432 protein-coding genes, 3 tRNA genes, 1 other RNA gene, 3 pseudogenes and 2 riboswitches (1 of these 441 cut by a window edge) are annotated in these 450,265 nt (G+C 71.1%); of the genes and pseudogenes, 185 read left to right on the plus strand and 254 right to left on the minus strand.

Annotated features, from left to right (window positions below; all coding sequences use genetic code 11):
- The 5 genes from ACLJQE_RS00560 to ACLJQE_RS00580 form a co-directional block, all read right to left on the minus strand.
- Nucleotides 1-528, minus strand: partial view of an amidohydrolase family protein gene (locus tag ACLJQE_RS00560; RefSeq protein WP_410636931.1) — the 5' portion only. It extends 999 nt beyond the left edge of the window; 528 of the gene's 1,527 nt are visible here — the first part of the coding sequence; it begins with the start codon at nt 526-528; its stop codon lies off the left edge, out of view.
- Between the two features lie 229 nt (nt 529-757).
- Nucleotides 758-1,963 carry an ABC transporter permease gene (locus tag ACLJQE_RS00565; RefSeq protein WP_410636932.1) on the minus strand — a complete coding sequence of 402 codons (1,206 nt, stop codon included), beginning with the start codon at nt 1,961-1,963 and terminating at the stop codon, nt 758-760.
- The gene (locus ACLJQE_RS00570) at nt 1,960-2,646 is read right to left on the minus strand and encodes an ABC transporter ATP-binding protein (RefSeq protein ID WP_410636933.1); all 687 of its coding nucleotides are present in this window, start codon (nt 2,644-2,646) and stop codon (nt 1,960-1,962) included. Before ACLJQE_RS00570 ends, ACLJQE_RS00565 begins: the two co-directional genes overlap by 4 nt.
- Nucleotides 2,643-3,737, minus strand: a complete 1,095-nt coding sequence (locus tag ACLJQE_RS00575) for a peptidoglycan-binding protein (RefSeq protein WP_410636934.1) — start codon at nt 3,735-3,737, stop codon at nt 2,643-2,645. The genes ACLJQE_RS00570 and ACLJQE_RS00575 overlap by 4 nt, the downstream gene beginning before the upstream one ends.
- A gap of 11 nt (nt 3,738-3,748) precedes the next feature.
- A complete protein-coding gene (locus ACLJQE_RS00580; RefSeq protein WP_410636935.1) occupies nt 3,749-4,288 on the minus strand; it encodes a hypothetical protein in 540 nt (179 codons plus the stop codon).
- A 113-nt stretch (nt 4,289-4,401) separates the two neighbouring features.
- On the opposite strand from ACLJQE_RS00580, the gene ACLJQE_RS00585 reads away from it, so the two are divergent.
- From ACLJQE_RS00585 to sepH, 3 genes are all read left to right on the plus strand, one after another.
- Nucleotides 4,402-5,064: a response regulator transcription factor gene (locus ACLJQE_RS00585; protein ID WP_410636936.1), complete on the plus strand. Its 663-nt coding sequence runs from the start codon at nt 4,402-4,404 to the stop codon at nt 5,062-5,064.
- Nucleotides 5,061-6,209 carry a sensor histidine kinase gene (locus ACLJQE_RS00590; RefSeq protein WP_410636937.1) on the plus strand — a complete coding sequence of 383 codons (1,149 nt, stop codon included), beginning with the start codon at nt 5,061-5,063 and terminating at the stop codon, nt 6,207-6,209. Before ACLJQE_RS00585 ends, ACLJQE_RS00590 begins: the two co-directional genes overlap by 4 nt.
- Before the next feature lie 192 nt (nt 6,210-6,401).
- A complete protein-coding gene (gene sepH, locus ACLJQE_RS00595) occupies nt 6,402-7,247 on the plus strand; it encodes a septation protein SepH (protein ID WP_410636938.1) in 846 nt (281 codons plus the stop codon).
- A 27-nt stretch (nt 7,248-7,274) separates the two neighbouring features.
- Here the strand turns inward: sepH and ACLJQE_RS00600 are convergent, their stop codons facing one another.
- Nucleotides 7,275-7,886 carry a DUF2537 domain-containing protein gene (locus tag ACLJQE_RS00600; RefSeq protein WP_410636939.1) on the minus strand — a complete coding sequence of 204 codons (612 nt, stop codon included), beginning with the start codon at nt 7,884-7,886 and terminating at the stop codon, nt 7,275-7,277.
- A gap of 49 nt (nt 7,887-7,935) precedes the next feature.
- Nucleotides 7,936-8,742, minus strand: a complete 807-nt coding sequence (locus ACLJQE_RS00605; protein WP_410636940.1) for a TrmH family RNA methyltransferase — start codon at nt 8,740-8,742, stop codon at nt 7,936-7,938.
- A 210-nt stretch (nt 8,743-8,952) separates the two neighbouring features.
- Here ACLJQE_RS00605 and ACLJQE_RS00610 point away from each other — a divergent pair, with 210 nt between their 5' ends.
- From ACLJQE_RS00610 to ACLJQE_RS00630, 5 genes and pseudogenes are all read left to right on the plus strand, one after another.
- Complete coding sequence (locus tag ACLJQE_RS00610; RefSeq protein WP_410636941.1) at nt 8,953-10,452, plus strand: glutamate-cysteine ligase family protein; 1,500 nt, start codon at nt 8,953-8,955, stop codon at nt 10,450-10,452.
- A 50-nt stretch (nt 10,453-10,502) separates the two neighbouring features.
- The gene (locus ACLJQE_RS00615) at nt 10,503-11,099 is read left to right on the plus strand and encodes a TetR/AcrR family transcriptional regulator (RefSeq protein WP_410636942.1); all 597 of its coding nucleotides are present in this window, start codon (nt 10,503-10,505) and stop codon (nt 11,097-11,099) included.
- 73 nt (nt 11,100-11,172) lie between these two features.
- Nucleotides 11,173-11,832, plus strand: a complete 660-nt coding sequence (locus ACLJQE_RS00620; protein ID WP_410636943.1) for a heme oxygenase (biliverdin-producing) — start codon at nt 11,173-11,175, stop codon at nt 11,830-11,832.
- Between the two features lie 186 nt (nt 11,833-12,018).
- Nucleotides 12,019-12,642: a superoxide dismutase gene (locus tag ACLJQE_RS00625; RefSeq protein WP_410636944.1), complete on the plus strand. Its 624-nt coding sequence runs from the start codon at nt 12,019-12,021 to the stop codon at nt 12,640-12,642.
- A 105-nt stretch (nt 12,643-12,747) separates the two neighbouring features.
- Nucleotides 12,748-13,561: pseudogene (locus ACLJQE_RS00630) on the plus strand (arylamine N-acetyltransferase family protein).
- A gap of 253 nt (nt 13,562-13,814) precedes the next feature.
- Here the strand turns inward: ACLJQE_RS00630 and ACLJQE_RS00635 are convergent.
- Both ACLJQE_RS00635 and ACLJQE_RS00640 read right to left on the minus strand, forming a co-directional pair.
- Nucleotides 13,815-15,071: an MFS transporter gene (locus ACLJQE_RS00635; protein ID WP_410636945.1), complete on the minus strand. Its 1,257-nt coding sequence runs from the start codon at nt 15,069-15,071 to the stop codon at nt 13,815-13,817.
- A 113-nt stretch (nt 15,072-15,184) separates the two neighbouring features.
- A complete protein-coding gene (locus tag ACLJQE_RS00640; RefSeq protein WP_410636946.1) occupies nt 15,185-15,616 on the minus strand; it encodes a MarR family winged helix-turn-helix transcriptional regulator in 432 nt (143 codons plus the stop codon).
- Nucleotides 15,617-15,723: 107 nt separating this feature from the next.
- On the opposite strand from ACLJQE_RS00640, the gene ACLJQE_RS00645 reads away from it, so the two are divergent.
- Nucleotides 15,724-16,266, plus strand: coding sequence for a hypothetical protein (locus ACLJQE_RS00645; RefSeq protein ID WP_410636947.1), 543 nt, complete (start codon nt 15,724-15,726; stop codon nt 16,264-16,266).
- Here ACLJQE_RS00645 and ACLJQE_RS00650 read toward each other — a convergent pair whose 3' ends face one another.
- A complete protein-coding gene (locus tag ACLJQE_RS00650; RefSeq protein ID WP_410638266.1) occupies nt 16,267-17,736 on the minus strand; it encodes an NCS2 family permease in 1,470 nt (489 codons plus the stop codon).
- Nucleotides 17,737-17,818: 82 nt separating this feature from the next.
- Here ACLJQE_RS00650 and ACLJQE_RS00655 point away from each other — a divergent pair, with 82 nt between their 5' ends.
- On the plus strand, nt 17,819-18,046 hold the full coding sequence (locus tag ACLJQE_RS00655; RefSeq protein ID WP_410638268.1) for a DUF2530 domain-containing protein: 228 nt from the start codon (nt 17,819-17,821) through the stop codon (nt 18,044-18,046).
- Nucleotides 18,047-18,049: 3 nt separating this feature from the next.
- Here ACLJQE_RS00655 and ACLJQE_RS00660 read toward each other — a convergent pair whose 3' ends face one another.
- The gene (locus ACLJQE_RS00660) at nt 18,050-20,857 is read right to left on the minus strand and encodes a sacsin N-terminal ATP-binding-like domain-containing protein (protein ID WP_410636948.1); all 2,808 of its coding nucleotides are present in this window, start codon (nt 20,855-20,857) and stop codon (nt 18,050-18,052) included.
- Nucleotides 20,854-22,893 (minus strand): DUF3027 domain-containing protein, encoded by a 2,040-nt coding sequence (locus tag ACLJQE_RS00665; RefSeq protein ID WP_410636949.1) that lies wholly within the window; start codon nt 22,891-22,893, stop codon nt 20,854-20,856. The genes ACLJQE_RS00660 and ACLJQE_RS00665 overlap by 4 nt, the downstream gene beginning before the upstream one ends.
- A 51-nt stretch (nt 22,894-22,944) precedes the next feature.
- Between ACLJQE_RS00665 and ACLJQE_RS00670 the strand changes: the two genes are divergently transcribed.
- The 3 genes from ACLJQE_RS00670 to ACLJQE_RS00680 are packed head-to-tail and all read left to right on the plus strand — an operon-like array spanning nt 22,945 to nt 26,127.
- On the plus strand, nt 22,945-23,712 hold the full coding sequence (locus tag ACLJQE_RS00670; protein ID WP_410636950.1) for a glutaminyl-peptide cyclotransferase: 768 nt from the start codon (nt 22,945-22,947) through the stop codon (nt 23,710-23,712).
- Between the two features lie 50 nt (nt 23,713-23,762).
- Nucleotides 23,763-25,640, plus strand: coding sequence for an MFS transporter (locus tag ACLJQE_RS00675; protein WP_410636951.1), 1,878 nt, complete (start codon nt 23,763-23,765; stop codon nt 25,638-25,640).
- Nucleotides 25,641-25,650: 10 nt separating this feature from the next.
- Nucleotides 25,651-26,127: a DUF2771 family protein gene (locus tag ACLJQE_RS00680; RefSeq protein WP_410636952.1), complete on the plus strand. Its 477-nt coding sequence runs from the start codon at nt 25,651-25,653 to the stop codon at nt 26,125-26,127.
- On the opposite strand, the gene ACLJQE_RS00685 is transcribed toward ACLJQE_RS00680, so the two are convergent.
- Complete coding sequence (locus tag ACLJQE_RS00685) at nt 26,124-26,510, minus strand: cold-shock protein (protein ID WP_013230216.1); 387 nt, start codon at nt 26,508-26,510, stop codon at nt 26,124-26,126. The two genes, ACLJQE_RS00680 and ACLJQE_RS00685, sit on opposite strands and share 4 nt — an antisense overlap.
- A gap of 131 nt (nt 26,511-26,641) precedes the next feature.
- Between ACLJQE_RS00685 and ACLJQE_RS00690 the strand changes: the two genes are divergently transcribed.
- On the plus strand, nt 26,642-26,881 hold the full coding sequence (locus ACLJQE_RS00690) for a hypothetical protein (RefSeq protein ID WP_410636953.1): 240 nt from the start codon (nt 26,642-26,644) through the stop codon (nt 26,879-26,881).
- On the opposite strand, the gene ACLJQE_RS00695 is transcribed toward ACLJQE_RS00690, so the two are convergent.
- Entirely contained in the window at nt 26,878-27,504 is a 627-nt protein-coding gene (locus ACLJQE_RS00695) for an HAD family hydrolase (protein ID WP_410636954.1), read from the minus strand. The genes ACLJQE_RS00690 and ACLJQE_RS00695 overlap by 4 nt on opposite strands.
- Nucleotides 27,505-27,649: 145 nt before the next feature.
- Between ACLJQE_RS00695 and ACLJQE_RS00700 the strand changes: the two genes are divergently transcribed.
- A complete protein-coding gene (locus ACLJQE_RS00700) occupies nt 27,650-28,234 on the plus strand; it encodes a TetR/AcrR family transcriptional regulator (RefSeq protein WP_410636955.1) in 585 nt (194 codons plus the stop codon).
- A 21-nt stretch (nt 28,235-28,255) separates the two neighbouring features.
- The gene (locus ACLJQE_RS00705) at nt 28,256-29,224 is read left to right on the plus strand and encodes a R2-like ligand-binding oxidase (RefSeq protein ID WP_086844948.1); all 969 of its coding nucleotides are present in this window, start codon (nt 28,256-28,258) and stop codon (nt 29,222-29,224) included.
- 203 nt (nt 29,225-29,427) lie between these two features.
- Here the strand turns inward: ACLJQE_RS00705 and ACLJQE_RS00710 are convergent, their stop codons facing one another.
- The 4 genes from ACLJQE_RS00710 to ACLJQE_RS00725 all read right to left on the minus strand — a co-directional run bounded on the left by ACLJQE_RS00710 (nt 29,428) and on the right by ACLJQE_RS00725 (nt 34,910).
- Nucleotides 29,428-31,086: an AMP-binding protein gene (locus ACLJQE_RS00710; protein WP_410636956.1), complete on the minus strand. Its 1,659-nt coding sequence runs from the start codon at nt 31,084-31,086 to the stop codon at nt 29,428-29,430.
- A 67-nt stretch (nt 31,087-31,153) separates the two neighbouring features.
- Nucleotides 31,154-31,960: a hypothetical protein gene (locus ACLJQE_RS00715; RefSeq protein ID WP_410636957.1), complete on the minus strand. Its 807-nt coding sequence runs from the start codon at nt 31,958-31,960 to the stop codon at nt 31,154-31,156.
- Entirely contained in the window at nt 31,957-32,487 is a 531-nt protein-coding gene (locus tag ACLJQE_RS00720) for a SigE family RNA polymerase sigma factor (protein ID WP_410636958.1), read from the minus strand. Before ACLJQE_RS00720 ends, ACLJQE_RS00715 begins: the two co-directional genes overlap by 4 nt.
- Nucleotides 32,488-32,531: 44 nt before the next feature.
- Nucleotides 32,532-34,910 (minus strand): RICIN domain-containing protein, encoded by a 2,379-nt coding sequence (locus ACLJQE_RS00725; protein ID WP_410636959.1) that lies wholly within the window; start codon nt 34,908-34,910, stop codon nt 32,532-32,534.
- A 139-nt stretch (nt 34,911-35,049) separates the two neighbouring features.
- Between ACLJQE_RS00725 and ACLJQE_RS00730 the strand changes: the two genes are divergently transcribed.
- The 11 genes from ACLJQE_RS00730 (at nt 35,050) to ACLJQE_RS00780 (ending at nt 43,563) form a co-directional block, all read left to right on the plus strand.
- The gene (locus ACLJQE_RS00730; RefSeq protein ID WP_410636960.1) at nt 35,050-36,672 is read left to right on the plus strand and encodes an AAA family ATPase; all 1,623 of its coding nucleotides are present in this window, start codon (nt 35,050-35,052) and stop codon (nt 36,670-36,672) included.
- Entirely contained in the window at nt 36,669-36,878 is a 210-nt protein-coding gene (locus tag ACLJQE_RS00735) for a DUF2997 domain-containing protein (protein ID WP_410636961.1), read from the plus strand. The genes ACLJQE_RS00730 and ACLJQE_RS00735 overlap by 4 nt, the downstream gene beginning before the upstream one ends.
- Nucleotides 36,866-37,441 carry a 4Fe-4S single cluster domain-containing protein gene (locus ACLJQE_RS00740; protein ID WP_410636962.1) on the plus strand — a complete coding sequence of 192 codons (576 nt, stop codon included), beginning with the start codon at nt 36,866-36,868 and terminating at the stop codon, nt 37,439-37,441. The genes ACLJQE_RS00735 and ACLJQE_RS00740 overlap by 13 nt, the downstream gene beginning before the upstream one ends.
- Nucleotides 37,438-37,881: a hypothetical protein gene (locus ACLJQE_RS00745; RefSeq protein WP_410636963.1), complete on the plus strand. Its 444-nt coding sequence runs from the start codon at nt 37,438-37,440 to the stop codon at nt 37,879-37,881. Before ACLJQE_RS00740 ends, ACLJQE_RS00745 begins: the two co-directional genes overlap by 4 nt.
- Nucleotides 37,878-39,086 carry a helix-hairpin-helix domain-containing protein gene (locus ACLJQE_RS00750; RefSeq protein ID WP_410636964.1) on the plus strand — a complete coding sequence of 403 codons (1,209 nt, stop codon included), beginning with the start codon at nt 37,878-37,880 and terminating at the stop codon, nt 39,084-39,086. Before ACLJQE_RS00745 ends, ACLJQE_RS00750 begins: the two co-directional genes overlap by 4 nt.
- Nucleotides 39,087-39,108: 22 nt before the next feature.
- On the plus strand, nt 39,109-39,810 hold the full coding sequence (locus ACLJQE_RS00755; RefSeq protein WP_410636965.1) for an ESX secretion-associated protein EspG: 702 nt from the start codon (nt 39,109-39,111) through the stop codon (nt 39,808-39,810).
- A gap of 72 nt (nt 39,811-39,882) precedes the next feature.
- Nucleotides 39,883-40,380, plus strand: coding sequence for a hypothetical protein (locus tag ACLJQE_RS00760; RefSeq protein WP_410636966.1), 498 nt, complete (start codon nt 39,883-39,885; stop codon nt 40,378-40,380).
- Nucleotides 40,377-40,937 (plus strand): DUF3558 family protein, encoded by a 561-nt coding sequence (locus ACLJQE_RS00765; RefSeq protein ID WP_410636967.1) that lies wholly within the window; start codon nt 40,377-40,379, stop codon nt 40,935-40,937. The genes ACLJQE_RS00760 and ACLJQE_RS00765 overlap by 4 nt, the downstream gene beginning before the upstream one ends.
- A 14-nt stretch (nt 40,938-40,951) precedes the next feature.
- Nucleotides 40,952-42,376 (plus strand): hypothetical protein, encoded by a 1,425-nt coding sequence (locus tag ACLJQE_RS00770; protein WP_410636968.1) that lies wholly within the window; start codon nt 40,952-40,954, stop codon nt 42,374-42,376.
- 63 nt (nt 42,377-42,439) lie between these two features.
- Nucleotides 42,440-43,189 carry a PhzF family phenazine biosynthesis protein gene (locus tag ACLJQE_RS00775; RefSeq protein ID WP_410636969.1) on the plus strand — a complete coding sequence of 250 codons (750 nt, stop codon included), beginning with the start codon at nt 42,440-42,442 and terminating at the stop codon, nt 43,187-43,189.
- Nucleotides 43,189-43,563, plus strand: a complete 375-nt coding sequence (locus ACLJQE_RS00780) for a YccF domain-containing protein (protein ID WP_410636970.1) — start codon at nt 43,189-43,191, stop codon at nt 43,561-43,563. Before ACLJQE_RS00775 ends, ACLJQE_RS00780 begins: the two co-directional genes overlap by 1 nt.
- Here ACLJQE_RS00780 and ACLJQE_RS00785 read toward each other — a convergent pair.
- From ACLJQE_RS00785 to ACLJQE_RS00815, 7 genes are all read right to left on the minus strand, one after another.
- Nucleotides 43,560-44,360: a metallophosphoesterase family protein gene (locus ACLJQE_RS00785; RefSeq protein WP_410636971.1), complete on the minus strand. Its 801-nt coding sequence runs from the start codon at nt 44,358-44,360 to the stop codon at nt 43,560-43,562. The two genes, ACLJQE_RS00780 and ACLJQE_RS00785, sit on opposite strands and share 4 nt — an antisense overlap.
- A gap of 37 nt (nt 44,361-44,397) precedes the next feature.
- Nucleotides 44,398-45,192 carry an HAD-IIA family hydrolase gene (locus ACLJQE_RS00790; protein ID WP_410636972.1) on the minus strand — a complete coding sequence of 265 codons (795 nt, stop codon included), beginning with the start codon at nt 45,190-45,192 and terminating at the stop codon, nt 44,398-44,400.
- Nucleotides 45,193-45,253: 61 nt separating this feature from the next.
- Complete coding sequence (locus ACLJQE_RS00795; protein ID WP_410636973.1) at nt 45,254-46,321, minus strand: sulfate/molybdate ABC transporter ATP-binding protein; 1,068 nt, start codon at nt 46,319-46,321, stop codon at nt 45,254-45,256.
- Nucleotides 46,318-47,085 carry an ABC transporter permease gene (locus ACLJQE_RS00800; RefSeq protein WP_410638269.1) on the minus strand — a complete coding sequence of 256 codons (768 nt, stop codon included), beginning with the start codon at nt 47,083-47,085 and terminating at the stop codon, nt 46,318-46,320. The genes ACLJQE_RS00795 and ACLJQE_RS00800 overlap by 4 nt, the downstream gene beginning before the upstream one ends.
- A 58-nt stretch (nt 47,086-47,143) precedes the next feature.
- Nucleotides 47,144-47,950, minus strand: a complete 807-nt coding sequence (gene modA / locus ACLJQE_RS00805) for a molybdate ABC transporter substrate-binding protein (RefSeq protein ID WP_410636974.1) — start codon at nt 47,948-47,950, stop codon at nt 47,144-47,146.
- A 59-nt stretch (nt 47,951-48,009) separates the two neighbouring features.
- Nucleotides 48,010-48,414 carry a TOBE domain-containing protein gene (locus tag ACLJQE_RS00810; protein WP_410636975.1) on the minus strand — a complete coding sequence of 135 codons (405 nt, stop codon included), beginning with the start codon at nt 48,412-48,414 and terminating at the stop codon, nt 48,010-48,012.
- A 33-nt stretch (nt 48,415-48,447) separates the two neighbouring features.
- Nucleotides 48,448-48,927 carry a MarR family winged helix-turn-helix transcriptional regulator gene (locus ACLJQE_RS00815; RefSeq protein ID WP_410636976.1) on the minus strand — a complete coding sequence of 160 codons (480 nt, stop codon included), beginning with the start codon at nt 48,925-48,927 and terminating at the stop codon, nt 48,448-48,450.
- A gap of 137 nt (nt 48,928-49,064) precedes the next feature.
- Between ACLJQE_RS00815 and moaA the strand changes: the two genes are divergently transcribed.
- The 3 genes from moaA to ACLJQE_RS00830 all read left to right on the plus strand — a co-directional run bounded on the left by moaA (nt 49,065) and on the right by ACLJQE_RS00830 (nt 51,892).
- Complete coding sequence (gene moaA, locus ACLJQE_RS00820) at nt 49,065-50,072, plus strand: GTP 3',8-cyclase MoaA (RefSeq protein WP_410636977.1); 1,008 nt, start codon at nt 49,065-49,067, stop codon at nt 50,070-50,072.
- Nucleotides 50,073-50,082: 10 nt separating this feature from the next.
- Nucleotides 50,083-50,334 carry a MoaD/ThiS family protein gene (locus ACLJQE_RS00825; RefSeq protein ID WP_410636978.1) on the plus strand — a complete coding sequence of 84 codons (252 nt, stop codon included), beginning with the start codon at nt 50,083-50,085 and terminating at the stop codon, nt 50,332-50,334.
- Between the two features lie 913 nt (nt 50,335-51,247).
- Nucleotides 51,248-51,892 (plus strand): transglycosylase family protein, encoded by a 645-nt coding sequence (locus ACLJQE_RS00830; protein WP_410636979.1) that lies wholly within the window; start codon nt 51,248-51,250, stop codon nt 51,890-51,892.
- A 133-nt stretch (nt 51,893-52,025) separates the two neighbouring features.
- Here the strand turns inward: ACLJQE_RS00830 and ACLJQE_RS00835 are convergent, their stop codons facing one another.
- On the minus strand, nt 52,026-52,481 hold the full coding sequence (locus tag ACLJQE_RS00835) for a MarR family winged helix-turn-helix transcriptional regulator (RefSeq protein WP_410636980.1): 456 nt from the start codon (nt 52,479-52,481) through the stop codon (nt 52,026-52,028).
- Between the two features lie 53 nt (nt 52,482-52,534).
- On the opposite strand from ACLJQE_RS00835, the gene ACLJQE_RS00840 reads away from it, so the two are divergent.
- Nucleotides 52,535-52,984 carry a nitroreductase family deazaflavin-dependent oxidoreductase gene (locus tag ACLJQE_RS00840; RefSeq protein WP_410636981.1) on the plus strand — a complete coding sequence of 150 codons (450 nt, stop codon included), beginning with the start codon at nt 52,535-52,537 and terminating at the stop codon, nt 52,982-52,984.
- On the opposite strand, the gene ACLJQE_RS00845 is transcribed toward ACLJQE_RS00840, so the two are convergent.
- The 4 genes from ACLJQE_RS00845 to ACLJQE_RS00860 all read right to left on the minus strand — a co-directional run bounded on the left by ACLJQE_RS00845 (nt 52,971) and on the right by ACLJQE_RS00860 (nt 56,280).
- Nucleotides 52,971-53,888 carry a molybdenum cofactor biosynthesis protein MoaE gene (locus ACLJQE_RS00845; protein ID WP_410636982.1) on the minus strand — a complete coding sequence of 306 codons (918 nt, stop codon included), beginning with the start codon at nt 53,886-53,888 and terminating at the stop codon, nt 52,971-52,973. The genes ACLJQE_RS00840 and ACLJQE_RS00845 overlap by 14 nt on opposite strands.
- Complete coding sequence (gene moaC / locus ACLJQE_RS00850; RefSeq protein ID WP_360276558.1) at nt 53,885-54,355, minus strand: cyclic pyranopterin monophosphate synthase MoaC; 471 nt, start codon at nt 54,353-54,355, stop codon at nt 53,885-53,887. The genes ACLJQE_RS00845 and moaC overlap by 4 nt, the downstream gene beginning before the upstream one ends.
- Nucleotides 54,356-54,507: 152 nt before the next feature.
- Nucleotides 54,508-55,896, minus strand: coding sequence for an NAD-dependent malic enzyme (locus ACLJQE_RS00855; protein WP_410636983.1), 1,389 nt, complete (start codon nt 55,894-55,896; stop codon nt 54,508-54,510).
- A gap of 204 nt (nt 55,897-56,100) precedes the next feature.
- The gene (locus tag ACLJQE_RS00860; RefSeq protein ID WP_091318522.1) at nt 56,101-56,280 is read right to left on the minus strand and encodes a hypothetical protein; all 180 of its coding nucleotides are present in this window, start codon (nt 56,278-56,280) and stop codon (nt 56,101-56,103) included.
- A gap of 90 nt (nt 56,281-56,370) precedes the next feature.
- Between ACLJQE_RS00860 and ACLJQE_RS00865 the strand changes: the two genes are divergently transcribed.
- Nucleotides 56,371-58,608 (plus strand): helicase-associated domain-containing protein, encoded by a 2,238-nt coding sequence (locus tag ACLJQE_RS00865; protein WP_410636984.1) that lies wholly within the window; start codon nt 56,371-56,373, stop codon nt 58,606-58,608.
- A gap of 142 nt (nt 58,609-58,750) precedes the next feature.
- Here ACLJQE_RS00865 and ACLJQE_RS00870 read toward each other — a convergent pair whose 3' ends face one another.
- The 6 genes from ACLJQE_RS00870 to ACLJQE_RS00895 all read right to left on the minus strand — a co-directional run bounded on the left by ACLJQE_RS00870 (nt 58,751) and on the right by ACLJQE_RS00895 (nt 65,888).
- The gene (locus ACLJQE_RS00870) at nt 58,751-60,022 is read right to left on the minus strand and encodes a DUF742 domain-containing protein (RefSeq protein WP_410636985.1); all 1,272 of its coding nucleotides are present in this window, start codon (nt 60,020-60,022) and stop codon (nt 58,751-58,753) included.
- Between the two features lie 6 nt (nt 60,023-60,028).
- A complete protein-coding gene (locus ACLJQE_RS00875; protein ID WP_043776340.1) occupies nt 60,029-60,445 on the minus strand; it encodes a roadblock/LC7 domain-containing protein in 417 nt (138 codons plus the stop codon).
- 402 nt (nt 60,446-60,847) lie between these two features.
- Entirely contained in the window at nt 60,848-61,456 is a 609-nt protein-coding gene (locus tag ACLJQE_RS00880) for a GTP-binding protein (protein ID WP_285986767.1), read from the minus strand.
- Nucleotides 61,437-62,219, minus strand: coding sequence for a DUF742 domain-containing protein (locus tag ACLJQE_RS00885; protein WP_410636986.1), 783 nt, complete (start codon nt 62,217-62,219; stop codon nt 61,437-61,439). Before ACLJQE_RS00885 ends, ACLJQE_RS00880 begins: the two co-directional genes overlap by 20 nt.
- Before the next feature lie 25 nt (nt 62,220-62,244).
- Nucleotides 62,245-62,706, minus strand: coding sequence for a roadblock/LC7 domain-containing protein (locus ACLJQE_RS00890; protein WP_003085376.1), 462 nt, complete (start codon nt 62,704-62,706; stop codon nt 62,245-62,247).
- A gap of 20 nt (nt 62,707-62,726) precedes the next feature.
- On the minus strand, nt 62,727-65,888 hold the full coding sequence (locus tag ACLJQE_RS00895; RefSeq protein ID WP_410636987.1) for a nitrate- and nitrite sensing domain-containing protein: 3,162 nt from the start codon (nt 65,886-65,888) through the stop codon (nt 62,727-62,729).
- Nucleotides 65,889-66,610: 722 nt separating this feature from the next.
- On the opposite strand from ACLJQE_RS00895, the gene ACLJQE_RS00900 reads away from it, so the two are divergent.
- From ACLJQE_RS00900 to ACLJQE_RS00915, 4 genes are read left to right on the plus strand one after another with little or no spacing between them, the layout of a single operon-like run.
- Complete coding sequence (locus ACLJQE_RS00900) at nt 66,611-67,618, plus strand: ABC transporter substrate-binding protein (protein ID WP_410638270.1); 1,008 nt, start codon at nt 66,611-66,613, stop codon at nt 67,616-67,618.
- A gap of 1 nt (nt 67,619) precedes the next feature.
- Nucleotides 67,620-68,390, plus strand: coding sequence for an ABC transporter permease (locus tag ACLJQE_RS00905; RefSeq protein ID WP_410636988.1), 771 nt, complete (start codon nt 67,620-67,622; stop codon nt 68,388-68,390).
- A complete protein-coding gene (locus ACLJQE_RS00910; protein WP_410636989.1) occupies nt 68,387-69,220 on the plus strand; it encodes an ABC transporter permease in 834 nt (277 codons plus the stop codon). The genes ACLJQE_RS00905 and ACLJQE_RS00910 overlap by 4 nt, the downstream gene beginning before the upstream one ends.
- A 32-nt stretch (nt 69,221-69,252) precedes the next feature.
- On the plus strand, nt 69,253-70,104 hold the full coding sequence (locus tag ACLJQE_RS00915; protein ID WP_410638272.1) for an ABC transporter ATP-binding protein: 852 nt from the start codon (nt 69,253-69,255) through the stop codon (nt 70,102-70,104).
- Between the two features lie 45 nt (nt 70,105-70,149).
- On the opposite strand, the gene ACLJQE_RS00920 is transcribed toward ACLJQE_RS00915, so the two are convergent.
- From ACLJQE_RS00920 to ACLJQE_RS00960, 9 genes are all read right to left on the minus strand, one after another.
- Entirely contained in the window at nt 70,150-71,028 is an 879-nt protein-coding gene (locus tag ACLJQE_RS00920) for a bile acid:sodium symporter family protein (RefSeq protein WP_410636990.1), read from the minus strand.
- Nucleotides 71,029-71,148: 120 nt separating this feature from the next.
- Nucleotides 71,149-72,735 (minus strand): benzoylformate decarboxylase, encoded by a 1,587-nt coding sequence (gene mdlC / locus ACLJQE_RS00925; protein WP_410636991.1) that lies wholly within the window; start codon nt 72,733-72,735, stop codon nt 71,149-71,151.
- Nucleotides 72,736-72,744: 9 nt separating this feature from the next.
- A complete protein-coding gene (locus ACLJQE_RS00930; protein WP_410636992.1) occupies nt 72,745-72,903 on the minus strand; it encodes a DUF397 domain-containing protein in 159 nt (52 codons plus the stop codon).
- Nucleotides 72,903-73,754, minus strand: a complete 852-nt coding sequence (locus ACLJQE_RS00935; protein WP_410636993.1) for a helix-turn-helix domain-containing protein — start codon at nt 73,752-73,754, stop codon at nt 72,903-72,905. The genes ACLJQE_RS00930 and ACLJQE_RS00935 overlap by 1 nt, the downstream gene beginning before the upstream one ends.
- Before the next feature lie 80 nt (nt 73,755-73,834).
- Nucleotides 73,835-75,487: a protease pro-enzyme activation domain-containing protein gene (locus ACLJQE_RS00940; protein WP_410636994.1), complete on the minus strand. Its 1,653-nt coding sequence runs from the start codon at nt 75,485-75,487 to the stop codon at nt 73,835-73,837.
- Between the two features lie 166 nt (nt 75,488-75,653).
- Nucleotides 75,654-76,616 (minus strand): hypothetical protein, encoded by a 963-nt coding sequence (locus ACLJQE_RS00945; RefSeq protein ID WP_410636995.1) that lies wholly within the window; start codon nt 76,614-76,616, stop codon nt 75,654-75,656.
- Between the two features lie 44 nt (nt 76,617-76,660).
- On the minus strand, nt 76,661-76,873 hold the full coding sequence (locus tag ACLJQE_RS00950) for a hypothetical protein (protein WP_410636996.1): 213 nt from the start codon (nt 76,871-76,873) through the stop codon (nt 76,661-76,663).
- A 461-nt stretch (nt 76,874-77,334) separates the two neighbouring features.
- Complete coding sequence (locus ACLJQE_RS00955) at nt 77,335-78,012, minus strand: copper homeostasis protein CutC (RefSeq protein ID WP_410636997.1); 678 nt, start codon at nt 78,010-78,012, stop codon at nt 77,335-77,337.
- A 12-nt stretch (nt 78,013-78,024) separates the two neighbouring features.
- The gene (locus tag ACLJQE_RS00960; RefSeq protein ID WP_410636998.1) at nt 78,025-80,832 is read right to left on the minus strand and encodes a nitrate- and nitrite sensing domain-containing protein; all 2,808 of its coding nucleotides are present in this window, start codon (nt 80,830-80,832) and stop codon (nt 78,025-78,027) included.
- A gap of 187 nt (nt 80,833-81,019) precedes the next feature.
- On the opposite strand from ACLJQE_RS00960, the gene ACLJQE_RS00965 reads away from it, so the two are divergent.
- Both ACLJQE_RS00965 and ACLJQE_RS00970 read left to right on the plus strand, forming a co-directional pair.
- The gene (locus ACLJQE_RS00965) at nt 81,020-81,985 is read left to right on the plus strand and encodes an ABC transporter substrate-binding protein (RefSeq protein ID WP_410636999.1); all 966 of its coding nucleotides are present in this window, start codon (nt 81,020-81,022) and stop codon (nt 81,983-81,985) included.
- 58 nt (nt 81,986-82,043) lie between these two features.
- Nucleotides 82,044-83,429, plus strand: coding sequence for an FAD-dependent monooxygenase (locus ACLJQE_RS00970; protein WP_410637000.1), 1,386 nt, complete (start codon nt 82,044-82,046; stop codon nt 83,427-83,429).
- Here the strand turns inward: ACLJQE_RS00970 and ACLJQE_RS00975 are convergent.
- Nucleotides 83,426-84,043 (minus strand): hypothetical protein, encoded by a 618-nt coding sequence (locus ACLJQE_RS00975; RefSeq protein ID WP_410637001.1) that lies wholly within the window; start codon nt 84,041-84,043, stop codon nt 83,426-83,428. The genes ACLJQE_RS00970 and ACLJQE_RS00975 overlap by 4 nt on opposite strands.
- Nucleotides 84,044-84,132: 89 nt before the next feature.
- On the opposite strand from ACLJQE_RS00975, the gene ACLJQE_RS00980 reads away from it, so the two are divergent.
- The gene (locus ACLJQE_RS00980; RefSeq protein WP_410637002.1) at nt 84,133-85,779 is read left to right on the plus strand and encodes a DNA repair helicase XPB; all 1,647 of its coding nucleotides are present in this window, start codon (nt 84,133-84,135) and stop codon (nt 85,777-85,779) included.
- Nucleotides 85,780-85,801: 22 nt separating this feature from the next.
- Here ACLJQE_RS00980 and ACLJQE_RS00985 read toward each other — a convergent pair whose 3' ends face one another.
- Both ACLJQE_RS00985 and ACLJQE_RS00990 read right to left on the minus strand, forming a co-directional pair.
- Complete coding sequence (locus ACLJQE_RS00985; protein WP_410637003.1) at nt 85,802-86,446, minus strand: response regulator; 645 nt, start codon at nt 86,444-86,446, stop codon at nt 85,802-85,804.
- Nucleotides 86,437-87,552: a sensor histidine kinase gene (locus tag ACLJQE_RS00990; protein ID WP_410637004.1), complete on the minus strand. Its 1,116-nt coding sequence runs from the start codon at nt 87,550-87,552 to the stop codon at nt 86,437-86,439. The genes ACLJQE_RS00985 and ACLJQE_RS00990 overlap by 10 nt, the downstream gene beginning before the upstream one ends.
- Nucleotides 87,553-87,659: 107 nt before the next feature.
- Between ACLJQE_RS00990 and ACLJQE_RS00995 the strand changes: the two genes are divergently transcribed.
- The 3 genes from ACLJQE_RS00995 (at nt 87,660) to ACLJQE_RS01005 (ending at nt 90,568) form a co-directional block, all read left to right on the plus strand.
- A complete protein-coding gene (locus ACLJQE_RS00995; RefSeq protein ID WP_410637005.1) occupies nt 87,660-88,316 on the plus strand; it encodes a DedA family protein in 657 nt (218 codons plus the stop codon).
- A gap of 167 nt (nt 88,317-88,483) precedes the next feature.
- Nucleotides 88,484-89,245, plus strand: coding sequence for a DUF4253 domain-containing protein (locus tag ACLJQE_RS01000; protein ID WP_410637006.1), 762 nt, complete (start codon nt 88,484-88,486; stop codon nt 89,243-89,245).
- 477 nt (nt 89,246-89,722) lie between these two features.
- A complete protein-coding gene (locus ACLJQE_RS01005) occupies nt 89,723-90,568 on the plus strand; it encodes a DUF72 domain-containing protein (RefSeq protein ID WP_410637007.1) in 846 nt (281 codons plus the stop codon).
- 100 nt (nt 90,569-90,668) lie between these two features.
- On the opposite strand, the gene ACLJQE_RS01010 is transcribed toward ACLJQE_RS01005, so the two are convergent.
- Nucleotides 90,669-93,464, minus strand: coding sequence for an AfsR/SARP family transcriptional regulator (locus ACLJQE_RS01010; RefSeq protein ID WP_410637008.1), 2,796 nt, complete (start codon nt 93,462-93,464; stop codon nt 90,669-90,671).
- Between the two features lie 74 nt (nt 93,465-93,538).
- Between ACLJQE_RS01010 and ACLJQE_RS01015 the strand changes: the two genes are divergently transcribed.
- From ACLJQE_RS01015 to ACLJQE_RS01025, 3 genes are all read left to right on the plus strand, one after another.
- Complete coding sequence (locus ACLJQE_RS01015) at nt 93,539-94,468, plus strand: o-succinylbenzoate synthase (protein WP_410637009.1); 930 nt, start codon at nt 93,539-93,541, stop codon at nt 94,466-94,468.
- Nucleotides 94,469-94,545: 77 nt separating this feature from the next.
- Nucleotides 94,546-94,761 carry a PspC domain-containing protein gene (locus ACLJQE_RS01020; protein ID WP_410637010.1) on the plus strand — a complete coding sequence of 72 codons (216 nt, stop codon included), beginning with the start codon at nt 94,546-94,548 and terminating at the stop codon, nt 94,759-94,761.
- Nucleotides 94,762-94,933: 172 nt separating this feature from the next.
- Complete coding sequence (locus ACLJQE_RS01025) at nt 94,934-95,254, plus strand: hypothetical protein (RefSeq protein WP_410637011.1); 321 nt, start codon at nt 94,934-94,936, stop codon at nt 95,252-95,254.
- A 58-nt stretch (nt 95,255-95,312) separates the two neighbouring features.
- On the opposite strand, the gene groL is transcribed toward ACLJQE_RS01025, so the two are convergent.
- The 5 genes from groL to ACLJQE_RS01050 all read right to left on the minus strand — a co-directional run bounded on the left by groL (nt 95,313) and on the right by ACLJQE_RS01050 (nt 100,399).
- Complete coding sequence (groL, locus tag ACLJQE_RS01030; RefSeq protein ID WP_020641728.1) at nt 95,313-96,941, minus strand: chaperonin GroEL; 1,629 nt, start codon at nt 96,939-96,941, stop codon at nt 95,313-95,315.
- 254 nt (nt 96,942-97,195) lie between these two features.
- Nucleotides 97,196-98,671, minus strand: coding sequence for a serine/threonine-protein kinase (locus ACLJQE_RS01035; protein WP_410637012.1), 1,476 nt, complete (start codon nt 98,669-98,671; stop codon nt 97,196-97,198).
- Between the two features lie 108 nt (nt 98,672-98,779).
- Nucleotides 98,780-98,986, minus strand: coding sequence for a cold-shock protein (locus tag ACLJQE_RS01040; protein ID WP_003085446.1), 207 nt, complete (start codon nt 98,984-98,986; stop codon nt 98,780-98,782).
- Nucleotides 98,987-99,098: 112 nt separating this feature from the next.
- A complete protein-coding gene (locus ACLJQE_RS01045) occupies nt 99,099-99,722 on the minus strand; it encodes an AIM24 family protein (RefSeq protein ID WP_410637013.1) in 624 nt (207 codons plus the stop codon).
- The gene (locus ACLJQE_RS01050) at nt 99,722-100,399 is read right to left on the minus strand and encodes a TIGR00266 family protein (RefSeq protein ID WP_410637014.1); all 678 of its coding nucleotides are present in this window, start codon (nt 100,397-100,399) and stop codon (nt 99,722-99,724) included. Before ACLJQE_RS01050 ends, ACLJQE_RS01045 begins: the two co-directional genes overlap by 1 nt.
- Nucleotides 100,400-100,473: 74 nt before the next feature.
- On the opposite strand from ACLJQE_RS01050, the gene glp reads away from it, so the two are divergent.
- Nucleotides 100,474-101,667 (plus strand): gephyrin-like molybdotransferase Glp, encoded by a 1,194-nt coding sequence (glp, locus tag ACLJQE_RS01055; protein ID WP_410637015.1) that lies wholly within the window; start codon nt 100,474-100,476, stop codon nt 101,665-101,667.
- Here glp and ACLJQE_RS01060 read toward each other — a convergent pair.
- The gene (locus tag ACLJQE_RS01060) at nt 101,621-102,874 is read right to left on the minus strand and encodes an MFS transporter (protein ID WP_410637016.1); all 1,254 of its coding nucleotides are present in this window, start codon (nt 102,872-102,874) and stop codon (nt 101,621-101,623) included. The genes glp and ACLJQE_RS01060 overlap by 47 nt on opposite strands.
- A complete protein-coding gene (locus ACLJQE_RS01065; protein WP_410637017.1) occupies nt 102,871-103,431 on the minus strand; it encodes a helix-turn-helix domain-containing protein in 561 nt (186 codons plus the stop codon). Before ACLJQE_RS01065 ends, ACLJQE_RS01060 begins: the two co-directional genes overlap by 4 nt.
- Before the next feature lie 72 nt (nt 103,432-103,503).
- Here ACLJQE_RS01065 and ACLJQE_RS01070 point away from each other — a divergent pair, with 72 nt between their 5' ends.
- Nucleotides 103,504-103,788 (plus strand): GlsB/YeaQ/YmgE family stress response membrane protein, encoded by a 285-nt coding sequence (locus ACLJQE_RS01070; protein ID WP_410637018.1) that lies wholly within the window; start codon nt 103,504-103,506, stop codon nt 103,786-103,788.
- A gap of 40 nt (nt 103,789-103,828) precedes the next feature.
- Here ACLJQE_RS01070 and ACLJQE_RS01075 read toward each other — a convergent pair whose 3' ends face one another.
- Nucleotides 103,829-104,059, minus strand: coding sequence for a hypothetical protein (locus ACLJQE_RS01075; protein ID WP_410637019.1), 231 nt, complete (start codon nt 104,057-104,059; stop codon nt 103,829-103,831).
- 248 nt (nt 104,060-104,307) lie between these two features.
- Between ACLJQE_RS01075 and ACLJQE_RS01080 the strand changes: the two genes are divergently transcribed.
- The 3 genes from ACLJQE_RS01080 (at nt 104,308) to ACLJQE_RS01090 (ending at nt 108,607) form a co-directional block, all read left to right on the plus strand.
- Nucleotides 104,308-105,033: a phosphatidylserine decarboxylase gene (locus ACLJQE_RS01080; RefSeq protein WP_410637020.1), complete on the plus strand. Its 726-nt coding sequence runs from the start codon at nt 104,308-104,310 to the stop codon at nt 105,031-105,033.
- 3 nt (nt 105,034-105,036) lie between these two features.
- Nucleotides 105,037-105,993 carry a CDP-diacylglycerol--serine O-phosphatidyltransferase gene (gene pssA, locus ACLJQE_RS01085; protein ID WP_410637021.1) on the plus strand — a complete coding sequence of 319 codons (957 nt, stop codon included), beginning with the start codon at nt 105,037-105,039 and terminating at the stop codon, nt 105,991-105,993.
- A gap of 352 nt (nt 105,994-106,345) precedes the next feature.
- Nucleotides 106,346-108,607, plus strand: a complete 2,262-nt coding sequence (locus ACLJQE_RS01090; RefSeq protein WP_410637022.1) for an AAA family ATPase — start codon at nt 106,346-106,348, stop codon at nt 108,605-108,607.
- A gap of 43 nt (nt 108,608-108,650) precedes the next feature.
- Here ACLJQE_RS01090 and ACLJQE_RS01095 read toward each other — a convergent pair whose 3' ends face one another.
- Nucleotides 108,651-109,286, minus strand: coding sequence for a LytR C-terminal domain-containing protein (locus tag ACLJQE_RS01095; protein ID WP_410637023.1), 636 nt, complete (start codon nt 109,284-109,286; stop codon nt 108,651-108,653).
- Nucleotides 109,283-109,591 (minus strand): DUF3263 domain-containing protein, encoded by a 309-nt coding sequence (locus ACLJQE_RS01100; protein ID WP_003101701.1) that lies wholly within the window; start codon nt 109,589-109,591, stop codon nt 109,283-109,285. Before ACLJQE_RS01100 ends, ACLJQE_RS01095 begins: the two co-directional genes overlap by 4 nt.
- 155 nt (nt 109,592-109,746) lie before the next feature.
- On the opposite strand from ACLJQE_RS01100, the gene ACLJQE_RS01105 reads away from it, so the two are divergent.
- Nucleotides 109,747-110,325, plus strand: a complete 579-nt coding sequence (locus ACLJQE_RS01105) for a peptide deformylase (protein ID WP_410637024.1) — start codon at nt 109,747-109,749, stop codon at nt 110,323-110,325.
- Between the two features lie 106 nt (nt 110,326-110,431).
- Here ACLJQE_RS01105 and ACLJQE_RS01110 read toward each other — a convergent pair whose 3' ends face one another.
- Complete coding sequence (locus ACLJQE_RS01110) at nt 110,432-112,597, minus strand: glycoside hydrolase family 15 protein (RefSeq protein WP_410637025.1); 2,166 nt, start codon at nt 112,595-112,597, stop codon at nt 110,432-110,434.
- A 333-nt stretch (nt 112,598-112,930) separates the two neighbouring features.
- Nucleotides 112,931-113,052: riboswitch (TPP riboswitch) on the plus strand.
- Between ACLJQE_RS01110 and thiC the strand changes: the two genes are divergently transcribed.
- Together thiC and thiD (ACLJQE_RS01120) are read left to right on the plus strand one after the other, a co-directional pair.
- Nucleotides 113,046-114,683 carry a phosphomethylpyrimidine synthase ThiC gene (gene thiC, locus ACLJQE_RS01115; RefSeq protein ID WP_410637026.1) on the plus strand — a complete coding sequence of 546 codons (1,638 nt, stop codon included), beginning with the start codon at nt 113,046-113,048 and terminating at the stop codon, nt 114,681-114,683. Its footprint overlaps the riboswitch before it by 7 nt.
- Nucleotides 114,680-115,492, plus strand: coding sequence for a bifunctional hydroxymethylpyrimidine kinase/phosphomethylpyrimidine kinase (thiD, locus tag ACLJQE_RS01120; protein ID WP_410637027.1), 813 nt, complete (start codon nt 114,680-114,682; stop codon nt 115,490-115,492). The genes thiC and thiD (ACLJQE_RS01120) overlap by 4 nt, the downstream gene beginning before the upstream one ends.
- Here the strand turns inward: thiD (ACLJQE_RS01120) and ACLJQE_RS01125 are convergent.
- The gene (locus tag ACLJQE_RS01125; RefSeq protein ID WP_410637028.1) at nt 115,471-116,481 is read right to left on the minus strand and encodes a phosphatidylinositol-specific phospholipase C domain-containing protein; all 1,011 of its coding nucleotides are present in this window, start codon (nt 116,479-116,481) and stop codon (nt 115,471-115,473) included. The genes thiD (ACLJQE_RS01120) and ACLJQE_RS01125 overlap by 22 nt on opposite strands.
- A gap of 112 nt (nt 116,482-116,593) precedes the next feature.
- On the opposite strand from ACLJQE_RS01125, the gene thiD (ACLJQE_RS01130) reads away from it, so the two are divergent.
- Nucleotides 116,594-117,421: a bifunctional hydroxymethylpyrimidine kinase/phosphomethylpyrimidine kinase gene (gene thiD, locus ACLJQE_RS01130; protein WP_410637029.1), complete on the plus strand. Its 828-nt coding sequence runs from the start codon at nt 116,594-116,596 to the stop codon at nt 117,419-117,421.
- Between the two features lie 58 nt (nt 117,422-117,479).
- Nucleotides 117,480-118,283, plus strand: a complete 804-nt coding sequence (locus tag ACLJQE_RS01135; protein ID WP_410637030.1) for an ion transporter — start codon at nt 117,480-117,482, stop codon at nt 118,281-118,283.
- Here ACLJQE_RS01135 and ACLJQE_RS01140 read toward each other — a convergent pair.
- The 4 genes from ACLJQE_RS01140 to thiO all read right to left on the minus strand — a co-directional run bounded on the left by ACLJQE_RS01140 (nt 118,280) and on the right by thiO (nt 120,902).
- On the minus strand, nt 118,280-118,708 hold the full coding sequence (locus ACLJQE_RS01140; RefSeq protein ID WP_410637031.1) for a MarR family winged helix-turn-helix transcriptional regulator: 429 nt from the start codon (nt 118,706-118,708) through the stop codon (nt 118,280-118,282). The two genes, ACLJQE_RS01135 and ACLJQE_RS01140, sit on opposite strands and share 4 nt — an antisense overlap.
- Nucleotides 118,709-118,868: 160 nt before the next feature.
- Nucleotides 118,869-119,627 carry a thiazole synthase gene (locus tag ACLJQE_RS01145; protein WP_364002935.1) on the minus strand — a complete coding sequence of 253 codons (759 nt, stop codon included), beginning with the start codon at nt 119,625-119,627 and terminating at the stop codon, nt 118,869-118,871.
- A gap of 1 nt (nt 119,628) precedes the next feature.
- On the minus strand, nt 119,629-119,829 hold the full coding sequence (thiS, locus tag ACLJQE_RS01150) for a sulfur carrier protein ThiS (protein ID WP_410637032.1): 201 nt from the start codon (nt 119,827-119,829) through the stop codon (nt 119,629-119,631).
- Complete coding sequence (gene thiO, locus ACLJQE_RS01155; RefSeq protein ID WP_410637033.1) at nt 119,829-120,902, minus strand: glycine oxidase ThiO; 1,074 nt, start codon at nt 120,900-120,902, stop codon at nt 119,829-119,831. The genes thiS and thiO overlap by 1 nt, the downstream gene beginning before the upstream one ends.
- A riboswitch (TPP riboswitch) is annotated at nt 120,896-121,001 on the minus strand. Its footprint overlaps the gene before it by 7 nt.
- A 131-nt stretch (nt 121,002-121,132) precedes the next feature.
- On the opposite strand from thiO, the gene thiE reads away from it, so the two are divergent.
- Nucleotides 121,133-121,792, plus strand: a complete 660-nt coding sequence (thiE, locus tag ACLJQE_RS01160) for a thiamine phosphate synthase (protein WP_410637034.1) — start codon at nt 121,133-121,135, stop codon at nt 121,790-121,792.
- Between the two features lies 1 nt (nt 121,793).
- Here thiE and ACLJQE_RS01165 read toward each other — a convergent pair whose 3' ends face one another.
- Nucleotides 121,794-122,528 carry a hypothetical protein gene (locus ACLJQE_RS01165; protein ID WP_410637035.1) on the minus strand — a complete coding sequence of 245 codons (735 nt, stop codon included), beginning with the start codon at nt 122,526-122,528 and terminating at the stop codon, nt 121,794-121,796.
- Nucleotides 122,529-122,675: 147 nt separating this feature from the next.
- Between ACLJQE_RS01165 and ACLJQE_RS01170 the strand changes: the two genes are divergently transcribed.
- A complete protein-coding gene (locus ACLJQE_RS01170) occupies nt 122,676-123,623 on the plus strand; it encodes a threonine/serine dehydratase (protein ID WP_410637036.1) in 948 nt (315 codons plus the stop codon).
- Nucleotides 123,624-123,790: 167 nt separating this feature from the next.
- Here the strand turns inward: ACLJQE_RS01170 and ACLJQE_RS01175 are convergent, their stop codons facing one another.
- Both ACLJQE_RS01175 and ACLJQE_RS01180 read right to left on the minus strand, forming a co-directional pair.
- Nucleotides 123,791-125,311, minus strand: coding sequence for an MFS transporter (locus ACLJQE_RS01175; RefSeq protein WP_410637037.1), 1,521 nt, complete (start codon nt 125,309-125,311; stop codon nt 123,791-123,793).
- A gap of 61 nt (nt 125,312-125,372) precedes the next feature.
- Nucleotides 125,373-126,128, minus strand: a complete 756-nt coding sequence (locus tag ACLJQE_RS01180) for a GntR family transcriptional regulator (RefSeq protein ID WP_086846871.1) — start codon at nt 126,126-126,128, stop codon at nt 125,373-125,375.
- 148 nt (nt 126,129-126,276) lie between these two features.
- Between ACLJQE_RS01180 and ACLJQE_RS01185 the strand changes: the two genes are divergently transcribed.
- Nucleotides 126,277-127,323, plus strand: coding sequence for an SIS domain-containing protein (locus ACLJQE_RS01185; protein ID WP_410637038.1), 1,047 nt, complete (start codon nt 126,277-126,279; stop codon nt 127,321-127,323).
- Nucleotides 127,320-128,285, plus strand: a complete 966-nt coding sequence (locus ACLJQE_RS01190) for an N-acetylglucosamine kinase (RefSeq protein WP_410637039.1) — start codon at nt 127,320-127,322, stop codon at nt 128,283-128,285. Before ACLJQE_RS01185 ends, ACLJQE_RS01190 begins: the two co-directional genes overlap by 4 nt.
- Before the next feature lie 101 nt (nt 128,286-128,386).
- Here ACLJQE_RS01190 and ACLJQE_RS01195 read toward each other — a convergent pair whose 3' ends face one another.
- Nucleotides 128,387-129,046 carry a DUF3159 domain-containing protein gene (locus ACLJQE_RS01195; RefSeq protein WP_410637040.1) on the minus strand — a complete coding sequence of 220 codons (660 nt, stop codon included), beginning with the start codon at nt 129,044-129,046 and terminating at the stop codon, nt 128,387-128,389.
- 265 nt (nt 129,047-129,311) lie between these two features.
- Between ACLJQE_RS01195 and ACLJQE_RS01200 the strand changes: the two genes are divergently transcribed.
- The 6 genes from ACLJQE_RS01200 (at nt 129,312) to ACLJQE_RS01225 (ending at nt 134,132) form a co-directional block, all read left to right on the plus strand.
- A complete protein-coding gene (locus tag ACLJQE_RS01200) occupies nt 129,312-130,127 on the plus strand; it encodes an SGNH/GDSL hydrolase family protein (protein ID WP_410637041.1) in 816 nt (271 codons plus the stop codon).
- A 572-nt stretch (nt 130,128-130,699) separates the two neighbouring features.
- Complete coding sequence (locus ACLJQE_RS01205) at nt 130,700-131,422, plus strand: OmpA family protein (RefSeq protein WP_410637042.1); 723 nt, start codon at nt 130,700-130,702, stop codon at nt 131,420-131,422.
- Nucleotides 131,423-131,436: 14 nt separating this feature from the next.
- Nucleotides 131,437-131,835, plus strand: coding sequence for a hypothetical protein (locus tag ACLJQE_RS01210; protein ID WP_410637043.1), 399 nt, complete (start codon nt 131,437-131,439; stop codon nt 131,833-131,835).
- 57 nt (nt 131,836-131,892) lie between these two features.
- Nucleotides 131,893-132,369 carry a DUF6932 family protein gene (locus ACLJQE_RS01215; protein ID WP_410637044.1) on the plus strand — a complete coding sequence of 159 codons (477 nt, stop codon included), beginning with the start codon at nt 131,893-131,895 and terminating at the stop codon, nt 132,367-132,369.
- Complete coding sequence (locus ACLJQE_RS01220) at nt 132,366-133,247, plus strand: hypothetical protein (RefSeq protein WP_410637045.1); 882 nt, start codon at nt 132,366-132,368, stop codon at nt 133,245-133,247. The genes ACLJQE_RS01215 and ACLJQE_RS01220 overlap by 4 nt, the downstream gene beginning before the upstream one ends.
- 219 nt (nt 133,248-133,466) lie before the next feature.
- Nucleotides 133,467-134,132, plus strand: coding sequence for a DUF4190 domain-containing protein (locus tag ACLJQE_RS01225; RefSeq protein WP_410637046.1), 666 nt, complete (start codon nt 133,467-133,469; stop codon nt 134,130-134,132).
- Nucleotides 134,133-134,434: 302 nt separating this feature from the next.
- On the opposite strand, the gene ACLJQE_RS01230 is transcribed toward ACLJQE_RS01225, so the two are convergent.
- The 8 genes from ACLJQE_RS01230 to ACLJQE_RS01265 all read right to left on the minus strand — a co-directional run bounded on the left by ACLJQE_RS01230 (nt 134,435) and on the right by ACLJQE_RS01265 (nt 146,270).
- The gene (locus tag ACLJQE_RS01230; protein ID WP_410637047.1) at nt 134,435-137,242 is read right to left on the minus strand and encodes a BTAD domain-containing putative transcriptional regulator; all 2,808 of its coding nucleotides are present in this window, start codon (nt 137,240-137,242) and stop codon (nt 134,435-134,437) included.
- A gap of 462 nt (nt 137,243-137,704) precedes the next feature.
- Nucleotides 137,705-138,607 carry an ectoine hydroxylase gene (gene thpD, locus ACLJQE_RS01235; protein ID WP_410637048.1) on the minus strand — a complete coding sequence of 301 codons (903 nt, stop codon included), beginning with the start codon at nt 138,605-138,607 and terminating at the stop codon, nt 137,705-137,707.
- Nucleotides 138,608-138,638: 31 nt separating this feature from the next.
- The gene (locus ACLJQE_RS01240) at nt 138,639-139,031 is read right to left on the minus strand and encodes an ectoine synthase (RefSeq protein WP_003071625.1); all 393 of its coding nucleotides are present in this window, start codon (nt 139,029-139,031) and stop codon (nt 138,639-138,641) included.
- A gap of 11 nt (nt 139,032-139,042) precedes the next feature.
- Nucleotides 139,043-140,296: a diaminobutyrate--2-oxoglutarate transaminase gene (gene ectB / locus ACLJQE_RS01245; protein ID WP_410637049.1), complete on the minus strand. Its 1,254-nt coding sequence runs from the start codon at nt 140,294-140,296 to the stop codon at nt 139,043-139,045.
- A 13-nt stretch (nt 140,297-140,309) separates the two neighbouring features.
- The gene (gene ectA, locus ACLJQE_RS01250) at nt 140,310-140,864 is read right to left on the minus strand and encodes a diaminobutyrate acetyltransferase (protein ID WP_410638273.1); all 555 of its coding nucleotides are present in this window, start codon (nt 140,862-140,864) and stop codon (nt 140,310-140,312) included.
- A 179-nt stretch (nt 140,865-141,043) separates the two neighbouring features.
- Nucleotides 141,044-144,103, minus strand: a complete 3,060-nt coding sequence (locus ACLJQE_RS01255; RefSeq protein WP_410637050.1) for a patatin-like protein — start codon at nt 144,101-144,103, stop codon at nt 141,044-141,046.
- Nucleotides 144,104-144,231: 128 nt separating this feature from the next.
- Nucleotides 144,232-145,467, minus strand: a complete 1,236-nt coding sequence (locus ACLJQE_RS01260; protein ID WP_410637051.1) for a DUF445 domain-containing protein — start codon at nt 145,465-145,467, stop codon at nt 144,232-144,234.
- Nucleotides 145,468-145,472: 5 nt separating this feature from the next.
- Nucleotides 145,473-146,270 carry an Abi-alpha family protein gene (locus tag ACLJQE_RS01265; RefSeq protein ID WP_410637052.1) on the minus strand — a complete coding sequence of 266 codons (798 nt, stop codon included), beginning with the start codon at nt 146,268-146,270 and terminating at the stop codon, nt 145,473-145,475.
- 81 nt (nt 146,271-146,351) lie between these two features.
- Here ACLJQE_RS01265 and ACLJQE_RS01270 point away from each other — a divergent pair, with 81 nt between their 5' ends.
- The gene (locus tag ACLJQE_RS01270; protein ID WP_410637053.1) at nt 146,352-147,173 is read left to right on the plus strand and encodes a maleylpyruvate isomerase family mycothiol-dependent enzyme; all 822 of its coding nucleotides are present in this window, start codon (nt 146,352-146,354) and stop codon (nt 147,171-147,173) included.
- 98 nt (nt 147,174-147,271) lie between these two features.
- On the opposite strand, the gene ACLJQE_RS01275 is transcribed toward ACLJQE_RS01270, so the two are convergent.
- On the minus strand, nt 147,272-147,682 hold the full coding sequence (locus tag ACLJQE_RS01275) for a lipopolysaccharide assembly LapA domain-containing protein (protein ID WP_410637054.1): 411 nt from the start codon (nt 147,680-147,682) through the stop codon (nt 147,272-147,274).
- A gap of 46 nt (nt 147,683-147,728) precedes the next feature.
- Nucleotides 147,729-148,868, minus strand: coding sequence for a dipeptidase (locus ACLJQE_RS01280; RefSeq protein ID WP_410637055.1), 1,140 nt, complete (start codon nt 148,866-148,868; stop codon nt 147,729-147,731).
- Nucleotides 148,869-148,968: 100 nt separating this feature from the next.
- Between ACLJQE_RS01280 and ACLJQE_RS01285 the strand changes: the two genes are divergently transcribed.
- Together ACLJQE_RS01285 and ACLJQE_RS01290 are read left to right on the plus strand one after the other, a co-directional pair.
- Entirely contained in the window at nt 148,969-149,415 is a 447-nt protein-coding gene (locus ACLJQE_RS01285; protein ID WP_410637056.1) for a MarR family winged helix-turn-helix transcriptional regulator, read from the plus strand.
- Nucleotides 149,416-149,439: 24 nt separating this feature from the next.
- Nucleotides 149,440-149,601 carry a hypothetical protein gene (locus tag ACLJQE_RS01290; RefSeq protein WP_410637057.1) on the plus strand — a complete coding sequence of 54 codons (162 nt, stop codon included), beginning with the start codon at nt 149,440-149,442 and terminating at the stop codon, nt 149,599-149,601.
- Nucleotides 149,602-149,620: 19 nt separating this feature from the next.
- Here the strand turns inward: ACLJQE_RS01290 and ACLJQE_RS01295 are convergent, their stop codons facing one another.
- The 6 genes from ACLJQE_RS01295 to ACLJQE_RS01320 form a co-directional block, all read right to left on the minus strand.
- Entirely contained in the window at nt 149,621-151,165 is a 1,545-nt protein-coding gene (locus ACLJQE_RS01295; protein ID WP_410637058.1) for a benzoate-CoA ligase family protein, read from the minus strand.
- Between the two features lie 8 nt (nt 151,166-151,173).
- On the minus strand, nt 151,174-152,595 hold the full coding sequence (gene boxB / locus ACLJQE_RS01300) for a benzoyl-CoA 2,3-epoxidase subunit BoxB (RefSeq protein ID WP_410637059.1): 1,422 nt from the start codon (nt 152,593-152,595) through the stop codon (nt 151,174-151,176).
- A gap of 5 nt (nt 152,596-152,600) precedes the next feature.
- The gene (gene boxC / locus ACLJQE_RS01305; protein WP_410637060.1) at nt 152,601-154,220 is read right to left on the minus strand and encodes a 2,3-epoxybenzoyl-CoA dihydrolase; all 1,620 of its coding nucleotides are present in this window, start codon (nt 154,218-154,220) and stop codon (nt 152,601-152,603) included.
- 31 nt (nt 154,221-154,251) lie between these two features.
- Nucleotides 154,252-154,677, minus strand: a complete 426-nt coding sequence (locus tag ACLJQE_RS01310; RefSeq protein WP_410637061.1) for a hypothetical protein — start codon at nt 154,675-154,677, stop codon at nt 154,252-154,254.
- Between the two features lie 96 nt (nt 154,678-154,773).
- Entirely contained in the window at nt 154,774-155,676 is a 903-nt protein-coding gene (locus ACLJQE_RS01315) for a GNAT family N-acetyltransferase (RefSeq protein ID WP_410637062.1), read from the minus strand.
- Between the two features lie 152 nt (nt 155,677-155,828).
- Nucleotides 155,829-158,318: a glycoside hydrolase family 3 C-terminal domain-containing protein gene (locus ACLJQE_RS01320; protein WP_410637063.1), complete on the minus strand. Its 2,490-nt coding sequence runs from the start codon at nt 158,316-158,318 to the stop codon at nt 155,829-155,831.
- Nucleotides 158,319-158,413: 95 nt separating this feature from the next.
- Between ACLJQE_RS01320 and ACLJQE_RS01325 the strand changes: the two genes are divergently transcribed.
- Nucleotides 158,414-158,995, plus strand: a complete 582-nt coding sequence (locus ACLJQE_RS01325; RefSeq protein WP_410637064.1) for a TetR/AcrR family transcriptional regulator — start codon at nt 158,414-158,416, stop codon at nt 158,993-158,995.
- Between the two features lie 3 nt (nt 158,996-158,998).
- On the opposite strand, the gene ACLJQE_RS01330 is transcribed toward ACLJQE_RS01325, so the two are convergent.
- Nucleotides 158,999-159,340, minus strand: coding sequence for a TIGR03618 family F420-dependent PPOX class oxidoreductase (locus ACLJQE_RS01330; RefSeq protein WP_410637065.1), 342 nt, complete (start codon nt 159,338-159,340; stop codon nt 158,999-159,001).
- Here ACLJQE_RS01330 and ACLJQE_RS01335 point away from each other — a divergent pair.
- On the plus strand, nt 159,332-159,721 hold the full coding sequence (locus tag ACLJQE_RS01335; RefSeq protein WP_410637066.1) for a winged helix-turn-helix transcriptional regulator: 390 nt from the start codon (nt 159,332-159,334) through the stop codon (nt 159,719-159,721). The genes ACLJQE_RS01330 and ACLJQE_RS01335 overlap by 9 nt on opposite strands.
- A 6-nt stretch (nt 159,722-159,727) precedes the next feature.
- Here ACLJQE_RS01335 and ACLJQE_RS01340 read toward each other — a convergent pair whose 3' ends face one another.
- Entirely contained in the window at nt 159,728-160,174 is a 447-nt protein-coding gene (locus ACLJQE_RS01340; protein WP_410637067.1) for a MarR family winged helix-turn-helix transcriptional regulator, read from the minus strand.
- A gap of 49 nt (nt 160,175-160,223) precedes the next feature.
- Here ACLJQE_RS01340 and ACLJQE_RS01345 point away from each other — a divergent pair, with 49 nt between their 5' ends.
- Both ACLJQE_RS01345 and ACLJQE_RS01350 read left to right on the plus strand, forming a co-directional pair.
- Nucleotides 160,224-160,691: a DUF1579 family protein gene (locus tag ACLJQE_RS01345; protein WP_410637068.1), complete on the plus strand. Its 468-nt coding sequence runs from the start codon at nt 160,224-160,226 to the stop codon at nt 160,689-160,691.
- Between the two features lie 41 nt (nt 160,692-160,732).
- Nucleotides 160,733-162,646: an ABC transporter ATP-binding protein gene (locus ACLJQE_RS01350; protein WP_410637069.1), complete on the plus strand. Its 1,914-nt coding sequence runs from the start codon at nt 160,733-160,735 to the stop codon at nt 162,644-162,646.
- 387 nt (nt 162,647-163,033) lie between these two features.
- On the opposite strand, the gene ACLJQE_RS01355 is transcribed toward ACLJQE_RS01350, so the two are convergent.
- Complete coding sequence (locus ACLJQE_RS01355; protein WP_410637070.1) at nt 163,034-163,795, minus strand: 2-keto-4-pentenoate hydratase; 762 nt, start codon at nt 163,793-163,795, stop codon at nt 163,034-163,036.
- Nucleotides 163,792-164,598, minus strand: coding sequence for a 2-keto-4-pentenoate hydratase (locus ACLJQE_RS01360; RefSeq protein WP_410637071.1), 807 nt, complete (start codon nt 164,596-164,598; stop codon nt 163,792-163,794). The genes ACLJQE_RS01355 and ACLJQE_RS01360 overlap by 4 nt, the downstream gene beginning before the upstream one ends.
- A 139-nt stretch (nt 164,599-164,737) precedes the next feature.
- Here ACLJQE_RS01360 and ACLJQE_RS01365 point away from each other — a divergent pair, with 139 nt between their 5' ends.
- The 3 genes from ACLJQE_RS01365 to ACLJQE_RS01375 are packed head-to-tail and all read left to right on the plus strand — an operon-like array spanning nt 164,738 to nt 166,307.
- Nucleotides 164,738-165,241 carry a VOC family protein gene (locus ACLJQE_RS01365; protein ID WP_410637072.1) on the plus strand — a complete coding sequence of 168 codons (504 nt, stop codon included), beginning with the start codon at nt 164,738-164,740 and terminating at the stop codon, nt 165,239-165,241.
- A gap of 56 nt (nt 165,242-165,297) precedes the next feature.
- On the plus strand, nt 165,298-165,870 hold the full coding sequence (locus ACLJQE_RS01370; protein WP_410637073.1) for a hypothetical protein: 573 nt from the start codon (nt 165,298-165,300) through the stop codon (nt 165,868-165,870).
- Between the two features lie 35 nt (nt 165,871-165,905).
- The gene (locus ACLJQE_RS01375; protein WP_410637074.1) at nt 165,906-166,307 is read left to right on the plus strand and encodes a CoA-binding protein; all 402 of its coding nucleotides are present in this window, start codon (nt 165,906-165,908) and stop codon (nt 166,305-166,307) included.
- On the opposite strand, the gene ACLJQE_RS01380 is transcribed toward ACLJQE_RS01375, so the two are convergent.
- From ACLJQE_RS01380 to ACLJQE_RS01435, 12 genes are all read right to left on the minus strand, one after another.
- A complete protein-coding gene (locus ACLJQE_RS01380) occupies nt 166,304-166,831 on the minus strand; it encodes an NHL repeat-containing protein (protein ID WP_410637075.1) in 528 nt (175 codons plus the stop codon). The genes ACLJQE_RS01375 and ACLJQE_RS01380 overlap by 4 nt on opposite strands.
- Before the next feature lie 74 nt (nt 166,832-166,905).
- Nucleotides 166,906-167,466, minus strand: coding sequence for a GvpL/GvpF family gas vesicle protein (locus ACLJQE_RS01385; RefSeq protein WP_410637076.1), 561 nt, complete (start codon nt 167,464-167,466; stop codon nt 166,906-166,908).
- Nucleotides 167,463-167,780 (minus strand): gas vesicle protein GvpJ, encoded by a 318-nt coding sequence (gene gvpJ, locus ACLJQE_RS01390; RefSeq protein ID WP_410637077.1) that lies wholly within the window; start codon nt 167,778-167,780, stop codon nt 167,463-167,465. The genes ACLJQE_RS01385 and gvpJ (ACLJQE_RS01390) overlap by 4 nt, the downstream gene beginning before the upstream one ends.
- Nucleotides 167,777-168,010, minus strand: coding sequence for a gas vesicle protein K (locus tag ACLJQE_RS01395; protein WP_410637078.1), 234 nt, complete (start codon nt 168,008-168,010; stop codon nt 167,777-167,779). Before ACLJQE_RS01395 ends, gvpJ (ACLJQE_RS01390) begins: the two co-directional genes overlap by 4 nt.
- Nucleotides 168,007-168,231: a gas vesicle protein GvpJ gene (gvpJ, locus tag ACLJQE_RS01400; protein WP_410637079.1), complete on the minus strand. Its 225-nt coding sequence runs from the start codon at nt 168,229-168,231 to the stop codon at nt 168,007-168,009. Before gvpJ (ACLJQE_RS01400) ends, ACLJQE_RS01395 begins: the two co-directional genes overlap by 4 nt.
- Nucleotides 168,224-168,958, minus strand: a complete 735-nt coding sequence (locus tag ACLJQE_RS01405; RefSeq protein WP_410637080.1) for a GvpL/GvpF family gas vesicle protein — start codon at nt 168,956-168,958, stop codon at nt 168,224-168,226. The genes gvpJ (ACLJQE_RS01400) and ACLJQE_RS01405 overlap by 8 nt, the downstream gene beginning before the upstream one ends.
- Entirely contained in the window at nt 168,955-169,254 is a 300-nt protein-coding gene (locus ACLJQE_RS01410) for a gas vesicle protein (protein ID WP_410637081.1), read from the minus strand. Before ACLJQE_RS01410 ends, ACLJQE_RS01405 begins: the two co-directional genes overlap by 4 nt.
- Nucleotides 169,255-169,271: 17 nt before the next feature.
- A complete protein-coding gene (locus ACLJQE_RS01415; protein ID WP_410637082.1) occupies nt 169,272-169,601 on the minus strand; it encodes a gas vesicle protein in 330 nt (109 codons plus the stop codon).
- Nucleotides 169,602-169,785: 184 nt separating this feature from the next.
- The gene (locus ACLJQE_RS01420) at nt 169,786-170,466 is read right to left on the minus strand and encodes a response regulator transcription factor (protein ID WP_410637083.1); all 681 of its coding nucleotides are present in this window, start codon (nt 170,464-170,466) and stop codon (nt 169,786-169,788) included.
- Nucleotides 170,466-171,854 carry a sensor histidine kinase gene (locus ACLJQE_RS01425; RefSeq protein ID WP_410637084.1) on the minus strand — a complete coding sequence of 463 codons (1,389 nt, stop codon included), beginning with the start codon at nt 171,852-171,854 and terminating at the stop codon, nt 170,466-170,468. The genes ACLJQE_RS01420 and ACLJQE_RS01425 overlap by 1 nt, the downstream gene beginning before the upstream one ends.
- Before the next feature lie 166 nt (nt 171,855-172,020).
- On the minus strand, nt 172,021-172,737 hold the full coding sequence (locus ACLJQE_RS01430; RefSeq protein WP_410637085.1) for a type 1 glutamine amidotransferase: 717 nt from the start codon (nt 172,735-172,737) through the stop codon (nt 172,021-172,023).
- The gene (locus ACLJQE_RS01435) at nt 172,730-173,923 is read right to left on the minus strand and encodes a MurT ligase domain-containing protein (protein ID WP_410638274.1); all 1,194 of its coding nucleotides are present in this window, start codon (nt 173,921-173,923) and stop codon (nt 172,730-172,732) included. The genes ACLJQE_RS01430 and ACLJQE_RS01435 overlap by 8 nt, the downstream gene beginning before the upstream one ends.
- 590 nt (nt 173,924-174,513) lie before the next feature.
- Here ACLJQE_RS01435 and ACLJQE_RS01440 point away from each other — a divergent pair.
- Entirely contained in the window at nt 174,514-175,296 is a 783-nt protein-coding gene (locus ACLJQE_RS01440) for an IclR family transcriptional regulator (protein WP_410637086.1), read from the plus strand.
- Nucleotides 175,297-175,356: 60 nt separating this feature from the next.
- Nucleotides 175,357-175,908: an HD domain-containing protein gene (locus ACLJQE_RS01445; RefSeq protein ID WP_410637087.1), complete on the plus strand. Its 552-nt coding sequence runs from the start codon at nt 175,357-175,359 to the stop codon at nt 175,906-175,908.
- On the opposite strand, the gene ACLJQE_RS01450 is transcribed toward ACLJQE_RS01445, so the two are convergent.
- From ACLJQE_RS01450 to ACLJQE_RS01465, 4 genes are all read right to left on the minus strand, one after another.
- The gene (locus ACLJQE_RS01450) at nt 175,905-176,783 is read right to left on the minus strand and encodes an SDR family NAD(P)-dependent oxidoreductase (RefSeq protein ID WP_410637088.1); all 879 of its coding nucleotides are present in this window, start codon (nt 176,781-176,783) and stop codon (nt 175,905-175,907) included. The genes ACLJQE_RS01445 and ACLJQE_RS01450 overlap by 4 nt on opposite strands.
- Before the next feature lie 79 nt (nt 176,784-176,862).
- Nucleotides 176,863-178,125 (minus strand): RNA polymerase sigma factor, encoded by a 1,263-nt coding sequence (locus ACLJQE_RS01455; protein WP_410637089.1) that lies wholly within the window; start codon nt 178,123-178,125, stop codon nt 176,863-176,865.
- Nucleotides 178,126-178,164: 39 nt separating this feature from the next.
- Nucleotides 178,165-178,515 (minus strand): YciI family protein, encoded by a 351-nt coding sequence (locus tag ACLJQE_RS01460; RefSeq protein ID WP_410637090.1) that lies wholly within the window; start codon nt 178,513-178,515, stop codon nt 178,165-178,167.
- Complete coding sequence (locus ACLJQE_RS01465) at nt 178,515-178,940, minus strand: YciI family protein (RefSeq protein WP_410637091.1); 426 nt, start codon at nt 178,938-178,940, stop codon at nt 178,515-178,517. Before ACLJQE_RS01465 ends, ACLJQE_RS01460 begins: the two co-directional genes overlap by 1 nt.
- Nucleotides 178,941-179,087: 147 nt before the next feature.
- On the opposite strand from ACLJQE_RS01465, the gene ACLJQE_RS01470 reads away from it, so the two are divergent.
- Nucleotides 179,088-180,071, plus strand: a complete 984-nt coding sequence (locus ACLJQE_RS01470; RefSeq protein WP_410637092.1) for a small ribosomal subunit Rsm22 family protein — start codon at nt 179,088-179,090, stop codon at nt 180,069-180,071.
- A 22-nt stretch (nt 180,072-180,093) separates the two neighbouring features.
- On the opposite strand, the gene ACLJQE_RS01475 is transcribed toward ACLJQE_RS01470, so the two are convergent.
- Complete coding sequence (locus tag ACLJQE_RS01475; RefSeq protein WP_410637093.1) at nt 180,094-180,936, minus strand: maleylpyruvate isomerase N-terminal domain-containing protein; 843 nt, start codon at nt 180,934-180,936, stop codon at nt 180,094-180,096.
- 93 nt (nt 180,937-181,029) lie between these two features.
- Complete coding sequence (locus ACLJQE_RS01480; protein WP_410637094.1) at nt 181,030-181,866, minus strand: maleylpyruvate isomerase family mycothiol-dependent enzyme; 837 nt, start codon at nt 181,864-181,866, stop codon at nt 181,030-181,032.
- A 65-nt stretch (nt 181,867-181,931) separates the two neighbouring features.
- Between ACLJQE_RS01480 and ACLJQE_RS01485 the strand changes: the two genes are divergently transcribed.
- Nucleotides 181,932-183,263, plus strand: a complete 1,332-nt coding sequence (locus tag ACLJQE_RS01485; protein WP_410637095.1) for a sensor histidine kinase — start codon at nt 181,932-181,934, stop codon at nt 183,261-183,263.
- Nucleotides 183,264-183,319: 56 nt separating this feature from the next.
- Entirely contained in the window at nt 183,320-184,645 is a 1,326-nt protein-coding gene (locus ACLJQE_RS01490; RefSeq protein WP_410637096.1) for a DUF2079 domain-containing protein, read from the plus strand.
- Nucleotides 184,646-184,941: 296 nt separating this feature from the next.
- On the opposite strand, the gene ACLJQE_RS01495 is transcribed toward ACLJQE_RS01490, so the two are convergent.
- The 4 genes from ACLJQE_RS01495 to ACLJQE_RS01510 all read right to left on the minus strand — a co-directional run bounded on the left by ACLJQE_RS01495 (nt 184,942) and on the right by ACLJQE_RS01510 (nt 190,351).
- A complete protein-coding gene (locus ACLJQE_RS01495) occupies nt 184,942-187,488 on the minus strand; it encodes a CHAT domain-containing protein (RefSeq protein WP_410637097.1) in 2,547 nt (848 codons plus the stop codon).
- A 177-nt stretch (nt 187,489-187,665) separates the two neighbouring features.
- Nucleotides 187,666-188,151: a hypothetical protein gene (locus ACLJQE_RS01500; protein ID WP_410637098.1), complete on the minus strand. Its 486-nt coding sequence runs from the start codon at nt 188,149-188,151 to the stop codon at nt 187,666-187,668.
- Nucleotides 188,148-188,723: an RNA polymerase sigma factor gene (locus ACLJQE_RS01505; RefSeq protein ID WP_410637099.1), complete on the minus strand. Its 576-nt coding sequence runs from the start codon at nt 188,721-188,723 to the stop codon at nt 188,148-188,150. The genes ACLJQE_RS01500 and ACLJQE_RS01505 overlap by 4 nt, the downstream gene beginning before the upstream one ends.
- On the minus strand, nt 188,720-190,351 hold the full coding sequence (locus ACLJQE_RS01510) for a S8 family peptidase (protein WP_410637100.1): 1,632 nt from the start codon (nt 190,349-190,351) through the stop codon (nt 188,720-188,722). Before ACLJQE_RS01510 ends, ACLJQE_RS01505 begins: the two co-directional genes overlap by 4 nt.
- 199 nt (nt 190,352-190,550) lie before the next feature.
- On the opposite strand from ACLJQE_RS01510, the gene ACLJQE_RS01515 reads away from it, so the two are divergent.
- Nucleotides 190,551-193,649 (plus strand): SpvB/TcaC N-terminal domain-containing protein, encoded by a 3,099-nt coding sequence (locus tag ACLJQE_RS01515; RefSeq protein ID WP_410637101.1) that lies wholly within the window; start codon nt 190,551-190,553, stop codon nt 193,647-193,649.
- On the opposite strand, the gene sigJ is transcribed toward ACLJQE_RS01515, so the two are convergent.
- Both sigJ and ACLJQE_RS01525 read right to left on the minus strand, forming a co-directional pair.
- On the minus strand, nt 193,618-194,499 hold the full coding sequence (gene sigJ / locus ACLJQE_RS01520; protein WP_410637102.1) for an RNA polymerase sigma factor SigJ: 882 nt from the start codon (nt 194,497-194,499) through the stop codon (nt 193,618-193,620). The two genes, ACLJQE_RS01515 and sigJ, sit on opposite strands and share 32 nt — an antisense overlap.
- Before the next feature lie 209 nt (nt 194,500-194,708).
- Nucleotides 194,709-195,332 carry a hypothetical protein gene (locus tag ACLJQE_RS01525; protein ID WP_410637103.1) on the minus strand — a complete coding sequence of 208 codons (624 nt, stop codon included), beginning with the start codon at nt 195,330-195,332 and terminating at the stop codon, nt 194,709-194,711.
- A gap of 202 nt (nt 195,333-195,534) precedes the next feature.
- Between ACLJQE_RS01525 and ACLJQE_RS01530 the strand changes: the two genes are divergently transcribed.
- Entirely contained in the window at nt 195,535-197,856 is a 2,322-nt protein-coding gene (locus ACLJQE_RS01530; RefSeq protein WP_410637104.1) for a chitobiase/beta-hexosaminidase C-terminal domain-containing protein, read from the plus strand.
- A 113-nt stretch (nt 197,857-197,969) separates the two neighbouring features.
- Here the strand turns inward: ACLJQE_RS01530 and ACLJQE_RS01535 are convergent, their stop codons facing one another.
- On the minus strand, nt 197,970-198,962 hold the full coding sequence (locus ACLJQE_RS01535) for an erythromycin esterase family protein (protein ID WP_410637105.1): 993 nt from the start codon (nt 198,960-198,962) through the stop codon (nt 197,970-197,972).
- Nucleotides 198,963-198,991: 29 nt separating this feature from the next.
- On the opposite strand from ACLJQE_RS01535, the gene ACLJQE_RS01540 reads away from it, so the two are divergent.
- Nucleotides 198,992-199,681 (plus strand): TioE family transcriptional regulator, encoded by a 690-nt coding sequence (locus ACLJQE_RS01540; RefSeq protein WP_410637106.1) that lies wholly within the window; start codon nt 198,992-198,994, stop codon nt 199,679-199,681.
- Here the strand turns inward: ACLJQE_RS01540 and ACLJQE_RS01545 are convergent.
- A complete protein-coding gene (locus ACLJQE_RS01545; RefSeq protein ID WP_410637107.1) occupies nt 199,670-200,512 on the minus strand; it encodes an ion transporter in 843 nt (280 codons plus the stop codon). The two genes, ACLJQE_RS01540 and ACLJQE_RS01545, sit on opposite strands and share 12 nt — an antisense overlap.
- Nucleotides 200,513-200,670: 158 nt before the next feature.
- Nucleotides 200,671-201,657 (minus strand): hypothetical protein, encoded by a 987-nt coding sequence (locus ACLJQE_RS01550; protein ID WP_410637108.1) that lies wholly within the window; start codon nt 201,655-201,657, stop codon nt 200,671-200,673.
- A gap of 378 nt (nt 201,658-202,035) precedes the next feature.
- On the opposite strand from ACLJQE_RS01550, the gene ACLJQE_RS01555 reads away from it, so the two are divergent.
- Nucleotides 202,036-204,234: a helix-turn-helix domain-containing protein gene (locus ACLJQE_RS01555; protein WP_410637109.1), complete on the plus strand. Its 2,199-nt coding sequence runs from the start codon at nt 202,036-202,038 to the stop codon at nt 204,232-204,234.
- A 133-nt stretch (nt 204,235-204,367) separates the two neighbouring features.
- Nucleotides 204,368-204,526 carry a hypothetical protein gene (locus tag ACLJQE_RS01560; RefSeq protein ID WP_410637110.1) on the plus strand — a complete coding sequence of 53 codons (159 nt, stop codon included), beginning with the start codon at nt 204,368-204,370 and terminating at the stop codon, nt 204,524-204,526.
- A 48-nt stretch (nt 204,527-204,574) separates the two neighbouring features.
- Here the strand turns inward: ACLJQE_RS01560 and ACLJQE_RS01565 are convergent, their stop codons facing one another.
- Together ACLJQE_RS01565 and ACLJQE_RS01570 are read right to left on the minus strand one after the other, a co-directional pair.
- Complete coding sequence (locus ACLJQE_RS01565) at nt 204,575-205,441, minus strand: alpha/beta fold hydrolase (protein WP_410637111.1); 867 nt, start codon at nt 205,439-205,441, stop codon at nt 204,575-204,577.
- A gap of 203 nt (nt 205,442-205,644) precedes the next feature.
- A complete protein-coding gene (locus ACLJQE_RS01570; RefSeq protein WP_410637112.1) occupies nt 205,645-206,880 on the minus strand; it encodes a serine hydrolase domain-containing protein in 1,236 nt (411 codons plus the stop codon).
- A 101-nt stretch (nt 206,881-206,981) separates the two neighbouring features.
- Here ACLJQE_RS01570 and ACLJQE_RS01575 point away from each other — a divergent pair.
- From ACLJQE_RS01575 to infA, 4 genes and pseudogenes are all read left to right on the plus strand, one after another.
- Nucleotides 206,982-207,173, plus strand: a pseudogene (locus ACLJQE_RS01575) (LysR family transcriptional regulator); the annotation flags it as partial.
- Nucleotides 207,174-207,337: 164 nt separating this feature from the next.
- Nucleotides 207,338-207,889: pseudogene (locus ACLJQE_RS01580) on the plus strand (substrate-binding domain-containing protein); the annotation flags it as partial.
- Nucleotides 207,890-208,117: 228 nt separating this feature from the next.
- A complete protein-coding gene (locus ACLJQE_RS01585) occupies nt 208,118-208,729 on the plus strand; it encodes a hypothetical protein (protein WP_410637113.1) in 612 nt (203 codons plus the stop codon).
- 244 nt (nt 208,730-208,973) lie between these two features.
- Complete coding sequence (gene infA / locus ACLJQE_RS01590; RefSeq protein ID WP_410637114.1) at nt 208,974-209,198, plus strand: translation initiation factor IF-1; 225 nt, start codon at nt 208,974-208,976, stop codon at nt 209,196-209,198.
- 437 nt (nt 209,199-209,635) lie between these two features.
- On the opposite strand, the gene ACLJQE_RS01595 is transcribed toward infA, so the two are convergent.
- Together ACLJQE_RS01595 and ACLJQE_RS01600 are read right to left on the minus strand one after the other, a co-directional pair.
- A complete protein-coding gene (locus ACLJQE_RS01595) occupies nt 209,636-210,706 on the minus strand; it encodes a winged helix DNA-binding domain-containing protein (protein WP_410637115.1) in 1,071 nt (356 codons plus the stop codon).
- A complete protein-coding gene (locus tag ACLJQE_RS01600; RefSeq protein WP_410637116.1) occupies nt 210,703-211,689 on the minus strand; it encodes a zinc-binding dehydrogenase in 987 nt (328 codons plus the stop codon). Before ACLJQE_RS01600 ends, ACLJQE_RS01595 begins: the two co-directional genes overlap by 4 nt.
- Nucleotides 211,690-211,783: 94 nt before the next feature.
- Here ACLJQE_RS01600 and ACLJQE_RS01605 point away from each other — a divergent pair, with 94 nt between their 5' ends.
- Nucleotides 211,784-212,749: a helix-turn-helix transcriptional regulator gene (locus ACLJQE_RS01605; RefSeq protein ID WP_410637117.1), complete on the plus strand. Its 966-nt coding sequence runs from the start codon at nt 211,784-211,786 to the stop codon at nt 212,747-212,749.
- A 463-nt stretch (nt 212,750-213,212) separates the two neighbouring features.
- Here the strand turns inward: ACLJQE_RS01605 and ACLJQE_RS01610 are convergent.
- Nucleotides 213,213-213,285, minus strand: a tRNA-Thr gene (locus ACLJQE_RS01610).
- 179 nt (nt 213,286-213,464) lie between these two features.
- On the opposite strand from ACLJQE_RS01610, the gene ACLJQE_RS01615 reads away from it, so the two are divergent.
- From ACLJQE_RS01615 to ACLJQE_RS01640, 6 genes are all read left to right on the plus strand, one after another.
- Nucleotides 213,465-214,964 carry a threonine/serine exporter ThrE family protein gene (locus ACLJQE_RS01615; protein ID WP_410637118.1) on the plus strand — a complete coding sequence of 500 codons (1,500 nt, stop codon included), beginning with the start codon at nt 213,465-213,467 and terminating at the stop codon, nt 214,962-214,964.
- Between the two features lie 82 nt (nt 214,965-215,046).
- Nucleotides 215,047-216,489, plus strand: a complete 1,443-nt coding sequence (locus ACLJQE_RS01620) for a trehalose-6-phosphate synthase (RefSeq protein ID WP_410637119.1) — start codon at nt 215,047-215,049, stop codon at nt 216,487-216,489.
- A gap of 35 nt (nt 216,490-216,524) precedes the next feature.
- Entirely contained in the window at nt 216,525-219,059 is a 2,535-nt protein-coding gene (otsB, locus tag ACLJQE_RS01625; RefSeq protein ID WP_410637120.1) for a trehalose-phosphatase, read from the plus strand.
- A gap of 89 nt (nt 219,060-219,148) precedes the next feature.
- A complete protein-coding gene (locus ACLJQE_RS01630; protein ID WP_410637121.1) occupies nt 219,149-219,676 on the plus strand; it encodes a hypothetical protein in 528 nt (175 codons plus the stop codon).
- Between the two features lie 99 nt (nt 219,677-219,775).
- A complete protein-coding gene (locus ACLJQE_RS01635; protein WP_410637122.1) occupies nt 219,776-220,342 on the plus strand; it encodes an ArsR/SmtB family transcription factor in 567 nt (188 codons plus the stop codon).
- A 48-nt stretch (nt 220,343-220,390) separates the two neighbouring features.
- The gene (locus ACLJQE_RS01640; protein WP_410638275.1) at nt 220,391-221,665 is read left to right on the plus strand and encodes an alpha/beta hydrolase family protein; all 1,275 of its coding nucleotides are present in this window, start codon (nt 220,391-220,393) and stop codon (nt 221,663-221,665) included.
- Here ACLJQE_RS01640 and ACLJQE_RS01645 read toward each other — a convergent pair.
- A complete protein-coding gene (locus tag ACLJQE_RS01645; RefSeq protein ID WP_410637123.1) occupies nt 221,662-222,255 on the minus strand; it encodes a C39 family peptidase in 594 nt (197 codons plus the stop codon). The genes ACLJQE_RS01640 and ACLJQE_RS01645 overlap by 4 nt on opposite strands.
- Before the next feature lie 158 nt (nt 222,256-222,413).
- Between ACLJQE_RS01645 and ACLJQE_RS01650 the strand changes: the two genes are divergently transcribed.
- Together ACLJQE_RS01650 and ACLJQE_RS01655 are read left to right on the plus strand one after the other, a co-directional pair.
- Complete coding sequence (locus tag ACLJQE_RS01650) at nt 222,414-223,007, plus strand: RNA polymerase sigma factor (RefSeq protein ID WP_410637124.1); 594 nt, start codon at nt 222,414-222,416, stop codon at nt 223,005-223,007.
- Nucleotides 223,000-224,118 carry a hypothetical protein gene (locus ACLJQE_RS01655; protein WP_410637125.1) on the plus strand — a complete coding sequence of 373 codons (1,119 nt, stop codon included), beginning with the start codon at nt 223,000-223,002 and terminating at the stop codon, nt 224,116-224,118. Before ACLJQE_RS01650 ends, ACLJQE_RS01655 begins: the two co-directional genes overlap by 8 nt.
- Here the strand turns inward: ACLJQE_RS01655 and radA are convergent, their stop codons facing one another.
- Nucleotides 224,119-225,477 (minus strand): DNA repair protein RadA, encoded by a 1,359-nt coding sequence (radA, locus tag ACLJQE_RS01660; protein ID WP_410637126.1) that lies wholly within the window; start codon nt 225,475-225,477, stop codon nt 224,119-224,121.
- A 39-nt stretch (nt 225,478-225,516) separates the two neighbouring features.
- Nucleotides 225,517-226,212, minus strand: a complete 696-nt coding sequence (locus ACLJQE_RS01665) for a hypothetical protein (RefSeq protein WP_410637127.1) — start codon at nt 226,210-226,212, stop codon at nt 225,517-225,519.
- Nucleotides 226,213-226,498: 286 nt separating this feature from the next.
- Here ACLJQE_RS01665 and ACLJQE_RS01670 point away from each other — a divergent pair, with 286 nt between their 5' ends.
- The 9 genes from ACLJQE_RS01670 (at nt 226,499) to ACLJQE_RS01710 (ending at nt 233,681) form a co-directional block, all read left to right on the plus strand.
- Nucleotides 226,499-226,990 (plus strand): CarD family transcriptional regulator, encoded by a 492-nt coding sequence (locus ACLJQE_RS01670; RefSeq protein WP_004559016.1) that lies wholly within the window; start codon nt 226,499-226,501, stop codon nt 226,988-226,990.
- A 54-nt stretch (nt 226,991-227,044) separates the two neighbouring features.
- The gene (locus ACLJQE_RS01675) at nt 227,045-227,659 is read left to right on the plus strand and encodes a 2-C-methyl-D-erythritol 4-phosphate cytidylyltransferase (RefSeq protein WP_410637128.1); all 615 of its coding nucleotides are present in this window, start codon (nt 227,045-227,047) and stop codon (nt 227,657-227,659) included.
- On the plus strand, nt 227,656-228,123 hold the full coding sequence (gene ispF / locus ACLJQE_RS01680; RefSeq protein ID WP_410637129.1) for a 2-C-methyl-D-erythritol 2,4-cyclodiphosphate synthase: 468 nt from the start codon (nt 227,656-227,658) through the stop codon (nt 228,121-228,123). The genes ACLJQE_RS01675 and ispF overlap by 4 nt, the downstream gene beginning before the upstream one ends.
- Nucleotides 228,124-228,186: 63 nt before the next feature.
- On the plus strand, nt 228,187-228,582 hold the full coding sequence (locus ACLJQE_RS01685) for a PPOX class F420-dependent oxidoreductase (protein ID WP_410637130.1): 396 nt from the start codon (nt 228,187-228,189) through the stop codon (nt 228,580-228,582).
- A gap of 10 nt (nt 228,583-228,592) precedes the next feature.
- On the plus strand, nt 228,593-228,988 hold the full coding sequence (locus ACLJQE_RS01690) for a PPOX class F420-dependent oxidoreductase (protein ID WP_410637131.1): 396 nt from the start codon (nt 228,593-228,595) through the stop codon (nt 228,986-228,988).
- Between the two features lie 57 nt (nt 228,989-229,045).
- Nucleotides 229,046-229,732, plus strand: a complete 687-nt coding sequence (locus ACLJQE_RS01695; RefSeq protein WP_410637132.1) for an HAD family hydrolase — start codon at nt 229,046-229,048, stop codon at nt 229,730-229,732.
- Nucleotides 229,733-229,773: 41 nt separating this feature from the next.
- Nucleotides 229,774-231,162, plus strand: a complete 1,389-nt coding sequence (cysS, locus tag ACLJQE_RS01700) for a cysteine--tRNA ligase (RefSeq protein WP_410637133.1) — start codon at nt 229,774-229,776, stop codon at nt 231,160-231,162.
- 29 nt (nt 231,163-231,191) lie between these two features.
- A complete protein-coding gene (gene rlmB, locus ACLJQE_RS01705; protein WP_410637134.1) occupies nt 231,192-232,148 on the plus strand; it encodes a 23S rRNA (guanosine(2251)-2'-O)-methyltransferase RlmB in 957 nt (318 codons plus the stop codon).
- Nucleotides 232,149-232,247: 99 nt separating this feature from the next.
- On the plus strand, nt 232,248-233,681 hold the full coding sequence (locus tag ACLJQE_RS01710; protein WP_410637135.1) for an MBOAT family O-acyltransferase: 1,434 nt from the start codon (nt 232,248-232,250) through the stop codon (nt 233,679-233,681).
- A gap of 735 nt (nt 233,682-234,416) precedes the next feature.
- Here ACLJQE_RS01710 and ACLJQE_RS01715 read toward each other — a convergent pair.
- Nucleotides 234,417-236,348, minus strand: a complete 1,932-nt coding sequence (locus ACLJQE_RS01715) for an AIPR family protein (protein ID WP_410637136.1) — start codon at nt 236,346-236,348, stop codon at nt 234,417-234,419.
- 604 nt (nt 236,349-236,952) lie between these two features.
- Here ACLJQE_RS01715 and ACLJQE_RS01720 point away from each other — a divergent pair.
- The 6 genes from ACLJQE_RS01720 to ACLJQE_RS01745 all read left to right on the plus strand — a co-directional run bounded on the left by ACLJQE_RS01720 (nt 236,953) and on the right by ACLJQE_RS01745 (nt 241,197).
- Nucleotides 236,953-237,306: a hypothetical protein gene (locus tag ACLJQE_RS01720; RefSeq protein ID WP_410637137.1), complete on the plus strand. Its 354-nt coding sequence runs from the start codon at nt 236,953-236,955 to the stop codon at nt 237,304-237,306.
- Nucleotides 237,307-237,371: 65 nt separating this feature from the next.
- Nucleotides 237,372-237,977 (plus strand): histidine phosphatase family protein, encoded by a 606-nt coding sequence (locus ACLJQE_RS01725; RefSeq protein ID WP_410637138.1) that lies wholly within the window; start codon nt 237,372-237,374, stop codon nt 237,975-237,977.
- A 73-nt stretch (nt 237,978-238,050) separates the two neighbouring features.
- Nucleotides 238,051-238,632, plus strand: coding sequence for a transglutaminase-like domain-containing protein (locus ACLJQE_RS01730; RefSeq protein WP_410637139.1), 582 nt, complete (start codon nt 238,051-238,053; stop codon nt 238,630-238,632).
- A gap of 183 nt (nt 238,633-238,815) precedes the next feature.
- Entirely contained in the window at nt 238,816-239,829 is a 1,014-nt protein-coding gene (locus tag ACLJQE_RS01735; protein ID WP_410637140.1) for a hypothetical protein, read from the plus strand.
- 2 nt (nt 239,830-239,831) lie between these two features.
- Nucleotides 239,832-240,470 carry a hypothetical protein gene (locus tag ACLJQE_RS01740; RefSeq protein ID WP_410637141.1) on the plus strand — a complete coding sequence of 213 codons (639 nt, stop codon included), beginning with the start codon at nt 239,832-239,834 and terminating at the stop codon, nt 240,468-240,470.
- A gap of 73 nt (nt 240,471-240,543) precedes the next feature.
- A complete protein-coding gene (locus tag ACLJQE_RS01745) occupies nt 240,544-241,197 on the plus strand; it encodes an HD family phosphohydrolase (protein ID WP_410637142.1) in 654 nt (217 codons plus the stop codon).
- On the opposite strand, the gene ACLJQE_RS01750 is transcribed toward ACLJQE_RS01745, so the two are convergent.
- Both ACLJQE_RS01750 and ACLJQE_RS01755 read right to left on the minus strand, forming a co-directional pair.
- Nucleotides 241,194-241,844: a class II aldolase/adducin family protein gene (locus ACLJQE_RS01750; protein WP_410637143.1), complete on the minus strand. Its 651-nt coding sequence runs from the start codon at nt 241,842-241,844 to the stop codon at nt 241,194-241,196. The genes ACLJQE_RS01745 and ACLJQE_RS01750 overlap by 4 nt on opposite strands.
- 326 nt (nt 241,845-242,170) lie before the next feature.
- Nucleotides 242,171-243,115 carry a hypothetical protein gene (locus tag ACLJQE_RS01755; protein ID WP_410637144.1) on the minus strand — a complete coding sequence of 315 codons (945 nt, stop codon included), beginning with the start codon at nt 243,113-243,115 and terminating at the stop codon, nt 242,171-242,173.
- A gap of 115 nt (nt 243,116-243,230) precedes the next feature.
- Between ACLJQE_RS01755 and ACLJQE_RS01760 the strand changes: the two genes are divergently transcribed.
- From ACLJQE_RS01760 to ACLJQE_RS01770, 3 genes are read left to right on the plus strand one after another with little or no spacing between them, the layout of a single operon-like run.
- Nucleotides 243,231-244,457, plus strand: coding sequence for a DUF445 family protein (locus ACLJQE_RS01760; protein WP_410637145.1), 1,227 nt, complete (start codon nt 243,231-243,233; stop codon nt 244,455-244,457).
- A gap of 59 nt (nt 244,458-244,516) precedes the next feature.
- Nucleotides 244,517-245,692 (plus strand): DUF445 domain-containing protein, encoded by a 1,176-nt coding sequence (locus ACLJQE_RS01765; protein WP_410638277.1) that lies wholly within the window; start codon nt 244,517-244,519, stop codon nt 245,690-245,692.
- 41 nt (nt 245,693-245,733) lie between these two features.
- Nucleotides 245,734-246,942 (plus strand): DUF445 domain-containing protein, encoded by a 1,209-nt coding sequence (locus ACLJQE_RS01770; protein WP_410637146.1) that lies wholly within the window; start codon nt 245,734-245,736, stop codon nt 246,940-246,942.
- Between the two features lie 84 nt (nt 246,943-247,026).
- Here the strand turns inward: ACLJQE_RS01770 and ACLJQE_RS01775 are convergent, their stop codons facing one another.
- Genes ACLJQE_RS01775 through ACLJQE_RS01785 form a run of 3 tightly spaced genes read right to left on the minus strand, consistent with a single transcriptional unit; the run spans nt 247,027 to nt 249,692 of the window.
- The gene (locus ACLJQE_RS01775; RefSeq protein WP_410637147.1) at nt 247,027-247,908 is read right to left on the minus strand and encodes a metal ABC transporter permease; all 882 of its coding nucleotides are present in this window, start codon (nt 247,906-247,908) and stop codon (nt 247,027-247,029) included.
- Between the two features lie 3 nt (nt 247,909-247,911).
- Entirely contained in the window at nt 247,912-248,757 is an 846-nt protein-coding gene (locus ACLJQE_RS01780; RefSeq protein ID WP_410637148.1) for a metal ABC transporter ATP-binding protein, read from the minus strand.
- Nucleotides 248,758-248,759: 2 nt separating this feature from the next.
- Nucleotides 248,760-249,692 carry a metal ABC transporter solute-binding protein, Zn/Mn family gene (locus ACLJQE_RS01785; protein WP_410637149.1) on the minus strand — a complete coding sequence of 311 codons (933 nt, stop codon included), beginning with the start codon at nt 249,690-249,692 and terminating at the stop codon, nt 248,760-248,762.
- Nucleotides 249,693-249,880: 188 nt separating this feature from the next.
- On the opposite strand from ACLJQE_RS01785, the gene ACLJQE_RS01790 reads away from it, so the two are divergent.
- The 5 genes from ACLJQE_RS01790 (at nt 249,881) to ACLJQE_RS01810 (ending at nt 254,476) form a co-directional block, all read left to right on the plus strand.
- Nucleotides 249,881-250,981 (plus strand): LacI family DNA-binding transcriptional regulator, encoded by a 1,101-nt coding sequence (locus ACLJQE_RS01790; RefSeq protein ID WP_410637150.1) that lies wholly within the window; start codon nt 249,881-249,883, stop codon nt 250,979-250,981.
- 100 nt (nt 250,982-251,081) lie between these two features.
- Nucleotides 251,082-251,570 carry a beta-class carbonic anhydrase gene (locus tag ACLJQE_RS01795; protein WP_410637151.1) on the plus strand — a complete coding sequence of 163 codons (489 nt, stop codon included), beginning with the start codon at nt 251,082-251,084 and terminating at the stop codon, nt 251,568-251,570.
- A gap of 51 nt (nt 251,571-251,621) precedes the next feature.
- The gene (locus tag ACLJQE_RS01800; protein ID WP_410637152.1) at nt 251,622-252,572 is read left to right on the plus strand and encodes a glycosyltransferase; all 951 of its coding nucleotides are present in this window, start codon (nt 251,622-251,624) and stop codon (nt 252,570-252,572) included.
- A gap of 9 nt (nt 252,573-252,581) precedes the next feature.
- A complete protein-coding gene (locus tag ACLJQE_RS01805) occupies nt 252,582-253,457 on the plus strand; it encodes an A/G-specific adenine glycosylase (RefSeq protein ID WP_410637153.1) in 876 nt (291 codons plus the stop codon).
- Between the two features lie 62 nt (nt 253,458-253,519).
- Nucleotides 253,520-254,476, plus strand: a complete 957-nt coding sequence (locus ACLJQE_RS01810; protein ID WP_410637154.1) for an N-acetylmuramoyl-L-alanine amidase — start codon at nt 253,520-253,522, stop codon at nt 254,474-254,476.
- Nucleotides 254,477-254,605: 129 nt separating this feature from the next.
- Here the strand turns inward: ACLJQE_RS01810 and ACLJQE_RS01815 are convergent, their stop codons facing one another.
- The gene (locus tag ACLJQE_RS01815; RefSeq protein ID WP_410637155.1) at nt 254,606-255,352 is read right to left on the minus strand and encodes an alpha/beta fold hydrolase; all 747 of its coding nucleotides are present in this window, start codon (nt 255,350-255,352) and stop codon (nt 254,606-254,608) included.
- A gap of 74 nt (nt 255,353-255,426) precedes the next feature.
- Here ACLJQE_RS01815 and ACLJQE_RS01820 point away from each other — a divergent pair, with 74 nt between their 5' ends.
- Nucleotides 255,427-256,833: a M1 family metallopeptidase gene (locus ACLJQE_RS01820; protein ID WP_410637156.1), complete on the plus strand. Its 1,407-nt coding sequence runs from the start codon at nt 255,427-255,429 to the stop codon at nt 256,831-256,833.
- Here ACLJQE_RS01820 and ACLJQE_RS01825 read toward each other — a convergent pair.
- Nucleotides 256,819-258,207, minus strand: coding sequence for an AAA family ATPase (locus ACLJQE_RS01825; protein WP_410637157.1), 1,389 nt, complete (start codon nt 258,205-258,207; stop codon nt 256,819-256,821). The two genes, ACLJQE_RS01820 and ACLJQE_RS01825, sit on opposite strands and share 15 nt — an antisense overlap.
- A gap of 50 nt (nt 258,208-258,257) precedes the next feature.
- On the opposite strand from ACLJQE_RS01825, the gene ACLJQE_RS01830 reads away from it, so the two are divergent.
- The gene (locus ACLJQE_RS01830; RefSeq protein ID WP_410637158.1) at nt 258,258-258,569 is read left to right on the plus strand and encodes an antibiotic biosynthesis monooxygenase family protein; all 312 of its coding nucleotides are present in this window, start codon (nt 258,258-258,260) and stop codon (nt 258,567-258,569) included.
- Complete coding sequence (locus tag ACLJQE_RS01835; protein WP_410637159.1) at nt 258,562-259,368, plus strand: SIR2 family NAD-dependent protein deacylase; 807 nt, start codon at nt 258,562-258,564, stop codon at nt 259,366-259,368. Before ACLJQE_RS01830 ends, ACLJQE_RS01835 begins: the two co-directional genes overlap by 8 nt.
- Nucleotides 259,369-259,372: 4 nt before the next feature.
- On the opposite strand, the gene ACLJQE_RS01840 is transcribed toward ACLJQE_RS01835, so the two are convergent.
- Nucleotides 259,373-260,389: an endonuclease/exonuclease/phosphatase family protein gene (locus tag ACLJQE_RS01840; RefSeq protein WP_410637160.1), complete on the minus strand. Its 1,017-nt coding sequence runs from the start codon at nt 260,387-260,389 to the stop codon at nt 259,373-259,375.
- Nucleotides 260,390-260,495: 106 nt separating this feature from the next.
- Between ACLJQE_RS01840 and ACLJQE_RS01845 the strand changes: the two genes are divergently transcribed.
- A complete protein-coding gene (locus tag ACLJQE_RS01845) occupies nt 260,496-261,470 on the plus strand; it encodes an ATP-binding cassette domain-containing protein (RefSeq protein ID WP_410637161.1) in 975 nt (324 codons plus the stop codon).
- Nucleotides 261,467-262,273 carry an ABC transporter permease gene (locus ACLJQE_RS01850; RefSeq protein WP_410637162.1) on the plus strand — a complete coding sequence of 269 codons (807 nt, stop codon included), beginning with the start codon at nt 261,467-261,469 and terminating at the stop codon, nt 262,271-262,273. Before ACLJQE_RS01845 ends, ACLJQE_RS01850 begins: the two co-directional genes overlap by 4 nt.
- Nucleotides 262,274-262,356: 83 nt before the next feature.
- Here the strand turns inward: ACLJQE_RS01850 and ACLJQE_RS01855 are convergent, their stop codons facing one another.
- Nucleotides 262,357-265,515, minus strand: a complete 3,159-nt coding sequence (locus ACLJQE_RS01855) for a BTAD domain-containing putative transcriptional regulator (protein ID WP_410637163.1) — start codon at nt 265,513-265,515, stop codon at nt 262,357-262,359.
- Nucleotides 265,516-265,639: 124 nt separating this feature from the next.
- On the opposite strand from ACLJQE_RS01855, the gene pcp reads away from it, so the two are divergent.
- The gene (gene pcp / locus ACLJQE_RS01860; protein WP_410637164.1) at nt 265,640-266,281 is read left to right on the plus strand and encodes a pyroglutamyl-peptidase I; all 642 of its coding nucleotides are present in this window, start codon (nt 265,640-265,642) and stop codon (nt 266,279-266,281) included.
- Here the strand turns inward: pcp and ACLJQE_RS01865 are convergent.
- Entirely contained in the window at nt 266,278-266,940 is a 663-nt protein-coding gene (locus ACLJQE_RS01865) for a hypothetical protein (RefSeq protein WP_410637165.1), read from the minus strand. The genes pcp and ACLJQE_RS01865 overlap by 4 nt on opposite strands.
- A gap of 162 nt (nt 266,941-267,102) precedes the next feature.
- On the opposite strand from ACLJQE_RS01865, the gene ACLJQE_RS01870 reads away from it, so the two are divergent.
- The 3 genes from ACLJQE_RS01870 to ACLJQE_RS01880 are packed head-to-tail and all read left to right on the plus strand — an operon-like array spanning nt 267,103 to nt 269,024.
- Nucleotides 267,103-267,486: a hypothetical protein gene (locus tag ACLJQE_RS01870; RefSeq protein WP_410637166.1), complete on the plus strand. Its 384-nt coding sequence runs from the start codon at nt 267,103-267,105 to the stop codon at nt 267,484-267,486.
- A gap of 4 nt (nt 267,487-267,490) precedes the next feature.
- Nucleotides 267,491-268,549, plus strand: a complete 1,059-nt coding sequence (locus ACLJQE_RS01875) for a hypothetical protein (protein ID WP_410637167.1) — start codon at nt 267,491-267,493, stop codon at nt 268,547-268,549.
- On the plus strand, nt 268,542-269,024 hold the full coding sequence (locus tag ACLJQE_RS01880) for a YbaB/EbfC family nucleoid-associated protein (protein ID WP_410637168.1): 483 nt from the start codon (nt 268,542-268,544) through the stop codon (nt 269,022-269,024). The genes ACLJQE_RS01875 and ACLJQE_RS01880 overlap by 8 nt, the downstream gene beginning before the upstream one ends.
- Before the next feature lie 4 nt (nt 269,025-269,028).
- Here ACLJQE_RS01880 and ACLJQE_RS01885 read toward each other — a convergent pair whose 3' ends face one another.
- Both ACLJQE_RS01885 and ACLJQE_RS01890 read right to left on the minus strand, forming a co-directional pair.
- Complete coding sequence (locus tag ACLJQE_RS01885; protein ID WP_410637169.1) at nt 269,029-270,765, minus strand: Hsp70 family protein; 1,737 nt, start codon at nt 270,763-270,765, stop codon at nt 269,029-269,031.
- 240 nt (nt 270,766-271,005) lie between these two features.
- Nucleotides 271,006-273,564, minus strand: a complete 2,559-nt coding sequence (locus ACLJQE_RS01890; RefSeq protein WP_410637170.1) for an ATP-dependent Clp protease ATP-binding subunit — start codon at nt 273,562-273,564, stop codon at nt 271,006-271,008.
- Between the two features lie 373 nt (nt 273,565-273,937).
- On the opposite strand from ACLJQE_RS01890, the gene ACLJQE_RS01895 reads away from it, so the two are divergent.
- Entirely contained in the window at nt 273,938-274,762 is an 825-nt protein-coding gene (locus ACLJQE_RS01895; protein WP_410637171.1) for a (2Fe-2S)-binding protein, read from the plus strand.
- 295 nt (nt 274,763-275,057) lie between these two features.
- On the opposite strand, the gene ACLJQE_RS01900 is transcribed toward ACLJQE_RS01895, so the two are convergent.
- Nucleotides 275,058-275,639, minus strand: coding sequence for a TIGR03086 family metal-binding protein (locus ACLJQE_RS01900; RefSeq protein ID WP_410637172.1), 582 nt, complete (start codon nt 275,637-275,639; stop codon nt 275,058-275,060).
- Nucleotides 275,640-275,703: 64 nt separating this feature from the next.
- Here ACLJQE_RS01900 and ACLJQE_RS01905 point away from each other — a divergent pair, with 64 nt between their 5' ends.
- Entirely contained in the window at nt 275,704-276,534 is an 831-nt protein-coding gene (locus tag ACLJQE_RS01905) for a DUF6597 domain-containing transcriptional factor (protein WP_410637173.1), read from the plus strand.
- Between the two features lie 138 nt (nt 276,535-276,672).
- Here ACLJQE_RS01905 and ACLJQE_RS01910 read toward each other — a convergent pair whose 3' ends face one another.
- The 9 genes from ACLJQE_RS01910 to ACLJQE_RS01950 all read right to left on the minus strand — a co-directional run bounded on the left by ACLJQE_RS01910 (nt 276,673) and on the right by ACLJQE_RS01950 (nt 286,553).
- The gene (locus tag ACLJQE_RS01910; protein WP_020641935.1) at nt 276,673-277,023 is read right to left on the minus strand and encodes a histone-like nucleoid-structuring protein Lsr2; all 351 of its coding nucleotides are present in this window, start codon (nt 277,021-277,023) and stop codon (nt 276,673-276,675) included.
- Between the two features lie 145 nt (nt 277,024-277,168).
- Nucleotides 277,169-278,677 (minus strand): lysine--tRNA ligase, encoded by a 1,509-nt coding sequence (gene lysS, locus ACLJQE_RS01915; protein ID WP_410637174.1) that lies wholly within the window; start codon nt 278,675-278,677, stop codon nt 277,169-277,171.
- 258 nt (nt 278,678-278,935) lie between these two features.
- Nucleotides 278,936-279,712, minus strand: a complete 777-nt coding sequence (locus tag ACLJQE_RS01920) for a type III pantothenate kinase (RefSeq protein WP_410637175.1) — start codon at nt 279,710-279,712, stop codon at nt 278,936-278,938.
- Nucleotides 279,713-279,717: 5 nt separating this feature from the next.
- Nucleotides 279,718-280,215 carry an aspartate 1-decarboxylase gene (panD, locus tag ACLJQE_RS01925; protein WP_086853279.1) on the minus strand — a complete coding sequence of 166 codons (498 nt, stop codon included), beginning with the start codon at nt 280,213-280,215 and terminating at the stop codon, nt 279,718-279,720.
- A 9-nt stretch (nt 280,216-280,224) separates the two neighbouring features.
- Nucleotides 280,225-281,136 carry a pantoate--beta-alanine ligase gene (panC, locus tag ACLJQE_RS01930; RefSeq protein WP_410637176.1) on the minus strand — a complete coding sequence of 304 codons (912 nt, stop codon included), beginning with the start codon at nt 281,134-281,136 and terminating at the stop codon, nt 280,225-280,227.
- Nucleotides 281,133-282,095 (minus strand): Rossmann-like and DUF2520 domain-containing protein, encoded by a 963-nt coding sequence (locus tag ACLJQE_RS01935; RefSeq protein ID WP_410638278.1) that lies wholly within the window; start codon nt 282,093-282,095, stop codon nt 281,133-281,135. The genes panC and ACLJQE_RS01935 overlap by 4 nt, the downstream gene beginning before the upstream one ends.
- Before the next feature lie 89 nt (nt 282,096-282,184).
- The gene (locus ACLJQE_RS01940; RefSeq protein ID WP_410638279.1) at nt 282,185-283,288 is read right to left on the minus strand and encodes a PrsW family intramembrane metalloprotease; all 1,104 of its coding nucleotides are present in this window, start codon (nt 283,286-283,288) and stop codon (nt 282,185-282,187) included.
- A 289-nt stretch (nt 283,289-283,577) separates the two neighbouring features.
- Nucleotides 283,578-286,022 carry a DUF6779 domain-containing protein gene (locus tag ACLJQE_RS01945; RefSeq protein ID WP_410637177.1) on the minus strand — a complete coding sequence of 815 codons (2,445 nt, stop codon included), beginning with the start codon at nt 286,020-286,022 and terminating at the stop codon, nt 283,578-283,580.
- Nucleotides 286,023-286,091: 69 nt separating this feature from the next.
- Nucleotides 286,092-286,553, minus strand: coding sequence for a DUF3180 domain-containing protein (locus ACLJQE_RS01950; protein ID WP_410637178.1), 462 nt, complete (start codon nt 286,551-286,553; stop codon nt 286,092-286,094).
- Nucleotides 286,554-286,614: 61 nt separating this feature from the next.
- On the opposite strand from ACLJQE_RS01950, the gene ACLJQE_RS01955 reads away from it, so the two are divergent.
- Nucleotides 286,615-287,550: a MerR family transcriptional regulator gene (locus ACLJQE_RS01955; RefSeq protein WP_410638280.1), complete on the plus strand. Its 936-nt coding sequence runs from the start codon at nt 286,615-286,617 to the stop codon at nt 287,548-287,550.
- Nucleotides 287,551-287,627: 77 nt separating this feature from the next.
- Here the strand turns inward: ACLJQE_RS01955 and folK are convergent, their stop codons facing one another.
- The 13 genes from folK to dacB form a co-directional block, all read right to left on the minus strand.
- On the minus strand, nt 287,628-288,119 hold the full coding sequence (gene folK / locus ACLJQE_RS01960) for a 2-amino-4-hydroxy-6-hydroxymethyldihydropteridine diphosphokinase (RefSeq protein ID WP_410637179.1): 492 nt from the start codon (nt 288,117-288,119) through the stop codon (nt 287,628-287,630).
- Nucleotides 288,116-288,475, minus strand: coding sequence for a dihydroneopterin aldolase (gene folB / locus ACLJQE_RS01965; RefSeq protein WP_086846777.1), 360 nt, complete (start codon nt 288,473-288,475; stop codon nt 288,116-288,118). Before folB ends, folK begins: the two co-directional genes overlap by 4 nt.
- Nucleotides 288,468-289,265 carry a dihydropteroate synthase gene (folP, locus tag ACLJQE_RS01970; RefSeq protein ID WP_410638281.1) on the minus strand — a complete coding sequence of 266 codons (798 nt, stop codon included), beginning with the start codon at nt 289,263-289,265 and terminating at the stop codon, nt 288,468-288,470. The genes folB and folP overlap by 8 nt, the downstream gene beginning before the upstream one ends.
- 35 nt (nt 289,266-289,300) lie before the next feature.
- Nucleotides 289,301-289,906 carry a GTP cyclohydrolase I FolE gene (gene folE, locus ACLJQE_RS01975; RefSeq protein WP_410637180.1) on the minus strand — a complete coding sequence of 202 codons (606 nt, stop codon included), beginning with the start codon at nt 289,904-289,906 and terminating at the stop codon, nt 289,301-289,303.
- Nucleotides 289,884-292,286 (minus strand): ATP-dependent zinc metalloprotease FtsH, encoded by a 2,403-nt coding sequence (gene ftsH, locus ACLJQE_RS01980; RefSeq protein ID WP_410637181.1) that lies wholly within the window; start codon nt 292,284-292,286, stop codon nt 289,884-289,886. Before ftsH ends, folE begins: the two co-directional genes overlap by 23 nt.
- A 201-nt stretch (nt 292,287-292,487) precedes the next feature.
- Nucleotides 292,488-293,315: an ESX secretion-associated protein EspG gene (locus ACLJQE_RS01985; protein WP_410637182.1), complete on the minus strand. Its 828-nt coding sequence runs from the start codon at nt 293,313-293,315 to the stop codon at nt 292,488-292,490.
- 96 nt (nt 293,316-293,411) lie between these two features.
- Entirely contained in the window at nt 293,412-294,188 is a 777-nt protein-coding gene (locus tag ACLJQE_RS01990) for an ESX secretion-associated protein EspG (RefSeq protein WP_410637183.1), read from the minus strand.
- 61 nt (nt 294,189-294,249) lie between these two features.
- Entirely contained in the window at nt 294,250-295,635 is a 1,386-nt protein-coding gene (locus tag ACLJQE_RS01995) for a hypothetical protein (protein WP_410637184.1), read from the minus strand.
- A 23-nt stretch (nt 295,636-295,658) separates the two neighbouring features.
- Nucleotides 295,659-296,024, minus strand: a complete 366-nt coding sequence (locus ACLJQE_RS02000) for a hypothetical protein (RefSeq protein WP_410637185.1) — start codon at nt 296,022-296,024, stop codon at nt 295,659-295,661.
- A 186-nt stretch (nt 296,025-296,210) separates the two neighbouring features.
- On the minus strand, nt 296,211-296,762 hold the full coding sequence (hpt, locus tag ACLJQE_RS02005) for a hypoxanthine phosphoribosyltransferase (RefSeq protein WP_410637186.1): 552 nt from the start codon (nt 296,760-296,762) through the stop codon (nt 296,211-296,213).
- A gap of 3 nt (nt 296,763-296,765) precedes the next feature.
- Complete coding sequence (gene tilS / locus ACLJQE_RS02010; RefSeq protein WP_410637187.1) at nt 296,766-297,725, minus strand: tRNA lysidine(34) synthetase TilS; 960 nt, start codon at nt 297,723-297,725, stop codon at nt 296,766-296,768.
- Nucleotides 297,722-298,732 (minus strand): zinc-dependent metalloprotease, encoded by a 1,011-nt coding sequence (locus ACLJQE_RS02015; protein ID WP_410638282.1) that lies wholly within the window; start codon nt 298,730-298,732, stop codon nt 297,722-297,724. Before ACLJQE_RS02015 ends, tilS begins: the two co-directional genes overlap by 4 nt.
- Before the next feature lie 90 nt (nt 298,733-298,822).
- Nucleotides 298,823-301,240 carry a D-alanyl-D-alanine carboxypeptidase/D-alanyl-D-alanine-endopeptidase gene (dacB, locus tag ACLJQE_RS02020; RefSeq protein ID WP_410637188.1) on the minus strand — a complete coding sequence of 806 codons (2,418 nt, stop codon included), beginning with the start codon at nt 301,238-301,240 and terminating at the stop codon, nt 298,823-298,825.
- Between the two features lie 176 nt (nt 301,241-301,416).
- Between dacB and ACLJQE_RS02025 the strand changes: the two genes are divergently transcribed.
- Complete coding sequence (locus ACLJQE_RS02025; RefSeq protein ID WP_410637189.1) at nt 301,417-301,929, plus strand: inorganic diphosphatase; 513 nt, start codon at nt 301,417-301,419, stop codon at nt 301,927-301,929.
- 51 nt (nt 301,930-301,980) lie between these two features.
- Here the strand turns inward: ACLJQE_RS02025 and ACLJQE_RS02030 are convergent, their stop codons facing one another.
- From ACLJQE_RS02030 to ACLJQE_RS02055, 6 genes are all read right to left on the minus strand, one after another.
- The gene (locus ACLJQE_RS02030; protein WP_410637190.1) at nt 301,981-303,633 is read right to left on the minus strand and encodes an MDR family MFS transporter; all 1,653 of its coding nucleotides are present in this window, start codon (nt 303,631-303,633) and stop codon (nt 301,981-301,983) included.
- A 168-nt stretch (nt 303,634-303,801) separates the two neighbouring features.
- Nucleotides 303,802-305,070: a serine hydroxymethyltransferase gene (gene glyA, locus ACLJQE_RS02035; RefSeq protein WP_410637191.1), complete on the minus strand. Its 1,269-nt coding sequence runs from the start codon at nt 305,068-305,070 to the stop codon at nt 303,802-303,804.
- Between the two features lie 171 nt (nt 305,071-305,241).
- Nucleotides 305,242-305,664 carry a 50S ribosomal protein L11 gene (gene rplK / locus ACLJQE_RS02040; protein ID WP_410637192.1) on the minus strand — a complete coding sequence of 141 codons (423 nt, stop codon included), beginning with the start codon at nt 305,662-305,664 and terminating at the stop codon, nt 305,242-305,244.
- Nucleotides 305,665-305,697: 33 nt separating this feature from the next.
- A complete protein-coding gene (locus tag ACLJQE_RS02045) occupies nt 305,698-306,216 on the minus strand; it encodes a gamma carbonic anhydrase family protein (protein ID WP_410637193.1) in 519 nt (172 codons plus the stop codon).
- A gap of 87 nt (nt 306,217-306,303) precedes the next feature.
- Complete coding sequence (locus tag ACLJQE_RS02050) at nt 306,304-307,509, minus strand: M14 family metallopeptidase (protein WP_410638283.1); 1,206 nt, start codon at nt 307,507-307,509, stop codon at nt 306,304-306,306.
- Between the two features lie 106 nt (nt 307,510-307,615).
- Nucleotides 307,616-308,203, minus strand: a complete 588-nt coding sequence (locus ACLJQE_RS02055) for a TetR/AcrR family transcriptional regulator (protein ID WP_410637194.1) — start codon at nt 308,201-308,203, stop codon at nt 307,616-307,618.
- A gap of 124 nt (nt 308,204-308,327) precedes the next feature.
- Between ACLJQE_RS02055 and ACLJQE_RS02060 the strand changes: the two genes are divergently transcribed.
- Nucleotides 308,328-308,783 carry a GreA/GreB family elongation factor gene (locus ACLJQE_RS02060; RefSeq protein WP_410637195.1) on the plus strand — a complete coding sequence of 152 codons (456 nt, stop codon included), beginning with the start codon at nt 308,328-308,330 and terminating at the stop codon, nt 308,781-308,783.
- A gap of 80 nt (nt 308,784-308,863) precedes the next feature.
- On the opposite strand, the gene ACLJQE_RS02065 is transcribed toward ACLJQE_RS02060, so the two are convergent.
- Together ACLJQE_RS02065 and ACLJQE_RS02070 are read right to left on the minus strand one after the other, a co-directional pair.
- Complete coding sequence (locus ACLJQE_RS02065; RefSeq protein WP_410637196.1) at nt 308,864-310,129, minus strand: hypothetical protein; 1,266 nt, start codon at nt 310,127-310,129, stop codon at nt 308,864-308,866.
- Nucleotides 310,130-310,302: 173 nt separating this feature from the next.
- Nucleotides 310,303-310,376: transfer RNA gene (locus ACLJQE_RS02070), tRNA-Thr, on the minus strand.
- Between the two features lie 135 nt (nt 310,377-310,511).
- Here ACLJQE_RS02070 and ACLJQE_RS02075 point away from each other — a divergent pair.
- Entirely contained in the window at nt 310,512-312,179 is a 1,668-nt protein-coding gene (locus ACLJQE_RS02075) for a hypothetical protein (RefSeq protein ID WP_410637197.1), read from the plus strand.
- 53 nt (nt 312,180-312,232) lie between these two features.
- On the opposite strand, the gene ACLJQE_RS02080 is transcribed toward ACLJQE_RS02075, so the two are convergent.
- The 8 genes from ACLJQE_RS02080 to topA form a co-directional block, all read right to left on the minus strand.
- The gene (locus ACLJQE_RS02080) at nt 312,233-313,438 is read right to left on the minus strand and encodes a DNA polymerase III subunit delta' (RefSeq protein WP_410637198.1); all 1,206 of its coding nucleotides are present in this window, start codon (nt 313,436-313,438) and stop codon (nt 312,233-312,235) included.
- Complete coding sequence (locus ACLJQE_RS02085; protein ID WP_410637199.1) at nt 313,435-315,546, minus strand: bifunctional MFS transporter/dTMP kinase; 2,112 nt, start codon at nt 315,544-315,546, stop codon at nt 313,435-313,437. The genes ACLJQE_RS02080 and ACLJQE_RS02085 overlap by 4 nt, the downstream gene beginning before the upstream one ends.
- Before the next feature lie 148 nt (nt 315,547-315,694).
- Nucleotides 315,695-316,402, minus strand: a complete 708-nt coding sequence (locus ACLJQE_RS02090) for a hypothetical protein (RefSeq protein ID WP_410638285.1) — start codon at nt 316,400-316,402, stop codon at nt 315,695-315,697.
- Between the two features lie 753 nt (nt 316,403-317,155).
- Nucleotides 317,156-317,947, minus strand: coding sequence for a hypothetical protein (locus ACLJQE_RS02095; RefSeq protein WP_410637200.1), 792 nt, complete (start codon nt 317,945-317,947; stop codon nt 317,156-317,158).
- The gene (locus ACLJQE_RS02100; protein ID WP_410637201.1) at nt 317,940-318,128 is read right to left on the minus strand and encodes a hypothetical protein; all 189 of its coding nucleotides are present in this window, start codon (nt 318,126-318,128) and stop codon (nt 317,940-317,942) included. Before ACLJQE_RS02100 ends, ACLJQE_RS02095 begins: the two co-directional genes overlap by 8 nt.
- Nucleotides 318,121-318,915, minus strand: coding sequence for an ESX secretion-associated protein EspG (locus ACLJQE_RS02105; protein ID WP_410637202.1), 795 nt, complete (start codon nt 318,913-318,915; stop codon nt 318,121-318,123). The genes ACLJQE_RS02100 and ACLJQE_RS02105 overlap by 8 nt, the downstream gene beginning before the upstream one ends.
- An 86-nt stretch (nt 318,916-319,001) precedes the next feature.
- Entirely contained in the window at nt 319,002-319,610 is a 609-nt protein-coding gene (locus ACLJQE_RS02110) for a hypothetical protein (RefSeq protein ID WP_410637203.1), read from the minus strand.
- A 118-nt stretch (nt 319,611-319,728) separates the two neighbouring features.
- Complete coding sequence (topA, locus tag ACLJQE_RS02115) at nt 319,729-322,605, minus strand: type I DNA topoisomerase (RefSeq protein ID WP_410637204.1); 2,877 nt, start codon at nt 322,603-322,605, stop codon at nt 319,729-319,731.
- A 296-nt stretch (nt 322,606-322,901) separates the two neighbouring features.
- Here topA and ACLJQE_RS02120 point away from each other — a divergent pair, with 296 nt between their 5' ends.
- The gene (locus ACLJQE_RS02120) at nt 322,902-323,708 is read left to right on the plus strand and encodes a serine protease (protein WP_410637205.1); all 807 of its coding nucleotides are present in this window, start codon (nt 322,902-322,904) and stop codon (nt 323,706-323,708) included.
- 18 nt (nt 323,709-323,726) lie between these two features.
- Here ACLJQE_RS02120 and ACLJQE_RS02125 read toward each other — a convergent pair whose 3' ends face one another.
- The 3 genes from ACLJQE_RS02125 to ACLJQE_RS02135 all read right to left on the minus strand — a co-directional run bounded on the left by ACLJQE_RS02125 (nt 323,727) and on the right by ACLJQE_RS02135 (nt 327,434).
- On the minus strand, nt 323,727-324,377 hold the full coding sequence (locus ACLJQE_RS02125) for a hypothetical protein (RefSeq protein WP_410637206.1): 651 nt from the start codon (nt 324,375-324,377) through the stop codon (nt 323,727-323,729).
- Nucleotides 324,378-324,428: 51 nt separating this feature from the next.
- Nucleotides 324,429-325,019 (minus strand): hypothetical protein, encoded by a 591-nt coding sequence (locus ACLJQE_RS02130; RefSeq protein ID WP_410637207.1) that lies wholly within the window; start codon nt 325,017-325,019, stop codon nt 324,429-324,431.
- A gap of 150 nt (nt 325,020-325,169) precedes the next feature.
- The gene (locus ACLJQE_RS02135; protein WP_410637208.1) at nt 325,170-327,434 is read right to left on the minus strand and encodes a sodium-translocating pyrophosphatase; all 2,265 of its coding nucleotides are present in this window, start codon (nt 327,432-327,434) and stop codon (nt 325,170-325,172) included.
- Between the two features lie 349 nt (nt 327,435-327,783).
- On the opposite strand from ACLJQE_RS02135, the gene ACLJQE_RS02140 reads away from it, so the two are divergent.
- Complete coding sequence (locus ACLJQE_RS02140) at nt 327,784-330,231, plus strand: DEAD/DEAH box helicase (RefSeq protein WP_410638286.1); 2,448 nt, start codon at nt 327,784-327,786, stop codon at nt 330,229-330,231.
- Between the two features lie 93 nt (nt 330,232-330,324).
- Here ACLJQE_RS02140 and ACLJQE_RS02145 read toward each other — a convergent pair whose 3' ends face one another.
- From ACLJQE_RS02145 to ssd, 9 genes are all read right to left on the minus strand, one after another.
- A complete protein-coding gene (locus ACLJQE_RS02145; RefSeq protein WP_410637209.1) occupies nt 330,325-330,942 on the minus strand; it encodes a bifunctional DNA primase/polymerase in 618 nt (205 codons plus the stop codon).
- A gap of 366 nt (nt 330,943-331,308) precedes the next feature.
- Nucleotides 331,309-331,797, minus strand: a complete 489-nt coding sequence (locus ACLJQE_RS02150) for a hypothetical protein (protein ID WP_410637210.1) — start codon at nt 331,795-331,797, stop codon at nt 331,309-331,311.
- On the minus strand, nt 331,794-332,231 hold the full coding sequence (locus tag ACLJQE_RS02155; RefSeq protein ID WP_410637211.1) for an Rv3654c family TadE-like protein: 438 nt from the start codon (nt 332,229-332,231) through the stop codon (nt 331,794-331,796). The genes ACLJQE_RS02150 and ACLJQE_RS02155 overlap by 4 nt, the downstream gene beginning before the upstream one ends.
- 3 nt (nt 332,232-332,234) lie before the next feature.
- Nucleotides 332,235-332,576, minus strand: a complete 342-nt coding sequence (locus ACLJQE_RS02160) for a TadE family type IV pilus minor pilin (protein ID WP_410637212.1) — start codon at nt 332,574-332,576, stop codon at nt 332,235-332,237.
- Nucleotides 332,573-332,749: a DUF4244 domain-containing protein gene (locus ACLJQE_RS02165; protein WP_410637213.1), complete on the minus strand. Its 177-nt coding sequence runs from the start codon at nt 332,747-332,749 to the stop codon at nt 332,573-332,575. The genes ACLJQE_RS02160 and ACLJQE_RS02165 overlap by 4 nt, the downstream gene beginning before the upstream one ends.
- Before the next feature lie 28 nt (nt 332,750-332,777).
- On the minus strand, nt 332,778-333,494 hold the full coding sequence (locus ACLJQE_RS02170; RefSeq protein ID WP_410637214.1) for a type II secretion system F family protein: 717 nt from the start codon (nt 333,492-333,494) through the stop codon (nt 332,778-332,780).
- Nucleotides 333,491-334,249, minus strand: a complete 759-nt coding sequence (locus ACLJQE_RS02175) for a type II secretion system F family protein (RefSeq protein WP_410637215.1) — start codon at nt 334,247-334,249, stop codon at nt 333,491-333,493. The genes ACLJQE_RS02170 and ACLJQE_RS02175 overlap by 4 nt, the downstream gene beginning before the upstream one ends.
- Nucleotides 334,250-334,313: 64 nt before the next feature.
- A complete protein-coding gene (locus ACLJQE_RS02180; protein WP_410637216.1) occupies nt 334,314-335,465 on the minus strand; it encodes a TadA family conjugal transfer-associated ATPase in 1,152 nt (383 codons plus the stop codon).
- Nucleotides 335,466-336,104: 639 nt separating this feature from the next.
- Nucleotides 336,105-337,172 carry a septum site-determining protein Ssd gene (gene ssd, locus ACLJQE_RS02185; RefSeq protein ID WP_410637217.1) on the minus strand — a complete coding sequence of 356 codons (1,068 nt, stop codon included), beginning with the start codon at nt 337,170-337,172 and terminating at the stop codon, nt 336,105-336,107.
- 617 nt (nt 337,173-337,789) lie between these two features.
- Between ssd and ACLJQE_RS02190 the strand changes: the two genes are divergently transcribed.
- The 7 genes from ACLJQE_RS02190 to ACLJQE_RS02220 all read left to right on the plus strand — a co-directional run bounded on the left by ACLJQE_RS02190 (nt 337,790) and on the right by ACLJQE_RS02220 (nt 347,490).
- A complete protein-coding gene (locus ACLJQE_RS02190) occupies nt 337,790-338,620 on the plus strand; it encodes an HAD family hydrolase (protein ID WP_410637218.1) in 831 nt (276 codons plus the stop codon).
- A gap of 719 nt (nt 338,621-339,339) precedes the next feature.
- A complete protein-coding gene (locus ACLJQE_RS02195) occupies nt 339,340-341,079 on the plus strand; it encodes a glycoside hydrolase family 3 protein (RefSeq protein ID WP_410638287.1) in 1,740 nt (579 codons plus the stop codon).
- On the plus strand, nt 341,076-342,341 hold the full coding sequence (locus ACLJQE_RS02200) for an exo-beta-N-acetylmuramidase NamZ domain-containing protein (protein WP_410637219.1): 1,266 nt from the start codon (nt 341,076-341,078) through the stop codon (nt 342,339-342,341). The genes ACLJQE_RS02195 and ACLJQE_RS02200 overlap by 4 nt, the downstream gene beginning before the upstream one ends.
- Nucleotides 342,342-342,388: 47 nt before the next feature.
- Nucleotides 342,389-344,119, plus strand: a complete 1,731-nt coding sequence (locus ACLJQE_RS02205) for a serine hydrolase (protein WP_410638288.1) — start codon at nt 342,389-342,391, stop codon at nt 344,117-344,119.
- Between the two features lie 238 nt (nt 344,120-344,357).
- Entirely contained in the window at nt 344,358-345,332 is a 975-nt protein-coding gene (locus ACLJQE_RS02210; protein WP_410637220.1) for a MurR/RpiR family transcriptional regulator, read from the plus strand.
- A 23-nt stretch (nt 345,333-345,355) separates the two neighbouring features.
- Entirely contained in the window at nt 345,356-346,285 is a 930-nt protein-coding gene (locus tag ACLJQE_RS02215) for an N-acetylmuramic acid 6-phosphate etherase (RefSeq protein ID WP_410637221.1), read from the plus strand.
- 116 nt (nt 346,286-346,401) lie between these two features.
- Nucleotides 346,402-347,490 carry a HoxN/HupN/NixA family nickel/cobalt transporter gene (locus tag ACLJQE_RS02220; protein ID WP_410637222.1) on the plus strand — a complete coding sequence of 363 codons (1,089 nt, stop codon included), beginning with the start codon at nt 346,402-346,404 and terminating at the stop codon, nt 347,488-347,490.
- Nucleotides 347,491-347,605: 115 nt separating this feature from the next.
- Here the strand turns inward: ACLJQE_RS02220 and ACLJQE_RS02225 are convergent, their stop codons facing one another.
- The gene (locus ACLJQE_RS02225) at nt 347,606-348,328 is read right to left on the minus strand and encodes an oxidoreductase (RefSeq protein WP_410637223.1); all 723 of its coding nucleotides are present in this window, start codon (nt 348,326-348,328) and stop codon (nt 347,606-347,608) included.
- Nucleotides 348,325-348,822: a phosphoribosyltransferase gene (locus ACLJQE_RS02230; protein ID WP_410637224.1), complete on the minus strand. Its 498-nt coding sequence runs from the start codon at nt 348,820-348,822 to the stop codon at nt 348,325-348,327. Before ACLJQE_RS02230 ends, ACLJQE_RS02225 begins: the two co-directional genes overlap by 4 nt.
- Nucleotides 348,823-348,934: 112 nt before the next feature.
- On the opposite strand from ACLJQE_RS02230, the gene ACLJQE_RS02235 reads away from it, so the two are divergent.
- From ACLJQE_RS02235 to ACLJQE_RS02245, 3 genes are all read left to right on the plus strand, one after another.
- Entirely contained in the window at nt 348,935-349,537 is a 603-nt protein-coding gene (locus ACLJQE_RS02235; protein WP_410637225.1) for a GNAT family N-acetyltransferase, read from the plus strand.
- 100 nt (nt 349,538-349,637) lie between these two features.
- Nucleotides 349,638-351,620: an acetate--CoA ligase gene (gene acs, locus ACLJQE_RS02240; protein WP_410637226.1), complete on the plus strand. Its 1,983-nt coding sequence runs from the start codon at nt 349,638-349,640 to the stop codon at nt 351,618-351,620.
- Nucleotides 351,621-351,762: 142 nt separating this feature from the next.
- Nucleotides 351,763-352,248 (plus strand): DUF6319 family protein, encoded by a 486-nt coding sequence (locus ACLJQE_RS02245; RefSeq protein ID WP_410637227.1) that lies wholly within the window; start codon nt 351,763-351,765, stop codon nt 352,246-352,248.
- A 206-nt stretch (nt 352,249-352,454) separates the two neighbouring features.
- Here ACLJQE_RS02245 and ACLJQE_RS02250 read toward each other — a convergent pair whose 3' ends face one another.
- Nucleotides 352,455-352,796 (minus strand): cupin domain-containing protein, encoded by a 342-nt coding sequence (locus ACLJQE_RS02250; protein ID WP_410637228.1) that lies wholly within the window; start codon nt 352,794-352,796, stop codon nt 352,455-352,457.
- 85 nt (nt 352,797-352,881) lie between these two features.
- On the opposite strand from ACLJQE_RS02250, the gene ACLJQE_RS02255 reads away from it, so the two are divergent.
- Nucleotides 352,882-353,643 carry a VIT family protein gene (locus tag ACLJQE_RS02255; RefSeq protein ID WP_410637229.1) on the plus strand — a complete coding sequence of 254 codons (762 nt, stop codon included), beginning with the start codon at nt 352,882-352,884 and terminating at the stop codon, nt 353,641-353,643.
- On the opposite strand, the gene ACLJQE_RS02260 is transcribed toward ACLJQE_RS02255, so the two are convergent.
- Entirely contained in the window at nt 353,640-355,097 is a 1,458-nt protein-coding gene (locus ACLJQE_RS02260) for a peptide MFS transporter (protein ID WP_410637230.1), read from the minus strand. The genes ACLJQE_RS02255 and ACLJQE_RS02260 overlap by 4 nt on opposite strands.
- Nucleotides 355,098-355,288: 191 nt before the next feature.
- Between ACLJQE_RS02260 and nhaA the strand changes: the two genes are divergently transcribed.
- From nhaA to ACLJQE_RS02275, 3 genes are read left to right on the plus strand one after another with little or no spacing between them, the layout of a single operon-like run.
- Nucleotides 355,289-356,476 (plus strand): Na+/H+ antiporter NhaA, encoded by a 1,188-nt coding sequence (nhaA, locus tag ACLJQE_RS02265; protein WP_410637231.1) that lies wholly within the window; start codon nt 355,289-355,291, stop codon nt 356,474-356,476.
- Between the two features lie 42 nt (nt 356,477-356,518).
- Nucleotides 356,519-357,010 carry a phage holin family protein gene (locus tag ACLJQE_RS02270; RefSeq protein ID WP_410637232.1) on the plus strand — a complete coding sequence of 164 codons (492 nt, stop codon included), beginning with the start codon at nt 356,519-356,521 and terminating at the stop codon, nt 357,008-357,010.
- A 4-nt stretch (nt 357,011-357,014) separates the two neighbouring features.
- Nucleotides 357,015-357,941, plus strand: a complete 927-nt coding sequence (locus ACLJQE_RS02275; protein ID WP_410637233.1) for an alpha/beta fold hydrolase — start codon at nt 357,015-357,017, stop codon at nt 357,939-357,941.
- Here the strand turns inward: ACLJQE_RS02275 and ACLJQE_RS02280 are convergent.
- Nucleotides 357,928-359,016 (minus strand): FAD-dependent monooxygenase, encoded by a 1,089-nt coding sequence (locus ACLJQE_RS02280; protein ID WP_410637234.1) that lies wholly within the window; start codon nt 359,014-359,016, stop codon nt 357,928-357,930. The genes ACLJQE_RS02275 and ACLJQE_RS02280 overlap by 14 nt on opposite strands.
- Before the next feature lie 111 nt (nt 359,017-359,127).
- Here ACLJQE_RS02280 and ACLJQE_RS02285 point away from each other — a divergent pair, with 111 nt between their 5' ends.
- A complete protein-coding gene (locus tag ACLJQE_RS02285) occupies nt 359,128-360,009 on the plus strand; it encodes a GntR family transcriptional regulator (protein ID WP_410637235.1) in 882 nt (293 codons plus the stop codon).
- Here the strand turns inward: ACLJQE_RS02285 and ACLJQE_RS02290 are convergent.
- Genes ACLJQE_RS02290 through nth form a run of 4 tightly spaced genes read right to left on the minus strand, consistent with a single transcriptional unit; the run spans nt 360,006 to nt 363,166 of the window.
- Complete coding sequence (locus ACLJQE_RS02290; RefSeq protein WP_410637236.1) at nt 360,006-361,190, minus strand: MarP family serine protease; 1,185 nt, start codon at nt 361,188-361,190, stop codon at nt 360,006-360,008. The genes ACLJQE_RS02285 and ACLJQE_RS02290 overlap by 4 nt on opposite strands.
- A gap of 4 nt (nt 361,191-361,194) precedes the next feature.
- Complete coding sequence (locus ACLJQE_RS02295) at nt 361,195-361,890, minus strand: NUDIX hydrolase (RefSeq protein ID WP_410637237.1); 696 nt, start codon at nt 361,888-361,890, stop codon at nt 361,195-361,197.
- A complete protein-coding gene (locus ACLJQE_RS02300) occupies nt 361,887-362,486 on the minus strand; it encodes a TlpA family protein disulfide reductase (RefSeq protein ID WP_410637238.1) in 600 nt (199 codons plus the stop codon). The genes ACLJQE_RS02295 and ACLJQE_RS02300 overlap by 4 nt, the downstream gene beginning before the upstream one ends.
- On the minus strand, nt 362,483-363,166 hold the full coding sequence (gene nth / locus ACLJQE_RS02305) for an endonuclease III (RefSeq protein WP_410637239.1): 684 nt from the start codon (nt 363,164-363,166) through the stop codon (nt 362,483-362,485). Before nth ends, ACLJQE_RS02300 begins: the two co-directional genes overlap by 4 nt.
- 226 nt (nt 363,167-363,392) lie before the next feature.
- Between nth and ACLJQE_RS02310 the strand changes: the two genes are divergently transcribed.
- From ACLJQE_RS02310 to ACLJQE_RS02325, 4 genes are all read left to right on the plus strand, one after another.
- Complete coding sequence (locus tag ACLJQE_RS02310) at nt 363,393-363,644, plus strand: hypothetical protein (RefSeq protein WP_013230551.1); 252 nt, start codon at nt 363,393-363,395, stop codon at nt 363,642-363,644.
- Nucleotides 363,645-363,793: 149 nt separating this feature from the next.
- Nucleotides 363,794-364,468 (plus strand): Crp/Fnr family transcriptional regulator, encoded by a 675-nt coding sequence (locus ACLJQE_RS02315; protein WP_003081747.1) that lies wholly within the window; start codon nt 363,794-363,796, stop codon nt 364,466-364,468.
- 423 nt (nt 364,469-364,891) lie between these two features.
- Nucleotides 364,892-366,145: an MFS transporter gene (locus ACLJQE_RS02320; protein ID WP_410637240.1), complete on the plus strand. Its 1,254-nt coding sequence runs from the start codon at nt 364,892-364,894 to the stop codon at nt 366,143-366,145.
- Between the two features lie 40 nt (nt 366,146-366,185).
- Nucleotides 366,186-367,247, plus strand: coding sequence for a DNA polymerase III subunit beta (locus ACLJQE_RS02325; RefSeq protein WP_410637241.1), 1,062 nt, complete (start codon nt 366,186-366,188; stop codon nt 367,245-367,247).
- Nucleotides 367,248-367,285: 38 nt separating this feature from the next.
- On the opposite strand, the gene ACLJQE_RS02330 is transcribed toward ACLJQE_RS02325, so the two are convergent.
- The gene (locus tag ACLJQE_RS02330) at nt 367,286-368,251 is read right to left on the minus strand and encodes an Lrp/AsnC family transcriptional regulator (protein ID WP_410637242.1); all 966 of its coding nucleotides are present in this window, start codon (nt 368,249-368,251) and stop codon (nt 367,286-367,288) included.
- An 83-nt stretch (nt 368,252-368,334) separates the two neighbouring features.
- On the opposite strand from ACLJQE_RS02330, the gene ACLJQE_RS02335 reads away from it, so the two are divergent.
- The gene (locus tag ACLJQE_RS02335; protein ID WP_410637243.1) at nt 368,335-369,486 is read left to right on the plus strand and encodes a carboxylesterase family protein; all 1,152 of its coding nucleotides are present in this window, start codon (nt 368,335-368,337) and stop codon (nt 369,484-369,486) included.
- Here the strand turns inward: ACLJQE_RS02335 and ACLJQE_RS02340 are convergent.
- The 7 genes from ACLJQE_RS02340 to ACLJQE_RS02370 all read right to left on the minus strand — a co-directional run bounded on the left by ACLJQE_RS02340 (nt 369,464) and on the right by ACLJQE_RS02370 (nt 373,823).
- On the minus strand, nt 369,464-369,718 hold the full coding sequence (locus ACLJQE_RS02340) for a glutaredoxin domain-containing protein (RefSeq protein ID WP_410637244.1): 255 nt from the start codon (nt 369,716-369,718) through the stop codon (nt 369,464-369,466). The genes ACLJQE_RS02335 and ACLJQE_RS02340 overlap by 23 nt on opposite strands.
- Nucleotides 369,715-370,485, minus strand: a complete 771-nt coding sequence (locus ACLJQE_RS02345; RefSeq protein ID WP_410637245.1) for an MBL fold metallo-hydrolase — start codon at nt 370,483-370,485, stop codon at nt 369,715-369,717. The genes ACLJQE_RS02340 and ACLJQE_RS02345 overlap by 4 nt, the downstream gene beginning before the upstream one ends.
- Nucleotides 370,482-371,300 carry an NUDIX hydrolase gene (locus ACLJQE_RS02350; protein ID WP_410637246.1) on the minus strand — a complete coding sequence of 273 codons (819 nt, stop codon included), beginning with the start codon at nt 371,298-371,300 and terminating at the stop codon, nt 370,482-370,484. The genes ACLJQE_RS02345 and ACLJQE_RS02350 overlap by 4 nt, the downstream gene beginning before the upstream one ends.
- A gap of 107 nt (nt 371,301-371,407) precedes the next feature.
- Nucleotides 371,408-372,538 (minus strand): hypothetical protein, encoded by a 1,131-nt coding sequence (locus ACLJQE_RS02355; protein WP_410637247.1) that lies wholly within the window; start codon nt 372,536-372,538, stop codon nt 371,408-371,410.
- 36 nt (nt 372,539-372,574) lie between these two features.
- Nucleotides 372,575-373,201 carry a hypothetical protein gene (locus tag ACLJQE_RS02360; RefSeq protein WP_410637248.1) on the minus strand — a complete coding sequence of 209 codons (627 nt, stop codon included), beginning with the start codon at nt 373,199-373,201 and terminating at the stop codon, nt 372,575-372,577.
- Complete coding sequence (locus ACLJQE_RS02365) at nt 373,201-373,656, minus strand: RidA family protein (RefSeq protein WP_410637249.1); 456 nt, start codon at nt 373,654-373,656, stop codon at nt 373,201-373,203. Before ACLJQE_RS02365 ends, ACLJQE_RS02360 begins: the two co-directional genes overlap by 1 nt.
- A 5-nt stretch (nt 373,657-373,661) precedes the next feature.
- Nucleotides 373,662-373,823: a hypothetical protein gene (locus ACLJQE_RS02370; RefSeq protein ID WP_410637250.1), complete on the minus strand. Its 162-nt coding sequence runs from the start codon at nt 373,821-373,823 to the stop codon at nt 373,662-373,664.
- 207 nt (nt 373,824-374,030) lie between these two features.
- Between ACLJQE_RS02370 and ACLJQE_RS02375 the strand changes: the two genes are divergently transcribed.
- The 3 genes from ACLJQE_RS02375 to ACLJQE_RS02385 are packed head-to-tail and all read left to right on the plus strand — an operon-like array spanning nt 374,031 to nt 376,426.
- Complete coding sequence (locus tag ACLJQE_RS02375) at nt 374,031-374,279, plus strand: hypothetical protein (protein WP_410637251.1); 249 nt, start codon at nt 374,031-374,033, stop codon at nt 374,277-374,279.
- 21 nt (nt 374,280-374,300) lie between these two features.
- Nucleotides 374,301-375,308, plus strand: a complete 1,008-nt coding sequence (locus ACLJQE_RS02380) for an ArsA-related P-loop ATPase (RefSeq protein WP_410637252.1) — start codon at nt 374,301-374,303, stop codon at nt 375,306-375,308.
- Nucleotides 375,305-376,426 (plus strand): ArsA family ATPase, encoded by a 1,122-nt coding sequence (locus ACLJQE_RS02385; protein WP_410637253.1) that lies wholly within the window; start codon nt 375,305-375,307, stop codon nt 376,424-376,426. Before ACLJQE_RS02380 ends, ACLJQE_RS02385 begins: the two co-directional genes overlap by 4 nt.
- Before the next feature lie 84 nt (nt 376,427-376,510).
- Here ACLJQE_RS02385 and ACLJQE_RS02390 read toward each other — a convergent pair whose 3' ends face one another.
- Nucleotides 376,511-376,807, minus strand: coding sequence for a WhiB family transcriptional regulator (locus ACLJQE_RS02390; RefSeq protein WP_410637254.1), 297 nt, complete (start codon nt 376,805-376,807; stop codon nt 376,511-376,513).
- A 345-nt stretch (nt 376,808-377,152) separates the two neighbouring features.
- On the opposite strand from ACLJQE_RS02390, the gene ACLJQE_RS02395 reads away from it, so the two are divergent.
- Nucleotides 377,153-379,330 carry a transglycosylase domain-containing protein gene (locus tag ACLJQE_RS02395; protein WP_410637255.1) on the plus strand — a complete coding sequence of 726 codons (2,178 nt, stop codon included), beginning with the start codon at nt 377,153-377,155 and terminating at the stop codon, nt 379,328-379,330.
- Between the two features lie 77 nt (nt 379,331-379,407).
- On the opposite strand, the gene ACLJQE_RS02400 is transcribed toward ACLJQE_RS02395, so the two are convergent.
- Nucleotides 379,408-381,105, minus strand: coding sequence for a protein kinase domain-containing protein (locus tag ACLJQE_RS02400; protein WP_410637256.1), 1,698 nt, complete (start codon nt 381,103-381,105; stop codon nt 379,408-379,410).
- A 119-nt stretch (nt 381,106-381,224) separates the two neighbouring features.
- On the opposite strand from ACLJQE_RS02400, the gene ACLJQE_RS02405 reads away from it, so the two are divergent.
- Together ACLJQE_RS02405 and ACLJQE_RS02410 are read left to right on the plus strand one after the other, a co-directional pair.
- Complete coding sequence (locus ACLJQE_RS02405; RefSeq protein ID WP_410637257.1) at nt 381,225-382,205, plus strand: metallophosphoesterase; 981 nt, start codon at nt 381,225-381,227, stop codon at nt 382,203-382,205.
- A gap of 29 nt (nt 382,206-382,234) precedes the next feature.
- Nucleotides 382,235-382,308: transfer RNA gene (locus ACLJQE_RS02410), tRNA-Pro, on the plus strand.
- Between the two features lie 41 nt (nt 382,309-382,349).
- Here ACLJQE_RS02410 and ACLJQE_RS02415 read toward each other — a convergent pair.
- A complete protein-coding gene (locus tag ACLJQE_RS02415) occupies nt 382,350-383,123 on the minus strand; it encodes a methyltransferase domain-containing protein (protein ID WP_410637258.1) in 774 nt (257 codons plus the stop codon).
- A 39-nt stretch (nt 383,124-383,162) separates the two neighbouring features.
- Here ACLJQE_RS02415 and ACLJQE_RS02420 point away from each other — a divergent pair, with 39 nt between their 5' ends.
- A complete protein-coding gene (locus ACLJQE_RS02420; RefSeq protein WP_410637259.1) occupies nt 383,163-385,013 on the plus strand; it encodes a prolyl oligopeptidase family serine peptidase in 1,851 nt (616 codons plus the stop codon).
- 51 nt (nt 385,014-385,064) lie between these two features.
- On the opposite strand, the gene ACLJQE_RS02425 is transcribed toward ACLJQE_RS02420, so the two are convergent.
- From ACLJQE_RS02425 to ACLJQE_RS02450, 6 genes are all read right to left on the minus strand, one after another.
- The gene (locus ACLJQE_RS02425) at nt 385,065-385,250 is read right to left on the minus strand and encodes a tautomerase family protein (RefSeq protein ID WP_086859558.1); all 186 of its coding nucleotides are present in this window, start codon (nt 385,248-385,250) and stop codon (nt 385,065-385,067) included.
- Nucleotides 385,251-385,284: 34 nt separating this feature from the next.
- Nucleotides 385,285-385,911, minus strand: coding sequence for a TIGR03085 family metal-binding protein (locus ACLJQE_RS02430; RefSeq protein ID WP_410637260.1), 627 nt, complete (start codon nt 385,909-385,911; stop codon nt 385,285-385,287).
- Nucleotides 385,912-385,958: 47 nt separating this feature from the next.
- Nucleotides 385,959-387,395, minus strand: coding sequence for a glutamate decarboxylase (locus ACLJQE_RS02435; protein WP_410637261.1), 1,437 nt, complete (start codon nt 387,393-387,395; stop codon nt 385,959-385,961).
- A 73-nt stretch (nt 387,396-387,468) separates the two neighbouring features.
- Nucleotides 387,469-387,945, minus strand: coding sequence for a Dps family protein (locus tag ACLJQE_RS02440; protein ID WP_410637262.1), 477 nt, complete (start codon nt 387,943-387,945; stop codon nt 387,469-387,471).
- Nucleotides 387,946-387,991: 46 nt separating this feature from the next.
- Complete coding sequence (locus tag ACLJQE_RS02445) at nt 387,992-388,414, minus strand: organic hydroperoxide resistance protein (protein ID WP_410637263.1); 423 nt, start codon at nt 388,412-388,414, stop codon at nt 387,992-387,994.
- Between the two features lie 132 nt (nt 388,415-388,546).
- Nucleotides 388,547-389,119, minus strand: coding sequence for an NADPH-dependent FMN reductase (locus ACLJQE_RS02450; RefSeq protein ID WP_410637264.1), 573 nt, complete (start codon nt 389,117-389,119; stop codon nt 388,547-388,549).
- A 126-nt stretch (nt 389,120-389,245) separates the two neighbouring features.
- Between ACLJQE_RS02450 and ACLJQE_RS02455 the strand changes: the two genes are divergently transcribed.
- Complete coding sequence (locus ACLJQE_RS02455) at nt 389,246-390,298, plus strand: alpha/beta hydrolase (protein ID WP_410637265.1); 1,053 nt, start codon at nt 389,246-389,248, stop codon at nt 390,296-390,298.
- Nucleotides 390,299-390,380: 82 nt separating this feature from the next.
- Here ACLJQE_RS02455 and ACLJQE_RS02460 read toward each other — a convergent pair whose 3' ends face one another.
- The gene (locus tag ACLJQE_RS02460) at nt 390,381-390,911 is read right to left on the minus strand and encodes a hypothetical protein (RefSeq protein ID WP_410637266.1); all 531 of its coding nucleotides are present in this window, start codon (nt 390,909-390,911) and stop codon (nt 390,381-390,383) included.
- A gap of 418 nt (nt 390,912-391,329) precedes the next feature.
- A complete protein-coding gene (locus ACLJQE_RS02465) occupies nt 391,330-391,596 on the minus strand; it encodes a hypothetical protein (protein WP_410637267.1) in 267 nt (88 codons plus the stop codon).
- A 152-nt stretch (nt 391,597-391,748) separates the two neighbouring features.
- Between ACLJQE_RS02465 and ACLJQE_RS02470 the strand changes: the two genes are divergently transcribed.
- Nucleotides 391,749-392,903, plus strand: a complete 1,155-nt coding sequence (locus tag ACLJQE_RS02470; protein ID WP_410638289.1) for an MFS transporter — start codon at nt 391,749-391,751, stop codon at nt 392,901-392,903.
- A 148-nt stretch (nt 392,904-393,051) separates the two neighbouring features.
- Here ACLJQE_RS02470 and ACLJQE_RS02475 read toward each other — a convergent pair whose 3' ends face one another.
- The 4 genes from ACLJQE_RS02475 to ACLJQE_RS02490 all read right to left on the minus strand — a co-directional run bounded on the left by ACLJQE_RS02475 (nt 393,052) and on the right by ACLJQE_RS02490 (nt 397,049).
- Nucleotides 393,052-393,432, minus strand: coding sequence for a hypothetical protein (locus ACLJQE_RS02475; RefSeq protein WP_410637268.1), 381 nt, complete (start codon nt 393,430-393,432; stop codon nt 393,052-393,054).
- Between the two features lie 15 nt (nt 393,433-393,447).
- Nucleotides 393,448-394,638 carry an RtcB family protein gene (locus ACLJQE_RS02480; RefSeq protein WP_410637269.1) on the minus strand — a complete coding sequence of 397 codons (1,191 nt, stop codon included), beginning with the start codon at nt 394,636-394,638 and terminating at the stop codon, nt 393,448-393,450.
- A 105-nt stretch (nt 394,639-394,743) separates the two neighbouring features.
- Nucleotides 394,744-395,784: an aspartate-semialdehyde dehydrogenase gene (locus tag ACLJQE_RS02485; protein ID WP_410637270.1), complete on the minus strand. Its 1,041-nt coding sequence runs from the start codon at nt 395,782-395,784 to the stop codon at nt 394,744-394,746.
- Entirely contained in the window at nt 395,784-397,049 is a 1,266-nt protein-coding gene (locus ACLJQE_RS02490) for an aspartate kinase (RefSeq protein WP_325148312.1), read from the minus strand. The genes ACLJQE_RS02485 and ACLJQE_RS02490 overlap by 1 nt, the downstream gene beginning before the upstream one ends.
- A gap of 228 nt (nt 397,050-397,277) precedes the next feature.
- On the opposite strand from ACLJQE_RS02490, the gene ACLJQE_RS02495 reads away from it, so the two are divergent.
- Nucleotides 397,278-397,868: a nitroreductase family protein gene (locus ACLJQE_RS02495; RefSeq protein WP_410637271.1), complete on the plus strand. Its 591-nt coding sequence runs from the start codon at nt 397,278-397,280 to the stop codon at nt 397,866-397,868.
- Here the strand turns inward: ACLJQE_RS02495 and ACLJQE_RS02500 are convergent.
- A complete protein-coding gene (locus ACLJQE_RS02500) occupies nt 397,863-398,228 on the minus strand; it encodes a hypothetical protein (RefSeq protein ID WP_410637272.1) in 366 nt (121 codons plus the stop codon). The two genes, ACLJQE_RS02495 and ACLJQE_RS02500, sit on opposite strands and share 6 nt — an antisense overlap.
- A gap of 229 nt (nt 398,229-398,457) precedes the next feature.
- Between ACLJQE_RS02500 and leuA the strand changes: the two genes are divergently transcribed.
- Complete coding sequence (gene leuA / locus ACLJQE_RS02505) at nt 398,458-400,218, plus strand: 2-isopropylmalate synthase (RefSeq protein ID WP_410637273.1); 1,761 nt, start codon at nt 398,458-398,460, stop codon at nt 400,216-400,218.
- Nucleotides 400,215-401,192 (plus strand): helix-turn-helix transcriptional regulator, encoded by a 978-nt coding sequence (locus ACLJQE_RS02510; RefSeq protein WP_410637274.1) that lies wholly within the window; start codon nt 400,215-400,217, stop codon nt 401,190-401,192. The genes leuA and ACLJQE_RS02510 overlap by 4 nt, the downstream gene beginning before the upstream one ends.
- Here ACLJQE_RS02510 and ACLJQE_RS02515 read toward each other — a convergent pair.
- A complete protein-coding gene (locus tag ACLJQE_RS02515; RefSeq protein WP_410637275.1) occupies nt 401,183-402,085 on the minus strand; it encodes an SDR family oxidoreductase in 903 nt (300 codons plus the stop codon). The two genes, ACLJQE_RS02510 and ACLJQE_RS02515, sit on opposite strands and share 10 nt — an antisense overlap.
- Before the next feature lie 200 nt (nt 402,086-402,285).
- On the minus strand, nt 402,286-402,900 hold the full coding sequence (locus ACLJQE_RS02520) for a peroxiredoxin-like family protein (RefSeq protein ID WP_410637276.1): 615 nt from the start codon (nt 402,898-402,900) through the stop codon (nt 402,286-402,288).
- Between the two features lie 59 nt (nt 402,901-402,959).
- On the opposite strand from ACLJQE_RS02520, the gene ACLJQE_RS02525 reads away from it, so the two are divergent.
- Nucleotides 402,960-403,565 carry a TetR/AcrR family transcriptional regulator gene (locus ACLJQE_RS02525; RefSeq protein ID WP_410637277.1) on the plus strand — a complete coding sequence of 202 codons (606 nt, stop codon included), beginning with the start codon at nt 402,960-402,962 and terminating at the stop codon, nt 403,563-403,565.
- Here the strand turns inward: ACLJQE_RS02525 and ACLJQE_RS02530 are convergent.
- The gene (locus tag ACLJQE_RS02530) at nt 403,555-404,460 is read right to left on the minus strand and encodes a LysR family transcriptional regulator (RefSeq protein ID WP_410637278.1); all 906 of its coding nucleotides are present in this window, start codon (nt 404,458-404,460) and stop codon (nt 403,555-403,557) included. The two genes, ACLJQE_RS02525 and ACLJQE_RS02530, sit on opposite strands and share 11 nt — an antisense overlap.
- Nucleotides 404,461-404,546: 86 nt before the next feature.
- Between ACLJQE_RS02530 and ACLJQE_RS02535 the strand changes: the two genes are divergently transcribed.
- Nucleotides 404,547-405,443 carry an EamA family transporter gene (locus ACLJQE_RS02535; protein ID WP_410637279.1) on the plus strand — a complete coding sequence of 299 codons (897 nt, stop codon included), beginning with the start codon at nt 404,547-404,549 and terminating at the stop codon, nt 405,441-405,443.
- On the opposite strand, the gene ACLJQE_RS02540 is transcribed toward ACLJQE_RS02535, so the two are convergent.
- The gene (locus tag ACLJQE_RS02540) at nt 405,440-406,066 is read right to left on the minus strand and encodes a DedA family protein (protein WP_410637280.1); all 627 of its coding nucleotides are present in this window, start codon (nt 406,064-406,066) and stop codon (nt 405,440-405,442) included. The genes ACLJQE_RS02535 and ACLJQE_RS02540 overlap by 4 nt on opposite strands.
- Nucleotides 406,067-406,418: 352 nt before the next feature.
- On the minus strand, nt 406,419-406,850 hold the full coding sequence (locus ACLJQE_RS02545) for a YybH family protein (protein ID WP_410637281.1): 432 nt from the start codon (nt 406,848-406,850) through the stop codon (nt 406,419-406,421).
- 74 nt (nt 406,851-406,924) lie between these two features.
- On the opposite strand from ACLJQE_RS02545, the gene ACLJQE_RS02550 reads away from it, so the two are divergent.
- Both ACLJQE_RS02550 and ACLJQE_RS02555 read left to right on the plus strand, forming a co-directional pair.
- Entirely contained in the window at nt 406,925-407,275 is a 351-nt protein-coding gene (locus tag ACLJQE_RS02550) for a YciI family protein (RefSeq protein WP_410637282.1), read from the plus strand.
- The gene (locus tag ACLJQE_RS02555; RefSeq protein WP_410637283.1) at nt 407,272-408,474 is read left to right on the plus strand and encodes an RNA polymerase sigma factor; all 1,203 of its coding nucleotides are present in this window, start codon (nt 407,272-407,274) and stop codon (nt 408,472-408,474) included. Before ACLJQE_RS02550 ends, ACLJQE_RS02555 begins: the two co-directional genes overlap by 4 nt.
- A gap of 67 nt (nt 408,475-408,541) precedes the next feature.
- Here the strand turns inward: ACLJQE_RS02555 and ACLJQE_RS02560 are convergent, their stop codons facing one another.
- From ACLJQE_RS02560 to ACLJQE_RS02600, 9 genes are all read right to left on the minus strand, one after another.
- A complete protein-coding gene (locus ACLJQE_RS02560) occupies nt 408,542-409,654 on the minus strand; it encodes an ABC transporter ATP-binding protein (RefSeq protein ID WP_410637284.1) in 1,113 nt (370 codons plus the stop codon).
- Nucleotides 409,651-410,646 (minus strand): ABC transporter ATP-binding protein, encoded by a 996-nt coding sequence (locus ACLJQE_RS02565; protein ID WP_410637285.1) that lies wholly within the window; start codon nt 410,644-410,646, stop codon nt 409,651-409,653. The genes ACLJQE_RS02560 and ACLJQE_RS02565 overlap by 4 nt, the downstream gene beginning before the upstream one ends.
- 7 nt (nt 410,647-410,653) lie before the next feature.
- Nucleotides 410,654-411,583 carry an ABC transporter permease gene (locus tag ACLJQE_RS02570; RefSeq protein WP_410637286.1) on the minus strand — a complete coding sequence of 310 codons (930 nt, stop codon included), beginning with the start codon at nt 411,581-411,583 and terminating at the stop codon, nt 410,654-410,656.
- Complete coding sequence (locus tag ACLJQE_RS02575; RefSeq protein ID WP_410637287.1) at nt 411,580-412,581, minus strand: ABC transporter permease; 1,002 nt, start codon at nt 412,579-412,581, stop codon at nt 411,580-411,582. The genes ACLJQE_RS02570 and ACLJQE_RS02575 overlap by 4 nt, the downstream gene beginning before the upstream one ends.
- An 87-nt stretch (nt 412,582-412,668) precedes the next feature.
- Nucleotides 412,669-414,348 carry an ABC transporter substrate-binding protein gene (locus ACLJQE_RS02580; protein ID WP_410637288.1) on the minus strand — a complete coding sequence of 560 codons (1,680 nt, stop codon included), beginning with the start codon at nt 414,346-414,348 and terminating at the stop codon, nt 412,669-412,671.
- Between the two features lie 327 nt (nt 414,349-414,675).
- Complete coding sequence (locus ACLJQE_RS02585) at nt 414,676-415,179, minus strand: uridine kinase (RefSeq protein ID WP_410638291.1); 504 nt, start codon at nt 415,177-415,179, stop codon at nt 414,676-414,678.
- Between the two features lie 37 nt (nt 415,180-415,216).
- Entirely contained in the window at nt 415,217-415,651 is a 435-nt protein-coding gene (locus ACLJQE_RS02590) for a DUF2304 domain-containing protein (protein WP_086849741.1), read from the minus strand.
- A 13-nt stretch (nt 415,652-415,664) separates the two neighbouring features.
- A complete protein-coding gene (locus tag ACLJQE_RS02595; protein WP_396136891.1) occupies nt 415,665-416,366 on the minus strand; it encodes a glycosyltransferase family 2 protein in 702 nt (233 codons plus the stop codon).
- Nucleotides 416,367-416,428: 62 nt separating this feature from the next.
- Nucleotides 416,429-418,396 (minus strand): DUF6541 family protein, encoded by a 1,968-nt coding sequence (locus ACLJQE_RS02600; protein WP_410637289.1) that lies wholly within the window; start codon nt 418,394-418,396, stop codon nt 416,429-416,431.
- A gap of 167 nt (nt 418,397-418,563) precedes the next feature.
- Between ACLJQE_RS02600 and ACLJQE_RS02605 the strand changes: the two genes are divergently transcribed.
- Nucleotides 418,564-420,624, plus strand: a complete 2,061-nt coding sequence (locus ACLJQE_RS02605) for a DUF6541 family protein (RefSeq protein ID WP_410637290.1) — start codon at nt 418,564-418,566, stop codon at nt 420,622-420,624.
- A 56-nt stretch (nt 420,625-420,680) separates the two neighbouring features.
- On the opposite strand, the gene ACLJQE_RS02610 is transcribed toward ACLJQE_RS02605, so the two are convergent.
- Both ACLJQE_RS02610 and ACLJQE_RS02615 read right to left on the minus strand, forming a co-directional pair.
- Nucleotides 420,681-421,970 carry a lipopolysaccharide biosynthesis protein gene (locus ACLJQE_RS02610; protein WP_410637291.1) on the minus strand — a complete coding sequence of 430 codons (1,290 nt, stop codon included), beginning with the start codon at nt 421,968-421,970 and terminating at the stop codon, nt 420,681-420,683.
- On the minus strand, nt 421,967-422,986 hold the full coding sequence (locus tag ACLJQE_RS02615) for a glycosyltransferase family 2 protein (RefSeq protein WP_410637292.1): 1,020 nt from the start codon (nt 422,984-422,986) through the stop codon (nt 421,967-421,969). The genes ACLJQE_RS02610 and ACLJQE_RS02615 overlap by 4 nt, the downstream gene beginning before the upstream one ends.
- A gap of 84 nt (nt 422,987-423,070) precedes the next feature.
- Here ACLJQE_RS02615 and ACLJQE_RS02620 point away from each other — a divergent pair, with 84 nt between their 5' ends.
- Together ACLJQE_RS02620 and ACLJQE_RS02625 are read left to right on the plus strand one after the other, a co-directional pair.
- Entirely contained in the window at nt 423,071-424,168 is a 1,098-nt protein-coding gene (locus tag ACLJQE_RS02620; protein ID WP_410637293.1) for a UDP-N-acetylglucosamine 2-epimerase, read from the plus strand.
- Between the two features lie 57 nt (nt 424,169-424,225).
- A complete protein-coding gene (locus ACLJQE_RS02625; RefSeq protein WP_410637294.1) occupies nt 424,226-424,780 on the plus strand; it encodes a glucosaminidase domain-containing protein in 555 nt (184 codons plus the stop codon).
- Here ACLJQE_RS02625 and ACLJQE_RS02630 read toward each other — a convergent pair.
- The 3 genes from ACLJQE_RS02630 to ACLJQE_RS02640 form a co-directional block, all read right to left on the minus strand.
- Complete coding sequence (locus tag ACLJQE_RS02630; protein ID WP_410637295.1) at nt 424,737-426,059, minus strand: glycosyltransferase 87 family protein; 1,323 nt, start codon at nt 426,057-426,059, stop codon at nt 424,737-424,739. The genes ACLJQE_RS02625 and ACLJQE_RS02630 overlap by 44 nt on opposite strands.
- Before the next feature lie 84 nt (nt 426,060-426,143).
- Nucleotides 426,144-426,740 (minus strand): recombination mediator RecR, encoded by a 597-nt coding sequence (gene recR / locus ACLJQE_RS02635; RefSeq protein WP_410637296.1) that lies wholly within the window; start codon nt 426,738-426,740, stop codon nt 426,144-426,146.
- Nucleotides 426,741-426,745: 5 nt separating this feature from the next.
- Nucleotides 426,746-427,105, minus strand: coding sequence for a YbaB/EbfC family nucleoid-associated protein (locus ACLJQE_RS02640; protein ID WP_410637297.1), 360 nt, complete (start codon nt 427,103-427,105; stop codon nt 426,746-426,748).
- 78 nt (nt 427,106-427,183) lie between these two features.
- On the opposite strand from ACLJQE_RS02640, the gene ACLJQE_RS02645 reads away from it, so the two are divergent.
- On the plus strand, nt 427,184-428,032 hold the full coding sequence (locus ACLJQE_RS02645) for an N-acetylmuramoyl-L-alanine amidase (RefSeq protein ID WP_410637298.1): 849 nt from the start codon (nt 427,184-427,186) through the stop codon (nt 428,030-428,032).
- Nucleotides 428,033-428,245: 213 nt separating this feature from the next.
- Here the strand turns inward: ACLJQE_RS02645 and ACLJQE_RS02650 are convergent, their stop codons facing one another.
- Nucleotides 428,246-430,549, minus strand: coding sequence for a DNA polymerase III subunit gamma and tau (locus tag ACLJQE_RS02650; protein WP_410637299.1), 2,304 nt, complete (start codon nt 430,547-430,549; stop codon nt 428,246-428,248).
- 96 nt (nt 430,550-430,645) lie between these two features.
- On the opposite strand from ACLJQE_RS02650, the gene ACLJQE_RS02655 reads away from it, so the two are divergent.
- Nucleotides 430,646-431,470, plus strand: coding sequence for a spermidine synthase (locus ACLJQE_RS02655; RefSeq protein WP_410638293.1), 825 nt, complete (start codon nt 430,646-430,648; stop codon nt 431,468-431,470).
- Nucleotides 431,471-431,819: 349 nt separating this feature from the next.
- On the opposite strand, the gene ffs is transcribed toward ACLJQE_RS02655, so the two are convergent.
- From ffs to ACLJQE_RS02710, 11 genes are all read right to left on the minus strand, one after another.
- Nucleotides 431,820-431,916, minus strand: an RNA gene (gene ffs / locus ACLJQE_RS02660) — signal recognition particle sRNA small type.
- 19 nt (nt 431,917-431,935) lie between these two features.
- Nucleotides 431,936-432,535, minus strand: a complete 600-nt coding sequence (locus ACLJQE_RS02665) for a GTP-binding protein (RefSeq protein WP_410637300.1) — start codon at nt 432,533-432,535, stop codon at nt 431,936-431,938.
- Nucleotides 432,513-432,866: a DUF742 domain-containing protein gene (locus tag ACLJQE_RS02670; RefSeq protein ID WP_020642116.1), complete on the minus strand. Its 354-nt coding sequence runs from the start codon at nt 432,864-432,866 to the stop codon at nt 432,513-432,515. Before ACLJQE_RS02670 ends, ACLJQE_RS02665 begins: the two co-directional genes overlap by 23 nt.
- Nucleotides 432,867-432,880: 14 nt before the next feature.
- The gene (locus ACLJQE_RS02675; protein ID WP_410637301.1) at nt 432,881-433,315 is read right to left on the minus strand and encodes a roadblock/LC7 domain-containing protein; all 435 of its coding nucleotides are present in this window, start codon (nt 433,313-433,315) and stop codon (nt 432,881-432,883) included.
- A complete protein-coding gene (locus ACLJQE_RS02680) occupies nt 433,312-436,122 on the minus strand; it encodes a nitrate- and nitrite sensing domain-containing protein (protein WP_410637302.1) in 2,811 nt (936 codons plus the stop codon). Before ACLJQE_RS02680 ends, ACLJQE_RS02675 begins: the two co-directional genes overlap by 4 nt.
- Nucleotides 436,123-436,147: 25 nt before the next feature.
- The gene (locus ACLJQE_RS02685) at nt 436,148-436,936 is read right to left on the minus strand and encodes an ABC transporter ATP-binding protein (RefSeq protein ID WP_410637303.1); all 789 of its coding nucleotides are present in this window, start codon (nt 436,934-436,936) and stop codon (nt 436,148-436,150) included.
- Nucleotides 436,933-437,883: an ABC transporter permease gene (locus ACLJQE_RS02690; RefSeq protein ID WP_410637304.1), complete on the minus strand. Its 951-nt coding sequence runs from the start codon at nt 437,881-437,883 to the stop codon at nt 436,933-436,935. The genes ACLJQE_RS02685 and ACLJQE_RS02690 overlap by 4 nt, the downstream gene beginning before the upstream one ends.
- The gene (locus tag ACLJQE_RS02695; protein WP_410637305.1) at nt 437,880-438,899 is read right to left on the minus strand and encodes an ABC transporter substrate-binding protein; all 1,020 of its coding nucleotides are present in this window, start codon (nt 438,897-438,899) and stop codon (nt 437,880-437,882) included. The genes ACLJQE_RS02690 and ACLJQE_RS02695 overlap by 4 nt, the downstream gene beginning before the upstream one ends.
- Nucleotides 438,900-439,549: 650 nt before the next feature.
- The gene (locus ACLJQE_RS02700) at nt 439,550-441,433 is read right to left on the minus strand and encodes a glycosyltransferase family 39 protein (RefSeq protein ID WP_410637306.1); all 1,884 of its coding nucleotides are present in this window, start codon (nt 441,431-441,433) and stop codon (nt 439,550-439,552) included.
- A 171-nt stretch (nt 441,434-441,604) separates the two neighbouring features.
- Nucleotides 441,605-443,113 carry a sensor histidine kinase gene (locus tag ACLJQE_RS02705; protein WP_410637307.1) on the minus strand — a complete coding sequence of 503 codons (1,509 nt, stop codon included), beginning with the start codon at nt 443,111-443,113 and terminating at the stop codon, nt 441,605-441,607.
- A complete protein-coding gene (locus ACLJQE_RS02710) occupies nt 443,091-443,840 on the minus strand; it encodes a response regulator transcription factor (RefSeq protein WP_043776006.1) in 750 nt (249 codons plus the stop codon). The genes ACLJQE_RS02705 and ACLJQE_RS02710 overlap by 23 nt, the downstream gene beginning before the upstream one ends.
- Nucleotides 443,841-444,022: 182 nt before the next feature.
- On the opposite strand from ACLJQE_RS02710, the gene ACLJQE_RS02715 reads away from it, so the two are divergent.
- The 4 genes from ACLJQE_RS02715 (at nt 444,023) to ACLJQE_RS02730 (ending at nt 446,839) form a co-directional block, all read left to right on the plus strand.
- A complete protein-coding gene (locus tag ACLJQE_RS02715) occupies nt 444,023-444,622 on the plus strand; it encodes a hypothetical protein (RefSeq protein WP_410637308.1) in 600 nt (199 codons plus the stop codon).
- A gap of 193 nt (nt 444,623-444,815) precedes the next feature.
- Nucleotides 444,816-445,970 (plus strand): sensor histidine kinase, encoded by a 1,155-nt coding sequence (locus tag ACLJQE_RS02720; protein ID WP_410637309.1) that lies wholly within the window; start codon nt 444,816-444,818, stop codon nt 445,968-445,970.
- On the plus strand, nt 445,967-446,632 hold the full coding sequence (locus ACLJQE_RS02725; protein ID WP_410637310.1) for a response regulator: 666 nt from the start codon (nt 445,967-445,969) through the stop codon (nt 446,630-446,632). Before ACLJQE_RS02720 ends, ACLJQE_RS02725 begins: the two co-directional genes overlap by 4 nt.
- 9 nt (nt 446,633-446,641) lie before the next feature.
- Nucleotides 446,642-446,839: a hypothetical protein gene (locus tag ACLJQE_RS02730; protein WP_364562909.1), complete on the plus strand. Its 198-nt coding sequence runs from the start codon at nt 446,642-446,644 to the stop codon at nt 446,837-446,839.
- Here the strand turns inward: ACLJQE_RS02730 and ACLJQE_RS02735 are convergent.
- Nucleotides 446,829-447,275, minus strand: coding sequence for a nitroreductase family deazaflavin-dependent oxidoreductase (locus ACLJQE_RS02735; RefSeq protein ID WP_410637311.1), 447 nt, complete (start codon nt 447,273-447,275; stop codon nt 446,829-446,831). The two genes, ACLJQE_RS02730 and ACLJQE_RS02735, sit on opposite strands and share 11 nt — an antisense overlap.
- Before the next feature lie 125 nt (nt 447,276-447,400).
- On the opposite strand from ACLJQE_RS02735, the gene ACLJQE_RS02740 reads away from it, so the two are divergent.
- Both ACLJQE_RS02740 and ACLJQE_RS02745 read left to right on the plus strand, forming a co-directional pair.
- Nucleotides 447,401-448,069, plus strand: a complete 669-nt coding sequence (locus tag ACLJQE_RS02740; RefSeq protein ID WP_410637312.1) for a TetR/AcrR family transcriptional regulator — start codon at nt 447,401-447,403, stop codon at nt 448,067-448,069.
- A gap of 37 nt (nt 448,070-448,106) precedes the next feature.
- Nucleotides 448,107-449,627, plus strand: coding sequence for a 3-hydroxyacyl-CoA dehydrogenase (locus ACLJQE_RS02745; protein ID WP_410637313.1), 1,521 nt, complete (start codon nt 448,107-448,109; stop codon nt 449,625-449,627).
- Nucleotides 449,628-449,632: 5 nt separating this feature from the next.
- Here ACLJQE_RS02745 and ACLJQE_RS02750 read toward each other — a convergent pair whose 3' ends face one another.
- Nucleotides 449,633-450,175, minus strand: coding sequence for a L,D-transpeptidase (locus ACLJQE_RS02750; RefSeq protein ID WP_410637314.1), 543 nt, complete (start codon nt 450,173-450,175; stop codon nt 449,633-449,635).
- Nucleotides 450,176-450,265: the final 90 nt, after the last annotated feature.

Consider the following 450,265-nt stretch of genomic DNA (forward strand, 5'->3'; position numbering starts at 1 on the left):
GTTCGCGACCTTGGTGACCGGCGGCCCGAGCAGGGACACCGGGCCGTCGACGATCGAGCTCGCCAGCACCACCCGCGGGCCGAGCAGCTCGCCGCGGACGATCTTGTCGCGGGTGACGCGGTTTTCGTCGTAGCCCTGCATTTCGCGGATGCCGGTGACGCCGTTGGCCAGGAACAGCGGCGGCCAGATGTCTTCGTAGTCGATGCCGTGGGCGTGCATGTCCCACAGGCCGGGCACGAGGTAGCGGCCACGGCCGTCGACGACCCGGGCGCTCCCGCAGTGCGGCACCTCGGCGGCCGGCCCCACCCAGGCGATCCGGTCCCCGACGAGCACGACCGCGGAGTTCGGCCGGGCCGGGCCGTCGGTGCCGTCGACGACGGTCGCCCCGGTGACCACCACGACCTCGGTCCCGGCCGCGGCGGCCTCCTGCGCGAAGACCGCGGGAGCCACCCCGGCGGCGGCGAGCCCCGCGCCCGCCGTTGTCAGCCACCGCAGAAAATCACGCCGGTTAGCCTCGGCTCGCAGCACAGCCGCCCTCCCCTTCGATCACTCTCCCCTCCGGTCATCCAACACCGGGGCTGCGGCGGCGGGGAATCTTCCAACGTGCTGGATGCCGGGCGAGGAGTAACTCCCCACCCGGCATCCGTGCACCCACCCTCAAACGTCACTTTCCCCGTGAAAGTGTTCCGGACCGCTCACTCCGGTTCGGGGCACTTTCACGGGAAAGTGCCCTCGGGCGGGGGCCGGGTGGGGGGCGTCAGGCGAGGGCCTGGGTGGGGGCCAGCCGGGCTGCCCGGACCGCCGGGTACGCCCCCGCCACCGCGCCCACCAGGGCCGCGACCCCGACTCCGCCCGCCAGCGCGCCCACCGGCAGCACCGCGGGCCAGCCCTGGCTCAGCGCGTACCCCGCCGTCACGAGCACCCCGGTCAGCACCCCCGCCAGCCCGCCGAGCCCGGACAACAGCACCGACTCCGCCAGGAACTGCCCGCGGACCTGCCGCTTCGTCGCCCCCAGTGCCCGCCGCAGGCCGATCTCGCGCCGTCGCTCCAGCACCGAAATCACCATCGTGTTCGCCACGCCGACCCCGCCGACCAGCAACGCCACGCCGCCGAGCCCGAGGAACAACGCGCTGTACGTCGTGTCCGTCAGCTTCTGCGCCGCCAGCGCGTCCGACGGGCGCCGGACCTGGACCTCGTTCGGTGCCTGCGGGTTCAGCGTCGCCGCCAGCACCGCGCGCACACCGTCCACTTGGGACTCCTCCGCCCGGACGTAGACCGTGGACGGGTGGCCGTCGAAGCCGAGCAGCCGCTTCGCGACGTCCCAGCCGACCAGTGCCGAACGCTCGATCTCCGGCGCGAGCGGCATCGGCGCGAGGATGCCCACCACGGTGAACCACTGCGTCCCGATCAGCACCTGCGGCGGCCGGGCCGGGTCGAGGCGGTCGATGCCCAACCTGGCCGCGGCCTCGGAGCCGAGCACCGCCACCGGGTAGTTCTGGTTGCCCGCGGCGAGGAACGCCCCCACCCGCACCTTGCCGCCCAGCACGCCGAGCAGGTCCGGCCGCGCCGCGTACACGACCAGCCCGGACGTGTCGTCCGGGGCGATCTTGTCGCTGCGGCGGACACTCGCCGACGTCGTCCCGGTGCCGGCGGCCGCCTGCACCGGGCCGATCCGCCGGGCCATCGCGACCGCGTCGTCCGGCAGCGTCGCGTTGTCGCCGAAGAGCGTCTGGCCCGGCCCGGCGGTGAGCAGGTTGGGGCCGAGCGCGGCCAGCCGGTCGTGCAGGGCCTGCGCCCCGGACGCCGGGATCGCCAGCACCGCCACCATCGCGGCGACGCCGATCGCGATGCCCAGGGCGGAAAGCACCGCGCGCACCGGCCGCGTGCGCATGCCGTGGGCGCCGAGTGCGACGACGTCCGGCGGCTTGAGCCGGGCCGGCTCCGGCAGCTGCACCAAGGTCATCGCGCACCCACCAGGCCGGTGTCCAGCCGCAGCCGCCCGTCGAGCAGCTCGATCCGGCGGGGCATCCCCGCCGCGATCTCCCGGTCGTGGGTGATCACGACGATCGTGGTGCCTTCCGCGGACAGCTCGCCGAGCAGCGAAAGGACCGAAGCACCGGTGCCGGTGTCGAGGTTGCCGGTCGGCTCGTCGGCCAGCAGGATCGCCGGGTCGTTGACCACGGCCCTGGCGATGGCGACGCGCTGGCGTTCCCCACCCGAAAGCTCACCGGGCCGGTGCCACGCCCGGTGCCCGAGCTTGACGCGGTCGAGCGCCACCAGTGCCCGCGCGCGCCGCTGCCGCCGCGGCACCCCGGCGTAGAGCAGGCCGGTGCACACGTTGTCCACCGCACTCATCCCTTCGTCGAGGAAGAACTGCTGGAACACGAACCCGATCCAGCGGGAGCGCAGCGCCGAGACCTTGCGGTCGGGCAACGCGGCGACATCGTGGCCGCGCAGCTCCACCCGGCCCGACGACGGCCGGTCGAGCGTGCCCATCAGGTGCAGCAGGGTGGACTTGCCGGACCCGGACGGCCCGACGATCGCCACCATCTCGCCGTCTTCCAGCGAGAGCGAGACGCCGTCGAGCGCGGCGACCCCGCCGGGGTAGGTGCGCGTGACCTCGTGCACGCGCAGCACGGGCGTCACGACGTCGTCACCACCCGCATGCCCGCAGCCAGGCCGGTGCCGGAGACCTCTACCTTGCCGCCGCTGAACAGTCCTGTTCGGACAGCGAGCAGCCGTCGGCTGCCGTTCTCGTCCACCTCGACCGCGTACCCGCCTTCGGCGAGCGCGAGCAGCGCGCCGACGGGGACCGCGAGCACGCCCTGGTGGACGTCCTTGGTGAACCGGACGGTCGCCGGAGCCGAGTCGAGCGAGCCGGCGACGGACGGGTCGTCGAGCTGGACGGCCACGGTGATCTTCGGCTTGCCGTCGTCCTGGCCCGCCGCGTCCTTGCCCTCGACCGCGGTCCGCCCGACGTCGGTGATCGTGCCCGGCGTCGTCTTCCCGTTGATCGTCACGGACGCCTTCGCGCCCTGCTGGGCGAGACCCTGCTTGGCCGCGTCGAGCTTCACCTGCACCGACCGGACGGTGCCGGACGTCTTCAGCACCTCGCCCTGTGCGGGCGAGCCGGGCTTGGCCTGGACGGCCGAAACCCGCAGTTCGCCCGCCGCCAGCACGACGTCGCCCTGGCCGAACGCGCCGGTCTGCTCCAGGCCGAGGGACTTCTGCCACTTCTTCAGCGCGGCCGCCGTCGCCGAGGTGAACTTCTTGTCCGGCGTCCCGAACCCGCCGAAGCCGCACGCCTTGAGGTTTTCCTCCAGCTGCTTGACGTCGGCACCGTCGTCCACGCCCGCGGCGAGGTCGCGGTAGAACGGCAGGGTGCCGTAGAACAGCGGCACCGGCTTCGCGTCCACGCCGTACACCGCCTGGCAGCGGGTGAGGGTGGCGCCGGCGGCCGGCAGCGACGTGATCGTGCCGGGCTTGCGGCCCCCGACGACCGACTCGTCGCCGTAGCCGAGGGTGCCGTCGGCCTCCTCTTCTTCGCTGAGGTCGGTCTTCACCACCTCCGCCGTCTCGGCCGCGGGCGGTGCGGCCTCCTTGACGGGTGTCGCGCTCGACACCCGCGTCAGGATCACGACGGAGCCGGTGCCCAGCACCACGACGACGACCGCGGCCGCGATCAGCCAGCGGGCACGGCCGCGGCGGCGGGGCTTGAGGTGGGTCACGTCGTTCACGTCTTGAATAGTCACCGTGCCGCCTCGGAGTGGATGCTCATGCCGAGCCCGCACGCCTTCGCGGCCTCCTCGAACTTCTTCGGGTCGTCACCGGGGCCGCCGATCCGCATGCCGCCCTTGCCGGTCGGGTCCGGGTCCGGCATGTCGACGCCGTGCTCCCGCATGCACTTGGCGTTCTTGCGCATCTTGTCGAGCTCTTCGGCGCTCGGCTGCTTCATCTCGCCGCCGTTGGGCATCAGGTGCTTGCACGCGTTGTGCGCGGCGTCGACCTTCCCGCGGTCGGCACCCTCGCCCTGGATCGCGATCGACATTCCCTTGCCGTCGCCGGCGGGCTTCGGGTCGGGCATGTCGACGCCGTGCTCGCGCATGCACTTGGCGAAGTCGCGCATCTTGTCCTCGTCGCTCTTGCCGCTGTTGTCGGCCGCGGCGGGGCCGCCCGTCTTCGGCGGTGTCGAGATCGAGGCGACCTTCGATCCGTCGTCGGCCTTCGCGCCGCAGCCCCCGAGCAGCAGGGCCGTCCCGAGGGCCGCGACGGCAATCCGTATCCGCATGGCTCGAATTCCTTTCGTCCGGATGGGTACCAGGTCTACGGATCGGGGCATTCGGGCGCGCTAAGCGACGTCGCTTATGCGGTCCTTATGGCCGGCCTGCGCAGACTGGGCCGGTGCGAGTGCTCGTGGTGGAGGACGAACGGCTGCTGGCCGACTCGGTCGCGGAGGGGTTGCGGCGGTTTTCGATGGCCGTCGACGTCTGTTACGACGGCGAGCAGGCCATGGAACGCGTCGGCGTGCACGGCTACGACGTCGTGGTTCTCGACCGCGACCTGCCGAAGGTGCACGGCGACGACGTCTGCGCCGCGGTGGTCCGGGCCGGCGGCGAGGCGCGGGTGCTGATGCTGACCGCGGCCGCCGACGTCACCGACCGGGTGGCCGGCCTCGGCCTCGGCGCCGACGACTACCTGACCAAACCGTTCGCGTTCGCCGAGCTGGTCGCCCGGGTGCAGGCGCTGTCGCGGCGCGCGCGGCCGGCGTTGCCGCCGGTGCTGGAACGCGACGGCGTCGTGCTCGACCTGCCGCGGCACCAGGCCGCCCGCGACGGCCGGTTCCTGCTGCTCTCCCCGAAGGAGTTCGCCGTGCTCGAGGTGCTCATGCGGGCGGAGGGCGCGGTGGTCAGCGCCGAAGACCTGCTGGACAAGGCGTGGGACGAGCACGCGGACCCGTTCACCAACGCCGTGCGCGTCGCGGTGATGACGTTGCGCCGCAAGCTCGGCGACCCGCCGGTGATCGAGACCGTGCCCGGCGCCGGCTACCGGTTCGGCACGCGGTGAACGGCCTGTCCGTCCGGACGAAGCTCACCGCCTGGTACGGCGCGCTCTTCCTGGTCGCCGGGCTGGTCCTGGTCGTGCTCAACTACCTGCTGGTGCAGAGCACCCTGCCGGACCCGGCCCGGTTCGCCTCGACGGCGGTCGCCGGCGACGCCCTCTTCGGGACCGCGGAGCGGCTGGACACCCTTTCGCCCGCTCCGGCGGTGCGGCTGGTCAGCGGCTCGCTCGACGAGTACCGCTCCTCGACGCTGTCGACGCTGGTGGTCGGCTCGGCGATCGCGCTGGTGGCGACGGCGGCGCTGGCGGTGCTGTTCGGCTGGCTGATGGCGGGCCGCGCGCTGCGGCCGCTGCACGACATCACCTCGGCCGCGCGCCGGCTGGAGGTGGGCAAGCTCGACCGGCGGATCAACCTCGAAGGGCCGCCGGACGAGCTGAAGGAGCTGGCGGACACCTTCGACGGCATGCTCGACCGGCTCGCGGAGTCGTTCGACAGCCAGAAGCGGTTCGTCGCGAACGCCTCCCACGAGCTCCGGACCCCCTTGGCGGTGCAGCGGACGCTGATCGAAGTGGCGATGGCCGACCCCGAAGTCCCTGCGGAGCTGGCGAAGCTCGGCACGCACCTGCTCCACACCAACGAACGCAGCGAGCGGATGATCGAAGGGCTGCTGGTACTGGCCCGCAGTGACCGCGGGCTGCACGCCCGCACGCCGGTGCGGCTGGACGAGATCGCCGCGTCGGTCGTCCGGGCGACGTCCGCCCAAGCCGCTTCGGCCGGCGTGACGGTGGAGACCCGGCTCCGGCCGCGGACGGTGGCGGGCGACCCGGTGCTGCTCGAGCGGCTGGTGACGAACCTGGTGGTCAACGCGATCACGTACAACGCGTCCAGTGGCTGGGTGTACGTCGAGGTGCGCGGGGACCCGGCGCTGGAGGTCCGGAACTCGGGCCCGGTGGTACCACCCGAGGCGGTACCGACCCTGTTCGAGCCGTTCCGGCGGCTGGCCGGCGCGGAGCGGACCGGCGACCCGCGCAACGCGGGACTCGGCCTGTCGATCGTCCGCTCGGTGGCCCAGGCCCACGGCGGCCGCGCCGAAGCCCAGCCCGGCCGGCGAGGCGGTCTCACCGTGACGGTCCGGCTGCCCCGCTCTTGATCCACTCGATCGTGACTTTGCGTGTCCGGCGTGTCACCCCTTTGCCGCTGACCTGGGTAGGCGAGGATGCGGAGGACGCGAAGTGAACAGTGGGCAGTTCGGTGCAGACTCGGCGCGCCTCGCACGTCAAGCCGACGCGCCGTTCTAACGTGGGCACCCACAACGGTGAAGAAGATCGGGGAGGCGAGAACAATGCGGGCGCTGCGAGTGGTCGGACTGCACGAGGACGGGAAGTCCATCGTGCTCGAAGACCCGGCGAGCCGTACTCGTTTCCTGCTCCCGGCTGATGAGCGACTGCGCGCGGCGGCGCGGGGTGACATCACCCGCCTCGGCCAGATCGAAATCGAGTTGGAGAGCCAGATGCGGCCACGCGAGATCCAGCAGCGCATCCGGGCCGGCGAGTCCGTCGAGCAGGTCGCCGCGAGCGCCGGTGTCTCGGCGCAGCGCGTCGAGCGCTACGCCTACCCCGTGCTGCTCGAGCGGTCCCGGACCGCCGAGCTGGCGCAGAGCGCCCACCCGGTCCGCGAGGACGGCCCCGACGTGCAGACGCTCGGCGAAGTCGTCGCGTACAGCTTCGGTGTCCGCGGCCACGACTATTCGCAGGCCACCTGGGATTCCTGGAAGGGCGACGACGGCCGCTGGGTCGTCGTGCTCCGCTGGAAGGCCGGGCGGTCGGACAACCGCGCGCACTGGGCGTTCTCGCCGGGTGCGCACGGCGGCACGGTGACGGCCCTGGACGAGAACGCCGAAGTCCTCCTGGACCCGAACGCATACCGCGCACCGCGCACGGTCCGCGCCCTCGACCCGGCTCGCGAAGCGGAGTTCCAGCCGACGCTGGACTCGGTGGCACCGGAGCGCGCCGAGCTGCCGTCGGCCGAGCCGGACCCGGACGACGACACCCGCGAGATCCCCCGCGTCCCGGCGGACCCGGAGGAAGACACCGCGGTGCCGGAGCCACGGCCCAAGGCGAAGAAGAACCACCCGATCGTGCCGTCCTGGGAGGACGTGCTCCTCGGGGTCCGCTCCCAGCGCGGCTGAACCCCAGCGCCCCTACGCCGGGCTGCGCTAGAAGGCGATCACCAGCACGCCGATCCACGCGATCACGACACCGCCCGCCGCGCCGTAGGCGGCCCAGCGCAGGATCGGGGTGCGGCGGATCAGCCACAGCGACGGCGTGATCCCGGCCGTCACGATCACCGAGGCCACCAACGCGAGCCAGCCGCTGGTCTCGCGGGCCAGCGTCGATGCCAGCGCCAGCATGGCCACGATGACCACGGCCGCGATGAACGCCGAGACGGTCAGCCCGGTCAGCCACGGCGTCGGCTCCCCCGGTGGGCCGGGCGGGCCGAGCACCGCCCGGACGAACCGGTGGCCGGGTTCGGCGGACGGCGGGGGCGGCTCGACGACCGTGTCGTCGCCGGTCACCGGATCCACGAACCGCACGGTCGTGCCCATCACCGAGGCCAGCCGGCCGGCCAGCTGGCGGCCGCGCTGCGAGACCACCGCGCCCGCCTCCGCACCGGGATCGGCGGTGACCGCGGACGCCACGCGCGCCCACTCGTGCAAGGCCTGCGCGAGATCGGCACCGATCGCGAGCTTGTGCGGGTCCACCTCGCGCGCGTGCTCCCCGCCCGGGCCGGCCAGCACGGCGCGCTCGCCGCGGATCCGCAGCTCCATGGTGCCCCTTTCCGCCTCGGCGACCAAAACCCCTCGAAGACTGAAAACCTTAGCCGTCCCGGGCCAGTTCGTAGAAGGCAACGGCGGCGGCCGTGGCGATGTTCAGTGAATCGACTCCCGCCGTCATGGGTATCCGGACGGCATGATCAGCCGCCGCGAGCGCCGTCTCGGTCAGCCCGGGACCTTCGGCACCGAAGAGCAGCGCCACCCGCCCGGACGCGTGCTCCCGCAACGCGGGCAGCGGGATCGACCCCGGCCGCGGGGTGAGCGCCGCGATGGTGAACCCGCGCGCACGGAGGTCGTCGAGCCCGCCCGGCCAATCCGTCAGGTGCCCGAACGGCACACGCAGGACGTGGCCCATCGACACGCGAACGCTGCGCCGGTACAGCGGGTCGGAACAGCCGGGGCCGAGCAGCACTCCGCCGACGCCGAGCGCGGCCGCGTTGCGGAAGAGCGCACCGAGGTTTTCGTGGTCGCCAACGCCTTCCAGCACGGCGATCGGCCCGGTGCCGCCGACGACTTCGGAAACCGTCAGCGGCGACGGCCGGTCGGCGACGGCCAGCATCCCGCGGTTGAGGTGGAACCCGACGATGTCGGCCATGGTGTCCGCCGAGGTGACGTACTGCGGCACGTCGAGCCCCGCCAGGTCACCGGCCAGTTCCGCGAACCGCCGCTCCACGCCCAGCAGCGCCCGTACCGGGTAGCGGGACGCCAGCAGCCGGGACACCACGACGGTGCCTTCGGCGATGACGAGTCCCCGGCCGCCGGGCCGGTCGGGCCGGCGGTCCGCAGTGGAAAGGTCGCGAAAATCGTCGACGCGGGGGTCGCCGGAGTGGTCGATGTGGATCACGCCCATCCGCCCAGTCTGTCACCCGCTTGCCGGGCGGCTCACTGGTCCGAACGTCCACCGCGCGGTGGTACGAACGGGGCCATTTTGCTTTCGGTTGACGGCCCGTGACGGACAGCACCAGTTTGGCCGCTAGCCCGGGTGCATCGCCTGTGTAACGGTTGTCCGCCGGGGCCTGAAACACGTCCTAGTCCACGCCGACACGAAGCAGGGATGGTCATGGGGATGGACCTCGAGGCTCAGCCGTTCAACACGCTGGACCGAGGACGGTACCGCCGCAAGGTGCAGCGTTGCCTCGACACGCTGGCCCGCATGCTCACCGACGGCAGTTTTTCGTTCCCCCGCAAGAACATCGGCCTCGAAGTCGAACTGAACCTCGTCGACCGCGAGCTGCGCCCGTCGATGACGAACACCGCGGTGCTGGAGGCGCTCGACGACCCGTCGTTCACCACCGAGCTGGGCCAGCACAACATCGAACTGAACGTTCCGCCGCGGCCGCTGGCCGGCGATTCCGCTCTCCAGCTCGAAGACGACCTCCGCGCGTACCTCGACACCGCGGCGACGAAGGCTCGCGACACCGGCTCGTCGGTGGCGATGATCGGCATCCTGCCGACGTTGAAGCACGAGCACTTCGACCAGAAGTGGCTCACCAACAAGACCCGGTACTCCTCGCTGAACGACCAGATCTTCGCCGCGCGCGGCGAACGCACAGTGCTCGCCATGGAAGGCGCGCCGCTGCCGGGCCGGCCGCCCGAACGCCTGCGCAGCTACGCGGAGTCGATCCTGCCGGAGGCCGCGTGCACCAGCGTGCAGCTGCACCTGCAGGTCGCGCCCGAGGAGTTCGCCGCGCACTGGAACGCGGCACAGTGCCTGGCCGGGCTGCAGATCGCCCTCGCGTCGAATTCGCCGTTCCTGCTCGGCAAGGCGCTGTGGCACGAGACGCGGATCCCGCTGTTCCTCCAGGCGACCGACACCCGTCCGGAGGAGCTGAAGAACCAGGGCGTGCGGCCGCGCGTGTGGTTCGGCGAGCGCTGGATCACGTCGATCTTCGACCTGTTCGAGGAGAACGTCCGCTACTTCCCCGGCCTGCTCCCGGAAACCGACGCCGAAGACCCGATCGAGGCGCTCGACGCGGGCCAGGCGCCGAAGCTCACCGAGCTGCGCATGCACAACGGCACCATCTGGCGCTGGAACCGCCCGGTGTACGACGTCGTCGACGGCCTGCCGCACCTGCGCGTGGAGAACCGGGTGCTGCCTGCCGGGCCGACGGTGGTCGACACGGTGGCGAACGCGGCCTTCTTCTACGGCGCCCAGCGCGCGCTCGCCGACGCGGAACGCCCGGTGTGGAGCCAGATGTCGTTCCAGGCCGCCGAGGAAAACCTCTACGCGGGCGCGCGGCGGGGCTTCGACGGGCAGCTGTACTGGCCGGGCATCGGCTGGATCCCGCCGGACGAGCTGGCGCTGCGCGTGCTGCTGCCCCTCGCCCACGAGGGCCTGCGCCGCTCCGAGGTCTCCGACGAAGCCCGCGAGCGCTACCTCGGGATCATCGAACGCCGGTGCCTGGCGCGGCGGACCGGGGCGACCTGGCAGCGGGACTACGTCCTGCGGGCCCAGGAGCGCGGGCTCGACCGCGAGGCGGCACTGAGCCTGATGCTGGGCCGCTACCTGGAGCTGTCGGAAATGGGCGAACCAGTCCACACCTGGCCGGTGGCCGACTGACCGAAGCCGAGCTTTCACGTGAAAGTGCCCCTTCCCGCTAGCCTGGGTGGATGCCGAAGATTCTCGGTGAGTCGCTGGAGGCGCACCGGCGCGAGGTGCGGGCCCGGGTCTTCGACGTCCTGCGCGCGCAGCTCTACGAGCGCGGCTTCGACGCGATCACCCTGGCCGGCGTCGCGTCGGCGGCCGGGGTGGGCCGGACCGCGCTGTACAACCACTTCCCCGACAAGGAAAGCCTGCTGGTCGCCTTCGTCGAGGACGAAGCGGCCCAGTACGTCAAGCGGCTGACCGAGGCCGTCGAGGCGCAGGCCGATCCGGTCGACCAGCTGGCCACGTTCGTCCGGCTCCAGCTGCGCGTGCTGGCCGAGTACCACATGCCACCGGGCACGGCGCTCGCGTCGGCGCTGGCACCGGCGGCGTACCGGCGCATCAGCGCGCACGCCGACCCGATCACCGACCGCCTGCGCGCCATCCTCGCCGGCGGCGTCGACCTGGGCCGCTGGCCGGCCGAGGACCCGGACGTCCTGATCCCGATGATCACCGCGGCCCTGGGCAACCGGACGCTGGTCGACGGGCCGGCCGGACAGCTGGACGACGTCGTCGAGGCGGCGGTGCGGTTTGTCCTGCGTGCGGTCGGCGCGGCGGTTTAGGGTGGCCTAAGTCCGGTTCATGCCCTACGATCTTTCTGACATCGTGTCAGATCGATCGCCGGGAGGCCTGCCCATGTCGGTGACCACGGACGCCCGCCCGTTCTCGGCAACCCTGCGCGCCTCGACCCTCGAAGTCCACGACCGGGCGAACTACTCGACGTACATGCGTGCCCTGCTCGGCGGGGAGCTGAAGCAGGACGGCTACACCCAGCTGGCGATCCAGTACTACTTCGTCTACAGCGCGATCGAGGCGGCGAGCGACGCCATGGCCGGCGACCCGGTCGGCGGCGAGTTCGTCTTCGACGAGCTGCGGCGGCTCCCGCTCCTCGAGCGCGACCTCGCCCACCTGGTGGGTCCGGACTGGCGCGCGACGATTTCGCCGCTCGCCTCCACGGAGGCGTACGTCGCCCGGGTTCGCGAAGCGTCGACGTGGGCCGGCGGGTACGTCGCCCACCACTACACGCGCTACCTCGGCGACATCGCCGGTGGCCAGGTCATCCGGCGGACGCTCGAGAAGAACTACGACGTCGCCGAGGCCGGCGCGCTCTTCTACCACTTCGACGGCATCGGCAGCGCGCCCCGCTTCCGCGACCGGTACCGCGCGAAGCTGGACACCGCGCCCTGGGACGACACCGAGCGCGCCCGGGTGATCGACGAGACGCTGGTGGCGTTCGAGTGCAACGTCGCGGTGTTCGACGAGCTGGCGCTGCGCCTCGACGAGTTCCGCGCCTGAATGATCGATCTCACAGCCCGTTGACCTCCACTTAGGTTCAAGTTGCAGGCTCGGTTTCGAGTGGTGCGCCTCCGGGGTACGCCATTCACGAGCCGCCGTCCCACGTACCGCCCCCACTCGCCGCGAAGGGGCGTGTGCTACTAGGTTCGGTACCGGAAACTTGTGTCGAAGAAAGAAGGAGGGCCAATGGCCCGCTACGAGCTCCCCGATCTCGACTACGACTACAGCGCCCTCGCGCCGCACATCTCCGGCGAGATCAACGAGCTGCACCACAGCAAGCACCACGCGACCTACGTCAAGGGCGCGAACGACACCCTCGACAAGATCGCCGAAGCCCGTGACGCCGGCAACTTCGGTGACATCGTCGGCCTGCAGACCACGCTCGCCTTCCACCTGGCCGGGCACGCCAACCACGTCGTGTGGTGGAAGATCCTGTCGCCGGAGGGTGGCGACAAGCCGACCGGTGAGCTGGCCGCGGCGATCGACGAGGCGTTCGGCTCCTTCGACAAGTTCAAGGCGCAGTTCACCGCCGTCGCGACGACCATCCAGGGCAACGGCTGGGGCGCGCTGTCCTGGGACCCGATCGGCAAGACGCTGATCACCCAGCAGCTGCGCGACCACCACAACAACCTGGTGCTGCCGACCACGCCGATCCTCCTGGTCGACGTCTGGGAGCACGCGTTCTACCTCGACTACAAGAACGTCAAGCCGAAGTACGTCGAGGCCCTGTGGAACATCTTCAACTGGGCCGAGATCAGCAAGCGCTTCGACAACGCCGTCGCCGGCGGCAACGGCCTGCTGCTCAGCTGAGTTCTTCGCGTCGAACGGGGCTCTCCTTCCGGGAGGGCCCCGTTTTTCGTCGCCGGCTTGAACCGCCTTGACCTCGAGCACGGTCGAGGTGTTTCAGTGGACGGCATGGAGATCGACGCGTACCTGGACCGCCTCGGCGTCGCCCGCCCGGCGGCGCCCGACCTCGCGACGCTGCGCCACCTGCAGGAACGCCACCTGGCCGCGGTGCCGTTCGAGAACCCTGAGCAGCCACCTCGGGGAGCCGGTCGTCCTGGACGAGGACGCACTGTTCGGCAAGATCGTGCACCGCCGCCGAGGTGGGTTCTGCTACGAGCTGAACGGCCTGTTCGCGGCATTGCTGCGGGCGCTGGGCTACGACGCTTCCCTGCACGCGGCCCAGGTCTTCGGCCCCGACGGCACGCCCGGCCCGCCGCTGGACCACGCGGCGATCGTCGTGTCACTGGACTCGGCGGACTGGCTGGTGGACGTCGGTTTCGGCCGCTTCGCCCGGCACCCGCTGCTGCTGTCCGCAGTGGACGCCCAGCGCGACGCCGAGGGCGAGTTCCTGATCCTGGACGCCCCGCACGGCGACTTCGACGTCCTCCGCGACGGCGAACCGCAGTACCGCCTGGAGCGCCGCCCGCGCCCGCTGGCCGACTTCATCCCGATGGCGTGGTGGCAGACGACGTCCCCGGAGTCCCACTTCACCCGCTCGCTGACGTGCTCCCGCCCGACCTCGCAGGGCCGGGTGACCCTGTCCGGCGACAAGCTGATCGAGACGGTCGACGGCGTCCGCGACGAGGTCCACCTGCCCACCGAGGAGGCGATCCGCGCGGCATACCGCGTGTACTTCGGCATGACGTTGACCCGCCTGCCGGTACCACCGGGCGGGAGTCCCTTGACGCGCGGCGTGCCCCAGCCGGACACTGCGCTGAGCTGACACTGCGCTGACATGAACGAAGCCCCGGCCTGGGGTTTTCCCAGGGCCGGGGCTCCGTCCGTTCCCGAACTGACTGCCGCTCCCACCACGAAGCGGACATGCATGAGGTTAGCCTAACCTCATCTCCGCGGGCAAGAGCTGGACCACGGAGACTCGGATCTCACTCTTCCGGGTGACGCCGGGGCGCAGGCCGCCGGTTTTTGTCGGTGCCCGCCAATACGGTCGCGCTGTGATTACGAACCGATACTGCCGGTCAGGCCTTGGCCCGCTTCAGCACCCGCAGCCCCAGCCCTCGCTTCACCGGCCAGGAAACCCCGCCCCGCCGGATCAGCACCACCGCGCACACGACCGCGGCCACCGCCGACACCGCCCCACCGATGTAGAAGGGAGACCGCCCGCCGAACTCCTGAGCCATCCACCCCACCATCGGCCCGCCGATCGGGTTGCCGCCGATGAGCACCAGCACGTACAGCCCCATCACGCGTCCGCGCATCTCCGGGCTGACCGACGTCTGCACCAGCGCGTTCGCCGTGTTGAGGAACGTCATCGTGGCGAAGCCGAGCGGGATCAGGCCGAGGCCGAACGTCAGGTACGTCGGCATGAACGCCGTGATCACCTCGAACACGCCGAGGAAGAACGCCGACACCAGCATCAGCCGCACCCGCGGCCGGCCCTTCGTGCCGCGGCGGGCGGACATCACCGCGCCGGTGAAGGTGCCGACCGCCACCAGCGTCGAAAGGAGGCCGTAGCCGTCGGCCGCGGTGTGGAAGACGTTCGCCGCGACGATCGGCAGCGAGCTGAAGTACGTGATCCCGAACGTGCTGACGAACAGGACCAGCACCATCACCGTCATCAGGTCCGACCGGCGGCGGACGTACCGCAGGCCCTCGGCCAGCTGGCCCTTCTCGCGCGGCACCGCCGCGACGCGGAACAGCTTGTCCGGATTCATCAGGACCAGCCCGGTGATCACCGCGATCGTGCTGACCGCGTTCGCGATGAACAGCCAGCCGGTGCCGATCCAGGTGATCGCGAACCCGGCGATGGCCGGGCCGACGATCCGCGCCATGTTGAAGATCGACGAGTTGAGCGCGACGGCGTTGGCCACCTGGTCGCGGCCCACCATCTCGGCGACGAACGACTGCCGCGTCGGCACTTCCAGCGCCGCGGTCACGCCGAGCGTGAAGCACAGGACGTAGACGTGCCACAGCGCGGCGAATCCGCTCAGGTCGAGCACACCGAGGATCACGGCCTGCGAACACGCCGCGACCTGGATCCAGGTGAGCAGCCGCCGCTTGTCGACGCGGTCGGCGAGGACGCCGGCCCACAGCGAAAGGAACAGCGTCGGGGTGAACTGCAGCGCGACCGCGACACCGAGGGCGATCGGGTTGTTGCCGCTGAGGGTGAACACCAGCCAGTCCTGGGCGATGCGCTGCATCCAGGTGCCGATGTTCGAGATGACCTGGCCGGTGAAGAACAGCCGGTAGTTGCGGACCCGCAGCGAGGCGAACATGCTGCGGCGCGTGGACAGGGATGGCGGTGACGCGGACGGCGGTGAGGCCGTCTCCCGGGTAGCAGTGGTCTGGATCGAACGCTTGGTTTCGCTACCCGTGGCCGTCACCGTGGTTAGTTCCCCGCCATCCTGTCTATGATTTCGGCGGCTTTGGAGAGCACTTCACGCTCTTCGTCGCCGAGTTCCGCCAATTGCCGGTCCAGCCACGCCTCCCGCACGGAAATGGCCTTCCGCACGTAGGTCAGCCCGCTCTCCGACAGCTCGACGATGGCTTGCCTGCCATCGGTCGGGTGCGGGCGCCGCTCGACGAACCCCTGCTCCTCGAGCGCGGCGATCACCCTCGTCATCGAAGGTGGCTGGACGCCTTCCTTCGCGGCGAGCTGCCCCGGGGTCAGCGCACCGCACTTGTGCAAGGTGGACAGCGCGGCGACCTGCGTCAGCGTGAGGTCGTCCCCGACGCGCTGTGCCCGCAACCGACGGTTGAGCCGGACCACCGCGAGACGCAAACGGCTCGCCAACGAGCGTTCGTGCGTGTCGCCGGACATATAGTTAGCATACCTTACGAAACATCGGCCACACGGGTGATCTCCGTCAAACCGCAACCCGGAGCAGGCCCGCGCGTCCTCACCAGGAGCAGAACACGGGGAGCCGGATGAACAAGAAACTGGTGGGCTCGGCCGTGATCGGCGCGGCGGTTCTGGCGATCGTGGTGGCCCAGTTCACCGGCGGCGGTGACGAGACGCCGGCAGCCGCCCCACCGCCGACGACACCCAAGATCATCCAGGGCACGTTGGAGATCTACCAGCTCCCGGACGCGGCCGGCCCCGGCTCGGCGATCGAGATCCCGGTGCCGTCGTCCTGGGCCGTGAGCCGCGACAAGGAGCGCGCGAGCTACCGCCGGGGTGCGCTCCTGCTCGAGACCGATCGGGTGCCGATCACGCAGGAGGACGCCCTCGGCGGGCTCCGGGCGGTGGCCGGCGGGCAGGGCGGCACCGTGGCGGAGCACGCCCCGATCGCCGACCGGGACGCCGCGGAATGGGACTACACCTACGAGCGCGACGGCGTGGCGCGGCGGGTGACCGTGGTCGGCCTCGGCGCCGGCGACGCACTGGTGACGGTGCGATTCGAGGCCCCGGTCGCCGAATTCGAGCGCAACCGGGGCGTCCTCGACGAAGCCCTGAAGATCAGGGGCTGATCAGCGGAACGCCGCCTGGAGCGGGCCGACCGTGAAGTACGCCACGAAGGCCAGCGCGATCACCCACATCAGCGGGTGCACCTGGCGGGCCTTGCCGGTGGCCGCGCGGATGACGACGTAGCTGACGAAGCCGGCGCCGATGCCGTTCGCGATCGAGTAGGTGAACGGCATGACCACGATGGTCAGGAACGCCGGCAGCGCGATCGAGTAGTCGGTGAAGTCGATGTCGCGGACCTGCGACATGAGCATCGCGCCGACGACGACCAGCGCCGGGGCGGCCGCCTCGACCGGCACCACCTGGTACAGCGGGGTCAGGAACATGGCGGCGAGGAACAGCACGCCGGTGACGACGTTCGCCAGGCCCGTCCGCGCGCCTTCGGCGATGCCGGACGCCGACTCGACGAACACCGTGTTCGAGCTGGCCGAGCCGAAGCCGCCGGCCGCGCCCGCGAGCCCCTCGACGAACAGCGCCTTGCCGACGTTGGGCAGCTGGCCGTCCTTCGGGAGCAGGTCGGCCTCCTTGGCGAGGCCGGTCATGGTGCCCATCGCGTCGAAGAAGTCGGCCAGGACCAGCGTGAACACCAGCAGGCAGACGGTGATGATCGGCAGCCGCGTCCAGGCGCCGAACGAGACGTCGCCGACCAGCGAGAGGTTCGGCAGGCCGAGCACCTGGTCCGGCAACGCCGGGTAGCCGAGGTTCCAGCCCTTCGGGTTGGTGCCCTGCGACGGCCCGGCCTTGACGATCGCCTCGACGACGATGGCCAGCACCGTCGACGCCAGGACGCCGATGAGGATCGCGCCCTTGACCTTGCGCACGACCAGGATGCCGGTGATCAGGAGGCCGACGACGAACACCGCGGTCGGCCAGGAGGCGATCGAGCCGTTGATACCGAGTCCGACCGGGACGGTGGTGTTCGCGGCGTCCGGCAGCCGGCGCACGAACCCGGCGTCGACCAGGCCGATCAGGCAGATGAACACGCCGATGCCGACGGCGATCGCGGACTTCAGCGCGGCCGGCACGGCCCGGAACACCGCGGTGCGGAACCCGGTGAACACGAGCACCACGATGATCACACCCTCGATGACCACCAGGCCCATCGCCTCGGGCCAGGTCATCTGCGGGGCGATGGTGACCGCGACCAGGCTGTTGATGCCCAGGCCGGTGGCGATGGCGAACGGGTAGTTCGCGACCAGGCCCATGAGGATGGTCAGCACACCGGCGACGAGCGCGGTCACCGCGGCGACCTGCGGCACCGGGAGGATGCCGCCGAGGACGTCCTTGTGCGCGCCCGCGTCGTCGGCCGAGAAGCTGCCGATGATCAGCGGGTTCAGCACCACGATGTAGGCCATCGTGACGAAGGTGACCAGGCCGCCGCGCAGCTCGCGCGACACGGTCGACCCCCGCTCGCTGATCTTGAAGAACCGGTCCAGTGTGGACGTCCCGGTGCGGGTCGTCTCCTGCTCCGCCATTCGCCTGCCCATTCTGTCGCTGCTGCGGAGTACCCTGCACCTCGTGAGTGAACCGATCAATCCACCGGAGGTTACGGGCTCGTTGCGGCACACGCCGGAGCTGCCCAAGAAGCTCACCGACCTGACGCCGGTGGTGATCGTAGGCACCTCGATCTGGGCTGTCGCGCTGGTGGTGCTCTTCTTCACGACTTCGGGGCTGTGGGTGCAGACGGCACTGTCCGGTTTCGCGCTCGGCTTCGTCGGCTTGGCGATCATCGCCTGGCAGCGCGCCGCCGCCCGCCGCGGGTCGAAGTCGGCCCAGCGGCTCTAGCGCTCAGGCGAAGAGCGTCCGCGGCGAAGGGTCGTCGAGCAGCGCGGTGATCAGGTGCCGGTCGGGCCAGCGCCCGGCCGCCCAGGCGAACGCGCGCGCCAGGCCGTCCGAGGTGTCGGCCGCGTGCAGCCGGTCGTCGGACCACCACTGGACGTCGTGGTCGGCGCCTTGGATGTGCACGGTGAGCGGGTCGTGCACCAGGACGCCGCCCTCCGGGAGCCGGATGCCGAGCTGGTCCGCAACGAGCTTCAGCGCGGGGAGCTCGGCCCAGTGCGCGTACTCGCCTTCGCTGGTCACCTCGGCGGGCTCGCCGCTCGCGAGCGGCAGGTCGAGCAGGTCCGCGAGCCGTTCCGGGTCCTCGGGGGCAACCACGTACCGGCCGGGCTCGAGCGCGCCGGCGACCCACGGCACGTCCAGGACCAGCGCGTCGTCCACAACGGACCCGTCCGCGGCCCGGACGGCCCGCGGCACGCCGGGCTCTGCTCCGGACTCGACGACGGCGCCGTAGGCGCGGGTGGCCAGCCCGGGCGAGACCACCCGAGCCGGGTCGGCAAGCCGGTCGAGGAGGTCGCCTGCTTCGTCCACACTGGACAGCGTGAGGTCCGCGCGCACGCCGGCGATCTTGAGGAGGTCTTCGGTCAACCCGACGTCGGGGACCTCGTCGAAGAGCCCGGCGAGATCGGCGTCCGGCAGGCGCCACTCGTTCGGCGCGGCCCCTTCGAGCACGGCGTACTGCGCGATCCACCAGCCGGCGTGCCCGCGCGGCGTGCGCAGGGCGTGCCACGTCCCGGGTCGCGCGGCGAGCAGGCGCAGGGCGGCGGGCCACGCGTCGTCGGCGACGAGGTCGAGGTCCCGGATGGCGACGAGCGTCGAGGGCGGCTCGGGAAGCGAGTCCCACCAGGTCTCTTCGTCGGGCAGGTCGTGGTCGGGCTCGTGCGGTTCGTCGTCGACGACCACCGCGAAGGAGTCGAGCACGCCGGCGGCCTCGAGCGTGCTTTGTGGCCAGTCCTCGGCGAAATCTTCGTCGAGGACGTCCATCGCGCCGTCTTCCTCGAAGACCTCTTCGTCGAAGATGTCGAGCAGCGGCGACGCCGGGAGGACGAGTTCGTCGGCGCGGCGCCAGGTTTCGGTGCCGGGCAGGGCGAGCGCGCCGACCCAGCGGGGAGCGTCGTCCGCGCAGTCGGCGATCAGCCGCAGCACGGCGCCGGCGAGCGTCGTACCGTCCAATCCGGACCGGACGTCCTCGACACTGCGTTCGACGGCATCGCGGAGCTGGTCGGCGTTGAGCAACTCGCGGGCGTCGGCTTGCTTGGCGCCCAAGCGTTCCAGGAGCGGGTGCGACGCGGCGGGATGCACCAGCCGCAGTCCCGGGATGTCCACATCGGACAGAAGGTCGAGCAGTTCGGCCGAGCCTTCCACGAGCAGGCAGCCACGAGCACCCGGCAGGGTCCGGCCGTCCGAAAGCGGAACCGGAAGACCCTCCAGCCGTTCCCCGGCGAGCGCGTGCGACTCGACGGCGATCGCCAGAGCCGCGTAGACCTCTCGCCACCAGCCCGGATCGCGGGTGACGCCGGTAAGCGTTTCCAGCACCTCTTCGATGCCGATCACCTGCACCGCAACGGCTTTGAGTACCTGCGCGGGACCTTCGAGCAAGCCGGGGACGAGCTCGGCGAAGAGCGCGCACAAGCCGGGAACGTCGACGTCGAGCACCCGGGCTTGCCGTCCGGATACCTCGACACCATCCTCAGTGGACAGCCAAGTCTGTCCACTGAGGACTTCCAAGACCTCGTCGCGCAGTTTCGCGTCTACAGTGGACTTCGGGAATCCGGGCACCGGAACGAGCGCGAACCGGTGTTCGGGCGGCAGCAGCCGGACGAGTTCGACGTACTCTTTCGCGGCCGCCTCAAGCGCTTCCGCCAGCTCGGGCCCGGGCTGCGCGCGGCGTCGCGACGGTTCGACCGGAACGGCGGCGAGCAGCCGGGCGGGCAGCGACAGCCCGTCGTCGGTCGGGGTCGGGGCGTGCAGCACGTCCTCGCCGAGCGGCCGCGGCGCACCATCGGCGCCGACCGGGACGGCCCAGACGACGTCACCGCGGTGGGTCAGCCAGCGCGTTTCCCGTTCCGGGCCGCGGATGTCGACGACGTCACCGTCGGCCTCGCGTGTCCAAACGCGACCATCGACGTCGAATTCCCCCAGCCAGGGCAGGGCCAGCAGCAGATCGGCGACGTCCTGGGCGAGTTCGCCGAGGAGGGCACGCCCGTCGACGCCGTCGCGCAGCGGCAGCCGCACTTCGGTGTCGAAGCCGGGCGGCACGTCGGCGGGCACGGGCCAGGGAAGCCGCAGGACGGGAACGTCCCCGTCGGTCCCGGCGGCTTGCCGGGTGCGCTCGGCGGAGAAGGCGACCCCACCGGTGACGGAGACGACGCGAGGTTCGTCGGAGACGGTCCGCACGGCGGCGAACCCGACCCCGAAGCGCCCGACGGTGGCACCGGTCTTGCCGGAGGCGCGCAGCGAGGCGAGCGAGGCAACACCCCGGGCGTCGAGCGGCGCGCCGGTGTTGGCGAACCGGAGTTCGGAGTCCACAAGGGACACCCGAACCCGCCCGGGCTTTCCCCCGGCCATGGCGGCATCGGCGGCGTTCTGCGCGAGCTCGACGAAGAGCCGATCCCGGTAGGCGCCGACCCGGAGGTCCCGTTCGACGTTGGTGTCCTCGGTGAGCCGGGTGGGCGAGTCCCGCCAGGAGCGCAGGGTGGCCTCACGGAGCCGCGCGGTCCCGAAGGGATCCCCGGGCTCAGGGATGTCGTGGGTCACCGTTCGGGAGCGTCGTCGACCTGGGCTTGCGCTTCATCAGCGGCGGCTTCGGTCACGACATCGCCGGTGAGAGCGGCCCGCGGAACCTCACCCGCCTCCGACCCACCAGGATCCGGAGCGGCGACTGCATCGGCTTGGGCAGGCTCCGCATCCTGCGGCTCGACCTCAGCAACCCCGGTCACCTCGGCCTGGGCCGGCTCCGCCTCAGCAGGCTCCGGCACCACCGCGTCCTGCGGCTCGACCTCAGCAACCCCGGTCACCTCGGCGTGGGCCGGCTCCGCCTCGGCGGGCTCCGCATCCTGCGGCACGGTCTCAACAGCCTCGGTCACCTCAGCCTGAACCGGCTCGGCTTCCACGGGCTCCGCATCCTGCGGCACGGTCTCAGCAACCCCGGTCACCTCAGCCTGTGCCGACTCGGCTTCACCGGCCTCGGTCGCCTCGATCGGGGCCGGCTGCGCGGCTTCGGCCGGGGACGGTGCTTCGCCACCGGTCGGACGAGGCTCGGCGACAAGATCGGCCACCTCCGCCGGGACGGGATCCACTTCTGCCGCATCCGACTCCGCCGCGACCGGGATCCCGGCCGCCTCGGGTTCGGTCGTCGCTTCGCGGGGCTCGGGGGCCGGAAGCTCGGTTGCGTCGGTCACCTCGGCCTGCGTCGGCTCGGCTTCCGCGGGCTCCGGCACCTCGGACACCACCGGCTCGGCGATCTCGTCGGCAGCCTCCGGCGCTACGGGTTCCGCCTCCGCAGCGACCGACGCCTCGACTGGCTCGGCAACCCCGTCGGCCGCCGCCGCAATCGGCTCGGCCCCTTCCGGCGCTGCGACCGGCTCGACAACTTCACCGGTCGCCGCCGGCTCGGCTGCTCCACTGGCGAGCGCCTCAACCTGCTGACCAGCCGGCTCGGCCACTTCGGAGGTCGCCGGCTCAGGCGCCTCCACCACTTCACCCGGCTCAGCGACCTCATCAGCCGCCACCGAGGCTGCCGCCTCCGGCTCCACAGCGACCGGCTCGGCCGCCGGCGGAACCGAATCGGCCAGCTCCGAAGCCGCCGGCTCCGGCACCTCCGCGGCCACCGGCTCGGCCACCGCAGCAGCCGAATCAGCCGAATCAGCCACCGCCGAAATCTCCGCCAGCTCAGCAGCGGAATCAGCCGCCACTGCCGCCGCCGGGGCCTGCTCCGGCTCCACTGCTGCCTCCGGCTCCACCTCGGCCGGCGACACGTCCGACTCCGCCAGTCCCGTCTCCGGCTCGGCCGCCGCCGTCTCGACCACCCCTGACAGGGCCGGGGCGTAGTCCAGCAGGGAGTCGTCGTACACCAGCTCGGCCACCGGGACCGAGGATGTCACCTCTACCTCTACCTCCGAGTGCGCTCCGCACCCGTACTCCACGTCCACCACGTGGCCGTCCGCCGGGGCGATGTCGTTGCTGCAGACCCCGAACACTCCGCGCAGCGAGCCCGCCAACGGCACGAAGAACCCGCATGTCCCGCACACGTCCGGGGCACTGCGCGCCATGTCGGAGCGGGGGCCGAACTCGCCCGCGTGCCAGCGGGACGCCGCCTCCGTGCGGCCGAAACGGGACAGCACGTGGACCCGGCCCAGGCCGGCCTCGTGGGCCGCCTCCTCCACCGCCGGGTCGTCCGACTGCAGGTACGCCGGGACGAGGCGGGGGTCGTTCTCCGCCGTCGGGAAGATGTCGCCCACTCCGAGGTCGCCCGCGCGGACGCGGCGCTCCCAGGGCACCCAGGCCGGCGCCACCAGGGCCGACGGGCCCGGCACCAGCACGACCTCACTGATCGTCACCGGCTCGTCGTCGCCCGCCAGCGCGACCGTCACCGACCAGCGCCAGCCGCCGTAGCCCGGAACCTGGGCCTCGAACAGGTGACTCGCCGTGACCGCGTCCTCGCGGGTGACCCCCACGTGCCCGCCGAGCTGCTCCTCGGGTGCGTTCTCCAGCACCGCAGCTCGCGCGAACTCCACCGCGTCGGCGAGTTTGCGCTGCACGGAACCGTCGTCCAGGGTCAGCAGCAGAGTCATGCGGCCAATTGTGCCGCACGCACCCACGGCGCCCGTGCCAGGCTGTTCATCGTGCGCACGCCGATCATCACCTCGCTGCTGCTGGCCGCCACCCTCGGCGGCTGCGCCGGTGCCCCCGAGCAGGCACCGGGCCCGGAACGGCTCACCGTCCAAGTCGTCTCGACGCTGCCGCACGACCCCGCCGCCTTCACCGAAGGCCTCGAATTCGCCGGTGACACGCTGTACGAGAGCACCGGGCTCGCCGGGAAATCCACGCTCACCGCGGGCCCGGCGGGCGGCCCGCCCCGCACCACGGCCACGCTGCCGTCGCCGCTGTTCGGCGAGGGCGTCACCGTCCTCGGGCCGACGCTGTGGCAGCTCACCTGGCAGGACGGCTTCGCCATCGAACGCGACGCGACCACCCTCGCCGAGCTCCGGCGCGTCCCCTACCAGGGTGAAGGCTGGGGCCTGTGCCACCAGGCCGACGGCCGCCTGGTGATGAGCAACGGCTCCTCGCGGCTCACCTTCCGGGACCCGAAGACGTTCGCCGTCACCGGCGGCGTCGACGTCGGCCGCGACCAGCTCAACGAGCTCGAATGCGTCGGCGGCGACGTCTACGCAAACGTTTGGCACACCGACACCGTGCTGCGGATCGAAGCCGCCACCGGGCGCATCACCGGGACGATCGACGCAGGTCAGCTGCGTGCGAAGGTGAACGCGACCGGCGCCGAAGACGTGCTCAACGGGATCGCCGCCGTCCCGGGCACCGGCGATTTCCTCCTCACCGGGAAGCAGTGGGCGGCCACGTTCCGGGTGAGGTTCGTCCCGGCTCCGGCGTGAAAGCACGGATGAGCAGGCGGAACCGGCCCCCGGTAAGGCAGGATTGACACGTGGCACTCTTCGGCTCGCGCTCCGGCTCCGACGGCACCCGGTCGGGTCAGCCGCACGGCCGGAAGTCCAAACGGCGCTGGACGCCGGAACCGGGTGCCGCGCAGGCGAAGTCCTGGCGGGACGCCGCCGCGCCGCGCGCCGAGCACGGCAACCCGCCACCACCGACCCGCGTCCAGCGGCCCGTCCCGCCGCGCGCGGGGTTCCACGACGGCCGCGTGCCGAACGCCGGCGAGGCGCCCACCGCGGCCGCCCCGAACCACCGGCCGCCGCCCCCGCGCGGGGCCCGGCCGTACGACCCGCACCGCACCGAGCCGGTGCGCCGCGAGCCACCCCCCGGCGGCTTCTACCACGGCGAACGCCACCCCGGCAGCGGCGAGTACGAGCACTACGACACCGGCGGCTACGCGGGCGAACCGCGACCGCCGGAGCCGGCACCCCAGCCGCCGCGGGAAGAACCGCGGACGCCGGGCGGCACGCCGAAGCTGCCGAAGAAGATCACCGTCACGCGGGTGGCGGCGATGCGCAGCCGTCAGCTGACCGGCCAGGCCGTCGGCGCGTTCCAGCGCGCGACGAAGGCCGACGGCGCCGAAAAGTCCGGCCTCACCTCGCTGACCTACGCCGTGATGCTGAACTACGCCAGCGACGCGGCGATGGCGATCGCGCTGGCCAACACCCTCTTCTTCGCCGCGACCAGCGGCGAGAGCAAGGGCAAGGTGGCGCTCTACCTGCTCATCACGATCGCGCCGTTCGCGCTGGTCGCGCCGGTGATCGGGCCCGCGCTCGACAAGCTGCAGCGCGGCAGGCGGCTGGCGATGTGCGCGTCGTCGATCGGCCAGGGGCTGATGGCCGTGGTGATGGCGCTGCACTTCGACGACTGGCTGCTCTACCCGGCCGCGCTCGGGATGATGGTGCTGTCGAAGTCGTTCACCGTGCTCAAGGCCGCGGTGACCCCCCGGGTGCTGCCGTCGGAGATCACGCTTTCCAAGACCAACGCCCGGCTGACCACGTTCGGCCTGGTCGCCGCGGGTGTGTTCGGCGCGCTGGCCAGCGGCATCAACGCGATCTCCGGCTCGGCGGGCGCGCTGTGGTTCACCGCGCTGATCTGCGTGGCCGCCGCCGTGCAGTCGATGCGGATCCCGGCCTGGGTGGAGGCGACCGAGGGCGAGGTGCCGACTTCTCTTTCGGCTCATCCGAAAGAGAAGAAACGGCGTCAGCCGATGGGGCGCCACATCGTCGTCGCGCTGTGGGGCAACGGCTCGGTGCGCGTGCTCACCGGCTTCCTCATGATGTTCGCCGCGTTCGCGGTCAAGGCGCAGACCGAGGGCAGCGGGCAGACGCCGTTCATGCAGCTGCTGCTGCTCGGCGTGATCGGCGCCGCGGCGGGGGCCGGCGGTTTTCTCGGCAACGCGCTCGGCTCGCGCCTGCACTTCGGGAGTCCCGACCAGGTGATCGTCGGCTGCGTGGCTGGCTGCGTGCTGGCCGCGCTGGTCGCGACGGTCCTGCCCGGCCTGGCCACGGCCGCGATCGTCGGCCTGGTCGGCGCGACGGCCAGCGCGCTGGCCAAGATCAGCCTCGACGCCGTCATCCAGGAGGACCTGCCCGAGGAGTCGCGCGCTTCGGCGTTCGGCCGCTCGGAGACCGTGCTGCAGCTCGCCTGGTGCTCCGGCGGGGCGATCGGCCTGCTGCTGCCGCCGACGTACTGGATCGGCTTCCTGGTGGTCTCGATCCTGCTGGCGGTCGGCCTGACCCAGACGTACCTCGTGCGCCGCGGCGGCTCGCTCGTGCCGGGCCTCGGCGGCGACCGGCCGCTGCGCCCCGAGCCGACCGGCAGCTTCCCGGCCCAGGGCCTGGCCGGCGACCCGAGGGCCCGCCGGTAGGCTCCGCCGCATGCGACGTTCCCGGGTGGTGGCCCTGCTTGCGGCCGGTGGGTTCGCGGTGGCCGGCTGCTCGGCACCCGGCCCGGCCGAGGTCACCTTCTACGCCGACGGCCACACGATCAACACCACGCCCGTGCTCACGTGCGACTACGCGAAGAAGCTCGCAGAGCCGTGCAGCGTGAAGGGCTCGACCCAGACGCTGAAGGTCCGCCCGGGCAAGCCGGTGCAGATCTCCGTGCCCGGCGAGGTCGCCGACTCGCCGTGGCAGATCGTCTACGAGTACGTCACCCCGCAGGGCGAGTTCAAGCAGAGCGACCCGATCCCGTTCACATCGCTGGACCGCTACGCCTACACGGTCACGCCGCCGACGCCCGCCGACCGCATCTCGGCGGTGGACGTGCAGAAGTACACGGCCGTGCTCAACGCGGACACCGGCGAGTCGGGCCTGCTGCCCAGCGACGTGTGGGGTCTCCGGCTGGAGGCTTAGGGATCGATGTCCCGGGCGACCGCACGCATGATCTCGGCGATCTGCTTGGTGTGCTTGCGGTCCGGGTAGCGGTTGCGCCGCAGGTCCGGCTGCACCTTCAGCTCGAGCAGCTTGATCATGTCCTCGATCAGGCCGTGCAGCTCCTCGGCCGGGCGACGGCGCGCCTCGGCGACGGACGGCGGCGGGTCGAGCAGCCGGACGGAGAGCGCCTGCGGCCCACGGCGGCCGTCGGCGACGCCGAACTCGAGCCGCTGCCCAGCCTTCAGCCCCTCGACGCCCTGCGGCAGCGCGGCCTTGCGAATGTAGACGTCGGCGCCACCGTCCTGCGTGACGAAGCCGAACCCCTTCTCCGCGTCGTACCACTTGACCTTGCCGGTCGGCACTTCCCTCACCAGTCTTTCTGCTGTCCGCTCACGACGAACGCGCCCGGGGCGTACCCAGGGCGCGCTGGGTAAAGGGTATCCCGCCACAGGCCCTGGGGAGAAGTCGATACCGGCCGATACCCTCATACGTCATGAAGAGCACGACGAAGGAGGCCGGCGTGGCCGCTCCCGGCAAACCGTTCCTGATGCGCGTCGGCATCGGCTTGTTCGCCCTCGGCATGCTCGCCGTGCTGGCGGTGTTCATCATGTTCGCCGCCGGCCTGGAGAACCTGCCGATCTGGCTTTCGGTCGCCGCCGGTGTCATCACGCCGCTGGGCCTGCTGCTGGGCTTGATCGCGCTGGTACTGGAAGCGCGCGCCAAAAGCAACTAAGGCACCACGCTCCCCGCGAACGTCCGCTCGAACCACTCCGGGAACTCCGTCAGCGAGGCGAACACCACCTCCGCTCCTTCGCTCAGCAGGAGCGTGCGGTCGCACGGCCCGGTGGTGACGCCGACGGGGATCGCCCCGGCGGCGAGCGCACCCCGGATGTCGCCCGCGTGATCTCCGACATACACCCGCGCGTCGTGGGCCAGCAGCGCTTCGGCCTTCTGCGTCGACCACAGCTCGCCGATGACTTCGTCGACGTCGAGCCCGAGCGCATCCACGTGCAGCTGCGCGTTGGGCCCGTACTTCCCGGTGACGACCAGCGTGCGCCCGCCCGCGGCCCGCACCGCGCGAAGCGACTCCACCGCGCCCGGCAGCGCGACCGCGCTCGGCACGACCACCTCGGGGTACATCGCGCGGAACCGGTCGACGAGCCCGGGGATGCGCTCCTCAGGTGCCTCGAAGCCGCGCAGGATGTCGTCGAGCGGCGGCCCGAGGTTCGCCGCGAACGCGTCGCCGTCCAGCGGCAAGCCGGATTCGACGCCCAGCGCGTTCATCGCCGCGGCCATCCCCGGCCGGGCGTCGATCAAGGTCATGTCGAGGTCGAACCCCACGGTGATTCCATCCATGCCCCCACCACCACCCTCAACGGAGGCGCTTCGCGCCGCTGATTGATTCCGATCAATACCGTAGCCGCCACCACCGACAGTTTTACGTGCGAACAGATCGTGTACAGCGCCTTGACAGCAGAGCGATCTGTGTCAAGGTGAAAGTGTGACCAGCTTCACCGAGCGGACGAAGGCGTCCCTACGCGAAGCACTGCTCGACGCCGCCGCCGACCTGCTGCCGGACCGTGGGCACGCGGGCCTGCGGATGGCCGACGTCGCCGCGAAGGCCGGCGTGAGCAGGCAGACGGTCTACAACGAGTTCGGGAACAAGGCGGCGCTGACCCAGGCGGTGGCGCTGCGCACCGCGGCGGAGTTCCTCGACGGGATCCGGCAGCGGTTCGAAACGGCGGACGGGCTCCTGGCGGGCATCCACCACGCCGTCGTCTACACGATCGAGCACGCGCGGGAGAACCGCCTGGTCGCGGCGGCGCTCGGCACCGAAGCGGGCGAAGATCTGCTGCCGCTCCTCACGTCCAGGGGCGCGCCGATCCTCACCGCGGCCGCGGACCTCGCCGCCGAGCAGTACCGCGAGTTCGAACCCGGGCTCTCCGCCGAAGCCGCAGCCCTGCTCGCGGAGACCGCCGTGCGCCTTTCCCTGTCGCACCTGGTGCTCTCCACGCATTCGGCGACCGAAGCGGCCGACGCCGTCACCGCGGTACTGGCCCCCGCCATCCGTCAATTCGTCCACTGAATCCTCAATCGGAGTGAAACGATGACCGACACGCTCCCGGAACTCAGGACCGGCTTCTCCTCCCTGCGCAAGGGCGGGCTGAACTGGGATTCCTTCCCGCTGCGGCTGTTCGTCAAGGGCAACAAGAAGTTCTGGAACCCGGCGGACATCGACTTCAGCCGCGAACGCGAAGGCTGGGACACGCTCAACCCGGAACAGCAGCGGAGCACGACGTACCTCGTCGCGCAGTTCATCGCCGGCGAAGAAGCCGTCACCGAGGACATCCAGCCGTTCATGCGGGCGATGTCGGCGACCGGCCGGTTCGGCGACGAGATGTACCTGACGCAGTTCTGCTTCGAGGAAGCCAAGCACACGGAGGTGTTCCGGCGCTGGATGGACGCCGTCGGGCTGACCGGCGACCTCCACCCGTACGTCGCGGAGAACCCGCACTACCGCAAGCTGTTCTACGAGGAGCTGCCGCAGTCGCTGCGCGCGCTGGAGGACGATCCCAGCCCGCTCAACCAGATCCGCGCGAGCGTCACGTACAACCACGTCATCGAGGGCAGCCTCGCGCTGACGGGTTACTACTCGTGGCAGCTGATCTGCACCCAGCACGACATCCTGCCGGGCATGCAGGAACTGGTCCGCCGCATCGGCGACGACGAGCGCCGCCACATGGCGTGGGGCACGTTCACCTGCCGGCGCCACGTCGCCGCGGACGACTCCCTGTGGGACGCGGTGCAGCAGCGGATGGGCGAGCTGCTGCCGCACGCGCTCAACATGATCCAGTGGGTGCAGGACCAGTTCGAGGAACTGCCGTTCGACAACGACCCGCAGGAGATCGTCCAGTACGCGGCCGACCGGGCGCAGCGGAGGCTGGGCGCGATCGAGTCGGCACGCGGGATGCCGGTGGAGCAGATCGACGTCGACTACTCGCCGGAGCAGCTGGAGGAAACCTTCGGCGAAGAGGACGCGAAGGCGATCGCGGAGGCCGCCGCGGCGGTGGGCTGAGGCGCGTGCGGGGCACCCTCGTGAAGGTGCCCCGCATTCAGCCGCTCACCACTCCCAGCCGAAGATGATCATCAGTCGCCTCCCTTCGCAGGCGTGCCCCCCGCACGGGCGTTCAGCCGGTCACCACTCCCAAATGAAGATGATCATCAGTCGCCTCCCTTCGCGGAATCGCGAAGGATCAACGCCCGGCCGCCCCGATCGGTTTAGGCGTGTTTCGTGGCGGCCGCCTGCTCCAGGCCGAGCAGGCTGATCGACTGCGCACGCATCTCGACCTTGCGGACCTTGCCGGTCACCGTCATCGGGAACTCGTCGACGACGTGGACGTACCGCGGGATCTTGTAGTGGGCCAGCTTGCCGCTGCAGAACTCGCGGACCTCCTCCGCGGTCAACGGCGAAGCGCCCTCGCGCATCCGGACCCAGGCCATCAGCTCTTCGCCGTACTTCTCGTCCGGGACGCCGATCACCTGCGCGTCGAGGATGTCCGGGTGCGTGTACAGGAACTCCTCGATTTCGCGCGGGTACAGGTTCTCACCGCCGCGGATGACCATGTCCTTGATGCGGCCGGTGATGTTGACGTAGCCGTCGTCGTCCATCACCGCCAGGTCGCCGGTGTGCATCCAGCGGGCCGCGTCGATCGCCTCGGCCGTCTTGTCCGGCTGTTCCCAGTACCCGAGCATCACCGAATACCCGCGCGTGCACAGCTCCCCGGGCTCGCCGCGCGGGACGGTCAGGCCGGTTTCGGGGTCGACGACCTTGACCTCCAGGTGCGGCCCGACCCGTCCGACCGTCGACACGCGACGCTCGACGGAGTCGCCGGCACGGGTCTGCGTGGACACCGGGGACGTCTCGGTCATGCCGTAGCAGATGGACACCTCGGCCATCCCCATCCGGTCGATGACCTGCTTCATCACCTCCACCGGGCAGGGCGAGCCCGCCATGATCCCGGTGCGCAGCGACGACAGGTCGAACTCGCCGAAGCCCGGGTGGTTGAGCTCGGCGATGAACATCGTCGGCACGCCGTAGAGCGACGTGCACCGCTCGGCGGCGACCGCTTCGAGCGTCGCTCCCGGGTCGAACGCCGGCGCCGGGATCACCATGCAGGCGCCGTGGCTGGTGCACGCCAGGTTGCCCATCACCATGCCGAAGCAGTGGTAGAAGGGCACGGGAATGCACACCCTGTCCCGCTCGGTGTAGCCGCACAGCTCGCCGACGAAGTAGCCGTTGTTGAGGATGTTGTGGTGGGACAGCGTGGCGCCCTTGGGGAAGCCGGTGGTCCCGGACGTGTACTGGATGTTGATCGGGTCGTCGGCCGACAACCCGGCCTGCAGGTGCGCCAGCTGCGCCGGGTCACCACCGCGGCCCGCCTCCACCAGCGCCTGCCAGCCCTCGCCGCCCAGGATCACGACCTGCTCCAGCGCCGCGCACTTTTCGCGCACTTCGTCGGCCATCGCGGGGTAGTCGGACGTCTTGAACTTGTCCGAGGCGACCAGCAGCCGGATCCCGGCCTGGTTGAGGACGTACTCCAGCTCGTGCGCGCGGTAGGCCGGGTTGATGTTGACCAGGACGGCGCCGATCTTCGCCGTCGCGTACTGGAGGAACGTCCACTCCGCCCGGTTCGGCGACCAGATCCCGACCCGGTCGCCCTTGCCGATGCCCTGCGCGACCAGCCCCAGCGCCAGCGCGGTCACCTCGGCGGCCAGCTCCCGGTAGGTCCACCGCCGGCCGGCGGCCCGGTCCACCAGCGCGTCCCGGTCCCCGAACGCGGCCACCGTCCGGTCGAAGTTGCCGCCGATGGTGTCCCCGAGCAGCGGGACCTCCGAGGTCCCCGAGGCGTAGCTCGGCAGGACGGGCACGTCAGGCATGGTGACTCCTAGGACGTCTTCGTCGGACGCCCCGAGTCTAGGAAGTGAACCCGCTCGTGGCGACCGCTCATTTCCCCCGGGTGAAGCGGCCTTGGACCGCGTGCGTGCCGTCGCCGGACGTGGCTCGCACGTCGTAGCCGTCGGGATCGGCGTCGCGCGCGCCTGCGACGTGGTTGTACTGGACCGCGAAGACGGACTGGCTGGCCGGCACGGTTCTGCCCGGCTTGAGCTCCCAGCGGTAGACGACGGCGCCGTCGCGCTCCTGCACGGTGACGGTGAAGTCGTCGCCGGGCCCGGTCTGCCACTGGCCGGTGCTCTGCACCCCGCCGTTCTGCGCGATGCGCACCTCCACGGTGAGCGCGGTCAGCGGCTGGGCGATGTCGAGGGTGAGGGTGCTCTGCGCCCAGAAGACGGTGCTGTGCGGATCGACGGATCCCTGCGCCGACAACGGCCCGTCCGAGACGCGGTTACCGGCGGGTGCGGCCGGGTTCGCCCCGGTCGACGACGGCCGCGGCGTGGTCGTCCGCTCCGGATGCCCCGATGGCGGCGGTGGGGCCGCACCGCCGCTGGACGGCGAGGAGGGCGTGACGCTGGGCGTTGCACCCGGGGTCGGGACGGTGAGCGTGGTCGCGCCGTCCGGCCGGGCCGGCGCCACCGGGAGGACCCCGGCGACGGCGAGCCCGGCGACGGCCAGGATGCCGGCCGCGGCGGAGCCGGCGAGCACCACTTTGGGCCAGGACCGCGCGAACTTCGGTACCCGGTGGCGGGCCGGGGTGGCCGCCATCCCCCGGTGCACCCTGGCCAGCATCCGGTCGTGGTCGGGCTGGTGTGCTTCGGCGGCCTCGCGCAGCCGCCTGCCGATCTCGTCGTTCACCGGCTCCTCCTCTCCGCCGCCAGGTCCCCGGCCGCTCGCCCACCGAGCAGGCGTTCCAGCTCGGCCAGTCCCTTCGAGGTCTGGCTCTTCACCGCACCGACCGAGATGCCCAGCGCCCGGGCGGTGTCCTTTTCCGACAGGTCGAAGGCGTGCCTGAGGATGACGCAGGCCCGCTTCCCGAAGGGCAACCGGTCCAACGCCGCCCGCACGTCCACCACGGCGGCCACGTCGGGACTCCGTTCCGGCTGCGAACCCGGCGACCAGAACAGGGCGATCCGGCGGCGCTCGCGCGTCGCGCCGCGGACCCGTTCCCGCGCCAGGTTCGCGACCACCCCCCGGGCGTAGGCCAGGGGGTGGTCGGCCCCGCGCAGCCGGTCCCAGCGCTGCCACAGGGCGACCAGGGCGTCGGCGGCGAGGTCGTCGGCGGCATCCGGCTCGCCGGTCAGCAGGAACGAGAACCTGGCCAACCCGGCGTAGTGCCGTTCGAAGAACTCGTGGAACTCCGCCGACGTGTCATCGAGGAGCATGTGTCCCGTCTGCTCTCTTCCTACCCAGGTGCCTGTGCTCGTCCTCAGGAAAGCTCGCCGTACAGCACACCACGGGCCGCCCCGGAGCCCAGGTAGACCCGGCCGTAGACATCGGGGTCGCCGGTGATGACCCCGCCCCCGCCGTACTGGTGCTGGTCGTCGTTGATCCGCACCCAGGCGGTGCCGCCGTCGGTGGAGCGGAAGATCCCCGCGCCGCCGTTCACCGTGCCGCCGAGGTAAAGGGCCGGGTAACGGGCACCCGGAGCGGCCTTGCCGAAACCGACCGCGCCCGCCGACTGGACGCCGCCCAGCTTGCGGAAGCCCGCGCCGCCGTCGGTGGAGTGCCAGAGCCCGCCGCCGCCGGTGAGCCACAGGTCCCCGGCGGCGGCCGGAGCCGCGCTGAGCCGCTCGCCGGCCAGGCCCGTGGCCCGGGCGGTGAAGCTCCGGCCGCCGTCCGTGCTGGCGAACAAGGTGCCACCACCGAGCGCGTAGAAGGTGCCGGCCGCGACCCGGTCGGCCACCACGGCCGTGCCCTTGGGCAGACCGGCGGACGCCGTCCAGGTCGCGCCCCGGTCGGTGGAGACCGCGGGCACCTGCCCCGCCGCGGTCCACACCACGGTGGCGCCGTCGGCCGAGATCGCCACGGTGCCGCCGCCCGCGCCGCTCACCGGGGACCCGGCGAACGGCCGCCAGGTGACACCACCGTCCGCGGAGCAGGCACCCCGTGCCTGTTCGCTGTAGCCGACGCGGACGACGATGTTCGGCTTGGCCTGCGCGAAGTCGATGCCGGTGGTGTTGCTGAAGCGCGGTCCGGACGAGGCCGCGGCCGGCACCTCGTCGAGGTCGTCGTGACGGAACCCGCCGATGTCACCCAGTGCGCTGATCAGCTTGCCACCGGGCGGCGCGACCAGGCCGAGGACCGCGGTCTCCTCGAGCCCCTTGACGGGAACCGTCCAGTGCGTGGCGCCGCCACGGTCCGCTGCGGTCACGTCGTTGCTCGCCCACAGCCCCGATCCGGTGCCGTACAGGACGTGCCCCGAGTCGAACGGGTCGAGGGCCAGCGCGCCCATCCAGTGACCGATGCCGGTGCCGACGTACGGTGCGGCGGAGGCGTCACGGACGGAGGTGGCGCCGAGGGCCTTCCAGGTGGCACCGCCGTCGGTGGAGCGGTACAGCGAGGTGGACCGGTCGGCGGCACCCACGTAGATCGTCCTGCTGCCGGCCGGGCCGAACGTGACGAAGGAGAGCCCGACTCCGCTGCTCGCGCCGTCGGTCACCGGGAAACCCGGCACCTGGTTCCAGGTCGCGCCGTAGTCGGTGCTGCGCCACAGCCCGTTCTTGCGGGTGCCCAGGTACAGCGTCCGGTGGTCGGCAGGGTCGATCGCGAGCCGCTCGCCCATGGACCGGCCGTCCTCGTTGCCGCCCAGTTTGAACGGCAGGTCGGTGCGCTGGAACGTCCGGCCCTGGTCCGTGGAGCGCAGGATCGCGCCGTTGCCCGCCCAGTCGTTGGTGTAGGTGCCGGTCGCGAGGTACAGCCGGTTGGGGTCGACCGGGTCGGTCGCCACGCTTTCGATGCCGTACAGGTTCCAGTCCGCCGCCCAGTCCGTCAACGGGACCCATTGGCCGGCGCCACCGTCCCAGCGGTACGCGCCACCCACGTCGGTACGCGCGTACAGCAGGCCCTTGCGTCCGGGGTTGAAGACGAAGCCGGTGACGAAGCCACCGCCCGCGATCCGGACGTTCCGCCAGGCGTAACGGCCCGAACCGGCCGCCGTCGCGGGTGGTGGGGCGGATGCGCTCGAGGACGGCCCGGACGCGACGGGCCGCGTGGGCGCCGAGGGCTTGGCGGCGGTTTCCGTCTTCGCCAGCTTCCACTGCTGGTCGGTGCCGCCGCGGTCGGCGGACGGGACGATCGCGCCGTCGGTGCCGTTGTCGACGCCGAGGACCAGGCCGCTACCGCGCGAAACGATCTTCACCGCCCCGCTGCCGACGTCGGTGAGCTTCCACTGCTGGTCGGCGGCGCCGGTGTCCGACTGCTGTTCGACGTCGGCTTTCCGGACCCCCAGCACCTTCCCGCTGTTGTGGTTGACCAGCTGGTGGTAACCGCCGTCGACCGGCCGCACCTGCCACTGCTGGCTCGCGGCACCGGTGGCGCGCTTCTCCTCCTGGATCCGGACGCCGTCGGCGTGGTCCGCCCCGGCCACGTCCAGCGCGTTGCCGCTGCGCACGGACACGAGCTGGTAATAGGCGGCGGTGTCCACCGCCACTGCCTCCGAGCCGTCCCGCGAGAAGTACAGATAGGGACCGGCAAGCGCCGCTATCCCCGAGGCGACGGCGATCACCGTCCAGAGCCGGCGTCTCCGCGGCGCGGTGCCCTGGCCCCGGTGCATTCGCCGGCCACTGGCGGGCTCGGTCTTCCTCATCGCAGCTCCTTGACGTCTTCGGTTCTGCCCCCCAGTTGCCGCTGCTCCCGGAAAGGTTTCCGCCCGGCGGGAAATTCGTCGTCCCGTCGCCGTGACCGGCGCGCTGGTAAGGTCCGGGCGGACTTCGAGGGGGCGATCGATGGCCGGGTTTCGCGACGAGCTGACCCAGTTGCTGCAGGCGCGTTACCCGCTGCTGGTCGTCGAAACGCACGAAGAGCAGCGGGTGCTGCGGGAGATCCGCGCGGTCGCCGAGGACGGCACCCGGCTGCGCACGCCGCGGCGCGTCCACGTGTGGTCGTCCACCACCGGGCTGGCCCCGGCGGGCGGCCCACCGATCACCGAAACCCGTGCCGCGTCGGCCGCTTTGGAACGTGTCCACGGCTGGGGCGAGCCCGCCGTGTTCGTCTTCCTCGACCTGCACCCGTCCCTGGTTTCGGAGGGCGGGCACCGGCCCGATCCCGAGGTCGTCCGCCGGCTGCGTGAACTCGCCGCGGTGTTCAAGACCCGGCCGGTGCCGCTGAGCGTGATCCTCGTGTCGCCGTCGCTGCCCGTGCCACCGGAACTGGAGCACGACGCGACCGTCGTCGACTTCCCGCTGCCCGACCAGCGCCAGATCGGCGAGCTGCTGGACGGCATGGTCGCCGCGCACCGGCAGAACGTCCGGATCAGCATCGACCGCGACGACCGGGACGTGATCGTCGCCGCCGCGCGTGGACTGACGCTGCCGGAGGCGGAGAACGCGTTCGCCAGGGCGCTCGTCGAAGGCGGCGGGCTCGATCCGAGCGACCTCGAGCTGATCCTCGCCGAGAAGCGCCAGGCCGTGCGCCGGTCCGGGATGCTCGACATCGTGCCGGCGGAGACGGGCTTCGACGCCGTCGGCGGCCTCGACCGGCTGAAGCGGTGGCTGACCAAGCGCACCGGGACCTGGACGCCCGCCGCGGCGGCGTACAACCTCGCGGCGCCGAAGGGCCTGCTGCTCACCGGCGTCCCCGGCTGCGGCAAGAGCCTGTCCGCGGTGTGCGTCGCGAACATGTGGCGGCTGCCGCTGCTGCGGCTGGACCTCGGGCGCGTCTTCGCCGGGCTGGTGGGATCGAGCGAGAAGAACATCCGCACGGTCATCCGCACCGCGGAAGGCATCGCGCCGTGCGTGCTGTGGGTCGACGAGATCGAAAAGGGGCTCGCGGGCGCCGGCGGCGGGGGTGACGGCGGCACCGCGCGGCGCGTGTTCGGCACGTTCCTGTCCTGGATGCAGGAGAAGTCGGCGCCGGTGTTCGTGATGGCCACGGCGAACCAGGTCGGCTCGCTGCCGCCGGAGTTCCTGCGCAAGGGCCGGTTCGACGAGATCTTCTTCGTCGACCTGCCCTCGGCGCCCGAGCGCGCCACGATCTGGCGGATCCACCTCGGCAAGCGCGTCACCGATCCGTTCGTGGGCAGCGAACTGCGGCTGGACGACGCGCTGTTCGCCGAACTCGCCGGCATCAGCGCGGGTTACAGCGGCGCCGAGATCGAGCAGGCCGTGCTGTCCGGCCTGGTCGACGCGTTCGCCGAGAAGCGCCCGCTGCGCCGGGAGGACCTCGTGCGGGCGGTGCGGTCGACCGTGCCGCTGTCGGTCACCCAGGCCGACGAGATCCTGGCCATCCGGAACTGGGCGGAGACCCGCGCGGTCGCCGCCACGGACACCACCGGCGACGTCGAGGTTCCCGAGTTCGTCGCACCGCCGTCGCCGTCGCCGTCACCGAGTGGGAGGACGATCGACGTATGACGCACCGCGTGACCGTGACCATCGGCAAGGACGGCTCGATCAGCGCCGAGACGCACGGCGTGACCGGCTCGAAGTGCCTCGACTACATCCCGCTGCTGGAGGACCTGCTCGGCGCGGAGACCGTGACGTCGGAGTTCACCGAGGACTACCGGCGCACGTCCGTGGAAAACCCGGCTACGCAGCAGCAGTCGCAATGGAACTCCTGAACCTGCACCGGATCGTCGGCACCACCGCCGCCGAGGGTCCCGGAGTCCGGTGTGCCGTGTGGACGCAGGGGTGTTCGGTGCGCTGCCCGGGGTGCTTCAACCCGCAGACGTGGACGACCCGCGGCGGGTTTTCCCTGTCGTGGCAGGACTTGGTCACCCGGGTGCTGGCTGTCGAGGGCATCGAAGGCGTCACCCTGCTCGGCGGCGAGCCGTTCGACCAACCTTCGCCGCTGGGTGAGTTCGCCGCGGCGGTGCGCTCGGCGGGCCTCTCGGTGATGACCTTCACCGGGCACGTCTTGGAGGAGCTGCCGCCGTCGAAGCTCCTGGACTCGACGGATCTGCTGGTGGACGGGCCGTTCCTGGCCGACCGGCCGGAGCCGTCACGGCCGTGGGTCGGCTCGGCGAACCAGCGGTTCCACTTCCTGACCGACCGCTACGACGAGTCGATCTTCACCACCCCGAACCGCCTGGAACTGACGATCGCCCCCGGCGGCGCGATCGAGCTGAACGGGTTCGCCACCACCGAAGTACTCGAAGCGCTGCTCGAAGGGGATCGCCGATGAGTGTCACGCTCAAGCTGCGCAGTGAGGCACTGGCCCAGCTCGACGCCGCCACGATCGCCGCGCACACGCAGGCCCGGCCGGGAGTCGTCACCGTGCGGACCCGGATGCGCCACCGCGATCTGCTGGGCCGCGCGCTCATCGGGCTGCGGGCCCAGGTCACCGACGACGGCACGTCCGTCGTCGCCGCTTGGGAAGGGCGGCGGATCACGTTCGGCTACGGCCCCGAGGGCGTCCAGGTGGCGCACGTCGACGGGCCGGGCCTGGTGCCCGCGGAAGCTTCGCGGCTGGTGCTGTCGGTCGACGAGGCGTACGCGGCCGAAGTGCAGCGAGCGGTGCTCGCGCGGCTGAAGGACCGGGCGGCTCAGGCCGGTCTGCGCGTCGAGTCGGAGCGGGTCAACGCCGACCAGTCGATCAGCGTCACGCTGGCCGCCACGTCGTGACCGAGACCAGGGTCGGGCTGATCGAGTTCGGCAAGGCGATCCACGACTCGGTCACCGTTCCCGGCCTCGGGGAGCTGCCCGGCGGGCAGGTGAGCAGGGGGCGCGCGGTCCGCGGCGCCCGCGCGCGGCTGCTCCGGGGCGATCGCGTGCTGGCGGACAACCTGCGCCTGGGGATCGTGGTGCGGAAGAAGTTCTTCTCCAGCGAGGTCGAGCCGGTGACGGACGCCGGGTACCTGAAGGACGTGTTCGTCGCCGTCGGACGGCGCGACCTCGGCAACGGCGACGCGCTGGAGCTGTATACCGACGACGCCACCGGCCCGGACCTGAGCCGTCCGGAGGGTGCCGCATCGGTGGTGGCACCGGGTTTCGACCAGCTGACGGGCTTCCACGCACAGGTCCACGTCCGGGACGGCGTCCTGCGATCCGGAGCGCTGTGTTCCTTGGCGCGCGGCGGGCATCCACTCGGCGAGCCGATGCGGGTGCTCGGGTTGTTCGGGCCGGCCGGGCCGCTCGAGGACTTGCCGACGGGCCAGGCCGGGACGGTGTTGCTGGGCTTCCAGTGCGACGTGCCGCCGTTGCCCGGAGACACGCTGACGGCGTTCCCCACGGCGGATTTCGTGGAGCAGCGCGACGGGACGGCGGTGGTGCACGGCGTCACCGACCTCGGCAACGGCTCGGTGGTGGCGGCGGTCGAGGTGCCGAAGGGGCAGGGCGCGGCGTTCACGGTGGGGATGCGCACGCGGGTGCTGCGCCCGATCGGGACGACGTTCAACGAACGCAGCACGGTCATCGCGGCGGAGCTGCCGGTGCTTTCCCTGGCGCGGGACGGGATCGCGGTGCGTTCTTCGGCGGGATCGCGGGTGTTCACGGTCGGGCTGGAGACGCGGGATCTGCGGCAGAACGACATGATCGAGGCCTATGTCCCGGCTGTTTCGGCTGCTTTGGCGCCTCCGCCTGTTCCACCGGTGGCAATGGTGGATGTCAACGCGGCTTCGGCGGAGGCGCTGGCAACGCTGCCGGGCCTGTCGCCGTCCCGGGTGGCGACGACCCTGGAGCTGCGCCGTCAGCAGGGCGGCTTCCCGGACGTGGAGGCCTTCGGAGTGGCAATCGGCTTACAGCCACACGAAATCGTCCGGTTACGCGGACGGGCGACGGCCGGCTGGGTGGCATTGCCCGAGACGGGCGTGAGGCAGCTCGACATCTGAGCGGTTCCGCTACGCTCGGGACGTGCCGGAGGAATTCTCGCTGGGCTTCACGGAGGTCACCGCCGCAATCCGGCGCACGGGCCTCCCGGCGCACTGGCACCCGTTCGAGATCCGCAGCCCGGGCCACACGCTGGAGGAGCACAACCGCATCTTGTCGGCCGCCTGGGACTCGATGCGAGCGCGGGGGCTGGCGGGCCCGGAGAAGCTGGACATCGAGGTGGAGCAGACGCTCCGCGCGTGGACCCAGCCGGACGTGTTGATCATCGTCCGAGCGGCGGAAGTGGCGGATGGCCGCCAGGTGTTCTACCGAGCCACCATCGGCCACGGCCTCGGCGTGTTCTCGGAGCTGGCGGGCGAGGAGATCCTGTTCGCGCAGACCCGGCCGGACCGGCTGGTCGACCTGGTGGTCGGCATGCTGCCGACCTACCCGCCGGTGCCGCTGGCGGAGTTGACGTTCGTCTCCCCGGGCACCCGCGAGGACGCCGCCGCGGCCGCGGAGTTCTCGTCGTGGCCACTGCACCGCTACGGCACCGTCGAGCTGTCCGCTCGCCAGGGCCAGGGTGCACTTCACCCGATCGGCGCAGCCACGTTCATCGACAACGACGGCGGTCGGTTTTTGATGTTCACCGAGCCGCTTCCGGGCAACGAGACCCGCGTGCGATTCACCCCTTCGGATGGTTCTCACCTGCGGAGCTGGCTCCACGAGCGTGGCAGGAACCACTGACGCCCCCGGTTCGTCACTAGTACAGTGCGAAGGGACCACGCAGGGTGGTCCCGGGACGACGGGGAGGGCGTCATGGGCGGTTCACAGTTCGGCGCACCGGGATCGTTCACGCCACCCCCCGCGGCCGGCGACGCCGGGTCGAACTTCCTGTCGGGCCTGCTCGAAGGACCGGCGGACTCGGAAGCAGCACAGCGCGTAAGCGAGGGCGGCCACCACCTGAAGTCGCTCGCCGAGGGCGGTCAGTTCGCGGTGAACGAAGAGGGCTTCCAGGCGTACATGAAAGCCTGCGACTTCTTCCTCGACGGTTACAACCGGATGATCGCCGATGTTCGGGAGCTGGCAGCCCAGGCGAAGATGGGCGGCAGCGAATACGCCAAGGCCGTCGCCGCTTTCAATGTGAAAGTCGCCGACGGGGACGAGCAATCATTGATCCCCAATTTGATCCGGATGCGCGACGGGGTTCAGCAAGCGCGCGAAGCGATGGTGATCGCACGCAAGAACTACCGCGAAACAGAGGATGCCCACAGCATGGCTTTCAGCCAGTTCGACAAGGGACTGCAAGAGCAGTGACCGCCCGACGCGCCGCGGTCGTAACAGTCGCGCTGACATTGACCTTGACCGCCTGCACCAGTCAGGTCGGTGGCCAGGCAACCCCCAGTTCGCAGGCGCCCGGATCGACCGCTCCCAGCACGGATAGTGCGACCACCGACCCTGACAACCCGTTCTCGGGCGTCAGTTCTTGCTCGATCCTCAACCAAGCGCTCGCCGGTCAGGGCTATCCCAAGGCCGAGCCACTGGTCGCAAATCCGAAACAGGGTTGCCGAACCACCAAGCCGGCGTCGGGTAACACACCCGGCGTGGATGTAGGTCTCTCCTTGAACCCTGGACGAGGGTACAAGGAAAACGTCGGCAATCCCAGCCAGGCGAGTGAAGGAAACGTCAACGGGCGACCCGCGGTCATGGAACGTGAGCCGCTAAACGCAAAAGGGCAGTGCGATGTGTGGTTGGAAGTAAAACCCAACTCTCGTGCCTTTGTCCTGCTTGCCTCGGGCTCGGATACCGCGAGGGCCTGCCAGCTGGTTGAAGACGTAGCTGCGAAAGTCGAGCCACTACTGCCGAAGAACTGAGACGGAGTCCAGCCATGAGTCAGCCACACCGGGCGCAGCATCGCCAGTCCGAGGGTGACTACTACGCGGAAACCGCACAAAAGCTCCACGGCAACGCCGAAGGTCAGCAGCTCTCACAGAAAGCCGCGTCGAATTATTCGATCGCGCAGGGAAAGCTTCTGCAGGAGGGCCAGAGCCTGCGCGGCGACTCGCCGGCACCCGGCGAGAACTACGCGAGCAGCCCGCACGAAGTCCTGTACGACATGGTGCACAAAGACCTGGACATCGAGAGCATCAACAACCGGAGCCGCGTGGCGAATGTCTACGGCAACTGGCTGGCTGACGCCTCCAACCAGTTCCGTGACGCAGCGACGGCGGCCGGTGGCTCCTGGCAGGGCCCCGCGGCCGAGCAGGCGAACTCTTTCTTCCAGAGCACCGCCGGACACACCGAGCAAACCGGCAACGCCATGCAGCTGGTCTCCAACCACTACTCGCAGCAGTCGGCGGCGGCTCACTACGCCAAGACGAACATGCCCGAGCCCACCGGCTTCGACCAGCAAGCCGAGATGGACAAGGCTCGGCAGCAGTACGAATCCGGCAACCTCATCGGGATGAACACGACCATGGTCGGCATCCAGGCCAAGCAGCAGCAGGCTGATGCCGCTCATCAGCAGGCCGTTCAGGTTCTCCAAAACCTCGACTCCACCTACCACGAGACCGCCAGCACCCAGCCCACCTACACCCCGCCGCCGCAGCTTGGGCAGGGGGATTCCACCTCGGCCAGTGGTTTCCACGGCACCGGCAGCAGTGGCTTCAGCGGTACCCCCGCCATCGGCGGGCCCGGCGGCACCGGCGGCAGCCACGTACCCGGAGGACCCGGGGGACCTGGAGGACCGGGAGGACCCGGAGGCCCAGCACCGGGCCTCAACCCGCCCGGCACCACACCGCCCTCCTATGTTCCGCCCGGCACCAACAGCGGTACCGGCACCTTCAACTCCGGCTCCAACCTCCGCGCCACCCCCGCCGCCGGTGGCTTCGGCCGGATGACGCCCGATGGGCTTGCCGTGCCCGGGACCACCGCCGGCGGTACCTCCGGTGGTGGGGACACCACCCGGAACAAGGGCATCGGCTCCGGGCGGGCCGGGGCCGGGTTCGCCGGGGCGCGAGTTTCCGGGAGTGCAGGGAGCGCCGGGACCGCCGTCCCCAAGGAAAGTGAAGGCGGCAAGAGCGGCAGCAAAACCGGCGAACGGCTCGAACGCGGTGCCACCGCGGCCGCCGCGGCCAAGGGGAAGGCCGGTGCCCATGCCGCCGCCGGGCCCGTCGGGGCCGGCAAAAAGCAGGAAGACGACAAAGAGCACAAAAACAAGTACGCCGTCGACGAAGATGTCTTCGACCTCAAACCCGAACGGGGTCCGGACGGCGAAAAGATCGTGCGGCCGACCATCGGGGAGACTTCCTAGGGGACATCCCGGGAATCTCCCCGGTCCAAGATCGGCAACCGAAGTCCCGGCTACATTGGTGGCATGCGCTTCTTCATCGTCGACGCCTTCACCGATCGCGCCTTCGCCGGGAACTCCGCCGGGGTGGTCCTGCTGGACGAACCCGCCGACGCGACCTGGATGCAAGCCGTCGCCGCCGAGATGAAGCACGCCGAGACCGCCTTCGTCGTCACCGGCAGCGAAGGTCCGAAGCCGCTCCGGTGGTTCACCCCCGCCGTCGAGGTCGCGCTCTGCGGGCACGCCACCCTCGCCGTCACGCACGTTCTCGGCGGTGAACAGACCTACGTCACCAAAAGCGGTGAACTGCGGGCCAAAGCCGAAAACGGCTGGGTCGAGCTGGACTTCCCCTCCGATCCACCACACCCCACCGACGACGACCTGTCCGAAATCCTCCCCGGTGCCGACGTCGAATACACCGGCCGCGGCGTCGAGAACCTCTTCGCCGTCGTAAAAGACGCCGAGACCGTGCGCACCCTCGAACCGAACCTCGAGAAGCTCAAGCACACCTGGAACGGGCGGTTGCTGGTCACCGCACGCGACAACGACTACGTCAGCCGCTTCTTCGCCCCCGGCGTCGGTATCGACGAAGACCCCGTCACCGGCTCGGCGCACTGCATCCTGTCGCCCTACTGGTCCGAGCGGCTCGGCCGGAAAGAACTCACCGGCGAGCAGGCGTCGGCCCGCGGCGGCATCGTCCGGACCCGCCAGGACGGCGACCGCGTCCACCTCGCCGGCCAGGCCGTCACCGTCCTGAGCGGGGAGCTGCACGTCTGATGCGCACCCTGCTGAACATCATCTGGCTCGTCCTGTGCGGCTTCTGGATGGCCGTGGGGTACCTGATCGCCGGCGTGATCTGCTGCATCCTGATCGTCACCATCCCGTTCGGGCTGGCGTCGTTCCGGATCGCGCGCTACGCGTTCTGGCCGTTCGGCCGCACGATCGTCGACCGGCGGGACGCGGGCGCCGCGTCGCTCGTCGGGAACGTCGTCTGGTTCGTCTTCGCCGGTTGGTGGCTGGCGCTCGGGCACGTCTTCACCGGCATCGCGCTGTGCATCACGATCGTCGGCATCCCGCTCGGCATCGCGAACTTCAAGCTGATCCCGGTGTCACTCGTGCCGCTCGGCAAGGAGATCGTCGAGATCGCCTAGGACTCCGGTTCGTACGGCAGCTCGACCACCAGGCACGGCCCGCCGACGAACAGGCCGCCGTCGACGCCCAGCGCCTTGCCGCCCGCGTACAGGAACGGGCCCTCGATCTGCGTCGGGTGGATGCCCAGCTGGTCGGCGATGACGCTGTGGCCGTGCACGATCCGCGAGCCGCCGAGGGCGTCCATCAGCTTCTGGGCGTTTTCCTCGCCGTCCGGGCCGCGGAACGCATAGCGCGTCGTCATCCGGCGCCACACGTCCCACCACGCCTCGATGTCGCTGCCCTCGAGGATGTCGCGAGCCGCCTCGTTGATCTCGTCGACCGACGAGCCCCAGTCGAGGTACTCCAGCGTGTCGGAGTGCAGCAGCAGGTGGTCGGCGGCGACGGCGGCCAGCGGGCGCGCGCTCAGCCACTCGATGTGCTCCGGGGTCAGCCGGTCCTGGTCCGACAGCAGGCCGCCGTTGATCTCCCAGCTGCGGGCGAAGCTGCGCGGGCCGAAGTCGGACGGCACCGGCTCGTCGCCGAAGTGGTACATCCCCAGCGCGAGGATCTCGTGGTTGCCCAGCAGCGTCTGCACCTGGCCACCGGCCTCGGCCGCCTGCGCTTCGAGCCGCATGACCAGGTCGATCGCCCCGACGCCGTCCGGGCCGCGGTCGACGAAGTCGCCGAGGAACCACAGCTGGTCCTCGCCGCCTGCCCAGTTGTTCTCCTCGTCGACCAGGCTTTCGGATCTCAGCGCGTCGGCGAGTTCGTCACGGTGCCCGTGGACGTCGCCGACCACGTACGTCGACTTGCTCATCCGCTGACGATATGCCCTGCGGCCGCCCGGCCCGCGGTCAGCCTTCGCCGAACGGGTCCAGGGTTCGCCCGATCAGGTCGGCGATCGAGTCGAGCACCATCGTGGGCCGGTACGGATAGCGCTCGGCCGACTCCCGGGTGGAGATGCCGGTGAGCACCAGGATGGTCTGCAGCCCGGCCTCGATCCCCGAGTGCACGTCGGTGTCCATCCGGTCGCCGATCATCAGCGTCGACTCCGAGTGCGCGCCGAGCCGCCGCAGCGCCGAGCGCATCATCAGCGGGTTCGGCTTGCCGACGTAGTACGGCGAGCGCCCGGTGGCCTTCTCGATCAGCGCCGCAACGGACCCGGTGGCCGGCATCGAGCCCTCCAGGCTGGGACCGGTCGCGTCGGGGTTCGTCGCGATGAACTTCGCGCCGCCCTCGATCAGCCGGATCGCCCGCGTGATCGCGCTGAAGCTGTACGTGCGGGTCTCGCCCAGCACGACGTAGTCGGGGTCGCGTTCGGTCAGCACGTAGCCGACCTCGTGCAGCGCCGTCGTGAGACCCGCTTCGCCGATGACGTACGCCGAGCCGTTCGGCCGCTGCGACGAGAGGAACTTCGCGGTCGCCAGCGCCGAGGTCCAGATCGACTCCTCGGGGATGTCGAGCCCGGTGCGCTCCAGCCGCGCCCGCAGGTCCCGCGGGGTGTAGATCGAGTTGTTCGTCAGCACCAGGAAGCCGATGCCGTTCGCCTTCAGCTCGGCGAGGAATTCGTCGGCTCCCGGAACGAGGTGCTCCTCCTTCACCAGGACGCCGTCCATGTCGGAAAGGTACGTCCACCGGCGTTCGTTCATGGTCCGGAACCTATCACCAGCGACCCGGCCGAACCCGGGGACGAGTTCCCGCTCGCCGGGGTCAGGAGGCCGCGGCCGGGTGGATCGCCACGGTCGCGGCCTTCACCGACAGCGTCACCGCCGAACCGGGCTCCAGGGCGAGCTCGGCGACGGCGGCCGGGGTCAGGTCGGCGGTGAGGCCGTGGGCCCAGCCGCCGCCCTCGGCCCGGACCCGGATCACCGGCCCGTGCGGCTCCAGGGCGGCGACGACGGCGTCCGTCGTGTTGCGCGGGCTGCCGCGGTGCTCGCCGTCACGGGCGTAGACGGCGACGGCGTTGGGCGGGAACACCGCCACCGCGGGCTCCCCCGGGACCACGTCGGCCGCCGGAAGCCCGCTGACGACCTCGCCGGAGGCCGTCCGCAGCCCTTCGGCGGCCGCGGTGCCGGCGACGAGGTTGAGGCCGGCGATCCGCGCGGTGAACGCCGTCCGCGGCGCCGAAAGCACTTCACGGGTCGGGCCGCGTTCGACGATCCGGCCGTCGTTCATCACCGCGACGTGGTCGGCGAGCGCGAGCGCGTCCAGCGGGTCGTGCGTGACGAGCACGGTCGTCGGCCCGGTCTTGAGCACCCGCCGCAGCAGGCCGCGGATCGCCGGTGCGGCGTCGACGTCGAGGGCGGCGAACGGCTCGTCGAGCAGCAGGAGGTCCGGTTCGGCGGCCAGTGCCCTGGCGATCGCGACGCGCTGGGCCTGGCCACCGGACAGCTGCCCGGGCCGGCGGGCGGCCAGCGGAACGGCGTCCACTTCGGCCAGCCAGTAGAAGGCGCGCTCGCGGGCGGCGCGGCGGCCGGCACCGGTCGAGCGCGGCGAGAAGGCGACGTTGTCGGCCGCCGAAAGGTGCGGGAAGAGCAGCGCGTCCTGGGAGAGCAGCCCGATCCCGCGGTGGTGCGGCGGGACGCCGGCCAGCGCGCGGCCGGCCACCGTGATCTCCGCCGACGCCGGCGTGATCAGCCCGGCGAGGCAGCCCAGGACCGTCGACTTGCCCGAGCCGTTCGGGCCGAGCAGCGCCAGCACGTGCCCGGTGGGCACCTCGAGGTCGACGTCCAGCTCGAACGAGCCGCGCACGGCGGTGATCCGGGCGGCGAGGCTCACCGGAGGCCGCCTTCCCAGGAGCGCGGCCGCGCGACGGCGATCACGACGACGGCCACGACGATGAGCAGCAGCGCGAGCGCCACCGCGCTGTCGACGTCCACTTCCGCCTGCGTGTAGACCTCGAGCGGCAGCGTGCGGGTGACGTCTTCGAGGCTGCCCGCGAAGGTGATCGTGGCGCCGAACTCGCCGAGCGCGCGGGCGAAGCTGAGGACGACGCCGGAGCCGAGCGCGGGCAGCAGCAGCGGCAGCGTGACCCGGCGGAACACCGTCCACGGGCGGGCGCCGAGCGTCGCGGCGACCTGCTCGTAGCGGTCGCCGGAGCCGCGCAGCGCGCCTTCGAGGCTGACCACCAGGAACGGCATCGCGACGAACGTCTGCGCGATGACCACGGCGGCCGTGGTGAACGGCACGGACTCCCCGGTCAGCGCGGTGATCAGGGCGCCGAGGAAACCCTTGCGGCCCAGCAGGTAGAGCAGCGCGAGACCCCCGACGACCGGCGGCAGGACCAGGGGCAGCAGCACGATCGAGCGCAGCAGCCGGACGCCGGGGAACCGGGCCCTGGCGAGCACGACGGCCAGCGGCACGCCGAGCAGCACACAGGCCACTGTGGACAGCCCGGCGGTGACCAGCGACAACCGCAGCGCGTGCAGCGACGACGGCGAGACGACGAGCGACGGCAGCCGGGTCAGGTCCGTGCGGACCAGCAACCCGACGACCGGCAGCACCACGAGCGCCAGCGCGAGCGCGGCCGGCACCCCCAGCACCCACGGCACGCGCGAGTGGCCGGCCGGGTGCCGCCCCGGCCGGCCGCTCGCGGAACGCCTACTGCGCAGGACCGAACCCGGCCTTCGTCAGCTCGTTCCTGCCCTCGGCACCGAGGACGAACTCTTCGAACTGGCGCGCCAGTTCGGCCTGGCCGCCCTTGACCGCGGCGATCGGGTAGCTGTTGGCCGCCTGGGCCGCCTCGGGGAAGTCGATCTTGTCGACCTTGCCCGCGGCCGAGGTCGTGTCGGTGAGGTAGACCAGGCCCGCGTCTGCGTCACCGGAGACGACCTTGTTCAGCACCTGCTTGACGTCCTGCTCTTCGCTCTTCGGCCTGAGCGTGACGCCGGTGGCCGTCTCCACCTTCTTGGCCGCCGCCCCGCACGGCACCTGCGGGGCGCAGGTGATCACGTTGAGGCCGGCCTTGTTCAGGTCGGCGAAGGACCGGATGTTCTTCGGGTTGCCCGGCGCCACGGCGATGACCAGCTTGTTCTTGGCGAACACGCTCGCCTGGCCGTCGATCACCCCGTCCTGGTTCGCCTTGTCCATGGTGGCCTGGTCGGCCGAGGCGAAGACGTCGGCCTTCGCGCCGTTGGCCAGCTGCTGCACCAGCGTGGACGAGCCCGCGAAGCTGAACTTCACGGTCACTCCGGCGTGCTGGGCTTCGAACGCCTTGCCGAGCGCGGTGAACGACTCGGTCAGCGACGCGGCGGCGAACACGGTCAGCGTGCCGCCACCGGCCTTCGCGGCCCCCTTGGGCGCGGGCGCGGTGACCGCCGCGCCGGGCTGCGTGCTGGGCTCGTCCGAGCTGCTGCACGCACCCGCGAACAGGGCGACGGCCGCCACGGCAAGAACAAGCTGTGCCAACCGGGGCTTCGCCCCGAGCCGGGGGCTCCGCCACCCGGACCCCCGAAAAGCGGGTTTCTTCATCTACTTCCTTCCGGTGTCTCCACCACGACGGTGGTCGCCTTGACCACCGCGACCGCGAGCACCCCCGGGCGCAGACCCAGCTCGCGGACGGCTTCCGTACTCATCAGGGACACCACGCGGTGCGCCCCGCACTGCAGTTCCACCTGAGCCATCACCTTGTCGGCGATCACCTCGGTGACCAGCCCCACGAACCTGTTCCGGGCGGACCGGCCGACCGCCGACGGGTCGTCGGGCGCGACGGCCTGCGCCCGGGCGAACCCGGCGAGCTGGGCGCCGTCGACGACCTTGCGGCCGGCGGCGTCGTCGGTCGCGGTCAGCTGCCCCGCGCGCACCCACCGCCGGACGGTGTCGTCGCTGACACCGAGCAGGCGCGCGGCCTCGGACAACCGAAATTGCGGCATGCCGCAGACATTATCTCCGCAGTTGAGGAAAAGCTACGCGGGCCGTGCCTTGCCCATGACTTCGGCGCGCAGTTCGTCGAGCATGACGTTCTGATAACGCTCGATCACTTTTCGCTCCGCCGGGGAGAACCGCGCGAGCAGGTCCCGGAGGGTCTCGACGGCGGACTCGAAGAGCGGCGCGAAGCGTTCGGCCGCCCCCGGCACCACCTCGACGAGGACCTTGCGCCGGTCCTCGGGGTCACGCACGCGGCGGACCAGCCCGGCCTTCTCCAGCCGGTCGATGACCCCGGTGACCGCGCCGGTGGACAGGCCGGTCAGCGCGGCGATCCGGCCGGCGGTGAGCGGCCCGTCGACCTGGCCGACGAGGTCGAACGTCTTGTGGTCGGTGCCGGACAGGCCCATCCGCTCGGCGATCCTGGCGTGCCGGAGGACGGTGAACGTGCTGCCTTGGCGGCCCAATTCCGCGAAGCGGAAGAGTTCCTCTTCGGTGACCGGGTAAGTCTTTTCCGTCACGAGTCCTCGTTGGTTCGCCCGCTGAACAACTCTTTGCGCAAAGTATCCTAAGGGGCGTTCGGAGAGCTACGCTGTGCGTAATGACGGCAGTGGATCTCGGGTTTCCTCGCGTCCCCGGTACACGAGGGTCATCTCGCGTGCCCAGGCCCGAGAACCCCCATCTCATCGACACCTTCGGCCGGGTGGCCACCGATCTGCGGGTTTCCCTGACGGACCGGTGCAACCTGCGCTGCACCTACTGCATGCCCGCGGAAGGCCTGGACTGGATGCCGGGCGAGCAGGTGCTGACCGACGACGAGCTGGTCCGGCTGATGCGGATCGCCGTCGAGATGCTGGGCGTCACCGACATCCGGCTCACCGGCGGGGAGCCGCTGCTGCGGCCGGGCCTGGAGCACCTCGTCGCGCAGATCACGGCGTTGTCGCCCCGGCCGCGGTTGTCCATGACCACCAACGGGATCGGGCTGGCCCGGCGGGCCGCGGGCCTCGCCGAAGCCGGGTTGAACCGGATCAACGTCTCGCTCGACACCGTCGACCCCGAGCTGTTCAAGACGATCACCCGCCGCGACCGGCTCTCGCACGTGGTCGCGGGCCTCGCGGCGGCGCGGGACGCCGGGATGGCGCCGGTGAAGGTCAACGCCGTGCTGATCCGCGGGCTCAACGAGACCGAAGCCGTGCCACTGCTGAAGTTCTGCCTCGACGAGGGCTACCACCTGCGGTTCATCGAGCAGATGCCGCTGGACGCCCAGCACGGCTGGAACCGCGGCGAGATGATCACCGCCGCCGAGATCCTCGAGATGCTGGGGTCGGCGTTCACCCTGACGCCGTTCCCGGCCGAGCGGGGTGGCGCGCCCGCCGAGCGCTGGCTGGTCGACGGCGGCCCGGGCGACGTCGGCGTGATCGCGTCGGTGACCCGGCCGTTCTGCTCGGCCTGCGAGCGGACGCGGCTGACCGCCGACGGCGCGGTGCGTTCCTGCCTGTTCAGCAACGACGAGACGGATCTGCGGTCCCTCGTGCGCGCGGGCGCGCGCGATGAGGAGGTGGCGGACGCCTGGCGGGCGACGATGTGGGGCAAGCTCGCCGGGCACGAGATCAACGACGCCGGGTTCGCGCAGCCGATCCGGCCGATGAGCGCGATCGGCGGTTGAGGTGGCGACGGTGACCATCGCGGTGCGGTACTTCGCGGCGGCGCGGGCCGCGGCAGGCGTCGAAGAGGAGAAGGTGCAGCTGCCGGCCGGGGCGTCGGTCGCCGACGCGGTCACCGAGCTGCGCCGTCTCCACCCTTCTTCTTTGCCGCGGGTCCTCGACGCGGCGAGCTATCTCCTCGACGGCATCGCGGTCCGCGACCTGACCCGCCCCCTGCGGGACGGCGCGGAACTGGACGTCCTTCCCCCCTTCGCCGGCGGCTGACTCCCCTCGAGCCCCTCCACCGGCACCACACCAGCCTCACCAGCCCCAAAAAACGTCACTTTCCCTATGAAAGATGCCTCTTCACGGGCGGGGGTTGGGCCGAAGCTTGCAAGGGTGTGGTCCGTCTGGTGGACACGCGTGGAGTTCGCCTTCCCTGTAGAACCGCGACCGCTCGGGTACGGCGGCCGACCACTCGGCGACCGGCGTTTCGGCCCGCGGCGTGGCGCGTCACCGATTCCGGGTGTTCGCGCGAAGCTGATTCCGACCGGCCACCACGCCTTCCGGTGACCCGTTTCACCTGGTCCGTCGCCCTGCGTCCGCACCGGCCGGCGGGTCCGGCGGTGAGCGTCGCTCCGGCCGAGGCGGTAAACCGCACGAACAGGTGGGACTGCTGTGACTCTTGGGGCAAGTGGTGCATGATTGTCAAGTCTGGCGCCGTACCCCGGAGGCCCATAAGATGCGCGCTTCAATCGCGGTCCGGGTGGCGCGAATGGACCATTCGCCCCGCTGAACACGTGATGCAAGCCTCACGATCCGTGTTTTATCTCGGCTAGGAAACGGCCAGATAACGGCCCGCTGACCTGCACAAACGGCCGTATCGACAGCGGTTGCGTGCTGTTACTGTGACGTAGGTCACGCCCCGAATAATTTCCGATCACGGCCATCGTTACGTACCGTCGCTTTTCGGTTGGCCCCGACCAACCAGCACGACCGGGAATCCGTAGCGCCTAGCCCTGTCCAACGGATCCCCGGACCCATACCCCGAGCGAAAGCATTTCCGGACAGGGACGAGGGGACGACGAAGACGCGCCGTGCGTCGGACTCGCCTGCCGGCCTGGGATGGCCGGCGCCAGGACCCCGATCCTGACCCTCACATCGGTTCGTAGGCGCTGGGAAACCGAGAAGCATCCAAATGTCTTACCGAGGCAAGCACCGCAAGATGTCCGCTGCTACCCGCACCGTCGCTCGCGTCGCCATCGCGGGCATCGCGGTCGGCGCTCCCCTCGCGATCGCCGCGACCCCCGCGTCGGCGACCAACTGGGACGCCATCGCGCAGTGCGAGAGCAGCGGCAACTGGAGCACCAACACCGGCAACGGCTACTACGGCGGCCTGCAGTTCTCGCAGAGCACCTGGAAGGCCTACGGCGGCACCGGCAGCGCGGCGAACGCTTCCCGCGAGCAGCAGATCGCCGTGGCCGAGCGCGTCCTGCAGGGTCAGGGCATCGGCGCGTGGCCGGTCTGCGGCAAGAAGGGCGGCGGCTCGTCGGCCCCCAAGGCCACCGGCCAGACCACCAAGAAGGTGACCCCGAAGAAGAGCACGACCGCGCCCGCCCCGAAGAAGGCGGCGGCGGCCCCGGCGGCGGCGGCCCCCACGGTGACCGGCGTGAGCAGCTCCAACCCGGCCGGTGACTACACCGTCGTGGCGGGCGACACCCTGTCGAAGATCGCCAAGCAGTTCAACGTCCAGGGCGGCTACCAGAAGCTGCAGGACCTGAACGAGAAGTACATCCCGAACGCGGACCTGATCCTCGTCGGGCAGAAGATCGCCACCAAGTGACGATCACGCAGTGATGCGCGAGTCCGGCCTCGAGCCGTGACCTGACAGGGCTCCCACCGCCGATCCCCCGGGCGGTGGGAGCCCTTCGCGCGTCTCCGGGCCCGGAAAGGGTGGACGCGCCTCACCGGCGCCGTCAGCGGGCGCGGATCCGCTCCGCCGCCGCCAGCTGCATCCGCTCGCCCTTGCGCAGCACGTCGATCACCACCTCCAGCTGCTCCGGCGCGTACTCCGCCAGCAGCGCCCGGCCGGCCCGTTCGATCGGCCCGTAAACCTCCTCCAGCAGCTCCGCCGCCGTCGGCGTCAGCTCCACCACCGCGCGGCGGCGGTCGTCGGCGTCCGTCCGGCGGGTCAGGTGGCCCGCGTTCGTCAGGCGCTGGATCGCCGTCGTCGTCGCTGCCGGGCTCAGGTTCGCCTCCGTCGCCAGCCTGCCCGCCGTCAACGTCCCCGCCGCCGCCACCACGCCGATGATGCGCAGGTCCGTGCGGTTCACGCCGAACGCCGCCGCGGCGGCCTCGTCCACCACGTCGTTCGCCGCACCGAACGCCGCGGCCGCGTGGGTTGCTTCGGTGACCAGTGATTGCTTCGACACTCGAAAGAGTCTACCTTGGCCGGTGACTATTTCGATCGTCGAAAGGATTTGCCGTGCCGACCACCCGCCGAGCCCTGCCCCGCTGGCTCCGCCCCGCCAACCGCCTCGTGCGCCTCCTGACGCGCCTGGGCCTGCGGCTGGGCACCGTGCACGTCCTGACCGTCCCCGGCCGCCGCTCGGGCGCTCCACGGCCCACTCCGGTCTCCCCGCTCACCGTCGACGGCCGCCGGTACGTCATCGCCGGCCTGCCGGACGGCGACTGGGCACGCAACGTCCGCGCCGCGGGCCGCGGCGAGCTCGCCTACGGCCGCCGGAAGCAGGCCGTGACGCTCACCGAAGTCACCGATGCCGGCGTCCGCGAGCAGGTCATGCGCGCCTTCCCGCGCGAGGTGCCGCACGGGGTGCCGTTCTTCGTCCGGCTGGGCCTGGTCACCGGCCCCGATCCGGACGAGTTCGCCGCGGCCGCCCGCCGGGTCGCGGCGTTCCGGATCACGGCGAGTTGACCCACTCGTCCGTGCCGTCGGTGAAGTGCTGGTGCTTCCAGACCGGCAGCCGCGCCTTGACCTCGTCCACGAGCTCCGAGCACGCCGTGAACGCCTGCCCGCGGTGCTCCGCCGCCACGGCGCAGGCCAAGGCGACGTCGCCGATCGTCAGCGCACCCAGCCGGTGGCTCACGGCCACCGCGCGGACGCCGGTCCAGCGCGCCGACAGGTCCGCGACGACGTCGGCGATCACCTGACCCGCGCTCGGGTGGCCCTCGTACGTCAGGTCGCGGACGCCCTTGCCGCCGTCGTGGTCGCGGACGACACCCGAGAACGTCACCACCGCGCCCGCCGCGTCGTCCTCGACCAGGCGGGCGTGTTCCTCGACCGACAGCGTCTCCTCGGTCACCAGCGCACGCGCGACACGCACCTCAGGCTTTTCGGGGGGCCGGGGGTGGTCGCCGCCTGCCAGCTGGTCGACGGCGTGCTCGAGGATGCCGTCCAGCACGCCCAGGCCGTCCTTGACGCCGCCGCTGGAGCCCGGGAGGTTCACGACCAGGGTCCGGCCCGCCACGCCCGCGAGACCGCGCGACAGCACCGCCGTCGGCACCTGGGGCAGCCCGGCCGCGCGGATCGCGTCCGCGACGCCCGGCAGCTCGTGGTCCAGGACCGCGCGGGTGACGTCCGGGGTGCGGTCGGTCGGCGAGATGCCGGTGCCGCCCGTGGTGAGGACCACGGCGACGCCGTCGGCCAGCGCGGCCCGCAGCGCGGCGCCCACCGGGTCGCCGTCCTCGACGACGACCGGCGCCGGCACCTCGTACCCGCGGTCCGCCAGCCAAGCGGCGATCACCGGACCGGTCTTGTCCTCGTAGACGCCCTTCGCGGCGCGGTTGGACGCCACGATCACGCGCGCGGTGCGCTTCACGGCCGCTCCCAGGTTCCGGTTTTGCCGCCGTCCTTGCGGAGCAGGCGGACCTCGTCCAGTGTCGCCGCCGGGTCGACGGCCTTGATCATGTCGTGCAGCGTCAGCCCGGCGACGGCCACCGCGGTCAGGGCCTCCATTTCGACGCCGGTGACGTCGGTGGTCTTCGCCGTCGCGCGGATGCCGACCTCGGTCTCGCCGAGTGCGAACTCGACCTTGACCCCGGACAGCGCGATCTGGTGGCACAGCGGGATCAGCTCGGGCACCCGCTTGGCACCCATGATCCCGGCGATGCGCGCGGTGGCGAGGGCGTCGCCCTTGGGGAGGCCGTCGGTGGCCAGCAGCCGGAGCACCTCGGCGGTGGTCCGCACGGTCCCGGCGGCGAGCGCGGTGCGCGCGGTGGCGGTCTTGCCGGAGACGTCGACCATCCGGGCGGCGCCGGTCTCGTCGACGTGGCTGAGTTCACTCACCTGGCGAGGCTACTTCCGCGCACGGCGGGCGGCGCCGCGGCCGGGTGGTTCAGCACCCTCGCCGAGGCCAACCTGCCCGAGCGGGTTTGCCGTGGCCCGGCGCCGGGCCGGCGGCGGCCGGACCCGCCGGTCCGCAAGGCCGCCGCCGAGGATCAGCGCTCCGCGCGGACGGCCTTCCGGACCGCCTCGGCAACCGCCGGTGCCACGGCGCTGTCGAACACGCTCGGCACGATGAACGACGCGTTCAGCTTGCCGTTGTCCACCACGTCCGCGATCGCGTCGGCCGCGGCCAGCAGCATCGAGTCGTCGATGTTGTGGGCGTGGGCGTCCAGCAGGCCGCGGAACACGCCCGGGAACGCCAGGACGTTGTTGATCTGGTTCGGGTAGTCGCTGCGGCCCGTCGCCACCACGGCCGCGTGCTTCTGGGCTTCCATGGGGTCGACTTCCGGGTCCGGGTTGGCCAGTGCGAAGACCACCGCGTCGGACTTCATCGTCGCCACCTGCTCGGCTCCGAACAGGTTGGGCGCCGAGACCCCGATGAACACGTCGGCACCCACCAGTGCCTCGTGCAGGGTGCCGCTGACCTGGTCGGAGTTCGTGTGCGACGCGATCCACGCCAGGTTGTCGTCGAGGTTGCCGCGTGCCGAATGGACGATGCCGTCGATGTCCGCCGCGACGATGTCGCCCGGGTTCTTCTGCAGCAGGAGGCGGATGATCGCCGAGCCGGCCGCGCCGACGCCGCTGACCACGATCTTGCAGTCCTCGATGCTCTTGCCCACCACCCGCAGGGCGTTGCGCAGCGCCGCGACGACCACGATCGCCGTGCCGTGCTGGTCGTCGTGGAACACCGGGATGTCCAGCTGCTCGCGCAGCCGCTTCTCGATCTCGAAGCAGCGCGGCGCGGCGATGTCCTCGAGGTTGATGCCCGCGTACACCGGGGCGAGCGCCTTGGCGATCATGATGATCTCTTCGGTGTCCTGGGTGTCCAGGCAGACCGGCCACGCGTCGACGTCGGCGAACTTCTTGAACAGCGCCGCCTTGCCCTCCATCACCGGCAGCGCCGCGGCCGGGCCGATGTTGCCGAGGCCGAGCACCGCCGAGCCGTCGGTGAGCACCGCGACGGTGTTGCGCTTGATGGTCAGCCGGCGCGCGTCCTCGGGGTTGGCCGCGATCGCCTGGCAGACGCGGGCGACGCCCGGGGTGTAGGCGCGGGAGAGGTCGTCACGGTTGCGGAGCGCGACCTTGGGTGTGACCTCGATCTTGCCGCCGAGGTGGATCAGGAACGTCCGGTCGGAGACCTTGCGGACCTTGACGCCCGGCAGCGAGTCGAGCGTCTGGGTGATGTCGTTCGCGTGGTTCTCCGACAGCGCGTTGGCGCTGATGTCGACCACGATCGAGTCGGTGTGGGACTCGACGACGTCGAACGCGGTCAGCACGCCACCGACCCGCCCGACGGCGGCGGTCAGATCACCGGCCGCGGTGACCGAGGCCGGGGCCTCGACCCGGACGGTGATCGAATATCCGGGACCGGGAACCGGCATGGCACTACCCCCGTGTGGGAAAGCTGGGCTGGGACGGGAGGAAACCTACTCCCGTGACCGCCCTCACGAGGGGCCGATACCGGTACTGACCAGTACGGTATTGCTGGTCATCAATCCGACCACAGTCACGGCCAACCGGTCGGGTGACAACGGTTGCGTACCGTAACGGGGGCCCTGCTTTTGGTCGGATCGATGACTATGGGCTCAGCGGTTGATCTCGGTCTCCGGGTGCACGTAGGGCACCGTGTCCAGCGGGAAGGTGATGTCGCCGAACGGCGACAGCGCGCCCTGCCGGTCGGACGCGAGCTCGGTCACGGGGTGCTCGCCGTCCTCGCCCGGCCAGGTCGGGTCGATGCCCTTGTGCTTCTTCTCACCCTTGGCCACAACGTCCTCCACAGCCGTTCACGGTCTCTCGGGAGACAGTCTGCCTGAGGCCGGGCGGCCCGGCGCAACCGCCCGGTACCCTGGTCTTCTATGCCCGCGACCTCTTTGGCGGACTGGCTGCGTGCGGAGTCCGACGACGCACTCGCAGAGCTGCTTCGCACGCGGCGCGACCTGTCCACGCCCCCGCCCTCGGACAGCACGGTGCTGGCCACCCGGGCCGGCACGCCGGGCTCGGTCGCGCGCGCCTGCGAAGACCTCGACACGTTCACCCTGGCGGTCCTCGAGGGGTGCCTGCTCGCCGGCGCGGATCGCGACCCGGTGCCGGTCGAAGACGTCGCGAAGCTCGTCGGCGCCGACATCGCCGCGCCGCTGGCCCGGCTCCGCGCGCGGGCGCTGATCTGGGGCCCGGACGACGCCCTGCGCGTGCCACCCGCGGCCCGGGAGGCGCTCGGGCCGTTCCCCGCCGGGCTGGGCGCGTCTTCGCCGTCGCTGGCCGGCGAAGACCTCGGCGCGCGGCTCGCCGAGCTGCCCGACGACGAACGCGCCGTGCTGGCCGCCCTCGCCGGCGGGCCGCCGATCGGCCGCACCCGCGACGCCGGGCACGACCCTTCGCTCGAGAAGGCCGAGACGCCGGTGCAGAAGCTGCTCGCCCGCGGCCTGCTGCTGCGGCGCGACGACCAGACCGTCGAGCTGCCGCGCGAGCTGGGCATCGCGGTGCGCGGCGGAGTGTTCTCGCCCGGCACGCTCACCGAGCCCCAGCTGCCGGTCCACCCGCACCAGCCGTCCATTTTGGACGAGGCGGCGGCCGGTGAGGCAATGGAGTTCCTGCGGCACACCGAAGCCCTGCTGCGCGCGTGGTCGGCGGCGCCGCCACCGGTGCTCAAGTCGGGCGGCCTCGGCGTCCGGGAGCTGAAGAAGCTCGCCAAGGACCTGGCGATCGACGACACGCAGGCGATCCTGCTGGCCGAGCTGGCCGTGGGCGCCGGGCTCGTCGCGGACAGCGAAACGACCGTGCCCGAGTGGGTGCCGACGACGCTGACCGACTCGTGGCTCGCGTCGCCGACCGCGCAGCGGTGGATGACGCTCGCCCAGGCGTGGCTGGAGCTGCCGCGCCTGCCGGGAATGGCCGGCGGCCGCGACGCCAAGGACAAGCCGATCGCGCCGCTGTCGGAGGAGCTGCGCCGTCCGCTGGCGCCGGTCGCGCGGCGGCGGATCCTCACCGCGCTGGCCGACCTGCCGCGCGGCGCCGGCGTGAAGAGCGTCGACGAGCTCGTCGCGGTGCTGGCTTGGCGCGCGCCGAGGCGGGGCGGGCGGTTGCGGGACGAAACCGTCCGCTGGACCATGGCCGAGGCGAGCGCGCTGGGGATCGTCGGGCTCGGCGGCGTCACGACGGCAACGCGGGCCCTGCTCGCCGACGACCGGCCGGGCGCGGTCGAGGCCGTCCTGGACGCGCTGCCCGCGCCGGTGGACCGCGTGCTGCTGCAGGCCGACCTGACGGTCGTCGCGCCCGGCCCGCTGGAACCGGAACTGGCGGCAGAAATCTCGGCCGCCGCCGACGTCGAGTCGGCGGGGCACGCGACGGTCTACCGGATCACCGAGGGCTCGGTGCGGCGGGCGCTGGACACCGGCCGCACGGCCGGCGAGCTGCACGCGCTGTTCAAGACGAAGTCGGCGACCCCGGTACCGCAGGGGCTGAGCTACCTGATCGACGACGTCGCCCGGCGGCACGGACGGCTGCGCGGCGGCGTCGCGGCCTCGTTCCTGCGGTGCGACGACGAGGCGCTGCTGGCCGAGGTGCTGGCCCACCCGGTCGCCGCGGAGCACGCGCTGCGGCTGATCGCGCCGACGGTGGTGATCAGCCCGGACCCGCTGCACGAGGTCCTCGCCGGGCTGCGCGGCGCCGGGTTCGCCCCGGCGGCGGAGGGCCCGGACGGCCGGGTGGTCGACATCCGGCCCGGCGGCCGCCGCCTGCCGGCGAAGGCGCGGGCGGCCCGCCGCAGCCCGGGCGAGCAGGCGGTGCTGTCCGAGGACCAGGCGGCCCGGATCGTCTCCAACCTCCGCGCGGGCGACGCGGCATCGGCCCGCCGCCGCGGTTCCGCGGTGCGCGCACCGGTCGGCGGCGGCGCGGACACGTCGGCGACGCTGGAGCTGCTGTCGCGCGCCACGCTGGAACGCCGTGAAGTGTGGATCGGCTTCGTGGACTCCCGGGGAACGGCGAGCCAGCGCGTCGTCCGGCCCGTGCGCGTCGGCGGCGGGGTCCTCGAAGGCGAGAACAACGAGCGCTACTCGCTGCACCGCATCACGTCCGCCGCGCTCGTCGAGGACTGACGCCGGACCCGCTCCCCAAGCGCCCCAATGTGGCCTTGGTTGCGTTGAACGCACCCAAGGTGGCCTTCGGTGCGTCCAACGCACCGAAGGCCACCTTGGGGCGCATGACTGGGCCGCGGCCGACATGCCTTGCCGCGGCGGATCAGAGGGCGCGGAGGCCCGCCAGGACGCGTTCCATGAACTCGCGGGACGACCGGTCGCCGAGGATCAGCTCGGTCTGGTGGATCAGGACCAGGCCGATGTCGGCCATGTCGCCGACCAGTACCTTCACCACGCCCAGCGGCAGCCGCAGGTGGGCGGCGATCTCCGCCACGGACCGGGTGTCCAGGCACAGGTCGCAGATCCGGCGGTGCTCGACCGAGCGGACCCCGCGGTAGCGGCGCCCGTCGTCGGACGTCGAGACCAGCGCCTCCAGCGCCAGGTTGTGGTCGGACCGCGTGCGGCCGCCCGTGCGGGTGTACGGGCGGACCCGCGACCCCGGTGAGGCGACGGGCGCCGGGCTCGCCACGCGGGCCGGCTCGTTCCAGGCCGGGTCCTCCCACGGCTCCGGGTGCGGGATCCAGCGGGTCTCCGGGTCCGGCGGCGGCGTCCAGTCGGCGGGCGGCGGGGCCCACGACGGCGGGGGCGCCGCCTGCCGCGACACCGGCGCGGGCGGGGGCACCGCGTGCGGCCGCGCCATCGGGGCGGGTGGCCGCGGGGCCGGTGGACGCGGCGCGGGCGGGCGCGGGGCGAGCGGGCGGTGGGCAGGCGGCCGCGGCGGAGCAGGCGGCCGGGCACCCCGCGGCGGGGTCCACGCCGGCTCCAGCGGCGGGGGCTCCGGCTCGGAGGTGTCCTCGTCCTGCCAATCCGGCTCGACGGGGTCGTAACCGTCCTCGTCCACCACCGGCGAAGGCGGGGCCTGGTAGCCCAGTGGGTCCGGACCGTCGTAGCCGAACTCCGGCGAGCGCCGGGCCGCGCGCCCGGCGGGTTCCGGACGGTCGTAGCCCGGCTCCGGCGAAAGCTCCGCCTGGTAACCCAACCGGTCCGGACCGTCGTAGCCCAACTCCCGCGAGCGCCGGGCCGGGCGGCCCGCGGGTTCCGGACCGTCGTAGCCGAACTCCGGCGAGCGCCGGGCCGCGCGCCCGGCAGGTTCCGGACGGTCGTAGCCGAACTCCGGCGAAGGCCGAGCCGAGCGGCTCGTAGGTTCCGGGCGTTCGTACTCGTCGTCGTCGGCTGAGGAGCCCCACTCGCGGGTGTCCTCGTCGGTGTAGCCCTGCGCGTCCGGCTTCGGCCGGGCCGGCTTGCGCTTGGGCATGATCATCGACAGGGTCGACATGTCGAACTTGCTGGGCGAATCGAAACCCTCGCGCTCGGTGCCGCGGTGCAGTGCGTCCCAGCCGCTGGAGTCCGGGTCGTCGAATCCCGAGATCCTCATCTCGCCCTACCCACGCACGCCGCCCTGGAGCTGGGCGCGCAGCTCGGGGGTGATCTGCTGGCCGACGCGCTCGACGAGCAGGGTCATCTCGTAGGCGACCGTGCCGATGTCGCACGTCGGCGCGGCCAGCACGGCCAGCGACGAACCGTCCGAAACGGACATCAAGAACAAGTAGCCGCGCTCCATCTCCACCACGGTCTGGTTGACGCCGCCCGCTTCGAAGCAGCGCGCGGCCCCCGCCGTCAAGCTGATCAGCCCGGACGCCACCGCCGACAGCTGCTCGGCGCGTTCCTGGGGCAGTCCTTCCGACGGCGCCAGGAGCAGCCCGTCCGCGGACACCAGAACGGCGTGCGCGGCGCCGGGTACCCGGCGCACGAAATCCGTGATGAGCCAGCCGAACGAACCCTGGCCGGAAGCCGTCACTACTGCTCCTCCTTGCTCGTGCGGCGTCGCCTGCCGCACCCCGGAGCGCCCGGCACGGCCGGTCGGCGACGCCACGGTAAAGCGTATTCGCCCCGCCGGTGGTGTCGAGTCCGCCACCGGCCGGCCGGTGCGCACCCTACGTGTGCACCCGGCAGAGTTCCGCGGCAGCCCGGTTCGCCTCCCCCATCCGGGGGACGCGCCACGCGACCGCCCACCACTTCCGCCGTCAGGGTGTCGGCGCAGGTCAGCGCGGGTGGCGGTGATCCACGGCGAGGCCACCCTCCGCGGCGACGGCGGACCACCCGGGCCGGCTGCTCCTCCGGACGGTGACAGCACTCCCCGAAGTGGGTGAAGCACGCGGAGTTCACTCCAACGGCCGCATCCGGATCGGGGCGTCATGGGTTATCCCGCGCGCAACGCCGAATCGTGCGCGATCGCGTGCTGGACGACCGAGATCAGCACCTGCTTCGCGGACTCCCGCTCCCGTGCGTCGCACGCCATGATCGGGACCGACGGCGCGATGGTGAGCGCGTGCCGGACGTCCTCGATCTGGTGGTGCAGCAGCCGGTCGAAGCAGTTGATCGCCACGACGTAGGGCAGCTTCCGGTTCTCGAAGAAGTCGATCGACGGGAACGCGTCGGCCAGCCGCCGCGTGTCGACCAGCACGACCGCGCCGATGGCGCCGACCGCGAGGTCGTCCCACATGAACCAGAACCGGTGCTGACCGGGCGTGCCGAACACGTACAGCACCAGGTCCGAGTCCAGCGAGATGCGCCCGAAGTCCATCGCCACGGTGGTGGTGGTCTTGTTGGGCGTGGCCGAGGTGTCGTCGTGTCCGACGCTCGCCTCGGTCATCATGGCCTCGGTGGTCAACGGGTCGATCTCGGAGATCGCCCCGACCATGGTTGTCTTCCCCGAACCGAACCCGCCGGCGACCACGATCTTGGCCGACGAGGTCGGACCCGTCACCTGCGGCGCGTTCGCGTCGGAGTCAAATTCTCCGAAGCCCACTGAGCACCCTTTCCATGAACTCGATACTCGGGCGGTCGCCCACGGTCGGGCTGCTGGAGTGCACCAGCACCAGCCCGAGGCCCGCCACGTCACCAATCAACACGCGCACCACGCCGAGCGGCAGGCGCAGCAGCGCCGCCACTTCGGCCACCGACCTGGTGTCGAGGCACAGGTCGCAGATCGACCGGTGCTCGGGCACCCGGACCCGGTCGAGCATCCGGCCCTGTTCGCTGGTCGAGATCAACGCCTCGATGGCCAGGTCGAGCGTCGCCCTCGTCCGGCCCCGGGTCCGGAAGTACGGCCGGACCAGGCCCGAAGTCTCCATCTCCGTCTGCGGAGGCTCGTCCACGTACTCCTGGTGGGCCTGCCGCGGCAAGGCCGCGGCGATCTCCCCGGAGTCCGGTCCCGACGAGTAGTCCCGCTCGGCGCTGTACGCGGCGAACTCCTGCGCGTCGTACAGCGGCCCGCTCGAACCGCCGAACAGCTCCGCACCCGGACCGCCGAGCAGGCGGTCACGGTACTCGGTGCCACCGCCGGCGATCGGCCGGAGCGGTTCCTGCCCGGCGTTGCTGTCGGTCAGCCAGTTCGGCGGCTCCCGCACGGGGTCGCTGTCGGAGGCCTGCACCCGCCGCGCGCGCCACTCGCGGTCGACGCGGTCCCGGAACGACTGCCAGTCCTCCCGGCCTTCGTCCGACTGATCGGACCACCCGCCGGAGAAGTCGTCACCGAGCCGGCCATCACCCCTCAAGCGCCCGTCGTCCACGGCTCTCTCCTCGGTTCCCAGGTCCTCAGCGGCGGACGGCCGCACCCTGCAGTTGCGCCCGCATCTCCGGAGTCAGCTGCTGGCCGACCCGCTCCACCAGCAGGGTCATCTCGTAGACGACCAGGCCGATGTCACTCTCCGGCGACCCCAGAACCGCCAGACACGAACCGTCGGAAACCGACATGAGGAAGAGAAAACCGTTGGCCATCTCGACCACGGTCTGTGCCACCGTGCCACCCTCGAACACCTTGGCCGCGCCGCGCGCGAGGCTGGTCAGCCCCGACGCCACCGCGGCCAGCTGGTCCGCCCGGTCCTTCGGCAGACCCCGTGAGGCCGCCAGGAGCAGGCCGTCGGCCGACACCACGACCGCGTGGGCCGCGCCGGGCACCCGGTGCACGAAATCCGTGATCAGCCAAGCGAAGCTGCCGGCATTGTTCGCCTTGGCATGCGCCTGGCCGTTCGGCTGCGCGGAGCCACCCGGCTGCATTGCACCCGCCCGTGTCACTTTCACTCCTCACTGCTGTCTGTGGTGTTGCCACGCCCCGGAACCCTGCTGCCTTCCAGCTGCTCCTCGCCCGGAAGCTCCTTCAAGGCATGCCGTCCCGAGGTGTAACCCCGTTGGAAGCTTGCCATCCGGCTCCGCGCCGCGGACGCCGAGCGGGTGATCGCACCCGTTCCGGGCATGCCCGCGGTGTTGTCCGCGAAGTTGTTCTGCGCCGGCTCGTCGGCCGAGGGACTGCTGATCGACCCGGGCACCAGGTAGGCGTTCGGGACGCGCTTGGGCAGCCCGGCCGGGGTGATCTCTTCGTTCTTGGCCTCGAGCAGCGACTGCGCCTTGCTCCAGCCGTCGTCGGAGGCGCTGTGCCAGCCGTCGTCGGCGGGCAGGAGCGGGTGCCGGGTCGCCGCGGTCGGCTGGAGCTCGTCCCGGGACGGCTCGGCAGGCGCGGGCGCGGGCTGGTCCTGCTGCTGCTCCTGCTCCTGCCGGTGCCGCGGCTCGGCGGTACCGGTGAGCGGCGGCAGGTTGGGGTCTTCACCCTCGCTCTGCGGCGGCACCGGGTCGGCGGCCGAGTCGTCACCCTCACTGAACCAGCGTGACAGCACCGACTGGTAGATGGGCAACCGCCGGGTGGGTACATCGTCCTCGAGGGCCGACGAGCCGACCTCGTTCGCGGGCGGCGGCGCCGGTGGCGGCTCCTCCGGCGGCACGAACTTCGGCTCGCGCTTGGGCAACACCAGCGGCGCGAACTGCGTGTCGGCGGCCCGCGAGCTGGCCCCGTCGCCGTTCGACGACGGCGCCAGCGGCGCCAGGTCCTCGGCGGTCGGCCAGGCCGGCGTCTCGGGCTTCGGCAGGTCCGGCGACAGGAACGGGCCCGCCGCGCGGCCGCCGCTGACCAGGTCGTCCAGGCTGATCGGCTGGTCGAGCGGCACCAGGCCGCCCTGGTTCGCCACGGGTTCGTGCACCGGTGGCGGTGGAGGCGGCGGCGAAGGCGGTGTCTGCGCGAACGACTGCGTCTGGTCGAAGTCCGAACGCGCGGCCGGGATCGGGATGCTCGGCATCGACATCGACGTCTCGGAGCGGTTCGCCGGCAGCGGCGTCTGCCGCTGCATACCCGGGCGGAGGTGGGTCAGCAGCTCGGCCGGGACGACCACCCGGGCGATCACGCCGCCCTCGATGTCCTCGTTCTCGCGCAGCCGGACCTCGATGCCGTGGCGCTTGGCCAGCCGCGAAACCACGTACAGACCCATTCGCCGGGTCACCGACACGTCCAGGTCCGGCGGGTCGGCCAGGCGCGCGTTGACCTCGGCCAGCCGCTCCTCGCTCATGCCGACACCGTGGTCGGTGACCTGGATGGCGAGCGCCTTGCGGCGGGTCACCACGGCCCGCACGATGACCTTCGTCTCCGGCTCGGAGAAGTAGGTCGCGTTGTCGAGCAGCTCCGCGAGGACGTGCACGAGGTCGTGGATCGCCAGGCCCTGGACCGCGACGTCGGGCACGATGCCGACCTCGATCCGGGCGTACTGCTCGATCTCGGACACCGCGGCACCGATGACGTCGGCGGCGGGCACCGGCTTGGGCACCGACTTGGCCAGGCCGGCGCCGGAGAGCACCAGCAGGGACTCACCGTTGCGCCGCAGCCGCGTCGCGAGGTGGTCGAGCTCGAACAGGCTGGCCAAGTGGTCCGGGTCCTGCTCGTCGGCCTCGAGCCGGTCGATGACGCCGAGCTGGCGTTCCACCAGCCGCTGCGACCGGCGGGACAGGTTCACGAAGATGCCGTTGACGTTCTCGCGCAGGAGGGCCTGCTCGGCGGCCATCTTGACGGCCTGTTCGTGGACGATGTCGAACGACCGCGCGACCTCGCCGATCTCGTCACGGGAAGTGACGGGCACCGGCTGGACGGCCCTCTTCGAGGCGCCGACCGGGTCCGGGTCGTCCAGGATCGCCTGCACGGTTTCGGGCAGCCGGGTGTAGGCGACGTCGAGCGCGCTCTTCCGCAGGATCCGCAGCGGGCGCAGCATCAGGCGGGCGACGACGAGCATCAGCGCGACCGCGAGCGACAACGCGGCGAGCACCACGGCAGCGCCGACCCACGCGGAGTTGACCGCCGCCGTGGCGAGGTCGTCGGCGCGGGTCTTGAGCTGGGCCAGCAGGTTCGACTCGACCGCGTGCAGCTTGTCGGCCGACACGGTGCTGTCCTTGCCGAGCGCGGTGGTGTCGATGTTCGGCGGTTCACCCAGCTGGGCGAAGGAGAACGCCGAGGTCTGGATCCGGCGGCGGTCGTCGACCTCCGGGCCGGAGTAGGTGTCGTTGTAGAGCTGGCGCTGGTCGTCGTCGGCGTTCGCGAGGAAGGCCGCGACGGAGGCCTCCGCGCTGGACGCAGACGCGCGCGTCTGGTCCAGCAGGTCGCCGGGGAAGCTGCCGCGGAAGGCGGCGATCTGCAGCTCGGCGTCGGAGCGGGTGGTGAACTCCTTGGCCTCGCTGATCGCCTGCGTGCTCGTGCCGAGGCGCAGCACGTCCCGGTCGGTGACCGCGGTGGTCACCTCGCGGCCGAGCTCGATGAGCGAGTCGAGGATGCCCGAGTAGGCGGTGAGCACCGTGATGTCGGGCAGGCCGTTCGCGGTGTTGAACGCCGCCCGCAGCGGGCGCAGGGCGTCGAGGCGCTGGAGACCGCGGGTGTAGCGGTCCTTGGTGGCCTGGTCGTCGTAGCCGAGGGTGCTCGCCGCGCCGCGCAGGTCGGCGACCTCGCGGTCGACCTTCGCGATCTGCGAGTCGAGCCCGGTCTGCAGCAGCGGGTTGTTCGACGAGATCCGGGCGACCGCCAGCGAACGTTCGTTCTGCAGTTCGTGCACCACTGTGGTGACCTTGACGGCGAACGCCACCTGGTCGGCGGTGCGCTGGAATTCGGCCGCCTCGCGGGCGTCGTCGATCACCCGTACCGCACCCAGTGCGAGCGCGGTCAGGGTCGGGATGATCAGGACCGCGGCCAGCTTGGACCGCAGCCGCCAGTCACGCATGCCGGAGAACAGCCCGGACTTCCGGCCCGGATCCGCTCCGGGCGACTGCGCGGGGGCCCCTCCCACCCCCGCGGCGTCTTCGTTCGGCACCGCCGCTCCACCATCATCGTTCGTGCTCGGGAAACCCTGGTCGGTCCAGCGCCCGCCAGGGCGCATCGCGTTCTCCTCAGCCACTCGTCTGCACGCTCCCGGCGTTCCGGTGCTCCGGCCCATCGGAAGGAGCCCAGCGCAAGACGCTACCCGTACGAGTGAAAAGATCGTCTTCGGTGTTGGCCCTGGGGGTTCCTGAACCCCGTCCGGCCGGACGGAATCGGTTCAGCTCGAGCATCACGGTCGGTCCCTGCGCTGGTCCTGCATCGGTCTGTTGGTCGGCCTAACCCACCGGCGCGGCGGTTGTGCCCGGCCAGGCAGTGGTCTTCGCGGGGAAGATTCTCTCAGGAAAAGCACAGTGTGTGCTGGTACACCGAAGCGGAGCTTCTTGATCGGCCATCCAGGCACTCTCTCTCACTACATCGGAGGTTGATACCTCCCCGCAGGTGCAGAGGGTAGCGAACGGCAGGGGAAGATGTAACCCTCCCGACAGGACCCGCTCAATCTTGCACAGCGTTCGCTCAGTCGACGCACAGCAGCTGTCGCCGATTCAGGAACCCCACCCTACGCTGGGTGAACGGCTACGGCGAGTGGAGCAGTGGGTCTAGACCAGAGGCTGAAAGAGTGACGTGTGCCACTCGGTCCGGTAGTGATTCCACCCATTGTGAGCAAGCTGTCACGTTCTCTACAGTGGCCCGCGTGACTCGCGAGAATGAGTCACGCACTTCCACAGGAATCGGTTCCCCAACCGTCACTTCTTCAAGGAGCAGGCCTTGCTTGGAAACGCCATGAGCAGTGGCCGGGTTCGCACTCGCCGCGCCGCGCTCGGGCTCGCCCTCACCGTCGCAGCCGCCACGGCCCTCACCGGCTGCAGTGCGCTCGGCTCGGACGACTCGAACGCCTCGTCGAACGGGGGCGGCCTGGAGAAGTCGAAGATCAAGGTCTCCATCATGCCCACCACGGACCTCGGTCCGTTCTGGCTCGCCCAGGACGGCGGCTACTTCAAGGCCGAGGGGCTCGAGGTCGAGCAGATCATCGCCAAGAGCGGCCAGGAGTCGATGACAAAGGCGATTTCCGGCGAAGCGGACATCGCCCTTTCGACCTACACGCCGTTCTTCGTCGCCAAGAGCAAGGGCGCCGCGGACATCCAGCTGGTCGCCGACGGCACGTCGATCAACCCGAAGAGCAACGCGATCGTCACGGTGCCGACCTCGCCGGTGAAGACGGTCAACGACCTGGCCGGCAAGCGCATCGCGATCACGGCCATGAACACCGCGTCGGACATCCTCACCAAGTCCGTCATGAAGGACCACGGCGTCGACTTCAGCTCGGTCAAGTGGACCCTGATCCCGCTGCCGAACATGGCGGCGGCGCTCAAGGACAACCAGGTGGACGCGGCCTACATGCCGGAGCCGATGCTCTCGCAGGCGGCGAAGACCGTCGGCGCGACGCCGGTCATCGACATCAACACCGGCGCCAGCCAGGACTTCCCGCTGACCGGTTACGGCTCGACGACGAAGTGGGTGCAGGCGAACCCGAAGACCCTCGCGGCGTTCCAGCGCGCGATGAAGAAGGCCACCAGCGACGCGATCAACGACCGCTCGAAGGTCGAACCGCTGCTGGTCAAGTACGCGAAGATCGACGAGGACACGGCCAAGCTGCTCACCCTGCCCGGTTACGGCTCCGTCCTGGACGCCCGGCGTCTCCAGCGCGTCCCGGACCTGCTGCTGCAGATGGGCGTCATCACCAGCAAGGTCGACGCCGCGCCGATGATCGCCCCGCAGGTGACCAGCTGACGTGGCGAAACTGCTCCGTGGCCTGGCCGGCCTGGTCGGTTTCCTCCTGTTCTGGGAGGTCGTCGTCCAGGTCGGCCTGGTCAGCAAGGACTTCACCCCACCGCCGAGCGTCGTTCTCGTCACCGTAGGGGAGCTGCTCGGCGACCCCGAATTCATCCGCGACATCGTCGCGACCATGCTGGCCTGGCTGATCGCCATCGCCATCGCGATCGCGATCGGCGTACCCGCCGGGCTGCTGCTGGGCAGCGTCCCCGCGGTGCGCACGGCCACCGCCGCGATCGTCGAGTTCCTCCGCCCGATCCCGGTCACCGCACTCGTCCCGCTGGTGCTGCTGGTGATCGGCTCCGGCCCCGACGCGAAGATCGTCCTCGCGGTGTACGCCTCGCTGTGGCCGATCATGTTCAACACCATCTACGGCATGGGCGAGATCGACCCGGTGCTGATGGAAACCGCGCGGGCGTGCGGGACCAGCCGGTTCCGCATCCTGTCTTCGGTCGCGCTGCCGCAGACCGCGCCGTTCGTCTTCACCGGCGTCCGGCTGTCGGCGACCATCTCGCTGATCGCCGTGGTCAGCGTCGAGTTCCTCGCCGGTTCCCAGGTCGGTCTCGGCAGCTTCGTCCTCGTCGCCAGCACCGGTTCCGTCCGGTTCGACCTGGTACTGGCCGGCACGGTGGTCGCCGGGGCACTGGGCTACCTGATCAACGAGGGGCTCGAACAGCTCGGCAAGCGGCTGTTCCGGTGGAGCACAGTGGACCGGGAGGCGATCGCGTGACCACGGTGACACTTTCCGGCCGGATGGGCAGGCGTGCCGCGCGCGGTGCCGCCGCGGTCGTCCGGAACTGGCTGCTGTTCGCGATCCTCGTCGTCGCCTGGGAAGCCGCCGCCCGTGCGGGTGGCAGCAAGTTCTTCCCGCCGCCCACGGAAATCGCGGTCACCGCCGCGAAGCTGTGGTTCACCGGGCCCGCGTCGCACCTGTTCCTCACCGACGCGGTGTTCGACAACGTGTTCCCCAGTCTCGGCCGCACCCTCGGCGGCTGGGCGCTCGCCGCGGTCGTCGGCGTCGTCCTCGGCGTGCTGCTCGGCCGGTCGGCGACGGCGATGGACTACGTCGGCCCGTTGTTCGCGTTCTTCCGCTCGATCCCGCCGCCCACGCTGATCCCGGTGTTCGCGGTGCTGTTCGGGCTGAGCTCGGGCATGCAGATCGGGTCGATCATCTTCGGGGCGGTGTGGCCGGTGGTGCTCAACGCGGTCGACGGCGTCCGCTCGGTGGACCAGGTGAAGGTGGAGACGGCGCGGTCGTTCCGCACGCCCAAGGCGTACTGGCTCGGCATGGTCGTCCTGCCGGCGGCGGCCCCGAAGATCTTCGCCGGCCTGCGGGTCAGCCTTTCGATCTCGCTGCTGCTGATGGTCGTCTCCGAGCTGGTCGGGGCCTACAACGGCATCGGCCGGTCGCTGCTGAACGCCCAGCAGGACTTCGAGTTCCCCACCATGTGGGCGTGGCTGGTGCTGCTGGGCATCCTCGGCTACGTCTTCAACACGATCTTCCTGGCCGCGGAACGGCGGGTGCTGGCCTGGCAGCCGACCCGCCTCGGCCGCGGCTGACGCTTCGAAAGGCCTCTCCCATGTCGTCCACCATGCTCGAAGTGTCCGGCCTCAGCCACACCTACGGCACCGGCACCAAGGCGCACACCGCGGTGAACAACCTTTCGTTCACCGTCCAAACCGGACAGCTGGCCAGCATCGTCGGCCCGTCGGGCTGCGGGAAGTCGACGCTGCTGCGCTGCATCGCCGGGCTGACCCCGCCGACCGGCGGCACGGTCAGCCTGCACGGCGACCGCGTCGCCGGGGTGCCGGACGACCTGGCCGTCGTGTTCCAGGACTACAGCAGGTCGCTGTTCCCCTGGCTTTCGGTGCAGAAGAACGTCGAGTTCCCGTTGCGGTGGCGGCCGATCTCGCGCGCGGAACGACGTGAGCGGGCAGCCGAGGCGCTGGCCCACGTCGGCCTGTCGGAGGTCGGCGGGAAGTACCCGTGGCAGCTGTCCGGCGGCATGCAGCAGCGGGTGTCGATCGCCCGCGCGCTGGCCAGCCGCCCGGCGCTGCTGCTGATGGACGAGCCGTTCGCCTCGGTCGACGCCCAGACGCGCTTCGAACTCGAGGACCTGACCCGGCGCGTGCAGCGCGAGCAGGGCAGCACGGTCCTGGTCGTCACCCACGACATCGACGAGAGCGTGTACCTGTCCGACCGCGTGCTGGTGCTGTCGAAGTCACCGGCGTCGATCGTGGCGGACCTGCCGGTGGGCCTGCCCGCCGAGCGCGACCAGATCACGACGCGCGAGTCGGCGGAGTTCGTGACCCTGCGCGGCGAAGTGGCCCGGCTGCTGCACGGCGGCACCCCGGCCGAGGCTGCCGCGGCGGCTTCCGACGCGGCGGAGTGGGCATTGGCCGAGCAGGCTCCGAACAGGACGGAGACCAAGACCCGCGGCTAGCCGTGGTCGCGAGCGAAGCGGGACGCCGGCGGGGTTCTCCCGGTCCTAGGCGCCCGTGACGCTCGCGACCTCGGAACGCTTGCGGCTCAACGCGTAGGCGGCGATCGCGGCGGGCACGAACATCAGCGAGCCGTAGATCCCGGCCGGGACCGCCATCGGCTCGCTGCCGAGCACCGACATCGCGACGGTGATGGCCAGCGCGGCGTTGTGGATGCCGATCTCCATGGCCGACGCGATCGCCTGCCGCCGCTCCACCCGCAGCAGCCGCGGCACGCCGTAACCGATCGCCAGGCTCAGCACGGAAAGCAGCAACGCCACCGGCCCGAGCGTGTCGCTGTTGTCCAGCAGCAGCTTGAAGTTCCCGGCGATGGAGAACGTGATCGCCAGCACCAGCACGACGACCGACGCGATCTTGACCGGTTTCTGCATCTTCTCGGTCCAGGCGAGGTAACGGTGCCGGACCCACATGCCGATCGCCACCGGGATCACCACGACCGCGAACACCTGCAGCAGTTTCGCGGGCTGCAGCCCGATCGACGCGTCGCCGGCCATGAACCGCGCCATCGCGAAGGCCACCACCAGCGGCAGCGTGAACACCGCGAGCACGGAGTTGATCGCCGTCAGGGTGATGTTGAGCGCGACATCACCACCCGCGAGGTGGCTGAACAGGTTTGCCGACGTCCCGCCGGGCGAGGCGACGAGCAGCATCATCCCGACGGCCAGCACGCCGTTGAGCCCGAACAGCACGACCAGCCCGTAGCAAATGGCGGGTAGCACGACGATCTGGCACGTCAGCGCGATGAAGGCGGCCTTCGGGTACTTCACCACCCTGGCGAAGTCGGCCAGGGTCAGCGACAGGCCGAGGCCGAACATGACCAGCGCGAGCGCCGCCGGCAGGAAAATCGAGACGATCTGCGCACCCATTCGAACCTCCGCGAGTTCCATGCGAGAACCGGCCGCCCCATCCTGCCCTCGCGCAGGTGCGATCTTTCTCCTTTTGTGCGTCGAATGACCGTTTTGTAACCTTCGCCCGTCCGGTCAGGCTCAGTACAGCGACTTGGACGACGCGGCCACGCGGATGTGGACCAGCGTCGGGCGCGGGTCGGCCAGCGCCGCCGTGAGACCGGGGGCCAGTTCGGCCGGCTCGGTGATCGTCACGCCGTGGCAGCCCATGCTCACCGCCAGTGCCGCGAAGCCGATGCCGCCCAGCTCGGTGCCCGGGAGTTTGGCGCCGCCGATCGCGTCGCCGAGGATCCGGACCGCCGCGTACTCGGAGTTGTCCAGGATCACGAACGTCACCGGCAGTTCTTCGCGCGCCGCCGTCCAGAGGGCCTGGATGCCGTACATGCTCGAACCGTCGCCGATCACGCCGACGACCTTGCGGTCCGGCCGGGCGAGTGCCGCGCCGACCACGCCGGGGACGCCGTAGCCGAGCGTGCCGCTGGCCATCGTCAGGAAGCCGGTGTCGGTGGCCGTGATCGGCAGGTGGTCGTGCAGGACCCCGCGGTGGCTGGGTGCCTCTTCGACGACCAAGGCGTTGTCCGGCAACAGATCCGCGAGCGTCGAGTAGACGAGCTCGCCGGTCAGCGCGTCGCCGCTCGGCTTCGCGGGACGCTGCCGCGACGCCGGCGCGGGCCGCGTGCCGCGCTCGACTACGTTCAGCAGCGCGCGGATGCCCAGCTTCGGCGTGGCGCGGATGCCGGTGCCTTCGAAGGCGCGGGCGAGGACCTGCTCGTCGTCGCTGACGAGGAACAGCGGCGGCAGCGGAGCTTCCCCGCGGCCGCGGTCGACGTGGTAGGTGAAGGCGGGCGCCCCCAGCACGACGACGAGGTCGTACGGCGCGAGCGTGTCGGCGACGGCACCGCGTTCGGGGTCGAGGAACCCCTGGAACAGCGGGTGGTCTTCGGGGAACGAGCACCGGTGGGACATCGGGGCGACCCACACGGCGGCGTTGAGCCGTTCGGCGAGCGCGACGGTTTCGACGACGGCCCCGTCCTGGTCGACGGCTCCCCCGACGACGATCGCCGGCCGTTCCGCGGCGGCCAGTGCGGTGTTGAGCTCGTCGACGGCCTCGGGATCGGGGGCGAAGCCGCGGATCCCGGGCCGCGAGACGATCGGCCGTTCGGTGGTGACGGACCAGTCGTCGGCGGGAACGGACACGAAAACGGGACCGGACGGCGCCTGCGTGGCAACGTGGTAGGCCCGCGCGAGCGCGGCCGGGACGTCCTCGGCGGAGGCGGGCTCGATCGACCACTTCACGTACGGCTTCGGGAACTCGGACGCTTCCACGGCCCCGAGGAAGGGCTCGTGCGGAATGAGCGACCGGATCTGCTGCCCGGCGACGACGATCATCGGCGTCCGGTTGCGGTAGGCGGTGAAGAGGCTGCCGAGCCCGTGCCCGACCCCGCCGGCGGAGTGCAGGTTCACGAGCACGGCTTGGCGAGTGGCCTGCGCATAGGCATCGGCCATCGCCACGACGGCGGATTCCTGCAGGCCCAGGACGTAGTCGAAGTCGTCGGGCCAGCCGGTGAGGAACGGCACCTCGGTGGTGCCGGGGTTGCCGAACACCGTGGTGAGGCCGAGTTCGCGGAGGAGTTCGCGGGTGGCGTCCAGCACCGTGCGCTTGATCATGCGGACAGGTTAACGCTTAGCCTTGCGAACGAAAGCCCCCCAAGCGGCCGAACCCACGGTGAGAGTGCCCCCGGCGCGGTCCTTGGTGTCCCGGATCTGCGACACCGGTCCGAGCTTCACCTCCACGCAGTTCTCTTCGCTCCCGCTGTAGCTGGACTTACGCCACATCACGCCTCCAAGTCGGCGATCACCTCCCGCACGAGCGCGCAGGATTCCTGCTCGCTCAGGGCCAGTGCCGCCATCGCCCGCTGGGCCGCCAGGTAATCGGACACCTGCTGCTCATCGTAGAGGTAAGCACTGCCGCGGTACTGCTCCAGGAAGACGATCGGCGGCAGGTCGGCGAAGTCGAAGACCACGAAGGAACCGTTGAGACCGGGGTGAAACTCTTCGCTATCCGGCAGCACCCGAAGGCTGATGTTCCGCCGCTTGGTCAGCTCGGCGAGGTGCCTCAGCTGCGGAAGCATGATCTCGCGACCGCCGAGCCGCTGCCGGATAACGGGCTCGGCGAGGAACACGGTGTAGGGAGAAGGATTGCGGCCGGTCAGAACCTCCTGCCGCAGAAGGCGAACCCTCAGCCTCAACCGCAGCTCCTCTTCCGCCCGCCGCCGACCGCCGGTGCCGAGGATCGCCCAGGCGTATTCCGGGGTCTGCAGCAGCCCGGGGATCAGCAGCGGCTCCCAGGCGAAGATCGCCGAGGCCGTGCGCTCGTACTCGATGAAAGCCGAGAGCCGCGGCGAAATCCCGGGAATGCTGTGCTCGAGCCAGTTGGGCTCGCGGGCGTTCCTCGCCAGCTCCAGCAACCTCTTCCGCTCCACCGGCTCGACTCGCAGCGCCCCGAGCAGCAGCGCCACCTGCTCGATCTTGGGCACACGCGTCCCGCTCTCCCAATGCGACAGATCCTGCGCCACCACACCCGCCAGCCGCGCCAGCTGGCGCACGCCGAGGTTCCGCGCCTTCCTCGCCGCCCGAAGGCCGAAGCCCAGCGCGCGGGACCTCGGTGTCGCTACCAGTGTTGCCATGCGCACATTGTGTCATCGGCCACCGACAAAACCGGGAAACCGGGGCTGTCGCAAATCCGCGACAGCCCCGGCTCCGCACCTCAGCCGAGCAGGCCGGACAGGCCGCTGCCCTTGAAGGAACCCCAGCCCGTCACCTGGTCGTACCCCGTCCCGGCGCTGAACCCGGTCGTGCCGTGCAGGGTGTTGCTGCCCGTCGTCACGTCGTGGAAGCCCGTGCCGTACGAGGACCCGTTGCCGATCGAGTAGAACTTCGGGTTCAGGTTGCCCAGTGCCCCGCCGTGCACCTGGTTCTGCAGGGCCGCGAAGGCCGCCCACAGCGGCGTTGCGCCCGACGTTCCGCCGACCGTCTCCCACGTGCCCGCGCTGTAGATGTAGTACCCCGACGTCGGCGAGGCGTCCGCCGCCACGTCCGGGACCTTGCGGTACGTCGTGCTCTGCGAGGACTGCCACGACGGCGCGGTGAACACCGTCGAGATCCCGCCGCCGGTCGAGCCGCCGCTGTTGCCGTCGTTCCAGGTCGCTTCGCTGCTGTAGCCGTTGGACGACGTCACGGTCAGCTTCGTGCCGCCGACACCCGACACGTTCGGGCTCGACGCCGGGAAGTCGACGCCCTTGGCCGTCGAACCCGTCTGGCGGTAGCAGTCGGTCGTGCCGTCGTCGCCCGCCGCCGCGAAGTACGAAATGCCCTCCGCCGTGCCGGTCGCGATCGCGCTGCTGACACTCTTCGCCGCGCTCGACCCCTCGGCCGCTTCGCAAGCGCCCCAGGAGATCGAGACGACGTCGACCGTGGCGTCCGACGCGATCTTCTGGTACATCGCCAGTTCGCCGGCACTCGAGTTCGGTGCCTCGTAGACGTAGTCGTCGGCCGCCGCGGCCAGTGCGTGCACGACCTCGATGTCGAGCTCGACCTCGATCTGGCCGCCGCCCGGCGAGGAGTCGTAGTTCGCGCCGCTGACCCCGACCGTCGTCACCGAACCCGCCGACAGGCCGTAGGTGCTGTCGTACTTGGTGATATTGGACTTCTGGTAGCCGTCGAACTCGACGAAGCCGACGTTCACGCCGCTACCCGTTGCCGACAGACCGCTGGTGCCGTAAGCGGTCTTGAGCACCGGCGGGGTGACGGCCTTGACGACGTTGGGCTGCTGCGCGAGCGGTTTCGCCGAATGCGTCCGCACCGCGTGGTCGTCGAGGCCGACGACGCCGCCCACGACGTCCGAAACGCTCGACGGCACGGCCGGGACGGCGTCGTTGGCGAAGAAGTCCCGCCCGGACACCTGGTCGTGGTAGGTCCCGATGCGAGTCCGGAACGCCGACTCGAGCTGCGCCGCCGACCCGGTGAACGTGATGGCCTGCCGGTTGCCGGAAACCTCGATCCCGGTCAGCCCGGATTTCCCGAGAAATGAGACGGCCTTGTCGACGTCCGCCTGGGTCGGGCCGAACCTCGCATTGAACTGCGCCGGGTTCAGGAACCGGTGGTATTGCGCCGATGCGGGATTCTGCACGTCCGCGAGGAACTTTTCGAGCGCCTGCTGGTTGTGCAGTTTCAGCGACAGCGCGGCGGTGATCGGCCGGTCGGCCGCGACGTCGCCGGTGCGGGCGCTGTTGATCAGCGGCGCGGCGTTGTCAGCCAACGCGACCAGGGGTTCCGACGCCGCGGCGGCCGGGACGGCCACGGCGAGGCCGAGCAACGCAGGCAGCGGCACAGCGGCCGCGACGAGCTTGCGCAAGCGCATGGGGAATTTCCTCTCGGCGGTGGGGACCGGGCCTGCGCGGAATGCTCGCCGCAGGTTGCCGAGAAGCATAAGAAGATGCGATCACGCCGAGGAACCTACTTTTGTCTGGGCTTCGACGGATCCCATTTTCATTTTCCGACCGGTTTACCTTTCCATGACAAAATGATTATTGTCCGGAATGCCCGGCCATTTCGACGCGTTCGATGATCTCCCGGGCACGCGCGTCGCGCCGGTACCGCCGGGCCGCGGACGACAGCGTCCGCAGCCGCTGCCGGGTCCGGGGCGAGCGCAGGCCGCCGGCCAGCTCGATCGCCTCCCGCCCGGCTTCGGCGGCGACGTCGAGATCGCCGTCCAGCGCGTGCACGGTGGCCAGCCAGATCAGCGTCAGCGACCGGCTGCGGGCCATCTCCGGGCCGTAGCCGGCGATGGCGTCGACGAGCGCGGGGATGCCGTCGCGGCCGTGGCGGACGTCGACGACCTGGGCCAGTTCCCCGTGCACCGTGCCGATCATCGCCGCCAGGTCGTTCGCCCCGAAGAAAGCCGCCCACGGCGAGGGTTCCGCACCCGCGGAGCCGGCGAACTCCCGGCGGGCCCGGTGCAGGCACCTCAGCGCGGCGACGGCGTCGGCCTTCTTGGCGTGCGCCCACGCCTGGTTGGCCGACAGGATCGCCTGGGCCAGCGGCGAATGCGCCCGCAGCGCCGCCTCGCGCCCCCGCGCGAACTCCGTCAGCGCCGGGTCCACCGCGTCGTAGTGCAGCAGCAGCCGCCCGGCGCGGTACCGGATGTTGGCCTGGAGGTCGTCGTTGCCCGCCTCGACGGCCAGGTGCAGCGCCTGCGCGAACGCTTCCAGCGCGGCCTCCGGGCGGTCGTCGTCGAAACTCGTCCAGCCGGCGAGGTTGTACAGGTCGGCCACGGCGGCGCAGAGCCGCGGCCGGACCTTGCCGCGCACCGTGCCGCCCAGCAGTCCGACGGCGTGGGGCAGCACCGCCGCGACGGCTTCGCCACAGGCACCGCCGCCGTAGCGGTAGTCCTGGGCCCGAAGCCGCGCGATGGTGTTCTCGAGCCGTTGCACGTCGGCGAGACCCACGTGCGTGCCACCGGAGTCGTCCCGTCCGTCACTGCCGGTCATGGCAGCCCTCCGTCCGTCGAGAGCCGCCGATCGGGCAGCTCCGCTCATTCCCCGCCGGGCGAGGCCGGGGCCCGCTCCGTCGAGGGACTGGCGCCGGGCAGCACCCCGGTGGCGGTCAGCACCACACCCGTGGCGGCTTCCGCGATCTTGACGACGGCCAGCAGCCCGGTCAGGGCGAGGGAGCCGCCGAGCCCCAGTTTCGCGAATTCGTCTTCGCAGGTTCCGGTTTCGCGTTGACGCGGTATCGCGCCGGTCACGATTCGGCCCTCCGGCTTGCCGTGGACCCACTCACGCGATATCCACGGGGAATCAGCCTGCCCCAGGCGACGGAAATCCATCTGATGGTCGACATTCTGGTTTCCTGCTGGCTAGTCATCGAACGAATTGCGAACCGGATACGCGCGCCCACAGCGCTGCCTCCTGTACATTCCAGACGATTGATGACACCGGGGGCCGGGGTGTCTGATTGGCCAGGGGTCGACGGTGGTCGCCGCCGACAGCGCCCAACTTCGCCAACGATAACCAGCAGATGCCGCCGATTCAGCCACCAACCAGGTCAAAAGTGGAACTGCCCGTGCAGCCGCACGCGCACCTCCGCGCGCGAGGGTGCACGGAGCGGATGCAATTTCACGTGCCGGTTCACGATTGCCGCCGACAGTGAAAACATCGGCAGAAATCGTTCTATTCCGCCGGTTTTCCGTCGGATCTGCGTAGACGATCAGGATTTGACGAGGTCGACCCAGGTGCGCACGGTTCCGGCGTCCACCGGCGCCTGCCAGCCGCCGGGGCGCACCGCGCTGCCGACGTGGAATCCCCGCACGCCGCCCGCGCGCAGCAGGTGGACCTGCTGTGCACGCAGGCCGCCACCCACGAGCAGTTCCGGTCCGCCGTCGCGCTGCGCAAGCCTTTGCAGCACCGAAAGGCCGCTGGCCACGCCGTTCGGGTGACCGGCGGCCAGCACGGTGTCACATCCCAGGGACGCCAGCTGGTCGTACGCGCGCACCGGGTCGCGGGTGCGGTCGATGGCGCGGTGGAACGTCCAGGGCAGGCCGTCGACCTCCTTGATCAGCGTCTCGCAGGCGTCGAGGTCGATCTCGCTGTCGACGGTGAGGAAGCCGAAGACGAACTCCCGGGCGCCCGCATCGATCAGCCGGGCGGTGTCCGCGCGCAGCCCTTCCAGGTCGCCGACGGCGAAGGAACCGTTGTCCCGCAGCATGACCCGCACCGGGAGGTCGGTCGCCGAGAGCACGTCACGCAGGGTCTCGATCGACGGCGTCAGGCCGTCCTGCGCCATGTCCGCAACCAGTTCGAGGCGGTCGGCCCCGCCCGCCTGCGCGCCTTCGGCGTCCGCCGCGTCCAGCGCGATCACTTCCAGCAGGGGCGTCTTCGAGCTCATGCCTCATCCGTTTCACTGGTTCCGGGTGTCGTCTCCCCTCGCGTGCCGCCCTCGCCGGAAGCCGCCTTGAAGGCTCGTCATCCGCTCGCGTACCGCTTCCGGGGAAAGAGAGAGTATCGGCCGCTGTTCCGGCACCGCTCCCGGGCTGGCCGCGGAATCCAGCGGCTGCAGGAACGGCCAGGTGTCCTCCGCGCCGTCCTCCTGCTCCAGTTCGGCCGAGGTAGGCCATTCGTACGCGGGCTCGATCGCGGCGGGCGGCGCGACGGGCCGCAGCCGCGGTTCGGTGTCCTCGTCATCCGGCCGGGGCTCGGCCACGACACCGCTTTCCCGTGCAAGCTGCGCCTCGGCAGGGGCCGGGCTTTCACGTGAAAGCTCCACCTCGGCAGGAGCGGAGCTTTCACGTGAAAGCTCCGGGGGCGGTGGTGCGGCGAGCGCGTGCCGTGGCCGGGGGTCGGCCGGTCGCGGTGCCTCGGCGACCGGGCGCGGCTCGGCCACGGGGCGCGGCTCGGCGACCGGGCGCGGCTCGGCGGGTTTCCGCGGCGGTTCGGGTGCGGCGGAGGCGTCGAACCAGCGGGACAGGACGTCGCGGTAGGCGGGCATCCGCTCGGTCGGAGCGTCGAAGTCCGGGTGGGCGTCGTCGTCCGCGGTCGGCCACTCCGGCGCGTGGTCGCGGGCCACCACCGGGGCCCGGCGCAGCGGGCCGGCCTCGATCGACGGCGGCGTCAGCTCTTCCGGCTCCGGCTCCGGCTCGGGTTCCGGCGGCGTCAGCGGGGCGAGCGGCGCCAGCAGCTCCGGCTCCGGGGCGACGGGCGGCTCGGCGGGCGGGGGCGGCGCCGGCATCGGCGGCAGCTCGACGATCAGGCCCGCGGGCACCAGCACGGTCGCGACCAGCCCGGCTTCCGCGCCCGCGCTCAGGCTGACGTCGATGTGGTGGCGCTTGGCCAGCGTCGCGACGACGAACAGGCCCATCCGGCGCGACACCTCGACGTCGACGTCCGGCGGGTGCGCGAGCCGCGCGTTGGTGCGGTCGATCTCCGCCTGCGGCATGCCGGCGCCGTGGTCGATGATCTCGATCTGCCAGTCGCCGTCGTGGGTTTCGGCGCTCGCCACGGTGACCATCTCTTCGCCGGAGTAGCGCGTCGCGTTCTCCAGCAGCTCCGAAACGACGTGCACGAGGTCGTTGACGGCCTCGCCGCGGACCGCGACCTGCGGCGCCGGGCCGAGCTCGATCCGCTGGTAGTGCTCGACCTCCGAGAGCGCGGCACCGATGATCTCGTCGGCGGGCACCGGGCCGGCGTCCTCCCGCGCCGAGTCGTTGCCGGACAGCACCAGCAGGTTTTCGCTGTTGCGCCGCATCCGCGTCGCGAGGTGGTCGAGTTCGAACAGGCCCGCGAGGGTGTCGGGGTCCTGCTCGTCGGCCTCCATCCGGTCGAGCACCGACAGCTGCCGTTCGACGAGGTCCTGGCTGCGCTGCGAGAGGTTGACGAACATCGCGTTGACGTTCTCGCGCAGCATCGCCTGTTCGCCGGCCAGCCGGACGGCCTCGCCGTGCACCGCGTCGAACGCGCGCGCCACCTGGCCGAGCTCTTCACGCGTGAACACCGGCACGGGCGCGACGGCCAGCCGTTTCCGCAGGTTCTCGGGGGCGGGCTCGGGATCGGTGAGCAGGTTCTGCACGGCCGCGGGCAGCCGGTGCTCGGCCACCTCCAGCGCCGTCCGGCGCAGGATCCGCAAGGGGCGCAACAGAGACCGCGCGATGACGACCGACAGCACGCCCGCGACGAGCAGGACGCCGAGAACCACGCCGCCGTCCCACAGGGCGGCCGTGCGGGCTTGTGCCGCCAGGGCGTCCGTGCGTTGCTGCAACTGGACCAGCAGCGCCTGCTGCACCCGGTGGGCGAGGTTCACCGTGTGCGTGGCCGAGGTGTCCCACTGGTTCGGGTCGAGACCCGAGAGGTTCTGGTCGTTTTCGGTGCGGGTGAGCGCGGATTCGACCATGTCGTTGCCGATGTCGACGACCAGGCCGATCACCGTGTCGTCGTACATCCGCTGCTGGTCAGGCGTGGCGAAGGTGCGGTAGTCGCTGCGCGCGGCGGCCAGTTCGGCTTCCGCGCCGAGCAGTGCGCGCGTGCGGTCGCGGTTGAGGGTGCCCGCCGCGAGCGCCTCGGCCATCACCGCGCGCTTGACCGACATCTGGTCCTTGATCCGGGCGAGTGCGTTGCCCGCCAGCCGCATCCGCGCGAGTTCCGGGTCGGCGACGTCGGCGGCGGCGGAGTCGCTGATGTCGAGCAGGCCGGAGATCAGCTCGCTGTAGGAGCGCAGCACGGCGTCGGCGGGGAACGCCGAATGCTCCGCGGAGAACCGGAGGCCGCCGAGCACGCGCAGCCGGTCGTCGGTCTGCCGCAGGCTTTCCGCGGCGTTCGCGTCGAGCCGTGGCTTGCTGTCGGCGAGGGTTCGCTCGAACCCGCCGATGGCCTGGTCGACGCGGGCGCGCTGGGCGGTGAGGTCCGCGGTGTCGCCTTGCCGGTTCTGGGCGACGAACCGGACCGTGAGGTCGCGCTCGCGTTGCAGCTCGTGCAAGGCTTCGGCGACCGTGTTGTCGACGCGGCCGCGGGTGGCGAACTCGGCCAGCTGCCGGGCTTCGCGCAGGTCGGAGCTGATCCGCAGGCCGACGAGCGCGATCACGGCCAGCGCCGGGATGAGGAGGACGGCGAAGAGCTTCGTACCGAGACGCCAGTTCCGCAACCGCCAGCGGCCGCCCGCCGGACGCGGATCCGCCGCGTCGCCGCCCTTGCGGGGACGCTTGTCGCGACGGGTCACCTGGTTTCCTTTTCCGCCGCGGGCGGGAACCCGCGGATCGAACGACACCTCGAACCTACTGAACGGTAGCCCGCCCCATGAAGATCCGAAAGCCGCGTTGGCACGATACGGCCCTGCCCGCGATCGTATGGGGCGCGGACCATACGATCCAGCACGAGAACCAGATTCTCGCGGTAGGTGAAGGTTCATGATCAGACGCGGACCGATGATTCCGCTGGTAGCGGCGCTCCTGGCGACCGCGGGATGCACCGTGTTCTCCGCCGGCACCGCCGTGCCACCGCCGCCGCTGGAGCGGACCACGCTGCGCGTCGGTGTGGGCAACGCCATCGACACGGCCCCGCTGCGGATCGCCGTCGCCGCCGGAAAGTTCGGCGCCGCCGGGCTGAACGTGTCCCTCGTGGAGCTCGGCGCGGACGACGGGCTCGCGAAGCTGGCCGCCGGCGACCTCGACGTCACCTTCGCCTCCGACATCGCGATGTTCCGCGCCGCGGCCGGCGGGACGGCGTTGCAGCTGCAGGGCGAGGCCTACACGGCCGGCCCCAACACGATGGCCCTGGTGACGCTGCCGGATTCGGACTACACCGAGCCGACGGCGAAGAGGTCGCCCAAGATCGCGGTGAACAGGCTCGACGACATCGGCGCGCTCGTCGCGCGTTCGGTACTGGGCACCGCGGGCGTCGACGAGACGAAGATCAAGTTCACCGCGGTGCCGTTCGACCGGATGCCGCAGGCGCTGCAGGCGGGGGACGCCGACGCCGCGCTGATGATCGAGCCGTACATCACCCGCGCCGAGAAGGACCTCGGCGCACACATCCTGGCCGACGGCGCGCGCGGTTCGACGCTCGACTTCCCGCTCTCCGGCTACACGGCGGCGAAGCCGTTCGCGCAGGCCAACCCGCGGACCCTCCGGGCGTTCCGCACCGCACTGGGCGCCGCCCAGCAGAGCGCGACGGACCCCGCGATCGTGCGTGACGCCCTGCCCAGGTTCTCCGACATCGACGGCACCACGGCCGCGCTGATCTCGCTCGGCTCGTACCCGGCGTCGCTCAACGGCATCCGGCTGCAGCGCGTGGCCGACCTGATGCACAACTCGGGCCTGCTGGCGGCCCGCCTCGACGTCCAGGGCCTGCTGCCCGAGCAGACCGGATATTAGCTACCGCCATATCTGCACTTGGTCTACTTTTGCACTCAGTCTACTCGAGGAGTGCACGATGACCGACGTCCTGATCGCCGGAGCCGGCCCGACCGGCCTCATGCTGGCCGCGGAACTCGCCTTGGGCGGGGCCGGCGTGACCGTGCTCGAACGCCGCGAGGGGCCGGGGCTGCCGCGGCCGGTCGGGCTCCAGCCCCGGACCGCCGAGCTGCTGGAGATGCGCGGGCTGAACCCGGCCGACCAGCAGGTCGACGGCCCGAGCGGGCACTTCGCCGGGCTGCCGGTCGCGCTCGACCACAGCGTCTGGCGGACACGCCACCCCCGGGTGCTGAACCGGACGCAGGACGACGTCGAGGCCGTGCTGTCCGCACACGCGGTCAAGCAGGGGGCCGTGCTGCGGCGCGGGCACGAGGTGACCGCGGTAGACGTCGACGCGGACGGCGTCACGGTCGACGGGCTGCGGGCGCGCTGGCTGGTGGCCTGCGACGGGGCGCACAGCACCGTCCGGCGCCTGCTCGGGGTGCCGTTCCCCGGCCGCACCGAAACCTTCGTCGCCACGCTGGCGCACATCCGGCTCGCCGCCACGTCCGACCTCGTACCGGCCCGCGCCGCGCACTTCAGCCAGGTCACCCGCCAGGTGGACGGCTACTGGTCGATGCTCACCCCGCTCGGCGACGGCGGCCACCGGTTCGTCTTCGGCTCCACGACGCGGCAGCCGGGCCGCGACGCACCGGTGTCGGACACTGAAGTCACCGAAGCGCTGACGGCCCTGTACGGCGCCGAGACGCGGCTGGGCGAGGTGTACGGCGCTTCGCGGTTCAACGACGCGACGCGGCAGCTGGAGCAGTACCGGCACGGCCGCGTCCTGTTCGCCGGCGACGCCGCCCACATCCACCCGCCGCTCGGCGGGCAGGGGCTCAACCTGGGTGTCCAGGACGCGCTGAACCTCGGCTGGAAGCTGGCCGCGACGATCCGCGGCACGGCGCCGTCCGGGCTGCTGGACACCTACCAGGCCGAACGCCACCCGGCCGCCTCGCGCGTCCTGCGGCAGACGGCGGCGCAGCGCGTGTTCACGGCGCCGGAACGCAGCGAGAACGTCGAGGCGCTGCGCGAGATCGTCGTCGACCTCATGCGGCTGCCGGACGCCAACCGCTACTTCAGCGGGCTGCTGTCCGGCCTCGGCCTGGACTACCCCGGCGCGCACCGCATCCCGGACCTCGACCTGACGACGGCGGCTGGGCCGACGCGGCTCTCGACGTTGCTGCACGGCGGCCGCGGCCTGCTCCTCGACCTCGGCGACCACTCGGTGCCGCCCGGCTGCACCGGCCAGGTCGACGTCGTCCGCGCGGCGACCGGCGACCCCGAGTACCGCGGCCGGCTGCTGCTGGTGCGGCCGGACGGGTACGTCGTCGACCCGGCCGAGCTGACCAGGTGGTTCGGCTAGATGTTCTCGCCCGGCGGCCTCAGGCACACGACGCGCGCGGGCGGTCCGTTGTAGACCAGCACCTCATCTGCCTCTTCGCAGCCCTCGCCGCCGCGATAGCCGGTGATGACCTCGGCGCGTTCCGTCGCCGCCGGGTCGGAGCAGCTCACCTTGGCGATCGTGACCTCGTCTTCGACGTCGCGGAGGCAGTCGCCGGTGCGGACGTTCAGGGCGAGGCAGAGCGTCCGCCCGGCGCCGGAGTCGGTCGTGGTCTGGAACCGCACGTAGCCGTTCGAGGAGCAGCGCGAGGTCCCGCGATAGCTGTTCTCGACCTTGTAGGTCGCGTTGTCCGTGCTGCAGCCGACGCGGTGGTAGGCGAGCTTGCCTGCCCCCTCGCGCGTCAGGTAGAGGCAGTCGCCGCTCGACGGCGCGCCGCTGCGGGCGATCCAGGAGACGCCCATCGCCCCCAGCGCGCCCAGGCCCAGCGCGGCGACGACGCACGCGACCAGGGTGATCCGCACCTTCGTGGTGAACCAGTGCGGGACCGGCTGGTGCCCCGGTACCGGGGGCATCGGCGCGGGCTGCGCGTAGCCCGGCGACCGGAACGGGTTGTCGTCGAACGGCGGTGTGGTCAACGTGCCCTCCAGTGATCCCCTCGGCACCTCGTCCCACCAGCGGACCCGCGAGCGGAGCGGACCGGAGCGAGGCACGTATAACAGTAGTTGTGACTGATGGCCCGCTGATCGTCCAGTCCGACAAGACCGTGCTCCTGGAGGTCGACCACTCCCAGGCCGATGACGCGCGCGTCGCGATAGCGCCGTTCGCCGAGCTCGAACGGGCTCCGGAGCACGTGCACACCTATCGGATCACGCCGCTGGCGTTGTGGAACGCGCGCGCCGCGGGCCACGACGCCGAGCAGGTCGTCGACGCGCTGACGACGTACTCGCGCTTCCCGGTGCCGCAGCCGCTGCTGATCGACGTCGTCGACGTCATGGGCCGGTTCGGGCGGCTGCAGATCGCCAACCACCCGGCGCACGGGCTGGTCATGTCGACCACCGACCGCGCGGTGCTGGCCGAGGTCATCCGGAACAAGAAGATCAGCCCGATGCTGGGTGCCCGGATCGACGACGACACCGTCATCGTGCACCCGTCCGAGCGCGGGCGGCTGAAGCAGGCGCTGCTGAAGGTCGGCTGGCCGGCCGAGGACCTGGCCGGGTACGTCGACGGCGAGGCGCACCCCATCGCGCTGGACGAGACGGACTGGCAGCTGCGCGACTACCAGCGGATGGCGGCGGAGGCGTTCTGGGCGGGCGGCTCGGGCGTCGTCGTGCTGCCGTGCGGTGCCGGCAAGACGATGGTCGGCGCGGCGGCGATGGCCCGCGCCCAGGCCACGACGCTGATCCTGGTGACGAACACGGTCGCCGGGCGGCAGTGGAAGCGCGAGCTGATCGCGCGGACGTCGCTGACCGAGGAGGAGATCGGCGAGTACTCCGGGGAGAAGAAGGAGATCCGGCCGGTCACCATCGCCACTTACCAGGTGGTCACCCGCAAGACCAAGGGCGAGTACCGGCACCTGGAGCTGTTCGACTCGCGGGACTGGGGCCTGGTCGTCTACGACGAGGTCCACCTGCTGCCCGCGCCGGTGTTCCGCATGACGGCGGATCTGCAGTCCCGGCGGCGCCTCGGCCTGACGGCGACGCTGGTCCGCGAGGACGGCCGCGAGGGTGACGTCTTCTCGCTGATCGGCCCGAAGCGCTACGACGTGCCGTGGCGCGACATCGAGGCGCAGGGCTGGATCGCCCCGGCGGAGTGCACCGAGGTCCGCGTGACGCTGACCGACGCGGAGCGGCTCGAGTACGCCACGGCCGAGGCCGAGGAGCGGTACAAGCTGGCGGCGACGGCGTTGACGAAGACCCCGGTGATCAAGTCGATCGTGGCCAAGCACGCGGGCGAGCCGACGCTGGTCATCGGCGCGTACCTCGACCAGCTGGAGATGCTCGGCGACGAGCTCGACGCCCCGGTGATCCAGGGCGCGACCCGCAACAAGGAGCGGGAGGAGCTGTTCGACAAGTTCCGGCGCGGCGAGATCCGGACACTGGTGGTGTCGAAGGTCGCGAACTTCTCGATCGACCTGCCGGAAGCCTCGGTGGCGATCCAGATCTCGGGCACGTTCGGTTCCCGGCAGGAGGAGGCCCAGCGGCTGGGCAGGCTGCTGCGGCCCAAGGGCGACGGACGGCAGGCGCACTTCTATTCGATCGTTTCGCGCGACACGGTGGACACGGAGTACGCGGCGCACCGGCAGCGGTTCCTGGCGGAACAGGGCTACGCGTACCACATCGTGGACGCGGACGACCTGCTCCGGCCGCTCTGAGCCGCTCCGGCGGGTCCCCCGCTCACGAGCCCAGGTACCGCAGGACGGCGAGCACCCGGCGGCTGTAGCCGGCCGCCTGGGGCAGGTCGAGCTTGTCGAAGATCGCGTTCGCGTGCTTCTCGACCGAGCTCTGCGAGAGGTACAGCAGCTGCGCGATGCTCGCGTTCGTGTGGCCCTGCGCCATTTTCTCCAGGACGTCGCGCTCGCGCGGGGTCAGCCGGCCCAGCGCGTCTTCGTGGGAGGTGCGGGCCACCAGCCGCCGCACCACTTCCGGGTCGAAGGCGGCACCGCCTTCGGCGACCCGCTCCAGCGCGTCGAGGAACTCGCCGACCTGGGCCACGCGGTCCTTGAGCAGGTAGCCGACGCGGCCGCGGTCTCCGCTGATCAGCTGGGCGGCGTACCGCTTCTCGACGTATTGGGAGAGGACGAGCACCCCGGTTTCCGGCCACCTTTCCCGGATCTCGAGGGCGGCACGCAGGCCTTCGTCGGTGTGGGAGGGGGGCATCCGCACGTCGGTGACGACGACGTCGGGCCTCGCCTGCGCGGTGGCCTCGACGAGTGCTTCACCGTCGCCGACCGCGGCGACGACGTCGTGGCCTTCCTCGGCCAGCAGCCGCACCAGGCCTTCGCGCAGCAGCGTCGAGTCCTCGGCCAGGATCACCCGCACGGCAACGCCGCCCGCACGACCGTCGGGCCGCCGACCGGACTGTCCACGCTGAACTCCCCGTCCGCCGCCGCCACGCGCCGCGCCAGCCCGCTGAGCCCGCCGTTGCCGACGGCCTGTGCGCCACCCGAGCCGTCATCGCGGATCTCCACCACCATGTTCCGGCCGACGACACGCACGTCGATCGTGATCCGCGTCGCGCCGGAATGCTTGGTCGCGTTGGTGACGGCCTCCGACGCCACGAAGTAGATGACCGTGGCCAGCTGGAGCGACGGTTTCCAGATGGACGTGCACCACACGTCGACCGGGATCGTCGCTCGTTCGGCCAGGGACTCGAGAGCGGTGTCGAGACCGCCTTCGTCGAGCGCGATCGGATACACGTGCCAGGCGACCTCGCGCAGCTCCCGCAAGGCTTCCTGCACTTCCTCGTGGGCCTGCCGGACCAGTTCGGTGTTCCCCGTGCGCCGGGCCCGGCCCAGCAGCATGCCCAGCGCGACGAGCCGTTGCTGCACCCCGTCGTGCAGGTCGCGCTCGATGCGGCGGCGTTCACCGTTCACCGCCTCGACGACTTCCGCGCGGGTGCTGAAGAGCTGCGACATCCGCCGTTCCACGATCGTCCGGAAGCTCGGGCCGAAGAATCGCTTGGCCAGCCACCGGTCCAGGGCGGCCACGCCGGCCATGCCCTGCCAGCAGAGGAACACCGCGAGCGCCGCGAGCCCGAGGATCAGCGCCCAGTCCGCGACGCTCCCCACGCCCTGCCCACCGGGAGCGCGTCCGGTGAACAGCTGCTCGGCGTAGAACACCGCCGCCAGTACCCCGGCGCCGACGCAGGCCCAGACGCCGAGCCCGAGCAGGCCGACAGGAGCACGGGTGCCGAGGTACTGCAGGGCCCGGCGGCCGTCGTAATCGTCATCGTTGTAGTTGTCAAAGAACCGTTCCAGCCGAACGCGTTCGACCTCGGCGAGCTTCCGGGCGCCGTGCAGGACGGCCTTGCGCGTCGCGGGGACGACGAGCAGGGGCGCGCTCAGCAGGACGTACAGCACCTCGGCGATCGCGGTGAGCGCGCCGAGGCCGACGCCCGCTGTGGTGCGTGCCGCCCAGATGATCACGACCTCAGGCTAGCGAGCGCGGGGGATTTCCGTATTGCGGTTTTCCGCAATGTTTCCGGGTGGTGTTCAGCAATGTGCTGCCGCTCGCGAATTCCTACGTTCGAGCCATGGCTCTCTTGCTGACCTCCACCTCCACCTCCGCCGAACCGATGACCGGGCTGGCCGGCTGGGCCGTCGGGCTCATCGACGCGCTCGGCGGCCCCGGCGCCGCCATCATCGTCGGGCTGGACAACCTGTTCCCGCCGATCCCCAGCGAGCTGGTGCTCCCGCTCGCCGGGTTTTCCGCGAGCCGGGGCGCGTTCACGCTCCTGGGCGCGCTGTTCTGGACGACACTGGGCTCGCTGGCCGGCGCGGTGATCGTCTACTGGCTGGGCGCGCTGCTCGGCCGGGACCGCACCCGCGCGTTGGTGAGCCGCCTCCCGCTGATGAAAGCCGGCGACTTCGACCGGACGGAGGCCTGGTTCGCCCGGCACGGTGGCAAGGCCGTGTTCCTCGGGCGGATGGTGCCGATCTTCCGCAGCCTGATCTCCCTGCCGGCCGGGGTCGAACGCATGCCGTTCGGCCGGTTCCTCCTGCTGACGACGGCGGGCAGCCTGCTGTGGAACACGGTGTTCGTCGTGACCGGGTACCTGCTCGGCGAGAGCTGGTCGCTGGTCGACCGGTACGCGTCGGTGTTCCAGTACGTCGTGCTGGCCGCGGTGGTGGTGGCGGCCGGGGTGTTCGTCATGGTCCGGTTGCGCGAGCGCCGGACTCGTTCGGCGTAGCGAATCGTCACAGGAACAACTTCCGCCACAGGAGTTGCAGACAGGCTTCTGACCTGCAGATTCACTGATTCACTCGAACGGATGAGCGGGCGCGGTACTGGAAATTGTCGGACCCTCGAACTACTGTTCGACATGCAGCAACCGAACACAAGTTCGAGGGGACGTCCATGACGATCGCACCGCTCCGCCCCGGTACGCCCGCGCCGCCGGTCCAGACCCTGCCACCGGGATCGTGGCACGGCCGGCTGTGGGTGTCCGACCTGCCGCTGACCCGGCCCGAGCGCTACCTCGGCTGCGTGGCCGAGTTCGAGCGGTCCGGGCTGTGGCCGGTGCTGATCCCCCACGACCAGCGTTTCGCGGCGAACGGCGAAGACTGGATCGACGACCGGGGCCGCCTGGCCCCGGCCGGCCACCGGGTGGCCACGGCCGACCCGGCGGGAGCACTGGCCCGCTGGTGGGACGCCTCGTGCTGCGACGGCGCCTGCCTGCGGCCCTTCGGCGCCCGGTTCCCGGGCCTGGCCAAGCGCAGCCCGCGCAGGTCGGACCCGCTGGCGGAGGCGGGCAACACGGGTTCGATCCTGGCCACCCGGGCCCCGCACCGGCTGGGCCTGGTCCAGACCGAGCGCCCGGCCGACATCCCCGCCCTGCTGGGGTGGACGGGGATGATCAAGTGCACCGACCAGGTGGCAGAGCTGTCGGCAGTCCTGCGCAGCTGGGAGGACAGGTTCGGAGCCACACTGGTGGTGCTGGGCTTCGACGCCATCGAGCTATCGGTGGCGGCACCGCCGCGCAACCAGGCTCGGGCGTTGACGGTCGCGGCGGAGCACCGGGCGTTCAGCTTGCCCACGTTCGCCGGGCAGCCGGGGAATCTGCGGGAGTACGCGTCGGGGTTGGTGCAGTCGCGGCATTGGCGGTTTTCCTGGGCTTGAGGGGTTGGACGCTGGGCGTGCGCCGGGGGGCCGGGCGCCGGGGGGCCGGGGGGCCGGGGGGCCGGGGGGCCGGGGGGCCGGGGGGCCGGGGGGCCGGGGGGCCGGGGGGCCGGGGGGCCGGGGGGCCGGGGAAGCATGGTTGCGCTGTTGGCCTGGCTGCGTAACTCCGCATTGCGCCGGAACAGGCCTGCATCCGGTGCCGCGCCGGCCCCGCTTTGCCCATGCCGCAGCGCCCGCTCCGGCTCGGCTGCCCGCCGAACCCTCGCCGGATCTTGCGATTCGCGGCCGTCGCAACCCCGCGCGGCGCAACCACCCGCACCAACCCCGGGAGGCCATCGCTTGAGCCGTCACTTCAAAGGTCCCGTGAGACGGGCGTCCGTCAAATCAGGTCACCTGGTCCAATCTTCGGTCCGGCCGTCCGGGCGAGTGCGCGTTTGGCCGTCCGGACGAACGGGAATCACCCGTCGCGGGAAGGCGGTGAGGGCGATCGCCGAGATCCGGATCGGGACCTCTGGGTGGCGCTATCCCCCGTGGCGCGGGGTGTTCTACCCACCCGGGCTCGCGCAACGGCGGGAGCTCGAATACCTGTCGCGGCGGATGAACGCCGTCGAAATCAATGGTTCCTTCTACTCGCTCCAACGGCCCGAGCGGTACCGTGCCTGGTTCGACGAGACGCCCGCCGACTTCCTCTTTGCCGTCAAGGGCGGGCGCTTCATCACCCACATGAAGCAGCTTCGTGACGTCGAGACCGCGCTGGCCAACTTCTACGCCTCCGGCGTCCTCGCGCTCGGCGCGAAACTGGGTCCCTTCCTCTGGCAACTGCCACCCCGGCTCGCCTTCGATCCCGATCGGCTCGAGAACTTCTTCGCCCTCCTGCCGCGCACCACCACCGACGCGGCGCAGCTCGCCACCAAGCACGACGACAAGCTGAAGGGCACGCCGTACCTCGAAGCCGGCGCACGGAAACCCCTGCAGCACGCCCTGGAAGTCCGGCACCCCAGCTTCGCCGAGCCCCCCGCGATCGACCTTCTCCGGCAACACGGGATCGCGCTCGTGGTCGCCGATACCGCCGGCAAGTGGCCGTTCCTCGAAGACCAGACCGCCGATTTCGCCTACGTCCGGCTGCACGGGGACGAAGAACTCTACGTCAGTGGCTACTCGGACCAGGCCCTGCGCAAGTGGGCCGGCAAGATCCGGGAGTGGCACGACGGTGGACGGCGGGACGTGCACGTCTACTTCGACAACGACGTCAAAGTGGCAGCTCCCCGGAACGCCGAATGCCTCGCCGACCTGCTTGGCGTCACCCCCAGCGCGACACAGTGAGTGGACAGTGAGCGCCGTTCGTTTGACTGTGCCCGCGGGCCGGACCGGCTTGCGTGCTGCCGCTGGGGGTCGGCACGTGAGCCGGTCCGGATCCGAAGGCTCATGCCCCCACCACGACCAGCGCCGCCAGCTTGGCGCGGACGTCGTCGGCGTCCGGGTGGCCCAGCTCCGTCAGCAGGCGCACCGAGCGGAGCCAGCACTCGCGGGCCAGTGCCGCGTCGCCGTGGCGGAGGTGGATCGTGCCCAGCTGGGCCAGGACGTCCGCCGCCTCGTACTGCTCGCCCATCGCGAAGAACATCTCCACCGAGTCGCGGATGCACGCGATGCCTTCCGCGAACCGGCCGAGGCCGATGAGCGCCAACCCGCGGGTGTGCTGGGTGAACCGCGTGTCCACCGGGCGGCCGTCCGGGCCGAGGATCGCCAGGGCCGCGTCGGCCAGGCGCAGCGCCTGCTCGTGATCGCCCATTGACGTGCAGATGTCGCCCAGTGCCCGCAGCACGCTCGCCTCGAAGTGCCCCAGCCCCAGCTCGCGGACGATCGCCAGCGCCTGCATGCCGTGCTCGTACGCCCCGGCGCAGTCTTCGAGGTTGTGCGCCGCCATCGCCAGGTTGTACTGCGCCCGCGCCTCGCCCTCGCGCGCCCCGAGCTCACGCTGGATCGCGAGCACCTGCTCCAGGTACCGCCGGGACTCGGCGTACTGCCGGGCGACGCCGTTGACGACGCCGAGCCCGCTCAGGATTCCCGCCTCGCCCGGCCGGTGGCCGCTCGCCCGCGCGGCGTCCAGCGCCACCGCGAACACCGACCGCCAGTCGTCGAGCCGCGAGCGCGTCACGAAATAGCTCTGCAGCAGCCAGGCGAGCTTCCAGCAGACGTCGTCGCGGCCCCGGCGCCGCGCCAGGTGCACCGCGGCGGTGAGGTTGCCGTGCTCCTCGCCGAACCAGTCCAGTGCGTCGTGGTACGAACCGAACGCCAGGCCGCCCTCGAGGTCTTCGAGTTCCAGCAGCCGGTAGTAGCGCTCCGGCCGCATCCGCCGTGACGCGTTCAGCGCCGACGCCAGGTACCAGCCCAGCAACCGGTCCAAGGCGGCCTCGCGCTGCGAAGCCGAATCCACCTGCGAAGCCGCTTCGCCCGCGTACGCCCGGATCAGGTCGTGGAACTGGTAGCGGCCCGGACGCGGCTGGGCGAGCAGGTGCGCGGCGGCCAGGGTTTCGAGCATCGGCCGGGTCGCGGCGACGTCCAGTCCGGCGACCGCGGCCGCCGCCGGCGCGGTGAACTCGACGCCGGTGTGCAGCCCGAGCAGCCGCAGCAGCCGGGCCGTCGACGGCTCCAGTGCCTGGTAGGAGTAGGAGAACACCGACCGGATGTTGGTGCCTTCGCCGTCGGCGAGGTCGAACGAATCGAGCGGGTCGCGGTCGAGGGCGCCGACGAACTCGTCGAGCGGCAGGTCGGGGAACTGCGCCGCCCGCACGGCGAGGATCCGGATCGCCAGCGGCAGCCCGCCGCAGTAGCGCACGAACCGCTCGGCCGCCGCCGGCGCGCGGGCGACCCGGTCGAAGCCGATCGTGGCCGCCAGCAGCGCGACGGCGTCCTCGTCGCCGAGCTCCTCCAGCGCGATCCGGCGCGCGCCGTGCGTCGCGACCAGCGCACGCAGCTGCCAGCGGCTGGTGATCACGACCAGGCAGCCGGGGCCGGGCAGCAGCGGGCTCACCTGCTCGGTGCGGTTGGCGTTGTCGAGCAGGACCAGCAGCCGCCGTCCCGCGGTGTGGGTCCGCCAGCTCGCCGCGCGGCCGTCGAGGTCGCCGGGGAGCTGATCGCACGGCACGCCCAGCGCGGTGAGCATGGTCTCCAGCGCCGCCGACGGCTCGACCGGCTCGCCGGGGCCGTAGCCACGCAGGTTGAGGTAGACCTGCCCGCCGGGGAACCGGTCCGCGATCTCGTGCGCGAAGTGCACGGCCAGCGTCGTCTTGCCGATGCCGCCCATGCCTTCGACGGACGCGATCGGCGTCGACGCGCCGGCGTCGGCCGCCTCCGGCAGCAGCGCGTGCAACGCCTTGAGGTCGCACTCTCGCCCGGAGAAGGTCCGCAGGTCGGCGGGGAGCTGGTGCGGCACCTGCGGCTCGACGCCGAGCCGGTAGCGCGCCAGCGCCGGGGCCGGGTCGCCGTCGGCGCCGGTGAGGATCGCCTGGCGGGTGCGCTGCAGCGACGGCCCGGGGTCGAGCCCGAGCTCGTCGGCCAGCACGTCGCTGATCCGGCGGTACACCGTCAGCGCCTCGGCTTGGCGGCCCGACCGGTACAGCGCGATCACCAGCTGCTCGTGCAGCCGCTCCCGCAGCGGGTTCTCCCTGGTCAGCCGGGTGAGCTCGGGGACGACGGTGCCGTACTCGCCGACTTCGAGCAGCGCGTCCGCCCACTGCTCGCGCACCCGCAGCCGTTCCTCGGCCAGCTGCCCGGCTTCGTCGCGGTGCAGCGCGTCGGACTCGACGTTCAGCAGCGCCGGGCCACGCCACTGCGCGAGTGCCTCGGCGAGGTGCCCGGCCGCCCGGCGGCTTTCCCCGCGGTCCATCGCCGCCTTGCCGCGCACGGCCAGCGCGCGGAAGCGGGTCAGGTCGAGCAGGTCGTCGTCGAGTTCGATCCGGTAGCCGCCGCTTTCCGTGCGGATCGCGACCTGGTCGCCGAGGGCCCGGCGCAGGCGCAGCACGTACGTCTGGAGCGCGCCCTTGGAGCGGCGGCGGTCGTCGTCCCACAGCCACCGGGCGAGCTCGTCGACCGGCACGACCCGGTTCGCGCGCAGCAGAAGCCCGGTCAGCACGATCAGCGGCCGGCTGCCCCCGAGCGGCACCGGGCGGCCATCGGCCGTGACCTCGGCCGGGCCGAGCACGCGGAAATCGAGGACCACAAGGTCATTCTGTCCGGAAATGCGCAGTTCGGCACCTGTTTGCGATACCCGGCACGGTGGCATGATCGGCCTCGATGAAGGTCTACGCGATCCCCCTGCGCACCCGGTTCCGCGGCATCACCGTCCGTGAGGGCGTCCTGCTGCCCGGCCCGGCGGGCTGGGGCGAATTCTGCCCGTTCGCGGACTACTCCGACGCCGAAAGCGTGCCGTGGCTGCGGGCGGCGCTGGAGGCGACCGAGGCCGGCTGGCCGGCGCCGGTCCGGGACCGGGTCGAGGTGAACACGACGGTGCCGGTGGTCGGGCCGGAGCAGGCGCACGAGCTGGTCCGCGCGTCCGGCTGCCGCACGGCCAAGGTGAAGGTCGCCGACCCGCGCGTCTCCCTGGCGGACGACTGCGCCCGGGTGGAGGCGGTCCGCGACGCGCTCGGCCCTGGCGGCGCGATCCGCGTCGACGCCAACATGGCGTGGGACGTCGACACGGCGGTGCGCGCGATCGCGGACCTGGACAAGGCGGCGGGCGGGCTCGAGTACGCGGAGCAGCCGTGCCCGTCGATCGAGGACCTGGCCGCGGTCCGGCGCCGGGTGAACGTCCGGATCGCGGCCGACGAGTCGATCCGCCGTGCGGAGGACCCGCTGAAGGTCGCGGTCGCCGGCGCGGCGGACATCGCGGTCCTGAAGGTCGCTCCCCTCGGCGGCGTCCGGCGTGCGCTGGAGGTCGCCGAGGGGAGCGGGCTGCCGTGCGTGGTGTCGTCGGCGGTGGAGACGAGCGTGGGCCTGGCGGCGGGGCTGGCACTGGCCGGCGCCCTCCCCGAACTCGAATTCGCATGTGGACTGGGCACGATTTCGCTTCTGACCGGCGACGTCTGCCCGCATCCACTGTCCCCTGTGGACGGTTATCTCCCGGTCGTGCGGGAGGCGCCGGAGCCCACGGCGGCTTACGCGGCGCCCCCTGAGGTCGCGGCTGCGTGGGAAGCCCGGCTCGCCCGGGTGCACGCGCTGCGCTGACCCCGAGGGCAAGTTCAGGGTCCGGGTCCGGGCCGTTCCCGATGTGGGCGGCCACCCCGGGAAGACACCATTGAGCCATGACGAACAGCGTGTACACCCCGGAAACCAAGAAGCTCCACCGCAGCCGGAGCGACAAGATGCTCACCGGTGTCTGCGGCGGGTGGGCCACCTACCTCGGTATCGATGCCAACGTCCTGCGGCTCGGGATGGTCGCCGCCGTGTTCCTGTCCGTCGGGTTCGCCATTCCCGTCTACATCGCCGCCGCCATTCTGACGCCCGAAGAGAGCTCCTGAACCAGGGCGGGCGCCGGCTCGCAGGGGGAGCCGGCGCCCGCCGGAGGCCGGGGGTGCACGAACCGAACGGCCCGGACGCCAGGGGAAGTCCGGGCCGTTCGGCGGCCGTCGTTGGGCCGAGCGGCCCAAAACCACACCGCGAATCCCGTTCGAGGGGTTAGGGTTCGCGCTCGTGGATCACGGAAACACCGCCGCCAAGGTCGTCGTCGGGATCTTGGCTGGGCTGTACCTGATCGCCGGGCTGGGGCTGACCGCGTTCGCCGCCTACGCCGTGCTGTCCTCCGGCGACACCGGCGGCGTGCGAGCGGGCAGGGTCGTGCTCTACACCGCCGCGGGGCTCGCGATCTGGGTCCTGCTCACCGGGATCGGCGCGATCGTCGTCGGGCTGGAAGCCGACGAAAAGAGCACCGCCTGGCTCGGGGGCCTCGGCGTGCTCGCGCTCGGCGTCGTGATCGCCGGCGCCTACGCCGTCTGGTTCTTCACCAAGCCGTAGACGTGGAAAAGCCCGGCCCGCCGAAGCGGACCGGGCTTTTCGCGTCAAGCGACCGGACTCAGAAGTCCATGCCACCCATGCCACCGGACGGGTCGGCGGGAGCGGCCGAAGCCTTCTCCGGCTTGTCCGCCACGACGGCCTCGGTGGTCAGGAACAGCGCCGCGATGGACGCGGCGTTCTGCAGCGCGGAGCGGGTGACCTTCGTCGGGTCCGGCACGCCGGCGGCGAGCAGGTCCTCGTAGACACCCGTGGCGGCGTTGAGGCCGTGACCCTGCGGCAGGCCCTTGACCTTCTCCACCACGACGCCGCCCTCGAGGCCGGCGTTGATCGCGATCTGCTTGAGCGGGGCCTCGACGGCCACCTTGACGATGTTGGCGCCAGTGGCCTCGTCGCCCTCGAGCTTCAGGCCCGCGAACGCGGCCTCGGCGGCCTGGATCAGGGCCACGCCACCACCGGCGACGATGCCCTCTTCCACGGCGGCCTTCGCGTTGCGCACCGCGTCCTCGATGCGGTGCTTGCGCTCCTTGAGCTCGACCTCGGTCGCGGCGCCGGCCTTGATGACGGCCACGCCGCCGGCCAGCTTCGCGAGCCGCTCCTGCAGCTTCTCGCGGTCGTAGTCCGAGTCCGAGTTCTCGATCTCGGCGCGGATCTGGTTGACGCGACCCTGGATCTGGTCGGCGTCGCCCGCACCCTCGACGATGGTCGTCTCGTCCTTGGTGATGACGGCCTTGCGGGCCTTGCCCAGCAGGGACAGGTCCGCGTTCTCCAGCTTGAGGCCGACGTCCTCGGAGATGACCTGGCCACCGGTCAGGATCGCGATGTCCTGCAGGATCGCCTTGCGGCGGTCACCGAAGCCCGGCGCCTTGACGGCAACGGACTTGAAGGTGCCGCGCATCTTGTTGACGATCAGGGTGGCCAGCGCCTCGCCCTCGACGTCCTCGGCGATGATCAGCAGCGGCTTGCCGGACTGGATGACCTTCTCCAGCAGCGGCAGCACGTCCTTGACGGTGGAGATCTTGGAGCCGAAGAGGAGGATGTACGGGTCCTCGAGCTCGGCTTCCTGACGCTCCGGGTCGGTCACGAAGTAACCGGAGATGTAGCCCTTGTCGAAGCGCATGCCCTCGGTGAGCTCGAGCTCGAGGCCGAAGGTGTTGCTCTCCTCGACGGTGACGACGCCTTCCTTGCCGACCTTGTCCAGCGCCTCGGCGATCAGCTCGCCGATGGTGCGGTCAGCGGCCGAGATCGAGGCGGTAGCAGCGATCTGCTCCTTGGTCTCGATCTGGACGGCCATCTTGTGCAGCTGCTCGGTGATGGCCTCGACGGCCGCCTCGATGCCGCGCTTCAGGCTGATCGGGTCGGCGCCGGCCGCGACGTTGCGCAGGCCTTCCTTGACCAGGGCCTGGGCGAGCACGGTGGCGGTGGTGGTGCCGTCACCCGCGACGTCGTCGGTCTTCTTGGCAACTTCCTTGACGAGCTCGGCCCCGATCTTCTCCCACGGGTCTTCGAGCTCGATCTCCTTGGCGATGGAGACACCGTCGTTGGTGATGGTCGGCGCGCCCCACTTCTTTTCGAGCACGACGTTCCGGCCCCGCGGGCCGAGGGTCACCTTGACGGCTTCGGCGAGGATGTTCAAGCCACGCTCGAGACCGCGGCGGGCGTCCTCGTCGAACGCGATCAGTTTGGCCATTGCGGTGTGGTCCTCCGGTATTGGGCGCCACCGCCACGCTGGTCTACAGCGGCGGCAGCAGGACTCTTTCCTCGGCCAGGCTCGGTGCCCGCGACGGACGACTGGACCCGGGTGGGGGTCAGCCTCACCGTCCCGACCTTTGGCACTCGACGGCGTCGAGTGCCAAGTTCGTGTTTAGCACTCTCGGGGTGAGAGTGCAAGAAGACCTGTTCAGCGCCGCACGATCTCGCGACCCAGGTCACCCAGCCGCGGGCTCAGTTGCCCGGCTTGATGGTGATCGACGTCGGGGGCGCGTTCAGCGACGACGAAGGCGCGTTGCTCTGCGAGCCGCCCGGGCCGACCGGGATCTCCGGGGCCGTTGTCTGGCCGCCGCCACCACCACTGCCGCTGTCACTGAAGAGGAAGATCCCGCCGACGACCAGGCCGGCCACGACGACCAGGCCGAGCACGATGAAGATCCACTTCTTGCCACCGCCGCTCTTCGACTGGTGGAACGCGCCCGCTCCGCCGGCGGGCATGGGCGGGCGCAGCCGCATCGGATCGCCGGGCGGGCCGTAGCCGGGCGGCGGGCCCTGCGGGGGCATGCCCTGCTGCTGCGGGTAGCCGTACCCCGGCGGCGGGCCCTGCGGCGGCATGCCGGGCGGCGGTCCCTGCTGCTGGGGGTAGCCGTAGCCGGGCGGCGGCCCAGGCGGGCCTTGCGGGCCCTGTGGTCCGGGCCCCTGGCCGTAGCCGGGCTGCTGCTGTCCTCCGTACGGGTGCACGGGGGCCCCCTCTCCCTGCGGTGCGCTGTTCTGGTGCGGCCCCTGTTGTACCTGACCAGGGCGCTGCGGCGCGGGGATTCCGCCCGAATGGGACCCCGGCGGGCCCGGCGGGGTGTCCGACGTCGCCAGCGGGCCGAGCGCGCGGCGCGCGGCCGCGACCATCTCGACGCAGCTGGGATAGCGGTCGGCCGGGTTCTTGGCCATGCCGCGCCGGATCACCTCGTCGATCGACGGCGGCAGCGCGACGACGCGGGAGATCGACGGCGGCTCGCCGTTGAGGTGCCCCTTGATCACCGTCGGCACGTCGCCCTTGAACGGCGGGCTGCCGGTGAGGCAGGCGAAGAGGACGCACGTCAGCGCGTACTGGTCGGTGCGCCCGTCCAGCGGCTCCCCGCGCAGGTGCTCGGGGGCCGCGTACGTGGGCGAGCCGAGGAAGTCGCCACCGCGCGTCCGGTGCCCGGTCGCGCCGCGCCGGGTCAGCCCGAAGTCGGCGACGTACACGTGCTCGCGCGAGGTCTCCTTCTTCGTCACGAGCACGTTCGCCGGCTTGACGTCGAGGTGGACCAGACCACGGGCGTGCAGGGTGTCGAGGGCGTCCGCGACCTGGTCGAGCATCGTCAGCGCGCGCGCCGGTGCGATCGGGCCACCGGAGATCAGGCCGGCGAGATCGCCGCCGTCGACCATGCGCATGGCGATGTAGAGCATGCCGTCGAGCTCGCCGAAGTCGTACAGCGGCACGACATTGGCGTGGTCGATCGCGGACGTGTTGCGCGCCTCGTCGACGAACCGTTCGCGGAACTCGGCATCGGCCCCGAGGTGGTCACCGATGATCTTCAAAGCCACCTTGCGGCCGAGCCGCACATCCGTGGCCTTGTAGGTCACACTCATGCCGCCCTTGCCGAGCACCCCGTCAATGCGGTAGTTGCCCAGCCGGCGACCGGTGAGGTCCCCCGACACATCGCCTGTCACGCCCGCAGCCTAACGCCCCTGGTTCGGCGCCTGCCGGGGGTTCACCGATCAGTTGACAGGCCGGCTGCGTTGCCCGGGGGTGCCACCCCCGGACCCGTCCCGGAGCGGCTATGAAACCTTCCGCACATCGGCTGCCTGGCTACGACCGTCGCGACCGGACTGCACTTCGAACTCGACGCGGTCTCCTTCGTCCAGAGTGCGGAATCCTTCGGACTGGATGGCCGAATAGTGGACGAACACGTCCGGCCCCTCCGTGGATTCGATGAACCCGTAGCCCTTTTCCGAGTTGAACCATTTGACGGTGCCGACAGCCACGGCGCCCTCCCTCAGCACAAAGGATCCGCTGGCCCGAGCGGATGCCAGCGGCGGAAGTGTCAATCACGCTACCGGAATTATTCCCCTCGGCAATGGGCAATTCGTCCGAAGATCACGGACCCGAAAGGCGTCGGTTCCGCGCGTGCACGAGCACCGTCCCGGGACCCGCGAAGTCGACGGCGAGCCCTTCGCCGGTGCGCAGCGACTGCGGCCCGCCCGGATCCAGCGCCCGCAACCGGCACTGGATGGTGTCGGGGTAGGCCAGCAGGTAGTCCGGCCGGACCGTGACCAGCTCGCCCTTGCCGAGCTCGAACGCGTCCACCGGGCCCGGCGCGGCCAGCACCAGCGGCCCGGTCCCGCTGTAGTGCTCGAGGAACCCCGAATCGGCGCCGAAGAGCTGCTGCAGCGGCGCCCAGCCGGTGTCGTGCCGGACCGACGAGGGCCGCACCAGCACCGCGTCGCGGTGCACCGACCAGCCCGTGCCGCCGCCCAGGTCGAGCGGGTAGACGTCGCCGGGGCGCAACGGCGCGAAGTCGATCCAGCCGCCGTCGGACGGCGCGGTGTAGACCACCGTCGTGCTCTTGCCCGCACGGACGCCACCGCGGCCCGCCGGCGCCTCGGTGACCCCGAACCGGCTGGCGAGCAAGGTTTCCGGCGCGGCCCGCACGGCCTCGCCCGGGTCCAGCAGGACGCGGGCGACGCCGAAGCCGGGCGTGTGCCGGGTCTGGACGCGCATCAGCGCGACGGGACGTGGGAGACGATCCAGCCGATCAGCGCGGACGGGTTGCGCGTCTGCGTCATGATCTGGCCGGGGCCGACGAAGTCGAAGACCAGGCCTTCGCCGCTCTTCATCGACTGGATCATGCCCTGCGCGACCTTCCGGATCTGGTACTGCACGGTGTCGGCGTAGGCGACGACGTGCCCGGTGTCGACGGTCACCATCTCGCCCTGCTGCAGCGTGATGGTCTCGACCGCGCCGTAGCAGCTGACGAGCAGCTGGCCCTGACCGGTGGCGTGCGTCAGGAAGCCGCCCTCGCCGCCCATCAGGTTCTTCATCCCGCCCCACTTGGTCTCGGTCTGGACGCCGTGCGACGACGCGAGCCAGCAGCCGCGGGTGACGGCCCAGCCGGTGCGGCCGTCGAGGGTGAGCACCTGGATGTCGCCGGGCAGGTTGGCGGCGACGTCGACCCAGCCGCCGTTCGGCGGTGCGGTGAAGGTGGAGATGAAGAAGGACTCGCCGGAGAGGAACGCGCGGCCGAGGCCCTTCATGATCCCGCCCTGCGCCTGCGACTGCACCTGCACGCCGTAGCTGGTGGCCATCATCGCGCCGGACTCGACCTGGCACGGCTCGCCGGGCGCCAGCATCAGCCGGGCGACGGCGAACGAAGGCTGTTGACGGATTCCGACCTGCATGCGTACTCCCCATCGGCGTGCTCTCGAACGACGCAGAGTCTTGCATGCCCTCCACCGGGGTGGAGGATGGTCCGGTGATCTCCGTCGACGACTACCGCGACCGCGTCGCCACGCTCCTCGGCACCGCCCCCGCGACCACCCTGCCCCTCGCCGCCGCGGCCGGCCTCGTCCTGGCCGAAGACGTGCGCGCCGGCGTCTCCCTGCCGCCCTTCGACAACTCCGCGATGGACGGCTACGCGGTCCGCGCGGCCGATGTGCCGGCCGCCCCGGCGACGCTGCCGGTCGCCGACGACATCCCCGCGGGCCGGGTCGACGTCCGGGCCCTCGAGCCGGGCACGACGCACCGGATCATGACCGGCGCGCCGCTGCCCCCGGGCGCGGACGCCGTCGTGATGGTCGAGGACACCGACGGCGGCACGGAAACCGTGACGTTCTCGGCGCCCGCCCGCGAAGGCGCGCACATCCGGCACATCGGCGAGGACGTGGTCGCCGGCGACATCGCCCTGCACGCGGGCACGGTGCTCGGCCACTCCCAGCTGGGGCTCGCGGCCGCGGTCGGGCTCGCCGAGGTGCGGGTGCACCGGCCGCTGCGGGTGCTGGTGGCCTCGACCGGCACCGAGCTGATCGACGCGCCCGCCCCGCTGCGCCACGGCCAGATCTACGAGTCCAACAGCGTGATGCTCGCCGCGGCGATCCGCGGCCTCGGCTGCGAGGTCGACGTCGTCCGCAGCGTCGTCGACGACGTCGAGGAGTTCCGGAAGGTCATCGAGCCGAAGCTGGCCGGCGCCGACCTGCTGGTCACCTCCGGCGGGGTCAGCGCGGGCGCGTACGAAGTGGTGAAGGACGCACTGACCGGCCAGGGCGTCGAGTTCGCGAAGATCGCGATGCAGCCGGGCGGCCCGCAGGGCAGCGGGCGCTGGCACGGCGTGCCCGTGGTGGCGCTGCCCGGCAACCCGGTCAGCGTGCTGGTGTCGTTCGAGGCGTTCCTGCGCCCGGCGATCCTGGCGGCGCTGGGCCACACCGACGTCTCGCGCCGCCGCGTGCGGGCCCGGCTGACCGAGGCGATGAGCTCGCCCGCCGGGCGCCGCCAGTACCGCCGGGGCGTGTTCACGCCGTCCGACCGCGAGGTCACCGGGATCGTCGGGCCGCGTGGCGGGCCGGGCTCGCACCTGCTGGCCGCGTTCACCCAGGCCAACTGCCTGATCGTGCTGCCGGAGGACGTCACGTCGGTTGAGGAAGGGCAAGAGGTGGACGTCCTGCTTCTCTGACCGGGAAGTCCCGCAGCTTCGCCAGCGGGACGAGCATCGCCAGCGCGGCCACCAGCACCCCGGCCAGCACCCAGAGCGTCTGGCGGACCCCGATCACCTCGCCGAGGACACCGCTGAGCACCCCGGCCAGCGGGATCGTGCCGTAGTTGACGATCGCCGTGCTCGAATTGATCCGGCTGAACAGCTCCGGCGGGCAGTACTGCTGCCGGAACGTCGTGGTCAGCACGTTCGAAGCAACGACGCCCGCGCAGACCCCGAACACCGCGAGCACGAACAGCACGAGCCCCCAGCCGGGTCCGCTGAGCGGCCCGAGCAGCAGCATCGGGGCCGCGAAGACCTCGCACAGCAGGAACGCGCGAGCGGTGCCGAAGCGCGCGCCGAGCCGCCCGGCCAGCGCCGCGCCGAGCACCCCGCCGACGGCGGCCAGCGCCAGGACCAGGCCCACCAGGCCGGGCGCGGCGCCGAGCGTGCGGGACAGGAAGACGATCTGGATGGCGCTGTACCCGGCGAGGGCGATGTTCGAGACGGCGCCGAACGTCATCAGCGTCCGGAGGTAGCGGTCGGCCAGCACGAACCGCAGCCCTTCGGCGATCTGGCTGCGCAACGGCGTGCGCGGGGGCGTGACGACGGTCTCGCGCACCCGGATCGCCCGCACGCACAGCACGGAGACGCCGAAGCTGACCGCGTCCGCGAGGACCCCGCTGACCGGGCCGAACGCCTGCGCGAGCAGCCCGGCCAGGCCCGGCCCCGCGACCTGCGTCGCGGACTCGCTGCCGTGCAGCTTCGCGTTGCCTTCGAGCAGTTCGTGCTCGCCGACCAGCGCCGGGAGGTACGCGCGGTAGGCAAGGGTGAAGAACACCTTCGCGATCCCGCCGAGCAGGGCGGCGGCCAGCAGGTACGGCATGGTGAGCGCCCCGAAGGCGGCCACGACCGGGACACTGGCGAACACCGCCATCGACACCGTGTTGCACGCGAGCATCACCGGGCGCTTCGCCAGCCGGTCGACCCACGCGCCGGCAGGCAGGCCGATCAGCAGCCAGGGTAGCCAGGCGGCCGCGTTCAGCAGCGCGACCTGAAAGGTGCTCGCCTGCAGGGTGAGCACCGCGACCAGCGGCAACGCCGTGGTCGCGACCATGCTGCCGAGCATGCTGGTGGTCTCGCCGGCCCAGAGCAGCCGGAAGTCCCTGTTCCCCCAGAGCCCGTTCACGGCCGGCCCAGCGACGCTCGCGCGGCGAAGAAGACCGGACGGCGCTCGACGCCGTCACCGGGTTCGGTGCGGTTCTCGAACTCGCTGATCAGGAGGAAGATCCGCTCGTTGAGCTCGTCGAGCTCCTCCTTGGACAGCCGGACCCACGTGTCGATGCTGAACGGTGCGCCGCGCCACTCCTCGGGGTAGCTCTCCCGGTTGGCGATCCACTCGCGGGCGACGGCCGTCTGGTGGTCGAGCACGAGCACCTCGGCGGCTTCGGCGACCGGGTCGCCGGGGAAGTCGGCCGCGGCCCACCGCAAGGTCCTCGCACTGCGCTTCCACCAGCGTTCCCGCTGGTCACGGGCCAGTTCCGGGGCCTCCTCGACCAGCTTGGCGGCGGCCAGGACCTTCATGTGGTGGCTGACGTTGCCGACCGCCTGCCCGGTCTTCGCGGCGAGCATCGACGCCGTCGCCGGGCCGTCCAGGTGGAGCAGTTCCAGTAGCCGGCGCCGCAGCTGGTGGGACATGGCGGCCAGCACCTTCGAATCCCGGATCTCCCGGACGTCTTCGCTCATGACGCACAAGAGTAGTTGCACAAGAGCTCTTGTGCAATGACTCTTGTGCATTGGCTGACGTAAGCTCCGGCCATGGGTTTCGTCGCATGGGTGATCTTCGGCGCGATCGTCGGCTGGGCCGCGAACCTGGTCGTCGGCGGGCGGGAACGGCGCCGGCAGGGTTGCCTGGTCAGCGTGCTCGTCGGGGTCGTCGGCGCGGCACTGGGCGGGCTGGCCCACCGGCTCGCGACGGGCCAGGCGAAGACGTTCGACTTCGACTTCCCCAGCTTCGGCGTGGCCATCCTCGGCGCGGTCGTGCTGCTGGCGATCCTGCGGGTCGCGAGCGGCCTGGCCCGGCGCCCGAGTGACCGTTGGTAACTTTTGCTCCGGCGAACGGTGATCAACGGGCGTTCGGACGCTAAACTGCCTCCTCACGCGCATCTCCCGGTGGCCGGGTGCGTGCGCCGTCGGGGGGCGGATGCACCCGGCCCCGGTCCTTCGCCTTCCGCGCGACCATCGCCTCGATGACGACGTCGACCGCGTGCCCGGGGTCGACGAGCGGCGGCACGGGCACCTCGTCGATCTCCCGACGCCACGCGCCCAAGAGCTCGCGAAGCCGGGCTTCGGCGGGATCGCGACGGTCGCTCATCGGCCCTCACAGGTCAGGCGGGGCAGCACCCCGAACGGCAGTAACTACTGAGAGTCATCGGCGAAATCGACCTTGCGTTACGACGTGACGATCATTCCCACCCGCCGCGGTGACCCCCGCCCGGAGGAGTCCGGCAGGGGCGCGCGGACACGCTCACCTGGGGCAGCGGTAGCGTGGGGGCGCCCGTACGCGGCCGCCGGACCCCGGCGCCCATCCGTTCTTCCGACACGAAACCAGGGGACCCGACCATGAGCGGCACCCGGCCGGAGCCCGCCGGCAACCCAGTCGCGCACGCCCTCCAGCTCGCTCGCGAGACGCTGCCGCCGATGCACCCCGCGGGTCGCCCGTTCGTGGCGGGCGGCATCGCCGCGACACTGCTCGCCCGCCGGTTCTCCAAGCGCCTCGGGCTCGTCGGGGCGCTGGCGACCGTGGCGACGGCCGCGTTCTTCCGTGAGCCGAAGCGGGTCCCGCCGCCGCGTGACGGCGTCGCGCTCGCCTCGGCCGACGGCATCGTGTCGCTGATCGAGGAAGCCGTCCCGCCCGCCGAGCTCGGCCTGCCCGCCGAGCCGCGGATGCGCGTCTCGGTGTTCCTCTCGGTGTTCGACGTGCACGTCCAGCGCGTGCCGGCGAACGGCGTGATCGAGCGGGTCGCCTACCGGCCGGGCAAGTTCCTGTCCGCGGACCTGGACAAGGCGAGCGACGACAACGAGCGCAACTCCGTGCTCATGCGCACCGAAGACGGCCACGAGCTCGTCGTCGTGCAGATCGCCGGCCTGGTTGCGCGCCGCATCCTCTGCGAGATCCGCGAGGGCGACAAGGTCGGCGCCGCTTCGACGTACGGCATCATCCGGTTCGGCTCGCGGGTCGACCTCTACCTTCCGCCGGGTTCGACCGTGCTGGTCAGCAAGGGCCAGCGCACGGTCGGCGGCGAGACGGTGATCGCCGAGCTCCCTGCCGCGCCTGCGAAAGGCTGACCGATGGTCCGCGTGACCACCCCGGGCGTCCGGCTGCTGCCGAACGCCATCACCGTGCTGGCGCTGTGCGCGGGCCTGTCGGCCGTGCAGTTCGCGCTGACGAAGAACTACGCGATGGCGATCGCCTCGATCGGCATCGCGGCGGTGCTCGACAGCCTGGACGGCCGGATCGCCCGCCTCCTCGACGCGACGTCGAAGATGGGCGCGGAGCTGGACTCGCTGTCCGACGGCATCTCGTTCGGCGTCGCGCCGGCGCTGGTGATCTACGTGTGGCAGACGGGCGCGGACCGGATCGGCTGGGTGGCGTCGCTGATCTTCGCCGTCTGCATGATCCTGCGCCTGGCCCGGTTCAACACGCTGCTCGACGACACCGAGCAGCCGCCGTACGCGAGCGAGTTCTTCGTCGGCGTCCCGGCACCCGCGGGTGGCTTGCTGGGCATGCTGCCGCTGGTGGCGTACCTGCAGTGGGGCGAGGGGTGGTGGTCGTCGCAGTACGTCGTGTGGGCGTGGACGGTCGCCATCGCGGCCCTGCTGATCAGCCGCATCCCGACGCTGTCGCTGAAGACGGTCAAGGCGCCGCCGAAGGCGATCGCCCCGCTGCTGCTGGGCGTCGCCCTCCTGGCGGCGGCGATCATCCAGTTCCCGCTGGTCGCCCTGCTCGCGGCGATGGTGCTGTACCTGGCGCACATCCCGTACTCGATCTACCGGCACCGCTGGCTGGCGGCGCACCCGGAGGCCTGGATGGTCCCGCCGCGCGAGCGCCGCGCGATCCGCCGGGCCCGCTCCCCGCGCCGCCTGGGCCTGCGCCCGCCGCTGCGCCGCCGGGTCGCCGGCGCGGCCATGCGCGCGGTCCGCCTCCCCCGCACCGGCGAGACGGTCCGCACCCCCCGCGTCACCTCGGAAAACGGCAACGGCCAGCGCCGCCGCTCCTGGCGCCAGATCGGCCTCCGCCGCAAGTAGCGTGTCGACCCCCCAATCACGCGAGATCGCTCCCCAATCACGCGAGTTACGTCTCCAATCACGCGAGATCCGGCCCGGACCACACGAACCGACCCTCCAGGTACGCGAACCGACCGCCTGGGCACGCAGGTTCGCCGGTCCGGTACGGCGATCACTCGTGATCCGAGGGACATCACCCGTGATTGAGGGGTCGACTCGCGTGATTGAGGGGTCGACACGCGTGCCTGGAAGGTCGGCTTGCGTGCCTGGGGGTCGACTCGCGTGCCTGGGGGGTCGGCTTGCGTGCCTGGAGGGTCGGTTGGCTTGTGCTCCGAGCCTCCTCCGGGACGGCCGGATCGCTAGGGTGAACGGCGTGAGCCACCCGCAGATCACGCTGACCGTCCGGCACACGCCGTCCGCGCTGGACACGCGCCGCGGCGTCGTCCGGCTGCATCCCGAAGTCCTCGACGCGCTGGGCCTGCGGGCCTGGGACGCCGTCCACCTCACCGGGGCGCGGGTCAGCGCCGCGCTCGCCGCGCCCGCCGACGAGACCGGGTTGCCCGGGGTGGTGCTCACCGACGACGTCACCATGTCGAACCTGGGCGTCACCGAGGGCTCGGAGGTCGTCGTCGCGCCGGCCGACGTCTCGGCCGCCAAGACCGTGACCGTCGCCGGGTCGCGGCTGGCCAGCGTCTCGCTGAGCCCGCACATGCTGCGGCTCGCCCTGATCGGCAAGGTGCTCACCGTCGGGGACGCCGTCTCGCTGCTGCCGCAGGACCTCGCGCCGCAGCCGGGGTCGGACCCGGCCGGCCTGCGCGGCCAGCTGTCGCGGGCGATCGGCGCGACCTGGACGAACGAGCTGCTCACCGTCACCGCCACCGAGCCGTCCGGCACCGTGGCGGTCGGACCGTCCACAGTGGTCACCTGGCGCGACGGCGCCCGGCCGGGCACCGCCGAACCGGCCGCGCCCCGGACGGCGACCGCGCTGGTGCGCACTTCCGCCGTGACCGCGGCCGAGGAGTGGATCGACGCCGAGGTCGTCGAAGACGAGGTCACGGTCGAAGAGGCCGCCGTCCCGCTGGCCGACCTGATCGGCACCGAAGCCGCCGCGCGCAAGCTCGCGGAATGGTTCGACCTCGCCTTCCACCGGCCCGAGCTGCTGGCCCGGCTGGGCGCGCCCGCCCACCTGGGCGTCCTGCTGTCCGGCCCCGAAGGCGTCGGCAAGGCGACGCTCGTGCGGTCGGTGGCCCACGACGCCGACATCAAGATCATCCCGCTGGCCGCGCCGAACCTCGCGGTGCTGGACCCGAACGTCGCCGTCGCGCGCCTGCGGGAGGCCATCCGGAGCGCCGAGGGCCCCTCGGTCCTCCTGCTCACCGACGTCGACGCGCTGCTGCCCGCGACGACGCCGCCGCCGGTGGCCACGGTCGTGCTGGAGGAGCTGCGGACGGCGTTGCGGCGCGAGCGCTTCGCCGTCGTGGCGACGACGGCCCGTGCCGAATCGGCCGACCCGCGGCTGCGTGCCGCCGACCTGCTTGACCGTGAGCTCGGCCTGGCCCTCCCGGACGCGAAAACCCGCCGTGAGCTGCTGAACGTCCTGCTCCGCGACGTCCCGCTCGACACGGGTATCGACTGCGGCGTCCTCGCCGAACGGACGCCGGGCTTCGTCGCCGCCGACCTGATCGCGCTGCGCCGGGACGCCGCGCTGCGGGCGGCGCTGCGCCAGCGTGACACCGACGAGCCGCGCATCTCGCAGCAGGACCTGCTGGACGCGCTCGCCACCGTCCGGCCGGTCTCGATGTCCACTTCGGACAACCTGGCCACCGGCGGGCTGACGCTCGACGACGTCGGCAACATGATCGACGTCAAGCAGTCCCTCACCGAGGCGGTGCTCTGGCCGCTGCGGTACCCGGACTCGTTTGCCCGGCTCGGCGTCGAACCGCCGCGCGGGGTGCTGCTGTACGGGCCGCCCGGTGGTGGCAAGACGTTCCTCGTGCGGGCGCTGGCCGGCACCGGTGCGCTGAACGTCTTCGCGGTCAAGGGCGCCGAGCTGATGGACAAGTGGGTCGGCGAGTCCGAGCGCGCGGTGCGCGAGCTGTTCCGCCGGGCCGCGGAAGCCGCGCCCGCGCTGATCTTCCTGGACGAGATCGACGCGCTGGCCCCGCGCCGCGGCCAGTCGTCCGACTCGGGGGTCGCCGACCGGGTGGTCGCCGCCCTGCTCACCGAGCTCGACGGCGTCGAGCCGATGCGCGAGGTCGTCGTCCTGGGCGCGACGAACCGGCCGGAGCTGGTCGACCCCGCGCTGCTGCGGCCCGGACGGCTCGAGCGCCGCGTCTACGTGCCGCCGCCGGACGCCGAGGCCCGCACGGCGATCCTCGCGGCCAGCTCGAAGAACACCCCGCTGGCCGACGACGTCGACCTCGCCGCGGTCGCGTCCACTCTGGACGGTTACTCGGCGGCCGACTGCGCGGCGCTGATCCGCGAAGCGGCGTTGACGGCGATGCGCGAGTCGCTGGAGGCCCGCGAAGTCACGGCCGCGCACCTGGAGAGGGCGCGGAAGGCGGTCCGGCCGAGCCTCGACCCGGCCCAGCTGGCCACCCTCGAGGCGTACGCGAAGAACCAGGCCGGCGAATGAAAACGGCCGTCACCTGCGGGTGACGGCCGTTTTTCCGGAAGACTCAGCTGCCCTTCTGGCCCGCCTGGTACTCCTTCGTCACGATGACGATCACCCCGGGGCTCGCGCTCTGGATGCCTTCGAAGCGCGGCTCGGCCTTGATGCCGAACTCCTGCGCGAGCTGCTTGGCCGCGGCTTCCTCGTCGGTACCCGGACGGTAGAACGCCGTCGTCGTCGGGATGATGCCCTGTGAGTAGTTGCTGACCTCGTTGACGTTCCAGCCGCCGGCGCGGAAGTCCTCCGCCGCGCGGTCCGCCAGGCCCTTGACCGTCGAGTTGTTGAACACCCGGACGGTCACCCACTTGCTGGACGCCTGCTGGTCGCCACCCGGCCGGCCGGGCCCACCGGGGGCGGACGACGTCGGCTGCCCGGCCGTCGGCGAACCCGGCGACGGCGGGACGGGCGACGAAGGGCTCGCCGAGGTCGACGGCGGCGCCGGAGAAGAAGAGGTCGACGGCGGCGCCGACGTCCCGCCGGACGTGCCCGGCTGCGTCGACGTCCCGCTCGGCCCGGCTTCGTTGGACCCGTCGCCTCCGCCCAGCGCGGTGATCCCGCCGATGACGGCGGCGATGATGGCCACGCCGATCAACGCGACACCCGCGGCCTTCATCGGCCGGGACATTCCGGAAAACACACTCATTTCAGCTCGATCCCCAGTCGCCGGGCGCCTCGCTTGCGCTGGCGGGCGGCGCGGGTCTTGCGCAGCCGCTTCACCAGCATCGGGTCGGCTTCGATCGCCTCCGGCTTCTCCAGCAGCTTGTTGAGCAGCTGGTAGTAGCGCGTTGCGGACAAATCGAAGCGTTCGCGGATGGCGTTCTCCTTCGCCCCGGCGTGTCGCCACCACTGGCGCTCGAAGGCGAGGATCTCGACCTCGCGTTCGGTCAGGCCGGGCACGGGCTTCGGCGGCGACGGCTGCGGCTCAGCCATCGACTCCGCGGCGTCCATCCGGGTCCCTCTCAATCGGGCGTCATGGCGAATCAGACCTAGCTCTTCCGCGGGCGCCATTCAACCACGGAAGTCACCACCGACGTGGGCATCGACGTCGGCGCGTCACGGTCTGATGCAGGTGTACCAGAGGGGTCCGACTAAACTGGCTCGCCGTGACCATCCACCCCATCGTTATCGCCGGCGAGCCCGTGCTGCACCAGCCGACTCGGGAGATCACCGAGTTCGACGAGAAGCTGCGCACGCTCGTGGACGACATGTTCGAGACGATGTACGCCGCCGAGGGCGTCGGCCTCGCGGCCAACCAGATCGGCCTCGATCTGCGGGTGTTCGTCTACGACTGCCCGGACGACGAGGGCGTCCGGCACAAGGGCGTCGTGGTCAACCCGAAGCTCGAGACGTCGGAGATCCCGGAGACCATGCCGGACCCGGACGACGACTGGGAGGGCTGCCTCTCGGCGCCCGGCGAGTCGTACCCGACGGGCCGGGCCAAGTGGGCGAAGGTGACCGGCTCCGACCTCGACGGCAACCCGATCGAGGTCGAGGGCACCGGCTACTTCGCGCGGTGCCTGCAGCACGAGACCGACCACCTGGACGGGTACATCTACCTCGACCGCCTGGTCGGGCGGCACGCGCGCGCGGCGAAGAAGATGCTGAAGCACAACAAGTGGGGCGTACCGGGCAACTCGTGGCTCCCGCCGCGGACCCCCGAGGACGACGGCGCCGTCATCTGACTCACCCGCCCCCAGCGCCCCAATGTGGCCTTGGTTGCGTTGAACGCACCCAAGGTGGCCTTCGGTGCGTTCAACGCACCGAAGGCCACATTGGGGCGCTGGAGACTCAGCAGCCGAGGAAGTGGCAGCGGACCACCCGCGGCATCTCCAGCACCGAGCCCGCCTTGACGTCCCAGGCGAGCCGGACGTACTGGGCGTGGGTCCAGGCCAGCGGGGTCGCCGACGTCGTGGGCGTGCCGGCCGGGAAGCCGGTCTGCCCGGACGGCGGGTTCTCGTCCCACACCTGCTCCGGCATGGTCTCCGCCGAGCTGCTCACCCGGCCGAGGTCACGCAGCCGCCGCGCGGCCGACGAACGGTCGCCGAGGGCCAGTTCGTACTCGCCGCGTTCGCCGGCGAGCAGCGGCCACAGCCGGCCGAACGTCGTGCGGCTCTCGGCCGGGAACGTGTAGTCCCACGGCGAGCCGTCGGCCTGTTCGCCGTAGCCGTCCTTCGTGTACCGGTGCCAGAACTGCCCGGTCGGCGTGGTGAAGGCGATGTCGGAGTCCGTCACGCGCACGCTGTTGCGGATCACCGGGTCGTCGGCGCGGTAGATGCCGAGCCGGACGAGGTCGAGGAAGCCCGCGTCGGTGACCGCGCGCTGGTCCATCGTGACGCTCGAGTTGCCGAGGTTGTACGTCGTCCCGGCGTTGGCGTCGGCGTCCTTGGTCAGCCGGATGAAGTACGGGTCCTTCGACAGCGGCCCGTTCGTGGTGATCGTCTGCTTCGGCAGGTCGGCCTTCATCTTGTCGGCCGCGGCGAGGTACCGGGCCGCGTCGGCCGACGCGCCGTTGTGCGAAGCGATGTCGGCGGCGCAGACCAGCCCGGCGATCACCGAGGCGATGGTCGACGGTGACCAGCCGTCCTGCTCCTCCCAGCGCTCCTGCTGGGTGTACGGCGACGGCTGCCCGTTCGGCCCCCGGTACCCGAGGATGAAGTCGGCGGCCTTGCGGACGCCGGGCCACAGGTCGTTGCGGCCGAGCTGCTGGGCCAGCACGATCGGGAACGCGGTCTCGTCGAGCTGGATCGACGTCCAGTACGGCACGCCGTCGACCCGGCTGTTCTGCGGCATGTGCCCGTCGGCCTGCTGCTGCGTGCCGAACATGTACGTCGCGGCGCGGTTGGCGGCGGCGGTGTCGCCGCCGGCGATGAGGCCGGTCGCGATCTGGTAGAGGTCACGCGGCCAGACGAGGTGGTAGGTGCCGGACGGCGACCACTCCGGGTCGTTGTTGCCGAACCGCCACGGCATGCTCGGCGACGCGATGAAGGCGCCGGGGTGGTGCTTGTCCTCGCTGGCGGCGAGGGTGAGCATCGACGCCTTGTAGAGGTCGCGCTCGGCGCCGGTCTTCAGCGACGACGGCGGCTTGCTGATCCCGCGCAGGTACTGCTGCCAGCCGCGGTCGTAGGCGCGCGTGATGTCGCGGACACCGCGTCGCTGCGACGCTTGCGCGCTCTTCAGCGCGTCGGCGGCCTTCGCGCCCATGCCGAGGGCCAGGGTGACGTGCCGGTTCCGGACGCCGTCGGCGTTCGTCTGGCCGGTCAGCACGACGTTGCCCTTGGCCGCGGTGTCGTAGGGGTTCAGCTTGAAGGTCTTGGCGAGCTGCGTGTTCCCGTCGGACGCGCCCGCGTAGCCGACGCTGGTCTTCGTGAACGCGGGCTTCGCGGTGAGCGCGGCGGCGTTCGCGGCGTCCTGCGCGGTGACGGCGTCGCCCTGACGCGCGGCCGAGTCGTCCGAGCCGTCGTTGGTGAGATCCGGGTCGGCGACCGCGTAGAGCTGGTAGGGCCGCCCGGTGAGCGACTGGAAGTCGACGTCCACCAGCACGGTCGTGGCGGCGGGGTCGGTGACGTAGGTCTTGCGGAGGCGCCAGCGGTGCTGGTCGTCGGTGATGGTCTGCTCGTAGCTCAGACTGTCGTCGTCGGTCCGCCGCACCTGCTGCGACTTCGCCGCGTAGTCGGTGACGGCGAAGCTGCGGCCGTCCGTGACGACGAAGTTCAGCGAACGGACACTGGGTGTCGACAGGTCCGGGTAGTAGACCTCGGACATCTGCCCACCCTGGAGGGTGAACCAGACGTTGCTCGACCGGTCGTGGGCGGTGCCGAAGCCGGTCTTGTTCGCGGGTAGCCAGCTGGGATGGGCCCCGGGCGCACCGGGAGCCTGCCCCTGCGCCGCCGCGGTCGCCGGGATCAACCCGGTGACCAGCAGCCCGGCGAGGGCGCCGAACATGAGTTTGCGCATATCAACCCCACAGAAAAGTCGCTTCTGCACCGTTACAGAAGCGCCTGGCAGTCTGCCGCCGATTTCCACCGGCCGCATGCCCCAATCCGGTGAACCACCCACCGTCACTGGTCCCGGTGAACACTAGCCGGATCACCGGCAGGCCCGCGCGGGTCGAGGCGCGACGCCTTCGCCGGCATCGAGACCGGGATCGCCTTCCGGGGCCTCGCCGCTTCGCCGATCACCGTGCTGCGCAACGGTGCCGTGGCCGACGTCCACGTCACACCCGCCGAACTGGTCGGGTGAGGTGACCTGACTTGAGTATCGCGCTGCGGCGTGGCATGGTCGGGGACACAACACCAACGCGGGAGCTCGCGCCATGGCGGGCTGAGAGGGCGACTTGCACCGAGCAGGCGTCGCCGACCGCATGAACCTGACCGGGTAATGCCGGCGTAGGGAGTGAAAGTCGTTGACGACGCTTGAGAACAATGCTGCCGTGAAGGTGACCACCGGACCGATCACCGGTTCGCACAAGGCCTACCACCAGACCGAATCGGGGCTCCGCGTCCCGGTCCGGCGGATCGATTTGTCCAACGGTGAGCACTTCGACGTTTACGACACTTCGGGCCCGTACACGGATCCTGAAGCCGAAATCGACGTCCACAGTGGACTTCACCGGCTGCGGGCGGGCTGGGCCGACGGGCGGGAGCACAACACCCAGCTCGGCTGGGCCAAACAGGGCGTCATCACGCGGGAAATGGAGTACGTCGCGGCCCGTGAGCGCGTCGAACCCGAGTTCGTGCGCGACGAGGTCGCCCGCGGCCGCGCGGTGATCCCGGCCAACCGCAAGCACCCCGAGACCGAGCCGATGATCATCGGCAAGAACTTCCTCGTGAAGATCAACGCCAACATGGGCAACTCGGCCGTCTGGTCGTCGGTCGAGGAAGAGGTCGACAAGATGGTGTGGGCCACCCGCTGGGGTGCCGACACGATCATGGACCTCTCCACCGGCAAGCGGATCCACGAGACACGGGAGTGGATCGTCCGGAATTCGCCGGTGCCGGTCGGCACCGTGCCGATCTACCAGGCACTGGAAAAGGTCGACGGCGAACCGGAAAAGCTGTCGTGGGAGGTCTACCGCGACACGATCATCGAGCAGTGCGAGCAGGGCGTCGACTACGTCACCGTGCACGCCGGCGTGCTGCTGCGCTACATCCCGCTGACCGCGCGGCGCGTCACCGGGATCGTCAGCCGCGGCGGCTCGATCATGGCCGCGTGGTGCCTGGCGCACCACAAGGAATCGTTCCTGTACACGCACTTCGAGGAACTCTGCGAGATCCTCCGGCAGTACGACGTCACGTTCTCCCTCGGCGACGGCCTGCGCCCCGGCTCGATCGCCGACGCCAACGACCGCGCCCAGTTCGCCGAGCTGGAAACCCTCGGCGAGCTGACGCACATCGCGCGCTCGCACGACGTCCAGGTGATGATCGAAGGTCCCGGCCACGTGCCGATGCACAAGATCAAGGAGAACGTGGAGCTCGAGGAAAGGCTCTGCGGCGAGGCGCCATTCTACACGCTCGGTCCACTGGCGACGGACATCGCGCCGGCGTACGACCACATCACGTCGGCCATCGGCGCGGCCCAGATCGGCTGGTACGGCACGGCGATGCTGTGTTACGTCACGCCGAAGGAGCACCTCGGCCTGCCGAACCGCGACGACGTGAAGACCGGCGTCATCACGTACAAGATCGCCGCGCACGCCGCGGACCTGGCCAAGGGGCACAAGTACGCGCAGGAGTGGGACGACGAGCTGTCGAAGGCGCGGTTCGAGTTCCGCTGGAACGACCAGTTCAACCTGTCGCTCGACCCGGACACCGCGCGCTCGTTCCACGACGAAACCCTGCCCGCCGAGCCGGCCAAGACCGCGCACTTCTGCTCGATGTGCGGCCCGAAGTTCTGCTCGATGCGGATCACGCAGGACGTCCGCAAGTACGCCGAGGAGCACGGTCTGTCCACTGTGGAGGCCATCGAGGCCGGCATGGCGGAGAAGTCGGCCGAGTTCTCCGGCTCCGGCAACAAGGTTTACCTGCCCGTGGTGGGGCAATGACCCCACGGACCGCCCTCACCATCGCCGGCTCGGACTCCGGCGGTGGTGCGGGCATCCAGGCCGACCTGCGCACGTTCTTCGCCAACGGGGTGCACGGGCTCGTCGCGCTGACGGCGGTCACCGTGCAGAATTCGCTGGGCGTGCAGGGTTTCACCGAGATCCCGGCCGACGTGGTCACCGCGCAGATCAAGGCGGTGGCGTCGGACATGGGCGTCGACGCGGCGAAGACGGGCATGCTGGCTTCCGCCGAGATCATCCGTTCGGTGGCGAAGACCCTGGACGAAATCGGGGAATTCCCGTTCGTGGTCGACCCCGTGGCGGCCTCGATGACGGGGCACGCGCTGCTGCGCGAGGACGCCCTGGAGGCGATCCGCACGGAGCTGTTCCCGCGCGCGACGCTGATCACGCCGAACCTGGACGAAGTCCGGTTGCTGACCGGCATTTCGGTCGTCGGCTCCGCTTCGCAGCGCGCTGCCGCCGAGGCCCTGCTGGAGTTCGGCTCGCGGTGGGTCCTGGTCAAGGGCGGCCACCTGCAGGGCACGACCGAATGCGTCGACCTGCTGTCGGACGGCCGGGAGTACATCGAGCTGACCGGCCCCCGGTACGAGACGGAGAACACCCACGGCGGCGGCGACACCTTGGCGTCGGCGATCACGGCGTCGCTCGCGAAGGGCGCTTCGGTGCCGGACGCCGTCGCCGCGGGGAAGAAGTTCATCGAGCGCTGCGTGGCCGAGGCCTACCCGCTGGGTGCGGGCGTGGGCCCGGTCTCGCCGTTCTGGGTGCTGGCTCAGCCGCGCGCCAGCACCTGAGGCAGCACCGTCGTGAGCCCGGTCCAGTCCGCCGTGACCACCGACGCGTGCTGCCTCGCCAGGTCGGCGACGCGCTGGTTGGCCTGGTCGACCGTCGGGTTGTGGCCGTCGATGGCCGGGGCGACGTTGTGCGCGTCGGTCATCACGACGTAGTAGTGGTTGGCGTCGTACCACCACGGCCCGGTCTGGGTCACCCACGCGTTCGCGTCGCCGTCGAACACGACGAACCACGGCTTGAGGTCTGCGGTGTACTTGTCCCGCGGGTCGCCGCCGGCCGCGCCGTGCACGGTCGGGAAGATGTTCGCGTCGCCGAGCTTGCCCGCCTTCTTCAGGCCGACGAGGTAACGCGCGTACTCGACGTCGGTCTTCAGCGTGTCGGTCGGGTTCCCCTCCTCGACCGTGCCCGGGATGATCTCGGTGATCACCCGGCCCCGCAGCGCGTCCACGGACGGCCAGTTGTCCGCCTTGGCCGCGTCGTCCAGCGTCGCGTAGCCGCCGAGCAGCTCGGCCGGGCGGAAGGCGACGCTGCCGAGGTGCGCCCGCAACGTGGCGTCCAGCTCGTCCGGGCCCATGCCGGTGTTGTCCGAGAAGCCCGTCTTCATCTCGAGCTTGAGCGTGATCGGCGAGTGCCCGGGGTGGGCCGCCAGCCAGATCCGGATGTCGTCGAGGCAGTGCTCCAGGTTCTTGTTCTTCCCGCCGGAGTACAGCTGCGACGCCGAAGTCGCCGCGACGCAGTTGTTGTTGTTCCCGAACGGGTTCGAGTGGCTGACCTTCCACTCGCGGGTGAAGAAGTCCGGCCAGACGTCGAGCTCGATCAGCGACGTGCCGGCGTCGAGCGCGCGGGCCAGGTAGTCGTAGGCCGCCGGGTCGTAGGTGTTGTGCACGCCGACGGTGGTGACGTGGGAAACCTTGGGACTGTCCGCACTGGCGACGGTCGCCCCGGAGAGCGTGAGAGCGGCCGTGAGGAGTACCACCGAGAAGAGCTTCATCCAGGCTCCTTCGCCCGTGAACTGGTGAGTAGCCCACACAATGTGCCACCGTGGTGGACTGTTGATGAAGGAAAAGCGGCCGATTGGCCTAGACCAGAAGTCGGGTAGCCCCATGACGACGAGCCCCCCTTCGGCGTTGACCATCGCCGGGTCGGACTCCGGCGGTGCCGCCGGCCTCCAAGCCGACCTGCGCACGTTCCTGACCTGCGGCGTGCACGGCCTGGTCGCGGTCACCGCCGTCACCGTCCAGAACACCCTGGGCGTGCACGACCGCGCCGACCTGCCGCCGCACATCGTGGCCGGGCAGATCGAGGCCGTGGCGGCGGACATGGGCGTCGGCGCGGCCAAGACCGGCATGCTGGCGTCGGCCGAGATCATCCACGCCGTCGCCGCCGCGTGCGACCGCGCGGAGATCGGGCGCGACGAGAAGATTCCCTTCGTGGTCGACCCGGTGGCGGCGTCGATGCACGGCCACCCGCTGTTCGACGAAGCCGGGCTCGTGGCGCTGCGCGACGAACTCCTCCCACGCGCGACCGTGCTGACCCCGAACCTCGACGAGGTCCGGCTGCTGACCGGGATGACCGTGACCGACCGCGAGGGCATGCACACCGCGGCGGTGGTGCTGCACCGGATGGGCCCGCGGTACGTCCTGGTCAAGAGCGGCCACCTGCAGGCCGACCCGGAGTGCGTGGACCTGCTGTTCGACGGCTCGACGTTCGTGGAGCTGCCGGGCGAGCGGTACCCGACCCCGCACACGCACGGCGCGGGCGACACGATGGCGTCGGCGCTGACGGCGGGCTTGGCCAAGGGGATGCCGGTGGTCGAGGCCGCCCGCTACGGCAAGTGGTTCGTGTCGCACGCGGTCGAGCACGCGTACCCGATGGGCGCCAAGGTGGGCCCGGTCTCGGCCTTCTGGCGGCTGGCTCCCGAAGAGCGCTGAGCGACCACCCGGTTACGATCCCTGCGGTTACTGATCACTGACCGAAGCGGGGGCGGCCTTGGCCGGACGCGAGCGGGTGGCGAAGGTTCTCGAGGGTCGCCGCTTCCAGAACTTCATCATCGCCGTGATCGTCTTCAACGCGGTCACCCTCGGCATGGAGACGTCGACGTCGCTCATGGACGGCTACGGCGGCCTGCTGCACGTCCTCGACCACCTCGCGCTGGGTATCTTCGTCGCCGAGCTGCTGGCCAAGTTCTACGCCTACCGCGGCGGCTTCTTCCGCGACAACTGGAACATCTTCGACCTGCTGGTGGTCGGCATCGCGGTGATCCCGGCGACCGGGCCGTTCGCGGTGCTGCGGTCGCTGCGCGTGCTCCGGGTGCTGCGGCTGATCTCGGTGGTGCCGTCGATGCGCAAGGTCGTCCAAGGCCTGCTCGCCGCGATCCCCGGCATGGCGTCGATCGCCGCGCTGCTCGCGCTGATCATCTTCGTCGCCGGCGTGATGGCGACGAAGCTGTTCGGCGCCATCGACCCCGGCGACTTCGGCGACCTCGGCACGTCGCTGTTCACCCTGTTCCAGGTGATGACCGGCGAGGCGTGGCCGGACATCGCGAAGACGATCATGGAACAGGCGCCGCTGGCCTGGATCTTCTTCGTCGTCTACATCCTGGTGTCCAGCTTCGCGGTGCTGAACCTCTTCATCGCCGTCGTGGTCAGCGGCATGGAGGACGAGCTGCGCCAGGACATCCGCGAGGAGGAGGCGAAGCAGGCCGAAACGCAGGCCGCCGCCAACCAGGAAATCCTCGACGAGCTCCGCGCCCTGCGCGCGGAGCTGGCCGAACTGCGGCAGAACGCGGTTTAGTCGTCCGCGATCAGGGCCTCGAGCGCCGGCAGCGCCGCCAGCAGGGCCTCCCGGTGGTCGGGTGAGAGCCGGTCGAGCCGCCGGTTGAGCTCCTGCACCCGGGTCGAGCGGACGCCGGACACGAGCCGCTCGCCCTCTTCGGTCGCCTTCGCCAGCCAGGCCCGGCGGTCGACCGGGTCGGATTCGCGGCTCACGTACCCGGCCTCGACCAGCGACGCGATGATCCGCGACATCGTCGCCGCGGCCACGCCCTCCCTGGCCGCGAGGTCGCCGAGGCGCAGCTGGCCCGCGTGGACCAGCGTCGCCAGCGCCGAGAGGGCGCCGTGGCCCGGCCCCGGCACGCCGGCCTGCCGCAGTGACCGGGACAGCCTCCCCACGGCGAGGTACAACCTGCCCGAGACGTCCTGGACCGATGTGCTCGTCACGGCTGGCTCCTTCTGCCCTCGCCCCGCCGCGGGTGCGCCGGAAAGTGCCGTCCACCTTACGGGTCGGAAGTCACGCTCGGTGTTAAGCCACCTCGGCGTTATACCGGGGCTTCGCCACGGGCCGGGGGCTCCGCCACCCGGAGCCCCCGAAAGCAGCAGTTCACCGGGGCGGGCTCGACGCCTGCGCCCAGAAGCGCTGCGGCACGCGCCCGGCCTCGCGGGCCAGCCGTCCGGCGACGACGCCCGCCCGCATCGCCGCAGCCATCCGCTCGGGATCGGCCGCCCGGGTGACGGCGGTGGACAGCAGGACGGCGTCGCAGCCGAGCTCCATCGCCAGCGTGGCGTCCGACGCCGTGCCGATTCCGGCGTCGAGGATCACCGGGACGCCCGCCCGCGAAACGATCAGCTCGATGTTGTGCGGATTCCGGATGCCGAGGCCGGTGCCGATCGGCGCGCCGAGGGGCATCACCGCGGCGCAGCCGGCCTCCTCCAGGCGCAGCGCGAGCACCGGGTCGTCGTTCGTGTAGGCGAACACGGTGAACCCGTCGGCGGCCAGCCGTTCGGCGGCGTCGAGCGTCTCGAACGGGTCCGGCAGCAGCGTCCGGTCGTCGGCGTGCACCTCGAGCTTGATGAGGTCGGTTTCCAGCGCCTCGCGGGCGAGCTGCGCGGTGAGCACGGCTTCGGCGGCCGTCCGGCAGCCCGCCGTGTTCGGCAGCAGCTCGATGCCGAGCCGGTTGAGGAGTTCGAGGACGCCGGAGCCGCCTTCGGCGTCGGCGCGGCGCATGGCGACGGTGGTCAGCTCGGTGCCGGACGCCACCAGCGCGCGTTCCAGCACGGCGAGGTTGGCCGCGCCGCCGGTGCCGATGATCAGCCGGGACGTCAGCTTGCAGGCGCCGATGACCAGCGGTTCTTCGTCCATTTCAGCCTCCCTGGACCGCGGTGAGCACGTCGACGCCCGCGCCCTTGGGCACGGGGGTGGCCGCCCAGTCGGCGCGGCGGACGACCACGCCGTCGACCGCGACGGCGATGCCGGGCCGCTGCCCGCCGGTGGCGTCGAGGACGTCGGCGACGGTGGCGCCGTCCGGGAACGCCGTCCACTCGCCGTTGAGCTTGATCTCCATCACACGTGCTCCTTCTGGTGCAGGCGGGCGGGGGACGCCGCTTCGGTGCCTTCGGGCGGCTTCTCCCCCTCGAGCCAGGCCACCACGGCGTCCGCGGTCACGGGGGCCATCAGCAGGCCGTTGCGGTGGTGTCCGGTGGCGGCGAAGACGCCGTCGTCCAAGACGCCGAGGTACGGCAGCGCGTCCCGGCTGCCGGCCCGCAGGCCGGCGGCGGTCTCGGTCAGCTCGTACTCGGTGATCGCGGGGAAGACGCGCTCGGCGCCTTCGAGCAGCTCGCGCACGCCGCGGGCGGTGACGGCCTGGTCGAAGCCGGCCTCGTACTGGGTGGCGCCGAGGACGAGTTCCTGGTCGCCGCGCGGAACGAGGTAGATCGGGCGGCCTTCGACGACGGCCCGGACGGTGAGCTTCGGCGGCGGCAGGCAGCCGCGGCGGGGCTTGAGCCGCAGGATTTCGCCTTTGAGCGGGCGCACGGCGTCGGCGAGCCGCGGGTGCAGCCGCCCGGTCCAGGCGCCTGCGGCGAGCACGACGGCTTCGGCGTCCGGGAGTTCTTCGACGCGCTCGCGGACGAACCGGACGCCGTGGTTCACGCAGGCCCGGTACAGCGCGTCGAGCAGTTTCCGGTTGTCCACGGCCAGGTCACCGGGCACGTGCAGTCCACTTCGGACGGACCCGACACCGGGTTCGAGCCGCTTGGCCTCCCGGCCGGTGAGCCGCTCGGCCGCGCGGCCGAGCGAGTGCAGGTGGCCGGCCAGGATGTCCAGGTAGCCGGCGTCGGCGCGGTCGAAGGCGACGACGAGCGTCCCGTGCCCGGCCAGCCCGGGGTCGACGCCCTCTTTTCCGAGGTCGCGCGCGAAGCCGGGCCACCTCTTCAGCGACGCTTCACCGAGGCGGAGGACGTCCTCCTCGCCCGGCCAGGCCTCGGTGACCGGGGCGAGCATGCCGCCGGCCAGCCAGGACGCACCGCCGCGGGCCGGCTCGGGGTCGTACAGGGTGACCTGGTGTTTTCCGGCGGCCGCGCGCCACGCCGCGGACAGGCCGATCACGCCGCCGCCCACCACTGCCAGGTTCGTCATGGAATCACGCTCCCTGCGCCGGCATGACCCGGATCAGGTTCCACGGTCGGAGCGGCAGCTCCCTCTCAGCCCGTGCCTCGGGCTCCCGTGCGGACACATCCACCCTACTGTGCCGTTCGTTGATAATCCAACCGCAGTCACGGCCGGATGGCTTTCGCGGCAACGACACCTGCCGCTCGACGGCGGCCTGCTTGGGTCGGATTATCAACGGGCGCGGTACCGTCGCCGCTATGCCCGCCCTCTCCGGTGACAAGATCCGCGCCCGCCTCGACGCGGCGCGCCTGTACCTGTGCACGGACGCCCGCACGACCCGCGGCGACCTGGCTGCCTTCGCCGACGCGGCCCTCGCGGGCGGCGTCGACATCATCCAGCTGCGCGACAAGACCGGCGCACTGGAGGCGGCCGGCGAGATCGCGGCGCTGGAGGTGCTGGCGGAGGCGTGCGCCCGGCACGGGGCGTTGCTCTCGGTGAACGACCGGGCCGACGTGGCGCTGGCGGTCGGGGCGGATGTGCTCCACCTGGGGCAGGACGACATCCCGGTGCCGCTGGCCCGCCGCATCCTGGGCGACGACGTCGTGATCGGGCGGTCGACGCACTCGCTCGACCAGGCCCTCGCCGCGGCCGCGGAGCCGGGGGTCGACTACTTCTGCACCGGCCCCTGCTGGCCGACCCCGACCAAGCCGGGACGTCCGGCGCCGGGCCTGGACCTGGTGCGCGCGACGGCGGCCTGGGCCCCCGACCGGCCGTGGTTCGCCATCGGCGGCATCGACGGGCCCCGGCTCCCGGAGGTCCTCGACGCGGGCGCGTCCCGGATCGTGGTGGTCCGGGCGATCACCGAAGCCGAAGACCCCGAGGCCGCGGCGCGGGAGCTGCGAGCCCGCCTCCCCTGACTCACGGGGTCGGCGTGACCACCGCGCCCTTGCTGGTCTGCGGGGTTGCCGTCGTGGCCGGGGCCGAGGTCGACGGCTGTTCGGTCGTCGTGCTCGGGGTGGTCGCCGGGGTCTCGGACGTCGTCGTCGGCGGGGTCGAGGTGTCCGTCGGGGTCGTGGTCGTCTCCGTCGGGGACACCTGGGTGTCCTCCGTCGAGGCCGGCGGGGTCGTCGACGGCGTCCTCTCCTGGTGGCCGGGGCTGCCGGTGAAGATCTTGCCGATGCTCGTGCCGGTTCCGCCGCCGATCTGGGTGCCCGTCGCCGACTCGAAGCCGACGATCGACAGGATCGCCACCGCGAACGCCGCCACGCTGGTGCCGATGAGCAACGGCCAGCGCAGTTTCCGCAGCCGTGACGGCTCGGGCTTGGCCAGCTGGACCGTCGGCTGGTCGGTGATCGGCACCTCCGGCGTATCGGGCGCTTCCGCGGGCCCGCGGCGCCGGATTCCCGACGTCGCCAGCTGGCGCGCTTTGAGCGCCGCCTCCCGCGTGCGCTGCAGGGAGCGCAGGTACAGCTCGCTGCCGACCGTCGACACCACACTCGCCACGCCGGCGCCGACCACCGTGCCCGCCACGCCCAGCGTCGAGCCGAGCAGGGCCGCGGTCACCGCCGCGAGCGCCGCCGCCAGGACCTGCGCGATGCGCAGGCCCGACTTTTCTTCCTTCTCCTCTGAAGCCGCTACGTTCTCCTTGCTCATGATCCCGATCTAGGTAGTCCGTGTTCTCCCCTGTCCAACGTGTAAGGCGCGTGAGTGACTCCCCTCGTTGCCACAGCGTGAGGAGGACCACTCCGTCTGTCCATATTAGACACTCCGAACCGAACGTTTTCTTGACATACTCGGCACATGGAACTGGTGACGATCTCTGACATCGAGGCCGCCGCGAAGCGCGTCGAAGATGTCGCCGTGCGGACGCCCCTGCTGCTCCAGACCTGGGATCCCCGCAAGACCCTGTGGCTCAAACCCGAAAGCCTGCAGCCGGTGGGCGCGTTCAAGGTGCGCGGCGCGTTCAACGCCATCGCCGCGCTCGACGACGCGGCCCGCTCCCGCGGCGTCATCGCCTACTCGAGCGGCAACCACGCGCAGGCGGTCGCGTACGCCGCGCAGCGGTACGGCGTACCCGCGGTGATCGTCGTGCCGGACGTCGCGCCGCGGATCAAGGTCGAGGCCACCCGCGCGTACGGCGCCGAGGTCGTCGAGGTGCCGATCGGCGAACACGAGGCGAAAGCGCGTGAACTGGCCGTCGAACGCGGGCTGACCCTCGTCCCGCCCTTCGACCACGCGGCCATCATCGCCGGACAGGGCACGGCGGGCCTGGAGATCGCCGAGGACCTGCCGGACGTCGAGGTCGTGCTCGTCCCGATCAGCGGTGGCGGGCTGGCGGCCGGGGTCGGCACCGCGATCAAGGCCCGGTGCCCGCGGGCGCGCGTGATCGGCGTCGAGCCCGCGCTGGCCGCGGACGTCGCCGACAGCCTCCGGCGGGACGAGCTGGTCCGGTGGCCGCAGGCCGACCGCGCCCGCACGATCGCCGACGGCCTGCGCTCGCAACCGTCGGAACTGACCTTCGCCCATTTGCGCGAGGTCGTCGACCAGATGGTCACCGTGACCGAGGACGAGATCCGCGAGGCCGTCCGCGTCCTCGCCCGCAAGGCCCGCCTGGTGGCCGAGCCCAGCGGCGCGGTGACGACGGCGGCGTACCTGTTCCACGCCGACGAGCTCCCGGCCGGCAAGACGGTCGCGCTCGTCTCGGGCGGCAACGCCGACCCGGCGCTGTTCGCCGAGATCCTCGCCTGACCAACACTCACCTCAAGCGCCCCAAGGTGGCCTTGGGTGCGTCCAACGCACCGAAGGCCACCTTGGGTGCGCTCAACGCACCGAAGGCCACATTGGGTGCGTCCAACGCACCGAAGGCCACCTTGGGTGCGCTCAACGCACCGAAGGCCACATTGGGGCGCTGGGGGCTAGGAGCCGGCGACGGAGGAGCCTCGGCGGATGTGCGTCGGCGGGCCTTCGACGCCGCAGTGGTAGCACTCGCCGAGGTGGGGGCACTCGTCGTCGGGCTTGGCCTCCGCCGGTGGGGCGAGGACGCCGTTGTGGATGCCCAGCGCGATCAGCCCGCCGGCGATCGCCAGTGCCGCGCAGATGATCAGCGCCGTCCGCCAGCCCGCGGTCAGCGCGACCGGGTCGGCGTACGCCTCGCCGGTCAGCCCGGCCGCGGCGGGCAGCACGGCCACCGCCAGCAGGCCGCCCGAGCGGGCGATGGCGTTGTTGACGCCGGACGCGACGCCGGCGTAGCGGTCCGGGGCCGCGGCGAGCACCGTCGCGGTCACCGGGGCCACGACCGTCGCCAGGCCGAGCCCGAAGACCACGACCGCGGGCAGCACCGCGCCGAGGTAGGACGCGCCGGGCGCGATGCGCAGCATCAGCAGCATCCCGATGCCGACGACGATCGGGCCGACGACCAGCTGCACGCGCGGGCCGATGCGCTGGGCGAGCGCGCCGGAGCGGCCCGAGAGCAGCAGCATGATCACCGTCAGCGGCAGCCCGGCCAGGCCGGACGCGGTCGGCGAGTAGCCGAGCGAGACCTGCAGCTGCATGACCAGCAGCATCATCACGCCGCCGAGCGCCGCGTAGACGACGAAGGTCAAGGCGTTCGACAGCGTGAACGTGCGGTCGCGGAACAGCGACGGCGGCACGAGCGGCTTCGCCGAGCGGTGCTGGACGGCGACGAACGCGGCCAGCCCCGCGATCCCCAGCAGGCCCGCGCCGAGAACCAGCGGGTCGCCGACGCCGCGGGCGGGCGCCTCCACCAGCGCGCCGGTGATCCCGGCGAGGCCGAGCGCGCCGAGGGCGGCGGCGCCGAAGTCCGGGTGCCCGGTGGCCTCCGGGTCGCGGGATTCCGGGACGAACCGGCGCGCCATGAGCACCACGGCGACCGCGATCGGCACGTTGATGAGGAACGCCAGCCGCCACGACCACACCTGCACGAGGAAGCCGCCGAGCAACGGCCCGGCGGCGGCCGCGATGCCGCCGAGCCCGGACCAGGCGCCGATCGCGCGGGCGCGGGCGTCGTGCGCGAAGGACGCCTGGAGGATCGCGAGCGACCCGGGTGTCAGGAGGGCACCGCCGATGCCCTGCAGGATCCGCATCGCGACGAGCATCTCGGTGGACGTCGCCGCGGCGCACAGCCCGGAGGCGACCCCGAACCAGACGACGCCGACGAGGTACACGCGGCGCCTGCCGTACCGGTCGCCGAGCGAACCCGCGACGAGGATGAGCGCGGCGAGTGCCAGCAGGTAGCCGTCGAGGATCCACTGGAGCCCCGCCACGGAGGCGTTCAGCTCGGCGCCGATCCGGGGCAGGGCGACGTTGACGATGGTCCCGTCGAGCATCGCCATGCCGGAGCCGAGGATCGTGGTGGTCAGCAGGCCGCGGGCGGCGCCGGTGCCCCACCGGATCCCGGTGTCTTCAGTGGAGTTCACCGGGCAACTCCACCGTGCCCGGAGACCCCCGTCAACCGCGGGGGCGCTCCGGGTCCGGGGTTCACGGCAGCAGGGTCGTCACGAACTTGTAGCGGTCACCGCGGTAGACCGAGCGGGCGAACTCGACCGGCTTGCCGTCCGTGGCGAACGAGTGGCGGGTCAGCATCAGCACCGGCATGCCGACGTCCGCGCCGAGCATCTCCGCTTCCTGCGGTCCCGCCAGCGACGTCTCGATCGTTTCTTCCGCGCGTTCGAGTTCGACGCCGTAGTGCTCGCGCAGAACGGCGTACAACGAACCGCCGGCGGAGACGTGCTTGCGCAGCCCGCGGAATCGGCCGAGGGGAAGGTGCGTCGTCTCCAGTGCCATCGGCTGGGAGTCCGCCAGTCGAAGTCGTCGAAGGCGAAGGATTTTCGCGCCGGTCCGGATTCCGAGCAGCTTCGCGAGGTCGCCCTCGACCGGCATTTCCTCGACTTCCAGCAGCTTCGACGACGGCTTCAGGCCCTGCTTGCGCATGTCCTCGGTGTAGGAGGACAGCTGCAGCCGCTGGGCGAGCTTCGGCTCGGCCGCGAAGGTGCCTTTTCCCTGCACGCGGTGCAGGCGGCCTTCGGCGGTGAGATCGGCCAGCGCCTGGCGCACGGTGGTGCGGGAGACCGTGAACTCCCCGGCGAGCGCGCGTTCGGTCGGGATCGGCGACCCCGGCGGCAGCACGTCCAGCAGGTCGAGGAGGTGCTGTTTCAGCGCCCAGTATTTGGGCTCGCGCTGCCCGCGCATCCCGGCGACGGCGCCTGCCTCGCCCGTGGTGGTGGTCTCCAACATGCCCGGCTCCCTCTGTCTTCCCTCATCGCACGCCACGTCCCCGTAAGAAACGTACCCTTTTCCCCAAACGCGCCGCCCCTATAACATTGGTCTAGACCTGACCGACGCCGCCTGAGTCCGGTACATAATGCCGGAGGTGGAGAGGAAAATGATGACCGAACAACGGCCCGGCGCGCACATGGCCGCGGAGATCGCCCAGCAGCCGGACGTCTTGGCGGGACTGGTGCAGCGTCAGGCGGAAATCGCCGAAGTGGCGGAAAAGATCTCACAACGCCCCCCGCGGTTCGCGTTGCTCGCCGCCCGTGGATCGAGTGACCACGCAGCGTTGTACGCGAAGTACCTGATCGAGGTACTGCTCGGCCTTCCCGCCGGTCTGGTTTCCCCGTCCACGGCGACGCTGTACGGCGCGCGGCCCGACCTGCGGGACGTGCTGTTCGTCACGGTGAGCCAGAGCGGCGGCTCGCCCGACCTGATCGAGGTCACCGAAACGGCGCGGCGCCAGGGCGCGCTGACGGTGTCCGTCACCAACACCCCGGACTCGCCGCTGCGGGCGGCGTCCGAGCTCGGCGTCGACATCGGCGCGGGTGTCGAGAAGGCCGTCGCGGCCACCAAGACCTACTCCGCGACGCTGATGGCGCTGTACCTGCTGATCGACGCGGTCCGCGGCGGCAAGGCCGCTGACGCCGACAAGATCGGCGAGCTGGCGCAGCAGACCCTCGACGGCGCCGCCGAAGGCGTGGAGCGCGCGGTCGACCGGTACCGCTTCGTGGACCGCGTTCTCACCACCGGCCGCGGCTACTCCTACGCGTCCGCACTCGAAGGCGCGCTCAAGCTCGCCGAGACCAGCTACCTCGCCGCCCGCGCGTACAGCGGCGCGGACCTGCTGCACGGCCCGGTCGCGGCGGTGGACGGCGAGACCGCCGTGCTCGCGGTGACCAGCGCCGGGCACGGCGGCCGGGCGATGCACGAGGTCCTCGAGGCCGTCGGCAAGCGCGGCGCGGACGTCCTCGCGGTCGGCTCGGCCGCTGCCGAGGTGCCCGCGGCGCTGCGCATCGACGTCGCGCCGACGGTCGAAGCGCTGGCGCCGATCCTGGAGATCCTCCCGCTCCAGCGGATCGCGCTCGGCCTGTCGCTGGCCCGCGGCGGCGACCCGGACAGCCCGCGCGGCCTGCTGAAGGTGACCAAGACCCGGTGAGCTTCGCGGTGGGCGTCGACGCCGGCGGCACGTCGACCAGGGCAGCACTGGTCGACGCCGCCGGCGCGGTCCTGGGCGCGGGGCGCGGCGAAGGCGCCAACCCCAACGCGCACGCGCCGGAAACCGCCGCAGGCCGGATCGCCGACGTGATCACCGCGGCGCTCGGCGACCACGACCCCCGGGACGTGCGGGCGTGCGTCGTCGGCATGGCCGGGGTCAGCAAGCTGAGCGACCGGGGCGTGGCGGCGGTCTTCGACGCGGCGTGGGCGCGGATCGGCCTCACGTGCGCGGTCCGGACCGTCGCCGACGCCGAAGTGGCGTACGCGTCGGCGACACCGGCACCGGACGGGACGGTCGTCGTCGCCGGCACCGGCTCGATCGTGGGCCGGATCCGGAACCGGCGGCTCGCGGGCACGACCGGCGGCTACGGCTGGCTGCTCGGCGACGAAGGGTCCGCGTTCTGGCTCGGCCGCGAAGCCGTCCGTTCCACTTTGGAGGCACTGGGCCGCGGGCGGCCGCTCGACGGGCTGCCGTCGGCGGTGCTCGCCGCCGCGCTCGGACTGTCCGGTTTGGACATCCAGGGCGACGCCGGGCGGCTGGCCGCGTCCCGGGCGCTGATCACGGCGGCCAACGCCGAAGCGCCGGTCCGGCTCGCCCGGTTCGCCCCGTTGGTGAGCGCGGCGCACGACGCGGGCGAGCCCGCGGCACGGGAGATCGTCGCCCGCGCAGCCGGGCACCTGGCCGAAAACGCCCTCGCGGCGCGCGAGCCCGGCGAGTCGTCTCCGGTCGTGCTCGTCGGCTCCGTGCTCACCGGAGCCAGCCCGGTCGGCGAGCTCGTGCGACGCCGTCTGGCCGGCCTCGAGGTGCTGACCAGCTCCGATGGGGTGCTCGGGGCGGCGTGGCTGGCCGCCGTGGAGGCCTTTGGCGAGGGGACGCCGCGCCCCCGGCCGCAGGGATCTTGAGCAAAACGCGGCGCAAAGCCGCGAAAACGTCGACTGAACCCGGGTAGTCCGGGTACCGTAGGCAGTGGCCCCCGGACCCTCCCCCCTCGCCGGGGGCCGCCTTATGCCCCGGGTACCTCGTCCGAGCGGGTTTCCGGCGCCAGGCGCAGGCCGGGATGCTCCGGCGGCAACGCCCGGTAGAGCACCCAGCCACTGACCGCGACGGTGAGCGCGACGAGCGGCCACGACAGCACCGTGCGGGCCACGCCGAGGGCGAGCACCTGGCCGGCCGACCACAGCGAGCCGTAGACGACCACGCGCAGCGTGTACTGGAGCACCCACACCCAGCTCGCCCGTGAGTAGGCCTTGAGCAGCACGGTGTCGCGGCGCCACCGCGTCTTCTGGCCCAGCAGCAGGCCGACGACCACGCCGAGCAGCGGCCAGCGCACGACGATGCTGGCCGCCCACAGCAGTGCGCTGGCCACATTGGACATCAGCTGCAGCAGGAAGAAGTCCTGGGCACGGCCGGTGTGCAGGGCGATCAGCGCGGCCGCGATGACGCCGGCCAGGCTGACGACCAGCGCGCGGACCTTGCCACCGCGGGCGATCCGGTAGCCGCCGACCGCGACGGCGACCGCCACGGCGGCGCCCGCACCCCAGGCGACGGACTGACCGGCCGCGAGCCAGCCGGCGACGAAGCCGACGGGCGGGATGCTGGCGTCGAGCGCGCCCCGGCGGCCACCGAGGATCTGCGCGAGCGACTCACGGGGTTCTCCGGACACGTGTCCAGCCTGCCGGATTGCGTCCGAGACACCCCGGGCAGGGAGATTTTCGCCACATCGGGTGCCGGAATTGCCTCCCAGTGTGCTGTTTCACGGCATGCCGAAGGTGAAGACTACGTAATAGAGAGGCGGAGAGGGCCGACAAGATAAGACACTGTTACCGCAGGCTGAACGCCCGGGGGTGGAGCGGGTTTGCGGCCGATGGTTAGTTGAGGTGTACAACTGCATGTCGGGGTGTCGGTCGCAGGATGGGAAGGGGACCCACGTGTACGGATTCGACAGCTACGTAGCCCTCGGTGACAGCTTCACCGAGGGGCTCAACGACGACCTGCCGGACGGCTCCTTCCGGGGGTGGGCCGACCGGCTGGCCGAGGTCCTGGCGGCCGGCCGCAGCGACTTCCGCTACGCCAACCTCGCCCTGCGGGGCAAGATGCTCGACGAGATCCTGGACGAGCAGCTGCCGATCGCACTGGAGCTGAAGCCCGATCTGGTCACGCTCTGCGCGGGCGGCAACGACATCATCGTGCCGGGCGCGGACGTCGACGCGGTCACCGAGCGCCTGGAGGAGGGCGTCGCGAAGCTGCGCGAGGCGGGCATCCCGGTGCTGATGTTCAACGGCCCGGACACGAAGGTCCTGTCGGTGATGTCGGTGCTGCGCGGCAAGGTGGCGATCTACAACACGAACCTGTGGGCGATCGCGGAGCGCCACGGAGCCCGCATGGTCGACCTCTGGACCATGGGCCCGCTGCACGACCGCCGAGCCTGGAGCGACGACCGCCTGCACTTTTCCCCGGAGGGCCACCACAGGATCGCCCTGAAGGCGGCCGAGGTACTGGGCATCCCGGCGGACGGCGACTGGCGCGAGCCATGGCCACTGGAGGAACACCCGAGCCGCTGGATCGACTCGCGGCGGTCGGATCTGACGTGGACGAAGGTGCATCTGCTGCCCTGGATCCGACGGCAGCTGACGGGCCAGTCGATGGGCGACGGGCTGTCGCCGAAGCGGCCGCAGCTGGCGCCGTTGGTGCCGATCGAGGTACTCGAGGTGCCGGAGACGGCCCGGCAGCAGCAGGCGAGCTGAGCCTTCCCGGCTGACGGCAGGGCTTTCCGGTAGGGCTTTCGGCAGGGGCTTTCGGCGCAGCTGCGGGGTGGGCGCGCTTGGAGGCCCGTTGAGGTTTGTCGCACCACGCTTCGCGACGGGCGGCGAGAGGCACGGCCGAGCGCGGTGAAGCCGCCGGTCGCGGCGACCGGGGGGTCAAGGCTGCCCGCTGCCCGCTGCCCGCTGCCCGCTGCCCGCTGCCCGCTGCCCGCTGCCCGCTGCCCGCTGCCCGCTGCCCGCTGCCCGCTGCCCGCTGCCCGCTGCCCGCTGCCCGCTGCCCGCTGCCCGCTGCGGACGATCTTCCCCGGCCCGAAACTGCCTAAACCACCGAATTCACCGAATTCACCGAAACCGACCCAAAACCGCCCCCGGGCCTGACCCACCCTCCCTGGGGGAACCACCCCGCTTCCAGCCTATCGCCCAACTCCGACGGAAAGTGCTCGACCGCTCACGATCTTCCGAGTTGTCCACACGTAGACCCACCTGGGGACAACTTGTGGATCACCACCCGGATTCAGGTCGCCATCCCGCGACACCCGGCCTACAGTCCCCTTATGCGTCGGCGCTGGATCCTCGTGGTCCCGGTTGCGGTGCTGGTCACAGCGCTGCTCGCGGGGGCCGCCACCTGGGCCCAGTCCGGCAGCCTGGAGCGCGACCTGACCGCGCGGGCCCAAGCCGCCCTCTTCGAAGCCGGGCTGCCCACCGGGGACGTCCGCTTCGACGGGCGGGACGCCACCCTCAGCGGCTTCCTGCCCACCCAAGCGCTGAGAGCCCTCGAAGTCGTGCAACGCGTCGATGGTGTCCGGGCCGCCAAGGTCAACGGCGACGTCACCCCGGTGGCGCCGAGCACCACCACGAGCCCGCCGCCGCCGACCACGACCAGCCCGCCGCCGACCACCAGCACCACCGCTCCGCCACCCACCGACAAGGCCGGGGTGCAGGCCGAGATCGACCGGATGCTCGCCGAGGCGCCCATTGCCTTCGAGCCCGACACCGCTCGGCTCACCCCTGAAGGCGAACAGGCCGCCCGCGGCATCGCGATCGCCCTCGCCAAGGCGCCCGCCGCCTTCCGGTACCGGGTCACCGGGCACGTCGCGCGGGGGCCCGGCGGCGAAAACGCCGCCCTCAAGCTCTCCCGGGACCGCGCCCGTGCCGTCGCGCGGATCCTGACCGCCAACGGGCTGGCGGCCAAGCGCGTGACCTTCCGGGGGCTGGGCGACACCCGGCCGGCCACCGGCGGCGAAGAAGACCGGCGTGTCGAGATCACGGTCGTTTGAGGGGTGATGAGCTGATGTTCTGGCTGTTCGGGCAGATCTGGCTGTGGCTGATCGTCGCCTTCGCCCTCGGTGCGCTGACGTCGTGGCTCGTACTGCGTCCCAAGCCCCAGCCCGCGTCCGCGCCGGAAACCGGACCCGAATTCGAAGAAGAATCGCGGTACGAGCCGCCGCCGCCACTCTCCACCGAGCAAACGCAGTTCATCCCGGCCGCCTGGGCCCAGCACGCACCCGACCGGCGCGCCGACGTGCCCGACGACGAAGAAGCCGATCCCGTCGGCCACCGCGAAGGGCACTTGCCGCTGCCGCCGCAGCGCGGGGCGCAGGCCGAGGACTGGCCCACCGAAGAAGAGCCCGCCTGGCCGGAGTCCGAAGAGGCCCCGCAGTGGCCGCACCAGCCTGGGCGCGGTGGCTGACACCCATCCTGGTAAGTTCGGCTACGCACTGTGAGCGAGGCCTGAGGAGGGGGTGGAGTGGCGCTCCCCCATTGGACGCCGCAGCAGGTCCTGCCGCCGGGCCGGCACGCAGGTGACCTCGCCGACGTCTACGAACGCCTGGTGTTCGACGCCCCGCACCAGAACGACCGCGAGATCCTGTTCAGCGCGCTCAACAGCTACCTCGGCGTCGCCCGGCGGATCATCCCGTCCGGCCGCGCCTGGATCGGCGGCGAGCTCATCACCCGCACCGCCCACCCACCGCAAAGCCTCGACGTCGTCCTCATCCCGGACGAATGGGGCGCGCTCAAGCGGCTCGACGGCGCCGGCCGGTCCGCGCTCTACGGCCTGCTCACGCTGCGCGGCGTGATCGTCGGGCAGCCCGCGATGTACCTCGACCAGGTGCAGCCGGTCGGCGGCATGCTGGACGGCTTCCTGTGCCGTCCCGGCGACGAAGACGTGTGGGCCGAGGTCTGGGCCGAAGGCGGCAGGGGCTACCCGGAGATGATCTGGTGAGGAACGAGTTCCGGCGCATCGCCGACGAGATCCCCGGCGGCACGTGGCTCGACGACCTGGCCCGCGCCTCGGCGATGGCGGCCAACGCCAAGTTCGAGCGGACGTCCCGCTCGCCGCTGCTGCACGTGTCGGTGATCGGCGAGCAGACCATCGACGCCTACACCTTCTCCGACATCAGCCGCGCCCTGCAGGACGCGACCGCGAAGATCGGGCACATCATCCGGAACCCGTCCGGCGAGGTCACCCAGGTCCAGCAGACCGACCGGGACAAGGCGCCGCTGATCCAGCGCGGCCAGGCGGGCAACGCCATCTTCTTCGGCTTTCCGGAGCCGGTGGCCGAAGACGCGCTGATCGTCGACGGCATCGAGACGCTGTCCGAGCGCGCGGTCAAGGAGCTGTGCGACTTCCTGCCGGCGAACGGCTCGGACGACGGCGCGCTCGACGCCGTGCTGCTGCAGCGCGACACCGTCCGCAACGCGGTGAGCGACATCGTCAACGCCGTCGCGAAGAACGCCGGTATCGGGATGGCGCTGACGCCGACCGCGGGCGAGCAGGTCACCCGCAGCATGACCACCGAGCAGGCGCGGATCCTGCAGGGCAGCCTCCGCGAGTCCCGCGAGGAAGTCGGCTACGAAACGGTGCGCGGACGGCTCGACGGCGTCCGCACCCGGCGGCGCATCTTCTACCTCGACCGCGAGTCGGGCGGCACGATCCAGGGCGCGGTGGCCCCGGACCTGCTCGACGAGATCAAGGAGAACCTCGACCGCCCGGTGACCGCCCGGTTGCGCGTCGTGCGCACGACGACGATCGACGGCCGCCGCGGACGGCCCGTCTTCGAACTGCTCGAAATCACCCCGGAAGTGAGCCTTTTCGACTGAAAAGTCCGTTATGCGACTTTAGTCTTGAACGCGCGCCGAACAGTGGGAACTCCGATATTCTTTCCATTGATCACCGGGCCACACCCTGCCCGCGATGTCAGGAAATATCGATACCCGGCGACAAATGGTGGGACAATGACTTTTTCCACCAGGTAACAATTTCGTTCTGGGCCACACTTATGGGTTAACGTCGTCGGACTCCCACCCGAAGGGGTTCGCATGATGACCGACCCGCAGTACCCGCCGGCCACCGCGCGACACGGCCGGCCCGCACCGCCGGTGACGGCCACGGAGCGTCGTCAAGCCAATGCGAGGCCCGCGCGGAACATCCTGGCGATCGTCGGCCTGCTGCTCGGGGTGGCCGCGCTGGTCGTCACCTTCGTGCCGGACATCGAGTTCGTCGCGTGGCCGCTGGGCGGGATCGGGCTCGTCCTGGCGATCACCGGATTGGTGCAGGTCAAGAAGGGCACCGTCGGTGACCGCGGGGTGGCGATCACCGCCACCGCCGTCACGGCCGCCGCCCTGCTCACCGCGGCCGGGGTACTGCTCTACTCGACCTTCTTCGCCGGCGGCGAGTCCGGGCTGCACCTGCCCGCGGTGGCCGGCGACAAGCACACCGTGACCTTCCAGGTCACCTCCGCGGGCGGCGCGACCGTGCGCTACGGCAGCCTCAACGACCAGCGCACCGAAAACGCGCCCGCCAGCACCGACGCCTGGCAGGGTGCAGCGTCGTACAACAATGGCTCCTACCTGTTGACGCTCACCGCGGACACCCGCAATGCGACGGTCAGCAACGAAATCCGCTGCGCCATTCTCGTCGACGGCAAGAAGGTCGCGGAAAACAGCGGGACGACGATCGCGCTCTGCACGGCGAACGTCGGCTGAGCGGACACCGCGAGCCGCCTGGCGACCGGCCGGCCTACCCCCACCTCGGCCGGCCGGGCCGCCACGAGCCGCTCCTGGCGGCTCCGGGCCCCGGCGCGGTTTCCCGCACGGGGCCTGGCACCGGCTTCTCCGCCTGCCCCTCCCCTAGGGCTCTGCCGGCACCGCCGAACCTACGCGGACAGCGCCCGCGCCCACTAAGAATCCACTAAGGATTCAGCGCGCGGGCGGGGTCGTGACCCATTCGCAACGAAATTCCCGCCGTCGATCCCGGCCGCCGCGGGCCGAAAAGCGCCGGAAAGGGTTCACTGCAGATCGGCGAGTTCCGTGCGGACCTCACCGACGAGCTTCGGGTGCACGCGCTCGTAAATGCGCACGGACAACGCCAGTTGTTCACGCGCGCCGTCGATGTCGCCACGGGCCCGCAGCACCCGGCCCAGCGTCAGCCGCAGTGCGCCTTCCCGCGCGACGAACTCGCGGCTGATCGCCAGGTCGATCGCCTCCCAGACGTACCGCTCGGCCGCCTCGTGGTCCCCGGCCCGCAGGCTCAGCTCGGCCAGCTTGTCCAGCGAGACGACGACCTGGTCGTCGTCGCCCAGTTCGCGGTCGATCCGCAGGCCGGCGCGCTGGTGGGCAATCGCGTCGGACAGCCGGCCCGCCCGCTTCTCCGCCTGCGCGCAGCTGCTCAGCGCCTGCCCGCGCAGGGTGACGTCGGGCGCGTTCGCGATCGCCGCGGCCAGCCGCTCGATGGCCTGCTCGTGTTCGCCGAGCCGGCTCAGCGCACGCCCGAGGTGCAGGTCCACCGACGTCCGCAGCCGCTGGTCGGCCGAGGCGGCGGAGGCGGCGGAGACTGCGGAGGCTGCGGAGGCTGCGGAGGCTGCGGACAGCTCAGCTGCCCGTTCGGCGTCGGCGAGCCCGAACCCCGGCAGCTCGAAGGTCAACGCGATCTCGCACCGCGCCAGCAGCAGCCAGCACTGCCCCGCGACGTCGCCCGCGGCTTCGGCGGCGGCGACGCCGAGGTCGGCCATCCGCGTCCACTCGTCCAGCAGCGGGCACGCGACGCGGTAGGTGTGCGCCAGCCGGGCCAGCCGCCAGACGTCGTCGTGGCGGCCCGCGGCGTACGCGGCGTCGAGCACGGCCAAGAGGTTCGGCCACTCGGCCGCGAACCAGTCGCGGGCCTCGGCGGCGCCGGGCAGCGGCGGCATCGCGTCGTCGGCGAGCACGCGCGAGAAGTCGAGCGGGTCGGCGACCCGGCCCAGCCGGCGCCGCGCCCGGTCGGCCACCGCCTGGTAGTAGCGGATCGTCCAGCCGAGCGCTTCGTCGCGCTCCTTGTCGCCGAGTTCCTGTTCCGCGAGCTCCCGCAGGTACAGCCAGACGAGGTCGTGGGGCACGAAGACGTCGCGCTCGGTCTCGGCGATGAGGTTGTGCGCGGCCAGCGCACGCAGCCGCCGCCGGGCCTCGGCCACGGTGATGTGCGCGACCGCGGCCATCACGTGCGGCCCGGCCGGCACGCCGGGGACCGCCCCCAGCTGCAGGAACGTCTCGGCCACTTCGCCGGGCAGGCCGCGGAAGGAGACGTCGAACGCCGCGCGGACGCTGTCGTCGGCGCCGTCGACCTGCAGACCGGCGAGCCGGGTGCGTTCGTTGCCGAGCTCGTCGACGAGCTCCTCCGCCGTCCGCTGGGCGCTCGCCGAGAGCCGCGCGCCCGCGATCCGCAGCGCCAGCGGGAGGTAGCCGCAGAGCCGCGCGAGGGCGTGGTTGAGGCTCGCCGGGCCGGCCAGCTCCTCGATGAGCGCCACCGCGTCGTCGGGCGCGAGCGTGCCGAGCACGCGCTGCTTGGCCGCGTTCGACACGGCGAGCCCGTCGAGGCGCGAGCGGCTGGTCACCACCGTCATCGTCCGCGCGCTCGGCGGCAGCAGCGGGCGCACCTGCTCGGCGGTGCGGGCGTCGTCGAGCAGCACCAGCATCCGCCGTCCGGCGATGAGCGACCGGTAGAGGGCGACGCGCTCGTGCAGCAGCTCCGGGATCTTCTCGGTTTCGACGCCGAGGCCGAGCAGGAACTGGGTGAGCAGCTCGGCCGGTTCCAGCGGTGGGTGGTGCGGGTCGAAGCCGCGCAGCGACGCGAACAGGACGCCGTCCGGGAACCGCGGCGCGACGCGGTGCGCCCACCACACGACCAGCGTGCTCTTGCCGATCCCGGCGGTGCCGGTGACCACGGCGATCGTCGTCTGCCCCGCTTCGGCCCTGGTCACCAGGCCGTCGAGCCAGGCCAGGTCGTCGTCGCGCCCGGCGAGGCTGGGCACCGCCGCCGGCAGCTGCGAAGGCGCACTACCGGCACTTTCACGTGAAAGTGCCGGTCGCAGGTGGGCACTTTCACGTGAAACTGCCCGGAGGTCGTCGTTGAGGACGCGCTCGTGCAGCCAGCGCAGCTCGGCTCCGGGCTCGACGCCGAGGGTGCGCAGCGTCGCGCGGGAGACGGTCCGGTACAGCTCGAGCGCGTCGCCGCGGCGGCCCGCGTGGTACAGCGCCCGCATCAGCTGCCCCGCGGTCCGCTCGGCCAGCGGATCGGCCCGGACGATCGGGCTGAGCTCGACGATCAGTTCCGCGTGCCGGCCGAGTTCGAGGTCGGCGTCGACGCGGGCGCCGTGCACGGCGCGGCGGAGGTCGTCCAGCTCGGGGGCCCGCAGGGAGTCGGGCACCCCGCCCAGCACCGGGCCCTGCCAGAGCGCGAGTGCCTCGGCGAGCAGCGCGGCGGCGACCTCCGGGGTGGCCACCGAGGCGCGGTCCAGCAGCGTGCGCGCCCGGTGGACGTCGATCCGGTCGGGATCGACGTCCAGCCGGTAACCCGGCGGGGTGGTGAGGATGCGCGGGCCGTCCAGGTCGCGCAGGACCCGCCGCAGGTGGGAGACGTTGCCGTGGACGATGGTCCGGGCGGTCGCCGGCGGGTCGTGGCCCCACAGGGCGTCGATGATCTCGTCGAGCCCGACGACCTTGCCGGGCTTCAGCGCCAGCAGCGCGAGCAGGCCGCGGACCGCGGGTCCGCCGATCGGGACGGGCCGGCCGTCGTGGAAGAGCTGAACGGGCCCGAGCAGCTGGAGCCGGGTCTGGGCCATGCGCGCGCCCACCTCCCCGTGGTCCACGGTGTCCCGGCGTCGCCCCCGCCGGAAAAGTCAACCTACCGTGATCGCCGGCTGCCGAATACCGCCTCACCGGGCCGGGACCAGGACGTTTCGTGACAGTGCGGATTCCGCAGCCGGGGTCCGGCGGGCCTGCGATTGACGCCGGAATGACAGAGCCCCGCACCACCGGTCCCGATCCGGTGGTGCGGGGCTCTGCTGGAACTTCCGGCCGGGCCGCCAGGGGGCCGGTCCGCCCGTCCGCCACCGTGGGCAACCGGGCAGGTGAGCTCACCCCGAGCGAAGCACCCGCCGCCGGTCGTCCGCGAAGACGTGTTGCACGGGCCACACACCCGCGCGGTGGCGACACGGTAACAGGGTGCACCGGGCCGGTCACCGGCGGGGGCCCCGCCGGTGATCAGCCCGGTGTGACTCAACTTCTTTCGGGGCTCCGGTATGTCAGCGCGTGATCGGCGTCGAGTCCCGGCCGGCGATGAAGGCGGGCCGCGGTGCGCTCGCCGCGAGCGGCTCCTGCAACGCGTTCTCCACGCTGTTGAACACCAGGAAGATGTTCGAGCGCGGGTACGGGGTGATGTTGTTGCCGGAGCCGTGCATGATGTTCGAGTCGAACCACAGCGCCGAGCCCGCCTGGCCGGTGAACTGGTCGATGCCGTACTCGGCCGCCATCTTCGTGATGTCGTCCTCGCCCGGCACGCCCACCCGCTGGGCCTTGAGCGAGCTCTTGTAGTTCTCGTCCGGCGTTTCGCCGGCGCACTGGACGAACGTCCGGTGCGAGCCCGGCATGATCATCAGGCCGCCGTTGAACGGGTAGTTGTCGGTCAGCGCGATGGAGCAGCTGACCGCGCGCGGCGACGGCATGCCGTCCTCCGCGTGCCAGGTTTCGAAGTCCGAGTGCCAGTAGAACCCGGTGCCCTTGAAGCCGGGCATGTAGTTGACGCGGCTCTGGTGGATGTACACCTCGGAGCCGAGCAGCTGCCGGGCCCGGTCCAGCACGCGCGGGTCGCGCACCAGCTCGGCGATCAGGTCCGAAATCTCGTGGACGTCGAAGATCGACCGGACTTCACCGGTCTTCGCCTCGGTGATCACGCGCTCGTCGCGGGCGAGCCCCGCGTCGGAGGACAGCCGCACCAGCTCCTGCCAGTACGTCTGGACCTCCCCGACGGAGAGCATGTCGTCGACCACGGTGTAACCCTTGGTCTCGTGGTTCGCCAGCGTGGCGGCGTCGATCGGGCCGTCGGCTTCGGTACCCCACACCGTGGGGTGCACGCGCGGCAGATGGGCCGGCGTACCGGTGATCCGGGTCGGGTAAGTGTCGTCGACCCGGGTGTCCATCAGCGTCACGGGCTTCGCCTCCTGTTTCCTCTCCGGTGTTTTACGCGTCCTCGGTGATCAGCGGGTACACGCCGTTTTCGTCGTGCACCTCCCGGCCGGTCACCGGAGGGTTGAACACGCACACGCACTTGATCTCGGTCTTCGGCCGGACCTGGTGCTTGTCGTGGTCGTTGAGCAGGTAGAGCGTGCCGGGCTTGAGTTCGTAGACCTTGCCGGTGGCCAGGTCCTCGATCTCGCCCTCACCGGAGGTGATGAACACGGCCTCGATGTGGTTGGCGTACCAGAAGTCGTTGACCGTCCCCGCGTAGAGCGTGGTCTCGTGCACCGAGAAGCCGACGCCCTCCTTCGCGAGGATGATCCGCTTGCTGCGCCAGTTCTCGGTCTTGATGTCGGCGTCGGTGTCGGTGATCTCGTCGAGGGTGCGCACGAGCACAGGCGTACTCCTTACTTGGTCAGGACGGCCTTGACGGACTCGTCGATGATCGACAGGCCCTGCGTCAGCTCGTCGTCGGTCAGCGTCAGCGGCGGCAGCAGCTTCATGACTTCGCCGTCGGGGCCGGAGGTCTCCATCAGCAGGCCGCGGGCGAACGCCTCGGCGCAGACCCGCCCGGCCAGGTCGCCGTTCGCGAACTCGATGCCGCGCGCCAGGCCGCGGCCCTTGGCGAACAGGTTCGCTTCCGGGTAGGCCTCGACGATGCCGCTGAACGCACTCGCGATGCGCTCGCCCTTCGCCTTCGTCGACTTCTCGAGCTCGTCGTCGCTCCAGTAGACGTCGATCGCTTCCTTGGCGGTGACGAACGCGGGGCTGATCCCGCGGAAGGTGCCGTTGTGCTCACCCGGCTCCCAGACGTCGAGCTCCGGCTTGATGAGCGTCAGCGCCATCGGGATGCCGTAGCCGCTGATGGACTTCGACAGGCAGACGATGTCCGGCGTGATCCCGGCGTCCTCGAAGCTGAAGAACGGGCCGGTGCGGCCGCAGCCCATCTGGACGTCGTCGAGGATCAGCAGGATGTTGTGGCGCTTGCAGAGGTCGTCGAGACCCTTCAGCCACTCCAGGCGCGCGGCGTTGATGCCGCCCTCGCCCTGCACGCCTTCGACGATCACCGCGGCCGGCTCGTTGAGCCCGCTGCCGGAGTCCTGCAGGAGCTTCTCGAAGTAGAGGAAGTCCGGCATCGCGCCGTCGAAGTACTTGTCGTACGGCATCGGGGTGGCGTGCACCAGCGGGACACCGGCGCCGCCGCGCTTCATCGAGTTGCCGGTGACCGACAACGCGCCGAGCGTCATGCCGTGGAAGGCGTTGGTGAAGTTGATGACCGACTCCCGGCCGGTCACCTTGCGCGCCAGCTTCAGCGCGGCCTCGACGGCGTTCGCGCCACCCGGCCCGGGGAACACGACCTTGTAGCCGAGCCCGCGCGGGTCGAGGACCTTGTCGCGGAAGGTCTGCAGGAAGTCGCGCTTGGCCACGGTGAACATGTCGAGGGCGTGGGTGACGCCGTCGCGCTGGATGTAGTCGATCAGCGCCTGCTTCAGCTGCGGGTTGTTGTGCCCGTAGTTCAGCGCGCCGGCCCCGGCGAAGAAGTCCAGATAGGGCTTTCCGCTTTCGTCGTGGAGCCAGCTGCCCTGCGCGCGGTCGAAGACGACCGGCCAGCCGCGGCTGTAGCTGCGTACTTCGGATTCGAGCTCTTCGAAGATGCTCATGTGTTTGTTTCTCCTAATCGCCCGGATTCGTCGGCGTGGTCAGCGGGCCGATGCGGTAAAGCTCTTCCGGCAGGTGCCCGGCGTCGGGGAAATCCTCGCCGCCGAACAGCACACTGGTTTCCATGGCGGCGTTCCACCGCTTCGCGAACGAAGTGAACAGCCGGATGGACGCCTCGTTGTCCGGGGTGATGGTGGTCTCGAGGTAACGCACCCCCTCGCCGACCAGACGCGTGTACAGCGCGTCGAGCAGGGCCCCGGCCAGGCCCTTTCCGCGTTGGGACGCGTCGACCGCGACCTGCCAGACGAGCGCTGCCTCGGGCTCGTCCGGCCTGCGGTAGGCGATGACGAATCCGACCGCTCTGCCGTCCTCGCGCGCGACCACCGATGTCTCGGCGAAATCACGGCACCACAGCATGTATGCGTACGGCGAGTTGAGATCGAGCTTGGCGGAATCACGCGCGATTCGCCAAAGCTCCGCGCCGTCCGCCTTGGTCGGGGATTCGATCAAGTGCGTTACGGACATACTCAGGAAACGTAACAGAGAATTTTCCGCCTGCCAGCGACGCAGCTCACGACCCCCGCGATGACCTGCGGGGACGCGAGGTACCCGGTGAGCAGTCACACAAACGTGTTTGGGCCGGCCGTCGCCTGGGCACAAGCGCGCCTGGGGCGCGGACTCATGGCCCGTGACCTACCCCGCACCATGAACCCAACCGGCGATGATCGCAAGGCGACGGGCCGAATCGCTCAGCGCGAACTCGGTGTCCGGGTGCCCACGGCAGTGGGCTTCGGCGTCCTCTTCCGCGGCGGACTCCCGGCCACTTCGAGCACGACGCTCTTCGCCTCCCGGTTCCGGGCGCGGCGGTGGCCGAGGCGGCGCCGGAGCGCGCTCACCGGCGTCACGACCGCGGGCAGGACGAGCAGCCCGGCGACCAGCAGCCACCACACCGCGCCCTCGCCGCGGCGCCAGCCGGCCACGACGTCACCGAGCCAGCCGAAGAACGGCCGGGCGAGCGGCGGCAGGAACGCGGCCAGCAGCAGCGCCGCCACGACCAGTGCCCCGAGCGCCGCGAACAGCCGGCGCGCGGTTCTGCCCGTCGTGAGCAGCGCCGTGACGAGGTAGACGGCCGCGCCGGCGAGGACCGGGAGGCCGATCCACTGCAGGACCGCGCCGCCGTCGTTGCCGATCACCAGCCCGGCCAGCAGCGCCAGCACGCCCGCCGCGAGCGACCGCGTCGTGCCGAGCCGTGACGCGCCCTGCGAGACCCTCGCCGTGCTCCTGGCGACTGTCCGCAGCAGGCCCGCGACCGTCTGCGGCCAGCCGCCGGGCAGCCGGAACGCGACCGTCCCGGCGTTGACCGTGGCGGCGCCGAGCGCGACGAGCGTCCGGGTCAGCCGCGCGGTGCCCTGCTCCCCGGCGAGCTTCTCGGTCGAGACGCGGCAGGCCTGGAACCGGGCCTGCGCGGCGTCGACGGCCACCTCGGGCCGGTCTTCGGCCAGTGCCTTCCCGATGCCCGGGCGGTCGTCGGCGTCGTAGCGCGACGCCAGCGTGACGACCGGGAGCTCCTCCGCGGCGATTTCGGCCTGCCGCGCCCGGGCGAGCGCCATGGCCGTCACCGGGAGGCTGACCGGGCGGCGGTCGCCGAACGCGACCGGTTCCAGGTCGGCGTCGAGCCCGAGGAACGCCAGCTCGGCCGTCAGCTGGTCGCGCAGCTGCCCGATTTCGGCCGGGGTGCACCGGTCGCGCTCGTCCGGCTTGCGCCAGGTGGTCTTGAGCGCGGCGACGAGCTCGTCGCGGAACCGCTCGGGCCCGACGACGTCACGCAGCGTCTCCAGGCGGACCGGGTCGAGCAGGCACTGGACCAGCCAGCCCGCACCGTCGACGCGTCCCCACATCCAGTCGCTGGCCCGCCACGACGCCTTGTAGAACGCGCCGAAGCAGCTCGCCTGCATCCCGGTCAGCTTGTCCCACGACCGGCGCCGCGTCATGTCCAGCAGCGTCCGCGAATCGGCGCTGACCTGCACGAGGTCGACCCGCTGGTCCACCGACGGCGCCTGCGCGAGCAGTCCGCGCGTCGCCACGTGCAGGGTGGCCAACCGCGCCTGGACGACGTCGTCGCCGCCCGCCGCGACCGGCCCGAGTGCCAGCCAGTTCAGCAGCGTCGTGACGGTGCCGGCCCGCTCGGGCGCGGCGTCGGCGAGGGCGCGCAACGTCGGCGCGGCCGCCCGCAGGCCGGCGACGACCTCCGGCCACGCCTCGGCGACGGCGGCCGAGCGGCCCAGCCCGGCCCACTCCTCGGCGAGCTCGCGGATCCACCCCTCGAGGGTGCTGCTCGCGCCGGGACCGGGGTGCGCGGCCACCCACTGCGCCAGCCGCACCCCGCGGCCGGCGGTCCGGCGCGCCGCGTGCAGCCGGGCGCGCGCGTCGTTGAGCGTCCCCGCGCGGGCGGCGTCCGGCCGGAGCCGGAACCCGGCGTTGATCAGCTGCAGGCCGGTCGCGACGGCGTCGTCGAGCGCGGTCGTCCGGTAGCCGACCAGGTCCGTCACCGCCAGGCCGGCGGCGGGCGGCCCGGTGGGGACGCCGCTGCTCAGCCCGGTCACGGCGATCGCGCGCAGCTGCCGCGACATCCCGGACGCCCAGTCGCGGTCCGGGGTGCCCGCCTCGGAGACCGCGTACCGGCGGGCGGCGGCCCGCACCAGCTCGGCGGCGTCCTCGGCGGTCCGCCGCTCGAGGTACGCGGCGGCGATCCGCGCGTCGACCAGGCATCCGGGGCCACCACGCAGGCCCATCGCGGCCAGCGAGACGCGGGTGTCGCGCGCGCGGAGCACGGCGTCGTTGTGGCGGGTCAGGTCGTCCAGCTCGGCGCTGATCGACTGGCTCATCACGGTGTTGACGACCTTGGCCATCGCGTTCGACAGCAACGGCGGGTCCGCCGGATCACAGCCGGCGGCTTCGGTTCCGCGTTCCCCGGTCGGCACGACGTAGAGCAGCAGCCGCCGGACGTCGGCGTGCGAGCTGCGCTCGAAGATTTCGCGCAGCGCGGGCCGCAGCGGCTTGTTGAGCAGCACACCGCCGTCGGTCAGCCAGTGCGAGCGGGTCAGCTCGGTGTACGGCGTCATGTCGGGGTGCAGCCGGTCGGTGCCGCCGGTGCCGATCGGCATCCGCGACAGCTCGAACGCGCCGGGGAAGGACGCGGTGGAGCGGGCCGCCAGCGCGAGCGGCCCCTCCACCCCGACCGTCCACAGTGGACCACAGAACCGGAAGAGCATCCGGTGTTCGGTGTCCCGCACCAGGTTCCCGAGCGCGTCGTCGAACCGGGTGGTCTCGCCGTCGATCATGGTCCCGGTGAGCAGCACGGTGATGTCGGGCTCGTCCTTCGGCGGGGTGCCTTCGGCGGTGATCCGCCGCAGCGCGCGCTCGACGTCCCCGAGCAGCACGCGGTCCCCGTCGAGCACCGACCGCGGCTGCGCTTCTTTCGCGTCCCGCACGAGGTTTTCCAGCGAGCCGGTGGTGATCCAGGTGTCGCGCAGGACCTGCGGCGTGGAGCCGAAGGCCTCGGCCAGGCCGAGGCAGGCGGCGTTGATCCCGCCGGCGCTGGTCCCGGTGAGGACGTCGATCGAGACGCTCGCCCGCAGGACGTCGAGCAGCTTCCGGTAGAGCCCGGCCGGGGCGTCCCGGCGCGACTCCCGCAGCAGCTGCGACGTCTCGGTGGCGACCCCGCCCATCCAGATGGCCAGGCTCGCCCCGCCGACCATGGTCATCGCGAGCCGGATTTCCTGCTGCCACGGTTCCGCGGTCTCGGCCATGGGAGTCTCCCGGCGAATCGGTCTTCCTGACGCAGATTAGAGGCGAAAGGTGACGACGGGGATACGTCCGCGGGTACGGCCGTTCGGGTGGACTTGTTCGCCCACCTGGCCCCCCGGCGAGCCGCGAACTACGCCGCCAGGTGCTCCAGGACCAGCACCTGGGCCTCCCCGACCGCGAAGCCCAGCACCGCGCCCGTCGCGATCAGGATCCACTCGTCCTGCTCGAACGCCGGCCTCAGCAGCCGCTCGAACTCCTTCGGCGGCAGCTGCTTCATCTTCGACACCAGCACGTTGCGGATGTCCATCGCGTCGGTCGCGTAGTCCTCGATGTACCGCATCGTCTCCGGGAGGCGGGACATGATCTGGGACGAGATCGCCAGCTTCATGTCCTGGTACTTGCGGCTGCCGACGGCGAACACCAGCAGCGGCTTCACCCGGCGGCCCAGCTCCAGGTCCAGCTGCCGCTGGATCAGCGCCAGCACCCGGTCCGACAGCGGCCCGTGCAGGATCGCCTCGATGACGTTGTGCGGGGTGATGATCTCCTTCGCGATCAACGACCCATACGCCTCCGCGACCTCGGCCCGCCGCTTCAGGAACAGGCCCTGCCAGGTGACGCCGAAGTACTTGCGCGGTTCGATCGGGTAGAAGATCATCCGCAGCGCCAGCCAGTCCGTGAACCAGCCGGTGAACAGGCCGAACAACGGCATGATCGGCGGGAACTTGAACAGCATCCACGCCACCATCTGGACCACGCCGATCGCGCCGCCGAACACCAGGCCCGACCGCGCGATGAACTTGAACTCCTGCGCGCCCGCCTCCTGGAAGAGCCGGTTCAGCAGCCGCTTGTCCTTGACCAGGCTGGTGACCACCATGCCCTTCAGGTCGAACACGCTGTCCACATCGGACTTGATCAGGTCGAGCACCGCCGCGACCATCCGCGGCGACTCGTGCTGGACGCGCTCGATCACCAGCCGCTGCACGCGGACCGGCAGCGACTCCCACAGCCCCGGCCGGTAGTGCCCCGCCACCTCGCGCACGATGTCCTCGACGCCCGCCAGCAGCGGTTTCTCGATCTCCTTCGCGATGCGGGACGCGTCCAGCCGCGCCACCACCTCGGCCGGCTTGATCAGCTGCTCGGTCATCGTGTCGCAGGCGATGCTCGCCATCCGCGCGGCGCGCTTCGGCACGATGCCCTGCCAGCCCAGGAACGGCTTGATGCCGATGAACTCGACCGGCTGGAACATCATCCGGATCGCGACGAGCTTCGTGCCGTAGCCGATCAGCGCCGCGACGACCGGGATCGAGACGTAGAGGGGCCAGTGCCGCGCGAAGTCGGCGACGACGCCGGCGAGGAACGGCCCCATCCGGGTCAGCCGAGGCCGGGTGGTCGAGCCGCGGGGTCGCAGGCCTGCCAGAACTGCGCGCCGAGGCGCGAGACGTGGATCGTCCGCCGGACGAACTTCGCGCGCCGGACGTGCTTCTCCGCCTCGCGCACCGTCTCGTCGGTCAGCAGGATCTCGTACTGCGTCTCCAGCGACGGCACTTCTTCGTCGAGGTCGACCAGGCCGAGCCCGATCAGCCGGGTGACGTAGCCGGGCACCTGGTCGGGCAGCGACACCCCGGCCGCCTTGCCGACCGTCGAGGCGTTGCGCAGCACGACCCGGCCGTTGCCGCCGAGGCCGGTCCGCTCGACGACGTCGACGGCGGGGAACGGCGAGCCGTCGGACAGCGCGGACAGGATGCGGGCCTCGTCCGGGGTGAGCTGGCGCAGGATGATCGCGTAGAAGTACTCGCGGGCGCGCTCGCGGCCGAAGCCGATGGAGTGGTTGAGCAGCTCGGCCATCGCCGCGCGCAGCGGCTCGGCGTTGTTGTCGCGCACCGGCACGAGGGTGACGGCGGCTTCGACGGCGGCCGGGCGGTTCATCGCCGACGCCGCGGTGAGTGCCGCGTGGTACGGGTCGTCGACCTCGTCGAGCCGGCGCCTGAGCTCGGTCAGCAGCTGGCGCTCGACTTCGCGCACGCCGCGTTCGGCGGTCTCGACGCCGGGCAGCTTGCGGCCGAGCGCGATGCCGGTGCGCGCGGCCCAGCCCGCCAGCTGACCGGCGCGGCGGGCCAGATCGGCCACGTCGTCGGCGGCACCCCGGCCGTTCGGTCGCTCTGCGTTCACAGACCTGCTCCCTCCGCTTACGCGCTGATGCTACCTGCGAGTAGGCCGAATGGAGGTGTGACGTTCCTGTTGGATGCACCCATGAGTCCGACGCGCTGGGGCCCGCCGATCGACGTCCTCCCGTACTTCTCCCAGGAAGAGCAGGCGCTGATGACGCTGCTCGGCGCGCTCACCGACGAGGACTGGACCCGGCCGACGATGTGCGCGGGCTGGACGGTCAAGGACGTCGCCGCCCACCTGCTGGGTGACAAGGTCGGCCGGCTGTCCCGCGGCCGGGACGGGCACGCGTCCGAAGGCCCCCGTCCGGGTGAGCCGTTCCCCCGGTTCATCGACCGGATCAACGAGGAGTGGGTCGTCGCGTGCCGCCGCCTCTCGACGGACGTCCTGCTCACCATGCTGTACGAGTTCATGGGCCAGACGACCGAGTACTGGGCGAAGCTGGACCTCGACGTCCTCGGCGAGCCGGTCAGCTGGGCCGGCGGCGAACCCGCGCCGCGCTGGCTCGACGCGGCCCGCGACTACTCGGAGTTCTGGGTCCACCACGTGCAGATCCGCGAGGCCCTGGAGCACACGCCGCTGGAGGCGGAGTACGCCGAGCCGATCGCGGACACGTTCATCCGGGCGCTGCCGCACACCCTGCGTGACGTCGACGCCCGCGTCGGCAAGCAGGTCGGCTACACGGTGACCGGCCAGGGCAAGTGGCACGCGCGCCGCGAACGCGACGGCTGGGTCCTGGACCGCGGCGCACCGCCGTCGCGGACGCCACTGGCCACCGTGACGACGGACCTGGACACGTTCTGGCGGCTCTGCACCCACAACGCGCCCAACCTCGACCACGTGCGCACAACCGGCGACGAAAGCGTTTGCGCGCTCGTCCTCGGAATGACGTCGATCATCGCCTGAGCCGCCACTTTCCCTATGAAAGTGTTCCGGAGACCGTAACTCCGGATGGCTTCCGCGGGAAAGCTCGGAGGGGGCACTTTCATAGGGAAAGTGCCCCGCTAGCGGTGGCGGCGGGCCTGCTTTCGCAGCTGCAGGATGCGGGCCCCGCCGATCAGCGCGACCAGCACCGCCCCGCCGATCGCCGAGAACAGCATGGCGATGGCCAGCGGCATGTTGCCTTCCGCGCCGAAGAAGCGGACCGTCGCCGGAGCGAGGTTCTGCAGGATGAAGATCAGCAGCACGACGAGGACGAGCAGGCCGGCGATGACCGCGACCCAGGTGCCGCTGATCCGCGTCGGCCGGGCCTTGCCCGCCGGTTTGGCCGGCGCCGGCTGCACCGGCGTCACCTCCTCCGCGCCCGGCCGGACGTCGCCGGCTCGCAGCTCGGCGGGTTCCAGTGCGCCGTCGGGCAGGTCGTGGTGGGTGGGACCGGTGGGGCGGTCGGCCGCGCCCCCGCGCGCGTGCGTCATGTGCCCAGTGTCCGTCCGGCACACGGGGAGCGCTGGCTCAAACCCCCTAACGGGCGAAACCGTCAACCTCCCGCAGGACGCGGAGGGTGTTCCGGCCGGCCAGTTTCGCGCAGTCGTCCTCACTCCACCCGCGCTCGAGCAGGGCGGCGAACAACACCGGGTACTTGGACGTGTCCTCCAGCCCCTCCGGCAGCGAGCCGACGCCGTCGTAGTCGCCGCCCAGGCCGATGTGGTCGATGCCGGCCACCTCGCGGGCGTGCTCGACGTGCGCGACGACGTCCTCGACGGTGGCCAGCGGCTTCGGCGGACCGTCCCACTCCTGGACGAACTTCCCGCGCAGGCTCAGGTTCCGGTACTCCAGCCCGGCGCCGGCCATCGCGGCCTCGAGCTGCTCGTTCCAGGCGGCGACCTTCGGCGATACGAAGGCGGGCACGAAGGTGATCATCGCGACGCCGCCGTTGCCGGGCAGCTTCGCCAGTACGTCGTCGGGGATGTTGCGGGGGTGGTCGTTCACCGCGATGCAGGAGGAGTGGCTGAAGATCACCGGCACCGAGCTGACCTCGATCGCCGCCCGCATCGTCGACGGCGCGACGTGCGACAGGTCGACCATCATCCCGATCTTGTTCATCTCGCGCACGACGTCGCGGCCGAACTCGGTGAGACCGCCGTGGAGCGGCTCGTCGGTGCCCGCGTCGGCCCAGCTGGTGTTGAAGTTGTGCGTCAGCGTCATGTAGCGGACGCCGAGCCGGCGCAGGATCCGCAGCACGCCGATCGACTCGGCGATGCTGTGCCCGCCTTCGGCACCGAGCAGCGACGCGATCCGGCCGTCGGCGAACGCGGCCTCGGCCTCGTCCGCGGTGGTGACCAGCCGGAGCCGGTCGGGGTAGCGCTCGACCAGCTGGTGGACGACCTCCACCTGTTCCAGAACGGCGGTCACGGCACTGTGGCCTTCGAACTCACAGGGCACGTACACCGACCAGAACTGCATGCCGAGCTTCCCGTCGGCGAGCTTCGGGAAGTCCGTGTGCAAAGCGGGCTGCCGCACGGTCAGGTCGAGGGACGCGACCGCCTCGACCGGGTTCGGGCCACCGTGCTGCCGCAGCTCCCACGGCAGGTCGTTGTGCCCATCGGCGAGGATGACGGCGTCCAGCAGTTTGGTAGCACGCTGTAGTGCCTCGTTAGTCATCGGCCGATCGTAGGGACGTGCGGTATACGCTTCGTACAAACAGGCTGACATCTTTCTCGAAAGAAATAATCCGGCGAGGTGTTGCGGTAGAGTGCGTCCCGTGGACACCGACGACGACGAGATCGTCACCTGGTGGGGCCTGGTCATCGAGGGTTACCTGGCCACCCAGGACAGGCTGATGGGCGAGATCGCCGACCGCTTCGGGCTCGCGCCCGCGTCGTTCGACATCCTGCTGCGGCTCGTGCGCTCGCCCGAGCACCGGATGCCGATGACCCGCCTGGCCACGGAGGCGGCCCTCTCCAGCGGCGGGTTCACGAAGGTGGCGGACCGCCTGGTGGCGGCCGACCTGATCTGCCGGATCCCCAGCCCCGACGACCGCCGCGTCACGTTCGCGTCCCTGACCGACCACGGCCTGGAGGTCGCGAACAACGCCCGTGCGGCGGCGGCGAACATCCTGCGCCGGATCGTGCTGACCCCGCTCGGCGAAGACGCCCCGGCACTCGCCGAAGCAATGCGGACGCTCCGCGCGTTCAACACCGACCGTTGAAAAAGTCGAGGTCACGCCCGATGCGTGTGCGGGCGAGCCCTCGAAGACCGCGGGGTGCGGTTCCAGGACTTCGAGCTGGAAGGCCTGAAGACGGTGGACCACATCGCCCAGCTGGGCAACGAGCGGGCGGCCTGGTTCACCGACTCCGAAGGCAACGTGCTCTGCCTGCACGAGGTCATGCGCTGACCCACGAAGTGCCCGTCGATCACGGGCTGGGCACCGTCCGCAGCGAGTCGCGGACCAGCTCGCGGATCACGTTGCGGCGGATCTTGCCGGTCGCCGTCTTCGGCAGCTCTGTCAGTTCGACCACGCCGCGCGGGCGCTTGAACGCCGCCAGGCCCTCACGGCAGAAGTCGATCAGCTCGGCCGGTTCCACCGCGAACCCGGGTGCGGGAACCACGCACGCGACCGGTTTGTCGAGGCCGTCGGCGTCCGGCGCGGCGACGACCGCGACCTCGGCCACCGCCGGGTGCTGCCGCAGCCGTTCCTCCACTTCGGACGGTGACACCCAGATCCCGCCCGCCTTCAGCATGTCCCCGAACCGGCCGAGACAGCTGTACGTCCCGTCCTCGTTCCGGACGTAGCTGTCGCCGGTCCGCAGCCACTCGCCCTGGAAGACGAGCTTCGTCGTGTCGTAGCGGGCCCAGTACCCGGTCGCCGTCGAGGGCCCGGCCACGAACAGCTCGCCCGGCCGGCCGGGCGTGTCGAGCACGGCCCCGGTTTCGTCGCGGATCTGCACGGAATACCCGGGCACCGGAACGCCGGTGCTGCCCGGCCGCACCGACCCCGGCTGGTTCGACAGGAAGATGTGCAGTGCTTCGGTCGACCCGATGCCGTCGAGGATCTCCAGCCCGAAGCGGGCGCGGAACCGTTCGAACAGCGACGCGGGCAGCGGCTCACCCGCCGAAACCGCGTACCGCACCGAAGAAAACGAGTCGTCCGGGACGTCGCTGGCGAGCAACGCCGCGTAGAACGTCGGGACCGCGAAGAACAGTGACGGCCGCTCCTCGCGAGCGCGTCGCGCGAACAACGCCGGCGTCGGCCGCGACGGCTCCAGCAGCGTCGTGCCGCCCGCGGCGAGCGGGAAGAAGCACGAGTTTCCCAGCCCGTAGGCGAAGAACAGCTTCGGCACGGACAGGAACCGGTCCTCGCGCGTCGTTCCCAGCACGCCGCGCGCGTAGGTCTCGCAGACCGCGCGGATGCTCGCGTGCCGGTGCATCGCGCCCTTGGGCTGCCCGGTCGTCCCCGACGTGTACAGCCACAACGCGGGCGAATCCGCCCACGTCCGGCCGCTGGGAAACGCTCCCGACAGCGACGGCCAGTCGTGCGTCCGGACGCCGAATCCGGTCCCGTCGCAGCGGTCGAGCACGACGTCGGTGACCTCGGGGGCCCGCTCCAGAGCGGTCGCCGCCTGCCCGGCGAACTCCCCGGACACGCACAGCACGCGCGCCCGCGAGTCGGCCAGCACCTGGCCCAGCTCCGGCCCGGTCACCATGGTCGACACCGGCACGGCGACCGCGCCGGCCAGCATCGCGCCGAGGATGCCGGTGAGCAGCTCGACGTCGTCGACCATGCAGAACATGACCCGCTCTTCGGGCCGCACGCCGAGCCCGGCCAGCCCGCCGGCCACGCGCCGGGACTCCTCCGCGAGTTCGGCGTAGGTGAGGGTGCGCCCGGGCGACACGACCGCGGTCGCGTCCGGGTGCCCGGCCGAGAGCAGGTACTCCGCGGCATTGAACCCTGTCGCCACCAGGCCTCCTACGTGAGGTACACGTACTCGTAGTCGATGGGTTTCCCGTTGATGCCCTGCCGCGGCGGCGCAACCCAGCTCGCGATCTTCCCCCGCTCGTACACCGGGCGCATCAGCGAACGGACGAACGTGAGGTCTTCGGTCGTGGGCAGCCACTTGCGCTTGCCTGCCTCCCAGGTCGCCTCGTCGACGATGGTGCCGTCGGGAGTGACGTGGTGGCCGGAGTTTATGCCCACCTCGCGGTTGAAGCCAGGGTGCGGCAGGCGGAACGTGAAGTCGATGCCGGCGTCGGCGAGGATCCTGTTCCAGCGCTTCACGCCGGTCTGGCAGTCGGCCACGTACTCGCTGCGCAGGTCGAGGTTGAGCAGCAGGATCGCCTGCATCTCCTCGGTGGTCCAGGTGCCGTCGCCGTTCGGCCGGTCCAGCGTGCGGGCGTCCTCGGTGAGCTTGTGGTCGTCCTTGCGGCGGGTTTCCTGCCAGCGGCCCTTGAGCCCGGCCGTGTAGTAGTTCGCCGCGTTCGTCGACGTCTCGCTGCCGAACAGGTCCAGGGACACGGTGTAGTGGAAGTTGATGTACTTCTGGATCAGGGTCAGCGGGATGCCGCCGTGCGGGCCGATGTCGTGGGTGTCGTGCGCGCGGATCAGCTCGGCGCTGCGGGTCACCACGCGGTCGACACCGGTGGTGCCGACCATCATGTGGTGCGCTTCTTCCTTCAGCATGAACTCGCAGGTGCGCGAGAGCGGGTCGAAGGAGCTCTCCTTGAGCGTGCCGAGCTGGTACTTCCCGTCCCGGTCGGTGAAGTAGGTGAACATGTAGAACGCCAGCCAGTCGGCGGTTTCCTCGTTGAACGCGCCGAGGATGCGGGGCGCGTCCGGGCTGCCGGAGTTGCGCAGCAGCAGCCCTTCGGCCTCGTCACGGCCTTCGCGGCCGAAGTAGGCGTGCAGCAGGTAGACCATCGCCCACAGGTGACGGCCTTCTTCGACGTTGACCTGGAACAGGTTCCGCAGGTCGTACAGGCTCGGCGCCGTGAGACCGAGGAGTTTCTGCTGCTCGACCGACGCCGGCTCGGTGTCACCCTGGATGACGATCAGCCGCTGCAGGTCGGCGCGGTACTCGCCGGGCACCTGCTGCCACACCGGCTCGCCCTGGTGCTCCCCGAAGGCGATCCGCCGGTCGGGGTCGCGCTCGGCGAGGAAGATGCCCCAGCGGTAGTCGGGGACGTTGACGTGGTCGAAGTGCGCCCAGCCTTCGCGGCCGACGCTGACGGCGGTGCGCAGGTAGACGCCCTGGGTCTCGAGCGTCGGCCCCATCTCGCTCCACCAGTGCATGAACTTCGGCTGCCAGCCCTCCAGGGCCCGCTGCAGCCTGCGGTCCTCGGAGAGGTTGACGTTGTTCGGGATCTTGGCGTCGTAGTCGATTTTCTCGGGCATCTGCGCTAGACCCGCTTCCTGTCGAAGACGGCCTTCTGTCCCGTACCGTAGCGGCGCAGCGCGCCTTCCGGACCGGATGCGTTCGGCCGGGTGAAAATCCAGTTCTGCCAAGCCGCCAGCCGGCCGAAGATCTTGGTCTCGATGGTCTCGGGACCGACGAACCGGTGGTTGGCTTCCATTCCGGTGAGCGCGTCCGGGGACAGCGACGCGCGGCCCTCGAGGGCGATCCGGATCTCGTCCTCCCAGTCGAGGTCGTCCGGGGCGTCGGTGACCAGACCGAGTTCGAGGGCTTCGGCCGGGCTGAGCTCGCGGTTCTTCTCGCGTGCGAGCCAGGCGAGGTGGTCGTCGTCGCCGTAGAAGCGCGCTTGGAGGCGGGTCAGGCCGTTGCCCATCGGGAAGGCACCGAAGTTGGCGTCGGTCAGCTGGATGGCCGCACGTAGGAGACTGTGCTCGTTGTCGATCGGCGGGCCGTCCAGGATGTACTGGCGGTCCGCGGCCAGCGCGAGTTCCAGCAGCGCGCCGGTGAAGCAGCTGCCCGGTTCGATGAGCGCGATCAGGCTGCGGCTGGTGACGTCGAGCCGCTTGAGCGTGCGCTTGAAGTAGTGCGTGATCTCGTTGGCGAGCCAGTCCTTTTCGCCGAGGACGGCCTGCTCGTGCGCCCGGACCTTCGCGGGGTCGCCCTGGGTCCGCAGGATCCACGTCCCGGCTTCGACCTCGTTGGTGCGCAGCCGCAGGATGGCGTCGTCGAGCTCGCGGGTCATGGCGAGGAACCAGCCGTCCGCGCCCTCTTCGTGCAGGTCACCGGGGTCGTTCTCGGGTCCCTTGACGGTGATCGTGGCCTGGTCCTTGGTGACGTCGATGTCGACAAAGCGATGCCGGAGCGGGGTCAGCTCGATGCCGTGCTCCGCTCGCTTCTCCGACTCACGGGCGAGTTCCCGCGCCTTCTCGAGCACCTTCCCGCGAAAGTCCTGGCGGGGCACCAGTTCGTCGACCAGGCGCCAGTCGACCGCCGTCTTGCCCTTGACGCCGTCCGGGCGGGTGGCGAAGACGTCGGCGAGGTCACGGCGCACACGCCGCTTGTCGACGACCCGGGTGAGGCCGCCGGTGCCGGGCAGCACGCCGAGCAGCGGCACCTCCGGCAGCGCGACGGTCGAGGAGTTGTCGTCGATCAGGAAGATCTTTTCGCAGGCCAGCGCGATTTCGTAGCCACCGCCGGCGCAGGTGCCGTTCACCGCGGCCACGTAGGTCTGGCCGGAGTGCTCGGTGGCGTCCTCCATGCCGTTGCGGGTCTCGTTGGTGAACTTGCAGAAGTTGACCTTCCAGTGGTGCTCCGACGCGGCGAGCATGCGGATGTTCGCGCCGGCGCAGAACACCTTCTCCTTCGCGCTGGTCACGATGACCACGCGGACCTCGGGGTGCTCGAACCGCAGCCGCTGCGTGGCGTCGTAGAGCTCGATGTCGACACCCAGGTCGTAGGAGTTGAGCTTGAGCTCGTACCCCGGGACCAGCCCGCCCTGCTCGTCGACGTCCAGCTCGAGCCAGGCCACCTCCCCCTCGGTCCGCAGGCGCCAGTGGCGGTACTCGTCCGGACGACGGTCGAAGGCAACCGGTGTGGTGGTGGTCACCCCTCGAGTGTCTACATGACCCAGACGAGCGTCAATGTTGTGTAGAAACTTGCTCTCGGGTGGTCACCCGGTTGCGCGTGGCCCAGGCCCAGGTGAGGAACACCCACAGGGCCAGCCCGGCCGCGGCGTCGGTGAAGATCGTCGCGAACCAGAACGCCGGGATCTGCGGGACGCCGGTCAGGAAGTGGCCCAGGGTGACCATCCCGGCCAGGGAGTAGACCAGGAGGAACCCCAGCGCCCGGTGGTACCGCTCCTGCGTGTACGCGCGGTAGCCGAGCCAGCCGAACGTCGTGAGCAGCACCCAGGTGACGGCAACAACGATGCCCCCGACCAGCGGCGAGATCCCCGGCAGCTGCGGATAGTCCCCGTATCGGATGGCGTTGTGCGCGTAGTGGATCGTCGTGCTGAGCAGCGAAAAGCCGAGGATCACGCGAAGCGGCGTCAGTCCCTTGTCCACCACGCCCCCCTGACTTGATAGATCGCTCTAGCGACGGTACCGCGCCGAGCTTTCACGTGAAAGCTCCGCGTGGAGCTTTCACGTGAAAGCTGACGATCAGACGAAGTCGATGCGGTGCTGAGCCACCGGGTAACCCGCCTTGGCAAAGGCCTTGGCCATCGGGACGTTGCCGACGTCGGTGCCCGCGACGATCCGGTCCGCGCCGTAGCCGACGAGGTCGTGCGTGGCCTCGACCAGGAGGTCATAGGCGTAGCCGCGGCCGCGGTGCTCCGGCACCACGGCCACGTAGCCGACCACCGGGTCGTAGGCATTGCGGCTCGGCAGGACGAGGCCGACCAGCTCGCCTTCGGGCGTGTACGCCAGCCGCCACCAGTCGCGCGGCGCCGGCATCCACTTCATCAGGTCGAGGTCCTCCTGCGCAGCCGCGTCGAGGCCCTGCTCCTCGACGGTCTTCCGCGCGTGCGCGTCGAGGCTGTCGACGTGCACGCGCTTGAAGACCTCGAGGATGACGTCGTCGTCCGGCTCCGGCCGGAACTCGAGCCGTCCGGGCTTCTCCGGCAGGCCGTTTTCCGGGGTCCAGCGGAAGCGGTAGCGCTCGACGAGCTTGCGGTAGCCCGCCTGCTCGGCCGCCTCGACCCGGCCGTTGACCTCGGCCGCGACGTCCGGATCGTCCTGCCACGCCGGCGGCGTGTGCAGCGCGTACTCCGTGCGCAGCGGCGCCGTCTTCAGCAGCTCGACGGCCGCGTCGAAGTCGGTGAAGTCGAACCAGTCCAAGGCGATCGGGTCCTTGTCGCCGGCCTTGGCCCACCAGGCGGCCCGGGCCACGACGACGTCGTCGCGCAGCGCGACCCAGATCCGCTCGGGCGGGTATTCGCCCCTCTTCGCCATCTCGGCGAAGTCGTCGCCGAGCAGCTTGCGGCCGACGAGGCCGCGGTCGGGCAGGGAGGTGAACAGTGCTTCTTCGCCCGCTTCGAGCGGGCGGATGACCAGTTCGGTCATGGAAATCCTTCCGGAAGTACGCGCTCCCGGTCAGACAGCCGGCACCCTCGCTGCGAGGTGGGAGCGCGTGATCGGTTGCGTGATCATCGGTCCCACCTCCTTTCGCTGTTCGCGGTGCCTTCCCAAAACCTTAGGGGATGCGCCCGCGGTGATCAACGTATTTTCTGCAGCACCACGCGGGTGCTCAGCCGCGGCTCGGCGTAGGAGTGCGACGCCTCCACGACGTACTCGCCCGCGATGTGCTGCCAGCCGTCTCGCCAGACCTCCGCCGACCTCGAGGCGATGGCGATGTCGGCCTCGACGGCCGCACCGGGCTCGGCTTCGACGCTCGCGAACCCGGCCAGCCAGCGGTGCGGCCGGTCGCCGCGTTCGGTCGGGACGAGGTAGAGCTGGACGACTTCGCGCCCCTTGCGCGTTCCCGTGTTGCGGACCCGGACCCGGACGCGCGCGCCGCCTTCCTCGTCCGGGTAGACGTCGAGTTCCTGGTACTCCCACGTCGTGTAGCCCAGCCCCTGGCCGAACCAGTACGCGGGTTGCCGGTCGGCGCGGGCCCAGGCGCCGTAGCCGATGTACACGCCTTCGCGGTACTCGAGCACGCCTTCTTCCGGCGTCACGTTGGTGACCGGAGCGTCTTCGAGCTTCGCCGGCCAGGTCGTCGGCAGGCGGCCCCCGGGCTCTTCGCGTCCGAAGAGGACGTCGGCGAGCGCGTCGCCGCCTGCCTGGCCGGGGAACCAGGTGAGCAGCACCGCGGCGACGTCGTCGCGCCACGGCATCTCCACCGGGGAGCCGGCGTTGACGACCACGACGGTGTTCCGGTTCGCTTCGGCGACCCGCGCGACGAGTTCGTCCTGACGTCCGGGCAGGGCGAGGGAAGTCCGGTCGAACCCTTCGCTCTCGACCTCGGCGGTCGTGCCGACCACCACGACGGCGACCTCCGACTTCGCCGCCAGTGCCACGGCTTCGTCGAGGCTCGCGTCCGGGTCGAGGACCGGGCCGCGGTGGCCGAGCGCGAAGGTGACCCAGGCGAAGGTGCCCCTGGCGAACTCCGCCATCTCCGACGGGATCCAGTAGGTCAGGCTGACGTCGACCGGCTCGCCCGCGGTCAGTTCGACGTCCCGCCGCTGCTCGTGGACCTGCATGATGGAGGTGAAGATGTCCCCGCCTTCGGGCAGGTTCACGCCGTCGAAGACGGTCTGGCCGTCGACGGTGAGGCGGAGGTCGCCGGGGCCGGTGACGCCGAAGGTGTGGGTGCCGCTGCGCTCCGGGAGGAACGTGCCGGCGATCTCGACCGAGGCGAGCGTGCCGATGTCGAGCCCGGCCGGCAGTTCGCCGATCCAGTCGATCCTGGCCTTGCGCAAGGGAAATTCCGCGAGTTCGGTGCCGTCGGCGGCGCGGGCGGTCGCGCGGAGCCGGAAATTGCCGGTGACATCCGGGGCTTCGCCCCAGGTCGGGGGCTTCGCCACCCGAGGCCCCCAAGAAATGTCGGTGGCGGCCGGTAACGTCGTCCGCGGATCGGCACCGGGGGCGTAGGCGAGCTCGGTGCCCGGGGGAACGGCCGCTTTCAGGCCGTCGAGCGGGGAGGCGATGTGGTCGGGGAACACGGTGGCACTGCCACCGCCGAGGATCTTGGGGTCCGCGGCGAGCGCGCCGATGAGCGCGATACTCTGCGGCTCCCGCAGCGGAAGCACGCCGGTTTCGTTGCGGAGCAACACGAAGGACCGGTGCGCGACCTCGCGCGCGACCGCGTCACCGTCCATATCGGACACTTCGGGCGCGGGGCTCCCGCCGAGCGCGCCGGTCCGGTGGGCGAGCAGGAGCACGCGGCGGACCATGGCGTCGACGACGGCTTCGTCGACCTCGCCGCCGCGAACGGCCTCGGCGAGCCGGTCGCCGAACACCGTGCGGGGGCCGGGCATGGCGACGTCGAGGCCGCCGTTGGCGGAGGCGACGGTGTCGCGCGCGGCCAGCCAGTCGGAGACGACGAAGCCGTCGAAGCCCCATTCGTCGCGCAGCACGCCGTTGACCAGTTCGGCGTGCTGGGTCATCGTGGTGCCGTTGACGCTGTTGTAGGCGGCCATGATCCCCCACGGCTTCGCCCGCCGGACGATGAGTTCGAACGGCGCGAGGTAGAGCTCGCGCAGGGCACGTTCGCCGGCGCGCACGTCGACGGTGAAGCGCTCGGTCTCGAAGTCGTTGGCGACGAAGTGCTTGACCGTGACGGCGACCCCGCCGTCCTGCACGCCGGTGACGTAGCCGGCGCCGATCATCCCGGTGAGGAGGGGGTCTTCGGAGTAGCACTCGAAGTGCCGGCCGCCCAGCGGTGAGCGGTGGAGGTTGACCGTCGGGGCGAGCAGCACGTGCACGCCCTTGCGGCGGGCTTCCTGCGCGAGCAGGCGGCCGGCTTGGACGGCCAGCCGCGGGTCCCAGCTCGCGGCGAGCGCGGTCGGGCTGGGCAGGGTCACCGAGGGGTCGTCCGGGCTCCAGTGCGTCCCGCGGACGCCGACCGGGCCGTCGGAGAGGACCAGCGACGCGAGCCCGATCCGCGGCAGCGCGGGAAGGGACCAGACGTCCTGGCCGGCGAGCAGGCTCGCCTTGGCGTCCAGGTCGAGCTCGGCCAGCAGCGCGTCGACGTCGAAGCTCATGCGCATCCTCCGCGATCGGTCCTGCCGTCACCCTACCTGGCGGTGAGTAGTGAACGTTATGTTCTCGTGACACCCGCTGCCGTAGGCTCGGGATCATGACCCGGGCCAGGGGCGCCGACCGCCGAGCGAGCATCGTCCGCGCGGCGTTCGAGGTGATCGCCGAGCGCGGCTACCGAGGCGCGTCCCTGGCCGCGGTCGCCGAGCGCGTCGGGCTGACGCAGCAGGGGCTGATGCACTACTTCCCGACGAAGGAAGACCTGCTGACGGCGGTGCTGGAAACCCGCGACGAGTGGGACCTGCTGCACTTCGGCCACGCCCGCGCGGGCGACCCTTCGGCGATGACGGTGAACCAGCTGGCCGAACTGGTCGACTACAACGCCACGCGGCCGGGCATCGTCCAGACGTACACGGTGCTGTCGGCGGACAGCGTCACGGAGGACCACCCGGCCCGCAAGTACTTCCAGGACCGCTACGCCCGCGTCCGCGCGGGCATGACCCAGATGCTCGAGCGCCACCGCGACGAACTGCCGCCGGGAACCACCCCGGAGCAGCTGGCACCCCTGGCGATAGCCGTCCTCGACGGCCTCCAGCTGCAGTGGCTCCTCGACCCGGAGGAAGTCGACATGTCCGCCGGGTTCCGCACGTTCTTGACCATGCTGGGCGTCAAGCCGGACTGACGCTCAGGGCATCCCCACGCTCTGCCGCTCGACCTCGATCAGCCCGACAACCCGCGCCTGCTCACGCGGGTACGGACCACCGATGTACTTCGCCGCGATCCGGTCCACGATCTCCCAGGCGGCCTCACCCTCGATCCATTCGACCACGCGGCCGCGGATGACGACCGGCTCGAACGGGTTGTCCGGCGGGGTCAGGGAAAGCGCGACGCGCGGGTCGCGGCGCAGGTTGCGGGCCTTGCGCGAGTCCGGGCCGGTCAGGATGGCGATGCGGTCGCCCTCCGGGTCGACCCAGACCGGCACCGCGTGGGGCGCGCCGTCGGGCAGGACCGTGGCCAGGTGGAGCACGATTTCGTCGACCAGGCGGACGTGTGGGCCGGGATCAGCCGGTTCGAGCAGTTCCAAGCGGACCTGGGCATCTCACGCAAGGTCCTCACCGAGCGGCTGAACCACCTGGTCGACGCCGGCGTCCTCGGGCGCCGCCCGTACGACCGCCGCCCGCGCTACGAGTACGTCCTGACCGAGAAGGGCACCGAACTGGTCGACCTGCTGATGGTGATGACCCGCTGGGGCGACAAGTGGCTGGCGGGCGAGGCGGGTCCCCCGGTGCTCTACCGCCACCACGCGTGCGGCGAAATCAGCAGCGTCGACCTGCGCTGCGCCCACTGCGGCGAGCCGATGCACGCCCACGACGTCGACGCGCTGGACGGCCCCGGCTCGGCCGGCTGAGCACCACTACAGCAGCCGCGGCTGAGCCACCACCGCACGCAACCGGGACAACGTCCGCAGCGTCGTCTCCAAATCCTCCAGCGGCACTTCGGCCGCCACGTCCTCCGCCCACTCGACCTGCGCCTCCCCCAGGGCCCGCATCGCCGCGCGCGCCCGCCGGGTCAACGACAGCAACGGCGCCCGCGCGTCGGCCGGATTCGGCAGGCGGTCCAGCATTCCGTTGCGCAGCAAGCGGTTCACCGTCTCCTGCACACTCTGCCGACGCAGCCCGCGGCGCCGCGCCACCTCGGCGGCGGTCGCCGGGCCGTCCTCCAGGAAGCCGAGGACCTGCCACTGCGCCGCCGTCAGCCCGACCGGCCCGGTCAGCGCGTCGCCCGCGGCGAGGAAACCGCCGTTGCAGGCGAAGACCGCGTCGACCACGCGGGTGAACGTCTCGGCTCGATGCGACCGCATGCGTGCTAGTCTCGCACATCGACAGGCACCTGTCGAAATGGAGACGACCATGGACATGCCCCGCCTCGGTCCCGCGCACGACGCGCTGAGGGCGCTCGTCGGCGACTGGACCGGCACGGAGGACCTCGCCGCCTCGGCGTGGGCACCGGCCTCGACCGCGCACGCGGACTGCGAATACCGCATGGCCCTCAACGGTTTCGCCGTTGTCCAGCACTACCGGCAGCGCCGCGAGGACGGGTCGGAGTTCCTCGGCCACAACGTCTTCACCGCCGATCCGGCCACCGGCGAGACGCTCTGGTACGGCTTCGACAGCTACGGTTTCCCGCCGGAGTCGCCCGCCCGCGGCCGCTGGACCGGCACGACGCTGACCCTGGAGAAGCAGACCGCGCGCGGGGTGGCACGGCACCGGCTGACCCCGGAGGGCGCGACGCTGACGCACGAGATCGACGTCCGGATGGGGGAAAACGCCGTGTTCAGCCCGTTTCTGCGGGCGCGGTACACCCGGAAGGACCAGTAGCGCGCCCAAAACTGTCGGACCCCCGGAGTACAGATGAGGGCGTGTCCAGAACCACCGACCCGCCCCCGCTGATCGGGGTCGAAAACGTCAAGATGCCCGAGTGGGCCCGCGTCGACGAGCGCGTGGCCGCCGCGGGCTTCGGCCAGGCCGTGCGCACGCTGCCCACCGCGATCTCGGTCGTGCTGCGGCTGGCGTGGCGGACGTCGCCGCGGCTGACGCTGCTGGCCGCCGTCGTGCACGTCGTCTCCGGCTGCGTCACGGCGTTCGGGCTGCTCGCCACCGCGAACGTCTTCACCGCACTGCTCCAGCAAGGCCCGACCCCGGACCGCGTCCTGCAGTCGTTGCCGGCGATCGCGGTCGTCACCGGGTCGTACGCGGCGCGCGCGTTGCTGGACGCGGCCGTCGCCGCCGTCGAGGGTGCGCTGCGGCCACGGGTCACCGCGGCGGCGGACGACGCGGTGACGGCCGCGGTCGTGCGCGTCGGGCTGATCGCGTTCGAGGACGCGGACTTCCGGGAACTGGCGCGGCAAGGCGCCCGGTTCGGGGTGCGGGCCATCGAGACGAGCCTGCGGCGGCTGGCCGACCTGACGTCTTCGGTGATCTCGCTGGCCGCGGCGATGATCACGGCCGGGCTGCTCAACCCGTGGCTGGCCCCGGTGCTGCTGCTCGCCGCGGCGGCCGACGGCTGGGCCGCCGCGCGCGTCGCGAAGCTGAACTACCGGCACTTCCTGGACACCGTCGGGCGGAACATCCGCAAGTCGGTCGTCGAAGAGGTGGCCACCTGGCGCTCGATGGCCCTCGAACGGCACGCGCTGACGCTGCAGGAGCCGTTGCTCGGCGAGTACCGGCGCATCTCGCGCAGCCTCACGCGTGAGGAGATCCGGCTGGCGCACCGGAGCAACCTGGTGCGCACCAGCGGGCGGGCGGCGGCCGGGTTCGGCACGGCCGTGGCGTACCTGGTGCTCGGCTGGCTGCTCTACACCGGCGCGATGGAGCTGGCGCTGGCCGGCACGGCCGTGCTGGCGATGCGCACGGCGTCCACGGCGCTGTCCAACACCATGCGTGCGGTCAACTCGCTGTACGAAGACTCCTTCTACATCGGGTTCTACAACCAGCTGCTCGCGGAGTCGCTGAAGCGGCAACCGCCGCCGACGTCGGTGATCGCGCCCGCCGACCCGGCCGAGATCCGGCTGGACGGCGTCACGTTCACCTACCCGGGCCGGGACACCCCGGCGCTGCGGGACGTCTCGGTGACGATCCGTCGCGGCGAGGTGGTCGCGCTGGTCGGCGAGAACGGCTCGGGCAAGACCACCCTCGGCAAGCTGCTCACCGGGCTCTACCCGCCGGACGAGGGCACGGTCCGCTGGGACGACGTCGACCTCGCACGGGCCGACCCGGCGTCGGTGCACGCGAACATCGCGGTGATCGCGCAGGAGCCGGCGGAGTGGCCGATGACCGCGGCGAACAACATCACGGTCGGACGCCTCGGCCGTCCCGACCCGGATCGGCAGGCCTGGCGCGAAGCGGTCGACTATTCGGGCGCGGACGAGGTGATCAGCTCCCTGCCCGCCAAGGAGCACACGGTGCTGTCGAAGAAGTTCGACGAGGGCCACGACCTTTCGGGCGGCCAGTGGCAGCGCATGGGCATCGCCCGCGGCATCTACCGGGACGCCTCGGTCCTGGTGGCCGACGAACCGACGGCAGCGCTCGACGCCCGCGCCGAAGCCCGCGTGTTCGCCGGGCTCCAGCACGCAAGCCGCTCGGGCCGCGGCCGCCGCACGACGGTGCTGGTGACCCACCGCCTGGCCAACATCCGCTCGGCCGACCGGATCCTGGTGCTGGAGAAGGGAAGACTGATCGAGCAAGGCACCCACGACGAGCTGATCAGCGCGGGCGGCGTCTACCACGAGCTGTACGAGATCCAGGCCCGCGCCTACCGCAACGGCCCCCCATGACCGGGCCCCCACCACCCACCCGCCGACCGCCCCGGCCCCACATGGCCAACCCCGCGCACCCAGCCGGTCGGCTTCCGTACCCACACGGTCGGCTCGCGCACCCAGGCAGTCGGCCCGTGCACCCAGGCAGTCGGCTCGCGTACCCAGGCAGTCGGCCCGTGCACCAGGCGGTCGACCTCCGGCCGATCCCTCCGAACCACATGGTCGGCAGCAACCCACACGGTCGGGTCGCCGTCCGACCCTCCAGGCACGCGGACCGACCCTCCAGGCACGCGAGTTCGCCGGTCCGGTACGCGTCACTCGCGTGATTGGAGGCGGAACTCGCGTGATTGGAGGCCGAACTCGCGTGATTGGAGGCCGAACTCGCGTGATTGGGGGTATCGCGGGTCAGGTGGCGAGGGTTAGGGAGCCCAGGTGGGAGAAGTGGGCGGCGAGGCGGGCGCCTCGGCGGACCGGGACCGCGTCCGTCATGCCGCCGGTCAGGACCAGCCAGCCCGGCTCCAGGGCCAGGCCCCGCGCGGCCAGGGCGTTCGCCGCCAGGGCCAGGGCTTCCGCCGGGTGGCCCTGGACCGCCGCGCCCGTTGCCGTGTCGGCTATCTGGCCGTCGACCTCCAGCAAGGTCGCCTCGAGCGAGAGGTCCAGGGAAGCCGGCGGAAGGCCCACCGGGCCGAGGCTGAAGTACGCCGACGAACCGTTGTCCGCGACGGCGTCCGGGAGCGTGAAGCGGTAGTCCGCGTACCGGCTGTCGATGATCTCGATGCCGCCGTACACGCGGTCGACCGCGGCCAGTGCCGTCGCCGCCGTCACGCCCGGGCCCGCCAAGCGGCGGCCCAGCACGAAGACCAGTTCCGGCTCCGCGCGCGGGTGGATCAACGTCTCGTGCGGCACCGGTGCGCCCGCCGGCAGCACCATCGCGTCGGTCAGCCAGGCCAGCAACGGCGATTCGATGCCCATCCGCTGCTGCTTGGCCCGGGACGTCAGGCCCAGCTTCACCCCGATCAGCGTCTCGCCGCGCGCCCGGCGCTGCCGCAGGGCCTCGTCCTGGATCGCGTACGCCGTGTCGACGTCCAACCCCGGCCATTCCTCCGAGAGCGGCGTGCGCTCCGAGACCGTCCCCAGCAGCGCGGCGGCCGCCTCGCGCACGTTCACGATCCCTCCGAAGAAGAAGCAGGAGCGAAGACTGCGGTGACACTGCCGACGCCGGCGATCGTGGTGACGATCGTGTCGCCCGGCGACACCGGGATCGCCCGGGTCATCGAGCCCGGCAGCACGACGTGCCCGGGCTCCAGGGTGACGCCCAGCGGCCCCACCGTGTTCGCCAGCCACACCAGCGAGTTCAACGGCGACCCGAGCACCGCGCCGCCCGCGCCCGTCGCCGCCACCGCGCCGTTCTGGTAGAGGACGCAGCCGGCCAGCCTCAGATCGACCGAACCCAATGCCGTCGGGCTGCTGCCCAGCACCACCCCGCCGGACGACGCGTTGTCGGCGATCGTGTCGAACAGGGAGATCTTCCAGTCCTGGATGCGGGAATCGACGATCTCCAGTGACGGCAGCACAAATGACACAGCCCGGACTGCGTCGGCGACCGTCACACCCGGGCCGCGCAGGGCCGAGCCGAGCACGAACGCGATCTCCGGCTCGATCCGCGGCTGCAGGAACGCCGACGTCGGGATCGGCTGGTGCTCCAGGTGGAACATGCTGCCGGTGAGGTGCCCGTAGTCGGGCTGGTCGACGCCCATCTGCCGCTGCATCGCCGCCGACGCGAGGCCGACCTTGTGCCCGCGGACGGCGTCGCCGCCCTCGGCCCAGTGCCGCACCTGCTCCTGCTGGATCCGGTACGCGTCCTCGACACCCGCGTCGGGATACGTCTTGATCAGCTGCTCGATCGGCTCGCGCGTGGCATAAGCCCGCGCCAAAGCCGAAGCGGCCTCCTGCACCTCGCTGACATCCACCCCCGCGACTCTGCCGTGCGGGCCGCGCGCACACAAGCGAGGACGTTCCGCCCAACGGAACTCTCGCCAGACAATCTCTTGCGCGCGAGATAAGTTCGGCGTAGCGTGGCGGACACCACCAGGAAGGGACGTGAGGGACATGGCACCGACCCAGGCCGAGGTCGCCAAGCTCACCGAAATCCGCGACGAGCTGCGCGAGCGTCACCTGCGCCCGGCCGCGGAACGGCCGGCGACGAACGGCCGCGGCATCCACCACACCGCGCTGCTCTCCAGCGACGTCGAGCGGACCATCGAGTTCTACCAGGACATCCTCGGTTTCCCGCTCACCGAGCTGATCGAGAACCGCGACTACCCCGGCTCCAGCCACTTCTTCTTCGACGTCGGCAACGGCAACGCCGTCGCCTTCTTCGACCTGCCCGGTCTGGACCTCGGCCCGTACGCGGAAGTCCTCGGTGGACTGCACCACCTGGCCCTGTCCGTCACGCCCGAACGGTGGAGCGCGATCAAGGACAAGCTGGACGAAGCCGGCGTGCCGTACCTGCTGGAGAGCAAGACCTCCATCTACCTGTCCGATCCGGACGGTGCCCGCGTCGAGCTGATCTCCGACCCGCTCGGCGAGATGTACGGCGAGAAGATCGGCTGAAAGCGTGGTCCGGGCGGCGCACGCCAACTAGCCTGTGCGCGACGTCTGGAGGTCCGATGTCCGATTGGTCGCTCTCCCGCGCGAAGGCGCGGCTCGATCACCGCGAGCTGCTCGACGAACTGACCGCGCGCACCCGGTTCGAGGTGCGGCTGCACCTGAACGAGCCGGCCACGAACGGCGCCTACGACGAGCTCACGAGCATCTTCGCGATCGGACACGGCGAGTGCGCCGCCCTCCTCAAGCACCACCGGCTGCTGCCGTGGTGGGAACGCGTCCTGCTGTTCCGCTACGCGCGGCGGATGCACGGCAAGGCGATCACCCGCAGCGTCGGCGCCGTTCCCGCCGAGGTGGCGCCGCAGGCGGCCCGGGCGTTCGGCGCCGAGATCGCCGAACTCGCCCCCGGCTCCGGGGACACCGGCGCGAAGTACGACCTGCAGGGCCGCGGCCTGCTGACCGTGTTCCGGATCGCCGTCGGCGCCAAGGGCGCGACCTGGCCCGACCGCCACGAAGTGGCCACGACGTCCGCCCGCAACATCCTGACCTGCGCCGCGACCTTCGCCCGGCGGAAGCCGTGGCACGTGGTGTGGCCGGTCTACCGCGTGCGCGGCCTGCGGCTCTGGAAGCTTTGACACCCGCCGCGCGTTCCACCGGTATGAACACCGGTATGAACCCAGAGGAGATCCTCGCCGGCGCGAACACCATCGCCGTCGTCGGGCTGAGCCGCGATCCGGCCAAGGCCGCGCACGGCGTCCCGGCGGTCCTGCAGGCCCACGGCTTCCGGATCATCCCGGTGCACCCGACCGCGACCGAGCTGCTCGGCGAGAAGGTGTACCGGTCGCTGAAGGACATCCCGGAGCCGGTGGACCTCGTCGACGTCTTCCGGCCGTCGCCCGAGGCGCCGGGCATCGCCCGCGACGCCGTCGAAATCGGCGCCAAAGCCCTGTGGCTGCAGCAAGGCATCGTCTCCGCCGAAGCACGCCGCATCGCCGAAGAGGGCGGGCTCGCCTACGTCGAGAACCGCTGCACCGCCGTCGTCCGCGCGACCGCCGCGATCTCGAAGCGCTAGCCGGACGCTCCGAAGTGGACAATGCGGTGGTTGCCGGTCTCGGCGACCCAGACACCGCCCGCGCCGTCGTCGGCCATGTCCCTCGGTGAGCTGATCGGCTCGGTCGTGTCGGGCAGCGCGGCGCCGGTGCGGGTGTCGAACCGGGCCACGCGCCCGGTGTCGTCGACCAGCAGCCGCCCGGCGTCGTCGAGCGCGACTCCGCGGGGCCGGACCAGGCCGCCGAACTCGCGCACGAACCCGCCTTGCCACGAAAACTGCACCACACGGCGGTTGCCGGTGTCGGCGACGTAGACGTTGCCCGCCGCGTCGACCGCCACCCCTTCCGGCGCCCTGAGCCGCCCGGCCAGCACGCGCACGAGCGCGCCGTCGCGGGTGAACGCCTGGACGCGGTCGTTGCCGGTGTCGGCCACCCACACGCGGCCACGGGTGTCGACGGCGATCCCCGACGGCTCGCGGAACTGCCCCGGCCCCGCGCCGGGTCCGCCGAACGCACGCCGGAGCGCGGCGACTTCACTGCTGGTCACGGCATCAGGATCACCGGCCGCGAGCCGCGGCGGCCAGGGCCGGGACGAGTGTTCAGCGACTGTTCCGCCCCCGCTCACCAGCTCCAGCGGGAGCACGTCCGCCGGTCGAGGAAGCTGTACGCGGGCAGTGGTCCGAGCCAGTCGGCCTGGACGCCGTCGTCGCGGGCGAGCCCGGTGACGGTGTCCCGGACGACGAGCAGGTCGCCCAGCCCGACCAGGAACGCCCACCGCTCGTCGGCGCTTTCACCGGCCGGCAGCGACACGGAGTCGCGGGCCCGCTCGGCGACCCGGGAGAGCAGGACGTCCGAACGGGCCGCCCGCCACGCCGACCCGGGTTCGGTGAACCGGAGGCAGACGTGCACCTCGGCCAGGCCGTCGAGCCGGTCGAGGTCGGCGCGGTAGGTGTCGGCGGCCGGGGCGAGGACCTCGGCGCGGACGGCGTCCTCGTCCTCGGCGACGGTGCCGAACCGGACCGGCAGCACCGGTCCGCCCTCGACGAGCGCGGACACCACCGCGAGGTGCGCGGCCGGGTCGGGCTCGGGCTCGCCGACGACCATCGCGAGGTCCTCCCAGCAGACCGTGCGCGGCACCCGCGGGTGCCCGGCCCGGACGACGCCGTACAGCTGCAGCGTCACGGCTGTTCGACGGGGACGGCGGGCTCCACCGGCACCGCCACCGCGGGCGTCGGCGGCGGGGGCGGGATCAGCCCCGTCGTCTGGCCGAGGCCCTGCGAAATCTGCCCGGGCACGGTCGTGTTCTGGAGGCGCTGCATCGCTTCCAGGTACCGGATGTAGGTGTCGACGCTGGCGATGACGATCCGGGCTTCGATCGCCAGCAGCTCGATCCCGATCACCGACACGCGCACCGAGGCGTCGATCACGAGTCCCTTGTCGAGCAGGATGTCGAGCGTGTCGGCGAGGCCGCCGCCGGTCTGTCCCGGTCTGCTCACTTGGCTCCTTCGTTCGTGGGAATGTCGTCGAGGGCGGCGCGGATCTCGGCGAACCGGAGCTCCAGCGCGATCAGGGCCTGGCCGAGGGCCTCGACCTGGGCGGGGGTGAGGGTGCCGGCGTCGAGCCGCCGCAGCGCCTGCCGCTCCAGCACCTCCTTGAGGATGTCGAGCACGGTGACGACCAGGTGCCCGAGCCCGCGGCCGGCGTCGGCGGCGATGCGCTGGGTCATCCGGGTGTCCCTTCGAGCCCGAGCAGCAGCAGCCGCAGGTCAAGCCGCACGAGGTCGATGCCGGCGAGGGAGATGACGACGTCTCCGGTGACGACGGCCCCGCGGTGCACGACCCGGTCGAGCAGGTCGACGACGGCTTCGGCGGCGTTGGTGCCGGCCGGAGTGAAGACCTCGGCGAGCAGATCGCCGGGATCGGGCGCCGCCGCGTCCGGGTCAGCCATCGGCGGCCGCGCCGAGCTCGACGTCGGTGAACGAATACGGCGGCCACGGCCCCGATGTCTCCACCGTGGCCCCCGCCTCGCCCAGCTCGCGGGCGAACCACTCCACCTCCGCGTGGAACACCGCCTCCCGGCCCGTCTCCACCAGGTACGCGGTGTTCATCAGCACGCCGTGCGGCCGCGCGCGCCCCACGCTGCCGGTCGCGAGACGGCGCAACGACTGCTCGAGCCGTCCCGCCGCGCCGGTCACGTCCTCGCGGGCCCGCTGGATCGCCTTCAACCGCTCGCGCCTGCGCACCAGGTACTGCGTCCCCGTCAGGCCCGCCGCGTCGGGCCGGGTGGTCGCCGCCGGCTCCGTGTGCCGGACCCGGACACCCCATTCGCGGTGCCCGGCCACCTCGTCGAGGCAGTCGCGGGCCTGGTCGTAGCCCGCCTCCAGCAGCCGTCGGGCGGCGTCTTCGCCGTCGAGGACCGTGCCGAACCGCAGCGGCAGCACCGGCTCGCTGCGGAACACCGCCCGCACCACGGCGTCGTGCTCGCGGGCCAGTTCGGCGAGCGTGCCGTCGACCGGGTCGAGGGTGTCGATGCGGTCGAAGCGCGCCGGCGCCACCTCGGAGACGACCACGCCCAGGTCGCGGTAGCCGATCAGCCGCGGCGCCGATCCGATGTCCAATGTGGACGGCCGATTGCGGGTGATGGCGTACGCACACAGCCAGTTTCCGGTGCTCACCGGGGTTCTTCCCTCCCGCCCGGCACGGGCAGCCGGGCCTCCAGTTCGGCGACGCGCGCCGCCAGTTCGGTCGTGCCCAGTTCGGCCCGCGCGGCATTCGGGGCAAAGAACGGATCGTTCGTCCACCAGTCCATGCCCATTTCACGAGCGGTCTGCGCGGACGCGATGAACAGCCGGATCCGCAACGTCAGCAATTCGACGTCGACGACGCTGACGCCGATGTCACCGGCGATGACGACGCCCTTGTCGAGCACGCGTTCCAGAATGTCCGCCAACGAATCGGACGAAGCGGCCAATCGTGTCGACCTTCCTTTCAGGAATCGGTGGCGCCCCGGGTGAACCGGCGCAGCCGCTCGCACGCGCCGAGCTCGCCGTCGGCGTCGAGGTCCACCCGGTAGGTGGCCATCACACTGGTGGAATCCGGGATCCGGGCCAGCTCGACGACGTCGACGAGCACGGACCAGCCGCCCTCGCCGCGACTGCGGATCCCGGTCACGGCATGCGGAGTGAGCCCCGTCACCATGCCGAACTGGTCCGTCGCCGCACGAATCGCGTCGGCCGCACGGAGCCGGGAAACGGATTTCCCGGCACCTTCGGAGGTATTCTTGTTTTGAGCAGGGAACGGCAGTGGCGATTCCGTCATCGCTTTCCTCGTCACGGGTGGGTGCCCACCGTAGCAACAGGGACGATCTCGTGCAGCAGCCGCACGACACGGCAATTTTCACCGGTTCGCGGGAACGATTGGGCGATCCGCGGCAACCGGCGGAGACAAATGGCGCAACACACGGACACCCAGCGGCACCAATTTTCGGAAAACGCGTGGTTGATTACGATCGAGTAACGTCCACGAGGCGGTAGCCCACGCCGCGGACCGTCTCGATGGTGCGGGTGCCGAACGGCGCGTCGATCTTGCGGCGCAAGTAGCCGATGTACACCTCGACGACGTTCTCGTCGCCGTCGTAGTGCGCGTCCCAGACGTGGCTCAGGATCTCGTTCTTCGACAGTGCCGTCCCCGCCCGCCGCAGCAGGAACTCCAGCAACCCGAACTCGCGTGCGGTGAGCTCGATCCGCTTTTGTCCTCTGTGGACAGTACGGGCGGCGGGGTCGAGCCGCAGGTCGCCCGCCTCCAGCACGGCCGGCCGGGCCGGGGCACCGCGGCGCAGCAACGCGCGCAGCCGGGCGATGAGCACGACGAAGGAGAACGGCTTGGACAGGTAGTCGTCGGCGCCGAGGTCGAACGCGTCGGCTTCGTCGTACTCGCCGTCCTTGGCCGTCAGCATCAGCACCGGCGTCCAGTTCTCCGCCGCCCGGAGGCGTTTGAGCACCTCGTAACCGGACAGCTCGGGCAGCATGATGTCGAGCACCACGACGTCGTACTCGTGCTCGGTCGCCCGCCAGAGGCCCTCGCGGCCGGTGTGCGCGATGTCGGCGGTGAAGCCCTCGGCGACCAGCCCCCGCCGCAGCGTCTCCGCGAACTCGCGCTCGTCCTCCACGATCAGCAGCCGCACTACTCCTCCTTCGGCAGGTCGATCACCGGCAGCTCGATCACGAACCGCGCGCCCGGCTCGCCGGACTCGGCGTAGCGCGCCCGGCCACCGTGGCGCGCCGCGATGCCCGCCACGATCGGCAGGCCCAGCCCGGTGCCGCCGTGGCCGCGCTGCCGCGACGCGTCGAGCCGGACGAACCGCTCGAAGATCCGCTCCCGGTCGGCGGCCCCGACGCCGGGGCCGTCGTCGCTCACCTCGACGACGGCGAGGTCGCCGCGCACCGCGCTGCTGACGCGGATGCGCGAGCGCGCGTGCCCGCGTGCGTTGTCGACCAGGTTGCGCACCGCCCGCCGCAGCTGGGCCTCGCTGCCGTGCACCTTCGCCGGCCCGGCGCGGACCTCCACGGCCACCGTGCTCTCGCCGCGGACCCGCTCGGCCTCGGCGCGGACGATGTCGTCGAGGTCGACTTCGGTGCGCTGCGGCCGGTCGGTCGCGTCGTCGGTGCGGGCCAGCATGAGCAGATCGTCGACGAGCTCGCGCAGCCGCGCGGTTTCCCTGGCGATCACCGGCACCAGGTCGCCGGTGCTCTCCGGGTGCCGCCCGGAGACGTCGAGCGCGGTGCTGATGGTCGACAGCGGCGAGCGCAGTTCGTGGCTGGCGTCCGCGACGAACCGGCGTTGCGCGGCCTGGGCCGACGCCAGCCTGGCCAGCATTTCGTTGAGCGTCACGGCCAGGCGGTGCACCTCGTCGCCGCCCGGCGGCAGCGGCACGCGCGCGGCGAGGTCGCGCGTCGAGATCTCCGCGACGGTCCGGCGCATCCGCTCGACCGGCCGCAGCGCCGAGCCGACCGCGCGGTACACCGCGAGCCCGGCGATCGCCAGCAGCGGCACGGCGATCAGGCCGAGCAGCAGCGTCAACCGCGTCGACGCCTCCGTCACCGGTTCCAGCGAGCGCGCGGAGATGACGGTGAACGGCCCGCCCGGCCCGGTCACCCCCTGCGACACGACGCGGTAGTCGTCGTTGTCGCCGTTCAGCCCGAGTGGCAGCGTTTCGACGACCTCGTGCCCGGCGACCGGGCGGGCCGCGGTGAGGGGCGGGTGCCCGACGATCGCCGGGTCGCTGGCGATCGGCGTCCCCCGCGCGTCGAGCACCTGCGTGACGGCTTCGGTGTCGCCGGTGCTGGCGACGTCGCTCGCGCTCAGGTCACGCGCGCCTTCGCGGATGAGCTGGATGGCGACCTGCCGCCCGGTGCTGCGGGCACTCTCGGTGACGCTGCGATCGAGCGACTCCTCCAGCAGCAGCACGACGATCACCCCGGCGGCGGCGATGGCCAGCGCGAGCGCGAACACCGCCACCGCGGTGGTGCGCATCCGGACGCCGGTCGCGGCGATCACCCTGCCCAGTTTCACCAACGCAGCGTAACCACCCTCGCAGGCCCCGACCGCCCCAATGTGGCCTTGGGTGCGTTCAACGCACCCAAGGTGGCCTTCGGTGCGTCCAACGCACCGAAGGCCACATTGGGGCGCTGGCCGGTGGTCAACAGCGGCGGGCGGGGAAGGTGGCTGGACCACGGGCTCAGCGGCGGCGGCGCGGGACGACGAGCCGCTCCCCGCGCAGGCGCTCGACCTCGGTCAGGTTCAACGGGCCGAGCGGGTGCCCGACCGTCCAGGCCAGCAGCAGGTCGGCCAGCGCCGGGTTGCGGGCGAGCGCCGGGCCGTGCAGGTAGGTGCCGACGACCCGGTCGGTCACCGCACCCTCGGTGCCGTCGCCGTTGCCGGTGCCGCGCACGACCTGCCCGAGCGGGTCGCTGCCGGTGCCGAGCTTGCTGACGCCCAGGTGGTTTTCGAACCCGGTCAGGGCTTCGCCGGCCAGCAGCCGGGACGGCGTCGCGACCAGCTCGGCGACCGCGCGCTGTTCGCCGGGTTCGCTGGTGACGTCGAGCAGGCCGAGGCCGTCGTGGTCGACGCCGTCGAGGCCGCGGAAGCGGGTACCGAGCACCTGCAGCCCGGCGCACACGCCGAACACCACCGCGCCGGCCGCGACCGCCCGCCGCAGGCCGGGGAACTTCCGCAGGTGCGCGGCGGCCAGCGCCTGCGCGCCGTCCTCGCCGCCGCCGAGCAGGTAGAGGTCCAAAGTGGACGGCACCGGCTCGCCCAGCCCGACGGGGACCACCTCGGCGTCGAGGCCGCGCCACTGCAGCCGCTTGCCGAGCACCTGGGCGTTGCCCGTGTCGCCGTAGGTGCCGAGCAACTCCGGCAGCAGGAGTCCGATTTGGACGGCCGAGTCAGCCACCGGGCAACCTGCCGACCAGGTCGCGGAACGCGGTGTAGTTGGCGACCAGCTCGACGGCGCCGGGCGGCAGCGCGTCGATCGCGGTGACCGGGTCCGGCTCGGCCCAGTGCGCGACTTCGGCGTAGCAGAGCCGCACGGAGAGATCGGCGCCGCGCTCGCCGGTGACAACCACCTGGCGCCCGCGCAGCCGCTCGAAGTGCACGTCCCACAACCAGGACAGGTCCCGGCCGTCGGCCTCCTGCGCGTTGACCGCGACCACGACCGGGGTGTCCTCGTCCAGCACGCGCAGCGTTTCCACCCAGCCGGCCGGGTTCTTGGCCAGCATCAGCCGCACGGAGTGCCGCGACCGGCGGATCGTGCGGTAGCGGCCGCCGATGTCGGTGATGGTCCGCAGCCGCGCCGCGGCGGTGTGCGGCGGCACGCCGAGCCGGTGCGCCGCGGCGAGCGCGAGCGCGGCGTTGGCGCGGTTGACCTCGCCGGGCAGCCGCAGGTCGAGATCGACCTGGCGGCCGCCGGGCGTCCGAACCAGATCATCCGCCAGCGTCCAGTCGGGATCCGGCCGGGCGAACCCGCACCCGCAGCTCCAGTGCCGCCCCTGGGTTTCGACGCGGCCTTCGCAGCGCGGGCACGCCGTGGAGTCTCCGGTCCAGCGGCGGCCGGCGCTCACCCACACCGCCTTCGCGGCCGCGCTCGCCGCGGACGTCACCAGGACGTCATCGCAGTTCGCGACGACGACCGTGCCGGTCAGGTCCCCGATCGCGGCCCGCAGGTCCCGCTCGGTGGCGCGGACCTCGCCGACCCGGTCCAGCTGGTCGCGGCTCAGGTTGAGCAGCACCAGCACCGCGGGCCGGACCTGGTCGGCCACCCAGGGCAGGTAGGTCTCGTCGACCTCGAGGACCGCGTAGGGCGCGCCGGGGCGAGCGGTCAGGGCGGTGAGGACGCCGTCGGGCATGTTGGCGCCGTCGCTGTTGGCGGCGACCTCGGCCAGCGTTTCCAGCGCGCGGGTGAGCATCAGCGACGTCGTGGTCTTGCCATTGGTGCCGGTGACGAGCACGACGGTGCGGTCCCGGCCGAGGCGACGCAGGGCGAGCGGATCGAGCGCCAGCGTGACGCGGCCGCCGATCATGCCACCGCGGCCGAGGCCGGAGCTGCGGGAGAGCCAGGCGGTCAGCCGCCCGGCGGCCACGGACGCGCGGGTGCGAAGGGGGTTTCGGACGGACACGGGCCGGATGCTGCCCGCCGGGCGCTGTGATTTTCCTGAGTCCGTGGCGCGGGTCTCTCCACAGCGTGACGACGACCCTCGCCGTGGACGTGCCGCGCGCGCTGGACGAGTTGTCCTGAGGGAGCCCAGGTACTTCCTGCCGCTGTTGCCGATGAACGCCGCGCCTCGCGCGCCGAAACCAACCCGGCTGAAACTGCCCCACCCGCCGGGGGCGCCCCCCGGGTCCAGCGTATCGGCGCGGGCTGACAACAACGGCGGAACAAGACCGCCCCGAGCCGCTTTGTCCACATTGCAGCCGGCCCGTGGACAACTCGTCCGCGCATTCACGCACCTGAACAACTCGAACCCGTCGAACCCGTGGATTACCGCCGGTCGGGGCAGCGCAACCGCCGTAGGTAGGAAACCTAACCATCGGATGTTGAACCCATTAGCATCCTCAACTACTCGCATTGTTGCGAGACCCGTGCGAGATCTTCCGCCTATACATCGGAGGTGTTACCGTCCAACCCCGGCCAGCGGAAAGGCGCGCCGCTCAGCGGGAAATGGAGGGCAACGTGGGACTGGAACGCGGGCTCGAACAAAGCGGAACCCTCGAACGCGGGCTCGCCGTGCTGGAGCACGTCGGGCGGCACCAGGAGATTTCCACCAATGCGATCGCGCGGCAACTGGGGCTTTCCCGCAGCGCCACCTACCGGATCGTCGGCACCCTGAAGAACCTCGAGTACCTCGAAGCCGACCAGGTCACCGGGCGGGTGCGGCTGGGGACGCGGCTCGTCGAACTCGGGGCACGGGCGATGGCCGCCACCGATCTGCACCGGTGTGCTCCGCGGTACCTCGCGTCGCTCGCCGAACGGTCCGGGGAGACCACCTACCTCGCCGTTCCCGACAACGACACCATGGTCTACGTCGCCACCGAACGCAGTGCCAGTGCCGTCACCCTCGCGTGCCGGCTCGGGACGCGGCGGCCGCAGCACGCGACGTCGCTCGGGAAGGCGTGGCTCGCCGCGCTGCCCGAGGCCGACCGGCTCGAACGGATCCGGCGGATGAAGCTGGACTCCCTGACCCTCAAGACCATCATCGACCCGCACCGGCTGCTCGACGAGCTCGCCAAGACCAGCCGTCGCGGCTGGGCGGTCGACGAGGTCGAGACCGAGCCGGACGTCGGCTGCGTCGCCGCGGCCGTGCGGGACCACTCGGGACGGCCGATCGCCGCCATCAGCATCGCCGGGCCCGCCCCGCGCGTGCTGCGCCGCCTCGACGAACTCGGGGCCTCCGTCGCCGGGACGGCCGCCGCCCTGTCCCTGCGGCTCGGGTACGTCCGGAGCCGCCCGGCCTGACGAAGCCCGGCACTGGCGACGATCCGACGGCGATGATCCCGTCGTCCTAGGCTGGGCGGCATGAGTGAGGCACTGGCGTCCTTCGGCTACGAGCTCGGGCTCCTGAAGCGCATCAGGAGGTCGGGCTGGTGGCACGCGGGGGTCCGCGACCCGGAGTCGGTCGGCGAACACAGCCTGCGCGCGGCCCAGCTCGCGGCGTTGCTCGCGGTCGAGGAGGGCGCGTCCCCGGAGCGGGCGGCGTTCCTCGCGCTGTGGCACGACACGCAGGAGACCCGCACGGGCGACCTGCCGCTGACGGCGAACGACTACCTGCGCAAGCCCGAAGCGCGGCAGATCACCGCCGACCAGACGGCCTCGCTGCCCCCTCGGTCGCGGGACCTGGTGCGCGAGGCCGTCGACGAGTACGAGACCCGGGAGTCGGCGGAAGCCTGGTGCGCCAAGGACGCGGACAAGCTGGAGATGCTGCTGCAGGCCTTGGAGTACCGGGACGTCGGCGTCCGGCCGGTCGGCGAGTGGATCGAATCCGCGCGGAAGGGCCTCAAGACGGAGACGGCGCGGAAGGTCGCGGAGGCGGCGATGACGTTGTCGCCGCTCGCCTGGCGCGGCCGCTAGCCCCGCGGTGGCATGACCATCGGGCGGCCGGTGCCGAGACCGCCGTCCACCAGCACGGACGTGCCTGTGAGGTAGGCGAAGTCCGGTGCCGCCAAGGCCACCACGGCGGCGGCGATCTCCCGCGGTTCGGCCATCCTCGGCAGGCCGTGGACGTTCAGCGGGCCCCACGCCTGCTTGAACTGCGCCCACTGGTCGTCGGGGATGCCGGGCGGGCGGACGAACGCGGTGTCGGTGGTGCCGGGGTCGATCGAAAGCACCCGGATCCCCTTGGCGCCGTAGTCGAGCGCGGCGGCCTTCACGATGCCCTGGATCGCCCGCTTGCTGGCGGTGTACGCCGCGTGCCCGGGCCGGGTGTGCTCGGCCTGCGACGAGGCGGTGCAGATGATGACGCCGCCGCTGCCCAGCAGGTGCGGGACCTCGTGCTTGATCGCGAGGAACACCCCGCGCGCGTTCGTCCGCTGGACGTCTTCCCATTCGTCGACGCTGATTTCGTGCACCGGCTTCGAGAGGTGGATGCCCGCGTTGTTGAACGCGACGTCCAGCCGGCCCCAGCGGCGCACCACCGCGTCCACAAAGGACGCTACCTGCGCCGGTTCGCGGACGTCGGCCTGGACGTAGTAGCCGCGGCCACGCAGCTCGCGCTCGACCTCGCGGCCGAGTTCGGCGCGCCGGCCGCAGAACCCCACTCTGGCGCCCTGCGCGGCGAACGCGATCGCCGCTTCCCGCCCGATGCCCGAGGTCGCCCCGGTGATCAGCACGACCTTGCCGTCGAACCGGCCCGTTCCCGCCGCCGCAGCCGCGGTGCTCGCCGACGGCCCGGCGAGCACGGCCGCCGCCCCCGCCGCGCCGCCACCCAGGACGGCCCGCCTGGTCACAGTGTTCCCCACAGTTCCCTCCAGTTGGATAGTCAGACTATCTACAATGGAGAGTATTGCTATCCGCCTGAGAGCCGCCTCAGCGGGCGACCGCCGACGCCCGGTCCAGCAGCAGGGCGCGTTCGCGGGAGTTCTCCGTCATCTCCGCCGCCCGGCGGAACTCCTGCTCGGCTTCCTCGAACCGGCCCAGCTTCTCCAGCAGGTCGCCGCGGACGCTGGGCAGCAGGTGGTACTCCTTCAACGCCGGGTCGCCGGCCACGGCGTCGACCACTTCCAGCCCCGCCGACGGTCCGTACGCCATCGCCACCGCGACGCCGCGGTTCAGCTCGATCACCGGGGACGGCTGGAGCTTGCCGAGGCCTTCGTAGAGCGCCGAGATCCGCGCCCAGTCCGTCTCCTCGGCCGTCCGCGCCCGCGCGTGGCAGGCCGCGATCGCCGCCTGGGCGGAGTACGGGCCGTACGCACCCCCGGCGATGTGCTCGGACAACGTCAGCGCCGCGAGGCCGTGCTGGATCAGGAAGCGGTCCCAGCGGGAGCGGTCCTGGTCCAGCAGCAGCACCGGTTCGCCGTTCGGGCCGGTGCGGGCCTTCGCGCGGGACGCCTGGAGCTCCATCAGCGCGACCAGGCCGTGGACCTCCGACTCGCCCGGCATCAGCCCGGCGAGCACGCGGCCGAGCCGCATCGCCTCTTCGCAGAGCGCCGGCCGCATCCAGTCGTCGCCGCGGGTGGCCGAGTAGCCCTCGTTGAACACGAGGTAGATGACTTCGAGCACGGACGAAAGCCGTGCCACGCGCTCGTCGCCCTCCGGCACTTCGAAGGGCACCTTCGCGGCGCTGAGGGCCTTCTTCGCCCGGACGATCCGCTGGGCGATCGTCGACTCGCGGACCAGGAAGGCACGCGCGATCTCGTCGGTGGTCAGGCCGCCGAGCATGCGCAGCGTCAGCGCCACCCGCGCCTGCGTGTTCAGCACCGGGTGGCAGGCGACGAACAGCAGGCGCAGGACGTCGTCCTCGATGTGGTCGTCGAGGGCGGCGTCGAAGTCGGGCAGGACACCTTCACCGAACTGGTCGCGGCCGACTTCTTCGAGCTTCTCCGCGTACCGCTCGTTGCGGCGGAACTGGTCGACCGCGCGGCGCTTGGCGATCGTCATCAGCCACGCGCCGGGGTTGCGCGGGACGCCGGAGTCCGGCCACTGCTCCAGCGCGGCGACCAGCGCGTCCTGCGCCAGTTCTTCGGCGAGGCCGACATCGCCGCGGGCCATCCGGGCCAGGCCCGCGATGAGCCGCGGCGACTCGATGCGCCACACCGTCTCGACCGTTCTCCGGGCGTCCGCAACCGTCACCCGGCCATCAGACAGGGTGATCTTCCGCGGTGCAACCCACTACTCGCTGATCGGGCGGATCTCCACCACGCCGCCCTTGGCCTCGGGGTTGGGCGCCTGCTTCATCAGCGCGACGACCTCCTCGAGCGACTCGCCCTTCAGCACCCAGAACCCCGCGATCAGCTCCTTGGTCTCCGCGAAGGGCCCGTCGATGACCTTCGGCTCGGTGTCACCCCGGAACACGACGCGGACGCCTTCCGCGCTCGAGGTCAGGCCCTCGGCGAGCTCGATCCGGCCTTCCTGGAACAGCCGGTCGTTGAACCGCGCCATCTCGGCCAGCTCTTCGGCGCCGGGCTGGAACCCGGGCGCCTCGGACTCGGCGCTGGCCTTGACCATCACCATGAAGCGCATTACGCGTCCTTGGCGCTCTCCGCGCGCAGCCGTCCCTCCAGTGCCTCGACCTCGGGCGTCATGTTCTCGAAGTCGGACGCCTCGGCGACGCGCCGGATCTCGACCTCGCCGGCCTGGCCGTCGGGGTTGGGCATCCGCTTGATCCACTCGATGCACTCTTCGCGGTCGCGGCACTGCAGGATCCAGAAGCCGCCGACGAGCTCCTTGGTCTCGGCGAACGGGCCGTCGACGACCTTGGGCTCCTCGGTGCCGGAGAAGACGACCCGCGCGCCCTCCGAGCTCGGCGTGAGCCCTTCGCCGGCGAGCAGGACGCCGGCCTTGACCAGCTCTTCGTTGAACTTCGCCATCTCCTCGAGCAGCTCGGCGCTGGGGCCCTGAGCCGCCTCGGAGTCTTCGTTGGTCTTGACGATCACCATGAACCGCATCGCGGTCTCCTCTCGGTCGGTCCTGCCTACGCGTCGAACGGCCCCGCCCCGGATCGACAGCTCCCGCGAAAAACTTTTCGCGCGGGAAAACTAGCAGCTCAGGGCCGACGCGGGTGGACAATCCGGACAAGGGGAGAATCGTCAGCCGTGGCGGCACTCCCCGACGATCTCTCCTCCGCGCTCGACGACGAGCTGGCCCGGCACCCCGTGGCCCGGCTGACCCAGTCCGTCGACCGGCTCAGCACGCGCTACCGCCAGGGTGACGCCGCGACTTCGCCGATTCTCGGCTCCGAAGCCGACGTCGCCGCCTACGCGGGCTACCGCATGCCTGCGACCTACGCCGCTGTACACGCTGTGCTCGCCGAAGCCGCGTCACGCGCTCCCGGCTTCGAGCCGCGTACCCAGATCGACGTCGGCGGCGGCACCGGTGCCGCCGTGTGGGCCGCCGCGGGCGTGTGGCCTTCGCTGGCGAAGTGCACCGTGCTGGAGCAGGTCGCCGGGGCCATCGGGCTCGGCAAGCGGCTCGCCGCGGGCGCCCGGCTCCCGGCGGTCCGGGACGCCGAATGGCGGCGCGGGTTCGCCGACCCCGCCGCGCCTGCTCCCGAGGCCGACCTCGTCACGTTGTCCTACGTGCTCGGGGAACTGCCGGAGGCCGCCCGGGCCGACGTCGTGCGCTGGCTGGCGGCCAAGGCCACCACGGTCGCGCTCGTCGAACCCGGCACGCCGGCCGGCTACGAGCGGATCCGCGCCGCGCGGGCCGAGCTGACCGAACTCGGCCTGCACGTCGTCGCGCCGTGTCCGCACGACGCCGCCTGCCCGATCGTGCCCGGCCAGGACTGGTGCCACTTCGCCGCGCGGCTCCCGCGCTCGGGACTGCACCGGAGGCTCAAGGCGGGCACGCTCGGGTTCGAGGACGAGAAGTTCGCGTACGTCGTCGCGTCGCGGACCACGCCGGAGCGGCCGGACGCGCGGATCATCCGGCACCCGAAGAAGCACAAGGGCTGGGTCGCACTCGACCTGTGCACGGCTTCCGAAGGGCTGAACCCCGCGGTCGCCGTCTCGAAGAAGCAGGGCCCGCGGTACCGCGCGGCGCGGGACGCCGAATGGGGCGACGGCTGGCCGGCGAACTGACCCCGCCGTGGCGGGGACCCGGCTACGGCATGTGAACCGTGCGGAGGAACTCCAGCAGCCGCCACGGGCGGCGTCCGCCGACGCGGACCTTGCCGGTGAGCACCGCGCGCGCCTCGGAGATCCGGCCGAACATCATCGGCACCAGCACCGCCGGGTCGAAGGTCATCCGGACGTCCGCCGTGCCGTCGGGTTCCGCCACCCGCAGGCCGCCGTTGTGCAGCACCATGACCACCGGCGCGGTGTACGCCGACCGGAACTCCACCGTGATCCGGCGGGGCGACGGCTTGGCGTAGTCGAGCAGCCGTCCGACGTCGTTGCGGACCATGCCGACGAAGAACAGCTCCAGGAACATCCCCTCGTGCGCCGGGTCGATCCGCCACGGCCTGCCGCTCGCGCGGGAGATGTCGTGGCCGTGGATGGTCAGCTCGTTGAGCAGGTGCGCGAGCAGGCCTGCCACCGGGACACGGCTGCCACCCAGCCACCAGATCGGCTTCTCCGGGTCGTAGTCGCGGCTGACCTGCAGCACCTCCGCGATGTCCGCGCGCAGCTGTTCGGCCAGCCGGTGCAGGTCGCGCTCGGGGTAGGCCGTCATGGCGACGTCGTTCATCGCCGAGACCTTCTCGATGTCCGCGGAAGCCATCGGCTCTTCCAGCTCCGGCAGCGGCAACGGACTGCCGTCGCCCTTGACCATGGCCGTGTAGACGCGCGCGATCCAGCCGACGTGCGCCGCCGTCTCGACGACCGACCAGCGGCCGACGGCCTTGGCGTGCGGGTCCGGCGCGTTCTCGACCGCGTCCGCGAACCGGCCGCCGACCTCGGAGAAGGCCGCACGTACCGCGTGCCACTGCGAAAGTTCGATCGTCACGGGGTTTACGGTAAGGCGCGCCCCGGCATTCCGAGTCTCCGATGGTGCGGGCCTCGAAGGTATCTTCGCCGCGCGGCCGGGTGCTGCGGCAGGCTAGGGCATCCGGACCGTCCGCAGGAACGCCGGGAGCAGCCACGGCCGCGGGCCGCCGATCCGGACGCCGCCGGTCAGGACCGCGTGCAGGCGGGAAATGCGGCCGAACATCATCGGCACCAGCACCGCCGGGTCGAACCGCAGGCGGACGTCCGCGGTGCCGTCCGGCTCCTCGCAGCGCAGCTTCCCGTGCTGGAGCGCCAGCACCGCCGGTCTCGTGTACGCCGACCGGAACTCCACCGCGATGCGGCGGGGCGACGGCGTCGCGTCGTCGAGGAGGTGACCCATGTCGTTGCGGACCATGCCGAACAGGAACAGCTCCAGGAACAACGCCTCCAGCCGGCCGGGTATGCGCCACGGCCGCCCGAGGGCGCGGGCGATGTCGAAGCCGTGGATCAGCATCTCGTTGACCAGGTGCGCGAGGACACCCGCGACCGGCACCTGCGAGCCACCCAGCCACCACACCGGCTTCTCCGGGTCGAGGTCCGCGCTGACCAGCAGCACCTCGGCGATGTCCGCACGCAGCCGCGCGGCCAGCCGGATCGGGTCGCGTTCCGGGTAGAGCTCCAGCGCGAGCGCGTTCATCCGGGAAATCGTGTCGACGCTCGCCGCGTCGATCGGCTCTTCGAGGCCCGGCAGCGGGAGCGGACCGCCGTCGCCGCGGATCATCGCCGTGTACATCAACGCGATCATCCCCACGTGCGACGCCGCTTCGGCGATCGACCACTCGCCGATCGCCCGCGCGTGCGGGTCTCCGACCCCGGTCAGCAAGTCCGCGAACCGGCCGCCGACCTCGGGCAAGGCCGCGCGCACCGCGTGCCACTGTTCGACCGTCACAGGTTCCGACGCTAACCCGCGGGCACGCCGGTCCGGGTCTTCGAAGGTGCGGTTATCTTCTGGGCATGGCTCGGATCCTGCCCCGGTCGACCCGGTGGCGGGTCGCCCTCTTCGCCGCCCTCGCGTCGGCGCTCGTCCTCGGCCTCGGGTCGTACTGGTTCGTGAACGTGCTGCAAAGCGGCCTCGAGAACAACGCCCGCAGCCGGACGAGTGACAAGGTCGACACGCTGCTCGCGCTGCTGAACTCGGGGGTCGCCCCCGCCGACGTACCGCAGCGGTACGCCAAGGGCGGCGGATACCTGATCGGTCCGCAGGCAGCCGACTGCTCGGTGGGCAGCACGAAGGAGTTCTCCGACAACGAGCCGGTCCGGGTCTACGCTCCGGACTGCGTCATCGTCCAGCCGTTCGGCCTCGACGACCAGCTCTACAGCACCGCGCGGACGAAGGACCGCCGCTACGCGGTCGTGTCCGCGGAAAAGCTCGACCCCATCGGCCTCGAGACCGTGGCCACCGCCCGGCAGATCCTCTGGGGCGGGGTACCGGCCGCCTCGTTGTTCATCGGCGCCGTCGCCTGGTTCGCCGTGCGGCGGTCGCTGCGCGCGGTCGGCACCATCCGCGCGGAGGTCGACGGGATCCGCGCGCGGGACCTCGGCCGCCGCGTGCCGGTGCCCGACTCCGGCGACGAGATCACCGAGCTCGCCGTGACGATGAACGAGATGCTGGCGCGGCTCGACCGGTCGGTGCAGCGCCAGAGCCAGTTCACCGCGGACGCCTCGCACGAGCTGCGCACGCCGCTGGCGTCGATGCGCACCCAGCTCGAGGTCCAGCTCGCCCACCCCGACCGGCTCGACTGGCGCCGCAGCCTCGAAAACGCCGTGCTGGACGTGTCGCGGATGGAAACGCTCACCGGGGACCTGCTGCTGCTCAGCAAGCTCGACGCCGGCCAGGCGGCCGGGACCACGCGGATCGCGCTGGCGGACCTGATCACCGGGCACGTCGCCGGGCGGCTCCCGCGTGACGGCGTCGAAGTGCGCACGGAACTCCACGCCGAGCCGGTGGTCGACGGCCACGCGGGACGGCTGGAGCGGGTGCTGCGCAACCTCGTCGACAACGCCGAGCGGCACGCCGCGACCCGCGTGACGATCACGCTCACCGAAGGCGACGGCCAGGCCGTGCTGACCGTCCGGGACGACGGCCCCGGCATCCCGGCCGAACACCGCGAGCGCGTCTTCGACCGGTTCGTCCGGCTCGACGACGACCGCGCGCGGGAAGACGACGGCGGCTCCGGGCTGGGACTGGCGATCGCCGCGGAGATCGCGCGGACGCACCGCGGCACCCTGCGCGTCGCCGAGAGCACGTCCGGTGCCTGCCTCCAGCTGCGCCTGCCGCTTGCCTGAAGACTTCTTCAGGCTGCTTAAGCTTCAGTTCAGCGTGGCCGCAAGAGCATCTCGCCATGCTGATCGACTTCGCACCGGCTCCGGCGCGCACGCGCGAACGCCGCGCGGTCCCTTACATCGTCGCCGCGGTCGCCTTCGCGGGGTACTCCGCCTGGTCGCTGCAGCGGCTGCGGACGTTCGACGCGAGCGGGTTCGACCTGGGGATCTTCGAACAGGTGGTGCGGTCCTACGCGAACGGGCACTGGCCGGTTTCGGACCTGCTCGGCGCGGGCTACCCGACGCTCGGCGACCACTTCCACCCGATCCTGGCGCTGCTGGCGCCGTGCTACCTGCTGTGGCCGTCGCCGGGAGTCCTGCTGGTCGCCCAGGCCCTGCTGTTCGCGCTGTCCGCGGTGCCCGTGACGCGGTGCGCGATCCAGCTCCTCGGCACCCGTCGGGGTGCGCTCGCCGGTGCCGGGTACGTGCTGTCCTGGGGGCTGCTGTCGGCGGTGAACTTCGACTTCCACGAGGTCTGCTTCGCCGTCCCGATGCTGGCGTTCACCGCCGAGCACCTGCTGCACGGCCGGTGGCGGCCCGCGGTCTGGTGCGCGCTGCCGCTGGTGCTGGTCAAGGAGGACCTGCCGCTGACGCTCGCCGCGGTCGGCGTGGTGCTGGTGCTCAACCGGCAGCGGCGGCTCGGCTGGACGGTGATCGTCTTCGGCGTCGTCACGTCCGCGCTGCTGTTCCTGGTCGTCCTGCCCGCGCTGAACCCGGGCGGCGCCTACGCGCACGGCAACGGCTTCAACCCCTTCGGCGGGGCGATCGTCAAGGTTTCGATGCTGCTGGCCCTGCTGGCGCCGACGGCGTTCGCGGCCCTGCGGTCGCCGCTGCTCCTCCTGGCGGTGCCGACGCTGCTGTGGCGGCTGGTTTCGGCGAACGACCGCTACTGGGGCATGGGCTACCACTACAGCGCGGTGCTGATGCCGATCGTGTTCGTCGCCGGCGTGCACGGTGCCCGCCGGTTCGGCGGGTTCAAGCGGTACCTGCCGGTGTGCGCGGTGGTCGCCGGGCTGGCTTCGCTCGGCCTGCAGGCAGCCCACCTGACCAGCGGCGTCTGGACGCCGGCGCAGCGGACCGGGATCGAGGCGGTCCTGGCGCGGATCCCGGACGGGGCGACCGTGCTGGCGTCCAACCCGCTGGCCCCGCACCTGACGTCCCGCTGCACGGTGCTCTTCTTCGACGGCGTGACGGACCAGCGACCGGAGTGGGTGGTCGTCGCCCAGCCGGAGCAGTCCTGGCCGACGACCCTCGCGACGAAGGCGGCAGCGCTGGCCGACCTGGCGGGCACGGGGTACCAGCGCGTCGACGGCACGGACTCCGTCGTGCTGCTCCACCGTGAGTAGGAAACTCGCAGCGGTAACCGGCCAGTCGGGGGGCGTGCCGGCCGGTTACCGCCGCACCGAAGAAGAGGGAACCCCGCCTCAGGAATGACGCGCGGCCCCCCGCTTCACTCGATCGAGTGACGCGGGGGGTCAGACTCAAGCGCCCCAATGTGGCCTTGGGTGCGCTCAACGCACCCAATGTGGCCTTCGGTGCGTCCAACGCACCCAATGTGGCCTTCGGTGCGTCCAACGCACCCAATGTGGCCTTCGGTGCGCCCAACGCACCCAAGGCCACATTGGGGCGGTCGGGGCCCGGGTCAGCTGCGGCCGAAGCAGACGAACGGCATCAGCGGTTCCGCCTGTGCCGCGTCCGCGAGGGCCCGTGCCGGGCGCGTGCCCGCCGCCAGTGCCTTGTGGAAGGCCAGCATCACGCCGCCCGCCGTGCGGTCGTCGACCCTGGCCACGCTCGAAACCACCGTGCGGCTGCCGCCGTAGAGCAGCGCCGCCGTGAAGCCGAGGACTTCGTCGCCCGCGCGGACCACCGCCTGGCCGACGTCGCACGAGGACAGCACCACCTGCTCCGGTGCCGTCGCCAGCTGCTGGACGTCGTAGGCCATCAACGGCCCGTCGGTCAGGTTGAGCCGGGAGAACAGCACGTTCTCCTGCTCGTGGTGGCCGTGCGCGGCGAAGTGGGCCAAGCGGCAGCCGTCGAACGCCTTGAGCGTCGCCGCGACCGTCGCGTCCGGGCCGGTCAGGACCTCGGCGTCCGGGTACAGCGGCGCCAGGCGGGCGACCTCCGCTTCGGCGTGGGTCAGGTCGGAGCCCGCGACGAGCAGCGGCGCCCCGGTCGCCCGGCCGGACCGGCGGCCCGCGTCCAACCAGGCCGACGACGACGGCGTGACCGTCACCGGGCGGCCGTGCAACGTCGGCAGCAGCCCCCACGGGATCGCCGACAGCGCACCCGTCGGCACGACCACGACGTCGAGGTCGCCGAGCCGGGACGCCAGCGGCGCCAGCAGGATCGCGTCCAGCGCGGTGACCTGCGTCCGCACCGAACGGCGGATCACCCGGTCCAGCTGTGGCGGCAGCTGGCGCCCGCACAACGCGTCGAGGTCGCTGTGCAGCCGCGCGACCGGCTCCGCCACCGCGGTCACCGGGCCGAGCTCGACCAGCGCCACCCGGTGGTGCGCGATCACCTGTGCGCACAACGCGCCGCGGTCGGCGAGGAAGCAGACCATCGCGCTGCCGGTTTCCGCGAGCTCGTCGCCGATCTCGCCCAGCTTCGCCTCGGCGTGGTCGGCGTCCACGCCCTCGGCCTGCCAGCCCTTGGCGCGGATCTCCCGTTCCAGCGCGGCACACCGCTTCACGGCCTGGGTGTCCGGCTTGCCGTCCAGCTCGCCCGCGCGGATCTGCATCGACAGGAACCGCAGCTCGGCCACGGCGTCGACGGTCTCCGGGTGCGACGGCGGGCGCACCGGCCGGAACCGGAACGCCTGGGCCCGCGAGCGTTCGAGCCAGCGGAACACCACGCCCGGCGAGCGCTGGGCGAGCGCGGCGGCGAGCCCCGCGGCGGCGAGTTCCTTGCCCAGCGACGTCGTCCCGGTCTGCAGGTCGACGCTGCCGAACCGGCTGCGGTGCCGCTGCAGCTGCGTCAGCCCGGCCCGCGCGTTCGCGAACGTGACGCGCCGGTCGCCGCTCGCGGCGCCGAGTTCGGCGAGCGCGAGCCGCCGCACCAGGCGGTTCTCCAACGGCGCGGCCCGGCGGTCACGCGGGGCGATCCCGGCGCGGGCGCCGTCGAGGTCGCCGAGCGCGATCCGGACCCGGGCCGCCAGCAGGGCGGCGATCTCCGCGTCGTTGCGCAGGCCCAGCGCGGTGAGCCGGTCGGCCAGCGCGGTCGCCGCCGCGCCGATGCGGGCGATCCGCCGCCCGGCCGCGAAGTCCGCGCGCAGCACGGTCAGCTGCGCCACCGCCGCCCAGGTTTCGTTGCCGCGGCGGCGAAACCGGCGTTCGGCCCGCCCGGCCCAGCTGCGTGCGGTGGCCGGATCGCCGCTCGCCAGCGCGGCCAATGCCCTGGTCAGCTCCGCTTCGGCGTGTTCCTGGTTCATCCGCAGCCGCGGGAACTGCTCCAGCGCCGCGTCCAGTTCGGCGGCGGCTTCGTGGGGCAGCCCGGCGGCCAGCAGCGCCCGCGCCTTGTCGACGGCCAGCACCGGCAGCATCCCGACGCTCCGCTCGGCGTAGAAGCCGCTGGCCGCGTCGAAGTCGCGCAGGGCGCCCGGGATGTCGCCGGTGAGCACCCGCGCCTGGCCGCGGCCGTGCGCGGCCTTGGCGAAGATCCTGGCCAGGCCGTCCTCTTCGGGGTGGCCCGCCCCGATCTGCTCGCACTGGTCGAGGTCGGCGAGCGCGAGCCGGACGCGCCCGGCGTACTGGTGCAGCATCGCGCGGTTGAGCAGCGTCCTGGCGAGCACGACGAACTCGCCGGCCTGCCGCAGCAACGGGATCGCCTCGTCGAAACACGCCAGTGCTTCGTCCATCCGGCCGATGAGGATGAGCACGAGACCCCGTTGCTGGCGCAGGATCCCGCGCCCGGCGTCCGACACGAGGGTGTCGGCCTCGTCGAGCAGGGCGAGCCCGCGGGCGCTGTTGCCGAGCGCCGTTTCGACGGCCGCGTAGGTGCCGAGCACGCGCGTCGCGAGGTCAGGCCAGGCGGGCCACCCGGGCGGCGGTTTCGTCGCGGGCAGGCCGAGGAGCCGTGCGGCGGAGCGGATCAGCCGCCCACCGACCACCGGCTGGCCGTTGTTCGTCGCCGCGACCGCTCGCCGGTGCAGGTCGCGGACCCGGTCTTCGACCCTCGGCGACGCGACCACGGGCTGCCCTTTCGGCCGGGGAAGGACGCCCCGGATCGTACCTCCGAGTCAGAGGTATCAGGCAGTTCTCGCGTGCGGGGTCATTACGGTGGCCACCGCCGTGTCGACCCTCCAATCACGCGTGTCGACATCCCGGACACGATCGAAGCGCTGACCGAGGCCGCCCCGGAGCCCGCGTCAGAGTTCGATCGCCGGGGTGCTCACCGTCCTCGACCGGCCGGCCGTGCGCACCAGCACCTGGACCATCCCGTGCGGTACGCCGCTGACCGCGAACCGGCCCTCGGCGTCCGAAGTCGTCGTCAGCGGGCCCGTCGCCGTGCGGACCTCGATCGGGTGCTCGGCCGGTGGGGTGAGCCAGCCGTCCAGGCGGATCGTGCCGCCCGGTTCCGGGCTCACGTTCACCATGATCGTCAGGCTTTCGCTGTCGAACGTGATGAGCCTGCCCTGTTCGGCGGCGCTGCGCGCGCCCGCGAGCTGCTCCTGGTCGCGGATGCGCATCACCTCCAGGTCGACGTCCTCCAGCCGGATCGCGAACCGGATCTGGTCCACCAGCGTGGCGGGCACCGGGTCGGCGTCTTCCCACAGCTCGCGCACGCCGGCCAGCAGCCGGAAGTCGAGCTCGTCCAAGGGCTCGTTCGCGCCTGGTGGTTCGACGGTGGTCACAGCCAATCTCCTTCGCCGTTGGCGAGTAGCTGCTCGCGCAGGCGCGCGAGACAACGTCCCCTGGTCGGGCCGATACTCCCCCTCGGCATCCCCAGCCGGGCGCCGACTTCGGCGTAGTCCGGCCGGTGCACGAACGCCACGATCCGCAGCAGGCTGCGGCAGCGTTCGGGCAGGTTGTCCACTGCGCGCCACAACCGCACGCGCTGGTCTTCGCGCAGCACCCCCTCCTCGGGTGCCGGCGAGGCCTCGGCCAGCCGCTCCGGGAGCTCCGGCAGCGGCCGTTCGACCTGGCGCTTTTCCCCCGTGCGCCAGGCCTCCCGCTTGGTGACGGTGATCAGCCAGCCGGTCAGCGCGACCGGCGAACGGATCTCCGCGAACGAGCCGAGCAGCCGCAGCCACGTCGTCTGCACGACGTCGGCCGCGTGCTCGGCGTCGAGTCCCTGGTCGCGCGCCACCTGCCAGAGCAACGGCGTGAGCAGGAGAACCAGCTCGTCCAGCGCCGCGCGGTCGCCCTCCCGCGCGGCGTCGAACAGGGTCGCCACGCGTGCGTGGTCGGTTCTGGCCACGTTCACAACGAACCCAGCGCGGTCCAGGCGCGCTTGACGACGGTCTCGCGGTCGACGGTGGCGAGGTCCCCGGACTGGAGCAGGGCCTTGCCGAGCTCGGCGGCGGCGAGCGGCGCGGCGAACGACGTCCCGTCCCAGACCGCGAAGCCGGCGCTGTAGTCGTCGGGGTCGAAGGAGCTGCGGCCGAAGCCGGGCACCTCGTGGTCGGCGGCCGCGGTGCCGCGGACGTCGGTCGGGTACGTGCTGACGATGCCGGCGCCGGTCGCCCAGCAGTGCACCCACGGGCCTTCGTTGGAGAACAGCGCCTTGCTCGTGGTGACGTCGGGGTTGAGCGCCCCGACGCTGATCACCTGCGGCCCGCTGCCGCCGCCGAGCGGCTGGTCGGCGAAGGCCGCGGGGTAGAACCGGCGCGTGGTGGCGTCGTTGCCCGCCGCGGCGACGACCAGCACGCCGAGGCCCAGCAGCTCCGCGATGACGGCGCCGAACTGGCCGGTGTAGGCGATGTCCGCCGGGTTCTCCTCGTAGTAGCCCAGTGACAGCGAGACGACGTCGACCATGTCCTCCGGCCGGTTGTCCGCCTGCGCGGCCCGGACGCGGTCGGCGAGCAGGTGCAGCGCGAGCAGGACGTCGGCTTCGTAGGCGACGCCGTCGCTGTGCACCACGCGGATGGCGAGGGTGTCGGCTTCGGGGCAGGCCTGCCGGACGATGCCGGCGATGAACAGGCCGTGCCCGGTGTCGGTGTCGACGTCGCCGATCAGCGGCTGACCGGTCGTCGGTGCGTCCCAGTAGTCCGAGAGCAGCTGGGTGGGCAGCGTGGTGCCGGAGTCGAGCTGGGCCTGCCGGATCGCCGCCTGGATGTCCGGTGCGACGCGGAGCCCGGAGCCGGCGGGCGGCGGCCCGCTCCGGTCGGCCAGCCCGAACCACGGGTGCGGGCCGATGCCGGTGTCCAGCACGGCGATCACCGGCCGCCGGTGCTCCGGCTTCTCGCTGCGGTACGGCGGGGCCGCGGCCAGCGTCACCGGGATCCGGTTGGCGCCGCGGGTGCGCCCGTAGGAGCTGCCCGCGCCGAATCCGCTGGTCTCCCAGGGCGTGCCGCCGAGGCCGCTGGTCTCCCACGGCACCCCGCCGAACACCGGCGTGCTGAACAGCAGGTGCTCCGGCGAGATCGCGGCCGCGACTTCGGGGTTGAGCTCCGGCCGTTCACCCGACGACGCGGACCGCAGCACCTGGAGTGCTTTCCAGCAGTCGACGACGACCGGGCCGGCGTCTTCGCGGACCCGCAGCAGGGCGCGGACGGGTAGTTCGCCGAGCTGCCGGACGCGGGCGGCTTCCGCGGTGCCGCCGTCGCCGCCCGCCGGAGTCGCGTACAGGCCGATGCGGGCGAGGACGTTGTTGATCCCGGTCAGCGTCTGCTGGTCGCGCAGGTACCGCTGCGGGATGAGGAACACGCCCGGCCGGTACACGGTGGTGCGCGGGGCCGGCTGCCCGGCCGCGAGCACGGCCGTCGCCGGGTCGAGCACGCGTGCGCCGTGCCGGTCCAGCAACTGCCGGGGCGGGGCCGGGAGCTCGTTGAGCGTGCTCGCGTCCTCCACGGCCGCTTCCGCGGTCTCGTCCCGTACGAACCTGACCACCATCGGGTCCACCCTCCTGCTGCCTCTGCCCCCGCCACTGATCACCAACGGCACCCGGAAAAGACCCGTGGGCCGCCCTTGGGATACGACACCGACGTCACGAAGACATAACGGCGACGGCAAACGGGTGATGACGTATCTGGCGCCCGTGCCTCACCCACTTGGCCCTCCGGACGTCACGAATTCATGCGGGGAGATGACCATGGTTGTGCTCCGGTCGAGCACGCAGGACGCCGCGTTCACTCCGGAACCGGCGACCGGCGGCGGCAGCTTCACGGTGCCGCTCGACCTGCCGCCCGGTCCGGGCGGCAGCGCACCCGCCCTCGCGCTGCGCTACACGACCGGTGCGCCGGACGGGCCGTTCGGCGGCGGGTTCACGCTCCCGCTGCCGCACGTCGGGCCGTCCGACGACCGCACGCCGTCCGGTCCGGCGGGCCGGCTCGACCGGCGCGGCGGCGGCTTCCTGCTGACCACCCGATCGGGCCTCCGGCACTTCCTCGGCCCCGGCGACGGCGCCACCTGGTACCTCGACCGGACCGAGGACCCGTTCGGCACCACCGCGACGTTCACCTGGACGCACCACAGCGGCCAGGCCTACCTCACGCGCGTCTCCTACGGCCCGTACGAAGTGGAGTTCGGTTACGAGCCGCGGCCGGACGTGCTGCGCCGGGGCCGCGGCGGCACCCTCGTCACGACGGCCCTGCGGTGCGCGCGGATCGACCTGCGGGTGCCCGCCTCGGCGCGGCCGCTCGTGCGGCGCTGGGCCCTCGGCTACGACGCCGACGACGTCACCGGCGCGTCCCTGCTGACGTCGGTGGCGCTCACCGGCTTCGACACCCAGGGCACCGAAACCGCCGCTCCCCTGCTGCGCCTGGCCTACGCCTCCCTGGACGCCCCGGCCCCGCGGCGGGTCCGGCTGGCCGCGCAGGCGGGGTCTGGCGGCGGGGTGTCCGTGCTCGACGCCGTGCCGTACCACGCCTTCGAAGACCTGCCCCGCACCGGACGGCTCTGCGAGATCGACAACGGGATGGGGCTGCGGACCGCGATCGAGTACGCGACCGCCGAATCGGTGCCGGTGGTCCGCCGGGTCTCGCGGCGCGAATCGGTCACCGGCCACGTGGGCGTGACCGAGTTCGAATACCACGACGGCTTCGGCCGCGTCGTCCAGGACGACCTCGGCGACGAATACGCGCCCACCCTGCGGACCGTGCGCTGGTTCGGCGGCGAAGGGCTCCTGGACAAGGAGGAGATCTACGGCCTCGACGGTTCCCCGGCCGCGGACCGCCCGTACCGGCGCGTCGAACACCGCCGCCGTCCACAGTGGACAAGCTCGGTGACGACGGTGTTCGAACGCCGGGAGACGCCGGTTTCGGTCACCACGAAGGAGACGGCGTTCGACGCGGCGGGGAACCCGGCCCGGCAGGTGGAGACGACCGAACGGCCCGGCCGCGACCCGGTCGTGCGCGAGACGCGGACCAGGTACGCGACCGACCCCGAACACCGGTTCGCCGCGCTCCCGGCCCGGGTCCGTGAGGTGGACGGCACGGGGAAAGTGCTGTCCGACACGATCTTCCGGTACGACGAAGAGCCCGACGGCTTCGCGGGTTCGCACGGCCTCCTCACCGCGCGGGAGGAGCTGGTGCTCACCGACGCGCTCGTCGCGGACGTCTACGGCTCGCGCCCGCCGGACCTGCGGCACCACGGCTACCACCGCCGTCCCGGCGAGGAAGGCTGGTGGGTCACGACGTTCCACGGGCGGCTCGACACCGTCTCCGGGCTGCGCACCACGACGACCGATCCGCTCGGCCACACCGGGGAGGTCCGGTATTCCGCCGACCGCTGCTTTCCCGAGGTGGCCACGGACCCGCTCGGCAACGTGACGGTCACCCGCCACGACGTCCGCACGGCGCGGGTGTCCGAGGTGATCGATCCGGCGGGCGCGGTGACCACGCTGACCCACGACCCGCTGGGCCGTCCCGAAACGGTCGTGCGGCCGGGCGACTCGGCGGCCCTGCCGACCGTCCGGTACCGCTACGACCACGGCGGGCCGGTGCGGGTGACCACCGAGCAGCGCGCGGTGTCGGGCGAGGCGGAGGTGCTCGTGACCGCCGAGCTGCGGGACGGCGCCGGGCGGCTGCTGGAGCGACGGCACGCGGAACTGCTCGGCGACGTCGTCGACGAGCACCACGAGTACTGCGCGCGGGGCCTGGTGTGCCGGACGAGCGGGGCGTTCCGGGACGGCGATCCCCTGCCACCGCCGTCGGAGTTCCGGTACGACGCACTGGGCCGCCCGCTGTCCGGGGAAGTCCGTGCGGGCCACCTCGGCGACGGCGGGGTGGCCGATCTGCTCGGGCGCGAACTGCGCGGCGAGGACGGCGCCGTGCACGTCCGGGACGCGGCCGGGAACGTCGTCGAGTCGCGGACCGCGGGCGGGCACACGGTGTTCCAGGTCCGCGACGCGGCCGGCCGGGTGGTCGCGGTGCTGGTCGACGAGGCGCGCGGTACGCCGGTCACCACGTTCACCCACCACGACGCCGGGCTCGGCGTGCCGCACGGCGCGGGCCCGTACAGCTGCGGGCGGCTGGTGCGCGTCGCCGACGAATGCGGCGTGACCCAGTTCGGCTACGACGCGCTCGGCCGGACGGCCGAGAAGCGGTGGCGCCCGGCGCACGTCGCCGTCGAGTACCGGCTGGACGTGACCCGCCGGGCCGACGGGCGGGTGTCGGCGGTGGCCTACCCCGACGCCGGCGACGGGCGGCTGACCGTGCAGCACCAGTACGACGAGGTCGGCAGGCTGGTCAGCGTGCCCGGTTTCGTCGACGCCGTCGGCTACGACCTGAGCGGCCGCCGCACCGCGGTGCACTACGCGAACGGCGTCAGCGAGCACTTCGCCGACGGGCAGCGCGTGCTCACCGGCCCGGACGGGCTGGTGCGCGACATCGGTCCCGCACCGGTTCCGGAGACGCTGTCCGGCAGCGAGATCCGGGACGCGTTCGGCCGGCTGCGCGGGGTGCACGGCGACGGCGGCGTCAACGCGCTGTACAGCTACGACCACACCGGCCGCCGCGTCCGCACGCTGATCACCAACGGCACGCACATCCACGAAGTCCTGAGCCCGGACGACCGGTACTTCGTCGAAGACGGCGAACTGGTGGCCGTGGTCGCGGGTGCGGTGCGGCGGTACGCGGACGGCCGCACCCGGTACCTGCACTTCGACGACGCCGGCGAAATCGCCCTGGTGACGGACGAAACCGGCGCCGTCGTCGACGTCAGCCGAGCACGGCCAGGTCCAGCCGGCTGAGGCGGTCCGGGTCGGCGAGGATGTCGATCTCGACGATCCGGCCGCCCGCGACCGTGAAGCCCAGCACCGAGAACGGCCGTCCGTCGCGCGTCGCCACCACGCCCGCCGCGCCGTTGACCAGCGCCCGGTGGACCACGCCGCCGCCGGCGCCGAGGCGCGAGAACGTCAGTGCCTGGTTCGCCACCGCCGCCGCGCCGCGGACCTCGGTCGAGCCGCCCTGGGCCGCGCCGCGGTCGGCACGCAGCACGACGTCGGAGTCGAGGACCGCGACCAGCGCGTCGAAGTCGCCGCCGCGGGCGGCGGCCAGGAAGGCATCGACGACGTCGCGCTGCCGCGCGAGGTCCGGGTCCGGCGCGACCGGCGCACCCTGGACCCGCCGCCGGGCGCGGCTCGCCAGCTGCCGGGTCGCCGCTTCGGACCGGCCGACGATCGAGGCGATCTCGTCGAACGGCAGCGCGAACATGTCCCGCAGCACGAACGCCAGCCGCTCGGCCGGGGTGAGCGTGTCGAGCACGACCAGCAGCGCGAGGCCGACCGAGTCCGCCATCAGCACCTCGTGCTCGGGCCCGTCGTCCTCCCGGCTGACGATCGGGTCGGGCACCAGCGCTTCCCACGGCTCCTCGCGCCGGGCCTTGCGGGACCGCAGCATGTCGAGGCAGACCCGGCCGACGACCGTCGTCAGCCAGCCGCCGAGGTTCTCGACGGCCTCCGTGTCGCTGCGGCTCAGCTTCAGCCACGCTTCCTGGACGGCGTCCTCGGCTTCGGTCAGCGAACCCAGCATCCGGTAGGCGACGGACCGCAGGTGGCCGCGGTGCGTTTCGAAGGTGCGGGCCAGGAGCTCATCATTCACGGGTTCGTCCCCTTCACGGTCGTTCACCACCTTGACGAACACGGGCGCCCGTTTGTGACAGATCAGACGATGGGGTGCCGGCGGAGGTGAAGGTCAGCGGCGCCGGGAACACCCCATGCACCACTTCGGCCCCGGTGACGCCGACCGCGGGCGCCAATACGACCCGGCTCGGCAACGACCGCGCCGGGGCTCCGGATCCGGAGCGGGTTTCACCGGGTCAGCTCCCGCCGCACCCGGGCCGCGTCGATGTCGACGGCACGGCCCGGGTCCCCGCCCGCCGCACTCCACGCGACGGACACCCACAGCTCGGCGTAGTCGCCGCGGTCGACGCGGGGCAGCCGCCAGGTGAGCCGGCCCCCGGTCCGCTCGACGGCGTCCCCGCCGACCAGCCGCGACCAGTACGGCGGCACGTGCTGCCCGGCCAGCGAGCACCGCCGCAGCAGATCGGCACCGGGGCCGCCGACGCTCACCACGGCGTCGGCGGTCTCGGCGGTGAAGGCGCTTTCCCAGACGCGGTCCTCGTGCGGCGCGCCGGCCAGCTCGGCCTGGACGACGAACTCGCCGACGTCCTCGCGAGCCAGCACCCGCAGGATCGTGGTCTCCCGGGTGACCCCGGGCAGCCCGGACGCGGTGGTCCCGCACAGCACGTCCAGCCGCACGGACCGGTGCCGCCACCGGCACAGCCGGGCCCCGGACGCGAGGCCCCAGGTCAGCTCGGGTCTCCCGGGCACGTCCCAGCCATCGGCGCGGACGGCGAACCGCACCTCGCCGAGCGGGGTGACGACGTCGAGCGCCCGCGGAGCCGTCCGCGACAGGACTTCGGTGTCCAGCATGCAGACATCCTTACCCCGCGCCGGGACCAGCGAAAACGCGCCGCGTGAACCTCACCCGTCCGTGGCTCCGAGGGCTTTCGACGCCGACATTGGTCCAGACAAGTGTTACCGAAACGTGATCAGAGCTCTGCTCAACGGGAGCTACTTTGTTGTGACTCGCAACAAATGCCTCGTGGATCCCCAACGGCGGAGGTGTCACGGCGTGAACCGGACCTTGGACAAGCTTCGACGACGCGGCCCGGGCCTCGCGCTCGTCGCTTCGGCAGTGCTGGTGGCGGCCGGGCTGAGCGCTCCGGCCGCGCTGGCCGCGGACGACTACACCCAGAGCGCCACCCAGCCCAGCGCCGGCCAGGTGCAGCTCAGCTTCACCCCGACGACCCCGGCGCGATACGTGGACGTCCACTACACCGGCGTCCCGGGCCTCGGCCAGCAGAACGTCCGGATGACCGACGGGTCCGGCACCTGGCGGACCACCGTCGGCGGCCTGAGCAGCGGGAACGTCCTCGACTACTGGTTCACCTACGAGAAGAGCGGCCCGCAGTACGACACCCCGCACTTCGGCTACACCGTCGGCGGCGGCACGTCGGCGGTCGCCGCGCCGACGTTCAGCCCACCCGGTGGCAGCTATCCGGCCGCACAGACGGTGACCATCGGCAGCGCCACCGCGGGCGCGACCATCCGGTACACAGTGGACGGATCAGCACCCACCGCGTCGTCGCCGATCTACAGTGGACCGATCAGCGTCCCGACGTCCCGCACGGTCAACGCCATCGCGACCAAAGCGGGCTCGGCGGACTCGGCGGTGTCGAGCGCGAGCTACACGATCGGCACCCAGGCCGGCTGCCCGACGCAGTCCGACACCCCGAACTTCGGGCCCAACGTGCGGATCTTCGACCCCGGCATGTCCGCGGCGACCATCCAGGCGCAGCTGGACACCGACTTCGACAACCAGAAGGACACGCTCACCGCGCAGTTCGCCGAGCGCCGGGTCGCGCACCTGTTCAAGCCGGGCAGCTACAACGTGCACGACAACGTCGGCTTCTACACCTCCGTCGCCGGCCTCGGCCAGAACCCCGGCGATGTCGTGATCAACGGCGACATCACCGTGGACGCCTTCAACGCCTCCGACAACGGCGTCGCGCTGCAGAACTTCTGGCGCTCGGCGGAGAACATGGCCGTCAACCCCTCCAGCGGCAACAACCGCTGGGCGGTGGCGCAGGCGGCGCCGTTCCGCCGGATGGACATCCGCGGCGGGCTGCAGCTGTACCCGGCGAGCTACGGCTTCGCCAGCGGCGGCTACATCGCCGACTCGAAGGTCTCCGGCCAGGCCGCGTCGGTGTCGCAGCAGCAGTGGTACACCCGCGACTCCGCGCTGGGCAGCTGGAACGGCGGCGTGTGGAACATGGTCTTCTCCGGCACCAGCGGCGCGCCGGCGACGACGTTCCCGAACCCGCCGGAAACCACGCTGGCGACCACCCCGGTCTCCCGTGACGTCCCCTACCTCTACGTCGACGGCACCGGCAAGTACCGCGTGTTCCTGCCGTCCCTGCGCACGAACGCGTCCGGCCCGAGCTGGGCGAACGGCAGCACCCCCGGCACTTCGGCGCCGATGAGCCAGTTCTACGTCGTCAAGTCCGGCGACACGGCCGCGTCGATCAACAACGCGCTCGCGGCGGGCTGCAACCTGTTCTTCACGCCGGGCATCTACCACCTGAACCAGACGCTCAACGTGACCCGCGCGAACACGACGATCCTCGGCATCGGCTACCCGACGCTGGTGCCCGACAACGGCGTCAACGCGATGCAGGTGTCCGATGTGGACGGCGTCCGGATCAAGGGCCTGCTCTTCGACGCCGGCACGACGAACTCGCAGGCACTGCTCACGGTCGGCCAATCGGGCTCGTCGGCTTCGCACGCTTCGAACCCGACGACGCTCCAGGACGTCTTCTTCCGGATCGGCGGCCAGATCGCGGGCAAGGCGACGAACAGCCTGATCGTCAACAGCGCGAACACGATCATCGACCACATCTGGGCGTGGCGCGCCGACCACGGCAACGCGGGCACGTACGGCTGGAACACCAACACGGCCGACACCGGGCTCGTGGTGAACGGCGCGAACGTGCTCGCCACCGGCCTGTTCGTCGAGCACTACCAGAAGTACCAGGTGATCTGGAACGGCCAGGGCGGCCGGACGATCTTCTTCCAGAACGAGATGCCCTACGACGTGCCGAACCAGGCGTCGTGGAACGCGCCATCGGGTGTCGCCGGGTATGCCGCGTACAAGGTCGGGGCGAACGTGACGTCCCATGAGGCCTGGGGTCTCGGGAGTTACTGCTTCTTCGACACGAACCCGGCGGTGTCCAGCTACCACGCGTTCGAGGTGCCGGACAACAGCGGCGTCCGGTTCCACAGCCTGCTGACGGTTTCGCTCAACTACCGCGGCACGATCACGCACGTCATCAACGACACCGGCGGCGTCACGCCTTCGGGCACGGTGCCGGTCAACGTGGTCAGCTACCCGTAGCCACCAAGCGCCCCAAGGCGGCCTTGGGTGCGTTCAACGCACCGAAGGCCGCCTTGGGTGCGTTGAACGCACCGAAGGCCACATTGGGGCGCTTGGGCCGGCGCGAGGTGGGTTCAGGCGATGTGCCAGACCGCGGTGGCGCCGTCGAGCACGTTGGCGTCGAGGCCGAAGTAGCCTCGTTCGGGTTTGGTGTCGGTGCGCTTGCGGCCGGTGGGAACGGGGGCCGGCTTCCAGGTCTTCGTGCCCTGCTGCAGCCGGCCCTCGTAGGTGTCCGGGTCCGGCTCGCCGAGGCCGATGGCTTCGCTGTGGCCGAGGCTGCCGGCGACGAAGGCGTACCGGTCGCCGAGCAGCGCCCCGACGATCGCGCCGGCGCCGGATCCCGAGCGTTGCAGGTGGCTGTTGTGCGAGAAGACCAGCGTCGGGCCGCGGTGGGCCTCGATGGCGCGGATGTCCAGCAGGTTCTCGGCCATGAGCACCGCACGCATGCCCGCGAGGCGCGAAATCCTCGTGTCCCGGTCGCCGGGCCGGGCCGACGCCGCGTGGTAGCGGAGCAGGCCGCGTCCGGCGGTGGCGTGCACCTTGGCCCGCCACCAGGCGGCGTCCAGCCGCGGCGTTCGGGCGTGGAGGGCGACGAGCAGGTCGTCGGCGAGCACCCGCAGCTCGCGGGCCTCGGCGGTGGCGCCGGGCGACTGAGCCGGGTCGAGGATCGCCTCGGACCGGCTCCACCGCTCGTCGTCGCCGGCCAGTGCCGCGATGTCGACGTCGAGCCCGAGGTAGTCGCGGGCGTGTTCGAGGTAGGTGCGCGGGCTGGGCGCGCTGAACGTCTCGGTCGGGGGGTCGAACCCGTGGAAGGCCAGCGGTTCCTCGGCGTCCTCGTTGTATTCGCGCAGCCACGCGAGCAACTGCCGGTTGGCGTCCACCTCGCCCAAGCCGTGTGAGAAGCCGCCGTCGAGCGCGGCGACGCGGTCGGTCTCCAGCGCGATCGACCGGAAGCCGTGCTCGGCCAGCTGGGCGAAGAGGTCGTTGCGCAGGTGCGCGCACGCGGGCTCGAAATGGGTCGGCTCGCCCAGCGCGAGCAGTTCGGCGGTGAAGTCGGTCAGGTTCATGTGGTTGAATCGTATCCTTGAAGACCCGGTTGAGACCTGCGGACCTCGCCCGCGAGCACGGCATCTCCACGCAGGCCGTCCGCAACTACGAGCGCGACGGCTTCCTCCCGCCTGCCACGCGCACCCCGAGCGGTTACCGCGTCTACACGGAGGCGCACGCATCAGCACTGCGGGCGTTCCTCGCGCTGGTCCCGGCCTACGGGCACGCAACGGCAGGCGGGATCATGCACGCCGTCAACGAAGGCGATCTCGACCGCGCGCTGACGCTGGTCGGCCGCGGGCACGAGCAGCTGCTCCGTGACCGAGAAACTCTCAACACGGTCCGCAAGGCGATCGGGTCCCTGACGAGCGGTCCGGCACCCGGGACGGCCGCGGCCGGCTGGTCGATCGGCGAACTCGCGCATCGTCTCGGCGTCACCGCGGCGACCGTCCGCGCGTGGGAGCGAGCCGGCATCCTGGTGCCTCCGCGGAACCGGGCGACCGGCTACCGGGTCTTCCGCGCGGCCGACATCCGCGACGCCGAGCTGGCCCACCTGCTGCGTCGCGGCGGCTACTCCCTGGAGCACATCGCGACGGTGGTCGAGCAGGTCCGCACCGCGGGCGGCACGGAGTCACTGGCCGAAGCGCTCGAAACCTGGCAGCGGCGGCTCACCGGCCGCGGGCTGGCCATGCTCGACGCGGCCGCCCGGCTCAGCGCGTACCTGGCGTCAGGGCCGTGAGCCCGGGTGCAGCCGGTCGTACTCGTGCGCGGCCGCGCGCTGGGTGCGCACCGGCAGCACCTTCTCCTCGTCCTCGTCGTCGACCTCGTTGAGCCCGAGCTGCACGGCCAGCCGGATCTGCTCGCGGTTCTCCCGGACCACGGCGGAGAAGAAGTCGTCGATCCGCGGGTCGAGGAGGACTTCGAGCAGCACGCGGAACGAGGTGTCGACGCAGGCACGCACGATCTCGTCGTGGAACGGCAGCCGCTTGAGCTTCCCCAGCTGCGGGTCCGCGGCGATCTTCTCGGCGATGATCGAGCGCAGCTCGTCCTTGTGCGCCCCGAGCGACTTGGCCAGGTTTTCCGGGTAGTTGCCCGTTTCCAGCACCTTGACGACCTCGTCGAGCACCGCGACGGTGATCGGCTTCTTGATCGCCTTCACGATCGGTTCGGAGAGCTTGTCCACGAGCCGGTAGGTGAACTGCTCGCCGACGGCCCGGTCCGCGGCCCGCCCGATCCGCACCAGCAGCAGCACGACGCTGACGAACTTGTGCGCGGCCATGGCGGGGTGCGCGACCGGGATCATGGCGAACAGCTCGTACCAGTTGCGCACGAGGAACTTCCGCGACCACCGCCGTTTCCGCCACCGCCACAGGAACTCGATGAGGAAGATCGAGCAGATGCCGCAGTCGACGTAGAAGATGACGAGCCCGGCGTCCCGAGCGGGCGGGCTGAGCAGCATGAACCCCAGCAACCCGGCCGATCCGACGGCGAGCACGAACATGACCCAGTCGTCGGCGCGCACGTTCCCGGGCAGCACCCCGCTGTTGAGCTCGGGTTCACGGGTGACCATGCCCGATGATGGCACGGACACCGCTGATCAGCCGGTCCGGACCCGCGCCCGCGAACGCTTTCGGGGCCCCGGGCGGCGGCGTCTCCGGAAGGAGACCGTGTCACGTTTTGTCCGGCTTCCGTCGTGTTCCGCCCTCGCCCGATGCCGCGGCCGGCGGCTCAAGAAGCGGGCTGCCAGCCCACGCCGTAGGACCGCGCGGGCCGCAGGTCGCGGAAACCGGTGTGCACCTCGCCCGAGTTGTCGAGGCAAAGCGGCTCGCGCGCGGTCAGCGGGTCCTGGGCGTCCTTGGAGAACTCCCCGTCGATGCGCCAGACCCGCTGGGGTGGCTTCCGCCGGTCGAACCGGACATTGAGGTCGAAGCTCTCGCACGGGAATTCCGGCGTGCAGCAGTAGAACGGCGACGGCAGCTCGTCCACCCGGATGCGGAAGAAGAACTCGTGCTCGTCACCGGCGTCCAGCGGCCGCGGCGGCCGCAGGCTGAAGGCGACCCGGGACGAGCCGGCCATCCGCACGGAATGCACCTCACCACCCGCGACGACGTCGATGCCGAGGCCCGAGAGGTCCGGCGGGCCGGTGGTGCTGGCCGGCCGGGCGAGGGAGATCGCGTGCTCGACGTCGGCGAGCCCGGCGACGTGGCTGACCACCCGGCGGGTCTCGAAGACCTCGGCTTCGCCGACCCCCGTCAAGGTCAGCCGGACCGCCAGCGCCGACGTGTGCCACGGGCCGTCGTCGCTGATGGCCGGAACACCCGCGTCCGGCCACGGAGCGCCGTACGCGGCCTCGGCGATCAGGTAGATGACGTCGTCGGCGCGGCGCTGCATCGTGCGCACGTTCCGGTCGGCGTCCGTGCCCAGCAGTGCCAGGCGCTGGGTGTAGCGCTCGTTCGCGCCGGTGCCGAAACCCAGGACGATCCGCGCCGTCGGGCGGTGCGATTCGGGCAGCTTTTCGATCAACCGGCGAAGCGTTTCGACCACCTTGCCGCGAACCGTTCCCGGGGCGTCCTCTTCGTGCACACCGCACACTTCGCGCAACTGCTCCCCGACGTGCGCAGGCAGGGTCTTCGCTTGGATGCCGAGCCCCTTGCGAAGCAGTTTCAGCTCCGTTGAGAGAGCGTTGATCTTCGCTTCGGCCGCCTCCTGAGCCAAGCCGCCACCTCCGTCTTGGTCGCTGCGGCGAAGTCTACCCACCTGCTCGTCACCTCACGACGGCGTCACCCGTTTCCGCCTGTTTCCGGGGCAGGGAAACCACCCAGGTCCGCGCTTTCTCCTGACGGGCAACGGGAAACGTCTTTCGCCGGGCAATTCGCCGGGTCAAGCTGGGGTTGCCGAAATCCTTCGGCAACCTGAGAAGCCGCTGCGGGAAACCGCGGTGGCGGTGATCCGGAAAGGGGAACGCGATGCACACGCACTTCGTCATCGTGCTCGGCCAGCTGGTCTCCCTGCTGGGCTGACCAGTACGTCGCCGGCGGGCCCGGGCCGCCGGCGGACCTTCCCCCCGTTCGCCGATTACAGGATGATCGAGCCATGCCGGACTTTGGAGCGGAATTGAAACGTCGACGGATGTCGGTCGGCATGTCACTGACCGGACTTGCTGCGTCCGTCCATTTCACCAAGGGCTACCTCAGCAAGGTGGAGAACGGCAAGGCCCGCGCGAACCGGGAGCTCGCCAAGGCGTGCGACCAGGCACTGGGGGCCGGCGGAGAACTGCTCGCCCTCGTCGCGGAATCGGCTTTTCCCGCGCGCCACAGCGCCGGCGGCATCGTCGGGCTGCCGGACAACGGCCGGTACTTCGTCGGCCGGGAAACGGAACTCGAAGCGCTTTCCGCCCTGCTGCTGGGCCCGGACGACGCCCGGGTCGGGGTGGTGCACGGGATGGCGGGCGCCGGCAAAACGGCGCTGGCCGTTGCCGCCGCCCGGCAGGTCGCGGACACCTTTCCGGACGGCTGCCTGTTCTTCGACCTCCGCGGCCACACGCCGGGGGCCGTCGAGCTTTCGCCCGGTGAGGCCCTGCACCGGCTGCTGCGGCTGCTGGACGTCTCGGCCGACCAGCTTCCCGCCGACGAAGACGGCCTGGCCAACCTGGTCCGCGACCAGCTGCGCGGACGGCGGATGATCCTCGTGCTCGACAACGTCCGGTCCGCCGAACAGATCCGGGCCATCGTCGACGGCGAGACGTCGTCGCGGATCCTGGTGACCAGCCGGGGACGGCTGCCCGCCCTCGACGACGCCTGGCACTTCCCGGTCGAGGTGCTGCCGGCGGCCGACGCCGTGCGGCTGCTGCGGTCCGTCGCCGGCGACCACGCGCCGGACGACGAAGCGGTGGCGACCGAGATCGTCCGGCACTGCGGGCGGTTGCCGCTCGCGGTGCGGATCGTGGCCGCCCGGTTCATCGCCGGCGGCTGGACGGCGGCGAAGCTGCGCGACCGGCTGGCCGACGAAACCACCCGGCTCGGCGCGCTGGAGGACGGCGAGCGGAGTGTCGCGACCGCGTTCGCCGTCTCGTACGAGGCACTGCCCGGCGACCAGCGGCGGTTGCTGGGGTTGCTCGCCCTGCACCCCGCGACCGCCGCGGAAACCGGCTCCGTCGAAGCGCTCGCGGGTCTCGCCCCGGGCGAAGCGGACCGGCTGGTGGACCGGCTGCACGACGCGCACCTGGTCGTCCGCGACGAACGGGGGTACCTCGAGCTCCACGACCTGATGCGGACCTTCGCGGCGAAGCACGCGCTTCCCCAGGTCGAGCCGGGCGACCGGGAAGCCGCCGGGCACCGGCTGGTCGAGTACCTCGTCGCGCTGACCGTGGCGGCCGACGAACTCGCCGAGCCCTACCGGTTCCGCCCGGCCACCGGCCTGCCGGCCCCGGCAGGCGCGCCCTTCTCGGACGCCGACGGCGCACTCGCCTGGCTGGGCGCGCAGTGGCCGACGCTCGCGGACATCGTCGATTCCGCGGCCCGGCAGCGGCGGTACGACCGCTGCTGGCAGCTGGCGTTCGTGCTCCGCGCGTTCTTCTTCCGCGAGAAGCTGTTCGAGCCCTGGATCCGGACGCACGAGCGCGCGCTCGAGGCGGCGCGCGCGGCCGGCGACCCGAGCGCGGCGGGCATGATCCTCAACAACCTGGGCATGGCGCACCTCGAATCGGGCCGCCCCGACGCCGCGGTCCGGTTCCACCAGCAGGCCCAGGCCCAGTTCGAGCTGGCCCGCGACGACCGCGGCACGATCGACGCGCTGTCCAGCCTGGCGTGGGCCCGCCTGTACCGCGGCGAGGCCGAGCCTGCCCTGGCCGAGCTGACGACGGTGCTGGCCGTCTACCGCCGGACCGGCCGCACCCGCAACGTGGTCATCGCGCTGCGCGGTATCGCGCTTGCCTCGGCGGCCCTGGACCGGTTTCCCGAGGCGCTGGCCGCCGCGGAAGAGGCGAGCGGGCTCGCCCAGCTGCCGGTCGACCGGGCGATGTCGGCCGGCTGCGAGGCCTGGGTGCACTTCCGCGCGGGCCACTGGGAGGAGGCGTCCCGCGGTTACCGGCGCGCGGCCGAAGTGGCCGACGACGCGGGCAGCGAGTACGAGCGTGCGAGGGCGTTGACCGGCTTGGGCAACACGGCGGCCGCCCGCGGGGACCGGCCGGGGGCGGAGCGTTGGTGGGCGGAGGCCGACGCGTACCGGGTGACGCTCAACCCTGCCGTGCTCGGCGAGGCCGCGTACCGGAATCGGCCGGCGTTCGCGGAGTGATCCCTTGTTCACCCGGGAAAGCCCTGCCAGGCAACAGGAAACGGCTTGTCGCTCCCCACCGCCGTCACACACCGTCGAAGCAGACCGAAATCCGTCGATCCGGTATCGATCGGGCAATTCCGAGGAGCTTGCCATGATGGTCGTCTGTTCCGTTTCCGCACTCGTCCGCACGGCCCTGTGCGTCGTCCTGCTCGCGCTGGTCGCCGGGCTGGCCCTCGCCGGTCCCGACACGCCGGCGAACACGCCCGGCCCGGCCGGACCCACCGCCACCGCCGAACCCGGCACGCACTAGGGACCGTCGCCGTCAGGCGCTGCGCGCGCGGCAGCCGTCGACCGGAGGTCAGCCCTCGAGCACCTCCCGGAGTTTCTTGGCGAAGGCTTCCGGCTGGCCGGTGTAGCCGAACTCGCCGCCGAGGAAACCGCCGTGGTGGCTCGGGAAGACGGTCGCTTCCTGCCCCAGCAGTTCGGCCGTCGCGATCGCGGCACGTCCGGTGAAGACCTCCCGGGACTCCTCGCCGACGGCGACGACGATCCGCGTCGGCGCCGCGGCCAGCGCCTCGACGTCGAGCCGGTAGCCGGGCACCGCGACCGAGCGATCGCTCAGCAGCGGGTCGTCGCGGCGGCCGTCGTCTTCGGTGGGCAGGCCGAACTGGGCCGGGTCCGCCGGTGGCAGCGCGAAGTAGGCGTCGGTGAACTCGCCCGGCCACGACGTCATCGCGATGAACGCCGCCATCCCGGCCCCGAAGCCCTTGGCCTGGTAGGCCTCCCGCATCGCCCGGCTGGCGCGCTCGGCCGCGTCCGCGTCCGGCAACGGCCTGACGAGCGGCGGCTCGTGGGCGACCAGCGTGCTGACGTCACCGGGGTGGGCGGTGACGAGCGCGAGCGCGGCAACCGCGCCGCCGCTGCTCCCGAACACCTCGACGGCGCCGGCCCCCAGTGCCTCGATGACGGCGTGGATGTCCTCGGCCTGCACCGAGGGCACGTGGTCGACCCGCCCGTCCTTGCGGACGCTGCGCCCGAGCCCGCGCGGGTCGTAGGTGACCACGGTGCGGTCGGCGAAGTGCGACGCCAGCGCACCGAACCCCTCGGCGGTCATCGGCTGCCCGATCATGAGCAACGGCGGCCGCGGGCTGTCGGCGGGCGACGGGCCGTGGACGTCGTAGACGATGTCGGCTTCGGGTGTTGCCAGTGTGTGCGTGGTGGTCATGGTTCCTCCCCGGTCGGGTCTTCCAGGGGAGACTAGCCCGGGGCACCGACAGTTTCGGCGCCCCGGGAACGGTCGCGCGCCGTGGTGTCGATCCCCGTTGGCAGGGCTCAAGGACGTGTGCGACGTCGTGTACGTCCACAGCCCTGAAGGACCCGGCAGTCCTTTACACGGACCTTGTCCTCGGTGATCCGGTTCGGCCGCGGTCAGTCGAGCGCCTGATAGGCGCTGGTCCAGAAGTCCCGGTGCAGGCGCGCGGTCGCGGGGGAGTCCAGCGCGGTCTGGGTGAGCAGGATGCCGGTCAGCCCTTCCGCCGGATCGGCGTACGCAGTGGTGCCCAGGCCGCCGTCCCAGCCGAACTGCCCGACCGATGCCAGGTCGCGCCGGTGGGTGCGCACCGCCATGCCGAAGCCGTAGCCGCCGTGCCTGCCGAAGTGGTCGCCGAACAAGTCCTTCTCCACCTTCTGCTCCGGCGTGAGGTGGTCCATGGTCATCAGCTCGACCGAGGCACGGGACAGCACGCGCACACCCCGGTGGACACCCATGCCCAGCAGCATCCGAAGGAACGCCAGGTAGTCGTCCACGGTGGACACCAGCCCATCGCCACCCGCCTCGAACACCGGGGGACGGCTGTACTTGCCGCCAGGCGAGTCCCACACGGTGAGGTCGCCGGTCACGGGGTCGTGGGCGTAGCTGGTGGGCAGCCGGTCCTCTGTGGTGTGGAACCCGGTGTCCACCATGCCCAGCGGCTCGAACAGGCGCTCCCGCAGGAACTGCCCGAACGGCCGGCCCGACGCCCGCGAGACCAAGACCCCCAGCACGTCGGAACCGATGTGGTACTGCCAGCGGTCGCCCGGCTGGCACATCAGCGGCAACGTGCCGAGCCGCCGCAGCCACTCGTCCTGGCCGATGGTGGGCCACGCCGCCGTGCCGTCGCCGGTGATGCCCAGCTCGGCGACGGCCCGCTGGATCGGGTAGGTGTCCGGCGGTGCGAGGACCAGCCCGAAGCCGGGTGTGAGGGTCAGCAAGTCGCGGACGGTGATGGACCGCCGGACCGGCACGGTGTCGTCCAGTTCGGCGTCGATGCCTGTCAGCACTCGGCGATCGGCCAGTTCGGGCAGCCACGTCTCGACGGGGTCGTCCAGGCCGAGCACGCACTCCTCGACCAGCGCCATCGCCGCAGCCGCGGTGACCGGCTTGGTCAGCGACGCCATGCGGAAGGCCGTGTCGCGGCGCATCGGAGCGTCGCCATCGGCGTGGAGCCTGCCCATCACCTCGACGTGCGGCTGGTTGCCCAGGTCCACCAAGGCGACCAGACCGGGCACGGTGCCCATCTCGACGTGCCGGGCCAGCACGTCGCGCATCCGGCGCGGGTTCGGAGCCCGCTGGGGGCCTGCCATCGTCCAGTTGCCCGTCTCGTCCCAGTTCACGGTGTTCGTCATGATCCCTCTCGATGCCGCCGACCAAGCTGTCCCCACTAGGGTTGATCACCGGGGGCGGCGGAACAACGGCCCTTCCCGCAACGTCGGTTAACACAGCGGTTATGGGTCGGGTGGGCAGTGTGGAACTCAGGGACATCGAGATCTTCCTGACGCTGGCGGAGGAGCTCCACTTCGGACGGACCGCCCAACGCCTGCACGTGTCCCAGGCACGGGTCAGCCAGGCGATCAGGAAACAGGAGCGCGATGTCGGTGCGGCGCTGTTCGAGCGCACCAGCCGCAGCGTCCGGCTGACCCCGGTCGGCGAGCAGTTGCGCGCCGACCTGTTGCCTGTGCAGCGCGGACTGCGCGCGGGGCTGGAACGGGCCAGGATGGCGGCCCGCGGCACGACCGCGGTACTGCGGGTGGGGATGTTGCCGGGCAACGCGTACGACCTGCGCCGTACTGGGAGGCGTTCCGGTCCCGCAACCCGCAGTGGGGCCTGCGGATCAGGCACAGCCCGTTCGTCGACGCGTTCGGCCCGCTGCGCCGCGGTGACGTCGACGTGCTGGTGGCGTGGCTGCCGGTGGAGGAAGCGGATCTCACGGTGGGACCGGTCATCTGCACCGAGCCGGCTGTGGCGCTGGTGTCCCCGGACCACGAACTGGCCGAGGAGGACTCGGTGTCGATCGAGATTTTCGGCGACTACGGCGTCCCGCGCGCCCCGCTGAGCCCGGACTACTGGGTGGACGCCTTCACCCCCTTCCACACGCCGAGCGGGCGGACCGTGGAGCGCCACGACCCGACGTTCGGGAGCCTGGACGATATCTTCACCAACGTGTCGGCCGGCGGTCTCGTGCACAACCTCGGCGCCCACGTGGCCCGGTACAGCGCGCGGCCGGACGTGGTGTACCTGGCGATCCGCGACTGGGGTCTGCGCTGGGCGCTGGTGTGGCGCGACGGCGGCGAGACCGGCCTGATCCGCGCTCTGGCCGACGTGGTCCGCGACCTGGGCACCGCGGCGCTCCACTGAGCACGGCGGACCAGCTCCGGTTGTTGCCGACTCCACGAGCCCCGGACACCGGGGCGGGCCGTAAGGCCGGAGCGGGCTTCCGGCCGCCGCTGTCGCAGCAGGTGCTCCTGCTCGTGGACCCCCGAGGCGCGTCCGCCACCGGGTAGCGCCCGGATCGACCTGGCCCCAGTCTCGGAAACTCCCACCGGTACCGTCCTGCACGAGAATCGGTTCGGACCTGGGGGCGGAATGTCGGACGAGCAGTTCACCAAAGGGCATCTGGTCACACTCGCGATCAGCGCGTCGATCGGCATCGGCTTCGGTGCGGGATGGTGGTTCTCCGCCGTTGCAGCGGTACCCGACGCGGCAACCGCGCTCCGGCTCCTGGGTGCGGTCGTCCTGGTGCTGCTGTTCGGCTGGGTCTTCCTGACCGCCCGCCGAGGCAAGACCCTTCCGTCCGGCGGTGATCGCGGGAGCAGTCCGTTCGGCAAGCGGTACGGCATCGCGGTGACGGTCATGGTGGTAGCGATCTTCGGGGGCTCTCGGCTGCTCTCCGCCGTCCTCGACCTCCCGGAAGCCGTCCCGGCCTGGATCCTGCTGGCCGTCGGTCTGCACTTCATCCCGTTCGCCCGCCTCTTCGGTTCCAACCGCTTCCTCCTGCTGTCGGCCCTTCTCTGCGCTGTGGCGATCCTGGCCGTCGTGCTCGGAGCCGCGGGCGTCACGTGGGCGTGGCGGCTGGTGCCCGGATTCGGCGGCGCACTGGTGCTGTGGGCCATCGCCGCCGGTTCGCTGCTCAGTGGGACCACAGCGATCGATCGACAGCGAAACCTGGCTCTGGCAGGCGCGAAACACGACGGTTGAGTCCACATTGGACCAGCTCCTCGTGGTGGTCGGCAGCCCAGTCGATCGGGTGTAGATCCTCGGCAAGTGGGATTGCGCACCCGGCAGGCGCACAGCATGGTGGCGTGAGATGTCGGCTGGGGTGCCGGTCCGCCCGCATCGGCCGACATGAATGAGTCGACCGGGCGGTCTTGGCGCCGAGACGTGCCGATCACGACTACGTCCAAGGAATTCATTCCTCACCGAACGGAGAAGTGCGAGAAATATGGCAGCAAAAGCAGGAGCCATCGAAGTCGAGGGCACTGTCGTCGAGTGCCTGCGCAACGCCACCTTCAGGGTGGAGCTCGAGAACGGGCACAAGGTGCTGGCACACATCAGCGGGAAGATCCGGAAGAACTACATCAAGATCTTGCCGTACGACCGAGTGCTTGTGGAGCTGAGCCCGTACGACCTTACCCGCGGCCGGATCCGCTTCCGTTACCGCACGTAGAAATCGGTGACACGCTCGCGGCTTCCACACAGGCAACAACCGGTGCAGGAAGGCCGTCGTCAGGTTCCACGTGATCGGTGTGCGGGCACAGGCCGACGTGGAGTCCGTTGTGAGTGCGGGGCCTTCGCCGGCCCCGCACTCAAGGCGTCCAAAAGCTGGCACCGACACGGACGACCGGCCGGACCTCGGCGCCCCGGACGCAGTCCGGACGTTCGGCCTGCTCCACGACCGGCACGCGCCCGCGCTGCACCGCTACCTCAGCAGGCGGGTCGGCGGTGCTGGCCGGTAGCTCGCCCACGAGCATGAGAGTGCGTTCCATTGTTGAGCGCAGGTGCAGGTTCTGCGCAGTGCGCCTCTCGTTGCATTGGTACGTGGCCGGCCGGAAGCGCAGTCGATGCCGGGTGTCGCTCGAGACTCGATCAGGCTGGCCGTGGCGATCACGGTCGGGCGGGGAAGGACACCCTTTCCGCGGCCACGAACGGCAGCAGGCGGTGAGCCTCGTCCTCGAGCGCGGCCCGGTTGTCCACCGTCAGCGGCCGGAACGGCGTCAGCCGCAGCTCCCCGCCGGATAGCGACCAGCTGCCGTGCACGCGGCCGTCGACCAGGAACGCAGGCAGGACCAGCGCCCGGCCGGGCATGATCCGCTTCCGATCCTCGTCGGCAATGATCCGGGTCCGGTCGGCGTGTCCGAGCAGGGCGTTGTCGAATGCGGGCAGCAACCGCACAGGAGCCGGGGTGTCGGCGTCAGGCAGCTGGGCATCGGCCAGGTCGACCAGTTCCTTACCGTGCGGATCCCGGTAGCGGCGCAGCTCGCCGCTCATGCTTGCGACGATCTCGCTCAACCGGGTCAACCCGCTCCACGCCTGCACGTCCTTGACACTGGCCGGTCCGAATGCCGCGAGATACCGGCGGATCAGCTCCATGGCGTTCGCCGGCTCTCCCACCTCGACGGCCGTGACCGACACGGACGACCGGGTCCCCCAGGCACCCCATCCGGCGGTGGCCGGATCGTGGATCAACGCGGACCGCATTTCCACCTCGCCGGCCAGGATCCGTCCGTCACGATCGTGGTAGCTCTCCGCCAGCCGCCGGGCCAGCTCCCTGCGGGGCATCGCCTGATCGCCGAGGAACTCCAAGCCGGCTGCCACCAGCTCGCCGGTGTCCAGGCCCGCGCTGTTGCGGCTGAAGTGGGCCGCGCTCGCGGTGCGGTCGAGCACCGGTTGCAGCAGCGGCCGGAACCGGCGGAAGTCGTCGGCCCGGGTGAGGTGCTGAGTACTGCGCAACAGACCCGATCGCACGACTCGCCGATCGTCCAGCAGGGTGGTGAGCCCGGCGTGCTCGAATTCCCGGATTCGGCTCCACAGCCCGACAAACGGCCAGTTCGGCTCCTGAGCCTGCATCGCGACCAGCCGCCTGATCACCTCCAGCGGGGTGTGCTCGGTTCGCGCCAGCAGGAACTGTCGCTGCAGCAGGGCGCGGTTCAGGACACGAAGCGACAGCGTGCTCACGTCAAACGCACCGAGACATTGCCGCGGTAGGCGCCCTGGAGCAAGGCCAGAAACGCCTGTGGCACATCGGTGATCGCGCCCTCGACCACAGTCTGCGGATAAACGAACCGTCCCTGGTCCAGCCACGCGCGGAAGTGCTTGTGCCAGGCCGAGATCTGCTCTGGAGTGTGGTAGCAGGAGAACGGCGACAGCACGACGCCCCTGCGTTCCGCTTCGGTGCGGTCTGGTTGCGGGAATCGCTCGGCGGCGTCGCCGAGCTGGCTGGACAGCGAGCCGCACAGCGCGAACCGCGCGCCCGGCCGTGCCGCCTGGAGCGCGGCGTCGTACTGCGCGCCGCTGACGACGTCGAAGAACACGCTGATGCCCTCGGGTGCCAGTTCCTTCAGCCGTGCGGCGGGATCGTCGTGGTAGTCGAACGCGGCGTCGAAGCCCAGTTCGTTGACCAGGTAGTCGACCTTCGCCGCGCTGCCCGCGCTGCCGATCACCCGCGCGGCGCCGAGCTGCTTGGCGATCTGGCCGGCCAGCGAACCGACACCGCCCGCCGCGCCGGACACGAACACGACATCTCCCACACCCACCTCCGCGATGTCGGCCATGCCGTAGAAGGCGGTCGGGCCCTGACCGAGGTGGAAGCCGGGATCGGGGAACGCGTCGCGGTCGAGTTTGACGTAGGACCGGGCGGGACCGGCGGAGTACTCGCTCCAGCCCGTCATCGACTGGACCAGATCGCCCACCTGGAGCGCGTCACTGGCTGAGCGGACGACGGTGCCGATCGCGGCCACGCCCACCCGCTGACCCGGCTGCCACGCCGGCACAGGGAGGTGGCAGTCGGCGCGCATCAGCTCCAGGTAGGTGGCGGCCAGCCCCACCTGCTCTGTGCGCACCAGCACCTCGCCGTCGATGTCGGCCTCGGCGACGGTGAAGTGCTCCAGGCCGGGAACGCCGGTGACGTGGCTGGCCAGCTGGATCTCGCGGGTGATCATCGTTGTGTCTCCATCGGTCGGTTTCGGCCTTCGGGGAGGACACTAGACAGGCTTCCGGTCACTTTTTGTCCTGAAGTCCTGTCAGGATGGAAACATGGCGAACACCAGCTCCCGGGCCCTGCGATTGCTGTCGCTCCTGCAGACCCATCGGCACTGGACCGGACCCGACCTGGCCGACCGGCTCGACGTTTCCGAGCGCACCCTGCGCCGCGACATCGACCGGCTGCGCGAGCTGGGGTACCCCGTCCAAGCCTCCCGGGGCACCGACGGCGGCTACCAGCTGGCGCCAGGCGCCGTCCTGCCGCCGCTGCTGCTGGACGATGAGGAGGCGGTCGCCCTCGCGGTCGGCATGGGCGATGCCGCGCAGAGCGGGATCGGCGGCATCGAGGAAGCCGCCGTCAGGGCGCTCACCAAGGTCGTGCAGGTCCTGCCGCCCAGGTTGCGCGCACGAGTGGACGCGTTGCGCGCCATGACTGTCTCGCCGGCCTCGGCCGGACCGATCGTCGCGGCCGGCGTCCTCACCGCAGTCGCCCAGGCATGCCGGGACGAGGAACGTCTCCGGTTCGGTTACGCGGCACGAGGTGCCGCGCCGACCGAACGCGAAGTCGAGCCGCACCGGCTGGTCGCGCAGGGCGGACGCTGGTACCTGGTCGCCTACGACCTGACCCGGCACGACTGGCGCAGCTTCCGCCTGGACCGGCTGACCGACCCCCGCCCGACCGGGGCACGGTTCTTGCCGCGCAAGCTGCCCGCCGAGGACGCGGCGGCCTTCGTGCACACCAGCGTCGGCGCTCCCGCTGCTCACACGGTCCGGGTCCTGGTCCATGCACCCGAGGCGCGGGTACGGCAGATGGTCGGCCAGTGGGGAACGGTCGAGCCCGCCGGAGAGGACCGCTGCCACCTCACCATGATCTCGACCAGTCTGGACTGGCCAACACAGGCGCTGGGCAACGTCGGCGCAGACTTCGAGGTGCTCGGGCCACCTGAATTCACCGCGCACCTGCTCGAATGGGGCACCCGGTTCATGCGGGCCAGCGGCCCGACCGCAGAGGGAAGATGACGGAGTTCTCGGTTGCCCGGCAGTCCGGCAGTCCGGAAAGGCTTGCGTCTACGTCTTCGCCCTTGTGGTGGTCCCTTCACACTGGCAGCCGACACCCTGGTCGGCGTTCGTTCGCCAGTTCGAGTTGATCAACGCAAACCTGCTGCCGAACAGCGATCAGTAAGTACTTGGTCCCTGGAATCGGCGCCCACAAGCGACGTTCCTGGGTCGGTGAGCGAGCCGTCATGGACGTGATGGGCTGGTCGAAGATCACGATGGCTCAGCGGTTTCAGCACGTGCCCGACGAGGTCCGGCGCGGCATCGCCACGCAACTCGGTGGGCTGCTCTGGCAGGCGCCGGGAGACGACGAAGGGAGCCGCCGGCGGCCGCGCTCGTACCCGCGTAGATCACCGAATGAGACTGGACCTGAGGCGGAACACGACCAGGGAGTTTCCGACCGTCGGAGACTCCCTGGTCAGGGATGAGCCGGCAAGGGGGCTCGAACCCCTGACCTTCTGTTTACAAGACAGATGCTCTACCAGCTGAGCTATACCGGCCTGGCGCCAGGACGCCGCGCTCAGTGTATCGGGCCGCCTTCCATGATCGGTTCGGGAGGCAGGATCCGCAGGTCCCGGCCACCATGGAGCAACGTGGTGGACGCCACTGGATGATCCGTGCAACGGTCGGCTGGCGGGCGTCGATGGTCATCGGGAACGAGCGAGGAGGTGGATGGATCATGAAGATCAGCGAGCGCACCAACGGGGGCCAGGCAACCAGATGGCCGCTGCTCGAGCCACCTCGGCAACGGCCACGGGCACACCGCCCCAACCTGCTCAAGAGAAGGCCGTGGCACGTCCTCGAAGCGCCCACCGGTGAGCTGCCCGCCGTGGAGGCCGAAGAGGCCATGGGGCCGCAGCTGCCCGACGAGGCCACCGTCAACTTCGTCCTCGACCTGAGCGTGCGCATCGGCGAGGTCCAGATGGCCAGCGGGGCCGGCGCGTCGGACGTCACCGCCACCATCATCGCCATCGCCGGCGCGCTCGGGCTGCCGCACTGCGAGGTCGACGTCATCTTCACGTCGATCACCGTGACCTGCCACCGCGGCACCGACCTGACGCCCATCACCGCGCTGCGCGTCGTGCGGAGCCGGAGCCTCGACTACACCCGGCTGACCGAGACCGAGAAGCTCGTCCGCAAGATCGTCCGCGGGCACATGGGCGCCGAGCAGGCCCAGACCGAGCTGGAGCGGATCACCTCCGCACCGCACCCGTACCCGCGCTGGGTCGCGACGCTGTCCTGGGGCGGCGTCGCCGCGTTCGTCACCATCCTGCTCGGTGGCGGCTTCGACATCGCGCTCGTGGCGTTCGTCATCAGCGGCGTCATCGACCGGGTCGGCCGGGTCGTGAACCGCTACGGGCTGCCGTTCTTCTTCCAGCAGGTGGTCGGCGGCCTGATCGCGACGCTGTCGGCCATGGTCATCGTCAGCAGCAACGTCCTGACCACCGACAAGCCGACGCTGGTCGTCGCGGCCGCGGTCACCGTGCTGCTGTCCGGGCTGTCCACCGTCTCGGCCGTGCAGGACGCCATCACCGGCTACAACGTCACCGCCGCCGGCCGCACCATGGAGACCGCGCTGATGTCGGCGGGCCTGATCGCCGGGGTCGTGCTCGCCCTGCGGATCGCCGTCATGCTCGGCCTGCCGCGCACCCCGCTGCCCGAAGTGACCGGGTCGACGCCGCAGCAGCTGCCGCTCGTCGTGCTCGGCGGGGCCGGCGCGGCCGCCTGCTTCGCGCTCGCGAGCTACTCCAAGGTGCGCGCCATGCTGGTCGCGGCGGCCGCGGGCGGCATCGGCGCCGCCGTCTACGGCTCGCTGATGCTGGCCAAGCTGGACGGCGTCAGCTCGTCCGCGGTGGCCGCGACGCTGGTCGGGTTCTGCGGTGGCGTGCTCGCGCGGCGGCTCGGGGTCACGCCGCTGGTGGTCGCCGTGTCCGGGATCACTCCGCTGCTTCCGGGCCTGTCGACCTACCGTGGTCTGTACCAGATCGGGGTCGAGCCGAGCGGCAACATCTCGACGCTCATGACGGCCGTCGCAATCGGGCTTGCCCTGGCAGCGGGCGTGGTACTCGGGGAATGGCTCGCCCAGCCGGTGCGCACCGGCCTGGGCAGGCTGGAGCGCCGGTTCGCCGGACCGCGGATGGCTGGTCCGCTCGAACCGACGGAACGGAGCTTGGAGTAACCCAGAGGTCACGGACTGTTCATCGCTCACGCGATAGGGTTTCACTCTGGGGCCGCGACCCAGGACGCGAGGAGCAGCAACTGTGAGTGACCAAAAGGAGAACTCGAACCAGGCCGATTTCGTCGTGGTGGCGAACCGGCTACCGGTGGACCTCGAACGCACGTCCGAGGGCGAGCGCCGGTGGACGGCCAGCCCGGGCGGGCTGGTGTCGGCACTGGAGCCGTTCCTGCGATCGAGGAAGGGCGCCTGGGTGGGCTGGCCCGGCGTGCCCGACGTCGACGTCGAGGAATTCGACGACGACGGCCTCGTCCTGCACCCGGTTTCGTTGAGCGCCGACGAAGTCCGCGACTACTACGAAGGCTTCTCCAACGCGACGCTCTGGCCGCTCTACCACGACGTCGTCGAGCGCCCCGTGTTCGACCGCGCGTGGTGGAACAGCTACGTCAAGGTGAACCGCCGGTTCGCGCAGGCCAGCGCCGAGGTCGCCGCCCCGGGCGCGACCGTGTGGATCCAGGACTACCAGCTCCAGCTGGTGCCGGCGATGCTGCGCGAGCTCAGACCCGACCTGCGCATCGGCTTCTTCCTGCACATCCCGTTCCCGCCGGTCGAGCTGTTCATGCAGATGCCGTGGCGCGCCGCGATCATCCGCGGGCTGACCGGCGCCGACCTCGTCGGCTTCCACCGCCCCGGCGGGGCGCAGAACTTCCTCTGGCTGTGCCGCCAGCTGATCGGCCTCGAGTCGACGCGCGGCGCGGTCGGCGTCCGGTCGCGCCCGGGCACCATGCAGGTCGGCGACCGGACCGTCCGCGTCGGCGCCTTCCCCATCTCCATCGACGCCGCCGGGCTCGACAGCCTCGCGCGCACCAAGGGCGTCCAGGAGCGGGCCGCCCAGCTGCGGCGCGACCTCGGCAACCCCAAGACGGTCCTGCTCGGCGTCGACCGGCTCGACTACACCAAGGGCATCGACCTGCGGCTCCAGGCACTGCACGAGCTGCTGCACGAGGGCAGGCTGCAGCCGGACGACGTCACGTTCGTGCAGCTCGCCACCCCGAGCCGCGAGCGCGTCGAGCACTACCAGCGGATGCGCGGCGAGATCGAGCAGATGGTCGGGCGGATCAACGGCGAGTTCTCCCGCGTCGGCCACCCGGTCGTGCACTACCTGCACCAGTCCGTGGACCGCACCGAGCTGGCCGGCTTCTTCTCCGCTGCGGATGTCATGGTGGTGACGCCGCTGCGCGACGGCATGAACCTGGTGTGCAAGGAGTACGTCGCCACGCGGCACGATCTGGGCGGTGCGCTGGTGCTTTCCGAGTTCGCGGGTGCGGCCGCGGAGCTCTCTAGCGCATTCCTCGTCAACCCCCACGACCTGGACGGGGTGAAGGACGCACTAGTGGCTGCCATTACGCTCGACCCGGCTGAGGGCCGTCGCCGGATGCGCGCCATGCGTCGCCAGGTCCTCACTCATGACGTTGACCGATGGGCGCGCTCTTTCCTCCAGGCCTTGGGTGCGGAGGCGGTCGACTGACATAGTCCCGACCATGCACGAGCTCCTGAGGAGGAGTGTTGACTGCCGAGGCCCTGCCTGCCGAGCTACGGCGCGCGATCGTCCAGATCGCCCGTTCTCCGCGTCTGCTGGTCGCCTGCGACTACGACGGCACGCTGGCACCCATCACGCTCAACCCGGATGAGGCACGTCCGCTGCCGGAGTCCGTCGGGGCCCTCCGATCGCTCGCCGGTCTGCACGAGACCACCACGGCGGTCATCTCCGGCCGCGCCCTGCGCGACCTGGCCACGCTCTCCCGGCTGCCGTCCGAGGTGAACCTCGTCGGCAGCCACGGCTCGGAGTTCGACATCGGCTTCATCCACGCCCTCGACGAGAAGGCGCGGGAGCTGCACCGGCGGCTGGAGTCCGAGCTCGAACAACTCGTGCTGGACGTCCCGGGCGTGTCGCTGGAGGTCAAACCGGCCAGCATCGCGGTGCACGTGCGCCGCGCCGAGCACGAGGCGGGCCGCCGCGTGCTCGCGGCCGTCCACTCCGGACCGTCCACGTGGGATGGCGTGTCGACCACCGACGGCAAGGAGGTGGTCGAGCTGGCGGTCGTCCAAACGGACAAAGGCCGCGCACTGGACATCCTGCGCCACCAGGTGGGCGCCACGGCGGCGATCTTCCTCGGTGACGACGTCACCGACGAGAAGGCCTTCGCGCGGCTGTCCGGCCCCGACCTGGGCATCAAGGTCGGCGACGGCGAGACCCTCGCCGCGTTCCGCGTGCCCGACACCGTGGACGTCGCGCTGGTGCTCGGCTTCCTCCTCGAGGAACGCCGCAACTGGCTCTACGGCGAGTCCGCCCCGCCGATCGAGCGGCTGTCGATGCTGGCCAACGAGCGTTCGGTCGCGCTGCTGACCCCGGACGCCAAGCTGACCTGGCTCTGCCACCCCGGGCCGGACGCGCCCGCGGTGTTCGCCGACCTGCTCGGCGGCGAAGCGGCCGGCCACTTCTCCATCAAGCCGCACCGCAACGGCCTCCCGCTCGGCCAGCGCTACCTGCCGAACACGATGACGGTCGAGACGCGCTGGTCGCGCCTGCTCGTCACCGACTACCTCGAGCCGGAGAGCGCGCCGCACCGCACGGACCTCGTGCGCGTGATCTCGGGCGAGGCGGCGGCGAGCGTCCGGTTCGCGCCGCGGCCCGAGTTCGGCGGCGTGCCGGTGAAGCTGGAGGTCACCGAGGGCGGCGTGCGGGTGCTCGGCACGTCGGAGCCGTTCGTGCTGTACTCGCCGGGGGTGGAGTGGACCATCACCTCCGACGGCCTGCACGACACCGCGGCCGCGCTGGTGCAGCCGACGCCGACCCAGCCGGTCGTGCTGGAGCTGCGCTGCGGCACCACGGACCTCGGCCCGCACGAACTGTCCGAAGTGGAACGCCGGGACCGCGCGGGCCGCTACTGGAGCGAGTGGACGTCGAAGCTGCAGCTCCCGACCGTGCAGACCGACCTGGTGCTGCGCTCGGCGCTGACGCTGCGCGGGCTGGTCAACACCGACACCGGCGGCGTGCTGGCGGCGGCGACGTCGTCGCTGCCCGAGGAGATCGGCGGCGTCCGCAACTGGGACTACCGCTACTGCTGGATCCGCGACGCCGCGATGACCGTGCGGGAGCTCGTGCACCTCGGCTCGATCGAGGAGGCCGAGGGTTACCTGCGGTGGCTGCACGGCGTGCTGGCCACGCTGGCGGGCCCGGAGCGGCTGCACCCGCTGTACACCCTCGCCGGCAGCGTCATCGGCGCCGAAGCGGTCATCGAGTCGCTGCCCGGTTATGCCGGTTCCCGCCCGGTTCGCGTCGGCAACCTGGCGAACCACCAGGTGCAGCTGGACGTCTTCGGCCCGGTCGTCGAGCTCGTGCAGACGCTCGCGTCGGCACGGCACGAGCTGCGCGACGAGGACTGGCAGATGGTGCGCGCCATGGCGGAAGCCGTGACTCGGCGCTGGAACGAGCCGGACCACGGGATCTGGGAGGAACGGCACGTGCCGCGCCACCGGGTCTACTCGCGGGTCATGTGCTGGGTGACCATCGACCGCGCGATCAAGCTGGGCGAGCAGTACGGCCGGGAGATCCCGGGCAACTGGCACGGCCTGCGCGAGGAGATCAAGCACGACGTCCTCACGCACGGCTGGAACGACGAGGTCCAGGCGTTCACCACGGCCTACGACGGCACGGACCTCGACGCGGCCTCGCTGTTCGTCGGGCTCACCGGGCTGATCGACCCGGCCGACGAGCGCTTCCAGCACACGGTGACCGCGATCGAGGCGGAGCTGCGCAGTGGGTCCACTGTGTACCGCTACCGCCGCGACGACGGCCTGCCGGGCGGCGAGGGCGGCTTCCACATCTGCGCGGCGTGGCTGATCGAGGCGTACCTGCTCACCGGGCGGCGCACCGAGGCGCAAGAGCTGTTCGACCAGATCGTCGCGGCGGCCGGCCCGACCGGCCTGCTGCCGGAGCAGTACGACCCGATCGCGGAACGCTCGCTCGGCAACCACCCGCAGGCGTATTCCCACATCGGGCTCATCCGGTGCGCCAACTTGCTGGCGGCGAGTTAGCCCTTTCGGTCCGAAAGCCCCCCGAAGGCCACCATGACGGCACCCAGTGCCCTTATGGTGGCCTTCGGAGCGTTCTGGAGGTGAGCCGGGTGCAGGGAACCTTCGGGCAGGTCGAGTTCGTACCGTTGCCGCCCCGCTTCGCCGACCGGGTGCGCTGGGGTTCGGTGGTGGTCGGCTGCTCGATGATCGCCGGGATGGTGCTGCTCTTCGGCCTCACGACGTACCTGCAGGGCATCGTGCACGGCCACGCCTTCCCGGACACGCTCCTCGGCAAGGCGGCCGCGGTGCTGCCGCCGGTGGGCGTGGTGGCGCTCGCGGTACTGGTGCTGACGTGCCGCCGCTGCCTCCGCGGCAACTACCTGGTGGTGGCCAGCGCCGCGGCGACCCGCAGTGCGCTGCTGTTCACGTACGTCCTGACGCTGGCGCTGATCCTCGGCTCGTTCGCGGTGCCGATCGTGTTCCGGGTCTGGAACGACACCCGCGACCTGCAGGCACCCGACCTGCTGACGACGTTCGCGACGCTCGCCTTCGCCACCACGGGGCTGCTGGCCGGGCTGTGCTACGTGCGGCCGTCCGTGCAGACGCTCAGGAAGTACAGCGACCACCCCATCTGGTGAGTCCGGATCCATTTTAGACAGGTGACGGCCGGGCACCGGCCTGCCCCGAGTTGCAAAGATTTCTTTGCACAATCTTCTTTGCACGGCTACGGTGGGGCCATGACCAGCGCTCCACCACCGGAAGAGCTCGATCCGGACGCCCTCAAGGCCGTCACGCACCCGCTGCGCCGCCGGATACTCGGCGTCTTGTCGGCCGGCCCGGCGACAGCCACGAAGCTCGCCCAAGCGCTGGGCGAGAACACCGGCGCGACCAGTTACCACCTGCGGGAACTGGCCCGGTTCGGGTTCGTCGAGGACGTCCCGGAGCTCGCGCGGGGCAAGGAACGGTGGTGGCGGACGCGGCCGCGGGACATCCGCTGGCCGCGCCGCAGTGAGCAGAGCGCCGAATCCCGGGTGCTGTTCGACGACATGCAGCGGCAGGGGTTCGAGGACGACCTCGAAAAGCTCAACCGGTTCGCGGAACAGCGCGAACAGCTGCCCGGCGGCTGGCCGGACGCGCTGCTCTTCGCGCGTGGCGCCACGTGGCTCACCGAAGAGGAGCTGCAGCAGCTCTGGCAGGAATACATGGAGCTGTTCCGCCGGTACTGGCGAACCGAAGGCGACCGGTCACCGGAAGCGCGGCGCGTGCTCGTGCGCTGGCTCGCGTTCCCGGATCCAGGGGAATGACATGACACCAGGGGGTTTTCCATGCGAAGAGGGGTTCTGCTGGCCGGGGTGATCCTGGCGGTCACGGCGCTGGCGCCACCGGCGTCGGCGGCTTCCGTGACCAACGACGACGTGACGTTCCAGAACGGCGGGGTGACCTTGCACGGCACCGTCGTCGCGCCACCCGGTGGCACGAAACTGCCGGGCTTGGTGATGGTCCACGGCTCGGGGGAACACGGCCGGGACGACTACCGCGATCAGGCGGAAGCCTTTGCGCGGCAAGGTATCGCGACGCTCATCTACGACAAGCGCACCGAGGGCTATTCCCAGTTCGAACGGTCCTACTCGACGCTGGCGGACGACGCGCTGGCGGCGGTTTCGGTGCTGCGCAAGCGAGCCGAGGTCGATCCGGCACGGGTCGGCGTCTGGGGGCTGAGCGAAGGCGGCTGGGTGGCGCCGCTGGCGGCTTCGCGTTCGTCGGACGTCGCTTTCGTCGTGACGCTGGGCGCGAACGGCGTCGAGCCGTCGCGGCAGCAGGCGTGGGCGATCGAAAACCAGTTGCGGCGCCTGAAAATGGACGGCTCGATCGTGCGGATGGCGTCGTCGACGATGATGCGCCAGCTCGTCGGCGGCGGGGTCTTCCCGGAGGCGTACTACGACCCGGTGCCGGTGCTGAAGAGCCTGCGTCAGCCGGTGCTCGGGGTCTGGGGCGCGAAGGACATCCTGACGCCGCCGGGAGAAGCGGTGCGGATCTTCCGGGAATCGGTGGCGCACCACACGTTGCGCGTCTTCCCGGACGCGCAGCACCAGCTGCGGCGGACCACGGACGGCTTCGACAAGCTGCCCGGGTACGCACCCGGCTACCTCGAACTGGTGGGCGCCTGGGTGAACAACCCGCCCACCACGTCGACGGCCGACGCGCCGCCGGCGCAGGACCGGCCGAGCACGGCCGTGCCGCCGCTCGCCTGGTACGAATCGACGTGGCTGCAGCTCGCCGTGCTGGCGTTCCTGCTGGTGGCGTTCGCCTGGTACCCGCTGTTCCGGCGCGGTCCCGCGGCCCGGCAGGCCCGCTGGCTGACGGCGACCGGGCTGCTCGCCGTGCTCGGGTTCCTGGTCGTCGACGTGGTGATCCAGACGAGCATGGGCAAGGGGCTGGGGCCGGTCGTCGCCGGCCGTCCGCTGCCGTGGCCGGCGCTGCAGCTGCTGTCGCTGGGCGCGGTGGCCGCCACCATCGCCACGGCGGTGGCGTGGTGGCGGCACCGCAGCCTCCGGATCGGCGTCCCGCTGGCCGGTGGCGTGGTGTTCGTCCCGTGGGCGGTCTACTGGGGACTGCTGGGCGTCTAGGCGGAGTAGCCCTTCGGCGGGATCAGCGTCGCGAGCTGGTTGAAGGTCAGCCAGTAGATCTGGTTCCCGCCGAAGTTCGCCGGGTCGGCGATCTTGACGGTCATGTCGGAGCTGTCGTAGCCGATGACGGTGAAGTAGTGGTAGATCGTGTAGTTCGGGTAGCCCGGCGGGTGGTTGTTCGCGGGCGCGACGATGTTGGCGACGATCGGGTAGCCGTTGTTGATGTCCAGCACGATGTCGCGCCACAGGAGGTCGCGCTGGGCCTGCGTCGGCGGGTCGTTCGGCATCTCCTTGGTCTCGTACCAGGAGGTGCCGAGATCCCGGTTGAGAACGCCGGTGACCTGCCCGATCCAGTCGGTGCCGTTGGTGGTGGTGCCGAGCTGGGCGGCCAGGGTGGCCTGGCTCGGCAGGTTCGAGGTGCGCGCGGACATGGCGATCCGCGTGGCGGCGGGCCCGCACCAGTACCCGGTTTCCTGAACCTGGTACTGGATGGTGAGAACGGCTTCGGTGGTGGCCTGGGCCACGGCGGGCAGGGCGACGAGCCCCATGGCGGCCACGAGCGTGACGAAGCCAAGGCGGAATCTGCGCATGACGATCCTTCCCCAGTTGCGGCGCCGGTTGGCCAGCACCTCACCCGAGGATGATCTCGGCAGAATCCGGCAGTTGTCCCTCACCCGCCCCCGGACGGACCACGACGAAGGTAGGTTCACCCCGTGAACGCTCGCGAAGGCTGCGGGCAACTGGGGGCATGCAGGTGATCCACGAGGGTTCGGAGCTCTGGGAGCACGACCGCCCGGACCTGGGCGGACCCGAGCCCGGGCCGGCGTTCGGGCGGCTCTTCGACGCCCACGCCGCGCAGCTGCGGCGCTACCTGGCCCGCCGCGTCGGGGCCGAACCGGCGAACGACCTCGTCGCCGAGACCTTCCTGGTCGCGTTGCGGCGGCGGGAGAGCTACCGGCCCGAGCTGGGCACCGCCCGGTCGTGGCTCTACGGCATCGCCACCAACCTGCTGCGCCACCACGTGCGGTCCGAACTGCGCGGGCTGCAGGCCACCGCCCGGCTCGCGCGGACCGGGGAAGCCAGCCACGCCGGCCACGACGGCCGCGTCGCCGAGCAGGTCGACGCCCAGGTGCGCGCCGCGCAGCTGGCCGGCGCGCTGGCCCGGCTCAACCCCGCCGATCGCGACACGCTGCTGCTCGTCTCGTGGGCCGGGCTCGAACCGGCCGAGGTCGCCGAGGCCCTCGGTATCCCGCCCGGTACCGTCCGGTCGCGGTTGCACCGGATCAGACGCTGGCTCAGGACGAACGCCCCGGCTCCCGAGGAGGTGCAGGACCTTGCGTGAAGACAACGTCCGGAAGATCTGGTCCGAAGCCGAACTCGACGCGGCACTGGCGGACCTGCACGACGACGTCGGCGAAGACGACGGACTCGCCTTCGCCCGCGCTTCCCTGCTCGCGGCGGCCGGCGTCGAAGAGGCGCCGCCCGCCGAGCCTCGGCGGGCCGGGGCGTGGCGGTGGCTGGCCGCGGCCGCGGCCGTGGTGACGCTCGTCGGCGGGCTCGGCGTCGTCGCGGCCCGGTGGACACCGGGCCCGCCGGAGACGTCCCGGCCCGCCGCGCTCGCCGACCTCGACCGCCCGCTCGCGCCCGGCGAGTTCCGCTACGCGCAGAAGCTCGCTTGGGTGCCCCAGATCATGTACGGGCAGGCGGTCTGGGTGCAGGAGAAGGTGGAGCTGTGGATCCCGGCCGACCCCACCGGGCTCTGGCACCGGCGGACGATGTGGACGGGCGTCGTGCAGGGCCTCGGCCCGGACCGGACCAAGGACGTCCAGGTGAACCTGACGCCCAAGGACGAGTTCGGCCCGGGCGGCGCGTTCATCGGCGACCCGCCGGCGGGCGGCACCGCCAAACCGCACTGGAAAACACCGCTGCAGAAGTGGTTGAAGCCCGACGCCGCCTTCATCGCCTCGCTGACCCCGGACCGGGACAAGCTGATCAAACGGCTGAGGTTCGACACCGTCGACTCCGGCGACTCCGGCGACGACGGCCGGATGCGCACCGCCACCGAATCGCTCACCATGGTGCGCAGCGTCCTGGAGCTGGGAGGGCTGGTCCCCAAGGACGTCCGGTTCGCGCTGTCCGACGCCTTCAGCGACGTCATCGGCGGGTTCGCGCTGCCGGGGCTCACCCCGGACGGCAGGCCCGCCACGGTCCTCGGCACCAAGGACTCCGGCCAGCGGCTGTACCTCGACCCGGCGACGGCTCAGCTGCTCGCCTGGGACGCGGCGCAGCCCGCCCCCATGATCACCCGATCCAACGAGGTGCCGCTGACCACCACCTCCCAGGCATCGCCGAGCAGCACGACGACCACGCGGCAGGCGAAGCCGCCGTTGCCGGAGAACCTCGGTGAGCCCGCCGCGGTGTACTCGTTCGCCATCACGCAGACATCGGGCTGATCAGCGCGCGTGGCCGGCCGCGTTCAGCGCGTCCGCGACGTTGGCCACCTCCAGCACCCTGATCCCGGCGGGTGGCTTGCCCGAGTCGGGTGGGACCAGCGCGTGCGTGAACCCGAGCCGGGCCGCCTCCGCCAGGCGGCGGCCCACGCTCGGCACCCGCCGGATTTCGCCCGCCAGCCCGACCTCGCCCACCGACACGAGCCGCGGCGAAAGGGCGACGTCCTCGAAACTCGACGTCAGCGCCAGCACCAGCGCCAGGTCGATGCCCGGTTCGGTGATCTTCATGCCGCCGACCGTGGCCGCGTAGACGTCCTTGTCGCCGAGTTTCAGCCCGCCGCGCTTCTCCAGCACCGCCAGCACCATCGCCACCCGCGCGGAGTCGAGGCCGCTGACCGCGCGCCGCGGCTGGGGTGCCGCCGTCGCCGACACCAGCGCCTGGACCTCGCCCAGCAGCGGCCGCTTGCCCTCCATCGAGACGGTGATCGCGGTGCCGGACACCGGCTCGGCCGTGTGGCTCATGAACAGCCCCGACGGGTCCGGCACCCCGACGATGCCTTCTTCCTGCAGCTCGAAGCAGCCGATTTCGTCGGAGGCGCCGAACCGGTTCTTGATGCCGCGGAGCATCCGGAGTGTCGAGTGCTTGTCGCCTTCGAACTGCAGCACCACGTCCACCAGGTGCTCCAGCACGCGCGGGCCGGCCACCGAGCCGTCCTTCGTGACGTGCCCCACCAGCACCACCGGCAGCCCGCGCTCCTTGGCCAGCGCGACCAGCCCGGACGTCACCGCGCGGACCTGCGTCACCCCGCCGGGTGAGCCGTCGACCTGCGGGGACGCCATGGTCTGCACCGAGTCGACGATCAGCATCCCCGGCTTGACGTCGTCGACGTGCCCGAGGATGGCCGAAAGGTCGCTCTCGGCGGCCAGGTACATCCGGTCGTCGACGTTGCCCGTGCGCTCGGCGCGCAACCGGACCTGGCCCGCGGACTCCTCGCCGGTGACGTAGAGGGACCGGTCGACCGTCTTGGCCCACTGGTAGGCGACCTCGAGCAGCAGGGTCGACTTGCCGACCCCCGGTTCACCCGCGAGCAGCACCACCGCGCCCGGCACCAAACCGCCGCCGAGCACCCGGTCGAGCTCCGGGACGCCGGTGCGGCGGGCGCGCGCCGCTTCGACGTCGACCTCGCCGATCGGCCGGGCAGGCGCGCTCGGCGCCCCGGCCGCGACGCGCTGGATCGCCGGCTTGACCGGCGCTCCGCGCTCCTCGAACGAGCCCCATTCCTGGCACTCCGGACACCGGCCCAGCCACTTGGCCGCTTCGTACCCGCAGCTCGCGCAGCGGTAGGTGGTCCCCTTCTTCACCCCGTGAGGCTATCGGCGACCACCGACAAAACCGGGGACCTACTCCTTGACGTGCGCCGGCGCCGCGATCGGCAGGTCGACCGTGACCGGTCCGGCGTTCTGGAAGACGAACGTGACCTTGATGACCTGGCCGGGCCAGAACGGCTGCTTCAGCGCGGGCAGCGTCACGGTGGCCTGGCCGACCTTCTCCGGCGCGGTCGGCGTCGCGGCGGGGCCGGACGACGGGACCTCGGAGGTGGCCGTGGCGGTCAGGTTGTTGCCCGGGCTGTTGGTGGCCGAGCTGCTGCCGGTCGGCGTCCCCGAAGACGTCGGAGCGGACGGCGACGAGGACGGCGCGCCGGAGGACGTGGGCTGCGCCTCGTTCGTCGACTCGACGGCGTGGTCCGGGCCGATCACCAGCGAGTGCGTGGCGACGACGGTCTTGGACCCCTCGATGGTCGCTTGGCCGCCGTCTTCGGTCGTCACCGAGACGAGCGAGTCGTCCTGCGCGCCGCGGTTGACGATCGTCAGGGTCAGCGCCGGGGTCGCGCCGGCCGCGTAGCCCGGGCCCGACGTCGGGTACTGGACGGCGGCGTTGCGCAGGTCGATGGTCTTGACCTGGGCGTGCGTGCCGTTGACCGCGGGCTGCTGCGAGTCGGTCTGGGTGATCTGGCCGGCCCCGCACCCGGCGAGCGCGAGCGCGGCACCGAGCGCCAGCACGCCCGCGCCGAGCACGCGACGATTCTGCAGCCTCACGTCGCAGTCCTTCCCTTTTCACGGCCTCGTCGCCCCGAAGACTAGCCGGGGTCGATCTCCGCCGCGGAACGGGTGTGGGTTGCCGGGGCCCGGTGACCAAGATCAACCGTCCACAAAGGAATTCCCGGCCTGTGACGAAACGCTTCGCCGCTACCTGCGTGAGCACGGGGGTCCGACGTTTGTCAACCCCCGACCAGGCCGCTGACCTGCGAGGACGAGTCCGGCCCGCTAGGTGGGCACCGGCGGCCCGTGCTAGGATGGAGTCAGCGAAAGGGGCAGAGGACACATGGTTTTCAAGGTCGGAGAGACCGTCGTCTACCCGCACCACGGTGCCGCACTCATCGAAGCCATCGAGACCCGCGTGATCAAGGGCGAGGAAAAGAAGTACCTCGTCCTCAAGGTCGCGCAAGGGGATCTCACGGTTCGCGTGCCCGCTGACAACGCCGAAATCGTCGGCGTCCGCGATGTCGTCGGGCAAGAAGGACTGGACAAGGTCTTCGACGTTCTGCGTGCTCCGCACACCGAAGAGCCCACCAACTGGTCTCGTCGGTACAAGGCCAACCTCGAGAAGCTCGCCTCCGGCGATGTGAACAAGGTGGCCGAAGTGGTGCGCGACCTCTGGCGGCGAGAGAAGGACCGCGGACTTTCAGCCGGTGAGAAGCGCATGCTGGCGAAGGCGCGGCAAATTCTGGTCAGCGAGCTCGCGCTCGCGGAGGGCACCGACGAGGACAAGGCTGAGGTCCTCCTCGACGAAGTTCTGGAAACCGCGACGGTCTGAGCCCGGAGGCATCCTGCTCGACGGGCGGGCGGGTGCCTCTACGATCGCGTACCGATGAACGTCGTCGCGATCGTGACCGTCGCACATCATGCCTCCGACGGAGAGTCAGCTCTCACGCCGGTCCATGGTGAGGCGCTACTCACGCACACCGTGCGGGGGCTGCTCGACGTACCGGAGATCGATCTGGTGCTCGTGGCGGCCCCCCAGCGGTGTGCGCTGTCGTTTTCCGAGGCCGTCCGCGGCCTCGCCTGCCGGGTCGTACCCGGCTCGCTCCGGGAGGCCTTCGCCGCCGTCGAGCCCGAACTCACCCGTGATTCAGTTGTACTCCTCCACGACGCGCTGCGGGCCTTCATTCCTGCGCAAACGGTGCGTGACGTGATCAGCGCGGTCCGCGACGGCGCGCCGGTGGTGGTCCCGGTGCTGCCGATGGCCGACACGGTGAAGGTGACCGACGCGGCGTCGCTGATCGTCGGCACGGAGGACCGGACGCGGCTGCGCACGGTCCAGACGCCGGTGGGCTACGCGTTCGCGGCGTTCCGGCCGGAGCTCGCCCCCGCCGGCGCGGCGACGGTCCCCGGCCACCCCGACGCGATGCGCGTCACCACCGATTTCGAACTGTCACTGGCCGAGGCGATCGCGGCGGCACCGAAGAACGAGGAGACGCTGTGAGGGTCGGCAACGGGGTGGACGTCCACCCGATCGAAGCGGGCCGCGAGTGCTGGATGGCGGGGCTGCGCTGGCCGGACGCGGACGGCTGCGCCGGCCACTCGGACGGCGACGTCGCAGCTCACGCCCTGTGCGACGCGCTGCTGTCGGCCGCGGGCCTCGGCGACCTCGGCGCGGTGTTCGGCACCGGCGACCCCCGGATGGACGGCGCGCACGGCACCGACATGCTGGCCGAGGTCCGGGTCCTGATCGAGGCGGCGGGCTGGCGGGTGGCGAACGCCACGGTCCAGATCGTGGGCAACGCCCCGCGGGTGGGCAAGCGGCGCGACGAGGCGCAGAAGGTGCTGTCGGCGGCGGTGGGCGGCCCGGTGAGCGTGTCCGGCACCACGTCGGACGGCTTGGGCCTGACCGGCCGCGGCGAGGGCATCGCGGCCTTCGCCACAGCCCTGCTCCTCACGGCGGAGTAGCGGTCCGTCACCTCCAGCGAAGGGGAGCGGAATAGGGGCCGGCCCGCTCCGGTTCGGCGTGATATGCCCCTCACTCTCCCAGACGCCGTCCGCGCGCTGGTCGACGGCAGGAACTTCGCCACGGTCGCCACCCTCGATCCGGACGGCGGGCCGCAGACGTCCGTCGTCTGGGTCGGCCTCGACGACGGCGAGCTCGTCTTCAGCGCGACCGAGGACCGCCGGAAGGTCCGCAACCTTCGGCGTGATCCCCGCATCAGCGTCTCGATCACCGACGCGGAGAACCCCTACCGGCACACGCAGCTGCGCGGCACCGTGACGCTCACGCCCGACCCGGGCAAGGCGCTCCCGCGGGCACTGAGCCACAAGTACCTCGCCCAGGACCCGCCGCACGAGAGCGCCGACGTCCAGCGGGTGATCGTGCGCCTGAAAGCGGAAAAAATCGCCGGCAACGTGAAATAGGGTCCAGACCATGGGTGTGACTTTCAACGAGGCCACGAAGGCGCTCTTCGACGGCAAGAACTTCCCGGTGCTCGCCACCATCAACGCCGACGGCTCGGTGCAGACCTCCGTCGTCTGGGCCAAGCGGGACGGCGACACCGTCCTCTTCGCGACCGTCCGCGGGCGGCTCAAGGAGCGGAACATGCGGCGCGATCCGCGGGTCTCGCTGTCCGTCTTCGACCTCGACGACCCGCTCAAGTACGTCGAGGTCCGCGGCCGCGCCGAAATCACCGAGGAAGGCGGCCGCGAGCTGATCAACGAGCTCTCCCACAAGTACGACGGCAAGGACTTCCGCACCGAACCGCCGGAGGTCGTCCGCGTGGTCGTGCGCGTGGTCCCGGACAAGGTCACCGGCTACGCCGCGTGACGTGACGCGGGTCGCGGGCGCCGCTGCGGTGCCCGCGTCCTCGCTAGGCTGAACGCCATGACGATCAGGGCGGTGTTGTTCGACTTCTCCGGCACGCTCTTCCGGCTCGAGCAGGACGAGTCGTGGCTCACCGAACTGACCAACCACGACGGCGAGCCGCTCGACATCGAGGCGCAGGCCGAGCTGATGCGCCGGATGACCGCCCCGGTCGGGCAGGTCGTCGAGCTGGACGCCGAGCACGCGCACGCCTGGCACCACCGGGACCGCGACCCCGCCCTGCACCGGAAGGTGTACCTCGAGGTGCTCAAGAAGTCCGGTGTCTCGCACGTCGACCAAGCGAAAGCGCTGTACGACCGGCTCATCGATCCCAGCCAGTGGACGCCGTACCCGGACACCGAAGCCGCGCTGAAAGCCGCCGCCGAGCGGGGGCTGAAGGTCGGCGTGCTGAGCAACATCGCCTTCGACATCCGGCCCGCCTTCACCGCCCGCGGCTGGGACGCCCACGTCGACGAGTTCGTGCTGTCCTTCGAGGTCGGCGCGGTCAAGCCGGAGCTGGAGATCTTCCGCAAGGCCGTCGCGGCCCTCGGCGTCCCGGCCACCGAGACGCTGATGGTCGGCGACAGCGAGGAGGCCGACGGCGGCGCCCGCGCACTGGGCTGCGAGTTCGCGCTGGTCGACCCGCTGCCCACGGCCGACCGGCCGGACGCCCTGCTCACGGCGTTGCGCGGGTTCGGCGTCGCCTGACCGCCTGCGACGCGGCTCACGCCGACCCGTACCCTTTGAGGGTGGCCCTTCACCTTTTCGACACAGCGACCCGGAGCGTACGGGAGTTCCACCCCGTCCGTAGCGGAACGGCGTCGATCTACGTGTGTGGGGCCACCGTGCAGGGCGTGCCGCACATCGGGCACGTCCGCGGCGTCCTGAACTACGACGTCCTGCGCCGCTGGCTCGTCCACAGTGGACTGGACGTGCTGCTGGTCCGCAACGTCACGGACATCGACGACAAGATCCTGACCAAGGCCGCCGAGCACGAGCGGCCCTGGTGGGAGTGGGGCGCGACGCACGAGCGCGCCTTCGAGACCGCGTATGAGCAGCTCGGCTGCCTGCCGCCGTCGATCAACCCGCGCGCGACCGGGCACGTCACCCAGATGGTCGAGCTGATGGAGCGCCTCATCGAGGCGGGCCACGGCTACGTCGCGGACGGCGACGTCTACTTCTCGGTGAAGTCGTTCGACGACTACGGCAAGCTCTCCGGCCAGGTCCTCGAGGACGTCCAGCAGGGCGAGACGCCGACCCGCGGCAAGCGCGACCCGCGCGACTTCACCATGTGGAAGAGCGCGAAGCCGGGCGAGCCGTCGTGGCCGACGCCGTGGGGGAACGGCCGGCCGGGCTGGCACCTGGAGTGCTCGGCGATGGCGACGGCGTACCTCGGCGCGGAGTTCGACATCCACGGCGGCGGCATCGACCTGGTCTTCCCGCACCACGAGAACGAGCGCGCCCAGTCCAACGCGGCGGGCGACGCGTTCGCGCGGTTCTGGCTGCACAACGCGTGGGTGACCATGTCGGGCGAGAAGATGTCGAAGTCGCTCGGCAACACCGTGTCGATCCCCGCCATGCTGGAGCGCTACCGGGCCCCGGAGCTGCGGTACTACCTGGTCCAGCCGCACTACCGGTCGACCATCGAGTACTCCGACACCGCGGTCTCCGAAGCCGCGCAGGGCTACCGGCGGATCGAGACGTTCCTGCGCCGCGCCGCGCAGTCGGGCGACGTGCCGGTCGGCACGGTCCCGGAAGCGTTCGCGAACGCGCTCGACGACGACCTCGCCACCCCGCAGGCGTTCGCCGTGGTCCACACCACGGTGCGAGACGGTAACGCCGCCCTCGACGCGGGCGACACCTCCAAGGCACTCGAATTCGCCGCGGCCGTCCGCGCGATGACCGACGTGCTCGGCCTCGACCCGCTGTCCGCGCGCTGGTCCGAGGCGGGCGGTTCCGACACGCCCACCAAGGAAGCCCTGTCCCGGATCGTCGAGGGGCTGCTGGCCGAGCGCCAGCAGGCCCGGGCCGAGAAGGACTTCGCCCGCGCGGACGCCGCCCGTGACCGCCTCCAGCAGGCGGGCATCGTGGTGGAGGACACCCCCAACGGTCCTCAGTGGACTGTCAAGTCCGACTGAACCGCTTTTCTACGCAAGGAACTTTCACCATGGCAGGCAATTCGCGGCGCCAGGGCGCGATCCGCAAGACGGGCACCAAGAAGGGTGCCGTCGTCGGCTCGGGCGGTCAGCGCCGCAAGGCCCTCGAAGGCAAGGGCCCGACCCCGAAGGCGGAGGACCGTCCCGGGCACAAGGCCTACCGGTCGTCCAACGCGGCGACCAAGCGCGACCAGGCGCGGCAGAAGAAGGCCGACAAGCCGGAGCTGATCGCCGGGCGCAACCCGGTGGTCGAGGCGTTGCGCGCGGATGTTCCCGCGACCGCGCTGTACGTCGCGCTGAACATCGAGATCGACGACCGCGTGAACGACGCCGTCCGGCTCGCGGGCGACAAGGGCATCTCGATCCTGGAGATCCCGCGCGAGGAGCTGGACCGCAAGACGAACCGGGCCGTGCACCAGGGCCTGGGCCTGCAGGTCCCGCCGTTCGAGTACGCCCACCCGGACGACCTGATGGCGGCGGCCCGCAACTCGGGCGAGGTACCGCTGTTCGTCGCGCTCGACGGCGTCACCGACCCGCGGAACCTGGGCGCGGTGATCCGCTCGGCGGCCGCGTTCGGCGCGCACGGCGTCCTGCTCCCGGAGCGGCGCAGCGCGGGCATGACGGCGGTGGCGTGGCGGACGAGCGCCGGCACGGCGGCGAAGCTGCCGATCGCGGTGGCGACCAACCTGACGCGCCAGCTCAAGGCGTGGGCGAACGACGGCCTGATGCTGGTCGGCCTGGACGCCGACGGGTCGGTGGACATCGACGAGCTCGAGCTGGCGGCGGACCCGCTGGTCATCGTGCTGGGCTCGGAGGGCCGCGGCCTGTCCCGCCTGGTGCGCGAGTCGTGCGACGCGACGGTGTCGATCCCGATGGCGGCGGGCGTGGAGTCCCTCAACGCCTCCGTGGCGGCGGGCGTCCTGCTCGCCGAGGTGGCGCGGCGCCGCCGTGCCGCCGGCCGGGTCTGAGGACGCTCCGCGGCCGTCAGGCCGGGCACCTTCGCGACCAGGCACCACCCACTCGGGTTAAGGTCACCCTCGGATAAACCCGAGGGGACCTGACCACCGATGTCGTTCGTTTCGCCACTCTTCCTGTGGTACTTCATGCCGGCGGTGCTCATCGCCGTGCTGGTGTGCCCGCGGAGCTGGCGAAACGGCATCATCGCGGTCGCCAGCCTGCTGTTCTACACGATCGGCGCCGGCGGCTTCGTGCTCCTGCTGCTCGGCTGCATGGTGGTCAACTTCCTGGCCGGGCCGCTGCTGGCCCCGAGCCCGTGGGACGTCAACGGCGTCCGGCGGCGGCGCATCCTCATCGCGGTGGTGTCGCTGGACGTCGCGGTGCTGCTGATCTGGAAGTACGCGGGGTTCGCGACGCAGCAGATCGCGGCGGTGGCGCACTGGTTCGGCGGCAGCGTGCCGGTGGCGAGCCTGGTGGTCCCGATCGGGATCTCCTTCTACACGTTCCACCACATCTCGTACGTGGTCGACATCTACCGGGGCGAGCGCCAGGCCCTGCGCGACCCGGTGGCGTTCACGGCGTACATCGCGATGTTCCCGCAGCTGGTGGCCGGCCCGATCGTCCGGTACCGCGAGATCGCCGACCAGCTCCCCCAGCAGCGGTCACACCGCCTGGACGACATCGCGGCGGGCTTCCCCCGGTTCGCGCTCGGGCTGTGCAAGAAGGCGATCATCGCGGATTCGCTGGGCCCACTGGTCGACGCGTGTTTCAAGGTCCCCCCGGACCAGATGACGTTCGCCACGGCCTGGCTCGGCGCGATCGCCTACACCCTCCAGCTGTTCTTCGACTTCTCGGGCTATTCGGACATGGCCATCGGCCTCGGCCGCATGCTGGGCTTCCGCCTCCCGGAGAACTTCGCGAGACCGTATTCCGCGGTGACGATCACGGAGTTCTGGCGCCGCTGGCACATGAGCTTGAGCCGCTGGTTCCGCGACTACGTGTACATCCCCCTGGGCGGCAACCGCCAAGGAGCGGCGCGCACGTACCGGAACCTGTGCATAGTGTTCGTCCTGACGGGCTTCTGGCACGGAGCCCAGTGGACGTTCCTGGTGTGGGGCTGTTACCACGGAGCCCTCCTGGTGATCGAGCGCCGGTTCGGCTTGGACCTGGACCCACCCCAGCGCTGGAAGCGTTACCTCCGCAGGACCCTGACCATGCTGCTGGTGGTGATCGGCTGGGTGTTCTTCCGCTCCCCGGACATCGGCCACGCCCTGTCCATGCTCGGCCACATGCTGATCCCCGACTTCGAAGGACTGGGAGCAAGCGTGGAGCAGGCCTTCACGAACCAGCGCCTGGTCCTCCTCCTGGCGGCACTGGCCGTGTTCCTGCTCCCGGCCCACCCGGTGACGGGCCCCTTGCTGGAGTCCTCCCGCAGCCGCCCGGCAACGGCCCTGCGCATCGGAGTGATGACGGTAGGCCTCCTGTACGCGGCAATCCTGATCGCAACAGGAACGTTCAGCCCCTTCCTGTACTACCAGTTCTGACGCCGCTCCCTGGACGGGTGGCGCCTTGATGGCTTGAATCGCCTTCTTCTACCTGCGGTTCTCCGGACTTCTCGCCGGTGCCTGTCGTCGGACGGCCTAGAGACGGCCTGAGCGGCCTCGACCACTCCTCCCCCATCGTCCCGATACGCAGCCATCCTCAGCGGCCGTCGTTCGGGTCGGGTGGGGTTGGTGACAGAACGTCGAGTAGCCGGCCAACTGCCCCGCGCTGGCCTTCTGGAGCCGAGGGGTCTCTCGGCGGCGCGCTGTACTCGGCTGCGCTCGGCGGGCTCGGCCCGCGACCGGCGGCCGGAGCGGCGTGGCAGGCCGTCCGTGTCGGACGGGCCGGAGCCCGCCAACGCAAGGTGACCGGTGTGCCGCCTCCGGCGGTGCGCCTTGAGAAGTCCGGATGTACTGCATCGGGACGCGCTGCCGATGCAGTACAAGGATCCAACTGGTGCGAAGCGGAGCACGTCATTCGCGGACAAGCTGCTGCGCACGCATATCTTCGAGGAGTCCACGCGTGAGTCAGTAGACGTCCGACTCAGGGAACCATCTCTCCGCATCTCAGAGACAATTACCTGGACATGATTGGAGTCGTCGAGCATCCGGACGCAGATCGGAAGCTACAGAACGGTATACCCCTACCCCGTTCGATAGATCCTAAATTTCGAACGGGCGTACATTAAATGGCGCTCCCCGGGAGTCTCACCGGCAAGCCACCTACAACACTGAAGGTCAAGTGGTTGCCACCAGTTTAGCGAATTGGGTAAATTGTGCCCTGTTTGCTTCAACTGTCGATTCTACCATAGATTGAAATAGACCAAGGGCTCCAGTCACGCGATCCTGTCTCTGCAGGTTGTTGTCGACCGCGCCGCTAAGTTGATTAACAAACGGAAAGAGTGAGTTCAAAAGCTTTCGCCAGTGCAACATCCCTTCAGCAGGACTAAGATTTGCCCGGAAGCGCAGCTGATATCGATTCGGCAGCGGAGCATCGAGGATAGTTTCAAGGCACTCGGCTACAGCCGAAACAAACAAGGTAATAGAACCGCGGCGCCTGAGGTACTCCAGTTGTCGATCTTGGTGCTGAGTACGACCCTCTGCCGGAAGCAGGACTAGCTCTTTTTTCTTATCCTCGATTGCCCGCATTAGCGAGTATGCGAATACTATATGCCTGGCTGACACCTGGTCACTAAACGTTTCAGCGTATACCTTGTTTTCTTCCCAGATTCTTCTAGTTTGATTGTAGGCAAGATTTGGTTTTCCGTGAAATGCTGCCAAGCATTGGGCGACCGCACGGTCAGGCAACAAGAACTTTCTGCGAGATATGGCGTCACGAACTCCACCTCGTCGACCACCTCGATAGTCCGCATCCGGGATCTCGTCAAATTCTGCACGTAGACGATCTTGAGTTTGATCCTTACTTCTGAAGTCAGCAGCCTCAACTTTGTTTTGAGTATTGTTGTACTTGACAATATCCGATAGAACTTGAGCATTTTGACAGCGAACAAATCGAGCCATAATTTGCAAATCATCAAGCCGCTCTGACTGCCCCTCCAGCAGAGTGCCTATTGACCCAGTCGTCTGTGCACCATTTACGATCCCAATACCCGAAATCTTCAGCTTCCAGCCATTCTTTCTGCGATTAACTTGATAGTCATTAACAAGAATAGTGAGACCATTGTTGTAAATCCAAAAGCGATCAGGTTCTCGCGTGGCGGTACTTTTCATTCCATTGTTGATATTTGCCTCAGTTCTCACGATACCGAGGTATTCTCGAACATTCGGAGATGTCAAATCAGCCTGATGATCCCGCCAAAGTTGCTGAAGCCATCGACCATTTACTGAAGTGCAGAATGCGGACCAGTCGGATCCATTCGCCTCGAAACCGCCGTCGACATCGAGGACGAATTCATCTGTCACCAGGATCGTACTGCCAGAGCGAGAATATATGTCTTCGAGCTTGCTTTTTCCGATCTCTTCGGCCGACACCGCCAGATTTGCCGCCGGAAAATAGCGTTTTAGCAAACTGTCGGCAGCGGCGACCACTTGATTTAGCTCGGCAGCAACATTCTTCGACTCTTTCATATTGTGGCAGTACCAAATCTGAAAATCCGATATTTCCCCCGCCTGAAGCGCAGAGCGAACCTCGATCGCCGCTGATTGAAGTTGTTCGGGCAGAGTATCGAGATCGGCCGCCAGGAGCCAGTTCACTCCTGTATTCAGGTCAGACGCCTTATTTGCGGGCGCCTCTTGACCAGAAGACCTATTCGTAGCGTACCCCTGCGCAACTACCACACGACCTTCGCCCCGATCGACGTAAACAACGTCGCACTTCTTGTCGTTTGACCCGTCGGTTACCGACGCCGCAGCCACAGCGTCGATATCATCGATACTGAATCGCAATTGTAGAGCGAACAGTATAATCGCGTTTCCCCGACCATAAGATAGCAAATCATCGCGCGTTTCTAATGCGGCTGCAGCTGGGGAGCCCATACTCGACACCTGACGTTCGACGACACTCGACTCTTGAAGGTCGCATCCGATCGATACGGCGTTACTGGTTGGCCGTGGACGGTAACAACCCACCGCTTGGGTGACATCGATAGGATGCCCGCTCCACCGGCTCAGCGACTCGTTAGTACTCCAGCCGCAGATCGTGATCTTCATGGTTGAAGGGCTGCTTGGCGACGGTAGCGGCTGCGGTGGGAGCACCTCCTCGACAAGGACCACACGCTGAACAGCCTCCGGCACCGCGCCAGTGATCACGACCGCAACCTAGCGCCTGGCCAGCCACAGACAAAGCCCCGTCAGAGAGCCCCGTCGCAGCCGCAGCAAGATCACGATCTACAACTGGAGTCTTAGGCAAGTGATTTCAGTGCTGCGGCCAACGACTGCAGTCGTTGGGGAGTGGCCTAGGGTCACGAGGATCTGCCGGACGCCTGGAGTCACGACCCAGGTGCTTCGGACGTACACGCACCTCGTGCCGTCGAGCAAGGATCGGACCCGTCGGGCCGTCGACAACGTGCTCGGCGTCCGGCGGAGCCCCCTGCACGGCCTGATGACGGCCTGGCAGCATGATCTAGGCAACGAACCGCAGGTCGAGGGCCGTTCCGTACCTTGTACTACCAGTTCTAACCACACACGAACGACCACACGAAACAACCCACCACCCCCCTGCGGACCCGATAGACAGCCGCATCAGCGGCCGCTGAACAATCCGGTGTCCGGGCCGGCGGGGGAACCGCACCGTCCGAACAAGGAACCCCAGAGAATGACCGACCTGTCCAAGGTCCCCGGCGTAATCCCCTACGTGGACAACCACGACGGCCCCCGCCGCCTGCTCACCGTCGAGATCCCCCACCTCGGCCACACGGTCCGCGCCTACGCGCCGATAGCCAGCATCGACGGCCGCCAGTACATCGTTTCCTGGGGCTCGGTGTCCTTCGAAATCCCGGCCGACCGCAACGTCCACGTCAGCGTCCACCTCCAGACGAACAGCGGCCGCGAGCACACGATCACCCCGTTCGCCTCGCTGGTCCTGTCACCGCATCCCGCACCGATCCGGCTGGTCGCCCAGTTCGCCCCGGGCCAGCGCCCCGAAGGCACCCTCGTGCCCGTCGGCTGAGCCAGGCCCGGACGGATTCGCTCAACCCGCTCACCCGAACGGCCCAAGCGTGAAAGCCTGGCCCCGTGCTGACCACGCGGTACCTCTTCCTCACCCGCCACGCCGAGGCGGGACCGGACGGAAGACTCACCGAAGCCGGCCAACGACAAGCCGTCCTCCTCGGACGCCGCCTCCGCGACGTCCCGGTCACGTCGATCCACCACGGCCCCCTCCCGCGCGCCACCCGGACCGCCCACCTCATCGCCGATCAGCTCCCAAGCGTCCCCGTCCAGGTCGACAAAGCGGCCGACGACTTCGTCCCGTACACGCCGAAGCGCGAGGAGCTCCCGGAGACCTCCGGCGACCTCCTGCTGGCCTTCGCCCGCCAGTTCCCGCCGTCCGACGAAGACCTGGCCGCCGAAGCCGAACGGCGGTTCAGCGGGCCCGTGCCGGGCAGCGAGCCGCGGTACGAAGTGCTCGTCACGCACAACTTCCTCGTCGGCTGGCTCGTTCGCGCGTCGCAGGACGCGCCGCCGTGGCGGTGGCTCACCCTCACCCACGCCCACGCCGGCCTGACCGTCATCCGCTACTCGCCGGGACGCCCCGCGGCGCTGCTGACCTTCAACGACCTGAGTCACCTCCCCGCCGAGCTGCGCTGGACCGGCTTCCCACCCGACTTTTACGTTCCGTGATTGACGAACGCGAAGCGTCACCACCCCCGAAAACCGGTCTCGCCTGAATGGCCCAGCCTGTCAGGATGCGTGGATGAGTTGCGCGCCAACGCCCACGTCCGATCGGCCGAGCGACTACCTCGCCGCCGACACCGTCGTCGATCACGAGCACCCGTCGATCCGGGCACTGGCCGACAGTTGGCGGCTCGCCGGCGATGATCCCGTGGAAGCCGCGAAAACCGCCTTCCTCTTCGTCCGGGACGAGGTCGAGCACGTCATGGACGCCGGTGACCCGAGGGTCACCTGGCGGGCGTCGGACGTCCTTCGCGAGCGCGTCGGGATCTGCCACGCCAAAGCCCACCTGCTCGCCGCTTTGCTGCGGGCACAAGGGATTCCGGCCGGATTCTGCTACCAGGAACTCTCCGCGCTGCACGGGCTGAATGCCGTGTACCTGCACGGCAAGTGGTCCCGGCTCGACGCCCGCGGCAACCGCACCGGCGCCGGTGGCGAGTTTTCGCTCGATGCGGAAAAACTGGCCTGGCCGGTCGACCCCGCCCGCGGCGAGCGCGATCACCCGGAGATCCACCCGGCACCCGCGCCGGTCGTGGTGGATTTCCTGATGACCGCCGAGCCGGGCCCCGGTTGGTACGAAAAGGACCTGCCACGCACGCTTTGATCATGGTTTTCCCACATTTTCGGGAAACTGATCGACTCGGTGAATTATTGCCGAGAGTGACGCCTGTCCGTCAGTCCTGTCCCCCGAACTTCTTATTTCGCGCGCCCCAGTAGGCGCGTAAAGTGACTCCCCGCGCTCGAACAGACACTTTACGCATACGTCCGTTCGGGTGGCTCGAGGGAGGTGAAGCACGTGGCCGCGGCTGGCGGACGCCTCCGCCGTACCCCACTGCAAGAGATCTTCTGGACCAGGACGAGCCTGCTCCTCACGGTGCTCGTCGTGGTCGCCGGCCTGAGCCTGTGGATCGCCGGCCTGATGGACCCCGGCACCGGGAAGAACCTGGTGACGTCGCTCGGCACCGGCACCCTGATCTCCGCGATCGTCGGTTTCGGGCAGACACTGATCACCGCCAGCGCGTCGCAGAAGGCGCTCGTGACACCGGTGATCGAGGAAAGCCGGCGCGCGCTGGAGGACCTGAGCGCCGAATACCGCGCGCTGAACAAGGAGTTCTTCCCCACCGACGTGTTCGAGGCGACGACCGATCCCGACCCCGCGTTCAACCGCGCGCTGATGGCCGACCTCGACGCGACTCGGCAGTACTTCTTCCGCGGCTTTTCCGGGCGGCACGCGGCCGCTCGGCTGCTGCTTTCCCGCACCGAGCGGGAACTGCGCGCGGTCATCGCCGACCCGCGCGACGCGAGTTCGATCAGCGGGCGCGCCCGCTACCTGCTGCGCCGCGAGGCGGCCGACGTCGACTACGAACGCATCCAGACCCGGCTCGACGAAGAGATCCGGATCGGGCTCGTCGGCCTCTTCCTGGCGCGCAGCCGCTGCGCGTCGGTCGACATCACCGTGGTCGCCGACCCGCCGCTGGACCGGCTCGAAATGTTCGACGACAGCGTGTGGGTGTCGCTCTACAGCGACGTCCGCGGCGCCACGAAGCTGTACCCGCGGTCCCTGCGATTCACCGAAGGTTCCTTCCTCTACAACATGGAACGCGCAGAATTCGTGCGCGTCTCGCAGTCCCGGACCGGCCGCCACTTCCGCATCACGTCCGCGACGACGCGGACGGATTTCCTGGCGCTGTTCGAAAAGATCACCGGATCCCCGTTGTCCGAGGAGCAGTTCCGCGAACTGGAGGCCAAGTTCCACGCCTTCCGCGCGGAGTTCTCCGCAGTCGCCGAGCTAGGGAGCTGACCTTGCTCACCCGCCTGTCCCCCCTTTCCGAACTGGCCACGCGCCTGCGCACGGCCAGGTTCCCGCTCGCCTCGGAGTGGCGCACGATCGACGGCTGGTTCCGGCCGTGGGCCGCCCAGCCCGGGTTGCGGGAAGAGCTGCGCACGCAGCTCCGCGCGCTCTCCGCGGCGCAGGCCACCAAGGTCCTGCGCTCGTCACGCGAAACGACCACCCACTTCGCCTGGTGCCTGCTCGATTCGCCGGCCGACCCGTTTTCCTTCTGGCTGCACGAATACAAGGCGCAGCAGGACTGGCGGGAGGGGTACGCGGATTCCGTGCACAACCACAGGTACCACTTCTGCACCACGCTCCTCCGTGGTGACTACCTGCACGAAAGGTACGAAACGACGATCGACGCCGGGACCGGGCTGATCGCGTCCGCGCGGTTGCGCCGCCGGACGCGCTGCGCGGCCGGTGCGTGCGCCACCATGCTGGCCGACGAATTCCACCGGATCCCCGAAGCCGCCGACGGAACGATGACTTTCCTCGTGAAATCACGCCCCGTGAGCAGTTTCAGCCTGTCTTTCGACCCGGCCAGCGGAATCGGTCATCGTCACGTTCCGGTCGAGGTCCGATTGGGGGAATTGGCCGACCGCATCTAGCTACACACCGGCGTCAGCGGCGCTTACCATTACTCCACCCGTCTGAACACCACGGCCGGGATGGGAGAGGTGTATGCGCACGCAGGAAAGTTCGATCGACCACGCCGTCGTCGGTGCCGTTGAAGAAAGGGTCCACCGGCTCTGCCGGCAGTACGCCGACCGGTTGCAGTTCCACGGCTGGCACCACGTGAGTTTCGTCCGCGCGAAGGCGGCCGGCTTCGCCCGGCACAACGGGGCCGACGAAGCGGTGGTGGAAGTGGCCGCCCTGGTGCACGACGTGAACTACCTGGTGCTCCGGAACTCGCCCGCCGCGGCGGGCCGGAGCCTGCGGCTGGAAATCCTCGCCGAATGCGGCGTCCCGCCGCGGATCGCGCGGTGGGTCGACGAGATCGTCGACGAAGCGGAAATGGCCACCCGCGGCCGGGAAATTTCCCTGGAAGCACAGGCCTTGAGCGACGCGGACACGTTGTTCAAGGCGCTGCCGGTGACACCGGTGGTGCTGGCGCACCGGTACCTGCGCGAGAACGGCCTGAGCCTGCGCGAGCTCGCGCACAAGATCGTCGGCGAGCAGTGCGACGTCCACGACGAGGGCTATTACTTCTACAACCCGGAGGCGGCCGCGACGTACTCGCGCTGGGCGACGGCGAACCTGCAGCTGTGGCAGTGCATCAAGGAGGCGGTCGACGACCCGACGGTGGCCGAGCTGCTGGACGCGGTCGCTTCTTAGCCCTGCCCGTAGCTCCGCAGCCGTTCGACGACGTTGGCGACCTCGGGCGGCGGCAGCAGGCTGGGGCGGCCGGCGCTCTGCGCGAGCAGCCACACGCGGCAGGCCCATTCGAGCTGCTGGGCGCGGTGGTAGGCGGCCTCGAGGCCGTCGCCGTAGGTGAGGGTGCCGTGGTTGGCCATCAGACAGCCACGGCGCCCTTCGAGCGCCTCCAGCACGGCGGAAGCGAGCTCCGGCGTGCCGTAGGTGGCGTAGCGCGCGACGCGCACCGAAGGCCCGATGGTGGCGACGATGTAGTGGACGGGCGGAACCTCCCGCACGAGCGTCGAGACAGCGGTGGCGTGCGGCGAGTGCGTGTGCACGACGGCGGTCACGGGCTCCCCGTCCGGGTCACGAACGTCCCAGTACACGGACAGGTGCATCGGCAGTTCACTGGTCGGCCGGAGCGAGCCGTCAACGACCTGCCCCCCGAGATCGACGACGGCGATGTCGGCGGGGGTGAGGCTCGAGTAGGCCACCCCGGTGGGCGTGACGGCGACCAGGTCCCCGGCCCGCAGGGAGACGTTGCCGGAGGTGCCGACGACCAGGCCATCACCGACCATCCGGCGCGCATAGGCACACACGGCGGCCCGCTCGGTCTCGAGGATCATGCACAGGTCCCGTCTCGTGGGTGATCGGCAACTGCTGTGCAGCCTGCCAGCCACCCCCGAGTGCCGGCCACCTCCCCGTCCGGGAGAGGCCCACGGTTGCCGGGGCGTCGGGTCATGCAGCCGGATCGCGCCGGCTTCGGCGGTGTGCCGGCCCCGCCCCACACAGGCCCCCACCCTCCCGGGGGGCGTCCCAAGTCCAGTCTACCGGCCCTGGCCTGCAAAAACGGTCGCTTCCGAAATCTGTGGACAACCGGAGCCGATGTGGATAACCAAGCCCTCGCTGGAGCCGCCGGAGCAGCCGAAGATTTCGCCGAGGGAGCCGGCTTCTAAGCCTTCGCCGGAGCAGCCTTCGCCGGAGCAGCGGAAGCACCCGGGGCAGCAGAAGCCGCCGGTGACTTCGCCGAAGGAGCGGGCGCCGGCTTGCGGTCCCCGACCGTGGCGGTCTTCTCCGCCGGGACAGGCTCCTCCACCGGCGCCAGCAGCCGCATGGCTTCCTTCACTGCCACGTCCGTCGCCGCGATTCGCTCGGCCACCTTTGCCCGCAGGTCCAGGGCCAGTTTCCGGTTCTGCTCCGCCGAAGCCTGCGACGCCCGAGCCGAATCCAGCGCTGCCTCCGTCTCCTGCTTCTTGCGCGCGAACTCCTCCTCGAAGGCCTTCTTCCGGGCCGCCAGCTCGTCCGCCGCCTTGCGGTCCGCTTCCTCGCGGGCCGCCGCCGCTGCCGCCTCCGCCGCCGCGTCCGCTTCCTTGCGGGTGCGCTCGGCCGCCGCCGCCAGCTCGACCCGCCTCGCTCCCGCCGCCGCGTTCAGCTTCTCGATCTCGGCCCTGGCCTCCGACTGCAACCGGGCGCGCTCTTCCTCCGCGTCCTTGGCCAGCTTGTCGGCCGTGCGGCGGGTCTCGTGCGCGTACTTGTCCGCCTGGTCGCGGGTCGAAGCCGCGTCGGCCTCGGCGGCCGACTTCAGGTCCGCGATCTCCTCCTCGGCGAGCTGCATCATCATCCGGACGCGCTCGGCCATCGCGCCGGCGCCGGACGGGCTCGAGCTCATCCTGGCCAGGGCGGCCTTCGTCTCGGCCAGCTCCTTCTGCGCGTACGCGAGGGCCTTCGTCAGGTCCGAGGTCGTCGCGACGGCGTCGTCGCGGTTGCGGGACGTCTCGCGCAGCTCCTTGGTCAGCTCGGCGAGACGCTCGTCGACCTGACGCTGGTTGTAGCCGCGGACACTCACGGCGAACTGGGCGGTCTTCGGGGCGGACTGGGGCTTCTCAGGCGCGGCCATCGGGCCACCTTAATGAGCAAGGGACCTTCGACGCGTACCGCCAAAAGGATGCATCACGGATATTGGAACCCCCGGTAACGCATGGCATTCTGAGCCGCGACGTGAGGGGTTCACTTTGGACACACAGGCGGTCCTCGCGGACATCGGGGCGCACTGGCACGTCTACGCCACCATGCCGCTCATCGCCGCCCTGATCGGCTACGTCACCAAGCGCGTCGCCATCGAGATGATGTTCCGGCCCCTGGAGTTCGCCGGCATCAAGCCCTTCGGCTGGCAGGGCGTCATCCCGGCGAACGCGCGGCGCATGGCCACCACCGCCGTCGACCTGCTGACCCGCAACCTCGTCGACCCGAAAGAGATCTTCGCCAGGCTCGATCCGGAAGAAATGGTCAAAGAGCTCGGGCCTCCCCTGCTGAAGGCCGTCGAGGAGGTCACGCGCGAGGTGATGGAGACCCACCAGCCGCGGCTCTGGGAAATGCTGCCGGCGCGGGCGCAACGGCTGCTCGTCGACCAGGTCCGGGCGCAGGCGCCGGCCGTCGTCAAGCGGCTGCTGCGGGAGGTCTCGGCCAACATCGACGACGTCCTCGACGTCGACGACATGCTGATCAACGCCATGGTCCGGGACAAGTCGCTCACCTGCCGGCTGATCCGCGAGGTCGCCGCGCCCGAATTCCGGTTCATCGCGCGCTCGGGGATCTGTTTCGGGTTCGTGATCGGGCTCGTCCAGTTCGTCGCCTGGGCGCTGACGAAAGAGCCGCTGATCATGCCGGCCTTCGGTTTCGTCACGGGCTTCGTCACAGACTGGCTCGCCCTCAAGATGATCTTCTACCCGCGCGAGCCCCGTGGGTTCGGTGTCTTCCGCTGGCAGGGCATGTTCCAGAAGCGCCGCCAGGAGGTCGCCGCCGATTACGGCGCGCTCATCGCCGAAGAGGTGCTCACCGTGCGGAACGTGATGGAGGCCGTGCTCACCGGGCCGCGCGCCGACAAGCTGTTCGCCATGGTCACCCGCGAGGTCCAGCGCACGATCGACGCGCAGGCGAGCATCGCCAAGCCGCTGGTCGCCCTGACCATCGGCGGCCGGCAGTACCAGGAGATGAAGCGCGCGGCAGCCGCCAAAGCGATCGAATTCCTCCCCGAAACGGTGAAGCACGTCGAGAGCTACGCCACCGGCGCGCTCGACGTCCGGAACACGATCGTCACGAAGATGCGGCAGCTGACCCCGCTCGAGTTCGAAGGCATCCTCCGGCCTGCCTTCAAGCAGGACGAGTGGAAGCTCATCGCCGTCGGCGCGGTCATCGGTGGCCTGGTGGGTGAACTGCAGGTGCTCCTCCTGCTGCACTGATCCGGTGCCGATACCGTGCGCGCGTGGACTTCGGCACGCACTGGCAGGTGTACGTCACCATGCCGGTCATCGCGGCGCTGATCGGCTACGTCACCAAGCGCGTCGCCATCGAGATGATGTTCCGGCCGGTCGAATTCGTCGGCATCCGGCCGTTCCTCGGCTGGCAGGGCGTGCTGCCGGCGAACGCCGAGCGCATGGCCGCCACCGCCACCGAGATGCTGACGACCAACCTCGTCGACCCGAAGGAGATCTTCGCCCGGCTCGACCCGGCGGAGGTGGCGAAGGAGATCGAGCAGCCGCTGCTGCGGGTCGTCGAAGACGTCACCCGCGAGGTGATGGAGACCTACCAGCCGCGGCTGTGGGAAGTCCTGCCCAACAGCGCGCAGCAGCTGCTGCTCAAGCGCGTCCAGGCCGAGGCGCCGAAGGCGATCACCAAGATCATGCGGGAGATCGCGGACAACATCGAGGACGTCCTCGACCTCAAGCACATGGTCGTGACGAACCTGGTCCGCGACAAGGCGCTGCTGAACCGGCTGATCCGGGACATCTCGCGGCCCGAGATGCGGTTCATCGCCCGCTCCGGCATCTGGTTCGGGTTCGCGCTCGGCTGCGTCCAGCTCGTGGTGTGGGCGCTGACGAAGTCGCCGATCGTGCTGCCGCTGTTCGGCATCGGCATCGGCTGGCTCACCGACTGGCTGGCCCTCAAGATGATCTTCCTGCCGCGCGAGCCGCGCCGGTTCTTCGGCATCGACACCTGGCAGGGCGTCTTCCAGAAGCGCCGCGACCAGGTGGCTGCCGACTACGGCGACATGATCGCGCGCGAGATCATCACCATCCCGAACCTCCTGGAAGCGGTGCTGCGCGGCCCGAAGTCCGACCGGCTGTTCGCGATGATCACCCGCGAGGTGCAGAAGACGATCGACGCGCAGGCCAGTGTCGTCAAGCCGTTCGTCGCCATGGCCGTCGGCACGAAACGGTTCCAGGAGATGAAGCAGACGGCGGCCGCGAAGGCCGCGGAACGCGTCCCGGAGACGATCCGGCACGCCGAGGACTACGCGATCAACGCCCTGGACGTGCGCAACACGATCGTCGACCGGATGAAGAAGCTGAGCGCGCTCGAGTTCGAGCAGCTGCTGCGGCCGGCGTTCCGCCAGGACGAGTGGAAGCTCATCGCCGTCGGCGCGGTCATCGGCGGGCTCGTCGGGGAACTGCAGGTGCTCGCCCTGCTCGGGTAGCCGGTACGGTTTCGATCTCGGGATCGCGAGGGGAGGCCGGAATGGACGCTGTCCTGGACGACCTCGCCCGGCATTGGCCGCTCTACGCGGCAATGCCGTTCGTCGCGGCACTGATCGGGTACGTCACCAAGCGCGTCGCCATCGAGATGATGTTCAAGCCGCTGGAGTTCATCGGGATCCCGCCGCTGCTCGGCTGGCAGGGCGTCGTCCCGAAGCACGGCGGCCGGATGGCCGCGGTCGCGACCGAGCTGCTGACGGCGAACCTGCTGGACCTGCGCGAAGTCCTGGGCCGGATCGACCCGGTGATCATCACGAGCGAGCTGGAGCAGCCGCTGCTGCGCGCGGTCGACCACATCGCGCGCGAGGTGCTGGCCGAGCACCACCCGCGGCTGTGGGAGGTCATGCCGACGCTCGCGCAGGAGATGCTGATCAAGCAGGTCCAGGCGTCGGCGCCGCGGCTGGTGCGGGAGTTCCTCGACGACGTCCGCGAAAACCTCGACGAGGTGCTCGACGTCCAGCACATGACGGTCCAGCGGCTGACGCGGGACAAGAAGCTGCTGGTCCGGCTGATCCGCGAAACGTCCCGCCCGGAGATGGCGTTCATCGCGCGGATGGGCGTCTACTTCGGGTTCGGGCTGGGTCTCGTGCAGACGATCGTGTGGGCGTTCACGCGCGAGCCGTGGGTGCTGCCGATCTTCGGTGGCGTCATCGGGCTGTGCACCGACTGGCTGGCGATCAAGCTGATCTTCGTCCCACGCGAGCCGGTGCGCGTGGGACGGGTGATCTTCCAGGGCAAGTTCCAGCGCCGCCGGGCCGAGGTGGCGCGGCAGTACGGCGAGCTGATCGCGAACGAGGTCCTGACGGTCCGGAACCTGCTGGACGCGATCCTGCGGGGCCCCCGCGCGGACCGGCTGGCCGCCCGGGTGGAGCACCTGGTGTCGGAGACGGTCGACGCGCAGATGCCGCTGGCCTGGACGGTGGGCGGCACGCGCCTGCGCGAGATGAAGCACGCGGCGGCCCGCAAGGCACTGGAGCAGCTGCCGGACACGGCCCGGTACGCGGAGGGGTACCTCACCGAAGCGATGGACGTCGCGAAGGTGATCGAGCAGCGGATGCTGGCACTGACGCCGCTGGAGTTCGAGGGCCTGCTGCGGCCGGCGTTCCGCCAGGACGAGTGGAAGCTGATCGCCGTCGGCGGCGTGATCGGCTTCGTCGTCGGCGAACTCCAAGTCCTGCTGATGCTCGGCTAGCTTTGCACTCGCACAGTCACTTTCCCTAGGAAAGATGCGTCTGAAGCACCTCTGGATGCATCTTTCCTAGGGAAAGTGGCGGGTCTAGGCCGCTGCGATGAGGTCTGGGGCCGGGTCTACCGCGCGGACTCGGGTGCGGCGGTCGCGCTGCCAGGCGATCACCCGGCAGACCACGTAGATCAGGAAGGAAATCGCCGTCACGAAGGCGCTCACCGGCAGACCGGGCGCCAGGGACAGCACGATCCCGCCGATCGCCGACACCTCGGCGAAGACCACCGCCAGCACCGTCGCCTTCCACGGGGACGCCGTCACGCGGGCCGCGGCGGCCGCGGGCGTCACCATCAGGGCCACCACCAGCAGCGAGCCGACGACCTTCACGCTCAACGCGGTCGAAATACCCACCAAAAGGGCGAAAACCACGGTCAGGGTCTTGACGGGCACTCCGCGCGCCACGGCGACGTTCCGGTCCACCGACGCAAACAGCAACGGCCGGTACACCACCGCCAACACCGCCAGCACCACCGCCGACGACACCACGAACAACGTCAGGTTCGTCGAGTCGATCGTGATGATCTGTCCCGTGAGGATCCCGAACTTGTTCCCGGACCGTCCTTTGTAGAACGACAGGAACAGCACGCCCATGCCCAGCCCGAAGGACAGGATCACGCCGATCACCGAGTCGCGGTCGGCGTCGCGGGCGCCCAGGATGCCCAGCAGCAGCGCCGCCACCACCGCGCCGATCAGGGCGCCGTACTCGACGCCGATCCCGAGCAACAGGGCCGCCGCGCCGCCGGTGAACGCCAGCTCGGACGTCCCGTGCACCGCGAACGACATCCGCCGCATCACGATCAGCGGGCCGAGCACGCCGGCCACCAGGCCGAGGATCGCCGCCGCCAGCAACGCCGTCTGGACGCCGTCGAGCTCGGTGATCAGCTCCCAGGTCTTGCCGAAGTCGAACAGATCCAAGACTCAGCCCACTTGCTCTTCGACGTCGTGTTCGTGGTGGTGCGGCTCCGCCTCGCACAACGCGCTCTGCGCGCCCGCGATGTGGATCTGGCCGCCGACCTTGAGCACCTCGACCCGGGTGCCGTACAGCTGCGACAGGGTTTCGGTCGTCATGACCTCGTCCGGTTTGCCGATCCGGAACTGGCCGTTGACCAGGTACAGCACGCGGTCGACGAAGGGCAGCACCGGGTTGATCTCGTGGGTCACGAACAGCACCGCCGTGCCGTCACCGCGCCGCCGGGAATCGATCAGCTCGCTGATCGCGCGCTGGTGCGCCAGGTCGAGCGACAGCAGTGGCTCGTCGCACAGCAGCACCTCGGGGTCGCCGACCAGTGCCTGCGCCACCCGCAGCCGCTGCTGCTCGCCACCGGACAACCGGCCGACCGGCTGCTTCGCGTAGCGAGCCGCCCCCACCGCGTCGATCGCCGATGCGACCTGACGACGGCGTGCCGCCATGCCGGCCAGCCCGAAACCCCAGCGGTGCCCGTCGAGGCCCAGCCCCACCAGGTCGACGCCGCGCAGCGTCAGCGACTCGTCGATCGCGCGCTGCTGCGGGATGTAGCCGACCTTGCGGTTCGCGCCACCGGGACGGCCTCCCGCGATCTCGACCGTGCCCGCGGACAGGTCCTGCATGCCGAGCAGCGCCTTGAGGAAGCTGCTCTTGCCGGAGCCGTTCGGGCCGAGCACGGCGAGGAACTCACCCGGCTCGACGACGAGGTCCAGCCCCGACCAGAGGGTGCGGGGGCCGAACGCGAGCCCCGCCCCGCGGACCCGGACCGCGGGGCGTACGTCGTCGGATGCGGGCGACATGGTTACTTCAACGCCCCAGCCAGCTCGTCGACTTCCCCGGTCATCCAGCCAATGTAGTCCGCCACACCCGCCGGGAGCGTTTCGGTCACGCCGACCACGCCGATCCCGGTCTCCTTCGCCTGCTTGACGACGTCCTGGGTCAGCGGCGTCACCGTCTGCTCGTTGTTGATCAGCGCCTTGACCTGCTTGGTCGCGATGAGCTGCTTGTACGCGCTGACGGCGTCGGCCGGGACGTCGGTGTCGTTCTCCACCGCGTCCGAGAACGCCTTGGGCGTCGCGTCGGTGATCTTCGCGCTCGCCAGCAGGTAGTGCGCGACCGGCTCGGTGACGACGACCTTCGTGCCCGGGTGGGCGGCCCCCAGCTCTTCGAGCCGCTTCTCGAGCGCGTCGACCTTCGCCTTGAACGCGGTCGCGTTGTCGCTGAACTGCTGCTTCGCCGCCGGCTGGAGTTCGCCGAGCTGCGCCGCGACCTGGTCGGCCACCTTGTCGACGCCCGGCAGGTCGTACCAGACGTGCTCGTTCTCGTCGCCGGTCGCGGCGATGTCGTAGGCGACGAGCTTCTTCGCGCTGCTCGCCTGCTCGGTGAGCTTGCCGAAGAACTCGTCGTACCCGCCGCCATTGGACAGCAGCAGCTGCGCGCCCTTCGCGGCGAGGGCGTCGTCCGCGGTCGTCTCGTACGAGTGCGGGTCGGCCGACGGGTCGTGGATGATCGACTTGACCTCGACCTTGTCGCCGCCGACGGCGCTGACGACGCTGCCCCAGACGTCGGTCGAGGCGACGACCTTGATCTTGCCCGCCGAGGCGGGCTGCGCGGCGGCGTTGCTGGCGCTCCCGGACCCGGTCGAGGGCTGGTCGCTGCTGGAGCACGCGGCAACGGCCAGCACGGTCAGGGCCGAAGCGGCGGCGAGCGCGCTCCTCGTAAGACGGGAACTCATCGAGAACACTCCTGGACATGCATGATTGCTAATGGAAACCGTTGTCAGATTCACCTTACCCCATCCGGATGACTTCCTGGCCATCCAATCCCCGGTTGGTGTACGCGCCGAAGGGCGCGTGCGGATCGAGACATCGACCACGCGGGGTGTCTCTTCATGAATTCGATCTGAACCGTTACGGTTTGCTGATGGGACGTCCTATTCGCACCCGGAGGCAGGCGACGCTGGCGTCGCTCGCGGCGGAGCTCGGTGTGTCCAGGACCACAGTGTCCAACGCCTACAACCGGCCGGACCAGCTGTCCCCGGAACTGCGCCGCCGCGTCCTCGAGACCGCGCGCCGCCTCGGCTACCCCGGTCCCGACCCGGTCGCCCGCTCCCTGCGCACGCGCAAGGCGGGCGCGGTCGGACTGCTGCTCACCGAAAACCTCTCGTACGCCTTCCGCGACCCCGCCGCCGTCGGCGTCCTCGAAGGACTGGCGCTGGCCTGCGAAGACGCCAGCGTCGGGCTGCACCTGGTGCCGGCCAGCCCGGGCCGCGAAGACGTCGCCGCGGTGCACCGCGCGGGTGTCGACGGCTTCGTCGTCTACTCCGTGCCGGACGACGACCCGCACCTGGCCGCCGTGCTGGAGCGGCCGGTGCCGACGGTGATCATCGACCAGCCGACCCTCGAGAGCGTCGACCGCGTCGGCCCGGATGACGCGGCGGCCGTCGGCAAGATCGCCGAGCACCTGGTTTCCCTGGGCCACCGGCAGGTCGGCGTGATCTGCATGCGGCTGGCCCGCGAGCGCAACGACGACTTCGTCTCCGCGACGCGGCAGAGCGGCGCGCACTTCCACGTCCAGCGCACCCGGCTGGAGGCGCTCGCGGTGGCGTTCTCGGCGGCAGGCGTCGACTGGGCGGGCGTCCCGGTGGTCGAGCGGTTCGACCACACGGTGGACGACGGCGCGTCCGCGGCCCGCCAGCTGCTGGACGCGTACCCGCAGATCACGGCCGTGATCTGCACCTCGGACATCCTCGCGCTCGGCGCCATGGCCGAGGCCGAGCGACGCGGGCTGCGGGTGCCGCAGGACCTCACCGTCACCGGCTTCGACGGCATCGCCGAAGCCGAGCGGATCGGGCTCACCACGGTCCACCAGCCGGTGCTCGAGAAGGGCAAGATGGCCGGGCGGCTGCTGCTCAGCTCGGGCGAGCGGAGCGCGCCCAAGACGATCACCCTGCCGACCGAGCTGCGCATCGGACGGACGTCGGCGCCGCCGCGGACCGTCGAGGAGCCCTGGTTCGGCGGCTGAGCCCGTGACATTGCCCGAAGTGCATTGCTCGATCGCGCACCGGCCGGGGAAAATGGTGGGGTACGCCCGCACCGCGGGGCCACTGGCCGGAAGGTGACCGATGACCTCGATCGACGTACTGCTCAAGCGCAACCAGCAACTGGGGGAAGTGACACCCACCGAGCGGCCGGCGCCGCCGTCGCTGCAGGTGGCCGTGCTGACCTGCATGGACGCCCGCATCCGGGCGGCCGACCTCTTCGGCCTCGACCTGGGCGAGGCCCACGTCCTGCGCAACGCGGGCGGCGTGGTGACCGACGACGTGATCCGCTCGCTCGCGCTTTCCCAACGCAAGCTCGGCACCACCGGGGTGATCATCGTCCAGCACACCGGCTGTGGCGTTGCGACGATCACCGAGGACGACTTCAAGGACGAGCTGGAGAGCGAGACGGGACTGCGGCCGACGTGGTCGGTCGAGGCGTTCCGCGACGTCGAGTCCAGCGTCCGGCGGTCGATGCAACGGGTGCGGCGGAGTCCTTACCTGCCGCACGCCGAGAACGTCCGCGGGTTCGTCTACGACGTGAAGACCGGGAAGCTCACCGAGGTCGAGTAGCAGCCGCTATCGTTCCCATTCAGATGATGCCGACATCCGGATGGGAACAGCATGCGCATTCTCTTCGCCGGGCTCGCGTCCGCCGGCCACACGTACCCGATGATCCCGCTCGCGACCGCGGCGCGGGACATCGGGCACGAGGTGCACTTCGCCGCCGGTGAGCACGTCCACGCGCCGCTGCGCCGGCTCGGGCTGAACCCGTTCCGGCCCGCGGACTCGTTCTACGAGATCTACGCCGAAGACCTCGAACCGGACCTGGCCCGGTTGCGGCCGGACCTGGTCGTGCACGGGTGGGGCCTCCCGGAGGTGGCGGTGGCCGCGCGGCGCGCGGGGATCCCGTCGCTCTGGCACGGGTTCGGCCGGATGTTCCCGGACGACATCGGGTTCGCGCGCCCCGCCGGCGGCGTGCACCTCGACATCTGCCCGCCATCCCTGCAGGAGGCGGGCTTCCTCGCGACCGCGGACCGGATCCCCCTGCGTCCCGTGCCCTTCGCCGAGCCGGGCGAGTTCCGGCGGCCGCTGGTCTACCTGACGCTCGGCACCGCCTTCGGCACGCCGGAGGTGCTCCAGACCGCGATCCGGGGACTGGCAGCACTCGGCGTGCCCGTCGTGGTGGCCACCGGGCGAGTGCGTCCCGAGGAGCTCGGCGGCGTGCCGGACCACGTCACGCTGTCCGCCTGGGTGCCGCAGGCGGCCGTGGTACCGCACGCCGACCTGGTCGTCCACCACGGCGGCAGCGACACGACGCTGGGCGCGCTCGCCGCGGGCGTGCCGCAACTGGTCCTGCCGCAGGGTGCGGACCAGTTCGCCAACGCCGAGGCGCTCCTCGCCGCGGGTGCCGCACTGCGTCTGCTGCCCGGCGAGCTGAGCGCCGACGCCGTCACCGAACAGGCCGGGAAGGCCGCCTCCTGCCGCGACGCGGCCCGCGCGCTCGCCGTGGAAATCGCCGCCATGCCGTCGCCGGGCGAAGTGGCCCGCGAGCGCCTCTCCGCGGTGAAGTAGCCTCCCGGCGTGGCTGTGGACGCTGACGTACTGCTCGACTGGTTCTCCGCGCACGGCCGGGATCTCCCGTGGCGCGAGCCCACCTGCTCGGCCTGGGGCGTCCTGGTCAGCGAAATCATGCTCCAGCAGACCCCCGTCGTCCGGGTGCAGCCGATCTGGCAGGAATGGATGGCGCGCTGGCCGCTGCCCTCGGCGCTGGCCGCGTCGAGTCAGGGCGAGGTCGTGCGGGCCTGGGGCAAGCTCGGCTACCCGCGCCGGGCGCTGCGGCTGCACGAGGCCGCGCGCGTGATCGCGGCCGAGCACGGCGACGTCGTTCCGTCCGATGTGGACACCCTGCTCGCGTTGCCCGGGATCGGCGCCTACACCGCGCGTGCCGTCGCCGCGTTCGCCTACGGGCAGCGGGCGCCGGTCGTCGACACGAACGTCCGGCGGGTCGTCGCGCGGGCGGTGCACGGGGCCGGGGACGCCGGGCCCGCGTCCAACACCCGGGACATGGCCGACGTCGAGGCCCTGCTCCCCGCCGAAGACGCGCCCGCGGCGAAGTTTTCCGCCGCGATCATGGAACTCGGCGCGTTGGTCTGCACCGCGCGGGCCCCGAAGTGCGCGGACTGCCCGATCTACGACGAATGCGCGTGGCAGCTCGCCGGCCGGCCCGAGTACACCGGCCCGGCCAAGCCGGTGCAGCGGTACGCCGGCACCGACCGGTACGTCCGCGGGCGGCTGCTCGACGTGCTGCGCGGCAGCGAAGGCCCGGTCGAGAAGGCCCGCCTCGACCTCGTCTGGCACGACGGCGGCCAGCGCGACCGCTGCCTGGACTCCCTGCTGGTCGACGGCCTGCTGGAGCAGACCCGCGACGGCCTCTTCGCCCTGCCAGGTGAACACTAACGCGCTACGACCAAAGTTGGTCAATAGTTGTCATCGGCGCGATGCGGGGTTACCTTTTCCCCATGGTCCACGTTGACCGCCGGACCCTGCTCAAGGCGGGGGTGACCGCAACCGCGGCCGGCGCACTGGGGATGACGACCACGGGGACGGCCGGCGCGGCCGTTCCGGTACCGGCGATCCACCCGGCGTCCGACTGGGGCGCCCGGCCCGCCACCGGCACGATCGTGGTGGAGAACCACAAACCGACCTACATCGTCGTGCACCACGCGGTCGACCCGCCGATGAACAACGACTTCTCGCTGGCGCGCGCGTACTACGTCTCGCGGTTCATCCAGAACCTGCACATGGACAAGAACGGCTGGATCGACAGCGGCCAGCAGTTCACGAACAGCCGCGGCGGGTACCTCACCGAAGGACGGCACCGCAGCCTGGAGATCCTGCGCGGCGGCACCCGGCACGTGCAGGGCGCGAACGTCGGCAACCACAACAGCGAGGTCATCGGCATCGAGAACGAGGGCCTCTACAGCACGGTGGACGTACCACCGGCGCAGTGGAATTCGCTGGTCTCGCTCGTCGCCTACATCGCGAGCCAGTACGGCATCGCGCCGGAGTTCATCAAAGGCCACCGAGACTTCAACTCGACCGAGTGCCCCGGCCAGGTGCTCTACAACCGGCTGCCGGAGCTGAGGACCGCCGTCGGCCGCGTCCTCGGCGTCGCGGTGACGCGCGCCGAAGCCGGGTGGCCGCTGCTCAAGCCGGGCGACACGGGCAAGAAGGTCCAGCTGGCCCAGCAGTTCCTGCGGAAGTCCGGGTTCGGCGTGCCGGCCGACGGCGTCTTCGGGAAGTCCACAAAGGACGCCGTGGCCGCGCTGGCCGTTCAGGCCGGCCTGCCTCGCGACACGTGCACCGCGGCGAAGGTGTCCGACGAAACGGGCTTCCTCGGCGCGGACGTCTGGCCCCTGATCGTCCCGGCCGGCCGGTCCACGGCGGCCTGGCGAGCGGACCTGGCCCGGGCCTGAAAGACGCAGCTTTCACGTGAAAGCTACCGGTATAGAAATACACGCAGCTTTCCCTATGAAAGTTGCGGCAAGGCGGTCGGTGCGCCGAGCTCAACGGCGCGCACGGTGCACCGTCCCCCTTGCCGCTGCTCAGCGGGACAGGACCCGGGACAGGAAGGCTTCGACGGCGCCGCGGTAGGTCTCCGGGGCCTCGTCGTGGGGCAGGTGGGCCGAGCCCGGGACCACGAGGTGGTGCGCGCCCGGGACGCGGACGGCGACGAGCGCCTGCTGGCCCGGCGGCATCGCCGTGTGCTCGCCCTCGACCAGCAGCAGCGGGCAGCGGATCGCCTCGACGACGTCCCAGTAGTCCCGGCGGCCCCATTCGGCGGCGATGACGTACAGGTCTTCGAGGTCCGCGACCAGGTGGAAGCCGTCCTCGCGCTCCTCGACGCAGTCCGCGAAGTAGCGGCCCGCGTCGCCGAAGAACTCCCGGACGTGGTCGAGCGAGGAGAACGGGACCGGCCAGCTCTCGAAGTACCCCCGCCAGGTCTCCACGGTCCGGCCCCGCTGGTCCGGCGCGAAGTCCTCGGACACGACCGCGCGCACCAGCTCCGGGTGCCGCGCGGCAGTTGCCCAGGCGTGCAGGCCACCCATGGAGTGCCCGATCAGCACGGCCGGGCCGGCGTCGAGGGTCCGCAGCGCGTCGGCGACGTCGTCGGCGAAACGCTCGGTCGTCCACGGGCCGACACGCGGGGCGTTGCCGTGGCCGCGCGCGTCCAGGCCGTACACCACGCCGTAGGGCCGGAGCCACTCCGCGACCCGCCACCACGTCCGCGCCCGGCCCATCAGGCCGTGGAGCAGAACGATCGGCACGCCGCTGCCGCCGAAACAGAGCACGAGGCCACCTAACCACAAAACCGCTGGTACAGAACGTGACCGGATGATCGCTTTCCATGACCTATGGTGGTCGTATGCGTCGCCGACTCACCGCACTGGCCGTCTGCGCCGCGGTCGTCATCGCCGTGGCGTGCGGCGGTGACGCCGTCACCGCGGCACCCCCGCCGCCGCCCATGCACCCGGTGCCGGGTGCGGCCGGCGCCGGCGATCCCTACTACCCCGACGACGGCAACGGCGGTTACGACGCCCTCGGCTACCAGGTCGACGTCAGGTACGACCCGCCGAGCGGCCGCCTCGACGGCGACACCACGGTGACCGCGAAGGCCACCCAGGATCTGAGCCGGTTCGACTTCGACCTGCGCGGGCTGACCGTGCACAGCGTCGAGGTCGACGGCAAGCCGGCCACGTTCACCCGCGAGAAGGCCTTCGAGCTGGTCATCACGCCGCCGGCCCCGATCCGGGCCGGGACGACCTTCCGCACGCGGGTGCGGTACGGCGGCGACCCGGCCAAGACACCGCACGGCGGCGGCAGCGAGAACGGCTGGAAGCACTCGGCCGACGGCGGCGCGTACATGATCGGCCAGCCGCACTCGGCGGCGTTCTGGTACCCGGTGAACGAAACCCCGCGCGACAAGGCCACCTTCACGCTCACCGCGCACGTCCCGGCGGGCTGGACGGTGCTTTCGAACGGCCGAGAGGGCCCACCGGGCACCTGGACCGACCCCAATCCGGTGGCGAGCTACCTGACGACGATCGCGATCGGCAAGTTCGGTGTCGACAAGTCAATGTTGCCGGACGGCACTCCGGTGGTGTCGGCGTACGCGCCGGGCGCCGAAGCCCGCCGCGCGATCGGCGACCGCCTGCCGGAGGTGCTCGGTTTCCTGACCGGCAAGTTCGGCCCGTACCCGCAGTCGGCGGCGGGCGGGATCTTCCTGAACGAAAACGTCCCGTTCTCGCTCGAGACGCAGACGCGCCCGACGTACGCGAAGTGGGCCGACCTGCCGACGCTGGTGCACGAAACCGCCCACCAGTGGTTCGGCGACTCCGTGTCGCTCGAAAACTGGTCCGACATCTGCCTGAACGAGTGCTTCGCGTCGTACTCGCAGTGGCTGTGGGCCGAGCGCGAGGGCCAGAACCTGGACGACCGCTACCGCGCGGCCATCGAGATCACCCACGGCAGCACGGACTTCTGGGCGCAGAAGCTGGTCGGCATGGGACCGGGCCACGAGTTCGAAGGCGTCTACAACAAGGGCATCCTCGCGATGCACGCCCTGCGCCGCGAGATCGGCGACCCGGCTTTCGCCCGGCTGCTGCACGAGTGGCCGTCCCGCTTCCGCCACGGCAACGCGACCTGGCCCGGCTTCGAGGCGGTGGTGACGCAGATCAGCGGCAAGAACCTGCGCGCGTTCTTCGACAGCTGGTTCCACGGCACGAAGCTCCCGGCCGACGCCGACCTGTTCCCCGGTTCACTGCGTGGCTGAGCTGCCCAGCAGCGACCGCGTCAACGCACTCCGCGCGTCCTGCATCTCCCGCAACGCCGTCGTCAGCTCCTCGTCGCCGACCACGACGGCCTCGTCCGGGCGCGCGCCCAGCGCCCGCAGCGACGCCCGCCGCAGCAGCTCCTTCGCGAACGACGCCGTCATCCCGGCCGTCGCCTCGACGACCGGGCCGAGGTCCGCCGTCAGCTCCAGGCCGCGCGCGTACAGGCGCAGCAGCGCTTCACGCCCCGCCGCGTCCGGCAGCGGGATCTCCACCGCGAGGTCGACGCGGCCCGGCCGGTCCGCGAGGGCCTTCTCCAGCTCGCCGGCCCGGTTGGTGGTGAGCAGGAACGTCACGTCGGCGTCACCGCCCACCCCGTCCATGGCGTCGAGCAGGGTGAACAGCAGTGGCTGGACCATCGGCCCGTAGCTGCGGTCCTGCGCGATCAGGTCGACGTCTTCGAGCACCACCACGCTCGGCTGCAGCCGCCGCGCCAGCTCGGCGGCCTTGGCCACGAACCGCATCGCCGTGCCGGTCAGGACCACCACCGTCGTGTCCGGCAGGCGGCCCATCAGGTAGCGGACCGTGTGCGTCTTGCCGGTGCCGGGCGCGCCGTGCAGCAGCAGGCCGCGCTTGAGGTGCTGGCCCGCCGCCAGCAGCCGCTCGCCGTGCTCGGCGATCCCCACCGTGTGCCGCTCGATCGCTTCGAGCACGCCGTCCGGCAGCACGACCTCGTCGCCGCTCAGCCGGGGCCGCGGGAGGAACGTGAGCAGCTCGTTGCCGCGGTTTTCGCTGGTGCCGAAGGCCAGCACCTGGCCGCGCAGGACGTCGTGCTCGGTCATCAGGCGCTCGACGCGGTCCCGGACGCCGGTGGCGATCGCCCGCGATGTCGCCAGCACCTCCAGCCGGCACTGTTCCAGCCCCCACTGCGGGTTGGCCCCGCGGACCGCGAGCAGCACCGGCTCCCCGCCCGGGGCGTGCGTGCCGACCAGGCCGAGCTGCACCGCTTCGGTCGCTTCGTCGGGGCCGATCGCCGTGGTCGTGTAGTCGACCGAGCCGAGCTCGTACAACCCCTGCTTGCGCGCCGTGGCGAGCATCCCGATCACGTCTTCGTGCGTGCGCTGGCCGCCCGCGATGCCGAACCAGCCGACGGCCGTGCCGTGCCCGGCGAGGTAGGCGTCCACGGCGCACTGGATGTTCGCGTGCTCCCACATCGGCCAGTTGCGGGTCACCACCACCACTTCCGGCAGCGCCGCCCCCAGGTGGCCGGTCACGCGCTCGATCAGTTCGCTGCCCCGGCCGTCCGCCACCTCGTCGGCCGTGGCGCGGATGATGCGGGCGAGGTCGGTGGCGAGGTCGCGCTCGGTGCTCCCCATGCCTTCACAGTGGCACGGACCACACTGCGCGGCCAACTAGGGTGGGAGGCATGAGTGTCGTGAAGATCAACGCGATCGAGGTCCCCGAGGGCGCCGGCCCCGAACTGGAGAAGCGGTTCGCCGCACGCATGCACGCGGTCGACGAGCAGCCGGGCTTCCTCGGCTTCGAGCTGCTGCGGCCGGTTTCCGGCGAGACGCGCTACTTCGTGTACACGAAGTGGGAGTCCGAGGAGCACTACCAGGCGTGGGCGAAGGGCGGCCCGGCCGCGGCGGCGCACTCGGGCGAGCGCGCCAAGCCCGTGTCCACCGGGGCGAACCTGCTGGAGTTCGAGGTCGTCCTCGGTTCGCAGCCGGGTGAGTGACCTCGCTCGTGCCGCGGAGCTCCTGGACGGCGCCGGCGCGCTCCTGATCTGCGCCGGCGCCGGCATGGGCGTCGACTCCGGGCTGCCGGACTTCCGCGGCGGCGAAGGTTTCTGGCGCGCGTATCCGCCGTACGCCCGGCTCGGGCTGCGGTTCGAGGAGCTCGCCGACCCGCGGCACTTCGCCGAAGACCCCGAGCTGGCCTGGGGTTTCTACGGGCACCGGCTGGAGCTCTACCGCAAGACCGTGCCGCACGACGGGTTCCGGCTGCTGCGCGAGTTCGGCGCGAACCTGCCCCACGGCGTCCGGGTGTTCACGTCCAATGTGGACGGTCAGTTCCAGGCGGCGGGCTTCGCGTCCGTCGCCGAGGCGCACGGCTCGATCCACCACCTGCAGTGCCTGGCCGGGTGCACGGACGACATCCGGCCGGCCACCGACGTCACCGTGCCGATCGACCCGGACACGATGCGAGCGGTGCCGCCGCTGCCGTCGTGCCCCCGTTGCGGCGGCCTCGCGCGGCCCAACATCCTGATGTTCGGCGACTTCTCGTGGGTCCCGGACCGCAGCCAGGCCCAGCTGGACGAGCTGACGGCGTGGCGCCGGACGGCCCGGAACCTCGTGGTGGTGGAACTGGGTGCGGGCCAGGCCGTCCCGACCGTCCGCCGCTACGCCGAACTGGCCAGCGCGGCGACCGGCGCGTTGATCCGCATCAACCCGCGGGAACCCGAGATCCGCCACGGCCGGGGCGTGTCGATCGCGGCCGGCGCGCTGGAGACGCTGGAGCAGCTCCTGCCGCGCTGACCCCTCAGGGCAGGCGGACTTCGGCGAACACCGCCCGGTGGTCACTGCCGTCGACGTCGAACACGCGGTAGTCCAGCACCGCCGCGCGGTTGTCCACCGCCACGTGGTCGATCGTCACCACGGGCAGCGACGACGGCCACGTCGGGGCCAGCCCCTCGCCGCGTTCCTCCGCCGCGTCCCGGTAGCCGCGGGCGAGGATCGTGCGGTAGGCCGCGTGGTCGAGCGTCGCGTTGAAGTCGCCGGCCAGGATGCGCAGGCCGTGCTCGCCCGTCGGGCGGGAGAGGTCCTTGAGCTCGCGCTCCCACTGCGGGGTGTCGACGTCCGGCGAGATCGGGTGGACGGCGACGATCTCGGCCACCACGCCCTCGCCGAGGTAGACCTCCGCGCCCGGCTGCTTGGCCGCCGAGTCACCGGTCAGGTTGACCTCCTTCAGCGGGAAGCGCGACGCGATCCCCGAGCCGAACGCGCCGGGGGCCGGGTGCAGCACCCGGTGCGGCAGCACGTCGAACAGCCCGGCCGCGGTCAGCCGGTCGACCGCGGACGGCGTCATTTCGACCAGGTTCAGCACGTCGATCCGCTGCTCGCGCACCAGGTCGACGACAGCCTTCGGGTCCGCCTGCCCGTAGAGCAGGTTCGAGGCGAGGACGCGCAGGGTCTTGCCCTGCACGCTCCGCTGTTCGCCGGCCGACACCCGCGGGAGGACGAGGAAGGCCAGCGCGATCGCCAGCACCAGCGCGACCCCGCCGGTCCACCACCGCCGCAACCCGAGCGCGACGCCGCCGAGGACCACGCCGGCGGCCGCCGCGTACGGCGTCAGCGACAACGCCACCAGCGTGTACCAGCCGCCGTCGAAGCCGACCAGGCGCAGCCCCGCCAGCACCGCCAGCGGCACCACCGGAACCGCCAGCAGGGCTGTGACCAGCGGGTTCTTCCGCTTCGACCGCGTCTCTTCCGCAACCACCATGCTGCCGAGTATGCCCAGATCGGCGTCGCGCGGCCCTGCCCCCGACAACTCCTCCACAAGATCTCCACCAGCGTCTGCCAGCCGCTGACAGCGCGCTGTGCGCGAGCTATCAGCGCGGCCGTCCACAGTGATCGCAGAAGCGGCAAGCGAAGGAGGAACGCCCATGTCGCACGCAATCCAGGCCGAGGGCCTGGTCAAGCGGTTCGGGGACACGAAGGCGCTGGACGGGGTGGACCTCGAGGTCCCGTTCGGTCAGGTCGTGGGGGTGCTCGGGCCGAACGGAGCCGGCAAGACCACCGCCGTCCGGATCCTGGCCACCCTGATGAAACCGGACGCCGGCCGAGCCACGGTGGGTGGCTACGACGTCGTCGCCGACCCGGTCCGGGTCCGCAGCCTGATCGGGCTGACCGGGCAGTACGCCTCGGTCGACGAGGACCTGAACGCCATCGAGAACCTCGTCCTGATCGGACGGTTGTACGGCCACTCCCGCGCGCAGGCCAAGGCCCGCGCCATCGAGCTGATCGAGCGGTTCGAGCTGACCAAGGCGGCCAAGCGGCCGATCCGGACGTTCTCGGGCGGCATGCGGCGGCGGCTGGACCTGGCCGCCAGCCTCGTCGGCCGGCCCGAGGTGCTCTACCTCGACGAGCCGACCACCGGGCTCGACCCGCACGCCCGCAACGAGGTCTGGGAGGTCGTCCGCGGCCTCGTCGCCGAGGGCGCGACGGTGCTGCTGACCACGCAGTACCTCGAGGAAGCCGACCAGCTGGCCGACAAGATCACCGTGTTCGACCACGGCCGGGTCGTCGCCGACGGCCGCGCCGACGAGCTGAAGCGCCGCGTCGGCGGGCAGACGCTGCAGGTCCGGCCGACCCAGCCGGCCGACATGGACGCCGTCAACCGGATCCTCGGCGACCTCTCCGGCGTCCGGCCGGTCCGCGACGACGCGAACGGCCTGCTCACCGCGCCGGTCAACGACCCGGTGCTGCTGTCCACCCTGGTCCGCAAGCTGGACGAGGCCGGGATCACCGCCGACGAGCTGGCGCTGCGGCTGCCCAGCCTCGACGAAGTGTTCCTCGCCCTCACCGGGCACGCCGCCGCCGAAGACACCACCCGCGACCTCGAAGGGAGCCTGGCATGACGACGCTGGCCCTCGACCGCCCGGCCCCGCCGCGGCACATCAGCCCCGGCAAGGGGTTCCAGCACGCGCTTTCGCTGGCGTGGCGCGGCATCCTGAAGATCCGCAAGAACCCCGAACAGCTCGCCGACGTCACCCTGATGCCGATCATCTTCCTGGTGATGTTCGTCTACCTGTTCGGCGGCGCGCTGTCCGGCTCGACCGGCGCCTACCTGCAGCTGGTCGTGCCCGGCATCATCGTGATGAACATCCTGCAGGCGTGCCTCACCGTCGGGACGAACCTCAACACCGACGTCACCAAGGGCGTGTTCGACCGGTTCCGCAGCATGCCGATCGCCCGCTCGGCCCCGCTGATCGGCGCGGTGCTCGCCGACGTCGTGCGGTACGTGGTCTGCCTGACGGTGCTGATGGTCGTGGCCACGATCATGGGCTACCGGATCGCGACCAGCCCCGGCGAGTTCGCCGTGGCGATCCTGCTCGCGCTGGCGTTCGGGCTCTGCTTCTGCTGGGCCTCGGTGTTCGTCGGCATGGTGATGAAGTCGCCGGGTTCGGCGCAGGCGCTGATGTTCGTCTTCATCATGCCGCTGACGTTCGGCAGCAACGTGTTCGTGCAGACGTCCACCATGCCGGGCTGGCTGCGGGCGTGGGCGGACATCAGCCCGGTCAGCCTGATGGCGAACGCGCTGCGCGGCCTGATGAACGGCGGCCCGGTGGCCGGCCCGCTGGCCGGGGCACTGGCCTGGATGGCCGGTGCCGTGATCGTGTTCTTCCCGCTGGCCACCTGGGCCTACCGCCGGCGGGTCTGAGAAGGCGCACACACGGGGGTGAGTCGCGCCACCGGTCGTGGGTGGTGAGGCGGGTTCCCACCGCCTCACCACCCACGACGGCGTCAGCCGAGGTCGTCCAGCAGCCAGGCGACAGCGTCCTTTTTGGACATGCCGAGCGCGGCTCCGTAGCGTGCGTCGTAGTCCGGGAGCGCCGCGCGGAGGGTGTCGATGAGCGCCCGCACCTCGGGACTGCCGAGGTCGAGCCGTCCGCGGAGGACGGCGGACGCGGCGAGCGTCCTGGCCGCCGTTTCGGGACGGCCCTGCCGCTCGCGGATCATCGCCAGCAGCTCCACCGCGCCGGCCATGTCCGGCATGTCGCCGCGTCCGCTGGTCGCCCGGATCGCGATGGCCACGTGCGGCTCCGCCTCGTCGGCGCGGCCCTGTGCCAGCAGGAGCCGCGCCTCGAACGCGTGGATGAACTCGTCGCCGATGCCGCCGGGGAACCAGTCGTCACCGCTCATCGCGGCGACGCGGTCGAGCAGCGCCCGCGCTTCGGCCAGCCGGCCCGAGCGCAGCAGGAGCTCGAGCCTGCCGAACATCAGGATGGCCCGGTGCTGCAGGTTCGTGATGCCTTCGCCGTAGCGCTCCGCCGCCTCCTGATCGCGCCAGGCACCCTCGAAGTCCCCGGTGCGCGCCCGCTCGACGGCCAGCCGCCACCAGTGCTGCACGGCGTCCTCGTACGACCGCAGCTCCATCGACAGCGCCAGACCCTGCTGGTAGATCTCGATGGCCTTCGCGCTGTCGCCGTTCTGCGACAGCGCGTACGCCTTGAAGCTCAACGTCATCGCGATGCCCCAGCGGTCGCCGACCGCTTCGAACCCGGCGTGGGCCAGATCGCGTGCCCGGTCGGCCCCCTCGACGTCGCCTTCGTCGTCGAGCAGGAAGCTGTCCACCCAGTGCGCGCCGGCGCGGGTCCACGCGTCCGCGTGCCGCTCGGCCCGGCGCACCTCGCGGACGGCGATCTCGCGATCGCCGCCGAGGAAGGCCAGCATCGGCAGGGCCACCGCGAGCGCCGGGTACCGGTCCACCGCGTCGCTGCGCACGCAGTCGTCGACCAGCCGGAGGATCTCGGGCTGGTCCGCGCGGACCGGGATCGCGTCCATCAGGTAAGCGAGCGCCCGGTAGGCGGACGAGGCCGCCGGGGGCAGCCGGTCGCCGAACTCGAGGGTCTCGCGGATCAGCGAGCCGATCCGACCGCCCTGGCCGAGGATGGTGAGGTACCAGACCATCCCGTCCAGCAACGCGACCGCGTTGTCCACATCGGACATCTCGATCGCGCCGCGCAGGGCGGCGATCATGTTGGCGCTCTCGGCTTCGTACCGGTCGATCGCCCGCAGCTGGTCGGCCGTGCGCAGCGTCGGTTCCAGCCGCTGGGCGAGTTCCGCGTAGTGGCTCGCCATAGCTCGGCGGATCCGGTCGTGCTCGCCCGACTCCGCGAGCCGTTCGGTGGCGTAGGCCCGCAGGGTTTCGAGCATCCGGTACCGCGGTTCGCCGCCGGCGTCAACGGTCTCCACTATGGACTTCTCGACCAGGCTGCCGAGCACGTACGGCACGTCGGCGGCGGGCAGCAGCTCGTCCGCGCACACGGCCTCGATCGGCGCCGCTTCCGCGCCGCCCGCGAACACCGCGAGCCGCCGGGCCAGCACCAGCTCGGGCTCGGCCAGCAGGTCCCAGCTCCACTCGACGACCGCGCGCAGCGTCCGCTGCCGCGGCAGCGCCGTCCGGCTGCCCGAGGTGAGCAGCCGGAACCGGTCGCCGAGGCGGCCGGCGATCTGGGCCACGGTCATCGACCGCAACCGCGCCGCGGCCAGCTCCAGCGCCAGCGGCATCCCGTCGAGGCGGCGGCAGATCTCCCCGACGTGGTCCACAGTGGACTCGTCGAGGACGAAGTCGGGGCGGACCGCGGCCGCCCGGTCGAGGAACAGCCGGGTCGAGCCGAGCTCGGCGGCCTCCGCGGGCGCGGCGCGTTCCGCGGGCACCGGCAGCGGGCCGAGCGGGCACAGCGCCTCCCCGGTGATGGCCAGCGGCTCGCGGCTGGTGGCCAGGATCCGCAGCCGCGGCGCCCGGTGCAGCAGTTCGTCGGCCAGCCGCGCGGCGGCGTCGACGACGTGCTCGCAGTTGTCCAGCACCAGCAGCCCTTCGTCGCCGCCGAGCACCTCGACGGCCTGGGCCACCGGGTCCGGCGGCCGCCGGTGGACCTCGGCCTCGGCGCGGATCTCGCGGACCTCGAGCGCGCCCAGCAGCGCACCGGCGACGTCGTCGGGGTCGCGGACGCCGGCCAGTGCGGCGAACCAGACCCGGCCCCGCTGGTGGGTGGGGTGCCGCGACGCCGCCTCGGTGGCCAGCCGGGTCTTGCCCGCCCCGCCCGGCCCGGTCAAGGTGACCAGCCGGGCCCCGGCGAGCAGCTCGGCCAGCAGCTTGAGCTCGTCGTCCCGGCCGACGAACGTGGTCAGCCGGGTCGGCAGCCGGTCGGCCACCGGCGGCGGCGGCGCGAACTCGCCGCGCAGCGCGGCGACGTGGATCTCCTGCAGCTCGGCCGAGGGGTCGACGCCGAGCTGGTCGGCCAGGGTGCGGCGGATCCCGGCGTAGACGGCGAGCGCTTCCGACTGCCGCCCGGCAGCGCACAGCGCGCGGATCCGCAGGCCGGCGAGCCGTTCGCGCAGCGGGTCGGCCTCGGCCGCCGCGGTCAGGTCGGCCAGCACCCCGGCGTGCCCGCCCAGCCGGATCAGGGCGTCGAACCGGTCCTCGGCCGCTTCGGCCCGCAGCTCGGTGAGCCGCCGCGCCGGCGCGGGCGCGAAGGGTGCGTCGAGGACGTCGGCGAGCGCGGCGCCCTGCCACAGCGCGAGAGCCTCGGTGAGCAGCTCGGCGGCGTGGGCGTCGCGGCCCGCGGCCAGCTCGCGGCGGCCTTGCGCGGCGAGCCGTTCGAACCGCTCGGCGTCGACGTCGGCGGCCGCCACCGCGAGCCGGTACCCGCCCGGCCCGGATTCGACGGCCACCGGCAGCGCCTTCCGCAGCCGCGAGACCAGCGACTGCAGGGCGTTGGCCGCGTCGGCCGGCGGTTCGGCACCCCAGAGCCCGTCGACCAGCACGTCGGCCGGGACCGCGCGCCCGGCGTCGAGCGCGAGCCTGGCCAGGAGCATGCGGAGGCGGGCGCCGCCGATGTCGATCGGCGTGCCGTCGTCTTCCGCCGCCCGCAGCGGGCCCAGCAGCGCAACGCGCATGCGCCCAGCTTTCCAGACGACGGGCCACCACCGGGCCGGGCCGACGGAAGTGCCGGTTGCCCGAACGCCACCAGTGGTGCGGCGACGTAAGGTGGCCCCGACGCCTTCGCAACGGGAGGACGGCATGGCCAGGGTGCTGATGACGGGGTTCGCGCCGTTCGGCGGCGAGCTGGTCAACCCGTCGTGGCAAGCGGTTTCGCTGCTGGCCGCGCGCCGGGACGACGTCGCCGCGGTGGAGCTGCCCTGCGAATTCGCGACGTCGCTGCCGGCGCTGCGGCGGGCACTGGAGGAGCACCGGCCGTCGCTCGTGGTCTGCACCGGCCAGGCAGGCGGCCGGGCCGAGGTGACCCCGGAGCGGGTGGCGATCAACCTGGTCGATGCCCGCATCCCGGACAACGCGGGCGCCCGGCCGGTGGACACCCCGGTGGTCCCGGACGGCCCGGCGGCCTACTTCACGACGTTGCCGGTGAAGGCGTGCGTGGCGGCGATCCGCGCGGCGGGCGTCCCGGCATCGGTGTCCCACACGGCGGGGACGTACGTGTGCAACCAGGTGTTCTACGGGTTGATGCACCTGCTGGCGACGGAGTTCCCGGGGGTCCGCGGCGGTTTCGTGCACGTCCCGTTCAGCCCGGAGCAGGTCGCGGCGGCGGGCAAACCCGAGGCGTCGCTGAGCGTGGACCGGATCGCCGTCGCCCTGGCCGCGCTGACGGACACGGCGGTGCGGGTGACCGAGGACCTGGCGGTCAGCGCGGGTGCGGAGCACTAACCGCCACGGCCGGTGAGCTCGACGAACGCCGCCGGGCCCGGGACGTTGTGGTGGACCGTCAGGTCCGCGACCCGGTCGCCGCTCCAGGCCGGCGTGAAGCTCACCACCAGCGTGCACCGACGGCCCGGCGCGACCTCCTGGCCGACGCAGCCGCTCGCGTCCACCGCGAAGTCCGGGCCGTCCAGCTCGACGCCGCTCACCCGCAGCACGCTCGCGCCGACGCTGCGGACCGCCACCACGCAGGTCGTCGTCGTGTGCACGGGTGCCGTGCCGCAGGTGACCGACTCCGGGACGATCACGCGCGGTTCCGCGGCCACTTCCGGCACCCCCGGGAACGTCGCCGAGCGGCCGCGCACCAGGTCGAGCACGGTCACCCCGGTCACCGTCAGCACCAGCGCGCCCGTCGCCAGCAGCACGATCGCGATCGCCTTGATGCCGCGGGCGCTGCCGTCCCTGGCGGTGAACCCACCGGCCGCCAGTACCGTGACCACCAGCGTGGAGATCAGCGTCGCGTCCGGACCGGCCCCGATCGCGGCCGGGACGAGCGTGCCGAGCAGCGACGCCCCGACCGTGACCGCGAACCCCGTCCAGGAGAAGCGTTTCGCCTCGCGCAACCGGCTCCGCACGGTCGGTGCCCGGGGTCTCGTGATGGTGCTCATGCAGGTAGGAGCGCCCACCACCACCGGCACGGACGACATTCGCCCGTTCGGCGGTACGGCGAGCGGGTCGTGATCTGAGGCACACCACCGGCAAACCAGCCTGTCAGGTGATCGAACGGTGTTTACATGTCCGGAATGCGCTGCCCGAAGAAGAGGTGAGTGATGATCGGATTCGAGACCGACCTGCAGGACCTGCGGGATTCGGCCGGAGCCCTCCAGGGAGCGGCCGATGCCGCGGAAGCCGCGTCGAACGGCCTGCGCGGTACCGACGTCCCGGTCAACTCCGGTGGCGGCGGCGGGTTCCTCGACGGCCTGACCGGCATGTTCCCGGCGGACAACGCCTTCGGCCGCACGCTCGGCATGCCGGCCGTCGCGGCGGCCTACAACGACCACCTGGCGAAGATCCAGAAGCTGGTCGCGCAGCTGCACCAGACCACCGCGGACACCAGCCACGCGCTGAAGCGGGTCGCGGAGCTGTACGAGAAGGCCGACGCGGACTCGAAGCAGCGCGTCAACCGCGCGGCCGCGGGCCTGGAAGGGAACTGAGAGCGTGGACGGCTACTTCGACTCCGGGCTCGACGCCCAGCCGATGTCCAGCGGCGACGACCGCCGCGCGGAGCTGCTCGAAGGCGTCTCGGAGGACCTGAAGGAGGGCGCCGCCGACGCCCTCGACGCGCTGGAGATCCTGCGGATGACCGACTGGGTCTTCGGCATGGGCCCCGGCGACGACGGCTTCCAGCAGATGCAGGACGACATCGCCGGCGTCTACCGCGAATTCTCCGACGCCGACATCGACCACGATTCGGCCGAGGGCCTGCAGAGCCTGATCATGAAGCACGACGCCGTCTGGAAGGCGCTGCAGCGCGACTCGGGGCCGAAGCTGGACGACGCCCGGCAGTTCCTCGACGTCTGGCGCGGCTCCGCGGCGAACGCCGTCAAGGCGTACCTGAACCAGCTCGCGGACGCCTTCACCGAGGTCGAAACCAAGATCACCGTGCTGGAGAGCGACCTCGTCGCCGCGCGCGAGGCCATCGCGGCGGCCCGGCAGGACCTGAACAACCTCGGCTCGACGTTCAAGTCGACGGCCGAGGACTACCAGAAGTCGCAGGAGCGCAAGCGCGAAGCGGCCATGTCGAAGGTGCTGGCGGCGACGTTCGCGGGCGCGGTCACCGGGCTGCTCACCGTGGCGACGGCCGGCGCGGGTGCCGCGGCGGGCGCGACGATCTTCACCGCGGCCAACGGCGCCCTGATCGCCGGAAACGCCGCCGGCGGCGCGATCACCGCGGTGGTGGCCAACCAGGCGGAGATCACCGGCGACAACTCGTTCGACCTGTACCAGAGCTTCATGGACAGCGCGGGCAAGATCCGCGAGGGCGCTGGCGAAGCGGCGCAGACGCTGGCGAACCGCATCGGCGACGAAGCCGTCGACCTGCCGAAGATCCCCGACGCGCCGGACGTCAGCCCGGGCTCGAGCTTCGACCCGGACAACTTCGAGACCGACCACACGTCGCGGGAGACCGAAAAGAACGTCCGCGACGCCAACGTGGACATCGCGCCCGACGGCCAGGTGTCGAGCGGCGCTTCGCACGCCGGGAGGCTGGATGGCTGACCGGCCGGCCAAACCCGACCGCGAAGCCCTGCTCGCCGAGCTGGACGCGCTGTCGGCGACGGCGACGTCCGGCGACGGCGCGGTTTCGCTGTCGGTCAACACCGACGGCGTGCTGACCCGGCTTCGGCTCACCGACGCCGTCTCGGGGATGTCGCCGTCGGAGATCGCGGACGCCGTCCTGCGCACGTACGTCGAGGCCCAGCGCGAGTCGGCGAAGCGGACCGGGCAGTTGCTGGCGCCGTTGGGCACCGGCGGCTACCTGATGGACCGCCTGCGCTGGCGGGTGCAGTTCGAGCCGGCTCCGGTGCCGGTGGCCGCGCCCGCGCCGACGGCATCGTCCGCTTCCGCGGAAGCGGACGGCAAGGTGCTCAAGGACCGGTCTTCGGACGCTGCGGCAGCCGGCGCAGCGCCGTCCGGGCCGGTGCCGGACGACGACTGGTACGCGGGCGGGATGCGGTTCGACAAGGCCTGGTGAGCCGTCAGGACGGCTTGACCTGGCTGGTGAAGAACGCGATCAGGTCGGCCGTCCGGCGCGTGTCGAGCGAGGTGTAGAGCCCGGCCGCCCGCCGGTCGTCCGAGCCGAAGAGCACGATCCCGGAGAAGCTGCCGGCCCCGGCGATGTACCGGCCGCGCAGGCCGCCGCCCGTCCAGCTGCCCTGCTCGATGTTGCCGGCGCCCACCTGCAGCTTCGTGCTCGCCTCGATCTCCTCGACGGTGACGCCCTGGTAGTAGCTCACGACGTTGCCCTTGCCGAACCCGCAGGTAACCGTCGCCTGTGCGTGCACCGGCTTGCCGACGGAATCGGCGGGACGGCAGGTCGTCCGGTCCGGGACGGTGCCCGCCAACGGACGGGTGCAGGGGGTGAACCCGGCCCGATCACGCTGCGCGGTGGTGGTGCAATCCACTGTGGACTGGGCGGATTCGCTCTCGGTCGCGAGGAGGACGACCGTCACCGTGATCGCGACGACGACGAGCACCGCGAGGCCGATGAGCAGGGCCTTGTTCTTCTTGCGTGGCTCGGGTTGTGGGTCGGGTCGTGACTGTGGCTGTGACTGTGGCGGCGGCGCGTACGGCCTGGCCGGTTGCTGCCACGGCTGCGGCCGCGGCGGCGTCACCGGCGGCCGGACGGGCGCGAACGCGGGCACGGTGAGGTCGGTGGCGCCGCCGAGCGGAACGTGGTGGAGCCCGAACGCGACGGCCGTCTCGGGCTGGTCCTGCGTGGTCGGCGCGACGCCGAGCTGGCGTCCCAGCAGGGTGGCCAGCAGCGGCATCCGGCTCGGCCCGCCGACGAGGTAGACACCGGACAGCTGCGCGGGCGTGAGGCCGGCCCGGCGGATCGTGGCGGCGAGCAGCTCGGCGCTGCGCAGCAGGCTGGGCCGCACGAGTGCTTCGAGCTCGTCCCGGCTGACGAGGACGTCCCCGAACGGCTCGGCCATCGGCACGTGGGTCTGCGCGTGCCGGGAGAGGCTTTCCTTGGCGTCGCGGACATCCTGCAGCAACGCCCGGCGCGTGCGGCGGTCGGCGGTGGTCTGCGGCCGCAGGAGGCGTTGCCACTGCGCCGGATCGGCGTGCGACACCGCGCGTCCGATGTGGACGAGCAGGGCCTGGTCGATGTCGAGGCTGCCGAGGTCGGGCAGGCCGTCCTCGGCGAGCACGGTGAAGCCCTGCCGGGTGATCCCGACGACGGCGCAGTCGAAGGTGCCTGCCCCGAGGTCGTAGACGCCGATGGGCCCGCCGGTCCGGCTCCCGAGGCTGGCGTAGTGCGCGGCGGCGGCCACCGGTTCGGGGATCAGCCGGACATCGGCGAACCGGGCCGCCGCGGCGGCGGCCCGGAGGACGTCCTGCCGGTCGGCGCCCCAGCCGGCGGGGTGCGAAACCCGGATCTGCGCCGGCGGGCGGCCGAGCTGCCGTTCGGCCTCTTCGCCCATGCGGCGCAGGATGGCGGCGAAGGCGTCGACGACCGGGACCTCGGCGTCCCCGAGCTTGAGCGCGCCCTCGTCGATGCGGCGCTTCGGGTTGGGTTCGAACCGGCTGGGATCCAGCCGCGCCCGCCGCTCGGCATCCTGACCGACGACGAGCAGGCCGTCGTCGCCGCGGAAGACGGCGGAGGACATGGTGACCGAGCCGTCGACCTCGATGGCCCGTGGCCCGCGCCCGAAGGCGGAGAGGACGCCGACGGTGCTGGAGGTCCCGAAGTCGATCGCCAGCACGTCCACGCGGATTCCCCTCCCAAGGCCCGCGGGCATCGTCTCACGGGCGAGAGGGGCCGCTCCGGTCAGGCAGAGTCCCGTTCCCCGGCCCCGAGCGCCCCAATGTGGCCTTGGTTGCGTTGAACGCACCCAAGGTGGCCTTCGGTGCGTTCAACGCACCGAAGGCCACATTGGGGCGCTTGGGCCCGGACGCGAGAAGGGCGGCTCCCGCAGTGGGAACCGCCCTTCTGGCGTACTACGCGACGATCACTCGCCTTCGGCTTCGCCGCCCTGCTCTTCGTGGCCGGCGCCGATGCTGACCGGCGGGGCGTCCGGGATCGAAGACGGCCGGCGCTCACCGCGGAAGGTGAACTTGGCCTGGTCGTCCTTGTCCTCCGGGTTGCCGCTCCAGCCCTCGACGTCGACCAGGATGATCTGGCCGGGCTCGACCTCGCCGAAGAGGATCTTCTCCGACAGCTGGTCCTCGATCTCGCGCTGGATCGTGCGGCGCAGCGGCCGCGCGCCGAGCACGGGGTCGAAGCCGCGCTTGGCCAGCAGGGACTTGGCCTTCGCCGTGAGCTCCAGCTCCATGTCCTTGGCCTTGAGCTGCGTCTCGACCCGGCCGATCATCAGGTCGACCATCATGATGATCTGGTCCTGCGTCAGCTGGTGGAACACGATGATGTCATCGATCCGGTTCAGGAACTCCGGGCGGAAATGCTTCTTCATTTCCTCGTTGACCTTCTGCTTCATCTTCTCGTACCGGGTGCCGGTGTCGTTGGACCCGGCGAACCCGAGCGAGACGGACTTCGAGATGTCCGACGTGCCCAGGTTGGACGTGAAGATGAGGACCGTGTTCTTGAAGTCGACCGTGCGACCCTGACCGTCGGTCAGGCGGCCGTCCTCCAGCACCTGCAGGAGCGTGTTGTAGATCTCCTGGTGCGCCTTCTCGATCTCGTCGAACAGGACCACCGAGAACGGCTTGCGCCGCACCTTCTCGGTCAGCTGGCCGCCCTCTTCGTAGCCGACGTAGCCCGGAGGGGCACCGAAGAGCCGCGAAGCGGTGTAGCGGTCGTGGAACTCGCCCATGTCGATCTGGATGAGCGCGTCGTCCTCGCCGAACAGGAACGCCGCCAGCGCCTTGGAGAGCTCGGTCTTACCGACACCGGACGGGCCGGCGAAGATGAACGAGCCCGACGGGCGCTTCGGGTCCTTCAGACCGGCACGCGTACGGCGGATCGCCTGCGAGACGGCCTTGACCGCGTCCTCCTGGCCGATGATGCGCTTGTGGAGCTCGTCCTCCATGCGCAGCAGCCGGGTGGTCTCCTCCTCGGTCAGCTTGAACACCGGGATGCCGGTCCAGTTGGCCAGCACCTCCGCGATCTGCTCGTCGTCGACCTCGGCGACGACGTCGAGGTCGCCGTCCTTCCACTGCTTCTCCCGCTCGCCCTTCTGGCCGAGGAGGGTCTTCTCCTCGTCACGCAGGCGGGCGGCCCGCTCGAAGTCCTGCGCGTCGATCGCGGACTCCTTGTCGCGGCGGACGTTCGCGATCTTCTCGTCGAACTCGCGCAGGTCCGGCGGCGCGGTCATCCGGCGGATGCGCATCCGGGCGCCGGCCTCGTCGATCAGGTCGATCGCCTTGTCCGGGAGGAACCGGTCGTTGATGTACCGGTCCGCCAGGGTCGCGGCGGCGACCAGCGCCGAGTCGGTGATCGAGACGCGGTGGTGCGCCTCGTACCGGTCACGCAGGCCCTTGAGGATCTCGATCGTGTGCTCCAGCGACGGCTCGCCGACCTGGATCGGCTGGAACCGGCGCTCGAGGGCGGCGTCCTTCTCGATGTACTTGCGGTACTCCTCGAGGGTGGTCGCACCGATCGTCTGCAGCTCACCGCGGGCGAGCATCGGCTTCAGGATCGAAGCCGCGTCGATCGCGCCCTCGGCGGCACCCGCCCCGACCAGCGTGTGCAGCTCGTCGATGAACAGGATGATGTCGCCGCGGGTCTTGATCTCCTTGAGCACCTTCTTCAGGCGCTCTTCGAAGTCACCGCGGTAACGCGAGCCGGCGACCAGGGAGCCCAGGTCCAGCGTGTAGAGCTGCTTGTCCTTGAGCGTCTCGGGCACCTCGCCCTTGACGATGCTCTGCGCGAGGCCCTCGACGACGGCGGTCTTGCCGACGCCGGGCTCGCCGATGAGCACCGGGTTGTTCTTGGTGCGGCGGGACAGCACCTGCATGACCCGCTCGATCTCCTTGCCGCGCCCGATGACCGGGTCGAGCTTGCCCTCGCGGGCGAGCACGGTCATGTTGCGGCCGAACTGGTCGAGGACCAGCGACGACGACGGGGTGCCCTCACCGCGGCCGGAACCGGTTTCGGTGGACTCCTTGCCGCCCTGGTAGCCCGAGAGCAGCTGCAGCACCTGCTGGCGGACCCGGTTGAGGTCCGCTCCCAGCTTGACCAGGACCTGCGCGGCGACGCCCTCGCCCTCGCGGATCAGGCCGAGCAGGATGTGCTCGGTGCCGATGTAGTTGTGGCCGAGCTGCAGCGCTTCGCGCAGCGACAGCTCCAGCACCTTCTTGGCGCGCGGCGTGAACGGGATGTGCCCGCTCGGCGCCTGCTGGCCCTGGCCGATGATCTCTTCGACCTGCTGGCGCACGCCCTCCAGGGCGATGCCCAGCGACTCAAGCGCCTTGGCGGCGACACCCTCACCCTCGTGGATCAGACCCAGGAGGATGTGCTCGGTGCCGATGTAGTTGTGGTTGAGCATCCTGGCCTCTTCTTGAGCCAGGACGACCACCCGCCTCGCGCGGTCGGTGAACCTCTCAAACATGTGCACTCCCTCGACTGCTGCGCCGGCGGCCCGTTTCCTTCGCGTGCTTTCACCCGCGATGGATTCAGCACCGTAAGACCACTCTAGTAGCCAAGTCGTCGCGCTGGCGTACCACTACGGCTGTCGGCGGTCATTTCCGCACCCGGACGTGGCATCTTCCGGGTGCTCCCATCATCAGGTTGCCCTGCACCTTTACGTCAAGCCCAACGTGCGAGCGGCCACCCGGATTCCGCCATCCGCGCCCTGTCCGCTCACCGCGAACAGTCCGCAAGCTGGGAGTGCCCCACCCGATTGGCGCAACTCCCCGAAGTCTGTAAGGTTAGGCACGCCTAATCACCAACGATCCACTACGGCGCTTCGAGGAGGGCCGCGGTTGAACCAGCAGCGGTCCTTCCGTGACGCACGCGAGGTCGGCGACGGCCTCGCGTCGTCGTTGCGGCGGGTCTCCGGCCGTCAGGACCGCAGTGAGCTGCGCCGGGACGTGCCGGCGGGCTGGATCCGCTGTTCGGAGCTGCTGGAGACGCCCGGGTACTTCGACGAGTGGCGCGGCCTGCTCGGTGACTGGCTGTTGCGCGAGCACGACGCAACGCCGCCGCGGACCACGGCCAGCTGGGTGATGACGTGGTACCTGCAGGTCCCGGCGTACGTCGGCGCCCTGCTGTGGCACCACGAGCGCCGGGTGCCGTCGCTGAAGCCGTCGGAGCTGGCGTTCCGCCTGGCCGACGACCGCCCCCACCCGGACGGCATGGCCGTCTTGGGTGACGCGTTCCACTGCCTCCCGACGGACCCGGGCTCGGCCCGCCCGGAGGCGACGGTGGTCCGCGACGAGCGGGCACTGGCGGCAGTCCTGCGGGCGCGTTACCTGGCTCACGCGACCCAGTTCGTCCGCGCGTACACCCCGCTGAGCAGGCTCGGCCGCCGCACCCTGTGGGCAGCGGCGACGGACGCGCTGGAGAACTCGCTGTGGTGGGCCGGCCGCCAGGGTGGCACGCCGGAGGCGGAGGGCGCGGGCGTGGCGGACGCGGCACTGGTGCTCGACGAGCGGTACCCCCCGCTGACGTCGGCATCGACGTTGCGCCTGGCGGAGGGCCCGGACGGCCACCGCGAGTGGACGCGGCGGCGGGAGAGCTGCTGTTTCTCGTACCTGCTGCCATCGGCCACGGAGTGCGACGGCTGCCCGCGCACCTGCTCGCGGTAGCCCGCCGGCCCGGATCCCGCCCGGGCGGCACCCAGCGCCTGCTCCAGCGGCGCCGCATCCGCAGCCACGGCCGGCCACCCCTCAACGGAGACGCTGCGCGCCGCAGCGCTGGCTCAACGCACCCAATGTGGCCTTCGGTGCGCCCAACGCACCCAAGGTGGCCTTCGGTGCGTTCAACGCACCGAAGGCCACATTGGGGCGCATGGGGCGAGCTAGGAGATCAGGGCAGGGTTCCAGCGAAGGCGGCCGAGCAAGCCGTGCCGATCGCCGCCGGCGGAGGGGAGTTGTCCACACCTCAGCCCACTTGGGGACAACTCCAGGCTGGGTCCCGTCCGGCGGCACCCAGCGCCCGCTCCAGCGGCGACGCATCCGCGGCCACCGCCACGACCGGCCCGTACACCCCCATCGACCGGGCCTGGTCGCCCATCGCCACCGCGAACTCGTACACCGCGGTCGCCGCTTCGGGGGCGTAGGCGCACTGCTGGCCGCTCGCCCGGGCCAGGTCCCAGCCGTGCAGCACGAACTCGTCGAGGACCATCGCGCCCACCGTCGCCGACGGCATCGGTGCCGACCCCAGCGCCGTCGTGCCCGTCCACGCCGCCGGTGTCCCGAACACCTCCACCAGCGTCTCCGTCTGCTTCTCCAGGTCCGCGCGCCAGTCGCCGGTCACCAGCGCCGCCTCCGCCTCGCCCCCGCCCGGTGACGGCGGGTCCTCGCGCCGACCCGCGGCGACGAGCCGCGGACCCCAGTACAGGAGGTGGTTGAGCAGCGCGCGGACGTCGTACTCCGCGCACGGGGTGGGTGCCGCCAGGTCGGACACCGCACCCGCGATCCGGAGGAATTCGGCCGCGGCGGGGCGCAGCAGGGAAGCAGTCATGCCGTCGATCCAAGCTTCCCGCGACCGAGGCGTCTTGAACGAACGCGACAGCTAGCGTGAACCCGTGACGCACCGGATCCCCCGCGGCATCGTGGCCGAGGCCACCGCGCGCACGATGTTCACGCTGACCCGGCACCCACCCGCGCCGGAACTCGCCGAATTCGTCGAATACCACTGGATCCTGCGCTGGGACCTGCGCGGCAAACCACCACACGAGCAGCGGGTGCTGCCGAACCTCTCGGTCCACGTCACGTTCTTCCCCGGCGCCTCCGGCGTGTACGGCCCGGCCCGCGACGTCTTTTCGCACCGGCTGGCGGGGCACGTCCAGGGCTTGGGCGTGCGTTTCCGGCCGGGCACCTTCCGAGCGTTCCTCGACGGCCCGGTGCGTGACATCGCCGACCGGGCCGTCCCACTCACCGACGTTTTCGGACCGGCGGCGGTGACGGCCACCGAATCGGTGCAGACAGCGGGCGATGATGCGCAAATGACCGGTGCGATCGACAAGTTGCTGATCGCAAATCACGGGCGGCTGCCCCCGGCCGCACGGGCGGCCGCCGAGGCAGTGGAATCAATCGCGCGGGATCCGGGAATTACCCGGGTGGCGCAACTGTGTGCGGATACTGGACTAACCACCCGGTCCATCCAGCGGGTGTTCGCCGAACACGTCGGCTGCCCGCCCAAGTGGGCGATCCGGATATACCGCCTCAATGACGCAGCGCAGCGGCTCGTCACCGAAGGAGATCCGGATTACGCCGGTCTGGCGGTTCGACTGGGCTATAGCGACCAGTCTCACTTCATCCGCGATTTCCGGACCGTGACCGGTCAGTCCCCCGCCGAGTACGCCCGAACCGCCGGCGCCACCCCCGAACGGGAACCGGACAGCGATCGGACATGAAGAAAGCCGCCGGGCGAAAATCGCCCGGCGGCCACTGCCGGAAACCCCGCTTCAACGAGATTAGCCACCCGCCCCTGCACGGCCAGCTGCTGGTCAGCGCCCCGCGGCCGGCCTGCGCAGCGGCGACGTGAACAATCGTCAGTTCTTCTTGTGGTAGGCCTCGACGACCTCGGAGGGGATGCGGCCGCGGTCGGAAACCGCGTAACCGTTCTTGCGCGCCCACGACCGGATGGCCTGGTTCTGCTCGCGGTCGACGGCGGCCGGACGAGCCGAACCCTTACCCGCGACGGGACGGACCGAAGCGCGCTTGCGACCACCCGCACGACGCGCGTGCTCGACATACTGAGCGAGTGCGTCCCGCAGCTCCTCGGCGTTTTCCGAGGAGAGATCGATCTGGTAGCTGACTCCGTCCAAACCGAACTCGACGGTCTCTTCCGCCTCACTGCCGTCGAGGTCGTCGACCAGCGAGACGAGCACCTTCTGTGCCATCCGATTCCTCCTGCGGGGCTTACTCAATGATCTGGTACGGGGCAAGCCCCGGGACAGAAGACTTTGTCTAGAACATTAGTACCCGCTTCTGCAGTGCAGCGCAAATCTCATTGCCATAACCGGCAGCTATCCTCACACGGCCGGGTTATTCCGGCCGCACCAGCGGGAAGAGGATCGTCTCCCGGATACCGAGGCCGGTCAGCGCCATCAGGAGCCGGTCGATACCCATTCCGACGCCACCGCTCGGCGGCATTCCGTACTCCAGGGCACGCAGGAAATCCTCGTCGAGCCGCATGGCTTCGCTATCGCCCTGCGCGGCCAGCAGCGACTGTTCGGTGAGGCGTTCCCGTTCGACGACCGGATCGACCAGCTCGGAGTATCCGGTGGCGAGTTCGAATCCGCGCACGTAGAGGTCCCACTTCTCGGCCACCCCCGGCCGCGAGCGGTGCTGCCTCGTCAATGGCGACGTCTCCAGCGGAAAATCACGGACAAACGTCGGGGCGTGCAGGTGATCTCCGACGAGGTGTTCCCACAGTTCCTCGACGAGCTTCCCGTGCCCGAGCTTCGGATCCACTTCCAGGCCCCTGGCCTGCGCGAATCCGAGGAGTTTGGCGGCGGGAGTCTCCGGCGTCACCTCTTCGCCGAGGGAATCGGACAACGACTCGTACATTCCGAGCGTGGTCCATTCGCCGGACAGGTCGTACTCCGAACCGTCCGGCAGGGTGACGACCTGGGTGTCCAGCACCGCCTGCGCGGCCTCCTGGATCAGCTGGCGGGTCATCACCGCGTTCGTGTCGTAGGTGGCGTAGGCCTCGTAGTACTCGAGCATGGCGAACTCCGGCGAGTGCGAAGAGTCGCTGCCCTCGTTCCGGAAGTTGCGGTTGATCTCGAAGACCTTCTCGATGCCGCCGACAACGCAGCGCTTGAGGTAGAGCTCCGGCGCGATCCGCAGGAAGAGTTCCATGTCGAACGCGTTGGAATGCGTGACGAAGGGGCGGGCCGCGGCGCCGCCGTGCAGCGTCTGCAGCATCGGCGTCTCGACCTCGGTGAACCCGCGGCGGTGGAACGACTCCCGCAGCGACCGGACCACGCCGGCGCGCGTGCGCACGACGTCCCGCGCGCGCGGGCGCATGATGAGGTCGACGTAGCGCTGGCGGATCCGCGTTTCCTCGGCCAGCTCCTTGTGCGCGGTCGGCAGCGGGCGCAGCGCCTTCGACGTGATGCGCCAGGCGTCGGCCATCACCGAAAGCTCGCCGCGCTTGGACGTGATGACCTCCCCCTGCACGAACACGTGGTCGCCGAGGTCGACGTCGGACTTCCACGCCGCCAGCGCGTCCTCGCCGACCTTCGCCAGGCTGATCATCGCCTGCAGTTCGGTGTCGCCCTCACGGAGGCTCGCGAAGCACAGTTTGCCCGTATTGCGCAGGAACATCACCCGGCCGGTGACGCCGACCTGCTCGCCCGTGGCGGTGTCGGCGGGCAGCCCGGAATGTGCGGCGCGCACATCGGCGAGCGAGTGCGTCCGAGGTACCTCCACCGGGTAAGGATCGATACCCTCCGCAAGGATCCGGTCGCGCTTCTCCCGGCGCACCCGCATCTGCTCGGGCAGTTCGTCTTCGGCGGGCTCGCTGGTGGAAGCGGGGTTTTCGGTCATGGCCATAGGGTACGAACCCCGCCGACCGCTACGCCAACCGGATTACCTTTACCTTTCCGTCCATTAGCCTGGGCCGGGTGAGCGATCCCTCCGGCATCAGCGCGCTTCTTCCTTCGGCAGCCGCGCCGGGATCTGTTCCGCCTGCCCCGGCGTTCGAGCCGTGCGAAGGCGACCGGTTTCGCCATGTGCAACGGCGCACCGCGGAGAGCCTCCTGTTTGCGCGGCGGCGCTGAGGAATTCGGCTCGGAGGAATTTCGCTCAGCCGCGGATGTTGCGCTCGTACGCCAGCCGCAAGCCGAGCAGCGTCAGCTCCGGCACGTGGTCGGTGATCGTCTCCGACTCGCCGAGCACCAGCGGCGCCAGGCCGCCCGTCGCCAGCACCGCCACCGGTTCCGCGCCACCGGGGGAAAGCTCCCGGACGATCCGGCGCACCAGGCCGTCCACCTGGCCCGCGAAGCCGTACAGGATCCCGGACTGCAGGCACTCCACCGTGTTCTTGCCGATCACCGAGCGCGGCGGGACCAGCTCGACCTTCCGCAACGCCGCCGCGCGCAACGCCAGCGCGTCCACCGAAATCTCGATCCCGGGGGCGAACGCGCCGCCCAGGAACTCGCCGCGGGCCGAGATCGCGTCCACGTTGGTCGACGTGCCGAAGTCGACCACCACGCACGCCGTGCGGTGGAGGTGGTGCGCGGCCAGCGTGTTCACCAGCCGGTCCGCGCCCACCTCCTTCGGGTTGTCCACCAGCAGCGCCACCCCCGTGCGCACACCCGGCTCGACCACGATCTTCGGGACCCGGGCGTAGTACCGGCCGAGCATCACGCGCAGCTCGCGCAGCACCGCCGGCACCGTCGACAACGCGCTGATCCCGGACACCGCGTCCGCGTGCGGGCCGAGCAGCCCGCGGACCGTCAACGCCAGCTCGTCGGCGGTGATGCGCGCGTCCGTGCGCATGCGCCAGTCACCCACGAGCTCCTGGCCGGACCACAGTCCCAGGACGATGTTCGTGTTGCCGACGTCGACGGTGAGCAGCAAGCGGGTCAGCTTTCCGCGTGCAGCAACGCGTCGAGGCGGCGGGCGTCCGCCGTCTCGGCGACCGGGAAGACGGCCGTCTCCTCGTCCGGCGGCAGCGTCACCGTGCCGGACAGCAGCCCGGAGCCCTCCGGCGCGTGGCCGGGGTCGGTGTGCCGGTGGACGATCCGGTTGTCCGCGTCGACGAACACCACGCGCGGCTGGTACGTCGCCGCTTCGGCGTCGTCCATCTGGCCGTACGAGATGAGGATCACCAGGTCACCCGGGTGCACCAGGTGCGCCGCGGCGCCGTTGATGCCGAGCACCCCGCTGCCGCGTTCGCCCTTGATGACGTAGGTCTCCAGCCGCGCCCCGTTGGTGACGTCCACAATGGACACCTGTTCCCCCGGCAGCAGGTCCGCGGCCTCCATCAGGTCCTCGTCGACCGTCACCGAACCGACGTAGTGCAGGTCGGCCTGGGTCACGGTGACCCGGTGGATCTTCGACTTGAGCATCGTGCGGTACATCGTGGACTCCTATTCCCCTGCGTCCCGCTCCGGGTGCGCCGGGTGATCTACCGAAGCACCGAGCAACACCGGAACGTTGTCGATCAGCCGGGTACTCCCCACCCGGGCCGCGATCAACAGTCGTGCCTCACCGTCGACGGGCGCGGGCCCGAGGTCGGTTCCCCTCAACTCGAGGTAATCCACCTCGACCGCGGGCCGCGCGGCGAGGGTCTTCCACGCGGTCTCGAGGACCGCGGCCGCACCGTCCCGGCCGACGAACGCCCCCGCGGTGAGGGCGGCCGACAGGACGATGGCGTCTTCGCGCTGTTCAGGCGTCAGGTAGACGTTGCGCGACGACAACGCGAGCCCGTCACGCTCCCGCACGGTCGGCACGCCGATGACGCGCGTGTCGATGTTCAGGTCGCGCACCATCCGCTTGATCAGCACCAGCTGCTGGTAGTCCTTTTCGCCGAAGAAGGCGTAGTCCGGGCGGAGCAGGTTGAACAGCTTCGCCACGACGGTGAGCACGCCGGCGAAGTGGCCGGGCCGGACGGCGCCTTCCAGCTCGTCGCCGAGCGGGCCCGGGTGCACGGTCACCGCGGCACCCTCGGCGTAGAGGGCGTCCGCGCCGGGCGTGAACGCGATTTCGATGCCGTCCTCGCGCAGGATGTCGAGGTCGGCCTCCAACGGCCGCGGGTAGGCCTCGAAGTCTTCGCCCGCGCCGAACTGCAGCGGGTTCACGAAGATCGAGGTGGCCACGACGGTGTTCGGGAGCCGCTTCGCGCGGCGGATCAGCTCGCGGTGCCCGGCGTGCAGCGCGCCCATGGTCGGCACGAGCGCCAGCTTGCGGCCGACGCCGTGCAACGCCCGGCTGACCTGGCTCACGTGCTCGGGCGAGGAGAACGCGTTGAGGGTGCCGCGGCTGAATTTCGGTGTGGTCACTGGTCTTGGTGCCCTTCGGCGGGATCGTCGAGGAGTTCGGTGAGGTCTTTGGCGGCCGCGGTGTCCTGCAGCACTCCTGCTGCGAGCGAACGCGCCACCGTGCGCTTGGCCAGCGCGCGGTAGGCCGGCGCCACGTCCGGCGCCCGGTCCGCCAGCACCGCGAGGTGCTTGCGGACGGTGCCGAGGTCGCCACGCGCGACCGGGCCGGTGAGGGCGCGGTCGCCGTGTCGCAGCACATTATCCAATGCCGCCGACAGCAGCGGTGCGACCAGGCGTTCGGATTGCCCGATTCCGGCTTGGCGCAACAGGTCCGCGCAGTCGGCGACCAGCGCCATCAGGTGGTTTGCGCCGTGGGCCAACGCAGCGTGGTAGAGCGCTCGCGCGGAGTCGGGGATCCGCACCGGCTCGGCACCCATCTCGACGGTCAGCGCTTCGCCGACGTTCCACGCCGCTTCGTCGTCCTCGGCCGCCGTGACGCCGATGCTGCACGCCGCCAGCCGCTCGAGGTCCTCCTCGCGGCCGGTGAACGTCATCACCGGGTGCAGGGCGAGCGGCAGGGCCCCGGCCTCGGCCGCGGGGGCCAGGACGCCGATGCCGTGCGCGCCGGAGGTGTGCACGACGATCTGGCCGGGCCGCAGCGACCCGGTGGCGACGAGCCCGCGGACCATCCCGGCGAGCGCGTCGTCGGGGAGGGCGAGCAGCACGAGGTCCGCCCGGCGGACGGTTTCGTCGGGCGGCAGGAGGGGCACGTCGGGGAGGAGGCGTTCGGCACGGGCCAGCGACGAAGCGGACAGTCCGGACGCGGCGACCACCGTGTGTCCCGCCCGGGCCAGCGCGGCGCCGAGCACGCTGCCCACCCGGCCGGCGGAAACGACGCCGACCGCGAGGCGAGCGGGCCTCGTCATGGCGTGCGCCTGTGGACGCTCATGGTTGGCAGACTCCCTCTGCTCTCGTTCCAGTCCCGTTACGGGTACCGGACGACGGCGCGAGACTAACTCGATTGAGCGCGAACCGTTGAGCCCGGGTGACGAGCTTCACCCGGACCGGTTCACCCGCGGGCGGCCTCGTCGGCGAGGCGCGTCGCCTCCGCGCGGGCGGCCTTCAGGGTGCGCAGCAGCTCCTGCTGCCGCCGCTTGTCGGTGTCGCTGGTGAGCCGGTGCCGGTCGAGGAACGCGAGCTCCGTCACGCTCGCCTGGTAGACGGCGACGGCTTTCGCGGCCTGCTTTCCGGACTGCCGTTTCGCCTGGCGGCGCCACGCGCGGCGGCCGGGCAGGCTGGCCAGCAGGTCGACCTCCGACGGCGCGATCCACCGCGCCGCGGCCATGTGCGGCAGCGCGGCGGCGATGATCCGCTGCTCCCGCCTCCGCTGCAGGACGACCATGTAGACGACGCCGAGGAACAGCGGCAGCATGATCAGGAAGTAGACGGTGAGGAACTTCGACCCGCCGAGCAGCGCGGCGCTGTTCCACAGCGCGTGCAGGCACACGGCGGCGAGGTACCCGGCGACCGGCGCGACGATCTTCAGCGCCTTGACGGTCGTCCGCGCGGCGATGCCGATCCCGATGCCGGTGAGCACGGCGAACAGCGGGTGCGTGAAGGGCGCGAGAACGCCACGCAGGAAGAAGGCGGTGATGACGCCCTGGCTGTGCCCGTCACCGAAGCCGTAGTCGGCGAACGCCCGCCCGAAGTAGTAGATGTTCTCGGTGAAGGCGAACCCGGCGGCGCTGAACCCGGCGTAGACGACCCCGTCCACGACGCCGTCGAACTCGCTGGAGCTCCGCCAGAGGATGAGCACGACGAAGAGGGCCTTCGCGGCCTCCTCGACAACGGGAGCCGAGACGAGCGCGGCGACGGTGTTGCCGTGGCCGCTGCCGAGCAGCTCGTCCCCGACGGCCTCGGCGGTGGTGTTGATGAGCAGCGCGGTGATGGTCGCGATGCAGGCACCCCAGGCGAAGGCGAGCAGCAGGAATTTGGCGGGCTCGGGCTCCCACCGGTCGACCCAGAGGAACCCGGCGACCACGCCGGCCACGGGCACGAGCGCGGCGAGAACGCCGATGGTGACGGCAAGGGGCCCGACCCGCGCGGTGGCGAGCCCGAACAGGAACAGGCCGCACAGGGCCACCACGATCAGCCCGAACACCGGCAGCAGCACGGTGACCCGGCGAGGCCGCCGTCCGCGATCAAGTCCCGTCGCGGGCGAGAGGGTTCCGCTCACAGCGGGTCACCCTACGCAGAGGCCGGAAAGACCGGAATGCCGCCTTGCCTCTCGCGCACCGCCCACGCCGAGCATCAGGCCCATGCAAGCGCCCCAATGTGGCCTTCGGTGCGTCCAACGCACCCAATGTGGCCTTCGGTGCGTCCAACGCACCCAAGGTGGCCTTCGGTGCGTTGAACGCAACCAAGGCCACATTGGGGCGCCTGGGACGTGGGGTCGGGGCTGGTCAGTCCTCCGCGCGCCGGCGGCGGCGGGGGGTTGCGGCTGTGCCGCCGTTGGCGGCCAGGAGCTCGCTCACCGAACGGCCCGCCGCGTGGGAACCGCTGCCCGGGGCCGGCTCGGGGGCTGCTCGGTGGCCGTTGTGGGCTCCGTTGTGGGCTCCGTTGTGGGCGTTGCCGTTGTGGGCGTTGCCGTTGTGGGCGTTGCCGTTGTGGGCGTTCTGCTGCTGCTCGACCTCCGCCGGGTCGACCGGGGCCATGCCGCGGCGGGACATCGACGCCCGTTCGGCGACCATGCCCTCCCAGGCCGGGGGCTCGCCGTCCGGGCGGCGGCGACGGCCTCCGCCCGGTGGCTCCGGTGCCGCCGGGACCGCCGGCATCTGCTGCGAGTCCTCCGGCTTGCGGCGGCGGCCGCCGGAGCGGCCCTGGAAGTTGCGGACCGATTCCGGCAACGTCGGGTTCGCCGGCGGCATCTCGGCCTCCGCCGGCGCGCGGTGCGAACCACCGTGGCGGGACGGCGGCTCCTCGAGGATCGGCGACATGTCGGCCCGCGAGAACTGCTCCAGCCGCGACGGGCGGCGACCGTCGGCGGCCGGGACCGGCGTGGTCGGCGGCACCACCGGGGGCAGGTCCGTGCGCGACGGCTGCTGCCGCGGCTTGCTCGGCACCGGCGTCGTCGGGGGTGCGACCGGCGGCAGGTCGGTGCGGGACGCCGCGGCGTCCCGCGGCATCGGCGGCCGCGCCGGCTTCGGCTCGGGCGGCTGCGGGCGGTTCGGCCGCTGACGCTCGGCGAAGTCGTCGCGGTTCTGGAAGGCCGCGCTCAGGTCCTTGACCGGCCGGATGTCCGAACGCGACATCTCCGACGGCTTCGGCGGCGGCACGTTGCCCGCCGGACGCCCCGGCGCCGGCCGCGGCGGCTCGGGAGCCTTGCGGGGGTCGGGCCGCACGCCGTTCGGCTGGCCACCGTTCGGCTGGCCACCGACCCGCGGAATGTCCGGCCTGGACATTTCGACCCGCGGGATGTCCGAACGCGACATCTCCACCCGGGGAATGTCCGGCCTGGACATTTCGACCCGGGGAATGTCCGGACGCGACATCTCCACCCGCGGGATGTCGGGCCTCGACATCTCCACGCGCGGGATGTCCGGCCGGGACATCTCGACCCGCGGAATATCCGGACGCGACATCTCCACCCGCGGGATATCCGTACGCGACGCTTCGCCGCGCGGGACGTTCGGCCGCGGCGCTTCGGGCCGCGGCCGGTCCGGCCGTGGCGCCTCGACGCGCGGGATGTCCGGACGCGACATCTCGACGCGAGGGATGTCGGGCCTCGACATCTCCACCCGCGGGATGTCCGAACGCGACACCTCGACGGGCCGGATGTCCGACCGCGACATCTCGGCCCGGCGCGCGGGCGGCGGCTCGGGACGGCGGATCTCCGTCTTCGGCTCCTGCGGGTGCCGGATCTCGGTCTTCGGCTCCGCCGGGCGGCGGATCTCGGTCTTGGGGTCCGGCCGCGGCACGTCCCGGCGCGTCGGCTCGGCGGCGGCCTCCGGACGGCGCTCGGGCTGCTTCGCGACTTCGTCCTGCTTCGGCAGCCGCATCGGCTGCGACTCGGCCTGGCGGCGGGCCGCCTCGGCCCGCAGCTCCGCGGCCTTCAGCTCGCGCTGCGCCGCGTTCAGCGCCGGGTCGACCGGCGGCACCGGCGGACGGCGCTCGCTCAGCGGCTTCGGCCGGGCCATCTGCTGGGTGCTCTGCACGGAGACGTTCGCGGGGGTCTTCGGGACCGGCTTGCCGCCGAAACCCTTGCCCTTGCCGAGGCCCTTGCCGTTCGCGGGCTTCCCGTTCGACGCCTTGCGGCGGCGCTCGTCGAGGACGCGGTCGATCAGCTCGGTCGGCCGCTCGCCGCTGTCGACCACCGGTTTCTTCCCGGCCATCAGCTGGGCGGGCTTCTTCTTCGGCGCGTTGTCGGGGATCATGCGGTTCTCGTCGGACACCTTGCGCATCCGGGTCGCCTGCGCGGTCAGCGCGACGCGCTCGAGCAGCACCTCGCCGCCGAACAGCGACTGGAGGCTGTCGCGCAGCGCGGAAACCTCGGCGCGCAGCGCCTCCAGTTCCTCGCGGCCGCGCGAATCAGCGACCGTCCGGTTCTCCGCTTCCATCTCCAGTTCGTACTCGCGCCGGGCCGCGATCTCGCGTTCCAGCTCCAGCTCGTACACAGCCTGTGCCTCGGCGACCGCGTCCTCGCTCTGTGCCGCGTGCTTGCGGTACCTCACGGCGAGGAATGCGCCGATCAGGGCGGCCCAGAGGGCCGCGACGATCCCGAGCCGGAGATAGCGGAGGTCCTCGCTGAGCACGAGTGCGAGGGTGGCTCCGATGGCGAGAACGAAGCCGACAACGAGCCACGGCCTGCCCAAGAGGCGGCCGCGCGAGTCGTCACCCACGCCAGTCATGACTGACACCGTACCTGCTCGTAATCCGAACGAGACCTACTCGGTCCAACGAGCGGCAGGATTCCAGCGCTAACCGGTCGTCCCGCGGGTGCGCTCCCGATCGTGGTCCTGCGGGGTCCGGCAGCAGTGTTCCAGCCACAAAGCCGCTGCTACCAGGGCCGCGGCGGACACCGTGCCGACGGCCGCCGCGCGCGTGTCGAGCACCGCGGCGACGAGTTCGTCACGTCGGGGGAAAAGATAGGCGAGCGCCGCGAGCCAGGCACCCGCCATGAACGCGCCAGCGAGTGACGAAGCCTTGGCGAGGGCCACCGATCGGGCTACCCCGATCGGGCCGACCACCCGGCCGTTCTTGATGCGCGAGCGGATCGAGAAGGCGAGCCCGGCCTCGATCACGGCCAGCACGGCGAACGTGACGCCGGCGAGCAGCGGCAGCTGCGGCAGCGAGCCGTAGGCCGTCTGGAAGAGCAGGTAGCCGAGGCCCAGGCCGAGCAGCCCGGCGACAGCAAGATCACGTGGCCGGGTGAAGTGCATGCCTCAACCGTACCGTGGAAGAGTTGACTCTCCACCGACTGGAGAGTTCATCATGCGTTTTGTGGGAACCACCGCGACCTTCACCATCGGCGAGCTGGCCCGGCGGACCGGCCTCCCGGTCAAGACCATCCGCTTCTACTCGGACGAAGGCCTGCTGCCCCCGACCGAGCGGACGGACGCCGGCTACCGGCTCTACGACGCGGCGGCGATGGCCCGGCTGGAGCTGGTCCGCACGCTGCGGGAGCTGGGGCTCGGCCTCGCCGACGTCTCGGCCGCCTTGACGAGGTCGACGACCGTCGGCGAGCTGGCGACCCGGCACGTCGAGGCGCTCGACGAGCAGATCCGGCGGCTGCGGCTGCGCCGGGCGGTGCTGCGCGCGGTGGCCAAACGTGATTCCGAACTGGAGGAAGTGAAGCTGATGAACCGTCTCGCGTCGATGTCCGACGAGGAGCGCAAGCGGCTGGTCGACGAATTCTGGGACGAAATGGTCGCGGGACTCGACGTGGACCAGGAGTTCTACCAGCGGATGCGCTCGGGCAAGCCCGAGCTGCCCGACGACCCGTCGCCCGAGCAGCTGGAGGCCTGGATCGAGTTCGCCGAGCTGGTGCAGGACCCGGAGTTCCGGGCCTTGATCCGCCAGATGAGCGAAACGCAGGCCCGGCAGATCCAAGAAGGCGAGTTCCAGCAGCCCTCGGAGGCTTGGCAGCAGAACTGGCCCAGCTGGATGTCACGCGCCGAAGCGGCCGCGGCAGCCGGCGATTCGCCCACGTCGGAGGTGGGGCAAACGCTTGCGACGGAGATCGCTGCGGCGACCGCCCGCCCCGACCAGGACCCGTCGTCGGCGGAGTTCCGCGCGGAGATGGCGGACCGGTTCGAGACGAGCGGCGACCCGCGGGCCGAGCGTTACTGGCAGTTGCTGGCGACCATCAACGGCTGGCCCCCGGTGCCGACGGCCCAGCCCGCGGTCCGATTCATGGTCGCGGCCCTGCGCGGCTGACCCTCCCTGTCGCCGAGCCGGGACGGCAGTTCGGCGATACGTGGCGGCCGGGGGTTGACTGAGTCAGCCGAGTGCGATCAGCCGAGTGCGAAATCGGTGCGGCGGACCGTGGCGACCTCGTCCGCCGGCCGGGCGGCGAGCAGCGCGGCGATCGGGCCGTGCCCGGGCAGCACCGCGTCCGGGTCGATCTCCGCCCACGGCACCAGCACGCTCGCGCGGTCCGGCGTCCCGGGGTGCGGCAGCAGCAGCTCCGGGTCGTCGGACGTCACGCCGTCCACCGTCACCACGTCGACGTCCAGGGTCCGCGGGCCCCAGCGCAGCTCGCGGACCCGGCCGGCGGCCTGCTCGGCCGCCTGACCGGTGCGCAGCCACGCCCAGTGGTCCCGCGCCGGGTCGTCGACGACGCACACGGCGTTGAGGAAGTCCGGCTGGTCCTCGACGCCCCACGCCTTGGTCTCGTAGACGCCCGACACGGCGACCAGCGCGGGCCGCACGGCGTCGAGCGCCAGCTTCAAGAAGCCGAGCCGGTCGCCCAGGTTCGAACCGAGGGAGAGAACGGCCCGGCTCACCGGTCGCGCCGGACCGTCACGGCGACGTCGTCGAAGGTCAGCGGGATCGGCGCCGACGGCTTGTGCACCGTCACCTCGACCGCGCTCAGCCGCTCGTCGCGCAGCACCTCGTCGGCGATCTTGCCCGCGACACTCTCGATCAGGTCGTACGGCTCGCCCGCGACGATCCCCGCCGCCAGCTCGGCCAGCTCGCCGTAGTGCAGGGTCTTGGTCAGGTCGTCGGACGCGGCGGCCGGTCCGAGGTCCAGCCACACCGTGACGTCGACGACGAACTCCTGGCCGTCCCGCTTCTCGTGCTCGAACACGCCGTGGCGCCCGAACACACGCAAGCCGGTCAGCGTGATCCGGTCAGCCATCCGTCCTCCAAGCGGCGGCCACCGCGACCGCGTCCAGTGAAGCCCCGACCTCGTGCACCCGCACACCCCAGGCCCCGGCCGCCGCGGCGAGCGCGGAGACCGCGGCGGTGGCGTCCTCCCGGCCGTCCGGCGGCCGCGGCGTCCCGTCCTTTTCGGACAGCAGACGGCCGAGGAACCTCTTGCGCGAAGCACCGACGAGCACCGGGAAACCGAGCGAGAGCAACGAGTCCAGCCCGCGCAGCAACGCCCAGTCGTGCTCGGCGTTCTTCGCGAAACCAAGCCCGGGGTCCAGCACGATGGCGCTCTCGGCCACGCCGGCCGCGAGCGCCGCGTCCACCCTGGACATCAGTTCGGCCCGCACGTCGGCCACGACGTCCCCGTACTCGGCGAGCGCCTGCATGTCCTTGCTGTGTCCCCGCCAGTGCATCAGCACCCACGGCACACCGGCCTCGGCGGCGACGCGTGCCATGTCCGGATCGGCCAGCCCGCCGGAGACGTCGTTGATGACGTGCACCCCCGCCTCGACCGCCGCGGCGGCGATGCCGGCCCGCGTGGTGTCGACCGACAGCGCCATCCCTTCGGCGGCCAGCGTCTTGATCACCGGCAGGACACGCTGCAGTTCGGTGGCGGCGTCCACCCGGGACGCCCCCGGCCGCGTCGACTCGCCCCCGACGTCGATCAGATCGGCCCCACGCGCCCACATTTCACGCGCGTGCTCCAGCGCCTGGTCGGGCCCGAGGTAGCGGCCACCGTCCGAAAAGGAATCCGGCGTCACGTTCAGCACGCCCATCACCACGCACCGGCCGGGCGCGGGAAGCCCCACGCTCACCGGCGCGCCTTGATGAGATCGAGCGCCTCCGCCCGCGACGACGGCGAGGTCTTCAGCTGCCCGCGCACGGCGGAGGTGGTGGTGCGGGCGCCGGGCTTGCGGATCCCGCGCATGGCCATGCAGAGGTGCTCGGCCTCGATGACGACGATGACGCCACGAGGGTCGAGCTTCCGCACGAGCGCATCGGCGACCTGGGAGGTCAGCCGCTCCTGAACCTGGGGGCGCTTGGCGTAGAGATCGACGAGCCGGGCGAGCTTGGACAGCCCGGTGACCTTCCCGGCGGCGTTCGGGATGTACCCGACGTGCGCGACGCCGTGGAATGGCACTAAATGGTGTTCACATTGGCTGTACATCGGGATGTCCGTGACCAGCACGAGCTCTTCGTGGGACTCGTCGAAGGTGCGGTCCAGCACCGAGTCCGGCTCGGTGTACAGGCCCGCGAACATCTCGCGGTACGCACGGGCGACCCGGGCGGGAGTGTCCTTGAGACCCTCCCGCTCCGGGTCTTCGCCGCACGCCAAGAGGAGCTCGCGGATCGCCTTTTCCGCCCGGTCGTGGTCGAAGACCGGGCGGTCGGCGTCACTTGGGCTTGTCTGGTCCATCCACGTCACGACGCTCCCCCTCGCTCTGCTGGTTGCCGGCTTGGTCGGCGAACCAGCCGTGCTCACGAGGGCGTTCTTCACCACCGGGCCGCCACGACTGGCCCGGCTGACCGCCCGGCGAGGTCGCGGGCGTCCAGCCCGGAGGGGCACCGTAGTTCGGCGGGCCGCTCTGGCCTGCCGGACCGCCCGGCTGGCCGCCGTAGGCCTGCGGCCAGTGCGCCGTGCCGTTGGGGCCGCCGTTCGGGCCGCCGTAGGGACGGCCGCCGTTCGGGTAGGCACCCGGCTGCGGCGGGGCGTACGGGTTCGCGTTCGGGTCGACCGGCGATGGCGACGGGTACGGCGGACCGCCCGGCAGGTCGCCCGCGCCTTGGGCGGTGCCGACCGGGGTCGGCTCCGGCTTCAGGACCGGCTTCTCCTTCTCCGGCGGCGGCCACGGCTCCCCGCGCTCCATCGCCAGCTCGCCCGGGGTCTTGATCGGCGGCTTGTCCGACGGGGTCCGCTCACCGAACTCGTTGAACACGGTGATGTGCGGGCGCTTCTCGACCGTCGCGAAGATCCGCTCCAGGTCCTTGCGGGTCAGCGTCTCCTTCTCCAGGAGCTCGATGACCAGCTCGTCGAGCACGTCGCGGTAGGTGTTGAGCACGTGCCACGCCTCGGTGTGCGCCGTCTCGATGAGCTTGCGCACCTCCTCGTCGATCTCGTGCGCCACTTCCAGCGAGTAGTCCGCCTGCCGCCCGGCCGAGCGGCCGAGGAACGGGTCGCCCTGCTCCTGGCCGTACTTGACCGCGCCGAGCCGGGCGCTCATGCCGTACTCGGTGACCATCGCGCGGGCGATCTTCGTCGCCTGCTCGATGTCCGACGACGCGCCGGTGGTGGGCTCGTGGAAGACGAGCTCCTCCGCCGTGCGGCCACCCATCGCGAAGACCAGCCGCCCGATCATCTCGGAGCGGGTCATCAGGTCCTTGTCGTCCTCGGGGACGAGCAGCGCGTGCCCGCCCGTGCGGCCGCGCGGCAGGATCGTCAGCTTGTAGACCGGTTCGATGTCCGGCATCGCCCACGCGGCGAGCGCGTGCCCGCCCTCGTGGTAGGCCGTGATCTTCTTCTCCTTCTCGGAGATGATCCGGCTCTTGCGGGCCGGGCCGCCGACGACGCGGTCGACCGACTCCTCGAGTTCGACGTCCCCGATCACGTGCCCGTTCTTGCGGGCGGTGAGCAGCGCGGCCTCGTTGAGCACGTTCGCCAGGTCGGCGCCGGACATGCCGACGGTCCGCTTGGCCAGGCTCGTCAGGTCGGTGCCCTGGGCGATCGGCTTGCCCTTGGCGTGCACCTCGAGGATCGCCTTGCGGCCGCGCAGGTCGGGTGCGGACACCGGGATCTGCCGGTCGAACCGGCCGGGGCGCAGCAGCGCCGGGTCGAGGATGTCCGGCCGGTTCGTCGCCGCGATCAGGATGATCCCGCCGCGGGCGTCGAAGCCGTCCATCTCGACGAGCAGCTGGTTCAGGGTCTGCTCGCGCTCGTCGTGCCCGCCGCCGAGGCCGGCGCCGCGCTGGCGGCCGACCGCGTCGATCTCGTCGACGAAGATGATGCACGGCGCGTTCTGCTTGGCCTGCTCGAACAGGTCACGCACCCGCGACGCACCGACACCGACGAACATTTCGACGAAGTCCGAGCCGGAGATCGTGTAGAACGGCACGCCGGCCTCGCCGGCGACGGCCCGCGCGAGCAGCGTCTTACCGGTACCCGGCGGCCCGTAGAGCAGCACACCCTTCGGGATCTTCGCGCCGAGCGCCTGGTAGCGCGCCGGGTTCTGCAGGAAGTCCTTGATCTCGTACAGCTCTTCGACGGCCTCGTCGGCACCCGCGACGTCCCCGAAGGTCGTCTTGGGCATGTCCTTGTTCAGCTGCTTCGCCTTGGACTTGCCGAAGTTGAGGACGCGGTTGCCGCCGCCCTGCGCGTTGTTCATCATCCACATCAGCAGGCCCAGGACGAGGGCGAGCGGGATGGCGAAGATGAGGATCTGCGTCAGCACGCCCTGCTGGGTCACCTTGGTGGTGAACTTGATCGGCTGGCCGCCTGCCTTCGCCGCGATCAACGAGTCGTAGATCGGGCGGGTGGCGTCCGCCGGGTACTGCGAAATGATCTGGGTGACCTGCTGGCCGTCGACGTCGATCGGCTTGGCCAGCAGGAGCTTGAGCTGCTGTTCCTTGTCCTCGAGACTGGCTTCCTTGACGTTGTTCGAGGTGATCTGGGAGTTCGCCACCGAGATGGGTGCCTGGGTGTACCCACGATCACTGTCGAAGATCGTGTTGTACGCGAACAACGCCAGCAACCCCGCGACGATCCACAGCAGTGGGTTCCTGAGCAGGCTCTTCCGGTTCATACGACTCGGCCCTGGTGGCCTCGACCCTCCCTGGTTGGGCGGCTCCTGTGATACCCGCCATCACGATCTTGACAACCCGTGGTGCCTGGACACCTGCTCATCAGGGTACCGTCCGCTGCCGCGTTCATCGCCTGTGAGCCTCTCGCAGGTCAACGGGCGATACCGCGCCTGGGTTCCCGGCCCGCATCCGTGCCGGTCACGCTAGCGCGTGCCGTCCGACACACTGCTCACCATCTCGCCCAGCCGGGTCCGCAGCGTCGCCGGGTCGGCGGGGGCCACGGTGACCCACTCACGGCCGTCCGTACCTGCGCGGGAGAGGCTCAGGTAGCGCCCGGTCGCGGTGTCGAACCAGGCCAGCACGCGGGACCGTTGCTTGGCTCCGACCTGCGAACGGCTGTTCGCGGCCAGCTGACCGCCGCGCAGCCGGGGCTGCCCGGAGATGCGGCCGTACGCCTCGCGCGGGTCGGCCGTGAGGCGTTCGCTCAGCGGGGCACGGCGCGGCTTGCCCCGGCGCTTGTCTTCTTCCTCACCCGGCGAGGACGGCAGCGACACCGGCACCCGGATCGGCGCGGTGCGCAGGGCGTCGTCCAGCGGGAGTGTGACCGACGCCTCGCTGCCGCGCGGGCCGGCGGGCAGCACCCCGACGACGGCGGAGACCAGGCCGTCCGGCGGGACGTCCCGCAGCCAGATCCCGCGGGCGTCCTGGACCGCGAGCACGCCCTTGGTCTCGTCGGCCGCCGCGAGGACGCCGACCGTCGGGGCTTCGAACTGCGGGATGTGCAGCGCGTCGATGGTCAGCGGGGCGAAGGCCAGCAGGTGCAGCGCGTCCTCGATCGGCGGCGCGAGCCTGCCGCGTGGTTCGCGGATGCCGCGCGCCTTCAGCTCGACGTCGATGCGGTGACGCAGCGACACGCGCTCGTTCTCGGTCGCGCCGTGCGACCGGACGATCAGCGGGTACGGCAGCTCCCCGACCCGCGCCGACTCCCAGAGGAAGTCGAACGCCAGTGGCGAGAAGAACTCTTGCATCATTACTCTCCCGGATCGGACTCTTGCCCAGCGTAGCCCGCGGCACCGACAAAACCGGATCGTTCCGGTGGCGAGCTGGGCACGTCCGGAGAACCGGGCTCAGACCGCGCTGGTCGTCGCGGCGCCCGCGAGCATCTCGCCGAGGCGGTGACGCAGTGTGGCGGCGTCGGCGGGGGCGATGGTGATCCAGTCCCGGCCGTCGCGGCCGCGGCTGGCCTGGGTGAAGTAGCGGCCGGTCTCGGTGTCGAACCAGCTCAGGACCGGTGTGCGGGTGCGCCCGCCCAGCCTGCTGCGGGCGTTGGCGCCGATCTGGCCGCCGCGCAGCCGCGGCTGGGCCTGCAGCCGGGCCAGCGCCTTGCGGTCCTCGTCGGCCGACGCGCGCTCGTCGCCGTTGCCGCGGCGCTGCAGGAAGTCGCCGCCGGTCAGCTGCTCCAGCGGGACCGTGACCGACTTCTCGGTGCCGCGCGGGCCACCCGGCAGCAGCGACACGATCGCACTGGCGAGCCCGTCCGCCGGGCACGGCTGCAGGTGCAGGCCGCGGGTGTCCTGCACGGCCAGCAGGCCCTGGCCGCCCAGCACGCCGGCGATCGCGAGCAGCGGCTCGGCCTCCGGGGCGATCAGCTGGACCGCGTCCAGGCTCAGTTCGGGGCTCGCCAGCACGCCGAAGTAGTCCTCGACGTGCGGCTCCGGCCGGCCGCGGCCGTCGGCGAGCCCGCGCGCGGTGAGCCCCTCCAGCGTGCGGCGGCGCAGCATCGCCCGCTCGTCGACGGTCGCGCCGTGCGAACGGATGCGCAGCGGGTACGGCAGCTCGCCCAGCCCGGCCGACTCCCACAGGAAGTCCACCTCGACCGGGGTGAGCAGCTCAGCGTTCGGCATCGAGCCACCCCCAAGAGAAACCGGGCCGGGCACGCCGTGAGCGTGCCCGGCCCGAAAAGGATCAGCGGTCGTCGTCGTCCCCGGACCACGCGCCGATGACCGGCGGCGGGGTCGCCTGGTTCGCGCCGAAGGCCTCGTCCGGGTCCGCCTCGATGAGGAAGGACGCGTGCGTGTGCTCCTCGTCCGGCTCGCCCTGGGCACCCTGCGGGGCCATGCCGCCCATGCCCGGGCTCATCGGCGGCGGGGTCTGCCCGCCGATGGTGCCCGCGGACGAGACGACGCCCTGCTGCGGCGCCTGGGCCGACGCGGCGCTCTGGCCCTGGCCTTCGGCCGCCGCGAGGCTCGTGTCGTTCTCCGATTTCGCGCCGGACTTGCTGCCCGAGCCCAGCGCCCGCGACGCCAGCGCGCCGAGGCCGCCCGCCACGCCGCCGAGGCCGAGGCCCATGCCGATCTTGCCGAGCGGGTTGCTGCCGCCGGGCTGCCCGCCGCCCGGGGCGACGTGGCCCGCGCCGGTGCCCGCACCCGCGACCGAGCCGCCGCCGGCGCCGTCACTGCCGAGCGTCGCCGCGTCCGGGCCGAAGCCGGCCCCCGGGACGCCGCCGTGGACGCCGTTCGGCCCGACGCCGGCGTGGTGCGCGCCCAACGCGCCGTGGCCGCCGAAGCCCGAGCCGCCGGAGGCGAAGACCGCGCCACCGGCACCGGAGAGCCCCTCGACCGGGCCGGTGCTGCCGACGCTGTGCACCGCGTTGAACGAGATGGCGTTGTGCGACGCCGTCGGCTTCATGCCGAGCGACTCCGGGCCGAAGCTCGGGGTCGAGCTGTCGACCTCGCTCATCGCCTCGGTGTAGGCGTTGAAGAACGCGACCTGCTGCGCCTTGACGTCGTTGGCCGCGTCGAACTGCGCCTTCTGGTCGGCGGCCAGCGCCGCCGGGCCGCCCGCCAGCGCGGCCGCCATGGCCTGCTTCGGGTCGTAGTTCTGGGGCGGCGGCATCTTCTTGACCTGCTCGGCCGCGGTGGCCTGCCGGGCGAGCCGGTCGGACATCGTGTGCGCGGCTTCGGAGGCCTGCGAACCGGAGTTGGCGATGGCCACCAGCGCGCCCTGCGCACCCGCGGCACCCTTGCCGACCCACGCGTTGCCCAGCTCGGCGATCGCGTTGTACAGGTGGTCGGACGCCTGCTTCAGCTCGTTGCCGTGGCGCGCCCAGACGTGCCCGGTGGCGGTGGCCGTGCCGGGGTCGTTGTTCTGGGTCGCACCGTCGAACAGCTGCTGGCTGTCCTGGTTGTTCCAGTTCGGCGGGTCGGCGATCGCGCGGTCGCTGCCCATGTCGAAGCCGTCGGAACGGCCGCGGGCGCTCTCGACGATGTTCTGCGACGCCGCGTTGTCGCCGAGCGGGACCAGCGAGCCCGGGTCGGTCGCGGCCGGCTGGTCGGTGTGGTTCGGAGCCATGACTACGAAATCCCCCTCTGGACTCAGGCGTTGCGGAACGGGTCGGCCGCGGCCTGGTCGATCTCGTGGTACCGGGACATCGCCGTGACGATGCCCTCTTCGGCGGCGGAGTACTGGTCGAGCAGGTTCTGCAGCGCGGCGGCGTAGGAGTCGCCCCCGCCGTCCGCGCGCTGCACGAACTTCGCGGCCATCGCGTTGCCGACCGGGTTGTCGCCGAGCTTCGGCGGCTGGGCGAGCGTGCCCGCGCCGTTGAGCAGGGCCTCGACCGCGTCCTTGCCGGTGCGGATCTTGTTCAGCACGGCCTGCGCGGCGTCAGGGTCGATCCCGACCTGACCCGCCGCGGCCGCGGCCTTGAAGGCGTTCGCGTCGGCAGTGCTGCTGTTCGCCATCTGCACTCTCTCCCGTTCCCCCGACCCGGTTCACCGCGGGCACGATTGGTCTTCGCATAGGTTAACGCACGTGATCAGAGCCTATGACGCAAACGGCGAAGCCGGGGTTCCGCGAATCCGGTAGTTGCGGTGAACGGTCGGTGACAACCCCGGGGGCTCCGCCACCCGGAGCCCCCGCGCGACGGACTACGCCGTGTAGACCTTCGGGTCCAGGGTGCCGATGTAGGGCAGGTCCCGGTACCGCTCGGCGTAGTCGAGGCCGTAGCCGACGACGAACTCGTTGGGGATGTCGAAGCCGATGTACTTCACCGGCACGTCCACCTTCACCGCTTCCGGCTTGCGCAGCAGCGAAACGACCTCGAGCGACGCGGGGTTGCGGCTCGCGAGGTTCTTCAGCAGCCAGGACAGCGTCAGGCCGGAGTCGACGATGTCCTCGACGATCAGGACGTCCCGGCCCGCGATGTCGCGGTCGAGGTCCTTGAGGATCCGCACGACGCCGGACGACGACGTCGCCGACCCGTAGGAGGAGACGGCCATGAATTCCAGCTGCGTCGGCAGCGGCAGCGCACGGGCGAAGTCGGTCATGAACATGACCGCACCCTTCAGGACGCCCACCAGCAGGAGTTCGCCCTGCCCGTTGGCCGGGTAGTCGGCGGCGATCTGCTCCGCCAACTCCGCGATCTTGTCCTTGATCTGCTGCTCGGTGACGAGCACGGAGGCGATTTCGCCCTCGTACACGGGTCATTCCCCTCGGGTGGTGGGTTGGGAGATGACGCAGAGCCTGCCACGGCCCCGGCGCGCTTCCAAGTTGCCCGGCAACCACACGCCACCCTGACCACGCCACCGGGCGACCAGTTCGTCGACCGCGCGCAGGTGCGCATCGGTGAGTTCGCGCACGCCCGAGGCCAGCAGCCACCTGCGGAGAACCCGCCGCCGGACGGCCGGGGGCTCCGCCGCGAGGACACCCACATCCAGCCCATCGGGGCCGCCCGCACGGGTGAAGATCACGTCCGCCACTGTGTCCAACGCCTCGTTGTCCTCCCGCAGCTGCGCGGCCGTGCGGGCGAGCGCGGCGGCCACCCCGCCGTTGAGGACGTCTTCCAGCAGCGGCAGGACTTCGGTGCGCAGCCGGACCCGGGTGAAGCGCGGTTCGGCGTTGTGCGGGTCGTCCCACGGCTCGACGCCGAGCTCGGCGCACGCGGCCCGGGTGGTGGCCCGGGTGGTGGCGAGCAGCGGGCGGCCCCACGGCGGGTCGTGCGGCCGCATCCCGGCGAGGCTGCGCGGGCCGGACCCGCGGCCGAGCCCGAGCAGGACCGTTTCGGCCTGGTCGTCGAGGGTGTGGCCGAGCAGGACGAGGTCGTGGCCGGCGAGCGCCCGGTAGCGGGCCTTGCGGGCGGCGGCTTCCGGGCCGCCCGTGCCGGTGACGTCGGCGCGGCGCACCTCGGCTTCGTCGACGCCCAAGGCCGTGGCCGCGGCGGCCGCGTCGGCCGCGACCTTCGCCGAGCCCTCCTGCAGGCCGTGGTCGACGACCAGAGCGCGGACGACGTGCCCGCGGTGGTGCCCGACGTGCGCGGCGGCCTCGGCCAGCGCGAGCGAGTCGGCACCGCCGGAAACCGCCACGCACAGCTCGCGCGGCGCCGGGACGGTCTCCAGGAAGGCCCGGACGGCCCGGCGGACGGCCGCAACCGCCGGCCCGGTCATCCGTGCAGGCGCCGGACCCACGCCGCCGGGTCGGCGATCTCGGCCCGCGACGGCAGGGTGTTCGGTGACCGCCAGACGGCGTTGAAGCCGTCCATGCCGACGGCGTTCACGACGTGCTTCGTGAACTTCGCGCCTTCTTCGTACTGACGGATCTTCGCGTCGACGCCGAGCAGCGCGCGCAGCAGCCGGTCGAAGACGCCGCCGCCCTTGCGCCGGGCGGTGAACCGCGCGCGGATCCGGTCGACGCTCGGCACGACCTGCGGGCCGACGGCGTCCATCACGTAGTCGGCGTGCCCCTCCAGAAGCGTCGAGAGCGCCAGCAGCCGGTCGAAGACCGCGCGCTCCTTCGGCGACTGGAGCAGCTCGGCCAGGTTCAGCCTCGGGCCCTGCTTGATCGCCTCCGGCAGCCGGCCGACCAGGTCGGACAGGCTGTCGGTGCCGCCACCCGCCAGCCCCGAGACGAGCCGCTCGACCTCGTCGGCGAAGTAGTCGCGCAGCCACTTGACCGCGGTGAACTGGAGCCGGTGGGTGCATTCGTGCAGGCAGACCCAGAGCCGGAAGTCGTGGCCGGGCACGTCCATCGCCTGCTCGGCGGCGACGACGTTCGGCGCCACCAGCAGCAGCGTGCCTTCCTTCTCCGGGCCGCCGAAGGGGTCGTACTGACCGAGCACGCGGCTGGCGAGGAAGGCGAGCACCAGCCCGGTCTGCACCCCGGCACCGCCGGCCAGGATCGGCCCGAGCGGCCCGCCCTGCTGCGGCAGTGCCCGCCCGGTGAGCGCGTCCAGCCCGGCCGCGGCCGACCGGACCCAGCCGGGGCGGTCGACGACTTCGCCGGGCAGCAGCGGCAGGTCGAGCCCCAGGTTCGTCAGCTGCCGCACGTGCCCCTCGGCCTCGACGGTCAGCTCGCGCAGGTCGGTGACGGCTGCTTCGGCCTGTTCCCGCGGCACCTGCGGGCCGCCGCGCACCAGCAACGCGCCGGTCTGCGCGGCGATCGCCCAGTCGACCATGGGCCGGGTCTGCGTTTCCTGACTCACCCTTCCGACGCTACCTGCCCGGTGCCGGTTTCCGGCCACGATCTTCGTACGGTTCGGCGTCCGCTAGGCACAACCGCACTTGCGGAGGCTGGTCGCGAGGGCGTCGATGGCGTCGCGGCCCGGTTCGGTGTCGGAGCCGTTGGACATGAACGCGAACACCAGCACCCGGCCGTCCTGGTCGAGTACCAGGCCGGCGAGGGTGTTCACCGCGGTCAGCGTGCCCGTCTTGGCCCGCACCCAGCCGCGGCCCGCCTGCGACGCCGCCGTGTCGAAGCGCTTGTCGGCGAGGGTCCCCGTGCCGCCGGCCACCGGGAGGCCGGCCAGCACCGGCCGCAGCTTCGCGGTGGCCGGGTTCTTGCCGTCCTGCGCCGCCGCGGCCGCCAGGAGCTGCGTCAGCAGCCGGGCCGGGATGCGGTTCAGGGACGAGATGCCGCTGCCGTCGGACAGCTCGACGCCCGAGACGTCGAATCCGTGGTCCTTGATGACCTTGATGGTCGCCTTGGCACCACCGGCGTAGCTGGCTTCCTCGCCGTTGGCGAGCGCGACCTGCCGGGCGACCGCCTCGGCGAGGAGGTCGTCGGACAGTTCCATCAGGTCGGACACCAGCTGGGTCAGCGGGGCCGACTTCACCTCGGCGACGACCTTCGCGTCCTTGGGCGCGGTCGCCTGGCCGCCCGCCGAAGCCCCCAGTTTCGAAGCGATCGACGAGGCGAGCGCGCTGCCCGGGTTCGCCGTGCGCTGCGAATTGTTGTCCTTGGGGTTGATGCGGCCGCCGTCGGCCATCACGGGCGACATCTGCGTCGCGTAGGTCGACGGCGCGTCACCCGGCTCCCAGCCGGGGGCGGTCGTCGGCCCCTTGAACAGCGTCAGGTCGACCTGCACCTTCTTGACGCCCGGCGCCGCCTTCTTGACCTGCGCGACGAGGTCGTCGACGTGCGCGGCCCCCGGGTACAGCGGGGATTCGGTGCCCAGCGGCAGGTTGGTGAGCGTCGTGTCGCCGCCGCCGACCAGGATCACCGTGCCCGGGTCCGCGCCCTGCACGATCTTGGTCGACAGGCGCAGGTTGTGGTCCAGCGACAACAGCGCGGCCGCGGACGTGAGCACCTTCGTCGTCGAGGCGGGCGTCACCGGTGTCGACGAGCTGCGCTCCCACAGCACGGTCCCGGTCACGGGGTCGACCACGCTGCCGGTGAGCTGCCCGAGCGCGCTGTTGCCCGCCGCCGACGCGAGCGCGGCCTTGACGCCGTTCGCGGTCGGCGCCGTCCCGGAAGTGGCCGGGCCCTGCAGCTGACGCGTGGCCGCGGACGGCGACGGCGGGTCGCCCTTGGGCGCGTTCGGGGCCCACGGCAGGCCCAGCCGGTTCGCCACCTTCGGCGTCGCCGCGGCGATCCCGCCGCCGGCCAGCACCAGGAGGACGACCACGACGAGCGCGATCAGCTTGCCCTTGCGCCGCTTCTTCGGCGGCTCGTCGCCGGACGGCGCCTCGGCCGCCGACGGCGACGGCGGCTCGGCGGGCGGCTGGTCGTTCCGGGGCGGCTCGGTGCGTGGCTGCGGCTGCTGCTGGAAGACGCCGGGGAACTGGGTGGGCCGTTCGATCCCGACGGTCGCCTCGGCGTCGAACCGCTGCCCGTCCGGCTCGATCCGCTGCGGCCGGGCCAGCGAGCCGGCGGACGCCGACGGCACCACCCCGCGCGGCGGCTCCGGCGGCAGTGCGGGACGGCGGTCGCCCGGTTCGGCGGGCCGGTCGCCGGCACGGTCCTCCGGCACCTCGATGCGCTGGCTCCAGGGCGCGGCGGGCTCTTCGCGTCCCTGGGCGCCCCCGCGGTTCACCTGCTCTTCACGGCGCTGCTGTTCGGCGCGCCAGTGCTGCAGCTCTTCACGCCACTGCTGCTGCGGCTCCTCCGGTTTCGGCTCCTCCCGGGGCGGGGTGTGCCGCTCGATCGGCACCACCGGCACCGGCCCGGACGGCTGCGCCTCGAGGTACTGGGTGCTCTCCGCGGCCGACGACGGCGCGGCGGGCTTCGGCGGCTCGGCCTGGATGTACCGGGTGCCCTCTTCAGCAGGTTCCGCGGCGGGCTTCGGCGGCTCGACTTCGATGTACCGAGTGCCCTCTTCGGCGGGGTTCGGTGGCTCGACCTCGATGTACCGGGTGCCCTCTTCAGCGGACTTCGGCTGCTCGGCCGCCGGGGGCTGCTTCGGCTCGCGGCTGCCGAGGCGGTCGGCGAGGTCCTGCCTGCCCGGGGGCGGCGGGGGCGGCGGCTCCTCCGCCGGGGCGTTGAGCCCGGGGATCGGCTCGGGCGCGACGTTCGGCGCGAACCACGATCCCTTCGGGGCCGCACTGCCTGTGACCTTGGGCACGCCCTGGCTGTCCCCGGCGGCCTTCGGCGGGTCCGGCAGCGCCATCGGAGTGGTCTCCCGCGCGCCGGACGACGAGCGGTCTTCGTCCGAGGAAGGCCACATCGGCTGGTCGTTTTCCGGCACCCACCACTCCTTTTCACCTGCCCCGGGAGGGGCCAAGCTCACATGCCGCGTGGCCGACATCGATGCGGCCCCCCGGCAGGGCGTAGTCCACACTAGGAGACGTCAAGACAGTCATGAAGGTTGCCGCCCGCGACGTGCGGGCACGCCCGGATCTATAAAGAAGCAGCGAGGACGGCGTGGAGTTCGACGTCACGATCGAAATCCCCAAAGGGGAGCGCAACAAGTACGAGGTCGACCACAAGACCGGCCGCATCAAGCTGGACCGGACCCTGTTCACGGCCACGCAGTACCCGGCCGACTACGGGTTCATCGACGACACCCTCGGCCAGGACGGCGACCCGCTCGACGTGCTCGTCCTCGTGCAGGAGCCGACGTTCCCCGGCTGCCTGATCCGTTGCCGCGCGATCGGCATGTTCCGGATGACCGACGAGAAGGGCCCGGACGACAAGGTCCTCGCGGTCCCGACCAACGACCCGCGCCTGGAGCACCTGCGGGACATCCATCACCTGAACGAGTTCCACAAGCTGGAGATCCAGCACTTCTTCGAGGTCTACAAGGACCTCGAACCCGGCAAGAGCGTCGAAGGCTCGTCCTGGGTCGGCCGCGCCGAGGCCGAGGCTGAGATCGCCCGCTCGTACGAGCGAGAGACCGACCGCTTGGCGAAAGCAGAAGCCAACGGCGGCCACTGAGCTGCGGAAAAGGCCCTCTCGGAGGTTTCCGAGGGGGCCTTTTTCACGCGGTCAGTGCGCCAGGGCCAGCGCCGGGGCGGCGTCCTCGGCCTCCGCGCGCTGCTCCATCGCCGACTTGTCCGACAGCGGCGTCTCCTTGAGGAACCACACCAGCGCGAAGCCGACGGTCAGCACGATCCCGCCGACCAGGAACACCGTGCTCATCGACTCGGCGAAGCCCTGCAGGATCGGCCGGGCCAGCGTCGGGTCGAGCGTCGACAGGAACGACGTGTCGTTGACGTCGAGGCCGCTCTGCAGCTGCTTCGCGAACTCCGAGTGCTGGGCCAGCGCCGCCGTGTAGGACGGCGTCGTCAGCGCCGAGCGGACGGCGTTCGCGATCCGGTCGCCGACCGTGCCGAACAGGATCGACAGGAACACCGCGGTGCCCGCCGTGCCGCCGATCTGCCGGAAGAACGTCGCCGCCGAGGTGGCGACGCCGATGTCCTGCGGCCGGACGTCGTTGGTCGCGGCCAGCACCAGCGTCTGCATCGAGGCACCGAGGCCGAGGCCGATCACGAAGGCGATCACCATGACCATGGCCAGCGAGCTGTCGACGGTGATCGTGGACAGCGCGAACAGCGCCGCCGCCATCAGGCCGATCCCGGCCACCGCGAACATCTTGTACCGGCCGGTGCGCGAGATCACCACGCCGCTGCCGAGGCTGGCGAGCATGATGCCGAGCGTCAGCGGGAGCATCTGCAGGCCGGCCTGGGTCGGCGTCGCGCCCTTGACGATCTGCAGGTAGAGCGGCAGCGACATCATCGCGCCGAACATCCCGGCGCCCTGCACGACCGTGACGATCGTCGACATCCGGAACACGGACCGCTTGAACAGCCGCAGCGGCAGCAGGGCGGCGTCGCCCATCCGGCGTTCGATCCAGACGAAGGCGGCCACCCCCAGCCCGCCGACGACGTACATGGCGACCGAAGCGGCGGAGCCCCAGCCCCACTCGCGGCCCTGCTCGGCGACGATCAGCAGCGGCACCAGGCCGGTGGCCAGCGCCACGGCACCCCAGTAGTCGACCTTCTGGTCCACGCGGGTGTGCGGCAGGTTCAGCACCTTGGTGACGACGACCAGCGCGGCGAGCGCGATCGGGACGTTGACCAGGAAGACCCAGCGCCAGCCGGTGATGCCGGCGAAGGTGTCGATGCCGGCGAAGAAGCCGCCGACGACCGGGCCCGCGACGCTCGAGATGCCGAACACGGCCATGAAGTAGCCCTGGTACTTGCTGCGCTCCCGCGGCGCGGTGATGTCGGTGATGATCGCCAGCGCGAGGGACATCAGGCCACCGGCACCGAGGCCCTGGAAGGCGCGGAACGCGGCGAGTTCGTACATCGACGTGGCCATGCCGCTGGCCAGCGAGCCGATGAGGAACAGCGAGATCGCCGTCAGGTACATGGGCTTGCGGCCGTAGAGGTCGGACAGCTTGCCGTACAGCGGCGTCGAGAGCGTGGCGGTGATGAGGTAGGCAGTGGTGGCCCAGGCCTGCAGGGACAGGCCGTGGAGCTCGTCGGCGATGGTCCGCATCGAGCTCGACACGATCGTCTGGTCGAGCGCGGCGAGGAACATGCCGAGCATCAGGCCGGACAGGACGGTGAGGATCTGGCGGTGAGTCAGTTTGCCGTTCGTAGCGGCTGCTCCTTCCGCCGTGGTGGTGTCGCTCATGGTGGTCTCCCTCGGAAAGCCTTGGCGCAGTTGCTTGTACCTCTCAACTACTTGTCTGAGCCAAGTATTCCGTGGAAGCTTGTACCGTGCAATCAAATATTGTGTGACCCACGTCTCCGGACGCGCCGAGGGGGCACTTTCACGTGAAAGTGCCCCCTCGGGACGGAGTCAGGCGGAGTAGCCCGGGATCGGGAACGGCGTCAGGAACTCGCGGATCTCCGCGGCGATCACGTCCAGGGCGGGCTCGTCCTGCGCGGCGGCCGCCGTCACCGTGCGGTCGATCCACTCCGCGACCTGCGGCTGGTGCTCCGGCTTCAGGCCGCGGGTGGTGATCGCGGACGTGCCGAGCCGGATGCCGGACGGGTCGAACGGCTTGCGCGGGTCGAACGGCACCGTGTTGTAGTTCAGCTCGATGCCCGCGCGGTCCAGCGCCTGCGCGGCCGGCTTGCCCGCGACCGCCTTGTTCGTCAGGTCGATCAGGAGCAGGTGGTTGTCCGTGCCGCCGGACACCAGGTCGTAACCGCGGGCGAGCAGTGCGTCGGCCAGCGCGCGGGCGTTCGCGACGATCGTGTGCGCGTAGTCGCCGAACGACGGCTGCTGCGCCTCCCCGAGCGCCACGGCGATCGCGGCGGTGGTGTGGTTGTGCGGCCCGCCCTGCAGGCCGGGGAACACCGCCTTGTCGACGGCCTTCGCGTGCTCGGCGTCCGAAAGGATCATCGCGCCGCGCGGGCCGCGCAGGGTCTTGTGCGTCGTCGTCGTGATCACCTGCGCGTGCCCGACCGGCGACGGGTGCGCGCCACCCGCCACCAGGCCGGCGATGTGCGCGATGTCGGCGACGAGCACCGCGTCCACCTCGGCGGCGATCTCGGCGAACGCCGGGAAGTCGATCGTGCGCGGGATCGCCGTGCCACCGGCGAAGATCAGCTTCGGCCGGTGCTGCCGCGCCAGGTCGCGCACCTGGTCGAGGTCGACGCGGCCGGTCTCCTTCGCGACGCCGTAACGCACCGGCGTGAACCACTTGCCGGTGGCGGACACGCCCCAGCCGTGCGTGAGGTGACCGCCGTCCGGCAGCGCCATGCCGAGCACGGTGTCGCCCGGCTGCGCGAAAGCGAGGTACACGGCCAAGTTCGCCGGCGACCCGGAGTACGGCTGGACGTTCGCGTGGTCCGCACCGAAGACGGCCTTGGCCCGCTCGATGGCGAGCTGTTCGACCTGGTCGATGAACTGCTGGCCCTCGTAGTACCGCTTGCCCGCGTAGCCTTCGGAGTACTTGTTGGTGAGCACGGTCCCGGTGGCTTCGAGCACGGCCTGCGAGACGTAGTTCTCCGACGCGATCAGGCGGATCTTGTCGTGCTGCCGCTTGGCTTCGTCCTCGACGAGCCCGGCGATGGCGGGATCGGCGGCGGCGAGAGCGGTCAGTTTCGGCTGGTGTGTCATGGCGTACTCCGGCTCTGGAGTGGCCTTCACCCAGGCGCGCGGTGCCGGCCTCGTCGTCGCTTCCCGGTGGTGCTCCACCTCGATGGCGCCAGTCGCTGCTGCGCGGTAGAGCCTAGTCCACGCCGCTAGGGGCCCGACGGTGTTCGGAGCACCACCAAGTGCTTGCGCACCTCAGTCCACGACCGCGACGCCCATCGAACGGGCCGTGCCCGCGATCGTGCGCATGGCCGCCTCGACGTCGGAGGTGTTCAGGTCCGGCAGCTTGCGCTCGGCGATCTCACGCAGCTGCGCTGCCGTCAGCTTGCCGGCGACCTCGTGCCCCGGCCGCGAAGAACCCTTGTCCCCCAACGCCTTCTTGATGAGGAACGACGTCGGGGGCGTCTTGAGCCGGAGCGCGAACGAGCGGTCCTCGAACACCGAGACGACCACCGGCACGATGTCGCCGCGCTGGGCCGCCGTCGCCGCGTCGTAGGCCTTCTTGACCTCGACGAGGTTGATCCCGGTCTGCCCCAGCATCTTGCCGAGGTCGACGACCGGGGCGTTGCCCGCGGCGAGTTCGAGGGTGACCTGGTGCGTGAGTTTCTTCGGAGCCATGCCCCGAAGCTAGAGTCTCCAGTTACTGGAGGGTCAAACCGGTTTTGTCCCCGCGCGGTGCCGGCGGGCCAGCTCCTGGTAGATCGCCGCGTTGTGCTCGACCCACATGCGGGCGGAGTCGGTCAGCGGCACGAACTTCTTCGCCGGACTGCCCATCGCGATCATCTCCGGCGGCACCTCCGTCGACGGCGTGACCGTCGCCCCGGCCGCGACCAGCGCCCGTGCCCCGATCTTCGCCTTGTCGAGCACCGTCGAGCCGTTGCCGATCAGCGCCTGCTCCTCGATCGTGCAGTCGTGCACCAGGCACTGGTGGCCCACGGTGACGTTCTTGCCGACCTCGCAGACGCCGTCGTTGACGTGGATCACCGAGTTGTCCTGGATGTTGGCGCCCTCGCGGATGACGATCCGGCCGAAGTCGGCCCGGATCACCGCGCCGAACCAGACCGAGGCGTCCTTCTCGACGACGACGTCGCCGATGAGGGTGGCGGTGGGCGCGATCCAGGCGTCCGGGTGGACCTGCGGGCTGAGCCCTTCGAACGAGAACAGAGGCATGCCCCGCACCCTAAACCGCGAGGGCCTCCTTCCCCCGGTCCAGCGGGGAAGGAGGCCATCCGCGGGCCGCGCCCGGACTGCTGGGGGTCAGCCGGTGATCGCGGCGTTGATCAGGATGTCGACGGCCTGGTCGTTGCGGGCCGTCTGCGGGGCGATCTGGGTGTCGCGCGGGTAGAAGCCCGGGTTGCTGCCCCTCGGGTACATCTCGAACGTGAAGCTCCAGATCTTGTGCTGCGCCCACATCCAGTCGTTGACGCTGCCGTCGGTGATGTAGAGGTCGCTGGACTGCTGCGGCGTGTAGCCGTTGGTCGCGGCCATCTGCCTGCCGAGCGACTGGAACTTCTGGGCCTCGGCCGCGGTCAGGCCCGGCGCGGTGTCGGCGTAGGTGTAGCCGAACGGCCAGAGCACCAGCTCGGAGTAGGTGTGGAAGTCGATGTGCGTCTTGATCTGCTGGACGCCGCCGACGGCCCGCGAGTTCACCCAGTTCGAGACGGCCCGGGTCTCGGGCGCGGAGAACGCCGCCGTGCCGCGGTAGGTGTCGCTGGACGGCGAGCCCGAGGAACCACCGCAGCAGCCCCACCGGTAACCCCAGTTGCGGTTGGGGTCGGTGCCGCTGCCCTGGCGGTTCTTGCGCCAGCTGTGGAACGTGCCGCCGGAGATGTCGTACTCGGAGCCGTCCGGGTTGACGCTGGGGATCACCCAGATCTCGGTGCTGTCGACCAGCCGCTTGATCGCGCTGTTGGTCGCGTAACCGCTGGTCAGCCGCTGGACGATGTGCAGGCACATCTCGGTGGTGAGGTGTTCGCGCGCGTGCTGGTTGCAGGTGAAGAGGACCTCGGGCTCGTTCTCGTCGGTGGCGGCGTTGTCGCTGATCTTGATCAGGGAAAGCGCCCGGCCTTCGTACGAGTTGCCGGCACTGCCGAGCTTCGTGAGCGCCGGGAAGTTCGCGACCGCCTTCTGCAGCTCGGTCTGCGTCTCCGCGTACGTGTGGTAGCCCGTGTAGCCGGCCGGGAAGTCCAAGACCGCTTCGGTGCCCTGCGGCCGGTCGACCTTGCCGAGCGCCTTGACGCCGAAGCCCTGCGCGCGCAGCTGGGCCGCTTCGCCGGGGTTGGCGATGACCGTGGTCGTCGCGCCTTCGGCGTCGAGGATGTCCGCGCCGGTCCGCGCGATCTCGGTGCGCTGCTGGGCCGTCGCGGCACCCGTCACCTCGTAGACCTGTGGGCCGTCGGGCTGGGCGGCACCGGCCTGGCCGCCGGTGGTGAGCACCAAGAGGGCGGCCGCGGCCGCTGCCATGCACGTTCGTGTGCGCATCACGTCTCCTGCTCTCGGGGGTTCTTCGACCTTGGCGGGAGCCGGACGTACGGCGCAATCCGGAGCAGTACGGATCTATTGGCGGTTTCTACCCGTAGTTCGCGAAGCAGAGCGCCTCGATGTCGGCACGCAGCGTGGCGAACGGCCGAGGGCGCACGCGCTGCTGGACGACCGTGCCCAGCAGGTAGGACAGGAGCGCGCGGGCCCTGGCCCGCGGGTCGTCGACGTCGAGCGGGGCGAGGAGCTCGGCGAGCAGCTCGGTGAGCGAGGTGAGCATGACGTCGATGGCCTGCGGGTGCTGCGCGCGTCCGGCGGCGATCCAGTACTCGAACCAGAGGAAGGCGGCGTTCGGGTTCGCGGCGAAGACGCTCAGGTACTCCTCGAGGACGGCGAAGAGCCGTTCACCGGGTTCGTCGTGCTTCGCGGCGACTTCGCGCAGGCCCGCGGCGAAGGCGGTGATGTGCGCGGCCATCGCCCGGTCGATGAGGACGTCGATGTCGGCGAAGTAGTAGTGGATCGCGCTCTTGGTGAGCGGGCCGGCGTCGGCGATGGCCCGGACGGTGCACCCCGCGAGCCCGTCGCGGGCGAGGACGACCCGGGCGGCTTCGACGATCTGGTCCTGCTTGGCCAGCTGGTTCGGCGAGAGCCGCTCGCTGCGGCCGGGGACTGCGCTCACGGTGATTCTCGTTACCTTCTTCCTGGACGCCGAACCCGAAATCCTAGGGCAGACGTCCTGCGGGCGGCTTTCGGGTGAAAAACCGGATTGGCCACCCCGGTCTGCGCAGCGGACAATGCCCGGCATGGTGATCTCAGGGGACAAGGGGCTCAGCCCGGCTGCGCGCAGCCAGCTGGAGAAGGAAATCGCGAACTTGCGCACGCAACGGGCAGCCCTCGCGCCGCAACCCGGCGAGCAGGAACGCACTGGGGACGCGGCGGACCAGGCGGACGTGATCGACCGGGCGGAATCGGCCGCCCGGCTGGACCGCCAGATCGCCGAACTGGCGGCCAAGATGGAACACGGCGGCTACGGCAACAGCCAGCTCCCGGACGGCACGGTCGTCACCCTCCGCTTCTCCGACGGAGACGAAGAGACGTTCCAGGTGGTGACGGTCCCGGGCGAGGACGCGGACGCGATCACCTCGGACAGCCCGCTGGGCCTGGCCCTGGTCGGCCGGAAGGCCGGCGACGAGATCACCTACCGAACGCCCCGCGGCGACGCCAAGGCCACGGTGGTGAAGCTGACCCCGCCGAAGTAGCCCCTGTTCGAGCCGGAGGCTCCTTCCCCGCGGGGAAGGAGCCTCCGGCTGTATCCGGCGAGTCCCCCGACCAGGTGATCTCACTTGTTGAGGATCCGGGAAAGGAGCTCGAGCGTGCGATCGAACAACGTCCTCCCGGTGCCCAGTTCGCCCAGCGCGCTGAGCAGGGCAACCACGAGCCAGACCCACAGGACGACCCGCACGGGTTCGGCGATGCCTGCCGGCGGGAGGACGCCTGACAGGGCGAGACCGTAGAAGACGCCGAGCGGGACGGCGCCGATGACGATCGTCCGCAGGAAGCCGAGCAGCAAGGTGAGCCGGCTCTGGAGGCTGATGGCGTCCCGTCGTGGTTCGACGGGGAGTTCGTCCAGTCTGCCGGACATCATCGTCTCGGCGACAGCACACATCCGTTCCTGGTAGTCCACGCGGGTCGTCTTCGCCGGCAGCGTTACCCAGACACTCATGACCTCGACTGTCTGCGCGGCGAGATCACACCGGTACCTCAGCACCGAGCGCGCCAGCCCGCTCGACGGTCGCACGGTTTTCCACAACCCCGCTCTGATGATCACCGCGAGCTGTTCCATCTGATCGACGAGCTGACGCCTGGTGTCCGTGCGGAGGAATACCTCGTCCGTCGCGGACATCGCGATGGCGTGGAACAAGACGCGCAAGGCTTGGGAGTGGGGCTGAACCAGCAGCCGACAACGCTCCACGTACAGGGCGACGGGCCAGCCGAGGATAAACGTGGCCACCAGGATTCCCGTGGTGAGGATCCCCTCGACCAGCACGAAGGCCAACGGAATCTGAGCCTGGACAGCCCCGATCAGCGGACGCGCCGGCCCCGCTCCGGCGAGCGCGCCGTACACGATCAGGCCGGCCGCGATCGACACCAGGACCAAGTAGAGGTTCACCACGGCCAACCCGAAAGACGGCAGGCGCCGGAAGATCAAGGGGATCAGCAGCACGGGCAGACCAACGATCAGGACGCCGCCGTAAGCGGCCAGGATCGTCAAGACCACGCCGAAGGGAATGCCGAAGTAGCTCCCGATGCCCAGCCACAGCCCGAGCACCACCACGATGGCGACGAAAATGCCGACGTACCCCAAACGGGTGTTCGTCACTTCTTGCCGTGCCAGGTTCCGGTACACCGCCCTGTGTTGCCCCGCGATGACGTCCGGGTCGTGACCGCGCCGCGCGAAGGACGCCACGACGGCATCCCGGTTGCGGACCTGTTCCTCGGTGATCGACCTCGTGGCGATGGCGACGGACCTGAGCCTGGACGCGCGCCACGATTCTCGCGCCGAAGCCACCGACTCGGCGAGCCTGTCGGCGACCAGCTCGGCCACCCCTTTGACGCTCGGCATCCGCATAGGCCCGAGTCGACCATCGGCCACCAGGCCTGCTGTTCCACTCAACGGATGAACCTGTGGAACTTTCTCGCCGCTGAAGTCACCCACTTAGTCACTCACGAGACGAGTCAGGCCCCACCCGAGTGTCTCGGATGGGGCCTGACCTGCGGAGCCGCCTAGGGGAATCGAACCCCTGACCTATTCATTACGAGTGAATCGCTCTGGCCGACTGAGCTAAGGCGGCGTGTCTCCGGCTTGCGCTGGCGACGATAGCAAGTGTAGCGGAAGCTGTGCGCGTTACTTTCCCGGGGGACCGTCGTTAAGGCCCTATGACGCCGGTCTCACTCCCGGCTGATCCGTCTTCTGGAGGCTCTGGCACATGCGGCGAAGACTGCCCCGTTCGGTGGCCCTGCCGGCGGCTGCGGCGTTGGTCCTGTTCAGCGCGGCGCCGGCGTACGCGGACTCGACCTATCCGACGACGCCGATTCCGCAGCCGGCGAATCCGGGGCAGGCGCCGATCTCGGCGCCGATCGGGCCGCAGCCGTTGGGGCAGGCCGTGGGGGATGCCGGGACCGCGCTCGGGATCATCCGGTTGCTGCCCAACGCCGTGCCGACGAACACGATCCTGCCGGGGTTCGGGCAGACGTTGCCGAAGCAGTCGGCACTCGAAGCCGGGATGGGCCTGTCGAGTGCGTCGGCGAACTCGGACGCCTACCTGAACTACGAGAAGGCGGTCGCGCAGGCGTCGCCGTTCGGGTTGTCGGTGGGTGGGAACGCGCCGCAGACGCCGGGCAGTGTCGTGCAGACGGCGTTGCCGGACAACCCGCAGCCGATCAGCGGTGGGCTGAACGCGCCGTCGAATCCGCTGCTCAACGTGGGGCTGCTCAACGGGAGCGCGCACGCGCGGTGGAGTCAGACGCTGGGGCCGTGCGTCGACACCATTGCCGATGCCAGCACGTCGGTGGCCAGCCTGTCGCTGCTGAACGTCGTGCCGTCGATGCCGAACCTGGGGCTGGACGCGCTGAAGCCGAAGCTCGACCCGAACTCGCTGGCGAGCGGGTTCGACCTGACGAAGGGCCTGCAGAGCCTGGGCGGCCTGCTGCAGGGTGGCGGGCAGACCGCCGCGAACGGCAACGGCTCGCTGCTGAGCCTGCCGAACACGCTGTCGTCGCGCTCGCAGGTGAAACTGGTCGACATTCCGGGGTCGAAGAACAAGGCCGTGCAGTCGACGTCGACGCTGCAGGCCGCGGACATCGAGATCCTCAAGGGCACGCCGCTGGCGCTGAGCGTCAAGGTCGTCAGCCAGCCGACGCTCAAGGTGACCTCCACCGGCGACGCGAAGACGTCCAAGGTCGAGTACACCGCGCCGGTGCTGACCATCGCGGCGGGCGGGAAGACGCTCTACACGCTGGATGCCGCGCACCCGGCCAAGGACATCCCGATCGGGTTGCCGCTGAAGCCGCTGAGCGACCAGTTCGGCAAGCTGAAGGACCTTCCCGTTGTCGGCGGTCTGTTGGCGACGGCAGCGGGGCCCGTCGAGCAGGTCGGGACCACCGCGGGCACCGTGCTCGACCTCGGCGTGCTGCGGCTGAGCATCGCCGGGCTCGACCAGAAGTCCGCGAACATGACCACGCCGTTCAAGGGCTTCCAGCTGGGCGCGTCGGCGCGGATGTTCGACCTGCAGCTGCTGCCCACGACCAAGCTCAAGAGCCTGCTGCCGGACGACCAGGCGAAGAACCTGCCGTCGTCGCTGGCCCAGCTGTCGCTCGGCGAGCAGATCGCCCGCGCGTACGCGCCGACCGGCGGTGTGGTCTGCGGGACCACGTCGACGCCGCCGCCCGCGGGTGGCGAAGCGCCGAAGGGGCCGGTGAAGAACCTGGCCTACACCAGCGGCGCGTACGAGACGGTGCCGCTGTTCTGGACGGGTACCGCGATGCTGCTGCTCGGCGTGGTCATGGTGGCCGCGATGCCGGGCGGACGCCGGCGTCCGCTGACCGTGACCGTCGAGGAAAAGCCGTTCAAGCCCTCACCGCGTCCACGCGAGTGATCCGAGGGGCGTGAAGGAACCCGCCAGGTGCGCCTGGCGGGTTCCTTTGCGTTTCAGCCTTGCCGAAGCGTCATGACCATCGCCTCGACGGCGATGCGTGGCTTCACGTTCAGCCCGATCGCCTCACGGCACTCCAGCACCGCTTCGAGACGGCGGAGCGTCGACTCCGGCGTCCACGACGATGCCGCTTCGCGGATCTGGTCGGCGTGGTCCGGGTGGTTGAGCCTCGCGCCGGAGCCGGTGGCCGTCACCAGGACGTCGCGGTAGAAGCCGACGAGGTCGACCAGCGCCAGGTCGAGCGTGTCGCGCTGGGTGCGGGTGGCCCGGGACTTCTGCTTCTTCTCGAGCTGCTTGACCGCGGCTTCGGCGGCTCGCTTGGCGCCCGCGACGCCCTTGCCGATGCCGTCGCCGCCCATCGCCGTGCGCAGCTCGTTGCGCTCGTCTTCGTCGCGGCCCTTGCTGGCCTCGCCCGCGTCCGCCTCGGCCGCGCTGATCAGCTGGTCGGCGCAGGTGAAGACGTCGCCGATCCGGCGGAGGCCGAGCGGAATCCGCAGCACGGTGGCCCGGCGCTGCCGCGCGGCCTCGTCGGTGGCGAGCCGGCGGGCGCGGCCGACGTGGCCGCCGCACACGGAAGCGGCCCACTGCGCGCGTTCGGCGTCGACGTGGTCGCGGCGCACCAGCACGTCGGCGATCGCCTCCGGCGGCGGCGTCCGCAACGTCACCAGACGGCAGCGCGAGCGGATCGTCACCGAGACGTCTTCAGGGTGGTCCGACGGCGCGCACAGCAGGAACACCGTGCGGTCCGGCGGCTCCTCGACGGCCTTCAGCAGGGCGTTCGACGCGCCTTCGGTGAGCCTGTCCGCGTCCTCGATGACGACGACCTGCCAGTTGCCGGTCGTCGGGCGCCGCGCGGCGGCCTGCACCAGCGCGCGCATCTCGGCGACCGAGATCGACAGGCCTTCCGGCACCACGAGCCGGACGTCGGCGTGCGTGCCCGCCATCGTCGTGTGGCAGCCGGGGCAGGCGTCGCAGCCGGTTCCGGTGCTGCACTGCAGGGCCGCGGCGAACGTCCTCGCGGCGACCGAGCGGCCGGATCCGGGCGGGCCGGTGAGCAGCCAGGCGTGCGTCATCGCGCCGGGTGGCGCCGGCTCGCCGGCGACGATCTTGGCCGCGGCCGAAGCGGCCGCGCTCAGCGTTTCGACCGCGGGTTCCTGGCCGACCAGCTGGTTCCAGACACCGATGCGTTCGGTCGTCGTCACTTCGCCTCCACGCGAGGCTCTTCCGGGGTCTCGACGGGCAGCGTTTCCAGCGGGAGCGTCCCCGGCTTCTCCGTCGTCGGCGCCAGCGCGGCCAGCCGGCCGACGAACACGGCGCGCACCGCGGTGCGGATGCGCTCGGCGACCTCGTCGTCCGTGCCGTCGGCGTCGACCACGACGTAGCGATCCGGGTCGGCCGCGGCCATCTCGGTGAGCAGGTGCTGGACGCGCCACTGGTCGTTCATCGCGGCCGACTTGTCGCGCGGCGCCCCGTTCGGGGCGGCGTCCAGCAGGATGGTCAGGTCCGGGCGCAGGCGGCCGGTCGCCCAGTCGGCGAGGCCTTCGAGTTCGTCGCTGTCGAGCCCGGCGACGGCGGACAGGTGCGCCAGCGGCGAGTCGACGAACCGCTCCATCACGACCACCGAACCGGCGTCCAGCGCCGGCTGGACGTGCCGCTCCACGATGTCGGCCCGCACCGCCGCGGCGGCGAGTGCCTGGGCCCGCGCGCCGGTGAGCGAGGCGCCGGAGACGAGCGCGGTGAGCCGGTGGTCGTCGAGCGCGGGGTCCGCGGCGACGACGACCGGCCGGGTGCCGCCCCGCAGCCAGCCGGCGAGGTTGACGGCCTGGATGGCGGTGTTGATCGCGGTGGTGCCCTCGACGGCGATGAGGTAGCCGTTGACGCGCCGCGGCGTGCGGCGCAGCGCGTTGCGCAGGTCGGCCAGGATCGGCTCGGTGCGCTTGTCGTCCATCTGCCGGTAGGCGAAGAGCCCGGCGACCAGCGCGATCGCGGCGCCGCCGAGCATCACCGGCCGGGTGCCGTCGATGGTGAGCGGGTTGCCCCAGACGGTGATCGTGTGCCGGTGCACCGCGCCGACAAGCAGCGGCACGGTGACCGTGGTGCCGAACAGCACCAGCTTCATCATCAGCTGGTAGATCGCGTTGATCCGGCCGCGGATGGCGTCCTCGACGCGTGAGCCGATGATCGTCACGCCGGTGAGGAAGGCGGTGCCGGCGCAGACGCCGACCAGCACCACGGCGATCAGCGAGATGGCCAGGTGCGGGGACAGCGCCACCAGGCCGAGCGAGACCGCGGCCGCGACGATCGAGAGGCCGAACAGCCGGTCGTGCGGGAGCCGGCGGGCGAACTTGGGCGCGAAAGCCATGCCGGTGGCGAGGCCGAGGAAGACGGCGAGGACGAGCAGGCTGAACGCGGAGTCACCGGCCAGCAGGCTCGAGGAGTACGGCTTGGCCGAGCCGATCACGGCGCCGCCGGCGACGAACGCACCGAACGCGCCGATCAGCAGCCCGCGCACGAGTGGCGTGCTGCGGATGAACCGGAAGCCGTCGGCGATCATCGTGCCCATGCCGAGCTTTTCCTCGTCGGCCTGCTTGACCTTCTGCTCCGGCAGCGCGTGGACGTTGCGCAGCGAGAGTTCGGGGATCCGCGTGGCGATGAGGATCGCGCTGGCCAGGTAGAGCAGGCCGGTGATGATGACGACCAGCTTCGCGATGTTGAGGCTCGGGTCGCCGGGGAACAGGTGGAACGTCGTGTTGATGCCGGTGATGACCGCGTTCGCGCCGGCCGCGGTGATGACGGCGAGGCCGTAGGTCATCACCATGCCGAGCTGGTTGGCCGTCTCGACCTGGTCGGGACGGCGGAGCAGGTTGGGGACCGCCGCCTCTTTCGAGGGGATCCACATGCTCGACGCGCAGCCGACGAGGAAGTTGCCGGCGAGCAGCCACCAAGGCGCACCGACGATCGCGATGGACAGCAGGAACCCGCACCGCAGCAGGTCGGCGACCACCATGACCTTGCGGCGGTCGAACCGGTCCGCGAGCAGCCCGCCGATCGGGGCGAACAGCAGCCCCGGGGCCAGACCGGTCAGGACGACGCCGACGAAAGCGAAGTTCTGCGCGAAGTAGTTGTCCGTCAGCTTCGTGGCCAGGCCGGTGAGGGCCAGGATGTTCAGCCAGTCGGCCACACTGCACAGGTATGTGACGCCCCAGAGCCGCCGGAAAGGTTTGATCGCCAGTACCCGCCGGACCCGGTTGATCGTGGACGCCTCGGCGCCCGACGACGCACCCGGGCCGGCCCCGGGTACCGACCGCACGCCCTCGCTGATACGCCCACCCCACTAGTCACCGCGGTGCCGGACGCCCTCGTGAGGGACCCGACCGTGAAGCCAGGGTAGCCCGATCGGCCCCTGGCGCGCGGGACGGCCCCGTGGTCCGGGGCGGGTGGCAATCGGCGAAGGAACGCTAGTCGAACAGTCCGGTCACGCTGCTGACCAGGCTCGAAACCATCTCGATGGCGACGAACCCGAACACGATCAGCAGAACGACGGCGAGCATGACCCCCGCCGCGCTCGACGACGGCCGGTTGAACGCCGGCATCGTCACCGACGGCATCCGCGGCAGCCTGCGCCGCTTGACGGGCACGAGATCGACGTCATCGACCTCGTCCTCGGCGAGCGGATCCCGCCGAACGGGCCGCATCAGCTGCGGCGGCCGGGTCGGCCAGGTGCGCCGCCGGTTCCGCTGCCGGGGAAGCAGGCCCAACGGCTGTTCTCCGCCCAAGGTGCCCGCCGGCGGAACGGCTCCCGGCGCCTTCACGCCGGCTTCCGAGTCCTCGCGGAGCGTCTCCTCGACCATCCGGCGCACGGCCTCTTCGTCGGGCTTGACCGGTCCGGCCACCGGAATGGCGGACTCGTGGCCATTCGGAACCGCGGAGCGTGGCTCGGGCGACGCGGTGACCAGCCCGGAGACCGGATCCGCGAACATCTCGCCGGGGACTTCGGACAGCGTGCCGTCGCGCTGAGTGAGCTCGGGGGCATTGAAGAAGGGAGCCTCACCGTTCGCGCTCATGGTGACCACCTCACTACTGAATGTCCTCGCCTTTCCAGGGTAGCGACGCTGGCGGATAACGCATCCGCCCAATGGCTCTGTCTCCAGTGGATGGTCGGTCACGCAGCGCAAGCCCGCACCCGAACCTCCTGAAGTGTCCAGCCCACCGGTGACCAGGTCGACCGCCGACGGTGACAGATCGTAGTGAAACGAGTCACACCGGACGGCGGTGGGCGGCTGGCCAGGGGCTGGCCTCTGGTGGCCAGTTTGGGGTGGGTCTTGCAGCTGGCGGGGTAGCGGTGTGGGGCGGGATGGGCGGGGCTGGTCCGCGGCGGGGGTGGTCCCAGGCAGGGCTGGTCGGTGGCGGGGCTGGTCCGCGGCGGGGCGGGCCGGTCGGCGGCAGGGTTGGTCGGCGGCAGGGCTGGTCGGTGGCAGGCCGGTCAGTGGCGAAGCCCGGGCGGAGCTTGGGCGGGCGGCAGCCACTCGCCCACCTGCCACGAGATGCCTCGCGCCTGCGAGCGGGGCCAGCAAGCCAGGCCAGGCAACTCCGGGCCAGCCGAGACTGGGCCGGGAATGCCGGGTCCGGTGGGGCCGCCATGCCAAGCGAGGCCCATCCAAACCAGCCGGGCCGGACGTGGCCGGGCCGGGCCGAGCCGGGCGTGGCCGAGCCGGGCGTGGCCGAGCCGGGCATGCCGCGTCCGGCGGGGCCGCCAAAACCCAAGCGAGGCACACCCAAACCAGCCGAGCCGAGCCGAACCTGGCCCGGCCAGCCGCGGCCGCGAGCTCCTGCCCCAGGCAGCGCGTCCTTCTCTCTCCCCCGCCCCCGCCCCCCGCCCCTCCCCTCCGCCTCCGCCGCCTTGTTTTGGGTCTTTCAGCTCAGGGCGTCTCCTCCTGTCCGAGGTCGATCATCTTTCGGCACCAGTCGCGGAGCATGCCGCGGCTGAAGGGGCTGAGGACCAGCTGGCGGCGGCCGTCGCCTCGGTCCAGGGCTGCCAGGGCGAAGCGGCCCAGGTCCGTGTCGACCAGGACGAAACCGTGGTCCGGGAACTCTGCGCAGAGGCCTCCGAAGGCCAGCATGTCCAGGACCGCCGTTCCCGACCGGGGGCGGGCCAGGAGCTCTCGCATTGCCCCTACGTCGTCGTCCTGGCCGTCGTGGACCAGGCCGTCTTCGTCCACCGAGACCCAGATTGCCCTTGCCGAATCGCCGAACGGGACGTCGGGGAGCTCCGCCACCAGCATCTCCGGCAGCTCCTCGAAGTCGGCCAGGTGGATCGCCGTCCGGCCCGGGAGCGAGCCCATCATGAAGGCGCGCTCGCCGTCGGCGTAGCAGCGGATGTCCGCCTTCTCCGGCCCGCCGTCGAACACGCCGCACAACGCTGCCCGGACCGAGCCGCGCAGCATCAGCGAGACCACTTCGAAGCCGATCTCGTTGAGCTCGCCCTTCTCGCCGAACGGTGTGCCGTCGATCCAGGCGGCCCACGACATGTGCCGCTCGACCTCGGCCACCAGGTCCGCCGGGTCGTCCGACACCGGGCCGTGGACCAGGATGTCGTGGTCGCTGACGTCCGGGTTGTACAGCCGGTCGACCGGCTCGCGGTCCGGCATCGCCGCCAGCACCGGGCCGGCGGCCAGCTCGAGCAGCTCCCGCGCCGCCGTGCGCTCAGCCATGCCGCCGCCTCTCCTCCGGGCCCGCCGGTGGCGCGGCCGCCTGCCGCGGCTGGAGGACACCGCTGTTCAGCTCGGCGGCCGCGAGGATCGCCTCGCGGACGGTCAGGTCCTTCGAGGCCGCCGCGACCACCCTGTCCACGCCTTCCCCGGCCGTCGTTCGCACCGCCGCCTGCTCAGGCATGACTCTGCACCGCCTCGACGATCCACTGCTCGGCCGTGCTGCGCGAGGCCGGTCCCCAGGTGACCGTCCAGCGCCCGGTCCGGGCCACCGCGGCGCTGAACTGGTACCGGCCGAGGTCGTTGTCCACCAGCCCGAACGCGCCGTGCGGGTACTCGGCCAGGATCGCGTTGCGCACCGCGAGGTCGACCAGCACCGTGCCCAGCCGCGGCCGGGCCGCGCACTCCCGGATCTGCTCGACCGCCCGCTCGCACCGGCGCGGGATCAGCCCGCGCTCGTCGGTCTCGATGCGCAGGTGCTCGCCCGGCCCCGGCGGCCGGTCCGGCAGCCCGTCGAACACCCAGCCCGGCAGCTCGCTGAGGAAGCCCGACCGCAGCCGCGCGCGGTTGCCCAGCTTGTGCAGGACCGTGGTGTAGTCCTCGTCGCCGAAGAACCGCACCTCCCACGGCTTGGCCCGGGCCGGGAAGACGCCGGTGACGACACCGCGGATGAAGCCCCCGCGCAGCGCCCGGTACAGCCCGACGGCTTCCGCGGTGACCTCGCCACCCGGCGCGAGGCCGATCGCGGCCATCCCGGCCACGAACCGCGTGTACTGCTCCACCTCGTCCGCGAGGCTCCACCCGGACGGCGAGGGGCGGCGACCCGGCAGCGGGCCGGTGTCGGCCAGCACCGGCGGGATCTCGAACTCGGGGTCGTAGAACTCCATCACCGAGGGCCGCTCCGGCACCTCGGCCGACAGCGGGGCGATAACCTCGTCGATGACGTCGAAGACGGCGACTGCGTTGCTCACCCCTCGATTGAACACCCTGGCACCGACAATTTCTCGCACATGTGTTCGAGAGGGTGAGATCGTTCGCCGAGCGGTCGCCGAGCGGCTCAGCCATGGTCCGGCACCCGCCCTTCGACGAACTCCGCGAGCCGCTCCACCGTGCCGGGCAGCCACCAGAACCGGCGGTGGCCGCCCCGCGGTCTGCTCAGGGCCGCCAGGTGCCGGCCGCGGTCGTCGTCGACCAACGCGAGCATCTCCCACCGCGGCGGCGAACCGTCGCAGACGATGTCGAGCTGGACGGTGCCCCGCCGGGTCAGCCGCAGATCGTCCATCAGGTCGAGGAGGAGGCACTCCTGCTCGGGCTCGAGCACCCCGCGCTCGTCGGCGTCGAGGTACAGCCCCTCGCCCGGCACCGGCGGCAGCGGAGGCAGGCGCGTCAACCCCAGCCGGAGCAGCTCCGCGACACCGCCCGGCGAAGGCCCGGACAAGCGCAGGCCGTCCCCGGCGATCCCGAACCTGGTCCGGTCGTCGAAGAACGCCGCGGTCCACGGCTCGTCGGACATCGCGACGGCCACGCCGCAGACGCCGCCGCTGCCGGGGAAGCCGGGCAGCGACTCCATCAGGTCCATGGCGGTGGAACTGCCGGCGGCCGCCGCCCGGACCGGCTTCAGGATCTTGGTGGTCACCGTGTGCACGGTGCGCGGTGTTCTGGTCACGCGTTCATGAAACCCGGGACCACCGACAATTTCCCGAACATCCGTTCGAGGTGTCACCTGAAGGTGTGACGCCGAAGGCCTCCCCACCCAGCGGGCGGGGAGGCCTTCGAGCCGGAACCTACTTGGCCTTCGTCGCGGTCGAGCTCGAGCGCTTGGCCGTGGTCGACTTCGCGGCCGCGGCCTTCTTCGTCGTGCCCGCCTTGACCGTCTTCGCCGTCGTCGACGCCGGCTTGCGCGCCGGCGCCTTCCGCTTCGGCGCCGGGCCCTTGGCCCGCTTCTCCGCCAGCAGCTCGGACGCCCGTTCCGCGGTCAGCGACTCGATTTCGTCGCCCTTCCGCAGCGTCGCGTTGTACTCGCCGTCGGTCACGTACGGGCCGAACCGGCCGTCCTTGACCACCATCGGCTTCTTCGACACCGGGTCCTCGCCGAGCTCCTTGAGCGGCGGCTTCGCCGTGGCGGACCGGCCACGCTGCTTCGGCTCCGCGTAGATCTTCAGCGCTTCGTCGAGGGTGATCGAGAAGAGCTGGTCCTCGGTCGAGAGCGAGCGCGAGTCCGTGCCCTTCTTCAGGTACGGCCCGTAGCGCCCGTTCTGCGCCGTGATCTCGTCGCCGGACTCCGGGTCCTTGCCGACCACGCGCGGCAGCGAAAGCAGCTTCAGCGCGTCGTCCAGCGTGATCGTCTCGATGTCCATCGATTTGAACAGCGAGCCCGTCCGCGGCTTCGGCGCCTTCGCCTTCGCGGACTTCTTCTGCGCGGCCGTCGCGTCCTCGGGGATCTCGATCTCCGGCAGCACCTCGGTCACGTACGGCCCGAAGCGGCCTTCCTTCGCGACGATCTCGTGCCCGCTCACCGGATCGTTGCCCAGCGAACGCCCTTCCTGCGGGGTCGCGAACAGCTTCTCCGCGATCTCCCGCGAGAGCTCGTCCGGCGGCAGGTCCTCCGGCAGGTTCGCGCGCTGCGAGTTCCCGTCGACCTCGCGCTCCAGGTACGGCCCGTAGCGGCCGACGCGGACCACGACGGTGTGCCCGTTCTCGTCGCTGAACAGCGGGATCGAGTTGATCTCGCGCGCGTCGATGTCCTCGACGCTGCCTTCGACCAGCTTCTTCAACCCGCCCAGGCGGCCGATCGAGCCGTCGACGCCCATGTCACCGCCGAAGTAGAACTTCGACAGCCACTGCCCGCGCTGCTCGTCGCCATTGGCGATGCGGTCGAGCTCGTCCTCCATGCCGGCGGTGAAGTCGTAGTCGACCAGCCGCTCGAAGTGCCGTTCCATCAGGCCGATCACGGCGAACGCGACCCACGACGGAACGAGCGCGGAGCCCTTCTTCCAGACGTAGCCGCGGTCCTGGATGGTCTTGATGATCGACGCGTACGTCGACGGGCGGCCGATGCCCAGCTCTTCCAGCTTGCTGACCAGGCTCGGCTCCGAGTACCGGGCCGGCGGCGACGTGGTGTGGCCGTCCGGGTTCAGCTCGGCCGCCGTCAGGGCCTGGTCCTTCTCCAGCACCGGCAGGCGGCTCTGCTTGTCGTCGGCCTCGCCACCGGTCTCGGTGTCGACCGCCTCGACGTACGCCTTGAGGAAGCCCGCGAACGTGATCGTGCGGCCCGAAGCGGCGAACGTGCACTCCTCGCCCGAGGTCGCGTTGCCGACGATGCGCACGGACATCGTGGTGCCCTTGGCGTCCGCCATCTGCGACGCGATCGTGCGCTGCCAGATCATCTCGTAGAGCCGGAACTCGTCGGTGTCCAGCTCGCCCGCGACCTGCCCCGGCGTGCGGAAGACCTCACCCGACGGCCGGATCGCCTCGTGGGCCTCCTGCGCGTTCTTGACCTTGCGCGTGTACTGGCGCGGCGTCGGCGAGACGTACTCCTTGCCGTACAGCTGCGTGGCCTGGCTGCGCGCCGCCGAGATCGCCGACTCCGACAGCGTCGTGGAGTCGGTACGCATATAAGTGATGTAGCCGTTTTCGTACAGCTTCTGCGCGATCCGCATGGTGCGCTCCGAGGTGAACCGCATCTTGCGGCCCGCCTCCTGCTGCAGCGTCGAGGTCATGAAGGGCGCGTACGGCTTCCGCGTGTACGGCTTCTCCTCGACGCTCGCGACCTTGAAGTCACGCTGCTTCAGCGCGCCGGCCAGGCGCCGCGCGTCGGCCTCGGCCAGCACGCGGACTTCGTTGTTCGACGCCTTGAGCTGCCCGTCCGGGCCGAAGTCGCGGCCGGTGGCCAGGCGCGCGCCGTCGACGGCGACGAGCCGCGCCGGGAAGTTCCGCGGCGAAGCCTCTTCACCGGCATCCATCGTCGCCGAGATGTCCCAGTAGGACGCCGAGGTGAACCGCATCCGCTCGCGTTCGCGCTCGACCACGATCCGGGTCGCCACCGACTGCACGCGGCCCGCCGAAAGCTTCGGCATGACCTTCTTCCACAGCACCGGCGAGACCTCGTAGCCGTACAGGCGGTCGAGGATGCGGCGGGTCTCCTGGGCGTCGACGAGGTCAACGTCGAGTTCACGGGTCGAGTCGGCGGCCGCGCGGATGGCCTGCTCGGTGACCTCGTGGAAGACCATCCGGCGGACCGGGACCTTCGGCTTGAGCGTCTCGAGGAGGTGCCAGGCGATGGCTTCGCCCTCGCGGTCGGGGTCCGTGGCGAGGTAGAGCTCGTCGACGTCCTTCAGCAGGTTCTTGAGCTCGGTCACCTTGGACTTCTTGTCCGGGGTGACCACGTAGAGGGCCTTGAAGCCGTTGTCGACGTCGACGCCGAGCCGCGCCCACGCCTCGCCCTTGTACTGGGCGGGCACGTCGGCGGCACCACGCGGCAGGTCGCGGATGTGCCCGACGGAGGACTCGACGACGTAACCGCCGCCCAGGTAGGGGGCGATCTTGCGGGCCTTCGTCGGCGACTCGACGATGACGAGCCGCCGGTGCCCGGCGCCGTTGTCCGCCGAGGCGCCGTTCTTCTTGGTCCGTGCTCCTGCCACGCTGTCCTGCTCTCCGCTCATCTCGCCCCGCCGCCGCGGGACTGCACCACGTCCCTGCCGGGGCCCGTGTCTCGACCTGCCAGTGTGCACGCTGTTCCCGGCCGGACGGCGCGGAGGTGGCCCAACACGCCGCCGGTCCTGTGCCCAGCGCATCGCCGCTGACCTCGACGATGTTTCCCCAACGTACCTGCCACGTGATTTCGGCCACGTCCGGCGCAGCCTAGCGCGTGACCGTTCGGATACCCTCCGTTCGACGGTGGTGGGCGCGGGGATGTCACCGCTTCACTGGTTTCCCTGTCCAGCCGAAAGGACCCGCCATGACCCGACGCCTGCTCGGCGCCCTGTTCACCGCCGTGACCGCCACAGTATTGCTGGGGGTCACTCCGGCGAACGCGGCCGCGGCGAATTTCGCCGGCACCGTGGCCCTCTCCAACTGCTCGGGGTCGGTGGTCAAGCCGGCCGCGACGCCCGACACCGCACCCGCGCTCGTCATGTCCAACGGGCACTGCCTCGAAACCGGCTTCCCGGCGCCGGGGCAGGTGGTCACCAACCGTGCCTCCAGCCGGACGTTCACGCTGCTCACCGCCAGTGGCAGCAACCGGGCCACGCTCCGCGCCAAGAAGATCGTCTACGGCACGATGACCGACACCGACGTGTCGCTCTACCAGCTCACAACCACCTACGCGCAGATCAAGGCGAGCTACGGGATCTCGCCGCTGGAACTGTCGAACGCCCACCCGTCGGCCGGTGCGGCGATCGACGTCGTCTCGGGCTACTGGAAGCGCATCTACTCCTGCAACATCGACGGTTTCGTCTACCGGCTCAAGGAAGGCAGCTGGACCTGGAAGGACTCGATCCGCTACACGTCCGCCTGCCAGACCATCGGCGGCACGTCCGGCTCGCCGATCATCTCCGGCGGCAAGGTCGTCGGCGTGAACAACACCGGCAACGAGGACGGCGGCCGCTGCACGGACAACAACCCGTGTGAAGTCGACCAGGCCGGCAACGTCACCGTCCGTGAAGGCACCAACTACGGCCAGGAGACCTACGGCATCCCGGCCTGCCTCACCGCGGCCAACGAGATCGCCCTCACCCAGGCCGGCTGCACGCTGCCCCGGCCCTGACGCGGCTCTCGCACCCGGTCAGGCCGTGCTCGTCACGGCCTCCGGGTGCGGGACCGGTTGCGGGGCCGCACCCGGCCAGGCCGCTTCGGCGCCGGGCGGCGGCTCCCCGATCAGCTCCAGCAGCGCCTCCAACCGGCGTTTTCCGGTGACTTTGACGGCAGGCACCTCGGCCTTCGGACCGGTCAGCTTCGCGGCGACCCCCAACGGCGTCAGCGCTTCGACGAGCCGCTCGTGCATGCCGGGGGCGAGCGGATCGACACCCAGCAGGTAACCCTGCGTGCCGGGGCGGCCGCCGGCCAGCGCCCACATCCGCAGCATCGCGCCGCTCAGCCGGAACCCGTCCGGCACTGCCTTGCCCGAGTCGTCCTCGACCGGGCCGGCGCAGCCCTCACGCAGCCACCGCACGGCCAGCGGCAGCAGGTCGACCCGGAACGACGTGCGCACCTGCGGACGGCCGCAGTCGGCCTTCGACACCTGGGCGTCCGTGCCGCGGCAGCGGAACTCGCCGGCCAGGACGTGGGCCCGCCACGGCTCTTCGACGACCACCGACAGCCGGGCGGCGGTACGCCCGAAGCCGGTGATCTGGCCGTGGCAGCACAACAGGCCGGCCAGGTCGCCCAGGCCCGGCCCGCTGGCCTCGGCGGAGAAGAGCGAGATCGTCCGATCCACCGCGCCATACTAGAACACAAGTTCGAATCGCGGCAGGTCTCGCGGGGATCTTCAGCCGGCAGGCTGATCCAGCTGGCGGCAGGCGGGCGCGCGCTGTTCCGCCGAGGCCAGTGCCGGGACGTCCTTGAGGCCCTTGAGGTAGTCGAGCGCGTCGATGCGGTCGAGCGTCGCCCTGGCCTGGCCGAGAGCCGCCTTCGTCGCCGACGCGTTGCCGTGGGCCGCCTCGATGCGCCGGCGCGCGTTTTCGGCCTCGGCACGGATTTCGGCGAACTGCCCGATGACGGCTTCGCGCCCGCTGTCCGCCGACGGCAGCGGCGGCGCACCGAGCGCGTTCAGCCCGGCCAGGCTCCGGTCGAGCCCGTCGACCACCGAAGAAAGGAGGTCACTGGACGTCCGGGACGCCTTCTGCGGGGTACTGGGATCGACGACGGGCAGCGCCGCGAGCGCGCGGACCAGGTGCGTCACCGCGGTGCAGTAGCCGCTCGCCCAGCTCGCCGCGGGATCGGCCTGGGGAACGACGGTCGTCACCGGAAGGTCCTGGTCCCGCGGCGGCGACTGCACCGTGGCAGGCTGCCCGCACCCGGCGAGGCCGATGGCGATCGTCGTGGTCAGAGCGGCGAAAACGGTGGACCGCTGCCGCACCCGCGTACCTCCTGCTCGACGGCGTCCCGGAAGGGCCGACGGTACCGGCTCGATGCTGCTTCGCAAGTCGCCATGCCAGTGTGGGATGACCCGACACGCCCGGGCCCGGCACGCGACGTCGCGTGCCGGGCCCGGGAACGGGTTTCTTCGTCAGGCCGTGATCTCGGTCGGGGTGTCCGTCAGGACCGTTCCCCGGCGCTTCGACACCACGATCGCCGCCACGATCACGGCGACCGCGACGAGCGAGATGATGATGCGGACCGCGGTGTTGGCGCTGTCGCCGACCGTGAGCTGCACGATGGCGGGCGCGATCAGCACCGAAACCAGGTTCATCACCTTGATCAGCGGGTTGATCGCCGGGCCGGCGGTGTCCTTGAACGGGTCACCCACGGTGTCACCGATGATGGTGGCCTCGTGCGCGGACGAACCCTTGCCGCCGTGGTTGCCGTCCTCGACCAGCTTCTTCGCGTTGTCCCACGCGCCACCGGAGTTGGCGAGGAAGATCGCCATCAGGGTGCCGCAGGCGATCGCGCCGGCGAGGTAACCGGCGAGGGCGCTCGTGCCCAGGCCGAAACCGACGGCGATCGGGGCGAAGACCGCCAGCAGACCCGGCGTCGTCAGCTCACGCAGCGAGTCGCGCGTGACGATGTCGACGACCTTGCCGTACTCGGGACGGGTGGTGCCCTCCATGATCCCCGGGATGTCGCGGAACTGGCGGCGCACTTCGTAGACGACCGCGCCGGCGGCCCGGGACACCGCGTTGACCGCGAGGCCGGAGAACATGAAGACGACAGCCGCGCCGATGATCACGCCGACCAGGGTCGCCGGGCCCACGATGTTGGCGACGAATTCGCCGCCGACCCCGACCGCCTTCGTGATCGCGTCCGAATAGGACCCGAACAGCGCCGTCGCGGCGAGGACCGCCGTGGCGATCGCGATGCCCTTGGTGATCGCCTTCGTGGTGTTGCCGACCGCGTCGAGCTCGGTGAGGATCTGCGCGGCCTTTTCGTCGACGTCGCCCGACATCTCGGCGATGCCCTGCGCGTTGTCCGAGACCGGGCCGAAGGTGTCCATCGCGACGATGACGCCGACGGTGGTCAGCAGACCGGTACCGGCCAGCGCCACGGCGAACAGCGCAACGCCGCCGCCCAGCAGGAACGCGCCGAACACGGCCGCGGCGATGACGAGGGCGGTGTACACAGCGGACTCGAAACCGATCGAGATGCCGGACAGGATGACCGTCGCCGCACCGGTTTCCGACGTCTGGCCGACGTCCTTGACCGGCTTGTACTCGGTGCCGGTGTAGTAACCGGTCAGCTTCAGGATGACCGCCGCGAGGACGATGCCGATGATCACCGCGACGGTCGCGATGACCGCCGGGTTGCCCGTGCCCTCGAAGCCCGCACCGAATTCGGAGAAGCTGCTCGGCAGGTACACGAACGCCGCGATCGCCGACAGCACCGCGGAGATGACCGCGGAGATGTAGAAGGAGCGGTTGATCGTGACCAGGCCGCCTTCGCCGGGACGCGCCTTGGTGATGTAGACACCGATGACGGCGGTGATCACGCCGATGGCCGGCACGATCAGCGGGAAGATCAGGCCGTGCACGCCGAAGGCGGTGCTGCCCAGGATCAGCGCGGCGACCAGCATGACGGCGTAGGACTCGAAGAGGTCCGCGGCCATGCCGGCGCAGTCACCGACGTTGTCGCCCACGTTGTCCGCGATGGTCGCGGCGTTGCGGGGGTCGTCCTCCGGGATGCCCTGCTCGACCTTGCCGACCAGGTCCGCGCCGACGTCGGCGGCCTTGGTGAAGATGCCGCCGCCGACACGCATGAACATCGCGATCAGCGCGGCGCCGAAGCCGAAGCCCTCCAGCACCTTGGGCGCCTGGCCGGTGTAGACCAGCACGACGACCGCGGCACCGAACAGGCCGAGGCCGACGGTGATCATGCCGACGACGCCACCGGTGCGGAACGCGATGCGCATCGCCGTCTCGCGGCCGCCTTCCTCACGCGACGCGGCCGCGACGCGCAGGTTCGCCTGCGTCGCCAGCCACATGCCCAGGTAGCCGATCGCGAACGAGAAGCCCGCACCGACCAGGAAGAAGATCGACCGGCCGATCTTCTCGTTCCAGTCGTCCGCGGGAAGGATGAAGAGCAGGAGGAACACGACCACGCCGAAGATGGCGAGAGTGTTCCGCTGCCGCTTGAGGTAAGCAGCCGCACCTTCCTGCACCGCCTTGGCGATGTCCTGCATCTTGGCGGTGCCCTGGCCTGCGGCCAGCACCTCCTTGAGCAAGACGTAGCCGATGACGAGTGCGGCAAGCGCGACCACGGCGACTACACCGACAATCGTGTAGCCACCTCCGGAGAGCGCGATATTCCCGCCGCCCTCCGCGAGGAACTGCCGTGACATTCGTCCTCCATGAGACGTCGCCGTGCGCCAGCGTCGACGGCAAGCCGAGGGTTCGACACGGCCGGCGCTGGCATGGACCCTGTACCGAGCGACACGCTAGCCGGGCAGCAATGCACGTCTCACATGACGCTCACCACAGAGGGTGTGGATTGCGGGAGTGTATTGGTATCGCAACCAGCGTCTTCACGCCGTCCCGGTGACGGTACATTCCGTTACCTTGTGAGCCTCCTCACTTGATCGATCACCCTTTCGCCGATCCGTTGGCGCAGCTGGGGATGCCGGAACTGTCGGACCCCTGTGCCAAGCTCGGCGGGTGGACGAATCACGTGGGCAGCGGCTGCTGAGGCGGGTGACCGCAGGCATCCCGTCGCGCGAGCACCCGGTCACGCACGTCGCGGACCTGCCGGGCCGCGCCGCGCGCTACGCAGAGTGGCCGTCGTGGGTGGATCCGGCGGTTGTCGCTGCACTGCGTGACTGCGGGGTGTCCCGTCCCTGGGCGCACCAGGCCGAAGCGGCTTCGCACGCGTACGAGGGCCGTCACGTCGTGATCTCGACCGGGACGGCGTCGGGCAAGTCGCTCGCCTACCAGCTGCCGGTGCTGTCCCGGCTGGCCGCGGGCGAGAAGGCGAACGCGCTGTACCTGTCGCCGACGAAGGCCCTGGGTGCGGACCAGCTGCGCGCGGTGTCCTCTTTGGACGTGCCGGGGGTGCGGGCGGCGTCGTTCGACGGGGACACGCCGATGGCCGAGCGCGACTGGGTGCGCGCGCACGCGAACTGGGTGTTCACCAATCCGGACATGCTGCACCGCGGGATCCTCTCGGCGCACGGGCGGTGGGCGACGTTCTTCCGGCGGCTCAGCTGCGTGGTCGTCGACGAGTGCCACAGCTATCGCGGCGTCTTCGGCTCGCACGTCGCCCTGCTGCTTCGCCGGCTTCGGCGGGTGGCCGAGCACTATGGCGCTTCGCCGGTCTTCGTGCTCGCTTCGGCGACGACTGCGTCGCCGGCTTCGTTCGCTTCGCGGTTGACGGGGGTGCCCTGTGTCGCGGTGACGGACGACGCGTCACCTCGCGGCGCGCGCACGGTCGCGTTGTGGGAGCCGCCGCTGCTGGAGGAGCTGACCGGGGAGAACGGCGCGCCGGTCCGGCGTTCGGCCGGGGCGGAGACGTCGCGGATCCTCGCCGACCTGGTCCTGGAAGGAGCGCGGTCGCTGGCCTTCATCCGGTCGCGGCGGGGCGCGGAGCTGGCGGCGCTGGGTGCGCGTCGCATCCTGTCCGATGTAGACCCGGTGTTGGCGGAAACCGTTGCGGCGTACCGGTCCGGCTACCTGCCGGAGGAGCGTCGCGCACTGGAGGCCGCACTGCTGTCGGGCCGGCTGCTGGGGGTCGCGACGACGAACGCACTGGAGCTCGGCGTCGACATCGCGGGCCTGGACGCGGTGGTGCTGGCCGGCTACCCGGGCACGCTCGCGTCGTTCTGGCAGCAGGCCGGGCGGGCGGGCCGCTCCGGCGACTCGGCGCTGGTGGTGTTCGTCGCGCGGGACGACCCGCTCGACACCTACCTCGTGCACCACCCGGCGGCACTGCTTTCGCGGCCGGTGGAGACAGCGGTGCTCGACCCCGCGAACCCGTACGTGCTGGCGCCGCAGCTCGCGTGCGCCGTGGCCGAGTTGCCGCTGACATTGCCCGAGCTGGAGATGTTCGGCGGCGCGACGGCGGCCCAGGAGGTGCTGGCCGAGCTGGCGGAACAGAAGCTGGTGCGGCGCCGGTCGAGTGGCTGGTACTGGACTTCGCGGGACCGGCCGCACGCCGAGGTCGGCATCCGCGGCACCGGCGGGGAGCAGATCGCGGTGGTCGAGGCGGACTCCGGCCGGATGCTCGGAACGGTCGACCCGGGCTCGGCCTGCTTCGCCGTCCATCCGGGCGCGGTGTACCTGCACCAGGGGTCGTCGTACGTCGTCGACGAGCTCGACCTGGAAACCGGGCTGGCGCTGGTGCACGCGGAGAACCCGGACTGGACGACGACACCGCGCGAGATCGTGGACATCTCGGTGCTGAGCACCCAGGAAAAGCAGGACTGCGGCGGGGTGAGCATCTGCCTCGGCGAGGTCGCCGTGACGTCGCAGGTGGTCGGCTACCTGCGACGGCGGCCGTCCGGGGAGGTCTTGGACCACACGCCGCTCGACCTGCCGGAGCAGAGTCTGCGTACGCGCGCGGTCTGGTACACGGTGTCCGCCGAGCTGCTCGGCGGGGCCGGCGCTTCGGGTGCCGGCACTTCGTCCGTTGGTTCCGATGGTGAGGCGGGGACCGGGGGCCATCGGGTGGGGACCGAATCTGCGGGGCCGGTGGGGACCGGGGAGGAGACCCAGGCGAACGGTCGGGGGCCCGTTCGCGAGGGTGGCAGGACACCGGGGGGTGCCGGATTGGTTCCGGCACGGGTCCCCGGTGCCCTGCATGCCGCCGAGCACGCGGCGATCGGCCTGCTACCGCTGTTCGCTACGTGCGACCGGTGGGACATCGGCGGGGTGAGTACCGCGCGGCACGAAGACACCGGGGAGGCGACGGTGTTCGTGCATGACGGCCATCCCGGGGGTGCGGGATTCGCCGAACGCGGTTATGCCGCGATTGTCCCGTGGTTGGCCGCAACGCGGGAGGCGATCGTCTCCTGCGAGTGCCCGACGGGATGCCCGTCCTGCGTCCAGTCGCCGAAGTGCGGGAACGGCAACGAGCCGCTGGACAAGGCGGGGGCAGTGGCTGTGCTGGGAACCGTGCTCGGGGCGTTGCGTCAACACGGCACCTAGAACGGCCACTTGGTGGTTCATGGAGTTGTGTCCTGCTCCGCCTCGGCCGGGCTGGGACCGGCCGACGGCGGTGGTTCGAGTGGTTCGGGTGGTTCAGGCGGCGCTGGACTGGACCAGCTGCGGCGAGCGCTCGCCGGCCAGGGCCCGCACGAGGACGTCGTGCACCTCGGCGGCGTCCGGCAGCTGCCAGCCGCAGACCTCGGGCTTGACGCGCCAGTGCACGACACCGTGCTGGAACGGCGACGGCGGCAGCGGGATGTAGCTGTCCTTGCCGTGCCAGTGGATCGAAGCGCGATTCGCCAGCTCGGCCGGAACGTGGTCGGCGACGGTGGTGAGGAAGAGCCAGCGGCCGTTCGGCAGGGCGATGATGGGCGCGGGGTGGCCGAGGGCGCGGAGGAGGCGGCAGGCGCGCTTGCCGAGTTCGTCGTCGACCTCGATGGCGTCGAGCACGGTGCCGGTGGCGACGAGCAGGCTGTGGGTGCGGTCGGAGAACCAGGTGGCGACGTCGTGGGCGTGGGTGCCGATCTGCTCGCGCCAGCCGTCAATGGCCGGAACCGGAGAGCGCCAGGTGAGGTCGCCGCCCTCGGTGAGCGGAGCGGGGTCGACGCCCGGGAGCACCGGCCAGCCACGCCAGGCGAGACCGATCGCCTCCGCCCGCAGTTCGATGCGGAAGGCGCCGCGCCAGCTGTCCGGCCAATTCGCGTCCAACATTGTGTTTCCTGCCTTCAAGTTTCGGTTCTCCGCGACCCGCTAGACCCTGTCGTGGTGTCGCACATCTCACTTAACGGCAAGTTGCACATTGCCCGGAACCCCCACGCGACAACCGGTGGTTACGAGGCGATGAACGCCCAGTGATTCGTACGGCCCGACTGAACCCCCGGGCACGGATGGACGGCGAACGGCGACCGCACGCGGACCGTTCGTCGCGGGAAACCCCAGGTTCCGCGGGCTTCCGGGCGCGCGATCGGCGGCGCCGGCGCACCGGTTCGGCCCAGGTGAACAGCCGATTTGACCGCTCGCCGTGCACCAACGACCGCTGCCCGTGACAATGAGCCGCTCATCGTCCGGCCGCGCGGATCAGCCGGTCACCGCCGCATACCGACCGGTCGGCGTCCGCCGGGCGGCAAGGGGCGAGGTGCCATTGGACACACTCGCCGACCGGCGGCGGCCGACGGCGGCCCGTGGCGGCCGGCGACGGCCCGTGGCGGCCAGTGGCGGCCCGTGGCGGCCAGTGGCGGCCCGTGGCGGCCAGTGGCGGCCAGTGGCGGCCAGTCGTGGTGGCAGCCGGTGGTGGTCGGTGGCGGCCAGTGCAGTGGCAGCCGGTGCAGCGGCGATATCGGTGTCGCAGGCGTGCGACGTGTCGTGTGCTGCGGACAGGGCGGTCGTCCGCCCCCGGCCGCCCGCCTGGCAGGCGGCCGAGTCGCGGCTGGGTGGCGGCCGGGCGGTCCGGGCACGCCGCCCCAGCTCCGCCGCGTTCGCGCCGCCGCGGCTGAGCGAGCCCTTCCACTCGCCGGGCCGAAGCGTGCCGCCCAGGTTGCCCGTGCGCGGCTGAGCGAGGCCGTTCACCCGCCGGGCCGGAGGGGGCGGATGGGGGTGCCGCCGAGTCCGCCCGTGGGTGCCGCCGTGGCTGGGCGGGGTCGTTCGTCCGCCGGGCCGGCGCGGGCGTGGGCTGATGGCCTCGGTAAGCCGGCGAGGGCGGGGCCACGCGCCTCGACTTCGATCAGCGCGTCGAGCTGTTGCCATCGGCACGTCTGGAGCGTCACTCCCATCCGGTCGGCCACCCACCTCGCGCGTTCGCATGCCCGGACGGGGCCTTCGCTCGCGTGGGACGCTGCGGCCAGCGCGCCCAAGTCGGCCGCCGACTCCGCCTGGTGGCGCGCTATCACCGTCGTTACCAGCCACAACGCGAGCGTTGCCACGCCTGTCAGTGCCGCCACCGCCATGGCCGTCCAGATCGTGGCCGCTCCGCTGTCCGGGACCGGCTCGTCAGCCTTGGGCACCAGTCACCTCCATGCCGGCTCGGCCACCGCGTAGGCCGTGGCGCCGAGGTGGATGGCCGGGAGGAGGCCGGCCGCCGGGTGGGCCGTCACCTTGGCCGTGATCTCGTCGCCGATCTGCTCGAACGCCAGGTTCGCGCCCGGTGGGCCTATCTCGTGGACCGCCGCCGCTGCCTCGTGGGGCTGGCCCCTGGCCAGCAGCCGTGCTGCCTCGCGGGCCGCGTCCGTGCAGCGCAGCTGGCTCGTCAGCACCGCGAAGCCCGCGACCAGCAGGACCGTCACCATCGTCAGGCCGGCCAGGCCGAGCGCTGCCTCGACGGTCACCGAGCCTTCGTCCTTGTGTCTCATGACGGCACCGACAGGGCCTTCATGACCAGGTTCGTCAGCCACGAGACGACCGAGTCCCCGGTGAGCAAGGTGTAGAGGACGGCGGCGAAGGCCGCGACGGCGACCGTGACGATGGCGTACTCGACCGTCGTGGATCCGTCGTCCGAGCGAGGCCTGCGGCGGAACGCGCGCATGGGATTTCCCTTCGATGGGGGTTCGTGGTCAGAAGAGGGGGCCGAGCCGTCCCGCGAGGCCGAGGACGACCGGCAGCACGCCCAGGCAGAAGAAGGCCGGCAGGAAACACAGACCGACCGGCAGGGCGAGTGCCACCCCGGCCCGCTCGGCGCGTTCCTCGGCTTCGGTGGCCAGCTCGTCACGGAACCGTCCGGCGAGGTCGCCGGCCGCCGTGGCGAAGGCCGCGCCCGAACGGGACGTCCGGATCGCCGCGGCCGCCAGCTCGCCGAGACCGGGGACGGCCCGCACCGGCGCCCAGGCCTCGTCCGGCCAGGAGCCGAGGGCGAGCAGTCCGGCGGTCGAGCTCAGCGCCGTACTCGCTGCTGGAGGCGCCGTGCCGGCCACGGCTTCCAACGCCGAGGGCACCGGCAGGCCGGCGCGCAGGCAGGCCGCGAGGAGGTCGAGCGTTCCCGCCAGCCTCAGCTTCGCCGCGATGTCCACGGCCGGTGGCCGGGGACGACGGGTGCGGCGGATCGCCCACCACCCGGTCGCGGTCACGACCGTGCCTGCGACCACCCCGGCGACCCCGCCGAGCAGCACCGCTGTCGAGACGCCGCCCACCGCCGCCGCGATGGGTGGTAGCGCGCGGTGGCGTTTGCGGGCGGGCTTCGGGCCGCCGGTCAGCCGGGTGAAACGCCGCGCGATGACTTCGTCCGGCCAGCTCAGCAATGCCCCGGCGAAGAGCAGGAGCGCGACCGCGGTCACCGGATTCGCACCCGTCCGGTCAGGGCCCGGCACCAGGCCGTGCCCGCCCAGAGCAGGACGCACCCGGTGACCAGCAGCACCTGGCCTGGCGTGCTGCCGGTCAGCACGGGCAGCGGAGCCGCGCCCATGGCGTGCCCGAGCAGCACGCACAGCACCGGCAGTCCGGTGAGCACCGCCGCGCTCGCCCGCGGGCCGGCCAGCTTGGCGCGCATCCGGCGGGCGAACGCCAGCCCGGCTTCGGCGTCGCGGCGGGCCGCGTCGAGGACGTCGGCCATCGGGAGGCCGTGCCGCCTGCCCAGGGTCCAGGCCGTGGCCAGTTGCGGCAGCGCCGGGGCGGCCAAGGCGGTGTCGAGCCGGGCCGCCGTCGCCAGGGCGTGGAGGTCGCCCGCCACGGCCGGGACCACGTCCGCGGCAGCTTCCGCCGCCGTGACCGGGTGGGCACCGGATCGGAGTTCGGCCACCATCGTCCGCAACGCCGTCGCGGTGTGCGCCGCCATCGCCAGATCCGCGGTGGCTCGGCGGTGAGCTCGCCACTCCTGGCGCCACGCCAGCGTCAGCACGCCGGCGGCGATCGCGCCACCCACGCCCGCCAGCAGTCCGGCGAGGGTGGCCGGGAGCAGCCAGCGGACGATGCGCCACACCTGGGGAATCCGGATGGTGGCCGGTGGCTCGATCAGGACCTGGAGCCGGTTCGGCGCCGCCGGCCAGCACGCCAGGGCCGTTCCCAGGCACAGGGCGAACCAGGACATGATCATCTTCGCCTCCTTCGGTGGCTCGGGAAAGCGTTCAGCAGCAAGGAAATTCGCACCAGCAGAAGGCTCAGCACGCGATCGCCCCCGAGGTCGCGAACAGGTGCCGGTCGACCGTCCACCGGCCCGCGCGCCACACCGGCACGACCCGGGCCCGGCCGTGTTCGGCGCGGAGCACGCCGACCTCGGCGAGGCGCCGGCGGCCGCCTGGTTCACGCCGCATGTGCAGCACCACGCGGATCGCGGCGACGAGCTGGCTGTGCACGGCATCGCGGCCGAGGCCGCCGAGCGCGGCCAGTGCTTCGATGCGGGCGGGCACCTCGGCCGGGGCGTTGGCGTGGACGGTGCAGGCGCCGCCGTCGTGGCCGGTGTTCAGCGCGGTGAGCAGGGCGCCGACCTCGGCGCCGCGGACCTCCCCGACCACCAGCCGGTCGGGCCGCATGCGCAGCGCCTGGCGCACGAGCTCGGGCAGACCGACCGCGCCCGCACCCTCCACATTGGATGGACGGGCGACGAGACTGACGAACTGCGGGTGCGCGGGCTGCAGTTCGCCGGCGTCCTCGACGCAGACAATCCGTTCGCCCGGGTCGACCGCGCCGAGCAGCGCGGCCAGGAGCGTGGTCTTGCCCGCGCCCGTGCCGCCGGTGACGAGGAACGCCATCCGCCGCGAGACGACGGTGCGGAGGAGGTTCTCGCCGGCCTCGTCGAACGCGCCGAGTTCGCCGAGAGTGGTGAGGTCGTGCGTTGCCGGGCGCAGGACGCGGAGGGACAGGCAGGTGCCGCCGGCCGCGATCGGCGGGAGGACGGCGTGCACGCGGATGCGGCCGTGCGGGCCGGCGCCGGGCAGCCAGCCGTCGACGTAGGGCTGCGCGTCGTCGAGGCGGCGTCCGGCCGCGAGGGCGAGGCGCTGGGCCAAGCGGCGGACGGATTCTTCGTCCTTGAAGCGGATGCCGGTGCGGGCGAGGCCTTGCGGGCCGTCGGTCCAGACTTCGTCCGGGCCGGTGACGAGCACGTCGGTGGTTGCCGGGTCGTCGAGGAGCGGGGCCAGCGGGCCGGCGCCGACGAACTCGTCGCGGGCTTGGCGAGCCGCGTCGAGCACCGCATCGTGGCCGAGGACGCCGCCTGCTTCGGCGCGGACGGCGGTCGCGACGGCGACCGGGTCGGCCTGGCGGCGGTCGCCGGCCAGACGGTTGCGGACGCGGTCGACGAAGTCGGTGGTCATGGGTTCACCCGCCTTGCTCGGTGCGTGGGTTTGGGAGTGGCCGGTGGGCGGCTGCGCGATGCGGTGACGCGGGTACCCGGCGGGCGGGAACGCGGTTCCGGGCTCGGTGGCGCAAGGGAGCCGGGGATCGCCGATGGGCTGCCGCAAGCAGCGACCCGAGTGCCCGGCGAACGAGGGGAACGCAGCTCCGGATTCGGTGGCGCCAGACAGCCAGGGATGGGTGGCGGCCCGCCGCAAGCGACAGTGACACGAGTACCGGACGGATGGGAGCGCCGTTCCCGGCTCAGTGGTGCAAGGGAGCCAGGAGTCGCCGATGGGCCGCCGCAAGCAGCAGTGACCCGAGTGCCCGGCGATGGATCAGAGCGCAGCTCGGGATTCGGTGGCGCGGTCGAACGTGCTGAGGCGGTCGTCATGAGTTCACCTGCTCTGCGGGGAGCGTGGGCTGCGGGATGGCCGGCGGCGCGCCGTGGGGTGCCGTGGCTTGGGGTGGGCGGGTGGGCTTCTGCGGGCGGGCTGCGAGCAGCGTCGAAAAGGTTGCTGCGCTTGCCGGGCCGCGGGTCAGCAGGCTCAGCACCGTTGGCAGCAACAGCTCCGACACCCGGGTCGGGGCGCTTGTGGGGCGGAGGTCCGCCGTGGGGGTCATCGGGTGGCCGCCTGGGCTTCGCGGCGGGCTCTTGTCAGGATCTCGGCCGCCGCTTCGGCCAAGGGGCCCTTGGGTTTGGTCGGGAACTCGGCTCGCTCCAGCGCGTTCCAGAGGCCGCGCTCCGGGGGCATCGAGGCCATCAAGGGCGGGCCGATCAGTGCGGCCGCGCGGACGGCCCGGTCCCTCGAGTGCCCACACGTCACCACGCCGATGCGGGTCGTCAGCTTCGACAGCCGGTTCAGCACCTTCTTCGCCGCGAGGCACGCCCGGAACTCCAGCGGCACCACCAGCAGCACCAGATCGGCCCTCAGGACCGCCTCCTCCGATGCCTCGCCGAGGACGCGTGGCAGGTCGCACACCACGGTGCGGCCCGAGCGGCGGCCGGCGGACAGGATCGCCGACAGCGATTCGGCCTCCGGGCCGCCGCCTTCGGGGCCGGACGCGAGCACCGGGAGACTGCCGCCGCGGTGTGTTCGCTGCGGGAGGTTCGCGGCCAGGGACGACAGCGATACCCGGCCGCTCAGCCGCACGTCCGGCCAGCGTGGCCCGGGCGTCTTGTCCAAGCCGAGCAACACATCCAGGCCGCCGCCGAGCGGATCGCAGTCCACCAGCAAAGCGCCGCCCGGGTCGCGGTCGGCCGCCAGTGCCAGGGTCGCCGCGAACACGGACGCACCCGCGCCGCCCCGGCCGCCGACCACGCCGAGGACCAGACCGGGCTGCTCCGCCGGTGTCTCGACGACGTCGGCGAACGCGCCGGCGAGTGCGGTCTCCTCGTCGGGCAACGAGATCACGCGCTCGACGCCGACGCGGAACGCGTGCTCCCACGTCCCCGGGGCCGGGCTGCCCTTGCAGACCAGCAGGATCCCGCCGCGCAGCGGCAGCACCGGTGGCTCCCGCACCGCTTCTTCGTCGAGGACCACCAGCGGCGCACGGGCCCAGTGCCCGCTCGCCGCGGTCAGGTCCGGTGCCCGGTCGAGTTCGCAGCCCGCGACCGCGGCCACCCGCAGGATTTCGTCGAGCACGGTTTCGTCCGCGGCGATCACCAGCGGTCGTTGCCCCGTCATGCGTTCCTCCCCCGTCTTCGGTGCGGGCCGTGGGTGGCCCGGTTTCCACCGTCGCGGGCGGGGGCGGGGCGGCACAACGGGGCGGGCGGCCGGCTGTGGACAACCGGGGTGTTGTGGACAACTGCCGCCCGGGACCCGCTCGCGGACCGGCTCCGCCGGTCGGGCGTGGCACGATCACGACGCATCTGCGGCAGGAATGAGCACGAACATCCGCACCCGAAGATTCGCGAACCATGATTCGGAAGGCAACGGGAAATTGACGAAGGTTAGCGGAAGGCAAAATGGCCGAGAGGGGCCAACGCGAACGCGGAATCCAGCCAGGGCAACGGAAACCGGCCAAGGCAAACGGAAGGTAAGAGGGCGGCCCCCGCCAGGGGGGAGGGACGGGGGCCGCCGTGGGTTCAGCCCCGGGGGGTCGGACTGAACCGGCCCGGTTGGACACCGGGCTCCCTCACTGTAACTCCGCCCGGCGCCGGTTCGCGCGCCGGACGAGGCACACAGTTCGGTAACGGCACGGCGCGCCCGAAGTGCCTGCCTGTCATGGATTTTCCGTCCGGCACGACGCGCACGTGGTGGATCAACGGGACGCGCGCGGATCAAGCTCCTATCCTGGGCAGGTGGCCGAACCGAGCAGCGCGCCGTCGCGCATCCGGAAGCCGGGCCCGGAGCACGCGGTGGCCGCGTTCTTCGACCTGGACAAGACGATCATCGCTTCGTCGAGCGCGCTGGCGTTCAGCAAGCCCCTCCTCAAAGAAGGGCTGATCAACCGTCGCGCCGCGTTGCGGAGCGCATACGCGCAGCTGGTGTTCTCACTCGCCGGCGCCGACGAGAACAAAACCGAGCGGCTGCGCGCCGAAGTTTCCGCGTTGTGCGCCGGCTGGGACGTCGCCCAGGTTTCGGCGATCGTCCGCGAGACCCTGCACGACGTCGTCGACCCGCTCGTGTACGCGGAAGCGGCGGAGCTGATCGCGCGCCACCGCGCGGACGGGCACGACGTGATCGTGCTGTCGGCGACCGGTGAAGAGGTCGTCGCGCCGGTGGCCGAGATGCTCGGCGCAACCCGGAGCGTCGCCACGCGGATGCAGATCGTCGACGGCCGTTACTCCGGCGAAGTCGACTTCTACTGCTACGGGGCCAACAAGGCTGTCGCCGCGAAGCAGCTCGCCGCGACCTACGGCTACGACCTCGCCGAGTGCTTCGCCTACACCGACTCGAGCACCGACATCCCGCTGCTCGAGGTCGTCGGGCACCCGCACGCGGTCAACCCGGACAAGCTCCTGCGGCGCGAGGCCCTCGAGCGCGGCTGGCCGATCCTGGCCTTCGACCGGCCGATGTCGCTGCGCACCCGGATCCCGACGCGGTCGGCCGGCATGGTGGCGCTCGGTGTCGGTGCGGTGGCTGCCGGGGCGACCTGGTACGGCCTCAACCGTCGCCGCCGGTCCCGGTAACCACCCACACGGCCGTACGGCCGGCACTTTGCTTGAGCCAGCCCCGAATTGTCCGTCGCGCAGGGTGCCGATGTCACCCGATCCAGCCTCTGTACCGGTGCACCCGTCCGCGCACTTGAAGTGACCGGGCTCACGGCGTAGAAAGTAGGTGCGGACGTTCGGTCGGCCAGGGAACAGGTAGAAGAGAAGCCTGTTCCACCCCGGCAAACCTCCGTGCGCGGACTCCGGGTACCCACGCGCAGCGCGCCGCGGGAGGCTCGTCGTCTAGGGACTGCGTAGTGGGACGCCACACGCCGAGTCCATGTAGGTACGACCAGAGTTGCACGCTTGGTCGCCCGAGAAGTTCGCGCTTGCAGGCGGCGCCCGTGGCTTCGGCCACGGGCGCCGCCTCGTCCATGTGGAGGGCCCGGCCATCTCGCGTGACTGGGGCCGTGACTCACGTGACTGGGGCCGTGACTCGCGTGATTGAAGCCGGAACTCGGTGGCCACCCGTTCGGACCTGACTGCACCTTGCGAACGGGACTTTCCTACCGATCCGGGTACGACTGGACCGTTCGTGCGGTCGGTCGATGGACAGCACCGGATTCGGTGAGTAGCTTCCCGATACCGGCGCCTCTGAGTGGACTTCTGACGTCCGACGGCGCCCGCTACTTTCTGGGAGGCTGGTCGTGACGACCCGAAATCGGAGGTTCCATGCGTTCGCCCTGCCCGTTGCGGGGGTGCTCGCCCTCACCGGTGTGGGTGTCGCGACCGCCGCGAGCGCACCGCGGGTGAGCGCGGACGCGCAGGCCGAGGCCGCGGCGACACAGGCGCTGCGTGGGCTGACGCTGGAGCAGAAGGTCGGGCAGCTGTTCGTCACCTGGGTGAACGGCAAGACCGCCGACGAGGTCAACCCGAAGAACCAGGCCGACTTCGGCGTCGACACCCCCGCGCAGGTCATCGAGAAGTACCACCTCGGCGGGGTCATCTACTTCAACAACGCCACGCGCGACAACTTCGACGACCCCGTGCAGGTCGCGAAGCTGTCCAACGGCCTCCAGAAGGCCGCGATCACGAGCGGGGCGCACATCCCGCTGCAGATCGCCGCCGACCAGGAGGGCGGCACCGTCACGCGGATGGGCGCGCCGGCCACCGAGTTCCCGAACGCGATGGCCATCTCCGCCGGGCGGGACACCAACCGCGCGACGCAGGCCGCGACCATCCTCGGCCAGGAACTGCGCGCCGTCGGGATCAACCAGGACTTCGCGCCCGACGCGGACGTCAACTCCAACCCGGTCAACCCGGTCATCGGGGTCCGGTCCTTCTCCGGGCAACCCGGTCTGGCCAGCGATTTCGTCACCGCCGAGGTCCGGGGCTTCGAGAAGTCCGTCGCGGCGACGGCCAAGCACTTCCCCGGGCACGGCGCCGCGCCGACCGACAGCCACACCGGGCTGCCGCGGATCGACAGCACCGAGGCGCAGTGGCGGGCCACCGACGTGCCGCCGTTCAGGGCCGCGATCGCGGCCGGCGTCGACTCGATCATGAGCGCGCACATCCAGTTCCCCAGCCTCGACCCGTCGCTCGAACCCGCGACGCTGTCGAAGCCGATCATCACCGACCGGCTGCGCGGCGAACTGGGCTACCACGGCGTCGTGATCACCGACTCCCTCGAGATGGAAGGCGTGCGCAAGCTGCACACCGACGCCGAGATCCCGGTGCTCGCGCTCAAGGCGGGCGTCGACCAGCTGCTCATGCCGGTGCACCTCGACCTCGCGATCAACTCGGTCCTCGCCGCCGTCAAGTCCGGCGAAATCCCGATGCAGCGGATCGACCAGAGCGTGCTGCGCGTGCTCAAGCTCAAGTTCAAGCGCGGCATCCTGTTCTCGCCGTTCGTCAACGCGAACAAGGTCATGAAGACGGTCGGGATCCCGGCGAGCCTCGCGACCGCGCAGGACATCGCCGACCGCGGCATCACGGCCATCGCGAACGACGCCGGCCTCCTGCCCCTGAAGCAGAAGCCCGCCACGGCGCTCGTGACCGGCTGGGGGGCCACCACGACGACCACCCTCGCGCAGAAGCTGACCGCGCACGGCACGGCCGCGACGGCCTACCAAACCGGCCAGGCTCCGACGGACACCCAGGTCGCGCAGGCCGTCGCCCAGGCCAAGAACGCCGACCTCGTCGTCGTGCTGACGAACAACATCGCCACCTACCCCCTGCAGACCAAGCTGCTCGACGCACTGCAGGCCACCGGGAAGCCGGTCGTCGCGGTCGCCGCGCAGATCCCGTACGACGCCGGATACCCGAGCACCGTCCGGACCTGGCTGGCCACCTACGGCTACATCACGCCGACCCTCGAAGCGCTGGCCAAGGTGATCCTCGGCGAGACGAAGCCGGTCGGGAAGCTGCCGGTCGACATCCCGGCGGGTGCCGACGTGCAGACCGTCAAGTACCCCTTCGGCCACGGACTGACCTGGTGAACCTCAACCGGCGCCACTTCCTCGGCGCGAGCGTGCTCGCCGTCCCGGCCCTCTCCGGCGGCTCCGCCGTCGCCGGCGCCCAGCCCGAGCAGGCCGAGAGCCACGGCCGCGTCCTCACCGGCGCGGAGCAGCTGGCCGCGCAGGGCTGGCGGCCCCTCAAGGGACGCAAGCTGGGCGTGCTGTCGAACCCGACCGGCGTGCTGCTGAACGGCGACCACATCGTCGACTCGATGGTGGCCGCCGGCGTGCCACCGGTGGCGGCCTTCGGCCCCGAACACGGCTTCCGCGGCAGCGCACAGGCCGGCGGATCCGAGGGCGACTACACCGACCCTCGCACCGGCGTACCGGTCTACGACGCGTACGGCGTCGACGCCACGAAGCTCGCTTCGCTGTTCACCAAGGCGGGCGTCGACACGGTCGTGTTCGACATCGCCGACGTCGGCGCCCGCTTCTACACCTACATCTGGTCGCTCTACACCGCGATGGTGGCCGCCGCGAAGACGAACGCGGCCCTCGTCGTCCTCGACCGCCCCAACCCGCTCGGCGGCCGGGTGGCCGGCCCGGTGCTGGACCCGAAGTTCGCCTCCGGAATCGGCCGCAAGCCCATCGCGCAGCAGCACGGCATGACCGTCGGCGAGCTCGCCGGCTTCTTCGCCGAGGAGTTCCTGCCCGGCGAAGGCGTGCAGCTGAAGAGCCTCGACGTCGTCCAGGTACGCGGTTGGCAGCGCGACACGCTCTTCGCGCGGACCGGGCTGAACTGGGTGCTGCCGAGCCCGAACATGCCGACGCCGGACACCGCGCTCGTCTACCCGGGCACCGGGATGTTCGAAGGCACGGTGTTCTCCGAGGGCCGGGGCACCACCCGGCCGTTCGAGATCATCGGCGCGCCCGGCCTCGACTGGCGCTGGCGCGAGAAGCTCGAGGGCCTCGCCCTGCCCGGCGCCCGGTTCCGCGAGGCCTACTTCGTCCCGACGTTCGGCAAGTTCGTCAACCAGCCGTGCGGCGGCGTGCAGCTCAGCGTGAGCGACCCGCGGGCCTTCGACGCCATCCACACCGCGGTCGCCATGCTCGTCACGGCGAAGGCCCTGCACCCGGACGTGTTCGCCTGGCGTCCCGACAACTACATCGACAAGCTGTCCGGCTCGGACCGGCTCCGGACCATGGTCGACGCCGGCGCGGGCGTCGACGACGTCACCGGCGCCTGGCGGGCCGAGCTGGCCGAGTTCGACCGGAAACGTCGCCGCTACCTGCGCTACCGCTGAGGGGGAGACTCGTGCGTGCTAGGAAGGTCCTCGTCGCGGCCACCGGAATGCTGGTCGCCCTGACCACGTTGACCGTGTCGGACTCGGGAGCCAGCGCCATCACCAGCCACGACCCGGCGACCGGCCGCTTCGACCGGCCGCAGCAGGGGTTCGCCCCGCCGTGGACGACGCTGCGCGACGGGCGGCCGCAGGACGTCAGCCTCGACCCGGCCCCGCTCAAGGCGGCCGAGGACTTCCTGGCGAGCTGGACGAAGCCGGACGCCTCCGGGCACCCCCACTTCTCCGGGGCGGTCGGCCTGCTCGCGCACGACGGCGTGGTCGTCGACCGGTACGCGGTCGGCGGCGCGCTGCGGTACGCCGACGCCAAGGGCACCGAGCTGCCCGCGGACCAGCAGGTCCCCATGCGCAACGACACGATCTTCGACATGGCGTCGATCTCGAAGCTGTTCACCTCGATCGCCGTGCTGCAGCTCGCCGAACGCGGTCAGCTCACCATCGACACCCCGGTCAGCCGCTTCTTCCCGGAGTTCGCCACCGGCGACAAGGCCGCCATCACGGTCAAGATGCTGCTCACGCACGTCTCCGGCTTCGACGCCGACCCGATCCCGTCGCTCTGGGCGGGTTACCCGGACATCCCGTCGCGGCGGCAGGCCGTGCTCGACAGCCCGCTGAAGAACAAACCGGGGACGACGTACCTCTACTCGGACATCAACCTGCTGACGCTCGGCTTCATCGTCGAGAAGCTGACGGGGCAGTCCCTCGACGAGGTCGTCCACGACCGGATCACCGCCCCGCTCGGCATGACCGACACCGGTTACAACCCGCCCGCGGCGAAGCTGGACCGGATCGCCGCGACGGAGTTCCAGGCGAACCCGCCACGCGGGATGCTGCGCGGCAGCGTGCACGACGAGAACGCGTGGTCGCTCGGCGGCGTCGCCGGGCACGCCGGCGTGTTCAGCACCGCGAACGACATGGCCACCCTCGCCCAGACGATCCTCAACGGCGGCAGCTACCGCGGGCACCGGGTGCTGCGCACGGACACCGTCCGGCAGCTGCTGACGAACTACAACCAGCAGTTCCCGGACGACTCGCACGGCCTCGGCTTCGAGCTTGACCAGCCCTGGTACATGGGCGCGCTGGCGTCGCCGGTCACCGCCGGGCACACCGGTTACACCGGAACGACGCTGGTCATCGACCCGGAGTCCCGGTCGTTCGCGATCCTGCTGACCAACCGCGTGCACCCGACCCGGACCTGGGGCTCGATCAACACCGCCCGCCAGGTCTGGGCGACGTCGCTGGCCAGGGCCATGGCGGTGCGTCCGGTGGCCGGGAAGGACGCGTGGGCGAGCACGCTGGGTAACAACGGCGTCGCTACACTGAGTACTCGCCCTTTTACCACGCACAGTGATCAAGCGTGCGTTTCGTTCTCCGTCTTCGTGGACACCGAAGGCAGCGGTGATCCACTTCAGCTCCAGGTGAGCACCGACGGCGTTAACTGGCAACCGATCACCTTATCGGTTTCGGGACCGGGAGCACCCTCCGGAACCGTGACGTCGCTCTCCGGACACGGCCACCGTGCCTGGTGGAAGGCGGCGGGCCCGCTGCCGCGAGGCGCGTCGGTGAGCCTGCGCTGGCGTTACAGCACCGACCCGAACTACACGGGCCGAGGCGTTTCGGTGGACGGTGTGAAAGTCACCGAGAGCGGCCGATCACTCCTCGACGGTGAACGAGACCCGGCCGTTTTCATCGCAGAGGGTTGGCAGTTGAGCTCTCGGTGACCAACCTGTCGCCGAAGGTCCACCACAAGCCGGAATTTACCGTCCGCTTGCCGCTTGCACCGCGACACTAAGTTGCCAAGTCGTTAGCTTGACTTCGTTAACAAGGTCGACCCTGTTGGCGACTTTCTGGTCAACGATTAATCGCAAATCCAGATCCGCAGACACGGATGGGTTGCGATCATCCCGAAGGGTGTGGGTAACCTTGTCGCAAATGCCAACGGTTAGTAACTTTCCGACGATGAGTGATGCCGAATCCGTAGCCGGCCCGGTACTGTCGGAGTCCGTATCGGTCCAGTCGACCGCGCGAGACGCCGACTCCAGTCCGCTGGTGCGGATCCGGTCCCTGCTCCCCGGCCTGGCCCGCGCCGAGCAGCGCGTGGCCAAGGTGGTGCTGGAAGACCCCGCGCACGTGGCGCGGCGCAGCATCACCGAGGTGGCCCTGGCCGCCAACACGAGCGAGACCACGGTGACGCGGTTCTGCAAGGCCGTCGGCGTCGGCGGGTACCCGCAGCTGCGCATCGCGCTGGCCGCGGACACCGCCCGCACCGAGGCGCGCTCCACGCGCAACCTCGGCGGCGAGATCGGCCCGGAGGACGACCTGGCCGCCGTGATCGGCAAGGTCAGCTTCGCCGACGCGCGGGCCGTCGAGGAGACGGCCGACCAGCTCGACATCGCCACGCTGGAGCGGGTGATCGCGGCCGTCGCCGGTGCCGGCCGCGTGGACGTCTACGGCGTGGGCGCCAGTGCGTTCGTCGCCGCCGACCTGCAGCAGAAGCTGCACCGCATCGGCCGTGTGTGCTTCGCGTGGTCGGACACGCACATCATGCTCACCTCGGCCGCGGTGCTGAGCCCCGGTGACGTCGCGATCGGCGTCTCGCACACCGGCGCGACCACCGACACCGTCGAGGCGCTGCGCGTGGCGCGCGAGCACGGCGCGGTCACCATCGCCGTGACGAACTTCCCGCGTTCCCCGATCACCGAGGTCGCCGATCACGTTTTGACGACCGCGGCGCGGGAAACCACGTTCCGGTCGGGCGCCACGGCGAGCCGCATCGCTCAGCTCACCGTCATCGACTGCCTGTTCATCGGCGTGGCGCAGCGGCACATGGACGCGTCGGTCAACGCGCTGGACGCGACGAGGGACGCAGTCGGATCGCACCGCTTGGGGGTCAGGCCGGACGGACGTCGCCGTCCGCGGGAAACCGGCAAGTGATGACCGGAGAAAAGGTGAGGCGCATGATGACCGTCCCCGTGCAGGCGGTGCACGTCGATTCGCCGACCGAAACCCGCAATCCCCGCACCAAGGACATCGACCTGATGTCCACCACGGGGATTCTGGGTGCGATCAACGCCGAGGACCGGACGGTCCCCGGTGCCGTGGCCGCGGTGCTGCCCCAGGTGGCGCGCGCGGTGGATTTCGCGGTGGACGCCATCCGGGCCGGTGGCCGGGTGCACTACGTCGGCGCGGGCACGTCCGGGCGGCTGGCCACCTTGGACGCGGCCGAGCTGGTGCCGACGTTCAACGTGCCGGGCGACTGGTTCATCGCGCACCACGCCGGCGGCGAGCGCGCGTTGCGGCAAGCCGTCGAAAACGCGGAGGACGACTCGGCGGCGGGGGCCGCCGAGATGGCCGCGATGGTGCAGCCCGGCGACTTCGTGCTGGGGCTGACGGCGTCGGGCAGGACGCCGTACGTGCTGGGTGCGCTGGCCGCGGCGGCGCGCCAGGGTGCCCGGACCGGCCTGGTCTCGGGCAACGCCAAGGCCGCGAAGCCGGTCGGGGTGGACGTGCTCATCGCGGTCGACACCGGACCGGAAGCGATTGCCGGCTCGACCCGGATGAAGGCGGGCACGGCGCAGAAGATGATCCTCACGTCGTTCTCCACCGCGACGATGATCAAGCTCGGCCGGACCTACTCCAACCTGATGGTCAGCATGCGGGCCACCAACGCGAAGCTGCGCGGCCGGACCATCCGGATCCTGCAGGAAGCCACCGGCATGACGATGGCGGACTGCTCGGACGCGCTCACCGAAGCCGGGGGCGACCTCAAGGTCGCGCTGGTGCACCTCCTCTCCGGGGAGGACGTCAAGAGCGCAGCGAAGGCTTTGCACACGTCCGGCGGGCACGTGCGCAAGGCTCTGGACCTCGTGCGGGTGCGCGCGAGCTAACGGCTTTTGGGGGGCTCCGGGTGGCGGAGCCCCGGCCCGGGGCGAAGCCCCGGCTGTAATTGTTCTTTATCTGTTCATCTGTCTAACCTCTCAGATGAGAGGAAGGCAGGTGCGTGATGGCGGGCTCTACGGCGGACTCGCGGCGCGGGCTTTCGCGTCGCGAGTGGGTGTCGATCAGCGGGATGGCGGGGTTCATCCTGCTGCTGAACGTCGTGGGCTGGGGCGTGCTCACGGCGTTCGTCGCGCCGCACCACTACGCGCTGGGTGCGTCCGGTGTCTTCGGGATCGGGCTCGGTGTCACGGCCTTCACGCTCGGTATGCGGCACGCGTTCGACGCCGACCACATCGCCGCCATCGACAACACCACCCGCAAGCTGATGAACGACGGCCGCCGGCCGCTTTCGGTCGGGTTCTGGTTCTCCCTCGGGCACTCGACGATCGTGTTCGTGCTCTGCTTGCTGCTCTCGCTCGGCGTCCGCGCGCTGGCCGGGCAGGTCGAGGACGGCTCCTCGACGCTGCACCAGGCCACCGGCGTGATCGGGACGTCGGTGTCCGGGGTGTTCCTGTACGTGATCGCGATCCTGAACCTCGTCGTGCTCGTCGGGATCCTGCGGGTCTTCAAAAAGATGCGCCGCGGCGACTTCGACGAAGCCGCGCTCGAACGCCAGCTGGACAACCGCGGCGTGCTGAACCGGCTGTTGCGCGGCGCGACGAAGGCCGTGCGCAAGCCGTGGCACATCTACCCCGTCGGGCTGCTGTTCGGGCTGGGCTTCGACACCGCGACCGAGATCGGGCTGCTCGTGCTCGCCGCGGGCACCGCGACCTTCGCCCTGCCGTGGTACGCGATCCTCGTGCTGCCGATCCTGTTCGCCGCCGGGATGACCCTGTTCGACACCGCGGACGGCTGTTTCATGAACTTCGCCTACGGCTGGGCGTTCGCGAAGCCGGTGCGCAAGATCTTCTACAACATCACGGTGACCGCGCTGTCGGTCGCGGTGGCGCTGCTCATCGGGACCATCGAGCTGGTGTCGATCCTCGCCGAGAAGCTGGCCATCACCAGCGGGCCGCTGGCCGCGATCGCTTCGGTGAACCTGGACTACGTCGGCTTCGTGATCGTCGGGCTGTTCGTGCTGACCTGGGTCATCGCACTGGCGGTGTGGCGGTTCGGGCGGATCGAAGAGAAGTGGTCGGCGAAGCTTTCCTGACGCGACGCCCAGCGCGACCTCGACATCACCGCGCCGACGCTCTCGCCCCACTCTGGCGCGTCCTGCGCGAAGACGTGCAAGCGCGGTTCCCCGGACTGCTGGACGCCGTGCTCGCTCAGGAAGCAGCGTCCGAAATGCTCTTCGCCTCGCGCGCACCGGCTTCGAACGCTTCGCAGCAGAAGAGCAGCCACGCGCGTACGCCCTCCGGCGTCCCGTTCGCGAACCCTTCGGCCGCTTCGAGGTAGCGAGGCACCCGGCGGAAGAACGCCACTTCGGGCACGCTCAGCGACTTCGGGTCCAAGCCCGTCGCGACCATCGTCAGCCGCGCCGCCGCGCGCGCGACGACGCCGTCCGCGCTGCCGAACGGCTTGAGCGCCAGCAGTTCCCCGTGGACGACCGCCGTCAGCACCGGACCCGGCACCGACGTCGCGCCGGTCACCAGCTGGGCGAGCAGCTCCAGGCGGCCACCGCCGGAATGCGGACGCCCCAAGGCATCCGGGTCGTCGACGAGATCCGCCGCGGCCAGGACGTGCAGCCGGGCCAAGGCCTGCATCGGCGCGCGGCGCCACGTCGGCAGCAGCGACTCCAGCGTCTCCGCGACGCGCAACGACCCGGCGAGGATCGGGTCGTCGACCGCGCCGTCGGCGGGCAGTTCCGGGTTGGCGCCTTCGATCCCGGCGGACGCGCGGGCCGCCCGCACGGACGCCTCGGCCGCCGTCGCCGCCCCGCCGCGGAGGTTGGCGGGGAGGCGGTGGACCGCGAACACCGCGTCCTGCGCGGACTTCGCCGCCGCCGCGACGCCTTCGAGGTCGAGCAGCGGCTTCAGGGGATCACTCATGCGTCGAGCACCTGTCCTTCGCGGGTGACCACGGGCGGCAGCACCGACCACGGGAAGTTGATCCACTTGTCGGTGTGCCGCCAGACGTACTCGCACTTCACCGTCGAGTGCGGCTTCTCGTAGACGACCGCCGAGCGCACCTCGGCGACGTGGTCGAGGCAGAAGTCGCGGACCAGCTTGAGGGTGGCGCCGGTGTCGGCGACGTCGTCGGCGATCAGCACCTTCTTGCTCGCCAGGTCGACGACGTTGGGCACCGGCGGCAGCATCACCGGCAGGTCGAGGCGCTGGTCGACGCCGGTGTAGAACTCGACGTTCATCACGTGCAGGTTCTTCACGTCGAGCGCGTAGCCGAGCGCGCCGGCGACGAAGAGGCCGCCGCGGGCGATGGACAGGACGAGGTCCGGCGCGAAGCCGTCTTCGGCGATGGTGTGAGCCAGTTCACGGCTCGCCGTGCCGAACAGCTCCCAGCTCAGCTCTTCCCGCTCTTCGCCCATCGATCTCGCCCTTCGTCGTGGTCCGCCGAGCATAGGCAACGCCGAAGTGGTCTCTGGAAATGCTTGGAAATTGGCCACCTGAGAGAGCCACTGCTCCGCTTATCGTGATCACGTGAGCGACTGGAACACGCAACCCACCCTGGCCGGCCGGCACGTCCGCCTGGAACCGCTGACGGCCGAGCACGCCAAGGGCCTGTTCGAGGCCGGCACCGACCCGGGCATCTGGGCGTGGCTGAGCAGCACGCAGCCGGCGGACCTGCCCGCCGCCGAGCGGCTGGTCGAGCAGGCGCTCGCCGACCCCGACCGGCGGCCCTTCGCGCAGATCGACGTCGACTCCGGCCGCGTCGCCGGGACGACGTCGTACTACCAGGTCGTCGAGAAGCACCGGATCCTGTCGATCGGGCACACCTGGATCGGCGCGGACTGGCAGCGCACCGGGCTGAACACCGAGTCGAAGCTGCTGCTGCTCCGGTACGCGTTCGAAACCCTTGGCGCGCAACGGGTGGCGTGGGAAACCGACATCCGCAACCTCCGCTCGCAACGCGCCATCGAACGGCTTGGCGCGCTTCGCGAGGGCGTCCTGCGCGCGCACCGGATCCGGCAGGACGGCTCGTCGCGCGACACCGTCACCTATTCGATGCTGGCGCCGGAGTGGCCCGCCGCGAAGGCCCGGCTGAACGAACGCTTAGTCACCGGGGCTCGCCTGGCGAGGTGAACCGGCAGGGCAACGTGGGTGCAACCTTTTACAAGGCGGACTAACGTCGCTAGCGTGCCGCTAGCCGTCGTTTCGGCGCACTACAGGAGGCCTTGCAACCATGACCGAGCAGTCCCCCGCCCTGGACAACCTGCTCACCGAGAGCCGCACCTTCCCGCCCAGCGACGAATTCGCCGGCCAAGCCAACGCGAAGGCCGACCTCTACGCCGAGGCGGACGCCGACCGCGAAGCGTTCTGGGCCAAGCAGGCCGAGCGGCTCACGTGGGACACCAAGTGGACCACGGTACTGGACTGGACCAATGCGCCGTTCGCGAAGTGGTTCGTCGGCGGCAAGCTGAACGTCGCCTACAACTGCGTCGACCGGCACGTCGAGTCCGGCCACGGCGACCAGGTCGCGATCCACTGGGTCGGCGAGCCGGGTGACACCCGGGACATCACCTACGCCGAGCTGAAGACCGAGGTTTCCAAGGCCGCCAACGCCCTCGCGTCACTGGGCGTCACCGCCGGCGACGTCGTGGCGATCCAGCTGCAGATGGTCCCCGAGGCCATCTTCGCGATGCTCGCGTGCGCGCGGATCGGCGCCCTGCACAGCGTCGTCTTCGGCGGCTTCTCGCCGACGGCGCTGCGAGCCCGCGTCGACGACGCCGCCGCGAAGCTCGTCATCACCTCCGACGGCCAGTTCCGCCGCGGCAAGGCCGCGCCGATGAAGGCCAACGTCGACGAAGCACTCGAAGGCGCCGAGACCGTCGAGAAGGTCATCGTCGTCAAGCGCACGGGCGACCAGCTCGAGGGCGAGGTGCCGTGGACCGAGGGCCGCGACCTCTGGTGGCACGAGCTCGTCGGCGGACAGTCCGAAGAGCACACTCCCGAGGCCTTCGACAGCGAGCACCCGCTGTTCATCCTCTACACGTCCGGGACGACCGGGAAGCCGAAGGGCATCCTGCACACCTCCGGCGGCTACCTGACGCAGACGGCGTACACGCACCACAACGTCTTCGACCACAAGTCCGGCGAGGACGTCTACTGGTGCACCGCCGACATCGGCTGGATCACCGGCCACAGCTACATCGTCTACGGCCCGCTCGCGAACCGCGTCACGCAGGTCGTGTACGAAGGCACGCCGAACACCCCGCACGAGGGGCGGCACTGGGAGATCATCCAGAAGTACAAGGTCTCCATCTACTACACGGCGCCGACGCTGATCCGCACCTTCATGAAGTGGGGCGCGGAAATCCCCGAGAAGTACGACCTGTCGACGCTGCGGGTGCTGGGTTCGGTCGGCGAGCCGATCAACCCCGAGGCGTGGATCTGGTACCGCGAGAACATCGGCGCCGGCCGCACCCCGATCGTCGACACGTGGTGGCAGACCGAGACCGGCGCGATCATGATCTCGCCGCTGCCGGGCGTCACCGCGGCCAAGCCGGGCTCGGCGCAGAAGGCGCTGCCGGGCGTGTCCGCGAAGGTCGTCGACGACCAGGGCACCGAGGTCGGCGCGGGCGGCGGCGGGTACCTGGTGCTCGACAAGCCGTGGCCGTCGATGCTGCGCGGCATCTGGGGCGACGAGGAGCGCTACCGGGACACGTACTGGTCGCGCTTCAAGGACCAGGGCTTCTACTTCGCCGGCGACGGCGCGAAGTACGACAGCGACGGTGACGTCTGGCTGCTGGGCCGCGTCGACGACGTGATGAACGTGTCCGGGCACCGCATCTCGACGACCGAGGTCGAGTCGGCGCTGGTCTCGCACCCGACGGTGGCCGAGGCCGCGGTCGTCGGCGCGAGCGACCCGACGACCGGCCAGGGCATCGTCGCGTTCGTCATCCTCCGCGGCAACGCGGTCGACGGCGGCGAGGAGGCCATCCAGGCGCTGCGCAACCACGTCGCCAAGGAGATCGGGCCGATCGCGAAGCCGCGGCAGATCATGGTCGTGCCGGAGCTGCCGAAGACGCGCTCGGGCAAGATCATGCGCCGCCTGCTGCGCGACGTCGCGGAGAACCGGCAGGTCGGCGACGTCACCACGCTGGCCGACTCGTCGGTGATGGAGCTGATCTCGTCGGGCCTGAAGTCGGGCAAGTCGGAGGAGTGAGCTAGCGTTCACGTCGTCAGAGCCCTTCCGGCTTCGCGCCGGGAGGGCTCTGTCATGACACCCCGTGTGGCACGACTCGAACGCTTGTTCTACGCTGTGCCGCGAACCACACCCACTTCCCGGGCAAGGAGACGACACGACGATGACCGTGGATGTCCTGACGCACGACGAGGAAACGGCCGAGGCCCCCGCCCCGGTCTCGACCCCGGAGGTTTCCACCGACGAGGCGGCCGTCACCGAGTCCGCGTCCCCGGCCGCTCCCTCGGAGGGTTCGGCCGAGCCGGCCGCCGAGGAAGAGGCCCCCAAGCCGAAGCGCGGCCGCCCGAAGGGCGCGGCGACGGCATCGACGGCGAAGAAGACCCGCACGGTCGAGCTGATCCTGACGGTCACCGGCACCGCCGACGGCGAGTGGCAGGCCGAGCTGAAGAACGGCTCCAAGTGGGTCGCGAAGGGCCTGGAGATCCCCGCCGCCGCGGTGTCGCGCGCGGCGAAGGAGCTGCACTCCGACCTGTCCGGCCCGATCGACGAGGTGATCAACCAGGCCCGCGAGGCGCAGGCCGCGAAGGTCGCCGCGCTGGAGGCCGAGCTCGAGAAGGCCAAGCAGGCCCTCGCCGAGCTGGACGCCTGAGCTTCACCCCAGGAAACGCCCGGGTCCGCATCGGCGGGGCCGGGCGTTTCCGCTTTCCCGAGCGCCCCAAGGCCACATTGGGTGCGCTCAACGCACCGAAGGCCACATTGGGTGCGTCCAACGCACCGAAGGCCACATTGGGTGCGTCCAACGCACCGAAGGCCACATTGGGTGCGCTCAACGCACCGAAGGCCACCTTGGGGCGCTCAGGCGATTGGCGGGCGGCCCGGCAGGGGTGACTTGAACTCCACCCACATGGCGTCCGTCAGCGCCTCGACGTGGTGGGCGACCCCGCGGGGGTGCAGGACCGAATCCCCCGGCTCGAACTCCGCCTCCACGCCGTCGACCGCGCCGCGCAGCCTCCCTGACAGGACGTAGACGATCGAGTCGTGGTCGTGCGCGTGGGTCGGCGACGCCACCCCGGCCGGGTAGTGGATCAAGTACGCCAGACCGCTCTCCGCGGTCTCCAGCAGCCGGAACCGGCCCTCGCCGCCCTGCAGCGGCAGGCCCTCCACCGTGACCAGCGGCTGCCACACTTGCTCGTCCATGCCGCCCATGATGGCCCAGGACGGCTGAGAGTCCACACAGGACCGGCTTAGGTAGGCACGCGTTATTTAGGCGAACCTGACCGGAATGGGATGTCTCGCCACCATTCCGCGTTCGTGTTTCACTGTTCTCGTGACCGGAACTGCCGTGGAGCACGCTCACGAACCGCACCAAGGTGTCGGCGGGAAGCTGAACTGGCTGCGGGCCGGGGTGCTCGGGGCCAACGACGGCATCGTGTCCGTCGCCGGCATCGTCGTCGGCGTGGCCGGGGCGACCACGGAAAGCACCACGATCCTGACCGCCGGAATTGCCGGGCTCGTCGCCGGCGCCTTTTCCATGGCCGGCGGGGAATACGTCTCGGTCAGCACCCAGCGCGACACCGAACAGGCCCTGCTCCGGCTCGAAAAGCAGGAACTCAACACGATGCCGGAGGCCGAGGAGCGCGAGCTCGCCGAAATCTACGAAGACAAGGGACTCTCGCCGGACCTCGCGAACCGGGTCGCCCGCGAACTGACCGAAAAGGACGCCCTGCAGGCGCACGCGGAGGCCGAGCTCGGCATCGACCCGGACAACCTCACCAGCCCGTGGCAGGCCGCCTGGGCGTCACTGCTCGCCTTCTCCACCGGCGCGCTGCTGCCGATCCTGTCCATCGCCTGGGCCGGCGTCTCCCTGCGGGTGTGGGCCTGCGCGGCCGCGGTCGTCGTCGGCCTCACGCTGACCGGGTGGGTCAGCGCGAGGCTCGGCGACGCGAACGTGGGGCGCGCGATCGTCCGCAACGTCGGCGTCGGCGCCCTCACGATGGTCGTGACCTACTTCGTCGGGGTGATCTTCGGCGTCACCGTCGGCTAGTGCACGCCCTTCATCAGCTTGCGGATGAAGGGGATGCCGAGGAACAGCAGCACGCCGACGCCGATGGCGACCAGGCCGATCGTGCTGAAGTACGGCGCCTCGTCGTCGACGGAGTAGTACTCGGCGAGCTTGCCGGACATCGCGGTGCCGAGCGAGATCGACAGGAAGTTCAGCGCCACCATCTGCGTCCGGAACGCCTCCGGCGCGAGCTTCGTCGACAGCGACAGCCCGACCGGCGAGAGGCACAGCTCGGCGATGGTGAACACGAACAGGATGCCGACCATCGCGAGCATCGGGCTCGCGTTCTTGCCGCTGCCCACCATCGGCAGGAACAGCAGGAACGCCGCGCCCATCAGCACCGTGCCGAGGACGAACTTCATCGGCGTCGACGGCTGCCGCTCGCCGAGCTTGGTCCACAGCGCCGCGAGCACCGGAGCGAAGACGATGATGAACACCGGGTTGATCGAGTTGACCCAGGACACCGGCATCTCCCAGCCGAACAGGGTCCGGTTCAGCCGCTGGTCGGTGTAGGCCGCGACGACCGTGAACTGCTGCTGGTACAGCGAGAAGAACACCGCGCTGGCGAGGAACATCGGGATGAAGGAGAACACCCGGCTGCGCTCGACGGCGGTGATCTTGGCGCTGGTCAGGATGACGAGGAAGTAGATCACCGAGATCACGCCGACCACCCACACGACGACGTCGGCGAGGTTGCCAGGGTGGACCACCCCGGTGAGGACCAGCACCACGATCGCGGCCACCAGCACGACGGCGGCGCCGATCGCCAGTGCGCGCCGGGACGACGGCAGCGGGTTCGGCACCTCCTTCGCCTTGTCGCCGAGGTTCTTGCGGCCGAACGTGTACTGGGTCAGCCCGAGGGCCATGCCGATCGCCGCGAGGCCGAAGCCGAGGTGGAAGCCGACCTCGGTCTGCGCCAGGCCGGTCAGCAGCGGGCCGACGAAGCCGCCGAGGTTGACGCCCATGTAGAAGATCGTGAAGCCCGCGTCGCGGCGTTCGTCGCCTTCGGCGTAGAGCGTGCCGACGATCGCCGTCGCGTTGGACTTCAGCCCGCCGCTGCCGACCGCGACGCACACGAGGCCGACGCCGATGCCGGCCAGGCCCGGCAGCAGGGCCAGGCTGAGGTGGCCGATCATGATCAGCACGGCGCTGTAGAACAGGGTCCGCTCGGAGCCGAGGAGGCGGTCGGCCACCCACGCGCCGATGACGGCCGAGAGGTACACCAGGCCGCCGTACGCGCCGACGATGCCGAGCGCGGACTCCTGCGCGAGGCCCAGACCGCCCTGCTCGACCCGGTAGTAGAGGTAGATCGGCAGGATGCCGAGCATCCCGTAGTAGGAGAACCGCTCCCACATCTCGACGCCGAAGAGGTTCGCCAGTCCTCGGGGGTGCCCGAAAAACCTCGTGTCCTGCTGGACCTCGGTGGAGTTGCTCACAACTGTCGTCATCCTTCGTCCAGGAACTTCGTTGTCGATTGGCATGCTATGAGCCCACCGCGTGACTGACCACCGGCACGACGTGTGGCGGCGGTCATGACAATCCGTGACAAAGGGCGGGTAAACTGGTGCCGAGGTGCGCCGGGAAGCCTGGTCGGCAACAGTGATCAGCGACCCCTGGAGCCGCCCCGATGTCCCGCCCGTTGAGTGAATTCGCCCGTTACCTGCGCACCGAGACGACCGGTGGGCTGATCCTGCTCGGCGCGACGGCGGTCGCGCTGCTCTGGGCCAACTCGCCGCTGCGGGACAGCTACGACGCCCTGCGCGGCTTCCGGCTCGGCCCGGAGTTCCTGCACCTCAACCTGACGGTCGGCGACTGGGCGAAGGACGGCCTCCTCGCCCTGTTCTTCTTCGTCGCCGGGCTGGAGCTCAAGCGCGAGCTCGTCATCGGCGAGCTGTCCCGGTTCAAGCAGGCGATTCTGCCGGTCGTCGCCGCGATCGGCGGCATGGTCGTGCCCGCGCTGGTCGCGCTGGCCGTCGGCTGGGGCACGCCGGGGATCGAGCGGGCCTGGGCGATCCCGGTCGCCACCGACATCGCGTTCGCCCTCGGCGTGCTGGCGCTGACGGCGTCGAACCTGCCGTCGAGTGCCCGCGTCTTCCTGCTTTCCCTGGCCGTGGTGGACGACCTGGGCGCGATCGTCGTCATCGCCGTGCTGTTCACGACGCAGTTCGACCTGGTCGCGGTGGCCGTCGCGGTCGTCGCGCTCGCGCTGTACGCGTTCCTCCAGCACCGCCGGGTCCGGACGCCGTGGCTGTACGTCCCGCTCGCGCTGGTCACCTGGGTCGCGGTGCACTCGGCGGGCGTCCACGCGACGATCGCCGGGGTCGCGCTGGGCCTGCTCACCCGGGTCCGCGCCGACGAGGGCGAGCCGGAGGCGCCCGCCCTGCGGCTCGAGCACCGGCTCCAGCCCTGGTCGGCGGCCGTCGCCGTGCCGGTGTTCGCGCTGTTCGCGGCCGGGATCTCGATCAACGCCGACGCGCTCGGCGCGGTGTTCACGACGGCGTTGCCGCTCGCCGTGCTCGCCGGGCTGCTCGGCGGCAAGGTCGTCGGCATCCTCGGGGCCAGCCTGCTCGCCGTGAAGCTGCGTGCGGCGGAGAAGCCGCGCGGGATGGGCTGGCGGGACATGGCCGCGTTGTCCGTGCTCGGCGGGGTCGGGTTCACCGTCAGCCTGCTGATCGCAGACCTGTCGCTACCTGCCGGAGCGAGCGAACTGGCCAAGGCCGCGGTGCTCATCGCATCGGCCGTGGCGTCCCTGCTGGCGGCGGCGCTGCTGGTCCGTCGCAGCAAGGTTCATGCGCGAATCGCCGACACACGGTGACGCCGCCGCGCCCGGTAATGGGACACATGGCACGATGACCCGGTGAGCAGCCCCAAGCACGAACGCACCGGCCCCGACGGCGTGGGGGCCGTGCCTTACCTCCCGCTGTCCTCCGCCACCGACATCCCCGGCGACCAGTCGCTCGGCCGCCTGGTCGGCGACGCGACCCAGCACATCTCCACCCTGGTCAGGGCGGAGATGGAGCTCGCGAAGTCCGAGCTGGTCGGCGAGGTGAAGAAGGGCCTCAAGGGCGCCATCTTCTTCCTGATCGCGCTGACGGTCTTCCTGTACAGCACGTTCTTCCTGTTCTTCTTCGCGGCCGAGGGGCTGGCCGAGTGGGTGCGCTACCGCTGGATCGCGTTCGGCATCGTGTTCGTCCTGATGCTGCTCGTCGCGGGCGCGGCCGGGTTCCTCGGCTACCGCAAGGTGAAGAAGTTCAAGGCACCGGAGCGGACCATCGCCAGCGTCAAGGAGACCGCCGCCGCGCTCAAGCCGCAGCGCGCGCCCGAAGCCGGCTTGACCACGCGCGACTGAGTCGTTGCACGCGTCCCCCGACCCGTCGATCGTCCGGCTCGACGGCCCGTGGGTCCACCGCGACGTCTCCGCGAACGGCATCCGCCTGCACGTCGCCGAGCTCGGCGACGGGCCGGTCGTGGTGCTGCTGCACGGGTTCGCCGAGTTCTGGTGGACCTGGCACCACCAGCTGCGCGCGCTGGCCGAAGCCGGCTTCCGCGCGGTCGCCGTCGACCTGCGCGGCTACGGCGACTCGGACAAGCCGCCCCGCGGCTACGACGCGTGGACGCTCGCCGGTGACGTCGGCGGCCTGATCAAGTCGCTCGGGGCGCGCCGCGCCCACCTCGCCGGGCACGCCTGGGGCGGCATGCTCGCCTGGACGGTCGCGGCACTGCACCCGCGGCTGGTGTCCTCGGTGACGGCGATCGGCGCCGCCCACCCCCTCGCCCTGCGCTCGGGCGCGGCCCGCCCGTGGCGCGGACAGGGCCGCGCGGCCGGGCACCTCTTCCGCTTCCAGGTGCCGATGGCGCCGGAGAAGTGGCTGGTCAAGGACGAAGCCCAGGCCGTCGCGGACCTGTTCGGCAGCTGGGCCGGCCGCCGCTGGCGGTCCACTTCGGACTTCACCGGCAGCGTCGAGGCGTTCCGGCAGGCGATGCTCGTGCCCGGGGTGGCGCACAGCGCGCTCGAGTACTACCGGTGGGCGTTCCGCGCCCAGTTCCGCGGCGAAGGCCGCCGGTTCACCGACGCCGTCGGCGCCCGGATCGCGGCGCCGACACTGCAGCTGCACGGCGCCGACGACACCTGCATCCTCCCCGAAACGGCGGCGTCGTCGACGCGCTGGGCGGGCCCGCACGCCGAGGCGGAGATCTGGCCGGACGTCGGGCACTTCCCCCACCTCGAAGCTCCGGACCGCACGTCGGCGGCCCTGGCGGACTTCCTCAAGCGAGGCTGATGGCGTTCTTCGCCCGCTCCACCGACTCCTCCGCCGCCGGCCCTTCCGGGTTCTCGGTGGCCAGCGCCTGGTTGAGCGCGGCGAAGGGCCGCATCCGCCGTTCGTAAGCCGCGAACGCCGCTTCGTGGCCGGCCCGGCCGAGTTCCTGCGCGAGGACGTACGCGCCGACCAGCGCCAGGCTCGTTCCCTGGCCGGACAACGCCGAGGCGCAGTAGCCGGCGTCGCCGACCAGCACGACCCGGCCCGTCGACCAGCGGTCCAGGTGGATCTGGGCCATGGCGTCGAAGTAGAAGACGTCCGCGGCAGCCATGGCTTCGAGGAGTTTCGGCACCTCCCAGCCGAGGCCGGCGAGGCGTTCGGCGATCAGCCGCTTCTGCTCGGGGACGGACATTCGCGGCAGCGGTTCCGAGCCGAAGCCGAGGGTGACGCGGAGTTCGGTGTTGTCCCGGACCGGGTAGACCGCGCCCCCGGTGTGCTCGTGCCGGAACCAGACCTGCCAGTCCGCCAGCCCCAGGAAGTTGGCCGTCGGGAAGATGGCCAGGTACTGGCCGAGGTGGCGGTTGAAGTCCTCCTCCGGGCCGAAGGCCAGCCGCCGCACGGCCGAGTGCAGGCCGTCCGCCCCGATGACCAGGTCGAACGTCCGGAAGCCGCCGTGGGAGAACTGGACACGCACGCCGTGCGCCTCCTCGGTGAGTGCGGTGACCGAGTCGCCGAAGACGTACTCGACACCGGGCGCCTCCAGCAGCATCGCGACGACGTCGTCGCGCAGCACCTCGAAGTCGGCGCTGTCGAGCCGTCCGCTGCTGAGGGTGTGCTCCTCCGAGCGGAACAGCTCGTGGCCGTCGCCGTCCACCATGGACATCCCGCGCATCCGCGTCCGCAGCGCACGCAGCCGCTCGCCGAGCCCGAGCTCGTCGACGACGTCGAGCGCGACGCCGCGCACGTCGATCGCCTGGCCGCCGGTGCGGGGGCCGGGTGCCCGCTCGACCACGGTCACCGCCCAGCCCGCACGCGCCAGGAGCCGGGCCAGGGTGCCGCCTGCCACCCCGGCGCCGGAGATCAGGACGTTCCGCATGTTTCCTCCAGTGAGTCGTACGCTGATGCGCACTACAGTGGAGACAACCCAGCTCAAGGGCCATTTCTGTACTAGTACAGATGGCCGCCTGTACTAGGTCAGGAGACTGCTGTGAAGTACGTGGCCATCGCCGGCGAACTGCGTGAGCGGATCGCGCGCGGCGACCTTCCGCCGGGCGCTCGGGTGCCGTCGACCCGGCGGCTCGCGACCGACCACGGGGTCGCGATGGCGACCGCGGCGAAGGCGCTGGCCCTGCTGAGCCAGGAAGGTCTCGTCCACGCGGAGCCGCGGTCCGGCACGGTCGTCGCCGGCCGCGAGCGCCGCGGCGGTCAGCGTGGGCTGACCCGCGAACGGCTCGTGCGGACCGCCATCGCCATCGCCGACGCCGAGGGCCTCGGTGCGCTGTCCATGCGCGGCGTCGCGGCCCGCCTCGAGGTCGCGGCCATGGCGCCGTACCGGTACGTACGGGGCAAGGACGAACTGGTGCTGCTCATGGCCGACGCCGCGTTCGGCGAGCGCGGTTACCCGGCGAAGCCTCCGGGTGACTGGCGCGAACGGTTGACGCTCGGTGGCCGCACCCTCTGGTCGCTCTTCCGGCGTCACCCGTGGCTGGCGCAGCTCGGGCCGATCACCCGGCCGCTGCCGCTGCCCAACCTCGGCGTGCACGGCGAATGGGCGCTGTCGGCGCTGTCCGAGCTCGGCGTCGACGCGACGACGCTGTGCAACCTGCACGTCCTGTTCTTCAGCCACGTCCAGGGCATCGCGATCCACCTCGAACGCGAGCAGCACGCGCTGGCCGCGTCCGGGCTGTCCGGGGAGCAGTGGATGGACCGCCAGGCACCGTCGATGGGCTCGATGACCAGCGGGCGCCCGGTGTTCACCAAGATGCTCCGCGAACTCGAAGAGACCGGCTACGACCTCGACCTGGACGACCTCTTCGAGTCGGGCCTGCGGGCGCTGCTGGACGGCATCGCGCTGCGGTTCGGGCGTTAGGCCGCGCAGGAGCCGGTGGACACGTTCGCCGTCTGCGACGGTGCCGCGTCGACCTCCGCGCGGACCTGCTCGGCTGTCAGCGTGAAGCCGGTTTCCGGGTCCTCGACCGCCGCGCCGAAGACGACGCCGATCACCTTGCCGTCCGGGGTCACCATCGGGCCACCCGAGTTTCCGCTGCGGATCTCGGCGCGGACCGTGAAGACGTCCCGCTGCACGGTGTTCGCCTCGTAGATGTCCGGGCCGCGCAGGTTGATCCGGCCGCGCACGCGGGCCGGCGTCGCCCGGTACGGGCCGTCGAGCGGGTAGCCGAGCACGACCGCGCTGTCGCCCGCCACGGCCGTCTCCGGCGCGAACTGCAGCGGCTCGGCCCGCAGCCGCGGCACCGCGAGCACCGCGATGTCGACCTCCGGGTCGAAGTAGACGACGCGGGCCGGGTAGTCGCCCTGGGTGGTCTCGATGCCGACGGTGTCGGTGCCCGCCACGACGTGCGCGTTCGTCATCACCCGCTGCGGCGCGATCACGAACCCGCTGCCCTCCAGCGACCGCGAGCACGAACTGGCGGTGCCGCGGATCTTGACCACGCTGCCGTGCAGCTGCTGGACGATCCCGCTGCGCTGGAGCGCGGGGTCCGGCGGCGAGGTGTCCGCCGTCGGCGCCTTCTGGAACGGGTCCACGATGGACGGGAAGCCGGACGCGTCGAGCAGCTTGCGCAGCTGGCTCGGGAAGCCCTGGGCCGCCTCGGGCATGGTGTCGTTGACCTTGCCGAGCACCACCGAGTTGTTGATCGCCTTGGCCAGCCACGGCGCGCCGGACACGGCCGTCAGCGGCGTCGCGATCAGCCAGGCCACCACGAACACGACCAGGGCCTGCACGACCGCGCCGAGCGTCTTGTCGATGCCGGACAGCTTGTCCGGGTTGATCTTCTGCCGCAGCCGCCGTCCCACGTAGACGCCGATCGCCTCGCCGAAGGCGACCAGGAAGACCACCGTCGCCACCGCGAAGGCGACCTTCCAGACGGGGTCGTCGAAGAACGAGACCACGACCGGCGCGAGCTTGATCCCGGCGACCGCACCGAGCACGACGCCGACGAGCGACGGCAGCGCGATGATCACACCCTGGTAGGCGCCGGACACGGCCGCCAGCACGGCCAGCAGCAGCACCAGCACGTCGACCCAGTTCACCGCTTCACTCCCCTGCCAGCCGGGCCTGGAACGCGGCCAGTGCCTCGTCGAGGTCCCGGACGTCGCCCGAGTCCCATTCGCGTTCCCAGCCTCCCAGGCTCAGGAGGACCGACAGCAACCCGGCGGTGAACCCCCACACGAACAGGCCGCCGACCTCGAAGGCCGGCCCCTTCCACGGCGCACCCGCCTTCTTCACCGTGAACCGGTTGGCCGGATCGACCAGGTCGGCGATGGCGACGCGCGCGACCGACGCCGTCTCGGCCGGGTCGACCGCGTGCACCGGCGACGGTTCCGCCCAGTGCGCCAGCACGGGCGTCACGGCGAACCCGGACACCGGCACGAACAACTCCGGCAGCACCGCGACCGGCCGGACACCGGAGGGGACCACGCCGGTCTCTTCCTCCGCCTCGCGCAGCGCGGTGCCGATCGGCCCGCCGTCACCCTCCTCGGCGCCGCCGCCGGGGAAGGAGACCTGGCCGGCGTGCGAGCCCAGCGTGTCGGCGCGGCGCTGCAGCAGAATGTCGGGCTCGCCGTCGGCTTCCCGCTCACCGAAGAGGATGAGCACCGCGGCGGTGCGCGTGTACGCGTTCTCCGGCGGGCTGAACCGGGTGAACGTCTTCGAGTCGACCTCGCCGCTGACCTTGACCAGCGGCCGGAGCCACTCGGGAACCGACTCCGGTTCGACCAGTGGTCCGATCACGATGCCCCCTCGACTGCCGCACGCACCTGATCAGTGTTCACGAACGAGCGTGGGTTGGCGATGAACCGGACCTCGCCTGCCGCGGTGACCAAGTAGGACGCCGGGAGCGCCGAAGGCACCTTCAGCGCCGTCCGGACGGGCCCGCTCCGGCCGTCCCCGTCGAACACCGACGGCAGGTGCACCCCCAGCTTGGCCAGCAGGTCGAGGCCGTCCTTCGCCGGGCTCTGCACCTGGACGCCGAGGACCCGCACGGCACCCGGCTGCTTCGCGTACTCCTGGAGCACGGGCAGCTCGGTCCGGCACGGCTCGCACCACGACGCCCACACGTTGACCAGCACCGGAGCACCGGCCAGGGCCCTGCCGACATCGACGCGCACGCCGTCGCCGAGGCACTCCGCCGTGACGCCGTCGAGTTGCTTCACCGGCTGCGCCGGGCCCGGCGCCGGGCACGGCTGGAGCGCTGCCGCGGACCGGGCGGGCCCGAGGTCGCCGGACGGCTTCGCGGCGGAGTCGTCACCCCCGCGCGGCAGCAGCGCGACGATCAACGCCACCGCGAGCGCGGCGGCGGCCAAGGCCCACTTGGTGACGCTCGTCACCGGGGCGTCGCCAGCGTCAGGATGTGCTCCTTTTCGACGCCTTTCACCAGCTTCGCGGCTTCGTCGAACCCGGTCGGGCCGGTGCCGTACGACGGGCAGTCCCTGGCCAGCGGGCAGGCACCGCAGGCCGGCTTCTTGGCGTGGCAGACGCGGCGGCCGTGGAAGATCACCCGGTGCGAGAGCATCGTCCACTCCTTGCGGGGGATCAGCTCGCCGATCGCGTGCTCGACCTTGACCGGGTCCTCCTCCGCCGTCCAGCCCCAGCGCCGGACCAGCCTGCCGAAGTGGGTGTCGACGGTGATGCCCGGGACGTCGAAGGCGTTGCCGAGGACGACGTTGGCGGTCTTGCGGCCGACGCCGGGCAGGGTGACCAGGTCCTCGAGCTTGCCCGGCACCTCGCCGTCGAAGCGCTCGACCAGCGCCGCGCCCAGGCCCATGACGGAGTTCGCCTTGGCCCGGTAGAAGCCGGTGCTCCGGAGGTACTCCTCCAGTTCGGCGCGGTCGGCGCCGGCGTAGTCGGCGGCGGTCCGGTAGCGCTTGAACAGCGCGGGCGTGACGAGGTTCACGCGGACGTCGGTGGTCTGCGCGGACAGCACGACCGCGACCAGCAGTTCCAGTGGCGTGGTGAAGTCGAGCTCGCAGTGGGCGTCCGGATACACGTCGTCCAAGCAACGCTTCATCCGCCTGGCGCGTCTCACCAGAGCTAACCGGCTTTCACCAGCGCCCTCACGGGGGGCGTTCGTGGTGGCAGGTGGCACCCCGATAGCCTACGGGCGCCGTCGGACGAGCCGGTGACTGCACCGGTGGACGACCGACACGCCAGAGCACCACCTCGGCGCGTTTTCCGGCCGCCATGAGCGAGGATCTGGAGTAGATGCTTTTCATCGAGTGTTTCGGGGTCCGGTCATGACCGTCTGGTTCGTCATCCTGGTCCCATTGGTGATCATGTTCTTCGCGCTCTTCATGGAGCGGGTGGAGAGCAGGCTCAAGCACGTCGCGGTGCAGGAGAACGAGGTCGAAGAGTTCCTCGAGCAGGCGCAGCCCAACGAGGTCAGAGCGCTCTACGGGCACGGCATCGGCCGCGCGCTGGAGCTGTTCCGGCTGCGTAGGCTGGGCGGACGGGCAGCCAGGCTACGCGCGCGTCGCGTGCGGAGTTAGGCTCCACGTTCGAACGAGATCGTTTCCGCCGTACGCGAGTCCGGCGAGCGATCTCGGGAGTACGCCCTAGACTGACGCGCAAGTGATCGGCGTCACGCTCCTCCAGCCACGGGGGAGCGTGATCGTTTCTCGACGAGGAGGCACCCGAGGTGGACGAAACCCTGGCCCGTGCGGGCATTTTCCAGGGTGTGGAGCCGGCAGCGGCGGAGGCGCTGGCCCAGACCTTGGAATCCGTGGAGTTCCCCCGCGGCCATGTCATCTTCAACGAGGGCGAACCCGGCGACAAGCTGTACATCATCCAGTCCGGCAAGGTGAAGATCGGCCGCAAGTCCCCGGACGGCCGCGAGAACCTGCTGGGCATCTTCGGCCCGTCGGACATGTTCGGTGAGCTGTCCATCTTCGACCCCGGCCCCCGGACGTCGAGCGCGACCACGGTCACCGAGGTCCGCGCGGTCACCATGGACCGCCCGGCCCTGCGCCAGTGGATCTCGACCCGCCCGGAGATCGCCGAGCAGCTGCTGCGCGTGGTGGCACGCCGCCTGCGCCGGACGAACAACATGGTCGCGGAGCTGATCTTCACCGACGTCCCGGGCCGCGTCGCGCGCGCGCTGCTGCAGCTCGCGCAGCGCTTCGGCAGCCAGGAGGCGGGCCTCCTGCGGGTCACGCACGACCTGACGCAGGAAGAGATCGCCCAGTACGTCGGCGCCTCGCGCGAGACCGTCAACAAGGCGCTGGCCGACTTCGCCCACCGCGGCTGGCTTCGGCTCGAGGGCAAGAGCGTGCTGATCCTGGACCCGGAGCGCCTGGCCCGTCGCGCTCGCTGAGTCTTCCGACGAAGAAGGCCCTCTCGGTAAGCCGAGAGGGCCTTCTTCGTGTCCGCACCCAAAACAAAGAGCCGGGCGCCACCCCCGACGTGGCGCACCGGCTCTTCGTTGTTGCGCGGACCATCCCCCGACGATCCGCGCTCCCCGCCCTCCGGGCCAGGCCCCGACCCGAGTGCCGGAGGGAGCTGGGTTTTTCTGTGCTGTTGTTCAACCATCACGGCCCATACCCACGAATTCAAGGCCATTCACTCTCAAGGACGCCGTCTGGGCCGTTTCGTTGCAGGAGTTCACGGAGAATATCGTGAGTGTTACCCGATCGAGACCTCATGTCCGGGTAGCAAGATCCACTACCAGTGTGCCGGTGACACAGCTGACCGTCAAATAACTGGTACTCACGTACCACTCTGCGGCATACTTGTACGCGTGTCCCAGTCTGCCTCGAACCACGAAAGCCACACGTCCCTCGCCGACTACCGCACCGCGCTGACGACGCGGGCGGCCCGGTGGCCCGCCGTGGCGGCCGTGCTCGCCCGCCTGCCGATCGCGATGATCGGCATTTCGGCCCTGCTCTACGTCCAGCGTGAGACGGGTTCCTTCGCCGTCGCCGGGCTCGTCTCGGCCGGTTCACTCGTCGGGGTGTCGGTGGGCGCGGTGGTGCAGGGCAGGCTGATCGACCGGTTCGGGCCGACGCGGCCGCTGCTCACCGCCGCGGCCCTGCTGGCGCTGTCGATGACCGCGCTGGTCACCGCCATCGAGTCGCACGCCGCGACGGCCGTGATGGTCGCGCTCGGCGCCCTCACCGGGCTGACCGAGCCGATGGTCGGGTCGGCGTCGCGGGCGCTGTGGGGCAGGCTGCTGCCGCCGGGCGGCCCGCGCAACGCCGCGTACTCGTACGAGGCGATCAGCATGGAGGTCTTCTTCATCCTCGGCCCCGGCGTGGCCGGGCTGCTGGTCATGGCGCCGTGGGCGGGCACCGGCCTGCTGCTGGGCGTCGTGCTGCAGTTCACCGGTGCGGTGCTGTTCGCACTGAGCCCGGCCGTGCGGCAGTGGGGGCCGTCCACCGGGAAGCGCGGATCGCTGCTGGGCGCGCTGGCGAGCCCGGGCATGCGGACGTTGGCGATCGCCGCGCTGGGCTTCGGCGTGGTGATCGGGTTCGTCGAGGTCGCCGTGCCGGCGGCGGCCACCGAAGCGGGCCAGGCGTCCGTGGGTGGCTTGCTGCTGTCGGCGTGGTCGCTGAGCTCGGTCGCGTTCGGCGTCGCCTACAGCCTGCGTCCGTGGCCGCGGCAGCTGGGCCTGCGGCTGCCGGTGCTGCTGGGCGGGTTCGGTGCGCTGGTCGCGCTGCTCGCGTGGCCGTCTTCGCTGTGGGGCCTGGCGCTGATGATGCTGCTGGCGGGCGCGTTGATCACGCCGCAGTCGACGGCCCACTCGACGGCGATCGAGGTGGTCGCGCCGTCCGGGACCGCGGCGGAGGCGTTCGGCTGGGTGCTCACGGCGGTGACGCTGGGGCTGGCGGCCGGCCAGTCGATCAGCGGGTACGTCGTCGAGCACGCCGGCCCGGGCGCGGCGTTCCTGGCGGCGAGCGCTGCGGGACTGGTGCTCGCGCTGGCCGTGTGGCTGCTTCGCCGCACGGTACGGGCACCCCAGTCCGCTCCGGTTCCTTCGCTGGTCAACGCGTAGATCGGCGGTTTTTGTCGGTGCCGGCCGCTAGCTTGCCGGGATGGACGTCACCGCGCCTGCCCACCGCCTCTCGGCGGCTGTCTCCGCCGCGTCGCGCCTGCTGCCGTCCCGCACCGGGTTGCGGTTGCGGGCGGACGCGGCCGGGCTGACGGTCGCCGGCAGCGACCCGGATCTCGCCGTCCGGTTCGGCTGCCCGGCGACCACGCACACCGGCGGCTCGGTCGTCGTCCCCGCGGCACCGCTGGCGGAGACGCTGAAGATGCTCGACACGGACCTGGTGCGCCTGGTCGTCGAAGGCACGCGCCTGGCGTTGCGGCTGGACAACGCCCGGTTCGCCCTGCCACTGCTGCCCGAGGCGGGTGCCGCTCCCGGCCCACCCGCCCAGGTGTCCGAAGTGGACGGATCGGCGTTCGCTTCGGCGCTGCGGATCGTCGCGGGCACGGCGGCGAAGGACGACCCGCTGCCGCTGTTCACCGGCGTCCGGGTCCAGGCCGCCGGCGCCCGGATGACGCTGACGGCGTCCGACCGCTACCGGATGGCGGTGGCCCGGCTGCCGCTGCTGTCCCCGGGTGCCCTGGACGTCCTGGTCCCGGCGGCCCTGCTGTCGGAGGCGGCCCGGCAGGCACGCGGCCGGGTGGGCCTGCACGTGGGCCCGGGCCGGTTCGGGGTGAGCTGGCCGGGCGGCCTGGTCGCCACGGCGGTGCTCGACGCGGGCTTCCTGTCGGAGGACTCGATCTCCGCGGCCACGGTGGACACCACGGTGACGGTGGAGGCGGACACCCTGGCGGCCGCGGTCCGCCGCGTCGGGGTGTACGCGGAGGACAGGCGAGTACTGACAGTGGAGGTCGGCGACAACCAGGTCCGGCTGGCAAGCGCCCGCCAGGACACGGGCGAGGCGGAGGAGATCCTGAAGGCGAACGTCGGCGGCGGCCGGACATCGCCGTCGTTCCAGGCCCGGTACCTGCTCGACGCACTGTCGGCGTTCGCGGGCGAGCGGGTGGTGCTGTCGATCCAGCCGGGGATGCGGGCCTGCATCCTGCGGGCCGCGGAGCCCGGGGAGGTGGAGCTGACGTACTACCTGATGCCGATGCTGCCCCGGTAGGTCGGCAACGGGCCGAGGACATACAGCTCGGCCTCGCGCTACACCCGCTCCAGTGCGCCGAAGCGCTTCAGCGTCCGGATCATCGGCGCCGTCTCCACCTGCTGCACGCCCGGCAGCCCGCCCAGATCGGCGGCCAAGTACGAATACAGCGCCGCGTCGTCGCGGCAGCCCACGTTCGCCACCAGGTTGGCCGGGCCCGTCGTGGCCGCCGCGAAGGCCACCTGCGGGTGCGTGGCCAGCGCCCGGCCCGCCGACTCCAACGACGAGGGGGTCACCGTGAGCCACAACGTCGCCGTCAGCGGGTAGCCCAGCAGGGCCGCGTCCACCTCCACGTCGAAATACAGCACTCCCGATGACCGCAAGGCCTCCAGGCGACGGCGGGCCGTCGACTCCGAGCGGCCGCAGGCCGAGGCCAATGTCGCCATGTCGGCCCGGCCGTCGTGGGCCAACGCCGCCAGCAAGCCCGCGTCGCCCGGCTCGGGCCGGTACGGGGCTTCCGTGACCGGGCGCCGCAACGCCGTCACCTGCGCCGCCGACAACGCGCTCGCCCGGCCCGGCCACGCTGCCGGGCCGCCCGCGAACCGGCGCAGCAACCGGTACGCCGTCATCGACACCACGCGCGGCGTCTTCGGCAGCTGTCCCAGCAGCAGGCCGTCCGCCTCCTCGCGCAGCGGGGCGCGGACGAAACACGTGAGCTCCGTGCCGCCCGACATCAGGCTCACCCACTGCGTGTCGTCCCGGCGGGCCACGCCCGCCGCGATCGCCGCCGCCGCGTCCGGGACGCAGCGCAGCCGCACCAGCCAGCTCACCTGGCCCAGGGATGCCGGCTCCGTGACGCCGACCACCCGCAGCACCCCGGACGACCGCAGCTTCCGGTACCGGCGCGCCACCGTCTGGTCCGAGACGCCGAGTACCGCCGCGATCGTGCTGAACGACGCCCGGCCGTCCAGCTGCAGGGCGTGCGCCAGGCCGCGGTCCAGGTCGTCGAACAAGCCGGATTCCACCAGATGAGGCTAGCCGATGTCGGATTTCGGGCAAGCGCGCGCAACGGAAGGAACTATCCCGAGGACGGCTTCATGCTGAGTGCATGACGATCCTGGAAACCACCACCGGCCGGGTTCGCGGCGCGCAAGGCGCGTTCAAGGGCATCCCGTACGCCACCGCGGAACGCTTCGAAGCACCGAAGCCGCCGAAGCCGTGGAGCGGTGTCAAGGACACGCTCGAAGCCGGACCCGCGGCACCGCAGCCACCCTCGCGCCTCGAGCACGCGCTGGGGCCGATGCCGCTTCCCCAAAGCGAGGACTGCCTCAGCCTCAACGTCTTCACGCCGTCGACCACCGGGAACCGTCCGGTGCTGGTGTGGATCCACGGCGGCGGGTTCTCCAGCGGCTCGGGCGGCCAGGTCTGGTACACCGGCACGCGCCTGGCCCGCGACGCCGACGCCGTCGTCGTGACGCTCAACTACCGCCTCGGTGTGCTCGGCTTCGCCGCGCTGGACGGCGTGCCGCCGAACCTCGGGATCGCCGATCAGCTCGCCGCGCTGGAGTGGGTGCGCGACAACATCGCCGCGTTCGGCGGGAACCCGGCCGAAATCACCCTCGCCGGGCAGTCGGCCGGTGCGCAGTCGACGCTCGCCCTCTGGTCGTCGCCGCGGGCCCGCGGGCTCATCAAGCGGATCGCCCTGCAGAGCGCACCCCTCGGGATGCGGCCGGCCACCTGGGCGGACGCGAACCGCCGGGCCCGGCCCCTGCAAGGCCTCCGGACCGCCCCGGTGGAACAGCTGCTCGCCGCTCAGCTCGCGGTCCCCGGCGAGCCCGGCTCGATCGAGCCGGCGTTCCAGCTCGTCGCCGACGACGACCTCGTCGCACACGACCTCGTCGAAGCCGCGCCGGCGGGCCCCGCGCTGATCAGCTGGACGCGGGAAGAGCTGCGCGCCTTCGTCCCCGACGCGCCGCAGGAAGCGATCGACACCGCGAACGGCTTCTTCACCAGCGACCTGCTGGCGAAGAAGCTCGGCGCCTTCACCTACCGCTTCGACTGGGCGGCGCCGGGCAACCGGTTCGGCGCCTGCCACTGCATCGACATCCCGTTCCTCTTCGGCACCCACGACGTCTGGGACGCGCCGATGCTGGAGGGCGCCCCGAAGGGCCTCGAGAACGAGACTGGGCTGCGCGAAGTGTGGGCCGCCTTCCTCCACGGAGAGCGGCCCGGCGCACTCACCCCGCCGAAGCTGCCTTGACCGCCGCCTCGACCTCGGCGAAGGAGGGATTGACCATCGCCGTCGAGCCGACGATCACCGTCGGCACCGTCTCGTTGCCGTTCGCGACCTCGCGCACCCGCGCGGCCGCCGCCGGGTCCTCCCAGATGTTGATCGCGCGGATGTTGAAGCCGCTCTTCGACAGCGGGCGCTCGAGCGCGGCGCAGAACCCGCAGCCCGGCCGCCAGTAGAACTCGACCTCGACGTTGCTCATCCGTTCTCCTCCGACCGCAAGTAGTCCAGCTGCGCCTGCACGCTCCACTCGGCGGGCGCCCACAGCGCCCGGTCGACGTCGGCGTACACGACCTCGACGACCTGGCGCGGGGTGGCGTCCGCCCCGAGCGTCTTCAAGGCCGAACGCACCTGGTCGAGCCGCTGTTCCCGGTGGGCAAGGTATTCGCGCGCGGTCGCGGGCAGATCGGGGAGTTCTGGACCGTGCCCGGGCAGCCCGGCCGTCCCGGACGGCAGCTCGATCAGCTTCCGCAGCGAGCGCAGGTAGTCGCCGAGGTCGTGCAGCACCGTGGTGCCGCGCCCGAGGATCGTGTCGCCGGTCAGCACCTGGCCGTCGAGGACCAGCGACACCGAGTCGTCGGTGTGCCCCGGCGTGTGCAGCACGCGGAGCGAAAGGCCGCCCGCCGAGATCACCTCGCCGTCCACGACGGACGACGCACCGAGGCACAGCGCGGGGTCGAACGCCCGCACCGGCGCGCCGACGCGCTCGGCGAACCACGGCGCGCCCTCGGCGTGGTCGGGGTGGCAGTGCGTGAGCAGGATCAGCTCGACCGCGCCGGCCCCGGCCAGCAGCTCGAGGTGCTCGAGGTCGCGGTAGCCCGGATCGACGACCACGGCCGGGGTGTCCGGCGTTGCCCGCAGCACCCAGCTGTTGGTGCCTTCGAGCGTCATCGACGACGGGTTGTTCTCCAGCAGCACCGAAGCCGTCTCGGACACCCGGCGCAGCACGCCGTAGGCCGGGGCGCTCATCGCCGCTCCAGGACGACGCGGACGTGGTCGTTCTCGCGCACCAGCGTCGGCGCGATCCGGACGATCTCGCGCGGCGCGTTCAGCACGTCGTCGGCGGTGGCGAACGCCGCCAGCTCACTCAGCGTCAGCCACGTCGGCGGCATCAGCATCCGGCGGCCTTCGCGCGCGTCGGCGATGGCGTCTTCGGGACGCTGCCAGCCGGAACTCGATGCCTCCGAGGTGGCCCCGTCGGCCTCCTGGCCCTCGGGCAGCTTCGCGACGTAGAACCGGGTGTCGTACCGGCGCGGCTCCTGTTCGGGCGTGATCCAGTGCGCCCACGGGCGCAGCAGGTCGGCTCGCAGCGTCAGGCCCGCGTCGGCGAGGAAACCGGCCAGCGACACCTCGCGCGTCTCCAGGGCCTGCCGGGCCGCCGCGTACGGCGCGACGCCGGTGAGCACCGCGTCCGCGCTGCCCGCGAGCAGCACACCGGACTCCTCGAACGTCTCGCGCACGGCCGCGCAGGTCAGCGCCCGCGCGAGTGCCTCGTCGCAGCCGAACCGCGAGGCCCACCAGGACGGCTCGGGTCCGGCCCACGCCACCGACGTGTCGGCGTCGCGCCGGTCGACCCCGCCGCCGGGGAAGACGGTCATCCCGCCCGCGAACGGCATGCCCTTGACCCGGTGCTGGAGGAAGACCTCGACGCCGTCGGCGCCGTCACGGACGAGGATGACGGTGGCCGCGTCCTTCGGCGTCGCCGGCGGGCCGTCGGCGTTCGCGCGGGTGGCCACCCCCGCGCCGACCGGGATGTCGAAGACAAACTCCTTTGGCTGCTCCACCCGGGCAACATACCTCCGGCCCCCGACGTCCCGTCGCGCACTTGTGGCACGCCGGACACGGCAAAAGGGGCACTTTCACGTGAAAGTGCCCCTTTGTGCCGCAAACCTCAGGGGGCGGTCCAGCCGCGCTGGTCGCCGCCGGAGCGGGAAGCGCCGTTGAGACGCATCTTCGCCGCCTCGGCCCGCTCGCGCTCGGCCAGCTCGGCGTGCAGCTCGCGCAGCAGTGCCCGGTCGCGCTCGCTCAGGCTCGGGTCGTCCAGGTCCAGCGCCGGCAGCTCGACGACCTCGTGCATCGACGGCTTGCCCGCGGCGATCTCGCGGCCCTTCTCCGGGTCCTCGGCCAGCGCCTGCCGCAGCTGCGCCACCTCGGCCGGCGTCAGGTCGGCGGTGCGCTCCGCCCGCGTCTCGGACCGCGCCTTGCGGGGCGGCTCGGGGGCGGGCGGGGGCGACACGATCGGCACCACCGGGGCGACCGGTTCGGCCGGCGCCGTCGTGGTGCTGCTCGACCGCATGCTGTGCCTGCTGCCCGACTCCGCGACCGGCTCCGACGTCACCGGGGCCGGCGGCTTGACGACCGGCTCGGGCCGAAAGGAGGACGTGCTCGACGTCGTGCTCCCGGTCACCCAGGCCGGCGACGCGGCCGCCGAAGCGGCCTGGTGGTACTCGGAGTGCGCGACGCCGGGGCCGCTGACCTCGACGACCGAGTGGATCCCGGCCCGGCGCAGCGCGGTGTCGACGCGGAACGCGACGGCGGGCGGGTTGCCCTCCGGGCCGAGCTCGACGAGCACCACGCGCTGCGGCAGCGCACCCGGCACGCTGCCGGCCGGGGTGTTGCGCCACACCGCGTGCACCGAGCGGACGTCCGGCAGCACCTGCAGGGTCCGGTCGAGCGCTTCGGCGATGCCGAACTCCGGGGCGTTCTCGCCGCTGAACCGGTGCGTGTTGACCGGCTCGGTCTCGTCGACCAGCAGATCGTTCGCCAGCGTCGCGTCCGACCGGCTCATCTCGAGCACCAGCGCCAGCTCGCGCTGCTCGGCGGAGCTGACCGGGATCCGGCCCGCGATGAGCGTGCCGGTGGTCAGCTCGACCGCCTCGTCGATGTGGGCCCGGGCGATCAGCTCACGCGCTTCGGTGAGTGCGCTGTCGTCGATCCGGCCCGCCAGGGCCAGCAACAGGTTGTGCAGGCGCAGGGGCACCGAGAACCCGTCCATGGGCGGGCCGTCGTGGACCTCCACCATTGCCTTGCTCCCTCCCAGCTCGCTGGCGGGCGAGCGTTATGCGGCTACTAGCCGGGTCCCCGCCACGGCGCCCACGCAGACCAGCTCTGAGTCGGCCAGCGCGGCCCGGTGGTACCCCGGCAGGTCGAAGCGCGGCGGGATGACCTCGACGCTGGGCTCTTCGTCGCCCAGCACCCGCAGCACCCGCTGCAGTTCGCCGGTCAACCTCGGCAGCCCCGTCAGCGCGGTGATCAGCAGGACGCGCTTGGCGGTGCCCTGTCCGACCACACCGACGTGTCGCCAGCTCTGCCGCACTTCCCCCACGTCCGGGCGTCCTCGCAACGTTGCGTGGATCAACACGGACACGGAGTCGACCGAGTTAACCCATTCGGGCGCACTCGACGTGAATGTGTACCGGTTCTCGGAGACGTCGTCTACCCCCAGCGTCGAACTGACCTGGTGCCAGTCGGCGCCGTGCGGGATGAGACCGGCCACGAGCAGCCGGTACTCCGTTTGGTCGAGGTCGATCCTGTGCTTAAGCAAAGACCTCGGCAGGGTCCGGGCGAGGGTGCCCATGGCGCCCTCGCCGAGCCAGTCGCGGAACCGCCACAGCAGCTGGTCGGGCAGCCGCCCGGCCAGCCGGATCAGCAGCTCGTGGGTGGACTGCTCGATGTCCGGGTCCATCACTGCACCTCCACGATCAGTTCGACCTCCACCGGCGAGCCGATGGGCAGCTCCGCGACACCGACGGCCGACCGGGCGTGGATGCCCGCGTCGCCGAAGACCTCGCCGAGCAGTTCGGACGCGCCGTTGACGACCGCCGGCTGACCGGTGAAGCCCTCCGCGGAAGCCACGAAGCCGACAACCTTGACGATCCGCGCGACGTTGTCAATGCCGACCAGCGCGTGCACGGCCGCGAGCGCGTTGAGCGCCGACGTCCGCGCGTGGCCCTTCGCCTCTTCGGGGCTGATCTCCGCGCCGACCTTGCCGGTCGCGGCGAGCACGCCGTCGACGAAGGGCAGCTGGCCGGAGGTGAAGACGTGCTTGCCGCTCTGGACGGCGGGCACGTACGCGGCCAGCGGGGCCGCGACGCCGGGCAGCTCGATGCCGAGCTCCTTCAGCCGTTCGCTCCAGCTCACCGCGGTCAGCCCTTCGGACGCTTCAGGTAGGCGACGTGCTGCTCGCCGCTCGGGTTCGGCAGCACGGAGACCAGCTCCCAGCCGTCCTCGCCCCACTGGTCGAGGATCTGCTTCGTGGCGTGGATCAGCAGAGGGACAGTGGCGTACTCCCACTTGGTGGCGCTCATGTCCGGGAGCGTAGCCAAGCGGGCAAGAGCGCCGGGGAGGGCCGCCGGAAAACGCTCCGCGACGCGCCGGACTGTGTCTCATCTCACGCGCACCCCCAGCGCCCCAATGTGGCCTTGGGTGCGTTCAACGCACCGAAGGCCACCTTGGGTGCGTTGAACGCACCGAAGGCCACCTTGGGGCGCTGGGGCGCCGCTAGCGTGGGCGACGTGGATACGTGGCGCGTGATCGCGGCGGCGCTGCTCGCGGCGGCCGGGCTGCCGCTGGTGCTCGTCGTGATGGCGAAGGTGCGCGACCGGACGCGGAGTTCCGGGCAGGTCGCGCTCGGCGGGGTGATCACCTTCACCCTGCTGGCGGTCGTGGGCGTGCTCACCCTCACCGTGCTGCCCGGCGTCGTGAGCTGGGCGCTCGTCGCCGCCGTCGCCGCTGCGGCCAGCGTCATGCTGCTGGCCGGTTGAGCGCTGAATTAGGGTGAAGAAGTGACCGTTTCCCATGCCGGCTGGACCGACGAGCTCGCCCGCGCCCGGCTGCACTTCGTCACCGGCAAGGGCGGAACCGGCAAGACGACGCTGGCCGCCGCGCTCGGCCTCGCGCTCGCGCGCGAAGGCCGTCGGGTGCTGCTCATCGAGGTCGAAGGCCGCCAGGGCATCGCCCAGCTCTTCGACACCGAGCCGCTGCCCTACGCCGAGCAGCGCATCGCCGCCGTCCCGGGTGGCGGGGAGCTGCGCGCCCTGCACATCGACGTCGAAGCCGCGCTGCTCGAGTACTTCGAGATGTTCTACAACCTCGGCTTCGCCGGCCGGACGCTGCGGCGGATGGGCGCGATCGAGTTCGCGACCACGCTCGCGCCGGGCCTGCGTGACGTCCTGCTCACCGGGAAGATCAAGGAGTGCGTCGGCCGGACCGAGTCCGACGGGCGGCACACCTACGACGCCGTCGTCGTCGACTCGCCGCCGACCGGCCGGGTCGTCAAGTTCCTCGACGTCACCAAGGCGCTGACCGACCTCGCGAAGACCGGCCCGATCCGCGGCCAGGCCGACGGTGTCGTGCGGCTGCTGCACTCCGGCGAAACCGTCGTCCACCTGGCCACACTGCTGGAGGAGATGCCGGTGCGCGAGACGGTCGAGGCCGTGGCCGAGCTGGACGGCGCCGACCTGCGCCCGGGTGCGGTGCTGGTCAACCGGGTCCGGCCGCCGCGGCTGCCCGCCCGGTCGGTGACCGCCGCCGCGGACGGCCGCGTCGACGCCTCCCGCGTCCGCACCGGGCTCGCGTCGGCCGGGCTGAAACTGCCGGACGACACTTTGGACGCGTTGGTAGAAGAGACTGTCGAACACGCCGTGCGGGTCGCCGCCGAGCAGCGGGCCCGCGAGCAGCTCGCCGAGGCCGACCTGCCGACGCTGGAGCTGCCGGACGTGACCGACGGCATCGACGTCGCCGCCCTCTACGACCTGGCCGAGGCCCTGACCGACCAGGGGGTGCGGTTGTGACGACCATCGACATCGACGCGCTGCTCGACGCCCCGGAGAGCCGCGTGATCGTCTGCTGCGGCTCCGGCGGCGTCGGCAAGACGACCACGGCCGCGGCGCTGGCCCTGCGCGCGGCCGAACGCGGCCGCCAGACCGTGGTGCTGACGATCGACCCGGCACGACGGCTGGCGCAGGCGCTCGGCCTGCGTGAACTGGGCAACCACCCGAGGCAGGTGCAGGTCGAGGGGTTCGAGCCGAAGGGCGAACTCTGGGCGATGATGCTCGACATGCGCCGCACGTTCGACGACATGGTGCGCGTGCACGCCGGCCCGGAACGCGCCGAGCAGCTGCTCCAGAACCCCTTCTACCAGACGATTTCCACGTCGTTCTCCGGCACGCAGGAGTACATGGCGATGGAGAAGCTGGGCCAGCTCGCCGCCACCGGCGAGTGGGACCTGATCATCGTCGACACCCCGCCGAGCCGGTCCGCGCTGGACTTCCTCGACGCGCCGACCCGGCTCTCGAGCGCGCTGGACGGCCGGATGATCCGGCTGCTCACCGCCCCGGCGAAGGCCGGCGGCTGGGGCCTGCGCAAGGTCGTCAACGCCGGGTTCTCGATGTTCGCCAAGGCCGTGTCCACGATCATCGGCGGCCAGCTGCTGACCGACGCGTCGGCGTTCATGCAGGCGTTCGACAGCATGTTCGGCGGTTTCCGCGAGCGCGCCCGCAAGACCGCGGAGCTGCTGCGCTCGTCCGGGACGTCGTTCCTGGTCGTGGCCGCGCCGGAGCCGGACGCCCTGCGCGAGGCGTCCTACTTCGTGGAGCGGCTGTCGGCCGAGTCGATGCCGCTGGCCGGGCTGATCGCGAACCGGACGCACCCGGTGCTCGCATCGCTGTCGAGTGCCGAAGCGCTGGCCGCGGCCGAGTCCCTGCAGGAGGGCGACATGAACGCGCCGCTGGCCGAGGCGGTGCTGCGGCTGCACGCCGACCGCGTCAGCCTGGCCGCCCGCGAGGAGCGGCTGCTGGCGCGGTTCACCCGGGCCCACCCGGAGGTGGCCCTGGCGAAGGTGCCGGCGCTGGCCGGCGACGTGCACGACCTCGACGGCCTGCGCAACATCGGCGTGAAGCTCGCCGGCTGACCGGCGCGGACCGCACTTTCATAGGGAAAGCTGCGTCCTCGGACGGGCCGAAGCGGAGCTTTCCCTACGAAAGTGACGGCTTGCTCAGCCGACCGAGACGCGAACTCCGGCGTCGCGCTTGGCCGCTTCGAGCAGGTCGGCCCAGCTCTCCACGTCCGGGCGGCGGCGCAGCAAGGCGCGCCGCTCCCGTTCGGTCATGCCACCCCAGACACCGAAGTTGATCCGGCCGTCGAGTGCTTCGGCGAGGCATTCCGTGCGGACCGGGCAGCCCATGCAGACGGCTTTCGCCCGGTTCTGCTCCGCACCCCGGACGAACAGGCCGTCCGGATCGGCGTCCCGGCAGGACGCGTTGATTCGCCAGCTCGACTGGTTGGTTTCCATACCCCCAGCTCCCTACCCTGGTGATCGACGCACCAGCGGGGGAAAGGCACTGCGCTCCTTGCCCCCGCGAGCGTGTCTCCCTCAGCTCACGTCGGTTACCCGGGCACCTCCCCGGTGCCGGTGCCGCCGTTCGGACCAAGCGAGCTCCCACCCGCGTTGATCCATCCGACGGCTTGTCTTCGTGAGACGTTGACGGACTGTAGGGGCCCTCGGTTCCCCCCGTCGAGACCCAGAATGCCTTCCGTTACCAGTTGTCACCAAAGGGGGTCTGTTTTGTCACTGATTTCACACCGGTGGAGACACGGCGTCACCGGGGCCTGATCCGTTCCGGGTAGCCTGGCCCTCGTGCGAAAAGCGGATGGTTTGTTCAAGCTCATCGGCCTCTGTCTGCTCGCGGGGGTGCTCGTCGCCGGCATGCTCTTCCCGGTCGTGGGGGCCGCCGGTGTCATGTCCAACCAGGCGAGCGAGACGGTGGAGAAGACTTCCTCCGACCTCGCGGACATCCCGCCGCCGCTGGTGACGACGGTGACCGACAGCACCGGCAAGCCGATCGCGACCCTGTACAACCAGTACCGGCTGCCGATCAACGAGAACCAGGTCAACGAGGCCATGAAGTGGGCGCTGGTCTCGGTCGAGGACAAGCGGTTCTACGAGCACCACGGCGTCGACTGGCAGGGCACGCTGCGCGCGGCTGTCAGCAACAGCACCGGCGCCGACACCCAGGGCGCCTCGACGCTGACCCAGCAGTACGTGAAGAACTACCTGATCAACGTCGTGTACCGGACCGACCAGGTCGGCCAGAAGAAGGCCCAGGAGCAGTCGATCGCCCGCAAGCTCAAGGAAGCGCGGATCGCGATCCAGCTCGAGACGAAGCTGAACAAGCAGCAGATCCTGGCCGGCTACCTCAACATCGTCGAGTTCTCCCGGCAGATCTTCGGGATCGGCGCGGCGGCGCACGCGTACTTCGATACGACCCCGGAGAAGCTCACGGTGCCGCAGGCGGCGCTGCTGGCCGGCCTGGTGAACAACCCGATCAACAACGACCCGTGGAACCACCCGGACAAGGCCACCGCACGCCGCAACCTGGTGCTCGACCGGATGGTGGACAACAAGAAGCTGGCGAAGGCCGACGCGGACCGGTTCAAGGGCGAGCCGCTGGGCGTGGTCGCGGACTCCCCGAAGAAGCCGCCGGCCAACTGCATCGGCGCGGGCCCGGAGGCCGGGTTCTTCTGCCAGTACGTCGAGGACTACCTCCTCAAGGCCGGCGGGATGACGAAGGACCAGCTCTACACCGGCGGCTACACGATCAAGAGCACGCTGGACGAGCGCGCCAACCACGAGGCGAAGGTCTCGGCGGAGGCGCAGGTCAAGAAGGCGCAGCCGTACGTGGCGAACACGTTGTCGCTGGTCAAGCCGGGCAAGGACCGGCACGAGGTGGTCGCACTGGCCTCGAACCGCGACTACGGCCAGAACGAGGACGCGGGCCAGACGACCTACGCCCTGCCCACCGGCGTGTACAACACCGGCGGCGCGGGGTCGACGTACAAGATCTTCACCACGGCGGCGGCACTGGACAAGGGCGTGGCGGGAATCTTCACGCCGGTGCAGGTGCCGGAAACCTACGTCTCGCGCGTGTACTCCGGTGGTGGCAACAACTGCCCGCAGACCGGGCCGCCGCTGCGCTCGCGCTGGTACTGCGTCGGCAACGCCGCCGACTACAGCCGTATCGCCGAAGGCGCGACGGTCCAGACCGCGCTGGCGACGTCACCGAACACCACGTTCGTCGAACTCGAAGACCGGCTCGGCAGCACGGCACCGGGCATCGACATGGCCAGGCGGCTCGGCATGCGCGACACGATGGCGAGCAACGTCGGCGGCGGAACGGTCGACCCGAAGGCGGAAAAGGACGAAAAGCGCCTGAGCCAGGCCGAGTACTACGGCCCCAAGGGCAGCTGGCCGGGCTTCGGCGCGTTCACGCTGGGCTTCAGCCCCCTGAGCGGCCTGGAGCTGGGCAACGTGGCGGCGACGATCCTCTCCGGCGGCGTCTGGTGCCCGCCGACGCCGCTCGCCGGGGTGACCGACCGCAACGGCAAGCCGGTGGCGATCAAGGAAGCCCCCTGTGAGCAGGCGGTGCCCGAAGGCCTGGCGAACAGCCTCGCCATCGGCATGAGCAAGGACGACCAGCCGGGCGGCACGTCGTACGCGGCGGCCAACGGTGTCGGCTGGAACCGCCCGATGATCGGCAAGACCGGAACGACGCAGGGCAACGTCTCGGCGACGTTCGTCGGCGGCACGCCCCAGCTGGCGGGCGCGGCGATGACGTTCAAGTTCGGCGGCGGCCAAGGCGGCATCTGCGACGCCGGCCCCGGCAACGTCCGCGTCTGCCCGAGCGGGAATATCTTCGGTGGCAAGGCGCCGGCGCGCACGTGGTTCGGCGCGATGAAGAACATCCTGGACGCCGGCCAGCCGGTGATGCAGCTGCCGCCTCCGGACCCGAAGTACATGGGCGGCGCAGCCCGCTAGGGTTCAGCTGGAGCAGCGGGGCGGGAGGTGCGACACTCCCGCCCCGTTTCCGTTCCCGGCCGCGGATCCGGGCTCGGTCAGCCCCTCTCCATCTCCACCAGGATCATCGAGTTCCACCACGCGTAGAGCTTGTCGAGTTCGTCGGCGGTGCTGATCTTCGTGGACAGCAGGATGCCCGCCACCAGGTTCTTCTTCTCCGTCCACACCAGCTGGGCCGGGTCGCCCAGGAAGCAGGTCAGGTACTCCCCCGGGACCGGGTTGGGGACCTCCGCCCGGTAGTACGTGCCCCAGATCTTGGGGTACTTCTTCGGGCGGCACGCTCCCTGCGCGTCGTTGCGGGTGAGACCGTGGGTCTTCACGACGTTCTGGAAGAACGCGTCCATCGCCGCGGCGTCGGCGAAGCGGAGGAATTTCGCGCCGGTCGGCTCCGCGAACCAGACGTTGCCGATCTTGACGTCGCCGACGGTCGAACCGGTGCACTCGACCGCCGCGACGGTTCCGGCCGGAGGAGCCGCGTCGACGCACGTCCGGTAGATCGGCGGCAGGGCGTCGTGCAGCTTGGCGTCGTGCGGCGGCTTCGATTCCGAAGTGGACGGTCGCTCGGCCGAAGTCTCCGTGGCCGGCGCGGAAGACTCGCCGGTGATCGTCGGATTCGTCAGGTTCGTCGGGTTCGTCGGGCCCGGTCCGGCCGTCTGGGTCGTGCGGTCCCGCGTCACGACGTACGTGATCACCAGTGCCGCCACGACGACTCCCGCCAGCGCGGCGCACAGCGCGATCCACCGGTTCCGCGGGGACTTCGCCGGTGGCGGGGCGATCGGCGGCGGCCCGGTGAACGGTCCCGTCCGCGGCCCCGGGTGCGGAGCCGCCGGGAGCGGCATCGGCCGTGGCGGGGTCAGCGGCGCCGGAGCGGCGTGCGGCACCGGCCGGGGCAACGTCTTCTGCCACGTCGGCATCGGCGGGGCCGGTGCGGTCACCGCCGCTTGGACGGCGTCGGCGAACGCCGCCGCCGTCGGGTATCTGTCGGCCGGGTTCTTCGCCATGCCGCGGGCCACCACGGCGTCCAACGCCGCCGGCAAGCCCGGCCGCACGCGCGAAAGCAGCGGTGGCGGCGCGGTCAGGTGCGCGCCCATCTGCGCGGCCGCTCCTTCCGCCGGGAACGGGCGGCGGCCGGTGAGGCACTCGAAGAACACGCACGCGAGTGCGTAGACGTCGACGAGCCCGGTGATCGGTGCCTCGCCGAAGCGTTCCGGCGCCATGTAGTCGAGGGTGCCGATCACGTTGCCGGTCCCGGTGATCGACGTCCCCTCGGCGGTCATCGACCGCGCGATGCCGAAGTCCACCAGGTACACGAAGCCGGCACTCGTCACGAGCACGTTCGACGGCTTGACGTCGCGGTGCACCAGGCCGTCCGCGTGCGCCGCGTCGAGCGCGCCCGCGACCTGCTCGACGATCCGGGCGGCCCTGGCGGGTTCCAAAGGCCCGTCTTCCAGGAGTTCTTTGAGGTCCTTGCCCTCGACGAGCCGCATGTCGAGGTACAACTGCCCGTCGATTTCGCCGTACGCGTGGATGGGGATCACGTGCGGCTCACGCAGCCGCGCGACGATCTGCGACTCACGGCGGAACCGGGCGCGGAAGGCCTCGTCGCCCGCGTTCGGCCCGGACAGCAGCTTCAGCGCGACGACGCGGTCGTGCGCGGTGTCGTACGCGCGGTGCACCTCGCCCATGCCGCCGCGGCCGAGCAGGCCTTCGATCCGGTACGGCCCGAACTGCTCCATCGTTCTCCCCAAGCCCCCCGGCTCAAGTCCCGTTCATCGGGCCGACGCAAATGCTAAGCGGCAGGTTCCCCGGAACGGCGGCGAAGTCATCCAACTGTTGAGCACGTATCCTGGACTTCGTGAGCACGCTCAGTAACACACGCACGTCGGGGGCGACGGCGGCGCGCCTCGCGGCGGGGACGCTGGCGCTCGGCGCCGCGACCCTCGGTTACGCCGTCGGCATCGAACGCCGCCTTTGGACCCTCCGCACCGCGGAACTCCCGGTGCTGGCACCCGGGTCCCGGCCGTTCACCATCCTGCACGTCTCCGACCTGCACATGCTGCCCGGCCACCACAGCAAGCAGCGCTGGGTCGCCGCGCTCGACGAGCTGAACCCGGACCTCGTCGTCAACACCGGCGACAACCTCTCGCACCGGACGGCCGTTCCGGCCGTGCTGCGCGCGCTGGGCCCGCTGCTCGACCGGCCCGGGGTGTTCGTCTTCGGCAGCAACGACTACTACGCGCCCAAGCCGAAGAACCCGGCCCGCTACCTGATGCCGCGGGGCAAGAAGAAGCGCATCCACGGCGTCCAGCTGCCGTGGCGCGACCTGCGCGCGGCCTTCGTCGAACACGGCTGGACCGACCTGACGCACGTCCGCCGCACGATCGACGTCGGCGGGCAGCGGGTGTTCGCGGCCGGCGTCGACGACCCGCACCTGCGCCGCGACCGCTACCCCGACATCGCGGGCCCGGCCGACAGCGGCGCGGCGGTCCGCATCGGCGTCACGCACTCGCCGGAGCCGCGGGTGCTCGACACGTTCGCCACGGACGGTTACGACCTCGTCCTGGCCGGCCACACTCACGGCGGCCAGCTCCGGCTCCCGGGCTACGGCGCGATCGTCACCAACTGTGACCTGGATCGCAGCCGCGCGCGGGGTGCGTCGAGGTGGGGGGCGCACATGTGGCTGCACGTCTCGGCCGGGCTGGGCACGTCGCCGTGGGCACCGGCCCGGTTCGCGTGCCCGCCCGAGGCAAGCCTGTTGACGCTGGTCCCGCGCGGGTCGGAGTCCGTCGAGTCCCGTAAGGCGGCCCGCCGAAAAGCCCGCGACACCGTCCGCTAGACTTCTCCACGACCCGTTAAGCAGTACCTCGGGGTGTGGCGCAGCTTGGTAGCGTGCCTCGTTCGGGTCGAGGAGGTCGTGGGTTCGAATCCCGCCACCCCGACGAGTAAGAGCCGGTGTCTTCGGACACCGGCTCTTCTGGTTTCAGGGTCTGGTCGCCGTCACCTCGACCCAGCACTGGCTGAAGTCGCCGTCGCCGCTGCGCACCCACGTCAAAGCCGAACGAGCCGCACTCGCCAGCTGGTCGCGGTCGCGGCCGAACCGCGGGTCCGCCACCGCCTCGCTCAACCGGGACTCCACGTACTTCGCCAGCCCCCGGTACGTCATGTCCTCGCGGTAGCGGGCACGCGAGACGACTTCGGTGAACCCCGCCGACGCGCAGTGGTCCGCGATCGTGCGGCCGGCGAACGGGTCGCCGCCCGCCCGGCGGCGCAGCAGGTGGTGCCCGCGCAGCGCGGCGTCGACGTTCGCCGTCTTCGGGCGCAGGCGGGCCTTGCTCCAGTCCGAAGTGGACAGGGCGAGCCTGCCACCCGGCTTCAGCACCCGGTGCAGCTCCGCCAGCGCGTCCCGCGGGGCAGCCAGGTGCTCGAACAGCGCGTGGGAGAACGCCGCGTCCACGCTGCCGTCCGCGAAGGGCAGGTCGTACGCCGACGCCACCACGAAGTCCACTGTGGACCTTCCGGCGCGGCGGGCGGCGTCCCGCGCCATCGCGACCTGTCCCGCATCGCGGTCGAGGCCCGTCACCCGGGACTCCGCGGCCAGGCCAAGGGTGATCGAGCCGGGACCGCAACCGAGGTCGACCACCCACATGCCCGGCCGGAACAGGGGCTGGGCGAACGTCGCGCGCTCCGCCGCCGTGCGCGCGGACATCATCGACACCGCGTCTCGCCCGTAGCCCGGCGCGTAACCCTCCAGCACCCCGCACACAGTACGGCCAGAAGGTGGCAGGATCGAGGGGTGAGCACGCAGTCAGCGAACCAATATCCGCCCGCGGTGGTCCCGGACCGGCTGTTCGACGAGGCCGAAGCCGAAGCCCGCTGGCGCGCCCGCTTCCACGCCCCGCGCATCTCCGTGCCCGAGTGGGCCCGCGACGCCCCCGACGCCTGTGTCTACGTCTCCAACGCCAGCGGCGTCTGGGAGGTCTACGCCTGGAACCGCGCGACGGACGAGCACCGCCGCGTCACCGACCGGCCCAACGGCACCCTGCACGCCACGCCGTCCCCGGGCGGCGAGTGGATCTGGTGGTTCGACGACACCGACGGCGACGAGTTCGGCTCCTGGGTGCGGGAGCCGTTCGCCGCAACGGAGGGCAGCAAGCCGGAAAAGGCCGTCCCGGACGTCCACGACGGCTATCCGGCCGGCCTCGAGATCGGCACGCGGCTCGTCGCGGTCGGCGTCTCGACCGACGACGGCAGCGAGCTGTTCGCCCGGATCGGCGGCGAGACACACCGCTTCTACAGCCACCCGGACGACGCCGGCATCGCGTCCCTGTCCCGCGACGAGAGCCTGATCGCGATTTCGCACTCCGAGCACGGTGATTCACGCCACCCCGCGCTGCGGGTGCTCGCGACCGACGGGTTCGAGACCGTCGCCGAGAAGTGGGACGGCGAAGGCAAGGGCCTGTCCGCCCTCGAGTTTTCGCCGCTGCCCGGCGACCAGCGGCTGCTGGTGCTGCACGAACGCCGGGGCCGCGAGGAACTGCTCGTCTGGGACGTGCGGGCCGGCACGGAGACCGAGATCGAGCTCGACCTGCCCGGCGAGGTCGTCGCGGGCTGGTACCCGGACGGGCGCGCCCTGCTGGTCGTCCACTTCCACGAAGGCCGCAGTTCGTTGTACCGCTACGACCTCGACACGGCCGAATTGTCCTCTGTGGACACGCCGGCCGGCCGGATCGGCGGGGCGGGCGTCCGCCCCGACGGCACGGTCGAGTACTCGTGGTCCAGCGCCGCCGAGCCGACCGCGGTGCGGGCGCGGACCACCGACGGCACCGACTCGGTGCTGCTCGAGCCGCCGGGTGAGCGGGCGCCGGGGTCGGAGCCGGTGACCGACGCGTTCGTCGACGGCGTCGGCGGGCGGATCCACGCGCTCGTCTCACGGCCTTCGGGCGCGCCGGACGGGCCGCTGCCCACGGTGTTCTCCCTGCACGGCGGCCCGCACGCGGCGGACGAGGACCGCTTCTCCGCCTACCGCGCGGCCTGGCTCGACGCCGGGTTCGCGGTGGTCGAGGTCAACTACCGCGGCTCGACCGGCTACGGCTCGGCCTGGCGCGACGCCATCGAGGGCCGTCCCGGCCTGACCGAGCTGGAGGACGTCGCCGCGGTACACGACTGGGCCGTCCAAACCGGACTCAGCGACCCGGCGAAGTGCGTCGTGAACGGCGCTTCCTGGGGCGGCTACCTGTCCCTGCTCGCGCTCGGCACGCAGCCGTCGCGGTGGGCGGCGGGTGTCGCCGGGGTGCCGGTGGCGGACTACGTCGCCGCGTACGAGGACGAGATGGAGCAGCTGCGTTCGTTCGACCGCGCGCTCTTCGGCGGTTCGCCGGAGGACGTGCCCGCGGTGTACCGGGCCTGCTCGCCGATCACGTACGTCGACGCCGTGACGGCGCCGGTGCTCGTGCTGGCCGGCGACAACGACCCGCGCTGCCCGATCCGCCAGATCGAGAACTACCTCGACCGCCTGGCCGGCCGCGACCTGCACCACGAGTTCTACCGCTACGAGGCGGGCCACGGCTCGCTGGTGATCGCCGAGACGATCAAGCAGACCGCGATCGAGGTCCACTTCGCGCTGCGCGCCCTCGGCCTGCGCTGACCCGGCCCGGCACTTTCACGTGGAAGCGGCACTTTCACGTGAAAGTGCCGCTCAGCGTTCGGAGTGCAGGACGCCGCCGGTGGCCCAGTGGTCCGCGCCGATCTCGACCAGCGTGACCTGGACGCCTTCGGGTTTGCCGCCGCAGGTGCGGACGAAGGCGTCGGTCAGCTCGCGGACCAGTGCGCTCTTCTGGGCCGGCGTGCGGCCGGGGAACATGGCAACGCTGATCATCGGCATGGCGGCTCCTGCACTAGGTGGGACGCCGCGAAGCCTAGAGCCCCCGGTGCACCGCCCGCAGCCGGCCGACCGCGGCCGCGTCGCCCTCGAAGTCCAGGTGCACGGCGTCGCGGCCGAAGACGAACAGCAGCAGGTCCACCGGCTCCCCGACGACGGTCACCGGATCGGGCCCGGTCTTGACGGCGGCCTCGCGGCCGTCACGTGTCCTGAGCGTCACGCCGACGGGCGACTTGCGGAGGTTGAGCTTCGCCGACTGCTTGGCCGAGCGCCAGGCGGCGGCGTCCCGGGCCGGGTCCGCGGGCCGCGGCTCCCAGCCGTCCTGCGCGCGCCGGACGTCCTCGTGGTGGACGAGGAATTCGGCGGAGTTGATGAGCTCGCCGAGCGAGCCGATCGCGGTGGGCCAGAACTTCGACGGCCCGTTTCGCACCTGCTCGACCAGGTGCGCCCACGGTTTCGCGGCGTAGCGGTCCTGCACCTTCCGGGTGTACCCGGCGAGCGCGGGCACGAGGATGCCGGGAGCGGCGTCCGCCCGGTGCTCGCGCACGACGAGGTGCGCGGCGAGATCCCGGGTCTTCCAGCCTTCGCACAACGTGGGCGCGTCCGGCCCGAGGTCTTCGAAGAGCGCACTCAGCGCCCGGCGTTCGTCAGCAGCGACACCCATGGGAGCGACGCTACCCGCCGGTAGCCGCCCTGGCGACGGGAGGTGAGCTAGTGGTGGAACGCCGTCGCCGCGGCGGGGTCCTTCGGGCGGCCGCCCAGCTGCTCCAGTTCCGGGAGCACCCGCTTCAGGTCCGTCAGCAGCAGGTCCGCCAGGTCGTGCGTGAAGCCGTTGCGGACCACGATGCGCAGCACCGCCAGGTCCGTCCGGTTCTCCGGGAACGTGTACGCCGGCACCAGCCAGCCCCGCTCGCGCAACCGGCGGGAGACGTCGAAGACGTCGAACCCCGCGTCCGGGCGGGTCGTGAACGCGAACACCGGCAGCTGATCACCTCGGGTCAGCAGGGAGAACGGCCCCAGCGAGGCGATTGCCGAGGACAGGTGCACGGCCACGTCCCGCGAGGCCTGCTGCACCGCGCGGAAACCCTCCCGGCCGAGCCGCACGAACGTGTAGTACTGGGCCGCGACCTCGGCGCCCGGGCGGGAGAAGTTCAAGGCGAACGTCGGCATGTCGCCGCCGAGGTAGTTCACGTTGAACACCAGCTCGGACGGCAGCGCGGCCTTGTCGCGCCAGATCACCCAGCCGACGCCCGGGTACACCAGCCCGTACTTGTGGCCCGACGTGTTGATCGACGCCACCCGGGGCAGGCGGAAGTCCCACTCCAGGTCCGGGTCGAGGAACGGCGCGATCATCGCGCCCGAAGCGCCGTCGACGTGCACCGGGATGTCCCAGCCGGACCGGGACTGCAGAGCGTCCAGGGCCGCCGCGATCTCCGCGACCGGCTCGTAGCTGCCGTCGAACGTCGAGCCGAGGATGGCGACCACGCCGATCGTGTTCTCGTCGCAGCGGGCCACGGCCTCGTCCGCCGTGAGGTGGTACCGGTCGCCGTCCATCGGGACCAGCCGCGGCTCGACTTCCCAGTACTCGCAGAACTTCTCCCAGCACACCTGGACGTTCGCGCCCATCACCAGGTTCGGCCGGCCGCGCTGTGACATCCGGCCGGGGGCTCCGCCACCCGGGCCCCCTGAAGAGACGTGGTCGAGCCGGGCCCAGCGCCGCTTCAGCGCCATCCCGGCGAGCATGCACGCTTCCGACGACCCGGTCGTCGAGCAGCCCATGATGTCCGCGGGGTCGGGCGCGTGCCACAGGTCGGCGAGGATGTTCACGCAGCGCCGCTCGAGCTCGGCCGTCTGCGGGTACTCGTCCTTGTCGATCATGTTCTTGTCGACGCACTCGGCCATCAGCTCACGCGCCTGCGGCTCCATCCACGTCGTGACGAAGGTGGCGAGGTTGAGCCGCGCGTTGCCGTCCAGCATCAGCTCGTCGCGCACGAGCTGCAACGCGGTGTCCGGCGGCAGCGGGTCGTCGCGCAGCCGGTCGTGCGGCATGACGAAGCCCGCCGCGAGTGCCGGATTCGTCCCGGCGTACAACGGATTCGTCCCGGCCGTGCGGTTCGGGCGGTCGGTTTTCCCCTGATGCAGGACCATGCCACCGAAGGTACTGGCCCACACCGACGAAAAAGGGCCGCTCCATCCGGAACGGCCCTTTCGTGGGGAAATGTCAGGCCTGCTGGGCCTGCCACATCCAGTGCGCCTCTTCCAGCGCCCGGGTGATCTCGATCAGCAGGTCCTGCGTGACGAGGTCGCTCTTGTCGGTCTCGTCGATGCGCTGGCGAAGCCGCTCGATCAGCGCCGAGAGGATGTCGACGATCGCGGCGACCGTGGCCTCGACCGACTGCCAGTTGTCCGGGTAGTCGGGCAGGCCCGAGCTCTCGACAACGGTCTTCGCCTTGCCGTTCGGCGAGATGCCGATGGCGTTGGCGCGCTCGGCCACCTCGTCGACGTACTGGCGCGCGGTGTTCACGAGCTCGTCGAGCTGCAGGTGCGCACTGCGGAAGTTCGATCCGACGACGTTCCAGTGCGCCTGCTTGGCGATGAGGGACAGGTCGACCAGGTCGACCAGCGTTGCCTGGAGGGCGTTGCCGGTGATCTCCTTGTCGGCCTCGGAAAGCGGGCTCTTGATGGGAGACTTGCTCATCTGGCTTGATCCTTTCCTGCTCCTGGTTCGGACCTGGCGTGGGGGGTCAGACGGTGGCGGAGAGCGCGACCTCGATGTTGCCGCGGGTCGCGTTGGAGTACGGGCACACCTGGTGCGCCTGCTCGACCAGCTGGTCGGCCTGGGCCTGCTCGAGACCCGGCAGCGAGACGTTCAGCGCGACGCCGAGACCGAAGCCGGCGTCCTGCTTGAGCACGCTGACCTCCGCGGTGACGGTCGAGCCGTTCAGCGTGACCTTCGCCTGGCGGGCGACCAGCTGCAGGGCGCTGTGGAAGCAGGCCGAGTAGCCGGCGGCGAAGAGCTGCTCGGGGTTGGTCTTGTCCCCGCCGGGGCCGCCCATCTCCTTCGGGATGGCCAGCGACTCGTCGATGACTCCGTCGGACGACGTCACTTCGCCGTTGCGGCCGTCGCCGCGTGCCGTTGCCACCGCGGTGTAAAGCGCCTGACCCATGCTCAGCCTGCCTTCTGTCCCGGACGCCCGCAGCGGACGTCTCACTGAGCACAACATCCCGCATCCGCGGAACGGTGCCCCCACATGGCAGGCATCACTGCATGGCTTACCCGGCGGTACCCGAGCGAAACGTCATACGGCGCGCGTCACCGCGAATTCGGCGACCTGCCGCCCGATCAGGCGAAGGGTGCGGACGCTCTTCTCGTCCGAGGCGCCACCGCCTTCGTCGAACTTCGTCTCGGCCGAGTTGATCGAGCCACCCAGCGGGGTGGCCCAGCCCCGCAGGGCGTGCGTGATCGTGCGGAGCTGTTCGAGCGTGGTCACCGCGGCTTGCCAGCCGTAGGCGACGGCGGCGAGGCCGACCGCGCGGCCGTCGAGGTAGGGACGGCGGTCCTCCCGCAGGTCCTCGACGTAGTCCAGGGCGTTCTTGACCAGGCCGGACAGTGCGCCGTGGTAGCCGGGCGAGACGACGATGAGCCCGTCGGCCTCCCGGATGGCCTCCACCAGCCGGGTGGCGCGCTCGTCACGCTCGGGGACACCGGCGTCGTAGAACGGGAGCACCAGCTCCGGGCCGGTGAGCAGCCGGGTGCGGACGCCCGCTTCGGCCGCGGCGTCGAGCGCGATCCGCAGCGCGCGTTCGGACTGGGAGCCCTCGCGCAGAGAGCCGCCGATTCCGAGCACGTTGACCGTCCTGGCTGAAGTCACGAATCCAGGCTAACCCCTCTACTTGGCTGGAGGACCAGACTCTGGGACGGAGGCCCTGGTCACAACTGGACCGGATACCTACTGGCAAGTAGCCTCCAGGGCAGTCCCGAAGCTCGTGGAGGCACCATGGCGATCCCGCTCCCCGTCCGCGCCCAGGCGGCCGCGTCACAGTTCGCGTTCTGGCTGCCCACGCCGGTGCGGCGAGCGGTCGCCGGCCGGCCCGTCCGCATCGACGGCCAGGACCTCGCACTCGACGCCCAGCTTCTCCTCCGGCTCCAGAAAATCGCTCGAGCCGAGCTGGTGCACGGCTCGGTCGAGCAGTCGCGCGCGCTGCTCGACGCGAGCAGGCAGCTGGTCAGCGGCAAGCCGATCGAGCCGGTTTCGGTGCGCGAGATCGCTGTTCCGACCCCTGATGGCGACTTGCCGTCGACGCTCTACACGCCGGCCGGGCTGCCCGAAAAGTCGCCGTTGCTGGTGTTCTTCCACGGCGGCGGCTGGGTGATCGGCACCCGGTCGAGTCACGACAACGCCGTCCGCTTCCTGGCCAAGCACGCCGGGGTGCGGGTGCTGTCGATCGAGTACCGGCTGGCCCCGGAGTTCCCGTTCCCGGCGGCGACGGAGGACGCGCTGGCGGCGTTCGAGTACGCGGTGGCGAAGGCGGGCGACCTCGGCGCCGACCCGGCGCGGATCGCCGTCGGCGGCGACAGCGCGGGCGGCAACCTCGCCGCGGTGACCGCCCAGCAGGCCGTCCGCCGCGGCGGCCCGGTGCCGGCGTTCCAGCTGCTGATCTACCCGGCGACGGACTTCGCGCGGCGCTACCGCTCGCAGGACCTGTTCGCCGAGGACCTGTTCCTGACCGACGTGCACATGAAGTGGTTCGAAGGCCACTACGTGCCCGAAGGCACCGACCTGACCGACCCGCGGCTCTCACCGCTGCACGCGGCGGACCTCAGCGACCTGCCGCCGGCCCTGGTCGTCACGGCGGGCTTCGACCCGTTGCGCGACGAAGGCGAGGCGTACGCGGAGAAGCTGCGCGAGGCGGGCGTCGACGTGGCGTTGCGCCGCCACGACGACCTGATCCACGGGTTCATCAACTTCACCGGCGTCGGCACCCGGTTCCGTGAAGCACTGGCGGAGACGGCGGGCGCGCTGCGGCAGGGCCTGGCCAAACGCGACTGACGCTGCTCCCGGACGTACCCGGCGCCCGGCCGCGGAGAAATGTCCGCGGCCGGGCTCCGGGCCCCCCTGTTTCTTTCGGTGGTTACGACGCCGGGACCGGCAGCGGTGGCAGCGGCAGTGGCGGCACCGGCAGGCCGCCGAGCAACCCGCCGAGGATGCCGGTGACGGCCGCGAGCAGCGCCTTCACCAGGTCACTGACGATCTTCAGCGGCCCCGGCAGGTCCGGGAGGGACGGGATCGGCAGCGGCAGCGGTGGCAGCTGGCGCGCCTTCGCCGTCGGGTCGGCCAGCAGCCGGGTCGACTCGTCGGCCCGGCCCTTGGCCAGGCCCGCGAGCTGCCCGGTCTCGGTCTGGACCGTGTACCGCTTTCCGGCTGCGATGTCCGCGAGCACCGGGCTGAGCTGCGCGAGGTCGCCGCGTGTCGCGCCGACGTCACCCGCGTAGGCGACCTTGGTGAGGTCGTCACGCATCTGGAGCACCTGCGCGGCGAGGGCCTGGGTGCTGGAGGAACCCTTGCCCCCCGCCGGGCTCGCCGACGCGATCCCCGCCGTTGCCACCGCCAGCAAACTGCCGGCGGTGATCAGGGCGATGGATCGCCCGAACTTGGCTTTCATTCCGTTACCTCCTGGGCCTCGGGAGACCTGACGGGTTAAATCGATACCCCCCGTGTCGGAGATAAGCCACCCGATCACCGGTTCGGGAGGTTTAACACCCTTACGTGCCGGATCTGAATGAAGCGAACTGGCCCGCATTGGATTAACCGCGAAACCTTGTCCGTCACCCTGAAGATCATCATGACCGATTCCGAGCATCACCGCTGGTAGCAGCCGTCCACTATGGAACATTTGGGTAACCCACACGAGTGTAAACGGTGATCATTTAGCTTCATCACTCCGTCGGAACGCGTGCCTCGACTGCTCCAGATGGGGAATCCGCCCGCCCGCACCGCCACCCACACGGTTTCCCCCGAGCCGCACGCGGAAAAGCGAAATCAATTCCGGAATTCGGCCACGGCCGGAGCAGCCGGCGCGGTCAGAGCGGCAGCCCCGACTCCAGGTGGGCCAGCGCCTGGTCGAGGACCACCAGGGTGTCGGCACCCGGATCCGCCGCGGCCCCGGCGAACGCGGCCATGACCACGCCGACCACCGCGCCGGCCCAGTTGCGGACCTCGAAGTCGTCGGCGGCCCGGTCGGTGCGCCGTGCGGCCAGCGCCAGCGTGTAGGCGTTGCCGAACCCACTGCAGCGCGTGGTCGTGGCGCCGAGGTCGACCGCCAGCGTCGGCACGGCGACGTTGAGCACCGTCAGATCGAGGCCGATGGTCAGCAGGCAGAGGCCACGTTGCGGAAATATGTTGCACGCGCGTACCAACCTGGGTTCTCATCGAGGACGTGCCGCTGCAGCCCTACCGCCGGGTGCTCTCCATCCCCCGCGTCCGCTCGACGATGGCCTTGATGTTCCTGGCGCGCCTCCCGATGACCATGAACGGCGTGCTGATGACGCTGTACATCGTCACCGTGCTCGGCCGCGGCTACGGCGCCGCCGGGCTGGTCGGCGGCTGCGTCACGCTCGGGATGGCGCTCGGCGCGCCGCTGCTCGGCCGCTGCTTCGACCGGTACGGGCTGCGCCCGGTCGTCGCGATCTGCGGCGTCGGCACGACGGTGTTCTGGATCGCCGCGCCGCACCTGCCGTTCGAGGCGCTCGCCGTGGTCGCGGTCGCGGCCGGGATGCTCTCGGTGCCGGCCGGCTCACTGGCCCGGCAGGTCCTCGCCACGCTCGTCCCGCCCGAGGAACGCCGCGCGGCCTACTCGCTCGACACCATTTCGATCGAAGCGACGTTCATGATCGGCCCGGCCGCCGGGATCGCGGCCATCACGGCGTTCTCCCCGACGTGGACGCTGACCGCGCTCGGCGTGCTGTTCGGCGGCACGGCGTTCCTGATCTGGCTGGTGAACCCGCCGATCCGCGAGGGGGCGGGCAAGGCGGAGGAGCTCGGTCCCCGGCCGCCGCTGCGGAGCTGGCTCACCGGACGGCTCGTGGGGACGCTGCTGATCGCGGGCGGCGCGTTGTTCGTGCTCGTCGGCACCGAACTGGCGACGCTGGCGGCCCTGCGCGCGAACGGCGAGCTCGGCGTGACCGGCGTGGTCATCGCGGTGATGTGCGCGGCGTCGATCGCCGGCGGCATCGTGCACGGCGTGGTGAAGCGGTCGCTGCCGCAGGGCGTGCTGATGCTGCTGCTCGCACTGCTGGTGATGCCGGTCGGCCTGGCCGACCACCCGTGGTGGCTGCTCATGCTGGCGCTGATCCCGACCAACCTGCTGTGCGCACCGACGCTGGCGGCCACGACCGAGACGGTCACCCGGATCGCCCCGCCGCAGGTCCGCGGCGAGGCGATGGGCCTGCAGGACGCCTTCACCCGGCTCGGCCTGGCCGTGGGCGGCCCGGTGGTCGGCTTCGCGATCGACCACTCGAACCCGGAGTGGGGCTTCGTGGCGGCCGGGCTCGGCGGCCTGGTGATCGCCTCGGCCGGCCTGCTGCACCGCCGCACCCCGGCCCCCACCCCGGAACCGGCACTGGCCACGGCCACCCCCCACGGCGACCAGCCGTAGCTTCCGGCGGTAGCTTCCGGCGGCCGAGCTCGCAACCCAGCCCAAGCGCCCCAAGGTGGCCTTGGGTGCGTTCAACGCACCGAAGGCCACATTGGGTGCGTCCAACGCACCGAAGGCCACATTGGGGCGCTTGGGGACCGGGGGCTTGCTAGCCGCAGGCGGCGCGGAGGGTGTCGAGCTTCTTGACGTTGCGTTGCACCCACTTGGCCACGACGCCGGCGTCCTCGATGCGTTCCTTCTGCACCTCGACGTACGAGTCGGCCATGCCGAGCAGCGCGTTCTTGACGTTCTGGTCCTGGACGTCGCCCGCGAGCTCGCGCAGCCGCCGCTCCTTGTCCTCGGCGCGTGCCTTGAGCTTCGCCGGGTCGACCAGCGGGTTCAGGTCGGCGAGCCCGAGTGCCTCGGTGCACGCCGCGACCTTGTCCGCCGTCCTGTTCCCCTGGTCGACCGCGTTGCCGACCTCGGCGCACCCGCTCACCAGCAAGGCCGCCGCGGCCAGCAGCGCGGCCGTCGTTCCACCCCTCGTCATGGCGTCAACGTACCGTCAGCCCTTGACGCAGACCACCTGCTTGAGGTGCGCCACGACCTCGACCAGGTCCGTCTGCGCGCGGATCACCGATTCGATGTCCTTGTACGCCGCCGGGATCTCGTCGACCACGCCGGAGTCCTTGCGGCACTCGACGCCGGCCGTCTGCGCCGCGAGGTCCTCGGCGGTGAACAGCTTCTTCGCCTTGTTCCGCGACATCCGGCGGCCCGCGCCGTGCGAAGCCGACTGGAACGACGAGTCGTTGCCCAGCCCGCGGACGATGTACGAACCGGTTCCCATGCTGCCCGGGATGATCCCGAGATCACCCGAGCCGGCGCGGATCGCGCCCTTCCGGGTGACGAGCAGTTCGACGCCGTCGTAGGTCTCCTCGGCGACGTAGTTGTGGTGGCACGAGATCGCGTCGTCGAAGGTCGTGCCCGGCACGACCTCCGCCAGCGCCAGCTTCACCAGCGCGACCATCGTGGCGCGGTTGCGCGCCGCGTAGTCCTGCGCCCAGAACAGGTCGCGCCGGTAGGCCTGCATCTCCGGCGTGCCGGCGACGAACACCGCGAGGTCGGGGTCGGGCAGGTCGGCGTTGTGCGGCAGCTTGCGCGCGACGGCCATGTGCCGCTCGGCCAGCTCCTTGCCGATGTTGCGCGAACCCGAGTGCAGCATCAGCCAGACCCGGCCTTCGTCGGCACCGCCCTGCTCGAGGCAGACCTCGATGAAGTGGTTGCCGCCGCCGAGGCTGCCGATCTGCCGCGCGGCCCGGTCGTGCAGCTCCTGGACACCGGTGTGCAGCTCGCCGAACTGCTTCCAGAACGCGTCCCAGCCGCCGACGCCGTGCACCTTCGCCGGGTTCACGGGCGTCTTGTGCAGCCCGAAGCCGACCGGCACGGCGCTTTCGATGCGCCGGCGCAGCTTCCCGAGGTCGTCGGGCAGGTCGCTCGCGGTGAGCGACGTCCGGACGGCACTCATCCCGCACCCGATGTCGACGCCGACCGCGGCAGGCGAGACGGCGTCGCGCATGGCGATGACGCTGCCGACGGTCGCGCCCTTGCCGTAGTGGACGTCGGGCATCACGGCGACGCCGTGCACCCACGGCAGGTTCGCGACGTTGTGCAGCTGCCGCATGGCCTGGTCTTCGACCGACGCGGGATCCGCCCACATCCGGATCGGGACGCGGGACCCTTCGACAGCGGTGTGCATGTTTCCTCCCCTTGAACGCGTTTCGCGGTACCCAGGATCCCCCGGGCACCGCGAACCGACAAGGCAGTTTTCGGATGTGCACAGTTCAGCTGTCCACTGTGGTCACTACAGCTGCTGCGCCACCAGCTCCGCGATCTGCACGGCGTTGAGCGCCGCACCCTTGCGCAGGTTGTCGTTCGAGATGAACAGCGCCAGCCCGCGGCCACCCTCGACGCCCTGGTCCACCCGGATCCGGCCGACGTAGCTCGGGTCGTTGCCCGCCGCCTGCAGCGGGGTCGGGACCTCCGACAGCTCGACGCCCGGCGCGTGCGCCAGCAGCTCCGTCGCGCGCTCGACCGACAGCGGCCGCTCGAACTGCGCGTTCACCGAGATCGAGTGCCCCGAGAACACCGGCACGCGCACGCACGTGCACGAGACGCCGAGGCCCGGGATGCTCAGGATCTTGCGGCTCTCGTTGCGGAACTTCTTCTCTTCGTCCGTCTCGAACTCGCCGTCGTCCACAATGGAACCGGCCATCGGGAGGACGTTGAACGCGATCGGGCGGACGTACTTCTCCGGCTTCGGGAAGTCGATCGCCGCGCCGTCGTGGGTCAGCAGCGAGGCGTGCTCGGCCGCGGCGCGAACCTGGCCCGCCAGCTCGTCGACGCCGGCCAGCCCGCTGCCGGACACCGCCTGGTACGTCGATGCGACCAGCCGGACCAGCCCGGCCTCGTCGTGCAGCGGCTTCAGCACCGGCATCGCGGCCATGGTGGTGCAGTTGGGGTTCGCGATGATCCCCCTGCCACTGAGTTTGATTGCCTCCGGGTTGACCTCGCTGACGACCAGCGGCACGTCCGGGTCCATCCGGAACGCCGAGGAGTTGTCGATCACCGTGACACCCGCGGCGGCGAACCGCGGCCCTTGCGCCTTCGACGTCGCCCCGCCCGCCGAGAACAGCGCGATGTCCAAACCGGACGGATCGGCCGTCGACGCGTCCTCGATGGTGATTTCGGTGTCCCGCCAGGGCAGCTTCGACCCCGCCGAGCGCGCCGAAGCGAAGTAGCGCAGCTCGGCGATCGGGAACTCCCGCTCCGCCAGCAGCTTGCGCATCACCGCACCGACCTGGCCGGTCGCGCCGACCACCCCGACCCGCAACCCGTCCGCCATCAGCGACCACTCCCCGCGTAGACGACGGCTTCTTCGTCGCCGCCGAGTTCGAACGCCTCGTGGATCGCGCGCACGGCGTCGTCGAGCTGCGCGTCGCGGATCAGCACCGAGATGCGGATCTCCGAGGTGTTGATGATTTCGATGTTGACGCCGGCTTCGGCCAGCGCCTCGCAGAACGTCGCCGTGACACCCGGGTGCGAGCGCATCCCGGCGCCGACGAGCGACACCTTGCCGACGTGGTCGTCGTAGAGGACCGACTCGAAGCCGATCTCCTCCTTGACCTTCTCCAGTTCCTTGACGGCCTTGGCGCCGTTGGCCTTCGACAGCGTGAACGTGATGTCGGTGCGGCCGGAGACGGTGCTGGAAACGTTCTGCAGCACCATGTCGATGTCGATTTCGGCGTCGGCGATCACGCGGAAGATCCGGGCGGCGGCACCGGTGTGGTCCGGCACCCCGGTCACCGTGATCTTGGCCTCGGAGCGGTCGTGCGCCACACCGGTGATCAGGGCTTGTTCCACGGGGATCTCCTCGATAGAACCGGTCACCGTCGTGCCCGGCTTGTCACTGTAGGAAGAACGGACTCGGATCGGGACGCCGTAGCGGCGCGCGTACTCGACCGACCGCAGGTGCAGGATCTTCGACCCGCTCGCGGCGAGCTCGAGCATCTCTTCGTACGTGACGGTGTCGAGCTTGCGCGCGTCCGGCACCACCCGCGGGTCGGCCGTGTACACACCGTCCACATCGGAGTAGATCTCGCAGACGTCGGCGTTCAGCGCGGCGGCGAGCGCGACGGCGGTGGTGTCCGAGCCGCCGCGGCCCAGCGTGGTGATGTCCTTGGTGTCCTGCGCGACGCCCTGGAAGCCGGCCACCAGCGCGATGTAGCCCTGTTCGAGCGCCTCGGTGACCCGGCTCGGCGTGACGTCGATGATGCGCGCGTTGCCGTGCACCGACGTCGTGACGACGCCGGCCTGCGAACCGGTGAACGACCACGCTTCGGCGCCCTGGGCCGCGATCGCCATCGCGACCAGCGAGTTCGAGATGCGCTCACCGGCGGTGAGCAGCATGTCCATTTCCCGCTCCGGCGGCGCGGGGTTGACCTGCTGCGCCAGGTCGAGCAGCTCGTCGGTGGTGTCACCCATCGCCGAGCAGACGACGACGACGTCGTTGCCCGCCTTCTTCGTCGCGACGATCCGCTCCGCCACGCGCTTGATCCGGTCGGCACTTTCCAGCGACGATCCGCCGTACTTCTGGACCACGAGGGCCACGCCCGAACCTCCTCGCGGGCCGGGCGGCTCCCTGGTGGGCACCGGAGAGCCCCCGCGTCCCATGATTTGAACTGGAGCCTACCGGGGCTTCGGCGGGCCGCCACCCTCTTGACGTGGGGCGGACCCCCCCGTGGGGTGTCGTGGAAGTAAATCTTCCGCAACACCAACGAAATGCGCGGAGCCCTTCCTCCCGAGTGATGCAGCGCACTCCCGGCTACGGTGGGGATCGTGCGGAAACCAGCTGTGACGAGCGTCCCGATCGCAACCCTGATGGCGGAACGGTGGAGCCCGCGGGCTTACGACGAGTCAGCCGTCGTCACCCCTGAACAGGTACGAGCACTCCTGGAAGCGGCCCGCTGGGCGCCGTCGTTCGGCAACACCCAGCCGGCCCGCTACCTGGTGGGCGTCCGCGGGGCACCGTCGTTCGACGCGATCCTGGCGACGCTCAATTCGGGCAACCGGGCCTGGGCGCACCGGGCGAGCCTGCTGCTGATCGGCGTGATGGTGACGACGAACGAGAAGGGCGACGTCCCCTACGCGGAGTACGGGCTCGGGCAGGCGACGGAGAACCTCGTGCTGCAGGCGGTCGAGCTGGGGTTGGTCGCCCACCAGATGGCGGGCTTCTCCCCGGAAGCGGTGAGCGCTTCCTTCACCCTGCCGGAGGACGTGGTCCCGAAGGTCGCGATCGCCGTCGGGAAGCCGGCGTCACCGGAGGTACTGGAAGAGGACTGGCGGATCGAGCGGGAGAAGGCGGAGCGGGTGCGGCTGCCGCTGGAGGAGTTCGCCTTCACCGGGTCCTGGGGCAAGCCGGCGCTATGACGTCCCGCCCACGCGGCGGATGACCTTGGCCAGGATCCCGGACACGACCATCCAGAAGATGGCCGCGATGCCGTAGTTGACCAGGACGCGCAGTTTCTGGTCACTCGGCGTGAACAGGTCGCTGAAGCCGAGCGCGAGGCTGTCCGCCCAGGACTTCACGAACGAGACGATGCCGTTGTCCGGGTTGGCCGAGCCGACCGTGAAGATCACGTGGATCACCAGGAGGGCGGCGAACACCAGCCCGATCCAGCGGACGATCGACGCCACCAGCGAGGCCGTCTTGCCCCGCCTCGCGCGCCAGTCGACGGCGGCGCGGCGGGAGACGCGGGTCTCCTCCGACGACTCTGCGTGCTCACCCATGTCCGCAGTTTGGCACGCCACCAGGCCGATTGCTACCCACAGGTAACCAACTTGGGTCACGGTGGGATTGCGGTCCGGCTTCCCTCAGCGCGCGTTCCCTGGATATGGTGGGGCCGTGGCGCGTGCTCTCCTGCTTCGCTGCCGCGACGGGGCCTGACCGGACCGGCTCCCCGTCGCGGGGCTTCGTGGTGCCGGTCGCACCCGTCGATCTGGAGACACCCCCAATCCCATGAGCAAGATCCGCAAGCCCTCTCGTCCCGCGCCCGCCGGCCAGCCCGCCTGGAACACCCAGCGCGGCACGTCCATGCCGGTCCACCGCTACCGCCCCTGGTACGACCTGGTCGAGAACATCGACCTGCCCGACCGCACCTGGCCCGAAAAGCGCATCGACCGCGCGCCGCTGTGGTGCGCCGTCGACCTGCGGGACGGCAACCAGGCCCTGATCGACCCGATGTCGCCCGCGCGCAAGCGCAAGTTCTTCGACCTGCTGGTCCGCATGGGCTACAAGGAGATCGAGGTCGGCTTCCCGGCCGCGTCGCAGACGGACTTCGACTTCGTCCGCGAGATCATCGAAGAGCACGCCATCCCGGACGACGTCAGCATCCAGGTGCTGACCCAGTGCCGTCCGGAGCTGATCGAGCGGACCTTCCAGGCCCTGGACGGCGCGCCCCGCGCGATCGTCCACATCTACAACTCGACGTCGATCCTGCAGCGCCGCGTGGTCTTCCGCGAGGAGCGCGAGGGCATCAAGAAGATCGCGACGCAGGCCGCGGAAATGGTCGTCGAGCTGGCCGCGAAGCACCCCGACACGGACTTCCGGTTCCAGTACTCGCCGGAGTCCTACACCGGCACCGAGCTGTCCTACGCGCTCGAGGTCTGCAACGCCGTCACCGAAATCTGGCAGCCGACGCCCGAGAAGCCGGTGATCCTGAACCTGCCGGCGACCGTCGAGATGGCCACGCCGAACGTCTACGCCGACTCGATCGAGTGGATGAGCCGCAACCTGGCCCGCCGCGACTCGGTGATCCTGTCGCTGCACCCGCACAACGACCGCGGCACCGGCATCGCCGCCGCCGAGCTGGGCTTCCAGGCCGGCGCGGACCGGATCGAAGGCTGCCTGTTCGGCAACGGCGAGCGCACCGGCAACGTCGACCTGGTCGCGCTGGGCATGAACCTCTACAGCCAGGGCATCGACCCGCAGATCGACTTCTCCGACATGGACGAGATCAAGCGGACGGTCGAGTACTGCAACCAGCTGCCGGTGCCCGAGCGCTCGCCGTGGGGCGGCGACCTGGTGTTCACCGCGTTCTCGGGCAGCCACCAGGACGCGATCAACAAGGGCCTCGACGCGATGAAGGACGCCGCCGACAAGGCGGGCGTACCGGTCGACGAGCACCCCTGGGAGGTCCCGTACCTGCCGATCGACCCGAAGGACGTCGGCCGCACGTACGAGGCCGTGATCCGGGTGAACTCGCAGTCCGGCAAGGGCGGCGTCGCCTACATCATGAAGGCCGAGCACCAGCTCGACCTGCCGCGGCGGCTGCAGATCGAGTTCTCGAAGGTCATCCAGCGCTACACCGACTCCGAGGGCGGCGAGGTCGACCCGACCACGATGTACAACGCCTTCTCGGCCGAGTACCTGGAGCTGAAGACGCCGCTGGAGCTGGTCCGCCAGCACGTCCGCGACAACGGCGACGGCGAGTACGACATCACCGCGACCGTCCGCGTGGAGGGCGACGAGCACGAGGTGACCGGCCGCGGCAACGGCCCGATCGCGGCGTTCTTCGACGCGCTGTCGACGGTCGGGTACGACCTGCGCCTGCTGGACTACAGCGAGCACACGCTCTCCCCGGGTGACGACGCCCGCGCCGCGTCGTACATCGAGTGCGCGATCTCCGACCGGGTGTTCTGGGGCATCGGCATCGACCCGTCGATCGTCACGGCCTCGCTGCGCGCGGTCGTCTCGGCGGTGAACCGCGCCAACCGGTGAAAGCGGAGCGGTTGGTCGCGCTGCTGTTCACGCTGCAACGGCGACGCAGCGCGACCGCCGCCGAGCTCGCCGCCGAATTGGGCGTGTCGGAGCGCACGATGCACCGCGACCTGGCGGCCCTGCGCGAAGCGGGCGTTCCCCTGTGGACGGAGCCGGGGCGGCACGGCGGCTTCCGGCTGGTCGACGGCTGGCGCTCCGGGCTCGACGGCCTCACCGCGCGTGAGGCCGTCGCGCTGTTCGCGCTGGGGGCGCCGGACGCGCTCGCCGGGCTCGGGCTCGACACCGCGGGCAGCGCGGCGCGGGCGAAGGTGTCCGCGGGGATGCCTGCCGAGCTGCGGGAACACGCGGCGTTGGTGGCGGGGCGCTTCCACCTCGACGCGCCGGGCTGGTTCGGCTCAGCGGACGAACCGCCGGCGCTGACGGCGGTGGCGCAGGCGGTGTGGTCCCAGCGGCGGGTCTCCGTGACGTACCAGCGCCGGGACAAGGTGGCTTCGCGGGAGCTGGAACCCCTGGGGCTCGTGCTGAAGGCGGGCGTCTGGTACCTGGTGGCGCGGGTTGTCTCGGACGACGCGCTGAGGACTTACCGGGTGTCACGGATCTTGGCCGTCACCGTGCAGGAGGACACGTTCCCGCGGCCGCCGGAGTTCGACCTGGCCCGCTGGTGGCGTTCGTCGTCGGCGGCGTTCGAGCAGGTGGCGCGGCCGGTGCGGGTGCGTGCCCGGCTGAACCGGACGGCGGTGCGGGAGCTGCGCCGCGTGTTCGGGGGCGAGCACCTGGCGGACACGGTCGTTTCACTGGGGACGCCGGACTCCCAGGGCTGGGCCGAGGCCGAGCTCGCGCTGGAAGACGGCAAGATCGGCCTCGGCCAGCTGGTGGCGCTGAGCCCGGGGGTCGAGGTGCTGGAACCGGCGGAGCTGCGGGCGGCGCTGGCCGCGATCGGCGCGGAGCTGGCCGCCCGCAACGCTCAGCGGTAGCCGATGGTGTCCGCGGGCTTTCCCGCGTCGGCCACCTCCGTCATGTACCGCCAGCCGTCCGGGCGGCTGCCGTCGACGTCGTCCACGCCGTACTCCTTCGCCAGCTGGCCGCTGTTCAGCGTCTGCCCGCTCCACCGGTGCCGGTCCGGATCCGCCGCCAAGGCCGCCACCGTCCAGCCGCAGAACGTCGGCGTCTCCGAAATCGCGAAATGGGGGACGCGCTCGCACGCGTCGCGCCAGTTCTCCTCCGTGACGCCGTAGTGCTCCAGCATCGCCTCCGACCGCAGGTACCCCGGCGTGAACGCCACCGCCGTCGCGCCGTGCGACGCCAGCTCGGCCGCCTCCCCGATCGCCAGCAGGTGCGCCGACGCCTTCGCCAGGTAGAACGGCAGCGAAGTGCCTTCGCGGTACTTCGCGTTGTACTCGGCCGTCCCGTCGGTCAGCTCGACGACCAGCCCGCCCGGTCGCTTGATCAGCGGCGGGAGCAGGAAGTGGCTGGTGATCAGGTGCGCGTCGATGCCGAGGCGGATCATCCGCAGGCCGGCCTCGAGGTCGTGCTCCCACACCGGCTTGCCCCAGCCCAGGTGCTGATCACCGCCCCACAGGCCGTCGACCAGGATGTCGAGGTGGTCGATCCGCTTGGCCAGCGCCTCGACCTCGTCCGGCACGAGGTGGTCGACGCGGATCGCCTCCGCCTGGCCGCCCGCCTGCTCGACCAGCTCGGCCGTCTCCTCGATCGTCTCCGGGCGGTCCACTTCGGACCGCCCGGCTCGCGTCGTCCGCCCGGTCACGTACACGAAGGCGCCCGCGCGGCCGAGTTCGACGGCGATCGCCCGGCTCGCACCGCGCGTGCCGCCCGCCACCAGGGCGACTTTTCCGGAAAGTGTGTTCATGCGCCCAGCCTCACGGCCAACCATGACAACTCCTGTCATGGTTTCGGCGAATCCGTGGCCGAGCTGTCGGATTGCTGTGAGTACCCGCCGATCGGGATTGCTTTGCCGTGAGCGGGCGGTCAATGGGGGTGTGGACGGATCGACGGCGGGACTGCTGGTGCCCCGGGCCGGGGGCTCCGCCACCCGGACCCCCAAAGCGGTCAGAGCGACTTGACCACTTCCAGGATCTCCGCCGGCTCGGTGCGCGTGACGAAGTCCGGGTGAACGTCGACGTACCGGAGCACCCGGTCCCGGTCGGCCACGACGACCGCCGGGTGGACCAGCTCCCAGGTGCCGTTGACCTCCTCGAGGTCGATGCCGAGCGTCTCCATGGCCTCGCGCACGATGGCGGAGACCGGGTAGCTCAGCCTGAGCCCCCGCGCGACGGCGCTGCCCACGTCCGAAAGCACCGGGAACGCCAGGTCCGGCGCCGGGCCGTCCGGCCGTTGCGGGCTGATCGCCGCCAGGCTCGCGCCGAACTTCGCCAGCTCGGGCAGCAGTTCCTGCTGGTAGGTGCGCAGGGTCAGGTTGCAGTACGGGCACCACTGGCCGCGGTAGAACACGAGCACCGCCGGCCCGTCGGCGACGAGCTGCCCCAGGCTCGTCGGCGCACCATCGGCCGCCGGCAGCGTGAAGTCTTCGATCTTGTCGCCGGCCCTGGCGAACTCCGTCTTCCCGGCCCGGCGCCGATCCGCTTCGAGGATCTCGAACACCTCGGGCGGCAGTGCGTCACGGATGTGGTCGTTCAGGCCGGTCAGGGCGTTGTCGAGCGACATGGATCCCCCTTGTTGGTTGTACTGATCGGTACAGTGTGCCGAACTGTACTATTCAGTACATGGAGACGCAAGCGGCGGCCTCGACCCCGCGCGGCAAGCGGACGCGCGACGCGATCGTCGACGCGGCGGCCGCGCTGATGTACGTCGACGGCGTCGCCGGCACGAGCGTCGACAAGGTGCTCGCCGCGAGCGGGGCCGGAAAATCGCAGATGTACCACTACTTCAAGAACAAGGAACAGCTGGTCGGCGCCGTGATCGACCGGTACCTCGAGCAGATACTCGGCAACCAGCCGGCGATCTTCACGCTGGCCTCCTGGGCCGACCTCGAGACGTGGACCGAGCAGCTGCTGGACGTCCACCGCCGCGCGGGCGGGCCGATCGCCTGCCCGCTGGGCAACCTCGCCGGCGAGGTCGGCGACAACCCGAAGCTCGCACCGCTGGTCGACCAGGCCTACCGGACGTGGGAGGCCCACCTGGAGCGCGGACTGGCCACGTTGCGCGACAAGGGCGAGCTCGACCCCGGCGCCGACCCCGCGCGGCTGGCGCAGGCGGCGATGACGTCCGTCCAAGGTGGACTGCTGCTGGCGCACATCCGGCACGACCTCACGGCACTGGAGGACGCGCTGGGCATCGCACTCGCCTACCTGCGCGGTTTCAAGCGGTGAGCTGACCGACCTCCGCGCGCAGTTCCTCGATCACCTGGGCCACCGCCGGGCGCCGGCGGGCGCCCGTCCGGCAAACCGCCTCCACCAGACGGGCCGCCCGGATCCCGGCGAGCGGCCGCCCGACCAGCCCGCTGTCGCGGCGAGTGTCCATTGTGTACCGCGGCAGCAGCGCGATGCCGTGGCCGGCGGCGACCAGCCGCTCGGTGATCCGGAAGTCGTTGATCCGCTGCACCACCACCGGCCGCACGCCGGTGCGGATGGTCAGCGAGCGCAGCACGTCGTCGACCGGGAAGCCGAAGTCGACGCTGATCCAGCGTTCGTCCGCCAGCTCGGACAGCTCCACGCGGCGCTGGTTCGCCAGCCGGTGCCCGGCCGGCAGCGCGACGTCGAGGGGCTCCCGCAGCAGCGGCACCACCTCGAGGCGGCTCGAATCGAACTCCGGCGCGTGCTCGTCGCGGTGCGCCACCACGATGTCGTAGTCCGCGACCAGGCCAGGCACCTCCGGCGGCGTCATGTCGACGTCCCGGACGTCGATCTCCAGGCCGTCGTACCCGGCGACGCGCGTCAGCAGCCCCGGCAGCAGCATCAGGCCGGCCGACTGGAAGATCGCGATCCGCACCCGCCCGCGCGGCGCGCTGCGGTAGGTGTCCAGTTCGGACTCGGCCCGCTCGAGCGCCGCGAGCACCTCGTCGGCGCGGGCGACCAGCGCGCGGCCCGCGTCGGTCAGCCGCAGGCCCCGGCCCGCCGGCTCGGTGAGCGGCACGCCGACCTCGCCCTGCAACGCGCGCAGCTGCTGCGAAACCGCGGACGGCGTGCAGTGCAGCGCCCGCGCGGCCGCCGTCACGCTCCCGCGGTCGGCGAACTCCCGCAACGTGCGCAGCCTGCCCAGATCCACGCCGCCACTGTACTTGAAGCAGCGCTACAAGGTTCGTGCAGATATTCTCGCTGGTCCTTCACGGTCCGCGTTGTCACAGTGGAAACATGCCCGCCCGTGATCGCCTGCTCGCCGTGCTCGTCGCCGTCCTCTGGGGACTCAACTTCCTGGCCATCCACGCCACGCTCGGCCAGTTCCCGCCGGTGTTCGCCGGCGCGCTGCGGTTCGCCGTGATCGCCGTCCCGACGATCCTGTTCGTGCCGTGGCCGAAGGTGAAGGTGCGGCACCTGCTCGGGTACGGGCTGGGCTTCGGCACCGGGCAGTTCGCGTTCCTGTTCATCGCGATGGACACCGGCATGCCGACCGGGCTCGCGTCGCTGGTGCTGCAGGCGTCGGCGCCGTTCACGGTGCTCCTCGGCGCCGTCTTCCTGCGCGAACGCGTCACGCCGCACCAGCTGGCCGGCATCGCGCTGGCGGTGGCCGGGATGGCCGCGATCGCGTGGCAGCAGTCCGGGCACGCCGCGCTGCTGCCGATGATCCTGACCCTGCTGGCCGCACTGAGCTGGGCGTTCGGCAACCTGAGCACCCGCAAGGCCGAGCCGGACAACCCGCTGCACTTCACGCTGTGGATGTCGGTGGTGCCGCCGCTGCCGATGTTCGCGCTTTCGCTGGTCATGGAGGGCCCGGCCGCGCAGTGGCGTTCGCTGACGACACTCGGGACCCCGACCGGGCTGGCCGCGCTCGGCGGCCTGACCTACGTCGTGCTGATCGGCACGATCGTCGGATCGGGCCTGTGGACAACACTGATGCGGCGCAACCCGGCCGGCGTGGTGTCGCCGTTCTCGCTGCTGGTGCCGGTGGTCGGGCTGACGGCGTCGTTCCTGCTGCTGGACGAGCGGCCGACCGGGCTGGAGGTCGGCGCCGCCGCCGTCGTGATCGCCGGTGTGCTGCTCGGGTCGCTGCGGCCCGCGCGCAAGCCCGAGCCGGAGCTGGTCGCGGTTTAGGCCTGCGGTCCGTCTTCCGCGTGGTTGCGGCCGAGGCGCTTCTTCATGACAAAGAAGACGACGACGCCGATGACGATCGCGGCGATCAGGCCGAACTTGGAGAACCGGCCGAGCCACTCCTCGGCGACCACACCGAGGTAGAAGACGGCCGCGGTGGTGCCGCCCGCCCAGACGATGCCGCCGGCCGCGTTCGCCAGCAGGAACTTCGGGTAGTGCATGCGCAGCGACCCGGCGAGCGGGCCGGCGAGGATCCGCAGGAACGCGATGAACCGGCCGAGGAAGACCGCCCACACACCACGTTTGTCGAAGATCCGTTCGGCGTTGGCCAGGTGTGTCGGCCCGAAGTGCTTCGGGAATTTCCGGCCCGCCCAGGCGAACAGCCGTTGCCCGCCGGTTTTTCCGATGAAGTAGCCGATGCTGTCGCCGATGATGGCGCCGGCACTGGCCAGGATCCCGATCCAGAGGGGGTTCACCGCATCGTGCGTCGAAGCCAGCAAAGCCGCGCTGACCAGCACGATTTCCCCGGGCAGCGGAATGCCGAGGCTTTCGATCATGATCACCGCCCCGACGATCAGGTACACCGAGAGCGGCGGGATCGCCTCCAGCCATTGGTCGATGTGCACAGCCCGTACCCCCTGGGACCCACGTCGGAATTGATGTTCGCGTTCCGAAGACTACCGGGGGTGGAGTACGCCGGACGGCCTACTCAGGTATGGCCCGGCGTACGACTTTGGTCGCGGTCTGCCCAGTGTGGGCGGCACCCGGGATCGCCGGAAACGACGTCGGGGCCACGGTTTTCGGTGAGTGGCTCCGACGTCGTCCCCCGGCCACGTCCCGTCGGCGCGGAGTTGTCCACAGGGTTCACCCCCATGTGGACAACTTCGGAAGCCGTAGTGGCACAGCGCGTGCGGTGAGGGGGGCGAGCGCGTCCTCGCCCCCTCACCGCGCCGGTCGCGGGAATGCCCGAGCCGGCGGTCAGGGCTTCAGGTCCACCGCCGCCCGCAGCGTCTCGTCCATGTAGAACGGCGTCGAGTCGTGCACGTGGGTGATTCGCCACTCGCCGTCCTCGCGGCGGAAGCACACCGTCGAACGGAACCACAGCTCGAAGCCCGCCGGTGCTCCCTTCGGGGTGGTGGCCAGGCGGTTCAGCGCGTGGCTGTATGCGATGTCGCCGCCGATCGTCACCTTCAGGTCGCGGATCTCGTAGTCGATCGGGCCCTCGAACGTCTCGAACCACGCCCGGCGGGCCGCGACGTCGGTGACCTCCGGACCTCGGTGGGCCAGCGGGGGTGCCAACGTGAACGCGACCACGTCCGGGGCGTACTGCGCTCCCAGCGTCTCCGCGTCGCGGGTCTTCATCGCCAGCTCGCGCGCCGCCAGCAACGCGCGGATCTGCTGCTCACTCATGACATTCTCCTCAAGGTCGGGTGCTTGCACGGGAGACGTAGGCGCCGACCGACGGATTTCGACAGGAGGCTCCGGTGAAATACGTGGTCCTGATCTACGGCAACCCCGAGTCGCGCGCTGCCTGGGAAGGCATGAGCGACGAACAGCGGGCCGCCGGGCTGGCCTGCTACCAGCAGCTCAACGACGAGCTCGATGCCTCCGGCGAACGGATCGTCTCCGAACGGCTCGCCTTCCCGGAGCTCACCAAGCGGGTGAGCGCGACCGACGGGCCCTTCGCCGAGGCCAAGGAGTTCCTCGCCGGCTTCTACCTGCTCGACTGCGAGAGCGAAGAGCGTGCCCTCGAGATCGCCCGGCGGATCCCCGAAGCCTCCTTCGGCGTGGTGGAGGTGCGGCCCGTCATGGGGTTGCACGGACCTGAGCTGTGACCGACGTCGAAAGCCTGCTCCGCGAGCTCGCGCCGCAGGTTCTCGCCGCGCTCGTCCGGCGGTACGGGGACTTCGGCACCTGCGAAGACGCCGTCCAGGAGGCGTTGCTCGCCGCCTACCGGCAGTGGCCGGCCGAAGGCGTCCCGGATCACCCGAAGGGGTGGCTGATCACGACGGCGTCCCGGCGCCGCATCGAGCTGTGGCGCAGTGAGACGGCGCGGCAACGGCGGGAGGAAACCGTCGCGCTGGCCGAGCCGCCGCACCCCGAGCCGGTCAGCGGTGTCGACGACACCCTGACCCTGCTGCTGCTCTGCTGCCACCCGTCGCTGACGCGGCCGTCGCAGGTCGCGTTGACGCTGCGGGCGGTCGGCGGGCTGACGACCGCCGAGATCGCGCGGGCCTTCCTCGTCCCGGAAGCGACGATCGGCCAGCGGATCAGCCGCGCGAAACAGAAGCTCCGCGGCGAACGGCTCACCGGCGACGAGCGCGGCGAGCGCCCCGAGCGGCTGGCCGCCGTGCTGCAGGTGCTGTACCTGATCTTCACCGAGGGCCACACGGCCAGTTCGGGAGACGCGCTGAGCCGCGTCGAGCTGACGACCGAGGCGATCCGGCTGGTCCGGCGGCTGCGCGCGGAACTGCCGGACGACGGCGAAGTCACGGGTCTGCTGGCCCTGATGCTCCTCACCGAGGCCCGCCGTCCGGCCCGGGTCGACGCGACCGGGGCCCTCGTCCCGCTCGCCGAGCAGGACCGGACCCGCTGGAACCGGGCGTTCATCGACGAAGGCGTCGCGCTGATCACCCGGGCGCTGGCGACCGCACCCGTCGGCCCCTACCAGCTGCAGGCGGCGATCGCCGCGGTCCACGACGAGGCCGTGACCAGCGGCGAAACCGGCTGGGCGGAGATCCTCACGCTCTACGACCTGCTGCGGGTCGTGGCTCCGGGCCCGATGGTGACGCTGAACCGGGTGGTGGCGTTCGCGCAGGTCCACGGCCCCGAGGCCGGGCTGGCAGAGCTGGAGGAAGCGGCGAAGGACCTCGCGGGGCACCACCGCGTCGACGCGGTGCGCGCGCACCTGCTGGAGCGGTCCGGCGACCCGGCCGCGGCTCGCGAGGCGTACCTGGCCGCCGCCCGGCGCACGTTGAGCCTCCCCGAACAGGCGTACCTGCAATCGCGGGCCGCCGCCCTCCAGCCGTCATGAGGGGCACTTTCACGTGAAAGTGACCTGGAGGGATCGCCTCCGGATCACTTTCACGTGAAAGCTCCGTTCAGAGGATCTCGGCGGAGGTGCCGATGTCCGGCGGGCCCAGGTCGGGGTTGAGTGCCCCGGTGAGCTCCACCAGCTCCGGCTCCACCTCGTGCGGCTGGATGCGCCCGTCGCGGATGTCCTCCGCGTAGTGGCACGCCACCCGGTGCCCGGCGCCGATTTCGCGCAGCTGCGGACGGTCGGTGTCGCACAGGCTCGCCTGCCGCCACGGGCAGCGCGTGTGGAAGCGGCAGCCCGACGGCGGGTTCGCCGGCGACGGCAGGTCACCGGCGAGCAGGATCTGCTCGCGGGTGTCCTCGACCAGCGGGTCCGGCACCGGGATGGCCGACAGCAGCGCCCGCGTGTACGGGTGCAGCGGGTCCTGGTACAGCGAGTCCGCGTCGGTCTCCTCGACCAGCGCGCCCAGGTACATCACGCCGATGCGGTCGGAAATGTGCCGCACCACCGCGAGGTCGTGCGCGATCACGACGTAGGTCAGGCCGAGCTGGGCCTGCAGGTCCTCCAGCAGGTTCACCACCTGGGCCTGCACCGAAACGTCCAATGCGGACACCGGCTCGTCGGCGACGATCAGGTCCGGCTCCACGGACAGCGCCCGCGCGATGCCGATGCGCTGCCGCTGCCCGCCCGAGAACTCGTGCGGGTACTTCCGCAGCGACGACTCCGGCAGGCCGACCGCGGACAGCAGCTGGCGCAGCCGCTGCTGTGTCGATTCCTTGTCCTTGTCGAGGCCGTGGGCGTGCATGCCCTCGACCAGGATGGATTCGACCGACTGCCGTGGGTCCAAACTGGACATCGGGTCCTGGAAGACCATCTGCATCCGGCGCCGGGCCTTCCGCAGTTCCTCTCCCTTGAGGGCGGCGACGTCGGTGCCGTCGAACACCACCTGGCCGGAGGTGGGCTCGCTGAGCCGCAGGATCGCCCGGCCCAAAGTGGACTTGCCGCAGCCGGATTCCCCCACCAGACCGTAGGTTTCGCCCCGCCGGATGGCCAGGTCGACGCCGTCGACCGCGTACACGTGCCCGACCGTCCGGTCGAACACGATGCCGCTCTTGATCGGGAAGTGCACCTTGAGGTCGTTGACCTCGAGCAGCACGTCACCAGCAGGACGGGTCATCGGGTTCCTCCTCCCGCGGCGACCGCGGGCCGCACGGGGTTGTGACAGCGCAGCAGCCCGCCCTGGTCGGGCGCCAGCTGCGGCTGGACCTCGCGGCAGACCGGCAACGCGTTGGGACACCGCGGCGCGAACGCGCACCCGTGGTCCCACGGGATGTTGTCGGACACCGACCCCCGGATGGGGATCAGCTTCTCGCCGCGGCCGGCGTCCAGGCGCGGGATCGACGCGAGCAGGCCGTGCGTGTACGGGTGCCGCGGCTCGGCGAACAGCCGGTGCCGCTGCGCCCGCTCGACGATCTTGCCGCCGTAGAGGACGTTGACCTCGTCGCACAGCCCGGCGACGACGCCGAGGTCGTGGGTGATCATGATCAGCGCGGTTCCGGTGTCCTGCACCAGTTCCCGCAGCAGCGCCAGGATCTGCGCCTGGATGGTGACGTCCAGCGCGGTCGTCGGCTCGTCGGCGATGAGCAGCCGCGGGCGGCACGCCAGCGCGATCGCGATCAGCGCGCGCTGCCGCATCCCGCCGGAAAGCTGGTGCGGGTACTCGGAAAGCCGCCGCGACGGGTCCGGGATGCCGACCTTGTCCAGCAGGTCCACCGCTTCGACGGACGCCGCCTTGCGCGACATCCCGCGGTGGCGCTCCAGCACCTCGGTGATCTGCAGCCCGATCGGGATGACCGGGTTCAGCGAGGACAGCGGGTCCTGGAACACCATGCCGAGGTCGCGGCCGCGGCGGTCGCGCATTTCCCCGTCGGACAGCTTGAGCAGGTCGGTGCCCTCGAAGCGCACCGAGCCGCTGACCTTGTTGCCGCGCTTGGCCAGCAGCCGCATGATCGCCAGTGACGTCACGGACTTGCCGCAGCCGGACTCGCCGACCAGGCCGACCGTCTGGCCGGGCTCGACGTCGAAGCTGACGCCGTCGACAGCGGTGAACGACCGCTCGCCACGGCGGACGAAGTCGACCTTGAGATCACGGACTTCAAGGAGTGCCATCAGTGCTTCACCGCCTGTTCTTCGGGTCGAGGGCTTCGCGGAGTGACTCGCCGAGCAGCGTGAACCCGAGCGCGACCACGATGATCGCGATGGCCGGGTAGTACGCGAGCTCCGGCCGGACGTCGAGGAACTGCCGGGCCGCGCGGCTCAGCATGATGCCCCACTCGGCCCGGTTCGGGTCCGGGTCGCCGAGCCCGAGGAACGACAGTGCCGCGGCCTCGAGGATGGCGGTGGCGAGCGTCAGCGTCGCCTGCACGATGACCGGACCCAGCGAGTTCGGCAGCATGTGCCGGAACACGATGGACGTCCGTTTCACCCCCAGCGACGTCGCGGCGAGCACGTGGTCGCTGCCGCGTTGCACCAGCATGGAGCCACGCAGCAGCCGCGCGAAGATCGGCACGCCGATCATCGACACGGCCAGGATCACCGTCCACTGGCTGGGCTTCTGGAACAGCGCGGCCACCGAAATGGCCAGCAGCAGCGAAGGCACCGACAGCATGACGTCGACCAGTCGCATGAGGACGGTGTCGACCCAGCCGCCGAACGCGCCGGCCAGCCCGCCGATGATGACGCCGATCAGCACGCCGATCACCGTGGCCAGCACGCCGACCAGCAGCGTCTGCTGGGCGCCGACGAGCAGCCGCGAGAGGTAGTCGCGGCCGAAGTCGTCCACGCCGAGCGGGAAACCGGGCTGGGCGCCGGGGATAATGCCCTGCCCGAGGGAAACCTCACCCTGCAGGTAACGCTCGTAGGGATCCTTCGGCGCGATGATCGGCGCGAAGATCGCCAGGAGGAGGAACAACGCGGTGATCACGCCGCCGGTGATGGCCACCGGGCTGCGCAGCATCCGCCGCAGCGCCTCGCCGCCCAGGCTGTGCCCGGACGCCGACGCGAGCTTGTCGATCGGTTCCTTCTTCTTGTTGAGCAGAGTGTTCATCGCACACGCACCCTCGGGTCGATGATCCCGTACGAGACGTCGACCAGCATGTTCACCAGCACGTACACCAACGCGCCGAACAGCAGCAGCGCCTGCAGGCGGGGGTAGTCACGCCGTTCGATCCCTTCGGCCAGCAGGAAACCGAGGCCGCGGAAGTTGAACACCCGCTCGGTCAGCACCGCGCCGCCGAGCAGCGCGCCGGTCTGCAGGCCGATGGTGGTGACCACCGGGAGCAGGCCGTTGCGCAGCACGTGCCGCCGCCGCACCACCTGCTGGGTCAGGCCCTTGGAGTTGGCCGTGCGGATGAAGTCCTCGTTGAGCACCTCGAGCACCGACGCGCGGGTGATCCGGGTGATCACCGCCAGCGGGATGGTGGCCAGCGCGAACGCGGGCAGGATCAGGTGCAGGATCGCGTCCCAGACCGCGTCCCACTCGCTGGTCATGATGCCGTCGAGGATGGCGAAGTTCGTGATGGAGGTGGCGTCCAGGCCGGCCGCCTGCCGTCCCTGCGACGGCAGGCCCAGCGGGCCGGCCAGCAGGTCCTGCATCATGTAGCCGAGGAAGAACACCGGCACCGCGACGCCGACCAGGGTCAGCAGGATGATCACGTTGTCAGCGACGCCACCGCGGTAGCGGGCCGAAAGGTAGCCCGCCGGGATGCCGATGAGCACCGCGACGATCATCGCGCAGACGCCCAGCTCGATGGTGGCGGGCAGGTAAGTGCCGATCTCCCCGATCACCGGCTGGCTGGAGACCAGCGAACTGCCGAAGTCACCGGTGACCGCGCGGCCGAGGAACTTGAAGTACTGGATGATGACGGGCTGGTCGAGCCCGAGCACGTGGTTGAGGTTGGCGATCTTCTCCGGGGTCGCCTTGTCGCCGAGCAGCGCCGCCGCGGGGCCGCCGGGCAAGGCGCGTAACCAGGCGAAGATCAAGATGGACAGAACGAGGAGCGTCGGAATCGCTTGTAGCAGCCGACGCATGAGAAAACGGAGCACTTGCAGTCCTTAGGTGGCAGCCCGCTGAGTACGGAACATGGGGTGGGCGCGGTAGCACCCACCCCATGCCTCGCGGCGTGGAACTTCTCAGTTCACGGTCACGGTGTTGAACCGCTCGTCGGTCAGCGGGCTGGCGACCAGGCCCTTGACCTTCGGACCGACCACGATCGCGGGCGGGCCGTAGGAGATCGGGATGGAGGGCAGGTAGTCCATGATCTGCTTGTTGACTTCCTGGTACGCCTTGGCGTGCGCGTCGCCGGCGGGCGAAGCGTCCGCGGCGGCGAGCGCCTGGAACAGCTGCGGGTTGTCGAACCCGAACTCCGGCTTCTTGCGGCCGAAGAAGGTGCCGACGAAGTTCCCGGCGTCGTTGTAGTCACCGGTCCAGCCGAGCAGGTGGAGGTCGTGCTTGCCGAACTTCTGGACGTCGTCCTTGTAGCCACCGTTCCACGGCTTGGCGACCGGCTCGATCTTGACGCCGATGGCCTTCAGGTCCTCGGAGACCGAGGTGAAGATGTCCGCCGGGTTCGGCATGTACGGCCGGGTGACCTCGGTCGGGTAGTAGAACTTCAGCGTCAGGTCCGTCGCGCCGGCTTCCTGGAGCAGCTGCCGGGCCTTCTGCTGGTCGAACGGGTACTTGGTGACCTCGTCGGTGTAGCCGGAGATCGTCTTGGGCACGAACTCGGGGGCCACCTCGGCGCCCTCGGGCAGCTTGCTCTTGACGAACTGCTCGCGGTTGATGCCGTAGGCGAGCGCCTTGCGGACGCGGACGTCCTTCAGCTTCTCACCGGCCGGGCCGGACTGGTTGATGCCCAGGTAGAGCACGTTGAACGGCGGGCGCACCAGCACCTGCTCGCCCTCGTTGCGCAGCAGGCCGTAGTCCGCGGGCGCCGGGTAGTCGTAACCCTGGATGTCACCGGCCTTGAGCGCCTGCTTGCGGGCGTTCTCGTCCGGGATCACCTTGAAGATCAGCTTGTCGAGCTTGGCCGTCTCGGTCGGGCTGGTGTCGTTCTTGACCAGGGTGATCTCGCCCTTGCCCTGGTCCCAGCTCTCGAACTTGAACGGGCCGGTGCCGACCGGGTGCTTGTTCGCGTACTCGCTGTAGGTGAACGAGTCGCCGGACTGGACGACCTCGTCGGCCTTGTACTGCTTGAGCGCGGTCGGGCTCTGCATCGCGAACGACGGGAGCGTGAAGGCCGCCGGGAAGGCACCCTTCGCCCGGTTCAGGTTCACGACCGCGGTCGCCGGGTCCTTGGCTTCGCAGCTCTTGTAGACCGGGTCGCCGTAGTCGTCGCTCTCGTTCTTGGCGAAGCCGCTGAAGACGTCGGCGTAGTAGATCATCTGGCTCTGGGCGGCAGCGCCCTTCATGTTGTACCAGCGGTCGAAGTTGAAGCAGACCGCGGCCGAGTCGAAGGCGGTGCCGTCGGAGAACTTCACGCCCTGCTTGAGCGAGAAGGTCCAGGTCTTGCCTTCGTTGCTGGGCTCCCACTTGTCGGCCAGCGAGGGCTCGAGGTCGGCGGTGCCCGGCTTGTTCTGGATCAGGGTGTCGTACATCTGCCGGGTGACGCGGAAGGTCTCGCCCTCGTCGTTGAAGATCGGGTCGAACATCTTCGGGTTACCAGCCGTCCCGAAGATCATCGTGCCCCCCGTACCACCTCCCGCGCCCTCTTCGCGCTTGGATTCCGCACAGGCGGACAGCGAAACCGCGAGCGCGCCGGCGAGCCCGATCAGGGCCACGCGGCGTGTTCGGGTCAGCCGCAATTGCTGCATCTGGCACCCCTTGGGAGATGTTCGGGTTCAAAGTCACCGTCCGGTCGGTCAGGAACTCGACGGACGATCGGTGTGCTCGCCGACACTAGCGGGAACTCGGCCCGCACTTAAGCACGTGAGGTTACGATCGCGCTACGTGGACGTCGATTTGACCGCAATGTGTCCGTAAATCACGACAGAATGTGACCATTTGCGGGCAACGGCTGCACCCAGTACCCGATCCATGACTCAGATGGCGGTACCAGCGGTGGTCCGATCGTGTATTCAGTTACACACCGCTTAATCGATTCGGACCGGCCTGGACACGTAGCGTGATCACCCACTCTCCTACGAAAGTCGGGTTCCGGCGGCCTCAAGGGTGCCGTCGACGGCGAACCAGCCGCGCTCGAACCGTTGCCAGCGCGCCAATGCGGCCCGTGCGGCCGCGCCGTCCCGGTCGACGGCCCGGGCCAGCCGCTCGGCGGCGGAGCCACCGGAGAGCCAGCAGAGGTGGGAAAGCAGGGGTCTTACCGAAGTCCGGCCGCTGGAAACCCCCTCCAGCACCAGGACATCGGGCACGGCCACCCGGACGAGCTCACCCGGCCGGGGTGCCCCGGTGGACCAGTCCATTCGCCGGTACGCCCCCGGCTCGCCGTCGGCCAGGGGACGCAGGACGCCACCGACGAGCCGCGGCCACCACGCGACCGGATCGTCCCAGGTGGCGAAGGCGTCGGTGCTCACCAGGGCCGTCCGGCACCCGCGGGCGGTCAGCCCGGCGACGACCTGGGTGGCGAGCGTGGACTTGCCGGCGCCCGACGGGCCGTCGATGGCCAGCACGCGCACCCGGCCCAGCCGGGCGGGGGCCGCGAGCAGGGCCTCGATCAGGGCGTCACTTGCTGACGCGCTCGACCTCGGGGAGCCCTTTGACGTCGTCGGGGGCCGCCGTCTTCGCTTCCAGCTCGGCGATCCGGCTCGCCAGCTCGCGCCGGGTGTCCTCGAGCTCGCAGCGCAGCAGCGCGATTTCCTCGACCGACGTGCGCACTTCTTCTTCGAGGTGCCCGGTCTCGGTGGACAGGTGCAGCGACACCAGCGCCAGCACGACGCCGGCGAGGAGGAACACGAAGTTCGACGGGGTTTCCACCCCGGTCAGCCCGGCGAGGAACTTCGCGGCCGCCGGGATCGCGGCCAGCACCACGACGCCGATGGCGACGATCAGCCACACGCCCGCGTACTTCTCACGCAGCTTGCGCCGCCGCATCATCTCGAGGACGACGAACAGCACGACGCAGGCGACGACGATGCTGAGGACGCGCCAACCTTCCATCTTCCCGAGCTCCTTATGCCGAGTCTGAGGAGTCGACCGCGGGGCGGCGGCGGACCAGCGCGAGCAGCAGCGCGAGCCCGGCGCGGCCCAGGTAGACGGCCGACTTGACGGGCGAGTGGCTGGGCGTGCCGCCCGCGCGCTCGCGCATGATGACCGGGATCTCCTTGATGGTCAGCTCGGCCCGGATGGCCATGACCAGCGATTCGACCGTGTCCCCGAGGTACTCGGCCGGGTAGTAGCCGGCGAACAGCCGGATCGCGCGCGGCCCCATCGCCTTGAAGCCCGACGTGACGTCGGTGAGCCGGGTCTTCGCCAGCCGCGAGAACACGATCGACAACGCGACCATGGCGTACTTGCGCGGCCCGCTGGCCTTGTAGGCGCCCTTGCCGGCGAACCGGGAGCCGATCACGATGTCCGCGTCGTCGAGGCCGCGCAGCAGCGCGTCGAGCTCGTCGGGGTCGTGCTGGCCGTCCGCGTCCACCTGCACGACGACGTCGTACCCGCGGGCGGCGGCGTAGCGGAAGCCGGTGCGCATCGCGCCGCCGACCCCGAGGTTCACGGCGAGCCGGGCCACCTCGGCGCCCGCGGCGCGGGCCAGCTTGGCGGTGTCGTCCACCGAGCCGTCGTCGACGACCAGCAGATCACCGTTCGGGAGGGCGCGCTTGACCTGCTCGATGACCGACGCGACGCTCGCCGACTCGTTGAGGGCGGGCATCACGATGAGCACGCGGCGGCTGGTCACCGAGGTCGCAGACACGCGATCACTCTAACCCTTCACTACCGGTCACCGGCTGTGGACCCGGGTGCGGCGCCGGCCGTGACGACGTCCTGCTGGCCCGCGATCTCGTAGATCGAGGCACCGGCGTTGCGGTAGACCAGCTTGAACCCGGGTGCGGTGTCCAGGTTCAGGAGGCCGGGATCGTTGCGCTGGTCGGGGACGGCGTTGCCCTGGCCGACGAAGGCGTAGCGGACCTTGAGCTCCCGCAGGACCTTCCGGGCCCGCGGGTCGGTCTCCAGCCGGTTCGCGAACGCGCTGACGTAGCCGACGTCGCTGGTGCGCGGGGCGCCGTAGTAGTTCCACTGGGTCGGCTGCACCCCCTGCAGCGCGTACATCCAGACGGACCCGTCGAGGCGGTCGTTCAGGACGCGTTCGCCGGGCACCGTGTGCCCGGCCAGCCAGGCGAACGCCGTCTCTTCGTCCGCGCTCACCGCGGGGAAGCCCCGGTAGGCGATGTTCACGTGGACGGAGTTGAGGTACACGTACCCGCGGCTGAACCCGCCGATGACCGCCGCGAGCAGGACCACGCCGGCCAGGACGGGCGCGGCCGGGTGCAGCCTCGGCAGCCGGGGCCGGACCTTCGCCGCGAACCACGCCGTCGCCGTGTAGACGAACTCGCCGAAGCCGACCGCGCCGATCATCGGCAGCAGGGCCGCGAGCCGGTAGTTGTCGTTGTAGAACGGCCCGCTCAGCAGGTGGACCAGGCTGTTCTCCATGGACACCGTGGCCGCGTACAGGCCGCCGAGCACGACGTACGCGGCGACCAGCCAGAGCATCCGCCGGTGCCGGACCAGCAGGAAGACGCCGACGATCGCGGGCAGGCCGATCCACCACTGCGGGAAGCTCGCCATCGGCGAGAACGTGACCGTCTGCCCCACCGCGCCGGTCATGGTCGCCGCGTTCGCCCAGACCGCGGACGTCACGCCGCCGGCGTTGTAGAGCGAGGGCAGGACCTGGGGCAGGCCGAGCCCGGCGGCGAGCAGGGCGGCCGCCGCCAGCGACGGCCAGGCCCGCCGCCAGTCGATCGGCTCGAACTTGAACAGCACGGCGGCCAGGATGAGGACGCCGTAGACGGCGAGGACGAACACGACGCTGGTGTGCAGCGCCGCCAGGCCGGCGACGCCGACGCCGACGGCCAGCGGACCGGTGGCCCCGCCCGGCTCGAGCAGCAGCCGGACCACCGCGAGCGTGGCCGGGACCAGGGCGACGCCGGCGGCGTACGGCCAGACCGGGCCGTGCCAGAACAGGTCGTAGGGGAACGAGGTGAAGCAGGCGGAAGCGGCGGCGGCCGCGGCGGCCGTCACCGGCGGCATCCGCCACGCGCGGCACATCGCGGCCACGCCGAGCGGCACCGCGAAGGTGACGGCGATGGACGCGAAGTTCAGCAGCGGCATCACGGTCAGCCCGCCCTTGCCGAAGAGCAGGGCGAGCAGCGCGTGGTAGGTGTCCGGGTAGAAGTAGTGCGTTTCGTCCGGCAGGTTCGCGATGGTGCCGATGGTCGACGGGCGTGCGTCACCGCGTTCGGCGATCCAGCGGACGAGGTTCGCGTGGAACGCGGCGTCCCAGTCCTGGTTGACCGTGCCAGGGGCAGGAATGCCACGCAGCACCGTGAGCGCGCCGACCGCCATGCCCGCGGCGACGCCGAGCGCCGTCAGCGCGTGTGCGCGCCACGACCACCGCGGGCGCTCGGGCGGAGCCGCCTCGGCGTCCGGCCGTCGTCGCCGGGTGAACCGGCTCACCGCCCAGGTGACGCCGAAGCCGGCGGCCGACACCGCGAGCGTCCACAGTGTCACGGAGAGCGCGGTCCAGCGGATGCCCGTGCCACCGAGCAGCGGGACGGCGAGGGCCACGATCCCGAAGGTGAGCACCGGCGCCGCCGCGCCCAGCGTCCAGCCGCGCAGGCCGATCGCCACGCCGAAAACGGCGCCCGGCAGCCAAAAAGCGGCCAGAACGAGCAGAAAACCCATTCTTCCACCCCATTTTCCGCCGTGACCGGTTCCGCAACCGCGGTGCACGCCGTTCCGGACGGCGGCCACGCTACCGTGCACGTCAGCTCGCTGGTCACCCGCATCCTGGGCGGACCGCGGCCACCCATAGACTCCGGGCGTTGGCGGCTTTGTTGATCGGAGAATGCATGCTGTCCGAAGCTGTCCGGCTGGCTGTCGGAATCCTGGTGGTGCTGCTCCCCGGGCTTTCGATTCTCCTGGTCGCCGGCATCCGCGAACGGCTGTGGCTCGCGGGCCTTTCGGCCCCGTTGACCACCGGGTTCGTCCTGCTGGTGTCCCTGTTCACGGGGGTCACCGGACTCCGCTTCGGCCTGCTGACCGCGGCCGTCGCGCTCGGGGTCGTCCTGGTCGTGCTCGGCGGGGTGCGGTGGCTGGTCCGCCGCCGCCGCGCGGCCGTTGAACCGGCCGAGCCCGCCGAAGACCCGCGGCTGCGCACGCTCACCGGCCGGGCCGGGACGGTCGCCCAGGTGCTGGGCGCGCTCGTCGCCGTCGCCGGCGTCGGCCTCGGCATCCGCATGTGGCACAAGGGTCTCGGGTCGTGGCAGACGCCGACCCAGGAGCACGACACCGTCACGCACGCCGTGCTGACCGCCTTCACGCACTTCACCGGCAAGGCCGCGCCGTGGCAGATCCTGCCGATCGACGTCGTGCACGACACCAACGTCCAGTTCTACCCGCCCGGCTTCACCGACGTCTGCGCGCTGCTCACCGACATCTTCGGGGACACGATGCTGTCCCTGAACCTGGCGACCGTCGTGTTCTCCGTGGTCGTGCTGCCGCTGTCGGTGGCCGCCTTGACCGCGGCGGTGCTCCGGCACGGCCGGCTCGGCCGCGGCTGGGTCGAGCTCGCGGCCGGCGTGGCCGCGCTGGTCTCCGTGCAGCTGTACCGCCCCGGCGTCGCCTTCGCCCACGACGGCGGCGTGCTGCCGAACGCGGCCGCGATGACGCTCATGCCCGGGCTCGTCGCCGTGATGCTGGTGCTCGGCAAGCGGAACTGGGGTCGCGCGGTGCTGGTCGGCGTCGCCGCCGCCGGTGCCTTCAACCTGCACCCGAGCGCGCTGACCTCGATCGCGCTGACGACGGTCGCGGCCATGATCGGCCTGCTGTTCACCAAGGCGGGCCGGCTCGCCTTCGTCCGCGCGCTGCTGCCGCTCGCGCTGGCGGGCGTGGTCGGCGTCGTCCTCATCATCCCGAACGTGCTGGCGCTGCTGCGGCTCGGCAACGGCTCGGTGGTCGACGCGCCGGCCAACATCCGCGGCACGCAGCTGGGCGCGTCGTTCGAGCTGGTCGCCCGGCTGCCCTACGGCGGCTACTTCGACCCGAGCGGCACGATCGGCCAGCTGGTGCTCGGTCTGCTGGGCCTGGCCGGCGTCGTCGCCACGCTGCTTTCGCGGCGGGCGTGGCCGCTGCTGACGGCCTGGCTGTTCTGGGCGACGGTCATGGTGAGCTTCCACTACTCGCCCAACTCGGGCTTCGGCGCGATGATCGGCCGCTACTACTACCGGGTCGCCAACCGTCTCGACACCCACGTCTACCTGCTGATCCCGCCGCTGGCGGGGGTCCTGTTCGTGGCGCTGGGCCTGTTCGTCGTCGCGGTGAAGGCCCGCAACCCGGTCCCGGCGCGGTTCCGGCCGGCGGTGGCGTTCGGGCTGATCGTGGTGCTGCTCGGCGTGCTGACCGTGACGTCGTTCCGCGGCTACATGAACACCGGCGCGCTGTCCCTCAGCCAGCGCTACGCGGCCCCGCAGTTCGTCCGCTACGACGACGCGGACGACGCGGCGGCCAAGTGGCTGCACGAGCACGCGGCCCCGGGCGAGACGATCCTCAACAACGCGAACGACGGCTCGACGCTGCTGTACGTCGACTACGACCTGCCGATCCTCAACATCGTCCCGGACGGCCACAGCCCCATCCAGGACAACATCACCCTGCTGGCGATGTTCAACTACTACCCGGAGGACCCCGAGGTCCAGAGCATCCTGCGGGCGAAGAACGTCCGCTGGGTGTACGTGGATTCATCGGCCCCGACGGTCGGCACGGACGGCCGCCACTGGACGGGCAAGCTGACCTACAGCCTGGCCCCGGGGCTGAGCAGGCTGACGGGCCTGCCGGGCCTGACGAAGCAGTTCAGCGCGGGAACGGTGAGCGTGTACCGGCTGGACCTGCCGCAGACCCCGCCGCGAGGCTGACTGCGGTCGCGGTCACCGATGTCGGATCCCGGGCCGGTTTGCTCGCGGGAGGAACCTCAGGTGGCTTCCGAGCCGGACTCGACCGGCTTCGGCGCCCGGCGAAGCACGAACGCGAGCACCACGGCCAGCCCCAGCGTCGGCGCGACCGCCAGCGCGACCACCGCGCGGAACACCGTGTCACCCGGCAGGAACAGCAGCACCAACGACGCCGTACCCGTGACCACCGCCCACGTCACCAGCACCAGCTTCGCCTGCGTACGCGCCACCAGCACCGCCGTGAGCAGCTGCATCGGCACCAGCAGCACCGACGACCACACGAGCCCGGCCACCGACCAGCCGTCGATGTCGTAGCCCGGGCCGCTGACGAACCGGACCGCCCACGGGCCGAGCCACAGCCCGACCAGCGCGCCGAGTGCGCCCAGCACCAGCGATCCCGCCGCGCCGAGGGCGAGCACGCGGCGCAGCCGGTGGCGCCCCTCCTCCGTCACCGACAGGCGGACGACGAACGGCACGGCCAGCGACTGCACCGGCCCGATCAGCGTCAGCGGCAGCCGCGCGATGACCAGCGCCGCGAACAGCGAGCCGACGCGGTCGCCGTCGCCGCCCGGGGCCAGCAGGCCGACCAGCGCCGGGTAGCCGGTGATGACCGCCGCCGTCAGGGCCGCGCCGACCAGGAGCATGCTCATCCGGCGGGACGTGACGCCCCAGCCGTCGCCCTCGACGTGCGGGTCGAGCAGCTGCCGGGCCGGGCGCGCGAACAGCAGCCAGGCGAACGAGCCGGCCGCGACCGCGATCGCCAGCGAGACGACGTTGTAGGCGACCGAGACGAACAGCACGCCGAGGATCAGCGCCCGGATCGCCGGTTCGGCGACCACGAGCAGCGAGAAGGCCTTCACCTTGTGCTGTCCGATGAGCAGCCCGCGCGTGCCGAACTGGCAGGCGAACGCGACGCCGCCGCACAGCACGATCAGTGCCAGCGACCAGTCGCCGCGGAAGAGCTTTTCGTTGACCGGCGGGATCAGCAGAGCGAGCGAAAAAGCGGCCGCGACCAGGATGCCGACGGCGACCGCCCGCAGCGCCGGGCGGCCCGCCTTGCCCCCGGCCAGCGCGGCCACGGCGGACTGGCGGGAAAGCTCCTGCTCCAGCGGCGACAGCGTGCTGCCGAGGCCCATCACCAGGCCCCAGAAGGTGACGAAGACGGCGTATTCCTGCGGCGGCAGCAGCCGCTGGCAGGCGACCGTGAGCAGGTAGCCGAGCCCGATGGACACGATCAGCGAGCCACCGAGGCTGCCCGCGGTCGTGCGCCCGCTGCGCGCGGCGGCCGGCGTGTCCACTTCGGTGCTCATCGGCGGCGGAGCTGGGCCCGCACGGCCATCGCCAGTCCACGCAGGACGCCGGCGCCGAACCCCCCGGCGAACACCGGCAGCAGCTTGGTGACCGCGCGGGCCTCCGGGCCGGTCGCGCCGCACTTCTTGACGACCTCGCCCGCGGCGACCGCGCCGAGGACACCGGCGGCCAACGTGGTCTTCGGCTTCTTCGCGGCGAAGACCAGGCCGACGACACCGGCGGCGAGCGCGCCGAACAGGGCGTTGCGCGCCGGACCGGGCGAGGCGATGTAGGAGTCCACGTAGGTCGTGCCGCGGAAGTAGGCCTGCTGCGTGAACTTCTTGAACGAGTCGCGCCCGTTGTAGGTCGCCGACAGCTCGGGCGCCAGCCAGATCCGCTCGTGCTCGGCGATCCAGCGCAGCATGCGCGTGTCGTCGCTGGCGAAGCGGAGGTCGTCGAACAGCGACGCGAACGCCGTCACCGAGCCTTCGAGGAGGCCGCGGCGGGCGCAGAAGAACGTCGTCCCCTTCGGGTAGACGTCGAACTCGTCGATGCCGTACGACATCAGCCGCGGGTTCGCGCAGTACTTGCGCCAGGGCACCTTGACCAGGCCGGCCATGAACCCGGCGTACGGGTTGTGCTCGGACGCGACGTTGATGTGGCCGTTCCAGACCGCGCGCTCGGGGTGCTCCACGAGCTGGTCGCGCAGGAACGTCAGGGTGTGCTCGTCGACGATGACGCGGCTGTCGAGCAGCGCGACCCACTCGCCGGACGACTTCGCGATGCCGGCCCGCCGCGCCTCGAACCGGCCGGAGTTGGCCTGGCCGAGGACGGTGATGCCGTGGCGTTCGCGCAGGTCGTCGAGCCGGGACGGCGTGGCGTCCGTGCTGCCGTCGTCGACCACGACGACCTCGATCGGCCAGCTCGCGGCCGATGCCGAAGCGAGCAGCGCGCCGACACTGCGTTCGATCCAGTCCTGCTCGTTGTAGACCGGGATCACGACGCTGAGCGAGGGGAGGAGCGGGTTCGCACTCACCGTGCCGAGGCTACCCGGCGGCCCGCGCGCCGGGTCGGCCAGTATCCTTACGCAACCGCACCCGACCAGAAATGGGCTTTCACGGTGATTTCCTTCATTCTCGGCACCACCGCGGAACTGATCAAGATCGCGCCCGTCTACCACGGGATCCGCGAGCGCGGGATGCGGCCCAAGATCTGGTTCACCGCCCAGCACGTCGACGAGGTCGCCGACGTCCTCGCGGACCTGAACATGCCGGAGCCGGACGTCTGGCTGGTGCCGGAGGACAAGGCCCACAACCTCGAGTCGCCGGCGCAGGTGCCGGGCTGGGCCGCGCAGGTGCTGCGGACGGCGTGGAGCCGTCGCCACGAGCTGCGGGCCGCCCTGACCGAAGACGGCCGCCCGCCGCTGGTGCTGGTGCACGGCGACACGTTCACCACGCCGTACGGCTCGCTGATCGGGAAGCGGATCCTCAAGTCCCGCGTCGGGCACGTCGAGGCGGGCGCGCGGTCGGGCAGCATCCTCTCGCCGCTGCCGGAGGAGCTGAACCGCAAGATCGCGGCGAAGATCGTCGACATCCACTTCGCGCCGAGCATCCGCGAGGTCAACAACCTGCGCAACGCCCGCGGCGTGGTCGTCGACACCGAGGCGAACACGGCGATCGACGCCATGCGCCTCGCCATCAACCAGCCGCTGGACGTGCCGAACCTGCCGGAGAAGTTCGGCCTGGCCACGCTGCACCGCTTCGAGCTGGTCTCGCGCCCGGACAAGTACCGCGAGGCGCTGGAGATCCTGCGCGAGCAGAGCCGCAAGATGCCGATCCTGTACATGGCCGGCGCGCCGGAACGCGAGAAGATCCGCTCGCTGGGCATCGGGAACATCTTCGACGACCAGTTCATCGTCCAGCCGAAGATGCGGTACCTGAAGTTCCTGCCGCTGGTGGCGCGCGCCGAGTACGTCGTCACCGATTCGGGTGGTCTTTCGGCGGAGTGCTACTACCTCGGCCTGCCCTGCGCGGTGCACCGCGAGCGCACGGAAACGCCGCAGCACCTCGGCGAGACGGTCGTGCTGACCGAAATGCGCGGCGACAAGCTGCAGAACTTCCTCGACACGTACCAGAACCGGCGCGGCGAGTCCTGGATGGACAAGTACCACCCCTCCGAGATCGTCGTGGACACCCTGGCGCAGCTCGGCTACTGCTGAGTCCTTCGTCCGGGTGACCTCCGGTTTTTCCGGGGGTGAGCCGGGCAAATTGTCGCCATGATCCACATCGGACTGGCGGCCGCGCTGGTGGCGGTCCCGCCCATCGACCAGGGCGCGGTTCGTGACGCCGCGCTGACGTCGGGCTTCCAGGAGACGTACGTCGGCGCGGCGGGCCCGATCGCGCGCGCGATCCACGCGGCGTACGACATCCCGGCGTCGGTGACGGTGGCGCAGTCGATCCTGGAGTCGAACTGGGGCCGCAGCAAGCTGTCCACGGCCGAGCTCAACCACTTCGGCTTCAAGTGCGTGACGCCGACGAGCCCGGGGCCCATCGCGTTGCGCTGCGCCCGGTACCCGACCACGGAGTGCATTCCGGCGCCGTGCCACCCGGTGGACGCGTATTTCCGGGCCTACGCCTCGATCGAGGACTCGTTCCGCGACTACGGCCGGTTGCTGACGACTTCGTCGAACTACGCGGCGGCGCTGCCGGTGCGGAAGGACCCGGACGCGTTCATCCGGGCGGTGGCCCGCAAGTACGCCACCGACCCGGAGTACGCGAACAAGGTGATCAAGCTGATGGACCGGTACGACCTGCGCCGCTTCGACCGGTGAGCTCGCCGATTTCGTGGTCGTCCGACGCCGCCGGGGTGAGCCAGGCCGGCCAGAACGCCGAGACCAGCAGCAGCGCCAGTGCGATGACGACGTAGAGCGTGTGGGCCACGGCCTGCGCCAAGGGCGAGTAGTCCTCCGGGAGGATCACCAGGCCCACCACCGGCACGTCCGCGCGGCCCGTGGCCACCTTCCAGGGGAACAAGAGCAGGTAGGCCACGACCAGCAGGGCCGCCGGCCACCACGTGCGCGAACGGTGGACCGCGCACGCCGCCATCACGAAGAACGGGATGAACCACACCCAGTAGTGCGTCCACGTCCAGGGCGTCACCAGGACCATCAACGCGCCCACGACGCTCAGCGCCAGCAGTTCACGGCCCTGGCGGTGCGCCCGCACGGCGATCCACAAGACCGCCAGCGCGACCACCGCGGCCACCGGGATCCAGACCATGCCCGGGACGTCCGCGATGTCCAGCAGCCGGGCCAGCGCACCGCGGATCGACTGGTTCTGCGGCGACATCGCGTCGTTGTCGCCCGTGATACGCGAGGGGTCCGCGAAGTTCGCCGACCAGAACGCCGCCGAGTCACGCGGAAGGGCCACGAAGCCCGCCAGGACTGTCACGCCGAAGGCGGCCACCGCCACGCCCGCGGCGCGGAAGCGGCGCGTCACCAGCAGGTACACCACGAAGATCGCCGGGGTCAGCTTGATCCCGGCCGCCAAGCCGACGCCGGCCCCGGTCCACCAGCGGTTGCGGCCGGCCAGGTCCACCAGCACCAGCATGAGCAGCAGCAGGTTCACCTGGCCGGTGGTGAAGTTGATCAGCACCGGCTGCAGGGGAAGCGAGAGCGCGGTCAGTGCCGCCGTCGCCGCCACCCGGCCGTTGTCACGCGCGTACCCCAGCTGTCCCAGCGAAACCCAGACGACGACCAGCAGCGAGAACAGGTTCACCAGCTCGGCGAACAACGGCAGCAGCAGCTGCGGGATCACCGTCAGCGGGACGAACACCCCGGCCGCGAACGGCGTGTACTTGAACGTGCCGCCGATCGTCGGCAGGTGCGAGACACCCGGCTCGTACAGAGGCATCCCAGCGCGCGCGGCGTCGCCGGTCGCCACATAGGAATTGAAGTCTTCGAGGTAGATCCCGGATTTCGTCCAGACTCCGGCCCAGACCGTGTAGACCGCGAAGGCGACCAGCAGCAGTGTCCCGGACAGCACCACCCACCAGAGTGGCGCCGGCAAGGTGCGCTCGACCGCCTTTTCCTGAACCACGACCGTCGCCATCTGATCCGTCCCCCTCGGCTGTGCGCGGGTCAGTGTAGCGAGGCCGGGGACGGCGGCCGGACCACGCCTCGACCGGGGGGACGGCTAGAGCACCCGGCGACCCGACAGGGCGCGACCCAGGGTCAGCTCGTCCGCGAACTCCAGGTCACCGCCCATCGGGAGGCCCGACGCCAGCCGCGTCACGCTCAGGCCCGGGAAGTCCCGCAGCATCCTGACCAGGTAGGTCGCCGTCGCCTCGCCCTCCGTGTTGGGGTCGGTGGCGATGATGATCTCCTTGATGTCCGCCTCACCGATGCGCTTGAGCAGCTCGCGCATCCGCAGCTGCTCCGGCCCGATGCCCGACAGGGGGTCGAGCGCGCCGCCCAGGACGTGGTAGCGGCCCTTGAACTCGCGGGTGCGCTCGACCGCCAGCACGTCCTTCGGCTCCTCGACCACGCAGATGACCGTGAGGTCGCGGCGCTCGTCGCGGCAGATGCGGCACTTCGGGTGCTCGGAGACGTTGCCGCAGACCTCGCAGAACTGCACGCCCTCCTTGACCTTGCCGAGTACGTCCTGCAGCCGCGAGATGTCCACCGGGTCCGCGGCCAGCAGGTGGAACGCGATCCGCTGGGCGCTCTTCGGCCCGACCCCGGGCAGGCGCCCGAGCTCGTCGATCAGGTCCTGGACGACACCTTCGTACAAGTTCGTCAGCCGCCGAAGCCGAGGCTGCCGAGATCCGGCATGCCGCCACCGCCGCCGAGCCCGCCGGCCAGCGGGCCGAGCTTCTGTTCGGTGAGCTTCTGCGCGCTCGCCGACGCGTCGCGGACCGCCGCGACGATGAGGTCGGACAGCGTCTCGACGTCGTCCGGGTCGACCACCTTCGGGTCGATCTGGAGGTTCTTCAGCTGGCTGTCACCGGACACGGTCGCGGTGACCAGTCCGCCGCCTGCCGTGCCGGTGACCTCGGTGTTGGCCAGCTCTTCCTGGGCTTCGACGAGTTTCTGCTGCATCTGCTGCGCCTGCTGCATCAGCTGGGAAAGGTCGAAGCCGCCGCCGGGTTGGGCCATGATCGCACTCGGTCCTCTCTGCACGCCTGTGTCCCCACCAGGGTAGTCGCGCCACGCGAAGTGGCGGGCTGTGGCACCGTGGTCGCCGTGCGAAGCGCGACTGCCTCCCTCCTGCTGGCCGGTGCCCTGCTGCTCACCGGCTGCTCCGACGACGCTCCGGCGGCGCCCGCTTCGGTGGTGACGCCCACGTCGCCGTCTTCGCCCTCGCCGGTTCCGTCGGTTACGCCGGTTACTTCGGTCGCGTCGCCGTCACCTTCGCCTTCGCCTTCGTCGGGCGCCGGGAAGGTCGTCGTGCTGGATCCCGGGCACAACGGCGGCAACGGCGCCCACCCGGCGGAGATCAACCGCCAGGTGCCTGCCGGGCGCGGGCGGACCAAGCCGTGCAACACCACCGGCACCGCGACCAACGCGGGCTACCCCGAACACGCGTTCACCTTCGACGTCGCGCAGCGAGTGGGAAAAGCGTTGGCGGACAAGGGAATCAGGGTTGTCTACACGCGACAGGACGACACCGGGGTCGGCCCCTGCGTCGATCGCCGCGCGGCGATCGGCAACGAGGCGAACGCGGACGCGGTCGTCTCCATCCACGCCGACGGCTCGGACGCGGCCGGGGCGACCGGCTTCCACGTCGCGTACTCGGCACCGCCGCTGAACGCCGCGCAGGGGGAACCGTCGACTCGGCTGGCCCAGACGCTGCGCGACACGATGCGCACGAGCGGCTTCAGCGCGGCGAACTACATCGGCACGAACGGCCTGTCGGGCCGCGCGGACCTGGCCGGCCTCAACCTGTCGACACGACCGGCGGCGTTGGTGGAGTGCGGCAACATGCGCAACGCGACCGAGGCGGCCCGGATGACGACCGCGCAGGGCCGCGCGCAGTTCGCCGCGGCGATCACCGCGGCGATCGAGGCCTACCTGGCCTCCTGAGCCACGGGACGGCCAAGGTTCGGTCACTGCTCGACCCGCGGCCACCTGGATGGTCGGCCCGCGTACCCGGAGAGTCGGCCCGCGTACCCGGGAAGTCGGCCCGCGTACCTGGAAGGTCGGCCCGTGAGCCGACCGGCTGGATACGCGAGCCGACCCTCTGGGTACGCGGGCCGACTGCCTGGGTACGTGAGCCGACCCTCTGGGTGCGTGCGTTCAGTCGAGGGGGCGGGCGCCGAGGTGCTCGGAGAGGAGTTTGCGGGCCAGCTCGTCCGGGTCCTTGTCCGGCGGGGGCGGGGGTGGCGGCGGGGCCGGGCTGGCGTCCTCGTTGTAGAGGTCCTCGTCGTCCTCGTCGGAGGGTTCCGGGGGCAGCGGGATGTCCGGCTCGGACGTCGCCACCTTGGGCCGCGGCGGGGGCGGCGGGGTGGCGGGGCGGGCCGCCGGTTCGGCGGGCGCCGCGGCCGCCGACTGGCGCGTGAACGACCGTTCCGGTGCCGGTGCCGCCTGCTGGGGGCGGGCGGCGGGCGCGGCCGGGGCGTTGCCGTGGACGCAGCGGACCTGCCAGTCGCCGCCGAGGACGTCGCTCAGTGCGCCGGCGATCTTGCGGGCGTTGTCCTGGTCGGAAAGGCGGCGGGCCAGTGGCTCGGACTTGTGGGTCAGCGTCACGGCGTTGCCCTCGACGCTCGCCACCGTCGCCTGCGTCAGCATCGCCTCGATGCTGCGGCCGCCGGTGAACTTGCGCAAGGCGGTCATGAGCTCCGGCCAGACGTTCCGGATCCCGGCGGCATCCAGCCCACCCGACGCGGCGGGCGCGGCGGCCGCGGCTTCCGGCGCCGGGGCGGCGGGAGCAGCTGCCGCAGGGGCGGGCGTGCCGCCCCCGGGCGTGCGCACCGCACCCCAGCCACCCGCGGCCGGCTGAGCTTCGGGCGCGCCACCGCCCGGAGCCGGAGCGGCCGCAGCGGCTGCGCCACCGCCCGGAGTACGCGGCGCTCCCCAACCGCCATCACCCGGCTGAGACCCGGCCTGGCCACCGCTGCCCGGAGCCTGGGTTGCCGCGCCACCGCCCGGAGTGCGCGAGGCTCCCCAACCGCCATCACCCGGCTGAGCCGCGGCCTGGCCACCACCGGCCGGAGCCTGGGCTGCCGCTGTGGCGGCCGCGGTCGTGCCGTCACCCGGCTGAGCCGCGGACGGCGGGCGGGCGGGGTCGGCGGCGGCCGGGCGGCCGGGCGGCTTGACCGGCTCCGGCACCGGTGGCGGGCCCGTCGGCGCCGTGCGCAGCGAAGGCCTCGAAAACTCGCGTTCCGGCGCCGCGCGCACCGGTGGCTCGACGCCACCCTCGGCCGGTCCGCCGCCGCCGCCCGCCAGCGTCGCCCGGCGTTCCAGGCGCTCGATCCGGGCCAGCAGGGCCTGCTCCGCGTCGGTCACCGACGGCAGCAGCATCCGCGCGCACAGCAGCTCGAGCACGAGCCGGGGCGAGGTCGCGCCGCGCATCTCCAGCAGTCCACTGTGGACGATGTCGGCGTAGCGGGAGAGGGTGGCGAGGCCGATCCGCTCGGACTGCGCGACCATCCGCGTCAGCTCCTCCTCCGGCGCGGACACCAGCCCGCCCGCGGACTCCGGCACCGCACGCAGCAGCACCAGGTCGCGCAGCCGGTCGAGCAGGTCGGTCGCGAACCGGCGCGGCTCGTGGCCGGCTTCCGTGAGCTTCTCGACCGTGCCGAACACCGTCGCCGCGTCCTCGGTCGCGAGCGCGTCGACCATGTCGTCGATCAGCGCGACGTCGGTGACGCCCAGCAGGGCGACCGCCCGCGAGTACGAGATGCCTTCCGGCCCGGCACCGGCGAGCAGCTGGTCGAGCACCGACTGCGTGTCACGCGCCGATCCGCCGCCCGCGCGGATGACCAGCGGGTACACCGCCGGCTCGACCTCGACGCCCTCGGCCGCGATGTTGCGCTCCAGCAGGCTGCGCATCGAGCCCGGCGGGATCAGCCGGAACGGGTAGTGGTGCGTGCGCGAGCGGATGGTGGTGAGCACCTTGTCCGGCTCGGTCGTCGCGAAGATGAAGATGACGTGCTCTGGCGGCTCTTCCACGATCTTCAGCAGGGCGTTGAAGCCCTGCGTGGTGACCATGTGCGCCTCGTCGATGATGAACACCCGGTAGCGCGACTCGGCCGGCGCGTAGAACGCCTTGTCACGCAGCTCGCGGGCGTCGTCGACACCACCGTGGCTGGCGGCGTCGAGCTCCGTGACGTCGACGCTGCCCGAGCCTTCGGGCGCGAGCGCCTTGCACGAGTTGCACTCGCCGCACGGGTCCGGCGTCGGGCCCTTGGCGCAGTTCAGCGAGCGCGCCATGATGCGCGCGCTGGACGTCTTGCCGCAGCCGCGCGGACCGGAGAAGAGGTAGGCGTGGTTGATCCGCCCGGCGGACAGCGCCGTGCGGAGGGGTTCGGTCACATGCTCCTGACCGACGACCTCGGCGAAGGTCGCCGGACGGTACTTGCGGTACAGCGCGAGAGCCACCCGGCGAGAGTACCGGGCACCACCGACAACCTTCGCCGTGCGTCCGGAGACCCGATAACCTCGGTGCCCGTGAGCCGCACGCGGAAGGCCGAGCCGGTGCCCGGGCGGTACCCGGTGCGGTTCGGCACGGCGGAGCTGGTCCGCGACGCCGGCCGCGGCAACGCCTGGCTGGTGTCGGTGGACGGCGTCGCGCAGTCGTACGTCGACCTCGACGACCCCGCCCACCTGGAGTTCGACTACGTCCGGCGGTTCGCGGACGTGGTCGACCGGTTGCCGGCGGGCCCGCTGGACGCACTCCACATCGGCGGGGCGGCCTGCACGCTGCCGCGGTACGTCGCGGCGACGCGGACGGGCTCGCGGCAGCTGGTGTTCGACGCCGACGGCGAGCTGGTGGAGCTGGTCCGCGCGCAGCTGGGGCTGCGGGTGCCGGGTGTGCGCGTCCGGGTGACGGACGGCCGCGAAGGCCTCGCGACGCGCCGGGAGGACTCGGCGGACCTGGTCGTGGTCGACGCTTTCGAGCGCGCAACGCTGGCCGGCGGCCTGGCAACGCTGGAGGCGACGACGGCGATCGCGGGCATCCTGCGCACCGGGGGCATCTACCTGGCGAACATCACGGACGGCTCGGGCCTGCCGTTCGCCCGCCGTTTCCTGGCGACCCTGCTCGAAGTCTTCCCTCAGGTCCTGCTCCTGGCGGACCCGGGAGTGCTGCGCGGCCGCCGTTTCGGCAACCTGGTCCTGGCGGCCTCGGCAGCCGAGCTCCCGACGGCGGAGATAGCACAGCGAACGGCCTCGGCAGCATTCCCGGCAAGGTGCGTACACGGCGCGGAGCTGCAAAAACTGGCGGGCAAGGCATCCCCGATAACAGACGCGGACGCACCCCCACCCCCAAAACCCCCAGACAACATCCTAGGCCTCTTCTAACCCACCCAAGCCCCCCAAGGCGCCCTTCGGTGCACCCAATGTGGCCTTCGGTGCGCTCAACGCACCCAATGTGGCCTTCGGTGCGTCCAACGCACCCAATGTGGCCTTCGGTGCGTCCAACGCAACCAAGGCCACATTGGGGCGCATTGAACCCCGGAACCACGGCAGGGCTCGCAGGCCCAACCCAGCCCAGCCCAGCCCCGTCCCACCACAGCCGCGGCAGGCCGAAATGCGGCAGGGCTCGCCAGGCCGCGAGCGAGGCACCGTGGGGGTCCGGGGGCTCGGCCCCCGGGTAGAACGACGAAGAGAAGCCCCGGCGAAGGGGCGAAGCCCCGAAGCAGGAGGCGAAAAGAAGGGGACCCCGCGCACCCGTCAGAGCCTGCTTATCCTTGCTGCCTTCCGGCCCTGGGGAGGTTCACAGGGTGGACGCCGCGCGGGGTCCGGGATCAGTGTAGCGAAGTCTGTTCAGGCGCCCGCGCCCGCCTGGGCTCGGGCGCGTTTGAACGTGTTGTGCAGTACCGCCAGCAGCGCGTCGCGCACTGACAGTTTCTGCCGGGCGTCGAAGGTGATCAGGGGGACGTCGTCGCTCACCGCCAGTGCCCAGCGGATGTCCTCGAGGTTGTGGCCGAGCGAGCCGTCGAACATGTTGACCGCCACCACGAACGGGAGGCCCGCGTTCTCGAAGTAGTCGACGGCCGGGTAGCAGTCGTCCATGCGGCGGGTGTCCACGATCACCAGCGCGCCCAGTGCGCCGTGGACCAGGTCCTGCCACATGAAGCCGAAGCGGTCCTGGCCCGGTGTGCCGAACAGGTACAGCTTGACCTCTTCGTCGATCGTGATGCAGCCGAAGTCCAGTGCGACCGTGGTCGTGGTCTTGGCCGGGACGTGGCCGGTGCTGTCCACCGAAGCCGCCACCGAGGTGATCGCCGCCTCGGTCGTGAGCGGCTTGATCTCCGAGATGGAGGACACCGCCGTTGTCTTGCCGACGCCGAAGCCGCCCGCGATGACGATCTTGACCGGGGCCGGCGGCCGGGTGCCCGGTTCAGTGAATGGCTTCGAGTCCACGAATGACCCTTTCGATCATGCCGAGGTCGTGCGAGTTGTGGTTGCCGGGGCGGCGGACGACGACGTAGCCCAGTTCGGCCAGGTCGGCCACCAGCACCCTGGCCACCCCGATGTGCAGGCCGAGCATGGCCGCCACTTCGGCGACCGACATCGTGTTCCGGCAGAGGGAGACGATTTCCTGGCGTTCGAACGTGAGTTTCGGGTGCGACGCCGCGCCGAGGCGGGAGGTCATGACCTGGGCCTCGATTTCGAGGCTCTGGTCGACCGGCTGGGCCCGCCCCGAGGTCATCAGGTACGGCCGCAGCAGCGAGATGTCCGGTTCTTCGGTCATCGCGTCACTCCCCCTCAGCTGCCGACGGTGTTCTTAAGCTCCTCGATGAGCCCGGGCGTGAGCACCTCGGTGGCGCGGTTGGCGAACATCGCCATCTCGTACGCGATGGTGCCGAGGCTGGCCTGCTTGTTCGCCAGGACGCCGAGCGAGCAGCCGATGCTGATCGTGCAGACGAGCAGGTAGCCGTGCTCGAGCTCGATGATCACCTTGTCCGGCGCGCCGAGCGGGTGGCTTTCGGAGACGCCGTGTGCGAGGCCGAGCATGGCGGAGGAGATCGCGGCGAGGCGGTCGGCGTTGGAGCGCTCGAGCTCCGTCGACATCGCGATCAGCAGGCCGTCCGCCGAGACCGCGATGGCGGCTATCGCGCCCGCGGTGTGCTGCGCGAAGCGGCTCACCAGCCAGTTGAAGTTCTGGGCTTCGACGCTGACACCAGCTGCGGGGATGCTCATTTCCTGCTCTCTTCTCCTCGTTCCATCACACGACCGGCGACCACGCCTTGGGGCGGGCTGTCTGCCGTCACGTCCTCCGCCTTGGCGAGGCCTGCGGCGAACGCGTCGAACGCCGCTCGTTCGGCCGCCGGGTCCCGCTTGGTGCGGTTGACGACGGCGCGGGCGAGCGGCCGCCCCTCGGTCTGCTGACGCAGGCCGGGGGCGAGCTGGGCGCCGGGGACCCGGCGGATCAGGCCGTCGCGCGACTGCGCGGCGGCCGCGATCGGGGCCGTGGCCACCGGCGGTGCGTCCACGGGGACGCGGGCCGGAGGAGGTGACACGGGTGCGGTGACGACGGTGGGTGGCGCGGCCGGCGGGCCGGCCGTCAGCGCGGTGACTTCGGCCGCCTTCGGGAAGGCAGGCGGCGCGGGGACTTCGGCGGCCATCGCGAAGGCGCTCGCGAAGCCGTCCATCGCGGCCTTGGTCGCCTCCGGGTCGTGCCGCGGCTTGGTGCCGGCCACCGCCGCGGACGTGCCCGGGCTGGGCAGCTGGGCGCCGCGGACCCGGCGGCGCAGGCCGCCACGGGATTCCGCCGCCGCCGCGACGACCTCGGGTTCGGGTTCTTCGGCGGGTTTGGCGTCGGGTTCGGCGTCCGGCCACACCGGTTCCAGTTCGCGGAACCAGCGGAAGCCGTTGCCGTGGCCGAGCAGCGCCGGGATCGCCGGCGCGGGCAGTTCGGCGGGCCGGTCACGGACCGGTTCGGGGGTCGGCGGCCGGAAGTCGTCCGAAGTGGACGAAGCGGCCGGTGCGGCCGGTGCGGCCGGTGCGGCCGGTGCGGCGTGCCGGGGCGGCGCCGCGATCGGCGGTACGGCCTGCGCCGGGATCACGGGCGCCGCAGCGGGCTTCGGGCGCAGCCCGCTGCGGTGGCTGAACAGCGCACCCGGGATGGTCAGCCGCGCGGTGACGCCGCCGGTGGTCGGCGTCGCGAGCAGCTCGACGCCCAGCTCGTGGCGCCGCGCCAAGCGGCCGACCACGAACAGGCCGAGCACACTGGTCGGCGCGAGCTCCAGGCGCTCGCGCTCGACGAGCCGCTGGTTCTCTTCGGCCAGCTTCTCCGCGGTCATGCCGATGCCGTGGTCGACGATGCTGACCAGGCAGGCACCGTCGGCCAGCAGCATGGTGTCCACCTCGACCATCGAGCCCGGCGGCGAGAACGACGTCGCGTTCTCCAGCAGCTCGGCGAAGACGAGCACCAGGTCGGCGCCGAGGGCCGACGACAGCAGGATCTCCGCGACGACGCCGAGCTTGACGCGCTGGTAGTCCTCGATCTCGGCGAGGGCCGAGCGCAGGGCCGTCGAAAGCTCGATCGGGCCGGCGATCCGGGTTTCGTCGCGGGTGCCGGACACCACGAGCAGGTTGTCGGCGTTCCGGCGCAGGCGGGTGGAGAGGTGGTCGAGCCGGTACAGGCTGGCCAGCAGCCGGGTGTCCTGCTCGTTGCGCTCGACCTCGTCGATCAGGGCCAGCTGGCGGCCGACGAGGTTCTGCGTCCGCTTCGCGACGTTCGCGAACATCAGGCTGGTGTTGCGCCGGGTCAGCGCCTGGCGTTCGACCAGCTCGGCCGCGGTGCTCTGCACCCGGTTGAACGCCGCGGCCAGCTTGCCGAGCTCGTCGTCGGAGACGACGTCGATGGTGGCCAGGCGCGGAATCTGCTCCTCGGCCTCCTCGGTGTCGGTCACGCGGACGAGCTCCGTGCCGGCGAGGTCGGCGACCGACGTCGCCGCGGTGGTCAGCTGGCGCAGCGGTCCGGAGATCGAGCGGGACACCGCGATGGCGAGCAAGGCCACCAGCAGGAACAGCCCGCCGGCGCCGAGACCGACCGTCCAGGCCAGCTGCGTCGCGCTGTCGGCACGCCCGGTCGCCGAGTCGGCGATCTCGTTGATCGCCCGCTCCTGCACGAGCCTCCGCTGCCCGGCGTGGCTGTCCGCCGCGGCGAGCACGTCCGCGACGTACTGCGTGGTGGCCGCCGCGTCACGGGGCTTCTCGACCTCGGCGGCGAGTTCGTCGACGCGGCGCCCGGCGTCGCTCTGCTCGATCCGGACGACCTGGGCGGCCCGCTCGGCGTCGTCACCGTCGTCGCCCTGCTTGACGAACCGGTCGATGAAGATCGGGGCCTGCTGGGTCGCGTCGTCCAGGATGGACCGGCCGGCGTCCGGCGACACCGCGGTCACGATGAGGGCCATCGCGCGCAGCGAGTTCTCCTCGTTCGCCCGCAGCAGCGCGTCCAGCGCCGTCAGCTCCCGTGCGCCCTCGGCGTCACTGGTCAGCTGCGGGACCAGACGCACGGCGTCGATCACCGCGTCGACCACGGCGTTGTAGGTCCGGGCGACGCTGTCGAGCGCGACGCCGCGGCTGGCCGCGTTCTGCCGCAGCTCGGCGAGCGAGCCGATCCGGGTCAGCGCCGCGGAAAGCTCGTCGGGGGCGTCGTCGCCCAGTGCCCCGCGGACGTCGGCGACCGTCTGGTCGACCACCTTCTGCTGCTGCAGCATCTGGTCCGGGCTCGCCGACGGCGTCGCCACGAACGCGCCCGTCAGCAGCCGCTCGCGCTGCAGCTGCCACATCAGCCCGCCGAGCTGCTGCGCGTGCCGCGCCACCGCGGCCGACTGCCTCGCCGCACCGGCGCTGTTCGCCTGCGTCAGCACGAACGGCACCGACACCAGCACCACCGCGACCAGCGGGGGCAGGAGCAGCAGGTTCAGCTTGCCGCGAATACCGAGCCGGGCGAGAAAACCGCCGCCGGCCCGGTTCGCGGTCGGCCTGCCGTGTCTCATCCCGCGACCTTCCCGTCTTTCGTTCTCACTCGGCCGCGGCCACCCGGCTCACGTGGCCCCGGTGCTGCTCCCGGACCAGATCTTCGATCCGGGCGCGCAGCGCGAGGAACCGCGGTTCGCGCTTCACCACCAGGTCGCGCTCGGCGGGCAGCGTCACCTCGACGTCGGCGGCGACCCGGCCCGGGTCGGAGGCGAGCACCACCACCCGGCCGCCGAGGAAGACCGCCTCCTCGACGTCGTGGGTGACCATCAGCACCGTGGTGCCGGTGTCGGCCTGCACCTGGCGGATCAGCACCTGCATGTCCTCTTTGGTCTGGACGTCCAGGGCGCCGAACGGTTCGTCCAGGAGCAGGACTTCCGGTTCGCAAGCCAGGGCGCGCGCGATCGCGACGCGTTGCTTCTGGCCGCCGGAGAGCTGTTTCGGCAGTGACTTGCGGACGCCGTCGAGGCCGGTTTCGGCGAGGTACCAGTCGATCCGCTTGGCCCGCTCGGCCGGGTCGAGCGAGAGCAGCTCGAGTCCGAACGCGACGTTCTTCTCGACGCTGCGCCACGGGTAGAGCGCGCCGGCCTGGAACACGAGCCCGCGGTCCGGCCCGGGCCCGGTCACCGGCACGCCGTCGAGCACGATTTCGCCTTCGGTCGGCCTGCTCAGCCCGGCCACCAGCGACAGCAGCGTCGACTTGCCCGACCCGCTGGCGCCGACGACGCAGACGAACTCGCCGCGCCGCACCTCGAGGTCGACGCCGTCGAGCGCGCGGGTGACCTTGCCGCGGACGGTGTAGTCCTTGGCGACGTTCCGCAGTTCCAGCGTCATGCCGCCCACTTCCCGACCCGCGTGCGCAGCAGGCGCAGCAGGACGTCGATGAGGAGCCCGGCGACCCCGATGACCACGAGCACCGCGAAGATCTTGTCGGTCTGCAGGAACCGCTGCGCGCGGACGATCCGGTAGCCGAGGCCCGCCGAGGAGTTGATCAGCTCGGCGACGACCACGAAGTTCCACGCCGCGGCCGCGTTGACCCGGATCGCGTCGATCATGCCCGGCAGCGAGTGCGGCACGACGATCTTGCGCAGTACCTCGCCGCGGCGCGCGCCGAGCGTGTAGGAGACGTCGATGAGCGAGCTGGGCACGCCGCGGACGACGTCGGCGGTCATCAGCGTGTTGAAGAAGACCGTGCCGATGAAGAGGATGGCGATCTTCGACGGCTCGCCGAGGCCGAGCCAGATGATCAGCAGCGGGATGAACGCGCTCGCCGGCAGGTAGCGCAGCAGCCCGATCAGCGGCTCGAAGAACGCCTGCCCGGCGGTGAAGCTGCCCATCAGGATGCCGAGCGGCACGGAGACTCCGACGGCGAGGCCGAACCCTTCGAGCACCCGCTGGGTCGTCGCCCACAGGTCGTCGAAGAGCTCGCCGGTGCTCGCCATGTCGACACCGGCTCTGACCACCGCGGCCGGGGACGGCAGGAACGTCGGGTCGACCGCCCCGCTGATGCTCAGCACGACCCAGGCGAGGAACGGGATGGCGAACGACAGCAGCGCGAGCGTCCAGCGGGACGCCGCGGAAATCGGTGTGCGCAGGGAGAAAAGCGGCGAAGCGGACGGTTTCCGCCCAGCCCGGCGGGGCAGCGGCGACCAGTTCGGTCGTCCGCCGCCCGCCCGGCCGGCTTCCTGCTGCTCGGCGAGCCGGTGTTCGACTTCCTGTGCCTCGGCGGCCTGCGCCTCGGCCGTGCTCGCCGGGGTGGTGCGCTGGGACGGACCGGTCACTGGGGCGCGGCCTTCACGAACTGGTCGTCGAACAGGCCGTCGAGCGACGGCCGCTGCTGGGCGAGGCCGGTACCGACGATGAAGTCGATGATCTTGTTCGCCTGGAAGTCGAGGTGCTGCGCGGTGACGCCCGGGGTGAACGCGTCGATGTTCTGCTGCCGCGTGAAGATCGTGGTGCCGGCGTCGTAGGACTTGTAGTCCGCCTCGGACACGCCACCGCGCTTGGCCATGATCTTCACGGCCGCGTCCTTGTTGTTCTTGATCCAGGTCAGCGTCTCGAACCAGGCGTTGACCAGCGCCTGCACGTCCTTCGGGCGGTCCTTGACCAGCTTCTGGGACGTGACGAGGTGGTCCGGGATGGCCCCGGGGAACTCCGCCGACGTGGAGATCGCGCGGCTGCCGGGGCGCTCCAGCGCCGTCGAGGTGAACGGCGCGAACGCGGCGACCGCGTCGACCTGCCCGCTCTTGAACGCGGCCGCGGCGGCGTCGGTCGGGAGGTTGACGAGCTCAATGTCCTTTTCGGTCAGTTTCGCCGACTGCAGCGCGAGCAGCAGCAGGTAGTGGTCGACCGCACCCTGCTCGACGGCGACCTTCTTGCCCTTGAGGTCGGCGACGCTGGTGATCCCCTCCCGCGCGATGATCTTGTCGTTGCCGGTGGAGTTGTCGTTCACCAGCACGATCGACAGCTTGGCGCCGCCGGAGACCGACGACAGCGTGTCGTTGAGGGTCTGGCTGTTGGCGTCGATGGCGCCACTGGCGAGGGCGTTGATGCTGTCGGTGTAATTGTCGAAATACTTCAGGTCGACGTTGACGCCGTTCTTGGCGAACAGGCCCTGTTCCTGCGCCACCTGCCAGGGGAACCAGCCCGGCCAGGCACTGAACCCGATGGTGATCTTGCTGCCGCTGCCGCTGCCGGAGGCGGAGCTGTCGCTGCACCCCGAAAGCGCGGTGACCCCGGCGAGGGTCAGCAAAGTCAGGAGCACCGTCAGCAGACGGGGGCGAGGACGGGAAATCACAACGAACTCCAGGTTGCGGGGGAAGTGGAGTGAAGCCGTACCAAATGGGGGAATTGCGGTGCTCGGGACTACGGGTGGTAACGACGTGCAGGGCGGTCTGTTCGAGCTGCGCTACCGCGCACGGTCATCGCTGCTCACTTCCGCCGAACCTGATCGGGTCATCGCGAGAGAACGCGGACAGGAGGCGCCTACCACCAGTGAAATCCCAGCACTCGGCGCACCGGATCAGCCACCCCTGTCCCTCTCCCGGCGGAGAGCCTAGCGAGTAGCACAAGATCCCCACAACGTCCGCCCTTTGCCTCCGAACGAGTGACATCCGGCCGGGTCAGGCCGCATGACCCAGGTGGCCCGAGAGCAACCTCACCCCGTTTTCTGTCGGCCGCCCGGCCAAGATCACGGTTCGCGTGCGCGTGGAGCGCGTGCAATTGCACGCCCCGAGGCCCCTGGTCGTTACCGCGGCAGCGGGGAGTGCCGAGATCATCACGGACGGCGAGCCGAGGGATCCGAACGGTCGTTCGGCTCCCTCGGGCCACGCTTGGGGAATTCGAACACCTGTCCGCATCGGCCGATACCGCACCGGTCTCGGATGCGCCAAATGATTCCCGACTGTTAACACACTCGAAACAATCCGATCCGGCCGCTAATTTCGATCAAACGACAGATTTAGTGAGGTCGTAAACGGTCGTGCTCCCGACCGTGCGCGGCGCGAAGTTCTGCTCGACCCAGGCCTGGATCTCCCCGGCGGTCCCCCGGCCACCGCCGAAGCCGCCCCGGCCACCGGCGACGTAGTAGTGGACGTCGCCGTCGGCGACGTACTGCCGGAACTGCTCCAGCGTCGGCGCCGGGTCGCTGCCGCTGAAGCCGCCGATCGCGAGCACCGGCCGTCCGCTCGCCAGCGCCAGGCCCGCCGACTGCATCGCGCCGCTCTGCGCCGCGGCCCACTTCGTCGTCGTGCCCTTCAGCAGGTCGATCACCGCGCTGTCGGTCTCCCCCGCGCCGAAGCCGCGCGGGCCGCCGAAGCCGCGTCCACTTGCGACGGCGGGACCGGACGACGGCGTCCCGCCGGAGTGCGCGGTCGCGGCCGTCGCCAACGTGAAGGACGTCGTCCCGAGCAGCGCGCCGCACAGACCGAGCACGGCCACGACCGGGCCGAGCCGCCGGACGCGGTCGGCGCCGAAGAGCAGGCCCGCGACCGCGGCGGCGCCGGTCACCAGCAGTACGTAGCGGATCCACGGCTGCCAGTCCGGCGTCCGCGCGAGCAGGACGAACGCCCAGACCGCCGTCACCGCGAGCATGACGGCAAGCACCGCGCGAGCCGCGAAGTTCGCCCGGCCGCGCCAGAGTTCCCGCGCGGAGATCGCGAGCGTCGCGGCGATCCCGGGGGCCAGCGCAACCGTGTAGTAGGGGTGGACGATGCCGCTCATGTAGCTGAACACGAGCGCGGTGACGACCAGCCAGCCGCCCCAGAGCAGCAGCGCCGCCCGCGTGCGGTCGGTGCGGGGCGCGCGGCGCGTGAACCACAGGCCGGCGACCAGCCCGACGACCGCGGCGGGCAGCAGCCACGACGCCTCGCCACCGAACTCGCCGCCGAACAGGCGAGTCAGGCCGGCTTGGCCACCGAAGCCGCCCCGGCCCCCGGCCGGCAGTTCCATTCCGGCCGGCGGCGTGAACGCCCCGCCGCCGCCCCCGCCGCGTCCTTCGCCGAAGATCCGGCCGAGGCCGTTGTAGCCGAAGGCCAGCTCCAGCACGGTGTTGTCGGTCGAGCCGCTGATGTAGGGCCGGTCCGCGACCGGCCACAGCGCGACGGCCGCGATCCACCAGCCCGCGGAGACGACCACGGCACCCGCCGCGGCACACAGCTGGCCGACCCGGCGGCCAAGTGACGTCGGCGCCGCGACGGCGTGAACGAGCACGAACGCGGGCAGCACGAGGAAGGCCTGCAGCATCTTGTCGAGGAACCCGAAGCCGATCGCGACCCCGGCGAGCACGAGCCACTTCGTGCTCGCGTGTTCCAGCGCCCGCACCACGCAGTAGGCACCGGCGACGAGGAGGAGAACGAGGAAGGCGTCGGGGTTGTCGTACCGGAACATCAGTGCGGCGACCGGCGTCAGCGCGAGCCCGGCCCCGGCCAGCAGCCCGGCGCCGGGCCCGGAAAGCCGCCGCACGGCGAGGTAGAGCAGGCCGACGGAAGCGACGCCGGCGAGCGCGTCGGGCACCAGCAGGCTCCAGCTGGAGAAGCCGAAGAGCCGGCCGGACAGTCCCATGATCCACAGCGAGAAGGGCGGTTTGTCGACGGTGACGACGTTGCCCGGATCGAGCGAACCGAAGAACAGCGCCTTCCAGCTCCACGTGCCCGCCTGCACGGCCATCGCGTAGAAGTCGTTGGCCCAGCCGGTTTTCGCCAGGTCCCACAGGTAGAGCAGGCCGGTGCCGAGCAGCAGCGCGGCCACGGAAGGGTTGACCCACCGGGGTTTCCGGACGGGAGCGGGCGGCTGGGGCTGGGCGTGTCCGGGCGCCGACAGCGTGGTCGTCATGGCATCCAAGGTGTCGGCGGCGCATGTGGTGAACTTGTGCCGAAGCTGTGTACCGGCTGTGCATCGCCCTCCCCAGCGCCCCTCCCAGCGCCCCAATGTGGCCTTGGGTGCGTTCAACGCACCGAAGGCCACCTTGGGTGCGTTGAACGCACCGAAGGCCACATTGGGGCGCTAGGGAGCCGGGACAGCCGGGAAGGTGATCTCGAACTCCGTCCGCCCCGGCCGGCTCTGCACCCCGACCCGGCCGCCGTGCGCGCCCACCACCGCCGCCACGATCGCCAAGCCGAGCCCCGTGCTGCCGGCCGCGCGTGAACGGGAATTGTCGCCGCGGGCGAAGCGCTCGAAGATGTCCGGGAGGATCTCCGGCGGGATACCGGGGCCGTCGTCGGCCACCCGGAGCCGGACGATTCCGTCCGAAGTGGACAGATTGGTCGTCACCGTGGTGCCCGGCGGGGTGTGCGTGCGCGCGTTGGCGAGCACGTTGATCACCACCTGGTGCAGCTGGCCCGCGTCGCCGAGGACGCCGATCGGCTCGCCGGGGACCTCCATCAGCCACTTGTGGTCCGGGCCCGCGACGTGCGCGTCCGCGACCGCGTCGGCCACCAGGCGGCACAGGTCCACCCACTCGTGCACCACCGGGCGGCCCGAATCCAGCCGGGCGAGCAGCAGCAGGTCCTCCACCAGCGTCGTCATCCGGCGCGACTCGGATTCGACGCGGCTCATCGCGAACGCGACGTCCGGGGGCACCTGCTCACCACCGCGGCGGGTCAGCTCCGCGTAACCGCGGATCGCCGCCAGCGGGGTGCGCAGCTCGTGGCTCGCGTCCGCGACGAACTGGCGGACGCGGTTCTCGCTCGCGTGCCGCGCGGACAGCGCGTTCGCGACGTGCTGCAGCATCCGGTTCAGCGCCGAGCCGACCTTGCCGACCTCGGTGTTCGGGTCGGTGTCGGCCTCCGGGACGCGCTCGGACAGCGCGACTTCGCCGCGGTCCAGCGGCAGCTCGGAGACGCGCGTCGCGGTCGCGGCCAGCCGGTCGAGCGGCTGCATCGTGCGCCGGATCGTCGCCGCGCCGACCGCGCCCGCCACCAGGATCCCGGCCAGTGCGACGCCGCCGAGGATGAACCCGAGCTGCCAGAGCGTCTCGTTGACGTCCTTCAGCGGCAGCCCGATCACCGTCTTTTCCCCGCGGGGCGACGTCGTCGAGACGACGCGGTACTCGCCGAGGGTGCCGCCGAGGTCGATGCTGCGCTGCTTCCCGTCCGACGGCAGCGCGAGCAGCGTCCGCGTCTGGTCCTTGGTGATGCCCTTGAACGGCGCCCTGTGCTTCGACGGCGGCCCCGCGCCGAAGTCGAGCACCCCGGCCTGCACCACCGCACCCGCCTGGACGACGGCGAGCGTGCCTTCGCCCTGGCCGAGCACGCGCAGCGGATCCGGCGGCGGCGCATCGCCGTACGGCCACACCGGCCGTTCCCCGCCGTGCGCGGCGCGGTCGGTGGCCGCCTTGAGCCGGTCGTCCTGCTGGCGGATCAGGAACTCGCTCAGCGCGAACTCCGTCACCACGCCGACGACCACGCACACCAGGGCGAGCAGCGCGGCGAGCTGGACGATCAGCCGCCGCCGCAGCGACCACGGTCGCCGGGCCCGCGCCGGGCGCGGTTCAGCCGGCGGGTTTGAGGACATACCCGGCGCCCCGCATGGTGTGGATCATCGGCTCGCGGTCGGCGTCGATCTTCTTGCGCAGGTAGGAGATGTAGAGCTCGACGATGTTGGCCTGGCCGCCGAAGTCGTAGCTCCACACGCGGTCCAGGATCTGGGCCTTCGACAGCACCCGCTTCGGGTTGCGCATGAGGTAGCGCAGCAGCTCGAACTCGGTCGCGGTCAGCGGCACCAGGTCGCCGCCGCGGTGCACCTCGCGGCTGTCTTCGTCGAGGGTGAGGTCGCCGACGACCAGCGTCGACCCGCTCGCGCCGGTGACCCCGCCCGCCCGGCGCAGCAGCGCGCGCAGGCGCAGCGCCACCTCTTCGAGGCTGAACGGCTTGGTGACGTAGTCGTCGCCGCCCGCGGTGAGCCCGGCGATGCGGTCCTCGACCGCGTCCTTCGCCGTCAGGAACAGCACCGGCAGGTGGGGCGCCTCGGACCGCATCCGGCGCAGCACCTCCAGGCCGCTGAAGTCGGGGAGCATGACGTCGAGCACGACGGCGTCGGGCCGGAAGTCGCGCGCGATCCGGACGGCCTCGGTGCCGTCGCCCGCGCTGCGCACCTCCCAGCCCTCCATCCGCAGGGCCATCGACACGAGCTCGGCCAGCGTCGCCTCGTCGTCGACGACGAGGACCCGGACCGGGCTCCCGTCGGCGCGGCGCAGGTCGGCCTTGCCAGGGCCGGGTGACGTGGCGTTCATAGCGGTCATAGTGCCACCCTCGCGGGCCGGCGTCGGTGTTCGCTGTGTGGTCGCTGTGCATTTGCTGTGAAGGTTCGCGCGTTCGAGGCCGCTTCGGAGGCACAGCAGCCGCTGACGCTCCGCACAGCGCAAACACAGCCGCGGCGGTGAACCTGAGCGGGACCAGTGTGGGCACCACCCGGAGGGACACGATGACGACCGAGCCGATGCCGAACACCCAGCCCGAGGGCGCCAACTGGGGCGACCCGGCCCCGGCGGCGCCGAAGAAGGGCTGGTCCGGCAAGAAGACGGCGATCGCGGCCGTCATCGCCGTGGTGATCGCGGCGGGCGGCGGCGCGGCGATCTGGGCGGGCACCAGCAGCGCCGGCAACACAGCACAGGGCCCAGGCGGCTTCGGCGGCCCGGGCGGCGGCCAGTTCCGCGGCCAGGGCGGCCCCGGCGGTGGCTTCGGCGGCGGAATGACCGCGTTGCGAGAGGCGTTGCACGGCGACTTCGTGGTGCCGGACGGCAACGGCGGCTACACGACCGAGCGGCTGCAGACGGGCGACGTCACCGAGCTGAGCGCGACATCGGTGACGCTGACCAGCAAGGACGGCTACAAGCAGACGTACACGCTCGACGCATCGACCCAGAAGACGGGCGACGTGAAGACGGGCGACACGAACGTGACGGTGGTGGCCAAGGTAGCGGGCCAGACGGCAACGGCAACAACGCTGGGCAAGGGCTTCGAGCCGGGCCAGCGCCAGCCGGGCCAGCGCCGCGGCGACTACTCGGCCCGCCCGACGAACTGACCCAAGCGCCCCAATGTGGCCTTCGGTGCGCTCAACGCACCCAATGTGGCCTTCGGTGCGTCCAACGCACCCAAGGCCACATTGGGGCGCTCCGCCCCCTCCAGACAGGGAACGTCCCGGTGCCGCGCACCCCCTCCGCCGCATCGGGGCGTTCCCGTCCCTCCGGCTCGCCGGTTAGGGCAAAGTGGCGGGTGTGCAGGACATCAGGGGGTCGCTGAGACGGCAGTCGCTGCTGGTCGCGCTCGTCTGTGTCGTCGGTGACGCCTCCCTCTTCCTCCTTCGCGGTCCGCTCGGCGAGGCCGGGTGGCGAGCCTGGGCCGTGCTGCTCTGCGGGGTGGCCGCCAACGCCGCGCTGGCCGGTGCCGCGCGGTACTCCGGGTGGGTTGCGCTCGCCCACGCTGTGCTCTTCGCCGGTGCTCCGCTCCTTCTCTGCACCTGCCAGGGGTACGTCACCGGCAACAACGCCGGGGTCCTCATCGCCGGCTACCGGGCCGGGGCGTGGCTGCGGCCCCGGCCCGCCGTGCTCGCGCTCGGTGCCCTGATCGCCGGGGTCACCGTCGGCTGCATCGCGGGTGGCGGGAAGACGGCCGGCGACTGGCGGCTCATCGCCATCAACGTCGGCGTCTCCGCCCTGCTGCCGTGGCTGGTCGGCCGGTACACGACGGCCCGGCGCGCCTACATCGCCGATCTCGAGCGCGAGGCCGACGAACGCCGTCAGCACGAAGAAGAAGCCGTCAAACGGGCCGTCCTCGAGGAACGCACCACCATCGCGCGCGACCTGCACGACGTCATCTCGCACCACGTCAGCGCCATCGGCGTGCACGCCGGCGCCGCCCGGCTCAGCCTTCCCGACGCTGCCGAACCGGCGCGGAAGTCGCTCGGCGCCGTCGAGTCGGCCAGCCGCTCGGCGATGGCCGACCTGCGCCGGCTGCTCGACCTCCTGCACGCCGAGACCAACGCCGAACAGCCCGGCCTCGACAACCTCGACGAGCTGGTCGAGACCGTCCGCGCGGCCGGCCTGCCGACCCGGCTGACGCTGAGCGGCGAGTCCCGCGAACTGCCGGGCTCGCTGGACATCGCGCTCTACCGGATCGCCCAGGAAGCCCTGACCAACGCCCTGCGCCACGGCCAGGGCCCGGTCGAGGTCGAGCTGAACCACGGCCGCACCGAGGTCGTGCTCACGGTGACCAACGGCCTGCGCGCGAACCGGACGGCCGCGGCCGAGCACGCGCACCGCGGCCTCGCCGGGATCCGGCAGCGCGTCACCCTCTTCGGTGGCCAGGTGTCCTACGGCGAGACCGGCGGCCTGTGGCAGCTGCGCACGACCTTCCCGGTGGAGAGCACATGATCCGCGTCCTGCTGGCCGACGACCACGCGATGTTCCGCTCCGGGATGCGCGCGCTGCTCGACACCCAGCCCGACTTCACCTGCGTCGGCGAGGCGGCCGACGGCCGGGAAGCCGTCGCCGAGACCGCGCGCCTGCGCCCGGACGTCGCCGTCCTCGACGTCCGGATGCCCCGCCTCGACGGCCTCGCCGCCACCGAGGCGATCCTGGCCGCGCCGGGCAACGACACCCGCGTCCTCGTGCTCACGACCTACGACGCCGACGAATACGTCTACCGCGCGCTGCGGGCCGGGGCGAGCGGGTTCCTGCTGAAGAGCCTGGCGCCGGAGGAACTGGTCGCGGCGATGCGGGTGGCGGCGCGCGGGGACGCGCTGATCGACCCCTCGGTGACGCGGCGGCTGGTGGCGAAGTTCGCGACGGTGCTCGAACCCGCGGCCGCCGAACCCCCGGAGCTGGCCCGGCTGACCTCCCGCGAACGCGAGGTGCTGCTGCTGCTCGCCAACGCCTGCAGCAACGCCGAGATCGCGCGGCAGCTGCACGTCGGCGAGGAGACGGTCAAGACGCACGTGTCGCGGGTGCTCTCGAAGCTCGGGCTGCCGGATCGCGTGCACGCCGTCGTCTACGCCTACCGCCACAAGCTCGTCCCGGACGAGCGGCCTGCTTAGACTGGGCGGATGAAGCGCTGGATCACCTTCGCGGTCGGGGTCGTGCTCGTGCTCGTCGGCGCCGTGTGGGTGCTGCAGGGGGTGGGGGTCATCACCGGCAGCTTCATGACCGGGCAGAAGCTGTGGTTCCTCATCGGGCTCGTCGCGTTCCTGGTCGGGGTGGTCCTGGTCGCCGCCAACCTGACGCGGCGCAAACCTACTTCGTGAAGATCTCGAAGATCGGGTAGCCCGGCGCGATCTCGCGCAGCTTCTCGTCCGTGGCGTTGGCGTCGACGCCGTCGAAGAACACGCCGACCTCGAACTTCCAGCGCTTGAGGTAGGCGCGGAGGATGCCCGGCTTCTCGTCGTGGGCCAGCTCGCGGAAGGTGAACGTCTCGACGCGGCGGCCGACGCGCAGCGTGCCCTGGCCCGCCGCACGCAGGTTGCGCACCCACTGCGTCTCGCCACGCGGGGCGACGAGGTAGCGGACGCCGTCGACGGTCAGCAGGTTGACCGGGACCGAGCGCGGCTCGCCGCTCTTGCGGCCGACGACGGTCAGCACCCGGCTCCCCCAGACGCTCACCCCCAGCTCGGTGAGCTTGCGGACGACCTCGTTGAAGGCGTTGGTCGACTTCTTCGGCTTGATGTAGCGGGTGCCGGTCATGGTGTCCTCCGAAGTTTGGGAGAGCAGCGCTCTCGGTTAAGAGCAGTGAACACCAGAGCGTCGCACACCGTCAAGAGCACTGCTCTCTCTTTTGTGCGCTGCTCTCGTCGTGGCACACTGATCGCATGACCGCCTCCCGCACCGCACGCGAACGTGCCCGCGCCGAACTGACCCAGGAGATCAAGGACGAAGCCCGCCGCCAGCTCGCCGAAGTCGGCGCGCACGGGCTTTCGCTGCGTGCGGTGGCCCGGGAGCTGGGCATGGTGTCGTCCGCGATCTACCGGTACTTCCCGAGCCGCGACCGGCTCCTCACCGACCTGATCGTCGACGCCTACAACGCGATCGGCGAGGCAGCCGAAAAGGCCGACCCGGGCACCGGCGACCCCCGCGACCGGTGGCTGGCGATCTGGCGGGGAACGCGCGACTGGGCTCGAGCCCACCCCCACGAGTACGCGCTCATCTACGGCTCGCCGATCCCCGGGTACGCGGCACCGCAGGACACCGTCGTGCCGGCTTCCCGGGTCGCGCTCGCCCTGGTCAAGGTGCTCACGAACACCGAGGTGCGGGCCGAGAGCGAAGTCCCGCCCGAGCTGCGCGCCCAGGCCGAGGCGCTCACGAAGGTCCTCGGGATCCTCGCCGGCCCCGAGACCGTGGCCCGGCTGCTCATGGCCTGGACCCAGCTGTTCGGCGCGATCAGCTTCGAGCTGTTCGGCCAGTACGTCGGCAGCGTCGACCCGGCCGACGCGTTCTTCGCCCACTCGGCGAGGCGGATGGCGGAGTTCGTCGGGCTCTAGGCTGAAGCGAGAGTCCAACGGCGGAAGGCGGCACGACGTGACGGGGTGGGCCGGGAAGGTCGGCAGGATCCGGGTGATCGGCACCGGGGTGATGGGCCGCGGGATCGTCCAGCTCGCCGCGACCGCGGGGGTGACCGTCGAGCTGGCCGACGCCCGGCGCGAGGCCGTCGCGGAGGCGATCGGGTACGTCGGCGGGATGGTGGACAAGCTGGCCGCCAAGGGCAAGCTCGCCGACCCGCAGGCGGTCAAGGCCCGGCTGGTCGCCGTGGACGCGCCCGACGCGCCCGCGGACGGCGTCGACCTCGTGGTCGAAGCCGTCCGGGAGGACCTCGCCACGAAACGCGCCCTGTTCGCGAGCCTCGAACGTGTCTGTCCACAGGAGACGATCTTCGCGACGAACACCAGCTCGCTGTCGGTCACCGAGATCGCCGCCGAGCTGACCGAGCCCGGTCGCCTGCTCGGCCTGCACTTCTTCAACCCGGTGCCGCTGATGCGGCTGGTCGAGGTGGTCCCGGGCGCCCGCACCCACGACTGGCTGCCCGGTCAGGCCCTCGAACTGGTCAAGAGCTGGGGGCACGAGCCGGTGCTCGCGAAGGACGCGCCCGGCTTCCTGGTCAACCACGCCGGCCGCGGCCTGAACACCGAGGCGCTGCAGATCCTCGCCGAGGCGCTGGCCGAGCCCGCCGACGTCGACCGCATCGCCCGTGACGTGCTCGGTCTCAAGCTCGGCCCGTTCGAGCTGCTCGACCTCACCGGTCTCGACGTCTCGCACGCCGTCCTGGAAAGCATCTGGAGCGGCTTCCACGGCGACCCGCGGCTGCGGCCGTCGTGGCTGACCCGGCCGCGGGTGGCCGCCGGGTTGTTCGGGCGGAAGAACGGCGAGGGCTTCTACACCTACGTCGACGGCGAGCAGCAGGTCGACGCCGAGCCCGCCGCCCCGCCGAAGCCGTCGAGCCCGGTGTTCACCGCGGACGAGCACCTCGCCCGTGCGCTGTCGTCCGCGGGCGTGCACGTGGTGTCCGACGCCTACCCGGACGCGATCCTGCTCGTGCCGCTCTACGGTGAGTCCACAGTGGACGCCGCGGCCCGCGCCGGGCTGCCGCCGGCCCGCGTCGCCGGCGTCGATCCGCTGGGCGGCTACGAACGACGGCTGACGATGTCGGTGCACCCCGGCCTCGACCCGGCGGCGGGCTACGCCGCCTGGGGCGCGCTGGCCGCGACCGGCCGCCCCGTGACGGTCGTCCGCGACGGGCCGGCGCCGATCGCGCAGCGCCTGCTGGCGTCGATCGTCAACACGGCCTGCTTCATCGCGGGCCAGCACCTGGCCACCCCGGCCGACATCGACACGGCGGTCCGCCTCGGCCTCGGTTACCCGCGCGGCCCGCTGGCCTGGGGCGACTTCGTCGGCGGCGACGTGGTGCTGCGCATCCTGCACGGCCTCACCGCGGCCACCGGCGACCCCCGCTACCGGCCGAGCCCTTGGCTCACCGAGCGCGTCGCCCTCGGCCTGCCGTTGACGGCGCCCGGGACGACGCCGTCCGACCTGCGGCCGTCCTAGAGGACTTACCGGACGACCTGGACTTCGTCGCCCTTCTCCAGGGAGTTGTAGAACTTCAGCGACGCCGCGTTCGAGAGGTGCACGCAACCGGCCGAGTACCTGCTGAGGCTGCCCTCGTGGAGCGCGATGCCGCCAGGGGCGAAGAACACCGAGTTCGGCATCGGCGCGCCGTTGAACTCGCTGCTGCGGTGCAGCTTCTTCTTGTATTCCACCTGCCACCTGCCCACCGGGGTCGGGGTGGCCTTCTTGCCGGGCAACATCTTCACCGGGCCGTACACGATCTTGCCTTCGTCGAGCAGCCAAGCCTGCTTGCCCGAAAGGGACACACACGCCTTCGCCGTGATCGTGCACGGAACCCCGGCCGCCATCACCGGCTTCGCCTTGGCCGGTTTCGACGCCGGAGCCGTCGCCGGAGCCGCGGACGCCTGCGTGGACGAAGGCGTGTCCGCCGCCAGCCGGACGTCCGCCGTGCCACTCGCCGAACAGGCGGTCAGCACCGCCCCGACAGCCAAAGTGGACAGAGCAGCCAGAACGCGCCGCACGCGCATGTGATCCCCCGGAAGTTCGTGTTCCCCTGCTTGCTGCCACCCAAGACGTGCGGTGGTGGCCGAAGGTTGAGCGGGCGGGGAAAATCTTCG

The sequence above is a fragment of the Amycolatopsis sp. lyj-346 genome, from assembly GCF_046548975.1.
Lineage (GTDB): Bacteria > Actinomycetota > Actinomycetes > Mycobacteriales > Pseudonocardiaceae > Amycolatopsis.

Bases quoted from the DNA above. Each gene is read 5' to 3' on its own strand.
- ACLJQE_RS00565 (WP_410636932.1), bottom strand. From the start codon at position 1,963: ATGACCTTGGTGCAGCTGCCGGAGCCGGCCCGGCTCAAGCCGCCGGAC.
- ACLJQE_RS00580 (WP_410636935.1), bottom strand. From the start codon at position 4,288: ATGCGGATACGGATTGCCGTCGCGGCCCTCGGGACGGCCCTGCTGCTC.
- sepH (WP_410636938.1), top strand. From the start codon at position 6,402: ATGCGGGCGCTGCGAGTGGTCGGACTGCACGAGGACGGGAAGTCCATC.
- ACLJQE_RS00600 (WP_410636939.1), bottom strand. From the start codon at position 7,886: ATGGAGCTGCGGATCCGCGGCGAGCGCGCCGTGCTGGCCGGCCCGGGC.
- ACLJQE_RS00605 (WP_410636940.1), bottom strand. From the start codon at position 8,742: ATGGGCGTGATCCACATCGACCACTCCGGCGACCCCCGCGTCGACGAT.
- ACLJQE_RS00610 (WP_410636941.1), top strand. From the start codon at position 8,953: ATGGGGATGGACCTCGAGGCTCAGCCGTTCAACACGCTGGACCGAGGA.
- ACLJQE_RS00615 (WP_410636942.1), top strand. From the start codon at position 10,503: ATGCCGAAGATTCTCGGTGAGTCGCTGGAGGCGCACCGGCGCGAGGTG.
- ACLJQE_RS00620 (WP_410636943.1), top strand. From the start codon at position 11,173: ATGTCGGTGACCACGGACGCCCGCCCGTTCTCGGCAACCCTGCGCGCC.
- ACLJQE_RS00625 (WP_410636944.1), top strand. From the start codon at position 12,019: ATGGCCCGCTACGAGCTCCCCGATCTCGACTACGACTACAGCGCCCTC.
- ACLJQE_RS00635 (WP_410636945.1), bottom strand. From the start codon at position 15,071: ATGTTCGCCTCGCTGCGGGTCCGCAACTACCGGCTGTTCTTCACCGGC.
- ACLJQE_RS00640 (WP_410636946.1), bottom strand. From the start codon at position 15,616: ATGTCCGGCGACACGCACGAACGCTCGTTGGCGAGCCGTTTGCGTCTC.
- ACLJQE_RS00645 (WP_410636947.1), top strand. From the start codon at position 15,724: ATGAACAAGAAACTGGTGGGCTCGGCCGTGATCGGCGCGGCGGTTCTG.
- ACLJQE_RS00650 (WP_410638266.1), bottom strand. From the start codon at position 17,736: ATGGCGGAGCAGGAGACGACCCGCACCGGGACGTCCACACTGGACCGG.
- ACLJQE_RS00665 (WP_410636949.1), bottom strand. From the start codon at position 22,893: ATGACTCTGCTGCTGACCCTGGACGACGGTTCCGTGCAGCGCAAACTC.
- ACLJQE_RS00680 (WP_410636952.1), top strand. From the start codon at position 25,651: ATGCGACGTTCCCGGGTGGTGGCCCTGCTTGCGGCCGGTGGGTTCGCG.
- ACLJQE_RS00690 (WP_410636953.1), top strand. From the start codon at position 26,642: ATGAAGAGCACGACGAAGGAGGCCGGCGTGGCCGCTCCCGGCAAACCG.
- ACLJQE_RS00695 (WP_410636954.1), bottom strand. From the start codon at position 27,504: ATGGATGGAATCACCGTGGGGTTCGACCTCGACATGACCTTGATCGAC.
- ACLJQE_RS00705 (WP_086844948.1), top strand. From the start codon at position 28,256: ATGACCGACACGCTCCCGGAACTCAGGACCGGCTTCTCCTCCCTGCGC.
- ACLJQE_RS00710 (WP_410636956.1), bottom strand. From the start codon at position 31,086: ATGCCTGACGTGCCCGTCCTGCCGAGCTACGCCTCGGGGACCTCGGAG.
- ACLJQE_RS00720 (WP_410636958.1), bottom strand. From the start codon at position 32,487: ATGCTCCTCGATGACACGTCGGCGGAGTTCCACGAGTTCTTCGAACGG.
- ACLJQE_RS00725 (WP_410636959.1), bottom strand. From the start codon at position 34,910: ATGAGGAAGACCGAGCCCGCCAGTGGCCGGCGAATGCACCGGGGCCAG.
- ACLJQE_RS00730 (WP_410636960.1), top strand. From the start codon at position 35,050: ATGGCCGGGTTTCGCGACGAGCTGACCCAGTTGCTGCAGGCGCGTTAC.
- ACLJQE_RS00735 (WP_410636961.1), top strand. From the start codon at position 36,669: ATGACGCACCGCGTGACCGTGACCATCGGCAAGGACGGCTCGATCAGC.
- ACLJQE_RS00740 (WP_410636962.1), top strand. From the start codon at position 36,866: ATGGAACTCCTGAACCTGCACCGGATCGTCGGCACCACCGCCGCCGAG.
- ACLJQE_RS00745 (WP_410636963.1), top strand. From the start codon at position 37,438: ATGAGTGTCACGCTCAAGCTGCGCAGTGAGGCACTGGCCCAGCTCGAC.
- ACLJQE_RS00760 (WP_410636966.1), top strand. From the start codon at position 39,883: ATGGGCGGTTCACAGTTCGGCGCACCGGGATCGTTCACGCCACCCCCC.
- ACLJQE_RS00770 (WP_410636968.1), top strand. From the start codon at position 40,952: ATGAGTCAGCCACACCGGGCGCAGCATCGCCAGTCCGAGGGTGACTAC.
- ACLJQE_RS00775 (WP_410636969.1), top strand. From the start codon at position 42,440: ATGCGCTTCTTCATCGTCGACGCCTTCACCGATCGCGCCTTCGCCGGG.
- ACLJQE_RS00780 (WP_410636970.1), top strand. From the start codon at position 43,189: ATGCGCACCCTGCTGAACATCATCTGGCTCGTCCTGTGCGGCTTCTGG.
- ACLJQE_RS00785 (WP_410636971.1), bottom strand. From the start codon at position 44,360: ATGAGCAAGTCGACGTACGTGGTCGGCGACGTCCACGGGCACCGTGAC.
- ACLJQE_RS00790 (WP_410636972.1), bottom strand. From the start codon at position 45,192: ATGAACGAACGCCGGTGGACGTACCTTTCCGACATGGACGGCGTCCTG.
- ACLJQE_RS00810 (WP_410636975.1), bottom strand. From the start codon at position 48,414: ATGCCGCAATTTCGGTTGTCCGAGGCCGCGCGCCTGCTCGGTGTCAGC.
- ACLJQE_RS00830 (WP_410636979.1), top strand. From the start codon at position 51,248: ATGTCTTACCGAGGCAAGCACCGCAAGATGTCCGCTGCTACCCGCACC.
- ACLJQE_RS00855 (WP_410636983.1), bottom strand. From the start codon at position 55,896: ATGCCGGTTCCCGGTCCCGGATATTCGATCACCGTCCGGGTCGAGGCC.
- ACLJQE_RS00865 (WP_410636984.1), top strand. From the start codon at position 56,371: ATGCCCGCGACCTCTTTGGCGGACTGGCTGCGTGCGGAGTCCGACGAC.
- ACLJQE_RS00870 (WP_410636985.1), bottom strand. From the start codon at position 60,022: ATGAGGATCTCGGGATTCGACGACCCGGACTCCAGCGGCTGGGACGCA.
- ACLJQE_RS00890 (WP_003085376.1), bottom strand. From the start codon at position 62,706: ATGCAGCCGGGTGGCTCCGCGCAGCCGAACGGCCAGGCGCATGCCAAG.
- ACLJQE_RS00895 (WP_410636987.1), bottom strand. From the start codon at position 65,888: ATGCGCCCTGGCGGGCGCTGGACCGACCAGGGTTTCCCGAGCACGAAC.
- ACLJQE_RS00900 (WP_410638270.1), top strand. From the start codon at position 66,611: ATGAGCAGTGGCCGGGTTCGCACTCGCCGCGCCGCGCTCGGGCTCGCC.
- ACLJQE_RS00915 (WP_410638272.1), top strand. From the start codon at position 69,253: ATGCTCGAAGTGTCCGGCCTCAGCCACACCTACGGCACCGGCACCAAG.
- ACLJQE_RS00920 (WP_410636990.1), bottom strand. From the start codon at position 71,028: ATGGGTGCGCAGATCGTCTCGATTTTCCTGCCGGCGGCGCTCGCGCTG.
- mdlC (WP_410636991.1), bottom strand. From the start codon at position 72,735: ATGATCAAGCGCACGGTGCTGGACGCCACCCGCGAACTCCTCCGCGAA.
- ACLJQE_RS00930 (WP_410636992.1), bottom strand. From the start codon at position 72,903: ATGTGGCGTAAGTCCAGCTACAGCGGGAGCGAAGAGAACTGCGTGGAG.
- ACLJQE_RS00935 (WP_410636993.1), bottom strand. From the start codon at position 73,754: ATGGCAACACTGGTAGCGACACCGAGGTCCCGCGCGCTGGGCTTCGGC.
- ACLJQE_RS00940 (WP_410636994.1), bottom strand. From the start codon at position 75,487: ATGCGCTTGCGCAAGCTCGTCGCGGCCGCTGTGCCGCTGCCTGCGTTG.
- ACLJQE_RS00945 (WP_410636995.1), bottom strand. From the start codon at position 76,616: ATGACCGGCAGTGACGGACGGGACGACTCCGGTGGCACGCACGTGGGT.
- ACLJQE_RS00955 (WP_410636997.1), bottom strand. From the start codon at position 78,012: ATGAGCTCGAAGACGCCCCTGCTGGAAGTGATCGCGCTGGACGCGGCG.
- ACLJQE_RS00965 (WP_410636999.1), top strand. From the start codon at position 81,020: ATGATCAGACGCGGACCGATGATTCCGCTGGTAGCGGCGCTCCTGGCG.
- ACLJQE_RS00970 (WP_410637000.1), top strand. From the start codon at position 82,044: ATGACCGACGTCCTGATCGCCGGAGCCGGCCCGACCGGCCTCATGCTG.
- ACLJQE_RS00995 (WP_410637005.1), top strand. From the start codon at position 87,660: ATGGCTCTCTTGCTGACCTCCACCTCCACCTCCGCCGAACCGATGACC.
- ACLJQE_RS01000 (WP_410637006.1), top strand. From the start codon at position 88,484: ATGACGATCGCACCGCTCCGCCCCGGTACGCCCGCGCCGCCGGTCCAG.
- ACLJQE_RS01015 (WP_410637009.1), top strand. From the start codon at position 93,539: ATGAAGGTCTACGCGATCCCCCTGCGCACCCGGTTCCGCGGCATCACC.
- ACLJQE_RS01020 (WP_410637010.1), top strand. From the start codon at position 94,546: ATGACGAACAGCGTGTACACCCCGGAAACCAAGAAGCTCCACCGCAGC.
- groL (WP_020641728.1), bottom strand. From the start codon at position 96,941: ATGGCCAAACTGATCGCGTTCGACGAGGACGCCCGCCGCGGTCTCGAG.
- ACLJQE_RS01045 (WP_410637013.1), bottom strand. From the start codon at position 99,722: ATGCGCGTCCAGACCCGGCACACGCCCGGCTTCGGCGTCGCCCGCGTC.
- ACLJQE_RS01050 (WP_410637014.1), bottom strand. From the start codon at position 100,399: ATGCAGGTCGGAATCCGTCAACAGCCTTCGTTCGCCGTCGCCCGGCTG.
- ACLJQE_RS01065 (WP_410637017.1), bottom strand. From the start codon at position 103,431: ATGAGCGAAGACGTCCGGGAGATCCGGGATTCGAAGGTGCTGGCCGCC.
- ACLJQE_RS01070 (WP_410637018.1), top strand. From the start codon at position 103,504: ATGGGTTTCGTCGCATGGGTGATCTTCGGCGCGATCGTCGGCTGGGCC.
- ACLJQE_RS01075 (WP_410637019.1), bottom strand. From the start codon at position 104,059: ATGAGCGACCGTCGCGATCCCGCCGAAGCCCGGCTTCGCGAGCTCTTG.
- ACLJQE_RS01080 (WP_410637020.1), top strand. From the start codon at position 104,308: ATGAGCGGCACCCGGCCGGAGCCCGCCGGCAACCCAGTCGCGCACGCC.
- pssA (WP_410637021.1), top strand. From the start codon at position 105,037: ATGGTCCGCGTGACCACCCCGGGCGTCCGGCTGCTGCCGAACGCCATC.
- ACLJQE_RS01095 (WP_410637023.1), bottom strand. From the start codon at position 109,286: ATGAGTGTGTTTTCCGGAATGTCCCGGCCGATGAAGGCCGCGGGTGTC.
- ACLJQE_RS01100 (WP_003101701.1), bottom strand. From the start codon at position 109,591: ATGGACGCCGCGGAGTCGATGGCTGAGCCGCAGCCGTCGCCGCCGAAG.
- ACLJQE_RS01110 (WP_410637025.1), bottom strand. From the start codon at position 112,597: ATGCGCAAACTCATGTTCGGCGCCCTCGCCGGGCTGCTGGTCACCGGG.
- thiD (WP_410637027.1), top strand. From the start codon at position 114,680: ATGACCCCACGGACCGCCCTCACCATCGCCGGCTCGGACTCCGGCGGT.
- ACLJQE_RS01125 (WP_410637028.1), bottom strand. From the start codon at position 116,481: ATGAAGCTCTTCTCGGTGGTACTCCTCACGGCCGCTCTCACGCTCTCC.
- thiD (WP_410637029.1), top strand. From the start codon at position 116,594: ATGACGACGAGCCCCCCTTCGGCGTTGACCATCGCCGGGTCGGACTCC.
- ACLJQE_RS01145 (WP_364002935.1), bottom strand. From the start codon at position 119,627: ATGGACGAAGAACCGCTGGTCATCGGCGCCTGCAAGCTGACGTCCCGG.
- thiS (WP_410637032.1), bottom strand. From the start codon at position 119,829: ATGGAGATCAAGCTCAACGGCGAGTGGACGGCGTTCCCGGACGGCGCC.
- thiO (WP_410637033.1), bottom strand. From the start codon at position 120,902: ATGACGAACCTGGCAGTGGTGGGCGGCGGCGTGATCGGCCTGTCCGCG.
- thiE (WP_410637034.1), top strand. From the start codon at position 121,133: ATGCCCGCCCTCTCCGGTGACAAGATCCGCGCCCGCCTCGACGCGGCG.
- ACLJQE_RS01165 (WP_410637035.1), bottom strand. From the start codon at position 122,528: ATGAGCAAGGAGAACGTAGCGGCTTCAGAGGAGAAGGAAGAAAAGTCG.
- ACLJQE_RS01170 (WP_410637036.1), top strand. From the start codon at position 122,676: ATGGAACTGGTGACGATCTCTGACATCGAGGCCGCCGCGAAGCGCGTC.
- ACLJQE_RS01180 (WP_086846871.1), bottom strand. From the start codon at position 126,128: ATGTTGGAGACCACCACCACGGGCGAGGCAGGCGCCGTCGCCGGGATG.
- ACLJQE_RS01185 (WP_410637038.1), top strand. From the start codon at position 126,277: ATGATGACCGAACAACGGCCCGGCGCGCACATGGCCGCGGAGATCGCC.
- ACLJQE_RS01205 (WP_410637042.1), top strand. From the start codon at position 130,700: ATGCGTCGGCGCTGGATCCTCGTGGTCCCGGTTGCGGTGCTGGTCACA.
- ACLJQE_RS01210 (WP_410637043.1), top strand. From the start codon at position 131,437: ATGTTCTGGCTGTTCGGGCAGATCTGGCTGTGGCTGATCGTCGCCTTC.
- ACLJQE_RS01225 (WP_410637046.1), top strand. From the start codon at position 133,467: ATGATGACCGACCCGCAGTACCCGCCGGCCACCGCGCGACACGGCCGG.
- ACLJQE_RS01230 (WP_410637047.1), bottom strand. From the start codon at position 137,242: ATGGCCCAGACCCGGCTCCAGCTGCTCGGGCCCGTTCAGCTCTTCCAC.
- ectB (WP_410637049.1), bottom strand. From the start codon at position 140,296: ATGAGCATCTTCGAAGAGCTCGAATCCGAAGTACGCAGCTACAGCCGC.
- ACLJQE_RS01255 (WP_410637050.1), bottom strand. From the start codon at position 144,103: ATGGCCGAGACCGCGGAACCGTGGCAGCAGGAAATCCGGCTCGCGATG.
- ACLJQE_RS01260 (WP_410637051.1), bottom strand. From the start codon at position 145,467: ATGGGGCCGTTCCTCGCCGGCGTCGTCGCCGACTTCGCGCGGCACTGG.
- ACLJQE_RS01270 (WP_410637053.1), top strand. From the start codon at position 146,352: ATGAGTCCGACGCGCTGGGGCCCGCCGATCGACGTCCTCCCGTACTTC.
- ACLJQE_RS01275 (WP_410637054.1), bottom strand. From the start codon at position 147,682: ATGACGCACGCGCGCGGGGGCGCGGCCGACCGCCCCACCGGTCCCACC.
- ACLJQE_RS01280 (WP_410637055.1), bottom strand. From the start codon at position 148,868: ATGACTAACGAGGCACTACAGCGTGCTACCAAACTGCTGGACGCCGTC.
- boxB (WP_410637059.1), bottom strand. From the start codon at position 152,595: ATGCCCGAGAAAATCGACTACGACGCCAAGATCCCGAACAACGTCAAC.
- ACLJQE_RS01315 (WP_410637062.1), bottom strand. From the start codon at position 155,676: ATGACCGAACTGGTCATCCGCCCGCTCGAAGCGGGCGAAGAAGCACTG.
- ACLJQE_RS01320 (WP_410637063.1), bottom strand. From the start codon at position 158,318: ATGAGCTTCGACGTCGACGCGCTGCTGGCCGAGCTCGACCTGGACGCC.
- ACLJQE_RS01325 (WP_410637064.1), top strand. From the start codon at position 158,414: ATGACCCGGGCCAGGGGCGCCGACCGCCGAGCGAGCATCGTCCGCGCG.
- ACLJQE_RS01340 (WP_410637067.1), bottom strand. From the start codon at position 160,174: ATGCGGTCGCATCGAGCCGAGACGTTCACCCGCGTGGTCGACGCGGTC.
- ACLJQE_RS01345 (WP_410637068.1), top strand. From the start codon at position 160,224: ATGGACATGCCCCGCCTCGGTCCCGCGCACGACGCGCTGAGGGCGCTC.
- ACLJQE_RS01365 (WP_410637072.1), top strand. From the start codon at position 164,738: ATGGCACCGACCCAGGCCGAGGTCGCCAAGCTCACCGAAATCCGCGAC.
- ACLJQE_RS01370 (WP_410637073.1), top strand. From the start codon at position 165,298: ATGTCCGATTGGTCGCTCTCCCGCGCGAAGGCGCGGCTCGATCACCGC.
- ACLJQE_RS01375 (WP_410637074.1), top strand. From the start codon at position 165,906: ATGAACCCAGAGGAGATCCTCGCCGGCGCGAACACCATCGCCGTCGTC.
- ACLJQE_RS01395 (WP_410637078.1), bottom strand. From the start codon at position 168,010: ATGACCCAGCGCATCGCCGCCGACGCCGGCCGCGGGCTCGGGCACCTG.
- gvpJ (WP_410637079.1), bottom strand. From the start codon at position 168,231: ATGGCTGACCCGGACGCGGCGGCGCCCGATCCCGGCGATCTGCTCGCC.
- ACLJQE_RS01415 (WP_410637082.1), bottom strand. From the start codon at position 169,601: ATGACGGAATCGCCACTGCCGTTCCCTGCTCAAAACAAGAATACCTCC.
- ACLJQE_RS01445 (WP_410637087.1), top strand. From the start codon at position 175,357: ATGAGTGAGGCACTGGCGTCCTTCGGCTACGAGCTCGGGCTCCTGAAG.
- ACLJQE_RS01460 (WP_410637090.1), bottom strand. From the start codon at position 178,515: ATGCGCTTCATGGTGATGGTCAAGGCCAGCGCCGAGTCCGAGGCGCCC.
- ACLJQE_RS01465 (WP_410637091.1), bottom strand. From the start codon at position 178,940: ATGCGGTTCATGGTGATCGTCAAGACCAACGAAGACTCCGAGGCGGCT.
- ACLJQE_RS01485 (WP_410637095.1), top strand. From the start codon at position 181,932: ATGGCTCGGATCCTGCCCCGGTCGACCCGGTGGCGGGTCGCCCTCTTC.
- ACLJQE_RS01490 (WP_410637096.1), top strand. From the start codon at position 183,320: ATGCTGATCGACTTCGCACCGGCTCCGGCGCGCACGCGCGAACGCCGC.
- ACLJQE_RS01510 (WP_410637100.1), bottom strand. From the start codon at position 190,351: ATGGTGGTCAGGTTCGTACGGGACGAGACCGCGGAAGCGGCCGTGGAG.
- ACLJQE_RS01515 (WP_410637101.1), top strand. From the start codon at position 190,551: ATGGTTGTGCTCCGGTCGAGCACGCAGGACGCCGCGTTCACTCCGGAA.
- ACLJQE_RS01525 (WP_410637103.1), bottom strand. From the start codon at position 195,332: ATGCTGGACACCGAAGTCCTGTCGCGGACGGCTCCGCGGGCGCTCGAC.
- ACLJQE_RS01535 (WP_410637105.1), bottom strand. From the start codon at position 198,962: ATGAACCTGACCGACTTCACCGCCGAACTGCTCGCGCTGGGCGAGCCG.
- ACLJQE_RS01545 (WP_410637107.1), bottom strand. From the start codon at position 200,512: ATGGTCACCCGTGAACCCGAGCTCAACAGCGGGGTGCTGCCCGGGAAC.
- ACLJQE_RS01555 (WP_410637109.1), top strand. From the start codon at position 202,036: ATGCCGGACTTTGGAGCGGAATTGAAACGTCGACGGATGTCGGTCGGC.
- ACLJQE_RS01560 (WP_410637110.1), top strand. From the start codon at position 204,368: ATGATGGTCGTCTGTTCCGTTTCCGCACTCGTCCGCACGGCCCTGTGC.
- ACLJQE_RS01565 (WP_410637111.1), bottom strand. From the start codon at position 205,441: ATGACCACCACGCACACACTGGCAACACCCGAAGCCGACATCGTCTAC.
- ACLJQE_RS01570 (WP_410637112.1), bottom strand. From the start codon at position 206,880: ATGACGAACACCGTGAACTGGGACGAGACGGGCAACTGGACGATGGCA.
- ACLJQE_RS01585 (WP_410637113.1), top strand. From the start codon at position 208,118: ATGTCGGACGAGCAGTTCACCAAAGGGCATCTGGTCACACTCGCGATC.
- infA (WP_410637114.1), top strand. From the start codon at position 208,974: ATGGCAGCAAAAGCAGGAGCCATCGAAGTCGAGGGCACTGTCGTCGAG.
- ACLJQE_RS01600 (WP_410637116.1), bottom strand. From the start codon at position 211,689: ATGATCACCCGCGAGATCCAGCTGGCCAGCCACGTCACCGGCGTTCCC.
- ACLJQE_RS01605 (WP_410637117.1), top strand. From the start codon at position 211,784: ATGGCGAACACCAGCTCCCGGGCCCTGCGATTGCTGTCGCTCCTGCAG.
- ACLJQE_RS01615 (WP_410637118.1), top strand. From the start codon at position 213,465: ATGAAGATCAGCGAGCGCACCAACGGGGGCCAGGCAACCAGATGGCCG.
- ACLJQE_RS01635 (WP_410637122.1), top strand. From the start codon at position 219,776: ATGACCAGCGCTCCACCACCGGAAGAGCTCGATCCGGACGCCCTCAAG.
- ACLJQE_RS01645 (WP_410637123.1), bottom strand. From the start codon at position 222,255: ATGCGCAGATTCCGCCTTGGCTTCGTCACGCTCGTGGCCGCCATGGGG.
- ACLJQE_RS01650 (WP_410637124.1), top strand. From the start codon at position 222,414: ATGCAGGTGATCCACGAGGGTTCGGAGCTCTGGGAGCACGACCGCCCG.
- ACLJQE_RS01670 (WP_004559016.1), top strand. From the start codon at position 226,499: ATGGTTTTCAAGGTCGGAGAGACCGTCGTCTACCCGCACCACGGTGCC.
- ACLJQE_RS01675 (WP_410637128.1), top strand. From the start codon at position 227,045: ATGAACGTCGTCGCGATCGTGACCGTCGCACATCATGCCTCCGACGGA.
- ACLJQE_RS01685 (WP_410637130.1), top strand. From the start codon at position 228,187: ATGCCCCTCACTCTCCCAGACGCCGTCCGCGCGCTGGTCGACGGCAGG.
- ACLJQE_RS01690 (WP_410637131.1), top strand. From the start codon at position 228,593: ATGGGTGTGACTTTCAACGAGGCCACGAAGGCGCTCTTCGACGGCAAG.
- ACLJQE_RS01695 (WP_410637132.1), top strand. From the start codon at position 229,046: ATGACGATCAGGGCGGTGTTGTTCGACTTCTCCGGCACGCTCTTCCGG.
- rlmB (WP_410637134.1), top strand. From the start codon at position 231,192: ATGGCAGGCAATTCGCGGCGCCAGGGCGCGATCCGCAAGACGGGCACC.
- ACLJQE_RS01710 (WP_410637135.1), top strand. From the start codon at position 232,248: ATGTCGTTCGTTTCGCCACTCTTCCTGTGGTACTTCATGCCGGCGGTG.
- ACLJQE_RS01715 (WP_410637136.1), bottom strand. From the start codon at position 236,348: ATGAAGATCACGATCTGCGGCTGGAGTACTAACGAGTCGCTGAGCCGG.
- ACLJQE_RS01720 (WP_410637137.1), top strand. From the start codon at position 236,953: ATGACCGACCTGTCCAAGGTCCCCGGCGTAATCCCCTACGTGGACAAC.
- ACLJQE_RS01730 (WP_410637139.1), top strand. From the start codon at position 238,051: ATGAGTTGCGCGCCAACGCCCACGTCCGATCGGCCGAGCGACTACCTC.
- ACLJQE_RS01745 (WP_410637142.1), top strand. From the start codon at position 240,544: ATGCGCACGCAGGAAAGTTCGATCGACCACGCCGTCGTCGGTGCCGTT.
- ACLJQE_RS01750 (WP_410637143.1), bottom strand. From the start codon at position 241,844: ATGATCCTCGAGACCGAGCGGGCCGCCGTGTGTGCCTATGCGCGCCGG.
- ACLJQE_RS01755 (WP_410637144.1), bottom strand. From the start codon at position 243,115: ATGGCCGCGCCTGAGAAGCCCCAGTCCGCCCCGAAGACCGCCCAGTTC.
- ACLJQE_RS01765 (WP_410638277.1), top strand. From the start codon at position 244,517: ATGCCGGTCATCGCGGCGCTGATCGGCTACGTCACCAAGCGCGTCGCC.
- ACLJQE_RS01770 (WP_410637146.1), top strand. From the start codon at position 245,734: ATGGACGCTGTCCTGGACGACCTCGCCCGGCATTGGCCGCTCTACGCG.
- ACLJQE_RS01780 (WP_410637148.1), bottom strand. From the start codon at position 248,757: ATGTCGCCCGCATCCGACGACGTACGCCCCGCGGTCCGGGTCCGCGGG.
- ACLJQE_RS01785 (WP_410637149.1), bottom strand. From the start codon at position 249,692: ATGAGTTCCCGTCTTACGAGGAGCGCGCTCGCCGCCGCTTCGGCCCTG.
- ACLJQE_RS01790 (WP_410637150.1), top strand. From the start codon at position 249,881: ATGGGACGTCCTATTCGCACCCGGAGGCAGGCGACGCTGGCGTCGCTC.
- ACLJQE_RS01795 (WP_410637151.1), top strand. From the start codon at position 251,082: ATGACCTCGATCGACGTACTGCTCAAGCGCAACCAGCAACTGGGGGAA.
- ACLJQE_RS01800 (WP_410637152.1), top strand. From the start codon at position 251,622: ATGCGCATTCTCTTCGCCGGGCTCGCGTCCGCCGGCCACACGTACCCG.
- ACLJQE_RS01810 (WP_410637154.1), top strand. From the start codon at position 253,520: ATGGTCCACGTTGACCGCCGGACCCTGCTCAAGGCGGGGGTGACCGCA.
- ACLJQE_RS01820 (WP_410637156.1), top strand. From the start codon at position 255,427: ATGCGTCGCCGACTCACCGCACTGGCCGTCTGCGCCGCGGTCGTCATC.
- ACLJQE_RS01825 (WP_410637157.1), bottom strand. From the start codon at position 258,207: ATGGGGAGCACCGAGCGCGACCTCGCCACCGACCTCGCCCGCATCATC.
- ACLJQE_RS01830 (WP_410637158.1), top strand. From the start codon at position 258,258: ATGAGTGTCGTGAAGATCAACGCGATCGAGGTCCCCGAGGGCGCCGGC.
- ACLJQE_RS01845 (WP_410637161.1), top strand. From the start codon at position 260,496: ATGTCGCACGCAATCCAGGCCGAGGGCCTGGTCAAGCGGTTCGGGGAC.
- ACLJQE_RS01850 (WP_410637162.1), top strand. From the start codon at position 261,467: ATGACGACGCTGGCCCTCGACCGCCCGGCCCCGCCGCGGCACATCAGC.
- ACLJQE_RS01855 (WP_410637163.1), bottom strand. From the start codon at position 265,515: ATGCGCGTTGCGCTGCTGGGCCCGCTGCGGGCGGCGGAAGACGACGGC.
- pcp (WP_410637164.1), top strand. From the start codon at position 265,640: ATGGCCAGGGTGCTGATGACGGGGTTCGCGCCGTTCGGCGGCGAGCTG.
- ACLJQE_RS01865 (WP_410637165.1), bottom strand. From the start codon at position 266,940: ATGAGCACCATCACGAGACCCCGGGCACCGACCGTGCGGAGCCGGTTG.
- ACLJQE_RS01870 (WP_410637166.1), top strand. From the start codon at position 267,103: ATGATCGGATTCGAGACCGACCTGCAGGACCTGCGGGATTCGGCCGGA.
- ACLJQE_RS01880 (WP_410637168.1), top strand. From the start codon at position 268,542: ATGGCTGACCGGCCGGCCAAACCCGACCGCGAAGCCCTGCTCGCCGAG.
- ACLJQE_RS01890 (WP_410637170.1), bottom strand. From the start codon at position 273,564: ATGTTTGAGAGGTTCACCGACCGCGCGAGGCGGGTGGTCGTCCTGGCT.
- ACLJQE_RS01900 (WP_410637172.1), bottom strand. From the start codon at position 275,639: ATGACTGCTTCCCTGCTGCGCCCCGCCGCGGCCGAATTCCTCCGGATC.
- ACLJQE_RS01910 (WP_020641935.1), bottom strand. From the start codon at position 277,023: ATGGCACAGAAGGTGCTCGTCTCGCTGGTCGACGACCTCGACGGCAGT.
- lysS (WP_410637174.1), bottom strand. From the start codon at position 278,677: ATGACCGAAAACCCCGCTTCCACCAGCGAGCCCGCCGAAGACGAACTG.
- panD (WP_086853279.1), bottom strand. From the start codon at position 280,215: ATGTACCGCACGATGCTCAAGTCGAAGATCCACCGGGTCACCGTGACC.
- ACLJQE_RS01945 (WP_410637177.1), bottom strand. From the start codon at position 286,022: ATGACTGGCGTGGGTGACGACTCGCGCGGCCGCCTCTTGGGCAGGCCG.
- ACLJQE_RS01950 (WP_410637178.1), bottom strand. From the start codon at position 286,553: ATGCACTTCACCCGGCCACGTGATCTTGCTGTCGCCGGGCTGCTCGGC.
- folB (WP_086846777.1), bottom strand. From the start codon at position 288,475: ATGGCTGACCGGATCACGCTGACCGGCTTGCGTGTGTTCGGGCGCCAC.
- folP (WP_410638281.1), bottom strand. From the start codon at position 289,265: ATGGGCGTGCTGAACGTGACGCCGGATTCCTTTTCGGACGGTGGCCGC.
- folE (WP_410637180.1), bottom strand. From the start codon at position 289,906: ATGGACCAGACAAGCCCAAGTGACGCCGACCGCCCGGTCTTCGACCAC.
- ftsH (WP_410637181.1), bottom strand. From the start codon at position 292,286: ATGAACCGGAAGAGCCTGCTCAGGAACCCACTGCTGTGGATCGTCGCG.
- ACLJQE_RS01985 (WP_410637182.1), bottom strand. From the start codon at position 293,315: ATGATGCAAGAGTTCTTCTCGCCACTGGCGTTCGACTTCCTCTGGGAG.
- ACLJQE_RS01990 (WP_410637183.1), bottom strand. From the start codon at position 294,188: ATGCCGAACGCTGAGCTGCTCACCCCGGTCGAGGTGGACTTCCTGTGG.
- ACLJQE_RS01995 (WP_410637184.1), bottom strand. From the start codon at position 295,635: ATGGCTCCGAACCACACCGACCAGCCGGCCGCGACCGACCCGGGCTCG.
- ACLJQE_RS02000 (WP_410637185.1), bottom strand. From the start codon at position 296,024: ATGGCGAACAGCAGCACTGCCGACGCGAACGCCTTCAAGGCCGCGGCC.
- tilS (WP_410637187.1), bottom strand. From the start codon at position 297,725: ATGACCGGGCCGGCGGTTGCGGCCGTCCGCCGGGCCGTCCGGGCCTTC.
- ACLJQE_RS02015 (WP_410638282.1), bottom strand. From the start codon at position 298,732: ATGGTCGACTGGGCGATCGCCGCGCAGACCGGCGCGTTGCTGGTGCGC.
- ACLJQE_RS02030 (WP_410637190.1), bottom strand. From the start codon at position 303,633: ATGAGCGACACCACCACGGCGGAAGGAGCAGCCGCTACGAACGGCAAA.
- glyA (WP_410637191.1), bottom strand. From the start codon at position 305,070: ATGACACACCAGCCGAAACTGACCGCTCTCGCCGCCGCCGATCCCGCC.
- rplK (WP_410637192.1), bottom strand. From the start codon at position 305,664: ATGGCTCCGAAGAAACTCACGCACCAGGTCACCCTCGAACTCGCCGCG.
- ACLJQE_RS02045 (WP_410637193.1), bottom strand. From the start codon at position 306,216: ATGCCTCTGTTCTCGTTCGAAGGGCTCAGCCCGCAGGTCCACCCGGAC.
- ACLJQE_RS02050 (WP_410638283.1), bottom strand. From the start codon at position 307,509: ATGGCAGCGGCCGCGGCCGCCCTCTTGGTGCTCACCACCGGCGGCCAG.
- ACLJQE_RS02060 (WP_410637195.1), top strand. From the start codon at position 308,328: ATGGTGATCTCAGGGGACAAGGGGCTCAGCCCGGCTGCGCGCAGCCAG.
- ACLJQE_RS02075 (WP_410637197.1), top strand. From the start codon at position 310,512: ATGCGGCGAAGACTGCCCCGTTCGGTGGCCCTGCCGGCGGCTGCGGCG.
- ACLJQE_RS02095 (WP_410637200.1), bottom strand. From the start codon at position 317,947: ATGGCTGAGCGCACGGCGGCGCGGGAGCTGCTCGAGCTGGCCGCCGGC.
- ACLJQE_RS02100 (WP_410637201.1), bottom strand. From the start codon at position 318,128: ATGCCTGAGCAGGCGGCGGTGCGAACGACGGCCGGGGAAGGCGTGGAC.
- topA (WP_410637204.1), bottom strand. From the start codon at position 322,605: ATGAGCGGAGAGCAGGACAGCGTGGCAGGAGCACGGACCAAGAAGAAC.
- ACLJQE_RS02120 (WP_410637205.1), top strand. From the start codon at position 322,902: ATGACCCGACGCCTGCTCGGCGCCCTGTTCACCGCCGTGACCGCCACA.
- ACLJQE_RS02135 (WP_410637208.1), bottom strand. From the start codon at position 327,434: ATGTCACGGCAGTTCCTCGCGGAGGGCGGCGGGAATATCGCGCTCTCC.
- ACLJQE_RS02145 (WP_410637209.1), bottom strand. From the start codon at position 330,942: ATGTTGGACGCGAATTGGCCGGACAGCTGGCGCGGCGCCTTCCGCATC.
- ACLJQE_RS02160 (WP_410637212.1), bottom strand. From the start codon at position 332,576: ATGAGACACAAGGACGAAGGCTCGGTGACCGTCGAGGCAGCGCTCGGC.
- ACLJQE_RS02165 (WP_410637213.1), bottom strand. From the start codon at position 332,749: ATGCGCGCGTTCCGCCGCAGGCCTCGCTCGGACGACGGATCCACGACG.
- ACLJQE_RS02175 (WP_410637215.1), bottom strand. From the start codon at position 334,249: ATGATCATGTCCTGGTTCGCCCTGTGCCTGGGAACGGCCCTGGCGTGC.
- ACLJQE_RS02180 (WP_410637216.1), bottom strand. From the start codon at position 335,465: ATGACCACCGACTTCGTCGACCGCGTCCGCAACCGTCTGGCCGGCGAC.
- ssd (WP_410637217.1), bottom strand. From the start codon at position 337,172: ATGACGGGGCAACGACCGCTGGTGATCGCCGCGGACGAAACCGTGCTC.
- ACLJQE_RS02205 (WP_410638288.1), top strand. From the start codon at position 342,389: ATGCTGGTCGCCCTGACCACGTTGACCGTGTCGGACTCGGGAGCCAGC.
- ACLJQE_RS02210 (WP_410637220.1), top strand. From the start codon at position 344,358: ATGAGTGATGCCGAATCCGTAGCCGGCCCGGTACTGTCGGAGTCCGTA.
- ACLJQE_RS02215 (WP_410637221.1), top strand. From the start codon at position 345,356: ATGATGACCGTCCCCGTGCAGGCGGTGCACGTCGATTCGCCGACCGAA.
- ACLJQE_RS02220 (WP_410637222.1), top strand. From the start codon at position 346,402: ATGGCGGGCTCTACGGCGGACTCGCGGCGCGGGCTTTCGCGTCGCGAG.
- ACLJQE_RS02225 (WP_410637223.1), bottom strand. From the start codon at position 348,328: ATGAGTGATCCCCTGAAGCCGCTGCTCGACCTCGAAGGCGTCGCGGCG.
- ACLJQE_RS02230 (WP_410637224.1), bottom strand. From the start codon at position 348,822: ATGGGCGAAGAGCGGGAAGAGCTGAGCTGGGAGCTGTTCGGCACGGCG.
- acs (WP_410637226.1), top strand. From the start codon at position 349,638: ATGACCGAGCAGTCCCCCGCCCTGGACAACCTGCTCACCGAGAGCCGC.
- ACLJQE_RS02245 (WP_410637227.1), top strand. From the start codon at position 351,763: ATGACCGTGGATGTCCTGACGCACGACGAGGAAACGGCCGAGGCCCCC.
- ACLJQE_RS02250 (WP_410637228.1), bottom strand. From the start codon at position 352,796: ATGGACGAGCAAGTGTGGCAGCCGCTGGTCACGGTGGAGGGCCTGCCG.
- ACLJQE_RS02255 (WP_410637229.1), top strand. From the start codon at position 352,882: ATGGGATGTCTCGCCACCATTCCGCGTTCGTGTTTCACTGTTCTCGTG.
- nhaA (WP_410637231.1), top strand. From the start codon at position 355,289: ATGTCCCGCCCGTTGAGTGAATTCGCCCGTTACCTGCGCACCGAGACG.
- ACLJQE_RS02280 (WP_410637234.1), bottom strand. From the start codon at position 359,016: ATGCGGAACGTCCTGATCTCCGGCGCCGGGGTGGCAGGCGGCACCCTG.
- nth (WP_410637239.1), bottom strand. From the start codon at position 363,166: ATGAAGCGTTGCTTGGACGACGTGTATCCGGACGCCCACTGCGAGCTC.
- ACLJQE_RS02310 (WP_013230551.1), top strand. From the start codon at position 363,393: ATGACCGTCTGGTTCGTCATCCTGGTCCCATTGGTGATCATGTTCTTC.
- ACLJQE_RS02325 (WP_410637241.1), top strand. From the start codon at position 366,186: ATGGACGTCACCGCGCCTGCCCACCGCCTCTCGGCGGCTGTCTCCGCC.
- ACLJQE_RS02335 (WP_410637243.1), top strand. From the start codon at position 368,335: ATGACGATCCTGGAAACCACCACCGGCCGGGTTCGCGGCGCGCAAGGC.
- ACLJQE_RS02340 (WP_410637244.1), bottom strand. From the start codon at position 369,718: ATGAGCAACGTCGAGGTCGAGTTCTACTGGCGGCCGGGCTGCGGGTTC.
- ACLJQE_RS02345 (WP_410637245.1), bottom strand. From the start codon at position 370,485: ATGAGCGCCCCGGCCTACGGCGTGCTGCGCCGGGTGTCCGAGACGGCT.
- ACLJQE_RS02355 (WP_410637247.1), bottom strand. From the start codon at position 372,538: ATGGTGGAGGTCCACGACGGCCCGCCCATGGACGGGTTCTCGGTGCCC.
- ACLJQE_RS02360 (WP_410637248.1), bottom strand. From the start codon at position 373,201: ATGGACCCGGACATCGAGCAGTCCACCCACGAGCTGCTGATCCGGCTG.
- ACLJQE_RS02370 (WP_410637250.1), bottom strand. From the start codon at position 373,823: ATGAGCGCCACCAAGTGGGAGTACGCCACTGTCCCTCTGCTGATCCAC.
- ACLJQE_RS02390 (WP_410637254.1), bottom strand. From the start codon at position 376,807: ATGGAAACCAACCAGTCGAGCTGGCGAATCAACGCGTCCTGCCGGGAC.
- ACLJQE_RS02400 (WP_410637256.1), bottom strand. From the start codon at position 381,105: ATGGAGCAGTTCGGGCCGTACCGGATCGAAGGCCTGCTCGGCCGCGGC.
- ACLJQE_RS02425 (WP_086859558.1), bottom strand. From the start codon at position 385,250: ATGCCGATGATCAGCGTTGCCATGTTCCCCGGCCGCACGCCGGCCCAG.
- ACLJQE_RS02430 (WP_410637260.1), bottom strand. From the start codon at position 385,911: ATGGGTGTCGCTGCTGACGAACGCCGGGCGCTGAGTGCGCTCTTCGAA.
- ACLJQE_RS02435 (WP_410637261.1), bottom strand. From the start codon at position 387,395: ATGGTCCTGCATCAGGGGAAAACCGACCGCCCGAACCGCACGGCCGGG.
- ACLJQE_RS02440 (WP_410637262.1), bottom strand. From the start codon at position 387,945: ATGAGCAAGTCTCCCATCAAGAGCCCGCTTTCCGAGGCCGACAAGGAG.
- ACLJQE_RS02445 (WP_410637263.1), bottom strand. From the start codon at position 388,414: ATGGGTCAGGCGCTTTACACCGCGGTGGCAACGGCACGCGGCGACGGC.
- ACLJQE_RS02455 (WP_410637265.1), top strand. From the start codon at position 389,246: ATGGCGATCCCGCTCCCCGTCCGCGCCCAGGCGGCCGCGTCACAGTTC.
- ACLJQE_RS02460 (WP_410637266.1), bottom strand. From the start codon at position 390,911: ATGAAAGCCAAGTTCGGGCGATCCATCGCCCTGATCACCGCCGGCAGT.
- ACLJQE_RS02470 (WP_410638289.1), top strand. From the start codon at position 391,749: ATGTTCCTGGCGCGCCTCCCGATGACCATGAACGGCGTGCTGATGACG.
- ACLJQE_RS02475 (WP_410637268.1), bottom strand. From the start codon at position 393,432: ATGACGAGGGGTGGAACGACGGCCGCGCTGCTGGCCGCGGCGGCCTTG.
- ACLJQE_RS02480 (WP_410637269.1), bottom strand. From the start codon at position 394,638: ATGCACACCGCTGTCGAAGGGTCCCGCGTCCCGATCCGGATGTGGGCG.
- ACLJQE_RS02485 (WP_410637270.1), bottom strand. From the start codon at position 395,784: ATGGCGGACGGGTTGCGGGTCGGGGTGGTCGGCGCGACCGGCCAGGTC.
- ACLJQE_RS02500 (WP_410637272.1), bottom strand. From the start codon at position 398,228: ATGGGTGAGCACGCAGAGTCGTCGGAGGAGACCCGCGTCTCCCGCCGC.
- leuA (WP_410637273.1), top strand. From the start codon at position 398,458: ATGAGCAAGATCCGCAAGCCCTCTCGTCCCGCGCCCGCCGGCCAGCCC.
- ACLJQE_RS02515 (WP_410637275.1), bottom strand. From the start codon at position 402,085: ATGAACACACTTTCCGGAAAAGTCGCCCTGGTGGCGGGCGGCACGCGC.
- ACLJQE_RS02520 (WP_410637276.1), bottom strand. From the start codon at position 402,900: ATGTCGCTCGACAACGCCCTGACCGGCCTGAACGACCACATCCGTGAC.
- ACLJQE_RS02525 (WP_410637277.1), top strand. From the start codon at position 402,960: ATGGAGACGCAAGCGGCGGCCTCGACCCCGCGCGGCAAGCGGACGCGC.
- ACLJQE_RS02535 (WP_410637279.1), top strand. From the start codon at position 404,547: ATGCCCGCCCGTGATCGCCTGCTCGCCGTGCTCGTCGCCGTCCTCTGG.
- ACLJQE_RS02545 (WP_410637281.1), bottom strand. From the start codon at position 406,850: ATGAGTGAGCAGCAGATCCGCGCGTTGCTGGCGGCGCGCGAGCTGGCG.
- ACLJQE_RS02560 (WP_410637284.1), bottom strand. From the start codon at position 409,654: ATGACCCGTCCTGCTGGTGACGTGCTGCTCGAGGTCAACGACCTCAAG.
- ACLJQE_RS02565 (WP_410637285.1), bottom strand. From the start codon at position 410,646: ATGGCACTCCTTGAAGTCCGTGATCTCAAGGTCGACTTCGTCCGCCGT.
- ACLJQE_RS02570 (WP_410637286.1), bottom strand. From the start codon at position 411,583: ATGAACACTCTGCTCAACAAGAAGAAGGAACCGATCGACAAGCTCGCG.
- ACLJQE_RS02580 (WP_410637288.1), bottom strand. From the start codon at position 414,348: ATGCAGCAATTGCGGCTGACCCGAACACGCCGCGTGGCCCTGATCGGG.
- ACLJQE_RS02590 (WP_086849741.1), bottom strand. From the start codon at position 415,651: ATGGAAGGTTGGCGCGTCCTCAGCATCGTCGTCGCCTGCGTCGTGCTG.
- ACLJQE_RS02595 (WP_396136891.1), bottom strand. From the start codon at position 416,366: ATGCCCGCCCTCAACGAGTCGGCGAGCGTCGCGTCGGTCATCGAGCAG.
- ACLJQE_RS02600 (WP_410637289.1), bottom strand. From the start codon at position 418,396: ATGGGTTTTCTGCTCGTTCTGGCCGCTTTTTGGCTGCCGGGCGCCGTT.
- ACLJQE_RS02605 (WP_410637290.1), top strand. From the start codon at position 418,564: ATGCTGTCCGAAGCTGTCCGGCTGGCTGTCGGAATCCTGGTGGTGCTG.
- ACLJQE_RS02610 (WP_410637291.1), bottom strand. From the start codon at position 421,970: ATGAGCACCGAAGTGGACACGCCGGCCGCCGCGCGCAGCGGGCGCACG.
- ACLJQE_RS02625 (WP_410637294.1), top strand. From the start codon at position 424,226: ATGATCCACATCGGACTGGCGGCCGCGCTGGTGGCGGTCCCGCCCATC.
- ACLJQE_RS02630 (WP_410637295.1), bottom strand. From the start codon at position 426,059: ATGGCGACGGTCGTGGTTCAGGAAAAGGCGGTCGAGCGCACCTTGCCG.
- ACLJQE_RS02640 (WP_410637297.1), bottom strand. From the start codon at position 427,105: ATGGCCCAACCCGGCGGCGGCTTCGACCTTTCCCAGCTGATGCAGCAG.
- ACLJQE_RS02670 (WP_020642116.1), bottom strand. From the start codon at position 432,866: ATGACCGAAGAACCGGACATCTCGCTGCTGCGGCCGTACCTGATGACC.
- ACLJQE_RS02675 (WP_410637301.1), bottom strand. From the start codon at position 433,315: ATGAGCATCCCCGCAGCTGGTGTCAGCGTCGAAGCCCAGAACTTCAAC.
- ACLJQE_RS02680 (WP_410637302.1), bottom strand. From the start codon at position 436,122: ATGAGACACGGCAGGCCGACCGCGAACCGGGCCGGCGGCGGTTTTCTC.
- ACLJQE_RS02685 (WP_410637303.1), bottom strand. From the start codon at position 436,936: ATGACGCTGGAACTGCGGAACGTCGCCAAGGACTACACCGTCCGCGGC.
- ACLJQE_RS02700 (WP_410637306.1), bottom strand. From the start codon at position 441,433: ATGACGACCACGCTGTCGGCGCCCGGACACGCCCAGCCCCAGCCGCCC.
- ACLJQE_RS02705 (WP_410637307.1), bottom strand. From the start codon at position 443,113: ATGTCCTCAAACCCGCCGGCTGAACCGCGCCCGGCGCGGGCCCGGCGA.
- ACLJQE_RS02710 (WP_043776006.1), bottom strand. From the start codon at position 443,840: ATGACCGCTATGAACGCCACGTCACCCGGCCCTGGCAAGGCCGACCTG.
- ACLJQE_RS02715 (WP_410637308.1), top strand. From the start codon at position 444,023: ATGACGACCGAGCCGATGCCGAACACCCAGCCCGAGGGCGCCAACTGG.
- ACLJQE_RS02725 (WP_410637310.1), top strand. From the start codon at position 445,967: ATGATCCGCGTCCTGCTGGCCGACGACCACGCGATGTTCCGCTCCGGG.
- ACLJQE_RS02730 (WP_364562909.1), top strand. From the start codon at position 446,642: ATGAAGCGCTGGATCACCTTCGCGGTCGGGGTCGTGCTCGTGCTCGTC.
- ACLJQE_RS02735 (WP_410637311.1), bottom strand. From the start codon at position 447,275: ATGACCGGCACCCGCTACATCAAGCCGAAGAAGTCGACCAACGCCTTC.
- ACLJQE_RS02740 (WP_410637312.1), top strand. From the start codon at position 447,401: ATGACCGCCTCCCGCACCGCACGCGAACGTGCCCGCGCCGAACTGACC.
- ACLJQE_RS02750 (WP_410637314.1), bottom strand. From the start codon at position 450,175: ATGCGCGTGCGGCGCGTTCTGGCTGCTCTGTCCACTTTGGCTGTCGGG.